The organism is Mesorhizobium sp. EU05-FHT14A09 (genome assembly GCF_058790995.1).
The window spans coordinates 1,185,299-1,585,595 of record NZ_JBYTDF010000001.1; the positions used below are offsets into that span (position 1 = coordinate 1,185,299).

At 61.4% G+C, this 400,297-nt stretch carries 364 protein-coding genes, 3 tRNA genes and 1 pseudogene; 223 read left to right on the top strand and 145 right to left on the bottom strand.

What is annotated here, in order from left to right:
* The 33 genes from AC3WTO_RS05545 to AC3WTO_RS05705 form a co-directional block, all read left to right on the top strand.
* The coding region (locus AC3WTO_RS05545) for an EF-Tu C-terminal domain-related protein (protein ID WP_139359809.1) at window positions 1-78 on the top strand (78 nt) is incomplete at its 5' end.
* Window positions 79-143: 65 nt separating this feature from the next.
* Window positions 144-452, top strand: a complete 309-nt coding sequence (rpsJ, locus tag AC3WTO_RS05550; RefSeq protein ID WP_006205468.1) for a 30S ribosomal protein S10 — start codon at window positions 144-146, stop codon at window positions 450-452.
* Between the two features lie 59 nt (window positions 453-511).
* Window positions 512-1,225: a 50S ribosomal protein L3 gene (gene rplC / locus AC3WTO_RS05555; RefSeq protein WP_101934567.1), complete on the top strand. Its 714-nt coding sequence runs from the start codon at window positions 512-514 to the stop codon at window positions 1,223-1,225.
* Complete coding sequence (rplD, locus tag AC3WTO_RS05560; protein ID WP_492459665.1) at window positions 1,225-1,845, top strand: 50S ribosomal protein L4; 621 nt, start codon at window positions 1,225-1,227, stop codon at window positions 1,843-1,845. Before rplC ends, rplD begins: the two co-directional genes overlap by 1 nt.
* The gene (locus AC3WTO_RS05565) at window positions 1,842-2,135 is read left to right on the top strand and encodes a 50S ribosomal protein L23 (RefSeq protein ID WP_326895275.1); all 294 of its coding nucleotides are present in this window, start codon (window positions 1,842-1,844) and stop codon (window positions 2,133-2,135) included. Before rplD ends, AC3WTO_RS05565 begins: the two co-directional genes overlap by 4 nt.
* A gap of 23 nt (window positions 2,136-2,158) precedes the next feature.
* Window positions 2,159-2,992, top strand: coding sequence for a 50S ribosomal protein L2 (gene rplB / locus AC3WTO_RS05570; RefSeq protein ID WP_101934564.1), 834 nt, complete (start codon window positions 2,159-2,161; stop codon window positions 2,990-2,992).
* Window positions 2,993-3,008: 16 nt separating this feature from the next.
* The gene (gene rpsS, locus AC3WTO_RS05575) at window positions 3,009-3,287 is read left to right on the top strand and encodes a 30S ribosomal protein S19 (RefSeq protein WP_492459666.1); all 279 of its coding nucleotides are present in this window, start codon (window positions 3,009-3,011) and stop codon (window positions 3,285-3,287) included.
* 2 nt (window positions 3,288-3,289) lie between these two features.
* Window positions 3,290-3,679 carry a 50S ribosomal protein L22 gene (rplV, locus tag AC3WTO_RS05580; RefSeq protein WP_101934562.1) on the top strand — a complete coding sequence of 130 codons (390 nt, stop codon included), beginning with the start codon at window positions 3,290-3,292 and terminating at the stop codon, window positions 3,677-3,679.
* Window positions 3,679-4,401 carry a 30S ribosomal protein S3 gene (rpsC, locus tag AC3WTO_RS05585; protein ID WP_129415658.1) on the top strand — a complete coding sequence of 241 codons (723 nt, stop codon included), beginning with the start codon at window positions 3,679-3,681 and terminating at the stop codon, window positions 4,399-4,401. Before rplV ends, rpsC begins: the two co-directional genes overlap by 1 nt.
* Window positions 4,402-4,428: 27 nt before the next feature.
* Window positions 4,429-4,842 carry a 50S ribosomal protein L16 gene (gene rplP / locus AC3WTO_RS05590; protein ID WP_054311483.1) on the top strand — a complete coding sequence of 138 codons (414 nt, stop codon included), beginning with the start codon at window positions 4,429-4,431 and terminating at the stop codon, window positions 4,840-4,842.
* A gap of 14 nt (window positions 4,843-4,856) precedes the next feature.
* Window positions 4,857-5,057, top strand: a complete 201-nt coding sequence (rpmC, locus tag AC3WTO_RS05595; RefSeq protein WP_054311484.1) for a 50S ribosomal protein L29 — start codon at window positions 4,857-4,859, stop codon at window positions 5,055-5,057.
* An 11-nt stretch (window positions 5,058-5,068) separates the two neighbouring features.
* Window positions 5,069-5,308, top strand: a complete 240-nt coding sequence (rpsQ, locus tag AC3WTO_RS05600; RefSeq protein WP_054311485.1) for a 30S ribosomal protein S17 — start codon at window positions 5,069-5,071, stop codon at window positions 5,306-5,308.
* A gap of 73 nt (window positions 5,309-5,381) precedes the next feature.
* Window positions 5,382-5,750 (top strand): 50S ribosomal protein L14, encoded by a 369-nt coding sequence (rplN, locus tag AC3WTO_RS05605; RefSeq protein WP_024924768.1) that lies wholly within the window; start codon window positions 5,382-5,384, stop codon window positions 5,748-5,750.
* A 12-nt stretch (window positions 5,751-5,762) separates the two neighbouring features.
* Window positions 5,763-6,077: a 50S ribosomal protein L24 gene (gene rplX / locus AC3WTO_RS05610; RefSeq protein ID WP_492459667.1), complete on the top strand. Its 315-nt coding sequence runs from the start codon at window positions 5,763-5,765 to the stop codon at window positions 6,075-6,077.
* Window positions 6,070-6,639, top strand: a complete 570-nt coding sequence (rplE, locus tag AC3WTO_RS05615; protein WP_379110105.1) for a 50S ribosomal protein L5 — start codon at window positions 6,070-6,072, stop codon at window positions 6,637-6,639. Before rplX ends, rplE begins: the two co-directional genes overlap by 8 nt.
* A 27-nt stretch (window positions 6,640-6,666) precedes the next feature.
* The gene (rpsN, locus tag AC3WTO_RS05620; RefSeq protein WP_492459668.1) at window positions 6,667-6,972 is read left to right on the top strand and encodes a 30S ribosomal protein S14; all 306 of its coding nucleotides are present in this window, start codon (window positions 6,667-6,669) and stop codon (window positions 6,970-6,972) included.
* Window positions 6,973-6,984: 12 nt separating this feature from the next.
* Window positions 6,985-7,383, top strand: a complete 399-nt coding sequence (gene rpsH, locus AC3WTO_RS05625; RefSeq protein ID WP_492459669.1) for a 30S ribosomal protein S8 — start codon at window positions 6,985-6,987, stop codon at window positions 7,381-7,383.
* Window positions 7,384-7,415: 32 nt separating this feature from the next.
* Window positions 7,416-7,949 (top strand): 50S ribosomal protein L6, encoded by a 534-nt coding sequence (rplF, locus tag AC3WTO_RS05630; RefSeq protein ID WP_492459670.1) that lies wholly within the window; start codon window positions 7,416-7,418, stop codon window positions 7,947-7,949.
* A 132-nt stretch (window positions 7,950-8,081) separates the two neighbouring features.
* On the top strand, window positions 8,082-8,441 hold the full coding sequence (gene rplR / locus AC3WTO_RS05635) for a 50S ribosomal protein L18 (protein WP_492459671.1): 360 nt from the start codon (window positions 8,082-8,084) through the stop codon (window positions 8,439-8,441).
* Between the two features lie 152 nt (window positions 8,442-8,593).
* Window positions 8,594-9,163 carry a 30S ribosomal protein S5 gene (rpsE, locus tag AC3WTO_RS05640; RefSeq protein ID WP_492459672.1) on the top strand — a complete coding sequence of 190 codons (570 nt, stop codon included), beginning with the start codon at window positions 8,594-8,596 and terminating at the stop codon, window positions 9,161-9,163.
* 25 nt (window positions 9,164-9,188) lie between these two features.
* A complete protein-coding gene (gene rpmD, locus AC3WTO_RS05645; RefSeq protein WP_054311493.1) occupies window positions 9,189-9,386 on the top strand; it encodes a 50S ribosomal protein L30 in 198 nt (65 codons plus the stop codon).
* A gap of 17 nt (window positions 9,387-9,403) precedes the next feature.
* Window positions 9,404-9,877, top strand: a complete 474-nt coding sequence (gene rplO, locus AC3WTO_RS05650) for a 50S ribosomal protein L15 (RefSeq protein ID WP_492459673.1) — start codon at window positions 9,404-9,406, stop codon at window positions 9,875-9,877.
* A 131-nt stretch (window positions 9,878-10,008) separates the two neighbouring features.
* Window positions 10,009-11,349, top strand: a complete 1,341-nt coding sequence (gene secY / locus AC3WTO_RS05655) for a preprotein translocase subunit SecY (protein ID WP_492459674.1) — start codon at window positions 10,009-10,011, stop codon at window positions 11,347-11,349.
* Window positions 11,346-11,939, top strand: coding sequence for an adenylate kinase (locus AC3WTO_RS05660; RefSeq protein WP_492459676.1), 594 nt, complete (start codon window positions 11,346-11,348; stop codon window positions 11,937-11,939). The genes secY and AC3WTO_RS05660 overlap by 4 nt, the downstream gene beginning before the upstream one ends.
* 197 nt (window positions 11,940-12,136) lie before the next feature.
* Entirely contained in the window at window positions 12,137-12,505 is a 369-nt protein-coding gene (gene rpsM / locus AC3WTO_RS05665; RefSeq protein WP_024924780.1) for a 30S ribosomal protein S13, read from the top strand.
* A gap of 126 nt (window positions 12,506-12,631) precedes the next feature.
* Window positions 12,632-13,021: a 30S ribosomal protein S11 gene (gene rpsK, locus AC3WTO_RS05670; protein ID WP_024924781.1), complete on the top strand. Its 390-nt coding sequence runs from the start codon at window positions 12,632-12,634 to the stop codon at window positions 13,019-13,021.
* Window positions 13,022-13,121: 100 nt separating this feature from the next.
* Window positions 13,122-14,132, top strand: coding sequence for a DNA-directed RNA polymerase subunit alpha (locus AC3WTO_RS05675; protein ID WP_326895267.1), 1,011 nt, complete (start codon window positions 13,122-13,124; stop codon window positions 14,130-14,132).
* Between the two features lie 105 nt (window positions 14,133-14,237).
* The gene (gene rplQ / locus AC3WTO_RS05680; protein WP_492459677.1) at window positions 14,238-14,663 is read left to right on the top strand and encodes a 50S ribosomal protein L17; all 426 of its coding nucleotides are present in this window, start codon (window positions 14,238-14,240) and stop codon (window positions 14,661-14,663) included.
* A 232-nt stretch (window positions 14,664-14,895) separates the two neighbouring features.
* The gene (phoA, locus tag AC3WTO_RS05685) at window positions 14,896-16,329 is read left to right on the top strand and encodes an alkaline phosphatase (protein ID WP_492459678.1); all 1,434 of its coding nucleotides are present in this window, start codon (window positions 14,896-14,898) and stop codon (window positions 16,327-16,329) included.
* Window positions 16,330-16,654: 325 nt separating this feature from the next.
* Window positions 16,655-17,119: a transcriptional regulator NrdR gene (gene nrdR, locus AC3WTO_RS05690; protein WP_492459679.1), complete on the top strand. Its 465-nt coding sequence runs from the start codon at window positions 16,655-16,657 to the stop codon at window positions 17,117-17,119.
* A gap of 45 nt (window positions 17,120-17,164) precedes the next feature.
* On the top strand, window positions 17,165-18,244 hold the full coding sequence (gene ribD, locus AC3WTO_RS05695; protein WP_492460045.1) for a bifunctional diaminohydroxyphosphoribosylaminopyrimidine deaminase/5-amino-6-(5-phosphoribosylamino)uracil reductase RibD: 1,080 nt from the start codon (window positions 17,165-17,167) through the stop codon (window positions 18,242-18,244).
* Window positions 18,244-18,861 (top strand): riboflavin synthase, encoded by a 618-nt coding sequence (locus AC3WTO_RS05700; RefSeq protein WP_492460046.1) that lies wholly within the window; start codon window positions 18,244-18,246, stop codon window positions 18,859-18,861. Before ribD ends, AC3WTO_RS05700 begins: the two co-directional genes overlap by 1 nt.
* A gap of 35 nt (window positions 18,862-18,896) precedes the next feature.
* Window positions 18,897-19,196, top strand: coding sequence for a DUF1905 domain-containing protein (locus AC3WTO_RS05705; RefSeq protein ID WP_492459680.1), 300 nt, complete (start codon window positions 18,897-18,899; stop codon window positions 19,194-19,196).
* A 65-nt stretch (window positions 19,197-19,261) separates the two neighbouring features.
* On the opposite strand, the gene AC3WTO_RS05710 is transcribed toward AC3WTO_RS05705, so the two are convergent.
* A complete protein-coding gene (locus AC3WTO_RS05710) occupies window positions 19,262-20,257 on the bottom strand; it encodes a threonine ammonia-lyase (RefSeq protein WP_492459681.1) in 996 nt (331 codons plus the stop codon).
* A gap of 195 nt (window positions 20,258-20,452) precedes the next feature.
* Between AC3WTO_RS05710 and ribH the strand changes: the two genes are divergently transcribed.
* From ribH to AC3WTO_RS05725, 3 genes are read left to right on the top strand one after another with little or no spacing between them, the layout of a single operon-like run.
* Complete coding sequence (ribH, locus tag AC3WTO_RS05715; RefSeq protein WP_492459682.1) at window positions 20,453-20,947, top strand: 6,7-dimethyl-8-ribityllumazine synthase; 495 nt, start codon at window positions 20,453-20,455, stop codon at window positions 20,945-20,947.
* A complete protein-coding gene (gene nusB / locus AC3WTO_RS05720; protein WP_448113959.1) occupies window positions 20,944-21,435 on the top strand; it encodes a transcription antitermination factor NusB in 492 nt (163 codons plus the stop codon). The genes ribH and nusB overlap by 4 nt, the downstream gene beginning before the upstream one ends.
* The gene (locus AC3WTO_RS05725) at window positions 21,432-22,643 is read left to right on the top strand and encodes an MFS transporter (RefSeq protein WP_492459683.1); all 1,212 of its coding nucleotides are present in this window, start codon (window positions 21,432-21,434) and stop codon (window positions 22,641-22,643) included. Before nusB ends, AC3WTO_RS05725 begins: the two co-directional genes overlap by 4 nt.
* A gap of 66 nt (window positions 22,644-22,709) precedes the next feature.
* Here the strand turns inward: AC3WTO_RS05725 and AC3WTO_RS05730 are convergent, their stop codons facing one another.
* A complete protein-coding gene (locus tag AC3WTO_RS05730; protein WP_492459684.1) occupies window positions 22,710-24,032 on the bottom strand; it encodes a M48 family metallopeptidase in 1,323 nt (440 codons plus the stop codon).
* A gap of 219 nt (window positions 24,033-24,251) precedes the next feature.
* Between AC3WTO_RS05730 and AC3WTO_RS05735 the strand changes: the two genes are divergently transcribed.
* The 6 genes from AC3WTO_RS05735 (at window position 24,252) to AC3WTO_RS05760 (ending at window position 31,757) form a co-directional block, all read left to right on the top strand.
* Window positions 24,252-25,214 carry a DMT family transporter gene (locus tag AC3WTO_RS05735; protein ID WP_492459685.1) on the top strand — a complete coding sequence of 321 codons (963 nt, stop codon included), beginning with the start codon at window positions 24,252-24,254 and terminating at the stop codon, window positions 25,212-25,214.
* Window positions 25,215-25,430: 216 nt separating this feature from the next.
* Window positions 25,431-26,345: a glycine betaine ABC transporter substrate-binding protein OsmF gene (gene osmF, locus AC3WTO_RS05740; RefSeq protein ID WP_492459686.1), complete on the top strand. Its 915-nt coding sequence runs from the start codon at window positions 25,431-25,433 to the stop codon at window positions 26,343-26,345.
* 66 nt (window positions 26,346-26,411) lie between these two features.
* Window positions 26,412-27,578, top strand: a complete 1,167-nt coding sequence (locus AC3WTO_RS05745; RefSeq protein WP_492459687.1) for an ABC transporter permease — start codon at window positions 26,412-26,414, stop codon at window positions 27,576-27,578.
* On the top strand, window positions 27,575-28,513 hold the full coding sequence (locus tag AC3WTO_RS05750; RefSeq protein WP_492459688.1) for an ABC transporter ATP-binding protein: 939 nt from the start codon (window positions 27,575-27,577) through the stop codon (window positions 28,511-28,513). The genes AC3WTO_RS05745 and AC3WTO_RS05750 overlap by 4 nt, the downstream gene beginning before the upstream one ends.
* Window positions 28,510-29,259, top strand: a complete 750-nt coding sequence (locus AC3WTO_RS05755) for an ABC transporter permease (protein ID WP_492459689.1) — start codon at window positions 28,510-28,512, stop codon at window positions 29,257-29,259. Before AC3WTO_RS05750 ends, AC3WTO_RS05755 begins: the two co-directional genes overlap by 4 nt.
* 359 nt (window positions 29,260-29,618) lie before the next feature.
* Window positions 29,619-31,757: a sodium-translocating pyrophosphatase gene (locus AC3WTO_RS05760; RefSeq protein WP_492459690.1), complete on the top strand. Its 2,139-nt coding sequence runs from the start codon at window positions 29,619-29,621 to the stop codon at window positions 31,755-31,757.
* 92 nt (window positions 31,758-31,849) lie between these two features.
* Here the strand turns inward: AC3WTO_RS05760 and AC3WTO_RS05765 are convergent, their stop codons facing one another.
* Window positions 31,850-32,359, bottom strand: coding sequence for an outer membrane protein assembly factor BamE (locus tag AC3WTO_RS05765; protein WP_492459691.1), 510 nt, complete (start codon window positions 32,357-32,359; stop codon window positions 31,850-31,852).
* Between the two features lie 122 nt (window positions 32,360-32,481).
* On the opposite strand from AC3WTO_RS05765, the gene AC3WTO_RS05770 reads away from it, so the two are divergent.
* The 6 genes from AC3WTO_RS05770 to AC3WTO_RS05795 all read left to right on the top strand — a co-directional run bounded on the left by AC3WTO_RS05770 (window position 32,482) and on the right by AC3WTO_RS05795 (window position 36,897).
* On the top strand, window positions 32,482-33,021 hold the full coding sequence (locus tag AC3WTO_RS05770) for a ubiquinol-cytochrome C chaperone family protein (protein WP_492459693.1): 540 nt from the start codon (window positions 32,482-32,484) through the stop codon (window positions 33,019-33,021).
* Window positions 33,022-33,033: 12 nt separating this feature from the next.
* On the top strand, window positions 33,034-33,585 hold the full coding sequence (locus AC3WTO_RS05775) for a YceD family protein (RefSeq protein ID WP_492459694.1): 552 nt from the start codon (window positions 33,034-33,036) through the stop codon (window positions 33,583-33,585).
* A 104-nt stretch (window positions 33,586-33,689) separates the two neighbouring features.
* Window positions 33,690-34,760: a phosphate acyltransferase PlsX gene (plsX, locus tag AC3WTO_RS05780; RefSeq protein ID WP_492459695.1), complete on the top strand. Its 1,071-nt coding sequence runs from the start codon at window positions 33,690-33,692 to the stop codon at window positions 34,758-34,760.
* A 6-nt stretch (window positions 34,761-34,766) separates the two neighbouring features.
* Window positions 34,767-35,738: a beta-ketoacyl-ACP synthase III gene (locus AC3WTO_RS05785; RefSeq protein WP_492459696.1), complete on the top strand. Its 972-nt coding sequence runs from the start codon at window positions 34,767-34,769 to the stop codon at window positions 35,736-35,738.
* A 100-nt stretch (window positions 35,739-35,838) separates the two neighbouring features.
* Window positions 35,839-36,162, top strand: a complete 324-nt coding sequence (locus AC3WTO_RS05790) for an integration host factor subunit alpha (protein ID WP_492459697.1) — start codon at window positions 35,839-35,841, stop codon at window positions 36,160-36,162.
* Window positions 36,163-36,357: 195 nt separating this feature from the next.
* Window positions 36,358-36,897, top strand: a complete 540-nt coding sequence (locus AC3WTO_RS05795; RefSeq protein ID WP_492459698.1) for a MerR family transcriptional regulator — start codon at window positions 36,358-36,360, stop codon at window positions 36,895-36,897.
* Between the two features lie 56 nt (window positions 36,898-36,953).
* Here AC3WTO_RS05795 and AC3WTO_RS05800 read toward each other — a convergent pair whose 3' ends face one another.
* The 3 genes from AC3WTO_RS05800 to AC3WTO_RS05810 form a co-directional block, all read right to left on the bottom strand.
* Complete coding sequence (locus AC3WTO_RS05800) at window positions 36,954-37,739, bottom strand: SDR family oxidoreductase (protein WP_492459699.1); 786 nt, start codon at window positions 37,737-37,739, stop codon at window positions 36,954-36,956.
* Window positions 37,740-37,865: 126 nt separating this feature from the next.
* The gene (locus tag AC3WTO_RS05805) at window positions 37,866-38,174 is read right to left on the bottom strand and encodes a putative quinol monooxygenase (protein ID WP_492459700.1); all 309 of its coding nucleotides are present in this window, start codon (window positions 38,172-38,174) and stop codon (window positions 37,866-37,868) included.
* A gap of 93 nt (window positions 38,175-38,267) precedes the next feature.
* Window positions 38,268-39,200, bottom strand: a complete 933-nt coding sequence (locus tag AC3WTO_RS05810; protein WP_492459701.1) for a sigma-70 family RNA polymerase sigma factor — start codon at window positions 39,198-39,200, stop codon at window positions 38,268-38,270.
* 174 nt (window positions 39,201-39,374) lie between these two features.
* On the opposite strand from AC3WTO_RS05810, the gene AC3WTO_RS05815 reads away from it, so the two are divergent.
* Window positions 39,375-39,451: transfer RNA gene (locus AC3WTO_RS05815), tRNA-Pro, on the top strand.
* 191 nt (window positions 39,452-39,642) lie between these two features.
* Here AC3WTO_RS05815 and AC3WTO_RS05820 read toward each other — a convergent pair.
* The 4 genes from AC3WTO_RS05820 to AC3WTO_RS05835 form a co-directional block, all read right to left on the bottom strand.
* Window positions 39,643-40,986: an O-antigen ligase family protein gene (locus AC3WTO_RS05820; RefSeq protein WP_492459702.1), complete on the bottom strand. Its 1,344-nt coding sequence runs from the start codon at window positions 40,984-40,986 to the stop codon at window positions 39,643-39,645.
* Window positions 40,983-42,521: an undecaprenyl-phosphate glucose phosphotransferase gene (locus AC3WTO_RS05825; protein WP_492459703.1), complete on the bottom strand. Its 1,539-nt coding sequence runs from the start codon at window positions 42,519-42,521 to the stop codon at window positions 40,983-40,985. Before AC3WTO_RS05825 ends, AC3WTO_RS05820 begins: the two co-directional genes overlap by 4 nt.
* Before the next feature lie 222 nt (window positions 42,522-42,743).
* Window positions 42,744-43,904: a DmpA family aminopeptidase gene (locus AC3WTO_RS05830; protein WP_492459704.1), complete on the bottom strand. Its 1,161-nt coding sequence runs from the start codon at window positions 43,902-43,904 to the stop codon at window positions 42,744-42,746.
* 36 nt (window positions 43,905-43,940) lie between these two features.
* Window positions 43,941-44,543, bottom strand: a complete 603-nt coding sequence (locus AC3WTO_RS05835) for a TetR/AcrR family transcriptional regulator (protein WP_492459705.1) — start codon at window positions 44,541-44,543, stop codon at window positions 43,941-43,943.
* Between the two features lie 146 nt (window positions 44,544-44,689).
* On the opposite strand from AC3WTO_RS05835, the gene AC3WTO_RS05840 reads away from it, so the two are divergent.
* Window positions 44,690-46,096, top strand: coding sequence for an APC family permease (locus AC3WTO_RS05840; RefSeq protein WP_492459706.1), 1,407 nt, complete (start codon window positions 44,690-44,692; stop codon window positions 46,094-46,096).
* Window positions 46,097-46,314: 218 nt separating this feature from the next.
* Here AC3WTO_RS05840 and glnA read toward each other — a convergent pair whose 3' ends face one another.
* Entirely contained in the window at window positions 46,315-47,724 is a 1,410-nt protein-coding gene (gene glnA / locus AC3WTO_RS05845; RefSeq protein ID WP_492459707.1) for a type I glutamate--ammonia ligase, read from the bottom strand.
* Between the two features lie 60 nt (window positions 47,725-47,784).
* Window positions 47,785-48,123, bottom strand: a complete 339-nt coding sequence (locus AC3WTO_RS05850; RefSeq protein ID WP_024926327.1) for a P-II family nitrogen regulator — start codon at window positions 48,121-48,123, stop codon at window positions 47,785-47,787.
* A 304-nt stretch (window positions 48,124-48,427) separates the two neighbouring features.
* Between AC3WTO_RS05850 and AC3WTO_RS05855 the strand changes: the two genes are divergently transcribed.
* Together AC3WTO_RS05855 and AC3WTO_RS05860 are read left to right on the top strand one after the other, a co-directional pair.
* Window positions 48,428-49,942 carry an NAD(P)H-hydrate dehydratase gene (locus tag AC3WTO_RS05855; RefSeq protein ID WP_492459708.1) on the top strand — a complete coding sequence of 505 codons (1,515 nt, stop codon included), beginning with the start codon at window positions 48,428-48,430 and terminating at the stop codon, window positions 49,940-49,942.
* A 156-nt stretch (window positions 49,943-50,098) separates the two neighbouring features.
* Window positions 50,099-51,871: a gamma-glutamyltransferase family protein gene (locus AC3WTO_RS05860; protein WP_492459709.1), complete on the top strand. Its 1,773-nt coding sequence runs from the start codon at window positions 50,099-50,101 to the stop codon at window positions 51,869-51,871.
* A 3-nt stretch (window positions 51,872-51,874) separates the two neighbouring features.
* Here the strand turns inward: AC3WTO_RS05860 and AC3WTO_RS05865 are convergent, their stop codons facing one another.
* Window positions 51,875-53,395 carry an MFS transporter gene (locus AC3WTO_RS05865; protein ID WP_492459710.1) on the bottom strand — a complete coding sequence of 507 codons (1,521 nt, stop codon included), beginning with the start codon at window positions 53,393-53,395 and terminating at the stop codon, window positions 51,875-51,877.
* A gap of 228 nt (window positions 53,396-53,623) precedes the next feature.
* Here AC3WTO_RS05865 and AC3WTO_RS05870 point away from each other — a divergent pair, with 228 nt between their 5' ends.
* Window positions 53,624-54,181, top strand: coding sequence for a TetR/AcrR family transcriptional regulator (locus AC3WTO_RS05870; protein ID WP_492459711.1), 558 nt, complete (start codon window positions 53,624-53,626; stop codon window positions 54,179-54,181).
* Between the two features lie 36 nt (window positions 54,182-54,217).
* Here the strand turns inward: AC3WTO_RS05870 and AC3WTO_RS05875 are convergent, their stop codons facing one another.
* On the bottom strand, window positions 54,218-54,889 hold the full coding sequence (locus AC3WTO_RS05875) for a VOC family protein (RefSeq protein ID WP_492459712.1): 672 nt from the start codon (window positions 54,887-54,889) through the stop codon (window positions 54,218-54,220).
* A 200-nt stretch (window positions 54,890-55,089) separates the two neighbouring features.
* Here AC3WTO_RS05875 and AC3WTO_RS05880 point away from each other — a divergent pair, with 200 nt between their 5' ends.
* The 4 genes from AC3WTO_RS05880 (at window position 55,090) to AC3WTO_RS05895 (ending at window position 60,979) form a co-directional block, all read left to right on the top strand.
* Window positions 55,090-57,996, top strand: coding sequence for a valine--tRNA ligase (locus tag AC3WTO_RS05880; protein WP_492459713.1), 2,907 nt, complete (start codon window positions 55,090-55,092; stop codon window positions 57,994-57,996).
* A 419-nt stretch (window positions 57,997-58,415) separates the two neighbouring features.
* A complete protein-coding gene (locus tag AC3WTO_RS05885; RefSeq protein ID WP_492459714.1) occupies window positions 58,416-59,621 on the top strand; it encodes an outer membrane protein transport protein in 1,206 nt (401 codons plus the stop codon).
* Window positions 59,622-59,931: 310 nt separating this feature from the next.
* Entirely contained in the window at window positions 59,932-60,159 is a 228-nt protein-coding gene (locus AC3WTO_RS05890) for a hypothetical protein (protein ID WP_492459715.1), read from the top strand.
* Window positions 60,146-60,979 (top strand): tetratricopeptide repeat protein, encoded by an 834-nt coding sequence (locus tag AC3WTO_RS05895; protein WP_492459716.1) that lies wholly within the window; start codon window positions 60,146-60,148, stop codon window positions 60,977-60,979. Before AC3WTO_RS05890 ends, AC3WTO_RS05895 begins: the two co-directional genes overlap by 14 nt.
* A gap of 55 nt (window positions 60,980-61,034) precedes the next feature.
* On the opposite strand, the gene xth is transcribed toward AC3WTO_RS05895, so the two are convergent.
* The 3 genes from xth to AC3WTO_RS05910 all read right to left on the bottom strand — a co-directional run bounded on the left by xth (window position 61,035) and on the right by AC3WTO_RS05910 (window position 64,313).
* A complete protein-coding gene (gene xth, locus AC3WTO_RS05900) occupies window positions 61,035-61,829 on the bottom strand; it encodes an exodeoxyribonuclease III (protein ID WP_492459717.1) in 795 nt (264 codons plus the stop codon).
* Window positions 61,830-62,025: 196 nt separating this feature from the next.
* Entirely contained in the window at window positions 62,026-63,114 is a 1,089-nt protein-coding gene (locus tag AC3WTO_RS05905; protein ID WP_492459718.1) for a nucleoside hydrolase, read from the bottom strand.
* Between the two features lie 230 nt (window positions 63,115-63,344).
* Window positions 63,345-64,313 (bottom strand): GlxA family transcriptional regulator, encoded by a 969-nt coding sequence (locus AC3WTO_RS05910; protein ID WP_492459719.1) that lies wholly within the window; start codon window positions 64,311-64,313, stop codon window positions 63,345-63,347.
* A 124-nt stretch (window positions 64,314-64,437) separates the two neighbouring features.
* On the opposite strand from AC3WTO_RS05910, the gene AC3WTO_RS05915 reads away from it, so the two are divergent.
* Complete coding sequence (locus AC3WTO_RS05915) at window positions 64,438-65,058, top strand: cysteine hydrolase family protein (RefSeq protein ID WP_492459720.1); 621 nt, start codon at window positions 64,438-64,440, stop codon at window positions 65,056-65,058.
* A 58-nt stretch (window positions 65,059-65,116) separates the two neighbouring features.
* Here the strand turns inward: AC3WTO_RS05915 and AC3WTO_RS05920 are convergent, their stop codons facing one another.
* Window positions 65,117-66,805 (bottom strand): amidohydrolase, encoded by a 1,689-nt coding sequence (locus tag AC3WTO_RS05920; protein ID WP_492558403.1) that lies wholly within the window; start codon window positions 66,803-66,805, stop codon window positions 65,117-65,119.
* A gap of 216 nt (window positions 66,806-67,021) precedes the next feature.
* On the opposite strand from AC3WTO_RS05920, the gene AC3WTO_RS05925 reads away from it, so the two are divergent.
* A complete protein-coding gene (locus tag AC3WTO_RS05925) occupies window positions 67,022-67,897 on the top strand; it encodes a helix-turn-helix transcriptional regulator (RefSeq protein ID WP_492459722.1) in 876 nt (291 codons plus the stop codon).
* Window positions 67,898-67,920: 23 nt separating this feature from the next.
* On the opposite strand, the gene AC3WTO_RS05930 is transcribed toward AC3WTO_RS05925, so the two are convergent.
* The 4 genes from AC3WTO_RS05930 to erpA all read right to left on the bottom strand — a co-directional run bounded on the left by AC3WTO_RS05930 (window position 67,921) and on the right by erpA (window position 70,159).
* Window positions 67,921-68,826 (bottom strand): DMT family transporter, encoded by a 906-nt coding sequence (locus tag AC3WTO_RS05930; protein WP_492459723.1) that lies wholly within the window; start codon window positions 68,824-68,826, stop codon window positions 67,921-67,923.
* A 91-nt stretch (window positions 68,827-68,917) separates the two neighbouring features.
* Complete coding sequence (locus AC3WTO_RS05935; RefSeq protein WP_492459724.1) at window positions 68,918-69,301, bottom strand: VOC family protein; 384 nt, start codon at window positions 69,299-69,301, stop codon at window positions 68,918-68,920.
* A 1-nt stretch (window position 69,302) separates the two neighbouring features.
* A complete protein-coding gene (locus AC3WTO_RS05940; RefSeq protein WP_492459725.1) occupies window positions 69,303-69,815 on the bottom strand; it encodes a hypothetical protein in 513 nt (170 codons plus the stop codon).
* A complete protein-coding gene (gene erpA, locus AC3WTO_RS05945; protein ID WP_492459726.1) occupies window positions 69,812-70,159 on the bottom strand; it encodes an iron-sulfur cluster insertion protein ErpA in 348 nt (115 codons plus the stop codon). Before erpA ends, AC3WTO_RS05940 begins: the two co-directional genes overlap by 4 nt.
* Window positions 70,160-70,232: 73 nt before the next feature.
* Between erpA and AC3WTO_RS05950 the strand changes: the two genes are divergently transcribed.
* The 5 genes from AC3WTO_RS05950 (at window position 70,233) to AC3WTO_RS05970 (ending at window position 77,295) form a co-directional block, all read left to right on the top strand.
* Complete coding sequence (locus AC3WTO_RS05950) at window positions 70,233-71,447, top strand: deoxyguanosinetriphosphate triphosphohydrolase (protein ID WP_492459727.1); 1,215 nt, start codon at window positions 70,233-70,235, stop codon at window positions 71,445-71,447.
* A 63-nt stretch (window positions 71,448-71,510) separates the two neighbouring features.
* On the top strand, window positions 71,511-73,268 hold the full coding sequence (gene argS / locus AC3WTO_RS05955) for an arginine--tRNA ligase (RefSeq protein ID WP_492459728.1): 1,758 nt from the start codon (window positions 71,511-71,513) through the stop codon (window positions 73,266-73,268).
* 102 nt (window positions 73,269-73,370) lie between these two features.
* Complete coding sequence (locus AC3WTO_RS05960) at window positions 73,371-76,394, top strand: SPOR domain-containing protein (RefSeq protein ID WP_492459729.1); 3,024 nt, start codon at window positions 73,371-73,373, stop codon at window positions 76,392-76,394.
* A 143-nt stretch (window positions 76,395-76,537) separates the two neighbouring features.
* Complete coding sequence (locus AC3WTO_RS05965; protein WP_492459730.1) at window positions 76,538-76,696, top strand: hypothetical protein; 159 nt, start codon at window positions 76,538-76,540, stop codon at window positions 76,694-76,696.
* On the top strand, window positions 76,696-77,295 hold the full coding sequence (locus AC3WTO_RS05970) for a YdeI/OmpD-associated family protein (RefSeq protein ID WP_492459731.1): 600 nt from the start codon (window positions 76,696-76,698) through the stop codon (window positions 77,293-77,295). The genes AC3WTO_RS05965 and AC3WTO_RS05970 overlap by 1 nt, the downstream gene beginning before the upstream one ends.
* A gap of 42 nt (window positions 77,296-77,337) precedes the next feature.
* On the opposite strand, the gene cml is transcribed toward AC3WTO_RS05970, so the two are convergent.
* Window positions 77,338-78,537: a CmlA/FloR family chloramphenicol efflux MFS transporter gene (cml, locus tag AC3WTO_RS05975; RefSeq protein ID WP_492459732.1), complete on the bottom strand. Its 1,200-nt coding sequence runs from the start codon at window positions 78,535-78,537 to the stop codon at window positions 77,338-77,340.
* Window positions 78,538-78,878: 341 nt separating this feature from the next.
* Between cml and AC3WTO_RS05980 the strand changes: the two genes are divergently transcribed.
* From AC3WTO_RS05980 to AC3WTO_RS05990, 3 genes are all read left to right on the top strand, one after another.
* Window positions 78,879-79,199 carry a DMT family transporter gene (locus AC3WTO_RS05980; RefSeq protein WP_492459733.1) on the top strand — a complete coding sequence of 107 codons (321 nt, stop codon included), beginning with the start codon at window positions 78,879-78,881 and terminating at the stop codon, window positions 79,197-79,199.
* 267 nt (window positions 79,200-79,466) lie between these two features.
* Complete coding sequence (locus AC3WTO_RS05985; protein ID WP_492459734.1) at window positions 79,467-80,672, top strand: MFS transporter; 1,206 nt, start codon at window positions 79,467-79,469, stop codon at window positions 80,670-80,672.
* 10 nt (window positions 80,673-80,682) lie between these two features.
* The gene (locus AC3WTO_RS05990) at window positions 80,683-81,153 is read left to right on the top strand and encodes a hypothetical protein (protein ID WP_492459735.1); all 471 of its coding nucleotides are present in this window, start codon (window positions 80,683-80,685) and stop codon (window positions 81,151-81,153) included.
* 12 nt (window positions 81,154-81,165) lie between these two features.
* On the opposite strand, the gene AC3WTO_RS05995 is transcribed toward AC3WTO_RS05990, so the two are convergent.
* Together AC3WTO_RS05995 and AC3WTO_RS06000 are read right to left on the bottom strand one after the other, a co-directional pair.
* The gene (locus AC3WTO_RS05995; protein WP_492459736.1) at window positions 81,166-82,068 is read right to left on the bottom strand and encodes a DMT family transporter; all 903 of its coding nucleotides are present in this window, start codon (window positions 82,066-82,068) and stop codon (window positions 81,166-81,168) included.
* A gap of 96 nt (window positions 82,069-82,164) precedes the next feature.
* Complete coding sequence (locus AC3WTO_RS06000) at window positions 82,165-82,464, bottom strand: putative quinol monooxygenase (protein WP_492459737.1); 300 nt, start codon at window positions 82,462-82,464, stop codon at window positions 82,165-82,167.
* A gap of 120 nt (window positions 82,465-82,584) precedes the next feature.
* Here AC3WTO_RS06000 and nagZ point away from each other — a divergent pair, with 120 nt between their 5' ends.
* From nagZ to AC3WTO_RS06055, 11 genes are all read left to right on the top strand, one after another.
* A complete protein-coding gene (gene nagZ / locus AC3WTO_RS06005) occupies window positions 82,585-83,604 on the top strand; it encodes a beta-N-acetylhexosaminidase (protein ID WP_492459738.1) in 1,020 nt (339 codons plus the stop codon).
* 68 nt (window positions 83,605-83,672) lie between these two features.
* Window positions 83,673-84,470: a segregation and condensation protein A gene (locus tag AC3WTO_RS06010; RefSeq protein WP_492460047.1), complete on the top strand. Its 798-nt coding sequence runs from the start codon at window positions 83,673-83,675 to the stop codon at window positions 84,468-84,470.
* Window positions 84,467-85,207, top strand: coding sequence for an SMC-Scp complex subunit ScpB (scpB, locus tag AC3WTO_RS06015; protein WP_492459739.1), 741 nt, complete (start codon window positions 84,467-84,469; stop codon window positions 85,205-85,207). Before AC3WTO_RS06010 ends, scpB begins: the two co-directional genes overlap by 4 nt.
* A gap of 178 nt (window positions 85,208-85,385) precedes the next feature.
* A complete protein-coding gene (locus AC3WTO_RS06020) occupies window positions 85,386-85,604 on the top strand; it encodes a twin-arginine translocase TatA/TatE family subunit (protein ID WP_129415574.1) in 219 nt (72 codons plus the stop codon).
* 149 nt (window positions 85,605-85,753) lie between these two features.
* Complete coding sequence (tatB, locus tag AC3WTO_RS06025) at window positions 85,754-86,479, top strand: Sec-independent protein translocase protein TatB (protein WP_492459740.1); 726 nt, start codon at window positions 85,754-85,756, stop codon at window positions 86,477-86,479.
* Entirely contained in the window at window positions 86,476-87,348 is an 873-nt protein-coding gene (tatC, locus tag AC3WTO_RS06030) for a twin-arginine translocase subunit TatC (RefSeq protein ID WP_492459741.1), read from the top strand. The genes tatB and tatC overlap by 4 nt, the downstream gene beginning before the upstream one ends.
* A 147-nt stretch (window positions 87,349-87,495) precedes the next feature.
* A complete protein-coding gene (locus AC3WTO_RS06035) occupies window positions 87,496-88,113 on the top strand; it encodes a hypothetical protein (RefSeq protein WP_492459742.1) in 618 nt (205 codons plus the stop codon).
* Between the two features lie 80 nt (window positions 88,114-88,193).
* A complete protein-coding gene (gene serS / locus AC3WTO_RS06040) occupies window positions 88,194-89,498 on the top strand; it encodes a serine--tRNA ligase (protein ID WP_492459743.1) in 1,305 nt (434 codons plus the stop codon).
* Entirely contained in the window at window positions 89,498-90,256 is a 759-nt protein-coding gene (surE, locus tag AC3WTO_RS06045) for a 5'/3'-nucleotidase SurE (RefSeq protein ID WP_492459744.1), read from the top strand. The genes serS and surE overlap by 1 nt, the downstream gene beginning before the upstream one ends.
* On the top strand, window positions 90,253-90,903 hold the full coding sequence (locus AC3WTO_RS06050; RefSeq protein ID WP_492459745.1) for a protein-L-isoaspartate(D-aspartate) O-methyltransferase: 651 nt from the start codon (window positions 90,253-90,255) through the stop codon (window positions 90,901-90,903). The genes surE and AC3WTO_RS06050 overlap by 4 nt, the downstream gene beginning before the upstream one ends.
* Before the next feature lie 130 nt (window positions 90,904-91,033).
* Complete coding sequence (locus AC3WTO_RS06055; RefSeq protein ID WP_492459746.1) at window positions 91,034-92,635, top strand: peptidoglycan DD-metalloendopeptidase family protein; 1,602 nt, start codon at window positions 91,034-91,036, stop codon at window positions 92,633-92,635.
* Window positions 92,636-92,755: 120 nt separating this feature from the next.
* On the opposite strand, the gene AC3WTO_RS06060 is transcribed toward AC3WTO_RS06055, so the two are convergent.
* Window positions 92,756-93,625, bottom strand: a complete 870-nt coding sequence (locus AC3WTO_RS06060) for an ATP-binding protein (protein WP_492459747.1) — start codon at window positions 93,623-93,625, stop codon at window positions 92,756-92,758.
* Window positions 93,626-93,857: 232 nt separating this feature from the next.
* Between AC3WTO_RS06060 and yajC the strand changes: the two genes are divergently transcribed.
* The 6 genes from yajC to AC3WTO_RS06090 all read left to right on the top strand — a co-directional run bounded on the left by yajC (window position 93,858) and on the right by AC3WTO_RS06090 (window position 99,588).
* Window positions 93,858-94,196 carry a preprotein translocase subunit YajC gene (gene yajC, locus AC3WTO_RS06065; protein ID WP_326895194.1) on the top strand — a complete coding sequence of 113 codons (339 nt, stop codon included), beginning with the start codon at window positions 93,858-93,860 and terminating at the stop codon, window positions 94,194-94,196.
* Between the two features lie 49 nt (window positions 94,197-94,245).
* Window positions 94,246-96,792, top strand: coding sequence for a protein translocase subunit SecDF (secDF, locus tag AC3WTO_RS06070; RefSeq protein WP_492459748.1), 2,547 nt, complete (start codon window positions 94,246-94,248; stop codon window positions 96,790-96,792).
* 22 nt (window positions 96,793-96,814) lie between these two features.
* Window positions 96,815-97,210: an Mth938-like domain-containing protein gene (locus AC3WTO_RS06075; protein ID WP_492460048.1), complete on the top strand. Its 396-nt coding sequence runs from the start codon at window positions 96,815-96,817 to the stop codon at window positions 97,208-97,210.
* Window positions 97,210-98,055, top strand: coding sequence for a phytoene/squalene synthase family protein (locus AC3WTO_RS06080; protein ID WP_492459749.1), 846 nt, complete (start codon window positions 97,210-97,212; stop codon window positions 98,053-98,055). Before AC3WTO_RS06075 ends, AC3WTO_RS06080 begins: the two co-directional genes overlap by 1 nt.
* Window positions 98,056-98,203: 148 nt before the next feature.
* The gene (locus AC3WTO_RS06085) at window positions 98,204-98,638 is read left to right on the top strand and encodes a hypothetical protein (RefSeq protein WP_492459750.1); all 435 of its coding nucleotides are present in this window, start codon (window positions 98,204-98,206) and stop codon (window positions 98,636-98,638) included.
* Entirely contained in the window at window positions 98,638-99,588 is a 951-nt protein-coding gene (locus AC3WTO_RS06090; RefSeq protein WP_492459751.1) for a sterol desaturase family protein, read from the top strand. The genes AC3WTO_RS06085 and AC3WTO_RS06090 overlap by 1 nt, the downstream gene beginning before the upstream one ends.
* A gap of 147 nt (window positions 99,589-99,735) precedes the next feature.
* On the opposite strand, the gene trmFO is transcribed toward AC3WTO_RS06090, so the two are convergent.
* From trmFO to AC3WTO_RS06105, 3 genes are all read right to left on the bottom strand, one after another.
* Window positions 99,736-101,160: a methylenetetrahydrofolate--tRNA-(uracil(54)-C(5))-methyltransferase (FADH(2)-oxidizing) TrmFO gene (gene trmFO, locus AC3WTO_RS06095; RefSeq protein ID WP_492459752.1), complete on the bottom strand. Its 1,425-nt coding sequence runs from the start codon at window positions 101,158-101,160 to the stop codon at window positions 99,736-99,738.
* Window positions 101,161-101,841: 681 nt separating this feature from the next.
* Window positions 101,842-101,982 (bottom strand): DUF1127 domain-containing protein, encoded by a 141-nt coding sequence (locus AC3WTO_RS06100; protein ID WP_129415561.1) that lies wholly within the window; start codon window positions 101,980-101,982, stop codon window positions 101,842-101,844.
* Window positions 101,983-102,027: 45 nt separating this feature from the next.
* Window positions 102,028-102,168 (bottom strand): DUF1127 domain-containing protein, encoded by a 141-nt coding sequence (locus tag AC3WTO_RS06105; RefSeq protein ID WP_129415560.1) that lies wholly within the window; start codon window positions 102,166-102,168, stop codon window positions 102,028-102,030.
* A 239-nt stretch (window positions 102,169-102,407) separates the two neighbouring features.
* On the opposite strand from AC3WTO_RS06105, the gene AC3WTO_RS06110 reads away from it, so the two are divergent.
* Complete coding sequence (locus AC3WTO_RS06110) at window positions 102,408-103,526, top strand: DUF2157 domain-containing protein (RefSeq protein WP_492459754.1); 1,119 nt, start codon at window positions 102,408-102,410, stop codon at window positions 103,524-103,526.
* Entirely contained in the window at window positions 103,520-104,101 is a 582-nt protein-coding gene (locus AC3WTO_RS06115) for a GDYXXLXY domain-containing protein (RefSeq protein WP_492460049.1), read from the top strand. The genes AC3WTO_RS06110 and AC3WTO_RS06115 overlap by 7 nt, the downstream gene beginning before the upstream one ends.
* Window positions 104,102-104,164: 63 nt before the next feature.
* Here AC3WTO_RS06115 and AC3WTO_RS06120 read toward each other — a convergent pair.
* Window positions 104,165-104,249: transfer RNA gene (locus AC3WTO_RS06120), tRNA-Leu, on the bottom strand.
* 339 nt (window positions 104,250-104,588) lie between these two features.
* On the opposite strand from AC3WTO_RS06120, the gene tig reads away from it, so the two are divergent.
* A complete protein-coding gene (tig, locus tag AC3WTO_RS06125) occupies window positions 104,589-106,055 on the top strand; it encodes a trigger factor (protein WP_492460050.1) in 1,467 nt (488 codons plus the stop codon).
* Window positions 106,056-106,282: 227 nt separating this feature from the next.
* Window positions 106,283-106,807, top strand: a complete 525-nt coding sequence (locus tag AC3WTO_RS06130) for a hypothetical protein (RefSeq protein WP_492459755.1) — start codon at window positions 106,283-106,285, stop codon at window positions 106,805-106,807.
* Window positions 106,808-106,826: 19 nt separating this feature from the next.
* Here AC3WTO_RS06130 and radC read toward each other — a convergent pair whose 3' ends face one another.
* The 9 genes from radC to AC3WTO_RS06175 all read right to left on the bottom strand — a co-directional run bounded on the left by radC (window position 106,827) and on the right by AC3WTO_RS06175 (window position 117,901).
* Complete coding sequence (radC, locus tag AC3WTO_RS06135) at window positions 106,827-107,576, bottom strand: RadC family protein (RefSeq protein ID WP_492459756.1); 750 nt, start codon at window positions 107,574-107,576, stop codon at window positions 106,827-106,829.
* 164 nt (window positions 107,577-107,740) lie between these two features.
* Window positions 107,741-108,889: a porin gene (locus AC3WTO_RS06140; protein ID WP_492459757.1), complete on the bottom strand. Its 1,149-nt coding sequence runs from the start codon at window positions 108,887-108,889 to the stop codon at window positions 107,741-107,743.
* Between the two features lie 105 nt (window positions 108,890-108,994).
* Entirely contained in the window at window positions 108,995-109,993 is a 999-nt protein-coding gene (locus tag AC3WTO_RS06145; RefSeq protein ID WP_492459758.1) for an ABC transporter ATP-binding protein, read from the bottom strand.
* Window positions 109,965-110,939: an ABC transporter ATP-binding protein gene (locus AC3WTO_RS06150; protein ID WP_492459759.1), complete on the bottom strand. Its 975-nt coding sequence runs from the start codon at window positions 110,937-110,939 to the stop codon at window positions 109,965-109,967. The genes AC3WTO_RS06145 and AC3WTO_RS06150 overlap by 29 nt, the downstream gene beginning before the upstream one ends.
* A complete protein-coding gene (locus AC3WTO_RS06155) occupies window positions 110,936-111,868 on the bottom strand; it encodes an ABC transporter permease (RefSeq protein ID WP_492459760.1) in 933 nt (310 codons plus the stop codon). The genes AC3WTO_RS06150 and AC3WTO_RS06155 overlap by 4 nt, the downstream gene beginning before the upstream one ends.
* The gene (locus tag AC3WTO_RS06160; RefSeq protein WP_492459761.1) at window positions 111,861-112,850 is read right to left on the bottom strand and encodes an ABC transporter permease; all 990 of its coding nucleotides are present in this window, start codon (window positions 112,848-112,850) and stop codon (window positions 111,861-111,863) included. The genes AC3WTO_RS06155 and AC3WTO_RS06160 overlap by 8 nt, the downstream gene beginning before the upstream one ends.
* Window positions 112,851-112,860: 10 nt before the next feature.
* Window positions 112,861-114,459 (bottom strand): ABC transporter substrate-binding protein, encoded by a 1,599-nt coding sequence (locus AC3WTO_RS06165; RefSeq protein ID WP_492459762.1) that lies wholly within the window; start codon window positions 114,457-114,459, stop codon window positions 112,861-112,863.
* A 134-nt stretch (window positions 114,460-114,593) separates the two neighbouring features.
* Entirely contained in the window at window positions 114,594-116,639 is a 2,046-nt protein-coding gene (locus AC3WTO_RS06170) for a S9 family peptidase (RefSeq protein WP_492459763.1), read from the bottom strand.
* A gap of 74 nt (window positions 116,640-116,713) precedes the next feature.
* Window positions 116,714-117,901: a M20 metallopeptidase family protein gene (locus AC3WTO_RS06175; protein ID WP_492459764.1), complete on the bottom strand. Its 1,188-nt coding sequence runs from the start codon at window positions 117,899-117,901 to the stop codon at window positions 116,714-116,716.
* A gap of 387 nt (window positions 117,902-118,288) precedes the next feature.
* Here AC3WTO_RS06175 and leuC point away from each other — a divergent pair, with 387 nt between their 5' ends.
* Genes leuC through AC3WTO_RS06190 form a run of 3 tightly spaced genes read left to right on the top strand, consistent with a single transcriptional unit; the run spans window position 118,289 to window position 121,235 of the window.
* A complete protein-coding gene (gene leuC, locus AC3WTO_RS06180) occupies window positions 118,289-119,707 on the top strand; it encodes a 3-isopropylmalate dehydratase large subunit (protein ID WP_492459765.1) in 1,419 nt (472 codons plus the stop codon).
* Between the two features lie 2 nt (window positions 119,708-119,709).
* Entirely contained in the window at window positions 119,710-120,321 is a 612-nt protein-coding gene (gene leuD / locus AC3WTO_RS06185) for a 3-isopropylmalate dehydratase small subunit (RefSeq protein WP_492459766.1), read from the top strand.
* Window positions 120,303-121,235, top strand: a complete 933-nt coding sequence (locus tag AC3WTO_RS06190; protein WP_492459768.1) for an alpha/beta fold hydrolase — start codon at window positions 120,303-120,305, stop codon at window positions 121,233-121,235. Before leuD ends, AC3WTO_RS06190 begins: the two co-directional genes overlap by 19 nt.
* Here AC3WTO_RS06190 and AC3WTO_RS06195 read toward each other — a convergent pair.
* Together AC3WTO_RS06195 and map are read right to left on the bottom strand one after the other, a co-directional pair.
* Complete coding sequence (locus AC3WTO_RS06195) at window positions 121,178-122,119, bottom strand: LysR family transcriptional regulator (protein ID WP_492459769.1); 942 nt, start codon at window positions 122,117-122,119, stop codon at window positions 121,178-121,180. The two genes, AC3WTO_RS06190 and AC3WTO_RS06195, sit on opposite strands and share 58 nt — an antisense overlap.
* 131 nt (window positions 122,120-122,250) lie before the next feature.
* Entirely contained in the window at window positions 122,251-123,081 is an 831-nt protein-coding gene (gene map / locus AC3WTO_RS06200) for a type I methionyl aminopeptidase (protein WP_492460051.1), read from the bottom strand.
* A gap of 231 nt (window positions 123,082-123,312) precedes the next feature.
* On the opposite strand from map, the gene AC3WTO_RS06205 reads away from it, so the two are divergent.
* The gene (locus AC3WTO_RS06205; RefSeq protein ID WP_492459770.1) at window positions 123,313-124,755 is read left to right on the top strand and encodes an ArnT family glycosyltransferase; all 1,443 of its coding nucleotides are present in this window, start codon (window positions 123,313-123,315) and stop codon (window positions 124,753-124,755) included.
* A 228-nt stretch (window positions 124,756-124,983) separates the two neighbouring features.
* Window positions 124,984-125,247: a DUF982 domain-containing protein gene (locus AC3WTO_RS06210; protein ID WP_492460052.1), complete on the top strand. Its 264-nt coding sequence runs from the start codon at window positions 124,984-124,986 to the stop codon at window positions 125,245-125,247.
* Between the two features lie 20 nt (window positions 125,248-125,267).
* On the opposite strand, the gene AC3WTO_RS06215 is transcribed toward AC3WTO_RS06210, so the two are convergent.
* On the bottom strand, window positions 125,268-126,716 hold the full coding sequence (locus tag AC3WTO_RS06215; protein WP_492459771.1) for an aromatic amino acid lyase: 1,449 nt from the start codon (window positions 126,714-126,716) through the stop codon (window positions 125,268-125,270).
* 182 nt (window positions 126,717-126,898) lie between these two features.
* On the opposite strand from AC3WTO_RS06215, the gene AC3WTO_RS06220 reads away from it, so the two are divergent.
* Window positions 126,899-127,840, top strand: coding sequence for a Dyp-type peroxidase (locus AC3WTO_RS06220; protein ID WP_492459772.1), 942 nt, complete (start codon window positions 126,899-126,901; stop codon window positions 127,838-127,840).
* On the opposite strand, the gene AC3WTO_RS06225 is transcribed toward AC3WTO_RS06220, so the two are convergent.
* Genes AC3WTO_RS06225 through AC3WTO_RS06235 form a run of 3 tightly spaced genes read right to left on the bottom strand, consistent with a single transcriptional unit; the run spans window position 127,837 to window position 129,983 of the window.
* Window positions 127,837-128,163, bottom strand: coding sequence for an Lrp/AsnC ligand binding domain-containing protein (locus AC3WTO_RS06225; RefSeq protein WP_492459773.1), 327 nt, complete (start codon window positions 128,161-128,163; stop codon window positions 127,837-127,839). The genes AC3WTO_RS06220 and AC3WTO_RS06225 overlap by 4 nt on opposite strands.
* 9 nt (window positions 128,164-128,172) lie before the next feature.
* Window positions 128,173-129,342 (bottom strand): M20 aminoacylase family protein, encoded by a 1,170-nt coding sequence (locus AC3WTO_RS06230; protein WP_492459774.1) that lies wholly within the window; start codon window positions 129,340-129,342, stop codon window positions 128,173-128,175.
* A gap of 2 nt (window positions 129,343-129,344) precedes the next feature.
* On the bottom strand, window positions 129,345-129,983 hold the full coding sequence (locus AC3WTO_RS06235) for a GntR family transcriptional regulator (RefSeq protein WP_492459775.1): 639 nt from the start codon (window positions 129,981-129,983) through the stop codon (window positions 129,345-129,347).
* 305 nt (window positions 129,984-130,288) lie between these two features.
* On the opposite strand from AC3WTO_RS06235, the gene glpX reads away from it, so the two are divergent.
* Both glpX and recJ read left to right on the top strand, forming a co-directional pair.
* Window positions 130,289-131,272, top strand: a complete 984-nt coding sequence (gene glpX / locus AC3WTO_RS06240; RefSeq protein WP_492459776.1) for a class II fructose-bisphosphatase — start codon at window positions 130,289-130,291, stop codon at window positions 131,270-131,272.
* A gap of 61 nt (window positions 131,273-131,333) precedes the next feature.
* On the top strand, window positions 131,334-133,118 hold the full coding sequence (gene recJ, locus AC3WTO_RS06245; protein WP_492459778.1) for a single-stranded-DNA-specific exonuclease RecJ: 1,785 nt from the start codon (window positions 131,334-131,336) through the stop codon (window positions 133,116-133,118).
* A gap of 19 nt (window positions 133,119-133,137) precedes the next feature.
* Here recJ and AC3WTO_RS06250 read toward each other — a convergent pair whose 3' ends face one another.
* The 3 genes from AC3WTO_RS06250 to folE all read right to left on the bottom strand — a co-directional run bounded on the left by AC3WTO_RS06250 (window position 133,138) and on the right by folE (window position 135,327).
* Window positions 133,138-134,109 carry a patatin-like phospholipase family protein gene (locus AC3WTO_RS06250; protein WP_492459779.1) on the bottom strand — a complete coding sequence of 324 codons (972 nt, stop codon included), beginning with the start codon at window positions 134,107-134,109 and terminating at the stop codon, window positions 133,138-133,140.
* An 84-nt stretch (window positions 134,110-134,193) separates the two neighbouring features.
* On the bottom strand, window positions 134,194-134,652 hold the full coding sequence (gene hisI / locus AC3WTO_RS06255; RefSeq protein WP_492459781.1) for a phosphoribosyl-AMP cyclohydrolase: 459 nt from the start codon (window positions 134,650-134,652) through the stop codon (window positions 134,194-134,196).
* A gap of 36 nt (window positions 134,653-134,688) precedes the next feature.
* Window positions 134,689-135,327 carry a GTP cyclohydrolase I FolE gene (gene folE / locus AC3WTO_RS06260; RefSeq protein WP_492459782.1) on the bottom strand — a complete coding sequence of 213 codons (639 nt, stop codon included), beginning with the start codon at window positions 135,325-135,327 and terminating at the stop codon, window positions 134,689-134,691.
* 241 nt (window positions 135,328-135,568) lie between these two features.
* Between folE and AC3WTO_RS06265 the strand changes: the two genes are divergently transcribed.
* Window positions 135,569-136,015 carry an iron-sulfur cluster assembly scaffold protein gene (locus AC3WTO_RS06265; RefSeq protein ID WP_492459783.1) on the top strand — a complete coding sequence of 149 codons (447 nt, stop codon included), beginning with the start codon at window positions 135,569-135,571 and terminating at the stop codon, window positions 136,013-136,015.
* A gap of 85 nt (window positions 136,016-136,100) precedes the next feature.
* Here the strand turns inward: AC3WTO_RS06265 and AC3WTO_RS06270 are convergent, their stop codons facing one another.
* Window positions 136,101-137,213 carry a glycosyltransferase family 4 protein gene (locus tag AC3WTO_RS06270; protein ID WP_492460053.1) on the bottom strand — a complete coding sequence of 371 codons (1,113 nt, stop codon included), beginning with the start codon at window positions 137,211-137,213 and terminating at the stop codon, window positions 136,101-136,103.
* 27 nt (window positions 137,214-137,240) lie between these two features.
* Window positions 137,241-137,804 carry a polysaccharide biosynthesis/export family protein gene (locus AC3WTO_RS06275; protein WP_492459784.1) on the bottom strand — a complete coding sequence of 188 codons (564 nt, stop codon included), beginning with the start codon at window positions 137,802-137,804 and terminating at the stop codon, window positions 137,241-137,243.
* Window positions 137,805-138,070: 266 nt separating this feature from the next.
* Between AC3WTO_RS06275 and AC3WTO_RS06280 the strand changes: the two genes are divergently transcribed.
* A complete protein-coding gene (locus AC3WTO_RS06280; protein ID WP_492459785.1) occupies window positions 138,071-140,374 on the top strand; it encodes an exopolysaccharide transport family protein in 2,304 nt (767 codons plus the stop codon).
* Window positions 140,375-140,383: 9 nt separating this feature from the next.
* Here the strand turns inward: AC3WTO_RS06280 and AC3WTO_RS06285 are convergent, their stop codons facing one another.
* Together AC3WTO_RS06285 and AC3WTO_RS06290 are read right to left on the bottom strand one after the other, a co-directional pair.
* Window positions 140,384-141,610 carry a GNAT family N-acetyltransferase gene (locus AC3WTO_RS06285; RefSeq protein WP_492459786.1) on the bottom strand — a complete coding sequence of 409 codons (1,227 nt, stop codon included), beginning with the start codon at window positions 141,608-141,610 and terminating at the stop codon, window positions 140,384-140,386.
* Window positions 141,611-141,714: 104 nt separating this feature from the next.
* Window positions 141,715-141,930, bottom strand: a complete 216-nt coding sequence (locus tag AC3WTO_RS06290) for a DUF2842 domain-containing protein (RefSeq protein ID WP_054313245.1) — start codon at window positions 141,928-141,930, stop codon at window positions 141,715-141,717.
* Between the two features lie 160 nt (window positions 141,931-142,090).
* Between AC3WTO_RS06290 and AC3WTO_RS06295 the strand changes: the two genes are divergently transcribed.
* Window positions 142,091-143,185 (top strand): COX15/CtaA family protein, encoded by a 1,095-nt coding sequence (locus tag AC3WTO_RS06295; RefSeq protein WP_492459787.1) that lies wholly within the window; start codon window positions 142,091-142,093, stop codon window positions 143,183-143,185.
* A gap of 22 nt (window positions 143,186-143,207) precedes the next feature.
* On the opposite strand, the gene AC3WTO_RS06300 is transcribed toward AC3WTO_RS06295, so the two are convergent.
* From AC3WTO_RS06300 to speB, 3 genes are all read right to left on the bottom strand, one after another.
* Window positions 143,208-144,044: an aminoglycoside phosphotransferase family protein gene (locus AC3WTO_RS06300; protein WP_492459788.1), complete on the bottom strand. Its 837-nt coding sequence runs from the start codon at window positions 144,042-144,044 to the stop codon at window positions 143,208-143,210.
* Between the two features lie 67 nt (window positions 144,045-144,111).
* Complete coding sequence (gene argC, locus AC3WTO_RS06305) at window positions 144,112-145,044, bottom strand: N-acetyl-gamma-glutamyl-phosphate reductase (RefSeq protein ID WP_492459789.1); 933 nt, start codon at window positions 145,042-145,044, stop codon at window positions 144,112-144,114.
* A gap of 34 nt (window positions 145,045-145,078) precedes the next feature.
* Window positions 145,079-146,068 carry an agmatinase gene (speB, locus tag AC3WTO_RS06310; RefSeq protein WP_144377432.1) on the bottom strand — a complete coding sequence of 330 codons (990 nt, stop codon included), beginning with the start codon at window positions 146,066-146,068 and terminating at the stop codon, window positions 145,079-145,081.
* 314 nt (window positions 146,069-146,382) lie between these two features.
* Here speB and AC3WTO_RS06315 point away from each other — a divergent pair, with 314 nt between their 5' ends.
* On the top strand, window positions 146,383-146,832 hold the full coding sequence (locus AC3WTO_RS06315; protein ID WP_492459790.1) for a universal stress protein: 450 nt from the start codon (window positions 146,383-146,385) through the stop codon (window positions 146,830-146,832).
* Between the two features lie 93 nt (window positions 146,833-146,925).
* Window positions 146,926-147,183, top strand: a complete 258-nt coding sequence (locus AC3WTO_RS06320) for a DUF1344 domain-containing protein (protein WP_492459791.1) — start codon at window positions 146,926-146,928, stop codon at window positions 147,181-147,183.
* A 248-nt stretch (window positions 147,184-147,431) separates the two neighbouring features.
* Here the strand turns inward: AC3WTO_RS06320 and AC3WTO_RS06325 are convergent, their stop codons facing one another.
* On the bottom strand, window positions 147,432-147,917 hold the full coding sequence (locus AC3WTO_RS06325; RefSeq protein ID WP_492459792.1) for a phasin family protein: 486 nt from the start codon (window positions 147,915-147,917) through the stop codon (window positions 147,432-147,434).
* A gap of 298 nt (window positions 147,918-148,215) precedes the next feature.
* Here AC3WTO_RS06325 and AC3WTO_RS06330 point away from each other — a divergent pair, with 298 nt between their 5' ends.
* From AC3WTO_RS06330 to AC3WTO_RS06345, 4 genes are all read left to right on the top strand, one after another.
* Window positions 148,216-149,514: a DUF445 domain-containing protein gene (locus AC3WTO_RS06330; RefSeq protein ID WP_492459794.1), complete on the top strand. Its 1,299-nt coding sequence runs from the start codon at window positions 148,216-148,218 to the stop codon at window positions 149,512-149,514.
* A gap of 169 nt (window positions 149,515-149,683) precedes the next feature.
* Window positions 149,684-150,112, top strand: a complete 429-nt coding sequence (locus tag AC3WTO_RS06335) for a phasin family protein (RefSeq protein ID WP_492459795.1) — start codon at window positions 149,684-149,686, stop codon at window positions 150,110-150,112.
* Window positions 150,113-150,131: 19 nt separating this feature from the next.
* Window positions 150,132-151,400, top strand: a complete 1,269-nt coding sequence (locus AC3WTO_RS06340; protein WP_492459796.1) for an alpha-hydroxy-acid oxidizing protein — start codon at window positions 150,132-150,134, stop codon at window positions 151,398-151,400.
* A 198-nt stretch (window positions 151,401-151,598) separates the two neighbouring features.
* Window positions 151,599-153,104: a helicase HerA domain-containing protein gene (locus tag AC3WTO_RS06345; protein ID WP_492459798.1), complete on the top strand. Its 1,506-nt coding sequence runs from the start codon at window positions 151,599-151,601 to the stop codon at window positions 153,102-153,104.
* Window positions 153,105-153,126: 22 nt separating this feature from the next.
* Here the strand turns inward: AC3WTO_RS06345 and AC3WTO_RS06350 are convergent, their stop codons facing one another.
* Both AC3WTO_RS06350 and AC3WTO_RS06355 read right to left on the bottom strand, forming a co-directional pair.
* The gene (locus AC3WTO_RS06350; RefSeq protein ID WP_492459799.1) at window positions 153,127-153,900 is read right to left on the bottom strand and encodes an esterase/lipase family protein; all 774 of its coding nucleotides are present in this window, start codon (window positions 153,898-153,900) and stop codon (window positions 153,127-153,129) included.
* A 111-nt stretch (window positions 153,901-154,011) separates the two neighbouring features.
* Complete coding sequence (locus tag AC3WTO_RS06355; RefSeq protein WP_492459800.1) at window positions 154,012-155,466, bottom strand: WS/DGAT/MGAT family O-acyltransferase; 1,455 nt, start codon at window positions 155,464-155,466, stop codon at window positions 154,012-154,014.
* Window positions 155,467-155,839: 373 nt separating this feature from the next.
* Here AC3WTO_RS06355 and AC3WTO_RS06360 point away from each other — a divergent pair, with 373 nt between their 5' ends.
* The 4 genes from AC3WTO_RS06360 to phaZ all read left to right on the top strand — a co-directional run bounded on the left by AC3WTO_RS06360 (window position 155,840) and on the right by phaZ (window position 160,725).
* Window positions 155,840-157,537 (top strand): long-chain-fatty-acid--CoA ligase, encoded by a 1,698-nt coding sequence (locus AC3WTO_RS06360; protein ID WP_492459801.1) that lies wholly within the window; start codon window positions 155,840-155,842, stop codon window positions 157,535-157,537.
* A 67-nt stretch (window positions 157,538-157,604) separates the two neighbouring features.
* The gene (locus AC3WTO_RS06365) at window positions 157,605-158,090 is read left to right on the top strand and encodes a MaoC family dehydratase (protein ID WP_492459802.1); all 486 of its coding nucleotides are present in this window, start codon (window positions 157,605-157,607) and stop codon (window positions 158,088-158,090) included.
* 3 nt (window positions 158,091-158,093) lie between these two features.
* A complete protein-coding gene (locus tag AC3WTO_RS06370; protein WP_492459803.1) occupies window positions 158,094-159,845 on the top strand; it encodes an alpha/beta fold hydrolase in 1,752 nt (583 codons plus the stop codon).
* 49 nt (window positions 159,846-159,894) lie between these two features.
* Window positions 159,895-160,725 carry a poly(3-hydroxyalkanoate) depolymerase gene (gene phaZ, locus AC3WTO_RS06375; RefSeq protein ID WP_492459804.1) on the top strand — a complete coding sequence of 277 codons (831 nt, stop codon included), beginning with the start codon at window positions 159,895-159,897 and terminating at the stop codon, window positions 160,723-160,725.
* Window positions 160,726-160,743: 18 nt separating this feature from the next.
* Here phaZ and AC3WTO_RS06380 read toward each other — a convergent pair whose 3' ends face one another.
* From AC3WTO_RS06380 to AC3WTO_RS06390, 3 genes are all read right to left on the bottom strand, one after another.
* On the bottom strand, window positions 160,744-161,784 hold the full coding sequence (locus AC3WTO_RS06380) for a zinc-dependent alcohol dehydrogenase family protein (RefSeq protein ID WP_492459805.1): 1,041 nt from the start codon (window positions 161,782-161,784) through the stop codon (window positions 160,744-160,746).
* Window positions 161,785-161,936: 152 nt separating this feature from the next.
* Entirely contained in the window at window positions 161,937-162,590 is a 654-nt protein-coding gene (maiA, locus tag AC3WTO_RS06385; RefSeq protein WP_492459806.1) for a maleylacetoacetate isomerase, read from the bottom strand.
* Window positions 162,587-163,282, bottom strand: a complete 696-nt coding sequence (locus tag AC3WTO_RS06390) for a fumarylacetoacetate hydrolase family protein (protein ID WP_492459807.1) — start codon at window positions 163,280-163,282, stop codon at window positions 162,587-162,589. The genes maiA and AC3WTO_RS06390 overlap by 4 nt, the downstream gene beginning before the upstream one ends.
* 232 nt (window positions 163,283-163,514) lie before the next feature.
* On the opposite strand from AC3WTO_RS06390, the gene AC3WTO_RS06395 reads away from it, so the two are divergent.
* Complete coding sequence (locus AC3WTO_RS06395; RefSeq protein WP_492459808.1) at window positions 163,515-164,198, top strand: response regulator; 684 nt, start codon at window positions 163,515-163,517, stop codon at window positions 164,196-164,198.
* Window positions 164,199-164,348: 150 nt separating this feature from the next.
* On the opposite strand, the gene AC3WTO_RS06400 is transcribed toward AC3WTO_RS06395, so the two are convergent.
* Together AC3WTO_RS06400 and AC3WTO_RS06405 are read right to left on the bottom strand one after the other, a co-directional pair.
* A complete protein-coding gene (locus AC3WTO_RS06400; RefSeq protein WP_492459809.1) occupies window positions 164,349-165,683 on the bottom strand; it encodes an ATP-binding response regulator in 1,335 nt (444 codons plus the stop codon).
* A gap of 5 nt (window positions 165,684-165,688) precedes the next feature.
* On the bottom strand, window positions 165,689-166,858 hold the full coding sequence (locus AC3WTO_RS06405) for an FIST N-terminal domain-containing protein (protein ID WP_492460054.1): 1,170 nt from the start codon (window positions 166,856-166,858) through the stop codon (window positions 165,689-165,691).
* A gap of 256 nt (window positions 166,859-167,114) precedes the next feature.
* Between AC3WTO_RS06405 and AC3WTO_RS06410 the strand changes: the two genes are divergently transcribed.
* The 3 genes from AC3WTO_RS06410 (at window position 167,115) to AC3WTO_RS06420 (ending at window position 170,997) form a co-directional block, all read left to right on the top strand.
* Entirely contained in the window at window positions 167,115-167,615 is a 501-nt protein-coding gene (locus tag AC3WTO_RS06410) for a (2Fe-2S)-binding protein (RefSeq protein ID WP_492459810.1), read from the top strand.
* Window positions 167,616-167,740: 125 nt separating this feature from the next.
* The gene (locus tag AC3WTO_RS06415; RefSeq protein ID WP_492459811.1) at window positions 167,741-170,083 is read left to right on the top strand and encodes a xanthine dehydrogenase family protein molybdopterin-binding subunit; all 2,343 of its coding nucleotides are present in this window, start codon (window positions 167,741-167,743) and stop codon (window positions 170,081-170,083) included.
* A gap of 104 nt (window positions 170,084-170,187) precedes the next feature.
* On the top strand, window positions 170,188-170,997 hold the full coding sequence (locus tag AC3WTO_RS06420) for an FAD binding domain-containing protein (RefSeq protein ID WP_492459812.1): 810 nt from the start codon (window positions 170,188-170,190) through the stop codon (window positions 170,995-170,997).
* A 51-nt stretch (window positions 170,998-171,048) separates the two neighbouring features.
* Here the strand turns inward: AC3WTO_RS06420 and AC3WTO_RS06425 are convergent, their stop codons facing one another.
* Complete coding sequence (locus AC3WTO_RS06425; RefSeq protein WP_492459813.1) at window positions 171,049-171,912, bottom strand: NmrA family NAD(P)-binding protein; 864 nt, start codon at window positions 171,910-171,912, stop codon at window positions 171,049-171,051.
* A gap of 217 nt (window positions 171,913-172,129) precedes the next feature.
* On the opposite strand from AC3WTO_RS06425, the gene AC3WTO_RS06430 reads away from it, so the two are divergent.
* The 5 genes from AC3WTO_RS06430 to AC3WTO_RS06450 all read left to right on the top strand — a co-directional run bounded on the left by AC3WTO_RS06430 (window position 172,130) and on the right by AC3WTO_RS06450 (window position 176,742).
* Window positions 172,130-172,780: a class I SAM-dependent methyltransferase gene (locus AC3WTO_RS06430; protein WP_492459814.1), complete on the top strand. Its 651-nt coding sequence runs from the start codon at window positions 172,130-172,132 to the stop codon at window positions 172,778-172,780.
* Window positions 172,781-172,921: 141 nt separating this feature from the next.
* On the top strand, window positions 172,922-174,625 hold the full coding sequence (locus AC3WTO_RS06435; protein WP_492459815.1) for an amidohydrolase: 1,704 nt from the start codon (window positions 172,922-172,924) through the stop codon (window positions 174,623-174,625).
* Window positions 174,626-174,670: 45 nt separating this feature from the next.
* Window positions 174,671-175,105: a GNAT family N-acetyltransferase gene (locus AC3WTO_RS06440; RefSeq protein ID WP_492459816.1), complete on the top strand. Its 435-nt coding sequence runs from the start codon at window positions 174,671-174,673 to the stop codon at window positions 175,103-175,105.
* A 129-nt stretch (window positions 175,106-175,234) separates the two neighbouring features.
* Complete coding sequence (locus AC3WTO_RS06445; RefSeq protein WP_492459817.1) at window positions 175,235-176,611, top strand: L-lactate MFS transporter; 1,377 nt, start codon at window positions 175,235-175,237, stop codon at window positions 176,609-176,611.
* Window positions 176,612-176,622: 11 nt separating this feature from the next.
* Window positions 176,623-176,742 carry an MFS transporter small subunit gene (locus AC3WTO_RS06450; RefSeq protein WP_492459818.1) on the top strand — a complete coding sequence of 40 codons (120 nt, stop codon included), beginning with the start codon at window positions 176,623-176,625 and terminating at the stop codon, window positions 176,740-176,742.
* Between the two features lie 44 nt (window positions 176,743-176,786).
* On the opposite strand, the gene AC3WTO_RS06455 is transcribed toward AC3WTO_RS06450, so the two are convergent.
* Both AC3WTO_RS06455 and AC3WTO_RS06460 read right to left on the bottom strand, forming a co-directional pair.
* Window positions 176,787-177,281 (bottom strand): GNAT family N-acetyltransferase, encoded by a 495-nt coding sequence (locus AC3WTO_RS06455; protein ID WP_492459819.1) that lies wholly within the window; start codon window positions 177,279-177,281, stop codon window positions 176,787-176,789.
* Window positions 177,278-178,087: a copper homeostasis protein CutC gene (locus AC3WTO_RS06460; protein ID WP_492459820.1), complete on the bottom strand. Its 810-nt coding sequence runs from the start codon at window positions 178,085-178,087 to the stop codon at window positions 177,278-177,280. Before AC3WTO_RS06460 ends, AC3WTO_RS06455 begins: the two co-directional genes overlap by 4 nt.
* A 235-nt stretch (window positions 178,088-178,322) precedes the next feature.
* On the opposite strand from AC3WTO_RS06460, the gene AC3WTO_RS06465 reads away from it, so the two are divergent.
* The 3 genes from AC3WTO_RS06465 (at window position 178,323) to AC3WTO_RS06475 (ending at window position 182,204) form a co-directional block, all read left to right on the top strand.
* Window positions 178,323-179,558 carry a hypothetical protein gene (locus AC3WTO_RS06465; RefSeq protein ID WP_492459821.1) on the top strand — a complete coding sequence of 412 codons (1,236 nt, stop codon included), beginning with the start codon at window positions 178,323-178,325 and terminating at the stop codon, window positions 179,556-179,558.
* 153 nt (window positions 179,559-179,711) lie between these two features.
* Window positions 179,712-181,031 (top strand): alpha-glucosidase/alpha-galactosidase, encoded by a 1,320-nt coding sequence (locus AC3WTO_RS06470; protein ID WP_492459822.1) that lies wholly within the window; start codon window positions 179,712-179,714, stop codon window positions 181,029-181,031.
* A gap of 87 nt (window positions 181,032-181,118) precedes the next feature.
* Window positions 181,119-182,204 carry an ABC transporter ATP-binding protein gene (locus AC3WTO_RS06475; protein ID WP_492459823.1) on the top strand — a complete coding sequence of 362 codons (1,086 nt, stop codon included), beginning with the start codon at window positions 181,119-181,121 and terminating at the stop codon, window positions 182,202-182,204.
* Window positions 182,205-182,243: 39 nt separating this feature from the next.
* Here AC3WTO_RS06475 and AC3WTO_RS06480 read toward each other — a convergent pair whose 3' ends face one another.
* Window positions 182,244-183,194, bottom strand: coding sequence for a helix-turn-helix domain-containing protein (locus AC3WTO_RS06480; protein WP_492459824.1), 951 nt, complete (start codon window positions 183,192-183,194; stop codon window positions 182,244-182,246).
* Window positions 183,195-183,456: 262 nt separating this feature from the next.
* On the opposite strand from AC3WTO_RS06480, the gene AC3WTO_RS06485 reads away from it, so the two are divergent.
* The 10 genes from AC3WTO_RS06485 to msuE all read left to right on the top strand — a co-directional run bounded on the left by AC3WTO_RS06485 (window position 183,457) and on the right by msuE (window position 192,882).
* Window positions 183,457-184,725, top strand: a complete 1,269-nt coding sequence (locus AC3WTO_RS06485) for an ABC transporter substrate-binding protein (protein ID WP_492459825.1) — start codon at window positions 183,457-183,459, stop codon at window positions 184,723-184,725.
* 21 nt (window positions 184,726-184,746) lie between these two features.
* Entirely contained in the window at window positions 184,747-185,634 is an 888-nt protein-coding gene (locus AC3WTO_RS06490; RefSeq protein WP_492459826.1) for a carbohydrate ABC transporter permease, read from the top strand.
* Window positions 185,631-186,461: a carbohydrate ABC transporter permease gene (locus AC3WTO_RS06495; RefSeq protein WP_492459827.1), complete on the top strand. Its 831-nt coding sequence runs from the start codon at window positions 185,631-185,633 to the stop codon at window positions 186,459-186,461. The genes AC3WTO_RS06490 and AC3WTO_RS06495 overlap by 4 nt, the downstream gene beginning before the upstream one ends.
* Before the next feature lie 44 nt (window positions 186,462-186,505).
* Entirely contained in the window at window positions 186,506-187,279 is a 774-nt protein-coding gene (locus tag AC3WTO_RS06500) for an SDR family oxidoreductase (protein WP_492459828.1), read from the top strand.
* A gap of 29 nt (window positions 187,280-187,308) precedes the next feature.
* Entirely contained in the window at window positions 187,309-188,073 is a 765-nt protein-coding gene (locus AC3WTO_RS06505) for an SDR family NAD(P)-dependent oxidoreductase (RefSeq protein ID WP_492459829.1), read from the top strand.
* A gap of 321 nt (window positions 188,074-188,394) precedes the next feature.
* Window positions 188,395-189,405, top strand: a complete 1,011-nt coding sequence (locus AC3WTO_RS06510; protein WP_492459830.1) for a taurine ABC transporter substrate-binding protein — start codon at window positions 188,395-188,397, stop codon at window positions 189,403-189,405.
* 55 nt (window positions 189,406-189,460) lie between these two features.
* Window positions 189,461-190,249, top strand: coding sequence for a taurine ABC transporter ATP-binding protein (locus tag AC3WTO_RS06515; protein WP_492459831.1), 789 nt, complete (start codon window positions 189,461-189,463; stop codon window positions 190,247-190,249).
* Window positions 190,246-191,106 carry an ABC transporter permease subunit gene (locus AC3WTO_RS06520; protein ID WP_492459832.1) on the top strand — a complete coding sequence of 287 codons (861 nt, stop codon included), beginning with the start codon at window positions 190,246-190,248 and terminating at the stop codon, window positions 191,104-191,106. The genes AC3WTO_RS06515 and AC3WTO_RS06520 overlap by 4 nt, the downstream gene beginning before the upstream one ends.
* Before the next feature lie 36 nt (window positions 191,107-191,142).
* Window positions 191,143-192,294, top strand: coding sequence for an FMNH2-dependent alkanesulfonate monooxygenase (ssuD, locus tag AC3WTO_RS06525; RefSeq protein ID WP_492459833.1), 1,152 nt, complete (start codon window positions 191,143-191,145; stop codon window positions 192,292-192,294).
* A 27-nt stretch (window positions 192,295-192,321) separates the two neighbouring features.
* Window positions 192,322-192,882, top strand: coding sequence for an FMN reductase (gene msuE, locus AC3WTO_RS06530; protein ID WP_492459834.1), 561 nt, complete (start codon window positions 192,322-192,324; stop codon window positions 192,880-192,882).
* A 78-nt stretch (window positions 192,883-192,960) separates the two neighbouring features.
* Here the strand turns inward: msuE and AC3WTO_RS06535 are convergent, their stop codons facing one another.
* From AC3WTO_RS06535 to AC3WTO_RS06565, 7 genes are all read right to left on the bottom strand, one after another.
* Window positions 192,961-194,469, bottom strand: coding sequence for a putative bifunctional diguanylate cyclase/phosphodiesterase (locus AC3WTO_RS06535; RefSeq protein WP_492459835.1), 1,509 nt, complete (start codon window positions 194,467-194,469; stop codon window positions 192,961-192,963).
* Window positions 194,470-195,015, bottom strand: a complete 546-nt coding sequence (locus AC3WTO_RS06540) for a heme NO-binding domain-containing protein (RefSeq protein ID WP_492460055.1) — start codon at window positions 195,013-195,015, stop codon at window positions 194,470-194,472. It lies immediately after the preceding gene.
* Window positions 195,016-195,217: 202 nt separating this feature from the next.
* A complete protein-coding gene (gene dusA / locus AC3WTO_RS06545) occupies window positions 195,218-196,231 on the bottom strand; it encodes a tRNA dihydrouridine(20/20a) synthase DusA (RefSeq protein WP_492459836.1) in 1,014 nt (337 codons plus the stop codon).
* An 866-nt stretch (window positions 196,232-197,097) separates the two neighbouring features.
* Complete coding sequence (locus AC3WTO_RS06550; RefSeq protein ID WP_492459837.1) at window positions 197,098-198,066, bottom strand: right-handed parallel beta-helix repeat-containing protein; 969 nt, start codon at window positions 198,064-198,066, stop codon at window positions 197,098-197,100.
* Window positions 198,067-198,882: 816 nt separating this feature from the next.
* Window positions 198,883-199,356, bottom strand: coding sequence for a hypothetical protein (locus tag AC3WTO_RS06555; protein ID WP_492459838.1), 474 nt, complete (start codon window positions 199,354-199,356; stop codon window positions 198,883-198,885).
* Window positions 199,357-199,425: 69 nt separating this feature from the next.
* Window positions 199,426-200,130, bottom strand: coding sequence for a TIGR02281 family clan AA aspartic protease (locus AC3WTO_RS06560; protein ID WP_492459839.1), 705 nt, complete (start codon window positions 200,128-200,130; stop codon window positions 199,426-199,428).
* A 5-nt stretch (window positions 200,131-200,135) separates the two neighbouring features.
* Window positions 200,136-200,369, bottom strand: coding sequence for a DUF1289 domain-containing protein (locus tag AC3WTO_RS06565; protein ID WP_492459840.1), 234 nt, complete (start codon window positions 200,367-200,369; stop codon window positions 200,136-200,138).
* 202 nt (window positions 200,370-200,571) lie between these two features.
* Between AC3WTO_RS06565 and AC3WTO_RS06570 the strand changes: the two genes are divergently transcribed.
* Entirely contained in the window at window positions 200,572-201,570 is a 999-nt protein-coding gene (locus tag AC3WTO_RS06570; protein WP_492459841.1) for a nicotinate-nucleotide--dimethylbenzimidazole phosphoribosyltransferase, read from the top strand.
* A 52-nt stretch (window positions 201,571-201,622) separates the two neighbouring features.
* Here the strand turns inward: AC3WTO_RS06570 and AC3WTO_RS06575 are convergent, their stop codons facing one another.
* Window positions 201,623-203,149: a sensor histidine kinase gene (locus AC3WTO_RS06575; RefSeq protein WP_492459842.1), complete on the bottom strand. Its 1,527-nt coding sequence runs from the start codon at window positions 203,147-203,149 to the stop codon at window positions 201,623-201,625.
* A 73-nt stretch (window positions 203,150-203,222) separates the two neighbouring features.
* On the opposite strand from AC3WTO_RS06575, the gene AC3WTO_RS06580 reads away from it, so the two are divergent.
* The 4 genes from AC3WTO_RS06580 to AC3WTO_RS06595 all read left to right on the top strand — a co-directional run bounded on the left by AC3WTO_RS06580 (window position 203,223) and on the right by AC3WTO_RS06595 (window position 205,820).
* On the top strand, window positions 203,223-203,843 hold the full coding sequence (locus AC3WTO_RS06580) for a thermonuclease family protein (RefSeq protein ID WP_492459843.1): 621 nt from the start codon (window positions 203,223-203,225) through the stop codon (window positions 203,841-203,843).
* A gap of 42 nt (window positions 203,844-203,885) precedes the next feature.
* Window positions 203,886-204,497, top strand: a complete 612-nt coding sequence (locus AC3WTO_RS06585) for a glutathione S-transferase (protein ID WP_492459844.1) — start codon at window positions 203,886-203,888, stop codon at window positions 204,495-204,497.
* Between the two features lie 105 nt (window positions 204,498-204,602).
* Complete coding sequence (locus tag AC3WTO_RS06590; RefSeq protein ID WP_492459845.1) at window positions 204,603-205,220, top strand: uracil-DNA glycosylase family protein; 618 nt, start codon at window positions 204,603-204,605, stop codon at window positions 205,218-205,220.
* Between the two features lie 108 nt (window positions 205,221-205,328).
* Entirely contained in the window at window positions 205,329-205,820 is a 492-nt protein-coding gene (locus AC3WTO_RS06595) for an Lrp/AsnC family transcriptional regulator (protein ID WP_492459846.1), read from the top strand.
* Between the two features lie 15 nt (window positions 205,821-205,835).
* On the opposite strand, the gene AC3WTO_RS06600 is transcribed toward AC3WTO_RS06595, so the two are convergent.
* The 10 genes from AC3WTO_RS06600 to AC3WTO_RS06645 form a co-directional block, all read right to left on the bottom strand.
* Window positions 205,836-206,537 (bottom strand): DNA alkylation repair protein, encoded by a 702-nt coding sequence (locus AC3WTO_RS06600; RefSeq protein WP_492459847.1) that lies wholly within the window; start codon window positions 206,535-206,537, stop codon window positions 205,836-205,838.
* Window positions 206,538-206,558: 21 nt separating this feature from the next.
* On the bottom strand, window positions 206,559-207,428 hold the full coding sequence (locus AC3WTO_RS06605; protein ID WP_492459848.1) for an NAD(P)-dependent oxidoreductase: 870 nt from the start codon (window positions 207,426-207,428) through the stop codon (window positions 206,559-206,561).
* A 287-nt stretch (window positions 207,429-207,715) separates the two neighbouring features.
* Window positions 207,716-208,540, bottom strand: a complete 825-nt coding sequence (locus AC3WTO_RS06610) for an ABC transporter permease (RefSeq protein ID WP_492459849.1) — start codon at window positions 208,538-208,540, stop codon at window positions 207,716-207,718.
* Complete coding sequence (locus tag AC3WTO_RS06615) at window positions 208,537-209,253, bottom strand: ABC transporter permease (RefSeq protein WP_492459850.1); 717 nt, start codon at window positions 209,251-209,253, stop codon at window positions 208,537-208,539. The genes AC3WTO_RS06610 and AC3WTO_RS06615 overlap by 4 nt, the downstream gene beginning before the upstream one ends.
* Window positions 209,254-209,360: 107 nt before the next feature.
* A complete protein-coding gene (locus AC3WTO_RS06620; protein WP_492459851.1) occupies window positions 209,361-210,146 on the bottom strand; it encodes an ABC transporter substrate-binding protein in 786 nt (261 codons plus the stop codon).
* 202 nt (window positions 210,147-210,348) lie between these two features.
* Entirely contained in the window at window positions 210,349-210,858 is a 510-nt protein-coding gene (mobB, locus tag AC3WTO_RS06625; protein WP_492459852.1) for a molybdopterin-guanine dinucleotide biosynthesis protein B, read from the bottom strand.
* Window positions 210,855-211,487, bottom strand: a complete 633-nt coding sequence (gene mobA / locus AC3WTO_RS06630) for a molybdenum cofactor guanylyltransferase MobA (RefSeq protein WP_492459853.1) — start codon at window positions 211,485-211,487, stop codon at window positions 210,855-210,857. The genes mobB and mobA overlap by 4 nt, the downstream gene beginning before the upstream one ends.
* A 40-nt stretch (window positions 211,488-211,527) precedes the next feature.
* Window positions 211,528-212,448: a DMT family transporter gene (locus tag AC3WTO_RS06635; protein WP_492459854.1), complete on the bottom strand. Its 921-nt coding sequence runs from the start codon at window positions 212,446-212,448 to the stop codon at window positions 211,528-211,530.
* 237 nt (window positions 212,449-212,685) lie between these two features.
* Window positions 212,686-213,693, bottom strand: coding sequence for a GTP 3',8-cyclase MoaA (gene moaA, locus AC3WTO_RS06640; protein WP_492459855.1), 1,008 nt, complete (start codon window positions 213,691-213,693; stop codon window positions 212,686-212,688).
* Between the two features lie 264 nt (window positions 213,694-213,957).
* Window positions 213,958-214,860: an EamA family transporter gene (locus AC3WTO_RS06645; RefSeq protein WP_492459856.1), complete on the bottom strand. Its 903-nt coding sequence runs from the start codon at window positions 214,858-214,860 to the stop codon at window positions 213,958-213,960.
* A 119-nt stretch (window positions 214,861-214,979) separates the two neighbouring features.
* On the opposite strand from AC3WTO_RS06645, the gene AC3WTO_RS06650 reads away from it, so the two are divergent.
* The 3 genes from AC3WTO_RS06650 (at window position 214,980) to AC3WTO_RS06660 (ending at window position 216,615) form a co-directional block, all read left to right on the top strand.
* Window positions 214,980-215,450: an Lrp/AsnC family transcriptional regulator gene (locus tag AC3WTO_RS06650; protein WP_492459857.1), complete on the top strand. Its 471-nt coding sequence runs from the start codon at window positions 214,980-214,982 to the stop codon at window positions 215,448-215,450.
* Window positions 215,451-215,533: 83 nt separating this feature from the next.
* Window positions 215,534-215,893 carry a gamma-butyrobetaine hydroxylase family protein gene (locus AC3WTO_RS06655; RefSeq protein WP_492459858.1) on the top strand — a complete coding sequence of 120 codons (360 nt, stop codon included), beginning with the start codon at window positions 215,534-215,536 and terminating at the stop codon, window positions 215,891-215,893.
* A 110-nt stretch (window positions 215,894-216,003) separates the two neighbouring features.
* A complete protein-coding gene (locus AC3WTO_RS06660) occupies window positions 216,004-216,615 on the top strand; it encodes a pyridoxamine 5'-phosphate oxidase family protein (protein ID WP_492459859.1) in 612 nt (203 codons plus the stop codon).
* A gap of 45 nt (window positions 216,616-216,660) precedes the next feature.
* Here AC3WTO_RS06660 and AC3WTO_RS06665 read toward each other — a convergent pair whose 3' ends face one another.
* On the bottom strand, window positions 216,661-217,113 hold the full coding sequence (locus tag AC3WTO_RS06665; RefSeq protein ID WP_492459860.1) for a MarR family winged helix-turn-helix transcriptional regulator: 453 nt from the start codon (window positions 217,111-217,113) through the stop codon (window positions 216,661-216,663).
* Between the two features lie 48 nt (window positions 217,114-217,161).
* On the opposite strand from AC3WTO_RS06665, the gene AC3WTO_RS06670 reads away from it, so the two are divergent.
* Window positions 217,162-218,073, top strand: a complete 912-nt coding sequence (locus AC3WTO_RS06670; protein WP_492459861.1) for an alpha/beta fold hydrolase — start codon at window positions 217,162-217,164, stop codon at window positions 218,071-218,073.
* Window positions 218,074-218,237: 164 nt separating this feature from the next.
* Here the strand turns inward: AC3WTO_RS06670 and AC3WTO_RS06675 are convergent, their stop codons facing one another.
* Both AC3WTO_RS06675 and AC3WTO_RS06680 read right to left on the bottom strand, forming a co-directional pair.
* A complete protein-coding gene (locus AC3WTO_RS06675) occupies window positions 218,238-218,633 on the bottom strand; it encodes a rhodanese-like domain-containing protein (protein ID WP_492459862.1) in 396 nt (131 codons plus the stop codon).
* Window positions 218,634-218,703: 70 nt separating this feature from the next.
* On the bottom strand, window positions 218,704-219,330 hold the full coding sequence (locus AC3WTO_RS06680) for a TetR/AcrR family transcriptional regulator (protein ID WP_492459863.1): 627 nt from the start codon (window positions 219,328-219,330) through the stop codon (window positions 218,704-218,706).
* A 100-nt stretch (window positions 219,331-219,430) separates the two neighbouring features.
* On the opposite strand from AC3WTO_RS06680, the gene AC3WTO_RS06685 reads away from it, so the two are divergent.
* The 3 genes from AC3WTO_RS06685 (at window position 219,431) to AC3WTO_RS06695 (ending at window position 224,866) form a co-directional block, all read left to right on the top strand.
* The gene (locus tag AC3WTO_RS06685) at window positions 219,431-220,177 is read left to right on the top strand and encodes an SDR family NAD(P)-dependent oxidoreductase (protein ID WP_492459864.1); all 747 of its coding nucleotides are present in this window, start codon (window positions 219,431-219,433) and stop codon (window positions 220,175-220,177) included.
* A 220-nt stretch (window positions 220,178-220,397) separates the two neighbouring features.
* A complete protein-coding gene (locus AC3WTO_RS06690; RefSeq protein WP_492459865.1) occupies window positions 220,398-222,296 on the top strand; it encodes a L,D-transpeptidase family protein in 1,899 nt (632 codons plus the stop codon).
* A gap of 269 nt (window positions 222,297-222,565) precedes the next feature.
* Window positions 222,566-224,866, top strand: coding sequence for a spermine/spermidine synthase domain-containing protein (locus AC3WTO_RS06695; RefSeq protein ID WP_492459866.1), 2,301 nt, complete (start codon window positions 222,566-222,568; stop codon window positions 224,864-224,866).
* A gap of 238 nt (window positions 224,867-225,104) precedes the next feature.
* Here AC3WTO_RS06695 and AC3WTO_RS06700 read toward each other — a convergent pair whose 3' ends face one another.
* From AC3WTO_RS06700 to AC3WTO_RS06770, 15 genes and pseudogenes are all read right to left on the bottom strand, one after another.
* A complete protein-coding gene (locus AC3WTO_RS06700; protein ID WP_492459867.1) occupies window positions 225,105-226,193 on the bottom strand; it encodes a right-handed parallel beta-helix repeat-containing protein in 1,089 nt (362 codons plus the stop codon).
* 207 nt (window positions 226,194-226,400) lie between these two features.
* Window positions 226,401-226,475 (bottom strand) — tRNA-Val (locus tag AC3WTO_RS06705).
* A gap of 111 nt (window positions 226,476-226,586) precedes the next feature.
* Window positions 226,587-227,267 (bottom strand): phosphoglycolate phosphatase, encoded by a 681-nt coding sequence (locus AC3WTO_RS06710; RefSeq protein ID WP_492459868.1) that lies wholly within the window; start codon window positions 227,265-227,267, stop codon window positions 226,587-226,589.
* 75 nt (window positions 227,268-227,342) lie between these two features.
* A complete protein-coding gene (locus tag AC3WTO_RS06715; RefSeq protein WP_492459869.1) occupies window positions 227,343-229,148 on the bottom strand; it encodes an ABC transporter ATP-binding protein in 1,806 nt (601 codons plus the stop codon).
* Window positions 229,145-230,089 (bottom strand): acetamidase/formamidase family protein, encoded by a 945-nt coding sequence (locus AC3WTO_RS06720; protein WP_492459870.1) that lies wholly within the window; start codon window positions 230,087-230,089, stop codon window positions 229,145-229,147. The genes AC3WTO_RS06715 and AC3WTO_RS06720 overlap by 4 nt, the downstream gene beginning before the upstream one ends.
* The gene (locus tag AC3WTO_RS06725; protein WP_492459871.1) at window positions 230,079-231,722 is read right to left on the bottom strand and encodes an ABC transporter substrate-binding protein; all 1,644 of its coding nucleotides are present in this window, start codon (window positions 231,720-231,722) and stop codon (window positions 230,079-230,081) included. Before AC3WTO_RS06725 ends, AC3WTO_RS06720 begins: the two co-directional genes overlap by 11 nt.
* Window positions 231,723-231,756: 34 nt before the next feature.
* Entirely contained in the window at window positions 231,757-232,677 is a 921-nt protein-coding gene (locus AC3WTO_RS06730) for an ABC transporter permease (RefSeq protein WP_492459872.1), read from the bottom strand.
* Complete coding sequence (locus AC3WTO_RS06735; protein WP_492459873.1) at window positions 232,674-233,582, bottom strand: ABC transporter permease; 909 nt, start codon at window positions 233,580-233,582, stop codon at window positions 232,674-232,676. Before AC3WTO_RS06735 ends, AC3WTO_RS06730 begins: the two co-directional genes overlap by 4 nt.
* Window positions 233,560-234,165: an ANTAR domain-containing response regulator gene (locus AC3WTO_RS06740; RefSeq protein ID WP_492459874.1), complete on the bottom strand. Its 606-nt coding sequence runs from the start codon at window positions 234,163-234,165 to the stop codon at window positions 233,560-233,562. Before AC3WTO_RS06740 ends, AC3WTO_RS06735 begins: the two co-directional genes overlap by 23 nt.
* On the bottom strand, window positions 234,162-235,295 hold the full coding sequence (locus AC3WTO_RS06745) for a transporter substrate-binding protein (protein WP_492459875.1): 1,134 nt from the start codon (window positions 235,293-235,295) through the stop codon (window positions 234,162-234,164). The genes AC3WTO_RS06740 and AC3WTO_RS06745 overlap by 4 nt, the downstream gene beginning before the upstream one ends.
* Window positions 235,296-235,476: 181 nt before the next feature.
* Entirely contained in the window at window positions 235,477-236,868 is a 1,392-nt protein-coding gene (gene gor, locus AC3WTO_RS06750) for a glutathione-disulfide reductase (protein ID WP_492459876.1), read from the bottom strand.
* Window positions 236,869-237,081: 213 nt separating this feature from the next.
* Window positions 237,082-237,681 (bottom strand): DUF2059 domain-containing protein, encoded by a 600-nt coding sequence (locus AC3WTO_RS06755; protein WP_492459877.1) that lies wholly within the window; start codon window positions 237,679-237,681, stop codon window positions 237,082-237,084.
* A 19-nt stretch (window positions 237,682-237,700) separates the two neighbouring features.
* Window positions 237,701-238,399 (bottom strand): ribose-5-phosphate isomerase RpiA, encoded by a 699-nt coding sequence (gene rpiA / locus AC3WTO_RS06760; RefSeq protein WP_492460056.1) that lies wholly within the window; start codon window positions 238,397-238,399, stop codon window positions 237,701-237,703.
* 132 nt (window positions 238,400-238,531) lie between these two features.
* Window positions 238,532-239,434, bottom strand: a pseudogene (locus AC3WTO_RS06765) (alpha/beta hydrolase family protein); the annotation flags it as partial.
* Window positions 239,435-239,615: 181 nt separating this feature from the next.
* Window positions 239,616-241,526, bottom strand: coding sequence for an ABC transporter ATP-binding protein/permease (locus tag AC3WTO_RS06770; RefSeq protein ID WP_492460057.1), 1,911 nt, complete (start codon window positions 241,524-241,526; stop codon window positions 239,616-239,618).
* 432 nt (window positions 241,527-241,958) lie between these two features.
* On the opposite strand from AC3WTO_RS06770, the gene AC3WTO_RS06775 reads away from it, so the two are divergent.
* Window positions 241,959-243,332 carry a class II 3-deoxy-7-phosphoheptulonate synthase gene (locus AC3WTO_RS06775; protein WP_492459878.1) on the top strand — a complete coding sequence of 458 codons (1,374 nt, stop codon included), beginning with the start codon at window positions 241,959-241,961 and terminating at the stop codon, window positions 243,330-243,332.
* Window positions 243,333-243,385: 53 nt separating this feature from the next.
* Here the strand turns inward: AC3WTO_RS06775 and AC3WTO_RS06780 are convergent, their stop codons facing one another.
* Window positions 243,386-243,667: a hypothetical protein gene (locus AC3WTO_RS06780; protein ID WP_492459879.1), complete on the bottom strand. Its 282-nt coding sequence runs from the start codon at window positions 243,665-243,667 to the stop codon at window positions 243,386-243,388.
* Between the two features lie 113 nt (window positions 243,668-243,780).
* Here AC3WTO_RS06780 and AC3WTO_RS06785 point away from each other — a divergent pair, with 113 nt between their 5' ends.
* Window positions 243,781-244,689: a LysR substrate-binding domain-containing protein gene (locus AC3WTO_RS06785; protein ID WP_492459880.1), complete on the top strand. Its 909-nt coding sequence runs from the start codon at window positions 243,781-243,783 to the stop codon at window positions 244,687-244,689.
* On the opposite strand, the gene AC3WTO_RS06790 is transcribed toward AC3WTO_RS06785, so the two are convergent.
* From AC3WTO_RS06790 to AC3WTO_RS06800, 3 genes are all read right to left on the bottom strand, one after another.
* Window positions 244,663-245,436 carry an RES family NAD+ phosphorylase gene (locus AC3WTO_RS06790; RefSeq protein WP_492459881.1) on the bottom strand — a complete coding sequence of 258 codons (774 nt, stop codon included), beginning with the start codon at window positions 245,434-245,436 and terminating at the stop codon, window positions 244,663-244,665. The two genes, AC3WTO_RS06785 and AC3WTO_RS06790, sit on opposite strands and share 27 nt — an antisense overlap.
* Entirely contained in the window at window positions 245,396-245,776 is a 381-nt protein-coding gene (locus AC3WTO_RS06795; protein ID WP_492459882.1) for an antitoxin Xre/MbcA/ParS toxin-binding domain-containing protein, read from the bottom strand. Before AC3WTO_RS06795 ends, AC3WTO_RS06790 begins: the two co-directional genes overlap by 41 nt.
* A 141-nt stretch (window positions 245,777-245,917) precedes the next feature.
* A complete protein-coding gene (locus AC3WTO_RS06800) occupies window positions 245,918-246,988 on the bottom strand; it encodes a GGDEF domain-containing protein (protein ID WP_492459883.1) in 1,071 nt (356 codons plus the stop codon).
* A 364-nt stretch (window positions 246,989-247,352) separates the two neighbouring features.
* On the opposite strand from AC3WTO_RS06800, the gene AC3WTO_RS06805 reads away from it, so the two are divergent.
* On the top strand, window positions 247,353-247,712 hold the full coding sequence (locus AC3WTO_RS06805) for a diacylglycerol kinase (RefSeq protein ID WP_492459884.1): 360 nt from the start codon (window positions 247,353-247,355) through the stop codon (window positions 247,710-247,712).
* On the opposite strand, the gene AC3WTO_RS06810 is transcribed toward AC3WTO_RS06805, so the two are convergent.
* Together AC3WTO_RS06810 and AC3WTO_RS06815 are read right to left on the bottom strand one after the other, a co-directional pair.
* The gene (locus AC3WTO_RS06810) at window positions 247,694-248,314 is read right to left on the bottom strand and encodes a DedA family protein (RefSeq protein ID WP_492459885.1); all 621 of its coding nucleotides are present in this window, start codon (window positions 248,312-248,314) and stop codon (window positions 247,694-247,696) included. The two genes, AC3WTO_RS06805 and AC3WTO_RS06810, sit on opposite strands and share 19 nt — an antisense overlap.
* Window positions 248,311-248,883 (bottom strand): DUF1003 domain-containing protein, encoded by a 573-nt coding sequence (locus tag AC3WTO_RS06815; protein WP_492459886.1) that lies wholly within the window; start codon window positions 248,881-248,883, stop codon window positions 248,311-248,313. The genes AC3WTO_RS06810 and AC3WTO_RS06815 overlap by 4 nt, the downstream gene beginning before the upstream one ends.
* Before the next feature lie 98 nt (window positions 248,884-248,981).
* On the opposite strand from AC3WTO_RS06815, the gene AC3WTO_RS06820 reads away from it, so the two are divergent.
* From AC3WTO_RS06820 to gltX, 5 genes are all read left to right on the top strand, one after another.
* The gene (locus AC3WTO_RS06820) at window positions 248,982-249,695 is read left to right on the top strand and encodes a DNA-3-methyladenine glycosylase I (RefSeq protein WP_492459887.1); all 714 of its coding nucleotides are present in this window, start codon (window positions 248,982-248,984) and stop codon (window positions 249,693-249,695) included.
* Window positions 249,696-249,811: 116 nt separating this feature from the next.
* Window positions 249,812-251,488, top strand: a complete 1,677-nt coding sequence (locus AC3WTO_RS06825) for an NAD+ synthase (protein WP_492459888.1) — start codon at window positions 249,812-249,814, stop codon at window positions 251,486-251,488.
* A gap of 2 nt (window positions 251,489-251,490) precedes the next feature.
* Complete coding sequence (locus tag AC3WTO_RS06830; protein WP_492459889.1) at window positions 251,491-251,913, top strand: GNAT family N-acetyltransferase; 423 nt, start codon at window positions 251,491-251,493, stop codon at window positions 251,911-251,913.
* 334 nt (window positions 251,914-252,247) lie between these two features.
* Window positions 252,248-254,050 carry an ABC transporter ATP-binding protein gene (locus AC3WTO_RS06835; protein WP_492459890.1) on the top strand — a complete coding sequence of 601 codons (1,803 nt, stop codon included), beginning with the start codon at window positions 252,248-252,250 and terminating at the stop codon, window positions 254,048-254,050.
* 142 nt (window positions 254,051-254,192) lie between these two features.
* Entirely contained in the window at window positions 254,193-255,566 is a 1,374-nt protein-coding gene (gene gltX / locus AC3WTO_RS06840; RefSeq protein ID WP_492459891.1) for a glutamate--tRNA ligase, read from the top strand.
* Here the strand turns inward: gltX and AC3WTO_RS06845 are convergent.
* The 3 genes from AC3WTO_RS06845 to AC3WTO_RS06855 form a co-directional block, all read right to left on the bottom strand.
* Window positions 255,484-256,578 (bottom strand): DUF2865 domain-containing protein, encoded by a 1,095-nt coding sequence (locus tag AC3WTO_RS06845; protein ID WP_492459892.1) that lies wholly within the window; start codon window positions 256,576-256,578, stop codon window positions 255,484-255,486. The two genes, gltX and AC3WTO_RS06845, sit on opposite strands and share 83 nt — an antisense overlap.
* Before the next feature lie 68 nt (window positions 256,579-256,646).
* Window positions 256,647-258,977 (bottom strand): NADP-dependent malic enzyme, encoded by a 2,331-nt coding sequence (locus AC3WTO_RS06850; protein ID WP_492459893.1) that lies wholly within the window; start codon window positions 258,975-258,977, stop codon window positions 256,647-256,649.
* 158 nt (window positions 258,978-259,135) lie between these two features.
* Window positions 259,136-259,915, bottom strand: a complete 780-nt coding sequence (locus AC3WTO_RS06855; RefSeq protein WP_492459894.1) for an SDR family oxidoreductase — start codon at window positions 259,913-259,915, stop codon at window positions 259,136-259,138.
* Window positions 259,916-260,027: 112 nt separating this feature from the next.
* On the opposite strand from AC3WTO_RS06855, the gene AC3WTO_RS06860 reads away from it, so the two are divergent.
* The gene (locus AC3WTO_RS06860) at window positions 260,028-260,864 is read left to right on the top strand and encodes a UDP-2,3-diacylglucosamine diphosphatase (RefSeq protein WP_492459895.1); all 837 of its coding nucleotides are present in this window, start codon (window positions 260,028-260,030) and stop codon (window positions 260,862-260,864) included.
* Window positions 260,865-261,010: 146 nt separating this feature from the next.
* On the top strand, window positions 261,011-262,225 hold the full coding sequence (locus tag AC3WTO_RS06865; RefSeq protein ID WP_492459896.1) for an MFS transporter: 1,215 nt from the start codon (window positions 261,011-261,013) through the stop codon (window positions 262,223-262,225).
* On the opposite strand, the gene dgcA is transcribed toward AC3WTO_RS06865, so the two are convergent.
* Window positions 262,196-263,176, bottom strand: a complete 981-nt coding sequence (dgcA, locus tag AC3WTO_RS06870) for an N-acetyl-D-Glu racemase DgcA (RefSeq protein WP_492459897.1) — start codon at window positions 263,174-263,176, stop codon at window positions 262,196-262,198. The two genes, AC3WTO_RS06865 and dgcA, sit on opposite strands and share 30 nt — an antisense overlap.
* A 78-nt stretch (window positions 263,177-263,254) precedes the next feature.
* On the opposite strand from dgcA, the gene AC3WTO_RS06875 reads away from it, so the two are divergent.
* From AC3WTO_RS06875 to AC3WTO_RS06895, 5 genes are all read left to right on the top strand, one after another.
* A complete protein-coding gene (locus AC3WTO_RS06875) occupies window positions 263,255-264,439 on the top strand; it encodes an ABC transporter permease (protein WP_492459898.1) in 1,185 nt (394 codons plus the stop codon).
* Between the two features lies 1 nt (window position 264,440).
* Window positions 264,441-265,259, top strand: coding sequence for an ABC transporter ATP-binding protein (locus AC3WTO_RS06880; RefSeq protein WP_492459899.1), 819 nt, complete (start codon window positions 264,441-264,443; stop codon window positions 265,257-265,259).
* Window positions 265,260-265,267: 8 nt separating this feature from the next.
* Complete coding sequence (locus tag AC3WTO_RS06885) at window positions 265,268-266,641, top strand: MlaD family protein (RefSeq protein ID WP_492459900.1); 1,374 nt, start codon at window positions 265,268-265,270, stop codon at window positions 266,639-266,641.
* Window positions 266,642-266,810: 169 nt separating this feature from the next.
* A complete protein-coding gene (locus AC3WTO_RS06890) occupies window positions 266,811-267,407 on the top strand; it encodes an ABC-type transport auxiliary lipoprotein family protein (RefSeq protein WP_492459901.1) in 597 nt (198 codons plus the stop codon).
* A 124-nt stretch (window positions 267,408-267,531) separates the two neighbouring features.
* The gene (locus AC3WTO_RS06895; protein WP_492459902.1) at window positions 267,532-268,149 is read left to right on the top strand and encodes a thioredoxin domain-containing protein; all 618 of its coding nucleotides are present in this window, start codon (window positions 267,532-267,534) and stop codon (window positions 268,147-268,149) included.
* A gap of 160 nt (window positions 268,150-268,309) precedes the next feature.
* On the opposite strand, the gene AC3WTO_RS06900 is transcribed toward AC3WTO_RS06895, so the two are convergent.
* Entirely contained in the window at window positions 268,310-275,503 is a 7,194-nt protein-coding gene (locus AC3WTO_RS06900) for a kinesin (protein ID WP_492459903.1), read from the bottom strand.
* 355 nt (window positions 275,504-275,858) lie between these two features.
* On the opposite strand from AC3WTO_RS06900, the gene AC3WTO_RS06905 reads away from it, so the two are divergent.
* Complete coding sequence (locus tag AC3WTO_RS06905) at window positions 275,859-276,149, top strand: Hpt domain-containing protein (protein ID WP_492460058.1); 291 nt, start codon at window positions 275,859-275,861, stop codon at window positions 276,147-276,149.
* A 143-nt stretch (window positions 276,150-276,292) separates the two neighbouring features.
* A complete protein-coding gene (locus AC3WTO_RS06910; RefSeq protein ID WP_492459904.1) occupies window positions 276,293-276,613 on the top strand; it encodes a 2Fe-2S iron-sulfur cluster-binding protein in 321 nt (106 codons plus the stop codon).
* Between the two features lie 43 nt (window positions 276,614-276,656).
* Here the strand turns inward: AC3WTO_RS06910 and AC3WTO_RS06915 are convergent, their stop codons facing one another.
* Both AC3WTO_RS06915 and AC3WTO_RS06920 read right to left on the bottom strand, forming a co-directional pair.
* A complete protein-coding gene (locus AC3WTO_RS06915) occupies window positions 276,657-278,135 on the bottom strand; it encodes an MDR family MFS transporter (protein ID WP_492459905.1) in 1,479 nt (492 codons plus the stop codon).
* 282 nt (window positions 278,136-278,417) lie between these two features.
* A complete protein-coding gene (locus AC3WTO_RS06920; RefSeq protein WP_492459906.1) occupies window positions 278,418-279,098 on the bottom strand; it encodes a DUF922 domain-containing Zn-dependent protease in 681 nt (226 codons plus the stop codon).
* An 84-nt stretch (window positions 279,099-279,182) separates the two neighbouring features.
* On the opposite strand from AC3WTO_RS06920, the gene folP reads away from it, so the two are divergent.
* The 4 genes from folP to AC3WTO_RS06940 are packed head-to-tail and all read left to right on the top strand — an operon-like array spanning window position 279,183 to window position 282,137.
* On the top strand, window positions 279,183-280,034 hold the full coding sequence (folP, locus tag AC3WTO_RS06925; protein WP_492459907.1) for a dihydropteroate synthase: 852 nt from the start codon (window positions 279,183-279,185) through the stop codon (window positions 280,032-280,034).
* A complete protein-coding gene (folB, locus tag AC3WTO_RS06930; protein ID WP_492459908.1) occupies window positions 280,034-280,393 on the top strand; it encodes a dihydroneopterin aldolase in 360 nt (119 codons plus the stop codon). Before folP ends, folB begins: the two co-directional genes overlap by 1 nt.
* Complete coding sequence (folK, locus tag AC3WTO_RS06935) at window positions 280,377-280,889, top strand: 2-amino-4-hydroxy-6-hydroxymethyldihydropteridine diphosphokinase (RefSeq protein WP_492459909.1); 513 nt, start codon at window positions 280,377-280,379, stop codon at window positions 280,887-280,889. Before folB ends, folK begins: the two co-directional genes overlap by 17 nt.
* A 36-nt stretch (window positions 280,890-280,925) precedes the next feature.
* Complete coding sequence (locus AC3WTO_RS06940; RefSeq protein ID WP_492459910.1) at window positions 280,926-282,137, top strand: low temperature requirement protein A; 1,212 nt, start codon at window positions 280,926-280,928, stop codon at window positions 282,135-282,137.
* Between the two features lie 40 nt (window positions 282,138-282,177).
* Here AC3WTO_RS06940 and AC3WTO_RS06945 read toward each other — a convergent pair whose 3' ends face one another.
* Window positions 282,178-282,726 (bottom strand): DUF924 family protein, encoded by a 549-nt coding sequence (locus AC3WTO_RS06945; protein ID WP_492459911.1) that lies wholly within the window; start codon window positions 282,724-282,726, stop codon window positions 282,178-282,180.
* Window positions 282,727-282,769: 43 nt separating this feature from the next.
* Window positions 282,770-284,614 carry a monovalent cation:proton antiporter-2 (CPA2) family protein gene (locus tag AC3WTO_RS06950; RefSeq protein ID WP_492459912.1) on the bottom strand — a complete coding sequence of 615 codons (1,845 nt, stop codon included), beginning with the start codon at window positions 284,612-284,614 and terminating at the stop codon, window positions 282,770-282,772.
* A 256-nt stretch (window positions 284,615-284,870) separates the two neighbouring features.
* On the opposite strand from AC3WTO_RS06950, the gene AC3WTO_RS06955 reads away from it, so the two are divergent.
* Window positions 284,871-285,140, top strand: coding sequence for a hypothetical protein (locus AC3WTO_RS06955; protein ID WP_492459913.1), 270 nt, complete (start codon window positions 284,871-284,873; stop codon window positions 285,138-285,140).
* Between the two features lie 184 nt (window positions 285,141-285,324).
* On the opposite strand, the gene AC3WTO_RS06960 is transcribed toward AC3WTO_RS06955, so the two are convergent.
* The gene (locus tag AC3WTO_RS06960; RefSeq protein ID WP_492459914.1) at window positions 285,325-285,882 is read right to left on the bottom strand and encodes a hypothetical protein; all 558 of its coding nucleotides are present in this window, start codon (window positions 285,880-285,882) and stop codon (window positions 285,325-285,327) included.
* Window positions 285,883-286,151: 269 nt separating this feature from the next.
* Here AC3WTO_RS06960 and AC3WTO_RS06965 point away from each other — a divergent pair, with 269 nt between their 5' ends.
* Together AC3WTO_RS06965 and AC3WTO_RS06970 are read left to right on the top strand one after the other, a co-directional pair.
* Window positions 286,152-288,791 (top strand): ATP-binding protein, encoded by a 2,640-nt coding sequence (locus AC3WTO_RS06965; RefSeq protein WP_492459915.1) that lies wholly within the window; start codon window positions 286,152-286,154, stop codon window positions 288,789-288,791.
* Window positions 288,788-290,056, top strand: coding sequence for a sensor histidine kinase (locus AC3WTO_RS06970; protein ID WP_492459916.1), 1,269 nt, complete (start codon window positions 288,788-288,790; stop codon window positions 290,054-290,056). Before AC3WTO_RS06965 ends, AC3WTO_RS06970 begins: the two co-directional genes overlap by 4 nt.
* Here AC3WTO_RS06970 and AC3WTO_RS06975 read toward each other — a convergent pair.
* Window positions 289,973-290,710 (bottom strand): response regulator, encoded by a 738-nt coding sequence (locus tag AC3WTO_RS06975; RefSeq protein ID WP_492459917.1) that lies wholly within the window; start codon window positions 290,708-290,710, stop codon window positions 289,973-289,975. The two genes, AC3WTO_RS06970 and AC3WTO_RS06975, sit on opposite strands and share 84 nt — an antisense overlap.
* A gap of 363 nt (window positions 290,711-291,073) precedes the next feature.
* On the opposite strand from AC3WTO_RS06975, the gene fmdA reads away from it, so the two are divergent.
* The 3 genes from fmdA (at window position 291,074) to AC3WTO_RS06990 (ending at window position 293,284) form a co-directional block, all read left to right on the top strand.
* Window positions 291,074-292,300, top strand: coding sequence for a formamidase (fmdA, locus tag AC3WTO_RS06980; RefSeq protein WP_492459918.1), 1,227 nt, complete (start codon window positions 291,074-291,076; stop codon window positions 292,298-292,300).
* 70 nt (window positions 292,301-292,370) lie between these two features.
* On the top strand, window positions 292,371-292,883 hold the full coding sequence (locus AC3WTO_RS06985; protein WP_492459919.1) for an AmiS/UreI family transporter: 513 nt from the start codon (window positions 292,371-292,373) through the stop codon (window positions 292,881-292,883).
* A gap of 101 nt (window positions 292,884-292,984) precedes the next feature.
* Complete coding sequence (locus AC3WTO_RS06990; protein ID WP_492459920.1) at window positions 292,985-293,284, top strand: FmdB family zinc ribbon protein; 300 nt, start codon at window positions 292,985-292,987, stop codon at window positions 293,282-293,284.
* Between the two features lie 44 nt (window positions 293,285-293,328).
* Here the strand turns inward: AC3WTO_RS06990 and AC3WTO_RS06995 are convergent, their stop codons facing one another.
* From AC3WTO_RS06995 to AC3WTO_RS07005, 3 genes are all read right to left on the bottom strand, one after another.
* Window positions 293,329-294,414, bottom strand: a complete 1,086-nt coding sequence (locus AC3WTO_RS06995) for a YcjF family protein (RefSeq protein WP_492459921.1) — start codon at window positions 294,412-294,414, stop codon at window positions 293,329-293,331.
* Window positions 294,411-295,886, bottom strand: coding sequence for a YcjX family GTP-binding protein (locus AC3WTO_RS07000; protein ID WP_492459922.1), 1,476 nt, complete (start codon window positions 295,884-295,886; stop codon window positions 294,411-294,413). Before AC3WTO_RS07000 ends, AC3WTO_RS06995 begins: the two co-directional genes overlap by 4 nt.
* Window positions 295,887-296,032: 146 nt before the next feature.
* Window positions 296,033-296,536, bottom strand: a complete 504-nt coding sequence (locus tag AC3WTO_RS07005; RefSeq protein ID WP_492459923.1) for a SixA phosphatase family protein — start codon at window positions 296,534-296,536, stop codon at window positions 296,033-296,035.
* A 250-nt stretch (window positions 296,537-296,786) separates the two neighbouring features.
* Between AC3WTO_RS07005 and dksA the strand changes: the two genes are divergently transcribed.
* A complete protein-coding gene (gene dksA / locus AC3WTO_RS07010) occupies window positions 296,787-297,203 on the top strand; it encodes an RNA polymerase-binding protein DksA (protein WP_054312962.1) in 417 nt (138 codons plus the stop codon).
* A gap of 73 nt (window positions 297,204-297,276) precedes the next feature.
* Here the strand turns inward: dksA and AC3WTO_RS07015 are convergent, their stop codons facing one another.
* Window positions 297,277-298,011 (bottom strand): hypothetical protein, encoded by a 735-nt coding sequence (locus AC3WTO_RS07015; RefSeq protein WP_492558404.1) that lies wholly within the window; start codon window positions 298,009-298,011, stop codon window positions 297,277-297,279.
* Window positions 298,012-298,249: 238 nt separating this feature from the next.
* On the opposite strand from AC3WTO_RS07015, the gene cckA reads away from it, so the two are divergent.
* Window positions 298,250-300,880 (top strand): cell cycle histidine kinase CckA, encoded by a 2,631-nt coding sequence (gene cckA / locus AC3WTO_RS07020; protein WP_492459925.1) that lies wholly within the window; start codon window positions 298,250-298,252, stop codon window positions 300,878-300,880.
* A 48-nt stretch (window positions 300,881-300,928) separates the two neighbouring features.
* Here the strand turns inward: cckA and AC3WTO_RS07025 are convergent, their stop codons facing one another.
* Complete coding sequence (locus tag AC3WTO_RS07025; RefSeq protein WP_101938303.1) at window positions 300,929-301,234, bottom strand: ribbon-helix-helix domain-containing protein; 306 nt, start codon at window positions 301,232-301,234, stop codon at window positions 300,929-300,931.
* Window positions 301,235-301,468: 234 nt separating this feature from the next.
* Between AC3WTO_RS07025 and AC3WTO_RS07030 the strand changes: the two genes are divergently transcribed.
* The 3 genes from AC3WTO_RS07030 (at window position 301,469) to AC3WTO_RS07040 (ending at window position 304,087) form a co-directional block, all read left to right on the top strand.
* On the top strand, window positions 301,469-301,864 hold the full coding sequence (locus tag AC3WTO_RS07030; RefSeq protein ID WP_492459926.1) for a VOC family protein: 396 nt from the start codon (window positions 301,469-301,471) through the stop codon (window positions 301,862-301,864).
* 81 nt (window positions 301,865-301,945) lie between these two features.
* Window positions 301,946-302,476: a gluconate 2-dehydrogenase subunit 3 family protein gene (locus tag AC3WTO_RS07035; RefSeq protein WP_492459927.1), complete on the top strand. Its 531-nt coding sequence runs from the start codon at window positions 301,946-301,948 to the stop codon at window positions 302,474-302,476.
* Window positions 302,477-302,515: 39 nt separating this feature from the next.
* Complete coding sequence (locus AC3WTO_RS07040; RefSeq protein ID WP_492459928.1) at window positions 302,516-304,087, top strand: GMC family oxidoreductase; 1,572 nt, start codon at window positions 302,516-302,518, stop codon at window positions 304,085-304,087.
* Window positions 304,088-304,234: 147 nt separating this feature from the next.
* On the opposite strand, the gene AC3WTO_RS07045 is transcribed toward AC3WTO_RS07040, so the two are convergent.
* Entirely contained in the window at window positions 304,235-304,633 is a 399-nt protein-coding gene (locus tag AC3WTO_RS07045) for a hypothetical protein (RefSeq protein ID WP_492459929.1), read from the bottom strand.
* A 317-nt stretch (window positions 304,634-304,950) separates the two neighbouring features.
* Between AC3WTO_RS07045 and AC3WTO_RS07050 the strand changes: the two genes are divergently transcribed.
* From AC3WTO_RS07050 to AC3WTO_RS07060, 3 genes are all read left to right on the top strand, one after another.
* Window positions 304,951-305,127, top strand: coding sequence for a hypothetical protein (locus AC3WTO_RS07050; RefSeq protein WP_165358265.1), 177 nt, complete (start codon window positions 304,951-304,953; stop codon window positions 305,125-305,127).
* Window positions 305,128-305,223: 96 nt separating this feature from the next.
* Window positions 305,224-306,234 (top strand): hypothetical protein, encoded by a 1,011-nt coding sequence (locus AC3WTO_RS07055; RefSeq protein WP_492459930.1) that lies wholly within the window; start codon window positions 305,224-305,226, stop codon window positions 306,232-306,234.
* 4 nt (window positions 306,235-306,238) lie between these two features.
* Window positions 306,239-307,237, top strand: coding sequence for a hypothetical protein (locus tag AC3WTO_RS07060; RefSeq protein WP_492459931.1), 999 nt, complete (start codon window positions 306,239-306,241; stop codon window positions 307,235-307,237).
* Window positions 307,238-307,252: 15 nt separating this feature from the next.
* On the opposite strand, the gene AC3WTO_RS07065 is transcribed toward AC3WTO_RS07060, so the two are convergent.
* The gene (locus AC3WTO_RS07065; protein ID WP_492459932.1) at window positions 307,253-308,785 is read right to left on the bottom strand and encodes an acyl-CoA carboxylase subunit beta; all 1,533 of its coding nucleotides are present in this window, start codon (window positions 308,783-308,785) and stop codon (window positions 307,253-307,255) included.
* Window positions 308,786-309,211: 426 nt separating this feature from the next.
* Here AC3WTO_RS07065 and AC3WTO_RS07070 point away from each other — a divergent pair, with 426 nt between their 5' ends.
* Window positions 309,212-310,714, top strand: a complete 1,503-nt coding sequence (locus AC3WTO_RS07070; RefSeq protein WP_492459933.1) for a DEAD/DEAH box helicase — start codon at window positions 309,212-309,214, stop codon at window positions 310,712-310,714.
* Between the two features lie 98 nt (window positions 310,715-310,812).
* Here the strand turns inward: AC3WTO_RS07070 and hutC are convergent, their stop codons facing one another.
* Together hutC and AC3WTO_RS07080 are read right to left on the bottom strand one after the other, a co-directional pair.
* Window positions 310,813-311,538, bottom strand: a complete 726-nt coding sequence (gene hutC / locus AC3WTO_RS07075; protein WP_492459934.1) for a histidine utilization transcriptional repressor HutC — start codon at window positions 311,536-311,538, stop codon at window positions 310,813-310,815.
* Between the two features lie 37 nt (window positions 311,539-311,575).
* A complete protein-coding gene (locus AC3WTO_RS07080; protein ID WP_492459935.1) occupies window positions 311,576-312,931 on the bottom strand; it encodes a formimidoylglutamate deiminase in 1,356 nt (451 codons plus the stop codon).
* A gap of 101 nt (window positions 312,932-313,032) precedes the next feature.
* Between AC3WTO_RS07080 and hutI the strand changes: the two genes are divergently transcribed.
* The 11 genes from hutI (at window position 313,033) to AC3WTO_RS07135 (ending at window position 333,901) form a co-directional block, all read left to right on the top strand.
* Window positions 313,033-314,265, top strand: a complete 1,233-nt coding sequence (hutI, locus tag AC3WTO_RS07085) for an imidazolonepropionase (protein WP_492459936.1) — start codon at window positions 313,033-313,035, stop codon at window positions 314,263-314,265.
* Window positions 314,262-315,806 (top strand): histidine ammonia-lyase, encoded by a 1,545-nt coding sequence (gene hutH / locus AC3WTO_RS07090; protein ID WP_492459937.1) that lies wholly within the window; start codon window positions 314,262-314,264, stop codon window positions 315,804-315,806. The genes hutI and hutH overlap by 4 nt, the downstream gene beginning before the upstream one ends.
* Window positions 315,803-316,621 carry an N-formylglutamate deformylase gene (hutG, locus tag AC3WTO_RS07095; protein WP_492459938.1) on the top strand — a complete coding sequence of 273 codons (819 nt, stop codon included), beginning with the start codon at window positions 315,803-315,805 and terminating at the stop codon, window positions 316,619-316,621. Before hutH ends, hutG begins: the two co-directional genes overlap by 4 nt.
* Window positions 316,622-316,640: 19 nt before the next feature.
* Window positions 316,641-318,317, top strand: a complete 1,677-nt coding sequence (gene hutU / locus AC3WTO_RS07100) for a urocanate hydratase (RefSeq protein WP_492459939.1) — start codon at window positions 316,641-316,643, stop codon at window positions 318,315-318,317.
* A gap of 4 nt (window positions 318,318-318,321) precedes the next feature.
* Window positions 318,322-318,897: a HutD/Ves family protein gene (locus tag AC3WTO_RS07105; RefSeq protein WP_492459940.1), complete on the top strand. Its 576-nt coding sequence runs from the start codon at window positions 318,322-318,324 to the stop codon at window positions 318,895-318,897.
* Between the two features lie 280 nt (window positions 318,898-319,177).
* Complete coding sequence (locus AC3WTO_RS07110) at window positions 319,178-327,739, top strand: glycoside hydrolase family 94 protein (protein ID WP_492459941.1); 8,562 nt, start codon at window positions 319,178-319,180, stop codon at window positions 327,737-327,739.
* A gap of 277 nt (window positions 327,740-328,016) precedes the next feature.
* On the top strand, window positions 328,017-329,792 hold the full coding sequence (locus AC3WTO_RS07115) for a glucan ABC transporter ATP-binding protein/ permease (protein WP_492459942.1): 1,776 nt from the start codon (window positions 328,017-328,019) through the stop codon (window positions 329,790-329,792).
* 197 nt (window positions 329,793-329,989) lie between these two features.
* On the top strand, window positions 329,990-330,745 hold the full coding sequence (locus AC3WTO_RS07120) for a heme ABC transporter permease (protein WP_492459943.1): 756 nt from the start codon (window positions 329,990-329,992) through the stop codon (window positions 330,743-330,745).
* Between the two features lie 235 nt (window positions 330,746-330,980).
* Window positions 330,981-331,667 (top strand): D-lyxose/D-mannose family sugar isomerase, encoded by a 687-nt coding sequence (locus tag AC3WTO_RS07125; protein ID WP_492459944.1) that lies wholly within the window; start codon window positions 330,981-330,983, stop codon window positions 331,665-331,667.
* Between the two features lie 190 nt (window positions 331,668-331,857).
* Window positions 331,858-332,874, top strand: coding sequence for a YeiH family protein (locus AC3WTO_RS07130; protein WP_492460059.1), 1,017 nt, complete (start codon window positions 331,858-331,860; stop codon window positions 332,872-332,874).
* A gap of 136 nt (window positions 332,875-333,010) precedes the next feature.
* Window positions 333,011-333,901 (top strand): LysR family transcriptional regulator, encoded by an 891-nt coding sequence (locus AC3WTO_RS07135; RefSeq protein ID WP_492459945.1) that lies wholly within the window; start codon window positions 333,011-333,013, stop codon window positions 333,899-333,901.
* A gap of 30 nt (window positions 333,902-333,931) precedes the next feature.
* On the opposite strand, the gene AC3WTO_RS07140 is transcribed toward AC3WTO_RS07135, so the two are convergent.
* The 3 genes from AC3WTO_RS07140 to AC3WTO_RS07150 all read right to left on the bottom strand — a co-directional run bounded on the left by AC3WTO_RS07140 (window position 333,932) and on the right by AC3WTO_RS07150 (window position 338,645).
* A complete protein-coding gene (locus tag AC3WTO_RS07140) occupies window positions 333,932-335,353 on the bottom strand; it encodes a coniferyl aldehyde dehydrogenase (RefSeq protein ID WP_492459946.1) in 1,422 nt (473 codons plus the stop codon).
* A 195-nt stretch (window positions 335,354-335,548) separates the two neighbouring features.
* The gene (locus AC3WTO_RS07145) at window positions 335,549-337,138 is read right to left on the bottom strand and encodes a GMC family oxidoreductase (protein ID WP_492459947.1); all 1,590 of its coding nucleotides are present in this window, start codon (window positions 337,136-337,138) and stop codon (window positions 335,549-335,551) included.
* A 4-nt stretch (window positions 337,139-337,142) separates the two neighbouring features.
* Complete coding sequence (locus AC3WTO_RS07150; protein WP_492459948.1) at window positions 337,143-338,645, bottom strand: aldehyde dehydrogenase family protein; 1,503 nt, start codon at window positions 338,643-338,645, stop codon at window positions 337,143-337,145.
* Between the two features lie 196 nt (window positions 338,646-338,841).
* Between AC3WTO_RS07150 and AC3WTO_RS07155 the strand changes: the two genes are divergently transcribed.
* From AC3WTO_RS07155 to AC3WTO_RS07190, 8 genes are all read left to right on the top strand, one after another.
* Window positions 338,842-339,630: an SDR family NAD(P)-dependent oxidoreductase gene (locus AC3WTO_RS07155; protein WP_492459949.1), complete on the top strand. Its 789-nt coding sequence runs from the start codon at window positions 338,842-338,844 to the stop codon at window positions 339,628-339,630.
* Between the two features lie 18 nt (window positions 339,631-339,648).
* Entirely contained in the window at window positions 339,649-340,443 is a 795-nt protein-coding gene (locus tag AC3WTO_RS07160; protein ID WP_492459950.1) for a MoaF C-terminal domain-containing protein, read from the top strand.
* Between the two features lie 14 nt (window positions 340,444-340,457).
* Entirely contained in the window at window positions 340,458-340,847 is a 390-nt protein-coding gene (locus AC3WTO_RS07165) for a nuclear transport factor 2 family protein (RefSeq protein WP_492459951.1), read from the top strand.
* A 60-nt stretch (window positions 340,848-340,907) separates the two neighbouring features.
* The gene (locus AC3WTO_RS07170) at window positions 340,908-342,110 is read left to right on the top strand and encodes an amino acid ABC transporter substrate-binding protein (RefSeq protein WP_492459952.1); all 1,203 of its coding nucleotides are present in this window, start codon (window positions 340,908-340,910) and stop codon (window positions 342,108-342,110) included.
* Between the two features lie 142 nt (window positions 342,111-342,252).
* Window positions 342,253-342,990 (top strand): ABC transporter ATP-binding protein, encoded by a 738-nt coding sequence (locus tag AC3WTO_RS07175; RefSeq protein ID WP_492459953.1) that lies wholly within the window; start codon window positions 342,253-342,255, stop codon window positions 342,988-342,990.
* On the top strand, window positions 342,983-343,696 hold the full coding sequence (locus tag AC3WTO_RS07180; protein WP_492460060.1) for an ABC transporter ATP-binding protein: 714 nt from the start codon (window positions 342,983-342,985) through the stop codon (window positions 343,694-343,696). The genes AC3WTO_RS07175 and AC3WTO_RS07180 overlap by 8 nt, the downstream gene beginning before the upstream one ends.
* A complete protein-coding gene (locus AC3WTO_RS07185) occupies window positions 343,696-344,586 on the top strand; it encodes a branched-chain amino acid ABC transporter permease (RefSeq protein ID WP_492459954.1) in 891 nt (296 codons plus the stop codon). Before AC3WTO_RS07180 ends, AC3WTO_RS07185 begins: the two co-directional genes overlap by 1 nt.
* Before the next feature lie 5 nt (window positions 344,587-344,591).
* A complete protein-coding gene (locus tag AC3WTO_RS07190) occupies window positions 344,592-345,566 on the top strand; it encodes a branched-chain amino acid ABC transporter permease (RefSeq protein WP_492459955.1) in 975 nt (324 codons plus the stop codon).
* Between the two features lie 196 nt (window positions 345,567-345,762).
* Here the strand turns inward: AC3WTO_RS07190 and AC3WTO_RS07195 are convergent, their stop codons facing one another.
* Complete coding sequence (locus tag AC3WTO_RS07195) at window positions 345,763-346,710, bottom strand: helix-turn-helix domain-containing protein (protein ID WP_492459956.1); 948 nt, start codon at window positions 346,708-346,710, stop codon at window positions 345,763-345,765.
* A 255-nt stretch (window positions 346,711-346,965) separates the two neighbouring features.
* Window positions 346,966-347,739, bottom strand: a complete 774-nt coding sequence (locus AC3WTO_RS07200; RefSeq protein WP_492459957.1) for an IclR family transcriptional regulator — start codon at window positions 347,737-347,739, stop codon at window positions 346,966-346,968.
* A gap of 157 nt (window positions 347,740-347,896) precedes the next feature.
* Between AC3WTO_RS07200 and AC3WTO_RS07205 the strand changes: the two genes are divergently transcribed.
* The 9 genes from AC3WTO_RS07205 to AC3WTO_RS07245 are packed head-to-tail and all read left to right on the top strand — an operon-like array spanning window position 347,897 to window position 358,215.
* Window positions 347,897-349,291, top strand: a complete 1,395-nt coding sequence (locus AC3WTO_RS07205) for a transaminase (RefSeq protein WP_492459958.1) — start codon at window positions 347,897-347,899, stop codon at window positions 349,289-349,291.
* 3 nt (window positions 349,292-349,294) lie between these two features.
* Entirely contained in the window at window positions 349,295-350,092 is a 798-nt protein-coding gene (locus AC3WTO_RS07210) for an SDR family oxidoreductase (protein ID WP_492459959.1), read from the top strand.
* Window positions 350,089-350,862: an SDR family NAD(P)-dependent oxidoreductase gene (locus AC3WTO_RS07215; RefSeq protein WP_492459960.1), complete on the top strand. Its 774-nt coding sequence runs from the start codon at window positions 350,089-350,091 to the stop codon at window positions 350,860-350,862. Before AC3WTO_RS07210 ends, AC3WTO_RS07215 begins: the two co-directional genes overlap by 4 nt.
* A 50-nt stretch (window positions 350,863-350,912) precedes the next feature.
* Entirely contained in the window at window positions 350,913-352,577 is a 1,665-nt protein-coding gene (locus tag AC3WTO_RS07220; RefSeq protein WP_492459961.1) for an amidohydrolase, read from the top strand.
* Window positions 352,564-353,664 (top strand): CobW family GTP-binding protein, encoded by a 1,101-nt coding sequence (locus tag AC3WTO_RS07225; protein WP_492459962.1) that lies wholly within the window; start codon window positions 352,564-352,566, stop codon window positions 353,662-353,664. Before AC3WTO_RS07220 ends, AC3WTO_RS07225 begins: the two co-directional genes overlap by 14 nt.
* 48 nt (window positions 353,665-353,712) lie before the next feature.
* A complete protein-coding gene (locus AC3WTO_RS07230; RefSeq protein WP_492459963.1) occupies window positions 353,713-354,897 on the top strand; it encodes an ABC transporter substrate-binding protein in 1,185 nt (394 codons plus the stop codon).
* A gap of 60 nt (window positions 354,898-354,957) precedes the next feature.
* The gene (locus AC3WTO_RS07235; protein ID WP_379071285.1) at window positions 354,958-355,827 is read left to right on the top strand and encodes a branched-chain amino acid ABC transporter permease; all 870 of its coding nucleotides are present in this window, start codon (window positions 354,958-354,960) and stop codon (window positions 355,825-355,827) included.
* Entirely contained in the window at window positions 355,814-357,526 is a 1,713-nt protein-coding gene (locus AC3WTO_RS07240) for a branched-chain amino acid ABC transporter ATP-binding protein/permease (protein ID WP_492459964.1), read from the top strand. The genes AC3WTO_RS07235 and AC3WTO_RS07240 overlap by 14 nt, the downstream gene beginning before the upstream one ends.
* Window positions 357,523-358,215, top strand: coding sequence for an ABC transporter ATP-binding protein (locus AC3WTO_RS07245; protein WP_492459965.1), 693 nt, complete (start codon window positions 357,523-357,525; stop codon window positions 358,213-358,215). The genes AC3WTO_RS07240 and AC3WTO_RS07245 overlap by 4 nt, the downstream gene beginning before the upstream one ends.
* Before the next feature lie 66 nt (window positions 358,216-358,281).
* Here the strand turns inward: AC3WTO_RS07245 and AC3WTO_RS07250 are convergent, their stop codons facing one another.
* From AC3WTO_RS07250 to AC3WTO_RS07290, 9 genes are all read right to left on the bottom strand, one after another.
* On the bottom strand, window positions 358,282-359,322 hold the full coding sequence (locus AC3WTO_RS07250; protein WP_492459966.1) for an EscU/YscU/HrcU family type III secretion system export apparatus switch protein: 1,041 nt from the start codon (window positions 359,320-359,322) through the stop codon (window positions 358,282-358,284).
* A 21-nt stretch (window positions 359,323-359,343) separates the two neighbouring features.
* Window positions 359,344-360,150, bottom strand: coding sequence for a tetratricopeptide repeat protein (locus tag AC3WTO_RS07255; RefSeq protein ID WP_492459967.1), 807 nt, complete (start codon window positions 360,148-360,150; stop codon window positions 359,344-359,346).
* 63 nt (window positions 360,151-360,213) lie between these two features.
* Window positions 360,214-360,651 carry a hypothetical protein gene (locus AC3WTO_RS07260; RefSeq protein WP_492459968.1) on the bottom strand — a complete coding sequence of 146 codons (438 nt, stop codon included), beginning with the start codon at window positions 360,649-360,651 and terminating at the stop codon, window positions 360,214-360,216.
* Between the two features lie 10 nt (window positions 360,652-360,661).
* Complete coding sequence (locus AC3WTO_RS07265) at window positions 360,662-362,011, bottom strand: type II and III secretion system protein family protein (protein WP_492459969.1); 1,350 nt, start codon at window positions 362,009-362,011, stop codon at window positions 360,662-360,664.
* 60 nt (window positions 362,012-362,071) lie between these two features.
* Complete coding sequence (gene sctV, locus AC3WTO_RS07270; RefSeq protein ID WP_492459970.1) at window positions 362,072-364,222, bottom strand: type III secretion system export apparatus subunit SctV; 2,151 nt, start codon at window positions 364,220-364,222, stop codon at window positions 362,072-362,074.
* Window positions 364,219-364,422 (bottom strand): hypothetical protein, encoded by a 204-nt coding sequence (locus AC3WTO_RS07275; protein WP_492459971.1) that lies wholly within the window; start codon window positions 364,420-364,422, stop codon window positions 364,219-364,221. Before AC3WTO_RS07275 ends, sctV begins: the two co-directional genes overlap by 4 nt.
* Window positions 364,423-364,547: 125 nt before the next feature.
* Window positions 364,548-364,979: a hypothetical protein gene (locus tag AC3WTO_RS07280; RefSeq protein WP_492459972.1), complete on the bottom strand. Its 432-nt coding sequence runs from the start codon at window positions 364,977-364,979 to the stop codon at window positions 364,548-364,550.
* Window positions 364,976-365,944, bottom strand: a complete 969-nt coding sequence (locus AC3WTO_RS07285; protein WP_492459973.1) for a SctD/MshK family protein — start codon at window positions 365,942-365,944, stop codon at window positions 364,976-364,978. Before AC3WTO_RS07285 ends, AC3WTO_RS07280 begins: the two co-directional genes overlap by 4 nt.
* Window positions 365,945-366,055: 111 nt before the next feature.
* Window positions 366,056-366,223 carry a hypothetical protein gene (locus AC3WTO_RS07290; RefSeq protein ID WP_492459974.1) on the bottom strand — a complete coding sequence of 56 codons (168 nt, stop codon included), beginning with the start codon at window positions 366,221-366,223 and terminating at the stop codon, window positions 366,056-366,058.
* A gap of 200 nt (window positions 366,224-366,423) precedes the next feature.
* On the opposite strand from AC3WTO_RS07290, the gene AC3WTO_RS07295 reads away from it, so the two are divergent.
* Together AC3WTO_RS07295 and AC3WTO_RS07300 are read left to right on the top strand one after the other, a co-directional pair.
* Window positions 366,424-367,299: a MurR/RpiR family transcriptional regulator gene (locus AC3WTO_RS07295; RefSeq protein WP_492459975.1), complete on the top strand. Its 876-nt coding sequence runs from the start codon at window positions 366,424-366,426 to the stop codon at window positions 367,297-367,299.
* 74 nt (window positions 367,300-367,373) lie between these two features.
* Window positions 367,374-380,120, top strand: coding sequence for a LysM peptidoglycan-binding domain-containing protein (locus AC3WTO_RS07300; RefSeq protein WP_492459976.1), 12,747 nt, complete (start codon window positions 367,374-367,376; stop codon window positions 380,118-380,120).
* Between the two features lie 19 nt (window positions 380,121-380,139).
* Here the strand turns inward: AC3WTO_RS07300 and AC3WTO_RS07305 are convergent, their stop codons facing one another.
* The gene (locus AC3WTO_RS07305; protein WP_492459977.1) at window positions 380,140-381,063 is read right to left on the bottom strand and encodes a LysR family transcriptional regulator; all 924 of its coding nucleotides are present in this window, start codon (window positions 381,061-381,063) and stop codon (window positions 380,140-380,142) included.
* 47 nt (window positions 381,064-381,110) lie between these two features.
* Window positions 381,111-381,785 carry a L,D-transpeptidase gene (locus AC3WTO_RS07310; RefSeq protein ID WP_492459978.1) on the bottom strand — a complete coding sequence of 225 codons (675 nt, stop codon included), beginning with the start codon at window positions 381,783-381,785 and terminating at the stop codon, window positions 381,111-381,113.
* A gap of 188 nt (window positions 381,786-381,973) precedes the next feature.
* Between AC3WTO_RS07310 and AC3WTO_RS07315 the strand changes: the two genes are divergently transcribed.
* The 14 genes from AC3WTO_RS07315 to AC3WTO_RS07380 form a co-directional block, all read left to right on the top strand.
* Window positions 381,974-382,627: a type III secretion protein gene (locus AC3WTO_RS07315; RefSeq protein ID WP_492459979.1), complete on the top strand. Its 654-nt coding sequence runs from the start codon at window positions 381,974-381,976 to the stop codon at window positions 382,625-382,627.
* Window positions 382,627-383,247 carry a hypothetical protein gene (locus tag AC3WTO_RS07320; RefSeq protein WP_492459980.1) on the top strand — a complete coding sequence of 207 codons (621 nt, stop codon included), beginning with the start codon at window positions 382,627-382,629 and terminating at the stop codon, window positions 383,245-383,247. Before AC3WTO_RS07315 ends, AC3WTO_RS07320 begins: the two co-directional genes overlap by 1 nt.
* Window positions 383,248-383,272: 25 nt before the next feature.
* Window positions 383,273-384,073 carry a type III secretion system inner membrane ring lipoprotein SctJ gene (gene sctJ / locus AC3WTO_RS07325; protein ID WP_492459981.1) on the top strand — a complete coding sequence of 267 codons (801 nt, stop codon included), beginning with the start codon at window positions 383,273-383,275 and terminating at the stop codon, window positions 384,071-384,073.
* Window positions 384,070-384,693 carry a SctK family type III secretion system sorting platform protein gene (locus tag AC3WTO_RS07330; RefSeq protein WP_492459982.1) on the top strand — a complete coding sequence of 208 codons (624 nt, stop codon included), beginning with the start codon at window positions 384,070-384,072 and terminating at the stop codon, window positions 384,691-384,693. The genes sctJ and AC3WTO_RS07330 overlap by 4 nt, the downstream gene beginning before the upstream one ends.
* Window positions 384,694-384,697: 4 nt before the next feature.
* Window positions 384,698-385,309 (top strand): type III secretion system stator protein SctL, encoded by a 612-nt coding sequence (gene sctL / locus AC3WTO_RS07335; protein ID WP_492459983.1) that lies wholly within the window; start codon window positions 384,698-384,700, stop codon window positions 385,307-385,309.
* 41 nt (window positions 385,310-385,350) lie between these two features.
* Entirely contained in the window at window positions 385,351-386,646 is a 1,296-nt protein-coding gene (locus AC3WTO_RS07340; protein ID WP_492460061.1) for a FliI/YscN family ATPase, read from the top strand.
* Window positions 386,643-387,125, top strand: coding sequence for a hypothetical protein (locus AC3WTO_RS07345; protein ID WP_492459984.1), 483 nt, complete (start codon window positions 386,643-386,645; stop codon window positions 387,123-387,125). Before AC3WTO_RS07340 ends, AC3WTO_RS07345 begins: the two co-directional genes overlap by 4 nt.
* 308 nt (window positions 387,126-387,433) lie before the next feature.
* Entirely contained in the window at window positions 387,434-388,240 is an 807-nt protein-coding gene (locus AC3WTO_RS07350; RefSeq protein WP_492558405.1) for a FliM/FliN family flagellar motor switch protein, read from the top strand.
* Entirely contained in the window at window positions 388,233-388,886 is a 654-nt protein-coding gene (gene sctR / locus AC3WTO_RS07355; RefSeq protein WP_492459986.1) for a type III secretion system export apparatus subunit SctR, read from the top strand. Before AC3WTO_RS07350 ends, sctR begins: the two co-directional genes overlap by 8 nt.
* A gap of 13 nt (window positions 388,887-388,899) precedes the next feature.
* Entirely contained in the window at window positions 388,900-389,169 is a 270-nt protein-coding gene (locus AC3WTO_RS07360) for an EscS/YscS/HrcS family type III secretion system export apparatus protein (RefSeq protein ID WP_492459987.1), read from the top strand.
* 9 nt (window positions 389,170-389,178) lie between these two features.
* Window positions 389,179-389,994 (top strand): type III secretion system export apparatus subunit SctT, encoded by an 816-nt coding sequence (gene sctT, locus AC3WTO_RS07365; RefSeq protein WP_492459988.1) that lies wholly within the window; start codon window positions 389,179-389,181, stop codon window positions 389,992-389,994.
* A gap of 10 nt (window positions 389,995-390,004) precedes the next feature.
* Window positions 390,005-390,949 carry a D-glutamate cyclase family protein gene (locus AC3WTO_RS07370; RefSeq protein ID WP_492558406.1) on the top strand — a complete coding sequence of 315 codons (945 nt, stop codon included), beginning with the start codon at window positions 390,005-390,007 and terminating at the stop codon, window positions 390,947-390,949.
* Window positions 390,950-391,030: 81 nt separating this feature from the next.
* Window positions 391,031-392,806 (top strand): SLC13 family permease, encoded by a 1,776-nt coding sequence (locus tag AC3WTO_RS07375; protein ID WP_492459990.1) that lies wholly within the window; start codon window positions 391,031-391,033, stop codon window positions 392,804-392,806.
* A 451-nt stretch (window positions 392,807-393,257) separates the two neighbouring features.
* On the top strand, window positions 393,258-400,297 hold a 7,040-nt coding region (locus AC3WTO_RS07380), incomplete at its 3' end, for an autotransporter-associated beta strand repeat-containing protein (RefSeq protein WP_492459991.1).

Below are 400,297 nucleotides of genomic sequence, written 5' to 3' on the forward strand. Positions count from 1 at the left end.
GAAGAGAAGCTGCGCTTCGCTATCCGCGAAGGCGGCCGCACCGTCGGCGCCGGCATTGTAGCTTCCATCGTCGAGTAAGAAGAACAAGAGATCTGTCGCGGGCGGGAATACGCCCGCGCCGCGCCAGAACAAGGAATAGACGCATGAACGGACAGAATATCCGCATCCGACTTAAAGCGTTCGATCACCGGGTGCTCGATGCTTCGACGCGGGAAATCGTTTCCACAGCCAAGCGCACCGGCGCGAACGTTCGTGGCCCGATCCCGCTGCCGACCCGCATCGAAAAGTTCACGGTCAACCGTTCGCCGCACGTCGACAAGAAGAGCCGCGAACAGTTCGAGATGCGCACTCACAAGCGCCTGCTCGACATCGTGGACCCGACCCCGCAGACGGTTGATGCGCTGATGAAGCTCGATCTGGCCGCCGGCGTGGACGTCGAAATCAAGCTCTAAGAGCTGAACCATGAGCCGGCGGGGTGACCCGACCTGCTCCTCTGAAGGAAGATGAACCGATGCGTTCAGGTGTAATTGCACAGAAGGTGGGAATGACCCGCATCTACAATGATGCCGGCGAGCATGTCCCCGTTACCGTTCTCCGCATGGAGAGCTGCCAGGTTGTCGCGCAGCGTACGCAGGAAAAGAATGGCTATACTGCTGTTCAGCTCGGCGTCGGGCTTGCCAAGGTGAAGAACACGTCGAAGGCCATGCGCGGTCATTTCGCCGCCGCCTCCGTGGAGCCGAAGGCCAAGGTCGCCGAGTTCCGCGTGTCTCCGGATAACCTGCTCGACGTCGGCGCTGAGCTGACTGTTGACCACTTCGTCGCCGGCCAGAAGGTCGACGTCACCGGTACTTCGACCGGTAAGGGTTTCCAGGGTGTCATCAAGCGCCATCACTTTGGTGGTGGTCGTGCGACCCATGGTAACTCGCTGTCGCATCGTGTGCACGGTTCGACCGGTCAGCGTCAGGACCCCGGCAAGGTGTTCAAGGGCAAGAAGATGGCCGGCCACATGGGTGCGACCCGCGTGACCACGCAGAACGTCGAAGTCGTTTCGACCGATGCCGACCGCGGCCTCATCCTCATTCGTGGCGCGGTTCCGGGCACCAAGGGCGCCTGGATCCTGGTTCGCGATGCCGCCAAGGTTGCGCTGCCTGCCAACGCGCCGAAGCCGGCTGCGATCCGCGCTGCCGCCAACAATCAGGCTCCGGCCACCGAGGGAGCGGAATAATGGACCTCAAGATCACCACTCTCGCCGGCAAAGACGCCGGCAAGGTGAAGCTCTCGGAAGAGATCTTCGGCCTTGAGCCCCGCGAGGACATCCTCGCCCGCGTCGTTCGCTGGCAGCTTGCCAAGAAGCAGCAGGGTACGCATCAGGCCAAGGGCCGCGCCGACATCGCGCGCACCGGTGCCAAGATGTACAAGCAGAAGGGTACCGGCCGCGCCCGTCACCATTCGGCACGTGCTCCGCAGTTCCGCGGCGGTGGTAAGGCTCATGGCCCGGTTGTCCGCAGCCATGAATTCGACCTGCCCAAGAAGGTCCGTGCGCTTGGTCTCAAGCATGCCCTGTCGGCCAAGGCTAAGAGCTCGTCGCTCATCGTCGTCGACGACCTGAAGTTGACTGAGGCCAAGACCAAGGCTCTGGTCGAGAGCTTCGCGTCGCTCGGCCTCACCAACGCCCTGTTCATCGGCGGTGCCGAACTCGATCAGGGCTTCAAGCGGGCTGCTTCGAACATCCCGAACATCGATGTGCTGCCCATCCAGGGCATCAACGTCTACGACATTCTGCGCCGCGGTACGCTGGTCCTTTCCAAGGCCGCCATCGAGGCTCTCGAGGAGCGCTTCAAATGACCGACCTTCGTCATTACGACGTGATCGTCTCGCCGGCGATCACCGAAAAGTCGACCATGGCGTCCGAGCACAACCAGGTGGTCTTCAACGTCGCCAAGAAGGCGTCGAAGCCGGAGATCAAGGCAGCAGTCGAGGCGCTTTTCGGCGTCAAGGTGACGGCTGTTAACACGCTGGTCCGCAAGGGCAAGGTGAAGCGCTTCCGCGGCACGATCGGCCGCCAGGGCGACGTCAAGCGAGCAGTTGTAACGCTGGCCGATGGCCAGTCGATCGACGTCGCGACGGGTCTCTGAGCTAGGCCGCGAGGACAACGACAATGGCACTGAAGAAATATAACCCGATAACGCCGAGCACCCGCCAGCTGGTTATCGTCGACCGTTCGGGTCTCCACAAGGGCAAACCCGTCAAGGGTCTGACCGAAGGCCTGACCAAGTCGGGCGGTCGCAACAACTACGGTCGCATCACGGCCCGCTTCATCGGCGGTGGTCACAAGCGCACGTACCGCATCATCGACTTCAAGCGTCGCAAGTTCGACGTGGTCGGTACGGTCGAGCGCCTGGAGTACGATCCGAACCGCACCGCCTTCATCGCTCTCATCAAGTATGAGGACGGCGAGCTGAATTACATCATCGCCCCGCAGCGCCTGCAGGCTGGTGATAAGGTTGTGGCAGGTGAATCGGTTGACGTGAAGCCAGGCAACGCGATGCCGCTCTCGGCCATGCCGGTGGGCACCATCGTGCACAACATCGAGCTTAAGCCCGGCAAGGGCGGCCAGGTTGCCCGTTCGGCTGGTGCTTATGCTCAGCTCGTCGGTCGTGACCAGGGCATGGCGATCCTTCGTCTGAACTCAGGTGAGCAGCGCATCGTGCACGGTTCGTGCTTTGCGACCGTCGGTGCCGTGTCGAACCCCGATCACGGCAACATCAACGACGGCAAGGCTGGTCGTACGGTGTGGCGTGGCAAGCGTCCGCACAACCGCGGTGTAGCCATGAACCCGGTCGATCATCCGCACGGCGGTGGTGAAGGCCGCACTTCGGGTGGCCGTCATCCGGTCACGCCGTGGGGTAAGCCTACCAAGGGCAAGAAGACGCGGTCCAACAAGGCGACCGACAAGTTCATCGTGCGCTCGCGCCATCAGCGCAAGAGCTAAGAAGAGGTAACGCCAAGTGACTCGTTCGATTTGGAAAGGCCCTTTCGTCGACGGCTACCTTCTGAAGAAGGCAGACAAGGTTCGTGAAGGTGGTCGTAGTGAGGTGATCAAGATGTGGAGCCGCCGCTCTACCGTCTTGCCGCAGTTTGTCGGTCTCACCTTCGGTGTCTACAACGGCCAGAAGCATGTCCCGGTCTCCGTGAACGAGGACATGGTCGGTCACAAGTTCGGTGAATTCGCTCCGACCCGGACCTATTACGGTCACGGCGCGGATAAGAAAGCGAAGAGGAAGTAATCATGGGCAAGGCCAAAGCTCCGCGCAGGCTTGCTGATAACGAGGCTCGTGCCGTTCTGCGCACGATCCGTATCAGCCCTCAGAAGCTGAACCTGGTTGCTGCGATGATCCGCGGCAAGAAGGTTGCGGCTGCGCTGAACGATCTCGAATTCTCGCGCAAGCGGATTTCGGACACCGTGAAGAAGACGCTGGAATCGGCGATCGCCAACGCGGAAAACAACCACGACCTCGATGTCGATGCACTGATCGTGGCTGAGGCCTATGTCGGCAAGTCGATCGTCATGAAGCGTTTCCACGCTCGTGGCCGCGGTCGCGCCAGCCGTATCGAAAAGCCGTTTTCGCACCTCACGATTGTCGTGCGTGAGGTTGAAGAGAAAGGGGAGGCCGCATAATGGGTCAGAAAATCAATCCGATCGGTCTCCGTCTCGGCATCAACCGCACCTGGGACTCGCGCTGGTACGCAAACACCGGCGAGTACGGCAAGCTGCTGCATGAAGACCTGAAGATCCGCGAATATCTTGAGAAGGAACTCAAGCAGGCCGCGATCTCCAAGATCGTCATCGAGCGTCCGCACAAGAAGTGCCGCGTGACCATTCACGCTGCTCGCCCGGGTCTGATCATCGGCAAGAAGGGCGCCGACATCGAGAAGCTGCGCAAGAAGCTGACCGAGATGACGCAGTCCGAAACGCACCTCAACATCGTTGAAGTGCGTAAGCCGGAGACCGACGCGACGCTGATCGCTCAGTCGATCGCTCAGCAGCTCGAGCGCCGTATCGCCTTCCGTCGCGCCATGAAGCGTGCCGTGCAGTCGGCCATGCGCCTGGGTGCCGAAGGCATCCGTATCAACTGCTCGGGCCGTCTCGGCGGCGCAGAAATCGCCCGCATGGAATGGTACCGTGAAGGCCGCGTGCCGCTGCATACGCTGCGCGCCGATGTCGACTACGGCACTGCCGAAGCCCAGACCGCTTATGGCATCTGCGGCGTCAAGGTGTGGGTGTTCAAGGGCGAGATCCTCGAGCACGACCCGATGGCTTCGGAACGTCGTGCTACCGAAGGCGATCATTCGCAGGGCGGTGAGCGCTCCGAGCGCAGCCGTCGTCGCGAAAACGCCTGATTGGCATAGGAATTTGGAGTTAGAACGATGCTGCAGCCAAAGCGCACAAAGTTCCGTAAGCAGTTCAAGGGCCGTATCCACGGCACCGCGAAGGGTGGCACCAACCTGGATTTCGGCGGCTTCGGACTGAAGGCGCTGGAGCCGAACCGCGTCACCGCGCGTGAGATCGAGGCGGCCCGCCGCGCGATCACCCGCGAGATGAAGCGTGCCGGCCGGGTCTGGATCCGTGTGTTCCCGGACGTTCCGGTGACCTCGAAGCCGACCGAAGTCCGCATGGGTAAGGGTAAGGGCGCGGTCGACTACTGGGCTTGCCGCGTCAAGCCAGGCCGCGTCATGTTCGAGATCGACGGTGTGTCGGAAGAGATCGCTCGCGAGGCCCTGCGCCTCGGCGCCGCCAAGCTCTCGGTTCGCACGCGCTTCGTGCAGCGCATTGCAGAATAAGAAAGGGCTAAGCGATGAAGGCCTCTGACGTACGTATGAAGACCGTCGACGAACTCGACGCTGATCTTGCCGACCTGAAGAAGGAGCAGTTCAACCTGCGCTTTCAGAAGGCCACCGGCCAGCTCGAAAAGACCGCGCGCGTGAAGCAGGTCCGCAAGGACATCGCGCGCATCAAGACCATCGCTGCTGAAAAAGCAGCGGCCAAGAAGGCATAAGGACGAGAATCATGCCAAAGCGCATCCTGCAGGGCACCGTCGTCAGCGACAAGAACGAGAAGACGGTCGTCGTCAAGGTCGAGCGTCGCTTCACCCACCCGGTGATGAAGAAGACCGTGCGCATGTCGAAGAAGTACAAGGCGCATGACGAGAACAACACCCACAAGGTGGGCGACCAGGTGTCCATCCAGGAATCGGCTCCGATTTCCAAGGACAAGCGCTGGGTCGTGATCGGTTCCGATCAGGCGTAACGAAACGAATTTTGGACAGACCGGGGAGGGGCTCTTAAGCCCGTCCCGATAGCGAAGAAGAAGGCGGCCAGTCATGATTCAGATGCAAACAAACCTCGACGTCGCGGACAACTCCGGCGCCCGTCGTGTCATGTGCATCAAGGTGCTGGGCGGCTCGAAGCGGAAGTACGCTTCTGTTGGCGACATCATCGTGGTGTCGATCAAGGAAGCCATTCCGCGCGGCCGCGTGAAGAAGGGTGACGTGATGAAGGCGGTCGTGGTTCGCACGGCCAAGGACATCCGTCGTCCGGACGGCAGCGTGATCCGTTTCGACAAGAACGCAGCCGTTCTCGTCGATAACAAGAAAGAGCCGGTGGGCACCCGTATCTTCGGGCCGGTTCCGCGCGAACTCCGTGCGAAGAACCACATGAAGATCATCTCGCTCGCACCTGAAGTGCTGTAAGGAGCCGGAGAAATGCAAAAGATCCGCAAAGGCGACAAGGTCGTCGTGCTTTCCGGCAAGGACAAGGGCCGCACCGGCGAAGTCCTGTCCGTTCAGCCGAAGGAAGACACCGCGATTGTTCGCGGCATCAACATCGTGGTTCGCCACCAGCGCCAGACCCAGGCCCAGCAGGGCGGTCTGATCCGCAAGGAAGCGGCGATCCATCTTTCGAACATCGCCGTTGCCGATCCCAAGGATGGCAAGCCGACCCGCGTTGGCTTCAAGCTTGAGAAGGACGGCAAGAAGGTACGAGTCGCCAAGCGCTCGGGAGAAGTCATCAATGGCTAAGGCAGCACAAACCGCGCAGAACACGCCACGCCTGAAGCAGGTCTACAACGAGACCATCAAGAAGGCGCTGCTGGAGCAGTTCAAGTACGACAACGAGATGCAGATTCCGCGCATCGACAAGATCGTGCTGAACATGGGTGTCGGTGAAGCCACGGGCGATTCCAAGAAGCCTTCGGTCGCTGCCGAGGACCTCGCGATGATCGCTGGCCAGAAGCCGGTCATCACCCGCGCCCGCAAGTCGATCGCCGGCTTCAAGGTTCGCGAGAACATGCCGATCGGCACCAAGGTGACGCTTCGCAAGGAGCGCATGTATGAATTCCTGGACCGCCTGGTCAACATCGCGCTGCCGCGCGTTCGCGACTTCCGCGGCCTGAATCCGAAGAGCTTCGATGGCCGCGGCAACTATGCCATGGGCATCAAGGAGCACATCGTGTTCCCGGAGATCAACTACGACAAGGTCGATCAGATCTGGGGCATGGACATCATCGTTTGTACGACTGCGAAGACGGACGACGAAGCCAGGGCACTGCTCAAGGCTTTCAACTTCCCCTTCCGCCAGTAACGGCAGCGAGCAAAGGAAAAATCTGAAATGGCAAAGACCAGCTCAGTCGAGAAGAACAACCGGCGCCGCAAGCTTGTGGACCAGTACGCTGCCAAGCGTAAGGCTCTCAAGGAAGTCGTCATGGATCAGTCCAAGCCGATGGATGAGCGCTTCCGCGCTCAGCTGAAGCTCTCGGCGCTGCCGCGCAACTCGGCCAAGATCCGTATCCGTAACCGCTGCGAAGTCACTGGCCGTCCGCGCGCCTTCTATCGCAAGCTCAAGGTCTCGCGTATCGCGCTTCGCGATCTCGGCAACACTGGCCAGATCCCCGGCCTGGTCAAGTCGAGCTGGTAAGGAGGACAAAAAATGTCATTGAGTGATCCTCTCGGCGATATGCTGACCCGCATCCGCAACGCCTATGGCCGCAAGAAGTCGTCGGTTTCGACGCCGGCCTCGCGTCTGCGCGCCCGTGTTCTCGAAGTGCTGAAGGCGGAAGGTTACATCCGCGACTACAGCCAGACCGACTTCGACAACGGCAAGTCGGAAATCGAGATCGAACTGAAGTATTTCGACGGCAATCCGGTCGTGCGCGAAATTTCCCGCGTTTCGAAGCCGGGCCGCCGCGTCTACGTTTCGGCCAAGTCGATTCCGCAGGTCGCAAACGGCCTCGGCATCGCCATCCTTTCGACCCCGAAAGGCGTCATGGCCGATCATGAAGCACGCGAGCAGAACGTCGGCGGCGAAGTCCTCTGCCAGATCTTCTGATCGGCGAGTTGAGATAGGAAGGACGAGAGAAAATGTCTCGTATTGGTAAGAAACCCGTCTCGGTACCGGCCGGTGTAACCGCTTCTGTCAACGGTCAGACCGTGACAGCCAAGGGTCCGAAGGGCGAGCTGAAGTTCGTGGTCAACGACGAAGTTCTGGTCAAGCTGGACGAGGGCAGCATCGCCGTCGAACCGCGCGATCAGTCGAAGGACGCACGCTCCAAGTGGGGCATGTCCCGCACCCAGATCGTCAACATCCTGACCGGCGTGAAGGACGGCTTCGAGAAGAAGCTCGAGATCACCGGCGTCGGTTACCGTGCCGCCATGCAGGGCAAGAACCTGCAGTTGGCGCTCGGCTTCTCGCACGATGTGGTTTATGAGACCCCACAGGGCATCACGATCACAGTAGGCAAGCCGACCGAAATCACCGTTTCGGGTATCGACAAGCAGCAGGTCGGCCAGGTCGCGGCCGAGATCCGCGAGTATCGCGGTCCGGAGCCCTACAAGGGCAAGGGCGTGCGCTATGCTGGCGAGAAGATCGTCCGCAAGGAAGGCAAGAAGAAGTAATAGGCCTGGCCCTGCACCGATTGTTCGGACAGGGCCAGATCGAACACATGCAACGCCACGGGATGTTGCCGCGGGAGGAGAAAAACCTACCGCACAGGGCACCCCCCGTCTTACAAGGCAGGAATTAAGACTATGGCAACCAAAGAAGCCACTCTGCGCCGTTCGTCGCGCATTCGTCGCCAGATCAAGGCAGTCGCCAATGGCCGCCCGCGTCTTTCGGTGCACCGCACTTCGAAGAACATCTACGTCCAGGTGATCGACGATGCCTCCGGTCACACGATCGCCGCCGCCTCGACGCTTGAAAAGGATTTCAAGGCGACCAAGAAGACCGGTGCTGACGCCGCCGCAGCAGCCGCAGTCGGCAAGCTCGTCGCCGAACGTGCCGTCAAGGCCGGCGTCAAGGACGTCGTCTTCGATCGCGGCTCCTACATCTATCACGGCCGCGTCAAGGCGCTCGCCGAAGCGGCCCGCGAAGGTGGTCTGAACTTCTAAGCCAGAACCTTTCCGAAAGCCGGCTTCAAAAAGGGGCTGACATTTCGGGACGGATCGTGCAGAAGGCACAAGTTTTTCGCCGCCGGCGACCTCGAAAAGGGGCGCCGGCATTTCAGCAACCCGTGCTTCCGGAAAAGAACAAGGACTAGGATATGGCACAGGAACGTAGGGAAGGCGGCCGCGATCGTGGCCGTGACCGCGAAGAGCGCGACGACGGCATCGTCGACAAGCTCGTACACATCAACCGCGTCGCCAAGGTGGTGAAGGGTGGTCGTCGCTTCGGCTTCGCCGCGCTCGTCGTCGTCGGCGACCAGAAGGGCCGCGTCGGCTTCGGCCACGGCAAGGCGCGCGAAGTGCCTGAAGCGATCCGCAAGGCGACTGAGTCGGCCAAGCGCGACATGATCTTCGTGCCGCTGCGTTCGGGCCGTACGCTGCACCACGACGTCGAAGGACGTTGGGGCGCTGGCCGCGTTCTGCTGCGCACCGCCAAGCAGGGTACCGGTATCATCGCCGGCGGCCCGATGCGCGCTGTCTTCGAGACGCTCGGCATGCACGACGTCGTCGCCAAGTCGATGGGCTCGTCGAACCCGTACAACATGGTTCGCGCCACGTTCGACGCCCTGAAGCGCCAGATGCATCCGAAGGATGTGGCTGCTGCTCGTGGCATCAAGTATTCGACCCTTCAGGCCCGCCGCGGCAATGCCGTTGCGGCTGATGAATAGTCGATAGCTTAGAGGGACCACCAACATGGCCAAAAAAGCTACCAAAACTGTCACCGTTGAGCAGATCGGTTCGCCGATTCGTCGGCCGAAGGAACAGCGTGCAACGCTGGTCGGCCTCGGCCTCAACAAGATGCACCGCAAGAGCACGCTGGAAGATACGCCTTCCGTGCGCGGCATGATTGCGGCTGTCCAGCATCTCGTCCGCGTTGTGGACGAGAAGTAAGCCGCAGGAGAAGAATCATGAAACTCAACGACCTGCGTGACAAGGACGGCGCGACCAAGGCTCGCAAGCGTCTCGGACGCGGCATTGGCTCGGGCTCCGGCAAGACTGCTGGCCGCGGCGTGAAGGGTCAGAAGGCCCGTTCCGGCGTTGCCATCAACGGCTTCGAGGGTGGCCAGATGCCGCTCTACCGCCGTCTGCCGAAGCGCGGCTTCAACAACATCTTCGCCAAGAGCTTTGCGACTGTGTCGCTCGCCCGTATCCAGACGGCGATCGATGCCAAGAAGCTCGACGCCAAGGAGACCGTGACCGGTGAGGCACTCGTCAAGGCTGGCGTGATCCGCCGTCTCAAGGACGGCGTGCGCGTTCTGTCCGACGGCGAACTCAAGGCCAAGCTCACCTTCGACGTGGCAGGCGCCTCCAAGGCAGCCATCGAGAAGATCGAGAAGGCCGGCGGCTCCGTAAAGCTGCCTGAAAAGGCAGCAGCCGAGTAAACATGTTTTGACAAGCGGCCGCGTCTTGACGCGGCCGCTTGCATCTTGACACCGCCGAGCCTATGTCCGGTGCTCGGTGATAGGCGTTGCCCGAAGCGGGCGCTCCCGCGTCATCTGGCGGAGAAATTTCCATGGCTTCGGCTGCTGAACAACTAGCATCCAATCTCAATTTTGCGGCCTTCGCCAAGGCCGAGGATCTCAAGAAGCGCATCTGGTTTACGATCGGCGCTCTCCTCGTTTATCGCCTTGGCACTTATATCCCGCTTCCAGGTATCGATCCGGCCGCGTTCTCGCAGGCTTTCCAGTCGCAGTCGAAGGGCGTGCTGGGCATGTTCAACATGTTCGCCGGCGGTGCCGTGCAGCGCATGGCGATTTTCGCGCTGGGCATCATGCCCTACATCTCCGCCTCCATCATCATGCAGCTGATGACGTCGGTCATTCCGTCGCTCGAAGCACTGAAGAAGGAAGGCGAGCAGGGGCGCAAAGTCATCAACCAGTACACCCGCTACGGCACCGTGCTGCTTGCCATCGTGCAAGCTTACGGCATTTCGGCGGGGCTTGAGAACGGCAACGGCATTGTTACCGATCCGGGCATGTTCTTCCGCATCTCCACCGTCATTACGCTGGTGGGCGGCACTATGTTCCTGATGTGGCTGGGCGAACAGATCACGGCCCGCGGCATCGGCAACGGTATTTCGCTGATCATCTTCGCCGGTATCGTGGCCGGGTTGCCAAGCGCCATTTCCGGCACGCTGGAACTCGGCCGTACCGGCGCGCTGTCAACTCCGCTGATCCTGGCCATCATCATCCTGGCCGTCGTGGTTATCGCGCTGATCGTGTTCTTTGAGCGCGCCCAGCGCCGGCTTCTGATCCAGTATCCGAAGCGCCAGGTCGGCAATCGCATGTTCCAGGGCGACACTTCGCATCTGCCGCTCAAGCTGAACACGTCGGGCGTCATCCCGCCGATCTTCGCTTCCTCGCTGCTGCTCCTGCCGGCAACCGTCGCAGGTTTCTCGAGCACGACCAACCTGCCTGCGTGGGCGAACACCGTGCTGGCGTCGCTCGGTCACGGACAGCCGCTGTATATGGCGTTCTATGCGGCGATGATCGTATTCTTCGCGTTCTTCTACACGGCGATCGTCTTCAATCCGAAGGATACCGCCGACCAGCTGAAGAAGCATTCCGGCTTCATCCCTGGCTATCGCCCGGGTGAGCGTACTGCCGAATACATCGACTATGTGCTTACCCGCATAACGGTGATCGGTGCCATCTACCTGGTCGTCATCTGCTTGATGCCTGAGTTCCTGATTTCGGCCACTGGCGTACCGTTCTACCTTGGTGGCACTTCGCTTCTGATCGTTGTCAGTGTAACGCTCGACACCGTTGCGCAGATTCAGGGTCACCTGATCGCGCATCAGTACGAGGGTCTGATCAAGAAGTCGAAGCTGCGCGGAGGTAAGAGGGGTAGATGAGGTTGATATTGCTTGGCCCGCCTGGTGCGGGCAAGGGGACGCAGGCGCAGCGACTGGTTGAAAAACACGGCATTCCGCAGCTCTCCACCGGAGACATGCTGCGTGCCGCGGTCAAGGCGGAAACACCGGTAGGCCTCAAGGCAAAGGCTGTCATGGATGCCGGTGAACTGGTATCCGACGCCATCGTCAATGCGATCGTTGCCGAGCGGATCGACCAGGACGATTGCGCCAGGGGGTTCATCCTCGACGGCTATCCGCGCACATTGGCGCAGGCCGATGCGGTGGAAGCAATGCTGGCAGAGCGCAAGCTCAAGCTGGATGTCGTCATCGAACTCGTCGTGGACGACAAGGTGCTGGTTGGTCGAATCGTCAAGCGCGCGCAGGAAGCGGCGGCAGCCGGTCAGCCGGTGCGCAAGGACGACAACCCGGAAGTCTTCGAAGAGCGCCTGCGCGAGTACTACAAGAAGACCGCGCCGCTTATCGGTTACTACCACGCCAAGGGCATGCTCAAGGGTGTCGACGGCATGGCAGACATTGATGCCGTGACTGGGCAGATCGAGACGCTTCTGGCAGCTGCTGTCCGGAAATGAACAATTAAGCTTGACTAGGCCGGGCTGCTGGAGTATGGCGGCCCGTCTCCCTATCAGGCATGAGCTTTGCTTGTCCGTGAGGACAAGGCAGCCGCTTTGAACAGGAACTCCCGCATGGGCCGGCCTCCACCGGACGCGGGTTCACGCAAAGCGCCGGTTCGACCCAGTCGTCCGGCCCAAATGGAGAAAGAGAAGACATGGCTCGTATAGCCGGCGTAAACATTCCGACCAACAAGCGCGTCGTTATCGCGCTTCAGTACATTCACGGCATCGGCAAGAAGTTCGCCCAGGAAATCGTCGACAAGGTCGGCATCCCGGCCGAGCGCCGCGTCAACCAGTTGACCGACGCCGAAGTGCTGCAGATCCGCGAGACGATCGACCGCGACTATCAGGTCGAAGGCGATCTGCGCCGCGAAGTTTCGATGAACATCAAGCGTCTGATGGACCTTGGCTGCTATCGCGGCCTGCGTCACCGTCGTTCGCTGCCGGTGCGCGGTCAGCGCACGCACACCAACGCCCGCACCCGCAAGGGTCCGGCGAAGGCGATCGCCGGCAAGAAGAAGTAATTTGGCGGCAGTCGCCAGTAGGCAATGGGCAGTCGGATAACACGACTGCCTACCGCCGAAGTCCGACAGCCTCCAGGTGTAGCCGCTGGCATTACGGCGGTGTAGAGATCAACTGAAAGGACTACCATGGCCAAGGAAGCCGCACGCGTCCGTCGCCGCGAACGCAAGAACATCTCGTCGGGTGTCGCTCACGTCAACTCGACCTTCAACAACACCATGATCACCATTTCCGACGCCCAGGGTAACGCGATTGCCTGGTCGTCGGCTGGCGCCCAGGGCTTCAAGGGTTCGCGCAAGTCGACCCCGTTCGCTGCCCAGATGGCCGCCGAAGACGTCGCTAAGAAGGCGCAGGAACACGGCATGCGCATGCTCGAGGTCGAGGTTTGCGGTCCGGGTTCGGGTCGTGAATCGGCGCTCCGCGCGCTGCAGGCCGCCGGCTTCACCATCACCTCGATTCGTGACGTGACGCCGATCCCGCACAATGGCTGCCGTCCGCGCAAGAAGCGTCGCGTCTAACAGCTTTTCGAATACCATCGGGAACGCCTCGTGCGTTCCCGAATGGTTTCCAGGTCGCCCGCCACGATTGGATGGTGGTGGGGAAACGGAAGGGTAGAAAATGATCCAGAAGAACTGGCAGGAACTGATCAAGCCCAACAAGATCGACTTCTCGTCGAAGGGCAAGACGCTGACGACGCTGGTCGCAGAACCGCTGGAACGCGGTTTCGGCCTGACTTTGGGCAATGCGCTGCGTCGCGTGCTGCTCTCGTCGCTGCGTGGTGCGGCTGTTACAGCCGTGCAGATCGACGGCGTGCTGCATGAATTCTCGTCCATCGGCGGTGTTCGCGAGGACGTGACCGACATCGTGCTGAACATCAAGGAAATCGCCATCAAGATGGAAGGCGATGGCCCCAAGCGCATGGTCGTGCGCAAGCAGGGTCCGGGTGCCGTCACTGCTGGTGACATCCAGACCGTTGGTGACGTCGAGATCCTGAACCCCGACCATGTCATCTGCACCCTCGACGAGGGCGCGGAGATCCGCATGGAGTTCACCGTCGACACCGGCAAGGGTTATGTGCCGGCTGAGCGCAACCGCGCCGAAGACGCGCCGATCGGTCTCATCCCGGTCGACTCGCTCTACTCGCCGGTCAAGAAGGTCTCCTACAAGGTCGAGAACACCCGCCACGGCGAAGAGCTCGACAAGGACAAGCTGACCATGACTCTGGAGACCGACGGTTCGGTCACCGGTGAGGACGCCGTGGCTTTCGCCGCCCGCATCCTGCAGGATCAGCTCTCGCTGTTCGTCAACTTCGACGAGCCGCAGAAGGAAGTCGCGGCCGAGGCCGTTACCGAACTTGCTTTCAATCCGTCGCTCCTCAAGAAGGTCGACGAGCTGGAGCTGTCGGTGCGTTCGGCCAACTGCCTGAAGAACGACAACATCGTCTACATCGGCGATCTCATCCAGAAGACGGAAGCGGAAATGCTTCGCACGCCGAACTTCGGCCGCAAGTCCCTGAACGAGATCAAGGAAGTTCTGGCTGCTATGGGCCTGCACCTCGGTATGGAAGTGCCGGACTGGCCGCCGGAAAACATCGAAGACCTCGCAAAACGTTACGAAGACCAATATTGAGCATGAAGTTCCAAGGATCGGCGGCGTGAGCCGCTCGATCCGACGGTCATGCGGAAAATCATCAGAGGCCGTGGCCTCTTGAACAACTGAAGAAGGAAAAGAGCCATGCGCCACGGTTTTAAAGGCCGTCGCTTCGCCCGCAGCGTAAGCCACCGCAAGTCGATGTTCGCCAACCTCGCCGTGTCTCTGATCGAGCACGAGCAGATCGTCACCACGCTGCCGAAGGCGAAGGACCTGCGTCCGATCGTCGAGAAGCTTGTGACGCTCGGCAAGCGCGGCGACCTGCACGCTCGTCGTCAGGTCATCGCCCAGATCGGCAACGAGCCGGTCGTGAAGCGCCTGTTCGACACGATCGCGCCGCGTTACGCGCAGCGCAACGGCGGCTATCTGCGCATCATGAAGGCGGGCTTCCGCAAGGGCGACAACGCTGCCATGGCGGTCATCGAGTTCGTTGACCGCGACACCTCGGCCAAGGGCGCTGCCGACCGCGCTCGCGTCGAAAGCGAAGCGACAGAGACCGAAGCAGCTTAAGCCGTTCGGACTTGCTGAACGACATTCAGGGACCCCTCGTGGGTCCCTTTTTGTTTTGGACTAGGCATCACTTGCGGTTAGCGCATCAGCCCGAAAATCCGCTTTTCATCGGAGGACAGGGGACGATCGTCCAGCCATTGCCTGGCTGTCATCTGCCGGTCATGGCTTTCCAACAAAACGGGTGAGGGGGCGGGTCTCGGGGCCCTATCACCGTTTTGAAGGATGGATGACCATGAACAATCTCATCAGGCGTTCGTTGCTGGCTACGGCAGCGCTTTCCGCACTTCTTGTTTCCGGAACCGTCTACGGACAGGGCGCAGCCGATGCCTATCTTCAGCGTGCCGCCAAGGGCGACATCACTCAGCAAGGCGGCGCACGGCGTTTGACCGGCGAAGCCACTGCAGAGCTGCAGAAGTATATCCAGGGCGGCGATGTGAAGAATGTCATCCTGCTCATCGGCGACGGCATGGGCGATTCCGAGATCACCGTGGCACGTAACGTTGCCGAGGGCGCTGGCGGCTTCTTCAAGGGTATCGACGCGCTGCCGGTCACTGGCCAGTACACGCACTATGCGCTCGACAAGAAGAGCGGCAAGCCGAGCTATGTCACCGATTCCGCTGCTTCCGGATCTGCCTGGGCAACGGGCACCAAGACCTACAACGGCGCCATCTCCGTCGACATCCACGAAAAGCCGCACAAGACGCTCATCGAATTGGCGAAAGTTGCAGGCATCGGCACTGGGAATGTTTCGACCGCCGAGATTCAGGATGCTACTCCCGCCGTGCAGATTGCTCATGTCACGCAGCGCAAATGCTACGGACCGGCCGCTACCGCCGAAAAGTGCCCGACCAACGCGCTGGAGAACGGTGGCCTTGGTTCGATTTCCGAGCAACTGCTGAACACCCGCGCCGATGTTGTGCTGGGTGGTGGCGCCAAGAGCTTTGGCGAGACGGCCAAGGCCGGAGACTGGAAGGACAAGACCTTGCTTGACCAAGCCAAGGAACGTGGCTTCCAGGTCGTGAGCAATGCCGATGAACTCAAGGCACTGACAGCAGCCAACAACGACAAGCCGGTGCTCGGCCTGTTCTCGGAAGGCAACATGCCGGTGCGCTGGAAGGGCCCGAAGGCCACTCACCATGGCAACATCGATCAGCCCGTGGTGACCTGCGAGCCGAACAGCGAACGCGCCGCCACGGTGCCGACGCTGGCCGCGATGACGACCAAGGCTATCGAGTTGCTGAAGACCAATGAAAAGGGCTTCTTCCTGCAGATCGAGGGTGCTTCGATCGACAAGCAGGACCATGCCGCCAATCCTTGCGGCCAGATCGGCGAGACGGTTGATCTCGACGAAGCCGTGCAGGTTGCGCTCGACTTCGCCAAGACCGACGGCAAGACGCTGGTCATCGTCACTGCTGATCATGCCCACACCAGCCAGATCATCCCGAACGAGACCAAGTCCACCGGCCTCACCCAGGCACTGAACACCAAGGACGGCACGGTTCTCACCATCAACTACGGCACTTCGGAAGACGAGAACGATCAGGAACATACCGGCGCGCAGCTGCGCGTCGCGGCTTATGGTCCGCATGCAGCTAACTTCGCCGGCCTGACCGACCAGACCGACATGTTCTTCACCATTCGCGATGCGTTGAAGCTGGCTGACTGATGAACCTGGCTCTTCCCCGCTTCAAGGGAAGGGCGCGTGCCTGATCGCGGGATGCGAAATTGCGCCTGCGCAAATTTTCAGAACGAAATGATTTCGATTTCAAACGCTGGCGGCTTTCATGACGAAAGCCGCCAGTTTTTGCTTGTCGCCAAGTTGTTTCGGCCAGCTCTGGCCCTTCCTCGAGACGACGGTGCAGGCGTAGACGACAGTTCCCGACCCGGAAATTAGCAGAAGAGGACGGTGTTGGAATCCGCTTCCATGCTTCCTACTTTGTCGGAAACACTCTAGCCTCGCGCCCAATCAGAATCGTTAGCCAAGGCCTGCCATGCGCTGTCCCTATTGCCAATCCGAAGACACGCAGGTGAAGGATTCGCGTCCAGCCGAAGACGGCGCCGCCATCCGCCGGCGTCGCGTTTGCCCGGATTGCGGCGGCCGCTTCACGACTTTCGAACGCGTGCAGTTGCGTGACCTCGTCGTGGTCAAAAAGTCTGGCCGCAAGGTGCCGTTCGATCGCGACAAGCTTGCCCGCTCCGTCGAGACGGCGGTGCGCAAGCGTAATGTCGATCCCGACCGCATCGAACGCGCCGTCACCGGCATCGTGCGGCAGTTGGAAAGCTCCGGCGAGACTGAAATCCCCTCTGCGGAAGTCGGGCGACTGGTGATGGACGCGCTGAAGTCGCTGGACGATGTCGCTTACGTCCGCTTCGCTTCGGTCTATCGCAACTTCCGTGAAGCCAAGGATTTCCACGAGGTCCTCGGCGAACTGAAGGGCGACGAGGACGCTGGATAAGCCGTGACTTCGCATCCAGAACAGCAGGCTCTCGACCGCCGTTTCATGGCTGCAGCGATTCGGCTGTCGCGGCGCAACCTTGGCCGCACCGCCACCAACCCTTCCGTCGGCACCATCATCGTGCGTGACGACGGCGCTGGTCCGATGATCGTCGGTACCGGCGTGACCGCGGTTGGTGGACGTCCGCATGCCGAAACCGAGGCTCTGGCCGAAGCAGGTCCGCTGGCCAAAGGTGCGACCGCCTATGTGACGCTTGAACCGTGTGCCCATCACGGCCGAACGCCACCCTGTGCCAACGCGCTGGTTTCCGCCGGCATCAAGCGGGTGGTCGGTTCTGCCAGCGATCCAGATCCGCGTGTATCGGGCAAGGGTTACGCCATCCTGCGCGACGCCGGTGTCGAGGTGATCGAACGCGTGCTGGCCGAGGAGGCCGGTGAGCAGATGGCCGGCTACCTGATCCGCTCTCTCAGGAAGCGCCCGGAAGTGATTCTGAAACTTGCCCTTTCGGCGGATGGCATGGTCGGCCGCAAGGGCGCTGGGCAGGTTTCCATCACGGGTGATGCCGCGCGCCGCGAAGTCCATCTGATCCGCGCCGAGGCGGATGCGGTTTTGATCGGCATAGGCACGGCCCTGGAGGACAATCCCGCCTTGACCGTTCGCTTGCCCGGCCTGGAAGCGCGTTCGCCGGCCCGCATCGTGCTCGACCGCCACATCCGGTTGCCGGAGACGGCCAAGCTGGTAGCTGACGTTGACCGCGTACCGCTCTACATTGCAGCCTGTGCCGAAGCCGATCCTCAGCGCAAGGCTGCGTTGGAGCGGCGTGGCGTACGTTTTATCGGCACCGAAACGATCGATGGTCGCATCGCGCTGCCGGAATTGATGGAAGACCTGGCGGCGCTCGGTATGGCGAGTGTGCTGGTCGAAGGTGGTGCCGAAGTCGCGGGGGCTTTTCTGGAAGACGGCCTGGTTGACCGCATTGTCCTCTTCACCGGACCGGAGGCCATCGGGCAGGGCGGCATCGTATCGCCTATCGATGCCAGCAGCATTCCTGCCGGCTTCCGCAAATTGCGCGAGACCAGCTTCGGCGAGGATCGTTGCGCAGAATGGGTAAGGGACTTTCTCTGATGTTCACTGGCATCGTCACCGACATTGGTACCGTGGCCGCGGTTGCGCCGCGCAAGGAGGGTGTCGGTTTGCGCATCGATACCGCTTATGATCCCGCGACCATCGATATCGGTGCCTCGATCTCATGCGGCGGCGTTTGCCTGACAGTGACGGCGTTGCCCGAGCAGGGCTCAAACGCGCGCTGGTTCGAGGTCGAAGCTTGGGAGGAGGCGCTGAGGCTGACCACGGCATCCGACTGGAAGGCCGGTACCCGCATCAATCTGGAGCGGGCTTTAAAGATCGGCGACGAACTCGGTGGTCATATCGTGTCCGGCCATGTTGACGGCACGGCTTTGGTCGTGGCGCGTCAGGACGAGGGCGACGCGGTGCGTTTCACGCTCGAGGCGCCGCGTGAACTGGCCAGGTTCATTGCTCCCAAGGGATCGGTGGCGTTGGACGGCACGTCGCTTACCGTCAACAAGGTCGAGGGCACGCGTTTCGACGTGCTTTTAATCCATCATTCGTTGCAGGTGACGACCTGGGCGGATCGGCAGGTGGGCGATCGTATCAACATCGAAATCGACACCATGGCACGCTACGCGGCGCGTCTGGCGGAAGCGGCGAAAGAGGGGCTCTGAGGGCATCCAATCTCTTTCTTACCAAAGGGAGCGCCATGTCTGAGTTTCAATTCGAAGCCCAGATAATTCACTGGCGAGGGCCATCGCCATTTTTCTTTGCCCCGGTGCCTCCACATTGCGGTGAAGAAATACGGCAAATGGCGAAGTTCGTGACTTATGGCTGGGGGATGATCCCGGTCGAGGCCACGATCCGTGATTTCACGTTCTCCACTTCATTGTTCCCAAAGGACGACGGTTATTTTCTGCCGTTGAAAGACAAAGTGAGGCGAACACTCGAGCTGACCGCAGGCGACATGATTTCAGTCGTAATGACAGTTCGACCAGCACGCAGTTAGGTTGCCCAGAACCTGGATGTTCCCGCGCATTGTATTGGGCGCCAGTTGTCCTGGCGCCTCGCAGATCATGGTTTGGGAATGGTACCGGCCAGCACGTGTGAATAAGCCGTAGCGTCGATGTTTCCGCCCGATATGACACACACCACATTGCTTTTGATCCGGTCGCTGGCCAGTGCAACCGCCAGCGAGGCGGCGCCGGCGCCTTCCGCCACTACTTTTCCTTTCGAAAACAGCAACCGCATCGCATCCGTTATCTGATCGAGACTGACGGTGACCGCGCCGTCGATCAGCTGGCTGACGACCGGCCAGAGTTGCGGCACCAGCGACGGTCCGCCGATGCTCTTCACGAAGGACGGTCTTGTCTCGATTTCGACGATATGGCCAGCGGCGAGCGCGGCAGTGACCGGGGCGGCATTCTCATCCTCGGCGGCAATGATCCTTGCCTGCGGACGCAGTGCCTTGATCGCGCTGGCGACACCAGTGGTCAGGCTGCCGCCGCCGAACGGTGTTATTACCACATCGACCTCCGGGAGGTCCTCGGCGATCTCCAGGCCGATGGTGCCGTTCCCGGTCAACACTGCCTGATCGGTAACGGGATTGATCAGAAGTTCCTTGAGGTCCGGCCGCTCTGCATCGATGATGTAGCGCCACCATGTTTCCATGGAGATGAAGCGCACGGTGCCGCCGAGTTTGCGTACACCGTCGATCTTGGTTTGTGGCGCTCCGGAGTACATGTAAGCGGCCATTGGCACGCCAAGCCGGTTGGCCGCCCAGGCCAAGCCGTAAGCCATGTTGCCGGAACTTACCGTTGCAACGCCGTTGCGCAGGGCGGCGATGTCGCGGGACAGCAGCGCGTTCAGCGCCGGCCGCAACTTGAAAGCTCCGATCGGGGAGAGTGTCTCCAGCTTGAGGAAGATGCGTCGGTCCGGCAGGCCGAGATCGAGTTGAACCAGCGGCGTGCGGGGCAGGTAGGCCGCCAGCCGGGTCCGCGCCGCTTCGATCTCGTCCAGCCCGGGACGTCGTGGACTTGCCCTCTCAAAGCTTTCCGATCCCGGTTTCATGCAACGTCCTCGTTCAATACGGCTGTTCTAAACTGGATTATATTTTATCCCTAAAGGAATTAAAGGCTTGGCTGACGCGAAAGGATCGCGTGGCGACGGTGGGTGGCGCAACGCATGGGATGGCAGGCATGCTCAAACGTCGCTTGCACCCGCCGCCGCTTAGGCCTAAGTCACCGACAATTCCCGGAGACCTTCATGGCTGGCACATCCCAACACGGCAAGGCGTTCATTCGGCCAAAGAAGAACGCCCACCTTCTCATCATCGAGGCGCGGTTCCACGACGACCTCGCCGATGCGCTGCTTGACGGCGCCACCAATGCGCTGGATGAAGCGGACGCAACCTACGATGTCGTAACTGTTCCTGGCTCGCTCGAAATCCCTGGCGTCATCGCTTTCGCGCTCGACGGCATGGCCGAGGGCGGCAGGATCTATGACGGCTTCGTCGCGCTTGGTACCGTCATTCGTGGCGACACCTATCACTTCGACATCGTGGCAAATGAGTCGAGCCGCGCGCTAATGGACCTTTCGGTTCAGGAATCGATCGCGATCGGCAACGGCATCCTCACCACCGAAAACGAGGAGCAGGCCTGGGTACGGGCCAAGAAGAGCGAAGGCGACAAGGGCGGGTTCGCTGCGCGCGCGGCGCTCACCATGGTCGCGCTCAAGGAAAAGTTGGGAGCGCAATCGTGACCGAACCGTCCGATTCTGCCCCGCGCCAGGCCAACAAGCGTGGCGCTGCACGCCTTGCGGCGGTGCAGGCGCTTTACCAGATGGATGTTGCCGGCTCGGGTTTGCTCGAAATCACTGCCGAATACGAGGCGTTCAGGCTCGGCAAGGAAGTGGATGGCGCTCTCTACCGCGAAGCTGACGCGCAGTGGTTCCGTGCCATCCTTGCCGGTGTGGTCGAGAACCAGAAGACGGTCGACCCTGTTATCCGACAGTCCTTGACCGAGGATTGGCCTTTGTCGCGGCTGGATTCCACGCTGCGCGCCATCCTGCGCGCCGGCGTGTACGAATTGATGAAGCGTGAGGACGTGCCCGTCGCGGTGATCGTCTCCGAATATGTCGATATCGCCAAGGCCTTCTACTCTGAAGACGAGCCCAAGCTGGTCAACGCGGTACTCGACCGCGTCGCGCGCCGCGTGCGCGGCGAGGGCAGGGGAAAGGATGCAAGATGAGCGTCGTGACGGCCGCCGCTGAAAACGAGGCGCGCCGCACCGCCTTCATCCTCTCCGCCGCTCAGGCGGTGCTTGGTTCTGCCGGACCGATCTGCTTCGCGCTCGGCGCGCTCGCCGGTGAATTCCTGCTTGGCCCCGACAAGTCGCTGGCCACCGCACCGCTCACCGGTTTTTCCGTTGGTCTGGCAGTTGGCGCCTTGCCTTCAGCCGCAATGATCCGCCGGCTCGGCCACCGCGACGGCTTCCTTGTCGGCACCGGCGTGACGGCACTGGGAGGCTTGATCGCGACGCTGGCACTTTTCCAGTCGAGTTTCTGGATTTTCGTCTTCGGCCTGTTGGTCATCGGAGTGGGCGCTGCCTTCATCCAGCAATTCCGCTTTGCTGCCGCCGACAATGCGCCACCGGAATTCAAGGCGCGCGCTATTTCTTTCGTGCTGGCGGGCGGCATCATCACCGCCATTCTCGGGCCGCAGGTGGTGATCTTCACCAAGGATCTGCTGGCGCCCGTGCCCTTTGCCGGCGCCTTTGCGTCGATCCTTGCCCTGTCGGTGGTGGGCGCCGCGATCCTGTTTTTCCTAAACACCCCAAAACCGTCGCAAGCTGAACAAGCAGCCGCCCATGGCGGCAGGTCTCTCGGCGAGATCATCAGCCAGCCGCGCTTTTTCATCGCGCTCTTTTGTGCCGTCGGCTCTTACACCATGATGACCTTCGTCATGACCGGCGCACCGCTGGCCATGGTCGGTTGCGGCTTTTCCTCCGATGAAGCTACGCTCGGCATCTCCTGGCACGTGATGGCGATGTTCGGGCCGAGCTTCTTCACCGGTCGGCTGATCCATCGTTTCGGCGCGCCGACCATCGTCGCCATCGGCTTCGTACTCCTGATCGGATGTGCGGTGATCGCGTTGTCAGGTATCCAGCTTTGGCAATTCTGGACCACCTTGATCCTGCTTGGGCTCGGCTGGAATTTCGGCTTCATCGGCGCCACCGCCATGGTGACGGAAAGCTACCGGCCCGAAGAGAAGGGCACGATCCAGGGCTTCCACGACCTGATCCTGTTCGGCTCCGTGGCGTTTGCCTCGCTGATGTCAGGGGCGGTCTACAACGCCTGGGGGTGGTCGATGCTGGCCTGGGTCGTCTTTCCCGTCTCGATCATATGCCTCCTGGCGCTGGGTGCCCTGCGCAGCACGGCGTTGCGCGAGGCCAGCTGAGGCAGCATTTGGTCTGTCGACATTCGGCATGCGTTAGCCGTGAAGCTATTCGCCGTCGACCAGCGGTCAGTGATCGGTTGCCCGCATGTGGTCAGCCTTCCATTGCATCGCCATTCTGACACGTGTGGCGCCCGACGGATGGTCGAAGAACAGAAATTCTTCGACGGGGCCGGGTTCAATCTTACGATACTCCGACAGTTTCATCGCAATTTCGGCAAAGCCGTCCGGCTCACGCGCCGCGTCAAGTCCAAACCTGTCGGCGTCGAGCTCCTGCCAGCGGATGATCGTGTTCATGACGGGGGATATCACGAGGAAGAACGCGACGGCGAACGCGGAAAACAACGGAACGATTGCCGGGTCGCTGGTACCGCGAATTCCCCACCTTGTTCCCCAGCGCTTGAGCACGATTGGCGCCAGCCGATAGATCAGCCAGAACCCGGCGATGAAGATCAGCGCCAGCATGCCGATCAGCTGTTTTGCGTGGCCAAGGACATAGTGGCCGAGTTCGTGTCCCATCACGGCAGCGATCTCTGCTTCGTCTGCCCGATTGAGTAGGTTGTCATTCAGCGATACCCGAACGGTTGGCCCCAATCCGCTGACATTGCCCGAAATGCGCGTGTCCTGTTTCGATTGATCAAACACATAAATATGGTCGGCGGAAACATCGTGATCCCGCGCAATTGCGACGATACGCTCGCGCACCGGACCAGCCGGAAGCTCGGTATAGGTGTTGAAAAGCGGAGCAACAAATACCGGCGCGACGAGTGTTCCGAAGATCGTGACTATGGTCAGCGTTGCCGCTCCCCAGGCCCACCAATGTCTTGGTGACTTGCGTATCACTGCGAAGATCGATGTCAGCAGCAGTGTGCTGACGATGCTCAAAACGCCAATGCCGATCGCTTGTTCGCCAAGCCAGCCCAGAAAATTCTGGCTGAGCAGGCCGTACTGCTTCTCGCGCCAATACCCGCTGTAGACTGTCCATGGTGCCATGATCACCGCACCGACAATCGTATACGGGACAGCATAAAGCGCCGGCACCAGCCATTGCCGCTTCGTCAGACGTTCTGCCCGATTGCGCAGGGATACGGAAAGGCCGCTCTGCAGGATGAGCCATTTGGTGAGCACGGAAGCAATGGCGCCCCAAATCATCAGCCAATATCCGCCTTCAAAATAGGCGTCCGATTTGGCACGTGCTGCGCCTTGCACGGTATCCAGATAAGTGCGCGTTGCGGCATCGACATCGAACAAAACCGCAGTATCTGAGGCTAGCGCAAAGGACGGCAGGATCATTGCTCCCGCAGCAGCAAGAAAGATGGCAATCAATCGCATTTCCTGAACCCTCGGATCGCCTAGCAACGGAGCTGAGAACGTCCACTCCTCGGTTGCCATCAGCTCATCCGGAGCTGTCAATCACAGCTTCATTACGCGAAGTATGCACAGATCGTGCAGGAAGAAGCTTCTTGAACTGGACTGTCATCTGGTTCGGTGCCGTTTAAGGTCGATTGGAGCAGGATCGTATCGTACGCTGCCTCTATCGTGGGTCGTCAGTGTCCCTGTATGACAGGGTCGTGCCAAGCCTTTCGGCGATGTCGGCATCCGGAGCTTCACATGGCTCAGTCTTTCATCCCACGGCGAGGCACCGGTATTGCGCTCGCCTTCATCTGCCTGCTTGTCCTTGGCCTGATGCCGATCATCGCCATTGGCCGTCCCGCCGGCTCCAGCGCTCTCGTCTTCGCATTGTGGATGTCGGTCTGGCAGCTTCTGTTTTCGCTGCCGCTTCTGGCGCTCGAGTGGCGTTCCGGCGAGCGTGGACTGTTTGGTGAACGCCTGCCCAAAGCAGAACGCTGGCGCGTGCTTGGCGTGACGCTGTTCACCGGCGGCCTCTTCAGCCTGTCGACCTGGATGTATGTGCTGGCTTTCGAGAAGGCGGGCGCGGTCAACGCTGCCATCGCGCTGCAGGCCTATCCGCTCTTTGCCGCTGCTCTCGAGGCGGTTTTCCTGCGTCGCCGCAAGAGCGCGCTCGAACTTGGTTACATGCTCCTGGTGGTTGTCGCCCTCTATTATCTCGCCACGCAGGGTACCTGGCGGCTGGCCGGCCTGTCCTTGTGGTTCCTGCTGGCGCTTGCCGTTCCACTCGTCTGGAGCGTTGCCCATATCATCGTCAGGCAGGCATTGCTGTCGACGCCGATTACGCCGAGTCAGGTGACCACGTCTCGTTTGATCGTTTCCACGGTCTTCCTGTTTCTGCTCGCGGCCGCATTCGAGGGGTTCGATGCCATCAGCCTGTCTGGGCTGGATGTCCCTTTCCAGGTGTTCGCGGTAGCGATGGGATTTGCCTACTATGTGGAATTGATCGTCTGGTTCTACGCCGTTCGCCACATCGACGTGTCGGTCGCCAGCTCCATCACCGTGCCGGCGCCCGCTGTGACGATGGTCCTGTCCGCGCTGCTCTTCCATGAGACGGTCACTCAACTCCAGATCGCTGTTCTGGGGCTCGTCGTGCTTGGACTGACAGGTCTGCTATACGCCGGTTCACGTGCTCATCGCGCAGCATCGTGTGAAGCGGGATAGGGATTTCGCAACGTTGGGGAGGAACGAGCGGCGCTCGAACCGGCAACAACCGGGCCAACTGACAGGACGCTGTCGGGATGGGCACAAGTTCAACGCTCCTCCTGGATAAAAATATTGCGCTTACCCTCCATCTTATGAAACCGTATGCCCCGACTGCCCATCTGGGTCATGCGATAGCAAGCATCGTCTTCGGTTTCATCAGAGGGATTTGCCGCCATGTCTTCAACCAGATTTCTCGCCGGCGCGTTTTTGGCGCTCGGCCTTTCCGTCGCTTCTGCCAACGCCGCCGACGTCGTCGTCTCTTCCAAGATCGACACGGAGGGCGGGGTTCTGGGCAACATCATCCAATCGGTGCTGAACGCCAACGGCATCAAGACCGTCGACCGCATCCAGCTCGGCGCGACGCCTGTGGTGCGCAAGGCGATCATCGCCGGCGAGATCGACATCTATCCCGAATATACCGGAAACGCGGCCTTCTTCTTCGAAAAGGCCGACAATCCAGTCTGGAAAGATGCTGCCAAGGGCTACGCCGAGGCCAAGAAGCTCGACTATGACGCCAACAAGCTTGTCTGGCTGACGCCGTCGCCCGCCAACAACACCTGGGCTATCGCTCTGCGCAAGGATGTCACCGAAGCCAACAAGCTGGCCACGCTCTCCGATTTCGGCAAATACGTGTCGGGCGGTGGCAAGGTCGTGCTCGCGGCTTCTGCCGAGTTCGTCAACTCGGCCGCAGCGCTGCCGGCTTTCCAGACGACGTACGGTTTTACGCTGAAGCCGGAGCAACTGATCACGCTTTCCGGCGGTGACACCGCAGCCACCATTGGCGCTGCAGCCAACCAGACCAACGGCGCCAACGCTGCAATGGTCTATGGCACCGATGGCGGTATTGCACCATCCGGCCTGGTTGTTCTCACTGACGACAAGAACGTCCAGCCTGTCTATCAGCCGACCCCGATCATCCGCGAGGCCGTGCTGAAGGAAAATCCGAAGATCGAAGAAGTGCTGAAGCCGGTGTTCGAGAAACTCGACCTCGTCACGCTGCAGGATCTGAACGGTCGCGTCCAGGTCGGCGGCGAGCCGGCCAAGGCGGTCGCCGAAGACTTCCTGAAGAAGAACGGCTTCCTCAAGTAGGGAGCGGTTCCGGCGCGCCGACTGGATCGGATCCGTTGGGCGCGCCGGACCTGTGGGACCGGGATCGTGGGCATTCGCTTCGACAAGCTGGGTGTGGTGATTGCCACGATTGCCGCCTATGCGGCTTTCCTTGCACCATTCGCCACCTTTCGGGCCAACCGCATCGTGCCTGGGGACGGGCGCTCGATCCTCGACGCGCTTCCTGCCGTCAGCGGGCCCTTGCTGCTGGCATTGATTGTCGCTGCCATTATCGTCGCCTTATTGAAGACACCGCTGGCCTGGCGGCTGGTCGCCAGCGTCGTATTGCTGGTGGCGCTCGCATTGGCCATCGGCAGCACTGGTGGCTTTCTAACCCCACCCGGAAACACTTTCGCGCGCGTTTCGCCGGCGTCCGGCTTCTGGTTGCTGATTTTCGCTTTTACCCTGCTGCTGGCAGACGTGTTGACCCGCCTTGAGCTGTCGCCGTTCGTGCGCATCGGCATTCTTCTGATCGCGGCAGTCGCCATCGGCACCCTTCTGGCGTCCGGCAGCTGGGACAGCCTCTCCATTCTAAAGGAATACACCAACAGGGCCGACAGTTTCTGGGCCGAGGCGCGCAAGCACGTCGCCCTGGCGCTGGGTTCGCTGGCGGCCGCCGTTGTGGTCGGCCTGCCGGTTGGCATTCTCTGCCACAGGGTGGACGCGCTGCGGGCAGGGGTGCTCAACGTACTCAACATCATCCAGACCATTCCTTCGATCGCGCTGTTCGGCATGCTGATCGGGCCGCTCGGCTGGGTAGCACTGCATGTACCTGGCGCAGCAGCGCTCGGCATTCGTGGCATTGGCACTGCCCCGGCCTTCGTGGCGCTGTTCCTCTATTCGTTGCTGCCGGTGGTGGCGAATACGGTGGTCGGCCTCGCCGGCGTGCCGAAGGCCGCTAACGAGGCCGCAAGGGGCATGGGCATGACGGATCGGCAGCGGCTGTTCGGCGTCGAGTTTCCACTCGCCTTTCCGGTGATCCTGACCGGTATCCGCATCGTACTTGTGCAGAACATCGGCCTTGCCACCATCGCAGCCCTGATCGGTGGCGGTGGCTTCGGCGTCTTCGTTTTCCAGGGTGTGGGCCAGACGGCAATGGATCTGGTGCTGCTCGGTGCCGTTCCGACGGTGGCATTGGCCTTTGCTGCAGGAATCGTTCTGGATGCCGTCATCGAACTCACCGCAACAGCCAGGCGCAAGGAAGCGGTCGCATGATCGAAATCGAAAACATCACCAAGCGCTACGACAAACAGACCGTCGTTAATGACGTGTCGATGGTGATTGAGCCTCGCACCATTGCGGCCATTGTCGGCACCTCGGGTTCAGGCAAAACCACGCTGCTGCGCATGATCAATCGGCTGGTCGAACCGACCTCGGGTACGATTAAGCTGGATGGCGTCGATAACCATTCGCTGCCCGACTATGAGCTGCGCCGCTCGATCGGCTACGCCATCCAGGGCCACGGCCTGTTCCCACATCGCACCGTGGCGCAGAACATCGCCACCGTTCCGCTGCTGCTCGGCTGGGATAAGGAACGCATCGACGAGCGTGTCGATGAGCTGTTGAGGCTCTTCCAGCTCGACCCGGCGGCTTTCGGACCACGCTATCCGCATGAATTGTCGGGCGGCCAGCAGCAGCGTGTCGGTGTGGCGCGTGCGCTCGCTGCCAAACCCAACGTGCTTCTGATGGACGAGCCGTTCGGGGCGCTCGATCCGATCATCCGCACCAAGGCACAGGAAGACCTGCTCGCCATCCAGAAACACTTCGGCACCACCATCATCCTGGTCACGCACGATATGGAGGAGGCGGTTCATCTGGGCCACAAAATCGCGGTGATGGATGGCGGCAAGCTGGTGCAATACGCCAAACCCGCCGAGATTCTTGCAAAGCCGGCCAGTTCCTTCGTCGAGACGCTGGTCGGTTCGTCCGAGCGTCCATTCCGGCTGCTGTCGCTCGGCCGTGTTGGCGATGCGGTTGAGAAAGGCAGCGCGGAAGGCGAAGCTATCCCCGCCGATGCCAGCCAGCGCGATGCGCTGGCGGAGCTGCTTTGGACCGGCAAACCGGCATTGCCGGTCAAGGGTGCTGACGGCAAGGCACTTGGCCGTGTCACTGTAGACGGCCTGATCAAACTCGCGGCGAGACCGGCATGAAGAAGGTGCTGCCGGTCGCATTGCGTGTCGTTCTGCTCGTGCTCCTGGTGGCGTTCATCGTCAGTCCCGGCTGGTTCGAGCCGTTGTTGAAGCCACTAACGGAAAACAACGCGCCGGCGATCTACAACCAGGGTAGCCTGCTGTCGCTGACATTGCAGCATCTTGGCACCGTGGCTGTGGCAACGATTGCCGCGATCGTCGTCGCCATCGGCCTGGCTATCCTGGTGACCCGCCCCTTCGGCGCTGAATTCCTGCCGCTGTCGCGTTCGCTCGTCAACATCGGCCAGACCTTCCCGCCTGTGGCAGTGCTGGCGCTGGCCGTGCCTGCGGTCGGCTTCGGTGAGAAGCCGACATTGATCGCGCTTTTCCTCTATGGACTGCTGCCGATCTTCGAAAACGCGTTGACCGGACTCACCACGCTGCCGGCCAATGTCGTGGAAGCCGCGCGCGGGGCCGGCATGACAAACCGGCAGAAACTGCTGAGGGTGGAACTGCCGCTCAGCTTTCCGGTGATTCTGGCGGGCATACGGCTGTCTGTCGTGATCAGCCTGGCCACTGCCACCATCGGATCGACCGTTGCGGCCAAGACCTTGGGTGAAGTCATCATCGCCGGATTGATCTCCAACAACCTCGCTTTCGTCGTCCAGGGGGGACTCATCGTCGCGGGACTGGCTGTTTTCATCTATGACGGCCTGATGGCTCTGGAACGTGTCGCCGCACGCCGGATGGGGCTGGTGGCGCAATAGAATATCGCGCGTCCATTTTGAGTCTTGCTCCGGCATCCGCAGGTTGCGCCCCCTGCATTCGAAAGTTGCCCTCAATTCCGACGCTTGCAAGCCGGATGTGGCATTTCATTCGAATGCTGCCGCAGCTTCAGATTGTGGTTGGGGCTTCTGCAGATCGACCCCGAAATTCAGGTCTGCGTGCCGGGCGCGGTAAACTGTCGCAGCTAAATGCGGGCAAATGTCGCACTCCGGCTTGACGGTCGAGACCATGGCTTTGCATAAATCGATCGAGGGGTCGGGATTCCGCTCGGGAATCTCGGTTCGGTTCCACGGTCCGGGGAGGAGGTCTGCCGGGCCATAGATCGAGGAATAATCCGCAAATGACCATGCTTTATGTCGTCATCCTCTGCGGCGTGCTTTCGATCGTCTATGCCATCTGGGCTACACAGTCCGTGATGGCGTCCGATCAGGGCAACGCCCGCATGCAGGAAATTGCCGCGGCGATCCGCGAAGGCGCGCAGGCCTATCTGGCGCGCCAATACACCACCATTGCCATCGTCGGGGTCGTCGTGTTCCTGCTGGCCTGGTGGTTGCTGTCGGGTACCGCCGCCATCGGTTTCCTGATCGGTGCCGTGCTTTCGGGCGCGGCGGGCTTCATAGGCATGCATGTTTCGGTGCGCGCCAATGTGCGAACAGCACAGGCCGCGTCGAACAGCCTTTCGGCCGGCCTCGATATCGCTTTCAAGTCGGGTGCCATCACCGGCATGCTGGTTGCCGGCTTGGCGTTGCTCGGCGTCTCCGTTTATTACTGGGTTCTGACTGGCCCGCTGGGCCTGGCGCCCGGCGATCGTACCGTGATCGACTCGCTGGTAGCCCTTGGCTTCGGCGCGTCGCTGATCTCGATCTTCGCCCGTCTCGGCGGCGGCATCTTCACCAAGGGTGCTGATGTTGGTGGCGATCTCGTCGGCAAGGTGGAAGCCGGCATCCCGGAGGATGATCCACGCAACCCTGCCACCATCGCCGACAACGTTGGTGACAATGTCGGCGACTGCGCCGGCATGGCCGCCGACTTGTTCGAGACCTACGCCGTGACTGTGGTCGCGACCATGGTGCTGGCTGCAATCTTCTTTGCCGGCACTGACGTGCTGTCCAGCATGATGCTCTATCCGCTGGTCATTTGTGGTGCCTGTATCGTTACTTCCATTATCGGCACTTTCTTCGTCAAGCTCGGCGCCAATGGTTCGATCATGGGGGCGCTCTATAAGGGACTGATCGTCACAGGCATCCTGTCGATCGTCGGCTTGGGGGCCGCCACGTCCATGACCATCGGTTGGGGTCCGGTCGGAGCCGGCGCGCATGTCGTGACCGGAACGAACCTGTTCATCTGCGGCCTGGTTGGCCTGCTGGTGACGGCGCTGATTGTGGTGATCACTGAGTACTACACCGGCACCAACAAGCGTCCGGTCAATTCGATCGCTCAGGCCTCGGTCACCGGCCATGGCACAAATGTCATCCAGGGCCTCGCGGTTTCGCTGGAATCGACTGCACTGCCGGCCATCGTTATCGTTGGCGGTATCATCGCCACCTTCCAGCTGGCAGGCCTGTTCGGTACTGCGATCGCCGTCACCACCATGCTTGGTCTTGCCGGTATGATTGTGGCGCTCGACGCCTTCGGCCCTGTCACCGACAATGCCGGTGGCATCGCTGAAATGTCTGGCTTGCCTAAGGAAGTGCGTCATTCCACCGACGCACTTGACGCTGTCGGCAACACGACCAAGGCCGTCACCAAGGGTTATGCCATCGGTTCGGCCGGCCTTGGCGCGCTGGTGCTGTTCGCCGCCTATTCGAACGACCTGCAATATTTCGCGGCCAACGCCGCGCAATATCCTTACTTCTCCGATCTCGGCACGGTCTCCTTCGACCTGTCGAACCCCTATGTCGTCGCCGGCCTGATCTTCGGCGGTCTGATCCCCTATCTGTTCGGCGGCATCGCCATGACGGCGGTCGGACGCGCGGCCGGCTCGATCGTGGAAGAGGTGCGCCGCCAGTTCCGCGAGGATCCTGGTATCATGAAGGGTACTTCCAAGCCCAACTATGCCCGGGCGGTCGACCTTTTGACCAAGGCGGCGATCAAGGAAATGATCATCCCGTCGCTGCTGCCGGTGCTGGCGCCACTCGTCGTCTATTATGGTGTGCTCCTGATCTCGGGTTCGAAGGCTTCGGCTTTCGCCGCGCTCGGCGCCTCGCTGCTCGGTGTCATCGTCAACGGCTTGTTCGTTGCCATTTCGATGACCTCCGGCGGCGGTGCCTGGGACAACGCCAAGAAGTCGTTCGAAGACGGCTTCACCGACAAGGATGGCGTCAAGCATCTGAAGGGGTCGGAAGCGCACAAGGCTTCGGTGACCGGCGATACGGTTGGCGATCCCTATAAGGACACCGCCGGGCCGGCGGTGAACCCGGCGATCAAGATCACCAACATCGTGGCCCTGCTCCTGCTCGCCGTGCTTGCGCACAGCTGACAGCTACCTGTCAAAAAAGAAATCCGCAGGAGCGATCCTGCGGATTTTTCTTTTGTAGGATTGTGTCGCAGGCGGCCGCGCCTGCGGTGCTGTTAGAGCCCGGCAGCCGGATTGGGCTTGAGCTTGCCGGCGCCGGAGATGATCTGGCCGAGGAAGTTCTGGTCCTTGCCGCCCGTCGGCGTCGTGCGGGAGATGAAGTCGAACACTCGTCCGTCCTTCATTCCGTAATTGGCGAGGCGGGCGACACGACCGTCCTGGCCGAAATAGACGGCCAGTACCTTCTGGTCGACGACGCTTGGGTTGGCGAAGGCGACCGAACGACGGCGCGTCTGCGAGATGTAATAGAAGACCTCATTGTCGAAGGTCGCCGTGGTGGATGGCGTACCCAGCGCCAGCAGCACCTGCTCGCGGCTGGAGCCGACGGGAACCGAATCCAGCGTCTGCTGGTCGACGATGTAGCCCTGGGTGAGCGTTTCACCTGGGGTCAGATCCCCAAACATCTTCGATGAATTGCAGCCGGTCAGCGCCGTTGCAATGACAAGCATCGAGACGACAGACACAGGACCTGCCAAGGCGGTCGACTTGAATTTCAAAGCGCGCAACGACAACTCCATAGTCCGCTCTCGGGCACCGGCTTGCGCGAGGCGGCAAAACCGGTAAACCAGCTTAGCCGCCGATGCAACAATTGTGCCTTAACAAACAGGTCCCCGGGAGACCGTCCCCCATGTTTCAGCGCCTGTTCGGCCGTGAACGCCATGCCAACCGCGCTATTGCCGAGGCGCTGTACGCACAAATCGTGGCGGCGGCGCGGCAAACTTTCTTTTATTCGCACTGGAATGTGCCCGATACGCCGCTCGGCCGTTTCGAGATGCTGTCTTTGCATATGTTCCTGTTCCAGCACCGACTGCATGGCGAGAGCGGTATGCCGGCTGAATTTGCGCAGACATTGATCGACGAGTTCTTCACCGACGTCGACCATTCACTGCGCGAACTCGGCATCAGCGACGTTGGTGTGCCCAAACGCATGAAGAAACTGGCCAAGATGTATTACGGCCGTACCGCCGCTTATGCCGACGCGCTGGACCGCGATGACAGAGGAGATCTGGCTGCGGCCTTGTCCCGCAATATCCGTCCTGATGTCGCGGATTGGCCGGAGGCGCCTGACATGGCCGCTTATGTGCTGCGGGTCAGGGAGACGCTTGCCGCGCAAGCGACCGACACGATCTGCCTTGGCGAGCTTGCTTTTCCGGCGGCCGCCGCCTGAAGGATGACTTCGATGAAACATCAAGAGGAACCCCGGAGTTCGGTCTCGTTCGAGGCGCATGTCTCGCGACTGCCACAAAAGGGCATGCCTGTGCGCATCGAAGCCGATGCCGCCCAGCGCGCCGCTCTCGCCAGGGACCATGATCTGGTCTCCGTCGAGCGTTATGTGGCTGATCTTGTGGTGACCCCCTGGAAGCGCCACGGCGTAAAAGTGACCGGACGTGTCGAGGGTGATATTACGCAGGCCTGCGTGGTGACGCTCGAATCGCTGACCGTGCATATCGACGAAGAAGTCGAGGGGTTGTTCCTGCCCGAGGATTCGAAACTCGGCCGCCAGGGTTTCGAGGGCGGCGGCGAGATTTTGATCGACGCAGATGGCCCCGATAGCCCGGAAACCTTTACCGGCGATACGATCGATGTCGGCGCGCTGGCCGAGCAGTTCTTCGGCCTGGCGATCGACCCCTATCCGCGCAAGGCTGGCGTTTCTCTGGAGGCGGAGCCCGATGGGGCAGAACCCGAAAGCGAATTCCAGAAAAAGCTGAAATCCCTGCTCGGAAAATCCTGAAAGCCATGGGCTGACGATAAAAGCCGGTTGTGCGGTGACTCAAAACCGCTATTTTCGCCGGAAAGTCACGATGGTCCCAAGCCAACCCACGAGATGAACAACGCGTGATAAAAATCTCCATTGATGCCATGGGCGGCGACCACGGTCCCGGCGTGGTCATTCCGGCGCTTCAGACTGTTGCCACCCGCCGCCCGGACATCCGTTTCATTATCTACGGCCGCGAAGACGTTGTGCGGCCCGAACTGGTGAAGTTTCCTGGTCTTGCCGAGAAGAGCGAGTTCTTTCACTGCGAAGTCGCTGTCCGCATGGATGACAAGCCCAGCCAGGCATTGCGCCATGGCCGCTGGAAATCGTCGATGTGGAAGGCGATCGAAGCGGTGAAGGCAAATTCGGCCGATGCCTGCGTGTCCGCAGGCAACACCGGTGCGCTGATGGCGATGTCGAAATTCTGCTTGCGCACGATGGCGACCATAGACCGACCAGCGATCGCGGCCATCTGGCCGACCGTACGGGGCGAAAGCGTGGTGCTCGATGTCGGTGCCACCATTGGTGCAGACGCGCATCAGCTTGTCGACTTCGCCATTCTCGGCAGCGGGATGGCACGCGCTGTCTTCGGCGTTGAGCGGCCGACGGTTGGCCTGCTCAATGTCGGCGTTGAGGAGATCAAAGGGCAGGAAGTGGTCAAGGAAGCCGGGCGCATGCTGCGCGAGGCAAACATGAACTCCCTTGCTTATCACGGCTTTGTCGAGGGCGATGACATCGGCAAGGGCACCGTCGATGTTGTCGTGACCGAGGGTTTCGCCGGTAACATCGCGTTGAAGACCGCCGAGGGTACGGCACGCCAGATCGGCGGCTATCTGCGCGCGGCCATGAGCCGGACGCTTATGGCGCGCATCGGCTATCTGTTCGCCAAGGGCGCTTTCGACCTGCTGCGTCAAAAGATGGATGTCAGCCGTTCCAACGGTGGTGTCTTCCTCGGATTGGACGGCGTCGTGGTAAAGAGTCACGGAGGTGCCGATTCGGCGGGGTTTGCGGCAGCGGTGGAACTGGCCTACGACATGGTGCGTAACCGGTTGTTGGATCGTATCGAGGCGGATCTCGATCTGTTCCATGCGCGCAACCCGCAGTCTCCGGCCACCAGGAAGTCTGACGTCGCGGTCGACGAAGAAGGATAAGATAGCTTGATCAGATCAGTCGTGCGCGGCACGGGCCAGGCGTTGCCCCGCCGTATCATGAAGAATGCCGATTTCGAGGGCATGGTCGAAACGTCGGACGAATGGATCGCCCAGCGTACCGGCATTCGCCAGCGTCACATCGCATCCGATGACGAGACGACGGCTTCGCTCGGCGAGGGGGCTGCACGGGCAGCGCTGCTCGATGCCGGTTTGACACCGGACGATATCGATCTCATCGTCCTGGCAACCTCAACGCCCAACAACACCTTTCCGGCCACCTCGGTCGAGATTCAGCAACGGCTGGGCATGCGTCACGGCTACGCCTTCGACATGCAGGCGGTCTGCTCTGGCTTCGTTTACGCCGTCACCACGGCTGACGCCTATATTCGTGCCGGCCTGGCCAAACGTGTGCTGGTGATCGGCTCTGAGACCTTTTCGCGCATTCTCGACTGGAGCGACCGCTCGACCTGCGTCCTGTTCGGCGATGGTGCCGGAGCGCTCGTGCTCGAGGCCACCGAGGCGGCTGGCACCATCGCTGACCGCGGCGTTCTGGCAGCCAGCCTGCGCTCCGATGGATCGCACAAGGACAAGCTCTATGTCGATGGTGGTCCGTCGACCACCGGCACGGTAGGCTATCTCAGGATGGAAGGGCGCGAGGTGTTCAAGCATGCCGTCGGCATGATCACCGACGTGATCGAGGCGACGTTCTCGCAGGCCGGTATCACGGCGGAAGACCTCGACTGGTTCGTGCCGCACCAGGCCAACAAGCGCATCATCGATGCTTCCGCCAAGAAGCTCGGCATCGCCGAGGAGAAGGTGGTGATCACGGTCGACAAGCACGGCAATACCTCGGCGGCCTCCGTGCCGCTGGCGCTTTCGATCGCCGCTGCCGACGGTCGTATCAAGCGTGGCGACCTCGTGCTTCTGGAAGCGATGGGCGGCGGATTCACCTGGGGCGCGGTCCTCGTCAGATGGTGAACGAACCGCACGGTTCGGTTCTTGACCTTGTCGAGTCAATTACTTAGGCTCCGCCCTCGTTTAGTCGATACATTTGAGCACAAGCTGATAGGACGGTCTGATGGGGGGAAAGACACTTACACGTGCTGACCTTGCTGAGGCCGTTTATCGAAAGGTCGGTCTGTCGCGCACGGAGTCGGCCGAACTGGTCGAAGCGGTGCTCGACGAGATATGTGAAGCGATCGTCCGCGGGGAAACAGTCAAGCTGTCGTCCTTCGCCACCTTCCATGTCCGTTCCAAGAACGAGCGTATCGGACGCAATCCCAAAACCGGTGAGGAGGTACCGATCCTGCCGCGCCGGGTCATGACCTTCAAAGCCTCGAACGTTCTGAAGAGCCGCATCCTGCGCTCTCATCAGGCCGGCAAGACAAAATCAAGCAAATAGGCGAAAGTCCGACTCTGCGGTTGAAAACCGGCCCTGGCTTGATGCCGGGCTTGAATGTCGGATGATAAATCGCTGAAATAGGCGTCGATTCGACGGAACTCTGTCGAATTTTCGGTTCGTCTGTTCTTTGCGCATTGGATTGACCAACGCACGTGACGACGCGTCCGATCCGATGCCCAGCGCGAGGATCCGCCCATGGACAAGAGCCCCGATGCCTTCCGCACCATTTCCGAGGTAGCTGAAGACCTTGATCTGCCGCAGCATGTGTTGCGGTTCTGGGAAACGCGTTTCAACCAGATCAAGCCGATGAAACGCGGCGGTGGTCGTCGCTATTACCGGCCGCAGGATGTAGAGCTCATCAAGGGCATCCGCCACATGCTCTACGACCAGGGCTACACCATCAAGGGTGTGCAGAAGCTGCTGCGCGAGAACGGCAACCAGTTCCTGATTGCGGTTGGCCACGGCGACGTGGCCGCCGTCGAGGCGATTGCGCAGCGTCGGCAGGCCGAAGAGGTGCCGCTGACCCCGGCAGCACAGCCGCGCGCCGACGACGAGATGCTGGTCGGCCAGCCGACGGCCAAGCCGAATCGCCGTTTCTTCGGTCTCGGCAAGGCCGACGAAGAGGGGCCTGTCCAGGCCGGCTCCGGCAAGCTCTCGCGCGATAACCGAGCCTTGCTGCAGGAAGCGCTATTCGACCTGCTGGAATGCAAGCGCCTGCTCGACCAGGTGCGTTGACGAAACCGGCTGGACGGGATTCCGGCTGAACGCGTACGGGTGAGCCGCCACGCGGGCTAGATCGCCCCGAATCTCTCCTTCAGGAACTGCTCCCAGGTCTGACGGCCAACCGCGCTGTCGGGCACAAGGCCGTGGCCACTGCGAAATGCATCATGGAATGCCGGTTCGGGATCGTGCGCCAGGGTGGTCACCGTCGGAGCGATCACCGACGATCGCGCGTAGCGTTCCGCCATCGCCTCGAGCCGCAGGATCTCCGGGCCTGCCATTTCCGAGCAGTAGCCGACGTCATGGCTTGCGACGGCGCCGGCCAACCTTTCTGCCACCTCCGCAACCGCGATCGATTGAAAGAACAGGCCTTTGGGCACAGTGATGGTACGCTGCGCCTTGTCTTCGAAGCTTTGGACGAAACGCAGCACGAAGTCGTGAAACTGCGCAGCGCGCAGGATCGTGTAGGGCAGCCCCGACCTGCGCACGATCGCCTCGGCGGAGAGCTTCGTCTTGAAGTACGGAAAATCGATGCGGTCGACGCCGACGATCGAGATGTAGATGAGGCGCGGCCTGGCGTTGAGGCGAGCGGCATCGACCAGATTGCTGGTGCCTTGCAGATCGGTGGCGCCATCGGCATCGAAGCTGGACGCGCAGTGGATGATCGCAGCGACGCCGGCGGTGGCGCCGGCAAGGCTGTCCCGTAGTTTCAGGTCGCCACTGACGATTTCAGCGCCTTCGACCTTCGCGTTTCTGGATCTCGCTAACGCCCGAACGCGATGTCCTCGGGCCAGGAGCGCGTGAACGACGGCCGAACCAAGATTGCCGGTCGCCCCGGTGACGAGAATGGTGGCCATTTTTTCCCCATGCGGTTGAACTTCGCGGCGAGCCTGCTTGAGCGCTTCCATCCGGAGGCGCTCAAGCGCTTTGTTCTTCAGGTAATTCCGGACGGAAAACCGCTTCTCACTTTTCCTGTAGCTGCTTTAGCGGGGGCGCTCCCAGACCGGGGTGGCGACGTGAAATTCACCGTCGCCGTCTAGAAGCGGCGCAACCTCGTCGTGATAGACGCGGTACCATGGTTCGGCGACGAACCGCTGCGGCGTCTCGCTGTCGCTTGTGATCTGGAACACGCAGATGACGTCCGGGTCGTTGTCGTCGAAACAATAATAATAGCCTTCGAAGGAAGGGTGCTTTTCGATGTTCGTTTTGAGAAGCCGCTCCCAGACGCGACGGACCTCTTCGCGCCGACCTGGTTTGGCTCGAAACTTCATGAACAGGGATGATTTCGGCACGACTTGTCCTCCGGTGAGTGTGTCCGAGCGCTTATGCGTCTCACCGATATTGACGATCCAGGCCGCCGCTTGTGACGTTGGTACCGATTTTCCTTACTGGGGCAGGTGCGCGAGACCGTCTGTCGGGGGAAACAGCGACAGGCTTGCGAGCTTGCCTGGGTTGCGCTGGATAAAGATGTGCTTTGCTTTGCCTGAATCTTCGAAACCGAAAGATACCGCTGCAACGGTCGCATCGTCTTTCGCAAGGGTCAGAGCCCTTGCTCCGTTGAGTTCAGTGACGGTCCAGCCGTAGCGTGACCAGACCTTGCGCAAGAATGTCAGAACGAAGTCGAGAACGTCGGCCCTGCCTCGCAGCATATGGACAGCGGCGCCCACCTTGCCGCCAGTGTCATGCCGGATCTCGACATCTTCCGACAACAGGTTGGCGAACTTCGTCGCATTACCGGTGAAGATCGCGTCCTGGAACGCAGCCAGCAGCCGCTCTTGTCGGTCCGTCGATGGCAGCTCGGATCGCAATGCGGATTGCCCCACATTGCTTCGAGCTCGGGAAACGAGTTTTCGGCAGGTTGCTTCCTTGAGGCCAAGGATCTCCGCGATTTGCGGGTAGGGGAGCTCGAAAATGTCGTGCAGCAGATAAGCGGCGCGTTCCTTTGGCGAAAGTCGTTCGAGCATAAGGAGAAAGGCAGTCGTCATGGACCGCGCCAGCGACGTTGGTGTCTCTTCCTCCGGCTCGACCTTGGTGTGGATCGCTTCCGGAAGCCAGGCTCCGACATAATCCGTGCGCTGTCGTCCGACGCTTCTGAGCAAATCGATACATCGTCTCGTACAAGCGGTCGTCAGCCACCCGGTCGGATTGCGAATCGTGGCGCGATCTGCCTCCTGCCAGCGCAGGAATGTGTCCTGAACCGCATCTTCCGCATCGATGCGGGAGCCCAGCATGCGATAGGCGAGCCCCAGTAAAGCAGGGCGGATATCGGTAATTATGTCGCCGCTGGTGTGTGTTTGACGTCGTTTGTGCTTCGGCATCTTATCTCGCCGGTTTTCGTTATCCTACTCTGTTGACGTACGGATCGGTCGGTTTGTGACGCATTCCCGCGAATGACAGGCCGTCGATTTTCACAGGCGATTGGCTGCTTGTGGCGATGAGTTCAAATTAAGCCTTGCGCCGCAACCCTCGAAAATATAAGGCTTCGCGCGGCTCGGAGTGTAGCGCAGCCCGGTAGCGCACTTGACTGGGGGTCAAGGGGTCGTCGGTTCGAATCCGGCCACTCCGACCATTTTCAAACAGATTGACTTGACCCCATTTTGACGGCGTTACGCCGTCGTCGGCATATGGCGATGCCGATGGAATATCGGCTCCGAAAGCCGATCTAGAGCAATTCCAGCAAAAGCGAGTAGCGGTTTTCCGTGCGGAATTGCGTAAAAACAAAGAGTGCGTTTCCGCGTTTCCGTGAAAAACGGAAACGCTCTAGTTGGCAGGGCGCAGCGACAGCAGCGACACCGACCGGAAAGCAGGCAGAGGCTCGGCTGGCACTACAGCAGGGGCGGCGGCCCGCAGGCGGGGTGTTGAACCGCCATTGGGCAGACTGATCAAGCCGCGCTGATAGCGGTACTCCAGCGCAATGCCGCCCCAGATCAGGCCGAGCAGCAGGTAGAAGTGGCGCCAGTGATCGGTGTCGATAACACTGCCGAGACCAACATGGCCGAGATAGACGACATAGGCGCACAGCACATAGGGCTGCCATGGCCTGTTGCGCAGCAGCAGGCGAAAGCCCGCAACGATCGTCCAGACCGTCAGGGTGAGGTAAGACACGAAGCCCAGCCAGCCGTAGTCCATCAGCGTCTTAAGCCAGATGTTATGCGTATCTTCGCCATACATCTTGCCGAACACCAGCGCGCCAATGCCGAACGGCCTTTCCAGCGCCAGCATGAAACCGATGGCATAGCGGGCAAATCGACCAAGCCGCGCCGAATCGTAGTCCTGCGCCAGCCTCGCGCGCGTAGTCAGCATCTCGGCCACACCGGGGATCTGCAGCACGACAAGCATTGCGACCACCAGCCCGACAAGGACGGCGAGGGTCATTATCACCACGCGCAGCCGGAAACGGCCGCTGTTGTTCTGCAGGAACACCAGGCCGGTCAGAAGGACGACAGCGACACCGAACAGTCCCCAGGCGCCGCGTGAGAAGGACAAAAAGATTCCGCCGACCACGATCAGCAGCGGTATCGCCAGCAGCGGCATGCGGTGCACGGGACCGGTCAGCAGCCGGTAGAACAGGTAGATGCCGGGCAGCACCAAGAAGGGGCCAAACACGTTCGGGTCTTGGAAAGCGCCTGCGGCGCGCTCGTATTTGGTGAAAATCTCCGCGCCGGGAAACAGCTTGAAATAGCCGGCGATACCGAGAACCGAGGTGACGACGGCTGTCGTCGTATAGGCCAGGAAGATCAGCCGGTAGAGATCCGGTCGGCGTTCGACCACGGCAGCGAAGAAGACGGCGGTGAAAGCCAGGAACAGCGAGACGGCCAGATAGAGCGGCGTCCACGACAGGTCGGCCATCTGCGTCATGGCAAGCATGCCGCCGATGTTCATGGCCACGAGCAGGACGAGCAGCGGCGCCACGGCGCGTGAGATATGCAGGCCGAACAGCGCCCAGACGCCAATCAGCGCAGCCATGTAGAGCTCGTAAGGGGCGGGCTCTTCGATGACGAAGCCTGACAGCAGAATGCCGACAATGATGGCGCCCGACGACAGCAGCGCGATCAGCTTGGCGTTGACCACGGCCCATGGCAATTCATGCGGCTGTACACTCAATACGCGTTTTCCGTGTTGAGCAGGCGTAGCGGCGTCAACAGCAGGATCCGCAGGTCGAACAGCATCGACCAGTTCTCGATGTAATAAAGATCATACTCGGTACGCATGCGGATCTTTTCGTTGGTATCCATCTCGCCACGCCAGCCATTGATCTGTGCCCAGCCGGTCACTCCCGGCTTGACGCGATGGCGGGCGAAGTAGCCGTCGACGACTTCGTTGTAGAGAAGGTTGTGCGACTGGGCGGCGACTGCGTGCGGGCGAGGGCCGACCAGTGAAAGCGAGCCGAACAGCGAATTGAAGAACTGCGGCAGCTCGTCGAGTGAGGTCTTGCGGATGAAACGGCCGACGCGGGTCACGCGCGGGTCATTCTTGGTCACGGTTTTCTTGGCGCTGGGATCGGACTTGTCCGCATACATGGAGCGGAATTTGTAGACGACGATCTCCTCGTTGTTGAAGCCGTGACGCTTCTGCTTGAACAGGACAGGGCCTTTGCTGTCCAGCTTGATGGCGATCGCGGTCGCCAGCATGATCGGCGAGAATGCGACGATGCACAGGACCGAAAAGATGATGTCGAAAGCGCGCTTGGCGACCGAGTCCCAATCGTTGATCGGCTTGTCGAAGATGTCGAGCATCGGCACCGAGCCGATGTAGGAATAGGAGCGGGGCCTGAACTGCAACTGGTTGGTATGCGCGGAAAGGCGGATGTCGACCGGCAGCACCCAGAGTTTCTTCAAAAGCTGCAGCACGCGCGCTTCGGCCGAGATCGGCAGCGAGACGATCAGCATGTCGATGCGCGCGACGCGGGCAAATTCTAGCAATTCCGCAATGGTTCCGAGCTTGGGGTAACCTGCCACCACCGGTGGCGAACGGCTGTCGTCGCGGTCGTCGAAGATGCCGCAGATGCGGATATCGTTGTCCGGCTGCTTTTCAATCGAGCGGATGAGCGTCTCCGCCGCCTTGCCGCCGCCCACGATGACAGCGCGACGCTCCATGCGTCCATCGCGCGCCCAGCGGCGCAAAAGTCGTGCCGTGACAAGTCGCATCATGAAGGTGAGCACAAAGCCGACGACGAACCATGTGCCGAACAGCAGTCGCGAATAGTCCTGGGAGATCTTGAGAAAGAAGGCTGCGACGGCAAGGGCCGCGAAAGTCCCCGCCCAGATCGACAAGAGGCGGCCGAAATTGGCGATGGGCCTGAGCAGCCGTGGAACCTGATAGCAGTCGGCAACCTCGAGAAGGATGATCGCAAGCAGCGAGGCGGAAGCAAAGGTCAGCGCGTATTGCCAGCCAAGATGCTCGAAAAGACCTTCGTAATAGACATAAAGAGCCAGGCCTGAGAGAAACAGCAATGAAAACTCGATCAGGCGCAGGGTGCCGATGACCATTACTGGCGACATCGTATCGGTGCGGTACTGCGCAGCCACCTGACGGGCGAGTTCACTCAACCCGGCGGAAGACTTCTTGTCCGCTGCCGGGTCTTCGAACTTGCGCACCGCATCAGTTGAAAAGCGGCTTGCCGGATCGCTCTTGTTCATAAAATAGTTCCCAAGCTTGCTTCTCCCTATCACAGGAGAGCTAACATTCCCTTCCCGGAACCTTTTGAGTTCAAACTTTCAGGTGGGTGCCGCGGCGGCATGCTAGCAGAATGCCGCCGACTTGTCGCGAAGCCGGAATGACCTCGAAGCTTGGGATGGATTTGCCTGGGACGCGCCGAGAAGTGCCGGCGCGCTGTGGCGGACAATGGAGAGGCAGGCCCTTCAGCTTGCGATGACGCCGCGTGCCTTGAGTGCCTTCAGCACGCGGTCATGCGGCAGCGCGGGGCTGCGGTGGCCGTCGCGGCCGATCATCTCGGCATTGGCGACCAGCGCGTTGACCACGGCTTCCTCTGTTGCCTGCACAACTGCCGAATAGAAATCGTCCATGCGCCCCCATGGAATGAAATCCATATGGCTGTAGGTGCTGGCGTCAGGCTCGCCTCTCGGAAAGCGTCCGTTCAGCGCGTCGCGGTTAGCAGTCGAGAAGGCGAGGAAGATGTCGCCCGAAAAATGCGAGCCGGCAGTACCAGTGCGTGCAAGTCCGAGAGGCACGCGCCGCGCAAGCGCCTTGCATTGGCCGGGCAGAAGCGGGGCGTCGGTAGCCACGATGCCAATGCAGGATCCGGCTCCAGCTGGAAGGCTGGCGGCAAAAGCTTCCATCGGGTTGTCGTCGGCGAGTTCAGTACCCAATGGCACACCTGCGATGGTCAGTTCGTTGCGGGAGCCGAAATTGGTCTGCAGGAAGACGCCAACCGTGTAGCTGCGATGGCCGTAGTCGACGACGCGTGAAGCGGTGCCGTTGCCGCCCTTGAAGGCATAGCAATTCATGCCGGTGCCGCCGCCGACCGAGCCTTCCTCGATCGCGCCGCTCCGCGCGGCGTCAAGCGCTGCAACCGCGTGGCTGCTGGTCACATGCGGACCGTTGATGTCGTTCAGATACCCATCCCAGGTTTCCGCCGCGACCGGCAGCATCCATTGATTGGCCACATCCGGCTTGTTGCGTACCATCCAGTCTATCGTTCCGCGATGGCAGGGGCCGATCGCATGCGTGTTGGAGATCAGGATCGGCATGTTCAGCGCACCGGCTTCCTCCAGCCACGACACGCCGGTCATCTCGCCGTTGCCGTTGAAGGAATGATAGCCGGCGGCGATCGCCTGGCCTGCCCCTTCACGCCCGAGTGGCAGGATGGCGGTGACGCCTGTGCGCACCGGGCCCTTGCCGATCTCCATCTTGCCGTCGCCTGAAATCAGCGTGGTGTAGCCGACCTCGACCCCCGGCACATCGGTGATGGAATTGAAGCGACCCGGATTGCCAGTAAAGGGGATGCCGAGCGCCCTGGCGCGGGGTTTGCCAGAGGGCGTGACATGCGAGGTCTCACTCATACGTTCTTCCTTGAAAAACTGCTGTTCGGAAAATGGTCAGCGAAGGCGGCAGCCGGTTGCCGTTTCTGCGTAAGCGGTGAGGATGCCGAGCGCGGTCGGATAGTCGACCGCCGGCACCACGTTGAGGAGGTGGAGGCCGAGACCGTCTTCGAGGATGACAAGGCTGCGGGCCAGCGTTTCGCTAGCATCGGAAAGCTTGAACGTGCCGGTGATTGAGCCGGCCTCCAGAATGCCGACGTAAATGGCGACCTGCCGCTCGAACAGTGTGATGTGGCGTGCGGCATAGGCGGCATCGGAGCGAGCGTAGGCGCCGAGTTCCATCAGCAGCCGGCAAAGCCGATCGCCGGGATCCTCTGGTAAGCCGGAACGGATCATCGCCTTCAATCGCTCGCGCGGATCGGAAATCTGCGCGATTGCCGCTGCCCGAAGCGTGCAGAACCGCTCGACGGCCTGCTTCTGCACGTCATCCAGAAGTTCCTTCAAGCCGGGATAGTAGTAGAGCGCGGCGCTCGAGCTCATGCCGGCCTCGTTGGCAACGGCGCGCAAGGTCACGCCGGCCAGACCGTGCTTGGCGATCATCGTCTCTGCAGCGCTGATCAAGGTGAGCCGGCGTTCGGTCTGTGCGACGGTTCTGCTCATTCTTCCTCCTGAATGGCGTTCAAATTAAAATTGTTGTTGTTCGCATTGCAAGGGATTTTCGATGAAGTTTGTTGACGAATTGTCGAGTCGGGCGTAGCGTTTTTGTGGGAACGTTATTTTAATTGTATAAAAATCGGGAGGGTTTGATGTCATCGCAAGATTCACCGTCGAGCGGAGGGCTCGACCGCGCACTCAATGGATTGGGCACTTTGATGATCGTGCTGTCGGCAGTGACGCCGGCATCGTCGGTTTTCATCATCGTGCCCGGCGTCATCGCGCTGGCCGGGACGGGCTCGTTCCTGTCATTCCTGTTTGCCGCGATCATTGGACTTTTCATGGCCTTCGTTTATGCCGAACTGTCCTCGGCATATCCGACAGCCGGCGGCGAATACACCATGATAGGTCGCACACTCGGCCGCTTCTGGGGGTTCGTCACGCTGGTTCTGGTCTTCATCTCGATCGTGCTGATCATCGCGGTGGTTGCGCTTGGCGTCGGCACCTATCTCGGTGTGCTTCTGCCCAACCTCAATGCACAGTGGGTAGGCGTGGCCACCATCATCCTGGCCGGCATCGTCGCAGCGCTGCGCATCAAGCTTAATGCCTTTGTCACCGGCATCTTTCTTGGCATCGAGATGCTGGCTCTGCTGATTCTGGTTGCGCTCGGTTTCATCAATATCGAGCGGCCGCTTTCCAGCCTGTTCACCTCGCCACAGATTCTCGACGCCGCGACCAACTCTCTGGTTCCGGCTTCTACGGGGCTCATTCTTGCTGCCACAGCCGTTGCCATCTTTGCCTACAATGGCTACGGCGCCGCAGCCTATTTCGGCGAAGAAACACAAGATGCGAAGCGCAGCATCGGCAAGGTTGTCCTGTGGGCACTCGTCATCACGGTCGCCGCGGAACTGATCCCGCTGACCGCTGTGCTGCTCGGTTCTCCCGATCTCGTCGCTTTGCTCGCCGCGCCTGCGAAGATCGAATATTTCCTTGAGGCGCGGGGTGGGCACACGCTGACCGTGGTTGTCAGCCTTGCCATCGCAATTGCGATCTTCAATGCAGTGATCGCCATCGTACTGCAGGCGGCGCGCCTGTTGTTTTCGTCCGGCCGCGACAAGACCTGGTTCGGCCCGATAAACGATGCAGTTGCTTCCGTGCACGGCACTTATGCGTCGCCGTGGATTGCCACCATCATTGTGGCGATCGCCGCTGCCGCGGCCTGTTTCATCGATCTGAGCCTGCTTCTGGTCGTATCCGGCACCTCGCTGGTCGTCATTTACGCTTTGCTGTGCCTTGCAGCGATTGCCGGGCGCCGAAGCGGCGCGACGTCGGACGGGCATTATCGGATGCCGCTGTTCCCGCTGCCGCCGATCCTTGCTTTTGTCGCGCTCGTCTATGTCGCTTATCAAAACTGGCTGGATGTCGCCTTCGGCAGGCCGAGCCTGCTTGCCACATTGGCGATCACGGCCGTGGCGGCAGTCTACTATGTGGTTTTCCTGGCGCGCCGCGCCGACTGGACACTGCATGCGCCCGAAGAAATCGAAGAGATTGCCAGGTAAGTCGTCCTCCTTCGACAAGTCCGGCAATAACCCCGGTCGTGAGGCCGGGGTCTTTTTTTGTTCAATGTCCGTCTCTCGCTTCTCTTTCTGTAGGCTTGCTGCATGGTGCCAGCCTCCAGACGTGCGAGCTCCCGCCGAGCAGCGTTTTGCGTCATTCCGCTCCAACGAAAAACCCCGGCCTTGTGGCCGGGGTTCTTTTGTCGCGCGATAAGAAACGCTTAGACCGAGTAGTACATGTCGAATTCGACCGGATGCGGGGTCATCTCGAAGCGCATCACTTCGGCCATCTTGAGTTCGATGAAGGCGTCGATCTGATCGTCGTCGAAGACGCCGCCGGCTTTCAGGAAGCCGCGGTCCTTGTCGAGGCTCTGCAGGGCTTCGCGCAAGCTGCCGCAGACGGTCGGGATCTTCTTCAGTTCCTTCGGCGGCAGGTCATACAGATCCTTGTCCATCGGCTGGCCAGGATGGATCTTGTTCTTGATGCCGTCGAGGCCGGCCATCAGCAGTGCCGCGAAACCGAGATAGGGGTTCGCGCCCGGATCGGGGAAGCGCACTTCGACGCGCTTGGCTTTCGGCGAGTTGCCGAACGGAATGCGGCAGGACGCGGAACGGTTGCGGGCCGAGTAGGCAAGCAGCACCGGAGCTTCATAACCCGGCACCAGACGCTTGTAGGAGTTGGTGAGCGGGTTGGTGAAGGCGTTCACGGCCTTGGCATGCTTGATGACACCGCCGATGAAGTACAGGCAGTTCTCCGACAGGCCGGCATATTCGTTGCCAGCGAAAGTCGGCTTGCCGTTCTTCCAGATCGACATGTGCACATGCATACCCGAGCCGTTGTCGCCGAAGATCGGCTTCGGCATGAAGGTCGCCGTCTTGCCATAGGCATTCGAGACCTGATGCACGACATATTTGAAGAGCTGCATCTTGTCGGCGTTACGCACCAGCGTATCGAACTTGACGCCGAGTTCATGCTGGGCGGCAGCTACTTCGTGGTGATGCTTTTCAACGCGCACGCCCATTTCCGTGAGCACGGTGAGCATCTCGGAGCGCATGTCCTGGCAGCTGTCGATCGGCGGAACCGGGAAGTAGCCGCCCTTGACGCGCGGACGGTGGCCAAGGTTGCCGGTTTCGTAGTCGGTGTCGTCGTTGGAAGGCAGTTCCGAAGAGTCAAGCTTGAAGCCGGTGTTGTAAGGATCGGCCTTGTACTTGACGTCGTCGAAAACGAAGAATTCGGCTTCCGGGCCGACATAGATGGTGTCGCCGATGCCTTCGGCCTTCAAATAGGCCTCGGCCTTCTTGGCGGTGCCGCGCGGGTCGCGGTTGTACGCTTCGCCGGAAACGGGATCCAGGATGTCGCACAGGATGACCATGGTCGACTGGGCGAAGAACGGGTCCATGTGGACCGTGTCGGTGTCCGGCATCAGCACCATGTCGGACTCGTTGATGGCCTTCCAGCCGCCGATCGAAGAACCGTCGAACATGACGCCGTCAGCGAACATGTCCTCATCGACTTCAGCCACATCCATGGTGACGTGCTGGAGCTTGCCCTTGGGGTCGGTGAAGCGCAGGTCGACGAACTTAACGTCGTTGTCCTTGATCTGCTTCAGGATGTCTTTGGCTGTCGTCATGTCTCTTTCCTGTATGATGACGTTGAAATTCGAAAACTGAAAACGGCAGGGCCGATGGCGTCAGATTGCGTCCGGTCCGGTCTCGCCGGTACGGATGCGCACGACTTCCTCAATGTTGGAGACGAAGATCTTGCCGTCGCCGATGCGCCCGGTCTGAGCCGCTTTGCGGATTGCCTCGATGGCGGCTTCGACGGACTCATCGCCGAGCACGACTTCGATCTTAACCTTGGGCAGGAAGTCGACGACATATTCTGCGCCGCGATAAAGTTCGGTATGACCCTTCTGCCTGCCGAAGCCCTTGGCCTCGGTAACGGTGATGCCTTGCAGACCGGCCTCCTGAAGCGCTTCCTTCACTTCATCCAGTTTGAACGGCTTGATGATCGCTTCGATCTTTTTCATGTCGATATGGGGCCTCCACTGCCGGTAAAACGGGTTGTCAGTCCCGCTTGCACATCCTTCAAGCATGAAGCGTGCCAATTGGCTTCGCTGCACGGTTATCGTCGCGAATTTTTATGGAAAGCACATGACGGAACAGGTTTGCTTGGTCTTCTTCATGGCGAGCATTGTGTACTGCGGGGCGGCTCTCGGCCCAAATTTCTAACTCCATGCTTAAATTTTGGGCAGGTTGCGCATCGATTGCGCATTTGCCTCTCGCGCCGAACTGTCCGAATGTCCGTTCGGGCGCGCCAAGTGGAGATGACACATGGAGCTTGAACTGCTCACACCCGCCGAGATGGCCGAGGCCGATCGGCTCGCGATCGCCGGCGGACCGTTCGACGGCATCGGATTGATGCGCAATGCCGGTGCAGCTGTCGCGGCTGTCGTCCTGGAGCGCTTTCCTGCTGCGAAGCGCGTCCATGTGCTGGCCGGTCCAGGCAACAATGGTGGCGACGGCTATGTCGTGGCCAGGATCCTGCATGAAAGCGGTGTCACCGTTGCGTTGTGGACATCCGGCACGCCGCGTGATGGCGGCGATGCCTCTGTAGCTGCCGGTGAGTGCCCGATTTCGGCGCGATCCCTCGCTGATTTCGATGCCGACAGCGATGACATTGTGATCGACGCGCTTTATGGCGCCGGCCTGTCGAAACCGCTTGCCGGTGAGGCTGCGCGTGCGGCCTCACTTGCTGACGCAAAGGGCTTGCCGGTTATTGCCGTCGACTTGCCGTCCGGTGTCTCGGGCGAAAGCGGCAAGGTCTTGGACAGCGCCTTCCGGGCAGCGGTGACTGTCACTTTTGCCCGCAAGAAACCCGGCCATCTGCTGCTGCCTGGCCGCGAATTGTGCGGTGAGTTGATCGTCGCCGACATCGGCATTACGACAGACATCATCAATTCCCTTGCCGGAAGCACCTGGCAGAACCAGCCGCCGCTGTGGCGACAGGCGTTTCCGTCCCCAGCAGTCGACACACACAAATACCGCCGCGGCCATGTCAGCGTCTTTTCCGGAGGTCCGACGTCGACGGGCGCCGCCAGACTGTCGGCATTGGCTGCTGCGCGCGTCGGGGCAGGCGCCGTCACGGTATTGGCACCGGGCAGTGCACTGGCCGTCAACGCGATGCATCTGACCTCGATCATGCTGCGCAAGATTGAAGACGTTGCAGAACTCGCCGCGGTGTTGGGCGACGGGCGTTCCTCTGCTTTCGTGCTGGGGCCGGGTTTCGGCGTCGGCGAAAAAGCGCGGGATTTTGCATTGGCGGTACTCGCCGCTGGCGGTCGTCTGAGCGAGCCCGGTGCCAGGGGATTGGTTCTCGACGCCGATGGCATCACGGCATTTCGCGAGGGGCCGCAATGGCTGTTTGAAGCTGCCGCTCGACCGGAAGCTCCGGCACTGGTCTTGACGCCGCACGATGGTGAATTCGCTCGCCTGTTTCCAGACATTGCCGCAAGTGAGGAGCTGTCGAAGCTCGGCAAGGCGCGCGCCGCCGCCGAGCGGGCAAATGCCGTCGTCATCTACAAAGGTGCGGACACTGTCATTGCCGCGCCGGATGGTCGCGCCGCGATCAACGCCAACGGTTCTCCCTGGCTGGCCACCGCAGGCTCTGGTGATGTGCTGGCGGGCATCGTGGCAGGGCTCGTTGCGCAGCATATGCCGGCCTTCGAGGCTGCCTGCGCCGGTGTGTGGCTGCATGCCGAAGCGGGCGGACGCTTCGGGCCGGGCCTGATCGCGGAGGATATGCCCACGGCGCTGCTTCCGGTCCTTGCGGAACTTCACAAGGTCTAGCCATTGTCGCCTTGCACCAATCGTGCCGGTACGGCCGGTCGCCGGAGATTTCTTCGATCCCACCTTCCAGCGAGCCGGAGGTCGACGTTTGTGCTTGCCAAGTTGAGCGGTATTCTGAGAAGCAGAATACCCTGGCTGATTTCCGGTATTGCGGCAATGACTTCGATCTTGGGTGTCACGAGCAGTTTTGCGCAATCGGCAACGCCCTTCGGCATTCCGGCCGGGACGGAAAATCCCGGTACGAGGCTCAACGGTGTGACCGTGCCTGGAATGCGCCCGATGGGGTGGTCCGAACAGGGTCGATCCGAAATCGTTGCACGCAACGGCATGGTCACCACAAGCCATCCGCTTGCCGCGCAGGCTGGACTGGAGATCCTGCAGAAAGGCGGCAACGCCATGGATGCGGCCGTCGCGGGGCTGACGACGCTCGATGTGGTGTCGCCCAACGATACCGGCATCGGTGGTGATGTCTTTGTGCTCTATTGGTCAGCGGCCGATCGCAGGCTGTACTCGCTGAGTTCGGCGGGCTGGTCTCCTGAAGGCTGGACATCTGAGTACTTCAAGGAGCGCAGGCTCGAGGGCGTGAATTCCGTAACCGTACCGGGCGCGATCGCCGGGTTCGACGCGATGCTGAAGCGATTCGGTACGATGACGTTCAAGGAGACCTTCGAACGTGCGGCAGTCATAGCCGAGCAAGGCTGGGGCATCAGCGAGCGTCATCACAGGGATCTGGTGCAGAACCTGGACGCCGTGCGCAAGGATCCCGAATCCGCGCGTGTGTTCCTTCGCGACGGAGACGTGCCGCGACTCTACAGCGTCATCGGGAATCCGGATCTGGCCAGGACCTTGCGGCTGCTGCAGGAGAAAGGCCGCGACGGTTTCTACAAAGGTCCGCTGGCCGACGCGATCGTGGCTCGTATCGAGGCCGGCGGCGGCGTGATGAGCGCTGCCGATCTCGAAGCGTTCGAACCGGAATGGAATGAGCCGATCTCAACCAGCTATCGTGGCTATGATGTCTTCCAGGTGCCGCCGCCTGGCCAGGGCTGGGCAACGCTGTTGCAGCTTAACCTGCTCGAAGCGTGCGGGCGGAAGCTCGGCATCGACCTGACCGAACTCAATCACAGCTCGCCGGAATACTGGCACCTGCTCGTCGAGACGAAGAAGCTCGCCTACTCGGATCTGCTCCGCTACAACGCCGATCCCAAATTTGCGGATGTTCCCCTGGAACAGCTGCTGTCCAAGGAACATGCGGCCGCGGTATGCTCCAGCATCGATTTGAAAAAGGCCGGCACGCCGAACGTGGCCGGCACGCTGGAAGGGGGCACGATCAATCTGATCGCTGCCGACCGCTGGGGCAACATGGCTTCGGTGGTTCATAGCGTCTACAATGTCTACGGCTCCAGGATAACGGTTCCCGGCTACGGTTTCCTGCTGCATGACCGAGGCAGCGGTTTTTCTCTCGACCCTGCCAGCCCGAACCGCGTCGAACCGCGCAAACGCCCATTCCACACCATCATCACCGGCTTTGTGATGAAAGATGGTGAGCCCTTGCTGGGGTTCGGCAATATGCAGGGGGCGATCCAGGCTTACTCGCTCACCACCCATCTCGTGAACATGATCGACCTTGGCTTCAATCCTCAGGCAACGGCCGATGCCGCTCGTTATGTGCACGAACAGAAGACTGATGGACCCGGCAAGCTCACTTTGGAGCCGCGTCTGTTCGAACGGGTCGGCAAGCAGTTGCAGGCACTCGGCCATCCCGTCGAGAGCATGAGGTCAGACATGAGTGTGGGTGGTTTCCAGGCCATATTCTTCCAGCAGGACAAGTCCACGCCGGTGCCGCCGCAATATCCCGAGCAGGTCCCTGTAAACGGCGTCTATCGCGCCGGCTCCGACCCTCGCAAGGATGGCCAAGCCGTCGGCTGGTGAGCGCTACGAGCTGCGATCGACTGGAAGCCTCGTGTCTCGGAGCTTGCGCCGACCAATCGCCGCAAGCACAGCCGCTGCCAGCAGACCGAACGCCCCCGCACAGGCGACTGCCAGGGAAAACCCTTGACCAATGGCTTCGGCAAGCGCCAGCCGGAACAGCTTAGGCGCCATCTCCAGGCCGACTGGCATGGCATGCTGCCTGACGGCGCTCGTCGCGACACTCAGGGTATCGGTCGTGTTCGTGCTGGATATGTAATCGGTCATCGAAGAAATGGCGCGGCTGCTCATCAGTGTGCCGAGCAATGCGATGCCGATCGTCATCCCGCCCTGGCGAAGGGCATTCATCGTTGCCGAAGCTGCGCCACTGCGCTCGCGCGGCGCGGCAGCCATTGCCGCTGCACCCGTTGAGGGAACGGCAAGTCCCATGCCGATGCCCAGGATTGCAAAAACCATTGCGACAATCGGGTAGGGCGTGCCGGGCGTAAACAGCGCCATCGCCAGCATCGACCCGCCGAGCAGCGCATAGCCGACGATCATCGGCCAGTGGGTTCCGCACCATGACGACAGCCTGCCGAACAAAGACGACATGACCGCCATCGCCACGAAAACGGGGGCCATGCGCCACCCAGCCGCGGTTGCTGACAATCCCTGCACTTGTTGGAGAAACAGGGAAAAGAAGAACAAGCTGCTGTAACCTGAAAAGCCGAGCGCGAAAGACGCGAAATTGACCGCGGCGAAGGTCGGCTGACGAAACAGATCGACAGGCAGCACCGGGCGCGCGGTGCGCAGCTCGACGGTGATGAAAGCGATGAAGGCGGCGGTTGCAACAGCAAGCGCACCGGCAACGCGCGGTGAGGTCCAGCCGGCATGGCCTGCGCCGATCAATGCATAGGTGAGTGCGCCGAGAAAAAAGATCGACAGGACCTGTCCTGCAGGATCAAGCGCTGCATGGTGTGGATCAGCGCTCTCGCTTATGCCTCTCAGCCCGAGCGCTATGGTGAGTACACCAAGCGGTATGTTGATCAGGAAGATGCTCGACCAGCCGACATTGTCGACCAGAATGCCACCGAGCATCGGTCCGAGGATCAGCGACACGGCACTGAAGGAAGCCCAGCCACCGATCACATGTGCGCGCTGCCCCGGATCGGTGAATGCCTGGGTCAGGATGGACAAGGCGCCGGGGATCACGAGAGCGCCCGCGATGCCTTGCAGGGCGCTGCCGGCAATCAGGATGGCGAGCGATGAAGCCATCGCCGAAATTGCCGATCCAGTCGAAAACAGTGCGACGCCGATCAGCCAGACACGTTTGCGGCCGTAGCGATCGCTGATGGGGCCGGCGGACAACATGAAAGCGGAAAGGCAAAGCGCGTAGGCACCCACAACCCATTGCAATCCGGATAGATCGGTTTCGAGCGCTGCCTGGATTGCCGGAAGCGCAACGGTGACGATGCTGATGGCCAGTGTTGCCATGAACGTGCCGAGGTAAACGGCCGCGACCAGGCCATATCTGGGAGAAGAGGGCATGCGGTAATTCCTGACTATTGCGATCAAGAATATGTTTCGACCGACCGTCGGTCAATATGAAAACCTGTTGAAATTGTTGGTGCTATGCGAGGAGATACGGATGCCCCTAGAATGCTGTTGCATACAGCCACGGGAATCAGGATGAACGCAAAGGTAGATCCGTCCGCTGAACGTCGTTCGCGCTCTCGGCGGCGCACTTTGCCGGCCGAAGTGCGGACAGACGACCTGATGGCATCCGCAGCGGCGCTCTTCATCGCCAAGGGGATCGACGCAACGACGATCGACGACATCGTCGCACGCGCCGGTGTGGCCAAGGGCACCTTCTATCATTACTTCTCGACCAAGACTGATGTTGTCCTGGCTCTGCGGGAGCGCTTCTCGCAGGACTTCGCGAGAAGCGTGAATGAGGCGATAGAAGCCTGTCCCGCGACGGATTTCCGAGCGCGGCTGTCTGGCTGGGTTGATGGCGCCGTGCGAGCCTATCTCGCCAATTTCAAGTTGCACGATGTCGTCTTCCACGATTTCAGCCACGCACTGCGTCAATCCAAGGAAAAGGATGGCGCGATCCTCCCGCTTGTCGCCTTGCTGGAGGCCGGCCAGGCGGCCGGCGCGTGGTCGGTGCCCGATATCCGAATGACCGCGCTCGTTTTGTTCGATGGCATGCACGGCGTCGTCGATGATGCGATCGCACATGAAAGCCATGATCCGCAGCCGCTCTGCGACATCCTGCTGCAATTGTTTTCGAGGATGCTGTCCGCGGACACGAGAAAGCCTTCGAGAGGTTAAAGCCGGCGACGGACACTGGCTTCCAAGGCCTGTTGATCACGCGTCCGAAGTGAAGCACACGAGGTTGTTGTCGGGATCGCTCACGATAAATGCGCGCGAACCCCAGGGTTCCGTCTTGAGTGGTTGGAAGAACGGAACGCCGGCAGTCTGGTAGTCGAGAAACAGTTTCTTGATGCCGTGGTTGAGCACAATGGTTGCCACGACAAGATGTTCGGGCACGATCCTGTCGGCGTCGACCACCGGTCGATCGACATAACGCAGGTTGACGCGTGCTCCATCCCGAAAGACCTGCGCGAAAAAGGGCGGTTCGCCATAGGTGAAGCGAAGCGTGAAGCCGAGCTTGCCGACGTAGAAATCGCAAGCCCGGCCAATATCTGCAACGAACAGCTGCGGCTCCGAAGAAGCAAGGAATGGTTCCTTTTCCGAGGTATTTGAGGTGCTCATGTCTGAATATCCTTTTTTGAGCGCCTCCCAGTTTTCGAAACCTGCTTTGCGGGCGACCAACTCCTGGGCGTCGACGAGCTTGAATTCCTGATCAAGGATTTGCCTGTCGCTAAGATCCCGAAACCGCGGCAGCAGGGCTCGAATTGCCGCGGCTGCGGGATAACGGCCCTCGCGATGCCATTTGAGATAGAGTTTCGCCTGCTTACGGAAGTGCTCGAACTGGGACATGGGCGCATTCTGGGGTGAGGTAGCGTAGGCGGGCAATGCCCCTTCGGCCGAAACCGGTGCGCCCTACAGCAGCAATTCGATCGTAGGCGGCGCCGAGCTTCGAAGCAAGAGGGCAGTCTTGGTTCAACCCTCCGATGCGCCTATCTGTCAGATGGCGGTTGTTCGCGTGGTTGACTTGGCCAAGTCCTTCCGATTTACCGTCACCAACAAATCCCGACAGTCCGGACGCCTTTCCCATGCTCGAAAAAACCTATGACGCAAAAAGCGTCGAGCCGAAGATCGCCAAGACTTGGGAGGAGGCAGATGCCTTCCGCGCCGGTGCTGGCGCAGAGGAGGGCGCCGAACCCTTCTCCATCGTCATCCCGCCGCCCAACGTCACCGGCTCGCTGCACATGGGCCATGCGCTCAACAATACGCTGCAGGACATCCTGGTGCGCTTCGAGCGCATGCGCGGCAAGAACGTGCTCTGGCAGCCGGGCATGGATCATGCCGGTATCGCCACGCAGATGGTGGTCGAGCGCAAGCTGATGGAAAGGCAAATCTATCGCCGCGACCTCACCCGGGAGCAGTTCATCGAGAAGGTCTGGGAGTGGAAGGACGAATCCGGCGGCGCCATCTTCAATCAGTTGAAGCGGCTGGGTGCCTCTGCGGATTGGTCGCGCGAACGCTTCACCATGGACGAGGGCCTGTCGAAGGCCGTGCTCGAAGTCTTTGTCACCCTGCACAAGGAAGGCCTGATCTACCGCGGCAAGCGCCTTGTGAACTGGGATCCGCAGTTCGAGACGGCGATCTCCGACCTCGAGGTCGAGAACAAGGAAGCCGACGGCCATATGTGGCACTTCAAATACCCGCTGGCCGGCGGCGAGACCTACACCTATGTCGAGAAGGATGCGGACGGAAACGTCACGCTGACGGAAGAACGCAACTATATCTCCATCGCAACCACCCGGCCGGAGACCATGCTGGGCGATGGCGCGGTGGCGGTCCATCCTTCAGACGAACGCTATGCGCCGATCGTCGGCAAGCTGTGTGAAATCCCGGTGGGCCCGAAGGAACATCGGCGTCTGATCCCGATCATCACGGACGAATATCCGGATCCGACCTTCGGCTCCGGTGCGGTCAAGATCACCGGCGCACATGACTTCAACGACTATCAGGTCGCGCGTCGCAACAACATTCCGCTCTACCGGCTGATGGACACCCAGGCCGCGATGCGCGCCGATGGCGAGCCTTATGCCGACTATGCGGCACAGGCGCTGGAGATCGCGCGGACCGGAAATGTGCCGAGCGAGACTGAGGTCGACGCCATCAATCTGGTTCCGGATGAATATCGTGGCCTTGATCGTTACGCTGCGCGCAAGCTGATCGTCGATGCCATCACCGCCGAAGGGCTTGCCGTCACGGTCAAGGACGCCGAAGGCAACGACATTCCCTTCGTGGAAAAGAAAAAGCTCATGCAGCCGTTCGGCGATCGGTCGAATGTCGTGATCGAGCCTATGCTGACGGACCAGTGGTTCCTCGACGCCAAGGTGCTGGCAAAGCCCGCACTGGCCTCGGTGCGTGAAGGACGCACCAAATTCGTGCCGAAGAACTGGGAAAAGACCTATTACGACTGGATGGAGAACATCGAGCCGTGGTGCATTTCGCGCCAGCTTTGGTGGGGTCATCAGATTCCGGCCTGGTACGGTCCCGATGGGCACATCTTTGTCGAGAAGACAGAAGAAGAGGCGCTTGAGGCAGCCATCCAGCACTATCTGGCTCACGAAGGCCCCTGGAAGGCCTGGGTCGAGGAGAAGCTGGAGAATTTTCAGCCGGGCGAAATCCTGACCCGCGACGAAGATGTCTTGGATACCTGGTTCTCTTCGGCGCTGTGGCCATTCTCGACATTGGGCTGGCCGGACAAGACGCCGGAACTGAAGACCTATTACCAGACCGATGTGCTGGTGACCGGGTTCGACATCATCTTCTTCTGGGTCGCCCGCATGATGATGATGGGCCTTCACTTCATGCACGAAGAGCCCTTCCACACCGTCTATGTGCATGCGCTGGTGCGCGACAAGAACGGGCAGAAGATGTCGAAGTCGAAAGGCAACGTCATCGATCCGCTCGAACTGATCGACGAATACGGCGCGGATGCTTTGCGCTTCACGCTGGCGATCATGGCCGCCCAAGGGCGCGACGTGAAGCTCGACCCAGCTCGCATCGCCGGCTACCGCAATTTCGGCACCAAGCTTTGGAACGCGACGCGTTTTGCAGAAATGAACGGTGTCGCTCGTGACGATAGCTTCTGGCTGAACGACGCCAAACTTGCAGTCAACCGCTGGATCTTGACCGAGCTCACGCGTGCAGCCCGCGAGATCACGGACGCTATCGCGTCCTACCGTTTCAACGAGGCGGCCAGCGCTGCCTATCGTTTCGTCTGGAACCTGTTCTGCGACTGGTATCTCGAACTGCTGAAGCCGGTGTTCATGGGCGAGGATGAAGCCGCGAAGGCTGAAAGCCGTGCCTGCGTCGCCTTTGTGCTCGACGAGATCTACAAGCTGCTACACCCGATGATGCCGTTCATGACGGAAGAACTCTGGGCCGAGACGGCTGGTGAGGGCAGGGAGCGCTCCTCGCTCCTCTGTCATGCTGCCTGGCCAACGCCGGACTTCGAGGATGCCGAGGCTGCCGACGACATAAACTGGCTGATCGACCTTGTTACCGGCATTCGTTCGGTCCGCTCGGAGATGAATGTGCCACCGGCCGCGATCGCGCCTCTGGTGGTCATCGGTGCCAATGCCCTCACCAGTGAACGGCTGGTCCGTCACGAAGCTGCGATCAAGCGGCTGGCGCGCATTGGCGAGATAGCGCATGGCGACACCGCGCCGAAAGGCTCGGCACAGATCGTGCTGGGCGAGGCGACGGCCTGTCTGCCCCTTGGCAGTCTCATCGACCTCGGTGCTGAAGCCGCCCGCCTGCAGAAGGAGCTGGCCAAGGTGACGGAGGAGATCGCCCGCCTGCACAAGAAGCTGTCGAACGACAAGTTCGTTGCCAATGCGCCGGAAGACGTGGTCGAAGCCGAGCGCGAGAAACTCGTCGAGTACAACGAGCAGCAGGCGAAGCTTTCGGCCGCGCTCACCCGGGTACGCGACGCCGGCTGAGCCCCGCAGGCATTTGATGCCGATTCCGGCGGGCAATTTAGCCTGCCGGGCATGCGATTCTGACGTTACGTCCGGTGCATTCGAAATCGCCAAGGGCAGTCAGAAATCGCATGCCGTTGCGTCACAATTGACGTAAACGGAAAGTTTGAACCGCATTGTTGCCATAATGTAACATTGCGGGCCCCGAGGTCGCAAAATGCGGCTTTTTCGGGTGTTTTCAGCAAATTTTGACGCAGTTTTGTTGCGCTGGCGTTCAAAAATGGTGGCTTTTTGGTGTCCTGACCAGGGCTGTGGCCAGTAAGTGTGCTGTATTCGGCGCTACATGTAAAAACTGTACTTGTACGCCTTGAAATTCCTTATTGCCTCATTAACGCGAATTGGTTCTAGCTTGGTACACGAATTTCCGGGGAGAGAATTTCATGACCACTCTACGTATCAAGGCGCTCCTGGGGGCAGGGTGCATGTCGCTGGCGATGATCGGCTCGGCGAATGCCGGCGGCTTCTCGCGCGGCTCGGCCGATACGGATATCCTTTTCGAGCAGGGCAACTTCAACATGCGCTCAAGCGTCACCTATGTGTCGCCGACGCGCAAGTTTAACAAGAACGGCAATCCGAAGCTTGTTGGTACCGATTATGCTGAGGACTATGTCATTCCGTCGGCGGCGGTGAAGTTCAACCTGACTGAAAACCTGCGTTGCGCCGGCACCTTGGTGAACAATAATGGCGGTAACGCGCATTATGATTTTCCGACACTCAGCGGAAAGATTTCCGAGGAGTTCACGACCTATGAAACTGCGCTGACCTGCGGTGTCGGGTTCGATGTCGGCAAAGGCCGGCTTTGGGTGCTCGGTGGCGGCTTCATGGAGAAGTTCGAGTACAATCGCGTGAATTCATACGCGGCACTGGGTTTGGGCAATGCGGCCCTGAATCTGGACGGGAAAGAATACGGCTACCGGCTCGGAGCTGCCTATGAAATTCCGGATATCGCTTTTCGCGGGCAGGTCATGTACCGCTCGGGTACAAAGTATGGCGCAAGCGGTGGTCTGACCGCTCCGGCTGCCGTCTTGGCCCAGGCAACCGCAGGCTCACCCCTTCAGGCCCGGTTTCTCCAGATCATTCAGCAAGCTGGCCCAAATGCACAAGTGCCGGTTGACGCGATCGGTGTCGGCAATCTGCCACAGAGCGTCGAGTTCAAGCTGCAGAGCGGTATCGCTCCAGGCTGGCTGGCATTCGGCAGCGTGAAGTGGACCGACTGGAGCCAACTGACCACGCTTGACGTTCGGTCCAAGATTGGTGGCGTGACCGTTTCTTCGGACAAGTATTTCTGGAAAGATGGCTGGACTGTTACCGGCGGTGTCGGCCATGCCTTCAATGACCAAGTCTCCGGCTTCGCCAGCCTGACCTGGGATCAGGGTGTTGGCACGGGTTGGGATGTCATTGGCGACACCTATACACTTGCGGTCGGTGGATCCTTCAAGGACGGCATCGGCGGTGAATTCCGCGGTGGCGTTGGCTTCAGTTATCTGGGTTCTGGCGAAGAAACCAAATATGCTCCTGGTACCAACCAGGGCGTGAAGGCCGGCTATGCCTTCGCTCTCAACGGTGGCTACAGCATCAAGTGGTAAGCCGCTCCTTCTGAACAAAAAAGCCGGGCCGAGAGCCCGGCTTTTTTGTTTTCGCGGCGTGTTTCAGCAATGCCGTTTGGGGCATTCGGCAGGCATCGCGCTCCAACCCGTGCCGTAAATGCAACATCAACGGCCCCATTCATAATTGTGACGTTTCGGCAACAGTTTCGAAACAAGCCTTCGGCTAAGAAGTCGGGGCGGGCGCGATGCCCATTTCCCGCCATAAACCCGGAGCACTTCGATAGGGCCCCGGCGAGACCGAAGACGGTTGGCGTGAGGGGTGGGCCGCATGGCCGCGGCAGGAACAGAAATGAACGCCAGCGTGTTTATCAATGCCAGCCAGTTGAACCGCAGTGTCGCCATCTCAGCGCGCGGTTTCAACCGCAGTTTGGCCGGAAATGCGTGGCAGAGTCCGCTGGAATGTGAATCGCAGCGCAGTGCGTCGCGCAAAAGCGTGGCGGTGAAGTCGCTGGCCAGTACGGGTTCGATCGTCTGCATGGACGATACGAAAGAAATGCGCAGCCATGCGGGTTGGTGAGTTGGCGAGATCTTCTGTTCTGACGGTGCTGGTCGCTGTAGCGACCCTCGGCGCCGCCGGTCAGGCTTTTGCCTTCGATGAAAAGGTTTTCGACGACAAGAGCGGCGTCAAGCCGAAGTCCAGCCCTTGGGAAGTCTTTCAGTTCGGCTTCTCTGCCTACAAGAACGGCCACAAGGAGCAGGCTGTCGAGGCCTATAAATACGCCGCTGAGAATGGCCAGATCGGTGCGACGTGGAAGCTGGCGCGCATGTATGCGGAAGGTGATGGCGTCGCCCAGGACGACTATGCAGCCTACAAATTCTTCTCCGAAATCGCCGAACAGGATGTCGAACCCGGTTCGCCGGAGGAAAGCTACGTGTCGGATGCGCTCGTGGCGCTGGGCGATTATCTGAAACAAGGCATTCCCGGCAGCCCGGTGAGTGCTGACCCGGTCACCGCGCAGGATTACTTCATGCGCGCCGCCGCCAACTACCGCAATCCGAATGCTCAATACGAATTGGGCAAGATGTTCCTGAAAGGCGAAGGGGGTGGCAAGGCCAGCCTCAGGCAGGCTGGCCGTTGGCTGCAGCTCGCTGCTGAAAAGGGCCACGCGGGCGCGCAGGCGACGCTCGGCAACCTGCTGTTCCAGAGCGGGAAGGTCGTGCGTGGTCTGGCCATGATGACGGCCGCGCTTTCGCGTGCCACTCCCGCCGATCAGCCGTGGATTCGTTCCATGCAGGAAGAAGCTTTCGCCGTCTCGGGCGAGGCTGACCGCCGTACTGCTATCTCGCTGGCCGACGACATGCTGGCCAAGGGCGTTACCGGGGCGGAACAGCAGTAGCCCTAGGCGACATACTTTTCCCCGTCCTATCAAAATTGCCTGTGTGCTCGCGGCCTCAAGCCGCTGTAAGCGTCAGGTCCACCGCCACCGGCACATGGTCGGACGGCTTTTCCCAAGCCCGCACATGCTTTTCGATCGACGCCGAGGTGAAGCGATTTGCCGCCTCAGGCGAGAGCAGCAGGTGATCGATCCGGATGCCGTTGTTCTTCTGCCAGGCGCCGGCCTGATAGTCCCAGAACGTGTAGACGCCGGCTGCATCGGTGACGGAGCGCACGGCTTCAGTGAAGCCGAGATTGAGCAGGCGCCGGTATGCCTGCCGGGTTTCCGGCTGGAACAGCGCGTCTCCCAACCAGGCTTCCGGGTTTCTGGCGTCGATGGCTTCGGGAATGACGTTGTAGTCGCCGGCCAGCACCAGGGCTTCTTCCAGTGTCAATCGTTCTCGGGCCCACCGCTCCAGTCGCGCCATCCAGGAGAGTTTGTAGGGAAATTTCACCGGATCGCTGATCGGGTTGCCGTTCGGCAGATAGAGAGACACGACGCGCAGTGCGCCTTGTTCCGTGGAGAAAACACCTTCGATGAAACGAGCGTGTTCGTCGGCATCATCGCCCGGCAGGCCGCGATTGACCTCGTCGAAACGCAGCTTCGACAGGATGGCGACGCCGTTGAAACCCTTCTGGCCGTGCGTCTCGACATGGTAGCCGAGCGCTTCCACCTCAAGGCGCGGGAACTGTTCGTCGACGGTCTTGATTTCCTGCAGGCAGACGATGTCCGGCTGGCTCTCTTCCAGCCAATGAACGAGGTTCTCGATACGAGCGCGTACGCCGTTGATGTTCCAGGTGACGATTTTCATGAAAGTCTCGCGGCGGTCTCGGGCAAATCAAGTTCAAGCTGTTCCGATTCGATCCTGCATTATCCGTCACGGGAAAGGAACCCGGAGCGCCGATATCCGATCACAATGACAACAGCCTCTTGCCATTTCCTGTCCGTTGTGGCGTGGGCCGGACATGGAAAGGCCGCCTGGACAGCGGCCTTTGTCCGATTTGTGCCTAGTCTTTGGTTATGGGCAACGGTCTCGTCAGCAGGTCGACATAAAACTCGTTGAAACGTTTGTTGTCGAACTCCTTGACCACCTTCATCTTCTGCAGCAGCGGGGTTGGCTGCTCTTTCCAGTAGCCGAGGGTACGGCCGTAGCCGGGCCCAAAGGCGACATCGACGTCGATGTAGAGGTCATCAACCTTGGTCGCGAAAGTCGGGTCGACAAGATAGGCCAAAGCCAGCGTGTCGAACACGTTTGCCTTGGCCTTCGCATCCTTGGCGAAGCGCTTGGCCATCCAGCTGTCGTTCAAGAGTTTCTGCACCGGCCCTTCCTTGGCGACGATGCGGTCGAATTCCGCCTTGCCGATCTGGGTGATGTCGGTGACGTCGAGGGGAATGAGGGCTTGCGGGATCGGTTCGCGCATGACGATGCGGGCGGCTTCCGGATCGATCCAGACATTCATTTCGGCGGCAGGTGTCGTGTTGCCCTTCACGTCCACGGCGCCGGCCATGTAGACGATCCGCTTGATCAGGGGCCCGATTTCCGGGTTCTTTCTAAGCGCGATGGCGACATTGGTGGCCGGACCGATAACCAGCAGCGATACCTCACCGGGATTTGCCTTGATCGTATCGACGATGAAGTCGACGGCACTCTCCTGACGCAGCTTCGCCTTGGTGGCGAATCCATCCGGCGGCGCGATCAGATCTTTGTCGGCCGGCTGCGGACGATGGAACGCAGTCTTGTAGCTCTCGCCGAAGCCGAACAGTGCACGTTCGTGTTCGAAGCTGCGCGGATCGTGAACCAATGGAAGGTTCGCGCCGGCATACACACCGACCCTCTCCTCGATGCCCAGGCGCTCCACTGCCCGTAACGCGTCCGCGACTTCCTGCTTGAGCCAGTTGTTGCCGGTGACGACTGTGATGCCGAGCAGGTCGATCACTCCATCCTTCTGCAATTGTGCCGCCATGATCAGTGTCTGGCCATCATCGCCGATGGTGCTGAAGTCGGTGTCGAGGATGATTTTTTCGGGCGCCGCGTTGGCTAGGGAAGCCAGCATAGATCCGGCAGCTGCGAGCAGTGTTGTGATGAAACGTTTCATTTGAAAAGTGCATACCTCCCGTCAATTTGGTCTTTGGATCCGCCCATGCACATCAACAAACAACTGACCGTTTAGAGTCAAGCCACCAGCTTCACTCCGGGCCATGACATGAGGCGAGCGATTGGATGCAGCGGATTCTATACGTGTGGCTGCTGGAAACTGAACCAGATCAGTCCCTTACTGTGAGTGACGGTCACGCCGCTTCGTGGATACGGGCGACAGTTTTCCCCTCAGGCCTTTTCCAGGAGAGGTCTCTTCTGGAACTGTCGCCGATAGCTGGCCGGCGAAATCGAAAAGCTTCGTGTGAAATGCTGGCGTAGCGAAACCGTCGAGCCGAAACCTGCCATTTCCGCGATACGGTCGATCGAGCAAGAGCCAGTTTCCAGCAGGCGCTGAGCCGCCGCAAGGCGATGGTTCAGCAGCCACTGTGTAAACGTGGTGCCTGTCTTGTTGCGGAAGTGGCGGGTGAAACTGCGCAGGCTCATTCCCGCTCGCGCTGCAAGCTGGTCCAGACTCAGCGGTTCATTGAGATGCTCGATCGCCCAGCTGATCGCCGCCCCGATCTGATCCTGGCCGCTGGCTGTCGGCAATGGCTTTTCGATGTACTGCGCCTGGCCGCCATGACGATGCGGCGCGACCACCAACCGTCGGGCCACGCGGTTGGCAATCTCCGCACCATGATCTCGGCGCACGATGTGCAGGCAGCAATCGAGAGCGGCGGCCGTTCCGGCTGACGTGAGGATATCGCCGTCATCGATGTAGAGCGCGTTCTGATTCAAGGTGACATGGGGATGGCTGCGCTCGAACTCGTCAGCCCAGGCCCAGTGCGTGGAGACGGTGCGTCCGTCGAGTAGGCCGGCCTCCGCGAGGACAAAAGTGCCGAGGCACAGGCCAACCACACGTGCTCCGCGCGCATGCGCCAGCCCGAGGGCTTGCAGAAGCGCTTGAGATGGTCGCGCGTCGGGATCGCGCCAGGCGGGCACGATGATCGTGTCTGCCTCCGTAAGGCTGGTGAGATCGTGCTCTACCTCAATCCGAAAACCGGACATGGTGGAGACCGGACCGATATTCTCGCCGCAGATCAGCAGGCGATAGCGTGGTGCACCGAGCTTCAGCAGATCGTCGCCGAACACGACGCACGGCACGGAGAGGTGAAACGGGCTGATGCCATCGAAGGCAACAATGGCGATTGTGTGCATTGGGTAATGACCTGGCGGACAAGTTGGCCAGAACCTATCATATATTGTCATTCAGGCCACTTTTATTGTCCTGTCGATTTTGGGAACCAGTCGCCATCGGAAAACTGCAAGGAAAGGAAGTTCCGTGGCACAGCATCCAACCATTCGCGCGATCGCAGGTGCGCCGGCGCCTCGGCATCTTGACCCGGCCAGGACTGCGCTGTTGGTGATCGATTTTCAGAACGAGTATTTCAGCGGCAAGATGCCGATCCCGAATGGCCAGAAGGCGCTGGACAATGCCCAGCGCCTGGTCGAGCGTGCCGATGCCGAAGGCACATCGGTCTATCACATCCAGCATGTTACGCCGGCTGGCAGCCCGGTTTTCGCCGAAGACAGCGAAACCTCTGCATTTCACAATGACATCCAGCCGGCAGCCAATCATGTGGTCCTGCGCAAATCGTCGGTCAGCGTGTTTCCGACGACGGACATTGACCGGCGGCTGAAGCAGGCCGGTGTCGATACACTGATCATCACCGGCCTGATGACACATGCCTGCGTGGCCGGCGCCGCCCGCGATGCGGTGCCACTCGGCTACAGCGTGATTGTCGCGGAGGATGCCTGTGCGACACGCGATATCGAGATGAGCAATGGCGAAACGGTCGCCCACAATATGTTGCATCGCGCTGCGCTGGCGTCGATCGATGACACGTTCGGCGACATTCTGCCGACCGAACAGATCCTGAAGCTGCCGCGCATGGCAACATAACGGCGGGCTGCTCCCCGCGGGAGAAGTCTCCCGGCGTTTTGTGCCGGGAGGCTCGCTGCTATGGTTTGCGATAGACTTCGCTGCCGGCGAGATAGGTCGCTTCGACCTTGCGCTGGCGGATCGAGCGGTCGAGCGGGTCCGAAAGGGTACCGTCGATGACGACGAAATCAGCCCATTTTCCTGCGCTGATCGAGCCGATCTGATCGCCCCACGGCGTCATGTTGGCGCCGGCCTGGGTATAGGAAAACAGCGCCTGGTCGAAACTCACTGCCTGTTCGGGATGCCACGGCCCGTTGCCGAGCCCGAATGGGCTTTCGCGGAAGACGGCGTCGTTGATCTGTGTGAGGGGACTGAGCGGCGAGGTTGGCCAGTCTGAGCCGAATACCAGCGGCACTCCGGCATCCAGCATGGAATGCCAGACATAGGCTCTGGGTTCCCGTTTCTCGCCGATGCGCTCGGTGATGTATTTGCCGATCGTCCCTGTGGCATGGTTCGGCTGCATGGAGGCTGCGACGCCGAGATCCTTGAAACGCTTGATGTCCGAAGTCTCGACGACCTCGATATGCTCGATCCGGTTTGGCTGGGCGCGGGGAACCGAAGCTTCCGCGAAAGCATCGAGTACCAGGCCGACGCTGCCATCTCCAATAGCATGCACTGCTGTCGGAAAGCCGTTCTCGTTGGATGCGCGGATGGCGGCCGCGAGTTCATCCTTGGTCTCGAACGGCTTGCCTTTCCAACCTTTCTGGTCCGAATAGTCCTCATGCAGATAGGCGGTGCGGGTGGAGAGAACACCGTCCATCACCGACTTGGTGTAGCCGAGTTTCAGCAGCGGTCCCTTCTTCTCCTGCTCGCCGGAATCCGCGGAAATCTTGTCGACCGCTTGCCGGTCTGTGACAGCCGCAGTGATCTTTTTCGGATCGCCTTCAAAGAAGCCGTACCAGACCCGCAGCGGCATCTTCTTGTCCGCGAGGAGCGCGGCATAGTCATGCACTGCGGCAAGATCGGACATGTCGTTGACGGCAGTGATGCCGACACTGTTGGCGAATTTCAGCGTTTCGAGCAGGCCTTCGCGCCGTTCGGCATCGGTCGCGACCGGCCGATGCTTTTCGACGAGCTCTCCGGCGGCTTCCAGCAATATGCCACTTGGTTCGCCCTTGTCGTTGAGAAGGATCTGGCCACCCTCCTTGACCGGCGATTTCGCGGTGACGCCACCCACTTCCAGCGCCTTGGAATTGACCCAGACCGAGTGGAAGTCGATGTCACGCAAGATCACCACACGGTCGGGGACGACCGCGTCGAGGTCTTCCTTCGTCGGCAATTTGCCTTCGCCCAGCGTGTAGTCCCAGCCTCCGCCCGTCAGCCACGCGCCCTTCGGCAGCCGGGCATCCGCTTCCTTGATTTTTTCCAGCCAGGTCTTCTTGTCGGGAATGTAGGAGAGGTCGGCTCCCAGGACCATGTCGGTTCCCATGGTCAGGTGCGTATGCCCGTCGATGAAGCCGGGTGTCACCGTCTTGCCCCCGACGTCGACGATCCTGGTGCCGCTATCGGCCAATGCCTTGATCTCGTCATTGCTGCCGATGGCGATGAATTTGCCGTTCTCGACGGCAAAAGCCTGTACCTTCGGCTTGGCAGGATCGACCGTACGCACATCGGCGTTGACGACGATCAGATCGGCTGCTGCCACGGCCGGACCGACGCTCAACGCGAGCGTCGCCAGGCACGATGTCCACAGCAGCTGTTTTTTCATATCTTTGTTTTTCATGGTTCCCCTCGACTGCAGTCCTGCGGACGCAATTCCCGACGGGCGCCCGGATACATGCCCAGCTATCTTGAGCCGATGCAGGAAATTCAGAAATACGCCTTCGGGCTAGGCCGGTCGTTTTCGCGTCCGTCTTGCGACCACCTGGGCTTGCTTGCCGATATTTGGGCGTTGTCATACGCTGCACCTGGGAGGAGACCCATAATGCATGGTGGCATCATACCGACCGGCGGCAGCATGCCGGCGACAACGGAGCTGGCGCTTGCCTTGCTTGCCGGGGTCGGCTCGCTGGATTTCCAGGAGCGGCTTACACATTCGCTCAAACAGCACGTCAAGATCGATGCCGGACTGATCCTGCTCTATCGACGCGATACGACGCCCAAGATCCTCTTCAACGACTGGTGCAGCGAAAAGGGCCTGTCGGACATTCGCAACTATCTGCAGGGTTGCTATCGACTGGATCCATTTTATCGGCTCGCGCTCGACAATGGCGACGATGGACTTTACCGGCTGAACCAGATCGAGCCGGCGCTCGACCGCTCGCAATATTATCGCGACTACTATCGGCACTCCGGGCTGCATGACGAGTTCAACATCTTCGTCAGCCTCGACACCGACACCAAGGTGGCGATCTCGCTCGCCCGGCGTGAGAATTTCAGTGGCGAGGATGCCGAATTCCTGGAGATGGCCGCGCCATTGTTGAGCCAGGCTGTGCTCAAGCACTACCGTGACTTGCGGCCGGAGGCCATTGGAGATCAAGGATCATTGCTGCACAGCGCCCTGGCTCAGGCGTTGCGGAACTTCGGGCGCAGCGTATTGACGGCGCGCGAATGCGAAGTCGCCCAGTTGATCCTGCGCGGCTTCTCGGTGAAGGGTGCGGCGACGCGGCTTGGTATTTCGCCGGCGACGGTGAAACTGCATCGCCGCAATCTCTACGCGAAACTCGACATAGCCTCGCAAACAGCATTGTTTTCGCTATTCATCGACGTTGCTGCATCGGCAAATAGCGCGTCGGAGGATCCTCTGGTCGCCTATCTCGGTCGCCGCGGGCAATTGACGGGGCAATTCGTGCGCAACTGAAGCCGTTCGCGCTTCCGGTTACTTCAGGCCTTCGCGGCCACCTTCTTTCGCTCGGGCAAGGTCATCGCAACCACACCGGCGATAACGGTGACCAGGCCGATGCCGGCAGTTGTCGTGACGGTTTCACCGAGCGCGATCACGCTGATTGCCACGCCGATCGGGACCCGCAGATAAGCCTGTGCTGTCGCGCCAACCGAGCCCAACGTCTGCAGAAGCCGGAAGTAGATCGCGAAGGCGAGAGCGGTCGAAAACACCGAGAGGCCGAGAAGTGCAAGCAAGGAGTGTGCCGATGGGACCAGCGTCCAGGGACGATCCGCGATGAGGCTGAGCGGTATCAGCATGATCGCCCCCGCAAGCAGCGATCCTGCAGCTGGAATGATCGGATCCATCCCCTTGAAACCTTTGCCGGTTATCGCCGCGGCGCCATAGCAGACAGTCGCGGCCACCATTGCGAGCTGCGCCCACAGTTGGGTGCCCAGCCCGTTCAGTGCCTGCACTCCAATGATCAGGCATGCACCGGCGAGCCCGGCCACCACTCCGAACAGCTTGCGGCTGGTGACCTGCTCGTGCCGCGTGATGAGCGCCGTGAGCAGGAAGGCGAAGATCGGTGTCAGCGAATTGAGAATGACGGCGAGCCCCGCGTCGATGGAGCGTTCAGCCCACGCGATCAGCGTGAATGGTATCGCGCTGTTGAGCACCGCCTGCAGCGTAAAGCGGCGCCACATCACCGCATCCATTGGCAGCCGCAACCCGCGCCAGTGCAAGACGCCGAGCAGGATCAGTCCGGCAATCAGCGTGCGCGCGGCAATGAATGTCACTGGCGGAATGGTCTCTACCCCGATCTTGATGAACGTGTAGGAGGCGCCCCAGAGCGTCGAGAGCAGGAGGAGAAGGGCGAGTTCCGTGGAGGCGACGGTCTTGGCGGGCATGGCGGCGGCATAGTCCTCTTGGCGTTTGCCGGCTCTTGTTAGCCTGGTCACGTGGCGCGATGTTTCGATACGGGTCGAAGTATTGCGAGACTCAGCCCGCCTTGCGCTCCACCAGACCGATGGTGTTGCCGGCCGGATCCTTCAGGAAAGCCATCCATTCGCTTTCGCCTGCCGCCCCAAACAGCCCGTTGACGTCATGATGTACCATTGCCGGTGCCGCCGTAAACGGCACGCCGGCCGCTTTGGCTGCAGCGTGGAAGGTCTCGATGTCGGTTATGTCGAGGTAGACTGTGCCAGCGGGCACGCCGTCGGCGAAGTAGAGCCTTACGTCGCCCGCCATGATGAAAGCCATGCCCGGAGGATCGAAGCGGGAATGCAGCGGCAGGCCCAGCACGTCGTGCCAGAACGCCAGGGTGGCGTCGAGACTGCGTCCGGCCGACAACGCGACCTGACGGACAGCGCCGATCGAAGGCATGTCAGCTTGTCTCCAGAGATAGGCGGAGGCTGTTTGCTGCGAGAAGTGCTGCAATCACATCATGCAGATGTTGTGCGTCTTCGCGCTTGGTGTGTCGATCGATCCAATCACAACCATTGTCGAAGTCACCTAGCCATTCAGGATAGTCATATAGAGATTCGATTGGGTGCAGCATCAGACATGGCTGGAATGGCTCGGACCCATCTTCCAGGTACCCCTTGAGGCGCCGAAGAAAGATCGACCGCGCGATCTCTTCGCCCTCCTTGGAGGTCAATGAGAACGCGGGGAAGCAGCGACGGACCAATTCGCCGAGATGCTGGCGGGCCCCGCCCAAATTGCTTTCATTTCGCGGATTCGATCGCGCCAAATCCAGAAAATCCGGGTCGCCTGCATAGCTCTCGCTTGCCCGATGGCGGTTTGCCCAAATAATGATCTCTAGATCTGAAACCGCATTGATCTCGCGCGCAATGAGAACCGTCGTCGGATTCTCATGCCCCTCGAGAACTGACTTCATATACTGAAGCTGGTTCCGCAGCCGCAGGAGGCAACGGCATTGGGGTTCCGGATCTGGAAGGACTGCCCCATCAGATCGTCAACGAAATCGATGACGGAGCCGCCCATATAGATCAGCGAGATGTCATCAATGAGGATTGTGGCGCCGTCGCGTTCGATGGCGACGTCGTCGCCATTGCGACCGTCGACCAGATCGAACTTATAGGAGAAGCCCGAGCATCCGCCGCCTTCGACGGCGACCCGTAATGCGGTCTTGCCGGGTTCGTCGCTCACAATCTTGGAAATCCGCTTGGCTGCGGATTCGGTCATTTCGACCTTCATGGCGGTTTTGGCGTCGGCACCCATGGGCGTCACCTTGCGTTCTGTTCTCCATGATAGGTATGAAGCGAGGCGAGGCAAGTCAACAGCGACAGGGGCGATGACCAGCGAGCTTGGCGATATCGGCTTCGGCTACAGGCCGCGCGCGGCCTATGCGTGTGATCCAGCGCGTTCGCGCGGTCGCCTGTTCGACGAAGTGGAGAGCCCGACGCGCACGCCTTTCCAGCGCGATCGCGACCGTATCATCCATTCCACCGCGTTCCGCCGGTTGAAACACAAGACCCAGGTCTTCGTGGCGCATGAAGGCGATCACTATCGCACCCGACTCACCCACACGATCGAGGTTGCGCAGATCGCCCGTGCGCTCGCCCGTGCGCTTTGCGTCGATGAGGATCTGGCTGAGGCGGTGGCGCTGGTGCACGATTTTGGCCATACTCCCTTTGGCCATACCGGTGAGGATGCCCTGAACGAGAAGATGGCTCCGTGGGGCGGCTTCGACCACAACGCTCAGTCGCTGCGGGTGGTGACACGGCTGGAGCGGCGTTACGCCGAATTCGACGGGCTGAACCTGACCTGGGAGACGCTGGAGGGGTTGGTCAAGCACAACGGTCCGCTGACCGACGGGCTCGGTAACGGGCTGAAGGGACTGGTGCCCCGCGCGATCCTGGATTACTCGCAATTGCACGACCTCGAGTTGTCGCGCTACGCCAGCATCGAGGCGCAATGCGCGGCCATAGCCGATGACATCGCCTACAACACGCATGACATCGACGACGGCATCCGCTCCGGCCTGATCAGTCTCGACATGCTGGAGGCTGTCGGTTTGCCGGGCTCGATCCTGCGCGGTGTCCGTGCGCGCTATCCGGCGCTCGACCCGGTGCGGACAGGTCACGAACTGATGCGGCGTCAGATCACGCAGATGGTCGAGGATGTCATCGTCGCCGCCAAGGCCAATCTTGCAAGGCTTGTTCCCGAGAGCCCCGATGCGGTGCGCGGCGCTGGCGAGACCATCGTTCGTTTCTCCGACGAAATGGCGGTGGTCGAAAAGGAGCTGAAGACCTTTCTCTATGCTCGTCTTTATCGTCACCCCGAAGTCATGCGTGTGCGCGCCGATGCCGAACAGATCGTGAAAGATCTGTTCGACGCCTATTTCGCCGACCCGCGCGCCATGCCGGACGGCTGGCGCGAAGGGCTCGACCGCGCCGAAGATCGCATCAAGGCGCGGGACGTCGCCGACTTCATCGCCGGCATGACCGACACCTATGCGCTGAAGGAACACCGACGTTTGTTTGACCGAACGCCCGATTTGAGTTAGGCCGGTCGCGATTTTCGCCGGCCAAAAGACCGGTTCTCCTCGCATAAACGTTGAGCAGTTTTCATGAACATCTTCGCCGACTTCACCGCGCGGGTCATCAAGGCCGTGGAAAGCCTTGATCTGAAAGACAAAGATGGTGGCGTGCTGGATCTCGGTCGCATTGCTGTCGAGCCGCCGCGCGATGCGAGCCATGGCGACCTTGCCACCAATGCCGCGATGGTGCTGGCCAAGCCGGCCGGGCTGAATCCGCGTGTACTGGCAGAACGTCTCGTCGAGGCGATGCGCGGTGATGCCGACGTCTCCGGCGCCGAAGTGGCTGGACCGGGCTTCGTCAATCTAAGGCTGACCGATGCGTTCTGGCACCAGCATCTCACCGGATTGATCGCCGAGGGGCAGGACTATGGCCGCTCGAAGGTTGGCGAGGGCATCTCTGTCAATGTCGAATATGTCTCGGCCAACCCGACCGGCCCCATGCATGTTGGCCATACGCGCGGCGCTGTCGTGGGCGACACGCTGGCCAATCTGCTTGCCTTCGCCGGCTACAAGGTGACCAAGGAATATGTGATCAACGACGCCGGTGCGCAGATCGACGTGCTCGGCCGCTCCGCGTTTTTGCGCTACCGCGAAGCCTTGGGCGACGACATTGGCGAGATTCCGCCCGGCCTCTATCCGGGTGATTATCTTGTGCCGGTCGGTCAGGCGCTGGCCAAGGAATTTGGTCGTAATCTGTTGCAGATGCCGGAAGGCGAGGCTCTGGCGATCGTCAAGGATCGTACGATCGATGCCATGATGGTGATGATCAAGGAAGACCTCGCGCTGCTCAACGTGCATCACGACGTCTTCTTCTCCGAACGCACGCTCCACGCCGACAATGCCAAGGCGATCCGAGCAGCGATCGCCGATCTGACGGTCAAGGGCCACATCTACAAAGGCAAGCTGCCGCCGCCCAAGGGCGAAAAGCCGGACGATTGGGAAGATCGTGAGCAGACGCTGTTCCGCTCGACGGCGGTCGGTGACGACATGGATCGCGCTCTGGTCAAGTCGGACGGCGCTTTCACTTATTTCGCTGCGGACGTGGCTTATCTGAAGGACAAGGTCGATCGCGGCTACAACGAACTGATCTATGTCCTCGGCGCCGACCATGCGGGTTATGTCAAGCGGCTGGAGGCCTTGGCCAAGGCAGTAACGGGCGGCAAGGTCACGCTCACCGTGCTGCTGTGCCAATTGGTCAAGCTGTTTCGTGACGGCGAACCGGTGCGTATGTCCAAACGCTCCGGCGATTTTGTCACGCTGCGCGAGGTGGTTGAGGAAGTCGGCCGCGATCCGGTGCGCTTCATGATGCTCTACCGTAAGAGCGACGCGCCGCTCGACTTCGACTTCGCCAAGGTCACGGAGCAGTCGAAGGACAATCCTGTGTTCTACGTGCAGTATGCTTCCGCACGTTGCCATTCGGTGTTCCGGCAGGCGAAGGAGCAACTGAACATTGCCGATCCGTCGCGCCAGCAACTGTCGGTCGGGCTTGATCTGCTTACGGATGAGGGCGAGCTTGCGCTGGTCAAGAAACTCGCTGAGTACCCGCGCCTGATAGAGCAAGCGGCGCAGTCGCAGGAGCCGCACCGGCTGGCTTTTTACCTGTATGATCTGGCCAGTGGTTTCCACGCGCAGTGGAACCGCGGCAATGATCATGTAGACTTACGTTTTGTTAAGGTTAACGACCCACAATTGACCTATGCCAGACTCGGGCTGGTGCAGGCTGTTCTGGACGTATTGTCGTCTGGCCTTGCGTTGATCGGAGCGGATGCCCCGACCGAAATGCGCTAGGTTCGACCGAAAAGCCTGTCACCTTTTGCCCACATTGCGCTGGTAGGGGCCAACCTTCCGCGACGTCCATGGCGTCCGATGAGTGCGAGTTCGGGAACGACAATGGCAGACAGAACCCAGGCGCGTGTAGCCAATCACAACGACATCGCAAGTGACGATCCGTTCGCGGAATTGACCCGCATCATGGGCTTTGATCCGCGCGAGCCTGTGCAGCGCCAGGCGGTGCCGCAGCCGGCGGCTGGACCAGTCGAGGATTTCGACATCGACCTCGAAAAGGAGTTGATGGGCGAATTCGACGCATATCAGGAGGAGCCTGTCGCGGCGCCTCAGTCTGTCACTGCTGTCCAGTATCTGGCGCCCGAGCCTTATGCCGACGAAGTTGTGGGCGAGGATTTCACGGCCTCGATGGAGCACGAATTCCGCGCCGCTGAGCCCGTCGTTGCGGGTCCCGTGGAAGACGATGCCCCTGACTTCGATTTCACCGTCGCGGCGGAAGCTATGGACGCGCACGCCTTTGGTGAAACTGCCGCGATCGACGAAGGGGTCGTATCCGCAGTTGCGCCGACCGGGCAGCAGTTCGAAGATTATGAAGCCGCGATGGGCGACGTCGACTTCGGTGATCTTGATTTCACTGATGAGACGGTTGGGGAGCCTGTTGCTGCGATTGAGCCTGTAGTGGCCGAGCAAGCTATGCTGCAGCAGTTCATCGAAGCGCCGGCCGCATTCGCTGTCGAGCCTGCTGTGACTAGCGACGATTTTGAAACGCACTTCGACACGGCCATGGCCGATGTGGAGATGGACTTCACCGCGCATGATGAGGCGCCGGTCGTTGCGGAAGCCGAGGTCGCACCAGCTCACGACGAACAGACCTTCATGCCGACATTTGGTCACCTTGCGCAGCCGGCTGCTGTCGTTGCCGAGAGCGAAGCTGACTTTGACATCGATCTGGATGACGCTTTCAACGATGAAAGCGAAGCGGTGGCGATGGCCGCCGCCGAGCCTGAGTTGAGCGAGCCTGTTGCAATGGCTTCCGAACCGGTGGTTGAAGCGCCTTCCGTCGCGACCCAGGACCGCAGCCTGGAAGATGAGCTCAACGCGCTGCTGGGACGTATGACCGCGCGGCCTACCGCGGCGCCGGTTGCCGAGGCTGAGGCCTGGCGTCCGCAGTTTGCCGCGGCCTCGAACGCTGTCGAACAGCCGGTCCAGCAAGACGTCGACGCCGATCTCGATGCTGCGCTGATGCAGGAGTTCGCCGTCGAAGATGCTCCGCGTGCCGAAGCTGATATCGATTTCGACACCGATGCCTTTGATGCCGCGATGGCCGGTGGTCTGGATACGCTTGGTGAGGAAACGGCCGAACAAGCCGTGGAAGATCCTGTCGAGGCCTTGAAATGGGCGGCGCCTGCCGCTGCGGCAGCCGCAGCTACCGCGACCTTCGCGCAGCCCATGCGCGCCTGGAGCCGCGGCAATCCGGTGGCGCCCGTGCAGCAGCCATATGCTGCGCCCGCACAGCCATATTCGGTATCCGCACAGCAATTCGCTGCGCCGACGCAACTGACCCCGATTCAGCCAGTCCCGCAGGAGGAACCGCGTGTGGTGGCGGCGCCGCAGCCGTCCATTCAGGCGACAGCTCCATCCTGGCAAATGCCTGCCCAGGCGGTTACGCGAGAAGATGTGCCGGACATCGAAACCATGGATGTGCCGGAGCGTGTGGTGGCACTCGCAGACGATCTTGATATTCCGGAAGTGCCGTTCGAACAGGACCAGCTGGAAAAGTCGAATTTCGACGAGCTTGACGCCGAATTCTCGACCCTTCTCAACGAGATGTTGCCGGGCGACGCGGCTGCTCCTCAGAACACCGCGCAGTATGACGACGATGCCGGCAACGGCTACAAGCGTGACCGTGTCGAGATGCCGACTTATGCCGACTCGCCGCAGGCTGCCGCTGCAGCAGCAGCTTACGCCGATCTGGGTTACCAGGCTTACGATCCTCGTGGCGCCCAGCGTGCGATGCCCGCAGCGAGCCAGATTGCCGATGACGGGTTCGACTACGACCCGGATCTCGACGAGAACATGACCATCCCGGACGCAGCAGCAGCCGAAGCCCGCGAAACGCCGCGTCGGCGCGGCCTGACGATCGCTGCCTTGGTTGGTGCGGTCGCCGTGGTCGGAGGCATCGGCGCTTTCGCCTTCTCCTTTGGCGGCGGTTCGAGCTCGGAAGCCCCGGCGATCGTCAAGGCCGACAGCCAGCCGATGAAGGTGAAGCCGGAAAATCCCGGCGGTGTCGTCATCCCGAACCAGGACAACAAGGTCTATGATGCCGTGGCCAAGGGCGCTCGCGCGGCGGTGCCGGCCCAGCCGAAGCTGGTCGCCAATGCGGAAGAGCCGGTTGACGTCGTTGCCAAGGAGCAGGCTGATCAGGCTGAGCGTACCGCTGCATTCTCGGGTCCGGACGACAGCGAAGGCGAAGCACAGAACGCCGCGCAGCAGCCGGTGAAGTCGGAAGATCGCGTTGCCCAGATCGCGCAGGAAAATGCCGGCACCCAGGAAGGTGCACTGGTGACGCCGCGCAAGGTTCGTACCATGGTGGTCAAGCCGGACGGCACACTCGCTCCGCGCGAGGAGCCGACCGCTGCTCCGGTAGCCGCTTCCGAACCGACCGATCCGACCCCGCAGCGTGTCGGCCAGGATCAGACCGGCACCGTGCCGCGCACCGCGGAGCCGGTGTTGAAGCCAGCGAAGCCGAGCACTGTGACCGCCGCAACGCCGTCCGCAGCTCCGGTTGCTCCTCAGCGTCCGTCTGACCAGCCGGTCGATATCGCGGGTGAGGTCAAGCCGCAGACACAGCAGGTTGCTGCTGCTCAGGCTCCGGCAGCCTCGGCTGCGGGTTGGTCCATGCAGATTGCTTCTCAGCCGACCGTTGAGGGCGCGCAGTCGACCTATCAGGATCTTGCTCGTCGTTACTCGAATGTGCTGGCAGGCCGTAGCGCGAACATCGTCAAGGCAGACGTCGCCGGCAAAGGCACCTTCTACCGGGTGCGCGTGATGGCACAGTCCCGCGAAGACGCCATCAAGCTCTGCACCAGCTACAAGGCTGCTGGTGGCAACTGCTTTGTCTCCAAGTAAATCGGCAGACATTTTGAGAAAAACGGCGCGGCTTCGGCCGCGCCGTTTTCTTTTAAAGTATGCGATGCGCACCTCTTGAAGCGGGCCGGCGGAAACGGAGCCGCTTCGGTGACAAAGGCGGAATGCAAGCAATGGGGGAAAACGTGACCCAGGCAAGCCAGACGGCACGGGGTATGCGTATTGGGCGTGGTATCACCTCGGTCAACCGCGCCGACCAGGAAGTCGATCTCTATGTGGTAGAGCGGCCCGATCCAAAGAGATACGAGCCATTCATGCTTGCTTATTCGATCAAGGCGCACTGATGGCACCGGTTATCGTCGATCCCACGAAAGTCCACGAGTTTCCGGACGCGGGCGGTTTCTATCGCTGGCTTTCTCAAAATCATGCCAGTGAAACTGAGGTCTGGATCAAGATCCACAAGGTCGGTTCAGGCTTGCCCTCCATCACGCCGATCGAAGCCATCGATGCCGTTCTGTGCTGGGGCTGGATCGATGCCATTCGCAAGGGGCTGGACAAGACCAGCTACCTGCAGCGCTACACGCCACGCAGCAGGAAAAGCATCTGGAGCCAGATCAATGTCGACAATGTCGCCAGGTTGATCGAGGAGGGGCGAATGACGGAGCACGGCCTGCGGGAAGTGGATGCCGCGAAGGCCGATGGACGCTGGGCCAGGGCTTACAAGGGCAGCAAGGACCTGGCCGTTCCAGACGACCTCCAGGCTGCCATCGACGCTGAACCAGCAGCACGCGAAATGTTTGCCAGATTGAGTGCGCAGAATCGCTTCGCGTTGGTTTTCCGTGTCCACAATCTCAAGACGGAAGCTGGCCGCAGGAAAAAGATCGCGGAGTTCGTCGCCATGCTGGTGCGTGGCGAGACGATCCATCCCCAGAGCAGGAAGTGACCGGTTTCCCGCGCGACCGTATTGCCGCGCGGGAGAAGGACTTCAGCGTGAAACGCGCTGACGGTGCCGTTGTGCAGTGAGGGCGATCAGCACGACTATCGCCATGGTCGCCATGTAAGCCACCAATGGCCAGGCGGTGTCACCGTTGAAGGCCAGCACGGCCAGAGTACCGGCAATGCCGACGATCAGGCTTTCGATGCAGAAATACAGAGCCACGGCTGTTCCGGCACGATCACCGAAAGCAGCCAGCGCTCCATTTGCGGCCACAGCGCCGGTGAACACGATACCGGCAGCTGCTATCCACATCGGCAGGATGAAGGTGACGAAGGAGGGCTCTCCGAACGCTTGCCCAACGCCAAGGAACACCGCAGCCATCAGCAACAGCAGCATGCCGCGTCTTGCGCAGCCTTGGATGCCCCAGCGGCTGACGAAGCGCTTGGCGAAGCGGGTCGTCAGGATCATTGCCCCGGCCACGGTACCGAATGAAAAGCTGAAAACCAGTTCCGGATAACCCGCCTGACCGATCAGCACACGTGGTGCTGTCGAGAAGAACACGAAGAAGCTTCCCATCGCCGCGCTGAAGGCCAACGTATAGGTCCAGAATGCCCCGCTGCGCAGGATCGGCAACATCGCCGGACGGTTTGCCGTGGTCGCCGCCGGTCGGGTTTCGTGCCACCGCATCGAGGCGTTGACGAGCGCCGGCAGCGTCAGCAGCCCCAGCACGACGAAAACGGCGCGCCAGCCGCCCATCTCGGCAATCAAGGCACCGAGGATCGGGCCGAGCGCCGGCACGAAGGCCAGCATGGAACTGAACAGGCTGTAGATGACGGCGCCTTCAGGACGCTCGGCATAGGCGTCGCGCACCGTGGCGAAGGTAGCGACCAACGCTGCCGACGCCCCAATCGCCTGAAACAGGCGTAAGCCCAGGAACGTCGATCCGTCCACGGCGGCGGAAAGACCGAAGGAGGCCGCCGCAAACAGCATGGCGCCGCCCAGAAGCACCGGCCTGCGGCCAATACGGTCGGACAGTGGCCCGAACACGATCTGGCCGGCGCCGAGCAGCACCATGTAGAGGCTGAGCGTGAGCTGGATGAGGGCGGGGCTGGTGTCGAGCTTTTGCGGCATTGCCGGCACAACGGGCAGGTAGATGTCCATCGCCAGCGACGTGAGAAGGTCGAAGGGGGCCATCAGCAGCAGCGCCGACGGCAGGCCATAGGCCCATACGGGATTTTTCTTAGACATGACAAAGGGTCCACTCAGAAGAGGTGCGAGCAGCGCCTGTCAGTCAGTCCGGTCGATTGGATGGGAGTGAACAGCACGCCGCAACAACGAAAAGCGTCGTTGCGGCCTATCTGTCTGATTGCGGTAAGGCTCCCATGCCGTTGCTCCGATGGAGGATCGCGATCAGCGGCCTTTAACATTACGCTCCGTCTTGAGCAACGCGGTTTGGCCGGCACGCATGGCAGCCATGCGCGCCAAGCCATTGCTCTCCCGCGGCAAATCCTTACTTTGTCGACCGGAGGACGACCTCCCCATCTTGGGAAAAATATCCGGGACGACCCGGCTCTCCATGGAGGGTCGTCATGGCCTGGGTCTACCTCATTATCGCCGGACTGCTGGAAGTTGTCTGGGCCTTCTCGATGAAAAAATCGGAAGGCTTCACCTTGCTCACCCCAACCATTGTCACCATCGTCATGATGATCGCGAGCTTCGGGCTGTTGTCGATTGCCATGAAGACACTGCCGCTTGGCACTGCTTACACCATCTGGACTGGCATCGGAGCCGTCGGCGCCTTTGCCGTTGGCGTGATGGTGCTGGGCGAAGCGATAACACCGATGCGTGTGCTGGCCGCCGTACTCATCGTCAGCGGCCTGGTCATGATGAAGCTGTCGAGCAGCCATTAGAGCAATTCAAGGAAAAGCGCGCAGCGGTTTTCCGTCGGGAATTGCGTAGAAACGACGGATCAAAGCGTTTCCATGAAAGACGGAAATGCTTTGACCATAGCTGCCACAAGCTGACGGCTGTCAGCTTGTGGCAGCTATGGTCGCGTTCGAAAAGAAAACCCGATCCGAAATGTCGGTGACCATCGTCTTAGCACGTCATTCTGACGAATGGCGTGCCGGCGGTCGGAACGCCGTCGGCAGTTTCCTGCTCTTAGGAGGTGGACGGATATGGGTACTTCTTATCGTTGGGTGATTGTCGCTGCAGGTGCGTTGATGACCTGTGTCGCGCTGGGCGCGATGTTTTCTCTCGCAATCTTCCTCGAGCCGATTTCGGTCGATACCAACTGGTCGCGGGCCGGGATCTCCAGTGCGATGACGCTGAATTTCCTGGTCATGGGCGTTGGCGGCTTCATGTGGGGCGCCGCAACCGATCGTTTCGGTCCGCGTATCGTTGTGCTGATCGGTGCGGTGTTGCTCGGGCTGGCCCTGGTGCTGGCAAGCCAGGTGCATTCGTTGCTGGTCTTCCAGGGCATTTACGGTGTGCTGGTCGGACTGGCGGCGAGTGCCTTTTTCGCTCCCATGATCGTCGCCACGACTGCCTGGTTCGACAAACATCGCAGCCTGGCGGTTTCGTTGGTCTCGGCCGGGATGGGCGTGGCACCCATGACGATCTCGCCCTTCGCACGCTGGCTGATCACCGCCTACGATTGGCGTACCGCCATGTTTTACATCGGCATCATGTCCTGGGTGTTGCTCATCCCCGCGGCACTTCTCGTCCGGCGTGCGCCGGAGGGGTTCATTGTGGATGGGAAGGGTACAGCTGTGGCCGGCGACAGCGGTGGCATGACCGTTGGTCAGGCATTCAAGTCCATGCAGTTCCTGGTGCTGGGGTTGACGTTCTTCGCCTGTTGCATGGCCCATTCCGGGCCGATCTTTCATATGGTCAGCTATGCAATGGCCTGCGGGGTTGCCCCAATGGCGGCTGTTTCCATTTACAGCGTTGAAGGTCTGGCTGGGCTCGGCGGCCGCGTCGTTTTCGGCGTCCTCGGAGACCGGTTGGGCGTAAAACCGGTTTTGATAGCCGGGTTGCTCATCCAGTCCGTTGTCATCGCAGCCTATCTGATGGTCAGCAAACTTGGCGAATTCTACACGCTGGCGGTGATTTTTGGTGGTGCCTACGGTGGTGTCATGCCGCTCTATGCCGTTCTGGCACGCGACTACTTCGGGCCGCGCATCCTTGGAACTGTCTTCGGTGCGGCCACCATGCTCTCCTGCATCGGTATGGCCTTTGGTCCACTGGCCGGAGGCTGGGTCTATGATGCCTACGCAAGCTATTCGTGGCTGTTCATCGGTTCTGCGATCGTCGGCCTGGGTGCCGTGGCCATCGCGCTGGCGTTTCCGCCGCAACCCAGACCGCACCTGCAGCCTGCCTGAAAACGGGACCATGTTTCAGGTTCATGCTGATAGTCTGGAAAGTTACTTCGGGTTCGATCCTGTGCGCAGGGGCGAACTCGAAGCGGTTGATGGCCTGATACTCCGGGCCGCTCCTGGCCTTCACCGGTATTTTCATCAGGGGACGCCTGCCGGTGAAGCCGGCATGCGTTTGAAGATGATTGGTTACGGCCTGTTTCGCTATGCGGTCGGAAGCGGAAAACAGATGATATTGTGGCCGGTGATCGGGCTGGCGCTACAGAAGAACTATATCAGCGTCTACCTGGCAGTTACGGTCAAAGAGCGTCCGATAACAGCGCTCTATGCCGATCGGCTTGGAGCGTCTCGTGTCGGACGCAACAATTTCAGCTTCGAGCGATTTTCCGACCTCGACGCCGATGCATTGGAACAGCTGGTCACCCGCTGCGCTGAAGTCTTCGCTGCAGAGCCTGAAAATCCTGTTCGCTACAAGCAGCGCACCTGAGAGCCGAAACCCTCAGTTTCGGCTCCTTGCCGTGGATCCGGACAGCAGCGGCCAGCCGAGATTGACCGCCAGTCCGGCCAGCAGAATAAGGATTAGCCCAGCGCCTTGAATGAGTGTGATCGAGCGCTTGAAGACGATGAGATCCGTGATCAACGCCGCTGCCGGGTTGAAAAATGCACCGGCCGCGATCACTGGCGTCGGCAGCTTCGGATATGCGGAATAGAGCATGACATACACGATGCCCGTGTGGATGAGGCCAATGCCTGCCAGCCATCCCCACATCGGCAAGCCACCGGTCAGTGTTGCGCTGCTCACAAACGGGGCGAAAGCAATGAGGCCGATCATGCAGTGCAGCGTGCTCAGCACATCCGGCTTGACCGACTTGACGGCGCGGGTGGTCAGGGTCGTTGCCGCATAGAACACGGATGCGACAACCGCCAGCCCGACGCCGATCATCCAGTTCCGATCCGTCTGCATGACGCCGATCTTCGGCACGACGGTCAGCACGAGGCCCGCGAAAGCAACCGCAATCCAGCCGAGCTTGTCGCGCGACAGGTCCTCGCCAAGAAAAAGGCCCGCAATCAGCACAATCCAGAAGGGTTGCAGATGATAGATGATCGTCGCAAAGCCAATTGATGTGCGGTTGAAAGCTTCAAACAGCGCCAGCCAGTTGATGATCAGACACAACCCACTGACCAGGATCAGAGGCCAGTGACGTTTGGCGATACGGAAATAATCGCCGCTCCCACCGCGCAGGCAGACCCAGGCAAACAAGACGATCGCGCCAAACAGACAGCGGAAGAACACGACGTTGAACGTCGGTTGGCCGGACATGATCGAGAACAGCCCCGATGTTCCGGACAAGGCCATGCCGGCCGACAGCATGATGGTGGGGCGGGCGAGGTCGTTTTTCATCGTCGTCTGGCGGTGGACTGGCACCATCTATGTGGCACAGGGCCTGTATGCCAATCGGGCTGGGCGTGTCTTTTATCGGTCCAGACGATCGAGTGGCTACGTCGCTCGCGCATCTCCGATCTCATAGACAAGAAGATTGCGATCGGTGATGCCGAGTACCGGCCACGCGGCACGCCAGTCCTTGATATGGTCGGAGGCGAAATGCGCGTCGAGCGAGACCTGATCGCGCCAGATTTCCTTGACGTGGATAAGCCCTGCAACCAGCACATCCTCAGCATAGGAATATTCGAGGCAGCCGGCTTCGGCGCGGCTGGCAGTGATCATTCGGCGCATCGCCGGGCGCGCTTCGACCAGTTTCTCGGGTGGCAAGCGTACAGTGCCGACGATCAGAAGCATTGGGAAGCCTTGTTGCTGGTGTCAGCCTAAACAGGCTCGCTATGATCGGGATTGCAAGGGGAAGTGCGCTCTGTTCGGCCCGAGATTCCCTTGACCAGCCGAAAGCTTTAAACTTCCGCCATGACCGAATCACAAACTCTCATCCTCGGCTGTGCCGGAACATCGCTCACCCGTGAGGAAAGGAGCTTCTATCGGAGCGAATGTCCTTGGGGGTTCATCCTCTTTGCCCGCAATATTTCCGAGCCTGAGCAGATCCGCGATCTTGTTGACGACATGCGCGATTGCATCGATCGCCCGCAGGCCCCCGTCTTCATCGACCAGGAGGGTGGACGTGTGCAGCGGTTGCGCCCGCCTCTGGCGCCGAACTATCCGCCCGGTGCGGCGTTCGGTGCGCTGTATCGGGAAAATGAGGAAGCAGGGCTGCGTGCCGCCTGGTTGCTTGCTCGCCTGCATGCCTTCGATCTTCTACGCTACGGCATAACCGCTGACTGCCTGCCGGTTCTCGATGTGCCGGTGGAAGGTGCCAATGAAGTTATCGGCGCGCGCGCTTATGCAAAGGACCCGTCGATCGTTACCGCGCTAGGCCGTGCTGCGGCCGAGGGGCTGATGTCGGGAGGGGTGATTCCCGTGATGAAACATATCCCCGGTCACGGCCGCGCCTTTGCCGACACGCACCTTGAGTTGCCGACGGTAACGACACCACTGAAAGATCTGCGCAGGCATGATTTCGCCCCATTCCGGGCGCTCAACCACCTGCCGATGGCGATGACTGCGCACGTCATCTTCAGCGCGATCGACCCAAACAACCCTGCGACCACTTCCGGCAAGGTCGTTGAGGAAATTATCCGTAGCGAGATCGGTTTTGACGGACTTCTGGTGTCCGACGACACTTCCATGAAGGCACTTTCTGGGGATTTCCAGACAAAGGCGGCCTCAATCCTTGCGGCGGGGGTCGATCTGGTCCTTCACTGCAATGGCGTCATGGAAGAGATGAGGGCCGTGGCTTCGCGGGCGAAACCGCTGGAAGGCAAGGCTTTGGAGCGAGCCAATCGCGCACTCGCTTCAGTCAGGGGACATGACGACAAGGACGAGGCGGAACTGCGCGCCGAGTTCGCGGATTATTTCGAGGCGGTCGCGTAACCGCATGGAGTGAGAAAAGAGGCAAGGTGGCGGAACTCGCGGAAAAAAAGGCCGGTAAGGCCGCGCCGATGGACCGCCTCTGGGCGGAGGGTGGCGATGATCGTGTCACCGGCGACCCCGAGCTGGTCGTCGATGTCGCCGGTTTCGAAGGACCACTCGATCTCCTGCTCCATCTCGCCCGCAACCAGAAGGTCGATCTCGCGCGGATTTCTATCCTGGCTCTGGCCGAGCAGTATCTGGCTTTCGTCGAGAAGGTGAGGGTGCTGCGGCTCGAGCTCGCAGCCGATTATCTGGTGATGGCGGCATGGCTGGCGTTCCTCAAATCGAAGCTGCTTATTCCCAAGCAGCCCGGCGAGGAGGGGGAGAGCGGCGAGGAACTGGCGGCGGTGCTGCAGTTCCGCTTGCGCCGCCTTGAGGCCATGCGGGATGCGGCGGCCCGTCTGGTCAACCGCAACAGGCTCGGCCGGGACGTTTTCCAGCGCGGCATGCCCGAAATGGTCATCGTCGAGAGGCGCAACCAGTATTCGGCGACGCTCTATGATCTGCTGACGGCCTATGCCGGACAGCGCCAGCGGCAGGCGATTTCCAGCGTGCGCATTGCCAAGCGCGGCGTCTGGTCGCTCAAGGAAGCGCGCACCATTCTTGCCCGCCTGATCGGCACATCGGCGGACTGGACTGCACTGGACAGCTTCTTGATCGAATATCTTGTGAGCCCTGAGGAAAAGCGCACCGCGATGGCATCGTCCTTTGCTGCGACATTGGAACTTGTTCGCGAAGGCAGCATGGAAGTGCGCCAGGATGAGGTCTTTGCGCCAATTTATCTGCGCGGGCGCCAACGCGCGAAGGCAGTCGAGGTCGTGCAATGAACGAAAGCAGCAACGCTTCGGTCATCCCTTTCACGGTGGAAGACGAGGACGAGGAAGCCACCGCGCAGAATCCAGCTGAGCGGTTGCATCAGGCCGAGGCCGTGCGCATGGCTGAGGCCATCGTCTTTGCCAGCGCGGACCCTGTGACCGAGAAGCAGCTTGCCCAGCGCCTGCCTGATGGTGTCAACGTGGTCGCTGCGATGGCCGAACTTCAGGACATCTATTCGCGCCGCGGCGTCAATCTTGTGCGCGTCGGCGACGGCTGGGCTTTCCGTACCGCTGGCGATCTGGCTTTTCTGATGAGCAGGGACACTCTTCAGCAGAAGAAGCTGTCGCGCGCGGCACTCGAAGTTCTGGCCATCATCGCGTATCACCAGCCGGTCACGCGCGCCGAGATCGAGGATATCCGCGGCGTCGAGACCTCGAAGGGCACGTTAGACACGCTGCTGGAGACTGAATGGATCCGCATGCGCGGGCGCCGCAAGACTCCAGGCCGTCCGGTCACCTATGGCACCACCGACAAATTCCTCGATCATTTCGCGCTGGAGGAAATCCGCGACCTGCCGGGCGCCGAAGAATTGAAGGGGGCAGGGCTGCTCTCCACGCGCATGCCGGCTAATTTCTCGATACCACAGCCGCCTGCCGATCCTGACGAATTGACAGAGGACGAAGATCCGCTGACCGACATCGATCTGGAAGAGCTTGGTCTTCTGACGCCGCGCGTCACGGAAGAGTGATTGGCCACCATCCGGAAACCGGTCCATGCGCTGTTTGGTAGCGGTCTATTTTCGGATGTGCTCAACAAATCCGGCTGACAATTGGTCGGAGGTGATAGAAGCTGTCGCGGTTCCGTTTGAATCCGGATGCGAAAACGCATAGATCAGCGGCAGGGAAACAGTTCAAGAGAGAAAAACAATGGGTTCCTTTTCGATTTGGCACTGGCTGATCGTGCTGGTCATCGTGCTCCTGGTGTTTGGCCGGGGCAAGATTCCGGAACTGATGGGCGACATGGCCAAGGGTATCAAGAGCTTCAAGAAGGGCATGGCCGACGACGAAGCCGATGATTCCCGCACCGTTGAGCATCGCGCCGACGAGACCGTCTCCAACATGAAGGAAAAGGCCGGCAAAAGCTGAGCTGGCCCCTTCCGGAGACATCGTCAGGCACTGGAGCGTTTCCGTCTTCACGGAAACGCGGAATGCTTGAACTCTTTGTTCATAAGCAATTCCGGACGCAAAACCGCTGTGCACTTTTGCTGGAATTGCTCTAGTCGGAACCGATAGTCATGTTCGAAGTCGGCTGGACCGAGATGCTGGTGATTGCGATCGTCATGATCGTGGTCGTCGGCCCGAAGGATTTGCCGAACATGTTGCGTACCTTTGGCCGAACGGTGGCCAAGCTGCGTTCTATGGCGGGTGATTTCCAGAAGCAGTTCAACGAAGCGCTGAAAGAAGCAGAACTCGACGACGTCAAGAAATCGGTCGATGAACTGCGCGGCCTCAATCCAGCCGCGCAAATCCGCAAGCAGCTCAATCCTTTCGAACAGGCCGCCGCCGATGTGCGCGCTGGCGTCGACAATATGATGAAGCCGAAGCCGGCGGACGATCCGGCAGCGCCTGCTGCCGCCGAGCCGCAGGCGACGGAACCTCTGAAGAATGGCGCCACGGTGCTGCCCGGCGTGAACGGCCCGGAGACCATGCCGGCAGCGCCTGCAGTTCCGGCTGCGGACCCTGTCGCCGCGACAGCAACGCCGATTTCGCCAGCAAAACGCCGGGCGGCCGCAAAACCGGCAGCTGCCGTTGCTGCTGCAGCCAAACCTGCCCTTACAACGGCTGCGTCGAAGTCGGCCGGTGCGAAGGTCACAGCGAAAGCTGGCGCGACCGCGCCGACCACCAAGCCTCAGCCTGCAGCCAAAGCGGCCGCGAAGCCTGCCAAGGCGGCCGCGAAGCCTGCCAAGGCGACCCCGGCTGCGAAGGCGCCTGCAAAGAAGACGGCGAGGACCGCCAAGTGAGCGTTTCTGAACAGGACGAGATCGATAAGTCGTCGGCCCCGCTCATAGAGCATCTGATCGAGCTCCGGCGTCGGCTCATCTGGTCGATCGGCGGCTTCTTTGTCGCGTTTCTGGTTTGCTTCTTCTTCGCCAAGAAGCTGTTCAACCTGCTGGTCGTTCCGTTCAAATGGGCGACGCAATGGGCCGGCCTCGACCCGCACAAGGTCGAGTTGATCTACACTGCGCCGCAGGAGTTCTTTTTCACGCAGGTCAAGCTCGCCATGTTCGGCGGTATGGTCATTGCGTTTCCGCTGATCGCGACGCAGATTTACAAATTCATCGCCCCCGGTCTCTACAAGAACGAACGCGCCGCCTTCCTGCCGTTCCTTATCGCGTCACCGATCCTGTTCCTGATGGGCGCGGCACTCGTTTACTTCTTCTTCACGCCGATGGTGATGTGGTTCTTCCTGGCCATGCAGCAGGCCGGAACCGACAGCGAGGTGCAGATCTCCCTGCTGCCAAAGGTCTCGGAATACCTCAGCCTCATCATGACGCTGATCTTCTCCTTCGGTCTGGTCTTCCAGTTGCCGGTGGTGACCAGCCTGATGACACGCGTCGGGCTGCTGTCCTCGCAAGCGCTGGTCGACAAACGCCGCTGGGCAATCGTCATCGCCTTTGTGGTGGCCGCCGTACTCACGCCGCCCGATCCGCTCAGCCAGATCGGTTTGGCGCTGCCCACCATCATCCTCTACGAGGTCGCGATCATAACCTCGCGTATGATTGAAAAGAGCCAGAAACGCGAAAAGCTGGCGCGTGAGAAGGAGGAAGCAAGCGCTTCCGCCGAGGCGCAGTCTTCCGAGGCATCGACGGATTCCGCGCCGGAATCCTGATCGGGCTATGCCGAACCAATGCCGTGTTGTTCCACATCACGGCATTGGTGAGATTTCATTAGCAAAGATCCTCCATTCTGCAGCGAACCGAATGATGTCGCCGCTCGAGACATGAAGTCTCGCGCTTGATTTCCGGTGTTCCGCGTCATGACGAGCGGCTGCATCAGCGAGATCGCCATGCTTTCGACCATCGCACTCAATCAGGTTTCATCGCTTTTTCTGCAGATGACGCCCATTGCACCGCAGCCGGAAAGACGCGGGGCTGCAGGTGACAAGATCCTTGAGGCGCTTCACAGCGATCCCGCTCGAAAAGGCCTTGCTGGGCCCGGCGGTTTACCAGCACATGTGCGGGCCAAAGCGGTCGAAGCCATGTTCAGCGTGAACAGCCTCGATGTCACCGCGCTGAAGGTCTCCCTGATCGAGCGTGCCGGCCAGGAACTCGGGGTCAAGCAATCGGATTACGCTTCAACCCGGGAATACGGTGCGGCCCTGAAGCAGGCCTTTGCCTCGTTGCAGCGGAACCCGGACGCTTATCTTGTCATCAAGGAGATCGAAAAGAAGCTCGGATTGGACGAGATTGGGATTTCCCTGGAAGACCTAATCAATGCGGTCTCGGATCCCGATGGGAAGGGCAACGAAAAGCTCAACAAGGCCCTGGAGATCTATGTCCACGGAGTTGTCGGCCGTGACCGCAATGCGCCGACTTCCGGTGATGTCGCCTTGGCCTCCCATCCGTTAGACGAGATCGGCATCTACAGGCGCTGAGACAGTCCTCAGGTGGTCTCGCCCTTGCATCCTGCGTCGAGGAGAGTTACCCCACGGCTCCCTCTTCAGGATGGATGGACATGCTCGATATCAGATGGATTCGCGAAAACCCGCAGGCCCTTGTTCAAGCGCTGGTGAAGCGCTCGTGGTCGCAGGCTGACGCTCAGTCCATGGTCGACGACATCATTGCCAGGGATGAGGCCCGCCGCGCTCATCTTGGCCGGCTGCAGGAAGCGCAGGAGCGCCGCAATACGGCTTCCAAGGAGATCGGCAAGGCGCTGTCCATGAAGGATGCCGAGCTTGCCGAGAAACTGAAGGCTGAGGTGGCGGAGATCAAGAGCTTCATCCAGGGTGGTGAAGCAGAGGAGCGCAGGCTTGACGAGGCGCTCGAAGGCATCCTGGCCGTCATACCCAACGTGCCGCTCGACGACGTGCCGGTCGGCAAGGACGAGCACGACAACGTCGAAGTGCACAAGGTCGGCAAGGTTGCGATGCGGCCGAACTGGGTCAAGGAGCATTTCGAAGTCGGCGAGGCGTTGGGCCTGATGGATTTCGAACGCGCCGCCAAGCTGTCGGGTTCGCGTTTCACCATTCTGCAGGGGCAATTGGCGAGGCTCGAGCGCGCGCTCGGCCAGTTCATGCTTGACCTGCACACGACCGAGCATGGCTACACGGAAGTGCAGCCGCCGCTTCTGGTGCGTGACGAGGTGCTTTTCGGCACCAACCAGCTGCCGAAATTCGAAGAAGACCTGTTCTTCACCCCGCATGGTGAGAGCAGGCTTGGCCTCATCCCCACGGCCGAGGTGCCGCTGACCAATCTGGTGCGCGAGGAGATCGTCGCGCATGACAGGCTGCCGTTGCGCCTTACTGCCCTGACGCCGTGTTTCCGTTCGGAAGCCGGCTCGGCTGGCCGCGATACACGTGGCATGCTGCGTCAGCACCAGTTCTACAAGGTCGAGTTGGTTTCCATCACCGACCAGGAGGCGTCGATCGCTGAGCACCAGCGCATGACCCAGTGCGCCGAGGAAGTGCTGAAGCGGCTGGAACTGCCGTTCCGCACCGTGGCGCTTTGCACCGGCGACATGGGCTTTGGCGCGCGCAAGACCTTCGACATAGAGGTCTGGCTGCCGGGGCAGAATGCCTATCGCGAGATTTCATCCTGTTCGGTCTGTGGCGATTTCCAGGCCCGGCGCATGAACGCCCGCTACAAGGATCGCGAAGGCAAGGGCAATCTCTTCGTGCATACGTTGAACGGATCGGGTGTTGCCGTCGGACGCGCATTGATCGCTGTCATTGAAAATTATCAGAATGAGGATGGCAGCGTAACCATTCCTGAAGCCCTCAAGCCCTACATGGGCGGCTTGGAAAGAATCGAATCGAAATAATGCGCATTCTTCTGACTAATGACGACGGCATTCATGCCGAGGGGCTGGCGTCGCTGGAGCGTATCGCCCGCACGCTTTCCGACGACGTGTGGGTGGTGGCTCCCGAGACCGACCAGTCCGGCTATGCGCACTCGCTGTCGATTTCTGAACCGTTGCGTCTGCGCAAGATCGGAGAGAAGCACTACGCCGTGCGTGGCACTCCGACCGACTGCGTCATCATGGGCGCGCGCAAGATCCTGCCCGCTTTGCCGGATCTCATTCTCTCCGGCGTCAATTCAGGTGCCAACATCGCCGACGACGTCACCTATTCCGGCACGGTTGCCGGAGCCATGGAAGGTACGCTGCTTGGCGTGCGCTCTATCGCGATCAGCCAAGCCTACTCTTATGTCGGCGAAGATCGCGTCGTTCCCTACGAAACGACCGAGGCATTGGCGCCAGCATTGTTGAAGAAGCTGGTGGCGATGCCTTTGCCGGAAGGCGTGCTGCTCAACGTCAATTTCCCGAACTGCGCACCGGGCGAGGTCGAAGGCACCGTGGTGACGTCGCAGGGCAAGCTGCTCCATTCGCTGTGGGTGGATGAGCGACGTGATGGTCGCGGCCTGCCGTATTATTGGCTGCGCTTTGGTCGCGAACCTGCGGAAGGCAAGGCAGGGACCGACTTGCATGCCATGCGCAATAGGCTGGTTTCGGTGACGCCACTCCACCTTGATCTGACTGCCTATGAAATTCGAGATCAACTGACGAAGGCGCTTGCATGATCGGTTCCGACGAACGCGAAGGGTTTGCCGCCTTTCTGCTTCGCCTGCGTGGCAAGGGTGCTGTACCGAAACCACTGATTGCTGCCTTCGAGGCTACGCCGCGCCACGCCTTCATCTCCGGTCAATTTCACTCCATAGCCTGGACCGATCGCATGTTGCCGATCGAGTGCGGTGAGGCGATGGAGGGGGCAGATCTCCAGGCTGCGGTCATTACCGCGCTCAACATAGAACCCGGCAATCGCGTACTTGAAATCGGTACGGGGTCGGGTTTCACCGCCGCCGTCATGTCGCGCTTGGCCACCAGGGTGGTTACCGTCGACCGCTACAAGTCGCTTATCGAGCTTGCCAAGCAGCGCTTCGAGGCGCTCGGCATCAACAATGTCTTCGCACGCCACGCCGATGGCTCGAACGGTCTCGTCAATGAGGGGCCATTCGACCGGATCATTGTCTGGGCAGCCTTCGATACTCTGCCGCGTTTCCTGCTCGACCAGCTTTCCAGCGGCGGTACCGTGATTGCGCCGATCGGGCCGGATGAAGGAGAGCAGGTGCTGGCCAAGCTGCTCAAGGTCGGCAGCCGCTTCGAGCGCGAGGATATCGGCACGGTTCGCTTTCAGCCGATCCTGCCGGGGGCTGCAGCTTTCATCTGATCGCGCGCTGCCCTGATCCGGACAAACATTTTAAGAAAAATTTCGACGGATTCTAACGGCTTAACCGACCAGTAACATTAACGCGCTTTAATCCAGCTCAGTGAGTACCGGGTAAGTGCGGGTTATTGCGATGCGGTTCAAATCCTTGAAGGCAAACAAGCGCAATCTGACGCGTGGCTGCGCCATGTTGCTGGTCATCGGTGCGGTTTCTGGGTGTAGCTCCCAGGTTGGGCGTTTCGGGGGTGTCGACACAATGTCGACGGCGTCGACCGACAATCAGCGTTCAATCATTTCAAAGCAGGCTGCAGCGCAGCCTTACCCGGGTGATCCGCAGTATCAGGCTTCGAACGCCAATTACGCGCGCTCCTCGGTTGCCCGTTCCAGTCTGCAGCCGGTTTCGTCTCAGCCGCTGCCGACTGTCGCGCAGGCTGCTGCTCCGGCGGTCGGCAAAGCGCGCGCCGCTGCTGAACCCGTCATCGCGCAGGGGCAGGCCAAGGTTGCGAAAGTCGACCAGACCGTGACCGGCGGCATCAATCAGCTGCAGGCACCGGTCAACTCCACGGTTGCCAGCACGCAGGCTACCGCCGAGGAAGTGAAGGGTTGGTCGCGCGCCGGTGGCACGCAGATCACGGCACGCGACGGCGAAACGGTCTACAATCTCTCGCGTCGTTACGGTGTGCCGGCCGATGTCATCATGAAGACCAATGGCATTGCCTCTGCCAATGGCATCAAGAGCGGCCAGAAGCTGGTCATCCCGACATATGTCTACACCAACAAGGCGCCGGTTTCCGCGCCTGATAACGATCCGAACGTTGCCGACGCAAAGTCGTCGCGCGGCACCAAATACGACGTGCCTGCCAACAAGGTGCCGCTGCCCGGCAACATGCCGGCGGAGAAGGTCGCCGTGCTGCCGCAGCAGCCTAAGGTCAAGGAAGGCAAGGCCGCTGCCCAGGTCGATACCTCTACGGCCGCCAGCGACCCGAAGACGAAGCCGGCCAAGGAAGCCGTTGTCGCTGCCGCGCAACCGAAGGGCGGTGCGGGTGGCTACACGGTACAGCAGGGCGATACACTGTCTTCGATCGCCCGCAAGACCGGCGTGTCGACCACGGCGCTGAAGCAGGCCAACGGCATGCAGGATGGCCTGCTGCGCATCGGCCAGACTCTGAAGGTTCCCGGCGCCGCGCCGGCAGCTGCGACCGTGGCTGCCGCCAAGCCTGCTGCGACCGCCCCGGTGGATGCCGTCAAGACGGCCTCGATCCCTGCGCCTGAGAAGCCAGGCGCGACACTTGCAACCTATACACCGCCAAAGAAAGACCAGAAGGTCATCCAGCAGGCCGAAAGCGAAGACGCCGATGCGCCTGACGCCACGGGTATCGGCAAGATGCGCTGGCCGGTCCGTGGCCGTGTCATCTCCGGCTACAAGGCAGGAACCGGTGGCATCGACATCGCCGTCCCGGAAGGCACGCCGGTCAAGGCCGCTGAGAATGGTGTCGTCATCTACGCCGGCGACGGCTTGAAGGAATTCGGCAACACCGTTCTGGTGCGACACGAAGATGGTCTGGTCACGGTCTACGGCCACGCCTCTTCGCTGGAGGTGCAGCGCGGTCAGAAGGTCAAGCGCGGCCAGGAAATTGCCCGCTCTGGCATGAGCGGCACCACCGATGCGCCGAAGCTGCACTTCGAGGTGCGCAAGAATTCGTCGCCGGTCGATCCGCAGACTTTCCTCGAGTAAGAACGGCTCGAATAGAAGAACAAGAAGATCGCGGGTTGTCGACCTCCAGTCCTGCCCGGCAGCTTGGCCCGCTCCCCAAGGAGCGGGCTTTTTCGGTTCTGATACCGCGCTGATGTCGTTCTAGAGCGGTTTGCCGAGGCGGCCGGCCAGGTCCTGCGTGAACTGCCAGGCGACACGACCTGAGCGGCTCCCCCGCGTGGTTGCCCATTCCAGCGCCTCCGCGCGCAACGCAGCGTCGTCGATGTCCAGTCCGAAATGGCGGACATAGCCGTTGACCATGTCGAGATAGTCGTCCTGCGAACATTTGTGGAAGCCGAGCCACAGGCCGAAACGGTCTGACAGCGAAACTTTTTCTTCCACCGCCTCCGACGGATTGATCGCCGTCGAGCGCTCATTGTCGATCATGTCACGCGGCAGCAGGTGACGGCGGTTCGAGGTCGCATAGAAGATGACGTTGTGCGGCCGTCCTTCAACGCCGCCTTCCAGCGCTGCCTTCAGCGATTTGTAGGATGTGTCGTCGTGATCGAAGGAAAGGTCGTCGCAGAACAGAATGAAGCGATAGGGGGCAGCCTTCAGCATCGTCATCAGCTTTGGCAGCGTGTCGATGTCCTCGCGGTGGATCTCGATCAGCTTGAGTGGACCACCCGGCTTGCCGGACGCGTTGATCGCGGCATGGACTGCCTTGACCAGCGAGGATTTTCCCATTCCGCGCGCGCCCCACAGCAGCACGTTGTTCGCCGCGTAGCCGGAGGCAAAACGTTCGGTGTTGTCGAACAGGATGTCGCGAACCCGGTCGACGCTGCGGATGAGAGCGATATCAACCCGGTTCACCCTGGCGATCGGTTCAAGATAGCCGGGGTCGGCTTGCCAGACGAAACAGTCAGCCGCGGTTAAATCCGTCTTCGGCGGCGGCGGCGGCGCCAGCCGGGCAACGGCTTCGATCAGCCGGTCGAGTTTTTCAGATAGCGCTTCGATATTTTCCTGGGGCAAGGGACGTCCTCGGCATCGCGGTGATGTACGCCTTTCGAATGTGTACCGTACCGTACGGTTCTCTCATGAGCCTCGGCTTTTTGCAAGCATTGGTGCGACCAAAGCGACACGCTGGCATAACAGCGGTGGGAGCAGGGCGGGGAATGGTTGCAATAGTGGCTTTACTGACTATATTCCGCGCAAATTTCGTGGGCCGGATAACGGCTTTCCTCTACGTCTCAGGAGTTTTTCGATGTTCGTAACACCGGCATACGCTCAGGGCGTTGGCGCCACACCAGATGTCTTCATCAGCATTTTGCCGTTTGTCCTCATTTTCGTGATCATGTATTTTCTCATCATCCGTCCGCAGCGTACACAGATGAAAAAGCGTGGCGAAATGCTGACCGCCATCCGTCGCGGCGACACGGTCGTTACCGGTGGTGGGTTTGTCGGCAAGGTCACTAAGGTGGTGGACGACAACGAACTCGAAGTTGATCTCGGCAACGGCCTCAAGGTCACCGCACTGCGCAGCACCATCGCCGACGTACGGGTCAAGGGCGAGCCGGTCGCCAACCAGAACGCCAAGAACTAAGCGCAGCGGCGTGCCTGGCGCGCCGGACCGACGCACTGGATCGTAGAACATGCTCTATTTTTCGCGCTGGAAGGCAATCCTGATCTGGCTGGCAGTAGCCGTCACGTTCGTCCTTGCCGCGCCCAACCTCATCCCGGCCGACACCTTGGCCAAACTGCCGAGTTGGGTGCCGAAGAAGCAGATGACCCTGGGGCTCGATCTGCAGGGCGGTTCTCACATCCTTCTCCAGATTGATCAGAACGATCTGATCAAGGATCGGCTCGAAGCCAGCCGCGATGAAATCCGCACGCTGCTGCGCGATGCCAAGATTGGCTACACCGGCCTGTCCGGTTCTGGCCGAGTCGTACAGGTCCGTATTCGCGATGTTGCCCAGGTCGCAGCCGCCAAGGAAGCGTTGAAGGGATTGGCGGCGCCGATCACGTCCGGGCTTTTCAGCGGTGGTACCATCACCGAGTGGGCCGAGGATGAGCCTGAGCCAGGCCTGCTGCGCTTCACCATGACGGATGCCGGCATCAAATATCGGTCTTCGACCGCGCTGGCGCAGTCGATTGAAGTCGTCGACCGTCGCGTCAACGAGCTCGGCACCACCGAACCGATCGTGCAGCGCCAGGGCGACGACCGCATCGTTGTGCAGGTCCCGGGCCTGCAGGACCCGCAGCGGCTGAAGGAAATCCTCGGCCAGACCGCCAAGCTGACATTCCAGATGGTCGATCAGACCGTGCCGGTACAAGAGGCCATCAACGGTCGCCCGCCGGCTGGCTCGAGCGTGCTCTATTCGAAGGATGATCCGCCGGTTCCCTACCTGATCGAGAACCGCGTCATCGTCTCCGGTGAAAACCTGGTCGACGCTCAGGCGACATTCAATTCGCAGAACAACGAGCCGGTTGTCTCGTTCCGCTTCGATTCCAAGGGTGCCACGCGGTTCGGCCAGGCAACCCAGCAGAATGTCGGCAAGCTTTTTGCCATCATCCTCGATAACCAAGTGATTTCGGCGCCGCAGATTCGTGAGCCGATTCTGGGTGGCACCGGCCAGATTTCCGGCAATTTCACGGCCCAGAGCGCCAACGATCTCGCGGTCCTGCTGCGCGCTGGCGCATTGCCGGCAACGCTGACTGTGGTTGAAGAACGCACTGTCGGTCCGGGCCTCGGGCAGGACTCGATCCAGGCGGGCAAGATCGCCGGTATCATCGGCTCGATCCTGGTCGTCGGCTTCATGTTCGTGGCCTATGGCTTCCTGGGCTTCCTGGCCAACATCGCGCTGGCCGTGCACGTCGCCATGATCGTCGGCCTTTTGTCGCTGCTCGGCGCAACCCTGACGATGCCGGGTATTGCCGGTATCGTGCTCACCATCGGCATGGCAGTCGATTCCAACGTGCTTATCTATGAGCGCATTCGTGAGGAGCGCCGACAGGGACGGTCCGTCATCCAGGCGATTGATACCGGCTTCGCGAAGGCGCTGGCGACCATCGTCGATTCGAACGTCACCTCCTTTATCGCCACCATCGTGCTGTTCTGGCTCGGCTCCGGCCCGGTCAAGGGCTTTGCCGTCACGTTTGCCATCGGCATCCTGACCACGGTCTTCACCGCCTTCACCTTCACGCGCCTGCTGGTCTCGATCTGGTTGCGCCGCGCCAAGCCGAAGGAACTGCCGCGTGCTCCGGTCACTTTCGTGAAGCCGGGAACGAAGTTCCCCTTCATGGGCCTGCGCCGCTGGACCTTCGCGTTGTCGACGCTGCTGTCGATCATGTCGGTGGTCTTGTTCATGACCGTCGACATTAATTATGGCGTCGACTTCAAGGGCGGTTCGACGATCGAAGTGCAGTCTAAGAGCGGACCGGCGGATATCGCCGATATCCGTGGCAAGCTGTCGGAACTCAACATCGGCGATGTGCAGGTGCAGCAGTTCGGCAGTCCGACCGACGTACTGATCCGCGTGGCGGCACAGGAAGAGGGCGACAACGCCGAGCAGAGCGTCATCGACAAGGTGCGTGGCGAACTGCAGGACAAATATGATTTCCGCCGCGTCGAGGTTGTCGGTCCGACCGTGTCGAGCGAGCTCGCCACGCAGGGAACAATCGGCATGCTGGTCGCGCTGGTGGGTATCCTGATCTATGTCTGGTTCCGCTTCGAATGGCAGTTCGCTGTCGGCGCCATCGTGGCAACCGTGCACGATATCGTCATGACGATCGGCTTCTTCTGTATAACGGGCATAGAGTTCAACCAGTCGTCGATCGCCGCCATCCTGACGATCATCGGTTACTCGCTGAACGATACGATCGTGGTCTATGACCGCGTCCGTGAAGATTTGCGCAAATACAAGAAGACGCCGATGCCTACGATTCTGAACACGGCCATCAACGAGACGTTGTCCAGAACGACGCTGACGGCTGTGACCACCATCCTGGCGCTGTTGGCACTGGTTCTGTTCGGCGGCGAAGTGATCCGCTCGTTCACGCTGGCAATGCTGTTCGGCGTTGTGTTCGGCACCTATTCGTCGATCTTCATCGCCGCACCGCTGCTCATCCTCTTCAAGCTGCGTCAGGCTCCTGACGCAGCCGAGGACAAGCCGGTGAACGGCAAAGCCATCACGACCTGACGAGCGCAGCGTGGCGAAGGGCCTGTTTGGCGGCAAGGGAATCATCATCCGCGAGGCCCACTTCCCGGGGCGCGCGGCGATCGAAGCCTACGGCAACGGCGGCTTCCGTTTCGCGGACATGTCGCATCGTGGCTCGCTGCTATGCCTGCCTTCCGGCATCCATGGCTGGCAGCCGGCTGATCCTGCGGCCTTGACACCATCGGATTTCGATCGGGTTCTGGCTGAGGCTGCCGGTATCGAAATCCTGCTGGTCGGCATGGGCCAGGATTTGCGGCCACTGCCGGCAGCGCTCAGGGCGGCGCTGCGCGAGGCCGGGATATCGGCCGACCCGATGTCGACCGGAGCCGCCGTGCGCACCTACAATGTCTTGCTCGCCGAAGACCGTGCCGTCGCCGCTGCCTTCATAGCGGTCGATTGATGGTGACCGATCTGGCCGTCATGGACGCGGTGCGGGCGGCTGATCATGACCGCTATCTGTCTGCGCTCTACGCACCGGCCGAGCGACGCGATGCGCTGCTGGCGCTTTATGCCTTCAACGCCGAGATTGCCGGCGTTCGCGATCGCATTCGAGAAGCCTTGCCCGGTGAGGTACGCCTGCAATGGTGGCGGGACGTCATCGCGTCGGATGCGCCCGACGCCGGCGCGGGACACCCGGTCGCCGAAACTTTGATGACGGCGATCCGCACGTACAAACTCCCCCGCCAAGCCTTCGACAACTATCTCGAGGCGCGGGTCTTCGATCTCTACGACGATCCGATGCCGTCCCGTACCGATCTCGAAGGTTATTGCGGCGAGACGGCCTCGGCCTTGATCCAGTTGGCTGCCCTGGTGCTCGATCCGATTGAGGCTCCGCGTTTTGCCGAGCTCGCCGGTCACGCCGGCTGTGCTCAGGCGATCACCGGCCTGCTGCTTCTGTTGCCGCTGCACCACGCAAGGGGCCAGTGCTATGTGCCCGCCGACATTCTGGCCGCCGTTGGCTCGTCGTCTCAGGCGTTTCTGACCGAAGAGGGCAGTCCGGCGGCCGGGCGGGCCGTCACAGCGATGATCGCCTTGGCGCAGGAGCATCTCGCTGCCTTCGAACGTGGGGCGGCAGCCCTGCCGGCTTCGTTGCGTCCTGCGTTCCTGCCGCTGGCGTTGACGAAGGCGTACCTGACATCGATGAGCCGTCGCGATGCGGTTTCGCTGCTTTCACGGACAGTACGGCTCTCGGCATTGAGACGGCATTGGCTGCTGTTGCGTAGCGCCGGACGCGGCTGGGCCTGAACGACTTTCTGGAAGTTGACATGAAGTGCCGGCGCAGGAGGTGGCGCCGGCAAGATCCTTTCGTCGATTTTCTTTGACGTAAACGTCAATCATGCTAGCTTTGCGTCGGGTATGGGCGCGGGGAGGCGCTCGCCCAGAGGAGCGCCTTTTGATCAGTCTGCCGGTTCTCGTGGTGATGGTGGTCGTCGGTATTTCGATGGCGGTGGCGGCCGTGCATTTCACCGGCGGCAGCCGGACCACACGGCTCGCCGATTCTGCACAGGCCCTGGACCGCTTCGGCGAGGATTTTCCTGATCTCAAGCCCGGAGCCATTCGGCTGACCGAAAGCGGCGATACGGCTTTCATCGAGCTCGCTGATGGGCACATCGGCATCGTCCATGCCATCGGAGACCGCTTCCTGACGCGCATCGTCACACGCGCCGAGATCGAGTTGGCCACCCTCGACGACGCCGTGCTGACGTTGCGGCTCAAGGACTTCACCTGGCGGCGTGGCCGGTTCGCCTTTGCGGACGCCGCCGCCGCCAAAGCGGTTTTCGCGGCACTGGATCCAAACAATCAAACACACAGGCAGGAGGCCGCCTGATGGAGACTTACCAGTTTCCGGACGTCACCAAGCTCGCGATCCCATTCTTTGTTGTCGCCATCCTTCTGGAAGTCTGGCTGGTGCGCACCGGCAGGGCGAAGGGCGAGTTTGAAACGCGCGACACGCTGACCAGCCTGATGATGGGGACCGGCAATGTCGCGGCAGGAATCCTGCTCGGCATCGTCTCGTTTTCGGCGCTGATGTGGGTCTGGCAATTCCGTTTCTTCGATCTTGGCGTCTCGGTATGGACCTGTATCGCCGCCTTCCTGATCGATGATCTGCGTTACTACGTCTATCATCGCATCGCACATCGGTGCCGCTGGGTCTGGGCCGAGCACGTCAATCACCATTCCAGCCAGCATTACAATCTGTCGACGGCGCTCAGGCAAAGCTGGACAGGCCTGTTTACCGGCATGTTCGTGCTGCAGGTACCGCTGGTTCTGCTCGGCTTCCATCCGGCTGTCATAGCCTTTGTCTACGGCTTCAACCTGGTCTACCAGTTCTGGATCCACACCGAGACCATCGGCAAGATGTGGAACTGGGTGGAGTTCATCTTCAACACGCCCTCGCACCACCGGGTGCACCACGCCACCAATCCGCGCTATCTCGATGCCAACTATGCCGGCACGCTGATCATCTGGGATCGTATGTTCGGTACTTTCGTCGAGGAGCTGGAGGAGGATCGGCCACGCTATGGCATCGTCAAGAACATCGGCACTTTCAATCCGCTGAAGGTGGCCTTCCACGAATGGATCGGCATGTTCAGGGATGCGTTTTCTCCGGGGCTGACGTTTGGCCAGCGGCTCCGTTATCTGTTCATGCCGCCGGGCTGGAGCCATGACGGCTCCCGCGATACCTCCGAAACGCTGAAGGCGGCCTATGTGCGGCGCAATCCTTCGGAATCGGGAAAGCCGGGGCTGCCCGGCCAGAAGGTCGAGCCGGCTGAATAGCGCATGCCCCGATATCGGAACCGATTTTCGGAAAGCAGGGCGGCATGGGCCGTCCGCCATGCGGCAAATCTAACTACTAGAACGCCCAATTGTGCAGCCCCAGGGATGCGCGACGCTCCCGCAGCCGCAACTTGAGCGAAAGCCGGTCTATTCCGCAGCCTGGGCCTGAGCCGGCAGGCCGAGCCAGGTGCGGCAATCGGCCAACGCGCGCGCGGTCGTTGCCTTCTTCTTGGCAACCGATTTGTCCTTGCCGCGGAAGCGGCCCTCGAAACCGTCGGGACGCAGCTTGGTGCCAGCCTCAAGCGGCGGGAACAGGCCGAAATTGACGTTCATCGGCTGGAAGGAGCGTTTGCCGGGTTCGTCGTCCGATGTGATGTGGCCGCCGGTGATGTGGTTGAGCAATGCGCCGAAGGCCGTGGTGGCCGGCGGCAGCGAGATTGGTGCACCGAGCCGCTCGGCGGCAGCGAAACGGCCAGCGAGCAGGCCGATGGCCGCACTTTCAACATAACCTTCGCAGCCCGTGATCTGGCCGGCAAAACGCAGGCCTGGCCGGCTTTTCAGCTGCAGTGAGCTGTCGAGCAACGTTGGCGAGTTGATGTAGGTGTTGCGGTGCAGGCCACCGAGCCGGGCGAATTCCGCATTCTCAAGCCCTGGGATGGTCTTGAAGATGCGCACTTGCTCGCCATGCTTCAGCTTGGTCTGGAAGCCGACCATGTTGTAGAGCGTGCCCAGCGCATTGTCCTGGCGTAGCTGTACCACCGCGTAGGCCTTGACCGTGGGGTTGTGCTCATTGGTCAAACCCATCGGTTTCATCGGTCCGTGCCGCAGCGTCTCGACGCCGCGTTCGGCCATCACCTCGATGGGCAGACAGCCGTCGAAATAGGGGGTGCCTTCCCACTGTTTGAACTCGGTCTTGCCGCCTTCGATCAGCGCTTGCACGAAGGCGTCATATTGCGCCTTGTCCATCGGGCAGTTGATGTAGTCCTTGCCGGTGCCGCCGGGGCCGACCTTGTCGTAGCGAGACTGGAACCATGCGACATTCATGTCGATCGTGTCGAAATGCACGATCGGTGCGATAGCGTCGAAAAAGGCCAGCGCATCCGCACCTGTTTGGGTGGCAATGGCTTCGGCAAGCGACGGCGCCGTCAATGGTCCGGTCGCGACGATGGCTTGCCCCCATTCGACAGGCGGCAGGCCGGTAACTTCCTCGCGCTGGATCGTGATAAGCGGGTGTGCCTCCAGCTTGGCAGTAACGGCTGCGGAAAAGCCATCACGGTCCACGGCAAGCGCGCCACCGGCAGGAACCTGATTGGCATCGCCCGAAGCCATGATCAGGGAGCCTGCCAGCCGCATCTCGGCATGCAGCAGTCCGACGGCATTGGATTCTGCATCGTCGGAGCGGAAGGAGTTCGAACAGACCAGCTCGGCAAGATCCTGGGTCTTGTGTGCATCGGTCCCGCGTATCGGGCGCATTTCGTGCAGGATCACCGGCACGCCCGCCTGCGCCACTTGCCAGGCCGCTTCAGAACCGGCGAGGCCGCCGCCGACGATGTGAATGGGGTCTTTGCTCATGCGGCCCGCAATAATCCTTCAGCCGTGCGAATGCAATTCTCGCAATGAGGTTCGGGGTGCATGGGCATTGCAGAGCCGGAAAACACAACACCCGCCGGGGGAGGAGGTCCGGCGGGTGTCGTTTTGGTGGTCGGCCTCAGGGAGGAGGAGGAAGCCGACCTATTCGTCGTTGCCCGGGAGGAGGTGGGCTTCGACAAAATTCCTTTCGCCAATCGGAGAGGACGAAACTCTCTTTCGGAAACAATGCCCGCCGCTGGGAGGAGGAGTGCGGCGGGCACCGTTTCGGTGGTCGGCCTCAGGGAGGAGGAGGAAGCCGACCTATTCGTCGTTGCCCGGGAGGAGGTGGGCTTCGACAAAATCTCTTTCGCCAATTTGAGAGGGCGAAACTCTCTTTTCGGAAACAATGCCCGCCCCTGGGAGGAGGAGTGCGGCGGGCACCGTTTCGGTGGTCGGCCTCAGGGAGGAGGAGGAAGCCGACCTATTCGTCATCGCCGGGGAGGAGGTCGGCTCTGACAAAATCTCTTTCGCCAATTGGAGAGGACGAAACTCTCTTCGGAAATAACGCCCGCCGCTGGGAGGAGGAGTGCGGCGGGCGCCATTTCAGTGGTCAACCCTTGGGAGGAGGTAAGGGGTGACCGTATCCGTCAAGGTCTGGGAGGAGGTAGACCCTGGCGAAATTGCTTAGCTCGCCTTGCGAGCGGCCTGCTTGATCTCCATGCGGAACAGGCCAATGTCTTCCAGCTGGCGGTTCGACAGGCGACCCAGCTGTTCGACCGTGTCGCGATAAGCGCGCCAGTTGCGGTAGCTGCGGATCAGGTTCATCGTCGTGTCTTTCAATTCAGTTCGGGCCGGGCTCGGCCCGATTGGTTACGCAGCCTTGCGGGCCACGTAGGGGATGTCGCTGCGGCTGATGCCGATATCGCTCAGCTCACGGTTGCTCAGGCGGCTCAGCTCGGAGACGGTGTCCCGGTAGCGGCGCCAGTTGCGGTAGTTGCGGATCAGGTTCATGATACTTGCTCGTTTACGTCTTTGTTCGTTCGTTCATCTTTTCTGTACGGTGCTAAAATAGGTGGACCCATATCGATTTAAAAGTGCGATTGTCGCATGGCAGCAATGCGTTTTGTGCAATGCAACATGGCAGCCATTTCACACCGTCGTCATAAAGAAGCCAGAATCGGAAAATGACGCCCTGCCAATGATTTGCTCCGGCCGGCTGGTAATCCGACTAAATTAGTGGAGTGAGACTGTTGGCGAGCTATGCGAGCAAGGTCGGGCAGGATATCGCGCGTTGGGTCGAAAACGGCCTGATCGATGCCGGAACCGCCGAAAAACTACGCCGTGACATCGAACTGAACGCACGCCGTTCTTTTTCCTTCGGGACAATCCTTGCCATGTTGGCGGCCATCCTGCTTGGCGCCGCCATCCTCATTTTTATCGCCGCCAACTGGGAAACCATCCCGCGCATCACACGTGTGCTGGCGGTCTTTGCCGTCATAGCGGCAGGCTATGTCGGTGGTGCATGGCTGAAGTTGCGAGACCATCCTGCCTTTGCAGAGGCTGCATGGGTGGTCGCCGCGACAGCCTTTGGCGGCGCCATCGCGCTGATCGGCCAGATGTACCATTTCTCGGGCGACGAATCCGGCGCGATTCTCACATGGTGCGCCGGAACAGCACTTGCCGCGATAGCGCTGCGCTCGAATCCGCTCACCATCATGGCGGTTGCCATCGCCGATGGCTGGCTGATGATCATGCTGTTCTACGGATTCGATTTCCGCGACGGCTTCGACTTCCCCTACCTTTATGTCTTGATGGCCATCGCGCTGTTCCTGATCTCCTATTGGACACGTAGCCAGCCCGCGCGTCATCTGATCATCCTGTCACTCATTCTCTATGCGGGCTTCGTCGCCATAGCTGACGAATGGGATGCTATTGCGATCCAGTTGGCGATCGGCTCGGCCGTCGTCTTTGCTGCGGCAGTCTATGCGTCCGAGCCACTCGACGGCCTGCTGCAGCTTGGCGGGCGGCTGCCATTGCACGCCTTCCTTGGTTTCCTGATCGGCATGGCCATCCTGCAATTCAAATATGACGAGGGCGGTGGCCTCCTGCTTACTTCGGCCCTGATGCTTGGTGGCATCGTCGCCGCCATCGTGCTGGCCGGACGTGACAGTCGCGGCTTGCGCTGGCTCGCCTATATCGGTTTCGCTTATGAACTGGTGTGGATCTATCTCGTCATGATGGGGACGATGCTGGACACGGCCAGTTTCTTCCTGGCGGCGGCGGTCATCCTTGGCCTGCTCGCCTTTGTCATCATCCGTGTCGAAAAGCGCATGCGCGGGCGTATTGCGGCTGGAGGCAATGCATCGTGACCGGAAAGAAGCTCGTCATCTCCGCTGTCGTTCTGGCGCTTGTCCAGATCGGCTTCCTGAGCTGGATCATCGCGGGGCGTGCCGCCATCCTGCGCAACGGTACGGAGGTTTTGCTGAAGGTCGAGCCCGTCGATCCGCGCGACTTGCTGCGGGGCGACTATGTGCGGCTGGGCTATGAGATATCTACCATTCCGGCAAAACTCGTTGCCGATCTGGCGCCTGGCCAGACAACGACACCCGGTGGCCGCATGCTGGTTAGGCTGAAGAAGGATGTCGATGGCTACTGGCGTCCGGTCTCGGCTTTCCTCGGTACGCCGGCCAGCCCACCTGGGGCGGATGAGGCCGACATTGCCGGCATGATTTCCGGCGGCTGGTCGATCGAGGGCGATGCTACGTTGTCACCGGACTACGGCATAGAACGCTTCTACCTGCCGGAGGGCGAGGGACGGGCGATCGAGACCGATATGCGTGTCCGCCCATTCGGCGTGCGCGTCGCGCTGGCCAAGGACGGTACCCCGCAGATCAAGGCACTGGTCGACGGCGACAAGACGCTGTTCGAGGAGCCGCTCTATTAGAGAAGCGTCACATCGCGCCAATTTGCTTGTTGCGCACGTTGGGATTGTCTGGCTGGCAATGTATGGTGCGGATGAAGGGACTCGAACCCCCACGCCTTTCGGCACCGGAACCTAAATCCGGGGCGTCTACCAGTTCCGCCACATCCGCATGATGGGCCAAATCCCACGTAGCCATCATTCTGTCAATGTCGCTGGTCAAGACACAGCCTGTTGCCGGGCGCGAAGATAGTTGAAAATCGGCCCCGCCTGTGACAAAAGGCGTGTCGAATGTGACGGGATGCGACGATCCGCTTCTGCTAAATGTGATATGAAGTCGGAAAAACAAAGACTTAATCACATTTTGGGGCGTCGTTGGGAGAATTGAGCCGCCGAAGCGGTCAAGGCTCCAGCTTCCCTACCAAAAGCCACTCCCGGCAAGACTATTCCGGCAGGCTGCGAACGGCAGGTCCGTTAGCCAGTCTCATTGGTTAAGATAAAAGGTTTGATGATGCAGGTCACCGAAACGCTCAATTCCGGCCTCAAGCGCGAGATCAAGGTCGTCGTGCCCGCCGGCGACATGGAGGCCAAGCTCCTGGCCCGTCTGTCGGATGCCAAGGACAAGGTCCGCATCAATGGCTTCCGCCCGGGCAAGGTTCCGGTCCAGCACCTGCGCAAGGTCTACGGCAAGTCGTTCATGGCTGAAGTGGTCAACGAGATTCTGAACGAGTCGCGCACCATCATCACCGGCCGCGGCGAAAAGGCCGCCATGCAGCCCGAAGTCATCATGACCGAGGACGAGAAGGAAGCCGAGAAGATCCTGGCAGGCGGCAGCGATTTCGAGTTCAAGCTGAACTACGAAGTCATCCCGGCCATCGAGATCAAGGATTTCACCGACATCAAGGTGACCCGTCCGGTCTATGACGTGCCGGAATCAGAGATCGACGAACAGGTCCAGCGCGTTGCCGAATCGTCGCGCTCTTACGAGACCAAGTCGGGCAAGGCCGCCGAAGGCGACCGCGTCACCATCGACTATGTCGGCAAGATCGACGGCGAGGCTTTTGCCGGCGGCGCCGGCACCGACCAGCCTCTGGTCCTGGGCTCCAAGGAATTCATCCCGGGTTTCGAGGATCAGCTGATCGGCACGAAGGCCGGCGATGAGAAGCTAGTCACCGTCACCTTCCCGGAGAACTACCAGGCGCCGCATCTGGCCGGCAAGGAAGCGACCTTCGACGTCACGGTCAAGGAAGTTTCCGCACCGGGCAAGCTCGAAGTCAACGACGAAACCGCCAAGAACCTCGGCCTGGAGTCGCTCGAGCGCCTGCGCGAAGTCGTGAAGGGCCAGATCGAGAGCCAGTTCGGCTCGATGACGCGCCAGAAGGTCAAGCGCCAACTGCTCGACCAGCTCGACGCTTCCTACTCCTTCGAAGCGCCGTCCAAGCTCGTCGAAGCCGAGTTCACCAACATCTGGAACCAGGTCAATCGTGACCTCGAAGCTGCCGGCCGCACGTTCGCCGACGAAGAGACGACCGAGGAAGAGGCTCGCGCCGAATACACCCGCCTTGCCGAGCGCCGCGTGCGTCTCGGTCTGGTACTCGCCGAAATCGGTGAGAAGGCTGGCGTCACCGTCTCCGACGACGAGTTGCAGCGCGGCCTGTTCGAGCAGATCCGTCGCTTCCCGGGCAACCAGCAGCAGGAAGTCTACGAATTCTACCGCTCCAACCCGGATGCGCTGAACACGCTGCGCGCGCCGATGTTCGAGGAGAAGGTCGTCGACCATCTGCTCGGCCAGATCTCCGTCACCGACACGAAGGTGAGCAAGGAGGAGCTGATGGCCGAGGACGAGGAAACCGAGACCAAGGCCAAGCCTGCCAAGAAGGCGGCTGCCAAGAAAGCCGACAAGGCCGAAGAGGCTAGCGCTGAAGAGCCGAAGAAGAAGGCGGCTCCGAAGAAGAAAGCTGCCAAGGACGCCGAGTAAGCGTCAACGGCTCAGGAACCAAGGCCGCCGCAAGGCGGCCTTTTTCTTTGCGTGGTGAAAAGAGGTGACTCGTGCCGGTGCTGAGGGGCTGTGGTTGTTGTCTGCCGCCCCGGTCTGTCGATGCAGACTACTGGTGGTTCCTCAAGCTGCCACTAAATGACCACTAATCACTTGGTAAGCTGCCGTAGCGTAGCTTGCTGCAGAATCGCGTTTTCGCGGAGGGCAAATTGGCAAGGTCGGTCGTCGGACTTCGTCCGCTTGTGGGCGTGGTGTTGCTGGCGTTCGGCTGCCGCGTCGCGCTGGCGGATGATGTTGCAGATCGGTGGCGGTTCGGCTCGGCTCCCGATGGTTCGATCACCGCCTCCGTCTCCGCCGACAGCATCATTGCAATTGGAAATGGCGCGCTTGGCTATCGCCCGGTCCTGACCATCGCGTGCCGTCCGGACGGTGAGCCGCAATGGAGCGAGTGGCTGCAACTGAACGACGGGGTCGCGGTGGCCGACACCATCACTGTCGCCGTGTCGGTCGACCGAGGGGAAAACGTCAAGGAAGACTGGTCGGTCTCCAATGGGTCGCGAACATTGATACGGCCTGGCACCGATGCAGTAAGCAGGCTGGCGTCGGCCAGGCACCTCAGGCTGTCGTGGCGTTTCGGTGTGATCACCGGTCGCGCCAATGCCGATTTCTTTCTGGCGGGTGCTGCCGCCGCCATCGACCGCCTGGCGGCGGAATGCAAGATCGCAACGCCCTGACGTCCTGAAAACGCTGCGGTTAGATCAACAGCAGCCCTTTCATCGATGCATAGCCTTTCTTGCCGATGACAAGATGGTCATGAACCGTGATGCCCAGCCGCTTGCCAGCTTCGATGATCTCCTTGGTCATGTCGATGTCCGCGCGGGACGGGGTGGGGTCGCCTGACGGATGATTGTGGACGAGGATGATCGCGGTAGCCGAAAGCTCCAGCGCGCGCTTCACGACCTCGCGCGGATAGACCGGCGTGTGATCGACGGTTCCGGTCTGTTGGACTTCGTCGGCGATCAGCATGTTCTTCTTGTCGAGGAAGAGGATGCGAAACTGCTCGCGGGCTTCGAACGCCATCGCCGCGCGGCAGTAGTCCAGCAGTTGCTGCCAGGAGGATAGCGATTCACGACCGGTGATTTCACTGCGCAGCGAACGATGCGTGACAGCAGCAACGACCTTGAGGTCGAACGCAACGGATGGACCGACCCCTTTGACCTCTTGCAGCAGCGTTGCTGGAGCACCGAGTACTTCGGCCAATGTGCCGAAGCGGGCGAGCAATGCCTTCGCTATGGGTTTGGTATCCGCCCGTGGGACGAGACGAAAGAGCAGAAGTTCCAGCAATTCGTAATCGGGCAGGGCGCTGTGGCCTGCGCTGGCAAACCGTTCGCGCAGTCTTTCGCGATGACCGAGATAATGTGGCTTTTCGTCTGCGGTCTGTTTCTCGAGCGGCGCAATCGGCTGTTCAGCCAGGAATTGACGTGCGTCGTTCCCCTTGCTCATCGATCCCCCGCTTCCAGCCTGCGTTTCCGGCAATGTAGAGGGAGTTCTTTGGCTGGTATAGGGATAGAATTATCGGCGATCAGTCCAATTGCGCCCCGTATTTCGGCGCACCTGGAAAGCAGAACCCGCCATATCTCGACGGGTTCTGGAAGTTTGCGACGATGCTAGAAATCGCGCTGGAAGCGGAGCAGGCCGCCGAGGTTGTTCTTCTTGTTGGCGTTGGTCCAACTGCCGGTATAGTCGGCGGTGCCGAAATTGCCTTCGTTGACATAGTCAACCTCGGCAGTGACGGTGAAGCCCTGAACCAGTTGGTGAGCAACGTTGACCGCGACGCCAAGGTTCTTGGCGTCATCATAGGAAAGCTGCGCGTTGAACGAGGTCTTCTCGTTGAACTTGTAGGTGCCGCCACCCCAGACGGCCCAGTTGCCGCCCCACAGCTTGTAGAAGTTGCGGTCGATATGGTCATTGGTGCCGTAGCCGGCCATGATGAACAGGTCGATCTGGTCGGTCGCCTTCACGTCAAGGCGAACCTTGCCGGCCCACTCCTCGAAATTGCTGTTGTATGCAACGACACCGGTAATGCCGCCCCAGCCTTGCGTGTATTTCACACCGCCGACGATATGGGGCACATAGCTATCGATGGTGTTGTCGGCGCTGGTCCAGGTATCGCCGGCGCGTTTCCATTTCGAAAACTTGCCCGCACCCTGTTCCAGCGAGACCACCGCCGAAAAACCGTTGCCGGCATCAAAAGTGTAGCTGATCAGGTTGGTATCGAGCGCGCTGTAAGGAACCAGCGTGTCGTTGATGACGTTGCCGGCATAATCGATGAAGCTGGCGAAAGCCGTTTCACCCTTGCCGATGCGCAGGCCACCGAGCTGGACCCATGCGAAGGTCAGTGCGTAGCCGTTGCTTGTCGAGTTCGAACCGTAGTCCTGGGGGTTTCCGAAGTCGAAGCGGGTCGAGGTATAGGTCTTCAGGGTGCCGAGCTCGGTCTCCTGGCCGGTCCAGGTCCTGATCGCGAAGCGGGCGAGCTTCCACCAGGTACCTTGCTCCTTGTTATCGAGACGGTCATTGGCACGAGCGCCGTTGTACGAACCGACATCGCCCATCCCGACATCGTAGCGGATGTAGCCGCCGACCCGCAGGCAGGTCTCGGTGCCCGGGATGTAGAAGTAACCGGCGCCGTAGACGTCGCAGATCTTGACGTATTCAGCGGGTTCCGGCTCTGCGACGACGACAGCGTCGGCGGCCCGGGTGCTGGAAACTGCGAGCAAAGCTGCAGCTGAGCCGAGCAAAAGGCTCTTGATGTTCATTGTCTCCTCCAATGAAAAGTTCAGAAAAATGGGCGTGCTTTTTGCCGAGGACAGCGTTCCCAGCGCTGTCCCCTCCCTGAAAAAGCTGCGCGAGGCGCTGCTTCTTCAGATTTCTCCTGCGCGATGGCAGGCAATCAGTGCATTGGATGCGGATGGCCGTAGTGCCGGTACGGCTGTGCGGCATGGGTCCCGGGCATGAGCACACCGGCTGGCATAAGCGCAGCCGCCCTCCGGAACGGTGCCTCCGGCCGTTGTTGATGCCTCGCGACGCTGGCCCGAACCGGGAACCGCGGCCAGGAGGGCGCGGGTGTAGGGATGTCCTGGCGTGTTGAACAGGTCGCGCGTCGTCGCAACTTCCACCAGACGCCCGCGGTACAGAACGCCGACGCGGTCGCACAGATAGGCGACGACCGAAAGATCGTGCGAGATGAACAGCATCGACAGCCGGCGGCGCGCCTTGATGTCCTGCAGCAGCGCCAGGATCTGGGCCTGTACCGAGACATCGAGAGCGGACACAGGCTCATCCGCCACCAGCAGGTCAGGTTCCAGCGCGATGGCGCGGGCGATGCCGATGCGTTGACGCTGACCGCCCGAGAATTGGTGGGGATGGCGGTCGGCGACGACCGGATCCAGTCCGACCGCCTGCAGCAGAGCTGTCACCCGGTCGCGCAGTTCCGCCGCTGACAGATTGAGATGCGTGCGCAGGGGTTCGGCGACGATGTCGGCGATACGCCAGCGCGGATCCAGTGATGCATAGGGGCTCTGAAACACCATCTGCACCCGCTTTCGAGCGCGCCGAAATTCGTCGCCGGACAACGCAAGCCAATCCTTGCCGTCGAAGCGGATGCTGCCGGCCGTCGGGCGGATCAGCCTGGCGATCATACGGCCGATCGTGGATTTGCCGCTGCCGCTTTCGCCGACGAGGCCGAAGGTTTCCTGATGGCCGATGGCGAAGCTGACATTATCAACCGCACGCATCACGCCCGCATGGCCGAACCAACGGCCGGGCAGGGCATAGTGCTTCTCGAGTCCCTCGATGGAAATGAGAGCGGCGGGCGCCGCGGCTTGGGCTTGATCAGGCCGCGAGGGGACAGGCGACAGCATGGCGTGGCTCCTCCCGAATTGGGGACAAGGTGGGAATGGCGTCGCGGCAGGTTGCGACGGCGTGGCGACAACGCGGATGGAACGGGCAGCCGGCCGGCGGACGCGCCAGGTCGGGAACCGTACCCGGGATCGGGCTGACCACCTGGTCTGGCGCGATAATCGATGGACGCGATGCGATCAGACCCGCGGTATAGGGATGCCGGGGCCGTGCCAGTACTTCTTCGGCCGGACCGCTCTCGACCACCCGCCCTGCATACATCACGGCGACGTCGTCACAGGTCTCGGCGATGACGCCGAGGTCATGGCTGACGAGGATGACAGCGGTGCCGTGCTCGGCCTGCAGACCGCGGAGGAGGTCGAGGATTTGGGCCTGGACTGTGACATCCAGCGCGGTCGTCGGTTCGTCGGCAACGATGAGGGCCGGCTCCAGCGCGAGAGCACAGGCGATGACCACGCGCTGGCGCATGCCGCCCGACAATTCGTGCGGATAGGCCCGGCGCCGCCTGTCCGCATCGACGATGCCGACACGTTCGAGAAGCGCTGTGACGCGGGCTTGCACCTCGCGCCGCCGCATCTGCGGCCGATGCCATCGGAACAGCTCGGCGATCTGGTCGCCGATGGTGAGAACTGGATTAAGGGTCGCGGTTGGATCCTGGAAGATCATCGACAGCCGGTCGCCACGCAGTTTTCGCATCTCTTGCTCGGGGAGGCCGATCAGGCTTCTGTCCTCGAAGCGGATGTCTCCGCCAGCGATGCGCCCCGGCGGCTGGATCAAACCCATCAGCGCCTGGCCGACTGTCGACTTGCCGCAACCGCTTTCGCCGACCAGCCCCAGGATGCGGTTACGGTCGAGCGTCAGCGATACGCCGGCAACCGCCTGAACCGGTCCACGCGGCGACGCGTACTCCACGCGCAGGTCCTGGATGTGAAGCAGAGGTGCGCTCATCGTTCTGCCCTCGGATCGATGAAGTCGCGCAGGAAGTCGCCGAACAGGTTGATGCCCACCGAAGTCATCAGGATCACGAGGCCGGGGCCTAGCACCATCCATGGCGCATCGTAGAGGAAGTCGCGGCCTTCGGAGATCATCTTGCCCCAGGAAGGGGTTGGCGGTTGTACGCCGAGGCCGAGGAAGCTGAGGGCTGCTTCGGCGATGATCACCAGCGCCACCTCCAGCGTGGCCAGGACCAAAACCGATGGGATCACGTTCGGCACGACATGGCCCAGCACGATGCGCCAGCCCGGCACGCCGATCGACCGAGCGGCCTCGACGAACTCCATCTTCTCGATGCGCAGCGCCTCGCCCCGCACCACGCGGGCGTAGTTGACCCACAGGGCAATCGACAGCGCCAGCACCATGGTCCAGAAGCCGGGGCCCAGGATCGCCATGATCATCAGGGCGAGAAGCAGGAAGGGAAAGGCGAGCAGGAAATCGGCCAGTCGCATGATGATGTTGTCGACGATGCCGCCGGCATAGCCGGCCACGGCACCAAGCAGGGAACCGATCGTGGCGGCCAGTGCGACGACGACGACAGCGACCGCTATCGAGGTACGGGCGCCGACAAGGATCCGGCTGAAGATGTCCCGACCCAGATTGTCGCCACCCAGGATGTGCTCCCAGCTGCCGCCCGTCGCCCAGGCCGGCGGCAGGAAACGCCACCCCAGGACCTGTTGGGCGGGGTCGTGCGGCGCGAGGACCGGGGCAGCGGCGGCGCAGGCCAGGACCAGGCCGACCAGCAGCAGCCCGGCCAGTCCTTTCGGACTGCGGCGGAGCGCCTTGAGGAACCGTCCCCTTGCGACGTCGGGTGCTGACTCCGTCGGCAACCCGGCTGCCGTGGCCTGAGTCCCCACAGCTTGAGGCAAAATGCTGTCAGCCATGGCGCATCCGTGGGTCTATGACGTGGTAGAGAAGGTCGACGATGAGGTTCATGGCCACGAACAGCACCGCCGTGATGAGCACGGTCGCCTGCACCAAAGGATAGTCGCGGGTGGTGATGGCTTGCACCGACAGCCGGCCGATACCCGGCCAGGCGAATACTGTTTCGGCGACGATGGCACCTGACAGCAAATTGCCCAATTGCAGGCCGATCATCGTGATCACCGGGATGATGGCATTGCGCAAGGCATGCCGCAGCACTACCGTACGCGGCGGTACCCCTTTGGCGCGGGCGAACTGGACATAGTCCTGTCGGATCGTCTCGATCATCGCCGAGCGGATCAGTCGGGCATTCACCGCCATCAGGCCGAAGGCCAGCGAGACCGAGGGCAGGAGGAAGTAGCGTGCCTTCTGCCACAGGATGTCGAAGCGACCCTCGACGATTGCCCTTGGTAGCGCGGCGATCACCGATCCCTTGTAGCCGGAGGCCGGCAGCCAGCCGAGCTGCACTGAAAACAGGAGGATCAGCAGGACACCAAGCAGGAAGGATGGAGTGGAGACGCCGAGGACGGCGACGACGGTGCCAGCCGTATCGACCGGGCTATCCCGGCGAAGCGCGGTCACCACGCCGATCGGGACCGCGACCAGCAACGCCAGCACCATTGACCACAGCGTCAGCTCTGCCGTTGCCGGCAGCCGCTCCAGGATCAGCTGCGCTGTGGGGACGCGCTGGCGCAGCGAGATGCCCAGGTCGCCCTGCAACGCATTGCCAAGATAGGAGACGTATTGATCCATCATCGACCGGTCGAGACCGAGTTGGTTGCGCAGCCGTGCCTTGTCGGCCTCGGTCATGCCGGGATTACCCGCCGCCATCACGTCGACCGGGTCGCCCGGCACCAGCTTGGTCATCGCCGACACCACAAAGGCGATGCCCGCAATGATGATCAAAGCGTAGCCGATCCGCTTGATGATGAGGGGCAGCACCAGCCGTTCCTCAGCTCTCGATCCAGGCGCTGCTGACGGAGATGTCGCCGTCGCTGCGCAAGGCTGCGTCCCTGACTGCGGACGACAGGGCGGCGAAGTTCAATGGTTCGAACAGGGGAGCCCAATAGGCCTGGCGCATGATCAGCGCCTGTGCGTCGTCCAGAAGCGTCTGGCGCCCGGCTGGATCGAACGCCACCCGTTGCGCCTCGAGCAGCCTGTCCAGCGCCGGGTCCTTGTGGAAGCTGCGGTTGTATGACCCTTGGCTGTGCAGCGCCGCGTAGAGGATATCGGCATCATTGTATTCGTATGCCATGAAGAAGATGTGGTGCTCGCCCTTGCTGGACAGCGAAGCCCATTCGGCAACCGGAAGTGACTGGATCTCAAGCTCGATCCCGATATCGCGCAATTCGGTCTGCACGATCTCGGCCGTCCGGCGGACTGGCGGCATATCGGAGGTGATCATGCGCAGCTTCAGTCCTGCCTGCTGGCCAGCTTCGGCCAGCAGCGCCTTGGCCTTGGCCGGATCGTAGGCATAGTCCAGTGTCTCGACTGCCTTTGAGTAGCCTGGGATGGTCGTGGGCAGGGGGCCGTGCGCAATCTGCCCGTTGCCGTCGAGGGCGAAAGCCAGCACCTTTTCGCGATCGATTGCGTGGCTAACGGCCTGGCGCATGCGAATGTCGTCGAACGGCGGCTTGCTCATGTTGAAGACGAGCGCGCGCAACCCTTGCCTCGCTCGCGACAGAAGCTGGATTTCGGTATTCTGGCGCAGCCGGCGGACAGCGTCGACGGGTACGGCCTGGCCGGTGGCCAGCACATCGATCTCACCCGTTTCCAGGGCCGCGATGCGGGTCGAATCCTCCGGGAAGTACAGGAATTGCACTTCGTCCGGTGCCCCCACCGGGCCGCATTTGTAGTCGTCGAACCGCACCAGCTTGATGCCGGTATCGGGCGCCCAGCCCGCGAAACGGAAGGGCCCGCAGCCGACGGGATTGCGGCCGAACTGATCGCCAAGCGCTTCGATCGATTTGCGCGGCAGGATCGCGGCCGCCGGGCTCGACAGGCCGATCCACAGCGGCACGAAAGGTTCCTTGAACCGGTAGGCGACGGTCAACCGGTCGATCACCTCGGCCTTGTCGAACGGGCCAAGCAGATAGGCTGATGGCGATGCCGTTGCCGGGTCCATGATCCGTTGTGTGGTCCACACGCAGGCTTCGGCGTCGACAGGGCTGCCGTCGTGGAACGTCACACCATCGCGCAGGTGGAATACGATGGTCTTGTTATTGTCCGTTACGTCCCACCGTTCGGCCAGCCCGGGCACGACATTTCCGTCGGTGTCGAGACGTGCCAGCGGCTCATAGATCCAGTTGTTGGTCTGGTCCGAGACGGCGACGAGCGTCTTTTGTGGATCCAGGCTGTCCGGTTCCTGATCACGACCGATGCGCAACGTTCCACCGCGACCCTCGGCGAACGCTGCGCCGTCCGGCAGAACCATTGCCGCAGCCAGCGCGGCGAAGCCGCCGAGTACCGCTCGGCGGCTCAGCACGCTCTGCCGTGCGCGGGCATAGGTCAACTCCAGGAATTCTTGTGGATCCAGATGATCGAGCGACATGGCTTGTTCCCCTTTTTGACGGCTCTGTTTGAACCGATCCCGCGGCATTGCCGCAGGCCCGGCTTGGCCTTGTTGTTAAACGCCGCAATCGAGAGAGCGGCTTCCTCCCGCGGCTCTCTCGGTCGAGACCGTGATCATGCCGACTTGGCCAGGGTCACCTGTGCATATCGCTCGAACCAATCTCCGATCCGCTCGGCGAAATCGAGATATTGGCTGGGATGGCGCTCGAGCCCGTGATTGTTGTCGGGATAGCTGACCAGCGCGGCTTCGACACCGCACATCTTCAATGCGGTGAAGTACATTTCTGATTGCGTGATCGGTGTGCGCCAGTCGCGTTCGCCGCACAGGACGATCGTCGGTGTGCGGACGTTGCCGACCAGGGCCAGCGGCGAATGGCGCCAGTACACTTCCTGCTTGCCTGCATCCCAGGGCGGCCCCGAGCGCCAGCGATAGGCGAAGTAGTCCGGTCGATCCTGGAGCAGCGTCTGGCTGACCCAGTCGACGACCCCATAGACGACGGCCGCTGCCGCGAAGCGATGGGTGTGGCCGATAAGCCATGCCGTCAGCACGCCCCCCGCGGATTCTCCCGCGACATAGACGCGTTCGGGGTCGATGCCGCCACGCTTGACCACCAGGTCGACGGCATCGGCGATCATCAGATCGTCGGCTCCAGGGAAATCGTGCTCCAGATGATCGGTGAAGGTTTCACCATAGCCGAGCGATCCGCGAGGGTTCATCATCAGCACGGCGTAGCCGCGCGCCGCCCATAGCTGCGGTATGGCCGCGAAATGTGGCCCCCAGCTCAGATAGGGGCCGCCATGAAGCCACAGGAGCAGAGGGAGCGGCTTGTCGGCGGGAGCGTCGGCCGGCCGGACAAGCCAGGCTTGCATGGGTTGCCTGGTTGCCAGCCACATCGGCTCGATCGGCGCGACGGTTATGTCCGCCATCCAGTCGCTTTCACGCGTCACCTCCTGGCATCGTGTGCCGTCAGGGGACAGGATTGCGACTTCGTCTGTCCGTGTCGAACTGCCGCGCAATATCGCGATCTCGCCCTCGCGTGAGACCGAAACGAACTTGCTCCACAGCACATATCCAGATGCCGCCGAGCCTCCGACCTCTCGCGACAGGACCGTCCATTGCCCTTCGAGGTCGACCTTCTGCAGGGTTCCGGTGCCTTCGTGTGGGACGAGGGCAAGCAATCCCGAACTGTCGGGCAGCCAAAGCAGTTCCTGATGGACTTCCAGTTCGTCGGGATGGTTCAATGTGCGGAGATTGTCGCCCGACCGGCTCATGACATGGACGACATTCGTGCGGAAGCTCTTCTGTGGGCCACGCGAACCGACGAACGCGATCCATTCGCCATCGGGTGAGACAGATGCATGAGCAATCGTTCCGCCGAAACGGGTCAGGCGGGTGACGGTCCCATCCGCAATGGAAAAGCTGTAGACATCCGCCGCCACGGCGTGAACCGGGTCGACGGGGCCAGGTGGCGTCGGGTCGCGCAGCATCGACATCAGCAGGCTGCGGCTGTCCGGAGACCAGGAGATGTGCCCGGCAAGCTTCAGTTTTGTGATCAACGCCAGCGGGCCACCATGTTCGAACGGATCGAAGGTCAGCTGCCGGATCGTGGCCGTCGCGACATCGAGCAGGAATATCTGGTGGTGCCCTTCGGGCAGCAGTTCGGCATCCACGCCCTCTATCCGACGCAGCAGCTTTTCCGTGTATTGACCGGGCCGCGCCCAGTGTTCCGTACGAAGTGCATGCCAGGCCGGTGCCGCCTGGCTGTTCGGCTGGTCAGGCCGTAGCAGTTGCGCCCGCATGACAAAGGCGATTGTTCGACCATCGGGAGACCAGGCCAGGCCTTCGGGTGTCGACGACAGGTTGGCGATCGCCGTGGTTTCGTCGGTTGCTGCGGACCACAGGCGGATTTCATTCGTTTCGTCGCCGGCGTTCACAAAGGCGAGGCGGTCCGATTCCGGCGACCAGCGTGGCTGGAACCCATGGCCAAGATCCCGAGCCTGGCCGGACGTGCGTTCGATGATCTGCACGTCCGAAGCCCAGTCATCGCGGAGGACATCCGGTCGGTCGCGCACATAGGCAACATAGCGCCCATCTGGTGAAATCTGCGGGTCTGACGGCAGACGCAGTCGGAAATAGTCTTGTGGCTCAAGAACCGACACGTGAGAGATCCTCCATTGGATTGGCTGGTGCGCCCGCGAAGGGAACTTTGCTGACCCTATGCACGAAGGTGCAGTCATCCGTCCCGGGAACGGGCACCAAGGCCGAGGCGCCGATGGGCAATTCCTGCGAACATGCCTGCGGCGACCGGTAGAATGTCGTCTTTGAAATCGTAGAGGGGATGGTGGAGATAGGCGCTGTCTTCGCCATTGCCGACGAAGAAGAAGCAGCCGGGAACCTTCTCGAGGTAGAAGGCGAAGTCTTCGGCCCCCATAGTGGGAAGCTGGTGGACATATCCCGCATTGTCTGGACCGACGACATCGGCAGCGACAGCCACGGTGAACTCGGTTTCGGCGTCATGATTGACGACGGGTGGAATGCGCAGGATACGCGTCAACTCTACCTCGGCGCCGTGGGCGTGGCAGATGCTTGTGATCAAACGGCGGAGTTCGCGGTCTATCAGTGCGCCGGTTTCGGGACTGGCATCGCGGGTGTTGATCGTCATGGAAGCGCGGCCCGGAATGACGTTATGGGCGTTGCCGCCATGGAACTGCGTGACGCTGACCACTCCCGATTCCAGTGGAGAAAGGCGTCTCGACACCACGCTTTGCATGGAATGGATCAGGCTTGCGCCCACGAATATCGGGTCGACCGCCAGATCGGGGCGGGAAGAGTGGCCGCCATTGCCTATGATGGTGACATCGTAGACCGACGTGCCGCCCATGGCCGGGCCTGCCTTGGCGAAAACCCGGCCTAGCCGATAGCCTGGGCGGTTGTGGAAGCCGTAAATGGCGTCGACCCCCGCGAGTGCGCCTTCCTCGATCATGCGAGCAGCGCCTGTGCCGCCTTCCTCGGCGGGCTGAAACAGGAGTTTGATGCGCCCGCCCAGTTGTTCGCTTTCCGCAGCAAGCTTCGCCGCCGCAAGCAGCAGCGAAGCCGTATGTCCGTCATGGCCGCACGCATGCATCTTGCCCGGCACGGTGGAAGCGTAGCTCAGACCGGTCTCTTCCTGGATCGGCAGGCCGTCCATGTCGGCGCGAAAACAGAGGGTTGGACCTGGCCGTCCGGTATCGAGAACGCCAATCACGCCAGTGTCCGCAATACCCTGCTTGGTCTCGTAGCCATGCCGGACGAGGAAACTGGCGACAAGGTCGGACGTTTCCCTTTCCTCGAATTTCAGTTCGGGTCTGCTGTGCAGGTGACGGCGGATGGAAGTTGCTTCTTCCACGGCCAATGACGGGAAGGTGGTTAAGGAAGCCAGCATCATTCCCCGCAATACCGGCTGCGTTCGATCGCATTCCGATCAGCGTAGATGACATGGCCGCCAAGGAAGCCCGCAATCCGATGCATGTTTGTCTCCCCCGGTCGTTGCTGCGTTCGCCCGGCAAGACCTTGCTCGACAGACGAAAGTTTCCCCTGCGTTGTTCGCGTCTCGGCTTCTCTTGCTGAATGCCGCCGATGGACCGTCGACAACGATGCCGCTTTTTGCGCTCATTGGCCGACAGCACATCGGCTGACCGGCAAAGCCACCCTAGTAATTCGGCAGGCTCGACGGCCAGCAGGATTTACCGATCAATCGATGCAAGTTTTGCATGGGACCGCTCGCGTTCGCCGACGCTAACCTTTCTGTCACAGGCCGGAGGTTGAGGCAGTGGGCAGGGCTCGAACGCTTTACGATAAACTCGTCGATCGTCACACGGTGAGAAAGCTCGACGAACAGGGTCGGCAGGTCGTGCTCTATGTCGATCGCACCGTCCTGAACGAATACACATCGCCGCAGGCTTTCACCGCTCTGCGTTTGGCCAAGCGTTCCGTCTGGCGCCCTGGCGCGGCTCTCGGCGTTGTCGATCACGTCAATCCGACCGTCGTCGGACGCATTGCCATGCCGGAAGATGCCGCAAAACAGACCGCATACTTCGCCGAGAACTGTCGCGATTTCGGCATCGAGATTTTCGACATGAAGCATGCCATGCAAGGCATCGAGCATGTGGTGATGCCGGAGATAGGCCTGGTGTTGCCAGGTATGGTGATTGCTGCAGGTGACAGCCACACCACCACTTATGGCGCGTTTGGTTCCCTCGGCTTTGGCATCGGCACATCCGATATCGAACACTACCTCGCAACGCAGACGCTGATCTACAAAAGGCTCGCATCGATGCGTGTCACGCTGGAGGGGCATCTGCCGCCAGGCGTGCGCTCGAAGGATGTCGTCATGGCGTTGATCGAGAAGATCGGTGCTTCGGGCGCGACAGGTTATGCGATCGAGTTTCAGGGGGGCGGCATCCGTGCGCTCAGTATCGAGGCGCGCATGACATTGTGCAACATGGCTGTCGAGTGCGGTGCACGCGGTGCGCTGATCGCGCCCGACGAAAAGGTCATGGACTATCTCTCGCAAACGCCTCGGGCTCCCAAGGGCGAGCTTTGGCGACTGGCAGTCGATAGCTGGACATCCTTGCAAACGGATCAGGATGCGGCTTTCGACAGCGAAGTCGTTCTGACCGCTGGCGAAATCGCCCCCATGGTAACCTGGGGGACGAGCCCGGATCAGGCAGTCAAGATCACCGAGCGCATACCAGACCCCCGTCAGCAGCCGGATCCCGTACGCCGGCAAGCCATCGAGCGCGCTTTGGCCTACATGGACCTCAGACCCGGCCAGCCTGTGGATTCGATCGAGATCCAGGCAGCGTTCATCGGCTCCTGCACCAATGCGCGCATCGAAGATCTGCGCGACGCGGCGCGAATTCTCGAAGGGCGGCAAATCGCGCCGGGGGTGAGGGCGATCGTTGTTCCCGGCTCCATGTCGGTGAGGCGCCAGGCGGAAGCCGAAGGCCTGGATCGCATTTTCACCTCGGCTGGCTTTGAATGGCGGCAATCGGGTTGCTCGATGTGCCTGGCCATGAACGACGACATCCTCGCGCGGGCAGAGCGGTGTGCGTCCAGCACCAATCGAAACTTCGAGGATCGTCAGGGCGCAGGCGGACGCACGCATCTGATGAGCCCGGCAATGGTGGCGGCATCGGCCGTGGCTGGTCGCCTGGCGGATGTTCGTCAAATCACGGGTGATCGCTAGAGATGGAAGCTTTTGTCAGGGTGGAAGGTGTTGCGGTGCCGCTCGCGGCCAGCAACATCGATACCGATGTCATCATGCCCAAGCAGTTTCTGAAAGGGATAGACCGCGGTGGTCTCGACCTCGGTCTGTTCTATCATCTTCGTTTCGACGAGCAGGGCAGGCCTCGCCCGGAATTCATTCTTAACCGCCCCCAATGGCGGGATGCTGCCTTTTTGATCGCTGGGGCCAATTTTGGCTGTGGGTCCAGTCGGGAACATGCTGTCTGGGGGCTTATGCAATATGGCATCCGCGCCATCGTCGCGGAGAGTTTCGCGGGCATTTTCTTCGATAACTGCGCCCGCAACGGCCTGCTTGCAATTGAGCTTGGCGAGCCTGACGTCAAGCGTCTGCAGGACCGCGCCGCGTCGCCCGAAGACAATGTGCTCGCCATCGATCTGGACAGCCAGACCATCACCGGCCGGGATATGGAGATCGGTTTCAAGATCGAGGCGATACGCAAGAACGCCTTGCTCAAGGGGCTCGATGCTGTTGGCCAGACTTTGGAATTGAGTGATGAAATCCGCGCCTTCGAGCGCAAGCATCTGCGGGACAATCCATGGCTGGACGCGAACTGATCGCCGATGGATCACTGAGGTCGATCGGATCATCGGCATTCCTGGAAGGCTTCGATCTGTTCGATTTCACCTCCACGACGCAAACCAGACTGCGTTTTGCAATCGCGGGTGAGGGGCCGCCGCTTCTGCTTCTCCATGGCCATCCGCAGACGCATGTCACCTGGCGAAAGATCGCTCCCGCACTTGCCCGACACTTTACGGTTATCGCAGCCGATCTGCGCGGATATGGCGACAGCAGCAAGCCGTCGGGTGGCGATGGTCATGCCAACTACTCAAAGCGCGCGATGGCCAAAGATCAGGTCGAACTGATGCGGGCATTGGGGTTCGAGCGTTTTGTCATGGCGGGACATGATCGGGGTGGACGCGTCGCCCACCGCATGGCGCTCGATCATCCCGATGCCATCGTCAGGCTGGCTGTGCTGGACATCGCACCGACCGCGACGATGTATGCGCATACCAATCGGGAATTTGCCACACGCTACTTCTGGTGGTTTTTCCTCATCCAGCCTTACCCGCTGCCGGAGCGGCTGATCGGTGCCGATCCGGAGTATTTTCTCCAGGCACATCTTGGCCGGCAAAACGGCGCTGTGCATGCAACCGAGCCCGAGGTCATGGCGGAATATCTACGCTGTTATCGTGACCCGATGACACAGCACGCCGTTTGCGAAGATTACCGAGCAGCGGCCAGCATAGATCTTGTCCATGACGCCGAGGATGACGACAAACGCATTGCCGTGCCTCTGCTTGCCATGTGGGGCGCGCGTGGAACGGTCGGTACGCTTTATGATGTCGAACAGACCTGGCGGGAGAAGGCGCTGAACGTCAGGGGGCGGGCGCTGGATTGTGGCCACAACCTTCAGGAGGAATGCCCTGCTCTGGTGACGGAAGAGCTGTTTTCGTTCTTCGCAACCTGATCCCGGTCGCGAAGCAAGCGCTGCCAGAACCGTTCCGCTGTCTGGGTCTGCCGCGCCTTGGCCCGAAAAAGATGGATGTCTATGGAGACCTCGTCCTCCGGCAGGCCGATTTTCACCAGACGCCCCGAAGCGATATCCTCGGCAACCAGGCTGAGGGGCGACCATGCCAGTCCGCGCCCATCGCGAGCCATCGCGACCAGCATCGTTGCAAGATGCGAGGAAAAGACGGGTTCCGGCGGCGGGCTCCTGCCGCTCTGTTCCCAGGCCGCATTCAAAATGCGGCCCATGCCGGATTCCGCAGAATAAGCGAGATAAGGCCCATCCTGCATGAGTTCAGTCGACGCAAGGGACGGTGCGGCAACCGGTACGAGGATGTCCGTGCCTAGCGGTACGGACCGAAATCGATCGCCTGTCAGCCTGTTGAATGCTGCGCTATGGTGATGACACAGAAGGAACTGGCTCCGCCCCTCGATCATGAGCTGTTCACAGCGCATCATTGAATCCGCGATCAACTGGACGGAAGCCATCAGGGGCTCGTCACTTTCCAGGCGGCGCAGCCACGGCGGGAAGAAGGTCAACGACAGGGCGTGGGTTGATGCGAAAACCAGAGTTTCCGTCGCCGTTTGAGCAGCGCTCATCGCATCACGGCGTGCCGTCTCGAGTTGTCGGAGGATTTCTTCAGCGAATGGCTTGAGGCGTTCGCCAGCATTGGTGAGTTCGATCGAATGAGAGCTTCGATCAAAAAGGGGCGTGCCGACCCATTCCTCGAGGCACTTGATTCTCCTGCTGAAGGCAGGCTGGCTGATGGCCCGTCGCTCCGCGGCGCGAGAAAATCCGCCCTCGCGTATCACGGCAAGGAAATCCTGAAGCCAGACTGTATCCATGCTTGTTTCCCCAAGCGGTGATACCGCTCTCAGGCCGGCAACTGGCGTTGTTTTTCCCCTTGCTCGTCACGCATCTCTGCCTTGAACGCGTCTTCGGTATGAGAGCAGGGGAAGCTTGACCCAGTTCCAGCTTACAGCGGCGGCAGGCCCGGCCGGTCGAGGCCTTTCGGCGACAGCGTGAAAATCTCGCAGCCAGTCGAGGTGACGCCGATCGTGTGTTCGTATTGGGCTGACAGCGAACGGTCACGGGTGACCGCCGTCCAGCCGTCGGAAAGAACCTTCACATGCGGCCGGCCGAGATTGATCATCGGCTCCACGGTGAAGATCATGCCCGGGCGCATTTCCACCCCTTCATTGGCGTGGCCGTAGTGCAGGATGTTCGGCGCGTCGTGGAACAGACGGCCGACGCCATGACCACAGAAGTCGCGCACGACGGAGCAGCGTTCGCCTTCGGCATAGACCTGGATGGCCTGGCCGATGGCGCCAGTGCGCACGCCGGGCCGGATGACGGAGAGGCCACGCATCAGGCATTCATGCGTCACTTCCATCAGCCTTTCGGCTGCGCGCTTGACGGCACCGACCGGATACATGCGGCTGGAATCACCGTGCCAGCCGTCCAGGATGTACGTGACGTCGATGTTGACGATGTCGCCATCGCGCAGCGGTTTGTCGTCAGGAATGCCGTGGCAGACGACGTGGTTGATGGAGGTGCAGGACGACTTCGTGTAGCCGCGATAGTTGAGCGTGGCCGGCAGTGCGCCGTGATCCATGCCGAACTCGAAGACGAAACGGTCGATCGTGTTGGTGGTGACACCAGGCTTGACGATGTCGACCAGCGCATCCAGGCACTGCGCGGTCAGGAGGCAGGCCTTGCGCATGCCGGCGAAGCTCTCCTCGTTGTAGAGCCTGATCTGGCCGGTGTTGCGCAGGGGGGCCGTTTCGGCGTCGAGATAGGTAACCATGAATATCCGGGAGCGGTTCGTTTCGAGCAGGATATCATGTGACATCGATGGTGTCGTTCTTCAACCTTTGCATTGCTCAGGGTGCGAGACAGGCCGCATCTGGGCATGCTAGAGGCCCAGGGCTGGGGGAGACAGGACATCTAGACGGGACGGTATTCCGTGTCGGGTATCTTCAGGCAATTTCGAGGTTGGTCAGGCTGGCGCGCATCTCCGGCGCAATGGCAGATCAATATGCTGGAAGGCTGGGCCAGATATTGGCTCCTGTTCGTGCTTGGCGCCGGACTGCTGCTTTATTTACCCTATCTCGGTTTGCGCCCATTGCGTTTCGAGGAAGGTCGCCGTGCCCTCCAGGTTCTGGAGATGCTGGACGGCGGTGCCTGGTGGCACCTGAAGTTCATCGGCACCCCTTACGTCAACAAGCCGCCCTTCACCCCCTGGCTGATGGCGGCAGTGGCTTCGCTGCGTGGTGTCCTCGATGAAGTATCCATCCGCCTGCCGGGCGTGATTGCTGCTTTGGCCGGCGCGCTCTCCGCCAGTGCCGCAGCCCTCGTTCTTGCGCCGCGCGATCGAAAGGTGGCGGCGCTGACGGCCGGGTTGGCCTTTTTGTGTTCGGTACAGATCCTGCTGAAGGCGCGTATCGGCGAGACGGATGTCACCGTAACCGCGCTGTGCGGCATGGCACTGGCTTTGTGGTTGCACGCGCGGGCGCGCCAGCATTTCGGGCTGGCGCTGTGGCTCGGCATTGCAGTCCTGCTTGCCGGCGCGGCGATGACAAAAGGCCCGATCCCGGTCGCATTTGCCGCACTTCCGATGATTGTCGTCCCGCTTCTTGAGCGAAAGCCGCGCGACGCTCTTGTCGCCGTCGTCGTCATTCTGTTCGCCCATCTGCCGATGCTGGCCTGGGCATGGTCGAACCGGCCGGATGCTGGTGCCGCACATTGGGTCGGCGAAATGCGACTCGGAGGCGAGGTCGGCGGAGACAACCGTCTGACGCGATTGCTGCACCTCAGCGACCTGCCTCTGGCGGTCCTTTACCAACTGCCATTCCTGCCTGCCGCCGTTGCCCTGGTTTTCACGCGCTCCGACCTGCCGCAGGAGCGGCGGTGGGTTGTCGACGCGCTGCTTCTGGCTGCCGTGCCGCTGGGTGTTCTGACGACCATCCTGCCGATCGGGCGAACACGCTATTCCATGCCCGCAACCTGGCCGCTGGCGGTGATGGCCGGCCTGTGGGTGTCGATGAATTGGCGACGCTTCTATGTCGCGCATTTCATCATCGGTGCCGGACTGACCATCGCCGTTATCGTGCAGCTTGTTCAGATTGTCGTCACCGATGGGCGCACGAGTGGCCAACGCCAGCTGCGCGCCGATGTCGAAGCTTTTTCCGGGGTGATGAAAAGCCTGCCGCCGGGGCCGATGCCGGTGGTCTGGGACCGCGACCATATGAACGAGAACATTCTGGTCTACGGCCATCGCAAGATGTTCGAGCTGCGGCGCGATGAGCTCGATTGCCAGGTGACAAGCGGCTATCTGGTTGCCGGTGCTTCGGACTTCGCGGTGCTGGATGCCTCACCCAACTGGGCAAAGGTCGAACCCTTGTCGGATTGGGGTGCGCTCTACAGGCGGGTTACGGAAGCGCCGACGCGAAACTGCAAGCCGCGCTTCGCCCCTGCCTGATCTGCGCTGCAACCGGACGTTTGTTCCATTCATGTGGATGGTGGCCATCAGCAAGCCGTTCAGGCGGTTTGTGTTGCCGATATGCAACCAGTGGTCGCGCTCTTGCCACAATTCACCATAAAAGCCTGCGGCAAGGAACTTCCACCCAGAAAAGACGTTCACGCCCCGGGTGGAGGCTGTTTGAGAGGCGTTGCCATGCGCGAATTGCAGTTTGCCATACCTGTTCGCATTGTCCCTGCTCCTGACCAGCCGGTCGAGGAGATTTACGGCGTGGAACAGGCAATGGACTTCTTGTCCGAGTGGCCGACGGGCAAGCAAGGCAAACTCTACCAGGCTGCCTTCAACGCCTGTTTCGGCGCCAGCGTCGGCGTCTCGACGTCGGAAGAGGCGTGCCGCGCCTTCTCGGCTTTCTGCCGAACCAGCGGCATCATGGCCAAGGACATGATGCGGCCGCGTAAGCGCGGTGATCAATCGGAGATGCTGCCGATCTGATCGGTTCCACCTCGCTGAACCTATGGCTTGAATGTTTGCGCGGTGAAGTGCCGCGCGAGCCGCTCCAGTTCCGGCCCCAGCACTCTGTCCGCTTCGACCGGCGGCACGATGGAACGGACTTCCTCCATAAAGCCGGCAAGCTGGGGCGGTGCGTTTCGCCTCGTGGCGTAGAAGGCCTGCGAGGCAACGGCTGAAAGAGCCGCCAGGCAGGCGTCAAGGTATCGACCGGCTCTTTCCTCTTTTGTCCACGCGATGAAGGCCGTTGTTGCGACGTCGTCCTGACCTGCGCCGGCGGATTCGGTTCCAGGGATGAAAGTGGTCTGCGCGGCCAGCTTTGCCTGTTCGAGATACCCGGTCGAAGCCATCGGCACGTAGCCGAGAGCGCCGTGGCCGTCGCTGTCGCTGGGATCCCGGTCGACCATCAGCAGATCGGGCAGATGCGAGACTGCGCCGTTGAGCAGTTTCGAACCGTGACGGTCGCACAGCAGGCAAAGATCTGCCCAGATTGCCGCCAGATCGTCCAGTGCGGGCGCGGCCATTGCGTTATGATACCCGCCGGTGCTGATGCAACGACCGTAAGGATGCTGGTCATCCGGTGGAATGAAGACGGGGTTGTCGGAAGCCGAGCGGAGCGAGATCGTTGCCGCGCGCTCGGCTGCTGCCAGGGCGCGGTGAGCCTGTCCGAGCACGCGTGGCACGATGCGGAAGCTCACCGGTGCCTGGTAGTTGCGCCGTTCGTTTGTGCCGCCCTCAAGAAGCGCGCGCAGACCACGCAGGGCGGCCGCCTCGTGCTCGTCACCCCACAGTGTCTCAAGCGCTGCATCATAGTGTTCCAGCGGTGCCCGGAACGCTTCGATTGAAAGCGCAAAGACCTGCTCGACCCGCCTTACGCGCCGTCTCGCGGCGAGCGCGCTGTCGGCAACAAGGGCCGCAGCGCATGGCGAGCCGTTGATCAGCGAACCTCGTTCCTTGACCTCAAGATCGAAGCGCGAGGTCAGTTCGGCAAACAGCGGATAGAGGGCGAGGATTTCCCCGGCTCCGCCCTGTCCGGAAGAGGCAACTGCGGGCAACGGCCGGCCATCGAGCATCTCCGCCACCGAGAGCGCAATGCGGGTGGTGGTGGCCGCGTGGCCCTCGACGAAGTTCGCCAGCCGCGCAAACACCATTGCGCGCACGACGCGTTCAGGGAAGGGGTCGCCAAACGAAGTGGCGGCGGCGAAGGCCTTGATGCGCGCATGGCGTTCGCGTTCCTCGACCGACAAACGCGTGTGGGCAAGCTCGCCCATCGCCGTCGTCACGCCGTAGATGACGAGCGACGGGTCTTTGTCGATCAGGTTTAAGAAGGCGGTCCGGCAGCGGCTGATTTCCGAAAGGGCGGTTTCGCTCAGCGTGACGGGCTTGTTCTGCCAGGCAACGCGCAACACGGTCTCAAGATTGATATCGTTTCTGGTGGTAACGACGACCGTCATCGAAGCATCCCCGATCTTCAACACATACGAAGTGCTGTTGTGCTCGCGAGGTCAAGCGGTGAGAGGCAACTGGGTGGTGGGCCAGGTGCAGTCAGGTGGCCACTTTGCGGGTGCCTTGTAGATTTGTCGTCACCGTTGCATCGTAAGAAGCAGTGATGATCCTCGACGGTTGACGGGTGACAATGGTTTCGAGCTTTCCTGCCCCAATATCCCAGTCGGTTGCCAGCAGGCTGACGCGGGCAGCGATTTTCCTGGTGGTGACGATCAACCCTGGAAAGGAGGCGGAGGACGCGGTTCGTGATCTCTGTTCTGATCTCTCCAGTCTGCTGCGCGGTGTCGGGTTCCGCAATCTGGAGGGGCAGCTCTCCTGCGTCATGGGCTTCGGTGCGCAGGCCTGGGACAGGTTGTTTGGTGCGCCGCAGCCTAAAGATCTGCGCCCTTTTTGCGAAATTCATGGCGTGCATCACGCCGTTTCGACACCCGGCGACATCCTTTTCCATGTGCGCGCAGCCAGCATGGATCTGTGCTTTGAACTGGCCACGCATATCATGTCGCGGCTCGGCGGTGCTGTCGCGACGGCGGACGAGGTGCATGGCTTCAAGTTCTTCGACGATCGCGATCTGATCGGCTTTGTCGACGGCACAGAGAACCCGGTCGATCAGGCGGCCGTGGATGCCACCATCATCGGCGAGGAGGACGCGCCCTTCGCTGGTGGCAGCTATGTGATCGTCCAGAAATATCTGCATGACGTCGAGCAGTGGAACAAGGTGCCGGTCGAGGAGCAGGAGAACATCATCGGGCGCCACAAGCTCTCCGATATCGAGCAGCGCGATTCAGAGAAAAAGCCCTATGCTCACAATGTCCTCACTTCCATTGAGGAGGATGGCAAGCAACTGCAGATCGTGCGCGACAACATGCCGTTCGGCGAGATCGGCAAGGGCGAGTTCGGAACCTATTTCATCGGCTACGCCCGTTCCCCGCACCGCATCGAGAAGATGCTGGAGAACATGTTCATCGGCAATCCGCCGGGGACCTATGACCGCCTGCTTGATTTCAGCCGCGCGGTGACGGGCTGCCTGTTCTTCGTTCCGACGGCGGACTTCCTGGACGATGTCGCTTCCTAGTCCGGCAACGCCCGTAGAAGAACACGCCGCAACAAGAATTCAGTCCTGATCTTTCTGACGCCGGGGAGCCTTGAGAGGACATTGCGGTGTAGACTCTCGAACTCCTGCATTGCCGTGACAGAGACGAACAACAGGTAGTCTGGATTGCCGGCTACCGCGTAGCACTCCTCGATTTCGGGATGTTGCTGAAGAGAGCGTTCGAACAACTCCGCCGCCCCTGCGCTGAGCGCTTCCAATTCGATCCAGATCGGAATTCTCGTGGCGACGGAAGGGCGCATCCGTCGCGCATTGTCGTCACGCCCAATTGAACCGCGTACTGTCATTTGCAGAAGCTAGTTCTGCCTCGCCTCGACGAGTGACGCAAAATAGGAAGCTCCGAAAGGCAGCGCTTCGTCGTTGAAATCAAACCATGCGCTGTGAAGGATGCGGCCATTGTCATCCGGTCCGTTACCGATCCAGCCGTAGCACCCAGGTCGGTCCTGGAGCATGAAGGCAAAGTCTTCGACGATCATCGTTTGCGGCGGATTCGTGTCGATCTTGTTGAACACCGATGATCCCGCAGCCTCAGCGGATCGGACAGCGGACTGCGAATTGATGAGCGTCGGATATTGCTGGGCGTATGAAACCTTGCACTGGGCACCTGTCGACAGGCCGATGCCCTCAACGATCCGCCGTACGGCCGGCTCCGCCGTTGCACGCGCGTTGGGAGAGAATGCCCGTACGGTGCCACGAATGGTGACATTGTTTGGCAAGACATTGTAAGCGTCACCGCCGTGAACCTGCGTGGCACTCACGACGATTGCATCCAGAGGGTCGGTGTTGCGCGCCGATATCTGCTGGAGTGCGATGAGGATATGTCCGGCAGTCATAACGACATCGACGCCTTTCTGAGGCTGGGCCGCATGCATCCCAGTAGACGTGACCTCGATTTCGAACGCATCACCTGACGCCATCATCGGTCCCGACTTGACGGCGAAGGTACCGATTTCCATTCCCGGCCAATTGTGCAGGCCATAGATCTCATCGCAGCGAAATGTCTGGAACAGACCCTCCCGGATCATGCGCGCGGCACCACCGTCTTCACCCCCCATCTCTTCGGCCGGCTGGAAGATGAAGACAACGCGGCCCTCGAAATTTTTGGTCTCGGCGAGGTAGCGGGCAGCACCCAGGAGCATTGCGGTATGCCCATCATGTCCGCATGCGTGCATGACACCCTTGTTCGTCGAGCGATGCGGAAAATCGTTGCGTTCCTCAATGGCAAGCGCGTCCATGTCCGCTCTCAATCCGATCGAGCGTGAGCCCTTCCTGTTGCCGTGCAGGATGCCGACAACGCCTGTTCCTCCGACGCCTTCGGTGACTTCGATCCCGTAGGAACGAAGTTTTTCGGCGACGAAACCTGCGGTCTCCTGTTCCTGGAAAGAAAGTTCCGGATTTGCGTGAAGGTGACGCCGCCACCGTGCCATATCGTCGTGAAACTCGGCGATCCTGTTTATGATGGGCATGGTCACTCCCTTCGGTTTTTTATGTCGTGATGAGCCAGCCGCAAGTGTTCGCTCAGAATTGAGATCGCACCTGTTTCGTCGTGATCGCGACAGGCTTGAAGCAGCTTTCGGTGTTCAGCAGCTGATTTGTCTGGGCGGGCGACGATGGAACTCGCGATAACCTCCGCGAGCGCCGACGCGCGGTTAAGTTGTTCTATGGTTTTCAGCAGGGTCTGCCGGTTTGATGGTCGGTACAGGGTTTGATGAAAGTCCCAGTTCAACGCCGAAAGCCTCGACGGTTCTCTTTCCGTCTCGGCAGCATCAAGCGCCATCTCGGCCTTCGCAAAATCAAGCTTGGTCTGGCTTTCAAAGGCGGATTTGAGTGCCAGTGGCTCCAACAGTAGCCGCATCTCGAACAAGTCGTCGACCATGCCCGGATCAAGCGCCGCAACCCTTGCCCCTTTGTAGTCGGTTGCCTCGACCAAACCGTCTTCGGCAAGCGACTGCAGGGCATGCCGCAACGGCGTGCGGCTGATGCTCAGCTGTTCCGACAATGCTTCCTGCCGTAGCGGCTGACCGGGCTGAAAAGTTCCGTTCAGGATCAACGTCCTGATTCTTGCTGCCGCCGAATCCACTTGCGTCTTGTTTGTATCCGAAATCATGATTGTATCCAATATTGCTGGATGAGGGGGCTGTCAATGCTGCAGCCATCGAACGGGGAAACGCTCAGAACTGAAGGCAAGATATTCGCGCATCTCGGCGACGTCGTTACGCCGTAGCGCGGATATGCAGCCCAGGGACAAGCTATGCCGCCGTTCGCAGCAGGAAACGCCGTTATCTCTTTCAATCGATTGATATTGTTTCTTGGTCGGGAAAGCTTCTCTCCGGGTCTTGCTGTTGTCATGAGGCTTTGACACAAGAAGCCCGCCTGCGCTTCTGGCGCGTTGCAAATGAGGATTTCCACTTCATGAATGCTGTTGCGAATACGATCGCCGGTCTCGACCGAATTCTCACCATGGAACTGGTGCGCGTCACCGAGCGTGCTGCGGTTGCCGCGGCGCGGCTGCGCGGGCGTGGCGACGAGAAGGCGGCCGACCAGGTTGCTGTCGATGCGATGCGCTCCGAGCTGAACCGCCTTAACATCAAGGGCACCGTGGTGATCGGTGAGGGCGAGCGCGACGAGGCGCCGATGCTCTACATCGGCGAAGAGGTCGGCACGGGCAAGGGCCCGGCCGTCGACATCGCGCTGGATCCGCTTGAAGGCACCACAATCTGTGCCAAGAACCTGCCGAATGCGCTGGCCGTCATCGCAATCGCTGAAAAGGGCAGCCTGCTGTTCGCGCCGGACGTCTACATGGACAAGATCGCCATCGGCCCCGGCTACCCGGAGGGCACCATCGACATCGACGCTTCCCCGGCCGACAACATCGCCAGCCTGGCCAAGGCCAAGGGCGTGCCGGTGAATGAAGTCACGGCGTGCATTCTCGACCGGCCACGTCACGCCAAGCTGATCGAGGCGGTGCGCGCAACCGGTGCGGCCATCCGTCTGATCGGTGACGGCGACGTTGCCGGCGTCATCCACACCACCGACCCGGAAGAGACCGGTATCGACATCTATATCGGCTCGGGCGGTGCGCCTGAAGGCGTCCTCGCGGCTGCTGCCCTGCGCTGCACCGGTGGCCAGATGCAAGGTCGGCTCATCCTCGACACACCCGAAAAGGTCGCGCGTGCCGCCAAGATGGGCATCGCCGATCCGAACAAGGTCTATCGTGTCGACGAAATGGCGCGCGGTGATGTGCTGTTTGCGGCAACCGGCGTCACCGACGGCAACATGCTTGCGGGTGTCAAGTTCGGCCGCAACTACATTACCACCGATACGATCGTGCTGCGTTCTTCTTCGCGGACCGTGCGTGAGATCAAGGCCCGTCATCAGGACCTCGATAAGTTTTGATTTTTGTCGGTTTCACCGTATTGAGCCTGATGGGGCTCAATACGGTGAATGGTAATCCCGCATGACCGGCGAGAAGCGGTTTTTCCTCGATGTCAGGCGATCGGCGACCGGGCTTGCCTGGGTGCACCGATTGTCCGAACGACAGGACATGACAGCGCTGGCCATCGCTCAGGGCCATGGCGTTCCCGACATCGTCGCACGGGTCCTGGCAGGGCGTGGCGTGACTGCGGTCGGCACCGAGCGTTTCCTCGATCCCACCATCCGCGACCTGCTGCCCGATCCCGCGTCGCTGACCGACATGGACAAGGCAGCCGTGCGGCTGGCCGAGGCGATCATCCGAGGCGAGAGGGTCGCCATCTTTGGCGACTACGACGTCGACGGTGCTGCCTCCTCGGCGCTGCTCAAGCGCTTCCTGGAGCATTTTTCGGTGCCATCGGAGATCTATATCCCCGACCGCATCTTCGAAGGCTACGGTCCCAATCCTGACGCCATGCGCGAACTGGTCGGGCGCGGGGCGAGCCTGATCGTCACGGTCGACTGCGGTACCAACAGCGCGGCTTCGATCGACGCCGCCAGGGAAACCGGCGCCGATGTCGTTGTGCTGGACCATCATCAGGTCGGTGGTGCGCTGCCCGAGGCAATAGCCATCGTCAATCCGAACCGCGAGGACGATCTCTCCGGACAGGGGCATCTGTGTGCGGCCGGTGTGGTTTTTCTGACCCTGGTGCAGACCGCCAAACTGCTGCGTGAGCGCGCGCCGGACGCACCGCGGCCGGATCTGCTCGCCATGCTCGATCTCGTCGCACTGGCAACGGTCTGCGATGTCGTGCCGCTCATCGGCGTCAATCGCGCCTTCGTCGTCAAGGGATTGCAGGTCATACGCCAGCAAAAGAATGCTGGTCTTGCCGAGCTTGCGCGCGTTTCGCGCATCGGCGAGCCGGTCAACACCTTCCATCTCGCCTTCCTGATCGGTCCGCGCATCAATGCCGGCGGCCGCATCGGCGACGCGGCTTTGGGCAGTCGCCTGCTGGCAACCGACGATCCGGCAGAGGCGCGCACCATTGCCGAAACGCTCGACCGATTGAACCAGGAGCGTCAGGCCATGGAGCAGGAAATGCTTGCCCAGGCCCGTGCGGAAGCCGACGCCGAGCTGGCGGGTGGCGAGGGCCCGGCCGTGATCGTGACGGCCTCCGACAGTTGGCATCCCGGCATCGTCGGCCTGATCGCCTCCCGGCTGAAGGAGCATGCACGCCGGCCATCCTTCGCCATTGCGTTCAATGCCAACGGTATCGGTACCGGTTCGGGGCGTTCGGTTGTCGGTTTCGACCTTGGCAGGCTGGTGCGCGAAGCCACCGAAGCGGGCTTGATCGTCAAGGGTGGAGGTCACGCCATGGCGGCAGGCATCACTGTCGAGCGCGAAAAGCTTGGCGCCTTACGGGCCTTCTTCGAGGCGCGCGCTGCCGCCGACGTGTTCCGCCTGCGCGACGAGGAAACTCTTCTGGTGGATGGCGCGCTGGCAGCCGAGGGAGCCACGCTCACGCTGCTCGACACGCTGGAAAAGGCTGGGCCGTATGGCACGGGCCATGTACCGCCCCTGTTCGTGCTGCCGCGTCATCGACTGGCCGACGCGCGAGCTGTTGGCACCAATCACATCCGTGTCGATCTGACCTCCGAAAGCGGCGGCCGCATCCAGGCGATGGCTTTCCGTGCCGTCGACACCACGCTGGGCGAATTCCTGTTCAAGAACAGGGGCAAGACCTTGCACGTGGCAGGCTCGGTTTCGGGCAACTACTGGAATGGCAGCCGCAGCGTGCAGTTCCGCATCACCGACGCCGCCATAGCCTGAGTCTTGCAAAAGTAGCCGGCTAAGCGAGCACGGCCTGCAGCCGTTTCAATTCCTCGATATGTGCCATCGTGGCTTCATAGCCGAGGCGGATCGCCTCGTCGGCGCGATGGAATTCGGCCAGACCAATATGGCCAAGCTTCGGCTGCAGGGACAAATCAGGCGGGTCGCCGGCCATACGAGCACGCGAAATGCGATCCTGGATGATGTTGAACGCTTCCACCATCATGCCGGTGATGCCGAGCCGGGTTCCTTGCTCCGTAGCATTGGGATCGAAGCGACCGGGCCTTTTCGCGTCTTTGTGTATGACGAGCTCGCCGGCGTTGTGCTTGATGACGGCAGCACGGCCGAAAAGGTCATAGTGGAGGTTCACGGCCACCACCATTGGCTGTTCGTGCGCGCGGCATACCGAGACCGGTACCGGGTTCACCAGCGCACCGTCGGCCAGAATGCGGCCGTTGCAGTTGACCGGTTCAAAGACCCCGGGCAAGGCATAGGACGCTCGCATTGCTGTAACCATCGAGCCTTGGGTGATCCAGATTTCGTGGCCTGTCCTGACTTCGGTGGCGACGGCAACAAAGGTCTTGGGCAGGTTTTCTATGCGAAGACCATCGAGATGCTCACGCAACCGTGCATCGAGCTTCATGCCTCCGAACAGGCCATTGCCGCGAAGATTGATGTCGAGCAGGCCGAAAATGCGGCGCCGGGTCAGGCTGCGCGCGAACTCTTCCAGCTCGTCCAGTTTGCCGGCGAGATAACAGCCTCCGACCAGCGCGCCGATCGATGTGCCTGCGATCATCGAGATTTCCAGGCCAACTTCGTCAAGCGCGCGCAGGACACCGATATGAGCCCAACCGCGTGCTACGCCGCCGCCGAGAGCCAGTGCAATGCCACATTTGCTGGGCTGCTTGGGGGCAGGGGCTCCGTCGGACGACGCCGGGTCATTCGCTTCGCGAGCGATCCCCTTGCCCCGCAATGACGCCCATTCGAGCATCAGAGTCTCCCTTATCCCACGACCAGCTTATACAACGGCCGTATCGAAATCGTGAATCGGGCAAAGTTGGTCCCGGCGGGATAATCAACGAGGCTTCCGATAGGTTTCCTGCGCATCGAAGAGCGGCTTGGAACCATCTGCATTGAGCGTCCCCTTGCCGTTGGCAAGTGCCACCGTCCGATAGAAGCAAGAACGCCTGCCGGTGTGACAAGTTGCATCGTGGCCTGTCACTTTTACGCGAAGCCACACAGCGTCCTGGTCACAATCCGTCCGGATCTCGGCGACATGCTGGAAATTACCGGACGTCTCGCCCTTCTTCCAAAGCGCGTTGCGCGAGCGCGACCAGTAGTGGGCGATCCCGGTCTCCAGCGTCAGTGCAAGTGCTTGCGCGTTCATATGCGCGACCATCAGCAGCATGCCGTCGCTCACATCGGTGACGACAGCAGTTACGAGTCCGTTGGCGTCGAAGCGCGGGGTAAAGGCTTCGCCTTCCTCGAGTTGCCGCTTGTCGCTGGATGGTTCGGAAAATTGTAGAGCGGTCATCGCCGAATCCCGGAAGTTTGGGGCCGGCGATACGGGTCAAACCCCGCCGCCGGCGCGCACCATGGTAACGAACCGGACCTGTTCCTCGGGATTGTCCCGGAAGCTGCCGGTGAAGGTAGAGGTGAGGGTGGTCGAACCCTGCTTGCGAATGCCGCGCATGGCCATGCACATATGCTCGGCCTCGACCATAACCGCAACGCCGCGCGGATTTAGCACGTCCTGGATGACACCGGCAATCTGGGCCGTCAGCGCTTCCTGCGTCTGCAGCCGATGCGCGAAGATGTCGACGACGCGGGCGATCTTTGAAAGCCCGACGACCTTGCCGTCCGGCAGATAGCCGACATGCGCCTTGCCGATGATCGGCACCATATGGTGCTCGCAATGGGAATGGAACGTGATGTCGCGAACGATGACGAGATCGTCATAGCCCGCGACTTCCTCGAAAGTGCGGCCAAGTTCCTCGGCCGGGCACATGTCGTAGCCGCCGAACATCTCGCGAAATGCCTTGGCGACGCGCTTTGGCGTATCGACGAGACCTTCGCGATTCGGATTGTCCCCGGTCCAGCGCAGAAGCGTGCGAACTGCCGCCTCGACTTCTTCCTGGCTGGGCCGGTCGGTGACCGGCTTGTCCATATAAGCCGACTGCGGCATCATTTTCTTGATGGCGGCATCCATGAAAGGCATCTCCCGTAGTCCCCTTCATAGAGGGAACGAGTTGAACGGACCACTGCCTTTTGCGGTAGCGGAAACCCCACCCGGTTCCCGCCCGAAAGCGGCGTGAAAAAAGGCCGGCTGACGCGACTGCCCGTCGCCTTGTCGTTACCGGACCTGCAGCATTATATATGGTGGTGCCGAGCGAATGAAAGATACGCCAGCGGTATTCGATGATCGTGCCAGCACGGCGGGCTAGAACATTATGATCGACGACGTCTACAACACGAAAATTCTTGGTTTTGCGGGAAATATCGGCCGCATCGGTCGGCTTGAGCATCCCGACGCGTCAGCCAAGGCTCATTCCAGGCTGTGTGGCTCGACTGTTATCGTCGATATTGCCATGCGGGATGGTGTCGTCACTGATTTCGCGCATGACGTGAAGGCCTGTGCGCTGGGCCAGGCCTCTTCTTCCATCATGGCTGCCAATGTCGTCGGCGCGACCGCGCAGGAATTGCGCGCCGTACGTGAGGCTATGTGGAAGATGCTGAAGGAAAGCGGTACGCCACCCGAGGGGCGTTTCGCTGATCTGAAGTATCTGGAGCCGGTCCGCGACTACAAGGCCCGTCACGCATCCACGATGCTGACCTTTGACGCCGTCGTGGATGCGATCGATCAGATCGAACGGAAAAGCGCCGAAGCCGCAGCCTGATCCAAGGCGCAGAGCAATTCGGGAGAAGTCTCGAGTGCTCTGTCCGGGCACGCGCATCACCATTCCCGCAGGATGGCCTGACGCTCTAGTTGGCCAAAGCCGCGAAATACGCCTTCTCGATCTCAGCGGCCATGATATCGGCGCCGAAGCGCGACTTCAGTTCGCGGGTTTCCGGCATAGCCCGGCGATAGGCATCCAGATCGGTCAGTGCCTCATCCATCTTTTCGCTGACTTCGATCGCATTTGGTCGCACCAGAGCCGGTGATTCCGCACCGAAAATCTCCGGGATACCACCGACCGCACTGGCGATCATCGGCTTTCCAGCCGCCAGTGTTTCCAAAACGATGTAGGGCATGGCTTCCGCACGGGAAGGTACAACGACGAGGTGGGCCAGGGCGAAAGCTTCGCGAGCTGGCATCGGCGGGAAAAAACGGATGCGGCCGTCGAGCCCGAGGCGTTTCACCTGGGCATGGTAGCGTGGCAGGTCATCTCCGCCTCCGACCATCACGGCGCGGATGGGACGTCCGGAAAGAATTTCCGCCTGGGCGAGAGCGTCGATGAAGATGTCCGGGCCCTTCAAGTCCCGCATCATGCCGATATAGAGCAGATCGGCGGCATCTGTATGCGCGGCAACAGGTTCGAACTCGACATCGCGCAAGCCGTTGTAAACCAGCAGGTTTGGGATTGGCGGTTCGCCGACCTTTTGCCGATAGGCCTGCCTTTCGTAGTCGGAGACGAACAGCAGATAGTCGGTGAAGAAAGCCATCGTCCGCTCGATTGCGAAGAACAGCCTTCCGGTCGCCGTGCGCTCGTCATAATGCAGGCTGCCGCCATGCGGCGAATAGAGGCGGGCCACGCGAGACCTTGAAACCCGCAACAGTGAGCCGAACAGACGCGCATAGGTGCCACCTTTGGCACCATGGCCGTGGAGTACGTCCGGCTGCAATTCCTTGATGATCTTGAAGGTTCGCCAGGCCGAAGCGGCGTCTCCGAAACCGATGTGCCGCTGCATTGGCGTGCGGTGGACGCCAAGTGCCAGCGTTTCCTTCATGTCCTTGAACAGCCCTTCTTCAAAGGCGCCTCCGGTCGTCGAATCGCAGACGATGCCGACGAGATGGCCGGCAGCAGCCTGCGCGTCGACAAGATCACGCACGTGGCGGAAAATGCCGCCCACAGGCGAACGAAAGCAGTGGACGATACGGAGAGAAGAGGGGGATGCCACGCGTTAAAACAGGCGTTCGCGGACGTAGACCGTGTCGCCTGGCAGCAAGGGATCTGATGTCACGACCTGGCCGGTCATCACCTTGCCATTGATGTCGCGTGTAACATCGACATTGGATTGATTGGCGCGTGCCGAGAAACCACCGGCAATGGCGACCGCCTTCTGTACGGTCAGGCCCGGAACATAGGAATACTGACCCGCTGCGCCGACTTCGCCCATGACGAAGATCGGGCGGTAGCGGTCGATTTCAACCGAGACATCCGGGTCACGCAGGTAACCCTGCCGCAGCTTTACCGCGAGCGCCTTTTCGAGCTGCTGGGCAGTGCTGCCGCGTGCTGGTACCGGGCCTACGAGCGGGAAGGAGATAAAACCCGACTGGTCGACGCTGTAGGTGTTGGTCAGGCCTTCCTGCTCGAAGACGGTTACCCGCACACGGTCGCCGGCGCCGAGACGATAAGGCTGCGTCAATGCGTCGTGGAACGCCGGTGGTGTCGGGCGATAACTGGTGCAGCCCGCCAGCAGCGATACCGCCAGCAATGCGCGAAGGAGCGAGGTAGGTTTTCTCATCACCGGATACATGCCTTCGACTGGTCGCCGGACGATCGGCTGACGTTTCGAGTCTTGTTATCTGTCTGTTAGGGTTAATGCCCGGTAAAATTCAACGTCACCGAATATGAGTGGATGCTTATTTTATTGGTTTTTACGGATGCAGTGCGCTCGCGAAAGCCTGTCGCGTGAATTCGCACGGTAGCTTATTTGAGGAGCAGCTTTCTTAACGGCTGAGTTACCATGCTTGTTTACCATGCCGCCAACCCAAAGTGGGAGCAGGATGCATGTCGAGCGTACAATCTAACGCGGCGGATGTTGATGTTGATCTGAGGCAGCTCTTCGCGAGTCTTGGCCGAAACTGGCTGCGTATACTTCTGGGTTCCCTGGTCGTGGCCGGCCTTGCGTTTGCGGCAGCCTCGTTTGTTACACCGCTTTACAAGTCCGAGACTCGGCTGGAGATCGCGGATCGCGAATCTCCCTTTACGCGCCCAGGGACAGGTGCCGATGCGAACCGAGAAAATCTGGATGAGGAGGCTGTCGCCAGCCAGGTCGAGCTGATCTCTTCGACAGATGTTCTGAGGAGAGTGGCTGAGAAGCTCCCATTGGCGAAATCTTCGGAGTTCGACGAGACGCTGAATATGTCGGCTCTCAACCAGTTTCTCATTCTGGTCGGTTTGAAAAGTGATCCGAATGAGATTCCGCCGGAAGAGCGTGTACTTAAGAAGATGCGCGAGAAGCTCAATGTCTATCGTGTTGAAAGAACACGTATTATCGGCATCGAGTTCTCGTCGCGCGATCCCAAGTTGGCCGTTGCCGTGCCGGATGCGATCGCGGAAGCCTATGTCGCGATGCTGCGGGGGTCGAAGAAAGAATCGGGTACGGAAGCGACCAGTTATCTGGCTCCGGAAATCGACAGGCTTTCCAGGCTGGTGAAAGAGGCCGAGGCCAAGGTTGCGACTTATCGTGCGCAATCCGACCTTCTCGTCGGCCAGAACAATGCCGTGCTCGCGACCCAGCAGCTCTCGGAAATGTCGAGTGAACTGTCACGCGTGCGCGCCAATCGGGCTTCCGCTGAGGCGACCGCCCAGGCCGTTCGCAAGGCGTTGCAGAGCAGCGGGTCTTTCGATTCTTTTCCGGAAGTGCAGGCCTCGCCAGCAATCCAGCGCCTGCGTGATCGGGAAGGGCAGATCAAGAGCGACATCGCCGATCTTTCGACCACTCTGCTTGAGAATCACCCGCGCATCCGCTCGCTTCGGTCGCAGCTCGCCGACATAGACCGGCAGTTGCGAACGGAAGCACAGAATGTGTTGGCAAGCCTCGTCACCCAGGCGCAAACCGCTCAGGAGCGCGAGAATCAGCTTGTTACCGATCTGAACCGCTTGAAGGCTGAAGCCGCGCGCGCTGGGGAAGAACAGGTAGAACTGAATGCCTTGGAGCTCGACGCCGCAACAAAACGTCAGGCACTTCAAACCAACTTGACCAACTTCCAGCAGGCCGCCTCCCGCCAGGATCGCGACTACCTGCCCGTGGTTGCGAACGTTGTTTCCAAAGCGGCAATGCCGACCGAGCCGTATTTCCCGAAAATCATCCCCATTGTCAGCGCGGCATTTGTCGCATCACTGCTGGTGATGTCGATCTTCACTTTGCTGAGCGAACTGTTCTCGGGCCGCGCCATGCGGCCAGCACAGGGACCGCGGCCTGAGCCGGTCAGACAGGTTTCGATGCCTGTCGAGCCGTATCCTGCGCCCGTGGCCGACGTGCAGCCTGACTTCGAGGAGATCCGTCATTCCGCAGTGGAGGCACCGGCTGTTATGGTGCGGCAAGATGACGACGAGCGCGCGGCCGCGGTACGCAAGGCTGCGGCGTTGATCGAGAATGTTTCCGCGGGACACGCGTCTGTGCAGGCGGAAGAGCCGATGGTCCTGGACGAATCAGTGCCTGCGGAAGAGCCTCTCGCGGCAGAGGCTCTTGAGCCGGAGCACTTTGACCTGGGGCTGGGTGAGATCGATATCGAAAAAGCCGCGGAACGACTGATCACCAGCGGTGCTGCGCGCGCAATCTTCGTCTCCCCTGAGGGCGATGAGGCCGCCGCCAGTTCCATCCTGGTTGCCCGGGAAGTTGCCGATGCCGGCTTGCGCGTGCTTCTGCTCGATCTGACCGCTTCCGGAGCCGCTTCACGCCCGATGCTTGACGGCGGCAGTCAGGCCGGCGTTACCAACCTGCTGGCATCCGAGGCTCAGTTCAGCGACGTCATCCATGCTGACCACTATTCGGATTGCCATGTGATTCCAGCCGGCACGGCAGATCCAGTTCGCGCGATGCGGGCCGCAGACCGCTTGCCGATCATCATGCAGTCCTTGACCACCGCCTACGATCTTGTGGTGGTGGAGTGTGGTCCCGCCGACGCCGATGGCATCCGCCGGCTCGTCGGCGAGGCGACGGAAGTCTTCGTCAGCGTGTTGGAATCGAGTGACGCGGTCGCCGACGCCGCCGTGAAGTTGATTGAGAGCGGCTACCCGGATGTCGTGCTGGTCACGCCGGCAGGTCATGGCAGGCCCGGTGAGCCGCTCGGCCGCTCGGCCGCCTAGGCTTCCGTCTCAGTCCTCGTCGGCTCGTGACACCTGTTCCTGGCCTTGCGTCCTGCGGCGCAAGGCCTTTGTGACCCTCCAGATCACTGGACTGTTCTTGACGAAAGTCTTGGCGCGCGCGCTCTGCTGCAGGGCACCGGCCAGGATGCGTCCCTTTGTGGTGAGCGGCAGAAGCACGTCGCTCTGCTTGATTTCAACGTCGCACCATTGCCGCTTGTACGGCTCGTCTCCGACGGAAAAGTCGTAGAGAAGATTGTCTTGCTCGCATGCTTCCTGAATGTTGTCGAAGAACAGGAAGTCGCCGGGGCTGGCAAAAGAAAGCTCGTCCTCGAGGATTGCGCCGAATTCGCAGATGAGTCGCTTCGGGGAACGACTGGAACCGGTCACAGCGCGCAGCTTGCCGTCGACGTCGAGACCGTGCAGGACAAAAGTCGGACTTTCGCCGGCGAGGGCGCCGGCGAACAGCGCTTGGAAAAAGCCACGCACGCGTTCATCGCCAAAGACGTTGGCGATGCCCATCTTGCGGAAACGCTGTTCCTTCATGGCGAAGAACGCATCGAGCAGGCGTCGCGTTTCGTCCGCAGTTTTGGCTTCGATCCTGGTGAAACCGCCGGCAGATTCGAATTTACGGGCCTGCGAGCGATGTTTCTTGCGTTTGCGTTTGCCGCTGACGCGGTCCAGCACACTGTCGAAGCCGCCACCAAGGTCGACGGCAAGGGCGATGTTTGGGCTGGGGAAGCCGGGGAGCGTCGCCAGCGGATTGTCCGTGCCGTCGAGGTCAGGTTGAAGGCGCTGCAATGCGATGAGATCGATATCGGGTCGGGCCGATCGGATCGCTGCAAACAAAACGGGCAGGGATGAGCCTACGAGATTTTGCTCGGAACTGGTTGAGAGTGCAGGAAAATTACCGTTAGCATGGCGTCCGCCGAGGAAACGCGCGATACGGAAAGGCCCGGTGCGCTCAATTTCCAATGCCAGGGCAAGCACGGTTCGCCCTTCGGCTATCAGCGAAGCAAAGATGGCGTCGGGACGCAGATACTCGATCCACTTGGCCACCCAGAGCGGATCCTGCGGCGGCGCATGGAGAGTGGTTCGACAGAAGTCGGCATAAGATGCGAGTGCGTTGTCTGTCGCGGCCTGCACGGAGGCCGTGACGGCAACACCAGCCGGTGCCCGGTAAGGCACAGCTGCAGATGCAAAAACCTTGTTTTCCCCCGACGCCGTCGCGTCCGCCATTCCTGCATCGTCCCCTTGGCGTCGTGCAGTGAGCCTGCATCAGACGGACGCATAATGATGCAACATATTAGGCGGAAAAGATAAATGAATCTTGGTCTTGCCTGCTAGTTCTTCGGGCGAGGCTCAAGGATCAGCCACTTGATGATGCCCATGGCTGGCAGGATCCAGAGCAGGCCGCTGAGTGCGAAGAAGGCCAGGTGAGCGAGCGGGCCGGATTGCGACAGCTGCGCCACGGCGACAATGGTCGCGACGATGGCATAGACGACGACGAGCGCCACCAGGAGCACCGCTCCGATCAGCTTCTTCAGACGCATGGGCATGACTGCAATCCTTTGTGATCTTCGGATTATGCCGAATGGCATAAGTGTGCAACCGGCGAGCGTCGGCGCGTCGGCGCGACGGCGTGCCGCGCCGCGCTGCCTTGCCAGTTTTGGTGCTATGGTTCACTTGAGATCGCGAAACGAGATGTCCGGATCAGCCATGGCAGCCACCACAGAAATTGCCGCTCCCGTTGCCGAACAGAATCGCGAACTGCACAATCGCGCGCTGGTGCGCGGATGGTTGTATGTCGTGCTTGTGGTGCTGTTTGCCATCGTCATGGTGGGTGGTGCCACCCGAATGACCGGTTCCGGCCTGTCGATCACGGAATGGAAGCCGATCCATGGGGTCGTGCCGCCGCTCAACCAGGCGGAATGGCAGGAAGAGTTCGAGAAGTACCAGCAGATCCCGCAGTACCAGCAGATCAACAAGGATATGACCCTGGACGAATTCAAGGGCATCTTCTGGTGGGAATGGGCGCATCGATTGCTGGCACGGGGTGTCGGCTTCCTGGTTGCTGTCCCGCTCGTCTTCTTCTGGGCAACGCGCCGGCTGGAGAGCCGCCTGAAACCACGCCTGATCGGCCTTCTGGCGCTTGGGGGGCTGCAAGGGGCAATCGGATGGTGGATGGTCGCGTCCGGCCTCAGCGAGCGCGTTTCGGTCAGCCAGTATCGGCTGGCGACGCATCTGACACTGGCCTGCATCATCATTACCGCGGTCGCTTACATTGCGCGCGGCCTGGTATCGTATAGCGAGCCGTCAGCCGGGCGTGGCACGCAGCGGTTCGCCGGCATCATGGTGCTTTTGGTTCTCGTCCAGATCTATCTCGGCGCGCTGGTCGCCGGCCTGCATGCCGGGCTTACCTACAACACATGGCCGCTGATGGATGGCGCCATCATCCCTGGCGATCTGCTCATCCTTGATCCGGCCTGGGTCAATTTCTTCGAAAACCCGAAGACCGTGCAGTTCGTGCATCGTATGTTCGCATACACGGTCCTGATCATTGCCCTCTGGCACTCCCTGTCCTCGACGCGCTCGGCACCTGGCAGCACGCATGCACGACGTGCCTGGGTTCTGTTAGGGCTGATTGTCGGCCAGGCCGCCATCGGTGTCGCCACGCTGCTCCTGCAGGCGCCGATCGATGTCGCATTGACCCATCAGGCTTTCGCGATGATCGTGCTGGTCTTCGCGACCGCGCATTGGCGCGGCACGAAGGGGGCTTACCCACTTGAAACCGAGGTGGTCGTCAGGAGCTGACGACCATTGAGAGCGTCATGCTCTAGAAGCTGCTGTCGCGCACCGAGCGCACGGTGTCGACGATCGACAATTCACGCGCCTCGTCTGCTTCATTCTTGTCCTGATTGTGCCAGGACGAGGACAGGCAGCCATAGGCAATCGCATGGTCGAGCAAGCGACGAGGATCCTGACCCATCGAGCGGGAGAAGATCGTCGCCATCGTTGCGATGCGCTCGGGCTCGGTGCACAGCCGATCCAGTGGATTGAAGAACATGTTGGCCGCGTCGAAGCCCGGGTCGCCCAATATGCCTTTAGGGTCGATCGCCAGCCAGCCACGCGGCGACTGGATGATGTTGTCATGGTGGATGTCGCCATGAAGAGGACGAACGTCCAATGGATCGGAGAGCAGGCGTTCGGCGATTTCGGCGGCCTCGACATAAGGACTTTGCAGACCGGCATTTCGATCCACCTTTGCCTTGTCGAAGAGGCTGACGAAGCGATCGCGCAGCGGCTGCAGATCAGCTGGCGCCGGATACCGGGACGGCGAATGCAGCCGAGCCATCACTTCGGCCGCGATTTCGGTGGCAGCGGTATCGCTGGCGTCGTCCAGAACGGCGCGCAGGTGACGTTCGCCGGCATATTCGATCAGCATCATCTTGTCTTCGCCGTCGAACAGGCGGACGAGACCTTCACCGCGCCGCCAGGACAGCAGGTGAATACCGCGCAGTTCGTCTTCCACATCGTCGAAATCCTTCAGCGCCTTGACGATGGCGGGCGTGCCGTCCGCCTGGCGCACTTTCCAGATGCGGCTGGAGAAGGTTTCGGTGACAAGAACAGGCTCGCTGACATTCCAGCGCGCCGGCAGGGCAGGCGGGTGCATGGCGTGGTTCCAGGTTATTGGAAACAAGGCCGCGCCATGGGCGCGGCCGGCTTCTGAATCCGATGGATCAGCCGTTGAGGCCGAGCATCAGGTCGAGGTTCTGTACAGCCGCTCCGGAAGCGCCCTTGCCAAGATTGTCATAGACAGCGACCAGCAACGCCTGCGCGCGCGCATCATTGGCAAAGACATAGACCTTCATGCGGTTGGTGTCGTTGTAATGCTCGGGATTGAGCTCCGGCACCCGGTCGACGGCCTCGTAAGGCGCTACCTCAACGACCCCCCCCTCGATCGCAGCGAAATGGTCCGCAATCGCGGCATGCAGTTCCGCACCTGTCGGAATGTGGTCGAGCTGGGCGAGTTGCAATGGCACCACCGTGATCATGCCCTGCGCGAAATTGCCGACTGCAGGCTGCATCAGGGCGTCGTGCTTCAGCTTCGCATAGGCCTTCAGTTCAGGCAGGTGCTTGTGCTTCAGGGACAGCGCATAGGGCGTGAATTCTGAAGCATCCTCGCCCTTGGCCTCGTAGTCCTCGATCATGGTACGACCGCCGCCCGAATAACCGGAGATGCCGTTGAAGGTCACTGGATAATCGGCCGGCAGCAGGCCGGCTTCGACCAGCGGGCGCAGGGTCGCGATCGGGCCTTGTGGCCAGCAGCCAGGATTGGCGACCCGCTTCGCAGCCGCGATGCGCTTCGTCTGATCCTTGTCCATTTCCGGGAAGCCGTATTCCCAGCCGGCTGCAACGCGATATGCGGTGGAAGCATCGATGACGCGGGTGGTGTCGTTCTTGATCAGTGAGACACTTTCCCTTGCCGCTTCGTCCGGCAGGCACAGGATGGCGACATCGGCGGCGTTGAGGAACTCGGCACGGGCCGCGGTCTCCTTGCGGCGCTCAGCCGGCACGGAGATGATCTCGAGATCGCCGCGGTCCGCCAGCCTTGCCCTGATCTGCAGGCCGGTGGTGCCGTGTTCGCCGTCGATGAAGATTTTCGGTTTCATTGCCTTGCCTGGTCCGATCTTTCTGGCCGGGACGTCAGATGTCCTGACCGGTATGGGTCTGGTTGGTGTTCTCTTCGGCTCTCGCCTTTCGCTCCGCCAGCAGGCCGAGATAGTGCATGGCGATGGTCGAGCCGGCGATGGCCGTTATATCGGCATGATCGTAGGCCGGCGCAACCTCCACGACATCCGCGCCGACCAGATCGATCTGGCTGAGCAGCCGCAATGTCGACAGGATCTTGGACGAACTCGGGCCGCCGGAAACGGGCGTGCCGGTGCCCGGTGCAAAGGCAGGATCAAGGCAGTCGATATCGAAAGTCAGATAGGTCTTGCGGCCCCCCGTGCGCTCCACAATGGCGTAGGCGATGTCGGCGGCGCGCATTTCCTCGACTTCGTAGCCGTGCAGGATCTTGATGCCGAAAGTGTCCGGCGCGTGCGTGCGGATGCCGATCTGGATCGAACGGTCTGGGTCGATCAGGCCCTCCTTTACGGCCCGGCCGACAAACGAGCCATGGTCGATGCGCTTGCCGTCATCGGGCCATGTATCCTGATGGGCATCGAACTGCACGAATGCCAATGGGCCGTGCACTGCGGCATGAGCCTTGAGCAGGGGGTAGGTGACGAAATGGTCGCCCCCCAGCGAAAGCAGGAACGCGCCGCTTTTCAGGATCTTGGCGGCCTCGCGTTCGATGATGCCAGGTGTTTTCTGGTGATTGCCGCTATCCAGGAGGCAGTCGCCATAGTCGACCACCGCGAGATGGTCGAAGAACTCGCGCGAGAAAGGATATTGCGGATCGTTGTCGAAGATCGCGGAGGCGCGCCGCATCGCCTGCGGGCCGAAACGCGCGCCGGGACGGTTGGTGACGGCCGCATCGAATGGAATGCCCCACACAACGGCATCCACGCCCTTCACATCCTTGGTGTACTTGCGCCGCATGAACGACAAGGCACCGGCATAGGTCGGCTCATAAGAGTGGCCGGTTTTGCCGCGGGCGGTAAAAGCGTGGTCGATGTTCTTGTTCGCCATCACATGTTCCTACGGTTGTTTCGGGCAGCGACACATAACGGACAGCTGGGAAACTTGCCAGTCGCGGAGACGCGGGATGCGGCGCTTGCCATAGGCGACACTCCCTGTCTCGATGAGGCCAAGCAGTTTGCAAGCCTGTCGGACGCTTCGATCACGCTTTCATTGCACGAACACGACAGACGGTAACTACGCCCTAAGGCGTGGGCCGGCCTGCACTGTGCTGGCCCATCCTCGCCTTGCCACTGTCCGGTTGATCTTGGTCAACGCATGCCCACTTTTTCTATGGGAGGTTTTACTGACCAATGGAGATTGCGATGTACAAACATATTCTTGTTCCGACCGACGGTTCCGATCTCGCCGGCAAGGGGGTCCAGCAGGGCCTGGCACTCGCCAAGGCATTAGGCGCCAAGGTGACGGTGGTGACCGCAACTGAACCTTTCCCGGTGTCCGGCTTCGCGCTCGGTGCGGGTTGGGTTCCGTCCGGAGCGGACATGCAGGAGTTCAGCGCCGCGCAGAAGGAAGATGCCGAGAAGATCCTGGCAGCGGTCAAGGCCGAGGCAACCAAGGCCGGCGTCGATGCCGATCTCGTTCACGTGCCAGACCAGCGCGCTGCCGACGCGATTCTGGAAGCCGCCAAGGCACACAAGGCCGATCTTATCGTGATTGCGTCGCACGGTCGGCGCGGTGTCGAGCGCGTCCTGCTCGGCAGCCAGACCGCCGAGGTTCTGGCCCACTCGGCCATTCCCGTGCTTGTGGTGAAATAGGCTTTCGTCACCTTACCAATCCGTATGGTGGCGGCAATGTGCCCGTGAGATCGGGCCTTCAATGTGGTGGTGCCTCAACAAAAGGAGCCCCCCATGAGGACTTACATTGCCGCTACCGCCATCGTGCTCGCTCTTGCCGGCGTAAATGGCGCCATCGCCAAGGACCTCAAGGCGACCGTCAAGAAGGTCGATGCACTGACCAGTTCGGTGACGCTCGACAATGGCCAGACGGTCAAGCTGCCGTCAGGTGTCAAAGCCGCCAGCCTGAAGGCCGGCGACAAGGTGCTGGTCACCTATGCGACCGATGCCGCCGGCAAGACCACCGTGCAGAGCATCAAGCCGTCAAAATAAGCAGGAGGGGCGCCTTATTCCGGCGCCTCAGGCTGAAACTGTCATGGTGATGCCACGAAAAGCCGGGTCGTCGACCCGGCTTTTTGCGTGCCGGTCGGGATGAGCTGAAACAAAAAAAGGCCCGCTGGAAGCGGACCTTTTTGCGTGAACACGTTACGCGACATGCACTCGTACAGAAAATCAGAACCGGTGATGCGGGATTTCCGCGCGGATCGTTTTCAATGCAGGCCGGTGTGTCCGGTCTGGTGTCAGGCGGCCTTCTTGTCGAAGGTGTAGAGCTTGCCGATTTCGGCCTGAACGGTCTTGGCGCCTTCGACAACGGTGGTCTTGGCGGTCTCGGCAGCGCCGCGGACGCGCTCGATGTTGGCCGAAGCGTTTTCACGCACGAAGTCGGCCTGAATCTGGACAGCTTCGTTGAACGACTGCGCGCCGGCGATCTTCTCGACCGTGGTCAAGGTGTGCTGGACATTGGCGAGCGTCGCATCAAGCAGGCCGCGGGAGAAATTGGCATAGCCGGCAACGAAGGAGGCGGCGAACTTCTCGACACCGTCGGTCAGCTTGGCGGCGCCACCGTGAACGGTCTCGGCACGTTCCTTGGCGGTCGAGGCGCCACGCTTCACGAAATCGCGGGCGGCGGCAGGAACTTCAAGCTTCGACTGAACGCCATCGAAAACGTTCTTGATCGAGGAAAGATAATTGGAAGCAGGCGCGGTGGTCTTGGCGGTCTTGGTCATGGCAATTCTCCATCCTCATTAAGGAGCTATGGTTGCGCTCCGTTCAAGATCGACCCGGAGCATGGCGAGCATATAGGGATGATTATTGTGCATTGCAACATGGATTTTTGCTGCAATGCAATATTGCCTCTAACCCCTTGTCACGAAAGCATTTAAAATGCCGCTGGCTAAGCGGTGCGAGGCCGAGAGCGTCCTCGACAGGTTCAGGACGTGACCGAAAAGCCCATGCAATCGGCATGCGCAAACCTTATTTTCCGATGCTAAGCTTTGTTCGAGCAGCAGCAGGAGCGGACCGTAAATGTCGCAGCAGGATGCTACCGCCGCAGGATTCTTGAGTTCTGACAAGGATGCCGAGGCAAAACTTGCCGCATTGCGGCGCACGAAGTTCGTGGCCGCCGCGGCACTTGCGCTTTGCGTGGGGGTATTTGCTGTCTCGAAGTCCCTTGAGGGAAGCTATCCGTGGCTGGCCTTCATTGCCGCCTTCGCCGAGGCCGCAACCATCGGTGGCCTGGCTGACTGGTACGCAGTGGTGGCGCTGTTCAAGCGGCCGCTCGGCCTGCCGATCCCGCACACAGCGATCATTCCAGAGAACCAGACGCGCATTGCAGACAATCTCGGCCGTTTCATCGAGGTCAATTTCCTGGCGCCTGGCCCGGTTGGGGAAAAATTGAACGAGGTCGACTTCGCGTCCCTGGTCGCCGACTGGCTGGCCGATGAAGAGCGCGCGGCGGGTCTGTCGCGTTTCGTCGTGCGGCTGGTGCCGCAGACGCTCGGCGCCATCGAGCAATCGGGCCTGCGCGGCTTCGTTACCCAGCGCATGCTGGAACAGATGGAAAAGGTCCAGGTTGCACCTCTGGCGGCGGAACTGCTGGAAGCTTTCACCGAGGATCGTCGTCACCAGAAGCTGTTCGATGAGTTCACCCGGGTCATCGGCCGATTCCTCAATGACGAGCAGGCGCTGACGTCCATGCGGGAGAAGATCCGCGAGGAATTGCCTTCGCTGTTCAATCTGTTTCGCGCCGACGCCTATCTCCTGAAGAAGATCGTGGCTTCCGCCGGATCGTTGCTGGAGGAGGTGAGGGCCGATCCCGATCACCCCATGCGCGAGGAATTCGACCGTTTCGTCGCCAAGTTCATCGATCGGCTGCGCCAATCGAAGGAATATGCCCGTCGCGCCGAGCGGTTGAAACGCGGTTTCCTGGCACGGCCCGAGATCCGCGAACTGGCGCACGACATGTGGGACAGCCTGCGTCGTTTCATCGAGCAAGATGCGGTCGCGGACAACTCGATGATCCGACAACATCTGACCGGCATGTTCATCGAGGTCGGACGGCATCTTGCAGGTGATCCGCAGATCAGGGCGGACATGAACCAGGGCTTTGTCGTCGCTCTGGCTTCTTTCGTGGAAAGCCAGAAGAGCGGCGTCTCCAAATTCATCGCCGACCAGGTCAAGCGCTGGGATCTCGCGCAGCTTACCCGCCTGATTGAGATGAACATCGGACGCGACCTGCAATACATCCGCTTCAACGGCATGATCATCGGCGGCCTGGCCGGCCTCGCGCTCTACACGGTGGAACGGCTGTTTCTCGTCAATTGACGGTTGTGTTCGCTGGTCTATTCTCACCCTTGCGGCAATGGCGCCAGCAAGCGCATGACCCCGAAAATCGGTTTCGATTTTCGGAAAGGATCATGCGCAAAATCAAAGTGTTAGAGCGTCCTTTGCGTCTAAACGGACGCGCTGCGCTCTAAAGGAGGAGATGACGACCATGGCAAAGCAGCCCGAACCCGAATCCTTCATGGACATGTTCAGCAAGCTCGGTCGCGACCTGAAGATGCCGCAGGTGGATGTCGATGCTATCCTCAGCCACCACCGCAAGAATCTCGAAGCGCTGGAGAAATCGGCTCGGGCAACGGCAACGGGCGCATCGTCGATCATGGCCAGGCAGCGCGAAGTTCTGCAGGAGTCCCTGCGCGAAATCTCCGAGTTCGGCCAGAACTACCGCGCACCCGGCAATCCGCAGGAACTGATCGCCAAGCAGGCTGATTTTGCGCGCAAGTCCTTCGAGGCGGCGGTGAAGAATGCCGGCGAGGTGGCGGAGATCGTCAAGAAGTCCGGGACGGAATCGGTCGATATCCTGCGGACTCGCATCAAGGATGCGATGGACGAGATCCGGCAGAGCTACGAGAAGAAGTAATCTCTTCAGGCATCATTGCATGAACATCGAGCAGAAAAAGCCGGACGCCAGCCCTGGTCGCCTGCGTCAGATGCAGATCTACGTCACCGGCGCAGGCGGCAAGCGCCCGACTGTGCCGGTGGCCGCGGATTTGCTGGAACAGGCGGCGATCCGCAAGATGACGCCGGAGGCCGCAGCCTACATTGTCGGCGGGGCCGGCAGCGAGGCGACCATGCGCGCCAACCGCAGCGCCTTCGAACGCCATCAGATCGTGCCGCGCGTCCTGCGCGATGTTTCCCACCGCGACCTTTCCGTGACCCTGTTCGGCCGCCGGCACGCTGTGCCGATCCTGCTCGACCCGGTCGGTGTGCTGGAGATGGTGCATCCTGAGGCGGATCTTGCCGTGGCCAGCGCCGCGGCGGCGGAGAATGTCGCCTATGTCTTTTCCAACCAGGCTTCGGTGCCGATGGAGCAATGCGCAGCGGCGATGCGCGATGCGCCGCGCTGGTTCCAGCTATACTGGTCAAGCGACGATGATTTCGTCCGTTCGGTGGTCGCGCGTGCCGAGCAATGCGGCTGCGAGGCGATCGCCGTCACGCTCGATACCACGCTGCTCGGCTGGCGTCCGCGCGATCTCGACGTGGCTTATCTGCCGTTCCTGCGCGGGCTGGGGCTCGGCCAATATCTCAGCGATCCCGTCTTCAGGAGCAAGATTCCGGCCCGGGCTCCCGAAATCGGGGTAAGGCCGCGCGGTTTCGATCTGGTCTCCACGGCGCTCAGCCTGCGCCGCAAAGGCAAGCAATTCGGTCTGTCGATGCAGCAGATGCGTGCCGCCGTTGCCCATTTTACCGCGACTTATTCGCGTCCGGACCTGAATTGGGATGACATCGAGCGATTGCGCGGCATGACCAAGCTGCCGATCCTGCTCAAGGGCATCCGCCACGCCGAGGACGCGCGGCTGGCACGTGAACACGGGGTCGACGGCATCATCGTTTCCAACCATGGTGGCCGCCAGGTCGACGGCGAAATCGCAACGCTGAGTGCCTTGCCGGGCATCGTTTCCGCGACTGGTGGCCTGCCGGTGCTGCTCGATTCCGGCGTTCGTTCGGGTAGCGACGTCGCCAAAGCGCTGGCACTCGGCGCTGCCGCTGTCTTGATCGGCCGGCCCTATGTCTACGGATTGGCTCTTGCCGGTGAAACAGGCGTGCGCGAAGTGATCCGCAACATCGTTGCCGAGTTCGACCTGACATTGGCGCTGGCCGGGCTGACCAAGGCGAGCGATCTCGACGCGTCGATCCTTGCGGGATAGGGCACCTCTTCTGTGGGTTTCGCCATTCGCCTCCTGCTTCCCGGCCGGCGAGATGCTAGACGTCGCCTCCAAATGTCTGGAGCGCGGCCTCGAAAAGTTGCAGAGTTTTCCGGCAAGAATCATGCGCGCAACACGTTATAGACCGGAGGCCGATTCGTTCGTGATCGTACTCCCTCTGGAATTCGGCCGGGGTTTTGAATGAAGGTAGCCATCGAGATGGGGACGGCGTCCGGCGCAGCCGCCACGCTCGATCTCGAAGAATTGCTGGCGACACGTCTGCTGGTGCAGGGCAATTCCGGCTCCGGCAAGTCGCATCTGCTGCGTCGTCTTCTCGAACAGAGCGCGCCCTGGGTGCAGCAGGTGGTGATCGACCCCGAGGGGGATTTCGTCACGCTCGCTGACCGTTTCGGCCACATCGTGGTCGATGCGCAGCGCACCGAAGCAGAACTCACCGGCATTGCCGGCCGCATTCGCCAACATCGCGCCTCTGTCGTGCTCAATCTCGAAGGCCTCGACGTCGAACAGCAGATGCGCGGCGCCGCCGCCTTCCTGAATGGCATGTTCGATGCCGAGCGCGATTACTGGTATCCGGTGCTGGTGGTGGTGGACGAGGCGCAGCTGTTCGCGCCGGCGATAGCCGGCGAGGTTTCGGACGAGGCACGCAAGGTTTCGCTCGGCGCCATGACCAACCTGATGTGTCGCGGCCGCAAGCGCGGTCTTGCCGGGGTCATCGCCACGCAGCGTCTGGCCAAGCTTGCCAAGAACGTGGCAGCGGAAGCCTCCAACTTCCTGATGGGCCGCACCTTCCTCGACATCGACATGGCGCGCGCTGCCGACCTGCTCGGCATGGAGCGGCGCCAGGCGGAGATGTTCCGCGACCTGGCGCGCGGCAATTTCGTTGCCCTCGGACCCGCCATGTCGCGGCGACCGCTGCCGGTCGCCATCGGTACGGTCGAGACGTCGGCGCGTTCGGTCAGCCCGAAGTTGACGCCGCTGCCAGAAGCGATCGAGGATGTCGAAAGCCTGATCCTGACCCCGAGCCCCGAGGAACTGCGCCAACCGGTGGTGCGTCGCCCACGCCCGCCGGTGCCGACGCCCACGGCCGATATCCTGGAGCAGCTGGCGCGCGCTTTGCCCGAGCAGACAGCCGCCTCCGAGCCCGCGCCAACGCTGTTCGACGAGGTCGAGCGCGAGGCGCTGATCAAGGCCGTTCTCTCGGAGATCGTTGAAGATCCTGATGCTGCTTTCCGAGCAGATTCATTGCTTTACCAGGATTTTCTGGTGCGTTGTCGCATTCGCCGCGTGCCCGGCGAGCCGCTCGGCCTTTCGGTCTTCCGGCGGCGGCTTGCCATCGCCAAGACCGGTATCGACGAGACGACGGCAGCGAGCGATGTCTGGCAACAGGCGCTGGCGCTGTCGGCCGACGTTCCCGAGGATTTGCAGGCCGTGTTCCTGATCGTCGCGCAGGCGGCTGTCACCGGCTCGCCCTGTCCGTCCGACGCGGCGCTGGCACGAGCCTATGGCACGCAGTCGGCGCGGCGGGCGCGCAGGCTGCTGTCTTTCTTCGAAGAGCGTGGCCTGGCTGTGCTGCGCACCGATTTTCACGGACGGCGTGTCGTCGCGTTTCCCGATCTCGGTTGCGAGACCGCGGCCGGCGATCCCAACCGGCTGGACGATGTGCCGGAGCAGCAGGCGGCCGAGTAGCGCAATGCTTGCCTGGCTAAGTTTAGCTTCGCTTGGGATCAGGAAAGAATAGGCTCTTGAAGCCGCCTCGGTCGAAAGGCTTCCATTCGCCCTCCGCCTGCGCCAGGCGATCGGCAATGGCATAGACCGCCGCAGGGTGATGGCCGAGGCCACAGTGGCTCGCCTCGACCTCGATGCTCTCGGTATGCGACAGCTCGTTTTCCATGCAGGCCTGCCAGGCACAGATACCGTCGCTGCGGCTGTAAATTGCCGTTGTTGGCACCGCGGGCGATTCCGAAATCGCCCCGCCCATATGGCCTTCGCGGTCATCGACCTTGTGGCCCGAGGTGAATTCGTAGAGTTTCCAGGCGTTGGTTGCCCGTGGGTCGCCGTTGAACGGGCTACCCAATGTGATCACCAGCCGCACTTCGTCGGGCAGCATCTTGGCGAGTTGCCGCGCATAGATGCCGCCAAGGCTCCAGCCGACGAGGCTTACCTTGCGGCCATGCTTGTCAGCGAGTGCCTTGAGCCGGTCGACCATCTTGCGCTCGATGCCGGGCAGCGGGCCATAGTTGCGGCCGAGATCCCAGCCGTAGCTGGCATAACCCTTGGATTTCAGGAAGCTGCGCAGAGCCACCGTCGAGCGATCGCTGGTGACGAGGCCCGGCAGCACCAGCACGGGATGCCCGTCGCCACGCGGCGCCAGCGCCGTCAGAAGCGGAAGCGACGCGACAAAGCCGCCGAGTTCAGGCAAGGCCCGAAGTTCCAGCGCAAACAGCAGTCGCGAAGGTGGTTTCAGCGTATCAGCGTGGGCCATCTTGGCTCCTGTCGGTTGATTCCGGCTGCACTCAACGCAGATTATGCCGCTTTTGTTCACAAAACTGCAATATTGCGCACGGTTGCCGCAGCGGCACCGGAGCGTTTCGGTTCACTGCCTTGTGGGCTTTGGTGGAGGCGGCGGCAGCTTTTCGGCTGCGGCCTTGAGCTCTGCCATGGCCGTCACCAGCAGGTCGCCGAGATGGTCGATATCAGGTACGGCACGGCGGTCGGCGGTGATGCCGAAGTCTAGCCGGTCCTGATAGCTTTGGACGGTGATGTTGAGGGCAATGCCATGGATCGGGATCGAAACCGGGAACATCGCCAGCACCTTCGCCCCAGCGCAGAAGACCGGGATTGGCGGACCGGGGACGTTTGAGATTGTCAGGTTGGTGGTCGAAGGCATCACGTCGGCCAGGCCGGTACGGCCATAGAGCTGGGCGAGGCCGGGAAACAGGATCGGAGCCCCGAGCAGTGTATAATCCTTCGGTGAAACGTCTTTCACCGTGCCGGCTAAGGTCTTTGAATCTCCGCTTTTTTTGTGGATTGCCTTCAATCGCTCCAGTGGATCGGCAAGTTCTGTCGCGATCGGGCAGAACATGCCAAAAACCTGATTGGAAGCGTCCATGTCGCCAGGTTGACGCAGCGAGATCGGTACAAAAGCCACCAACGGCTTCTTCGGCAGCGCCTGGTGATCTTCCAGATAAGCGCGCAGGGCGCCTGCGCTTACGGCCATCACCACGTCGTTGATCTTGGTGCCGGTTGCCTTGGCGATCATTTTGGCATCGCCGAGCGATAAGGCGCGAGCGGCGAAGGACCGCTGCGCAGTGACAGTGACATTGAACGGCGTCTTGGGAGCCAGGATGTCGGGAATACCAGGCAGGCTTCCGCCTTTGCCTTCGCCGTTGCCACTTTTGGCGATGAGCAGGTCCGTCAGAGTGCCGAGTACCTGAGGGACGGCCTCCATCGCCTTCAGTTGCTGGCGCATCACATTCTGCACCACATCATTGATACCCAGGATGGCGCGTTCCTCGATTGTCGGCTTGCGGACGGCCGGTCTGGGCTCCGGCGGCTTCACTTTCCTCGGCTGGGGCGACAGGTCGTAGAGGGCGGCTGCGATCGCCATGCCGGCGCCGCCGTCGACAGCTGCGTGGTGCATCTTGGCGTAGATCGCGACATTGCCGTCTTCCATCCCGTCGATGACCGTGAACTGCCAGAGCGGCCGGGAGCGGTCGAGCAGGGTCGAATGCAATTCGCCGACCAGGTCTTCGAGTTGCTTCCAGTTGCCGGGCGCAGCCAGGGTGACACGACGCAAATGATAGGAGATGTCGATCTCGCCGGCATCGACCCAGGCCGGATGATCGAGTTCCAGCACTGTGCGTGCGAGCTTCTTTTCGAAGATCGGCGCAAGGTGCATGCGGGTGAGGAAGAAATCCTTGAAGTGGTCGTAGAAAGAACCGGAAAGATCGGCGGGCGGCTCATAGAGCGTCAGCCCGGCGACATGCATCGGTGTTTCCGGCGTCTCCATATAGAGAAAAGTGGCATCGATGCCGCCGAGCTGCTTCATGCATTCCCTCCCGGCCCAGAGCATTTTGTAGCCAGGTGGAATCACCCGGCGTTACAAAAATGCGGCGAAGACAAAACTTAGAGCGTTTCTGCGTTCCCATGGAAAACGGAAACGCTCCAGGTCTCGCTGAAAAGGCGCCCGGCCGCGCGGCCTTCTTCTCGCGGGATCATTTGCCGGATCGCGCGCAAAGGCAAGCTGCCGCACGGTGAGCGCGGCCGGGTATGAGGTGGCTGTTGTCGAAGGCCGTCGCAATGCCGCCGGAAAGCATTTCCGCTGGGTAATCACCGTGAGCCGCCTAAGACGTGGCGTTGCGCTTCCCAAGCCTTTCTCGCGCGTCTAGATTGCGGGAAAGCGCGATCCAGGGGAGGAGCGCATGGAGCGTATCTGGGTAAGGAATTACCCCGCCGGCGTGCCGGCCGAGGTCGACATCAACCAGTATTCCTCGGTCGTTGCGCTGTTCGAGGAAAGCTTTGCCAAGTACCGCGATCAAAAGGCCTATGTCTTCATGGACAAGGCCCTGACCTTCGGTGAGGTCGACCGGCTTTCGCGTGATTTCGCAGCCTATCTGCAAGGCCTCGGCCTGAAGCGCGGCGATCGCGTCGCCATCATGATGCCCAATGTGCTGCAGTATCCGATCGCCGTTGCCGCGGGCATGCGCGCCGGCTTCATCGTGGTGAATGTCAATCCGCTCTACACGCCGCGCGAACTGGAACATCAGCTCAACGATTCCGGCGCACAGGCAATCATCATTCTGGAAAATTTCGCGGCAACACTGCAGCAGGTGGTTCGCGACACGCCGATCAGGCACATCGTTCTGGCCAGTGTCGGTGACCTTCTCGGCTTCCCGAAGGGCATGGTCGCCAATCTGGTGTTGCGCAGGGTCAAGAAGGCGATACCGGCGTTTTCGCTGCCGGGAGCGGTACGCTTCAATGTGGCGCTGGCGGCAGGCAAGGGCAAGAAGCTCGAACGGCCGGAGATCGGTCCGAACGATGCGGCCGTGCTGCAATATACCGGCGGCACCACCGGCGTTTCCAAAGGCGCGACTCTGCTTCACAGCACCATCATCGCCAACCTGCTGGCCTCGGAGGCATGGACGCAGCCGGGCCTCAAGCGCAGGCCGATCAGCGGGCAGCTCACCTTCATAACGGCGCTGCCGCTCTATCACGTCTACGCTTTCATCACCTGCGGGCTGCTGGCCATGCGCACCGGAGGGGTCAATGTGCTGATCCCCAATCCGCGCGACATCCCGGCGATGATCCGGGAAATCGCCAAGTACAAGTTTCATGTGATGCCGGGCGTCAACACGCTTTTCAATGCGCTCGCCAACAATCCGGAATTCGCCAAGCTGGATTTCTCGCAGTTCCGCATTGCCAATGGCGGCGGCATGGCGGTGCAGGAGGCGGTGGCCAGGAAATGGCTGGCGGTGACCGGTTGCCCTATCGTCGAAGGCTACGGTCTGTCCGAAACGTCGTCCGGCATCGCCTGCAATCCAACCGACAACGATGCTTATACCGGAACGATCGGCCTGCCGTTGCCGAATGTCGAGATCAGGCTGCTGGATGATGACGGCAGCGATGTGCCGCACGGCCAGCCCGGCGAGATCGCCATCAGGGGGCCGCAGGTCATGGCGGGCTATTGGAATCGGCCCGACGAGACCGAGAAGGCGATGACGCCGGATGGCTTCTTCAAATCCGGCGATGTCGGCATCATGGACGACAATGGCTATGTGAAGATCGTCGACCGCAAGAAGGACATGATCCTGGTTTCCGGCTTCAACGTTTATCCGAACGAAGTCGAGGCCGTCGCGGTGCTGCACCCAGGTGTTCTCGAGGCGGCCGTCGTCGGCGTGCCTGACAAGAATTCCGGCGAAGCGGTAATGATGTTCGTGGTGCGCAAGGATCCGGGCCTCAGCAAGGAGGCGCTGGCCGAGTTCTGCGTCAAGCACCTCACCGGCTACAAGAAGCCGAAATACATCGAGTTCCGGGATGACCTGCCGCGGACCAATGTCGGCAAGATCCTGCGGCGTGAACTGCGTGATCAGGTGGTCAAGGAGATGGCGGCACCCCGATGAGTGCTGAATTGACAGGGCGGCGCGTTCATGGTCGGACGGGGCAGCTGAAGCAATCAGGAATGATGGAATGAGCAAATCACCTCCGACCTACGAAGAGCTCCGGGCCATGACCGGGCAGGAGCTTGGCGTTTCCGATTGGGTGGAGGTCGATCAGAACCGTATCGACCAGTTCGCCGAATGCACGGAAGATCGGCAGTGGATCCACACCAGTCCCGAGCGCGCCAAGAAGGAAAGCCCGTTCCGCACGACGATCGCGCATGGCTATCTCAGCCTTTCGCTGATCGGCGGTCTCAGCCAGCAGATGAACGTGGTGCCCGAAAACACCCAGGCGGTGTTCAACTACGGGCTGGACAAGGTGCGCTTCCTGGCGCCGGTCAGGGTCGGAACACGGGTCCGGCTGCGGGCATCGCTGATCTCGGTCGAGGACAAGGCTCCCGGCCAGTACCTGATGAAGTTCGCCAACACGATCGAGATCGAAGGCGAGGAGAAGCCGGCGCTGATGGCCGAGACATTGGCCATGTTCTACGAGCGGCGGAGAAAAGCGGGAGGATAATTCATGGCGAAGGCGCCGGCGAAGGACAAGGACGGCGAAAAGCGTGGCGGTGAGGAGAGGGCGAGAGACACACGCCCGCTTGCCGAACAGATCGCCGACGAGGCGGCCGAAAACACGCTGGCGCTCAATCCGCTTGTCGGCCTGCGCACGCAGGATATCGCCGCCGCCACTGGCTCGGTGCTGAAGGCTCTGGCCAGCCATCCGCAGGCGCTGGCAGAACAATGGCTCGCCTTCGCCAGCGAGTTCGGCAAGATCATCACCGGCCAGTCAGAGATTGCTGCCGACCCCAAGGATCGCCGCTTCGCCGATCCCGCCTGGAAGTCGAGCAGCCTGCACAAGGCGGTGATGCAGTCCTATGTCGCCTGGAGCAAGTCGGTGACCGAACTGGTCGCCAAGACGGACCTGCCCGAAAAGGATGCAGCCCGCGCAAGGCTGATCACGTCCATCTTCGTCGACACCATGGCGCCGTCAAACAATCCGGCTCTCAACCCGACGGCCATCAAGACCCTGGTCGACACCGGCGGCAAAAGCGCGGTCAGCGGACTGAAGAATTTCCTCGACGACATGACGCGCAATGGCGGCCTGCCATCATCGGTCGACGCTTCCAAGTTCAAGGTCGGCGAGAACCTCGCCAACAGTCCAGGCACCGTCGTTTTCAAGAACGAAGTGCTGGAGCTCGTTCACTACACGGCGACGACCGAGAAGGTCTACCAGCGGCCATTGCTGGTCGTGCCGCCGCAGATCAACAAATATTATTCGGTCGATCTCTCGCCGGACAAGAGCATGATCAAGTTCCTGCTCAGCCACGGCATCCAGCCCTATTGCGTCTCCTGGCGCAATCCGACACCGGAGCAGCGCGACTGGGGGCTGGATACCTATATCGCTGCGCTCGACGAGGCTTGCGATGCGGCGCGCGAGATCACCGGCTCCGATACCGTCAACATCATGGGGTCGTGTTCTGGCGGCATCACGCTGTCGACCTACGTCGCCTGGCTGGCCGCGCAGAAGAAGGAAAAGATCAACGCCGTCATCCTGGCCGTCTGCGTGCTCAACACGCAGGCCGATACGGATTCGGATTTCGCGGCGCTGGTCACGCCGGAGACGATCATGGCCGCCAAGCAGATGTCCAAGGCGAGGGGCATCCTCGATGGCCATGAAATGGCGAAGATGTTTGCCTGGATGCGGCCGAACGACCTGATCTGGAACTACTGGGTCAACAACTATCTGCTCGGCAATGCGCCACCGGCTTTCGACGTGCTCTACTGGAACGCCGACACCACGCGCCTGCCGGCTCGCCTGCACGGCGATTTCCTGGACCTCATCTTCACCAACCCGTTCATGAACCCGGGCAAGATGTCGATCCATGGCGTGCCGATCGACATGGGCAAGGTCAAGCACGACACCTATGTCATCGGCGGCACCACCGACCACATCACGCCTTGGAAGGCGGTGTACCAGACCGCGCGTCTCTATGGCGACAACACGACCTTCATCCTGTCCAATTCCGGCCATCTGCAGAGCCTGCTCAATCCGCCCGGCAACCCGAAGGCCTGGTATGTGAAGGGCAAGACCAAGGAAAAGGATGCCGACGCCTGGACCGCCAAGGCCGAAAAGCATGAAGGCAGCTGGTGGCTCGACTGGGCGGCCTATCTCAAGGAACGCTCGGGCGCTGAGATCGCTGCGCCGAAGACGCCGGGCAGTGCCAGGCACAAGCCGATGGGGGCAGCGCCGGGCACCTATGTGTTCGAGCCCTGATTGCCCCGAGAGATCGCAAAAAACCTTGAAACGAACGGGGACGGACTGAATGGCGATGGCTGCAGGCAAGGCCAAGGCGGACGGCGCGATGGACATCAAGATGTTCGATGTCGACGGGCAGCTGCTGCGCGTCGGTATCCGTCACGGCAGTTCCAGTCGTCCGCCTCTGATGATGTTCAACGGCATCGGCGCCAATCTCGAACTGGCGGCCCCTTTCATGGCGGCGCTCGAAGACACGACCGGCATCATCTTCGATGTGCCGGGTGTCGGCGGTTCGCCCAACCCGACCTTTCCCTATCGGCCCTCGACGCTGGCGAGGCTCGGAAAACGCCTCGGTGAAATCCTCGGCCATGACCGGCTGGACGTTTCCGGCGTGTCGTGGGGCGGCGGGCTCGCCCAGCAGTTCGCCTTCCAGTACCCTTCGGTGTGCCGCAAGCTGATCCTGGCCGCCACCGCGCCCGGAATCACCATGGTGCCGGGCGCTCCCGCCGTGCTGTCGAAAATGGCGAGCCCGCGCCGCTATACCGATCCCGGCTACATGCGCTCGATCGCGGCGGAGATCTATGGCGGCGACTTCCGCAAGGATCCGACGCTGATCAACCGCCATGCGTCCGCCATGAAAGGCGCCTCGCAATACGGCTATTTCCTGCAGCTCTTCGCGATGAGCGGCTGGACCAGCCTGCCGTGGCTGTGGATGTTGCGGCAGCCAACGCTGATCATGGCCGGCACCGACGACCCGCTGGTGCCGGTGATCAATGCCAGGATGCTTCACACGATGATCGCCCGCTCGCGGCTCGAGTTGCTCGACGACGGTCACCTGTTCCTGGTGACCAAGCCGAAACAGTCGGCCGAGATGATCGAGGCCTTCCTGAGGGAATGACCGGCTTGATAGGCCGGATCAGAACTGCGTCACCACGCCGATGCCGGTGCCTTCGAAATTGCCCATCGCCATCAGTGCCGCCGGTGCCTCGTCGAGGCTGTAGGTCTTGCCGATCAACAGGTCGGGCCGCAGCTTGCCGGTCTTGATCATTTCCATCATCGCGCCATAGCGGAATGCCTGCATGCCGTGGCTGCCGCGGATCTCGAGTTCGTGGGCGATGATCTTGGCCATCGGCACCGCTGCCTTGGCGTGATCGCCGAGCATCAGTCCGACCTGCACGTGCCGGCCACGGCGGCGCAGGTTCGAAATCGAGTTGTACGAGGTGGTCGGATGGCCGAGCGCGTCCATCGACATATGCGCGCCGCCATTGGTGATCTGCTTCACCGCTTTCACCACATTGGGCGTCTCCGCCGCATTGATCGTGGCGACGGCGCCGAGTTTTCTCGCCAGCTCCAGTTTCTCCGCGGTGAGGTCGATCGCCACGACGTTGGCGCCCATGGCATTGGCGATCATGATCGCCGACAGGCCGACGCCGCCGCAGCCATGCACGGCCACCCATTCGCCGGGCGTGACGCGGCCCTGGTCGACGACGGCACGGAACGACGTCACGAAGCGGCAGCCGAGGCTGGCGGCGGTCGCGAAATCCATTTCCTCGGGGATGGCGACAAGATTGGTGTCGGCATGATCGATCGCGACATATTCGGCGTAGGAGCCCCATGCCGAGAAGCCGGGCTGGAACTGGTGCTCGCAGACCTGATGATTGCCGGAGGCGCATTCGAAACAATGGCCGCAGGCCGCCACGAAGGGCACGGTCACGCGCGCGCCTGCCTTCCAGTTATGCACCTGGCGACCCGCCGCCACAACGATGCCGGCGAGCTCGTGGCCTGGGACGTGCGGCAGGCGGATGTCGGGATCATGCCCCATCCAGCCGTGCCAGTCGCTGCGGCACAGCCCGGTCGCGGCGACTTTGATCACCACGCCGTCGGGCGAGGGAACCGGGTCCGGCACCGTACGCACGACCGGCGTTTCCCCGAATTTTTCGAACACCACGGCCTTCATCGGTAGTCTCCGTTCAAGGTCATTTTCTAGAGCGCCGCGCGTCCTTTCGGACGCGCAAAGGTCGCTCTAGCACTTTGAATTTGTGCATGATCCTTTCCGAAAATCGATTCTGATTTTCGGGATCATGCGTAAGGGCGGTGCAGCGAGCCGCTTCAGCTCTCCGCGTCGGGCTGGTTCTGTGGCGCCGCCTTTAAGAAGGCGGGCAGCGCCATGCAGGCGGCGTTGATGCGCGAGATGACCGGGTAAGGAGACATGTCGACGCCGAAACGCGCATTGTTGGCGACCTGGGCGACGAGGCAGATATCGGCAAGCCCTGGCGTTTCGCCATGGCAGAACGTTCCGGTTTGCAGCGACGAAGCCAACATCTTTTCAAGAGGTTGGAAGCCTTCATTGACCCAATGCCGAAACCAGTTGACGACATCCTCGTCGCCGGCGCCGAACACGGTGCGAAGGCTGGTCAGCACACGCAGGTTGTTCACCGGGTGGATATCGCAGGCGATCATCTGCGAGAGCATGCGCACGCGGGCGCGGCCGGCGGCATCCTTTGGCAGCAAGGGCGGCTCCGGCCTGATCTCGTCCAGGAATTCGATAATGGCGAGCGACTGCGTCAGCAAGGTGCCGTCGTCCCATATCAGCGCCGGCACCAGCCCCTGCGGGTTGACCGAGAGGTAGGCGGGCTCGAGATGTTCGCCGTGGCGCAGATGATGCGGCACATAGGTGTAGACGATGCCTTTCATCTCCAGCGCGATGCGCACGCGGTAAGAGGTCGAGGACCGGTAGTAGTTGTGCAGGACGATTTCACTCATCGCGCTTGCCCTATGGTGAGTTCGATTGTGCCGATGCCGTCGACACCGCCGCTGACGCGGTCACCTGCGACGAGCGGACCGACACCGGCTGGGGTGCCGGTGAAAATGAGATCGCCGGGCGCGAGTTCCACAGCTTCGCTGCAGATCGCCACAATGTCGGCGATCGGCCAGATCAGTTCCGCGAGATCGCCTTCCTGCTTGACCGTGCCGTTCACGGAGAGCCAGATCCGGCCCTTCCGGGGATGACCTGACCGCGCTGCTGGCAGCAGTGGCCCGCAAGGCGCCGAGAAGTCGAAGGCCTTGGCCCAATCCCAGGGGCGTGCAGCCTTTTTCGCTTCCTCCTGCAAATCGCGGCGGGTCAGATCGATGCCGACGCCATATCCCCAGACATGGTCGAGGGCCTCGCCGGCCGGGATGCGGAAGCCACCCTTGCCGATGGCCGCCACCAGTTCGATTTCATGGTGCAGGTTTTTCGTCAGAGCCGGATAGGGGATCGTCCGTCGCGAATCGACCACGGCATCGGCTGGCTTGGTGAAGAAGAAGGGCGGGTCGCGTTCGTCATTGCCGAGTTCGCGTGCGTGGGCGGCGTAGTTGCGGCCGACACAGAAGATGCGCCGCACAGGAAAGCGCTCGGCAGACCCGGCGATGGCGACCGATGGTGTCGACGGCGCCGGTATGGCGAATGCATTCATGCCTCATCCTTTCCTGCCGAAGCTCGGCACGTCGAACGCGCGCACATTCGGTTTTTTTGGGTTGGGGGGCAAGGCATCACATTTCCCAAATCGGGGTGTCTGCTGCGATCAACAGTTGATTGCGGCTGGCAGGCTGGCGTGAACCCTTTGCCAATGTACTATTGGCCAATGAACGGATCGTCGGTGCAGGCGTATTGTGCCCCCGACGACCGAGATCGGGGCAAGTGCGGCCATGAGTGCAGCGAGCGAAGTCGCAAGATTTCTGATTATCGACGATCATCCGCTGTTTCGGGAGGCACTGCACAGCGCCGTGCGCATGGCCTATCCGGAGGTCGACACCGTCGAGGCCCGTTCGATCGGCGAGGCGGTCGAACTGCTGGCCGAGGTTCGGCCGTTCGACCTTGCTTTGCTCGACCTGTCCATGCCGGATGTCCACGGTTTCGAGGGGCTGCTGCAGCTGCGCACGCGTTATCCCCACCTGCCAGTGGTGATCGTCTCCGGCTACGAAGACCCCAAGATCATTTCAGAGGCGCTATCCTACGGGGCCGCGGGTTTCATTCCGAAGTCGGTGCGCAAGGACGATCTGGCCGCGGCCATCCGCTCGGTGATGGAAGGCGCGATCTATGTGCCCGACACCTACACCGCCGAACCGCCGGACACGGAAAGCAGCGATCGCGCCGACATGGTGCAGCGGCTGTCGCGCCTGACCCCGCAGCAGCTGCGCGTCCTGCAGATGCTACGCCAGGGCATGCTGAACAAGCAGATCGCCTATGAGCTGCAGGTCGGCGAAACGACCGTGAAGGCGCATGTCTCCGAAATCCTGCGCAAGCTCAACGTCTACAGCCGCACGCAGGCGGTGATCGAAGTGTCGAAGCTGGACAATGCCGAATTGTTCCGGGATCAGCAGGGATTTTGAGAGGCAGTCGGCAATAGGCAGTCGGCAGTCGAAAAGCTGTGCCTGTCACAGGTGTTGCACGCGACCAAAAAGCGATAATTTCACTGCCGACTGCCGACTGCCGACTGCCGACTGCCGACTGCCGACTGCCGACTGCCGACTGCCGACTGCCTACGCCAACAAATGCGCCAGCAATGCGCGCAGCTGCGCCGGCTTCAGCGGCTTGCGCATGAACTCAATGCCGGCGGCGCGGGCTGCATTGACGACGCTCTCTGATGGGTCGGCCGTCACCAGCAGGGCGGGAACGGCGCGGCCGAGATAGTCGCGCACCTGTGACACCGTCATGGTGCCGAGGTCGCCGCCTTCCAGATGCTGGTCGGCAATGATGATGTCGGGCACCCAGTCGGTGTCGCCCAGCGCATCCAGAGCTTCGTCGGTCGAGGTCGCGGCCCGCACCGTGCATTGCCAGCGCTCCAGCAGCGAGGTCATGGCAGCCAGCACGTCGGCATCGTTTTCGACGAGCAGCACCTTGGTGCCGAAAAGGCCGTAGCCGGGCTGGCGCTCGGTCTCCACCGTGCCTGGCTCCGGAACCGAATGTGCGGAGACCGGCACGTCGATGTGGAAGATGGTGCCGCGCCCGACAGTGGAGGAGAAGGTGACGGGATGGCCGAGCGCGCCGGCCATGCGCCTGACGATGGCCAGTCCCAGGCCAAGGCCGCCGCTGGCCAGTTCGGCATCCGGCATGCGTGTACCGCGATGGAATTCCTCGAACACCGCCTCGCGCTGATCCTCGGGAATGCCGCAGCCGGTATCGGCGACGTCGATGCGGATGATGTTGCCGCGCTGGCGCGTGCCGACAAGCACGCCGCCCTGCCGGGTGTAGCGCAGCGCGTTGGACAGGATGTTCTGCAGGATCCGGCGCAGCAGCGTACGGTCGGACCGCACAGCGATCGCCACCGGGCGGAATCGCAACGACAGCCCCTTTGTTTCGGCGATCGGCTGGAAGTCGGAGCGCAATGCCGAAAACAGCGTTTCGAGATTGACGTCCGTCGTCTCTGGTTCGACCACGCCGGCATCCAGCTTGGAGATGTCGAGCAGCGTATGCAGCAGGTCTTCCATGGTCTGCAGCGAGCGCTCGACCTGACGAACCAGCTTGCGGCCTTCCTCGGAGGTCTGCACCTCCGCCAGTGCCGAGACCGACAAATGGGCGGCGTTCAACGGCTGCAGCACGTCATGGCTGGCCGCCGCCAGGAACCGGGTCTTGGAGAGATTGGCGTGTTCGGCGCTTTCCTTGGCGACCGAAAGCGCCATGTTCGACTGTTCCAGCCGGCGCAGCGTGGCATGCAGTTCCTCGGTGCGCATGCGCACCCTGTTCTCCAGCGAGATCGCGGTCTGGAACAGCGAAAACGCGTTGCCCTGCTGATCCATGGAGCGTTCGACGCGGCTGACCAGGGCCGCGTTGATCTTCTTGAGCCGCTCGATGTCCTGGATGTCGTTGAGTGGCATCCAGCTTACTCTGCCGCCTGCGGGTACCCGAAGGCGATGCCGGTGAAGGTCTGGTTGAGATGCATGGAGCGGTATTGTTCGCCATACGTGCCGAACCCGATCACCTTGTTGGCGCGGTAGAGTTCCGAAATATCCCGGAACACCTGGCGGTTGCGGGCATCGAGCCTGCGCAGGACGCAGTCGAAGCCGAGGATCATGTCGATGGCACCGAGTTTTTCCTCGACATCCTTGAGCGTGGCCTTGGTGGTCTCGACCATGCCCAGCGGCTGGGCAACGGACAGCACGACGCCGTCGTCGATGGCGCAGAAGAACGACAGCGAGCCATCCGCGTTCATCTTCTGGATCGAGCGGCAGTAATACTCACCGCCCACCTTGACCACCACCGGATGCGAGGCGAAGGAGAACGGCGTCAGCGTCTGCTGCACGATGCCGACGGAGGCCGCATATTCGGTGGCTGCGATATCGGCGTTGAATTCGCGCACGATGCGATGATCGGGGTCCGATGCCGTCACGACCAGCTTTTCGTCTGTCGGCACGAAATTGTCGGTCTTGAAGACATGGAACGGAATGGTCGTGGCGATCAGCACGACGATCGCGCTGTCGGAGGCGACATGACCATTGCTGATCAGCGTGGTGGTCTCGAATTTGAGGTCGTCGCCGGCCGAACCGCCCAGCAACGGGATGTCGTCCAACCCCCAGTGGATTGCCGAGGTGACGGCCTCCTCGGCGTAGGACAGGCCATCGATGAAACAGAGCGCGAAGACGTTGCCAGTACGCGCATATTTGCTCGTGGCGCGCAGCGTGCGACGCAGCACCTCGACTTCACCAGTGATGCCATCCATTGCCGAGGTCGACAGGTCCTGCACCATGGCGCTGGCGACAGTGAAGGTGGCCGAGGGGAGCAGCATCGCCAGCATGTGGCCTTCTTCCAGCCCTTCCGGCGTGATCTCCCCGGCGGTCGAGCAGGCAGCGTAGGCGAGGGACGGGGCTTGGCGTTTCAGCGCCGCCGCGAGCGTTGGCGCATCGATCAGGCTCTGCGAGAAAAACAGCAGCATGAAGCCGGCGCCGATCGCATCGGCTTCCCGGGCGATTTCAGCCGCAAAATGTTCCGCATCGGGCTCGCTTGAAGTGAGCGCCGACAGGCCGCACGCATAGCGCGTCCGCGAAGCGACCAGCTTTTCCTCCCAATTCTGTCGGCGCTCCTCAACGCCGTCCTTATTGTTGCAATAGGCCTCCGCAATTGGCAATGGGCGCGTCCCCTGAGCCACGACCGAAAGTACAATATACGGCGTATTGGGCGGACTGCATTCTCGCAAAATGGAGATGTTGGGAGCAAAATTCCAAGCGATTCCAGAACACAAGAATAACGGTCTGCCGGTCCGTCCGGAGGAAGCCGGCAGTCTACCGAGGTTGAACACCCAGGGAGGCTTCATGTCGGACATTTCGTTGACCGTGAACGGCAGACAGGTGCGCGCCACCGTCGAGGACCGCACGCTTCTGGTTCACTTTCTACGCGAACAGCAAGGACTTACCGGCACGCATGTCGGTTGCGATACCTCGCAATGTGGCGCCTGCGTCGTCCATGTCGATGGCAAGGCCGTTAAATCCTGCTCGATGCTGGCTGCGCAAGCCTCCGGTTCGACCGTCGTGACCATCGAGGGTATCGCCAATGGCGCGGATCTGCACCCTGTACAGGCTGCCTTCAAGGAACATCACGGCTTGCAGTGCGGTTTCTGCACACCGGGCATGATCATGACCGCGACCGACATGATCGCGCGCCATCCCGAAGGATTGGACGAAGCGACCGTCCGCGCGGAACTTGAAGGCAACATCTGTCGCTGCACCGGATATCACAACATCGTCAAAGCGATACTGGCTGCTTCTCAAGCGATGTCGAAGGCCTCCAAGCCGAAAGCGAAGAAGGCGGCCTGAGCCGCGACAAGGCGAACAACCGGCGGGCAGTCTGCCTATCGTTGCGAAGCCGACCAGGGACTTGGCGCGCAACGCGACTGAACCGACCAGAATGAATCACTTCAAGGTTCCGGAGGAGAATTTTGATGGGTATGGAAGGAATTGGCGCTCGCGTCACACGCAAGGAAGACAAGCGCTTCATCACCGGCGCCGGCCGTTATGTCGACGACATGGTTGTGCCCGGCATGAAGCATGCCGTTTTCGTGCGCAGCCCGCACGCTCATGCGCAGATCAAGAAGATCGACGTCAAGCAGGCGCAGGCCATGCCGGGCGTCATCGCCGTTCTGACCGGCAAGGAACTGAAGGCCGACGGCATCGGCAACCTCATATGCGGCTGGATGATCCATTCCAAGGATGGCTCTCCGATGAAGATGGGCGCATGGTCGCCGCTGGCTTTCGACCGGGTTCGCTATGTCGGCGACGCGGTGGCGATCGTGATCGCCGACACCAAAGGCGAAGCACGAGACGCAGCCGAGGCGGTCGAGGTCACCTACAAGGAATTGAAAGCTGTCGTCGATGCGGCGAAGGCCCTGGAGAAGGGCGCACCGCAACTGCATCCCGAGGCTGACGGCAACCTCATCTTCGACTGGGAGATCGGTGACGCCAAGGCGACCGATGCCGCAATCAAGGCGGCGCACCACGTCACCCGCATGAAGATCATCAACAACCGCCTTGTCCCCAATGCCATGGAGCCGCGCGCGGCGCTCGGGCACTATGACAAGGGCGAGGATCACTATACCTGCTGGACGACGTCGCAGAACCCGCATGTCGCCCGTCTGGTGATGAGCGCCTTCTACAATGTCGCGCCGGAAAACAAGCTGCGCGTCATCGCTCCCGATGTCGGCGGCGGTTTCGGCTCCAAGATCTTCATCTATCCGGAAGAAGTCGTCTGCCTGTGGGCATCCAAGAAGGCCGGTGTGCCGGTGAAGTGGGTAGCCGACCGTACCGAAAGCTTCCTGACTGATGCGCATGGCCGCGACCATCACTCGACGGTGGAAATGGCGTTCGACAAGAACAACCGCATCACCGGCCTGAAGGTCGACACCATCGCCAATCTCGGCGCGTACATGTCGCTCTTCTCGTCCTCGGTGCCGACCTATCTCTACGCCACGCTGTTGTCGGGCCAGTACAACATCCCGGCCATCCACGCCAATGTGCGCACGGTCTACACCAACACGGCGCCGGTCGATGCCTATCGTGGGGCGGGGCGACCGGAAGCGACCTACCTGGTCGAGCGCACCATCGAAACGGCTGCGCGCGAACTCGGTGTTTCTCCGGCGGAACTGCGGCGTGCCAATTTCATCACGCAGTTCCCGCATCAGACGCCGGTGATCATGTGTTATGACGCCGGCGACTACGGCGCTTCGCTTGACGCGGCCATGAAGGCTGCCGACTACGCCGGCTTCACCAAGCGGCGCGACAAGGCCAAGAAGGCAGGCAAGCTGCGTGGCATCGGCATGAGCTGCTACATCGAGGCCTGTGGCATCGCGCCATCGGCGGCGGTCGGCTCTTTGGGGGCGGGCGTCGGACTCTGGGAGTCCGCAGAAGTGCGGGTCAACGCAGTTGGCACCATCGAAGTGCTGACCGGGTCGCACAGCCACGGCCAGGGCCACGAGACCACTTTCGCGCAACTGGTCGCCGGCCGTTTCGGCGTACCGATCGACTCCATCAGCATCGTGCATGGTGACACCGACAAGGTGCAGATGGGCATGGGCACTTACGGGTCGCGCTCCGGCGCGGTTGGCATGAGCGCCATCGTCAAGGCGCTCGACAAGGTGGAGGCCAAGGCCAAGAAGATCGCGGCGCATCTCCTGGAAGCCGACGAGGGCGATATCGTCATCGAAAACGGTGCACTGAAAGTGGCCGGAACCGACAAGAACGTGCCGTGGTTCCAGATGGCGCTGGCAGCCTACACCGCTCACAATCTGCCGAGCGGCATGGAGGCGGGCCTCAAGGAAACCGCTTTCTATGATCCGACCAACTTCACCTTCCCGGCGGGCTGCTACATCTGCGAACTCGAGGTCGATCCGGAAACCGGTCTCACCGAGATCATCCAGTTCGTGGCGGCAGACGATTTCGGCAACATCATCAACCCGATGATTGTCGAGGGGCAGGTGCATGGCGGCATCGCTCAAGGCGTCGGCCAGGCTTTGCTTGAAGGCGCGTTCTATGATGCCAGTGGCCAGCTGCTGACGGCGAGCTACATGGACTACACCATGCCGCGCGCCGGCGACCTGCCGTCCTTCAAGGTCTCGACCTCAAACACGCCGTGTCCCGGCAATCCTCTCGGCATCAAGGGCTGCGGCGAAGCCGGTGCCATCGGCTCGCCTCCCGCGGTGATCAATGCGCTTACCGATGCGCTTGGCATCGCCGACTTCACCATGCCGGCCTCGCCCTCCAGGGTGTGGGCGGCGGCGCAGAAACACTGAGATGGCAGTGGGGAGTAGGCAATAGGCAGTCGGAACGACTTCACCCGATTGCCGACTGCCTATTGCCGACTGCCCTGTCGAAATCTCTCTGAGGAGAACGAGCCATGTACTCCGTCAACTACCATCGCGCCAATTCCGTCGCGGATGCGGTGAAACTGCTGAAGACCGGTGATGCCAAGCTGCTCTCGGGTGGCATGACGTTGATCCCGGCCATGAAGACCCGGCTGGCGGCGCCGTCGGATCTGGTAGATGTGTCGAGGATCGTAGCGCTGAAGGGCGTCAAGGTCAGCGGCAAGACCGTTACCATCGGTGCTGCCACCACGCATTACGAGGTCTCCACCGACGCCAAGCTGCAGAAGGCCTGTCCGGCGCTGGCCGAACTTGCTTCGATGATAGGCGATCCCGCCGTGCGCCATCGCGGCACCATCGGTGGCTCGATCGCCAACAACGATCCGGCGGCCGACTATCCAGCCGCCATGGTGGCGCTGGCAGCGACGATCGTTACCAACAAGCGCGAGATCGCTGCCGACAGGTTCTTCAAGGGCCTGTTCGAAACCGTGCTCAAGGATGGCGAGGTCGTTACGGCCGTCACTTTCACCGCACCAGCCAAGGCGGCCTACCAGAAGTTCCGCAACCCGGCCTCACGCTATGCGATCGTCGGTGTGTTCGTGGCCAAGGGCAAGGCGACCGGCAAGGACGACGTGCGTGTTGCCGTCACCGGGGCCGGAGACAATGGTGTCTTTCGCGCCAAGACGATCGAGGCTGCCCTGGCCAAGTCGTTTGAGCCGGCGGTGGTCGCCAGCGCCAAGATATCGGCTGACAACCTGATGACGGACATCCATGCCTCGGCCGACTATCGGGCAAACCTGATCAGCGTCATGGCCAAACGCGCCGTCGCGGCCGCCAACGGCTGAGGGAATGTGCATTGTCGAAAGGGATAAGGAGCCGAAAGGCTCTTTTTCCTTTCAATGGGTCTGGTTCACCAAGCCACCAACATAGTCTCGCAATGTGGTCGGCCCGCGTTCGATGATACCGGGTTCTGCGGCAGCTTCGTCGACCACGGTTCCCGTCATGCAGGCATAGGACTGTGCGGCGGGCTTGGAAAATCCGAACTGCTCAAAGGTTTCCACCCATCTTTCGCGCGGAATGACCTCGACTTCGACCGGCATGGCAAGGGTTTCGGAAAAGGCGTTGGCGACGTCACGCGGCGTGTAGCGCTGTGGGCCTTCGACATATTTGAGCTCAGTATTCTCAATTGGGCCGATCAGTCGATTAGCTGCAGCTTCACCCAGGTCCTGAGGCGCCACCATCGGAATGGAAAGGTCCGCCGGCAGGAAGCTTGGCAACCTGCCGCTGGCGCGGATGGCGTCGAGCATGCCGCCCCAGTTGCTCATGTAATAGGCGCCGCGATTAACGGCTGCTGCAATGGATTGTTTGCTGAGCGCCACTTCGAATTCGTACAGGACTGTCAGGTCTCCACACCGCTCGCCAGGTCTGGCGCCATAGGTCGATGCCACGACCAGTTTCTCCAGCCCCGAACCTTCGAGCGCCATCACGATCGCGGCGAGATTGGTGCGTTCTTCCTTGTCGGTGTCGGTTGAGGGAGCGGCCGGCGGATTGAGGATGAATGCACGTCTGCCGCTGCGGAACACCTGGCGCAGTCCATCGCTGTCGCGAATATCGGCCACAACGATCCGCGCCCCGGCTGCCTTGAGGTCTACAGCGTGATCGGCATCGCGCGTGATCACGGTGACGGATTCACCGCGTTTCAGCAGTGCTCGAGCAACCGATGAGCCGACCTGGCCTGTTCCGCCCAGAATGATGTGCATGGTGTTTCTCCCGTTCCGACCCGGCAAGGATAAGGGAAGATCTTGTCGGAACGTGTCAGCAGAGTGCCGGTTCCTTTGTCTCTGTTGCGAGACAAACGGGTTATTCTCACAGCACCTCGATGGTCTTTTCAAAAGATATGATCGCCGACGCAATGTTCAGGCAATGCAAGTGCCTTTCATGAACGGTAGCCGACAGCTGCATGGGGGAGCATTCAGCATGAGCATTGCGAACGACGCCCGCTTCTGGGACCGGAGTTCGCGCAACTATGCCAAATCCGCGATTGCCGATGAGGACGGATACCTGCGAACACTCGAGCGGACGCGTTCGCTGCTCGCTTCGGACGATCTTGTGCTTGAGCTGGGATGTGGCACGGGAACGACTGCATTGCAGCTGGCCGGCGGCGTGAAGGGCTATCTGGCGACAGATTTTTCGCCTGCCATGATCGCGATCGCCCAGGAAAAACATGTGGCAACGCCAATCCCCGGGCTCGAATTCCGGACGACGACGGCCGAGGATGTGGGCGCCGACGTCGGATTGTTCAACGCGGTTCTCGGCTTCAACTATCTCCATCTCGTGCGCGACCTGCCTGGCACGCTGCGCAGCATCCACGGCATGCTTATCCCGAATGGAGTGTTCATTTCCAAGACGCCTTGCCTTGGCGACATGAATCCGCTGATCCACCTTGCGCTTCTGCCGGCGATGCGCCTGATCGGCAAGGCGCCATATGCCGGCGCTTTCAGCACCAAGGAACTCGGTCTCTGCATCGCGCTCGCTGGCTTCGAGATCCTTGCCGTCGAGAACCATGCTGCCAAGGGCGATGACAAGCGCCCTTACATCGTGGCGCGCAAGACGAGCATCGGACGATGAACGCAGGCCGACCCAATTCGCCGGAGCTGCCGGTTACGTGTTGTGCCAATGGATTGGCGACGCTTCGGCCCAGCCTGTCTGCTTGACCAGGTTTCATCGCTGGATAGGGTTCTGGACATCGTGCTGTCGGGAGAGACCATCATGTCCGTCATCAAAAGGCGGTTCATCGCCTGCGCGTTCGCATTTGTTGCAGGCGTATCGGCCGCACACGCCGAAAGTCAGACGCTGGTGTTGCGCGGCGCGCGCGTCCTGACCATGGATGACAGGAAACCGGAAGCGAAGTCGGTGGCCATCGTCGATGGCCGTATCGCCGCTGTCGGTTCGGCCGACGACGTGGCACCCTTCCTGGAAGGAGCGACGATCTACGATTTGCCAGACCAAGCATTGGTGCTGCCTGGATTCCAGGATTCGCACAATCATCTGATCTGGAGCGCCACCGAACTGGAGGATATCAACCTCAGCAGTGTCACAGACGAAGCCGGGCTGCGCGCAGCAATCGAAAAAGGCGTGGCGAATTTGCCGGTCGACGCATGGATTCGCGCCAGCATGTGGAATCCCACGGCGCTGTCGAATGCCTCAGCTTCGGCTCTCGATGCCGTCACTGGTTCGCGCCCCGCTTTTGTCGTTGCTGCCGACAGCCACTCCGCATGGGTCAACACGGCGGCATTGAAGGCCGCAGGTATAACAAGCAGTACCAAGGCGCCCGATGGTGGCCGCATCGAGGTCGACGCCCAGGGAAATCCGACAGGGCTGTTGCGCGAAAGCGCCATGTCTCTCGTCGGCGATCTGTTGCCGGATTATCCCGACAGCCAAGTTGATGCCGGCCTGGCGAAGTCGATGGCCGAGGCCGAAAGCTACGGCATCACTGCGATCATCGATCCCGCCGCCAAAGAATGGATGCTGCGTGGTTATCAGCGCGCCGACAAGGCCGGCAAGCTCGACATGCGCGTCAAGGCAGCAGTGCAGATCGAGGCAAGTGAGGGAGCCAGCAACGGCGTTGCCAAGGTGCTGGACTACAAGGCTCGATATGCCTCGCCGCATCTCGAGGTCAACGCCGCCAAACTTTTTGTCGATGGTGTCATCGAAACCGGAACCGCCGCCTTGATCGAAGCCTATGTTGGCTCCAATCAGGCTGGCGATCTTCTGTTCACACTTGATCAGATGAAGGAGATCGCTGTTGCAGCTGACAAAGCCGGACTGCAACTGCACGCGCATGCAATCGGTGACCGCGCTGTCCGTGCTGCCCTGGACGCATATGAAGCAGCTCAAGCAGCCAACGGCTACCGCGACAGTCGCCATCAGATTACCCATCTCGAACTTGTCGATGCCGCAGACATACCGCGTTTCAAGTCGCTCGGTGTTCTGGCCAATATCCAGGCGTTGTGGGCTTATCCCGACACTTACATCGTCACTTTGACCGAACCAAAGATCGGACCGGAGCGCTCACAGCAACTCTACCCGTTCGGAGCGTTGAAAAAGGCGGGTGCGACCCTGGTCGGCTCCAGTGACTGGAGCGTGTCGTCGATGAATCCGCTTGAGGCCATTCAGACTGCCGTGACGCGCCAGGACATTGCGGATCCCAAAGGGCGCGTTCTGACGCCACAGCATCGATTGGAAGTCATGGACATGCTGGAAGCTTACACCGTCAACGGCGCCTATGCGGTTTTTGACGAGGCGCAATCGGGTACGCTTGCGATTGGCAAGCGTGCCGACATCGTGATTCTGGATCGCGATGTAACCAAGATTCCGGCCACCGAGATCGCCACGACGAAGGTGTTGGCCACCGTGATTGATGGCAAGCCTGTCTACAAAAGCGACAAGCTGCCTCAGCCGGTTTCGCCATGATCGCAAAACATCGCGTCGACCAGCTGTCGAAGGCGGACAGCGCGCATGAGATCTGACCGAGCGCTAAGAACCATCCGCGCGGAAAACCGGCATATCGGCTGGCTGTTGGCACAGGATCTTCACGTGCCTGAGCCGTGGGTGAGGCGCTGCCTTGCACATGGTGAGTACATCGTCGCGGAACAGGATGGTGAGCCGGTCGGGTTCCTGCGCTTCAGTTGGTTCTGGGGATCGATCCCATTCATGGACCTCATCATGGTGCTTGCGGACCGCCAGCGTTCCGGCATCGGCACCGCGCTGTTCCGGCACTGGGAAACGGCGATGCGGGATGCGGGGGCAAGCCTGCTGATGACCTCGTCGCAAAGCGACGAAGCCGAGCCGCAGGCCTGGCATCACAGGAACGGTTTTCGCGATGCCGGCAGCCTCTTGTTCGGGCATTTGCAGACCGTGCCGGAGGTGTTTCTCGTCAAGGATCTGCGGTAGACCGAGGGTCCGCAGCGCCCGCTATATTAGTCTTGCCGAAATTAGACATTGGTAGTGGAGGGGGCATTCGCCGTTGCTTGCTCCCGCCGCAGTTCTATCCTCCCCCGCGAACGATGAGGGAGGAGTGAGATGCAGGCCAGGACAGAAGCCTCGGGCAACTGGCTCGATCGCGCGCATACAGTCGCCGAACCCGGGTTCAACCGCTGGCTGGTGCCTCCAGCTGCGCTTTGCATTCATTTGTGTATCGGCCAGGCCTATGCCTTCAGCGTGTTTAATCTGCCGATGTCCAAGCTTATCGGCATTACGGAGTCGGCACCCGACGACTGGAAGCTGACCAGCCTTGGCTGGATTTTTTCGATCGCGATCGCTTTCCTCGGTATTGCCGCCGCCTTTGGCGGTGGTTGGCTGGATCGGGTCGGGCCACGCAAGGCGATGGCGCTCGCCGCCTGCTGCTTCGGTGGCGGCTTCCTCATTTCCGCGCTCGGCGTCTATCTGCACCAGCTCTGGATCATCTATCTGGGCTATGGCGTCATCGGCGGTATCGGGCTGGGTCTCGGCTATATCTCTCCGGTGAAGACCTTGATCACCTGGTTTCCGGACCGGCCTGGCATGGCGACGGGCATGGCGATCATGGGGTTTGGCGGCGGTGCCTTCATCGCGTCACCGCTTTCGGTCTATCTGATGAAGCTGTTTTCCACCGACAGCCATGTCGGTGTCGCCGAAACGTTCCTGGTACTGGGTATCGTCTATTTCATCTTCATGATGATCGGCGCCACGCTGGTGCGAGTGCCGCCGAATGGCTGGAGGCCTGCCGGCTGGAGCCCGCCGGTGAAGCAAAGCGCGATGATAACGAGCGCCAATGTGCATCTGGACGATGCATTGAAGACGCCGCAGTTCTGGCTGCTGTGGGGCGTTCTGTGCCTCAATGTCACTGCGGGCATCGGCGTGCTGGGACAGGCATCTGCGATGAGCCAGGAAATGTTCCCGGGCCGAATTTCACCAGCCGCTGCCGCGGGTTTCGTCGGCCTGCTGTCGATCTTCAACATGCTGGGTCGCTTCTTCTGGGCATCGACGAGCGATTTCATTGGCCGCAAAACCACTTACGCCATCTTCTTCCTGCTTGGCGTCGTGCTCTACGCCGTGGTGCCATGGACAGGCCATACGGGCAGCATCTTCCTGTTCGTGCTGTTCTACGGGGTTATCCTGTCGATGTATGGCGGAGGCTTCGCCACCATTCCTGCCTATCTGCGTGATGTGTTCGGCGTGCGTTATGTCGGCGCGATCCATGGGCGCCTGCTGACGGCCTGGTCGGTTGCCGGGGTGCTGGGACCGGTGCTGGTCAACTACATCCGCCAGTACCAGATCGACAGCGGCGTGGCGAAAGCCGACGCCTACACGGTCACCATGTACATCATGGCTGGGCTGCTGGTTGTCGGTTTTGTGCTCAATCTTTTGATGCGGCCCGTCAACGAGCGCTTTCACATGAAAGTCGAGCAGCCAGCTTGAAGGAGGACGACATGGCCAATGAAACACAAGGCAATCCGATCAAGCTGGTGCTCGCCTGGTTGCTGGTCGGTATCCCGCTGGCGTGGGGATTCCTGATGACGCTGGCCAGCGCCTTGCCGCTGTTCCAATGACGTTCGAAGGGGCGCGGTTCGGTCGACCCGCGTCTTTTTGAAACCTAAGCCTTCAGCTGCTTTGCATAGTAGCGGACGGCCTTCTTGCCGTCATGGATGAGGGCCTGGCCGACTTCCTGGAAGCCAAGAGCCGCATGGAAGGCGTCCGATGTCGGATTGGGCGGGTCCATGTTCACTTCGCAAGTGACGATGTCGTGGCCCGCTGCCGCAGCGCGCGCGAAAAGGTCCTCGTAAAGCCGGCGGGCGTGGCCACGCCCGCGAGCGTCGGCAGCTACCACGATGCGGTCGACATAGACAAAACGCGGATAGCGTTCCCGGAACCACAGGAAGTTCGGGCTGTCATAAGTAGCGGTCTGGTCGAAAGTCAGCAGGAAAGCCTCGAGATCGCCGATACGGCTTGCCGAGAACGACGTGCCGATCAAGGCGGAAAGCTCCTGCGGTTCCAGCCAGGACAATTCGGCGGCGTTCTCATTGTTGAGAGCGAGAACGACGGCTTCGTCGGGTGCCTGCACGGCTTCGATGGGACGCGCAGCGGTCATGCGCGTGCGGCCTTGATGGTGGCCTCGACAAGAGCCTCATCGGTGAATGTATTGCGGTATTCCCGGTCGAGATCGTCTCCACCCATGCCGACATGCGGGTTGCGGTAGAGCATGCCGCTGGCCTCATTCCTGAGCGAGGCGAAGTGCATTTCCGTCAGCCCGGTCTTTGCCCTTACTGCGCCGATGTTCTGAGGATCGAGTTCGCCGCAACCCATGATGATGATGCGGCCCGCTGCCTGCCTGACGAGTGCCGCCAGCAGATCTGCTCCCTCCACGGCCGTGTCGCGCTGGCCGGAAGTGAGAACGCATCCGACCTTGCAGCGGATCAGCGCTTCCAGCGCCTCGATCGCATCACGCGTCATGTCGAAGGCCCTGTGGCAGGTAACCGCGAGCGGACCAGCTGCGTCAACGAGGCCGGCCATTCGCTCTTCGTCGATTTCACCATCGGCGCTGAGACAGCCGACCACGACACCGGCGACGCCGAGTTCCCGAAGCGCCGCAACATCGGCCAGCATGGAGCGATATTCCGTCTCGCTGTAGAGGAAATCGCCGCCGCGAGGGCGCACGATGACATGGAACGGGATCCTGGCCAGCTCCAGCGCCAGGCGAACGGTGCCGAGGCTTGGCGTGATGCCGCCCTCGACAAGGCTGGCGCAGAGTTCGACGCGGTCGGCGCCGGCGCGCTCGGCGGCAAGCAGGCCATCGATGCCCTCGACGCAGATTTCGATCACCGGGAGTTTTTTCGTCACGTCGGGGCTGGCCAAGGGTCGTTTCCAATTCGGTTGAAGACTGGCGATGCCTAGCATCGCGTGCGGCGAGGCGGAAGCAGGCAGAGCTCTTAAATCGCGCGGCCAGTGCGCCGGTATAGGCTACTGTCCGGGCTAAAGCAGCCAAATTGCTCGTTTCCAGGAGTGATCGCCCGAACTTCGACAAGACCACTTCGACTGTCCAGCGCAGCTTTTGCGCCGGACGGAGAACGGCATGGGAGCCGGCAAACAAAACCGTCCGAAGCTCTTTCAGAGGGGAAGGACGGAGCATCTCATGAACCGATACTGGCTTTTTGCGCCTGCAATCCTGGAGCGTTTCCGCTTTTCGCGGAAACGTGGAAACGCTCCAGTTCTTGGTTCTTACGCAATTCCGAACGCACAATCGCTGCGCACTCTTGCTGGAATTGCTCTGGCGACTACGGCTTTTGCCGGTGTCGAGCAGGCGTCGGCTGGCGAGTGCAGCGCGCCTTGCATCGACTACTATGCCTATATGGAGACGGTCGGGAACTGGAACCGGTTTCCACGCCATGCCGAAGGCGACTATTTTGTCGCCGCGCCGACGGTCGAATTTACCGCTTCCTATCGTCCGGTCGAGGGCGTTGCGTTTTTCGGCCATCTGATCACGGAGGAGGTAAAGGACGAGGAACTGGGCGTGAACCAGTATTTTCACCACGTCGGCACCTATGTCTCGGAGCTCAATGCGCAGTTCCATATTGGCGGGATTGGACTGCGCGTTGGCAAGTTTCATCCGGCTTTCGGCAAGGCCTGGGATATCACACCCGGTATCCATGGCACCGATATCGCGGGCAACTATGAGCTGAAGGAACGTGTGGGCGCCTCGGTCTCCTATGGTTTTGAGACAGGCAGTTTCCACAACGAAATCGAGGTCGCAGCCTTTGGGATGGATCGCAGTTCCTTGTCGGAATCGCTGTTCACCAATCGTGGCCGTCACACCCTGGAAGATGGCGGTGCCGGCAACAGCGACGGCATATCCTCGGTGGCCGTCGACTTCGCCGGCTGCCTCGGAGCCGGCGCTGCCGGTTGTTATGACGAGGGAACCTTCGGCTATCGTCTTGGCGCCCGCTACCAGAAGGCCGGCGAGCATAGTTTCGGTAACGAGACCGGGCTGCTCGCTGGCCTGAACGGCAACGTGGCCGTGGGCAATGAGACGACGCTGAAACTGTTCACGGAAACCGCGTGGTTCAACAATTTCGGTGGTGGGCCTGACGATGCGCTGTTCGTGACCGTTTCCGCGGCGCTGCAGCGCGAGGCGATGACCTATTCGATCTCCTACACTCAGCAACGCGAACAGATCACGGACGAGCCCGATCTGGTCGAACATCTGTTCGATGCGACCGTCGCTTACAAATTCGGCAAGGATCTCGGTCTCAGCAATGAAAGCTGGCAGATTGCTGCAGGCTATGCCTTCGACAAGCACGGCGACGACAAGAAGCATACCTTCGGCATTCGGCTTTCCGCTGAATTCGAAGGGGACTACGAGTTCCGCTGATCTCTAGCGGGCGGTCCGTTCGGGCCGCCCGACATCACTGTCTTTCGGGAATTTTCAAGGGCTCGCCGGCAAGAAATTTTCGGCTGAACAGTAGAGTTTCCTTCCGACAAGCCCGCTCGGGCATCGATTTTTGCGGACCAAAAGGAACTCTCCATGGCCAAGATCTGCCTCGTAGGCGCGGGCTCCACTGTCTTCGCCCAGAACATTCTCAGCGACGTTTTGAGCAATGCCGAATTGCAGGATTCTGAAATCAGCCTGTTCGATATCGACCCGGAGCGTCTTTCGACTTCCGAGACGGTGGCGCGCCGGATTGGTGAAACACTCGGGCTGAAGAAGCTGAAGGTTGAAGCGACGCTCGACCGTCGCAAGGCGCTGAAGGGCGCCGACTTCGTCATCCTGATGATGCAGGTGGGTGGCTATCGCCCAGCCACCGTCACCGACTTCGAAGTGCCGAAGAAGTATGGCCTACGTCAGACCATCGGCGACACGCTGGGCATCGGCGGCATCTTTCGGGCCCTGCGGACCATTCCGGTGATCCTGGACATCGCCAGGGACATGCGCGAGCTCTGCCCGAACGCGCTGATGATGAACTACGTCAATCCGATGGCGATGAACACCTGGGCGACGACCCGTGCTGCGCCCGAGATCCGCTATGTCGGCCTGTGCCACAGCGTGCAGGAGACGTCCGGTCATCTCGCCCGCTGCCTCGGCGAAGACATCGCCGATATCGACTACACCTGCGCCGGCTTGAACCATGTCTCCTTCTTCCTGAAATTCGAGAAGCGCCTCGCCGACGGCTCAACCGAGGATCTGTATCCCAGGCTTCGGCAGATGGCGGTGGATGGAAGTTTCCCGCAGGATGATACCGTGCGTTTTTCTGTCCTGCGTCGCTTCGGACATTTCGTCACCGAATCCAGCACCCATTTCTCCGAATACAATTCCTGGTTCATCAAGCCGGGTCGCGAGGACATCATCGACCGCTACAAGGTCATCCTCGATCAGTATCCAGTGTGGTGCGAGGAGCAGATCGCCGACTGGAACCGGCTGCGCGATGAACTGGCCGACCCGAACAAGCCGCTCGAAGTCTGCAAGAGCAACGAATATGCAGCAGCTATCATCCATTCCATGGTGACCGGCAAGCCTTCGCTGATCTACGGCAATGTCCGCAACGATCGCCTGATCGACAATCTGGTCGAAGGTTGCGGCGTCGAAGTACCCTGCCATGTCGATCGCAACGGCATTCAGCCGGTGCGTATGGGCAAGCTGCCGCCGCAACTCGCCGGCATCATGCGCACGAACGTCAACGTGCAGGAAATGGCGGTGGAGGCAGCGTTGACCTCCAGTCGCGAGGCCATCTATCAAGCCGCAATGCTCGATCCGCATACCGCAGCGCAGCTTTCGCTCGACGAGATCGTCTCGCTTGTCGATGATCTCATCGTTGCGCATGGCAATCTGTTGCCTCACTATCACTAGAGTGTTTCAGAAAGTACTCTAACTATTTGTTTTTACGTGATTCCGGATAGCACTGTATGCTTCTGGAATTGCTCTGGGAGCAGTGTCATGGCCGGCGTGGAACTCAGGAACATCAACAAGCAGTATGGCCATCTGCGCGTCACGCATGATGTCAACATCGATGTGCGTGACGGCGAATTCCTGGTTCTCGTCGGCCCGTCCGGCTGCGGCAAGTCCACGCTGCTGCGCATGATCGCCGGGCTTGAGGAAATCACCGAAGGCACGATCAGCATTGGTGGGCGTGTCGTGAACGACGTCTCGCCCAAGGAGCGCGACATTGCGATGGTGTTCCAGAACTATGCGCTCTACCCGCATATGACGGTGCATCAGAACATGGGTTTCTCGCTGAAACTGCGCGGCGAGAGGTCGGGCGAGATAGATCGCCGCGTCCGCGAGGCGGCACAGATCCTGGGCCTCGCCGACTATCTCGACCGGTTTCCCAAGCAGCTTTCCGGGGGACAGCGTCAACGCGTCGCCATGGGGCGTGCCATCGTGCGCAGCCCGCAGGTGTTCCTGTTCGATGAGCCGTTGTCCAATCTCGACGCCAAGCTGCGCGTGGTCATGCGCGGCGAGATCCGTTCGTTGCAGCAGCGGCTTGGCACGACCGCGATCTATGTAACCCATGACCAGGTCGAAGCCATGACCATGGCCGACCGTATCGTCGTCATGCGTGACGGCAGGGTCGAGCAGATCGGCACGCCGCTCGAACTTTACGATCACCCGGCCAATCTCCATGTAGCGGGCTTCATCGGCTCGCCGGCCATGAACTTCGTGGATGGTCATGTCGAAATTGCTGACGGCGGATTGCATGTTCGCGTCAACGCCGACTGCCTGTTGCGGCTACCGGCCGGCAAGCGTGGTGAAGTGGGCAGGGCGGTGGTGTGCGGGTTTCGTCCCGAACATGTTGCACTGACTGAAATCGGACCCATTTCCGGTCATGTTGCTACCGTCGAGATGAATGGCGCCTTCACCACCTTGCTTGTCGAGGTGGAGGGGCGGCAGCTGACCGTTCAGACCACGGAGCGCCCGCGCTGGACGAGGGGCGAGGTGGTTTCTCTCTCGCCGCAGACGGAGCGGTTGCATCTGTTCGATGCACAGACCGGTGCCTGCTTGGGAGTTGATCTCGACAATTGATCGAGATGTCGACCTTAAGGTACTGATAACAAAGTAATTCTACAATCTAAACTGCTTGCGGTAGTCGCGTGGCGTCATTTCCAGCTGGCTCTGGAATGCGTGATAGAGCCGGCTCAAGGAGCCATAGCCACAGGCAAAAGCAATCTCGATGATCGAGCGATCGGTGTCGGCCAGCATCATCATGGCGTGGCTGAGACGCTGGCGGCGGATGTAGTGGGCGATGGTGACGCCGAGCACGCTTTTGAAAGCGGCCATGGCGTTAGTCGGATGCAGGCCACAGACCCTGGCGATGTCTGCGAGCTGGATATCGTTGGCGAATTCCTTGTTGATGAAATTCGTCATTTTCTGCACACGGTCGATGAGCCGGTCATCCGCCTTGGTCTTGGCGGTAACCTGGCCCTGCGGTTCATCGACTTTCAGGCCGGAGCGATCGTCGATCTCGGCTGGAACGCTGCGCAACGCCAGCCTGCGAACCCGCAGGCGCATCTCTTCACGCAGTATCTGGGCAAGCGCCTCGCTCGGGGCCGAGGTCCATTCCTGTGCCCAACGCTGGAACTGTAGACAGTCCATCGGGTCTGTCTCGGCCGTCGTCATCATGCGACCGTTGAGCACGGAGGTCTTGAAGCCGTCAGGCAGGGTGAGAGCCAGGAATGCCGCGAACGGAACATAAGCACAGATCAGCTGGGCGGGGTCCGCTACCTTGACGACCTGATGTGGAACGCCAGCCCAGAAGCAATAGGGCATTTCCGGTCGCAGCACGATGCGATTGCCATTGAACAGGTAGGTCATCGAGCCCGAAACCATGAAGTTGAATTCGACATGGTCGTGCCAGTGCGCCAGCGGCATCGCCTCGGCCACCTGGATATCCGCAAAGAAACTGTCCCTCGGCAGGAAATCGCTGTCGTCCTCAACGGCGGCAGATAGCTTTCGGCGCTGCAGCGCAGTCAGGCGCTTCGCCGGCGTCGTTTCAGGTGGCGGTGAAATATCCATTGCGGCGAGCCTTGTTCGACGCATCAGTGTGCGGTCGTGATGTTGTCCGGAGGCTAGTTACGACGATCTCGATCGTCCAGATGCATGCTGGGATTCAGGAATTTATTGGTCTCAAATAGGTAGTTTTATCCGCTTTCTACAATAGTCTGACTACCAACAAGACTGCTGAAGACTTGGCTGGCCAGCGCCACGCTGGTGGCTTGATCCGGTCGGCAATGAACGAGAAACGACCCGGGTGTAGCCGGGCAAGGGAGGAGTGAAGATGGCAGATTGGCTGGGGCAGGTGTGCCGCGGTGTAGCCGTGGCGGGGAGTGTCCTGTGGTGCTCCGCGGCACTCGCAGATACCGAACTGACGATGACGCTGTTTGGTGGGCCGGTTGACATAGCCGCGTGGCAGAAATTGTCCGCCGATTTCGAAAAGACGCATCCCGGCATCAAGCTCAAGGTCGAGGTCAACGACTGGGATTCCTATTGGGAAAAGCTGCGCGTGCTGGTCGCCGGCGGCACCGCTCCCGACGTCTTTGCCATGGATGCCTCCAACTATCCAGACTGGCAGGCCCGGGGCGCGTTGCTCAAGCTGCAGCCGTTCGTCGATGCGGAACCCGATCTTCTAAAAGGGGTCTTCCCGATATCGCTGGAAGCCTACAAGACGCCCGATGGCTATTACGGTTTGCCGCGCGACATCCAGACCATCGCGCTCTTCTACAACAAGGACATGTTTGACGCCGCCGGTGTCGCTTATCCAACCGACAAATGGACCTGGGATGACCTGCGCGCCGCGGCCAAGCAGCTGACCAAAGACAAGAACGGCGACGGCACCATCGATCAATGGGGCCTGTTTGCCGAACTGATCGACATGGAGGTGTTCTGGAGCAGCGTGTTGTGGTCCTACGGCGCCGAGATAGTCGACCTGAAAGACGGCAAGACACTGATCGGCAGTCCGGAAGCCATGAAGGCATGGAAGTTCATTGCCGGGATGGTCCTGGACGACAAGTCGATCCCGACAAGCGAGCAGCTCAGGCAGTTCGGCCTCGACGGTTTTCAGGCCGGTGTCGCGGCCATGAGTGTCACCGGCCACTGGTCGGTACCGGACTATGCGCCGGCAACATTCAAATGGGGCGTCGCTCCCATGCCGAAGGGGCCGGTGGAGCGGGCCACCAGCGTCAACAGCGCGGGCTTCACCATCTCCTCGACCACTCAACATCCCAAAGAGGCCTGGGAATTGTTGAAGTTCGCCATTGGCCCGCATGCCCAGGAGGAATTGGCGCAGGTCGGTTACGCCATTCCGATCCAGGAGGCGATCACCGCAAGCCCCGCCTACCTGGTTCAGGCGAAGGCGCCGATCGATCACAAGCTGTTTGTCGACGCGCTGGCCTATGCGCATCTGAAGCCCGTCTTCAAGGGATATGAGGAATGGTCCTCTGCCGTTGGCGATGCCTTGCACCGCGCCTGGAGCGGTGAAGTCCCGATTGCCGACGCCATCAACGAAGCAGTGACCGCGGGCGATGACGTCCTTGCCAACAATCGCTAAGCGGCCTTTCCGGGGATTGCCTTGTCCAGCACCTTAAAGCCACTGCGGGGGGAGCGCGGGAGCCTCTTCCTGCTGCTTGCGCCGACATTGATCGGCCTCGCCATCGGCGTCTTCGGTTCCGTACTGGCGACGCTGGCATTGAGTTTCTTCAACTGGGACATGCTGACACCGATCAAGTGGGCAGGGGCGAGCAACTACACAGGCCTGCCGCATGACCGGATGTTCAGCACGGCGCTGATCAACACGACGCTGTTCTCGCTGATCTATGTGCCGCTGACGCTTGCCATCGGTTTTGCCGTGGCCTGCCTGATGAACCGCCACATCCGCGGCATCTCGCTGTTGCGCGCCCTGTTCTTCCTGCCGGTGGTGTCGTCGCCCACCGCCGTCGGCCTCCTGTGGAGCTGGATCTTCGCGCAGGATCAGGGGGTATTGAACTCTTTCATCACGACCTTCGGAGGCAATCCGGTCAACTGGCTGGGGCCGAAGGTCATTCTCTATTCCGTCGTCATCGTGAATGTCTGGGGCGCGATAGGCGAGGGCATGATCGTGTTCCTGGCCGGCCTGCAGGCGATCCCGCGCGAGCTCTATGAGGCGGCGCGTGTCGATGGGGCAACGGCCTGGCAGCGCCTCGTCCATGTGACGCTGCCGGCCATGGTTCCGAGCCTGTTCTTCCAGGGCGTGCTCTCGACCATCCACGCCTTCCAGGCCTTCGACTACATCTACATGCTGACGCGTCTTTCCAACGGCAATTCGACCTTTCCGACGCTGGTCTTTTCGGTCTACCGCACCGGTTTCCGGTTCTTTCGCATGGGCGATGCCGCAGCCCAGGCAGTCGTGCTCACCGCCATCATCGCGCTGTTCACGCTGTTTTACATCCGCATCCAGAAGAAGTTCGGAGCCGAAGCATGAGCCGCCGCGCCGAAGAAGTCCGCGGCAATGTCCTTGCCGTGACATTGCTGCTCACCGGCGGCATCGTCATGGTCGCGCCGTTTGTCTGGATGGTGTCGACCTCGCTGAAACTGCCGGCTGACCAGTATTCGCGAACGCTGATCCCACCCGTGCTCACGCTCGAGAACTATCGCGATATCTGGACGATCATGCCGCTCCACATCATGCTGTGGAACTCCTTCAAGATCGCCATGATCGCCACGTTCGGGCAGCTGCTGACCTGTTCCATGGGGGCGTTCATCTTTGCCGTGACGCGTTTCCGTGGCCGCGACGCGCTGTTCTTCCTGCTGCTGATCACGCTGATGGTACCGCAGCAGATCACCACAATCCCGCAGTTCATCCTGTTCAAATGGCTTGGCCTGTACGGCACCCAGGTGCCGATGTACCTGCCGAGCTTCCTCGGCGGTGCCTTCGGCACCTTCCTGCTGAGGCAGTATTTCAAGACGATACCGATCGAACTGGCCGAAGCCGCACGCATCGACGGCGCAAGCCTGCTCACCATCTACTGGCGGATCTATCTGCCCTTGGCCAAGCCCGCGCTCGCTGCCTTCGCGATCTTCGCCTTCATGTTCTCCTGGAACGACCTGTTCACGGCGCTGATCTACCTGCCGAGCGACATGCAGACCACGACACTGCCGGTGGGGCTTGCGCTCCTGCAGCAGCAATATGCCGGCAAATGGACACTGATGATGGCGGCGGTGCTGATCTCTGTCCTGCCGATCATCGTCGCATTCCTGATCGCCCAGAAACAGTTCATCGAGGGCATTTCGATGTCGGGCTTCAAATAGCGGCCTGCCTGACGCCGCACGTCATCAACAGAGGAATTGCTTCGATGGGATTGAGGCTGGAAAACCGGGTCGCCCTGGTGATCGGTGCTGCGCGCGGTATTGGCGAGGCGATCGCCGCGCGCTTTGTCGAAGAGGGGGCGAAAGTCGTCGTCGCCGACCGTGAGGTGGAGGCAGGCCAGGCGACCGCCGAGCGGCTCGGCGGTCAATTCACCCGGATCGACGTTTCGTCCTTCGCCGATACCCGCAAAGCCGTCGGCATTGCGGTTGCCGCTTACGGTACGCTCGACATCCTCGTGCAGAATGCCGGCATCTATCCCTGGACGCTGATCGAAGACACCTCGCCCGAGGAGTGGGATGCCGTGCTGGGCGTCAACCTCAAAGGGACCTTCCTGGCGGCGAGGGCAGCGCTGCCGGTGATGCGCGAGAGGGGGTACGGCCGCATGATCTTCACCTCATCGATCACCGGCCCACGCGTGACCAGCCCCGGCCACGGCCACTATTCGGCCAGCAAGGCCGGCATCAACGGTTTCATCAAGTCGGCGGCGCTCGAATTCGCCGGCTACGGCATCACCGTCAACGGTCTGGAGCCCGGCAACATCCTGACGGAAGGCGTGAAACAGCATCGCTCGGAAGCGTTCATTCGCACCATGGAAGAGGCGATCCCGCTCGGGCGGCTGGGCACACCGCGCGACATCGCCAATGCGGCGCTGTTTCTTGCATCCGACGATGCCGCCTACATCACCGGCACCACGGTGGTGATCGATGGTGGCCAGACCCTGCCGGAAGGCAAGGATTTCCGCATCAAGCCCGGCGCCTGAGCCTTCTCCCATCCGCAAAGGACCATCTGATGAACCGTCGTATCAATGCCGTCGACTTTTCCGGCCGTGTCGCTGTCGTCACCGGAGGCGCGCAAGGCATCGGCCTGGCCGTTGCGCGCCGGCTGCTGTCTTCGGGCGCCAGGGTCGCCATCTGGGATATCGACAAAGCCGCGATGGAGACCGCCATCAAGGACCTGTCGACGCTGGGCGATGCCAGGGCGGTCTGGTGCGACCAGGCCAGGATGGACGCCGTCGACGACGCCGCAACCGAAACCGAAAGCGCCTTTGGCGCGGTCGATCTCCTCGTCAACAATGCCGGCATTGCCGGTCCGGCGGCACCGCTGGTCGACTACGATCCAAATGCCTGGCGACAGATCGTCGATATCGACCTCAACGGCGTCTTCTACTGCTGCCGGCGACTGGTGCCCGGTATGATCGAGCGCAATTACGGCCGCATCGTCAACGTCGCCTCGGTGGCCGGCAAGGAAGGCAATCCCAACGCAGCCGCCTATTCGGCCGCCAAGGCAGGCGTCCTGGCATTGACCAAGTCGCTCGGCAAGGAACTCGCCGGTCATGACATTGCCGTCAATGCGCTGACGCCGTCTCCGGCACGCACGCGCATCCTGGAACAGCTCACCGAGGCGCAGGTTTCCTATATGCTGGGCAAGGTGCCGCGTGGCCGCTTTGTCGAGGTGGAGGAGGCTGCCGCCATGGTTGCCTTCATGCTCTCCGATGAGAACTCCTTCACCACCGGCGCCACCTTCGATCTCTCCGGAGGACGCACTACCTACTGAGCATTTTGTAGCCAAATGGGATCACTTGGCTACAAAGGCGACGAAAATAAAACTTGGAGCGTTTCCGCGTTTCCATGAAAAACGGAAACGCTTCAAGGCGAGCCGCTTCGGAACTTTTTTGCCGGTCCCGGGGGCAAAACTTCTCGTATCGAACCTGGGGTTCGGCTTTTCCGCCTGTCGTTAGACAGATCGTTCGCAAGTGCGGCGACATTCGCAAAAAGCTTTCTGAACTAATTCTACAAATTCAGTAGCGTTTAACCCGATCAGCGACGTGCGCTGATGTTTCGAGGGGCAAACTCGATCATGGAAAGGGGTAAACGCATGCGCAAACTGTTCACCGCCGCCCTCGCGGGTCTTTCGCTCGGCGCTTCGATGTCGCTGGCTTTCGCCGCTGACGACAAGAAGGTGGTCATCGCCTATCAGACCGGCTCGACCCCCTATTTCGTCGGTATCGCCAATGGCGACATCGCCAAGAAAACCGGCTGGGACATCGAATTCCGCCGCTTCAATTCGGGCGCCGACATCTTCGCCGCGATCGCTTCGGGTGCTGTGCAGATCGGTGATGTCGGCTCCAGCCCCTATGCAGCGGCGGTGTCCAAAGGGCTGGATGTCAAAGGCTTCTACATCTCTTCCGTCTCGCGTGATGGCGAGGCATTGGTGGTTCGGCCCGAGATTGCCTCTCCGAAAGACCTGAAGGGCAAGAAACTGGCTGCGGCACCGGTGTCCACCGACCATTATCAGTTGCTTGCCGTGCTGAAGCAGGAAGGCATTGCCGAGAAGGATGCCCAGGTCATCGCCATCCCGCAGCCCGAGATCGTCGCGGCCTGGAAGCGCGGCGACATCGATGGCGCCTTCGTCTGGGATCCGGCGCTCTCCGAGCTGAAGAAAGACGGCAAGGTACTGCTGACCGCCGGCGAAGTGGCAGATCGCGGCGCCCCGACCTTCAGCGCGCTGGTCGCAACCGGTGAGTTCGCCAAGGAACATCCTGATTTCCTGACGCAGTATGTGCAACAGGTGGACGGTTACTTCACCTCCTTCGCCAACGACAAGGCAGCCTGGGGTGCGGATTCGGAAAACATCAAGCTGATCGCCGGCCTGCAGGGCGGGACGCCAGCCGACCATGCCGAGCGCATCAAGTCGACCGTAGTGCCGCCGCTGGCCGAACAGCTTTCCGACAAGTGGCTGGGTGGTGGCGAAAACAGCGGTGTCGCCAAGATCCTCAAGGACACCGCCGGCTTCCTGAAGGAGCAGCGCAAGATCACCGCGGTGAAAGACAATTATGGCGTCTTCGCGGACCCGCAATACGCTGCAGCAGCCAAGGTCTCCAACTGACGAATTGACCAGGCGCGTGCCGGATACGGTGCGCGCCTGCTTTGGAAGGTTCGACATGCTCCAGATACGCGACGCCAGCGTCACCTTTCCCGCCTCTGACGGTAGCGCCGTGCATGCGCTCGACCACGTGTCGCTGGATATCGCACCCGATTCCATCGTCGTTGCGGTCGGTGCATCGGGGTGCGGCAAGTCGACCCTGCTCAATGCCATTGCCGGCTTCCTGCCGTTGACGGCCGGTTCGATTACGCTGGACGGCGCGGAGATCGACCGGCCCGGCGGTGATCGTGGCGTCGTCTTCCAGAAGGATACGCTGCTGCCCTGGGCAAGCGTCGTCGACAACGTCGCGCTAGGGCTGAAATTTGCCGGCGTTTCGAAGACCGTGCGGCGCGGGCGGGCGCGCGAACTGCTCGATCTGGTCGGTCTGGCCGATTTCGCCGACAAGCCGCCATACGAATTGTCGGGCGGCATGCGCCAGCGTGTCGGCCTGGCGCGTGCCCTGGCGACGGACCCGAAGATCCTGCTCATGGACGAGCCGTTCGGCGCGCTCGACAGCCTGACGCGCGAGACGATGCAGCAATTACTGGCTTCTGTCTGGGCTCGCACCGGCAAGCAGATCCTGTTCATCACCCATTCCATCGAAGAGGCGCTGACGCTCGGCACGACAGTGGTGGTGATGTCGCCACGGCCTGGCCGCATCGTTGCGCGCTTCGAGGCTGGCTTCGTGCGCGAATTCGCCGAGACGGGCGACATTGGCCCGATCCTTTCCGATCCGCGTTTTATCGAGCTGCGCGAGGAGATCCGTGCGCTCATCCATCGGCCAGCAGGCAAAGGAACCTTGCAATGACGCTTGCTGCAGATCCTCGCGCAGTCTTCACGCACGTCCAGCCGGCACCGAAGCAGCGTCGCCAGCCCGCGAGCCGGACAGGCAGGAATGCTTCGTCCGGAACGCTTCTGATCAGCACGATAACCCTGCTGGTGTTGTTGTCCCTGTGGTTTGCCGCCACCCAGCTTGGTTGGGCGTCACCGCTGTTCCTGCCGTCGCCTTCGGAGGTGCTGACGCAGTTCCATGCCGTGGCCGTTGACGGCTACGCCGACGGCACGCTTCTGCAACACACATTGTCGAGCCTTGGGCGGATTCTCGCGGCGCTCGGCATTGGTGTCATCCTGGGTGTGCCGATCGGCCTGCTGATGGGGCTTAACCCCTGGGTTCGAGGCACCCTGTCGGTGCCGATCGGGCTGTATTGGGGGCTGCCGCCGCTTGCCTACCTGCCGCTGTTGATCATCTGGCTGGGCATCGGCGAAGCCTCCAAGATCGTTCTGCTGTCGCTGTCGACCTTTGCGCCGATCTGCTTTTCGGCGCAGGCAGGCGTGCGATCGGTGCCGGTCGAGCGCATCAATGCCGCACTTTCGCTCGGCGCCACGCGACTGCAGCTCTTCACCAACATCATCCTGCCTTCGGCACTGCCGGAAATCCTGACCGGCCTGCGTATCGCGGTCGCCGCCGGCCTGTCCTGCCTGGTTGCGGCCGAGCTGATCGCCGCCCGCTCCGGCCTTGGCTACATGATCATGTCGGCGGCTAATTTCCTGTCCACCGATGTCGTCTTCGTCGGCCTGATCCTCATCGCAGTGCTGGCCTTCCTGTTCGCCAGCGGCATGCGCTGGTTGGAGCGCCGGCTGGTGCCCTGGAAGGGCAAGATCTGAACCATCGATACAAAGCGACCGCAGAAGGAACATCCCATGTCCAACGCGCCCCTCGACGTCTACTGGTACCTGCCGACCCATGGCGACGGGCCGTATCTCGGCACCGATGAGCGCCATCGGCCGGCGACCTTCGGTTATCTCAGGGAGATCGCCCAGGCCGCGGACCGACTTGGCTTCAAGGGGGTGCTGCTTCCTACCGGCACGCGCTGCGAAGACGCCTGGATCACGGCGGCTGCACTGATCCCGCAGACCGAGCAATTGCGCTTCCTGGTGGCGTTGCGGCCGGGCAGCGGCACGCCGGCGCTGTTTGCGCGCCACGCCGCCACGCTTGACCGCATTTCCAACGGTCGCGTCCTGCTCAATGTCGTCACCGGCGCCGATCCGGCCGACCTTGCAGGCGACGGCATCAAGCTCAATCACGCCGAGCGTTATGCGCAGACCGATGAATTCCTGACGATCTGGCGCGACATTCTTTCCGGTGAGGAGGTGGATTTCGAAGGCCAGTATCTTTCAGCGAAGGGCTCCGACATTTCCTTCCCGCCGGTGCAGAAGCCTTATCCGCCGCTCTGGTTCGGCGGTTCGTCGGATGCAGGCATCGCCATCGCCGCCAAGCATGTCGACGTCTATCTGAGCTGGGGCGAACCCGTCGATCAGCTGGCCGAAAAGCTGGAGCGCGTGCGCGCTGCCGCGGCCAGGGAAGGGCGCAGCATCCGCTTCGGCCTGCGCATCCATCTCATCGTGCGCGAGACCGAGGAGGAGGCCTGGGCCGCAGCGGATCGGCTGATCAGCCATGTCTCCGACGAGGTGATCGCCGAGGCGCAGAACAATTTCGTCAACGTTTCGGAATCGGTCGGGCAAAAGCGCATGTCGGCGCTGCATCAGGGCCGTCGCGACAAGCTGGTCGTAGGCCCCAATTTGTGGGCCGGGCTCGGACTGGTGCGTGGCGGGGCAGGGACGGCGCTGGTCGGCAGTCCGGACAATGTCGCGGCCCGGATCCGTGAATACCAGGCGATCGGCATCGAGACCATCATCGCCTCCGCCTATCCGCACCTGGAGGAGGCCTACAACGTGGCTGAACTGCTGTTTCCGAAACTCAACCTGCATGGCGCGAACGCACCGGCCCTGCGTGGCTGGGATGTCGAATTCGGGCGCGGCGTGCGCCCGCGCGTTGCCGCCTCGGCATCCTGATACGCATTGGAATAAAGGAGACTATCCATGACCCGCGCGCGCATCGTCGGCTTTTCCGGCAACATCACCCGGCCGTCCAAGACCCTGGCGTTTGTCGACCACATCGCCCAGGAGATCGGCCGCCGCAACGGTTTGTCGGCAAGAAGCTGGGACATCGAGGACCTCGGCCCATCGCTTGTCACGGCGCGCCGGGCGAGCGCTCTCGACGAGCCGGCGCAGGCGATCCTGCAGGCGATTACGGAAGCAGATCTGCTGGTTGTCGGTTCGCCGACCTACAAGGGCAGCTACACCGGCCTGTTCAAGCACTTCTTCGATCTGCTCGATCCGGCTGCACTGCGCGGCAAGCCGGTGCTGGTGACGGCGACCGGTGGTGGCGACCGCCATGCACTGATCGTCGAACACCAGTTGCGGCCTCTGTTCGGCTTCTTTGAAGCCTTCGCCCTGCCGACCGCCGTCTATGCCACGGATCGCGATTTCGACAATGGCGTACCGGCTTCCGAACCGCTGTTGAGACGCGTGGCGCAGGCGATCGGCGAGGCGGAGACGGTGCTTGGCAGCAGGGCGCCGCTTGCCGTGGCCGCGGAGTAGAATTCCGCCGAGCCGAGCGCCTTCAACAGTGCCTGGAGCCGTTCTGGGCAAAGCGTCTGGTGTTGCGACGGTCGGCTGTCACGAGCCCTTGATCTTGAGATGTCGCATGAGTTCACTCAGCGGCATCGGCCGCCCGAACAGATAGCCCTGCTGGATGAAACAGCCGCAACTGGTCATCCGTTCTGCCTGGCTCTCGGTCTCGATGCCTTCGGCCACGATCTCGAGCTCCAGTGCCTGTGCGAGCTGGACGATCGCCTTGATCACGGCTTCGGACTGCCGGTCATCGCTGATGTCCCGGGCGAAGGACCGGTCGATCTTGATGACGTCCAGCGGCAGTCGCCGGATGTATGAGAGGCTCGAATAGCCCGCGCCAAAATCGTCGAGGGCGATGCGGACACCGCGCGCGCGAAACTTCGAAAGACGTTCTTCCGCCTGCTCGAAATCGATGAGCAGGAGGCTTTCGGTGATTTCCAGCTGCAGCGCGGAAGGCGGGAATTTGTGCCGCGCCAGGATCTTGGCGACCTGCTCGACCACGGTTGGCGAGCGCAGGTGGCGCGGCGACAGATTGATCGAGACATAGTCGAGATGACCGTCCCGGATCAGCTGGCGCGTTTCCTCGCAGCAGCGATCGATCATTGCCCGGCCGAGTTCGACGATCAGCGAACTTTCTTCGGCCAGCGGGATGAACAGCCCGGGCAGGATGAGGCCCCGCTCGGGGTGTTGCCAGCGCGCAAGCGCCTCCACGCCGACGATCCTGTTGTGCTCGGCGGAGATGATCGGCTGGTACCAGGGCTCGATCTCTCCCGCCGCTACCGCCGCGCGCAGTTCGACTTCCAGGCCCTGGCGGCTATGCAGCTCGGCCGCCATGGTGTCGTCGAACTCCGTCCAGGTCGAGCGTCCGGACGCCTTGGAATGGTACAGGGCGACATCGGCGAAACGCTGCAGGGTCGGAGAATCCGAAGCATCGCGCGGAAAGCTGGCAAAGCCCACCGAACAGCTGACGATCAGCTGCAGGCGGCCGCAATCGATCGGCTTGCTCATGGCTTCCATGATCTCGGTCGCGATCTGGCGGGCCCGCTGGCTTTGAACCGGGGTTATGCAGATGACGCCGAACTCGTCGCCGCCGAGGCGCCCGGGCACTTCGGTTCCCCTGCAGATCGTGCGCAGTCGGGTCGCGACCTCCAGCAGGACCGCGTCGCCGACGGCATGGCCATAATTGTCGTTGATTTCCTTGAAACGATCGAGATCGGCGAACAGAAGCTGCACCGAGCCGTCATGCGTTTGCGCCGTATGAATTGCTGCCTCGAGCTCGCGCGCGAAACTGACCCGGTTGGCGAGCGTGGTCAGCGGATCGCGCTCGGCGAGGAACAGCGCCTGCTGGCGAGACGCCTCCAATTCGTGGGTGCGATCGAGCACGCGCATTTCGAGGTCGTTGGCCAGCGCCGTCAGGTGGGTGTTGGCGTTGTACAACTCCAGCGATTTCGCCTCGAGCAGCCATTCCGCCTCTTCGCGGGCGCGTCGCTCCCGCTGCAGGCGGCGTTCGAGACGCGCGACACGATCGCCGGACGTATCGGGTTGCGGCAACATCTATGCTATTGCGCCTGTCTTCTGGATCGAGAACCGGACGAACGTCTCGCCATCGGCTTCATGCGCGTTTCTTTCAACCTGCACGGCCTCGCCATAGAGCTGGGCCGCGCCGAGAATGAGACCCGAGGCCAGCGCCTCGAACGGGCGTTTGCTGTGGTAGTCGAGATGCATGGTCGCGTTTCCGAGGCGTTCGGCGCGGAATACCGGCAGCTCGGCATCGGGATAGAGTTTGCGCACTTCGACATGGATATGGCTGTCGATGCTTTCCAGGAAATCGAACAGCGTGGCCGCAGTCCTGAAGAAGTCTGGGAATGACGCCTTGAAACGCCGGATCAGGTGCTGGCCGAACAGATCAAGCAATTCGTTTGGCGGCGTGTTGCTTTGCGCGGCCAGCGTGGTGACCAGGGATTGCATTTCCTTGTGGTCATAGGTGCCGACGGCCGTATAGGCGCCGCCACTTGGCAGGTCGGAAGCCTCGATCAGGTCATCCACCGCATCCGCCCCGTAGGTCTGCTCTACGAAACCCAGCAGTTCGGTGAACACCATGCCCTTCACGTCGGCCCCCTCGGAGATTGAACCGGTATCAATGCGAGCATAAATTTCAGAATATAATCTACAACTAACGTTATTTATAAAAATGATAAAAAGCGCCGTGTTCCACACCAATTGGTGTTTCCGGAGCCGGCTGAGGTGAACAAAGGACGCCGTGGGCTGCGTTCGCCGCGCCGTAACCTTGCGGTACGCTGCCTCAGGCGGCTGCCTCTGCGCTGAACTCGACCGAGGCGAATGCAGCCTTCAGCACCTCGGCGCCTGCACCCGGGCGGGTGGCATCGGTGGAGAGGATCTGGCGCCAGCGGCGTGCGCCCGGCAGGCCGTGGAAAAGGCCGACCATGTGGCGTGTGACATGGCCCAGCCGGCCGCCCTGTTCGATGTGGCGCGTCGCATAACCGGCCATCGTGTCGATCAGCGCCGCGAAATCGAACGCCGCCGGCTGCCTGCCGGCAAAGGAGGCATCGACGGCTGTCAGGATGCCCGGCGTGTGATAGGCGGCCCGGCCAAGCATGGCGCCGTCGACATGCGCCAGATGGGCGACGGCATCCTCGACCGACGGAATGCCGCCATTGATGCCGATGAACCGCTCGGGCAGGCGGGCCTTCAGCCGGCAGACCCGCTGATAGTCGAGCGGCGGGATGTCGCGGTTCTCCTTCGGGCTGAGGCCTTCCAGCCAGGCCTTGCGGGCATGCACCCAGAGCGCATCGGCACCGGCGGCAAAGACATTGTCGGCCAAGGTGTCGAGCGCTGGTTCCGGGTCCTGGTCGTCGACGCCGATGCGGCATTTGACGGTGACCGGTATCTTCACCGAAGCCTTCATCGCCGCCACGCAATCGGCAACGAGCGCCGGCGTCTTCATCAGGCAGGCGCCGAACGTGCCGGACTGGACGCGGTCCGAAGGGCAGCCGACATTGAGGTTGATCTCGTCATAGCCGAAACCCTCGCCGATGCGCGCCGCCTCGGCGAGTTTCCGCGCATCCGATCCGCCAAGCTGCAGCGCCACCGGATGCTCCGCGGCATCGAAGCCCAGCAACCGTTCGCGCTGGCCATGAATGACCGCATCCGCCACGACCATCTCGGTGTAGAGCAGTGCCCGCTGCGTCAGCTGACGATGGAAAAAACGGCAATGACGATCCGTCCAGTCCATCATGGGTGCGATGGAGAACTGGAAGCTGTTGTAGTTGTTTTGTTTTTGTTCGGTTTTGGTCATCGAATTTCGAAAAATGTTGTACGCATTTTCGGCGCATTTCTGCGGGTTTCAGGGTATTCCATCGTGGTCGGTACAACAATGTTGTACCTCAAATGCTCATGTTGTGCGGCTGTGTCGGTCGAGATGGGCACGAGCCAAAGATGGGTTGGCCGGCTATCTAGCGCAAACCGTCGTGAAACGCGACGGCGAGATTGTTCGTCGAAAAAACGTGCTGCGGAAGGCGATGATGGGTGTCAGGCCATTCGGCGACGATTACAAAGCTCTCGCACCGCTGGGCGACAGCTTGCACCGAACGCAGAACCTTTTGGACGGTCAACCAGCAAAATATGTTGAGCACCACCGGCCGGAGCTGTCAGGGGCAAATAGAAGAGCATGACTTGGAAATTCGACCAGGCATCTAATGTGGCCTGTATTACATGCCGGTCTGTTATCGAGGGAAGCCCTGTCCTCGTAGCAACGCATTACGAGGACGATCATTCGTGGGGATTCACGGATGGATCTATAGTCAATATGGCATCTGCGCTGGTGGTTGCTATGTCGTCGATCGTCGACCTCCACCCAGATATTCATGAGATAGCGGAGCTTCCTCCAGGCTGGTCGGCAACACGCGAAGCTCCAGGCCTGCCCTGGTCAAGACGAGAAGACCCTCTGGAGTGAGCAGACCGGTCGACAAGTTGCCTGAAGCGATCGTCCGCAGGAGCGGCTGCATGCTGAAGGATCGATCCAGGCCTACGAAAAGTGCGGCGCGATCTATTCCAATGTCGGCTAACGCCTGCGCCGAACTCAACGCTCATGCCAAAGCCAAGGGTCGGGAAAGGAGGATTGAGGAGCCCGCCGATCAAACACCTTCAGCGGGCTCCCTGGAACTACTGCGGCGCGACCGTCGCCGTTGGGGTTCCGTTTCCAGTGATGTTCAGGTTGTTGTTGTTGGTCTGATACGAGAGCAGTTGAGCACCGCCTGTAGCGCTAATGCCAGTGTCGTTGCCTGCGATGACGTTGTTTCCCAGCAGGATCGAGGATCCCGTACCATTCGACTGGACGCCGATGGACCCGTTGTTGCTGATCACATTGCTGCTCAACATAATGTTGGACACGGTTGTCCCTGTCACGCCTGCAACGCCCTGGAACGTATTGCCGGAGATCGCGCTGCGAGAAACAGTAACGCGCCTTGCGCCTGTGCCGGTAGTTCCATCGACGCGCAGACCGACTGAGTTGTTCAGCAACTGCACGTTTTCAAGCACCACCTTGGCGGTCGCTGTCCCGGTGGGGCGGATTGCCACTCCGCTGCCGCCGCTGGCTGTGCCGTTCCAAGAGATCACAGAGTTGATGATGGAAAGCTGAGCGTTGACCGCAGGAGAGAAATCGACGCCGTTGCCAGTCGTGCTGACGAACCCCGAGATCTTGCATTCATCTATGACGAGAGCGGCACCGTTGAGAAACCGCACCCCGTTCAGGCCAGGCGAGGCGGGAGGGTTTCCGTCGATTGTGAGGCCGCGCAAGGTCACAACATCGGTCGCTGCTGCATTGACTATAACGCCATTCGTCGATGAGGCCAGCACGCCAGCGAGAACATGACGGCAATCAATCGCGATCGATTTGGTGATCGTGACCGCGCCGAATCCGCCAGGATCGATGCAGTTGATGATGCCCCCTGCCGCCGTCTTGGAGATGGCGCCGGCAAAAGTTTTGCAAGGTGCTGTGCGACTACAAGGATTGACGTCGTCGCCGACGCCAGAAACCCACGTGCGTGTTGCTTGAGCCTGAGCACCTGAAACGAAGAAAAGCGAAGCAACTGCCAGTGCGAACACTGACAGCCATAGCTGTAGAGTTTTCATGATTTCCCCCAGGGTGAAAGTAGTGAATTTCCGGATCTAACCGCCGCCACGTTGCGACAGCCAACATCATAGTCTGTTACTTATCGGGGGGCTTCTGTTAAAGACATCACAGACGAACCGTCTATTCGGTGGCTGGATCGATCGAGTATCGATGAGCCGAGTTGCTCGACTAAGCTGTTAGTCCGCAGTGGCCTCATCTCAAAGGCCAATGGGCTCTACCGGCTTCCGCTTGCCAAGTAAAACATCACGACGAGACCGCAGAGACCAAGCACGAAGACAGAGATCGAAGCGGCTTTAAGCCAGCCTGGGAGCCCATATTCCTCATCATCGCCTCGAGGCGCTTACTGCTTCCAGGGATGTCCGTGAAGTCCATGCTCGCATTTGGATCTAGCTGCATGAGTTGCAGCCGATCACGGGGACCTAGCTTCTTGGGTTTCTCTTCTGGCATGTTGTCGTCCGGCGATCCAGTTACGCCACCAGACGTACTTCGTTGAACAGGGCTAGAAAAGTCCCCACACCCATTCGCCAACCTTCCATAGGCCGTATCCCACCACCAATCAGGACGCCAACACATAGCTTCCAATAGAATTCGCGGCGGGGAGGGTACAATCTCAAGAAGGTCGTCTCAGCTAAGTAGCTGAAATCGCACGTGCTTATTTTTCAGTCGTTCCCATTCATCATGGGCGCGATGGGGAACTGGAAGGTGTCCGGATTGTAGGTTCTCGTATCTCGTCCGACGCAGGTGCCCTTGAAGGCGATGGCAAGCCATACATAGCCTTGCAGCAAATCAAGCGCCGCGCGATCACGCGCCTTTCCTCAAATACACCCGCTCCTGCATTTCTTGAAAGATTTTGCGATCCGCTTGACGATCGGGCCATATTTGGCCTCTTCCTTTGCCGAATAGAAGACATCGAAACAGTAGAGCTTGTCGGATTTCGCGCACATTCCGTAGAAAATTTCTTTCCCATTGGAACCTGAGGCAATCCCCAAATTTGGCTTGTCGACTTTGTATGTCTCTTTGACGTAAGTAGCATTTCCCAAAATGTACTTATAGGGCGTCTTTTTGGACACCATATAATACTGACGCAACATGATGGGGTAGTCGATAGGCTCGTATACGGTGCCATATGGGTCTTCCTCACCGCTTCTGATCAGCCCGCGTACCGCCGATTCCGTCATGAATACGGGGATATCCAGCGTGCTGCCTCCTCGCTCCGAGGTCGTCCATTGGATTGGTTCGGCCGCGGCTGAGGTCGTCACCAAAACTGCGATGAACAGGGTGAGGCGCATATACTTCCCTCCGGGAGATATGCACCAATAGGTATATTAGTTTTTAGAGATATGCAATCTTAAATTGCATCAATCGCGCAGGATCATGCGATCACCGCGCATGTCGAAGCCGGACAGCGAGCCGATGAAATTCATGCCGAGCAGGCTTTGTCCGAGCGCGCCAGGGGCGGCGACGAGCACCGGCATGTCACGCCGCACGATGCCGCCAAGTGCTATTTCATTGGTGCGAACGGCGGCGGCGTTGGCGTTGCCGTTGGCCGTGGAGACGCGCACGGTGTAATTCAGGCCGTCCGGGTCGATGCCGGCGGCACGGGCATCGTCAGCCGTCAGCACCGTTGTCGTCGCGCCGGTGTCGACGATGGCGTTGAGCGGCTTGTTGTTGACGAGGATGCGTGCCTGGAAATGGCCATTGTTGCCCTTGTCGAGCGTCACCGTCGCGCGGCCGTCTTCCATACCGAGCGCAAGCGGGCTGCCGGGGATGAGCCCGGCGGTGACGCGGCTGGCAACGTCCTGCAGTTCGTAGCGGTATTGGTAGCCCGCGATCAGGGCAAGGACGATCACCGCCCAGGTGCCGAGATTGCGCGCCAGGCTGCCGAGCGGTTGGCCTGAGCGTAGTAGGCCGGCGCCGACCACCGCGCCGACGATGCCGAGCCAGATCAGGTTGCCGAAACTGTAGTTCTCGATGCCGAACGTGCTGCCGGAGGAATCGTTGTAGGCGAGCAAGGCTGCCGCGGCTGCGATGATCACCAGGATGACAACAAGCGAGCGGCTCATCGGCGTCAAAGCACCTCGCCGCGTTCACGCGCCATGCGCGTGCGGCGGGTTTCGCGACGCGGCTTGCGCTCCACTGTCGCCAGTCTCGCCGGCAGTTCGGCCATGACGGCGCGGCGGGTTTCCGGGCTCATTTCCAGCCAGGCGGAGATTTCGTCACGCGTGCGCCCGCAACCGAAGCAATAGCCGGTTTTCATGTCGATCGAGCAGACCAGGATGCAGGGCGATTCGATGGCCGTCATGGATCTATCCTAGGGGCTCGCTCCCACATGGTGCAACGAATGTGGCAATGCAAGGCCTTGCCCTTGCGCCACTTCAGGTCGTCATCTGGCGCCCCTGTCGTCTCCCTAGCGATTTTCAGGATCGAGGCCGCGCCGTTTTCGTGTCATGCGGTTGTACGATGTGGGCAAGGCGGCTATTGCCGGCATCGAACAGGAACCTGCCATGACCAGCGCGCTGCCTTTCGACGATTTCCGCAACCTGATCGCCAACCTGCCGGCGCTGGATGGCGCTGCCGGCGATCGGGTGAGGGCACTGTTTGCCAAGGCAGACAAGCCGGGGGCTTCCCTGGGGCGCATCGAGGATATCGCCGCATGGCTGGCGTCGGCGAGCGGCAAGGCGCCGCCGGCGATCAACCGGCCGCTGGTCGCGGTCTTTGCCGGCAACCACGGCGTCACCCGGCAGGCCATTTCGCCGCGCCCCGTGGCCGCGACCGCGAATGCCGTCGAACTCTGCGCGGCGGGTGGGGCCGCTGTGAACCAGGCGTGCATTGCTTATGACCTCGGCCTCAAGGTCTTCGATCTGGCCCTGCACATCTCGACCGGTGACATCACCGCAGAGGCGGCGCTCGACGAGCGCGGCTGTGCCGCGACCATGGCCTTCGGCATGGAAGCGACGGCGGGCGGGACCGATCTCTTGTGCCTGGGCGACATCGGTGTCGGCAATTCCACCGTCGCGGCAGCGCTTCTGGCCGCCGTGCTGGGCGGGACGGGCGCGGACTGGGTCGGTCCCGGGTCCGGAGCAGATCAGGCCATGCAGGCGCGCAAGGCGGCTGCGGTGGATGCCGCCCTGGCATTCCACGGCGCCAATCTCAAGGATCCGCTCGAAGCGCTGCGGCGCGTCGGCGGGCGCGAATTCGCAGCCATCGCAGGAGCGATCCTGGCTGCGCGCATGCAGAATGTTCCCGTCATCCTCGACGGCTTTGCCGCGACGGCCGCAGCGGCGGTGCTTCGTGCCGCCAATCCGGCCGCACTCGACCATTGCCTCCTTGCCGGCCTCTCTCCGGAGCCTGGTCATGCCAGGGCCGCCGCATCGCTGGGGCTGAAGCCGTTGCTCGATTTTGGCATCAGCCATGGCGAGGGATTTGGCGGTGCGCTGGCGGCGGGTATCGCCAGGGCCGCGGCCCTGACCAGCTCCGGCATGGCTGCGGCGGTTCGTATCTAGCGCGGTTACGCAGGTCGACGGCAGAACCGCCAGGCGCTTTTGCTGAAATGTCTTATCCGCGGCGCCGGCCGCCGGCCGCGACCTTGGTCGGCAGAGCTGGCAACTGCTCCATCACCCTGGTCGGCGGGAAGATGGCGATTGCCTCGGTGCCTTCGCGCAGCTTCGAATAAAGTTCGAACTCGCCGCCATGCATCGCCATCAGTCCCTGCACGATCGGCAGGCCAAGCCCGGTGCCTTGCTCAGCGCTCTTGATGGCGATCGAGCCCTGACCAAAGGCCGACAGCACGACCGGGATCTCATCCGCCGGAATGCCCGGCCCATTGTCCTTGATCGAGATGTACTGGCCGCCGCCGGCGGTCCAGCCGACGCGCACGCGCACCTCGCCACCGGTGGGGGTGAATTTCACTGCGTTGGACAGAAGGTTGAGCGCGATCTGGCGCACGGCGCGTTCATCGGCGAACAGGCGCGGCAGCTGGTGCTCGAATTCCTCGATGATGCGGATGTCCTTGTTGCGCGCTCGCAATTCCATCATATGGCAGCAATCCTCGACGATCGCCAGCAATGTCACCGGCTCCTCGTTGAGCTGGTAACGGCCGGCCTCGATGCGCGACAGGTCGAGGATTTCGTTGATCAGGTCGAGCAGGTGCCGGCCGGAATCGTGCACGTCGGATGCGTAGGCCTTGTAGGTGTCGTTGCCCATCGGGCCGAGCACTTCGTTGGCCATCACTTCCGAAAAACCCAGAATGGCGTTGAGCGGCGTGCGCAGCTCGTGGCTCATCGAGGCGAGGAAGCGTGACTTGGCAAGATTGGCTTCCTCGGCGCGGCGGCGGGCCTCATCGGACATCGCCTTGGCGGTCTCGAGTTCGGCGATGAGCGAATCCTTCTCGGTGCGGAAGGACAAAAGCATCACCGAGGAGCGGTTGAGGTGATGCGCGACATAGGCGAAGAAAGGCAGCGCCGCAACGAGCAAGGCCACCATGATCGGTTCCGAGGGCATCCAGCCCTGGGAGCCGATATAGGCGTAAGCCGCGACCGGGAGGGCGAAAGTGGCAAGCAGCGCGCCGCGCAGCGACGACGCCATGATGGCCGTGGCCGCCATCGCCATCAACAGGATAACCGCCTTGATCACGGGGAACTGGTCGAGCGTGCAGGCGCCGCAGCCAAGTGATGCGAAATAAGCCCAGCCGAGACCGCTCAGCCCGTGCGCGGCCAGGAACGTGTTACGGGTCGGCCCCGGCTTGATGTCGGCGGCTTCGGTGCGGTCGACACGGCGCGCGATCACAGCAAGGCCAGCATAACACCCCATGGTGAACAGCGCCCAGACGAGCGTGTCGGTGTTCATCCCGGCGGCAAAGCCGGCAACGGCGATGGTCAGCACCAGCAAGGGCACGGCCGCAGCACTGTTCACGATGGCGCGGGCATGCAGCTTCAGCAGCTCACGGTCGAAATCCGGATTGCCGGCCTGCTGGGAAAGACGGTCGCGCGTCCGCTTCACAGCGCGCGCGACATCGCTGTTGCGATGCGGCTTGCTGCGGTCCACTATGTTCTTGTCCGCCGTGTTCGAGCTTAGCAGTGGCATGAAACTTCAGTTATTGCGGGCAGCGGCTCCAGTTCGGACGCTAAGGCGGAATGATTAAGAACCTGTTTGCCATATGAGCCGTTCATGGTCGCAAAGGCCTGGGCGGAGGCCTTATCCGCCGCGTCCGCGCAGCCCGTGGCGCAGATTCTTCGACTATGCGCTGGCGGTGCTGTTTCTGGCCCTGATCGCGCTGGTCGTGGCCAGGCTCGATCGCGTGTCAACGCGCCAGCAAAACGGGACAGCGATCGTCAACGACGGCGACACCATCACCCTCGGCAACGAGCGCATTCGCCTGCGTGGCATCGACGCGCCGGAATACATGCAGCTGTGCCGCAAGGACGGGGCTGATTATCCCTGCGGCAAGCAGTCACGCCAGGCGCTGGCCAAGCTGATCGGTGGCCGCGCCGTCTCTTGCAGTGGATGGCAGCGTGATCGCTACGACCGGCTCCTCGGCGATTGCCGGGCCGGCGACGTCGATCTCAACGCCGAACAGGTCAGGAGTGGCTGGGCGGTAGCCTTCGGTGACTACGACGTGGAGGAAGCCGCGGCACGCCGGGCACGCACCGGCATCTGGGCCGGCAGTTTCGACGAGCCAAAGGAGTGGCGCCGTTCCCATGAAGGACGGTTGGAACCGAAGCATGGAGCACTAGCAGGCGCCGGAGACATGCTGCGAGGGCTGTTTCGTTTCCGCTGATCGCAGTTTTATGGTTCAACGCATTCAGATCGGGAGAGCATCATGAAACTTTACGACGGTGGACGCGCGCCCAACCCACGCCGGGTTCGCATTTTTCTGGCGGAAAAGGGGCTGACCGTGCCGTTGGAACCGGTCGACATGGGCGCTCTCGGCCACAGGGAGCAGGCGGTCACCAGCCGCAACCCGCTGCAGCGCCTGCCCGTGCTGGAACTCGATGACGGCACGGTGCTCACCGAAACCATCGCCATCTGCCGCTATTTCGAAGAATTGCATCCCGAGCCGGTTCTGTTCGGGACCGGTGCGCTCGGCCGTGCCAGGGTCGAGATGTGGCAGCGGCGCATGGAGTTCAACCTGTTCGCGCCGGTGGCACAGGCCTTTCGCCATATCCATCCGGCCATGAAGGAATGGGAGGTGCCGCAGGTCCCGGAATGGGGCGAGGCCAACAAGCCCAAGGCGGTGGAATTCCTGCGCCTGCTCGACAAGGAACTGGCCGAGCGCGAATTCGTCGCCGGTGACAGCTATTCCGTGGCCGACATCACCGGCCTGGTCGCCGTCGATTTCATGAAACCCGCCCGCATCCAGATGCCGGAGGAATGCACGCATGTGCTGCGCTGGTACAGAACCGTCGCCGGGCGGCCGAGCGCCAGTGCATGATCCCGAAAAGTTGCAGACTTTTCGGACAAAAATCATGCGTAAAACAAGGAGTTAGAGTGGAGTGTCGTTTCATTTGACCGCATTCCGCTCTAACGCCTGACCGGCATGGAGGCGGAACTGGAACAGCTTGTCGCGCGGGTGCGGGCTTGCCGCATCTGCATCGAGGCGCCGACTGGCAGGCCGCTGCCGCATCAGCCGCGGCCCGTGCTGCGGCCATCGTCGACGGCGCGCATTCTGCTTGCCAGCCAGGCGCCCGGCACCAAGGTGCATCTCTCGGGCCTGCCATTCACCGACGCGTCAGGTGACCGCCTGCGCGACTGGCTGGGCGTCTCGTCGGAAGAATTCTACGACACCGGGAAATTCGCCATCGTGCCGATGGGATTCTGTTTTCCGGGCCAGGACACCAAGGGCGCGGACCTGCCGCCGCGCAAGGAATGCGCGCCGGCCTGGCGCCCGCAACTCATGGCGTTGATGCCACAGATCGAACTGGTGCTGACCATCGGCATCTATGCGCAAAGCTGGCATATGGGCACGACGCGGCGCGCTTCGCTGACCGAGACCGTGCAGGATTGGCGCGCCGTCTGGGGTGCCGCGACCGGTCCGAAAGTGCTGCCGCTGCCACATCCGTCCTGGCGCAACACCGGCTGGCTGAAAAAGAATCCCTGGTTCGAAATGGAGTTGCTGCCTTTCCTGAAATCGGAAATCCGGTCTCGCATTGATTGATTTCAGCGCAAATTATCACTCGTTTTGTGGCGATCAGGCAGAATTCCTTTCTTGTTTGTGACGGGATTTCGATGGATTATGGGGAAATATTTTCCTTGGGAGCCTCAAATGGATCGCCTTGATAGAAAAATCCTCCGCCTTTTGCAGGAGGACGCGACGCTTGCGGTCGCTGACGTTGCCAAGAAAGTCGGCCTGTCGACCACTCCGTGCTGGCGCCGCATCCAGAAGCTGGAAGAGGAGGGGGTCATCAAGCGCCGCGTGGCACTGCTTGATCCGGAAAAGATCAATGCGCGTGTGACGGTGTTCGTCTCGATCCGCACCAATTCGCACAGCCATGAGTGGTTGCGCCGTTTCTCGGAAGTCATCCAGGAATTTCCGGAGGTGGTCGAATTCTACCGCATGAGCGGTGACGTCGACTATCTGCTGCGTGTCGTCGTGCCGGACATCGCTGCGTACGATGCCTTCTACAAGCGCTTGATCGCCAAGATCGAAATTCGCGATGTCTCGTCGGTCTTTGCGATGGAACAGATCAAGTTCACCACGGAAATGCCGCTGGATTATATGACGCTCGATCGCGAGTCCGGCCAGAGCGCTGCCTGACCGTTCAGGCTGGCGTCAGCTCCGCTTCGCCAGCCTTTCCAGGATTTTCGGATTGGTCAATTCACGCACGGCATCCTTGCCGATCCAGCGTTCGGTCTTGTCGGACGACGCAGCAAGTTTTTCGGACAGGGCAAGTGCCGGCGCGTGCAGCGCCACTGAGCGTTTGCCGATCTGACGCAACGCCCAATTGACGGCCTTTTTCACGAAGTTACGGCGGTCCATCGCGTGTTTCTCGATCAACGGCAGCAGGCGCACGAATGTGGCGTCAGGCTCCTTCTTGCGATGAACCGTGGCCCAGGCGATCATGGCGAAGGCGGCGCGACGGACGAATTCACGCTCGTCACAGGCGAATTCGACGATCAGCACCTGCCAATGTTCGGTGTCGACGAACAGGTCGGTGACGCCGTCGACGATGTCCCAGGTATCGAACGCCGCCGCCCAAACTCTTGCGTCATCTACGGAAAACCGTTTCGGGTCAGCTGTCGCCGAGGCGATGAACTGGGCCTCGACGATGCCGCTGTCCCACAGTTCGAACGCACGCTCGTGATTGCGTTTGATTTTCCTGGCGATGGCACGCTGCGGACCGTGGGGAATGCCCAGCGCCCTTTCCACCTTGATGCCAAAGCGCTGCATGCCTCGGCGGTTCTCCTCGGAGGAAAGGGAGCGTAGGTAAGCGAGGATTTCCGCCGCGGTCGAGGCCGGTGACAGATCGGTCATGCCCCGGCCATCCTCCACGGATTACTTCTCCAGGCGCGCGAGCAGTGAAGAGGTATCCCAGCGGCTGCCGCCCATCGCCTGCACATCCTTGTAGAACTGGTCGACCAAGGCCGTGACCGGCAGTTTTGCACCGTTGCGACCGGCTTCCGCCAGGCAGATACCGAGATCCTTGCGCATCCAGTCGACCGCGAAGCCGAAATCATATTTGCCGGCATTCATCGTCTTGTGGCGGTTTTCCATCTGCCAGGAGCCCGCAGCGCCCTTGGAGATGACATCCACCACCTTTTCGACGTCGAGCCCCGATTTCTTGCTGAAATGAATGGCTTCGGCGAGCCCCTGAACCAGGCCTGCGATGCAGATCTGGTTGATCATCTTGGTGAGCTGACCGGCTCCGACCGGGCCCATCAGGCCGACCATGCGTGCAAAAGCCGAGATGACCGGCTTGGCGGTTTCAAAGGCGTCGTCGGCACCGCCGACCATGACGGTCAGCACGCCGTTCTCCGCGCCTGCCTGTCCACCGGATACTGGGGCGTCGAGGAAGAAGAAACCACGCTTTTCGGCTTCGGCCGCGAGTTCGCGGGCAACTTCGGCGGAGGCAGTGGTGTTGTCGATGAAGATCGAACCCTTCTTCATGCCATGGAAAGCCCCGTCCGGTCCGATGGTGACGGAACGCAGGTCGTCGTCATTGCCGACACAGGAAAAGACGAAATCCTTGCCTTCAGCAGCCTGCTTCGGCGTGAACGCCATGGCTCCGCCGTGCTCGGCAACCCATTTCTCGGCCTTGGCTGCGGTACGGTTGTAGACGGTCACGTCGTGGCCGCCTCTGTTCTTGAGATGCCCGGCCATCGGATAACCCATCACACCGAGGCCCAGATACGCCACCACTGCCATGCCGAAAGTCCCTTTTGATCGTTAGAGCGTTTCCGTTTTTCACGGAAACGCTCTAAGTTTTTGTTTTCGCCACATTTTTGTAACGCCAAGTGGTTCCACTTGGCTACAAAATGCTCTGTGCGGCAGTCTTAGCGCATGACCCCGAAAATCGGAATCGATTTTCGGAAAGGATCATGCGCAAAATCAAAGTGCTAGAGCGACCTTTGCGCGTCCAAAAGGACGCGCGGCGCTCTAGCCGATCACCGCGGATTTGAGCAATTTGCAGTTTGGTCCAGAGGGCGTCGAGATCAACGGCGCAGGTGACGCGTTATGCGCTGTTCGATCCATTCAATGCCATGGCGCAGCACTTCGACCATGATCAGGTAGAAGATTGCTGCCCAGATATAAGCCTGGAAGTCGAAAGTGCGGGAATAGGTGAGGCGGGTGATGCCCATCAGGTCATAGACCGTGATGATGGCAACGATGGCCGAGCCCTTGATCATCAGGATCACTTCGTTGCCATAGGGGCGGAGCGCCACGATCAGGGCCTGCGGCAGGATGATCTTCCACAATGTCTGCATCTTGTGCAGGCCGAGCGACGCGGCTCCTTCCCATTGCCCCTTGGGCACGCTCTCGATGGCGCCACGCAGGATTTCGGCTTGATAGGCCGCAGTATTCAAGGCAAAGGCAAACACCGCGCAATTGAAAGCTTCGCGGAAGAACCCCCACAGGCCGACCATTTCAAGCTGCGGCCGGAACGAGCCGAGACCGTAGTAGATCAGGAAGGTCTGCGCGAGCAGCGGCGTGCCGCGGAAGAAATAGACATAGGCATAGGCGATGGCGGAGAGAACGCTGTTCTTCGACATGCGCATGTAGGTTACCGGGATCGACAGCCACGCGCCGACCAGGCAGGAAATCGCTACCAGCTTCAAGGTGACGACGATGCCGGCCAGATAACTCGGGCCGTACTTCTGGATCAGTTCAGGGTTCCACGACAAAGCGAGGAACCACACCAATCCGAGACCTAGAAGCGCCCAGAAACCAAGCAGCAGATGACCGGCAATGCGGGACTTGGTCCAGCCGCGCGGCGGTTCAGGCGGTCTCTCGACAGTGGCGATGCCGGCGGCACTCATCGTGACACCTCCCGGCGACCAACCGCACGTTCAATGGCGTTGATGCCGAAGGAGGAGATGATGGCGAGCACCAGATAGATCAGCGCGGCGTAGCCGAAGAACAGGAAGGCATGTTTGGTGACACGGGCGGCCACACCGGCCTGCCGCAGAATATCAGTGAGCCCAACCGCCGAGACCAGCGCGGTGTCCTTGAGCAGAATCAGCCATAGGTTGGCGAGGCCGGGCAGGGCGATGCGGATCAACTGCGGCAGGACGACGAGCCGCATGGTCTGGTTCTTGTTCAGGCCGACTGCGTAACCGCCTTCATACTGGCCATGAGGAATGGCTCGAAAAGCCGACAGGAAGACTTCACTGGCATAAGAGGAAAACACGACGCCAAGGGCAATCATGCCGGACACAAAGGCATTGACTTCGACATTGCCGGATGGATCGAAAAGCTGAACGATTTTCTGCAGCATGATCTGGGCCCCGAAAAACACCAGGAACAGCGTCAGCAGTTCCGGCAGGCCCCGAAAAATCGTGGTGTAGACATTACCAGCCAATCGAAGCGACGGTTCCTTCGACTGCTTGGCCAGCGCAATCAGAAAGCCGATGGCAAGTCCGATCGGCAGAGTGGCTGCGGCAAGAAGAACGGTAATGAGGACGCCATAAGCGATGTCATCCGACCAGCCGTCCGGTCCCCAACTCAGAAGCGTCCAAACGCTTTGTTGCATGCGCCCGCCTTGTTCCCCTTGCTCTTAATCTGCCGCGTCGCCCCCTTGCGACCGTGGCAGGATGAGAAAGGCGGGCACATACCCGCCTTTCTGCATCAATCAATCGATCAAGACTCAGCGCCAAAGACGTCGAACTTGAAGTATTTGTCGTTGATTTCTTTGTATTTGCCGTTGGCGCGAATGGCCTTGATGGCGGCATTGAGCTTTTCCTTGAGCTCGTTGTCGCCCTTGCGGATGGCAATGCCGGCGCCCTCACCGAAGATCTCGACGGGCTGCGGCTCAGGCTGGCCGAGCAGCTTGCAGCAGGCGCCGTCCTGGGTCTCGAGCCACTGGCTGAGCACGACGATATCGTCCTCGACCGCGTCGAGGCGGCCGTTGGCGAGGTCGAGCTGGTATTCCTGGGCGGTCGGGTAGGGCTTAACCGTCGAATCCGTGAACGTCTTCGAGGCGTAGTTGAAGTGGGTGGTCGAAGACTGCGTGCCGATCGACTTGCCGGCGAGATCTTCCTTCTTCACGCCCTTCAGCGCGCTGTCCTTCGGCACCGCGATGGCCGACGGGGTGCTGTAATATTTGTTGGAGAAGTCGACCTTCTGCTTGCGCTCTTCGGTGATCGACATCGACGCGACGATGGCGTCGAACTTGCCGGCCTGCAGGGCCGGGATGATGCCGTCCCAGTCCTGGGCCACGAATTCGCACTTGACCTTCATTTCGTCGCACAGCGCCTGGGCGATGTCGATGTCGAAGCCGACGAGCTTGCCGTCGGAGGTCAGGTTGTTGAAGGGGGGGTAGGCGCCTTCGGTGCCGATCTTAACGACCTTCTCCTGGGCCTGGGCGGCGCCCAACGCCAGCATGATCGCTGACGTGGCGAGCGCGATACGCATTGCAATACGCATGATGATCCTCTCTGTTGGTCCCGGCCGCTGTCCAAGCGGCTCGTTCGGGCGGGGCTGTTTACCGCCCGCTGGTCCAAATACTGGAACTTTTTGCCAAGTGAAAGCAACTGCAAAACCGCCGATAATGTCTTTCGGCGTCGTCAAAAAAACGTAGGTTTTGCACATATCGTTGGGGAAGCTTCCGTCTTTCGGCAGCGCGTGGTCAGCCGGCAAGGCCGACTCGCCGTTCGATGAAGTCGGCTATCGAAGCGATATCGTCGAGGTCGAACACAGGCAGCGTCTCAGTCATCTGCGGATGGTCGGCCGCGACAGCAACGATGCTGGGATCGAATGGCGCTAGCGGTGTGTGATCCTTGGCCCCGGTGCGCCGCGCCTCGATCTTGAAATGGCTCTCGCGCTTGTAGCCTTCCACGATCACGATATCGGCGGGGGCCAGCCTGTCGAGAATATCGGCGAGTTTCGGTTCCTTCTCGCCGCGCAATTCGTGCATCAGTGCCCAACGTCGCCCTGAGACGATGGCGACTTCGCTGGCGCCGGCCTCGCGGTGACGGAAGGAGTCGGCGCCTTCCTTGTCTATGTCGAAGTCGTGGTGGGCATGCTTTACGGTCGAGACACGCCGGCCGCGTCGCACCAGTTCAGCCACCAGCTTCTCGGTAAGCGTCGTTTTGCCGGAGTTTTTCCAGCCCGTGATGCCGAAGACACGATTGCTCATGCGGGCAGCTCTTTGAGGATTCGCTCTGCTTCGACAAGGTCGGCGGGTGTGTTGATGTTGAAGAACGGGTCGAGCGTACCGGCGCGCAATGGCTGCAGCGGAAAGTCCACTACGACGAAGCGATAGCGCTGGATGAAGGACAAAACACGCCGATTGCCTTCTACAACCAGGAAATGACGCAGCGGCTCGCGGAGGGCGATCGGCCAGAGAGCGAATGTGGGGTGCTCACGTCCAGATGAGAGCGCCACGACAATGCTGTCATCTCGCCCGCTGGCAGCCGCCGTCAGGCTAGGAACCAGGTTTTCGGGGAAAAATGGTGTGTCAGCCGCAACGGTGGCGATCATCGGAGCTTCAGTTTGCGTGGCAGCCCATTCCAATCCCGTCAGGATGCCGGCGAGGGGGCCTGGAAATCCGGTCACCGTGTCGGCCAGGATCGCGTGCGGAAAGTCTTGAAAGCGGGCGGGATCGCCATTGGCGTTGAGCGCAAGCGGGCCGACCTGCGGCGTGAGGCGAGCCGTTACCCGGTCAAGGATGGATCTGCCGCCCAGCGACAGCAGGCCCTTGTCGCCGCCGCCCATGCGGCTCGACAATCCTCCGGCCAGAATGATCCCGGCGACTTCGACGTTCATCGCGTATTTTCATCCTTCCTGCGAGCGCACCGTACTTTCGTTATATGCCGTCCGGCTCCATCGTGGGTCCAGTGCTTTCGACGGCATTGCGCGGCCTGCCGACGACACGCTCGCGATAGAAGGTATAGAGGCCCGAGGCGACGACGATGGCTGAGCCCAGCAGCGTCACCGAATCAGGAACGTCGTTGAAGACGACGAATCCCAGCAGCATCGACCACAGCAGGGCGGTATAGCGGTATGGCGCGATGAAGGAGACGTCGCCGGTGCGCATCGCCATGATGACGAACTGGTAGCCGATCAGAACAAGCACCGCGGCGACGGCAAGCAAAGCGAGATCGCTGCCTGACATTTGCGTCCATCCGCCCATCGGGGCGAGCAACAAGGCGCCGAGGCCGGTGATGATCATCGCTGTGGTGGTCGACACCAGCAGGGTCGGAATCTCGGCCGGGATTTTCTTGGTGACGAGATCCCGGACCATGCAGCAGGCGACGCTTGCCAGAGCCAGCAAGGAATAGGAGCTGAACCCGTCGAAGCCCGGCCGCACGACGATCATCACGCCGATGAAGCCGACGATGATGGCGAGCCAGCGGCGCCAGCCGACACCTTCGCCGAAGAACAGCGCCGCCCCCATGGTCACCGCCAGCGGCAATGCCTGCATGACGGCCGAAACGTTGGCGAGTGGCAGATGCGCAAGCGCGACTAGGAAACTGAGCGTACCGCCCGATTCTGCCAGCGCTCTCAGGGCAACCAGCGGATGAAAGGCGAGGCGGGGCACCGCGAGTGCGCCTTGTCGCCAGGCAAGCACAGCGATCAAAGTCGAGGCGAAGATGCCGCGCACCAGCATTACCTGTGCCATGTTCATCGAGGCGGAGGAATGTTTGGTGATGGCGTCGTTGAACGCAAAGCCGACCATCGCCACGATCATGTAAAGGGCGCCGCGAAGATTGGGCGAAAGGGGCACGGCTGATCCTGTCGGCCAAAGCAATCCCAGGAAAGTACGCAGCGGTTTTCCGTCCGGAATTGCGTCAAAACAACGAGTTATAGAATTTCCGCGTTTCCATGAAAGACGGAAACGCCCCAGCTTCGAAAAGCTCTACCATCGGCGAGGGCATCAGCAATGACAAAGCGATAGGCCAGAAGACTGACCCAGAAAACCGACATGGAAACATGTCGGCCCGAAGCCGACCGTGGGCGCTTGTTATCCGCCGGTCACGCTCATATGGCGCGATACGGACGGTCGATTGGTACGGCGGTCGATGACGAAGTCATGTCCTTCCGGCTTGCGGCCGATCGCCTCGTCGATGGCGCTTGAAACCAGTTCGTTGCCTTCCGAGGCCCGCAGCGGCGTACGCAGGTCGGCGGCATCTTCTTGGCCGAGGCACATATAGAGCGTGCCCGTGCAGGTCAGGCGCACACGGTTGCAGCTTTCGCAGAAATTGTGAGTCATCGGCGTGATGAAGCCGAGGCGGCCGCCTGTCTCGGCGACCTCGACGTAGCGGGCAGGGCCACCGGTCTTGTAGGGGATATCCTTCAGTGTGAAGCTGCGCTCCAGTTCGGCGCGCATCAGCGACAGCGGCAGGTACTGGTCGGTGCGATCGCCATCGATCTCACCCAGCGGCATGGTCTCTATCAGGGTCAGGTCCATGCCACGACCATTGGCCCAGCGCAGCATTTCGGGGATTTCCCGGTCGTTGAAACCCTTCAATGCCACGGCATTGAGCTTCACTTTGATGCCGGCTGCCTGCGCGGCATCGATGCCTGCCATCACCTTGCCAAGATGCCCCCAGCGGGTGATGGCATGGAATTTGTCGGCATCGAGCGTATCCAGCGAGACATTGATGCGGCGAACGCCGCAATCGGCGAGTTCATCGGCGAAACGGGCGAGCTGCGAGCCGTTGGTGGTCAGCGTCAGCTCCTCAAGGGCGCCGCTTTTCAGGTGACGGGACAATTCGCGCACAAGGTGCATGATGTTCTTGCGTACCAGCGGTTCGCCACCGGTCAAGCGCAGCTTGCGAACGCCTTTTTCGATGAAGGCGGTGCACAGCCGATCGAGTTCCTCCAGCGTCAGAAGATCCTTCTTCGGCAGGAAGGCCATATCCTCCGCCATGCAATAGACGCAGCGAAAATCGCAGCGATCGGTGACGGAAACGCGCAGATAGCTGATCGTGCGGCCAAAAGGGTCGATCATGGGATTGGCAAATTGCATTCTGTCGCCTTTAGAGCGTTTCCGTTTTTCACGGAAACGCGGTAACGCTCTAATCTTGGTCTTTCACAATTCCGAACGGAAAACCGCTACGCATTTTTCCTGGAATTGCTATAGTCCGCATTCGCGGCAATCGGAAATCCTCTAGTCGAATGTCGGGCCTTGATGACAATCTTTCAAGCCCTGCAAAGGGTGCCATTTGGTATCATCTGGCATCCGTCCGCTGCAACCACGACATGTCGCCCCTGGAATAACGGATCGCTGCTTTCAGCCCAGGTTGAGTGGCTCAGGCGGCAATTGGTTGCGCATTGCCGTCATCGTTGCTCCGACCGAGGCCGACACGATCATGGCGATTGCACACCATTGCAGCAGCGGCAGCGCCTCTCCCAGCAGGAACAATCCCACCATTGCTCCGGCGGCCGGTTCGCCGCTGGTCAGCGTCCCATAGGTCTGTGCCGGCAGATGGCGAAGGGCGAACATTTCGAGCGTGTAGGGAAACGCACTGGAGAGAACGGCGACGATCGTTCCGATCAGCAGCACATCGGGCTGGAAGAGGGCCGTGCCGGCATGGGCAAAGCCGATCGGGAAAACCGCAAACGCGGCCACGGCCATACCAAGCGAGGTGGCGAGGGTACCATGCTCCTGTCCCGCCCGCTTGCCGGCGATGATGTAAAGCGCCCAGCACGCACCTGCGCCCAGCGCCAGCAGGGCGCCGACGGGATCGATATGGGCAACGCTGTCTCCCAGCGGCACCAACAGGAGCAATCCTCCCGCGGCGAGCGCCACCCAGAGCAGGTCGATTTTCCTGCGTGACGACAGGATGGCCACGCTCAGCGGGCCCGTAAATTCCAGCGCGATGGCGATGCCGAGCGGCAGCGTCTGGATCGACATGTAGAACAACAGGTTCATGCCGCCCATCGCCAGGCCGTAGAAGACGACGGATCGCCACGACATGGCAGAGAGCCGCACGCGCCAGGGCCGCAGCACGGCGACCAGGATCAGCGCCCCGATCGACAGACGCAACGCTGTCGTTCCTTCAGCGCCGATGATGGAGAAGAGCTGCTTGGCGACGGATGCCCCCGAGGTGAAGGAGAGCATCGCCACGATCAGCGCGCCTATGGGTATCAAAAGTGTCGTAGGCGCTTCTGCCTGCCTGATTGCCGTCGTCATTGTATCCCCGCACATTTTCCGGCTGGGAAATTAGCTTTGCGGCTCGCCAAAGGTGATCGAGTTTTGCTATTTTGTGATAAAAATTATCAATATTGAGGTTGCCGGCAATGCAAAACATCGTGCTCGATCAGGTCGACAGGCGGATTCTTGAGCAACTCCAGATCGACGCGCGGATTCCCGTTCCGGCACTGGCCGAGCGTGTCGGCCTCTCCGCCCCGGCATGCTATCGGCGTGTCCGTCATTTGCGGGAAAGCGGTGCGATCCAGCGCGAGGTCGCGGTCGTTGCGCCCCGCACGCTGGGGTGGCCGCTTTCGATGATCGTCCTGGTAACGCTCGAGCGGGAGGGCTCGCGTACCATCGACGAGTTGCTACGCAAACTCGAGAACGAGCCGCAGGTCATCGAGGCATGGCAGATCACCGGCGAATACACATTCGCGGTCAAAATCGTCGCGCGCGACATGGAGAACTACGACGACCTGGTGCATCGTCTGTTCGCGAGCGACGAGCAGGTACGATTTTTCGTCACGCTCGTCGTGATCCGCAGCACCAAGAAGCCAGGTGTCATCCCGATCGGCAAGGAGGCTTCCTGATGCCGCACTGGGCCAAGAGGGACGATATCTGCGGCCTTCCCAAGACTGACGAAGACGCGTAGTCGGATACCAACCTAAGAAGGATGTCCATGACCGCTCCGAAGGAACTCCGCGTCTCGAAGGACCGCAAGCTGCTGACGGTGACGTTTCCCGATCACCGCCCATTCGAACTGCCCGCAGAGCTGCTGCGTGTGCTCTCGCCCTCGGCGGAAGTACAGGGGCACGCGCCGGAGCAACGGGTAACGGTGCCCGGCAAGCGGGAGGTCGCCATCCTCAAGATCGAACCGGTCGGCAACTACGCGGTCCGCATCACCTTCGACGATTTTCACGACACCGGCATCTTCACCTGGACCTATCTGCATACGCTGGGCCATGAGAAGGCCAACCGCTGGCAAGGCTATCTGGATGAGCTCGCCGAAAAGGGATTGAGCCGGGATCGCTAGAGCGTTTTTTCACGGAAACGCGGAAACGCTCCGGGCATCCATTCGCATGCCTCGCCGTCGTCAAACTGTCATGCGGCTGCGATAGCCGCAGGCTTTACGGAGCAAGGACCATGTCGAGAATCGAAACCCTGGAACAGCTCGAAGCGCTCTATGGGCTCCCGGGTGAAGCCTCCTTGGTGAAGGAACTTGATCACGTCATTCCCGAATATGCGGCTTTCATCGAAGCGTCACCCTTCGTGGCTCTTGCCACGTCAGGCCCTGAGGGACTCGATTGCTCGCCACGCGGCGATCTAGCCGGTTTTGTTCGCATCCACGATCCGAAGACATTGCTGATGCCCGATCGGCGCGGCAACAATCGCGCCGATTCCCTGCGAAACATCATCCGCGATCCACGGGTTGCGCTGCTCTTCCTGGTGCCGGGATCGGGAACGACCTTGCGGGTGAATGGCACTGCCTTCATCACCACCGACGCTGAACTGTGCGCGTCCTTCATGATGGAAGGAAAGCCGGCGCGATCCGTTTCCGTTGTTACGGTCGAAAAGGTCTACTTCCAGTGCGCGCGCGCCATCCATCGTTCGGACCTGTGGAATGCGGCAAAGCATGTCGATCCCAAAAGCCTGCCGACACCGGGGCAGATCCTCGAGATCACCAGCCGCAAGAGCATCGATGGCGCGGCTTACGACACGGAATGGCCCGAGCGGGCGAAAAAGTCGATGTGGTGAGCGGGCGAACGCGATTCGGCAAGTGAGCCGTTGTGATTGCCGGTGCTACTCGATCTTCATGGCTTCGGTGATGCGCAGCATCATCGCGCCCATGCGGTCGCATTCGGCAGGCGTCGACTGCGCCATCACACGCTCGATCAGCGTCGTGTAGACCTGCAAGGCTTCCATGAGCAGAGCTTCACCGCTCTCGGTGAGCGTAAGCCGCATGATGCGCTTGTCCTTGGCGTCGTTCTCGCGCGTGACGAGGCCGCGTGCCTCGAGTTGCGGCAGAAGCATCGTGATGTTGGATCGTCCGACCAGCAACCGGCGTGCCAGATCGTGCTGTGACATGCCGGGATGGCGGTAGAGATTCATCAACATGTCGAGCTGCGCGATCTTCAGGTCGAGAGGCTGCAGGGCCTTGCTTAGCGCCGCCACCACGGCCTTCTCGGCGCGCACGAGCGCGATCCAGTTGCGGAATCGCGGATTGTCCCAAGGCAAGTCTTGTTTTTTGTTCATTCTTGAACTAACATGTTCATGGTTGAACTATTCTGTTGGATCGCCACTATGGCATCATTTGGTTTGAAGGTCATCCGAGGCCTGTTTGGCTTCGGTGAGCGCATCGCCCCCGGAGTTGCGGGCCGCGCCGCGTTCGAAGTGTTCTGTCGCACGCCCAATGTCAACAAGGTCAGTGAAGGCGAACGCCGAGCTATCGACCGTGCCGCTGATTTCATGGCCGGGGCGCGCCACCACCGCTTGAAGACAAAGGCAGGGTGCGTCGTCGTGCACGAATTCCGTCCGGATCAGGGCAGGGCATCGCGCGGCACGATTCTCGCGATCCACGGCTGGCGTTCGCGCACCGAATACATGCGCTCGCTGATCCAGGGATTTCTGGAAGACGGCTACCGCGTGGTGTCACTGGACCTGCCCGGCCACGGCGCGTCTTCCGGACGCCGGTTGAACATGGTCAATGCGGTCGAGGCCGCACGGCTTGCCGGTGACTGGTTTGGCCCCTTCGTCGCCACCGTCGGGCATTCCTTTGGCGGCGCCGTCGCAACCAACGCGGCGGTCGGGTCGGTGAAAGGATACCTGCCGGTGAATACCGAGAAGCTGGTCCTGATTGCCGCCCCAAGCTCGATCCCGGATCTGTTTGCCGAATTCAGTCGCCTGCTCAATGTCGGTCCGCGTTCCCAGAATGCGATGGCGGGGCGGGTGGAGCGCCTGTCCGGGCGTCCGTTGAAGGAATTCCAGGGTGGCCGCCAACTCGCCCATGTGCCGGTTCCGACCCTGGTCATTCACGCGCCTGACGACAAGGAAGTGTCGGCGAGACATGCCGATCTCTATGCCGGGGCCGGAGATCATGTCCGCCTGCATTGGGCGAACGGCCTCGGTCACCGCCGCATCCTGGCAGACCCGGATGTCGTGGAGAAGGTCGTCACTTTCGTCGCCGAACGCACACGGCCCGAACTGGTGCATTGATACCAACGATCATTGGGAATGACCGTTGGAGCGCGCGCCATTCACAGTGTTCTTGGGCGCCGCGCCCGTTGGCGCGAAAGCCGAGCGGCCCGGATGGGCCGCGCCGGCGTTTGAGGCGTCCTGGAGGCGTCAGCGTCCAGGACCTTTGGTATGAGGACGGCGCGCTACGTCTTGTTTTCTGGCGCGTTGATCGGCAGGCCTGCGTCCTTCCAGGCGGTGAAGCCGCCGAGGATATGTTTGACCGGCGTCAGACCCATGTCCTGCGCGGTCTTGGTGGCTAGTGCGGAACGCCAGCCGCCGGCGCAAAAAAAGACAAAACTCTTTCCGGAAGCAAAATAAGCCTTGTGATACGGGCTGTCGGGGTCGATCCAGAACTCCAGCATGCCGCGAGGGCAATGCTTGGCGCCCGGTATGCGGCCGCTCTGCTCGACTTCGCGGGGGTCGCGCAGGTCGACAAAGATCGTGCCGTCGTCTTCCAGCAACGCAGCCGCCTGATCGGGCGAAACCGCCTCGATCTCGGCATTGGCCTCGTCCAGCATCTGGCGAAACCCTCTTTTCACGACTGTCCTCCGCAAGATGTCGACGCAACCGGCGCCCTTGCCGGATTTCCATCACACCATCGGGATTTTGTCACGAGCCATGCGATGCGCTTGCCTTGTCCACCAGCGGCTGGAAGGCGGCCATGGCTCCGCTGGCGACGGCAGCGAGCGCTTCTCGGGAGGCGCCATCGCGCGCGATGATGGACATGCCGTTCTGCGTCGTGGCGTAGAACAAGGCGGCCTCGTCGCAATCGAATCCTGCAGGCAGGTCGGCCTCTTCCACCCCCCGCCGGAACCGGCGGCGCAGGGCGTCGATGTTTTCCGCGCGCCGGCGGCGCAGTTCGCTGCAGATAGCTCCGGAACTCGAATCCTGGTGCAGAGAGGCCAGCGCGATCAGACAGCCCTGCGGGGTATCCGTCCTCGAATAGGCGTCGACGGTTGCATCGAGAAACCCCTGCATCGCGGCGCGCGCCGTCGGGGCTGTCTCGACCGCGTCCCAGATCTCCCTGCCGACGATGTTGCTATAGTGATCGATGACGTCGAGGAACAGGCCTTCCTTGCTGCCGAAGGCAGCGTAGAGGCTGGGGCAGCCGATCCCCATCGCCGCGGTCAGGTCGTTCAGCGAGGACCCTTCATAGCCCTTTTTCCAGAACACCTGCATCGCCAGCTCAAGGGCCACCGTACGGTCAAAACTGCGCGGGCGTCCACGATCCGCCATGGGAATTCCATTTCTGTATTGATTGATACATAAATCACTTGACGGCGTTGCACAACCTTGCCAGATATTTCTGTATCGATCGATACAGAAAGGGAAATCGATGACTTCGACGAAATTGCAAGGCAAGGCGGCCCTGGTAACCGGCGGCAGCCGAGGCATTGGCGCGGCTGTCGCGAAGCGGCTCGCCGCCGAGGGCGCTGATGTCGCCATCACTTATGTCAACGGTGCGGAAAAAGCCGAGGCGATCGTGGCGGAGATCAAGGCAAGCGGCCAGCGCGCCATCGCGATCAAGGCCGACAATCGCGATGCGGACGCCGTCGAGCGTTCGGTCAAGGAGGCCGCGAAGGCTCTTGGGCGGCTGGACATCCTGGTCAACAGTGCTGGCATCTGGCGGGCGGAACCGGTGGACAGCCTGTCACTGGCCGATTTCGACGAATCGATCGAGGTCAATCTGCGTGCGCCATTCGTTGCGTCGAAGGCTGCGGCGGCGCTGATGGGCGAGGGCGGTTCGATCATCTCCATCTCCAGCAACCTCGCCGACCGTATTACCGATCCTGGATTGACCGCGTACTCCGCGAGCAAGGCAGGTCTGGTCGGCCTGACCAAGGCGCTGGCACGCGATCTGGGCGCGCGGGGCATCACCGCGAATATCGTCAATCCAGGATCGACCAACACTGACATGAACCCTGCCGACGGACCGCACGCCGAACACCAGCGCCAGAAGATGGCGACACCACGTTTCGGTGACGCGTCGGAAATCGCCAGCCTCGTTGCCTGGCTTGCCGGACCGGAAAGCCGATTCGTCACCGGTTCCGCCTTCACCATCGACGGCGGCGCTAACACCTGAGGCAGCCTCTTTTATCGATTTTCTCTGGTTGTGGCGGTGCGGAACGTTTCCGTGCCGCCACACTGCGTTCGTGGAAGTGATCGGTTGGCACCGGTTGGCTTAACGAAGACTTAAACAAATGCGCGTGAAACGCTATCATCCTGTCACAGAACCGCCACGCGAAGGATCAGAACATCCATGGCGGAATTGGAGCCCGATGACGGGTCGGAGAGGGTGATCCATGAAGTCGTTCGTGAAGAGATCAGCATTGCTGCCGTTTGCGGCCTTGGCCGCGACGCTGCTGGGATCTCCCCACGCCAATGCCGAGGGCCTGTTCGACATGCTCTTTGGGGGTGGTGTCCGCCAGGGGGCGCCATCGATGCGCGATGGCGACTACAACGATCCCTACAACCGGCGCCCAGCCCAGCGACGCGGCGAGTTTCCACCGCCGCCCAGCGCCCGCAAAGCGGCTGCCATCGCCAAGATCACAGGCCCGACCTACAACACTTATAAGGCCGACCCGCTGGTGAGGGTTGATTTCTCGTCGCTGTCGGCAGCTCCACAGAACGCTGCCTTCGAGCCGACGCAGGCAGGCGATGCTTTCCGTGCAGCGCTGGCCGGGCTGGCCGACTACGACTTGCGTGCCGAAGCCGCGAACGCGAAGGCATTGACCGCCTACTATGCCGCCAATCCCGGTTTCATCTGGGTGACCGATTCGGCGCCGAACGAGCGGGCGCGACAGGCTATGCGCGTGCTGGGCGATGCCGCGACCTATGGGTTGGCGCCGCAGGATTACCTGGTCGACGTGCCGGCGCCAGCTTCCACCGATCCCGCGGAGCGCGCCAAGGAGATGATCCGGTTCGAGATGGCGCTGTCTGCGCGCGTACTGCGTTACATCGACGATGCGCAGGACGGCCGCATCGATCCGAACCGCATCTCAGGATATTACGATTTCCCGGCAAAGCCGCTGGACCGCGAAGCCGTGCTCAAGACGTTGGCTCGCACGCAGGAAGCGGGCACCTATCTCGAGTCGCGCCACCCGCAGAACGCAGAATACCAGGCGTTGCGCGTCGAGCTTGAGGCGCTCAAGGCGAGCGAAGAGAATGAAATCGTCGTCGACGCCAAATTGAAGCTGAAGCCGGGTGAAACCAGCCCGGAACTGCCCAAGCTGCTGTCGCTGATCGCGCGCGATCTCGATGATGACATGGGCGGCGACTACGGTGAGGTTCTGTCGCGGCTGGTCAGCAGCGAGACGTATGTCCCCGAGTTGGTGCCGGTGATCAAGGCAGCCCAGAAGAAGGCTGGCCAGAAGGACGACGGCGTCGTCGGCCCGCGCACGGTTGCCGCCCTCGCAGGCGCGTCAAAAGCCGATCGCATCGCCAAGGTTCAGTATGCGCTCGAGGAACTGCGCTGGCACCCGTCCGATCTCGGTGATCCGCGCGTCTTCATCAACCAGCCCGCCTTCAGCGCCAGTTACATCGAGGGTGGCCAGGAGAAGTTGAAGACACGAACCGTCATCGGCAAGGTCGCCAACCAGACCAGCTTCTTCTACGACGAGATCGAACAGGTCGACTACAATCCCTATTGGGGCGTGCCGCAGTCGATCCTGGTCAACGAGATGCTGCCGCGGTTGCGGCGCGATCCCGGCTATCTCGACCGTGCGGGTTATGAAGTGTCGGATGCACGGGGCAAGCGCATCCCTTCATCCTCCGTCGACTGGGGCGCATACGGCTCGAAGATCCCCTTCAACGTGCGCCAGCAGCCGAGCGAAGCCAATTCACTCGGCGAGCTGAAGATCCTGTTCCCCAACAAGCACGCCATCTACATGCACGACACGCCGCAGAAGGCATTCTTCCAGCGCGATAATCGCGCTCTGAGCCATGGTTGCGTGCGTCTGCAGGATCCTCGCGGCATGGCTGCTGCCGTGCTTGGCACCTCGGTCGACTATGTCGCCGGTAAGTTGGCCAAGGGGCATTCGTCCGAGAAGGTGACCCGCAAGATCCCGGTCTATGTCGCTTACTTCACCGCCTGGCCGGATCTATCTGGAAAGGTGGAGTTTTTTGACGACGTTTATGGCCGAGATGACCGCTTGCGCCAAGCTCTGGAAGCGGTCGCTGCCGTGCGTGGGCCGGTAAGTTAGGGAGCGCTCGACCTGAAATCAGTCCTGCCGCCGCAACTGGCTACTGGACCGCTTCTTGTTTCCTTGCGTCGCGACGCAGCACGGGTCGGCTTCTTTGGTTTGGAAACCGTCGCATAAGAGTCGGAATTTGCAGCTCTTCGTCAGGCGAGCAGGCGCGCAGTAGCCATGTTGTTCAGATCCTGCCGGTTTTGCTTCTTGCTTGAGTCTACGAGCTTGCGCTCGGACAAGTTCTCCGTAGAAGCTGACAGCTCCGGAAGGGTGGAGATTCCATGGACGACAAGACGTTGCGCCGTATTCTGGCGGTGGCATTTGCATTTTCCGGCTTCTCCGCGCTCGCATACCAGATTGCCTGGCAACGCGTGCTGACCCAGGTCATCGGGTCGGACGCGATTTCTGCGGTGCTTGTGGTTATGATTTTCATGTTCTGCCTCGGGGCAGGGGCAGAGCTGGCTCGCCGGCTGCTGGCGCGGCCCTCCATTCGGCTTGCGCCAACCTATGCTGTGATCGAGCTCGCAATTGGCGCCTACGGGATTGTGTCGATCCCGATCCTGCGAGCGGTGAATCATTGGTGGGCAACACTGGGCATTCATTCCGTGGTTCTGGATTCGGTTCTGAACCTTATGCTGCTCGTAATCCCGATTGTCGGAATGGGAATGACGACGCCGCTCATTGTTCAACTGGCAAAGCGACGTATTGAAGATCTCGGCCATGTTGTTGGCGCACTTTACGGCCTGAACATCCTCGGCGCCGGTTTCGGAGCGCTATTTACCGGACTGGTTTTGATAGAGGCACTTGGACTGCAGGGTACAACCGTTGTTGCCGCCGCAATCAATCTGGCGATTGGTGCTACTCTATTCATCCTACTGCGGAATGCCTCACCGGTTTCAAACGCCGAAAGCTCTTTTGAAACCGCCTCCACGACGTGGCGGCTGGCCGGTGCCTCGGTTGCCTTCGGGTTTGGTACCCTGGCACTGCAAATGCTGCTGTTTCGCGTTCTCGTCAACTATTTCACGATGGCAACGATCGTCTTTCCGATCCTGCTGTTCGCATATTTGCTGCTGATGGCGGTAGGGCAGGTGATTGGCGGCAGACTGGCCGATCGGTTCTCTGCTAATCTTCCAGGAGTGCTTGCCTTTCTGTTCCTTGCGGGTTCGCTTCTCCTGCTTGCGGCGCTGCGCTTTCCGCCGGCTTGGGCCGCCTCATTTGATGCCCTCTATTTCACTTCGTTCAACGGTTCGCTCGTCAAGACGGACTATCCGCAGCTGGTGACAGATCCCGATCCGCTGGTCATTGCGTTCTTCGGCGGTGCAATGATGCTTTCGGTTGTTGCATGGTCTGCACTGTTTCCCGTGATGCTTCGAGTTGTAACCGAACGCATAGAAAATGCCGGCAGATCGTTTGCACGGCTCTATACTCTTTATACCGTGGGAAACGTACTGGGTACGGTCGCCGTCGGTCTGTATCTTCTCGCCGAGATTGGCACTGGGCCGAGTGCCATGGTTACGATCGTAGTTGTGGCTGTCGGCACGTTTTTGGCGCAGACGCGCGCCAAGCGATTTCCCCTTGTTGCCACGATCGTTGGTTTGGCTAGCGCAGTGTTGATCCCGCTGAATTACTACAAGCAGTTCCACTTGGGCGATTATGCCGTGTCGAATGTTTATGAGGGCCGCACAGGTGTAGTTACCACCGTGCCAACCAAGACGTTCTATGAGATCGTCGACATGAATCGGACTGCGTCCGCATCAGCCATCGTTCGTAATCCAGAAGAACCTAAAAGCAAGTACGAGGCATGGCGCTGGAACCATAGCGAACTAATGGCGCTGGACCCTAGCTTTCGACCCAGGAACGTCCTGATCATCGGTGTCGGCCACGCATATCTTATTGACGCTTTGCTCGACCTCCCATCGATCGAGAAGATTGTCGTCGTCGACATTTCTGCAGAGGTGATAAATGCTGTTCGCGACAAGACTGCGACCTCTACCAAGCGCATCTTTTCCGACCAGCGTGTCGAAATCGTTGTCGCTGATGGACGGCGCTACGTTCAGCAGGCACTTGCAGAAGGACGTCGGTTCGATCTGATCCAGACCAAGATCAATGAACCCTGGCATGCTGGCGCCGGCAATCTGTTCACAACGGAATTCATGAAGATGGAGCGTGATTTGCTCGCACCCGGCGGCTATCTCGGCGTGCGCCCACTCGCCGGGCATGTCCGAGACGGGCTGCAGGTCTTCGACGCAGCGGTCTACCCGGGTTACTATCACGTCTTTTTCAAAAATGGTTCGTTGCCGCCCTTGAACGAAGCAGTGGTCGACAGGGAAATTGCCGGTGCTTGGTTCAAGGAGTTGCCCGGTCACGATGAAGCGACTAGGCGAGCCAACTCCCTTGATGTCTGGGTATTTCATCGCGGGGATCTCGACGCATTCGACGGAAATACCGATGACCGGCCACTCTTTGAGTACTTCTGGTGGCGGCAACTGATTGGTCGATGGGTTTCACCGAGAGTGTCGCTGGATGATCCTCAATTTGAGAAACACAAGGTCATCATTCCTGTGCGGCAGGTGCAAGATTAGGCCCAGGTGCATGGCTATTCTCCAACGTGCATGAGGCCCTCTTGCTGTCTGCACGCTGAACTGCGTGCTGTGCCAGGGCTGCAGAAATCATGCGGGCGTGTGGTTGGTGACACCCTACAGTCGGAGTTCGTTCTGCGAAGGTATGGCCATCCGCAGCTTAGGTGGTTGGACAGATGTACAAACACGCCCACCTCCCATCTCTTGGAGGCGGGCTGGCTGCAACGAGATGCAAACTTTCTTACTGTGGTGCCTGTGTACCGGTAGGCGTTCCGTTCGCGGTGATGTTGGTGTTGATGTTGTTGGTCTGGTAGGAGATCAACTGACCACCACTGGCGGCATTGACGCCAGTATCATTGCCACCGATCACGTTGTTTCCGATCATGATCACGGACTGCGCGCCATTCGATTGAACGCCGATCGATCCGTTGTTGCTGATGACATTGTTACTCAGCATGACGTTCACGACAGTTGTATTCGTTATGCCGACGACGCCTTGGAAGGTGCTGCCGGAGATTGCGCTACGCGCAACTTCGACACGCCTCGCGCCGGTGCCGGTGGTGCCGTCGACGCGAAGTCCCTGCGTATTGTTTAGCAACTGTACGTTATCGAGAACGACCTTCGCGATCGCAGCAGCTGTGGGCCTGATGTTCACCCCGCCGCCGCCGCTCGCAGTTCCGTTCGATGAAATCACCGAATTGATGATGGAAAGCTGTGCGTTGGCCGCAGCTGAGAAATCGACACCGGCTATGGTAAAACTTTTGATTGTACAGTCTTCGACAGTCAAAGCGGCGCCGTTGAGAAACCTCACCCCGCTAATACCTGAACCGAGGCCTTCAATCGAAAGGCCTCGCAGGGTGATAATGGAATCCGCGGCACCGTTGATGATTATTCCGTTCGTGCCTGCGACTAGAACACCTCCAACAACGCCGATGCATTCCAGTGTGATCGATTTGGTAATGGTAACACCGCCAAACCCTGCAGAATCTAGGCAGTTGATGACACCGGCTGTGGCAGTCTTGGAGATTGCGCCTGCAAACGTCTTGCAGGGTGCCGTGCGACTACAAGGATTTGCGTCGTCACCGACTCCCGAAACCCAAGTGCGTGTTGCTTGCGCTTGAGCACCTGAAACGAAGAAAAGCGAAGCTGCTGCCAGTGCGACCACTGACAGCCAAAGCTGTAGAGTTTTCATGATAACCCCCAGTGTGAAAGTAATGGAAACTTCCGCATTACCCGCCGCCCAGTCAGCATACAACAATGCCGGGTATCGGAGCAACGTAGGGGTGTAGTGAAACAAAACACCCGCCACCTCGTTGGCAACGGCGATCATCTCCTTGGAGGCGCAGAGGATCAACGGGGCCGAGATTTGTGGTTTAGAACAGGCCCCACAGCCACGAACATTGTTCCAAGATTTTCCTCGGATCGTCGTGCCGTGTTCTACCCACACTGTCCAGAGTTACCGAATGGGTTTGCGCCACCAGTAAAATGCGGACACCAAGTTATTCAACAAAATCAGCTTGATAGAAGGTAAGCGGAATGGTGGGCGATGTAGGGATTGAACCTACGACCCCACCCGTGTGAAGGGTGTGCTCTCCCGCTGAGCTAATCGCCCGCTCCATGCCCGAAGGCCAAGCGCGCCGCGATATAAGGTGGGTGATAGCTGGAAGTCAACAGCCCCCGACGCGCTTCCGTGCCAGGAATTGCGGATACGGCAAAAGATTATTCAGTGTGCCGCCAGGATCAGTTTTTCGACGAGGGCAGGGGTCAGTTCGTCGAAATGCGAGATGACCACGGAGGGCTCGAATTCACTGACGTGGCGGTCGGTGTAACCGAAATCCACAGCCACCACCGGAATGCCGGCAGCCTTGGCCGTGTCGATGTCGGTCTGCGAATCGCCGACCATGACCGCGCGTTCCGGATCGCCGCCCGCCAGGGCGATGGTTTCGAGCAGATGGCGCGGATCCGGCTTGCGGAAGGCGAAGGTGTCCTGGCCCGCGATCGCCGCGAAGTGCTGGTTCAACCCGAGCGCTTCGATCAAGGCCTTTGAGTTCGCTTCATATTTGTTGGTGCAGACGGCAAGCACATAGCCCGCTTCCTCCAGCCTGCCGATCGCGTCGACGACGCCCGGATAGGGCAAAGACTTGCCGGGAATGTTCTGCGTGTAGTGGGTCATGAACAGGCCGAGCAGGCGGTCGAGCTCTTCGGTCGTCAGAGCCTTGCGCTGCGCGGCATAGGCGCGTTCGATCATGACGCGTCCACCCTGGCCGACGAAACGCTTGAAGCCGACATAGTCGACGCTGTCCAGCGCACCGTCGACCAGACTGTGGTTCAGGCTGTCGAGCAGGTCCGGCGCTGTGTCGACAAGCGTTCCGTCAAGGTCGAATACGATAATGGGGCGCGTCATGATCCGGTCCGTGATTGTGGGTCGCTGCAGGCGATAGCCGCTCGCTCGCTCCGATACAAGCAGTGGGACCGCTATCTAATGCGCCGCAACGAAGTGACCGCCACCAACGTCCTGCAGCGAGAGTTTCGCCGGAGGGTCACCCACGCGACGAACCGGGCTTGCGATCTCGCTGTCCAACCTGGCGAAACGTGTCCGCCGACGAGCGGGATCCGGCACCGGAACCGCCTCGATCAGTCGCTTCGTGTATGGATGGCGCGGGTTGGCGAAGATCTGGTCGCGCGTGCCCATCTCGACGATCTGGCCGAGATACATCACCGCCACCTTGTCGGAGATGTTCTCGACCACTGCCATGTCGTGCGAAATGAAAAGATAGGCGACGCCAAACTCGGCCTGCAATTCCTTGAGCAGCTTCAGCACGCGCGCCTGCACCGAAACGTCGAGCGCCGAAACGCTCTCGTCGGCAATGATCAGCTTGGGCCGTAGCGCCAAGGCGCGTGCGATGCAGATGCGCTGGCGCTGGCCGCCCGAGAATTCGTGCGGATAACGCTCCATCTGGTCGGCGGTCAGCCCGACGCACTCGAACAGGGCCGCAACGCGGTCAATCCGCTCCTTTTGGGTGCCGATGCCGTGGATGAGCAGCGGTTCGGCCACCAGGTCGCCGACACGCATGCGCGGGTCGAGCGACGCATACGGATCCTGGAAGATCATCTGGATATCGCGGCGTACCGCCTTGCGTTCGTCGCGCCCGAGGCCGGCGAGATTGCACCCACCAATGGCGATGTCACCGCTGTAGGGCAGCAGGCCCGCCAGCGCCTTTGCGGTTGTGGATTTGCCGCAGCCGGATTCGCCCACCAAAGACAACGTTTCGTTGGGAGCGATCGAAAAATTGATCCCTTCGACGGCATGCACGCGACGCGTGACCCGGCCGAAGAAACCGCCATGCAGGTCGAACCGCACATGGAGATCGCGAACTTCGGCGACGGTGGCTGGTTTTACCGGCTCCACCGGTTTGTGCGGCGTTGCAGCAAGTCCAGCACCCATCCTGGGGACAGCGGCGAGCAATTCGCGCGTGTAGTCGACCTGTGGGCGCTCGAAAATGTCAGCGATGGTTCCTTCTTCGACCATGCGGCCGTTGCGCATGATGATGACCCGGTCGGCCATTTCGGCAACGACGCCCATGTCGTGCGTGATCAGGATAACGGCGGTGCCTTGCTCGCGCTGCAGATCGCGCAGCAATTCCAGCACTTCGCCCTGCACCGTGACATCAAGCGCGGTGGTCGGTTCATCGGCAATCAGCACGTCCGGTTTCAAGGCGAGCGCCATGGCGATCATGACTCGCTGGCGCATGCCGCCGGAAAGCTCGTGTGGGAACTGCTTCAGCCGGCTCTCTGCTTCCGGAATGCGGACTGCCTTCAGGGCTTCGATGGCCCGGGTGCGCGCGGCGCTACCGCTCAGGCTGGTATGGGCTTCGATCGCTTCGACGAGCTGGCGTCCGATCGACAGCACCGGATTGAGCGATGTCATCGGCTCCTGGAAAATCATCGCGACACGATTGCCGCGAATGGTCTGCATGCGCCTCTCGCTCAAGGTGACGAGATCGAGTTCGCCAAGCCGGATCGAACCGGCCGAAACCCGCGCCTGCGGTTGCGGCAGCAGGCCCATGACGGCCAGCGAGGTCATCGACTTGCCGGAACCGGATTCGCCGGCAATGCACAGCGTTTCGCCGCGGGTGAGCATGAAGGAGAGGTCGGATACCACCGCCCGCTCGCCTTCGTCGCCACGCACGGACACCGTAAGGCCGGAGACGGTGAGCACCGGCTTGTTTTCCGCATCAGGCGCAGCGGCCGCCGCGCCTGATCTTATGCCGCCTGCTGCGATCATTCGAACACGCAGCGCGGGAAATAGAACGACACTACCCAGTTCGGCATGTCGACGATTTCGCTGATCCTGAGATCGCCGCAGACCGAAACCAGCATATAGGCGTCGACCGGGTCCATCTGATAGCGGGCGGCGAGCAGGTCGACCATCTGGGCGACGGCTTCCTTGGCGCCTGTCATCAGGTCCGGTCCGATGCCGGTTGTTACCTCATACCCCTTGGCGTCGAGATGGCGCGTCACGGGTCCCGGTGTGGTGAAGCGAGGCGTCTTCAACCGGGCATCCTTGACCAGGTCGAGCGTGAGCACGACGTCCATCGGGCTCTCGATCGCAGTGCCGCAGACTTCGCCATCGCCTTGCGCGGCATGCGTGTCCCCGACCGAGAACAGCGCGCCCGCCACTTCCACCGGAAGATAGAGCGTAGTTCCGGCAGCAAGGTCACGGATGTCGAGATTACCGCCGACGCGACGCGGCGGCACCACCGAATGCAGCCCTTTTTCCGCCGGCGCATTGCCGATGGTGCCTGCGAAGGGTTTCAGCGGCACACGGCCGTTCTTGCCGAACAGCGCCGGTTCCAGCGAGCTGGCGTCGTATTTCCAGATGGCCAGCGCCGGCTCCTTGAAGTCGTCGGCGAGCAGGCCGAAGCCCGGAATGTTCGCCGTCCAGCCGAAGCCGGACGGTTTGAACTGCTCGATGGTGATCTTGAGCGCGTCGCCCGGCTCGGCGCCTTCGACATAGATTGGTCCAGTGACCGGATTGATCTTGCCGAAGTCGAGCTTGGCGATGTCTGCGACCGTGCTGTCGGGCTGCAACTGGCCACCAGACGAATCCAGGCAGTTGAATTCGACGGTCGAGCCTGGTTTCACCCGCTCGGCCGGGACGAAGGAATTGTCCCAGCCGAAATGATGATGGCGCCCGTGGATCGTGTAGTTGCAGTTATTGCACATCGTTCACGTACACATAGTCGTAGTTGATCGGGATATGGACCGGATCGACATAGAGCTTGTCGTCGCCAGCCATGCGCGGCGATCGCATGGTGAAACGCTGCTCATTGAAGACCGGGGCCCAAGGTGCGTCTTCCATGACCTTGGCATAGACCTCGCCCCACAGCTTGTAGCGCTCTTCAGCCTTGGCCGGATCGACGATGGAATCCGCCTTCGCCGCCTTGGCATCGAGGTTCTTGTTGCAGTACCAGGCCCAGTTCCATCCGCCCTGGACTGCGCCACCGCAACCAAGGATCGGCCCATAGAAGTTGGACGGATCCGGGAAGTCGGCAATCCAGGCCATGCCGCCGGACCAGATCATCGGTGCACCGGCCTTGTCGCCGCCGGCGGCGATCACATTGGCCTGTGCCAGCGACTGGATCGACGCCTTGACGCCGATTGCCGCCAGGTCCTGCTGGATCGCCTGGGCGATGCGTGGGTTAGGGTCGGTGTTCATGACAAAGAGCTGTGTTTCGAAACCGTCCGGGTGGCCGGCCTCGCCAAGCAATGCCTTCGCCTTCTCGACATCATACTTATAGCCGGCAAAATTCTTGTCGTAGCCGGGCATCGACGGCGGCAGCGGCTGGTTGGCCGGCACCGCGCGGTTGTTGATGATCTTGACGATGCGCTCCTTGTTGATGGCCATATTGACGGCCTGGCGCACCTTCACATTGTCGAACGGCGCCATGGTGGTGTTCATGGTGATGTAGCCGGTCTGGAGCTGGCCGCCCTCGACCACGCGCGCCTTCTGGGCAGGATCGGCCATCACCTCCTGAAATTTGGCCGGCGGAATGCCGTCACCCGGCACGTCGACTTCGCCCTTCTGCAGGCGCAGCAGTGCCACGATCGGCTCCTGGCCGATCTCGAAGGTGATCTTGTCGAGATAGGGAAGACCCTTGTTCCAGTAGTCGGCGTTGCGCTCGAACACGAGGCGCTGGCCGAGCGTCCATTCGGCGAGCTTGTAGGCGCCGGTGCCGACCGGATGCTTGCCGAAGTCGGCCCCGTATTTCTCGACTTCTTCCTTCGGCACGACGTGGCTGAAGTTGATCGCCATCACATGCAGGAAGGTGGCGTCGGGCCGCGACAGTTCGATCTTGACGGTCGCGGGGTCGACGACAGTGACGCCGGCAAGGCTTTCCGCCTTGCCGCCTGCGACATCTTCATATCCCTTGATCGAGGCGAAGAAGCCGGCACCGGGGCTCTGGGTTTTCGGATTGGTCACGCGATCGAGCGAATATTTCACGTCGTCGGCCGTCATCTCACGACCATTGTGGAATTTCACGCCCTTGCGCAACTTGAAGGTGAACGTCGTGCCGTCCGGGGAGATCTCATAGCTCTCAGCGAGCTCCGGCCGCAGGTTGGTCGTGCCGGGTTCATAATCCATCAGGCCGTCGAACAGGCTCTTGATCATCGACCAGTTCTGCCAGTCGTAGCCGATCGCCGGGTCGAGCGTGGCGACGTCGTCCTTGTAGGTGATGGTGATGGCGCCGCCCTGCTTGGCATTCGGGTCGAGCTTTTCTTCAGCCGAAGCGGGCGCGAGGCCCAGCATCAGCGCCAGCGCCGAGGCGGCTACGGTTGAGGCCAGAAATTTCTTCATGTGCTGTTCCCTTCTGTTGTTGTGGTTGCTGTTGTCAGCGCAGCTTGATGCGCGGATCGATGAACGGGGCGACGATATCGGCGAGCAGGTTGCCGAGCACGATGGCGCAGGCTGAAACCAGTGTCACACCCATGATGATCGGGATGTCGACACGCTGGATCGCCTGCCAGGCGAGCTGGCCGATGCCGGGCCAGCCGAACACGCTTTCCACCACCACGATGCCGCTCATGAACAGGCCGATATCGATGCCGATCATGGCGACGACGGGCAGGATGGCATTGGGCAAGGCATGGCGAAACAGGATGGCGCCGCGTGCCAGCCCCTTGGCGCGGGCGGTGCGGATGTAATCCTGGCGCAACACGTCGATCATCGACGAGCGCATCATGCGCGAATACCAGCCTGCGCCCAGGATACCCAATGTAAGCGAGGGCAGAACCGCATGCCGCCAGGTGCCGTAACCGCCGATCGGGAACCAGCCAAGCTGTACCGCGAAGACATAAAGCAGCAGCAGGCCGACCACGAACTGCGGTGCCGAAACACCGATGAAAGAACCCACCATCAGCGTCTGGTCGGTGGCGGTGCCACGTTTGACGGCGGCGATCAGTCCCATCGTCAGGCCAATCACGAGTTCGCAGAGGATCGCCCCCACCATCAGGAGGAGGCTCGCCGGCAGGCGCGAAACGATCAGCTCGGTGACTTCGGAACGCTGGATATAGGAGCGGCCGAGGTCGCCCGAGAGCAGGTTTGTGAGATAGCGCCAGTACTGCACGACAAAAGGCTGATCGAGACCGAGCTGCTGGCGAATGCTCTCCACCGTCTGCGGCGTGGCGCTACGGCCGGCGATCTGGCGCACCGGGTCGGCCGGCAGCAGATAGAGCAGGGCGAAGGTGATGATCGACACGCCGAGCAGGATCAACGCTGCCTGTATCAGGCGGCGGGTAAGATAGGCGATCATGCTCGGCCTCTCTGCGTCGGGTCGAGAATGTCGCGCAGTGCATCGCCGACCAGGTTGAAGGCAAGCGCCAGGGCGAGGATTGCTGCACCGGGGAAAAAGACCAGCCAGGGCGCCGCCTGGAAGTAGGTCTGGTTCTCGAAGATGATGTTGCCCCAGGAGGCTGTGGGCGGCTGCACGCCGATGCCGAGATAGGACAGTGTCGCCTCCAGCAACACTGTTGTCGAAATGCCGAGCGTGCCCCAGACGATGATCGTCGGCAGCAGGTGCGGCAGGATGTGGCGGAACAGAATGCGCGGCGTGCCGGCGCCGATGGTGCGCTCGGCATCGATGAATTCACGCTCGGCCAGAGAACTGGTCTCCGTGAACACGACACGCGCGGTCTGCACCCAGTTCACCAGAGCGATGACCATCGCGACGATCCACAGGCTCGGCTGGAACACCGCAGCCAGGCAGATGGCAAGCAGCAGTGCCGGAAAAGCCATCATCAGGTCGGTGAACCGCATCAGCGCACCACCGATCCAGCCACGGAAGTAGCCGGCAGTGACGCCCACCAGCGTGCCGATGAGCAGGGCGGCACCATTGGCGACGACGCCGATGATGAGCGAGGTGCGTGCACCGTAGAGGATGCGGGTCAGGAGATCGCGCCCCAGCAGATCCGTACCCAGCCAGAACGCCGCGTTCGGCGGCAGCGGTGCGCCTTCCAGCGTCAATCCGTCAAACAGTTGCTCGTTGGGGTCATAGGCCGTCAGCCATGGCGCGAAGATCGCACCGAGAACGGTGACGGCGATTATGACGAGCCCGATGACGGCGAGGGGACGTTTCAGCAGTCGGCCGAGCACGCCCGGCCGACGTTTCGCTGGCAGGCGCGCTGCGATCGGGGCATCAGGCGCGATGGGATTGGTCAATGCCGCCCTCCTTTTCGGTCATGGCGACAACCCGGCGGGCAGCCTCTTCGAGGTTCACCTGCCATGTCATGGCAAGCGAGCGCAGCTGCGCATAGGCGCGTTCGTCGTCGACACCCTGGCTGGACAGGGCTGCGACTGCGCGCACGATCGTCTGGCGTTCGGCAACGCGTGCCTGCAGCGTCGCGATCTCATCGGCCAGTTGCCGCCGTGCGGCAAAGCTCTGGCGAGCGATCAGCAACGCCGAATAGACGCCAGAATTGCCGACCGGCTTCAGGAGTTGGGCGTCTGCATTGTGCGACAACGCCCATTCGATGCGGCCGGGTGCCTCGGAGCCGATCAGCGCGATGATCGGCATCGGCGCCTCACCCGGAGGCCAGGGGAATTGTTCGTCGAAGCCGAGGTCGACATCGAAGAAGACGAAATCCGCGCCAAGTGCCTCGGGCGGTAGTTCCGGCCAGCAGTCGGCGACGGAAAGGCCGATTGCGGAAAGCTGGCGCATGATGGCCGTGAGATTGGCATGCGGGCGATGCAGCACAAACGCCTTGGCGCCGCCGAGGATCGGGATGCGGGCGGCGCGCTTCATGACACCACCTTCAGCTTGCGGCGACCAAATACCTTGGCGCGGTCGTAACGCGAGAGATAAGGGTCTGGCTCGACAGCCCTGGTAATGCTGACTTTTTCGAAACCACCACCAGCGATGCGGCCAATCTCGACAGGTAATGTCGCGTGCTGGGTCTGCGGGTCGATGCGGATCGTCCCGAACGGCGTGTTGAAGCTGTTGCCGGCAAAGGCGGCAGACAGGTCGCTCAGCCTCGCATCGGCATTGACGGCCAGAATTGAGGCGAGGATCTTTACCGAAGCGTAGGCCGAGGCCTGGAACGAAGAGGGGCGCATGGCGCTGCTCTCGGGCTGGCCGACGAGCCAGACCTCCTTGATCGAGGTATCATGGAAGTAAGGGCCGGCGGACAGGTGACCGTCACCGGCAGGGCCGATCGCCGGCAGCTCGCATTCGGTCAGGTTGCACGAGATGATTGGGCAGTGTTGCGGCGTAAAGTGATCGTCCAGTCGCGACAGCTCGGCATAGGCCTGGAAGAAGGCGTAGGAAGAGGGACCGATCAGGTTGTTGAGGATGAAATTCGGGCGCGTCGCGCGAATCTCATCGATAAGCCGCGATACGTCGCTTTCCCCGAGTGGCAGGTAGCGTTCGCCCAGCACACGGCCGCCGGCGTCGGCTATCAGATCGCGCGCGACACGATTGGTTTCCCATCCCCAGATGTAGTTGGATCCGGTCAGAAAGCCGTTGGCTCCATAGAGCGGTATGACGTGACCAAGCAGCGGTACGAGGTGCTGGTTGGGGCAGGCGTGCATGTAGACGATATGCTCGTTCGCCTCGAATCCTTCATAGGGGCAGGCATACCAGAGCGTGCCGCCGGCTTTTTCGAGGGCCGGAATGATCTCCTTGCGGCTCCAGGAGGTGACGCCGCCGATGATGTGACGGGCACTGGAGTTGCGTAGTATGTCTTCGGCCAGCGTCGCATAGCGGTCGGCATTGCCTTCCGGATCACGCTCGACGGGGATGAATTCGATCGGGGAGAAGGGGTCGGCGTTGACGGCGGCGATCCCCTGCATGGCGCCGCGATGGCAGGACTCCGAGACGAGGCGGTAATTCCCGGAACGGGAATACAGAATGCCGATCTCGACGCGGCGTTTCACCAGCAATGTCCCCCCAAAACGAAAATGCCCCGCAGCCATCGCCGTCAGGCGAGGCTTACGAGGCACGCTTGCCGTCCGGCTAACGAGGCCGGTATTTTGTCCTTAAACTATCCCGTGCAGCTCTGCAGTCAAGAGCGGGAAACTGCTTTTCCGTCGTGTCGTGCGAGGCTGCTGCGCGATGTTAGTCGATCCGTTCGCCGTTTTTGACGCGATAGGTCGGCTTGTACATGGTGACGAGCTCTTCCGCTGCGGTCGGGTGCACGGCCATGGTGCGGTCGAAAGCGTCCTTGGTCAGGCCAGCCTTGATTGGAATGCCCAGGAGCTGAGCCATCTCGCCGGCGTCGGGCCCCAGGATGTGCGCGCCAAGCACCTTGCGGCTTGCCGCATCGACCACGAGCTTCATCAGCATTTTCTCGTCACGTCCGGACAGCGTGTGGCGCATCGGCCGGAAGGAGGCACGATAGATCTCGAGTTCGCTGAAACGCCTGGCAGAATCATCTTCCGAAAGGCCGACAGTGCCGATCTCGGGCTGCGAGAACACGGCGGTGGCGATGGTGTCATGGTCCGGCGAGGTCGGGTTGTTCTTGAATGCGGTCTCGACGAAACACATCGCCTCATGGATGGCGACCGGTGTCAGCTGCACGCGGTTGGTGACGTCGCCGACCGCCCAGATGTTATCGACATTGGTGCGGGAATACTGGTCGACGACGACAGCGCCTGTCGGGGACATCTCGACGCCGGCCGCCTCCAGGCCAAGCTTTTCGGTGTTGGGCTGGCGGCCAATGGCAAGCATCATCTGATCGACCGTGAGCACGTCACCTCCACTCACCCTGACGTCGAGTCGGCCGTCGGGGCGGCGCTTCACCTCTTCCGATACTGTGCGGCAGCGGATGCGAATGCCTTTTTTCTCCATGGTTTCGTGCAGGGCGCGGCGCAGATCCATGTCGAAGCGGCTCAGAATTTCGGTACCGCGATAGATCAGGGTCGTTTCCACGCCGAGGCCGTGGAAGATGTTGGCGAACTCGACCGCGATATAGCCGCCACCCTCGATGACAATCGCTTTCGGCAGTTCGGCCAGGTGAAACGCCTCGTTGGATGTGATGCAGTGCTCATGGCCGGGAAGCGCCGGATGCGTGGCGGGCCGGCCACCTGTCGCAATCAGGATCTGATCGGCGGTAACAGTTCGATTTTCCGCCTCCAGCCTGATGGTGTGGCGGTCGATCAAGGTGGCCCGGCTTTGGAAAGTCTCGCCGCCGGCGCCTTGCACGCCCTTGGCGTAAAGTCCCTCGAGCCGTGCGATTTCGCGGTCCTTGTTGGCGATCAAGGTCTGCCAATCGAAGCTTGCCTGCGGTACGGTCCAGCCGTAGCCGGCGGCATCCTCGAAATGCTCGGGAAACTGTGAGGCATAGACGAACAGTTTCTTCGGCACGCAGCCGCGGATCACGCAGGTGCCGCCGAAACGATATTCCTCGGCGACGCCGACCTTCTTGCCGAGTGCCGCCGACACACGTGCCGCCCGTACGCCGCCCGAGCCGCCGCCGATAACGAAAAGGTCGTAGTCGTAAGCGCCCATGGCCAAATCCTGTCCTGGAGCATTTTGTAGCCAAGTGGAATCACTTGGCGTTACAAAAATGCGACAAAAATAGAAAGTTAGAGCGTTTCCGCGTTTCCGTGAAAGAACGGAAACGCTCTAGATACAATGAAGGTGAGAGGTAGGCGTCGTAACGTCAAAAGAAAAGCCCGGCAGTGACCGGGCTTTTGATCCAGTTGCGCCGGTGTGCTGCGATCAGTTGGCGCTGCCGTCCGCAGGTGCCGCACCCTCGGCGGGAGCTTCTCCTTCGGCCGGGGCGGCGCCGTCGGTCGGGGCAGGGGTTGGTGCCTTGGCGCCGGCGGCAGCCTGGAGGGCCTCGCCGACCTGCTGCGCGAGGTCACGGGCAACGCCGTTCTGCCAGATTTCCGCGGCCTTCACGAGCTCGCGGGTCACGATCGGACCGCTGTCGAGCAGCTTCTTGCCGGTCTCGGACTGGTAGAAGGTCGCGATGTTGGTGAGGTCCTGTTCGGAGAACACCTTGGCGTAAGCCGTTGCGGCTTCCTTCTCCAGATCGGAGCGGCGCGAAGCCAGCGCCAGCGCCTTGGCGTTGATCGTCTGGCTGATGAGCTCCTGCATGTCGGGGTTCTTCTGGATCAGCTGCGCTTCGAGCGCGGCGGCTGCCTGCGGCAGGATGTTGTCGAACGCGTCGGTCGCATGGATCGCGGAGACTGCCGCGCGGGCCGCCTTGAGGTGCGATTCGGAGATTTCCTGAGCGAAGGAAGGCGCGGCGAAAGCGACGACAGCAGCAGCAGCCAGCATCACGGAAAGACGACGGACGCGGTTATTCAACATCATGATTGGAAAACTCCCTTGTTTATCGGGGTGCGTGGACAGTTTCGATGCCATCGGCACCTGCAACAACCGCCGCGGACGCCAGCCCGATGAAAAGACCGTGCTCGACCACACCTGGAATGGCATGGAGGGCATTCGATAGCGCTCTTGTATTCGGAATGCGGCCAAAAGATGCATCGAGGATGAAATGACCGCCGTCTGTAACAAAAGGCTGGCCCGCCGTCATCCTCAATGTGATCGGGCCGGAAAGGCCGAGTTCGCGTGCGACCGCCGCAACCGCGATCTCGGTCGCGCGCAGGCCGAATCGATTGACCTCGATGGGCAGCGGAAAGCGTCCGAGGGTATCGACGAGCTTGGAACGATCGGCGATTACAATCATGCGCTGCGAAGCAGCAGCCACGATCTTTTCACGGAGCAAGGCACCGCCACCACCTTTGACCAGTGTGAGCTCCGGATCGATTTCATCCGCGCCGTCGACGGTAAGGTCGAGTTCGGGCGTCTCCTCGAGAGTGGTCAATGGCACACCGAGCTCCGCACACAGTGCAGCGGTGCGTTCCGAGGTCGGTACGCCAATGACTGAAAGGCCGGTGGCGACCTTTTCGGCGAGCAATCGCACGAATTCCTCGGCCGTCGAACCTGTGCCTATTCCGAGCCGCATGCCGTCCGTGACATGGGCAAGGGCTGCCCGCGCGGATTCGATCTTTAATTGCCTGGCATCCATGGTCGAAATTCGCTGCCCCCGCGCCGCCGTTGCCGGGCTCCTAGCATTTTTGTCCGCAGGGTCAAAGGGTGTAGGGAACTCTGTCGAGTTTCTAGGCGCCGTGAGGAGGCGCGCTGCCGGCGTGAACGGCGTGCCATTGAGCAACCAGGCCAGGAATGGCGGCCACAACGTTTCGGCGAAGCGCGAGCGGAAGAAGCCGAGATGGCCGACGGAACCGCCCGCGTCCCCGGGTGAAATCCAGCGTCTTTCGACGGGCGCATGATCATAGTGTTTGATCAGCGAGGTAACGGCGCGTTCCGTTCCCCACGGGTCGTCGGTCATGCGCAATGACAGGATCGGCGTTTGCACTTCGGAAAACCGTTTCGTCTCCTTGAGGCGGGGATCGTCGAAGAAATAGTCCGGCATCGCGCACCATCGTGCCCAGTCACGGAAAACGGTGGCGGGGATCGGTTCGCCGAGGCGCATCCATTTCGGCATGTTGCGGAACAGATAGGACAGCGGCACACCGAGCAGGAACATGCGCGGCCCTGCCCATCTGTCGTCGAGGCCGCGGTGATAGCCTGACATGACCGCAACCATGCCATAGCGCGAGAAGCGGCTCGAAATGCCGCTCAGGCCAAGCGCCTGACCACCATAGGATTGCCCGACGCCGACCAGGGCATGTCCCGGCGCAATCGCGTTGAGCGCCTTGGCCGCCGCTGGCATGTCGTGCAATGCCCAATCCGCCATGCCGATGCGCTTCGCCCAGCCCTTGGGAGGCGTTGAGTCTCCTGTGCCGCGGTAGTCATAGATGAGAACGCCGCGCGCGCCCGCTTTGATCGCGGCGCTGGCGAAGGTTGCGTAAAAGCCCCGCGGCACGGCTGTTGCCGAAGAGATCAGCACAAGTGGCAGCGGCCCGTCACCTTCGAACAATGTGCCGACGAGAGGAAAGCCATCGTCGGCATCGAAGCGGATGTCGCTTCGGCGCACGCTGGTCGTTCCGTCGTCCTTTTGCGACGTTTCGGCTCGGGTGGACTGCGCGAGGGAAGATGTCATCGATCCTGCCTCCCATGATCGAAGCCAAAGCCTACCATTGACGTGAACGTCAAAGTCAAGATGGAAAGGACGGCTTGCTGGGATGCTCCGGCATACGCAACAATCGATGGGATTGCGCTCGTTCGACCGGCGCCGGGGATAGGGCAAGCCGGTGGCTCTTATGGTTGAGGCCGTTCAGCCGCTATTTCTGCCGGAGCCGCATGCGTGTGATGCGTGACCAGCCGTCCTCCAGGCGTGGTGCCTTGGCCGAGGGGCGCGTGGGTGGGTTGGCCAGGATGGTGGTAATCTCGCGCGGCAATGTCGGCACCAGCGGCTTCTTGGTGGCGACGCCGTCGGCGATGCTGAGCACGCTGTTGTAGAATTCCTCGCCGCTTGCCGAGCGGGGCGGGATCGCCTCGTGCATGACGCTGATGACGATGATGTCAGGGCAATTGTCTTTTATCACCTGATGGAACGCCACTTTTCCCTCTGGGTCGAGCGCCGCTGTCGCCTCGTCGAGGAACAGCAGGCCGGGCTGCTGCAGGAGAATTCGCGCCGCGATCAATTTCTGCTTCTGGCCACCAGAGAGAACCTGGTCCCAGCTATGGTTGTCGCGTGTCGCTTCGGACAGATATTCGATGAATTCACCGAGGCCGGCCCGATGCAGGGCCGCAGCCGCCTTGGTATCGGAATGGTCGTCCGGGGAATCCGGCAGGCAGACCAGTTCCTTCAGCGATACCGGCGGCAGTTTTACTTCCTGCGCAGCGTAAAAGGTCTTTATCCCTTCCGGGAAGACGACGGTGCCGCGCCCATAGGGCCACAGGCCATTGATCGCCTTGATCAGCGAGGTCTTGCCGCTTCCGGATTCGCCCCTGAGGAAAGTCCATTCGCCGCGCCGGAAGCGAAGCCGCTCCGTCGTCACGAAAGGCGCGGCATCGACCCCTTTCTGCATCAACTCCAGATGCTGGATGGTCATGCCGAACACCGGGTTCTGATGGGCATAGCGGAAGTCCGAATGACCGGACTGGCGGTAGAAATCGGCCGGCTGCTGGACGTTTTCGATGGCATCGGCCAGTTCGATGACGCGGCGGCTGTTGGCTTTGAGCGCCGCGATCGCCGGCATGACATGGATGAACCACGAACACTGGCTGATCAGCGAATTGACCAGTTCGGCGCCGGTTATGTAGCCCTTGAGGTCGATCTTGTTGTGAATGAACGGGATCAGGCCGGGTCCGTAGGCAACGATGCGGGCACCGATGAAATTGTAGACCAGTTCAAACGAGGAATAGCCGGCGTTGACGCGGTTCAGGCGTCCCCATGTCTTGTCGATGTCTTGGTAGAGGCGGCCATGCATGGCTTTCTGCACTTCTTCGCCACGCGCCGCTGCGACATGGAAAGAGCGGCGCAGCAAGGTCGTCAGTTCACCGCGATAGCTGCCTTCGGCCTGCTGCATCCTGACAGACAGGCGTTCGAGCATGCCGCCGAGCTTCATGGCGATCCAGGTGTTGACGGGGACGTAGGCGGCAACCGCGGCCAATGCCAGCACGGCACTGCCATAGTCGCCGAGGAATTCCAGTCCCGCGACTTCGGTGGAGTCGGCGATGAGCTTCTGTCCGACAAAGAACAGTGAGGTGGCCACCGCCAGCACGCCCATGGCAAGCCCGATGGCGCCGCCGGTCATGTCCTTGATCGATTCCTGCACACGCTGGTCGATGTTGTCGGGCGCAGCGCCGTTGCCGCCATTCTGGGCATGAAAATGCGTGTGGTTGGCATCGAGCAGCGCGTCGTTGAAGCGGCCGTTGAGCCAGCCGCGCCATTTGCGGTGCAACGTTGCCGAAACCAGTGTCCGGGTACCGGTGATGCCGACATCCTTGATGATGACGAGCAGAACCAGCCAGCCGGCATTGCTGAGCAACGAGGTGAGGGGCGTCGTGTTGGCTGCGTCGTGGAAGAAGGCGATCGAGTTGACCAGTTCGCCGGAGGCGATCGCAAACCACACGCCTGTCTTGCTGGATAGAGCCGTCAGCAGTGCGATGATGGCAGCCAGTGCCCATGCTTCCCGCCACCGGTCCGAGAACCAGTACGCCCGCATTAGGCCCCAGAAACCGCGCATCGAAGAAACCGGCGTCCGGGTTGGCGGTGTTGCCGTATCGTGGCGCCGCCGTTTCAGCATTGAATGGCTCGGTCTATCGACCCGAATCACTTCCCGCCCAAACCTCTTCTAGTTTTGTTACATACAGTAACACCACTTGATCATTTTCCGTTAACATTCTCACTAAATGGTTAGCAGCGGTCTGTGATTGGCTTCACCTGCGTGGCTGATCCGCCACACTGACGTTGGGTTAAGGTCTTGTCGAGACAGCAGGTTTGGGGTGTCTCACGCAAACGGCGTAGGTCTCCCGACGGACACATAAGTCGTTCGCGTCCCTGCCAAATCCGGGCTAGAATAGGAAACCGGCTTCCTGTATGGAGCCGCATCTCCTTGTTGGGAGCGAAGGGCTTGGGCGATGGTGCCGGGCCACGGAAAGCGCGTTGGGTGCGACAAATGACAAAGTGGTCCCCGAATTCCTGGAGAGCGAAGCCAATCCAGCAGGTTCCTGCCTATCCGGATCTTGCTGCGCTGAAGGAGACCGAGGCCCGTCTTGCCACCTTTCCGCCGCTGGTCTTCGCCGGTGAAGCTCGAAAGCTGAAGAAGCAACTGGCGGCCGTCGCCAATGGCGAAGCTTTCCTGCTGCAGGGTGGAGATTGCGCCGAGAGCTTTGCCGAGCATGGCGCCGACAACATCCGCGACTTCTTCCGCGTGTTCCTGCAGATGGCGGTTGTGCTCACCTTCGCCGGCTCGCAGCCGGTGGTGAAGATCGGCCGTGTCGCCGGCCAATTCGCCAAGCCGCGTTCGTCCGACAATGAGACCAAGGGTGAAACCACCCTGCCGAGCTACCGTGGCGACATCATCAACGGCATCGAATTCGACGAAAAGTCGCGTGTGCCGGATCCTGCACGCCAGGAAATGGCCTATCGCCAATCGGCTGCGACCCTCAATCTTCTGCGCGCCTTTGCTCAGGGTGGCTATGCCAGCCTGGAGAACGTGCACCGCTGGATGCTGGGCTTCGTCGCCGACAGCCCGCAGGCCGAGAAATACGAGGCGCTCGCCAACCGCATCACCGAAACCATGGATTTCATGCGGGCGGTGGGCATTACTTCCGAAACCAATTTCGCGCTGCGTGAGACCGATTTCTACACCAGCCACGAAGCGCTACTGCTCGGCTACGAAGAGGCGCTGACCCGCGTCGACTCCACCTCAGGCGACTGGTACGCCACGTCGGGGCACATGATCTGGATCGGCGACCGTACCCGCCAGCCGGATCACGCGCATATTGAATATTGCCGCGGCATCAAGAATCCGCTTGGCCTGAAATGCGGTCCGTCGCTGACGCCGGACGGTCTCCTGGAACTGATCGACCTGCTGAATCCGGAAAACGAACCCGGCCGGCTCACGCTGATCGCGCGCTTCGGTGCCGACAAGGCTGCCGATCATCTGCCGAAACTGGTGCGTGCCGTGAAGAATGCCGGCCGCAGCGTCGTGTGGTCGTGCGACCCCATGCACGGCAACACCGTGACCGCCGCCGGCTACAAGACCCGTCCGTTCGAGCGCATTCTGAAAGAGGTGCAGACCTTCTTCGAGGTCCATCAGGCGGAAGGCACGCATGCGGGCGGCATCCACATCGAAATGACGGGCAAGAACGTCACCGAATGCACTGGTGGCGCGCGCGCAATCACGGCGGAGGATCTGCAGGACCGTTATCACACCCACTGCGATCCGCGTCTCAACGCCGACCAATCGATTGAACTGGCCTTCCTGGTCTCGGAACTCCTCAAGAAGAGCCACGTCCGCCAGCCTCATACGCAGGCGGCCGAATAAGGCCAGACTGTTTTGGAAGGAAAAAGGCGCCGGTTTCGGCGCCTTTTTTTCGATCAGCCCGCCAGTGTGTCGGTCTTGAGGCCAGGGCGCGGTTTCACCGGACCGGAACGGGTATTGCAGTCCTCGCCGACCGGCGTTCCACCGGTATCGGGGAAGAGGACGTCAAGGGCCGCAGGCTCACGCAGTCGCAGATAGGAATGCTCGTCGGTGCGCCACAGTCCGATGTCGCGCAGCTGGGCGTCATTCATTCCGTCGAACGAACCGGAGTTGTCGAAGCGGCGCACGCCAACGACACGAAGGCGAGAAAGGCCCAGCCCGGCGATAAGTCTTCTCAACAGCGCTTTCATCGTCGCCTCTGGATTCGGCAATTCGTGTGAAAGCAAGATGGTGGGTAACGGCCGGCCTGACAAAGCGAAATATCGCAATCTGCCATAAAGAATGCTTATGTATGCGCATGAAGCTGCCGCCTATTGCCGCCATTCGGGCCTTTGAGGCCGCCGCCAGATATCAGAGTTTCACGCGCGCTGCCGAAGAGCTCGGCATGACGCAGGCGGCGGTCAGCTATCAGATAAAGCTGCTGGAGGACCGTATCGGCGTCCCGCTGTTCGTGCGCGAACCGAGACAGGTCACGCTGACGGCGGCGGGCCGAAAGCTGTCGCCCAAGGTCACCGAGGCGCTGGATCTGCTCGGCTCGGCTTTCGTCGAGGTGGCAAGGAAGCCCGATCTTCACCTGATCATATCGACCTTGCCGACGGTTGCTTCCACCTGGCTGGTGCCTCGCCTGCCGTCTTTCCAGGCGGCCAACCCCGAGGTCCGGATCAAACTGCATACGTCGAACGACAGCATTGATTTTGCCAGGGAGGACATCGACGTCATGATCCGGGGCAGTGACAGCGTGTCGACCGAACATGAGGTCTTTTCACTGTTTCCGATGGAATATGCGCCGGTGTGCACGGCAGAATATCGCGAAAGACATGCCATCGAGCAGCCCGCCGATCTTTTGAAGGTTCGCAGGTTCGGAGCGCTCAGCTGGTGGGCGCATTGGCTCAGCGGTGCCGGCGTGGAAAACGGCAGCGACGACAGCCGCATGGATCTGGTGATCGGCGTTCAGAGCATCGATGTCGGACTGACCCTGCAGGGGCAGGGCGTCGCGATGGTGATGCCGATTTTCTTTGCTGACGAGCTGAGCAGCGGCCGGCTGATACGACCCTTCCGGCATGTCGGACGTGACGATCGCAGCTACAGCCTGGTCTATCCAAAGGCGCGCCGACAGTCGCGAAAGATCAGGCTTTTCCGCGAATGGGTCGTCGCCGAAGCGGAGGCGACGCGATCAGCCTTTGCCACGATCCCAGTCTAGTGCGGCAAGTCGCGGGTCGCCGGCAAAGGCGGTGCGATCGAAGCCGATCCGGCGTGGCGGGAATTCACACAAAGCCTGCACGCCGGATGCACTGAGGCGTACGCGCCAGGTCTGCCATTCCGTCGGCTGCGGGTTTTTGAAGATCGTACAGGTCAGCAAAGCAAGATTTCTGCCTTCCGGATCCCGCGCCGACTGATAGCGGATGGCTTTCATGTTTGCCTCGCGCGCATTGTCCGCAAGAAGCTGGCAGGCCGCATAGTCGGTTGGATGTGCCCAGATGGCTGCATCGCGATCCAGCGGCGGCCTGGTGAGGTCGAGTGTCGCGTCGGTTCGGAATGTGGCCGAAAAGGCTGTGTATTCGGCAGCATCCTGCGGCCAGGGCGTATCAGGGGATTCCGCAAAGAACAGCAGCCGATAGAACGACATCTCCGCCACCGCGGTCGCGATGCTTTCAGCCGCATAGTAGACGCCGAGCGTCCGTCCGGCGCGGCGGAACCGCGAGCCATAGGGGTAAACCGAGCCGTAGCGGAACGGTGTTGCCAGCAGATAGTGCAGATGCCGGCATTCGAGGGGGATATGCGGCTTGGTGTCCTCGACCAGCTCTTCCAGCAGCGTCTGCTCGTCCAGCGTGTCGACGAGCTTCAGCGTGGAGACATGATGCTGCGCCTCCACCATGCGCCAGCACTGTCCGTCGAGGCTGATTGCCTCAGACGAGAGCGCGGCGGGCGTCCAGGTAGCCGATGACATCGATAAGTCCGGTAACAGTCAGGATTTTCTCCAGCGGCTTGCCGCCCAGCGCCGTGTTGGCGTTGCGCAACCATGCCCGTGCCACCGTCTCGTCGCCGCCGGTGATGGCGTCGAGCGACCGGAACAGGCGTATGAACAGCACCGCCAACTCGAATGGCTTGGAGCCTTTGTCGAGCAGGAACTCGCTCTTGCGCATGCGCGAAACCGTGGCCTCCGAGACGCCGATAATCGTCGACAGGGCCCGTGCCGTCACGTCGAGCCGTTCGGCCGCCCGCAGCGTTGCCTTGGTGATGACTGCGCTTTCTTCAGCGCGAGGGGTTTCGGCGATCCTGATCGACATGATTCTTCCTTTCTGCTGCAAATATAGGGCAGAAAAGTTCACCTTGAAAGGTTTTTGGTAAAATATCGAACAAAACAAGAATATTGTGCTCAGCAACGCTTCTCGTCGATGCTGAACGCCACTCGAACGTTAGTTGGTGGTTTAGTCTTTTTTGTAGATCAGCCAGTTCTTGCTGGCACGGCCACCCATGACCGAATGGCGGGTGACACGATTGCGGCCGTCCACCTTTGAGCGGTAGAGGGCGCGGTCGGCCTTGGAATAAAGATCTTCCGGTCCGATTGCTTCGGAAGCCATGCAGATACCCATCGAAATCGTCACCGTGCCGTAGCTGGCGCCGCTTTGGCTGCTGACGAAGGGGGTCTGCTCGATCAGGACGCGGATGCGCTCGGCGATATCGAAAGTCGCTTCCTCGCTGGCGCCTTCGATGATGAGAGCGAATTCCTCGCCGCCCGTACGGGCAACGAACATGCCGCTGGAAACGCTGGTCTGGAAGATGTCGGCGATATCCTTGAGGATCTTGTCGCCCACGGGATGACCGTAGCGGTCATTGATTTCCTTGAAGCGGTCGATGTCGGCCAGGATCAGCGCGTTGAACAGAATACCCTTGTTGCTGTTGTAGATCCGCGCGATCTCCGCGTCGAAAGCGCGACGATTCCAAACCTGGGTCAACGGATCCGTATCGGCCAGGCGTTTGTATTCCTCCAGCTTTGACTTGACGCTTTCGAGCTCGGCGGTTTTGTCGCCCAAAGTGTTCGCGACTTGCTTGCCATGGTCGATGGTCGAGGCCGTTGCCGTCGAGACCGCGCCGACGATCTTTTCCAACAGCTCCTTGGAAATCACGCTGCGGTTGGCAAGCCCGTCGGAGGTTTCGTCGAGGATCTTGCCGTACTTTTCGATATGGCTGCGTTCGTTGCGCAGCAGCGAGGCGATGTCTTCAAGTTCGCGTGCCAGAACGTCGCGTACATGGTCGACGATGCCGTGCTTGTGGTTTTGGGCAAAGAATTTGCGCCCGATCCGGTCGAGATCGTCCTGCGTCGGTCGCTTGCTGAGATCGAGCACGGCAAGGCTGAGTTCCGAGTTTGTCCCGACCAGTGCTTCGTAGAAAATCTCGTAGTTGCGTGGCATCGCAATGACGCCGAGTTGCCGCATCGTGGCCACGACAGTGGTCGCGATATCAGAACTCCGCTCGGGCGTGACGGCTGCCGGCTGCATTTGGACCCAATTCCCCCACCAGAACCGACCCGAGAACAAATATCTCTAAGCTGCCGGTTGTAGAACTCACTTCGAAGTCGAATCCACACGAAAGGCGTCCGCCAACGACTTTCGCTTGCAAGACCTTAGATGCGCTAGCGCTAAAGTTTTCTTAACCTGCCGATTTTCCGGCGCGTTTTTCTACTTGAGGCTGTGCTTGTTGTGCAAGAGCAGGGCAAGATATTTTTGTCGGCTTTCATTCAAGGCATAGAAGAACCGGAATCGCCAATCTTGGTTGCGGATGACCGGAGGATATCGGATAAGCACGCCACTCCATCGAAGAGGCGCAATCGACTGGCCCATCGTCGGAAAGGGACATGACTTCATGAAGCGGCTGATCGACGCCTTCCACAATTCCGTTCGCGCATTCCGCCGGCTCGCACAGAGCGAAGCCGCATTCCAGCAGGAATTGATGCTGCTTGTGCTGGCCATTCCACTTGGCTGGTTCGTGGCGACGAGCTGGAGCGGCTATGCGCTGCTGATCGGCGCGGTTCTGCTGCTCATCATGGTCGAAGTCCTGAACACAGGTATCGAAGCAACCTGCGACGCGATCAGCCGCGAGTTCAACATCGATATCCAGCTCGCCAAGGATTGCGGGTCGCTGGCCGTGCTGATTTCCATTGTCCTTGCAGCGGGCGTCTGGCTGTTCGCTATTGTCGAGCGCCTCTACGGCGCGCCGATCTGATCTTCAGCGCCATCCCGGTTTTCACGGGCTTTTTCGCGATGGAACAGGCTTCGGGCTACTGCGGCCGCGACCGTCATGACGATGACGCCGATTGCAAAAGCGACCAGCAGGCGTTCGTGGTGGAGCAGGGCGCGGCCGACGACTTCTTCGGCACCGAGACCGAAGACATAGCCGAGGCCACAAAACAGCGTCGCCCAGACAGTCGCCGAAATGGCGTTCAGGGCCAGAAATCGCGCTGTCGCGATTCCAGAAAGGCCGGCAACGACCCCGCCCAGGATACGCATGCCGTAGACGTAGCGGTTCGACAACACGTAGATATTCGGGTGGTCGGTGACAAGCTGACGGGCGCGGCTGAAGCCGGGCTTTCGGCTGATGCGCTGCACAAGTCTGGTCTGGGCAAAACTTCGCCCGAGCGCGAAGAAGACGGCATCGCCGAGAAATGCGCCGGCAAAAACGGCGAACAGCGTCTGCCACGCCGGAAAGACGTGCTGGTGAACGAAGAAGCCGCCAAGCATGGCAACGGTTTCGCCCTCTGCCAGGCAGCCGAAGAAAACCGCCAGCAATCCATAGTGTTCGATGAACTGATGGAGTGTTTCCGTCATTTGCGCGACCGTGCCGTGCGCGGCATCAGCTTTTCCTCCAGCTGTTGCATCTGATCGGCAAGGTGTTTGATGTCGTCACGCATCGCCACGATCTGGCTGTGCCGCAACTCATCCAGCTTTTCATGCAAAGCCATGATTTCGATTTCGGCCTTGAGGTTGACTTCGTAGTCGTGTGCGGCTGCGGTGCGGTCGCGTTCGGCTTGCCGGTTCTGCGACATCATGATGACCGGCGCCTGGATCGCCGCCAGCATCGACAGCACCAGGTTGAGAAAGATGTAGGGGTAGGGATCGAACGCTCCGCTGACCAGAAGCACGCTGTTGAGCAGCGCCCAGGCGACCAGGAACACCATGAAGGAAATGATGAAACCCCACGAGCCACCGATCCTGGCCACGGCATCGGCAACGCGCGCGCCGGTCGTGGTGCTTTTTTGGTCACCATCCGTGGCATAAAAAGACACTGTTTTGCGGTCGATTGCGCTCTGCAGAACGCGACGTTCGCTATCGGTCAGTGCGTCGGCGTTGCGTGACAACCAGCGACTGGCCAGTTCCGCCATGGTCCTGCGTTGCATCTGCTCCTCCTTGCCGGCGCTTGCGTGTGACGGCGAACTATAGAAGATAACGCGAACATTTCGCTGCGGCCCGCGCCGCCACCCGGGGAGGGCGAGACATGCTCGATTTTCAGCAGATTCGCGCTCGCGCCGCAAAGCGCAAGGGCGGCGATGCAGTTCTCGTTTCGCTGCTGGGGGCCGCGCCCGACAATGCCGCGCTAGCCAAGGTGACGGACGATCGCGTGCTTTCGACCATGGCTGAACGTGTCTTTGCCGCCGGCTTCGTCTGGAGTGTGATCGAGCAGAAATGGCCGGGTTTCGAGGAAGCCTTTCTCGGCTTCGAGCCGAAACGACTGCTCTTCCAGCCCGACGATTTCTGGCACGATCTCGCTTCCGACAAGCGTATCGTGCGCAACCCGCAGAAAATCCGCTCCGTGCGAGAGAATGCCGCTTTCGTCGAACGCGTGTCGAAGGAGCATGGCTCTTTCGGCAGATTCCTGGCGGCCTGGCGGGCGGATGACCAGGTAGGAGTGACGGCCTATTTCGCCAAGCATGGCAGCCGACTTGGCGGCAACACCGGCCAATATCTGCTGCGCTGGCTGGATTGGGACACTTTCATCGTCTCGAGGGACATGGCGGCGGCACTGCGCGATGCTGGTCTGGATATCGCCGAAAGCCCGACTTCCAAACGGGACCTCGACAAGATCCAGGCCCAGGTCAACCTCTGGGCGACAGAAACCGGCCTGCCGCGCAAGCACATCTCGCGCATCCTGTCGATGTCGATCGGCGAGAACAACGCTCCTGAGACGATCCGCGAATACACCGGTGAATGACATTCGAAGCCCGCAGCATTGGCACGGGACGGCGTTATGCTCACATTGAGCATTGGCACAAGCGGTCTCCTGCCTTGTCCGTTGCAGGCGCAAGGTTGCCACGCTAAACCCTTGTCATGACCAAGATCGCTCCAGATACGCTTCGCATCGCCGTTGCCCAGTTGAATCCGACCGTCGGCGACATCGCCGGCAATCTCGCCAAGGCCCGCGAGGCGAGGGCGGATGCGGCTCGTCAGGGCGCTGACCTTGTCCTGTTCACGGAACTCTTCATCTCCGGTTATCCGCCAGAGGATCTGGTGCTTAAGCCCGCTTTCCTGGAAGCCTGCCTCAAGGCGGTCGAAGAGTTGGCGCGCGAAACCGCCGACGGTGGTCCCGGCATCATCATCGGATTTCCGCGGCAGGGTGAAAAAGGCAAGCACAATTCGGTGGCTGTGCTTGACGGTGGCAAAATCCTTTCGACCCGCGATAAGGTTGACCTGCCAAACTACGGCGAGTTCGACGAGAAGCGTGTGTTCTCGGAAGGCACGATCTCAGGCCCGACCAATTTCCGCGGCGTGCGCATCGGCATCCCGATCTGCGAGGAGATCTGGAACGACCTCGGCATCTGCGAAACGCTGGCCGAGAGCGGCGCGGAATTGCTGCTGGTGCCGAATGGCTCGCCCTACTATCGCGGCAAACTCGATGTGCGGCACCAGGTGGTGCTGCGTCAGATCATCGAAAGTGGCCTTCCCCTCCTGTTCGCCAACCAGATCGGCGGGCAGGACGAACTCGTATTCGACGGCGCGAGTTTCGCCTTCAATGCCGACAAGACGCTTGCTTTCCAGATGAGCCAGTTCGAGGAGACGCTTGCCGTCACCGAATGGAAGCGCACTGCCGATGGCTGGATGTGCGCCGAAGGGCCAATGTCGAAAATCCCCGACCAGGAGGAGGCCGACTACCGGGCCTGCATGCTGGGGCTGCGTGATTACGTCAACAAGAACGGCTTCAAGAATGTTGTCCTGGGGCTTTCCGGCGGCATCGATTCCGCCATCTGCGCTGCCCTTGCCGTCGATGCTCTGGGTGAGGAGCGGCTGCGCGCGGTGATGATGCCCTATCGCTATACCTCGAAGGATTCCTTGAAGGATGCCGAGGACTGTGCCCGTGCACTTGGCTGCCGCTACGATATCGTACCGATCTTCGAGCCGGTCGACGGGTTTTCGCATGCGCTGACGCAACTCTTCGAGGGCACGAAGGAAGGCATTACCGAAGAGAACCTGCAGAGCCGCGCCCGCGGCACCATCCTGATGGCGATTTCCAACAAGTTCGGCTCGATGGTCGTCACCACCGGCAACAAGTCGGAGATGTCGGTCGGCTACGCCACGCTTTACGGCGACATGAACGGCGGCTTCAACCCGATCAAGGATCTGTACAAGATGCAGGTCTATGCATTGTCGCGCTGGCGCAACACGCATGTGCCGCCGGGAGCGCTGGGCCCGTCGGGTGAAGTCATACCGAAGAACATCATCGACAAGGCACCGTCGGCCGAGCTGCGTCCGAACCAGACCGACCAGGACTCGCTGCCGCCGTATCCGGTTCTCGACGACATCCTGGAATGCCTGGTCGAGAATGAGATGGGCGTGGACGATATCGTCAAGCGTGGCCACGATCGCGCCACTGTCGAGCGGATCGAACATCTTCTCTATATTGCCGAATACAAGCGACGGCAGGCCGCGCCGGGCGTGAAGATCACCAAGAAGAATTTCGGCCGCGATCGCCGCTACCCGATCACCAACCGCTTCCGCGACCGGGCCTGAGCGTGGCCGAAGTCGAAATTTCCTTCGATCCCGCGCGCATCGATTTCGCTGCGACCTCAGGCGTCATCAAGGACAGCTATTGGGGCGCACAGCGCAGCGACGATATTCATCGCCGCGCCTTCGACAATTCGCTCTGTGTCGCGGCTTTCCTGGACGGCCAGCAGGTGGGATTTGCCCGTGTCATCACCGACTACGCGTGTTTTGCCTATCTTTGTGATGTCATCGTGTGGCCGGATCGGCGCGGTGCCGGCATCGGCAAGAAGCTGATCGGCGCACTGCTCGATCATCCCGACCTTGCCACGGTCAGTGGCTGGAGCCTGCGCACCGCCGACGCACATTCGCTCTACACCGGTTTCGGCTTCCAGGTCGCAGCCGACGGCAAGACGATGCATCTCAGGCGCAACGCTCCGAGTGTTGCAGCATAGCCTCACCGGTTATGCCAAGGCATTTTTGTGACAAAGCCGGGGTTGGCGCGGCAAAATGCCTCTCCTATAAGGTTTTCATCCGCGATTCCCTAACCGGGAGGGTACGAATGATGGCATTTGATAAATCTATACGAGGTCGCGAAGCTTAGGTCTTCGAGGCGTTTCCTGCGGGAACACGCCATCGCAGAATAGGCTTTGGAATTCCTCGACCACCGCCCGTCTCGGGTCGGTCAGATCCATTTTCGCATCCGCATTCTTGACGGGCCTCCGGGCCTCGACGCGGTGTTTTCTTTACACTTTTTCGGGATCAGGCACGATCGTGCCTGCAAACATCATGACTCGTTTCAAGATCGATTTGCGCGCTGGCGCATTCGGCTCCGTTCTCGGCTTCACTCTGGTTCACTGGCGGCGCCAGCCGCTCAGGGTGCTGTTCATCATGCTGATGATTTTACTCTCGACGATGGCCGACGTGCTGACGCCGCTCTATTCCGGCCGTCTTGTCGACGCTGTGGCTTCGGGTGCCGCATCGAGCGAGGAGGCGTGGAATGCCGCCATCGCCGCCTTCGTTGCACTGATCGGATTGGCGTTGTCTTCGGTTATTTTCCGCAATTTCGGTTTCTATGCCATTGTCGAACTGACATTGAAGATGATGTCGGACATCTGTGCCGATGCATTTCACCGCGTTCAGCGCTTTTCGACCGACTGGCACGCCAATTCATTTGCCGGCTCAACAGTGCGCAAGGTCACCCGCGGTATGTGGGCGCTCGACCTGTTGAACGACACGATCCTGATCGCGCTGTTCCCATCCGTGGTCATGCTCGTGGGCTCGACCGTCCTGCTTGGCTGGTATTGGCCGATGATGGGCTTGGTCGTGGCGATCGGGTCGTTCGTCTTCATTGCCGTTACAGCGGTGCTGTCGCTTGCCTATGTCGCGCCGGCTGCAAGGCTCGCCAATTCATGGGATACGCGGCTTGGCGGCGCGCTTGCGGATGCGGTGAGCTGCAATGCGGTGGTGAAAGGTTTCGGCGCCGAGGCGCGGGAAGAACAGCGGCTGACCGAGGTCGTCACCAAGTGGCATCACCGGACCGGGCGCACCTGGAACCGAGGCACGGTCAACGGAACCACCCAGGGTGTGATGTTGCTGTTCCTGCGCATGGCGGTCATCGGTGTCGTGTTGTTGCTGTGGCTGCGCGGACAGGCGTCTGCTGGCGATGTCGCCTTCGTGCTGACGTCCTTCTTCGTTCTGCAGGGCTATCTGCGTGACATCGGTATGCATATCCGCAATCTGCAGCGCTCGATCAACGACATGGAGGAACTGGTCGATTTTCAGGCGCAACCGCTCGGCATCGAGGATGCGCCGGGAGCCGAGCCGTCCCGCATCAGCGACGGCGGCATCGTCTTCGATCATGTCACCTTCCACTACGGCAGCCATCGTGATCCGCTTTACCGCGACTTCTCGGTAGCGATAGAGCCAGGCGAGCGCGTGGGCCTCGTCGGTCACTCCGGTTCGGGCAAGACAACTTTCGTCAAGCTGATCCAGAGGCTTTACGACATCAGCGGTGGCCGCATCCTGATCGATGGTCAGGACATCTCTCAGGTGACGCAGTCATCGCTGCGCCAGCAGATCGCCATCGTCCAGCAGGAGCCGATCCTGTTCCATCGCTCGCTTGCCGAGAACATCGCTTATGCGAGGCCGGACGCCACTCAGGCCGAGGTCGAGGAAGCAGCACGCCTTGCGAGTGCGCATGACTTCATCACCCGGCTGCCCAAGGGCTATGGCACGCTGGTCGGTGAGCGTGGCGTGAAGCTGTCCGGTGGCGAGCGTCAGCGTGTGGCGATTGCCCGCGCTTTCCTGGCGGATGCACCGATCCTGATCCTGGACGAGGCGACGTCGAGCCTCGATTCGGAATCGGAGGTGTTGATCCAGCAGGCGATGGAACGGCTGATGGTCGGCCGCACAACGCTGGTCATCGCTCACCGCTTGTCGACGGTGAGGGCGCTCGACCGCCTGCTGGTCTTCGATCGCGGCAAGATCGTCGAGGAAGGCTCGCATGAGGAGCTGATCCGCCTGAGCGGCGGCATCTACCGCCGGCTGTTCGAACGGCAGGCGCTGGAATTGACCAAGGGGCTTGTTTGACCCCTGGCGGAACAAAGGGAGGCGGGCCGCATCGCGCGGTGTGGTCCGCTTTTTTTGAGTGAAAGGCGTTGCCCTATTTCCGGCCGATCCGGCCTTTAAGGCGATCCTTGCCAAGGTTCAACGCATCCGCTACGCCCCATTCATGACAGTCACCGTCCGTTTCGCTCCATCGCCCACCGGCCGTATTCACATCGGCAACGCGCGCACCGCGCTTTTCAACTGGCTGTTTGCGCAAAAGCACAAAGGCCGCTTCATCCAGCGTTTCGACGACACCGACACGCTGCGTTCGAAGCAGGAATATGCCGATTCCATCCTTTATGACCTGCATTGGCTGGGTATCTTCCCGGATGCGACCGACTATCAGTCACGGCGGGTGCACATCTATGATGCCGCGGTCGAGCGCCTGAAGCAGGCCGGGGTGCTTTATCCCTGCTATGAAACCCCGGAAGAATTGGACCTGCGGCGCAAGATCCGGCGCACGCGTGGCTTGCCACCTGTCTACGGGCGGGAGGCTTTGACCCTGACAGCCAAGCAGCTCGCCGACCTCGAGGCCGACGGCCGTCGACCGCACTGGCGGTTCCTGCTGCCCAATTTCAAGAGCGACCCTCAGGAACCGGAACGCACCGACATTCACTGGAACGACCTCGTGCGCGGCGAGGAGACGGTCGACCTGGCGTCGGTGTCCGATCCTGTTCTGGTGCGCGAGGATGGTACCTATCTCTACACGCTGCCATCCGTGGTCGACGACGTCGAGATGGGGATCAGCCACGTCATCCGCGGCGACGATCACGTCACGAACACCGGGGTGCAGATTGCCTTGTTCAAGGCGCTCGGCGCCGCTGCCCCCGTGTTCGGCCACCACAATCTGTTGACCACCACGACGGGCGAGGGGCTCTCCAAGCGAACCGGCTCGCTTTCGATAGAAGGTCTGCGCTCGGATGGCATCGAGCCCATGGCGGTGGCTTCGCTCGCCGTCCTGATCGGCACGTCCGAGAACGTCCAGCCGATGCAGACCATGAACGAGCTGGCCACGCATTTCGACCCGGCCGCGACATCCAAATCCGCCGCCAAGTTCGATCCTGAAGAATTGGTCGTGCTGAACCGCGGCCTGATGCATACGCTGTCTTTTGCCGATGCGCGCGACCGTCTTGCGGTGCTTGGTGTATCCGGCGACCAGGCCGAACAGTTCTGGAACATCGTGCGCGGCAATCTCGATCGATTGAGCGATGCCGTCTCCTGGTGGCGTATCGTTCAGGACGGTCCGCTCGATAAACCCGAATTCGAAGCTGAAGAATTGCAGTTTGTGCGCGACGCGTTCGATCTCCTGCCCGAAGAGCCGTGGACGGCGTCGGTGTGGAAGGAATGGACCGCCAGCGTCAAGGATGCCAGCGGTCGCAAAGGCAAGGCATTGTTTCTGCCGCTCAGACTGGCGCTTACCGGACTTGTTTCTGGGCCGGAGCTTGCAGATCTATTGCCGCTTCTGGGGCGGGAAGGAACGTTGGCCCGACGACCCTGATTTTTCGCTGCTCCGGCGGCAGCGCGGAGACAGGCGAGACATCGGGTTTCTTCACCATTTGGCGCATTGTCGCTATATCGAAGCGCCCAGCCGTGTTGGCCTGGGTTTCAGGGTCCTCAGCAGGATCCGGCTTGTCTGCCGGTGTTGGCAGGAAAGCCGTGCCGGCATCGGGTTCAGGCTGTGCGACCGGCGGATTGCCGCCGATGATCGTGAAATTCCGCTGAGCATTGCAGCCGCAGCCCTGCGGCAGCGGGTGGTCGGGACTTTTGTAGAGAAAAGCCGCCGGAAGTTCGGAATACGGCCGTCCAGTTCTCGATGAAGTCATCGCTGCCGGATCGCCAGCGAGGCCGCGCGAATAAAAGACCTGCATTTCCGTGCCGGGGCAGCCCGCTTCACAGCGGCCCTGGTCGCGCTGGAAGTCACCGACAGCAGCGGCATTCGACATGGGGAAGAAATAACCGTCACAGATGCGTACGCACATCGTGCGGAATTGGCCCGATGGCGAGGGAACAAAAGCTGCATCGAGTGTTGCTTCTTCCTCTGCCCCGTTGCCCGCTTCGTCGGCTGCCTGCACGCGCTTCTCGGCAGCCGGCTTGCTGTCGCATTCGTTGGTTTCGAGCGCCGCCAGCAGGCGGCCGCGGTCGCGACGTGGGGAGCTGTTCCCCATTCCAGCGCGTTTGCGCTGAAGCTTGTCGAGATTGGTGTTCATCCTGTCGATGGCCGCATTCAGCGCAGCGCACTGACTGATACTTCCGCCGAACAGCGAAAAACCGCAGCCGGCGTCGCGTGCCTGCGCGCGCGCCTTGGCCAATTCGGTGTTCTGGCGAGCAATCGCGCCGTCGTAGCGGCGTTGCTGGCCAACACCACCGCCTTTCTGCAGCGAAGCGAGTTCCGCCCGCAACTGGCGGCAGATACGCGAGGCCGCTTCGGCCTGGTTCAGGGAACAAAAAAGCAGCGTGGTGACGCAAATCAGCGTCCACGCAAACGCCAGACTTCGATCCGCCCCGGTCATCAGCCTCATTGCCCGCCTGTGTCGGGCAATGAAAATAGGGCTGGCCGGTTAAGCTTCTGTTGAGCCTGTCATCCCTTGGGCGCGTGCAGCGCCGCCTGGGCCTTGTGTGATGCCTCGACAACAGCCAGTGCAGTCATGTTGACGACGCCGCGCGACGTCACCGACGGTGTCAGGATATGCGCCGGCTTGTCGGTGCCGAGCAGGATCGGGCCGACATGCAGCGCATCCAGCATGGTCCTCAGTGCCGTCAGCGTGATGTTGGCGGCATCGAGGCTCGGGAAGACCAGCAGATTGGCTTCGCCCTTCAGCCGCGAATGCGGATACACGCGCTGGCGCAGATGCTCTGACAGAGCCGAGTCCGCATGCATTTCACCGTCGCATTCCAGCTCGGGCGCCACGCGCGCAAGAATGTCGGCGGCCTTGCGCATCTTGAGGGCGCTCGGAGCATCGCGCGAGCCGAAATCCGACAATGAGAGCAGGGCGGCCTTCGGCTCGATGCCGAAGCGACGGATTTCCTCGGCGGCCAGGATCGTCATCTCGGCGATCTCTTCTGCGCTTGGATCGATCGTGACGTAGGTGTCGGTGAGGAACAGGACGCCGCGCTGCGAGATCAGCATGGAAAGCGTGGACAGGTCGTGATCTGTAATGCCTGGCCGCGGCCCGATGACGAGGGAGACGTTGCGCAGGTGACGTGCGAAACGGCCCTCGAGACCGCAGATCATGGCATCGGCATCGCCGCGTTTCACGGCAAGGGCGGCAATCACCGTATTGTCGGTACGCACCATGGTGCGCGCCGCCTCGGGCGTGACACCGCGGCGGCCGCCGAGTTCGATCAGCAGGTCGACATAGTGGCGATAGCGCGGATCTTCTTCCGGATTGATCAGTCCGAAGTCGACGCCAGGCTTGATGCGCAGGCCGTAACGTTTGAGGCGAACCTCGATGACATGCGGGCGGCCGATCAGGATCGGTTCGGCGATGCCTTCCTCGAGCACCACCTGCGCGGCACGCAGCACGCGCTCGTCCTCGCCGTCGGCATAGATGACGCGCTTGGCGCTGGAGCTGCGGGCGGTGGAGAAGACCGGCTTCATGACGAGGCCGGAGCGGAAGACGAAGCGGTTCAGCTTGTCGAGATAAACCGCCATGTCGGCGATCGGGCGTGTCGCCACGTCGGTATCGCATGCAGCCTTGGCAACAGCCGGCGCGATGCGCAGGATCAAGCGCGGGTCGAAAGGCGACGGGATCAGGAAATCCGGGCCGAAGATCGGCGTTTCGCCCGAATAGGCCCGCGCCGCGACGTCCGAAGGCTCCTCGCGCGCGAGCGCGGCAATGGCGCGCACGGCCGCCATCTTCATTTCTTCGTTGATGGCGCTGGCGCCGCAATCCAGCGCGCCCCGGAAGATGTAGGGGAAGCAGATGACGTTGTTGACCTGGTTGGGGAAGTCCGAGCGGCCGGTGCAGATCATGGCGTCGGGACGGGCTGCGCGCGCAACCTCAGGCATGATCTCCGGCGTCGGATTGGCCAGCGCAAGGATCAAAGGTTTCTCGGCCATCCCTTGCAGCAGTTCGGGTTTCAACACACCGGCCGCGGACAATCCCAGGAAAACGTCGGCGCCGGGAATGACGTCGGCCAGGGTACGGGCCTCGGTGTCCTTGACGTAAGGATCCTTCCAGCGGTCCATTTCTTCGACGCGGCCCTTGTGGGCGACGCCGAAGCGATCGGTGACCCAGATGTTCTCGATCCTGGCGCCGAGCGAAACCAGCAGGTTGAGGCAGGCGAGAGCCGCGGCGCCAGCCCCCGAGGTCACGATCTTGACGTCCTCGATCTTCTTCCCGGCCAGTTCCAGCCCGTTGAGCACCGCGGCTGCAACGATGATGGCGGTACCGTGCTGGTCGTCATGGAAAACCGGGATGCCCATGCGGGCCTTCAGCTGCTCCTCGACCTCGAAGCATTCGGGCGCCTTGATGTCCTCCAGATTGATGCCGCCGAAGGTCGGCTCCAGCGCTGCAACCGTCTCGACCATACGACCGATCTCCGGCGCGTCGATTTCGATGTCGAAGACGTCGATGCCGGCGAATTTCTTGAACAGGACAGCCTTGCCTTCCATCACAGGCTTGGAGGCAAGCGGGCCGATATTGCCGAGCCCGAGCACGGCCGAGCCATTCGAGATCACCGCGACCAGATTGGCGCGTGCCGTGTAGTCGGCGGCTGTCGCGGGATCATCCTTGATGGCAAGGCAGGGGGCGGCGACGCCGGGAGAATAGGCAAGCGCCAGGTCTCGCTGGTTGCCGAGCGGCTTGGTCGCCTGAATCTCCAGCTTTCCGGGAATAGGATACTTGTGGAAGAAGAGCGCGGCCTCATCCAGATCCGAACGTGCCGTCTTGCTCTTGTCGCCTGCCATGCTTTCCGGACTCCTGTTGCGTTCTCCCTTTTAGCACGCAGCAGCGTTTTTTCGAGGCGCGATGTAACGCCGCTCCGTGTTTTTCAAAGCGATGAAAAATTGTCGCAGATCAAGGCGTTAGAAACGAAAGCTGCGGAAGGCACCGCAACTTTCGCAGTCTAGAAGGCACTGACGTAGAGCCCGCCATCGACGGGAATGTTCTGCCCGGTCAGATAGCCAGCATGGACAGAGCACAGGAAAGCGCAGATCTGGCCAAACTCCTCCGGCGTTCCCAGCCGCTTGGCGGGGATATCGGCGGCAAGACGCGCCTTGCGTTCCCTGGCCGCTTCCGCCGTCTCGACCGAGCCCGGTTCGTGGGGCCCGCGCAGGCGATCGGTGTCCAGCTTGCCGGGCAGCATGTTGTTGATGGTGACATTGCGGTCGATCACCGTACGGCCGACACCGGCAAGGAAAGAGGTCAGCCCAGCGCGGGCGCCGGAAGAAAGGTCGAGGCCGGGGATGGACACATAGACGGAGAGCGAGGTGATGTTGACGATGCGTCCGAAGCCGCGTGCCGCCATCCCGTCGATCACCGCCTTCACCAGTTCGATCGGCGTGACCATGTTGTTGGTGACCCCCTCCAGGATCTTTTCGCGATCCAGCTCGCGGAAATCGCGATAGGGCGGCCCACCATTGTTGTTGACGAGGATGTCCGGATCCGGACAGGCGGCAAGCAGGGCCTTCTGCACTTCAGGCTTTGACACATCGCCGATGACCTCGACGACGCGCACGCCGAATCGCTCACGGATATCCGCCGCGGCTTTCGCCAGCAGCACGGGATCGCGGCCGTTGATGACCAGGTCACAGCCGGCCTCGGCCAGCGCGATCGCACAACCGCGCCCCAGTCCCTTGCTCGATGCGCAGACGATCGCCTTCTTGCCGCGAATGCCGAGATCCATGTCCGAAACCTCCGATTAGATACCCAAGGCTAGCGAAAGGACTGGCCTAATCGCAACCGTCATACGGTTGTTGCATGAATCGATGATAGCCAGCGCGAAAGGTGAGATCGCGATGTCCAGCGCCAAACCACGCATGTTTCGCTCTATCTTCATCTCGGATGTGCATCTGGGATCGAAGGCGGCCAAGGCAGAGTTTCTGATCGATTTCCTGCGTCACCACGATGCCGATACGATCTTCCTTGTCGGCGATATCGTAGACGGCTGGCGCTTGCGACGCAGCTGGCATTGGCCACAGGCTCATAACGATGTCGTGCAGAAACTGCTGCGCAAGGCGCGCAAGGGCGCATCGATCACCTACATCGCAGGCAATCATGATGAATTCGCGCGCCAGTTCCAGGGCGTGCACTTCGGCGGCATCGTAGTGGCCGACCGCGCCATCCACGAAACGGCGGACGGCCGTCGTATGCTCGTGATCCATGGCGATCAGTTCGACACGGTCGTGCACAACGCGCGCTGGCTCGCCTATTTCGGCGATTATGCCTATGACGCAGCTATGCTGATCAACCGCGGGGTCACGCGCTTCCGCAAGGTCTTCGGCATGCCTTACTGGTCGTTTTCGTCCTGGGCAAAGGTCAAGGTGAAGAAGGCGGTGAATTTCATCGGTTCTTTCCAGAATGTGCTGACCGAGGAAGCGCGGCGGTCCGAGGTTGACGGCGTTATCTGCGGGCACATCCATCATGCCGCCATCGAAACCGTCGACAGCGTTCAGTACATCAACACCGGCGACTGGGTGGAAAGCTGCACTGCGGTGGTCGAGCATTTCGATGGTCGTTTCGAGATATTGCATTGGGCGCATGTCATGCCTGAAGCGCCGTCGATGGAACCGGTACTGGTGCCGGTGACCTTTGATGTCTTGCCGACCAAGGTCAGGGCTGCGGAAGCCGCTTGAGCGATTGGCCATTTCTGCACGTCGCCAACGCAGTCAATATTTGATGTAAATCGATTAGGCCAACCTGTTTCTGGCAGCTGGCAGGCATGATAGAGCAGGGCAACTCACCGGCCATTTTGCCGGTGGCCCTTGCCGATTGCCCTTTTATGTCTCTGCCTCCGCTTTCACCAGAACAGCAGATCAAGCCGCGCAACTATGAACTGCGCATGGCGCTGGTTTTCTTCACGGTTCTGGTGCCGAGCGGCATTTATCTGCCTTATTTTCCGCTCTGGCTGGAGGCACACGGCTTCAGCCCGGAAAAGATCGCCGTCATCCTCTCCGCGCCGATGTTCCTGCGCGTGGCAACGACTCCGCTGTTCACATCTCTGGCCGACAAGGCGAGCGACCGCGTCAACGTCTACCTGACGCTCGCCGTTGCATCGGTTGTGGTCTCGGCGGGCTACTTCCTGCCTCCGAGCTATGCAATCGTGCTGGCGGTTTCGCTGGTTCTGGCCGTCGTCTGGACACCGCATTCACCGATCGCCGATTCGCTCGCGCTGTCCGGTGTACGCCGCTTTGGTGCCAATTATCCGCGCATGCGGATCTGGGGATCGATCTCCTATCTCTGCGCCAATCTGGTCGGCGGCTTCATCCTGACCTCGACCGGGGCAGGTGCGGTGCCGATCATGCTGTTCGTGTCGTTCCTGGCTATTGTCGCAGTTGGCTTGATGGCACCTCGCATGGGGAGGCCGAGGCGGGCATCACCGCTCTCAGCGACCGATCTACAGCAGGCTGTCCCCAGCCTGCGCAACCCGTATTTCCTTTACTTCGCCACGGGCGCCGGCGTCCTGGTCGGCAGCCACGGCTTTCTCTACGGATTTTCTTCCATCTATTGGAAATCGTTGGGAATCAGCGATTCCGTCGTCGGCTTTCTGTGGGCCTTCGGCGTGGTCTGCGAAGTCGGCATGTTCATGGCTTTCAACCGGCTGTTCAGTCAGGTCCCCGTGGCACGTGTGATGATATTGGCTGCCTTCGGTGCAATCATTCGCTGGATCGCTTTTCCGCTGATCTGGCCGCTCGGTCTCGGTGTGCCGGGTTTCTTCGGTCTGCAGGCGCTGCACGCCATCTCGACGGCACTGGTCCTGATCGGACTGCAGAAGATGATCGGCGAAACCGTGGCCGAGGAACGCACCGGCGCGGCGCAGGGCATCGCGTTTTTTGCCAACGGCTTTGCCATGGCCGCAGTCACGCTCGCTTCTGGCCCGCTTTACCAGAGTTTCGGAGTGGAAGGCTTCTACGCCATGGTGCCTGTGGCGCTGCTGGGGCTTGCGCTTGTCCTGCTTGCGGCCCGTTCAGCCCCACAACGCACCGGCAGGCGGTGAAACCAGCGATCCGTCGTAGACAAGGCCGGGTTCCCGATCCCGGGCAAGCAGCAACGGGCCATCGAGATCGACATAGTCCGCGCCTTGCGCCAGAAGTACAGCCGGCGCCATGGCCAGTGACGTGCCGACCATGCAGCCGACCATGATGCCGAGGCCTGCATTGCGCGCCCGGTCGCGCAGCTCGATCGCCTCGGTCAGGCCACCGGCCTTGTCCAGCTTGATGTTGACGGCATCGTAGAGGCCGATCAGTGCGTCGATGTCCTTGGCCTCATGAACGCTTTCATCGGCGCAGATCGGGATCGAACGCGCAATATGCCTGAGCTTGTCGTCGCGGCCTGCGGGCAACGGCTGCTCGATCAACGCAACGCCAAGTGCGGCAGCAGCTGCGATGTTTTCCGCGACATTGTCGTCGGTCCAGCCTTCATTGGCGTCCAGGATCAGTCTGCTTTTGGGCGCGGCTTCACGAACGGCGCGAATGCGCGCGGCATCGTTCTCTCCGCCAAGCTTGACCTTGAGCAATGGCCGCGTCGCATTGGCGCGGGCCTGCGTGCCCATCGCCTCGGGTTCTGCGAGTGACAGGGTATAGGCGGTTTCAAGCGGCGCGGGCGCGATTCGAAGCATTCCCGCGACCGGGATGCCTGTCATCTTGGCTTCGAGGTCCCACAACGCACAGTCGATGGCATTGCGCGCGGCGCCGGCCGGCATCGCGGTCTGCAACTGTTCGCGGTCCAGGCCGGCTTCGAGTGCTTTGCGCATCGCTTCGATGGCCGCCAGAACGCCTTCGACGGTCTCGCCATAACGCCGGTAAGGCACGCATTCACCACGCCCTGTATGGCTCCCGTCGCGGATCGTGCAGGTGATGACCTCAGCTTCCGTCTTGGAGCCGCGCGCGATGGTGAAGACCCCGGCGATGGGAAAACGTTCGGCATTGACCGAAATGACACGCGCCATGTTTTTCTGCTCCGGTAATACTGGCGTAATGCCGCCGGTAAATCGACAGGTCAGTCCCGTCGAGCTAAACAGGATGGCATGTTGACGATCCGCAAACGCGACGCAAGCGACAACGCCGCCACGGCGAGCGTTGAGCCGCGCGTTGTCGTCAGTGATGGCGATGGAACGCTGGGATGCGCCTTCCATGGCAATTGGACGACACGCCGTGTCGCGCAGATCGATGCCGAGATGCGTCAACTGGAAAAGAGAAACGATTTCAAATCCTTGTCACTCGATTTCTCAGGTATCGAGCGCATGGATACGGCCGGCGCATGGCTGATCGCGCGGCTGATCAATGCGCACGAGACGCGCGGCGTCCAGATCGAGCAGATCGGGCAGGATGCGACGGTCAGGACACTGATCGATGCCGTCTGCGAAGCCGTGGGTAGGGCCGAACTCGGCAAAGCGATTCCTCAGCCCAACTTCGTCATTCGCGCCCTTGAGTTGATCGGGCGCCGTGTCTGCGAGGCTGGAGACGATTTCCTGGCAGGAATGAACATCCTTGGTGCCACGATCCGTGGTGCCCAGATGAAGCTCGGTCGTGGGCACGCAGTAAATCCAGCAGCGATCTTCAATCAGCTGGACCGCATGGGTGTCGGCGCGGTGCCGGTCGTGCTTTTGATGTCGACCATTGTCGGCGCCATCGTGGCCCAGCAGGGTGCCTACCAGTTGCGCTACTTCGGTGCCGATATCTTTGTCGTGGACCTGGTCGGCGTGCTCGTTCTGCGTGAACTCGGCGTGCTGATGACGGCCATCATGATCGCCGGCCGTTCGGGCAGTGCAATTACCGCGGAAATCGGCTCGATGAAAATGCGCGAGGAAGTCGACGCCTTGAAGGTCATCGGCCTCAACCCGATCGGCGTTCTGGTGTTCCCGCGTCTCGTGGCCTTGGTCATCGGCTTGCCATGCCTCACCGTGCTGGCCAACTTCGCCGCACTTGGCGGTGGCATCTTTGCGGCTTGGGCCTATTCCGACATTCCTCCGGCCGCCTTCATCGACCGGCTCAAGGTTGCCATCGATCTCAGCACGATCTTCGCCGGCCTGATCAAGGCGCCATTCATGGCCATCATTATCGGAACCATCGCTTCCGTTGAGGGGTTGAAGGTTGGCGGCAGTGCCGAATCGCTTGGCCTGCACGTCACGCAGTCGGTGGTGAAATCCATCTTCGTCGTCATCATCCTGGACGGGCTCTTCGCCCTGTTCTACGCGTCGATCAGTTTCTGACATGGCAATCGTCGAACAACACGCTGAGCATACCGATCATGAGCGCGATGACGTCGTGCTGTCGGCGCGCGACATCAAGGTGGCGTTTGGCGAGACGGTGATCCTCGACGGCCTCGCGCTCGATATCCGGCGCGGTGAAATACTGGGATTCGTCGGCGCTTCGGGTGCCGGCAAGTCCGTTTTGCTGCGTACCGTTCTCGGGCTGGTGCACAAGCAGGCCGGCACGATCAAACTTTTCGGCATCGATGTCGACAAGGCCAGCGATTCAGAACGGCTGCGCATCGACATGCGACTCGGCGTGCTGTTTCAGCAGGGCGCGCTGTTTTCCGCACTGACGGTGATGGAAAACGTGCAGGTCCCGATGCGCGAATACCTGGATCTGCCGCGCAAGCTGATGGACGAACTGGCCATGCTCAAGATCGAGCTGGTTGGCCTGCCGCCCGATGCCGCGCGCAAATACCCGTCGGAACTGTCTGGCGGCATGATCAAACGCGCTGCGCTCGCCCGCGCGCTGGCGCTGGATCCCGAAATCGTCTTCCTCGACGAGCCGACATCCGGTCTCGACCCGATCAGTGCAGCCGAGTTCGATGAACTGGTGGTCAAGCTGCGCGATACGATGGATCTGACCGTCTACATGGTCACCCACGATCTCGATTCGCTTTTCACAGCCTGCGACCGCATTGCCGTGCTCGGCAAGAAACGGGTGCTGGTGCAGGGCACCGTCGAGGACATGCTGAAGAGCGAAGAGCCCTGGGTGAAGTCCTATTTCCGCGGAAAACGGGCACGGCAGCTTGATCTTGCAACACGCGCGCAGCCATAAGTGAAGCAATGGAAACAAAAGCCAACTACGTCATTGTCGGCATTTTCACGCTGGTGGCGATCCTGGCGGCGTTCGGTTTCGTCTACTGGACCGCGAATATCGGTGACCGTGGCGAGACGACTACCTTGAGTGTGCGCATCCCTGGCTCTGCCTCGGGTCTGGGACGCGGCAGTTTCGTCCTGTTCAACGGCGTCAAGGTGGGTGATGTGCGCCGCGTCTATATCGATGTCGACGACCCGACCATCGCCGTGGCTGAAACCGTGATCGATCGCGCGACACCCATCACCAGGTCGACGCAGGCCGATATCGGCCTTGCCGGCCTGACCGGCCAGGCGAACATCGAGCTGACCGGCGCCAACCCGAAAGAACCGAAACTTCTCGATGAAGCGGAGAAGGAAGGGCGCGTGGCGGTGATCATCGCCAAGCCTTCCGCCGTGACCAATCTGTTGCAAACCGCGCAGGACATCGCCACCCGCGCCGACAAGGTCCTCAGCGAATTTGAAGGCTTTGCCAAGGATGTGCGTGGGCCGCTGACGCAGACGGCGCAGAATGCCGAGAAATTCTCGGACGCCTTGGCCAAGAATTCCGACGGCATCGACAAGTTCCTGTCCAGCGTCAGCGCGCTGTCGACGGAGCTGCAGGGCGTATCGGGCAAGCTCGATGGCGCGCTGAAGGCAGCGGAAGGCCTGCTCAATGCCGTCGATCGCGACAAGGTGAAGAACATTGTCGCCAACGTCGATGAATTCACCCGCAATCTGAGCAAGACCAGCGATCAGTTCGATTCCACCATTGCCGAGGTCAAGCAGGCGGTGGGCTCGATCAACGATTTCGCCGCAAAGACACAGGTCACATTCGACAAGGTCAATGGTGTGCTCGACAGCGTCGATCCGGCCGACGTCCGTACCGCGCTTGCCAACATCAAGGATGCCAGCGCGAACGCGGGCCGGGCTTCGGCCGATATCGCCAAGGTGACCGAAAAAGTCGCTGCGCGTTCCGACGACATCCAGCAGACCATCAAGGATGCCCAGCAGCTTGCGCAGCGTCTGAACAATGCTTCCGTGCGCATCGACGGCATTCTGGCCAAGGTGGACGGCATGCTTGGCTCCGGCGACACCAAGGGTCTTGTGGCGCAGGCCAGCGAGACGCTGAAGTCATTCAAGCAGGTGGCCGATACGCTGAACAAGCATATCGGCGTCATCTCCGACAACCTGCAGCGCTTTTCCGGTCAGGGCCTGCAGAACGTCGAGGCGCTGGTTGGCGACACCAGGCGCTCGGTCAACCGCATCGAAGAGGCGGTTTCCGATTTCCAACGCAATCCGCAGCGCATCCTTTCGGGTGGCGATGGCGAGGTTCGCCAATACGACGGAAGGGTGCGGCGTTGACGGCGCGGCGCGGTTCCATCGATAAATACCACCAGGAAGGAAACGGCGAGCAATCCCTGGGAACGCGCGTGGCGGTTTTCCGGCCGGAATTGCGTCGGAATAGGGAGTTGGAGCGTTTTCGCGTATCCGCGAAAAACAGAAACGCTCCGGTGTACAGTGGGGACGTCGCGTGAAGTCGATCCGAGTACATGCGGGCGCGTTGCTGCTCGCGACCATTCTTGCAGGCTGTGCGGCGCTGCCGGGCGGTGGTCCTGCGCCGCTGGACACTTTCGATCTGTCGACGCCGAGCGTCCAGACCGGTGGCCAGAGCAAGCGCCAGATTCTCGTCACCCAGCCCGTGGCGTTGAAGGCGCTCGACAGCCAAAACATCGTCATCAAGACCGGCCAGCGTTCGATCCAGTATCTCAAGGGTGCGCAATGGGCTGACCGGCTGCCAGTCATCGTCCAGGCAAGGTTGGCCGAAGCATTCCAGCGTACCGGCCGCTTTGCCGGTGTCGGACGGCCGGGCGAGGGGCTGGCGATCGACTATCAAGTGATCACCGAGATCCGGGCCTTCGAAGTGCGCGCCGAGAAAGGCGAGCAGGCTCATGTCGAGCTCTATGTGCGCATCCTCAACGATCGCAACGGCGAAGTGCGCGCTTCGCGCAGCTTCCAGGCCAGCGCTCCGGTCAGCGGCGGAGGCAATTCGGCCTATGTGGGCGCACTCGACCGCGCCTTCGGTCAGGCGGTCGGCGAGATCGTACGCTGGTCGGATTCAACGATCTGAGCCGTACTCCTCCGTCATTCCTGACTCCAACCCGCCATTTTGTGGCAATTTGGCGCCCCGCTTTCAGGGGGGTGCTGCGCTATATTTCGCAGGGCTGGGTGGGCTCAATGTTTCAGGGTGAATCATGAAGTTCCTATCGACCGCTGCGGTCATTTCGGCATTGCTTTTCACGGGCGGTGCAGCTTTTGCGTCGTCGACGGCTCCGCTGAACGGCATATTGATGCAGCCGGCAGGTATTGAAGACAGTTTCATTGGCAGCAAACAAGCGCCAGCAACCCTTATCGTCTATTCCTCACCGACCTGCGGCCATTGCGTGGATTTTGAGAGGAAAGTCCTGCCCGATCTCGAACGGAAGTATGTTCAGACCGGCAAATTGAGGATCTCGATACGCCCCTTTGTTCGCAACGTGGTGGATGCCGCGATCTTCCTGATAGCGCAGCAGGCCGGTCGGGAGCGTTACCGCCAGACGCTCGCGGCATTCGCGGGTCGCTCCGAAGAAATTGTCGCCGCTACGGAACGCAAGGGCGTGATGCGAGAGATCGCTGCGTCCCAGGGGGTCGATGAGCAGCATTTTGAGGAAGCTCTCAGGAACGAAACCAATCTTCGTAAACTTGAAAGTCTTCGAGACCAGGCGCTGCAGGAGTTGCAGGTAAAGGGGACACCGACATTCTTCCTGAATGGCGAGCGTCTGGACTATGACGGCACCCTCGCTTCATTCGATAAGGCATTGGCCTCCAACTAGCCTTCTCCGTGGCGAAACAAAAAGGCGGGAGCTTGCTCCCGCCTTTCCTGTCTTTTCTCGATCTTAGAGCGCTTCCTTCACGGAAACGCGGAAACGCTCCAAGTTTTTGTTTTCGCCGCATTTTTGTAACGCCAAGTGATTCCACTTGGCTACAAAATGCTCAGCGCAGGCGGCCGCTGGCGTGAGCCAGCATGGTGTAGACCTTGCCGGTGTCCGAGGTGAGGTAGGTCTGCGAGATCATGTTGTCACGATCGTTGCGCGAGACGTCCTTCAGCAGTTTCTCGAAGTCGTCGCAGTAACGGTCGACAGCGGCGCGGAACTCGGCCTCCGACTGATACTTGCGGCGGATGTCGTCAAAGGTCTGCTGACCCTTCAGTGTGTACAGGCGACGCGTGAACACATCGCGCTCTCCACGACGGTAGCGGTTCCACAGCTCGATCGAGGCATCGTGGTCGATGGCCCGGGCGATGTCGACCGACAGCGAGTTGAGCGATTCCACGACATGCAGTGGCGAACGCTGCACCGGCGTTGCCCGCGGCTGTGCCGGTGCTGGTCGTGCGCTTGCGTCTTCCGAGGCGCCGGTCAGCAGGTCACGCACCCAGCCACCCTGTGGCGTGCGCGCGCCGGCATCACCGCGAGGGCGCAATGCCGTCTCGCCGGCATCGATCGAGCCACGCAGGCCGCTCGGTGCCTCCGGAGCGCGACGCTGCGGCTCCGCAGGACGCGCCTGCGGCTCGGTCGGACGCGGAGCCGGTGCCGGGGCAGGCCGCAAGTTGCGTGGCTCGGAAACGTCGACGGAGCGTCCGGACTTGGCGACGATGTCGGACAGTTCCTTGAGCGCATTGATCTGCTCGGAAACCGCGCGGCGGATCGCCGTGGTCGACTCCTTCGCCTCTTCCGGCATCTCGATGACGCCCTTGCGCAGTTCGGCGCGGGTCAGGTCCAGCTCGCTCTTGATCGAGCCGGCGGTGCGGCGCATCTCTTCGGTGGCATCGGAGAACCGCTTGGTGGCGGACTCGACCACTTCCGAAATGGCGACGCGGATCTTGTCGGCCGATTCCAGTGTCCTGCCTTCGGCGCTCTGCAGCGTCTGGCTGACCAGGGTTTCGAACGAACGCATGACCTTTTCCAGGTCTTCCGACTTCTTGACCAGGCCGACGGCGAGATCGTCGAGCGAGGACTGGCGTGCCAGCGTGTGCTCAAGATTGTTCTGCGCAGAACCGAGCAGATCCGAGGCGCTGGCAAGCAGGCGGCTGTGTTCGTCGAAGCGGGTGGCGATGGAAGCCACTTCGCGCAGCGTCGCCGAGGACAGTTCGGTCAACCTGGTCGTGTTGGAATCGACCAGGCGAGCCGAGCTGGCGAAGGTTTGCGATGCCTTCTCCGTGGTCGCGGCGAAGCTCTGCGTCGAGCCCGCGAGACGGGTTTCGACCTCGCCCAGGTTGTCCGAAGCCTTGGCGATCAGCGTGTTGAGCTGATCGGCAGAGTGCGTCATGCGGCCGATGAGGTCGGAGACATTGTCCGCCAGGGACGAACGGGCGCCGTCGACAGCGGCAAGGGTTTCGGCGGTACGGCTGGCCAGCGCATCGGCAAGCGTGGCGTTTTCGCGACGCAGCGTTGCGGTGGCACGTTCGGTCGCGTCCTCCATGCTCTTCTGCAGTTCCGCACCACCTTCCGAGAACTTGTCGATCAACGGGCGAGCCGTCTCGTCGAGGATCTTGGACAGTTCGGCAGAGCGGGCCGCCAGCATCGAATTGAGTTCGCGCGTGTTGGCGCCGATGGTCTTGGCCGCTTCGTTCGTGCTTTGGCCGATATGCTGGCCGACGGCAGCGAAGGTTTCAGCGATGACATTGGCGCGCGAGGCGAGCTGGCCTTCCGCCTGCGTGATCTGCTGTTCGAGTTTCTGGCCCATCGCATCCGCCGATGCCGCGAAGCGGCTCTCGACATTGGCGATCTGGCCTTCGACGCGGGTCGCAGCCGTCGCAGCGCTGGAAGCCAGGCGCTGATCGGCGCTGGTCAGGGCGCGTTCGATCTCGACGGCATGACCGGCCAGTTCCTCGCCGGTCATGCGGGCACGGTCGGCAACACGACGCTCGGTATCTTCGAAAGCTCCGACGATCTGATCGGCGTGGCTGCCGATTGCCGAAGCACTGTCGGAGATACGCGACACCATGCGGCTGTCGGCATCGTCGAAGACCCGGCTGATCTCTGCGGCGCGAGCCGTCAGGGCATCCGAACCTTCTGCAATGCGGACGGCCAACTGCTGTTCGACCGTTTCGAACACGCGGCCGAGATCGGTCGCCCGGGCCGCGAGCGCATCCGCGGATTCGCTGATGCGAACACCCATGCGCTGGTCGGCATCCTCGAAGTTGCGCAGGATGTCGCCCGCACGGGACGCCAGGGTCTGTGCCGTCTCGACGGCGCGGGCCACCAGCTTCTGGTCAGCACTCTCGAAGGTCTGGGCGATGTCTTCGGCGCGAGCGAGCAGGGCGGCCGATGTCTGTTCGGCACGCTCTGCGATCTTGCGGTCGGCATCGGTGAAGGCGATGCCTGCTTGCTCATGCAGCGTGTTGGTGACTTCCAGGACCTTTTCACGCAGCTGGCCGGCAACATAAAGCGCGCTCTTTTCCAGCGCTCCGCGAATGTTGTCGACGCCGGCGTTGAGCGCGCGTTCCATGGTGCTGGACCGTTCCTCGATGACGCCGGTCTGGCGAACGAAGGCTTGCTCCACCTTTTCGATATCGGCTGCGATGGCATCCGAAATGCTCGAAGAGGAGTTCGCGATCTGGTCGATATGTCCTGCCAGTGCACGGTCGATATCGCGGCGGGCGTCGACCAGCTTGGTGAGGTCTTCCTCAAGCGCCCGGGTGAGCGCCGAGCGGTCGGCGGAGAGGCGATCGTTGTGACTCGAGATCAGTCCCTGGACATGTTCGAGGCTGCCTTCGAGCGCCTGCGCGAAGTCGGCACGATTGTCGGCCAGACGCTGGGCGTGACCGCCGAGCGCGCCGTCGATGGAGGCAAGGTCGGATTCCAGCGCACGGGTCAGCAGATCGCGGCCCTCTGCCAGCTTGCCGACATGGTCGGCGATGACGGCGTCGATACCGCCGCGGCTCTCGTTGAGCTTGGCAAGATCGGCATCCAGCGCGCGGCGCAGGATGTCGCGGCCTTCGGCGAGCTTCTCGACCTGGCCGGCGACGAGGCCGTCGATGGATGAACGGCTCTCGGCAAGCTTGGCGAGATCGTCTTCCAGTGCCGAAGTGAGCATGGAACGATCGGCGGCAAGCCGCTGGCTGTGGCCTGCAACGATATCGTTGACGCGACGCAGTTCGTCGTCGAGCGCCTGCTGGAAATCGGTGCGGGCTTCGACCAGCCTCTGTGACTGGCCGGCCATCACGCCGCCAATCGACGACAGGTCGGCTTCCAGCGCGCGCTTGAGGACATCGCGGCCTTCGGCGAGCTTCTCGACCTGAGCAGCGACGAGACCATCGATCGCAGCCCGGCTCTCTGCCAGCTTGGCAAGATCGTCTTCCAGAGACCTGGCGAGCAGGGCGCGATCGCTGGCCAAACGTTCGCCGTGGCCGGCGACGAGGTTGTTGACCCGGATCAAGTCGGCATCCAGCGCTTCGGAGAAGCGGGCACGGTTATCGACCAACTGCTGCGACTGGTCGGCAATCGTGGCGCTGATGGTGTTGAGGTCGGCTTCCAGCGCGCGCTTCAGGATATCGCGGCCCTCGGACAACTTCTCGACCTGACCCGCGACCAGTCCATCGATGGACTCGCGGCTTTCCGCCAACTTGGCGAGATCGTCTTCCAGTGCGCGGGTGAGCATGTTGCGGCCTTCGGCCAGCCTGCCGACATGACCGGCGATGGCTTCATCGATGCCGCCGCGGCTGTCACCGATCTTGGCCAGGTCGGCTTCAAGCGCACGCTTGAGGATATCGCGGCCTTCGGCGAGCTTCTCGACCTGACCGGCGACCAGGCCGTCGATGGAGGAACGGCTGTCGGCGAGCTTGGTGAGATCTTCCTCCAGGGCCCTCGAGAGCAGGGCGCGGTCCGCCGCAAGCCTGTCACTGTGACCGGCAACGAGATTGCTGACGCTCGAGAGGTTTTCCTCAAGCGTTCTCGCAAGCAGCGACCGGTCCGCCGCCAGCTTGTCGCTATGACCAGCGACCAGATTGGCGACGCTCGAGAGATCGTCCTCCAAGGTCTTGGAAAGCAGGGAGCGATCCGCCGCAAGGCGTTCGCTGTGGCCGGCGACCAGATGATTGACACTGGCGAGGTCAGCATCGAGGGCCTGTGCGAACTCAGCGCGGCTGTCTGCAAGTTTCTGCGACTGGTCACCGATTGCTGCCGTGATGGTGTTGAGATCGGCTTCAAGCGCACGCTTGAGGATATCGCGGCCCTCGGCGAGTTTCTCAACCTGGCCGGCGACCAGGCCGTCGATGGACGAACGGCTGTCGGCGAGCTTGGTGAGGTCCTCTTCCAGAGCCCTGGCAAGCAGGGAACGATCCGCGGCGAGGCGCTCGCTGTGGCCGGCAATCAGCTGGTTGACGTTGTTGAGGTCGCCCTCCAGAGCCGAAGAGAAGAGGGCGCGGCTATCGGCCAACTTCTGTGACTGGTCACCGATCGCCGTCGTGATGGCACTGAGATCGGCTTCAAGCGCACGCTTGAGGATATCGCGGCCTTCGGCAAGCTTCTCGACCTGGCCGGTGACCAGCCCATCGATCGATGAGCGGCTATCGGCAAGCTTGGCGAGGTCGTCTTCCAGCGCCCGAGCAAGCTGGGAACGATCCGCTGCGAGTTGCTCGGCGTGTCCGCGTACGAGTTCGCCGACGCTGGTCAAGTCCTGCTCCAGCAGGCGTGCGAATTGCGCGCGGTCGTCGGTCAGCCTCTGCGATTGGTCGGAAATGACGGAGCTGATCGTGCCGAGGTCGGCCTCCAGGGCACGCTTCAGGATATCGCGGCCTTCAGCGAGCTTCTCAACCTGGCCGGCCACCAATCCATCGATGGAAGCGCGGCTTTCGGCAAGCTTGGCGAGATCCGATTCCAAGGTCTGCGAGAGCAGGCCGCGTTCGTTGGCAAGCTGGCCGGAGTGGTCGGTGACCAGCCGGCGGATGCTCGACAGGTCGGCGTCGAGCGCACGGCCGAGCTGGTCGCGATCGTCGGCCAGTTGTACCGAGTGGCTTTCCATCAGCGCCTTGATGCTGTCGACGTCGGCTTCCAGTGCGCGTGCCAGGACGGCACGGCCTTCCGAGATCTTGGCCACCTGACCGGCGACCAGATTGTCGATGTCGGTGCGGCTTTCCGTCAACTTGGTGAGATCCGCATCGAGCGCGCGGGCAAGGATCGAGCGACCCTCGGCCAGCTTGCCGACATGGCCGGAAACCATTTCATCAATGATGGTGCGGGCATGCACGAGTTTGTCGGCATCTTCGTTGAGGGCATGGGTCAGGCGCGAACGGCCTTCCTCCAGGCGCTCCAGATGGCTGCCGAGCGAGGCGTCGATGGCTGCACGCGACTCGTTGACCTTGCGTAGGTCTTCCTCGAGCGCGCGGCTGATGAGATTGCGGCCTTCCGACAGGAGGTGCACCTGCGAGGTGACGGCTTCGTCGATGGCGGCGCGACCCTCGGAGAACTTCTCCAGGTCGGCATGCATGGCGGCGGCCATGCGCTCGCGGCTTTCCTCCAGCTTGCGGCTGTGGTTCTCGACGGCCTCTTCGATGCCGACGCGGGCATCCGCGAGGCGTGCAATGTCGGTGTCGAAGCTGCGCGACACGGCATGACGCGCGGCCTCCATACGGCCAGCGAAGTCGCTGGCGCGCGCCTCCAGCATCGTCGAGGTCGAGGTGACAATGTCGGCCATGTCGGCACCGATCTGCGCCTTGCCCTGGTCGATGATGGCGGACAGCACGTCCTTGCCATCGGTGAAGGCGTTGGCGATGTCGCGAGCGCGATCGACCAGCGTTTCATTGATCTGGCGGGCGCGCGCTTCAAGCGCCGCATTGAGCTTCTGCGTGCCGGTGTCGAGTGCCTCAGCGCGGGTCTGGAATTCGCTGATAAGCGCCTGGCCACGCTCGGCCAGCGTGCGCTCGATGCCGGACAGGCTGGATTCGAACTCGGAGCTCAGCGTGCGGGCGGCACCGCCAAGCAGCGAGACCATACCTTGCGTGCGGTCGTCGAGCAGTTCGGTCAGCGAACGGGTCAGGCCGTCGGTGCTGTCGGTGAGCTTGGCGATGCGGGTATCGAGCAGGCTGGCGAAAGCCTCGCCGGAGGTGGACAGGCGATCGGTGATCGTGTCGAGGCGGCTCTCGACGGAATCGAAGATCGACATCGAGCTTTCGTTGATGCGGTCGATCAACTGGTCGCCCGACGAGGTGATGGTCATCGACAGCTTGCTGGAAGCGCCGAGGATGTTCTCGCGGATGATGTCGCTGGCCGAGTTGATCTCGTCGCGCAGGGTCTCATGCGCGCCGGAGATCGAAGCACGCACACGTTCGGCGTGACCGATGACGGCTTCGCGTTCGCTGCCCAGCCCATCGACCAAGTTGCGGATGCGGCTCTCGTTTTCCGTATAGGAGCGTTCAAGCTGGCTGACTTCGCTGTGAACCAGGGTCTCCAGTTCGACGGCACGCGCCAGCGTGCGTTCAATGCCTTCGCCCATGGCCGCAACTTCGCGACGCACGGCCTGGCCGATCATCATCACGCGGTCCTGCGCAATGTTTTCTGGTTCAGCCAGGCGGAAGGCGACTTCCGTCATCGACTGCGCTGCCAGCCGCATGTCCTGCGCGCGGCGGACCATCGCGGCGAAAGCCCAGAACAGGATGATTGGAACGATGGCGGCAACGGCGATGCCGATCAGCTCCGGCCGCTGCAGCACCTGCGCGATGGAGCGGATATTCCAGATATCGGGACCGAACAGGAGATTGGCGAGCGCGGCAGCGCCGACGATCCACGCGATCGAGACAAACGCCACCACCCAGTAGATGGTGTTGGAAGCACGGCGATTGAGACTGTGCAGCAGGGAACGATAGTCTTTCTGGCGATCGTCATTGGCAGGCGAGAAGCCGGCCGGCTGGGCTGCAGCGTTGCGCGGCTCGATGGGGCGCAGTTCGGCGGGCTTGGCCTCTGCCACCGGGACCTTGACCGGCTGGGGAGCCGGCGCTGGTGCAGCTTTTTCGGCGCGGCCAGCCCGGGCAAGCTCGTCCGCTGCCTGGGAGATCTGTGCTTCCAGATCCTCCATGGAGGCAGCTATGTCGAGATCTCCCGACTCTCCGGAGAGGTCGAAATCGAGAGCCTCTTCGAGTTCCTTGGCGACCTCGGAATCGAGATTCTTCGTCGTGGTGGTTTTCTTCGCCATGCCTTCGCTACCCTGTACTAGCTGCTGCGAGAGCGGTCGTTATTATCTTTTGTCGTCCCGCGCCGAGGCCTGATTTTGGACCCTCGTATCGTAATGACACAGGGGGGTAAAGAAAACATGCATTCGCCCGCATACGTAAAACTTTAAATATAAGGTTAACGAGAGCGTGAGCCGAACCGGCGTTGCCAAACATTTTTCACAACTCCTTGTTAACCCGCCATCCATCGGAATTCGTTAGTTTGTATGGCCTTGGGCGGCCGCGGCAATGGAGTTGAGTGATATGCGTAGTGTAAACGTGGCGTTCTCGATGCCGGGTGGAGAAGCGTCGGGTCGCGCCCGGAGCAGGCCTGTGGATATGGAACATCTGTCCCGCCAGACCATGGGCGATCGTGATCTCGAGCGCGAGGTTCTGGCGCTGTTCGTACAGCAGGCGCTGTCCGTCGTTGAGAAGCTGCCGACCGCTGACAAGAGCCAGCGTCTCCTTTTGGCACACGCCCTGAAGGGCTCTGCGCGCGGGGTCGGGGCCTCCGCCATCGCCGACTGGGCGGTCTCATTCGAGCGCCAGCCGGAAGACGATCGCCTCACCGGAAAGCTCGGCGCGCTGGTCGAGGATGTCCGCGACTTCATCGCAGCGATCAGCCGGTAGAACCATCCGCCGGCTGGCCGGACGATCGCTATTTACTGGTCGAACCCCTGTTTTCCCAAAAGCGTCACTTTGAGACGGTTTCGCGCGACAGTTGACTTGCGCCGCCGAGTGATTATCTCGGCTGTGATTTCTCAGGTGATCAAATGACAAAACTGACCTACATCACCCATGACGGGACGCATTTTGACGTCGACGCCGAAAACGGCTCCACCGTCATGGAGAACGCCATCCGCAACGCGGTTCCGGGCATCGAGGCCGAATGCGGCGGTGCCTGCGCCTGCGCGACCTGCCACGTCTATGTTGACCAGGCGTGGACAAGCGTGGTCGGCGAACCCGAGACGATGGAAGAGGACATGCTCGACTTCGCCTATGAGGTGCAGCCGAACTCGCGTCTGTCCTGCCAGATCAAGGTTCGTGACGAACTGGACGGGCTGGTGGTGCGCATTCCAGAACGTCAGGGCTAATTCCTGAGTTTAGAACAGGGCTGTAACTGCCTGTTCTGAAATCTTATTCCGAGATCATCGGTGCGTCTTCTTCACTGCGGCCGCGCAGGGGCTTCTCCGGCATTGTCGCCAGGGCAGCCAGCGTGGCGACAAGCAGTGCGACGCTGACGAAGAAGATTGCCGCGAACGGAATGGCGGACGACACTTGCGTCTGCGCCTGAATGCCTTCGCCCATCAGGGGCAGGCCGTAGGCAACGCCGACGGCGCCGAGCAGCGCCACACCAAGTGCGCCACCCAATGAGCGCATGAAGGTGAGCACGCCCGTGGCCACGCCGAGATGGCTGCGTTCGACGGCATTCTGCACCGACACCGTTGCCACCGGGAAGGTGGTGCCCGCCCCGTAGCCGACGCAGGTGGTCAGCACCACCACCAGGATCAGCGAAGTGCTGCCGGCGACAAAGGCGAGCGCCGCCAGAGTCACGATGCCGAAGCTGATGCCGATCAGGGCCAGTCGCTTGTAGTGGACAAAGCGCGTGATCAGCCTGCCCGAGGTGGTGGCTCCGGCAACGGTGCCGAGCAGAATGCCAAGCATCGCCATGCCGGATTCCGACGCGGTCAGGCCGAGATGGGCCTGCAGATACACCGGCAGGTACACGGAAAGCCCGACATTGGCAGCCTGCAGCAGGAACAGCGACAGCGTACCGGCAAGCACGATGGAATTGCCAAGCACGCTCAGGGAGATGAGCGGCTCGACCGCCTTGACCAGCCGCAGCGCGAAGACCGCCCAGACGACGGCAGAGGCTGCGAACAGGCCAAGGATCTGCGGCGAGCCCCAAGGATAGGTGCCGCCGCCCCAATTCAGCGCCAGCAACAGCAGAGAGGTGGCGATCACGAGCAGTACGGCCCCCAGCCAGTCGATGCTGTGCTTGTGAGCGGCGACGGGCAGCTTCTTGAGCGGCTTGTTGATGATGGCCATGGCCAGCAATCCGAGCGGCAGGTTGATCCAGAAGATCAGCGACCAGTGCAGATGCTCGGCAAAGGTGCCGCCAAGCAGCGGGCCTGCAATGCTGGCGACAGCCCAGGTGCCGGAAATCCAGGCGGCGTAACGGGCACGCTCCTTTGGCGGAACCAGATCACCGATCACCGTTTGCGCCAGTGCGAACAGGCCGCCGCCGCCCAGCCCCTGGATGGCGCGGCCGATGATCAGGGTCAGCATGTTGGGCGCGAGCGCTGCCACCAGCGAGCCAGCCAGGAAGATGAGGATCGCCGCGTAAAGCGTCGGCCGCCGTCCATGCACGTCGGAAATCTTGCCATAGAGCGGCGCCATGGCGGTGGCGGTGAGCAGATAGCCGGTGATGATCCAGGGCAGGTATTGCGCATGGCCGAGTGTCTCAGCGATGGTCGGCATCGCGGGCGCGACGATGGTCTGGTCCAGTGCGGCCAGCAGCATCGATAAAAGAACGCCGCCGATGATGGCATTCTTCTCGCTTTCGGAAAGCGTCGAGCCTTCCGCCGCCGCCGGCTGTGAAACGGTCTGGTCCATGGGTCATTCACCTGTCTGCCGTGCACACCAGCCCGGAAGCAAACGCGTCGGGTAACGTGCGGCGGCTTTGATCGTCCGCGCTTGTCGAGAAACCTGTATTGGCCGAACCTATGTCGCGCCGGCTGTGCCCATTTCGACAGACGGTTGAAATTTTTGTCCGGGGCGCATCCCATACGCCCGTCAGCAACCTCGTTCCTAATATAGCTCACGAGTCTCAAGGACCAACGGGTCGCTTCCATTGATCCTGTTTCGCAAAATTCGATAAAATCGCGGAGGCTTGAGTCAGCCGGGCAGGCGGCCTGCCTCGATCTGCTCGATGCGGTAGCGCATCAGCCGGATGATGCGGCTTTCGAAATTGACCATTTCGACACGGTCGAATTCAACCTGCGCCTGGTCATGCTGGTTGAGAACCTTTGCCGTCACTTCCTTGGCTTTCGCCGCCGCGATCTTGCAGTTGTCCTCCCGGCCGATCTTCATCAGCTCGCTTTCGAGACGGCGACCATAGTCCTTGGCAATCTCTACGTGCCGATCTTCATGCCGCTTGATGTCGGCCGCGAGTGTGTTCCAGAACAGCTGGACGTCTGGGCTCACCTTGCCGCGCGGTTTCCATTTGGGGAGAATGACCCCGGTCTTGACCGTGACCACGGCGGATACAATTCGACAGGATTGGGCGACTTTTCCGTAGCCTGTGAGATGGCAGAGAAAACCAGACGCACTTTCGGAGGGACATGCATCTACTTCCTCGGCGTAACCGATACGGCTGGTGAAGGCCATGCGGGTGGCGCCCGGATGGCGCATGCCGGTGGATTTCACCGACGGGCCGCGCTTCGACAGTTCCGTCTGGATCTGCTCCAGGGAGCGGCCGCCGATCGAAAAATAGCTGTAGGTCTTGATAAGGTTCGCTGCTTCGGTCGAGGAAACGGCGAAAAGGACGAGCAACGCGGTAAGCAGGGTACGATTCATTTTATTGCCTCTTGCCCCACCTTGCGTTACGGCCGTTGCCGGCGCAACGAAATACGTATCGCCAGCGCAGCTTGGCGGGCAAAGATGAACAGACGATGGCAATTGGCGCACGGACGCCATCTCGACCTCGGCGAGAAGTCAGTCGTCATGGGCATCCTCAACGTGACGCCCGACTCGTTTTCGGACGGGGGACAGTTCAATGCGCTTGAGCTGGCGCTCGAACAGGCCGGCCGCATGATACGGGAAGGGGCCGCAATCATCGACGTTGGCGGTGAATCGACTCGGCCAGGGGCTGCGGCCGTCACGGCGGAGCAGGAACAACAGCGCGTGCTGCCGGTCATAGAACAACTGGCACAGCGCGGCGAAGTGTTGATCTCCATCGATACCTATCGCGCGGAAACGGCACGTCTGGCACTCGAGGTTGGCGCTCATATTGTCAATGATGTCTGTGGGTTGCAGCGGGATCCTGCAATCGCTGGAGAGGTTGCAAAAGCCGAAGCTGGCGTCGTCATCATGCATACCGGTCGTGGACGCGAGAAACTCGCGGACGTCATTGCAGATCAGCGGCTCTTCCTTGGAAAATCGCTTGAGATCGCGCGAGAAGCTGGCATTGCCGATGAGCGCATCGTGCTGGATCCCGGCTTCGGCTTCAACAAGGAAACCGCCGAGGAAAATCTCGATTTGATGGCGCGTTTCGAGGAATTGGCTGATTTCGGCTTTCCACTCATCGTCGGCACATCGCGCAAGCGTTTCGTCGGTACCATAACCGGCAAGGATGCCTCGGATCGGGCGGCCGGCACGGCGGCCACCAGCGTCATCCTGCGGCTTAAGGGCGCCGATCTGTTTCGCGTCCATGATGTCGCAATCAACGTGGACGCGCTGGCCATGACAGATGCTATGTTGGCCAACAGCAATATCCGGCAGGAATCTCGATAATGTACGTCATCCGCATGAAGAACTGCGCCTTCTTTGCCAGGCACGGCGTACATGACGAGGAAGAACGACTTGGCCAGCGTTTCTACGTCGACGCGGTGCTGACGGTCGATCCGGTCAAGGAACTGGACGAAGATGCCATAGAGAGCACCGTCGACTACGGCGTTGCGTTCACGGTCATCGAAAAAATCGTCACCGGCGAGCGGCGTTTTCTCATCGAAGCGCTGGCGCTCGATGTCGCCAGGGCGTTGACCGAGCGTTTCCCGCAGATCAAGACGGCCGAGATCACTGTCCGCAAGCCCAATGCGCCGGTGCCCGGCGTGCTCGATCACGTCGAGGTCACCATTGTCTGGCCCCAGTAACACCGTTTTCCTCAGCCTTGGTGGCAATCTGGGCGATCCGGTTCAATCGATCGCCTCGGCCTTGCGCATGTTGAACGAAGACACCGGGACGCGCGTCGTCACGGTTTCCTCTCTCTATCGCACGCCGCCTTGGGGCAAGACCGACCAGCCGGATTTCCTGAACATCGCCGCGGAGTTGACGACCGAGCTGACGCCGCATGTTCTTCTGGAGTTGTGCCTGGAAACCGAGCGAAAGCTGAAACGGGTGCGTGAAGAGCGCTGGGGACCGCGCCTGATCGACATCGATATCCTCGTTTTCGGCAATCGCGCCATTCATGAAACCGAATTGGCTGTTCCGCATCCACGCATGCTGGAGCGCGCCTTTGTCATGGTGCCGCTGGCCGAAATCGCGCCGGAACTGATCCTGGCCGGCAAGACCGTTTCGGAACGGCTTGCGTCGATGGACATCACCGGCATCGAGCGGTTGCCATCCGGCCGTGAGTGGTGGCAGGCTTAACCTCACCGGCCATGCCGCAAGAGGGATAGCGAACCCATGACGGGAACGAAGGCGGAATTGCCTGCGGGTTTCGGTGCTCGGCGCGGTCTGGAACGCAAGCGGATTGCCGGCGCCGAAACGCGTGTAGAATTCGTCGAATTGTTTTTCGACCTCGTCTTCGTCTTCGCCGTTACCCAGATATCGCACACCTTGCTCAAAAACCTGACCCTTGCGGGCGCGTTGCAGGCCGGCATGCTCCTGATGGCGGTTTGGTGGGCGTGGGTCTACACGTCTTGGGTCACCAACTGGCTGGATCCGCGGCGTGGCCCGATCCGGTTTCTTTTGTTCGTGCTGATGCTGGCCGGCATGCTGCTGTCGACTGCGATACCGGAAGCGTTCGGCGAACGCGGGCTGATGTTCGCTGGCGCCTATGTCTTCATGCAGGTTGGCCGCACCAGCTTCATGCTGTGGGCTCTGCGCCGTCACAATCCCGGCAACTACCGCAATATGTGTCGCATCGCAGCCTGGCTATCGCTCTCGGCTGTATTCTGGATAGTCGGCGGTTTCCTGGAAGGTGAGGCGCGTATTGCCGCGTGGGCGGTCGCGCTCGTCCTCGACTATGTTGCGCCGTCGCTGCGCTTCTGGACACCATGGTACGGCGCTTCCGCCATTGCAGATTGGGATGTCGACGGCGGTCACATGGCGGAGCGCAGTGGATTGTTCATCATCATTGCGCTGGGAGAATCCATCATTGTCACAGGTGCCACGCTGGCCGAGGCGGAGCTTTCGGCGGGCGTGGTTGGAGGCTTCCTGGCGGCGTTCGGCGCCACGGTTGCCATGTGGTGGATCTATTTCAACCTGGGCGCCGAAACAGGCCGCCACCGCATCGAAGCGGCGAGCGATCCCGGTCGCCTGGCGCGTATCGCCTACACATATCTGCCACTGCTGCTTATTGCCGGCATCATCGTGTCGGCGGCAGCCGACGAACTGGTGCTTGCGCATCCCTTGGGTCATGCCGAGCCGGCGGTCGTGCTGGCTGTCGTTGGAGGCCCGGCGCTCTACATTTTCGGCAATCTGATGTTCAAATGGGTGACGGCAAGCTCAATTCCATTGTCGCATGTAATCGGACTGGCATTGCTGTTCGTCTCTGGCCTTTTCGGCGGCATGCTGGATTCGATGCCCCTCAGTTTGATCACCACGGCAATCCTGTTTGCGGTCGCATTCTGGGAATACAGACTGCATGAAGGCCAAAACAGGCTCCACGACTGACTGGCGGCGGGCAACGCGATCGGACTTGGGTTCCGGAGACTCAACCGGAGAAGCCGCCACCGTCGAGAAAAGCCGTCTCCTGGGCGGTGGTGGCGCGGCCGAGCGGCGGGTTCCGATGCGGGAAGCGGCCGAAGCGCTCGATGATCTCAAGGTGTTCGATTGCATATTTGATGTAGTCGGGCGCGTTCGCTTCGGTCAGTTCGACGCTGCGCTTCTGGTCGTCGAGGTTCTCGGAATGCTCGAAGGGCAAGTAGAAGAACACCCGGACGTCGACGTCGACGGCCATATCATGCCCGGCTGCTACGGCCTGGGTGGCAAAGTGGCGAGCCAGCGGATCGGTGGCAAACATGTGCGCCGTACCGCGGAAGCAATTCCGCGGAAACTGATCGAGCAGGATCATCAACGCCAGAGCGCTTTCGGCATCCTCGACCCAGCTGTCCAGTTCCCGCCGGGCGGCTGCGTAGTGGAGTTCCAGATACCGGGTTCTGAATTCGGCATCGAAGGCGGCATTTTTCGTGAACCATGCATCCGGACCGGCATTGCGCCAAAAGGCCGTCACATCGCGTGCTCGCTCGTCAAAAGAATTCATTATTATCGTCTTTTCTCATAGAGTTGATGGTCGATTCTCATGTTCAAGACGAAGCCGCTGAGGTGGCGCCTTTCAACACCTCGGCGGTCTCTTCGCTGAGCGCCTGTCCCGGGCGGCGCGGTTGCGTTACCGGTGCCGGGGCTGGCGTGGCGAGATTGCCTTTCAGGAAGTTGCGTCCGTCACGCAGGTCACCGGTCAGCTGCAGGTCGAACCGCGCGGCGTCGCGCCGGCGCACATCCTCGATAACTTCGGCGACTTCGTCGGGGTCTTCACCCAGTGCCTCTAGTGTAGAACCGCCGAAGACCAGCGCGGATTCGAAGGTTTCGCGCAACTGATAGTCGACGCCTGCCTTGACGAGCTGCAGCGAAGTGCCGCGATCGAAAGCTCGAGCGAATACCGTCACCAGCGGGAATTCAGCCTTGACCAACTCGGCAACACGCACGGCGGTTTCCGGTTTGTCGACACAGATCAGCACCGCGCGAGCGCGCCCGGCACCGGCTGCATGCAGGATATCCAGCCTCGTGCCGTCGCCATAATAGACCTTGAAGCCGAAATTGGCGGCTGCCTGGATCATCTCGACATCGTTGTCGATGATCGAGACGTCGACACCGCGCAGGATGAGCGGCTGGCTGGCGATCTGGCCGAAGCGACCGAAGCCGATGATCAGCACCGAGCCGGACAGGCCTTCGGCGACATCGACACCGTCAAGTGAAGGCTCGTCGCGCTGCGGGTACAGATAGCGCAGAGCTATGATCACCAGCGGGGTCAGCACCATCGAGATGATGATGATGGCGGTGAGGATCGCGTTTGCGCGGCCATCGATGATGCCGGCCTGTGTGGCCGAAGAATAGAGCACGAAGGCGAATTCGCCGCCTTGCGCCATGACCGCCGCGCGTTCGATGGCTTCGCGGTTCGACGCCTTCAGGAGCCGTGCCACCCCATAGATGCCGAGTGCCTTGGCCACCATGTAGGCGACCACGTAGATCGCGACCAGCTGCCAGTTCTCGGCGACGACAGCGAGGTTGAGCGACATGCCGACGGCGAGGAAGAACAGGCCGAGCAGCACGCCGCGGAACGGTTCGATATCGGCTTCGAGCTGGTGGCGGAACGTCGATTCCGACAGGAGGACACCGGCGAGGAATGCCCCCATTGCCATGGAGAGCCCACTCATCTGCATGACAAGCGCCGATCCCAGGACCACCAGCAAGGCCGCCGCCGTCATGACCTCCCGGGCACGGGCGTCGGCCAGGACACGAAACAACGGGTTGAGCAGGTAACGGCCGGCAACCACCAAGCCGACGATCGCGGCAACACCGATGCCGATTTCGGTGAAGCGCTGCTGCAACGTCGTATCGGCGCCTCCCGGCGCCAGGAAGGCCACCAGAGCCAGCAACGGAACGATGGCCAGATCCTCGAGCAGCAGGATCGAAACCATGCGCTGTCCCTTGGGAGTGGCCATTTCTCCTTGCTCTTCCAGCAATTGCATGACGATGGCCGTCGAGGTCAGAACGAAACCCGCGCCGGCGACAAAAGCCTGCGCGACAGGAAAGCCGCCGGCCAGCCCACAAGCTGTCAGCAGCAGGGCGCAGAGACCAACCTGCAGTGCGCCCAATCCGAAAATGTCGCGGCGCAAGCCCCACAGCCGGGACGGTTGCATTTCGAGGCCTATGATGAACAGGAACATCACCACGCCAAGCTCCGCGACATGCAGGATCGCGGCAGGGTCGGAAAAGATGCCAAGTCCGAATGGACCAATTGCAAGGCCGGCGGCCAGATAGCCGAGAATCGAGCCGAGGCCGACCCGCTTGAAGATTGGTACGGCGACGACACCGGCGCCGAGAAGCGCCACCACATTCACCAGCTCGCTGCTTGAAGCCTCAACCGCCATCGTTGTTCTCGTTTTTGCCGCGTCGTTAGAGGGAGGAGTCCCTCGGGCAGGATAGGAGCTTCGGCGCGCTACGAACAGCCCCGAATCATCGTCCATGAGCCCTTGCTGATGGACAGCTCGCGGCCAGTAAATCCAATATTTCCAAGGCCTGTACGTTGGTGAGTTGCAGTAAGCCTCACTGGCGCGCTATGGACGGCGAGGCTGGGGCTATAAACACGGGGCGGACGGGATCGCCGCCACTATGGAGAGGACTACCATGAAGAAGATTGTGCTGACAGTTGTCGGCGTGGCTGCGCTCGGTCTTTCCGCCTGCTCGAAAGCGCCGGAATGCACTGCAGAGGTCATCGGCAAAAAGACCCAGGAACTGACCACCGCCGTCCAGGAAGCTGTGACCAAGAACCCGGCCAAGGCTACGGAATGGGCCGCCAAGGTTCAGGAAATCGCCACCAAATACTCGAGCTCGACCAATCAGGCCGACGCTTGCAAGGCTTATGACGAGATCATCGCCGAAGTGAAGAAGGGCTGATTGCCCGCATTCGCGCGAGACGAAGATCTCGCGCATGTTAAAACGGCGGCCGATGGCCGCCGTTTGTTTTCAGTATGGATGGCCGCGTGATAGCGCCGTTTTTCACAGAAACGTGGAAACGCTCGAATTCTTTGCTCCGCACAATTCCGAACGTAAAACCGCTACGCACTTTCCTGGAATTGCCCTAGTTGCGGGCGATGGCGCCCACGGCGACGTCGTCGACACGCTTCAGGTTCATGCCGATCACCGGCACCATCTGCTGGTCGACCTTCACCGATACGGTGACAATCATCGAATTGTCGTTGGGCACGCGCGCCTGCATGACGCCGCGCAGCTGATTGCGGTTGATGGCGAAAACGACCTTGCGGTTGTCGACGACATTGCCGGAAATGATATCGAGCCCGGAGCCTGTCGAGCCACCCATGAAGGAGCCTTTGTAGCCATCACGCCCCTTGCGCTCGACGGTTGCTCCCATTTTCTGCGAGAAGACGCCGACGCGGCAGTCGCCATCCAGCGTCATGCCGACTTTGCTGCCTTCGGGCGTGGATCCCTTGAAATTGCAGGTGAACTTGGTGCCTTTGTATTTGCCGGCAACGATTTCGCCAGGTCCAACCCATTGTCCTTCGACCGCCTGGAAAAACTGCTTGTCACGGTCGGCGCCGAACGCCGAACCACCCGCTGCGACCGAGGCGGCAACCGCGAGCGCGAAAGGCATTGCGGCGGACAGGAACACGCTTTTCATGGATGACACCCGGCAACGAGGACGCTGTGTTGGAACGAGGCCAACCATGAAGAAGATTGGTTAATGCTTCGTCACCTGGGGCGGTTTCGAGGGCGGTAAACCGCCAACGCAGCATGTGCCTTCGTCGAAAAACGCAAACGCTCCACGGGCGGAGCGGGCTGGTCTGGCAATCGCCTTTGTGTGATCATTTGACCGGGAGCAGGTTTTAGGAGGAGCAGTTTCATGTGCCGGTCGCTGTATCGGGCCATCGCGCATGCGTGCGGAACGTGATGGAAACGCCGCAGTTGCCGGCCCTGCGATCCTACCATTCCTGGATCGCCAACGAGACGCTGGAAGACTATTCGCTCCGCTACGCGGCCCGGTCATTTCGCCGATGGTCGCCATTTGTCATTGCCAACACCGCGCTGGGCGGCATTTCGTTTCTCGCCCTTGAGGCCATCGGCGGCGCGATTACGCTCAGCTACGGCTTCGCCAATGCCTTCCCCGCGATTCTCGTGACCTGCCTGTTCGTTTTCGCGACTAGCCTGCCGATCGCCTATTATTCCAGCCGTCACAACATCGATATGGACCTGCTGACGCGTGGCGCCGGCTTCGGCTACATCGGATCCACAATCACCTCGCTGATCTACGCGACATTCACCTTCATCTTTTTCGCCCTCGAGGGCGTGATCATGGCGCAGGCGCTCAATCTGCTTGCCGATGTGCCGCTCGTGCTGGGATATGTCATTTCTTCCGTCGTGATCATCCCGATAACCTTCATGGGCGTGACGCTGATCAGCAAGCTGCAGCTTCTGTCGCAGCCGATCTGGATCGCCATGCACCTGGCACCATTCGCCTACATCCTGTTTGCTCACCCCGAAACGCTCCACGAGTGGACGACTTTCGTCGGCAGTGACCTCACAGGCGAGGGGTTCAATTTCCTTGCGTTCGGCTCGGCCGTTGGCGTCCTGTCCGCGTTGTCCATCCAGATCGGCGAACAGGTCGACTATCTGCGTTTCCTTCCCGACAAGACACCACAAAACCGTTTTCGCTGGTGGGCAGCCGTGATTGCCGCCGGCCCGGGCTGGATCATCGTCGGTGGGTTCAAGATACTCTGCGGCAGCCTGCTGGCGGTGCTGGCAATCCAGGCCGGCTTGCCGCGGTCCATGGCACTTGAACCCATCCATATGTACATCAAGGCATATGAGTATGTGAGCCCCGACCCTCGTGTCGTGCTCGCCCTTGCCGCGGTGTTCGTGCTGATTTCGCAGGTCAAGATCAACGTCACCAACGCCTATGCCGGTTCGTTGGCGTGGTCCAACTTCTTCTCGCGTGTCACCCACTATCACCCTGGTCGGGTCGTGTGGCTGATATTCAATATCCTGATCTCGTTGCTGTTGATGCTGCTCGGCATCTTCCAGACGCTTGAGCTTGTACTGGCGGTCTATTCGATCATCGCCGCCGCCTGGATCGGTTCGATCTTTGCCGACCTCGCCATCCTGAAGCCGCTTGGGGTTAGCCCCGCTTTCCCCGAATTCAAGCGTGCCTATCTCTACAATATCAATCCTGTCGGCTGCGGCTCGATGGCGATGGCATCGTTTGTCGCTTTTCTGTGTTTCTCCGGCATCTTCGGCGTCATGGTGCAGGCCTATGCCGCGCCAATTGCCTTTGTCACCGCGCTTGGCAGCGCCGTTGCAATCGGCATCGCGACCAAAGGGCGCTACTATCTGGCACGCCAGCCCGTCGAGTTGCCTGCGACGAGGCAGGACAGCAATTTGTGCGCCATCTGCGGCGTTACCTATGAACGCTCCGACATGGTCCACTGCACCTTCTATGAGCAACCGATCTGCTCGTTGTGCTGCAGCCTGGATTCGCATTGCCACGATGTGTGCAAGTCGCCGGGTGGTGCGCTGGAGACCTCGCGCACGCGGTATTTTGGCAGGGCGCTGCCGCATATGCGCGACAAGATCGCCCCTCACATGGGGCAACGCCTGCTCAAGGTGGCGGGAGTGCTGTTTGCCCTGGCAGTGGTCACTGGCGGCGTGTTTCTTCTCACCTACCGATTGATCGAGCCGGGATCGGAACAACCCCATCTGGCAAGCGGCCAGCTGCTTCTGCGTGTCTTCCTCGCTCTGCTGCCTCTGCTGGGCATCGGCGCCTGGTGGATCGTGCTGTCACAGGAGAGCCGCGAACTTGCCGAACGAGACTTGGTCGCGTCGCTGGAAAAACTGCGCCAGACCCAGAGGGATCTGGCAAGCAACGAACGCCTGGCCGCCATCGGCCAGATCACGGCAACAGTCAGCCACGAGCTTCGCAATCCGCTGGGTACCCTGGTGACATCAGCCGACGTCTTGCTCCGCTCGCTGAAGAAGGCCGACGAACCAGTGCTCTCCGAGCTGCAACGGTTGCAGCGCAATGCCTGGCGTTGCGTGCGGATCATCGAGGACCTGCTCGATTTCTCACGCAAGCACGCCTTGATCGTGACGCCGATCTTGATCGACCGGTGGGTGGCCCAACATGTCGCCGAACAGGACGCCGCGCGGCTGATAAAGCTTCAGCTCGCCGCTGGATGCAAGATATCGGCCGATGGCGAGCGGCTGCGGCAGGCTTTCTCCAATGTTCTGGCCAATGCCCTCCAGGCCTGTGAAGGGCATGCGGCGGATGATGCGGCGATTGTCGTCTCCACCCGCTGCGAGGGCGAAAATGCCATCATCTGCGTTGCCGATAACGGTTCAGGCATGTCGCGCGAAACAGCAGCACGCGTGTTCGAACCGCTGTTCAGCACAAAGGCATTTGGCGTTGGACTTGGAATGCCGCTGGTCAAGCGCATCGTGGAGCAACATGGCGGTTCGGTCCTGATCGACAGCGTACAAGGCGCCGGCACGCGCGTGTCGATCGTGTTGCCGCGGGCAGGCGGGGGGTCGTCATGACAGACCAGACCGATCTCCATGCCGACTTCATTGGTGACGACATCATCCCGCTCGGAACCGAGCCGGTCGAGAAGAAGTGCGTCCTTATTGTCGACGACGATGAGGATTTTGCCGCGAGCCTTGCCGGATTGCTTGAACTTGAAGGCTATCAGGCGATCGTCGCGCACGATCCGTTGTCGGCTCGAGGTGCATTGGCGTTGCACCAGCCGACGATTGCCCTTGTCGACGTGCGCTTAGGCGTGGGCAGCGGTGTGGAACTGGTCCGGGCTTTTCGCCGGCAAAGCCCCGATCTCATTTGCCTGATGGTGACGGCCTACGCCTCGGTCGAGACTGCTGTGGAGGCATTGCAGGCCGGAGCCTATGACTATCTGTGCAAGCCGTTCTACAGCGCCGACCTTTTGGCGACGCTGGAGCGTTGCTTCGAGCGCACCCGCCTGATGGAAGAAAAGCGCCTGGCTGCCGAGCGGCTCGGGCAGATGCAGCGCATCCAGACGATGGGACAGCTGGCCGGTGGCATCGCACATGACTTCAACAACATCCTGGCCGTCCTGCTCGCCAATCTGCGCTGGCTGCAGGAGCATGTACGAACCAAACCTGAGTTGGCGGAGATGCTCGAGGATGCACTGGAGGCGGTGAAGGCGGGGACGGACCTGACAACCCGGCTGCTTAATTTCGGTCGCCAGGAAGGGGGCGATACGGTTCGCGTCGACTTGCGCACGGCGCTGCCGGATCTGATGCGCGTCTTGCATCGTACGCTGGGCGAGAGGATCAGCCTCTCACTCGATCTCGCGGATGATCTGCACGAAATCGAGGTTCATCCGGCGCAGATGGAAAGCAGCCTGCTTAACCTGGCGCTCAACGCGCGCGACGCAATGCCCGACGGCGGTACGCTTCGGTTCGAGGCCTGCAACTTCGTCGTGCGACCAGACGACGCCCGGGTCGCGTCGGGCCTTTTGCCCGGTCAGTATGTCGTTGTTTCCGTCATCGATACCGGACATGGAATGTCGGTATCGGTACGTCGCCGGGCGCTGGAACCGCTCTTCAGCACCAAACCTGCGGGTAAGGGCAATGGCCTTGGCCTGCCGATGGTCGATGGATTCGTACGGCAGTCAGGCGGGCGCCTCGGTATCTCCAGCAAGCCGGGCGAAGGCACCCGGATCAACCTCTATCTGCCGCGTGCTTCAGTCCCGGCCCTGGGTGGCGAACATATAGCCGACCCCCCGAATGGTCTTGATGAACTGGGTGTCGCGCGCGTTGTCCTGTAACTTGCGGCGTATCTTGCCGATCAGCACGTCGATGCTGCGGTCATAGGGCGTCCAGTTGCGATTGGCGACGATGTCGAGGATCTGTTCGCGTGAGAGGACGCGGCCACGCCGTTCGACGAGTGCCGACAGGATCTGGAATTCCTGACTGGTCAGGCGCACATTTTCGCCGTTCGGCGACGACAGCTTGTAGCGCGTGGGGTCGAGCCGCCAGCCGTCGAAACAGACGGCGGTCGAGTGATCTACCTCCGCAGCTTCCGACAGGTTGATACGCCTGGCAAAGCGCCTCATCACCGTCCGTACGCGCGCCAGGAGCTCGCGCGGCTCGAAAGGCTTGGTAATGTAGTCGTCGGCCCCAAGTTCGAGGCAGACCACCTTGTCGATCGTGGTGTTCTTGCCCGACAGCATGATCAGCGGCAGTTCGTATTGCGAGCGCATGCTGCGCGCCAGGGTCACGCCGTCCTCGCCGACCGGAAAGCTGAGGTCGAGGATGACAAGATCGAACGCCTCGTCAGCCAATGCGCGCCGCATTGAACGCCCGTCATGGGTGCTGACGATGCCGTAGCCCTCACTCGTCAGGAATTTTTCGAGAAAGCTGCACAGCCGACGATCGTCATCGACAATGAGAATGCGTGATCTTGGTTCGGCAGCTGACATGGCCGCTACGATAATCGCAATTCGTAGGCACGGTCGAGCAGGGAAGATGGTCATTTGTCGCGGTTGACGCCGCATGAGGTGAGGCTAAGGCAGGTCGACGTTTCGCGCGCGCGGCAAGGTCTTTCCAATGCGCTGAAAATCATAACTAAAATCGCCTGTCTGTAATGTACCGCGAGCGCCGGCTGCCCGTCATCTGGTTACAAAAAATTACAATGCGGGCAGCATTTCGATGCATGACGATTACATGCCGCACCTAGCTTGACGTCGCACGGCGATACCGGGCGCATCGCGCAGTCCGGTGCAAGGACGAGGACGGCGCGCAAGCCTCCCTCTTGCACGCTGGCATTGAGGAGGAACAGCCGCATGCCACAGACAGTATTCTCAGTCGACCTGAACAAAGCCCCCGAAGATCATGCCATCAAGACGCACAACCGGTGGCATCCGGACATTCCAATGGTGGAGCACCTCAAGCCAGGGCGCACCTATCGCGTGGAATGCCACGACTGGACGGGAGGCCAGATCGGCAACAACGACAGCGCGAACGACGTCCGCGATGTCGATCTGACCCGCGTTCACTATCTCAGCGGCCCGTTCGGTGTCGACGGCGCGGAGCCCGGTGACCTGTTGGTCGTCGACATCCTTGATCTCGGCGCGAAATCCGATTCCGAGTGGGGCTTCAATGGGCTGTTCGCCAAGGAAAACGGCGGTGGCTTCCTGACCGAGCACTACCCCGAAGCCAGCAAATCCTGCTGGGATTTCCATGGCATCTACACGACCTCGCGCCACATTCCCGGCGTGCGTTATCCCGGCATCATCCATCCCGGCCTGATCGGTTGCCTGCCGGATCACAAGCTGCTCGCGGAAGCCAACAGGCGCGAAGCCGAACTGGTGGCGACCGATCCTGCGCGTGTGCCACCGCTGGCAGCGCTGCCATACGCCGATACGGCGCTGATGGGACAGTTGAAGGGCGATGCGGCGCGGAAGGCCGCGGCCGAGGCGTGGCGCACGGTTCCGCCGCGCGAGCACGGTGGCAACTGCGACATCAAGAACCTGTCGCGCGGTTCGAAGGTCTATTTCCCTGTTTATGTGAAGGGCGGCGGCCTCTCGATGGGCGATATCCATTTCTCGCAGGGCGACGGCGAGATCACTTTCTGCGGTGCCATCGAAATGGCCGGCTGGGTCGATATCAGCGTCGACGTCATCAAGGGTGGCATGGCCAAATACGGTGTCACCAACCCGATCTTCAAGCCAAGTCCGATCGACCCGCATTTTGACGACTATCTCATCTTCGAGGGGATTTCGGTCGATGAGCATACGGGCGAGCAATATTATCTCGATGCCCACGTCGCTTATCGAAGAGCCTGCCTCAACGCCATCGAGTACCTCAAGAAATTCGGCTACTCCGGCGAACAGGCCTACATGATCCTGGGCACTGCCCCCGTCGAAGGACGCATTGCAGGCATCGTCGACATCCCCAACGTTTGCGCCACCTTGGCCATCCCTACGGCGATATTCGACTTCGACATCAATCCCAACGCCCACGGACCGAAGAAGCAGGACTTCAAGGCCGACGTCGCCAAGACGAGCTGATCAGGCTGCACAACGATGAAGCGACGGTCAGACACGGTGCTGGCCGGCGCTCTTTTTGGGGAGGGAATTCATGCTGCTCGGATTTGCTTTGCTTTATGTCGGAGCCGTCCTGTTCCTGAACGGGCTGTGGCTTCTCGGCAAAATCGAGGACTTGGAAATCATCGTTATCAATGTGGTTTCCGGTATCGTGACGTTTTGCGTGTCACTCGCCTGGGCGTTCGGACCCAGTGCAGATGCTGCGTCGATAAAAGGCGCGGCGCTGACGATCCTGTTTTCGGCGACCTATTTCTGGGTGGCCTACAACAGGGTGATAAAGGTGGACGGACGAGGCCTCGGCTGGTTCAGCCTGTTCGTCGCCATCACCACCGTTCCGGTGGCGGTGCGCGGGTTTTCAGACGGCCAAACGTCGATCGACTTCTGGATGGCATCCAACTGGGTCATCTGGGGCGTGGTTTGGTTCCTGTATTTCCTGCTTTTGGCGCTGCAGCGGCCGGTTCTGCGGGTGACCGCGATCGCGACACTGCTTGCAGGCGTTGTCACCGGCTGGCTGCCGGGCTTCCTGCTGCTGGACGGCAAGCTGTGATGCAGTTCTGCCTGGTCGGGCGATGGCTCAACCAGGCAGCCTGAATGGGCGGGAGTTCCTTCGCCTGCCAGATCGTTTTTGATGTTTTTCGGAGGCTGGCGATGCCGCTCTACAATTATGTTTGTGACGACTGTGGACCGTTTGAGGAATGGGTGCCGATGCAGGACGCGCTGAGGACATGTGCGTGCCCGCAATGCACGGAGCTGAGCAACAGGGATGTCGCGGCGCCGCGCCTCAGCCTGATGAACGACAAGCTGCGCCGTGCACTGGCGCGTTCAGAGCGAAGCGGCACCGAACCGAAAGTGGTCAAGAAGGCGCATCTCAGCGGCTGTGGTTGCGCGCTGTGCAAGATTGGCAACAAGCCGGCATCGATGCGCAAGAAGTGGATGATCGGCCACTGATCGGGGCGCTGGCCATCCGCGTGCATTGGAACAACGCGGCGGGACTATGAAGTCGCACCGTTGCCGCGATCCTTCCCGCCGGCGAAAGAGGTCAGTGCGGTGAGAAAATCGCTCATTCCGGGCCGCTTCACCGCGGTGAAGGGCAAGGGGCGGGCGGTTTCCATGGCGGCAATGCCGATGCGTGCGGTCATCATGCCGTTGACCACGCCTTCACCCAGTTTTGCCGACAGCCGGGCCGCCAGTCCGTGACCGACGATCTGCTGCACAAAACTGTCGCCGATGGCGATCGAGCCTGTGACGGCAAGATGGGCAAGAACGTTTCTGGCAAGCCGGAAGAAACCCAGCGTGCCGGGCCGGCCGCCATACAATTCCGACAGGCGTCGGATCAGCCGGCCGGCCTCGAACACCACGTAGGCGACGTCGACCAGGGCACGTGGGCTGACCGCAGTGACCAGCGACACCCGCTTGGCTGCGTCCAGGATCATGGTCTTGGCCTGGGCATCGAGAGGGCCGAGGATTTCGGTTTCGGCCAGCCGCAGGAGATCGCCGCCGTCAATGATCTCGCCGCGCAGATCAGCGAGTGCGCGACGCCCCGCAGCCGTCTGCGGCCGTGCTGCGACGAACGCCGACAATTCGTCGACCACCGCACGCGCGGCGTTGGGATCGTCGCGCGCGATGGCGTCCAGGGCTTTGCCCTGCAGTTTTTCCACCTTGGCCAGCCGCGCAATCGCGAGGAATTCGCGGGCCAGTATGACCAGCAACGCCAACAGAGCTGCCACGGCGACGCTGGCGGCCAGCCAGCCGAGCCAGTCGGCGCGGGCGAACAGGTCGCGGATCAGCCGGTCCGTCCACAAACCTATGGCCAATGACACCAGGATGCCGACGGCGCCGAAGAAAATATTGGCAAGCAACGAGCGTCTGGGGGGCGTCGGTGCCACCGGCGGTTCGGCGGCAATCAGGTCCGGTTCGTCAAACACATCGATGGCATCGGGCACGACAATGGCGGCTTCGGCCTTCATCGCGCGTGGCTTGCGCGACGCCTGCGTCGGGTTCGTCGCAGCTGCAGGCTCTGGCGCGGGTGCGGTTTCCGGCTCAATACGGAACGCCGCCGGCTTGCGGGACGTAGTCATGCGAGGCGGTCTCCGATCAGGAACTGCAAGGCACGGTCGAGGCGGATATGGGGCAACGACAATGTCACGCCCTCGGCGGTGCGTTCCAGTTTCGGCGGGCGGAAACGCACAAAACGGATGGCAGGATCCGCGTTGACGCCGCGATCCTTCGCCTGTTCCTCGAAAACGGCATCAACACTTTTCGGCAAGTCACCAGGAAATATGGCCGTTTCGGTGTTGCCGTCGAACGTTTCTCCCCCGATCCGTTCGCCCTCGAGCGGCGTGCCGATAATGACCGGCAAGGTCTCGATGCCTTGCTTGACGGTGCCTTCGCGCGTGGCACGTACGGCCGCCATGGCGACGACGTCGACGGCCGTCCCAGTGAAGCTGGCTCTGGCGATAGCCCGGTCGGCGAGCCGCCGTACGATCGCCTGCAGCCGATCATGGCTTTCGTGGTGCAGATGGTCGGCCTTGGTGGCGGCAATCAGGATGCGGTCGATGCGGCGTGCGAACCAGTCGGTCAGGAAGCTGCCACGCCCCGGGCGGAAGCAGGCAAGGATCTCGGTGACCGCGCGTTCGAGGTCTGCCATTGCGGCCGGACCTGCATTCAGTGCCTGCATGGCATCGATGAGCACGATCTGGCGGTCGAGGCGGGCAATATGCTCGCGGAAGAACGGCTTCACGACATGCGTTTTGTAGGCTTCGTAACGTCGCTCCATCATTGCGTGCAGGGAGCCGGGCCTTGCCCGCTTTCCCGCAATGCCGGGCAGCGGCGCGAAGGTCAGCGCCGGCGAGCCGTCGAGATCTCCGGGCATCAGGAAGCGGCCGGGCGGCAAGGTGGAAAGGGCACGCTCGTCGCGTTTGCACGCCTTCAGGTAGGCTGCGAAGCTTTCGGCGAGCCGGCGGGCGGTCAGTTCCTCTGCATCCGCATCAGTCGCCGCCGCCGCCGAAAGCGCGCGCCAGTCGCGAGCCAGGTCTGCGCGCACCGGTAACGCTGCCAGTTCGAAAGCTTCGTTGGAAAAATCGGCGAAGGATTTGCCGAGCAGCGGCAGGTCGAGCAGCCATTCGCCGGGGTAGTCCACGATGTCGACGGACAATTTCCCAGCCGAAAACATCCGGTTCCAGCCGGATGCCGATTCAAACTCGATCGTCAGTCGCAGTTCCGAAATCGCGCGCGTGGAGTCGGGCCAGATGCGCTGATCGACCAGAGCCGCGATATGATCCTCGTACTGAAACCGCGGCACGGCGTCGTCGGGCTGTTCTTCCAGGAATGCCCGCGCGATGCGTCCTGATTTCTGCGCTTCGAACAGCGGCAGGCGTCCGCCATGGATAAGGTTGTGAACGAGGGAAGAAATGAACACGGTCTTGCCGGCCCTGGAGAGACCGGTGACGCCGAGCCTGATCGAAGGTCGAAACAGCCCTGCAGTTCGACTGGTCACAGTGTCCAGCGCGATGCGGGCCTCATCGGAAATGGTGGTCAGCGATGAAGCCAATGGATTTTTCTCACGCTTCGCTCATCTTGTGCGCGTAATTGCATAAAAACAAAGAGTTAGAGTTTTTCCGCGTTTCCGTCAAAAACGGCAACGCTCTACGGACCTCGATATAGGCTGCCGGAGGCGGCTTTTGAATGGCGCGCCCGTCAGACGGTGATCGGCGTGAGGAAGTCTTCCAGGTAGCCTTTGCCTGGGGCAGCGTTCTTCAGGCTGGCATCGAAGCGGACGACCGCGAGGCCTGACGTTGGAAACCCATGTTCCAGTGTCTCTCGCGCACCTGCTTCCCCGTCACCGGATATGGCCATTACCAGATCTTCCATCATCGGATTGTGGCCGATAATCAGGAGAGACCCGTAGCCGCCATGCTCCCGGATGATTTCCAGATAGCCGGCGGCATCCTCGCTGTAGAGTTTGTCGAAATACAGCACGCGGCCGGTATCGGTGTGGCTGGCGATCCCCCCCAGCGTCTCGCGGGCTCTTAGTGCGCCAGAACACAGCGTCAGGTCCGGGACATAGCCATGAGCGCGCATGGCCGTTCCTATCATCTCGGCATCTGTAACCCCAGTGGGGTCGAGGGCACGGTCGAAATCGCGCGTACCCGGCAAAGCCCATCCGGCCTTGGCATGCCTGAGAAGATAAAGTTTTGCCACGCAGCACCCTTTCCAACCGGCGCTGTCCGCCGATCCTTCCATTAAGAATTAGCCAGCCGCAAGCTTGGACGCAACGGTCGGCCTGTTGGCAGATATGCCAAGAGCCGCACGGCTTGAGGGTGACCAGGAAAGTGGCGAGGCGGGGCAGGGGTTGTATTAACAAATGCGTGACGGCACGAAGGATTGCGCTTGTTAAGCAATTGCGCCGCGAATATATAGGCGCCAAATTTGGGGCAGTCGGGTGAGTCGAATGAGCGAAATAGTAGCTTCCGATTACGTACCCTCCGAAGACGAGCCGTTCATGAATGAACGGCAAAAATCATACTTTCGGCACAAGTTGATTACCTGGAAGAATGATATTCTGCGCGAGGCGCGTGAAACTCTCGAAATCCTTCAACAAGAAAACGCCAACCACCCCGATCTCGCCGACCGTGCATCGTCGGAAACGGATCGGGCAATTGAACTGAGAGCGCGCGATCGTCAGCGCAAGCTGATTTCCAAGATCGATTCTGCCTTGCAGCGTATCGATGAAGGTACCTACGGCTATTGCGAAGAAACGGGTGAACCGATCTCGCTGAAACGCCTAGATGCCCGCCCGATCGCTACATTGTCGATCGAAGCGCAGGAACGTCACGAGCGCCGGGAAAAGGTGTATCGCGACGATTGAATGTTGTCGGCGTACAATTCGTCTTTGGAGGTGGCCGGCTCAGCCGGCCATTTTCTTTGGCGGCTGCCGTCAATCAGCGCTTGTGGCTGGAGAGTTCGCCAAGCAGCTTCGCCATCTCGTCATCCAGCGTTGGCTGCACCTTCGCATTGGTCTTCGCCGGCGGCACCTCGTCCTCTTCCAGCGAAACTTCCAGCTCGTGCATCAATGCGTCATCGAGCGGATCTTCCATGACCGGCTCCGGCGGCGCACGGTAAGGCGGTTCGGCGCGGACGGGCTCCTGGCGCACTGCGGCTTGCGCAGCCGGCTGCTGAACTCTTGGCGGCGATGACAAGGGCAGGGTCGGCTCGCGATGCGGCGTCGGCGCATTCGGTGCAGCCTGCTGGCGCGGCGGCTCAGGCCGGCGTGCCGGCGCGGGCACCTGCTGTTGCGGGCGCTGCTGTTCGCCGGCCGGCCGTGCAGGCTGCTGTTGTTGCGGCTGTCCATCCCCGGTCAGAACCGGGCGGCGCGACGGCACCATGCGGATATCGCGCTCGACAACGACGTCCGTCGGTCCGCCGATGAGGATCAGATGCTCGATGTCGTCGCGGCGCACCAGGACCAGGCGGCGATGACTGTCCACGGCGGTCGCATCCATGACCGCAAGGCGTGTCTTGCGGTTCTTGCCGCCGGCGACATAGGTGCCGAAGGTCAAGCCACGGATCAGCCTGACGATAACCAGCAGGATGACGAGCAGGACCAGGGCCGCGAAAGTCCACAGGATGGCGGGCGCATAATTCGGCCCAGCCATGCTTTCCAGCCAACTCAGCATAGACATCCCCAACAATGATCCGGCCCCAGCGAGGGCGACACTAAAGGCGGTGTCCGGATGTCGCAAGGCGGGTTTGACGCTTTGTGAACAGGGCAAACCGCAAGAGCCTGCGGGAAAGCCCGCTGACAGTGTCGTTTTTGGCGCACATTTGCCAGCGGGGTCTTTTCCGGGCAGGGAGAATATGATTCAACCGGGCGAGTCGGGGCGCCGGTGACTGGGATTGGTGAGCAGGGGGCACATGGCCAAGGAAACGGGCGGCGAGTTCTATCCGATGCCGATCGTCGACCAGGGTACACGGCCGGGCGCAGTGACACGGCTCATCATCTTCATGGTGGTGCTGGCTGCCGCCGCCGTTGTCTTCGGCATTTTCCGCGAACGTTTCGGCGATCCGTTCCTGCTGGGCATGCTGGGCGTGCTGGCAATGATCGGCGTCGGCTTCCTGTTCGCAACAGCGATCGGCTTCGTGCAGATCGCGCCGCGCTCGACCAGCGACGAACTCTCGAAGGCCTTCGTCGATTCCATGTCGCAGGGGCTGCTGGTCACCGATGCCAAGGACCGCGTCGTCTACGCCAATCGCGCCTATGCCGAGATGACAGGCGCGACGTCCGCGGCAGACATCAAGACGGTGGAAGGGTTGCTTTCCGACATTCCCGAAGCAACCAGCACCATCTACCGGCTCTCCGCGGGCTTGCGCGATGGGCAGTCCGGCGATGGCGAGTTCCGGCTGGCGCAATCCGTCCGCCCGGGCGCCGAGCCGGGCGGTCGCTGGTATCGTGCGCGTGCGCGCACGTTCTCCGTCCCTGGCCTGAGGCAGCCGCTGTCAGCCTGGCAACTCGCCGATATTTCCGTCGAACGCGCGGAGCAGGAGCGATTCTTCCTCGATCTGCAGCAGGCAATCGACCATCTCGATCACGCACCTGCCGGATTCTTCTCCGCCGATCAGGACGGCCGTGTCACCTATATCAACGCGACGTTGGCGGAGTGGCTGGGCATCGATCTGGCATCCTTCACGCCAGGTGCGGTGACGGTGCCTGACATCGTCGCCGGTGACGGCATGGCACTGATCCGTTCGGTGCGCGCGGATCCCGGCACGACGCGCAACGCCGTGATCGATCTCGATCTCACGACGATGGCCGGCAAGGCCTTGCCGGTGCGCTTCATGCATCGCGTTTCGGCGAGCCGCGAAGGGCTGAACGGTCCAAGCCGCACCATCGTGCTCAACCGGACCCAGGGCGAGGATGCTTCCGCCGACCTGCGGGCCTCCGAAATCCGCTTCACCCGCTTCTTCAACTCGACGCCGATGGCCATCGCCGGCGTGGATCATGACGGCCGCATCCTGCGCACCAATGCGCCGTTCCTGTCGCTTTTCTCAGCGGCGGTCGACCGCGACGCACTCGACCGCAAGGTGCGGCTCGACACGGTCATCCATGAACGCGACAGGCCGGCCTTTGCCGCAGCGCTGGAAAAGGCGCATCAGCGCCAGGCCGATATCACGCCGATCGACACGGTCCTGCCGGACAACGAAGAACGCCACGTTCGCTTCTACGTCAACGCGGTCGCCGACGGCACCGATGGCGAGGGCGCCGAGGAAGCGGCCATCGTTTATGCCGTCGAGACCACGGAGCAGAAAGCCCTGGAAGGGCAGATGGCGCAAAGCCAGAAGATGCAGGCAGTGGGCCAGCTCGCCGGTGGTATCGCGCATGACTTCAACAACGTGCTCACCGCCATCATCATGGCATCCGACCTGCTGCTTGCGAACCACCGTCCGTCCGATCCGTCCTTCCCGGACATCATGAACATCAAGCAGAACGCCAACAGGGCGGCATCGCTGGTGCGCCAGCTTCTCGCCTTCTCGCGCAAGCAGACGTTGCGGCCGGAAGTGCTCAACCTCACGGACGTCCTGGCTGACCTGCGCATGCTGCTTGCCCGCCTCGTCGGCAACAACATCAAGCTCAAGGTCGATCACGGCCGCGATCTATGGCCGGTCAAGGTCGACATCGGCCAGTTCGAACAGGTGGTGGTCAATCTCGCCGTCAATGCACGCGACGCCATGCCGTCAGGCGGCGACCTCACCGTACGGACAAAAAACGTCACGGCGGATGAATGCGCCGCGTTTTCCTATCGCGAGCTGCCGGCCGCCGATTATGTCGTCGTCGAAGTCGAGGACACAGGCTCCGGTATCGCGCCGGACGTGCTGAAGAAGATCTTCGAGCCCTTCTTCACGACGAAGGAAGTCGGCAAGGGTACCGGCCTCGGCTTGTCGATGGTCTACGGCATCATCAAGCAGACGGGCGGCTTCATCTTCTGCGATTCGGAAGTCGGCAAGGGCACCACCTTCCGCATCTTCCTGCCGCGCCATGTCGCTGAAGCCGTCAAGCTGCCCGTGGGCGGAAAGCCGGGCGATGCCAAGGCGGTCGAAACGGAAAACGCCGCTGTGGCCGGGGCCGCCAAGAATGGCGATGCGGCGAAGGCCGGGGAGGCCAAGGATCTTTCCGGCTCGGCCATTGTCCTCCTGGTCGAAGACGAGGATGCCGTGCGCATGGGGGGCGTGCGAGCACTCAGGTCGCGCGGCTACACCGTGCATGAGGCAACATCCGGCGTCGAGGCGCTGGAAGTGTTCGATGAGCTCGAAGGCAAGATCGATATTGTCGTCTCTGACGTCGTCATGCCTGAAATGGACGGTCCGACGCTGCTCGGTGAATTGCGAAAGCGCCAGCCGGGCATCAAATTCGTTTTCGTATCGGGTTACGCCGAAGACGCGTTCGCCAAGAACCTGCCGGCCGATGCCCAGTTTGGTTTCCTGCCGAAACCGTTCTCGCTGAAACAGCTTGCCACCGTCGTGAAGGACGTTCTCGAAGACAAATCCTAAAACCGAAGGACTCTCGGCCGGAAAGGCCGAGAACCCGCCGCTTGAACGTCAGGCTGCCTGACGGCGCAACGCCTCAAGGTCCTCCGCGCAAGGTCGGTGGCCGCGCAGGTAAAGAGCGCAGGTGGTGCGCAGCATCGACGCAAAGTTCGGGATTTCGCCGTTGATCTCAATGGCTTCGTCGTAAAGTTTCGAAATGAATTTCGGTGTCGTCAGGCCCTGGCTTTCGGCGATTTCATCCAGCAATTCCCAGAAGGTGGCTTCGAGCTGGATGCTTGTCGAATGACCGGCGATGCGGATCGACCGGTTGATCTGGCGGTACCCTTCCGGGTCCTGTCCGGCAAACACCCTGCACATCAATAACTCTCCCGTCCTTGTCTGGCTTTGGCCGGCGCGCCCCGCACCAGCCAGCTTTCTGCATATCTTCTGCCGAAACGGCCGAGCCGGCAATCGGACTTTCGTCCGCGACGCAACGACAGAATCGCCAAAACCATAAGCAAGAGCATGGATTTGCGCGTGGTAACGGGCTGCCACCAAACTCTTTTCGCCAGGCCCATAATCCTTCCGATCAAAACCGCGGACGGAGTTCCCTTGGCTAAAGCGATCCACACGATGATCCGGGTTCTCGATGAGAACCGATCTGTCAGTTTCTACAAGCAGGCTTTCGGCCTGGATGTTGCCGAGCGACTAGATTTCGAGACCTTCACACTCGTCTACCTCAGCAATGCGGAAAGCGATTTCGAGGTGGAGCTGACCGTCAACAAGGGCAGGGCGGAGCCTTACGCGCTGGGTGACGGTTATGGTCACTTCGCCGTGTCGGTGTCCGATCTCGATGCAGAGCATGACCGCTTCGGCGCGCTCGGTCTCAACCCGAAGAAAATTGTCGAGTTCAATCGCGATGGAGCGCTTCTGGCGCGCTTCTTCTTCGTCGAGGATCCCGACGGCTACAAGATCGAGGTTCTGCAGCGTCACGGCCGTTTCAAATAGGAGGATAGCGGTCGCCTCCAGGGAGGGAGGCGATGCCAGCCACGGCGCCGGGAGGGCGCAACAGCAAGCACGGGAGGAAAAATGGTCACGATCTATGAAGGCAGGCCTGGCCTGTCGCGCCGCGAGCTTCTGAAACGCGGCAGCATCGGCGCATTGCTGGTTATCGCCGGCAACGCCGTCATCAGTCCGGAAAACGCCTGGGGGCTGCAGACAGCAGCATTGAAACCGGAAACCATGGCAACGCTTATCCAGATGGCGCGCGACATCTACCCGCACGATCAACTGGCCGACAAATTCTATGCGGTGGCCGTGAAAAGCCATGACGAGCAGGCCGGCAAGGATGCCAAGCACAAGGAACTGATCGAGGCTGGTATCGCCGACCTCGACAAACGTGCCGGCGAGGGTGGTTATCGAGGCCTTGGCTGGGAAGAAGAGCGCATCGCCGTGCTCAAGGCCATCGAGACGACGCCGTTCTTCCAGGCGGTCCGCGGCGGACTGGTCGTCAGCCTCTACAATCAGAAAGAGATCTGGCCGGTGTTCGGCTACGAGGGCGAGTCCTATTCGAAGGGCGGCTACATCAGCCGCGGCTTCGACGACATCGAGTGGCTCTGAAACATACCCGTCACCAGCAGGAATTCATGGGAGGAAACCATGGCAGCACCATTCGACCTGAAGAATGATGGCGTGGTCGTCATCATCGGCTCGGGCGCCGGCGGCGGCACGCTCGGCAATGAACTTGCCCAGAAGGGCATCGACGTCGTTATCCTCGAAGCGGGCGGGCGCTACGAATATGACGATTTCATCAACGATGAGTGGGACAGCTTCGCCCAACTTGCCTGGAAGGACATGCGCACGACGTCGGGCGACTGGCGTGTCGCCCGGGACTTTCCCAACCTGCCGGCCTGGATCGTCAAGGCGGTCGGCGGCACCACAACGCATTGGGCCGGCGCTTCCCTGCGCCTGCAGGAACACGAATTCAAGACGCTCACCACCTACGGCAAGATCGAAGGAGCCAACCTGCTCGACTGGCCGGTCACGCTTGCCGAACTCGAGCCCTACTATGCCAAAGCCGAAGACAAGATGGGGGTTACTCGCACCAACGACATACCGGGCCTGCCCGGCAACAACAATTTCAAGGTGCTGAAGGCCGGTGCCGACAAGCTCGGCTACAAGGAATGTCACACCGGCCGCATGGCGATCAATTCGCAGCCACGCGACGACCGCAATTCCTGCCAGCAGACCGGCTTCTGTTTCCAAGGCTGCAAATGGGGCGCCAAATGGTCGACGCTCTACACCGAAATTCCCAAGGGCGAAGCGACCGGACACCTTGAGGTGCGCCCGAATGCAATGGTCATCAAGATCAACCACGACGCGTCCGGCAAGGTGACCGGGGTCGTCTATGCCGACAAGGACGGCAAGCTGCAGGAACAGAAGGCGCGCATTGTCGCCGTTGCCGGCAACTCGATTGAAAGTCCTCGCCTGCTTCTCAATTCGGAGTCGTCGAAATTCCCGCAGGGACTTGCCAATTCCTCGGGGCAGGTCGGTCGCAACTACATGCGCCACACCACGGGTTCGGTCTACGCCATCTTCGACAAGCCGGTGCACATGTATCGCGGGACCACCATGGCCGGCATCGTGCGTGACGAGGCGCGCAACGATCCTTCGCGCGGTTTCGTCGGCGGCTACGAACTGGAGACGCTGGCGCTTGGGCTGCCGTTCATGGCGGCTTTCCTCAACCCCGGCGGCTGGGGCCGCTCCTTTACCACGGCACTCGACCACTACGATCACATGGCGGGCCTGTGGATCGTCGGCGAGGACATGCCACGCGCCGAAAACCGGGTTACCCTGCATGCTTCCGAAAAGGACAGCCACGGCATGCCGGTGGCCAATGTCCATTTCGATGATCACCCCAACGACACGGCGATGCGTGACCATGCCTACGGGCAAGGCACGGCGATCTATGACGCGGTCGGTGCGACGCGCATCTTCCCGACGCCGCCTTATCCGTCCACGCACAATCTCGGCACCAACCGGATGAGCGAGAAGCCGGAGGACGGGGTCGTCAACAATCATGGCCAGACACACGACATCAAGAACCTGTTCGTCTCCGACGGCAGCCAGTTCACGACCGGCGGCGCTGAGAACCCGACACTGACCATCGTCACATTGGCCATCCGTCAGGCCGACTACATCGCCAGGCAAATGGCCGCCAAGACGATTTGAACACTCCCGAGTCTGCTCGCGCGGAACGCCCAAAACGTTCCGCGCTTTTTCTTTGAAAACTTCGATGCCGGCTTGAGGCTAGAGCATTTCCACGTTTCCGTTTTTCATGGAAACGCTGAAACGCTACGCACTTTTCCCGGAATCGCGCTAAGGCTGGCGTATCGTGCAGGTCGCGGCGCTGAAGGCGCCGTCCGGCTGGTGCATGACAATGTCGAAGGACGCGTCGGCGGGATCGTCGGCCGTCACCTGCGTCAGCGAGATGCCGTTGCCGCCGCTGGTGAAACCGCCGACAGGGCCGAGCCAGCTGACTTCGCCATTGCTGTCCATCTCGTAGTTGTAGCCTTGCATCACCGGCCCGTAGGTTGGCCCGCTGTAGACGCGCCCCCTGACCTTGATGTCGCCCAGATAAACGAATGCCCCGAGCAGGTAGACCTCACAGCGATAGCTGCCTTCAGGCAAGGTGCCGTCGGCGATGGCAGCGCGCGCGCCACCGGCGGCAAGCGCCGCAGCCATGCAGGAAAGCAAGAGGATCAGGCGATGTATCATCGATCGGTCCGAATGCGGTCGGTGCATGCTTGCACCACTTTTTCGACAAGACCGCAACATTGCCGAACGCTGCCTCTTGCGCAAACTTCGGCGCTGAAATCATATATTCCCGGCAACTAATATTGCTGCACTTCGGTCCACCCATGTTACTCTTTGGTTGGCCTTGGTGAGTCGGCCACATTTTCAGCGTCAAACTTGATTTGGGGGCAGATCGAGGAAGACCTCGTCGGCGTGGGGCAGTTCCGCGCAGGCGATCGACGACAACGTTTCTTCCGTGATCTCGGCGTTACTGGGCACATCGGGCAAGGGACGGGCCGGTGGAGACTTTTTTTGAAGACTACCAGAAGCGGCGCCTCGTCGAGCGCGTCGATATCCTGACGGCGATCAACATCCTGAAATCGCAGGGGTATGACGACGACGAGATCATCACCGAGATCACGCGTGTCTTCTATGTCGATCTCGATGAATACAACGATCTGGTAAGAGCAGCCTGAGGTTTCGACAGCTACGCCCTTCGGCGTACGTCGCAAGATCTGCGATAGCTTTGCAGCATTGTGCTACCGTTGCCCATCCAGCGAGGGGCTCGCGGCATGAAACACCTCATCCTCGTTCATGGCAGGGATATCAAGCCGGCCGGCTCGGCGTTGGCGGCTCTTGCCAAGCGAGCCATTGTCAGGGGATTGACGCGGGCGGGCAGGGCCGATGTCGCCGCCGATGTCCAAAGCGGCGCGATCAAGTTCACCAGTGCATATTACGGCGATGTCACCAACCGCATCGAAGCGTCCTACGACGCCAAAACCGCAGCGCTGCTGACGGCCCGGAACGATCCGCCCTATGATTTCAAACCCTGCTTCCCGTCCGAGGCGCTGGATGACGCCTTCAGCCTGACCGATGCGCTGCGTCGCTTCGACAAGGCGAGCTATCGCCATGTCCTCGACATCGCCAAGGACTGGCGTTTCCTCGACGAAGCGATACACGCCGCCTCCATGTTCGGCGAGCTGTTCACCTTTGGCCTCGTAAATTCGCTGGTCGAAGTTTCGATCAAGTGGGATCTTGCCGTCTACCTCACATCGCAGCGTGTCGGCTCGGACATCCGTGCGCGCCTGCAGGACGTCCTCAAACAATCGCTGGCCGACGGTGACGATGTCTGCCTCGTCACCCACAGCATGGGCTGCATGGTCGCTTACGACGTGTTCTGGAAATACTCGTTCCGTTCCGAATACGAGGACCGGCATGACGGCGCAGCGCATCCGGTCAAGCTCTGGCTCACGCTGGGCTGTCCGCTCGGCGAAATCGGCATCCGGCGCAACCTGCTCGATGCCGTGGCGCTGGAGGAGGAAAAATATCCGCGCAACCAGTTTGTCGACTGGGTCAATATCCATGCGGAGGATGACTTCATCGCGCATGTGCCAAGCATGCGGACGGCGTTTTCAATCATGCGAACCAGACGCTATTGCCGCTCGATCACCGACAGGAAGATCTACAACTGTTGGCATTATCGCGACGCCGCCGGCGGGCAACTCGTCTCCAACCCGCATGATCTGTATGGCTATCTGATGAACCAGGACACGGCCAGGGTCATTGCTGGCTGGGCGGAGTGAGCCGATGGTTGCGAAGAAACCGCAAAGCCCGAAGATCTCGCTGGTCGAACTGCGCAAACGCTGCCGCGAGGCATCGCTCAGCGAGCGCGAACTCACCGATTACTTCCTGCCGGACGAGGAACACAGCAAGCCGTTCGCTCCCGCCCTGAAGCTCAACGAGGCTCTGGTGGATGTAGGCCGCGCCAGGCCGAGCCCGGAGGCTATATCCAAGCTTTACGCCGAGGCGACACAAGCGCAGTCGCCGCTTCCGAAGAAGCCGCGCCTGCTGACGCAAACGCTGCGCAGGGCCGCAAGAACCAAGCTTCTGGCGGAGGGCGACTCCTGGTTCAACCTGCCCGACTATATTTATCCCAAGACGGCGATAGACTTTCTCGGCAGCGACTACGATTTCGACGTCAGCAACATCGCGCTCTGGGGCGATGAACTGGAGGCGATGGTCACCGCCAAGCAATACCGCCAGCCGTTGCGTTCCGGCCTGTTCGGGCATTTTCTGTTCTCTGGCGGCGGCAATGATGTGCTGGGCTCCATCCCGGCCTACGTGAAGCCGCGCAGGCCGGGCGATACCGACCCCGCTCACGCCGCCGACTACATCAAGGCGACGTTCCCGCAGAAGATCAGCCAGATGATGGGCTTCTACCGCACGCTGGCCAACGATGCGCGCGACGCGACCGCTGGCCGTGTGGTGCTCTACGTGCACGGCTATGCCAATCCGATCCCGAAAAAGGGCGGGCACTATCTGGGTGGTCCGTTGGAAACGCTCGGCTTCGATCCCGTCGCTCATGCGCCGCTGTGTCGGGCAATCGTTGCCCAGATGGTCAAGTTGTTCAACGATGCCCTGCAATCCTTCGCGCAGGGCACGGCACATGTCGTCTACAGCGATCTCAGGCCGGCCATGGGCGAGCGCGACTGGTATCGCGACGAGATCCATCCAAACGAAACCGGCGCGAAGAAGATCGCCAGGATTTTTGCAGAAGTCGTTCGCGCCAACACGCCGAGCGTGTGATGGCGCCGTCACGCATCAAAGCGGGATGTTGTCGTGCTTCTTCCAGGGGTTCTGCAGGTCCTTGTTGCGCAGCATCCTGAGCGCCCGCGCAACACGACGGCGCGTCGAGTGCGGCATGATCACCTCATCGACATAGCCGCGTTCAGCAGCCACGAACGGTGACAGGAAGCGGTCTTCATAGCGTTTGGTATGTTCGGCGATCTTGTCGGCGTCGCCGATATCCTTGCGATAGATGATTTCGACCGCGCCCTTGGCGCCCATCACCGCGATCTGCGCCGTCGGCCAGGCATAGTTCATGTCGCCGCGCAGGTGTTTAGAAGCCATCACGTCATAGGCTCCGCCAAAGGCCTTGCGCGTGATCACGGTTACCTTCGGCACGGTCGCCTCGGCATAGGCGAACAGCAGCTTGGCGCCATGCTTGATCAACCCGCCATATTCCTGCGCGGTTCCGGGCAGGAAGCCCGGCACATCGACGAAGGTGACAAGCGGGATGTTGAAACAATCGCAGAAGCGCACGAAACGCGCCGCCTTGCGGGAGGCGTCGCTGTCCAGAACGCCGGCCAGCACCATCGGCTGGTTGGCGACGAAACCCACGGTGCGTCCTTCGACACGTCCGAGGCCGGTGACGATGTTCTTGGCGAACGAAGCCTGGATCTCGAAGAAGTCGCCTTCGTCGACGGTCTTCAGGATCAATTCCTTGATGTCGTAAGGCTTGTTCGCATTGTCCGGGATCAGGCGGTCGAGCGACATGTCGTGTTCGGTCACCGACTGATAGCATTCGACTTCCGGGATCTCGGCGGTGTTGGAGGCCGGCAGCAGGTCGACAAGGCGCCGCATCTGCAGCAGCGCCTCGACGTCGTTGTCATAGGCGCCGTCGGCGATCGACGATTTCGTCGTGTGCACGGAAGCGCCGCCAAGCTGTTCGGCCGTCACCGTTTCGTTGGTCACCGTCTTCACGACGTCCGGCCCGGTCACGAACATGTAGGAGGTATCGCGCACCATGAAGATGAAATCGGTCATGGCCGGCGAATAGACGTCGCCGCCCGCGCAAGGTCCCATGATCAGCGAAATCTGCGGAATGACCCCGGAGGCCAGCACGTTGCGCTGGAAGATTTCGGCATAGCCGCCGAGCGCCGCCACACCTTCCTGGATGCGGGCGCCGCCGGCATCGTAGAGGCCGATGATCGGCGCGCGGTTGCGCAGCGCCATGTCCTGCACCTTCATCACCTTCTCGGCATGCGCCTCCGAAAGCGAGCCGCCGAACACCGTGAAGTCTTTCGCGAACAGATAGACGGGACGGCCATTGACCGTGCCCCAGCCGGTGACGACGCCATCGCCGGCGACCTTCGACTTTTCCATGCCGAAATCGGTGGAGCGGTGTTCGACATACATGTCGAATTCCTCGAACGAGCCTTCGTCGAGGAAGATGTCGATACGCTCGCGCGCGGTCAGCTTGCCCTTGGCGTGCTGGGCGTCGATGCGTGCCTGGCCGCCGCCCAAACGGGCGATGTCGCGTCGGCGCTCGAGTTCCTTCAGCACTTCCTTCATGGGCGGCCTCCCTCGGATCGTTAGTCCGCTGTTGGTATCGGCGCTGCGCGGGGAGTGCAAGCGGGGCTTTGGTTTCGCGATGCAAACCGGCATTTCACCCGCTTGCCACGAGAACCCGGCAGGGATGTTTTGTTGCAGTGCAGCATCAAGCCCTTGCATTTCTTGCCGAACTCCTCCATATGCGCAGCCATAGGCGCTCGGGCCGGTTCCTCCCTCCGGCTTTCTCCTCGATTGAGACTGGTTGCGTCTGTTCCCCTTGCTTCAGGCAAGGCGGTGTAAGTCCCGCGGCAAGAGGCCAGCGGGCACGACAGCGCAGCCGAGCGGGCTTTTTGCCCGCCCGCCTTGTCGTCCCTTTGCTATTCAGACGGCGGGTTGCGCTCCGCCGCGCTGGTCGTTGCGGCCTATGCCGCATGAAAGAAGATTGTTTTGACCGAAGAAATCACTGCGGAACCGACCGGTTTCGCCAAACTTGGAATTACCGGCCAGTTGCTCAAGGCCACGCTTTCGGCGGGATTCACCGATCCCAAGCCGATCCAGGAGCAGGCCATCCCCGCACAGCTTGCCGGCCGCGACATACTGGGCATCGCCCAGACGGGCTCCGGCAAGACCGCCGCCTTTGCCCTGCCGATCCTGTCGCGCATCATCGCGCTCGGCACCAAGCGCCGGCCGAAGACGGCACGCGCCCTGATCCTGGCGCCGACTCGCGAGTTGGCTGTCCAGATCGAAGAGACCATCAAGGTGCTCGCCAAGGGCGCGCACATCTCGACCGCGCTCGTGCTGGGCGGCGTTTCGCGCTTCAGCCAGGTCAAGAAGATCGGCCCCGGCGTCGATTTCCTGATCGCGACGCCCGGCCGCCTGATGGATCTGGTGCGCGAGAAGGATGTGATCCTGTCGGAGACCACCTGGCTGGTGCTCGACGAAGCGGACCGCATGCTCGACATGGGCTTCATCAACGACGTCAAGCGCATCGCCAAGGCGACGCATCCGGCGCGGCAGACCGCGCTGTTCTCGGCAACCATGCCGGCGGAGATCGAGCAGCTGACACAGAGCCTGCTGCGCGATCCGGTGCGCGTGGAAGTGGCGCCGCAGGGCACCACGGCCGCCGAGATCACCCAGAGCGTCGTGCTTGCCCGCACCAAGCAGAAGCGCAAGGTGCTGTCCGATATGCTGGCCGATGAGGCGATGAGCTCGGTGATTGTGTTCGCGCGCACCAAGCATGGCGCCGATCGCGTCACCAAGGACCTCGAGCGTGACGGTTTCGAAGCCGCGGTCATCCACGGCAACAAGAGCCAGAACGCCCGCCAGAAGGCCCTGAACGGTTTCCGTGACGGCTCGGTGCGCATCCTGGTCGCCACCGACATCGCCGCACGCGGCATCGACGTTCCCGGCATCAGCCATGTCGTGAACTTCGATCTGCCGGACGAGGCAGAGAGCTACGTGCACCGCATCGGCCGCACCGGCCGCAACGGCCGCGACGGTATTGCCATCACGCTGGTCGACCCGTCGGAGAACAGCAAGCTGCGCCAGGTCGAACGCATCATTCGCATGAAGCTGCCGGTACTGGCCGATCATCTTGGTCAGCCCGATCCGGCTCGTGAACCGCGCCCGCAAGGCGAACGCACCTTTACGCCGGCGAATGATGGTGAGGGTCGCGGACAGCGTCGCGATGGCCGGCCGCGCAACGACGGCTTCGGCAAGAAGCGTTTCGGCGCAAAGCCGCAAGGCGATCAGGGCACGCAGGGCGAACGCAGCCAGGGCGGCGACCGTCCCTTCAAGGGGAAGCCGAGTGGCGAGCGCCACTTCCACGGCAAGCCCAAGGGTGACCGCCCGTTCGGCGACAAGCCGCATGGCGAACGCAAGCCGGAAGGAAACAAGCCTTTCCGCAGCAAGCGCCGCTTCAACCGCAAGCCGGCCGCACGCGCGGCTTGATCAACGAGATGGGGCTGTCCAGCTGGACGGCCCCTTTTCTTATGTTCTAAGCCTGTTTGAGCTGTTTTGCGCCGCCTGCAAACTGCAGGCTCGGACAGCTAGCCCTGCGACGGTGCGAAACGCGCCACCAATTCGTGGCTTTCGGCGGCGTAGACGAAACGCACCTGCGTAACCGGGCGTTCGGCATTCCAGGTCCGTCGCTCCACGACAAGGCAGGGCGAACCGGTTGCGATATCGAGCGCCGAAGCTATTTCCTCATCCGCGGCCATGGCACGGATACGGTGTTCGGCTGCATTCCACGGCACATGTCCGACCAGCCAGGGGTTCGGGCTGATCTCCAGGAACTCTTCTTCCTCCGCTTCCGGAACGGCGCTCAGGTTGATGAGCCGCCTTTCCTGGCAGAACGGCCGCTTGCCGGCGAAGTGTCGGCATTCCACGGCAAGAACCGGCACTGTCGCATCGAGGCCGAGCAGTCCGCGATCCTCGGTGCTGGAGCGGCGTTTGAGGCGCGAGACGCGCTCGAAGTGGTAGGGCAGGCCGGTGGCTTCCACCTCGGTGCGGATGTCATGGATCTCCAGGATCGCCGCCTGGGAATGCGGCTGGCGCACGAAGCTTCCTGAACGCCTGCGGCGCTCGATCAGGCCGGCCTTGGCAAGCTGCGACAGCGCTTTGTTCACGGTCATGCGCGAGCAGCCGTATTCGGCCGTCAATTCGTGTTCGAAAGGGATGCGATGACCCGGCGCCCAGACGCCGGACAGGATCTTCTCGCTGATGTCGGACAGGATGCGCTGATGGAGCGATGCCGGTTCCGCTGTCGTGCTCATCAGCCTGTCGTTCTCCGCTGTTCGAATCCCGCGGCCCTTAGCCGGCCGATAAACGCATCATGACGTTCCGGAAGCGTTCGGCAATGGCTTCGCGCGCGAAATGGCGGCCATTTTCCACCAGCTTGCGGCCATGAACCCAGGCGCAGTCGACACGCGCGCCACCGGCGAAGATCCAGGTGTCGAGGATCGCGTTGCCGGATTTGCCGGCCTGCGACGGGTGATTGGCATCGAGCGAAACGAAATCGGCCGGCGCGCCCGTTTCAAGGCCTGCTGCTGCAACGCCAAGGGCCACGTTGCCGCCGATCAGGGATTGCGTGAACAGATTTTCGCCATTGGACTGGCCTGGAGCTGCCAGCACGTTGCGGGCGCGATGGAAAATGCGCTGGGAATATTCGAGCTGACGCAGCTCGTCCGCGACGCCGATCAGCACGTTGGAGTCGGAACCGACGCCGTAACGGCCGCCATGGCTGGAGAACAATGGTGCGGAAAAGGTGCCGTCGCCCAGATTGGCTTCGGTGATCGGGCAGAGGCCGGCGATCGCGCCGGACTTTGCCATGGCGATCGTCTCGCCGTCGGTCATGTGGGTGGCATGGATCAGGCACCAGCGGCCGTCGACGGCCTGGCTTTCCAGCAGCCATTCCACGGGACGCTTGCCGGACCAGGCGACGCAATCCTCCACTTCCTTGACCTGCTCGGCGATATGGATGTGGATCGGCGCCTTCGGTTCGAGCCTGGCGACAACCGACAGCTCTTCCGGGGTAGCTGCGCGCAGGCTGTGCGGCGCAACGCCGACGACCGCATTGGCGAGGCCCGATACCGCCGCCTTCGATTGTTCGAGAAGCCTGGAAAAGCCGTCCAGGTCGTTGATGAAGCGGCGCTGCCCTTCGTTGGGGGCGCCGCCGCCGAAACCGGAATGCGCGTAGAAGACCGGCAACAGCGTCAAGCCGATACCGGTAGCCTTCGCCGAGGCCGCAACGCGTTCAGCCATTTCGGCAATGTTGCCGTAGGGGCTGCCGTCGCGGTCGTGATGCAGGTAATGGAATTCGCCGACCCGCGAAAAACCTGCTTCGACCATCTCGACATAAAGCTGGGCTGCGACCGCCTCGACGTCGTCTGGTGTCATCGACAATGCGAAGCGATACATCACCTCGCGCCAGCTCCAGAATGAATCAGCACCTGGGCCGCGCGTTTCGGCAAGGCCAGCCATGCCGCGCTGGAAGGCATGGCTGTGCAGGTTGGGCATGCCGGGGACAATGATGGCGTGCCGCTCGTCACCAGCCTGAACGGCGGCGTCCGCTTCAACCGAAGTCAGCGTGCCGTCGGCAATGACGAGGCGCACGTTCTTGCGCCAGCCGCCGCTCAGAAAAGCCTGTTCCGCAAAAATCGCCGTCATGCCGTCGTCCTCCGCTTGCCGTAACCTGCGCGACATTAGCACTTGCGTCGCGCCTTAATATGTATATACATAATTTCGACGGAGTGAAGCGGAAAAAGGCTATGGCTGAGGAGGAGAAAGGCCGGGCAGAGGCAAGCCGCATCTGGCGCAATGCGCGCCTGGCGACGCTGGCCGAGAATGCCGCCGGTCTTGGTGAAATCGAGCATGGCGCCATCGTGGCGAAGGGCGGCCGCATTGTTTATGCCGGCCCTGAAAAGGACATGCCGGCTGTTCCGGCCGGTACCGAAATCATCGACTGCGAAGGTCGCTGGATCACGCCCGGTCTCATTGACTGCCATACCCATCTTGTCCACGCGGGCAATCGTGCCAATGAGTTCGAGATGCGGCTTGCCGGCGCGACCTATGAGGAAGTGGCGCGGGCCGGCGGTGGTATCGTCTCCTCGGTCAAGGCGTTGCGCACTGCAAGCGAGGATGAACTCGTTGCCCAGACGCTGCCGCGTCTCGATGCGTTGATGGCCGAAGGCGTCACCACGGTCGAGGTGAAGTCGGGTTATGGCCTCGATCTCGACAATGAAAAGAAGTCCTTGAAGGCGGCCCGTCGTCTCGGTGCCGAACGCCCGGTCACGGTGCGCACGACCTTCCTGGGCGCTCATGCGCTGCCGCCGGAAGCCAATGGCGACAAGGACGCTTATATCGACCTGGTGGCAAAGACGATGCTGCCGGCCATTGCCGCTGAAGGACTGGCCGACGCGGTCGACGGCTTCTGTGAAGGCATCGCCTTCTCCCCCGAACAGATTGCGCGCGTCTTCGATGCGGCGAAAGCAGCCGGCCTGCCGGTGAAGCTGCACGCCGACCAACTATCCAATCTCAACGGCGCTGCACTCGCTGCAAGCTACGGCGCGCTGTCGACCGACCACCTCGAATACACCGATGAAGCTGGTGCCGCGGCGATGGCGAAGGCCGGCACCGTCGCCGGCATCCTGCCGGGCGCCTATTATTTCATCCGTGAGACCCGGAAGCCGCCGATTGCGTTGTTTCGCCAGCATGGCGTGAAGATGGCTGTCGCTACGGACAACAATCCCGGCACCTCGCCGCTGACATCGCTGCTGCTGACCATGAACATGGCCGCGACGCTATTTGCCATGACCGTGCAGGAATGCATCGCCGGCACGACCCGCGAAGCGGCGCGCGCGCTCGGGCTGCTTGGTGAGACCGGCACGCTTGAAGTCGGCAAATGGGCCGATCTGGCTATCTGGGACATCGAGCGGCCAGCAGAACTTGTTTATCGCATGGGCTTCAATCCGCTCCATGCCCGCATCTGGAGGGGACAATGACAGAACTCGTACTCAAGCCCGGCAACGCCACTCTGGCCGACTGGCGTGCTATCTACCGCGGTGCCACGCCAGTGCTCGACCCGGCCTGCAAGGCCGCGATCGAAGCCAGCGCCAAGGCCGTTGAGCGCATCGTCGCCAAAGGCGAGCCGGTCTACGGCATCAACACCGGTTTCGGCAAACTCGCCAGCGTGCGCATTCCGGCGGACGATCTCGAAACGCTGCAGCGCAACATCGTGCTGTCGCACGCCGCCGGCGTTGGCGAGCCGATGCCGGTTGCGGTGGCGCGCCTGATGATGGCGCTCAAGATGGCGAGCCTTGCGCAAGGCGCCTCGGGCGTGCGCCAGCAGACCATCGATCTTCTGCAGAAAATGCTGGCAAACGACGTCATTCCAGTTGTTCCGGCACAGGGTTCTGTTGGAGCATCCGGAGACCTCGCCCCGCTTTCCCATATGACCGCCGCCATGATCGGCGTTGGCGAATGCTTCACCCCGCATGGCCGGGTACCGGCCAGGGTCGCTTTTGCATCGCATGGGTTGGAGCCGGTTACGCTGGGCGCCAAGGAAGGGCTGGCATTGCTCAACGGCACGCAGTTCTCGACCGCCTACGCGTTGGCCGCCCTGTTCGAAGCCGAAGTCCTCTATCAGGCGGCGCTGGTTGCCGGTGCACTCTCGACGGACGCGGCCAAGGGCTCCGACGCTCCGTTCGATCCGCGCATTCATCTGCTGCGCAAGCATCGCGGCCAGATCGAAACGGCCGATGCTTTGCGCAATCTGATGGCCGGCAGCGCCATCCGCGAATCCCACCGTGTCGGTGACGAACGCGTTCAGGATCCATACTGCCTGCGTTGCCAGCCGCAGGTGATGGGTGCAGCGCTGGATGTGCTGCGCAAGGCGGCTGATACGCTGCAGACCGAGGCCAATGGGGTCACGGACAATCCGCTGATCTTCGCCGAGGATGACACCGCACTCTCCGGCGGCAACTTCCATGCCGAGCCGGTCGCGTTTGCAGCCGACATGATCGCGCTCGCCGTTTGCGAGATCGGCTCGCTGTCGGAGCGCCGCATCGCCATGTTGGTCGACCCCGCGCTCTCGGGCATGCCGGCCTTCCTCACACCGAAGCCGGGTCTCAATTCCGGCTTCATGATCCCGCAGGTGACGGCAGCTGCCCTTGTCTCGGAAAACAAACAGAAGGCCTATCCGGCGTCGGTCGACTCCATCCCGACCTCGGCCAACCAGGAAGATCACGTCTCGATGGCGGCGCATGGTGCGCGCCGGCTTATCGGCATGATCGAAAATGCCACTGCCGTCATCGGTATCGAACTGCTCGCAGCGGCGCAGGGCTGCGATTTCCATCAGCCGCTGGCTTCGAGCCAGCCGCTGGAGGCCGTGCGCAAGGTGCTGCGCGAACAGGTGCCGCACCTTGATGACGACCGCCATTTCCACCCGGACATGGAAAAGGCGATCTCCCTGGTGCGCGATGGTTCGCTGGCGAAGGCGGCAAAGGCGGTCGCGCTGCCAGCCATCAGCGGAGTTGCTGCATGACCCAGCCTTCATGGCTTGAGGTCCAGCGCGGCGAGGTGCCGCTGCTGGTCAGCATCCCGCACACCGGTCTCGACCTCGCCGGTCTTGACGATCGCTTCGTTTCGGCGTGGCTGGCCCGTCGCGATGCCGATTGGTGGATCGAAAAGCTGTATGATTTCGCAACCGATCTCGGCGCGACCGTCGTACGCACCAACATCTCGCGTTCCATCATCGACGTGAACCGCGATCCATCCGGTGTTTCACTTTATCCGGGACAGGCAACAACCGAGCTTTGCCCGACGACGACGTTTGACGGCGAGCCGCTCTATCAGTCTGGACAGGAGCCGGACAACGACGATGTTGCCGAGCGTCGGAAGGCTTATTTCGAACCTTACCACGCTGGACTCGAAGCCGAGATCGCCCGGCTGCGCGGATTGCACGGCAAGATCGTTCTCTACGACTGCCACTCGATCAGGTCCGTTATTCCCCGGCTGTTCGAGGGCAGGCTGCCGCTGTTCAACCTCGGCACCAATTCCGGCAAGAGCACCGACCCGGTGCTGGAAAAACAGGTCGCCGACATCATGGCCGCGACCGGGCGCCCCTTTGTGGTCAACGGCCGCTTCAAGGGTGGCTGGATCACGCGTCATCACGGCAGGCCGGAAGACGGCGTCCACGCTCTGCAGATGGAGCTCTCCTGCCGCGGTTACATGCTGGAGCCCGAGGGCAGGGTGGATCAGGCGAACTGGCCAAGCCGCTACGACCAGGACTTCGCCGCACCGATGCGCAAGACACTGACCGAAATTCTTACGACCGCACTCAACTGGGCGAAGGCCTGATTTTCGAGGGAGCATTCGCATGACCCAACACACCCGTATCGACAATTCCCGCACCATCCGCGCGGCAACCGGCACAGAGCTGACCGCCAAGAGCTGGTTGACTGAAGCGCCGCTGCGCATGCTGATGAACAACCTCGATCCGATCGTTGCCGAAAAGCCGGGCGAACTCGTTGTCTATGGCGGCATCGGTCGCGCGGCACGCGACTGGCAGAGCTTCGACCGTATCGTCGGCGCGCTGCGCAACCTGGAAGCCGACGAGACGCTGCTGGTGCAGTCGGGCAAACCGGTCGGCGTGTTCAAGACGCACAAGGACGCCCCTCGCGTGCTGCTCGCCAACTCCAATCTGGTACCGCATTGGGCAACCTGGGATCATTTCAACGAGCTCGATAAGAAGGGCTTGATGATGTACGGCCAGATGACGGCCGGTTCCTGGATCTACATCGGTTCGCAGGGCATCGTTCAGGGCACCTACGAGACCTTCGTCGAACTGGGCCGCCAGCACTACAATGGCGACCTGTCCGGCCGTTGGATCCTGACCGCAGGCCTGGGTGGCATGGGTGGTGCGCAGCCGCTGGCGGCGACCATGGCCGGTGCGTCCTGCCTTGCCGTCGAGTGCCAGGCTTCGCGCATCGAAATGCGTCTCAAGACCGGTTATGTCGACGTCCAGGCAAAAGACCTCGATGATGCGCTGGCGATCCTCGACAAGGCCGGAAAAGAGAAGAAGGCGATTTCGGTTGCGTTGCTCGGCAACGCCGCCGACATCTTTCCGGAACTGGTTCGCCGTGGCGTAAAACCTGATGCGGTCACCGACCAGACTTCAGCGCATGATCCGGTCAACGGCTATCTGCCCCAGGGCTGGACTGTCGCTCAATGGGAAGAAAAGCGCGAGCGCGATCCCAAGACCGTTGCCAAGGAAGCGAAGAAGTCGATGGCTGTTCAGGTCCGGGCCATGCTCGACTTCCACAAGATGGGTGTCCCAACGGTCGACTACGGCAACAACATCCGCCAGATGGCGCTGGAAGAGGGCGTCGAGAACGCCTTCGACTTTCCTGGTTTCGTGCCGGCCTATATCCGCCCGCTGTTCTGCCGCGGCATCGGCCCATTCCGCTGGGCTGCACTTTCGGGCGATCCGGAAGACATCTACAAGACCGACGCCAAGGTCAAGGAACTGCTGCCGGACAACAAGCACCTGCACAACTGGCTCGACATGGCGCAGAAGCGCATCAAGTTCCAGGGCCTGCCGGCACGCATCTGCTGGGTCGGCCTCGGCGATCGCCACCGTCTCGGCCTGGCTTTCAACGAAATGGTTGCCAAGGGCGAACTGAAGGCACCTGTCGTGATCGGCCGCGATCATCTCGATTCCGGTTCCGTTGCGTCGCCAAACCGTGAGACGGAAGCGATGAAGGATGGTTCGGACGCCGTGTCCGACTGGCCGCTGCTCAACGCGTTGCTCAACACCGCCTCGGGTGCGACCTGGGTGTCACTGCATCATGGCGGCGGCGTTGGCATGGGCTTCTCGCAGCACTCGGGCATGGTCATCGTTTGCGATGGCTCCGAGGATGCGGCGCGCCGTCTCGAGCGTGTGTTGTGGAACGACCCGGCAACGGGCGTGATGCGCCATGCTGACGCCGGCTACGACATCGCCATCGAATGCGCGAAGGAGCATCAGCTCAACCTGCCTGGCATCCTCGGCTAAGCCGATGCGTATCCTCCGCGCCAGCGACTATCGATCCATGCCGTGGAAGAACGGTGGCGGGACAACAACCGAGATTGTTGTCTCGCCGGCGGGCGCCGGGCTGGATGACTTCGATTGGCGCATCTCCATGGCACGCGTCGAAGCCGGCGGACCTTTTTCGGTCTTTGCCGGCATCGACCGTACGCTTTCGATCCTCGAAGGCGAAGGCATGGGGCTCTCTATTGCGGGGCGTGACCCCGTTCAGTTGACACGGTCCAGCGATCCCCTGTTCTTTCCAGCGGATGCTGCGACCAGTGCGACCCTGGTTGGGGGGCCTATCACCGACCTCAATGTGATGACACGCCGTAGCCGTGTGCGCCACACTGTGCGCCGCCTGTCACTTTCAGAACCACTCGAGCTCACCACCCAGGCAGCTGTCACGCTCGTCTTCTGCGACGAAGGCGGTGTTCAGATCGGCGAATCGCCTGCACTCGCGCTTGGCGCCCGCGATACATTGTGGTTCGACAGGGCAGGGCAGACCGCGTCACTGCGCCCTCTGCCCGACGCCACGCTTTTCCTGATCTCCATCCAAAACGATTAAAAGCTGTCTCCAAGCGTTATCGAACCTGACCCGAAATATCGGGCCGGGCGGTTGCGCCATCACGAAATTGCCGGAATCCTTGCCATTCGCTGCTTCCCGTTGTGAGCATGCGCGCGAGTTTCACGGTTGTCGGCAAGGCAACGTCCGCTAATCTTGACGGGAAGACGGAACAAGCTCGTTCGACCCGCTTTGCTATGCAATCAATCACCTGTAAATCGATGTTGAACACCGGGGACGATGCGGTCGCGCCGCGACCGGTCCCCACCGCACGGATTGCTTGATGAATATTCAGACCAGCCCCGCCGAGATCCGGACCGCCACTGCGCGTTTCCCTGCTACCGCGGAAGAGCCTATCCGGTCACAGTTTCTGCCTGAAGACCGGTTGCGGGCGCTGGGCGAGAGCCTCGCCAGAGGCGACGTTTCCGATCTGGCGGGCCTGCAACCCTTCGATTTCCAGAAACGCATCCGCGAAAGCGCCAAGAAGATCCTCGAGGTCTACAAGCTGACCAACGTCGCCCAGGCCAGGGGCGAGACGGTCACGCCTGCCGCGCAATGGCTGCTCGATAACAATTATCTGGTCGAAGAAACGATCTACCAGATCAAGCGCGACCTGCCGCGCCGCTTCTACCGGCAGCTGCCTACCTTGAAACTTTCCGACGGCACCAGCGTGCCGCGCGCACTGGCATTGGCCTGGGCATATGTCGCGCACTCCGACAGCTCCGTCTCGGCGCAGATGTTCAAGGCGATCGTCGAGGGTTTCCAATCAATCGAGCCAATGAAGATCGGCGAGATCTGGGCGCTGCCATCGCTGCTGCGTTTCGTGCTGATCGAGAACCTTCGCCGGCTTGCCGTTCGGGTCAATCGTTCGCGGGACCTGCGCCTCATCGCCAACGACGTCGCCGACCGGGTGCTCGCAGCCGGTGACAGTGCCGACCGGCAGGCGATCCTGGACAAGTATCAGGCCCAGGCTGCCGACACCTCGTTCGCTACTCAGCTTCTCTACCGCCTGCGCGACGGCTCGCAAAATGCGGGCAGGGCGCTGGAATGGCTGGAAGCCGAGCTGGAGAAGTCCAGTACCGACGCTGAGAAGATTACCATCGCCGAGCATCAGACGCTGTCGAGCGGCAACGTCACCACCGGCAACATCATCCGCGGCCTGCGCCTCATCAACGACGTCGACTGGACGATCTGGTTCGAAGGCGTCAGCCGTATCGACGCGCTGCTGCGCGAGCGCACCAATTTCAGCGAGCTCGACTTCCCCTCAAGAGATCAGTATCGCACCGAGATCGAGGACCTCGCCAAACGGTCAAAGCAGTCCGAATACCGTGTCGCTGAACAGGCGACCGATATGGCGGCGGCGGCCAAGGCAGCCGCGGGTGAGGCGGCGGATGCCGCCGACACCACCGATATCGGCTTCTTCCTCGTCGGTTCGCGCAGGCCCGAACTCGAAAAGGCGATCGGTTATTCGCCGAGCCTGGCACGCAATTTCCTGCGCGGTTTCCGGAGGACCGGCTGGCTGGGTATCGTGCTCCCCGTCTTCCTGCTGACTGCGCTTCTGCTTTGGCTGTCCGGCAGTGCACTGGCCGCTCTCGGACTGCCGCTGTGGGGCATAACGCTCATGCTGGTGCTGTTCGCGGTGCCAGCGAGCGAAGGCGCGCTGGCGTTTTTCAACACCGTTTTCCTGTTGTTCCTCAAACCCACGCGACTCGTTGGCTACGAGTACAAGGATGGCATTCCTGCCGACGCGCGAACCCTCGTCGTCGTGCCGTCGCTGATCGGCTCACGCGACGATGTCGAGGAGAACGTGCGCAACATCGAAGTGCACCACCTCGCCAACATGTCGGGCGAACTTCATTTCGCGCTGCTGTCGGATTGGCCGGACAGCAAATCGGAAATCAGTGCCAACGATACGGAAATTCTCGAGTTTGCCCGCAGCCAGATCGCGGAACTCAACCAGCGCTACCCGACCGATGGCGCGCCGCGCTTCTACCTTTTGCATCGCCGCCGCCTCTACAATCCGGCGCAGGGCCGCTGGATGGGCTGGGAGCGCAAGCGTGGCAAGCTGCACGAACTGAACCTTTTGCTGCGTGGCGACAAGGATACCACTTTCCTGCCGCTGGAGACGCCGCTGCCCGAGAACGTCGTCCACGTCATGACGCTTGACGCCGACACCCGCACGACGCGCGATGCGGTGTCGAAGCTGATCGGCAAGATGTGCCACCCGATGAACAGGCCGCATTTCGATGCGGAGAAGCGCAGGGTTACCGCCGGCTACGCAATCATGCAGCCGCGCATCACGCCGTCGCTCACGACGGGCGACGAGGCCTCGTTCTTCCAGCGTGTGTTCTCGGCGAACCGTGGCCTCGATCCTTACGTCTTCGCTGTCTCCGACCTCTACCAGGACGTGTTTGGGGATGGCTCCTTCACCGGCAAGGGTCTTTATCACGTCGACGCCTTCGAAGCGGCTCTCAAGGGGCGCATCGAGGACAACACCGTGCTCAGCCACGATCTGCTCGAGGGCGCCCTGGCGCGTTCGGCGCTGGTCACTGATGTCGAACTGGTCGAGGACTATCCGACCCGCTACTGGGTCGACGCTTCGCGCACCCATCGCTGGGCGCGCGGTGACTGGCAGTTGCTGAGTTTCATCTTCGATCCGCGGTCGGGCGTACCGGCGCTATCGCGCTGGAAGATGATCGACAACCTGCGCCGTTCGCTGACCCCGATCTTCTGGGTGATGGCGGCAATCGCCGGCTGGACGTTGCTGCCTTTCACGCAGGCAGCCCAATGGCAGGCTCTGCTGATCCTGACATTGTTCATGGCCCCCACCTTCGACATCGTCAACGCGATCATCCCGAAGAACAGCGATGCCACGCCGCGTGGCCATTTCTCGGCGCTGGTGCATGACATCGCCTTCGGCACTGCGATGGTGGCGCTCAAGATCGTGCTGATGGCGCATCAGGCCTGGATGATGGGCGACGCCATCATCCGCACGCTCTATCGGCTCTTCGTCAGCCGCAAGAATCTGCTCGAATGGCGCACCGCTTCGCAGGCGCACCAGGGCAGCGGCAATGACATCGCCTCCTACTATTCAATGATGTACGGCGCCGTGATCATCGGCGCCGTCGGCCTTGCCATTCCAGTCATAGACGACTCCACCGGCGCCTTCGTTGCATTTGCCTTCGCGCTGTTCTGGATTGGATCGCCGGCATTTGCCTGGCTGGTCAGCCGCTCGGCCGAGACGGAAGACAGGTTGCATTTGCTGCCGCAGGACGTACACGCGCTGCGTGTCGCGGCACGTCGCACCTGGCACTATTTCGAGAATTTCGTCACGGCGGAACAGAACCACCTGCCGCCGGACAATTTCCAGGAAAATCCCAAGCCCGTCGTCGCGTCCCGCACTTCGCCGACCAACATCGGCGTCTACCTGCTGTCAGTCGTTTCGGCCCGCGATTTCGGCTGGATCAGCCTTTCGGAAGCGATCGCCCGCATCGATGCCACCATGTCGACCATCGAGCGCATGGAACGCAGCCGTGGTCATCTCTACAACTGGTATGAAACGACGACGCTCAACCCGCTGCGTCCGACCTATATCTCCGCTGTCGACAGCGGCAATCTCGCCGGCCATCTGGTGACGGTCGCCGCGACCTGTACCGAATGGGCAGAGGCGCCGTCGGTCCATCTGCATGGTGACGTCGAAGGCGTGCTGGATACCGTCTCGATCCTGAATGAATGCCTGGATGAACTGCCGGACGACCGCCGCCAGCTCAGGCCTTTGCGCCAACGTCTGGCCGACCGGCTGGACGGCATGCGTCGCGCCGTGCGCACCATCAAGGCTCAGCCGGAGATGGCACTGGCGCGCACCGTCAACCTCACCGTGCTCGCCGGAGAGATCCGCAAGTTCGCCGCGGCCATCCATGCCGAGGCGAAGTCGACAGCCAGCGACATCATTGTCGACTGGGCCGCGCGGCTGGAGGCTACCTGCGAAGCCCATGTGCAGGACGCCCAGGCTGATGAAAAGTCGGTCCAGGCCATGCGTGCGAAGCTGCTCGAATTGCATGAACGCACCCGTCGCTATGCCTTCGAGATGGAGTTCGGGTTCCTGCTGCGCCAGGACCGCAAGCTGCTGTCGATCGGTTATCGCGTCGAAGAGCGTCAACTCGACGAGGCCTGCTACGATCTTCTCGCCTCCGAATGCCGGTTGACCAGCCTGTTTGCCATCGCCAAGGGCGATTTGCCGACCGAGCACTGGTTCCGCCTTGGCCGGCCGATCGTCGAGATCGGTTTCCGTGGCGCACTGATGTCCTGGTCCGGCTCGATGTTCGAGTACCTGATGCCGCCGCTGGTGATGAAGGAACCCCAGGGCTCGATCCTCAACCAGACCAGCCAGCTCATCATCAAGCGCCAGATCCAGTATGGCCGTTCGAAGGGCGTTCCGTGGGGCATTTCCGAAGCGGCCTACAATGCCCGCGACCGCGAGATGAACTATCAGTACACCAATTTCGGCGTGCCTGGCCTCGGCCTGAAGCGCGGCCTTGGTCAGAACACGGTCATCGCGCCTTATGCCACGATCCTCAGTGCGCAGTTCCTGCCGCGCGAGGCGGTTGCCAACCTGAAACGCCTGAAGGAGATCGGCGCGCTCGGCCGTCACGGTTACTACGATGCTGTCGACTTCACGCCGCAGCGCGTGCCGGAAGGTGCGACCTGCGCGGTGGTGCAGAACTATTTCGCGCACCATTCCGGCATGTCGATCGCAGCCATCGCCGATGCCGTCTTCGAGGGACGGCTGCGGGATCGTTTCCACAGCGACCCGGTCATCGAATCCGCCGAACTGCTGCTGCAGGAGAAGGCCCCGCGCGAAATCCCGGCTGACACGGTGCGCACCGATGCCGAGGAACAGGCGGTCGCAGACGAGGGGGAAGCACAGACCCCGGACATGCGCGTGGTGCTCGACCCGGCATGGGCGCTGCGTGCCACCAATCTGATGTCGAATGGCCGCTACTCCGTCATGGTGACGGCAACCGGTTCGGGTTACTCGCGCTGGGGCGACTTTGCGGTCACCCGCTGGCAGCCGGATCCGGTCGAGGACCGGCTCGGTTCCTACATCTTCCTGCGTGACGCCGACACCGGCGACTGGTGGTCGGCGACGGTGGAGCCGAAGCGCGCGCCCGGTGAAACCGCACAGGCGCAGTTTTCGGACGACAAGGCGACCTTCATCAAGACCGTGCACTCGCTGCGCTCCGAGGTCGAATGCATCGTCATTTCGGAAGGCAATGGCGAGGGCCGGCGGGTCACGCTCTATAATGACGGTGCGACTGACCGGCATATCGAGGTGACTTCGTTCGCCGAGCTGGTGCTCGGCCAGGAGGCCGCCGACTACGCCCATCCCGCGTTCTCGAAGATGTTCATCGAAACCGAGATTTCGTCGAACAACAACGCCATCTTCGCAACGCGCCGCAAGCGTGATGCCGGCGAGCCGGACATTGCCGCCGCGCATTTCGTCACCGACCCATCCGGGCTTGCCCGTGATGGCGAGGCGGAGACCGATCGTCGCGCCTTTATCGGCCGTGGCCGCACCATCGCAGATGCCGCTGCCTTCGATCCGGGCGCTCGACTGGAGGGACATGCCGGGTTCACGCTGGATCCCGTCGCTGCGCTGCGGCGACGTGTCAGGGTGCCGGCCAACAAGAAGATCTCACTCACCTTCTGGACCGTCACCGGCGCCAACCGCACGGAACTGGAGGAGGCGATCGCTCGGCTCGACCATGCCGAGAGCTTTGCTCGCCAGTCGATGCTGGCCTGGACCCGTTCGCAGGTGCAGACCCGCCATATGGGCCTGAGCCTGACCGACGCTTCCAATGTGCAGAAGCTGGCCCGATATCTGATCTATCCGGATCCGTTCCTGCGGTTGCCCTCCGACGCGATCGCGCCGGGGCTCGGCCGGCAGTCGAGCCTTTGGCCTACCAGCATTTCGGGTGACTTCCCGATCTTCGCCGTTCGTATCGGCGACGTCGCCGACCTCGAGATCGTCGCCGAAGCGTTGCGTTTCCAGGAATATATGCGCGCCCGCGGCATGACGGCGGATCTCGTTATCGTCAACGAGCAGGCATCGTCCTATGTGCAGGATCTGCAGCAGGCGATCGACGCCTTGTGCGAAAACAGCCGCCTGCGCGGCAACGAGTTCGGCTCGCGCCAGCACATCTTCGCGGTGCGCCGCGATCTGATGGATGAAACCACCTACAAGACGCTGCTCGCGGTGGCGCGCGTGGTGCTGCATACACGCAACGGCACGATCTTCGACCAGATCGAGCGTGCCGAGACCGCGGCGATCCAGGCGCGAGACGTCTTGCATCCGGGTGGTGCAACCGCGCTGCGTGACGTGGCCATCCCGGCGCCGCGCAAGCCGGCCAAGAAGGAAGTCGCAACGTTCGCTGATGGCGCCGGCCTCGACTATTGGAACGGCTATGGCGGTTTCGACGGTGATGGCCGCCACTATGTCGTTCGCCTGACGGGCGAGCGGGCGACGCCCCAGCCTTGGATCAATGTGGTCTCCAATGAAGCGTTTGGTTTCCACACGTCGGCGGAGGGGGCCGGTTTCACCTGGAGCCGCAACAGCCGCGACTATCAGTTGACGCCATGGTCGAATGATCCGGTCACGAACCGTCCGGGCGAAGGCATCTACATCCACGATCTCGGCACCGGTGAATCCTATTCGCCGACCGCCGCCATGCTGCGCGACCCGACCATGGTCTACGAAGCTTGGCATGGGCAAGGCTTCTCGACGTTCCGCACCAAGCGCGGCACCCTGTCGATGGATCTGACCCATGTTGTCGATCCTGCCGACCCGGTGCGCATTTCACGCCTGCGCGTCCAGAACGCCGGCTCGGCACCCGTCAGGCTGCGTATCTACGCTTACGCCGAATGGGTCTTGGGCAGCCATCGCTCGAAGACGGCAGCGACCATCCTCTCACAGCGGGACGAAGCCACAGGGGCTCTCCTGGCGCAGAATCCTTATGGGCTCGACTTCAGCGACCGCGTGGCGTTCCTGGCCAGCGATCGTGATCCGCAGTCGTTCACGGCCGATCGTCAGGAGTTCCTCGGCCGTGACGGCAGCACGGTAACGCCGCAATCCGTCGTCACCGGCGCCGCCTTGTCCGGTCGTGTCGAGGCCGGCGACGACGCGTGCGCTGCTTTGGCGCGCGACGTCGACATTCCGGCGGGTGGCGATGTCACCTTGCTCTGGCTGATGGGGGACGCAGGGTCCGCCGAAGAAGCAAGTGCTTTGGTGAAGACGCATCGCGCCAAGGATTTCGACAAAAGGCTTGCCGAGAACGAACGCAGCTGGCGCGGCTTCCTCGACACGATCCAGGTCGAGACGCCGGACAAGGCGCTCAATGCCATGGTCAACCACTGGCTGCCTTACCAGGCGCTGGCCTGCCGTATCAGAGCGCGTTCGGCATTCTACCAGGCGAGTGGTGCATTCGGTTTCCGTGACCAGCTTCAGGACACATTGGCCCTGCTGGCCCATGACCCGTCATTGGCACGCGAGCAGATCCTGAACGCGGCCCGCCGGCAGTTCGCAGAAGGCGACGTGCAGCATTGGTGGTTGCCTCGTACCGGTGCCGGCGTTCGCACCATGATCTCGGACGACGTCGTCTGGCTGGCTCACGCGGTGTCACGCTACATATTGGTGACGGGCGACAAGGCGATCCTGAAGGAAGCGCTGCCGTTCATCGAGGGCAAACCGCTGGCCGAAGGCGAACACGATTCCTTCTTCGAACCTCAGGTTTCCAAGACAAGTGCTCCGCTCTATGAGCACTGCGCGCGGGCATTGGATCTTGCCGTCCAGAGAACCGGTGCCGATGGCTTGCCGCTGATCCTCGGTGGCGACTGGAACGACGGTATGAACCGCGTGGGTATCGGCGGTAAGGGCGAGAGCGTCTGGCTGGGCTGGTTCCTGCTAAAGACGCTGACCGACTTTGCTGCCGTGGCCAAGTCGCAAAGCGATACCAAGCGTACAAAGGCCTGGGAAGCGCACGCGGCCAGCCTGAAGCGGGCGCTGGAGAATGCAGCGTGGGACGGTGAGTGGTACCGCCGCGGAAGTTTCGACGACGGCTCACCGCTCGGTTCGCGCAGGTCCGACGAATGCAAGATCGACTCGATCGCGCAATCGTGGAGCGTGCTGTCGGGTGAGGGCGATCCGGCCCGTTCACAGACGGCGATGGATCAGGCGGTCAAACATCTTGTCGATGACGAGCTCAAGATCGTCAAACTGTTCACGCCGCCATTCTCGAAGACGGAGAAGGATCCCGGTTACATCAAGAGTTACCCGCCGGGTGTGCGTGAAAACGGCGGTCAGTATACGCACGCCGCGACATGGTTCGTCATCGCACTGGCCGAAATGGGCCGGACCGACGAAGCCTATCGCTGCTTCTCGATGCTGAATCCGGTCAATCACGCCCTGGATGACGCGGCTGCCGAACACTACCGTGTCGAACCCTATGTGGTGGCGGCCGACATCTATGCCGGCGAAGGCAAGGGCGGTCGTGGCGGCTGGACCTGGTACACCGGCTCGGCAGGATGGCTCTATCGTGCTGCCGTGGAAGGCATCCTCGGCATCGAGCGTCGCGGCAACCGCATCGAGATCACGCCGAAGCTGCCCAAGGCATGGGAAGGTTATTCGGCGAAGCTCAAGATCGCAGGCGCCGAGCATTCCGTCCGGGTGGTGCGTGCGAAGGGTGCGAAGGCCATCTCGCTGGAGGTTGATGGCGTCAAGGCGAAAGGTAACGCTTTCGACCTGAACAGTGATCGTTCCAGCGAGATTATTGTCAAGATTCCAGCCTGATAAAGGCGGAAATGGTGCAGGAGGCTCGCTGGCGGGCCTCCAATTGCCCAAAATTGCGGCAGCGGCGAGCATCTGCCGCAATTTTGCCGCAGGGTTGCGATTTCACCTTTTATCTCAAACCGTTACGCGATCACGGCAGATTTCTGCCCGTTGTCATGTTTTGTTCGTCGGAACGGAGCAGAAGGCATAGGCGGGCATTGTTTTGCCACCCATCTAGGGCTAGGTGTTCACCGCAATAATGCGGCGCACTATGGATCGTTACGCGGGAGTTATTGAGTTGTCCCTGCTGCAAATCTACTGGAGAGCGCTCGGCTACCTCACCGCCGACAAGAAGCGTCTCGTCCTGATCTGCATGGCGAACGTCATGCTCGCGATGGTCGCGGTTTACGAACCGATGCTGTTGGGCAAGGTCATCGGCGCGATCGCCGAGCGCACCAACCCGTTCAGCGAGCTGGTCATGTGGGCAGGCCTGGGCGCTTTCAATATCATCGCCGTCGTTCTCGTTGCCCGCGGTGCCGACCGCTTCGCTCACAAGCGTCGCTCGGAAGTGCTGTGCGAATCCTTCGAACGTGTCATCACCATGCCGCTCGCCTGGCACCAGCAGCGCGGCACCTCCAATTCGCTGCAGACGCTGCTGCGCGCGGTCGAATCTCTCTTCACGCTGTGGCTGGAATTCATGCGGCAGCACCTGTCGACTGTCGTCGCACTGGTGTTCCTGGTGCCGACGGCGATCAGCCTGGACGCTCGTATGTCCGCGGTTCTCCTGGTGCTCGGCGTGTTCTACTTCGCCATCGGCCGGCTGGTCATGCGCAAGACCAAGCAAGGTCAGGCCAATGTCGAGCGTCACTATCACACCGTTTTCGCTCACGTGACGGATTCCGTCAGCAACGTTGCGGTATTGCAGAGCTACAACCGTATCGGCCATGAGGCCGACGCGCTGAAGCGCTACATCAAGGATCTGCTCAACGCGCAGAACCCGGTTCTCGATTGGTGGGCCCTGGCCAGCGCGATGAACCGCTTGTCGTCCACGGTCTCGATGATGGTCGTGCTGATGATCGGTTCCTACCTGGTCATGCATGGCGAGCTGCGCATCAGCGACGTCGTCGCATTCACCGGTTTTGCCACGCTGCTGATCGGCCGTCTCGATCTGGTCTCGAATTTCGTGACACAGATTTCCGAAGCCCGTGCCAAGCTCGAGGAGTTCTACAAACTCGAAGAGGATTCCGCCGAAGCCGCCGAGCCGGAGGATCTGGGTGATCTCGGCAAGGTCAGCGGCCATATCCAGTTCGAGAATGTCAGCTTCAATTTCGCCAACTCCACGCAGGGCGTTGAAGACGTTTCCTTCGACGTGAAGGCCGGCCAGACGGTTGCGATCGTCGGCCCGACGGGTGCGGGCAAGACCACGCTCATCAACCTTCTGCAGCGCGTCCACACGCCGAGTGAAGGCCGAATCCTCATCGACGGTATTGATACCCGCACGGTGACCCGCAAGTCGCTGCGCCACTCTATTGCCACCGTTTTCCAGGATGCCGGCCTGCTCAACAGGTCGATCGAGGAGAACATCCGTGTCGGTCGTGACGGTGCTTCCAACGAGGAAGTGCATGCGGCAGCAAACGCTGCCGTGGCGCAGGACTTCATCCTGGCCAAGAGCGACGGCTACGACACAGTCGTCGGTGAGCGCGGCGGCCAGCTGTCGGGTGGCGAGCGCCAGCGTATCGCCATTGCCCGCGCCGTGCTGAAAGATGCGCCGATCCTTGTCCTCGACGAGGCGACCAGCGCGCTCGACGTCGAGACCGAAGGCCGGGTGAAGGGAGCCCTCGACGATCTGCGTCGCGGTCGCACCACCTTTGTCATCGCCCATCGCCTGACGACGGTGCGCGACGCCGACCAGGTCATCTTCATGGACAAGGGACGCATCGTCGAGATGGGCGGCTTCCAGGAACTGTCGATGCGCAATGGCCGCTTCGCTGCCTTGTTGCGTGCCGGTGGCCTGCTCGCTGACGAGGAAGGTCCGCGGCTAAGCATCGTGTCGGTGAACGGCGAAGCAGCCTGATCCTCGCAATCCGCATCGATTGTTCGCGACCCCATCCAACACCGCGTACCCCTGGAGCAATTCTGTCCGGAATTGCCTAACGTCAAAGAACTGGAGCGCTTCCGCGTTTCCGTGAAGAACGGAAACGCTCCAAAGTGCGCGGTGTTGTCCTTTCGGCACGGCTTCAAACCGCGGCCGAAAGGTTCTAAGAACACCATATGAGCGAAACGAGCACACGCCCCTCAAGCTGGGCAGACCTGGCCAACCCGACACGGTTCATGGCATTGGCCGACAGGCTGGTGCCCTGGTTGGCGGGTGTCGCGATGCTCGTTCTGGCTGTCGGTCTCTATATGAGTTTCGCCGCGCCGGAGGACTTCCAGCAAGGCATTACCGTCCGCATCATGTACATCCATGTGCCGTTCGCCTGGCTCTCCATGATGTGCTACTCGCTGATGGCTGTTTCGGCGATCGGGACGCTGGTTTGGCGCCATCCGCTGGCGGATGTGTCGCTGAAGGCCGCAGCGCCCATCGGTGCGGTGTTCACTGCCCTGGCACTGATCACCGGTTCGATCTGGGGCAAGCCGATGTGGGGGACATGGTGGGTATGGGATGCCCGCCTGACGTCGGTTTTTGTGCTGTTCCTGATGTATCTCGGCATCATCGCGCTGACCCGGGCACTGGACGACGCCGCGCGCGCGGCCTGGGCCGCCGCCATCATCACGCTTGTCGGCTTCATCAACATCCCGATCATCAAGTTTTCGGTCGAATGGTGGAACACGCTGCATCAGCCTGCTTCGGTGTTTCGGCTGGACGGACCAACGATTGATCCCAGTCTCTTGTGGCCACTTCTGATAATGGCCATCGGCTTCACAGTTCTGTTCTTTGCCTTGCACATGATGGCGATGCGCACGGAAATCCGCCGCCGCCGCGTGATCGCCATGCGCCGGATGGCGGCGCGTCGTGCCGACGCCTGACGGCTAGCGCATGACCCCGAAAATCGGAATCGATTTTCGGAAAGGATCATGCGCAAAATCAAAGTGCTAGAGCGACCTTTGCGCGTCCAAAGGGACGCGCGGCGCTCTAGGCAGCTCATCGACAGCTGGCGGACGTTGCGCTATGCGAAATGCGTGAGGCAGGTTCCGCAAAAGTGTCCCGCGGTTTTGCGACGAGAACCTGCCAAACGATAACTGCTTTCACAGGATCGTCCTCATGAAACGTTCGACCGTCAACGCTATCATCCGTGAGGGCGATGCCTTCATCCGTTCCTTCGGCTATGTCATGCCGCCATTCGCCTATTGGACACCTGAGGATATGAAGTCGCGTCGCGGTACATCCGCGGGCGTGTTCGATTCCCGTCTCGGCTGGGACATCACCGACTATGGCCAGGGCAAGTTCGACGAGCTCGGCCTCTTCCTGTTCACTGTGCGCAACGGCCGCTTCGAGGACATGAAGAAGGGCGCGGGCATGCTCTATGCCGAGAAGATCATGATCACGCGCAAGGACCAGCTGTCGCCGATGCACCGGCATGTGATCAAGGCTGAAGACATCATCAACCGCGGCGGCGGCAAGCTGGTGCTGGAACTGTTCACGCCCGATGCTGAAGGTGGCATCGACCCCAAGGCCGAAGTCTCGGTTCCGGTCGATGGAACCATCCGCAAACTGCCGGCGGGCGGTCTGCTCAAGCTCGATCCGGGTGAGAGCGTGACATTGCTGCCGGGCGTCTGGCACGCCTTCTGGGCCGAAGGCAAGGATGTGCTGATCGGCGAAGTGTCGACGGTCAACGATGATCTCACCGACAACATTTTCCGTGAGCCGATCGGCCGTTTCTCCGACATCGAGGAAGACGAAGCGCCGCTGCATCTGCTGGTGTCCGACTACGAACGCTGGGTCGGTTGACCCAGCCCGCGAGAACCGCGACGGCTGAGCCGCCTCGTTTTATCGCCCTGGGCGTGCTGGTCGCGAGACCGTTCGTTTGAATCGAACGATTTGACACGTATAATGCGTTGGATCGGCGAATGAGAGAATGGCATTCCAATTCCGCTTGGAATTGGAGAATGCCGTGTCTGCCGTCTCGTTTGATCGCCCGATTGTCCAGCACGCCAAAACTGGCGGGCCCACGACCGTCGACAAAGCCACAATCTGGCCGGGAATCGTGCTCGCGACGATTGTCGCTGCATCGGCTTTTTCGATCCGCGAGTTGCCCGGGCTCGGCATTTTCAGCCCGATGATCCTGGCAGTCATCGTCGGTATCATCTTTGCAAATCTGGTCGGCCTGCCGGCGAACACCCGTGCCGGCATCGCCTTCTGTCAGCGCACGCTGCTTCGCCTCGCCATCGTGCTGCTCGGCTTCCAGCTGACCGTCACGCAGCTGGCGGCGATCGGGATGACCGGTGTCGCGATCGTCGCGCTGTCGCTGCTGGCGACCTTCTGTTTTACGCTTGGTCTTGGCAAACTGCTTGGCGTCGAGCGCAAGCTGGCCGAACTGATCGCTGCCGGAACTTCGATCTGCGGCGCTTCCGCCGTGGTGGCGACCAACGCGGTGACCGGCGCCAGCGACGAGGACGTCGCTTATGCCGTTGCATCGGTCACGCTGTTCGGCACCATCGCGATGCTCGGCTACCCGCTTCTGGCCACCGCCGCAGGGTTGGATCAGCATGGCTTCGGCCTGTGGGCCGGCGCCTCCATTCACGAGATCGCGCAGGTCATCGGCGCCGGTTTCCAGGTCGGTCCGCAGGCTGGCGAAATCAGCACCATTGCCAAGCTGGCGCGGGTAGCGTTGCTGGCGCCCATGGTGATCGCGCTTGGGATCATGGCTGCGCGGGGCAGGGCGACCGAAAAGACCGCGAAGCCGCCGATACCCTGGTTCGTCTTCGCCTTTGTCGCCGTGGTTGCCTTGAACAGCACGGTCGATGTGCCGGTTGAGGCCAAGTCCCTCATCGTTTTTGCCACCACTTTCATGCTCTCGGTCGGTCTGGCTGCGATGGGGCTGCAGACGCATATCGGCAAGATACGTTCACGCGGTCTTCGCCCCTTGCTGCTTGCGCTTTCGGCATTTGTCTTTATCGCTTGCTTCAGCCTGCTGCTGGTCAAGCTGGTGGGCTAGCGCATCGCCCCGCGCATCCTTTCGGACGCGCAAAGGTCGCTCTAACACTTTGAGTTGGCGCATGACGGGTGCCGCATGCCACCCTCCTTTCCGAAAATCGATTCCGATTTTCTGGGTCATGCGCTAAGGAGCCTGCATGACGCTGGAGCAGTTGCGCATTTTCGTTGCCGTCGCCGAGCGCGAGCATGTGACCAATGCGGCGCGGGATCTCAATCTGACACAGTCGGCCACCAGTGCGGCGGTGGCCGCGTTGGAAGCTCGCTATGCCACGAAGCTGTTCGATCGTGTCGGTCGCCGCATCGCGCTCACCGACGCCGGGCGCCTTTTCCTGGTCGAGGCAAAAGCAGTGCTGGCACGCTCGGCGGCAGCCGAACTGGTGCTTGCAGACCTCGCGGGATTGAAGGTCGGCTCCCTGGGGCTCGCTGCCAGCCAGACGGTCGGCAACTACTGGCTGCCACGTTTCATCCATGCTTTTCGTTCGCAACATGGCGGGATTGCCGTTTCACTCACCATGGGCAACACCGAAACGGTCGCGGCCCAGGTTCGCGACGGCGAAGCCAACCTCGGTTTTGTCGAGGGTGAAGTAGACGAGCCGACGCTGGCCGTGACCACCGTGGCCGAGGACGAGATGGTGCTGCTGGCGCCGCCCGACCATCCCTGGGGTCGGTCTGGCAGGGGCGCCAAACCTTCGTTGGCCACCGCAAGCTGGATCCTGCGCGAAAGCGGTTCCGGCACGCGCTCGACCCTGGCGGCCATGCTGCGTCAGGAAGGACTCTCCGAGAGCGAGATCGATATCGGGCTGGTGCTGCCGACCAATGAAGCCGTGCGGACAGCGGTTGCGGCCGGGGCGGGGGTCACCGTGATGTCTCGGCTCGTCGCCGCCAACGCGCTTGCCGCCGGTAACCTGATCGCGATCGACTGTCCGGTGCCGCGCCGCAAATTCTTCATGCTTCGTCACAAGGAGCGCTACGCGACGGCAGCAGAGACGGAGTTCATGCGGCTTATCGGCGAAGGTCCGAAAGGGTAGCTGCTGCGAACGACAGCGCCCGTCCGCTGCTCAGGTCACCAGTCTGAGCATTTTCAGCACACGCTCGAACATGGCGCCGTAGGGAGGATGCAGCAATGCGCCGCCGTTGAAGCGTGATTGCAGGAATACGGGCTTTTCCTTGCTGAAGGTACGGAAGCCCCATTCGCCGTGATAGGCGCCGGTACCGCTGGCGCCGACGCCGCCGAAAGGTTGCCGCTCCTGGGCAATGTGCAACAGGCAATCATTGATTGTGACACCACCGGCGATGGTTTCGTGCAGCACGCGTTCGCGCGCCGATGAATCGGTGCCGAACCAGTAGAGCGCCAGCGGCCGGTCATGCCGGTTCACGTAGCCGATCGCTTCATCCAGCGACGCATATTCGAGAACCGGCAACACCGGGCCAAAAATTTCCTCGCGCATCAACCGGCTGTCTTCCGGCGCATTCTGCACCAAGGTCGGGGCGACCTTGCGGCCTTCGGCAGGAAGTGTCTCCTTGGCAGGGTTGATTTCGGTCACGACCGCGCCACCCGCAGCGGCTTCCTCGACCAGGCTTTTCAGCCGCTGGTAATGGCGGTCGGAGACGATCGAACTGTAGTCGGCATTGGTCTTCAGCGATGGGTAGAGTTTCGCCACGGCCTCGGAAAATTTCTTCGTCAATGCCGCGGCCTGGCCTTGCGGCACCATCACATAGTCCGGCGCGATGCAGGTCTGGCCGGCGTTGAGCAGCTTGCCGAAGACAAGGCTGCGCACGGCCGCGTCCATGTCGCAGGACGGATCGAGGATGGCCGGCGACTTGCCGCCCAGTTCCAGCGTCACCGGGGTCAGGTTGGCGGCGGCGGCAAGCGCCACCTGGCGGCCAACCGCTGTCGAGCCCGTGAAGATCAGGTGATCGAAAGGCAGCGACACGAAGGCCTTGCCGATCTCGGCATCGCCGGTGACCACGTCGACTTCTTCCGGTGCAAAATGTTCCGCTACGAGATCGGCCAGCAGTGCCGAAAAACGAGGGGTCAGTTCCGAGGGTTTCATCAACACCCGGTTGCCGGCTGCAAGTGCTGCCGTCGCCGGCGCGACCGCGAGCTGGAACGGATAGTTCCACGGCGAAACGATGCCGACCACACCGAGAGGCTGTGGCACGAGGCGGTTCTTCCCCGGCAGGAAAGGCAGGCTCGTGGCGACGCTGCGGGCACGCATCCAGGAGCCGACATGCGAGAGCGCATGATTGATGCCGGCGCGCACCACGAACAGTTCGGCGAAGCGTGTTTCATGCGCCGACCGGCTGCCGAAGTCAGCGTCGATTGCTTCGCAGATCGCTTTTTCGTGATCTTCGGTCAGTGCCCGCAGGCGCTTCAGACGATCCTTGCGGACGGCAAGGGACGGAAACGGTTCGGCCGCGAAGGCGCGTCGCTGCATGTCGAAGCGCTCGCGCAGCAAATCGGGTTTGACATGCAGCATGGTCGGCTCCACCCCTGCTTGATCGTTTTAGCCATAAGGCCCCGTTTGGCCCAAAGGCAGTGCAACGCAAAAGCACGCTGCGCACCGGAATGTTCCGTACGCGTAAGGGAATGGAACTCCTGATTTGGCCGAGCGTCAACAGCTTTGTGACCAGCCGTGGATGCCGGTACGGAAGCTTTGCGCTCATCCAATCGGTCAGGTCGCCGCCAGGATGAAGTCGGCGCACCGGTTCGCGATCATGATCGTCGGCGCGTTGGTGTTGCCGCTGATCAGGCGCGGCATGACCGACGCATCGCAGATGCGCAAGCGAGGCACGCCGCGCACGCGCAACTGTGTGTCGACCACCGCCGACTCGTCCGTTCCCATCCGGCAGGTGCCGACCGGGTGGTAGACGGTCTTGGCTGTCTGCATGATGTGATCGACGATCTTGTCCTCCGACAGGTCGGCCGCGCCTCCGGGTTTCAGCTCTTCGCGGATCACCGCCTGCAGCGCGGGCTGACGCAGGATGTTGCGCGCCACCTTCACGCCTTCGACAAGCAGCTTCAGGTCGTCGGGTTCCGACAGGAATCCCGTGGTGAAACGGATCGGATCGTTCGGATCGCGTGAACGCAGTTCCACCTTGCCGCGCGACTTGGGGCGCAACACGCAAGGATTCAGCTCCATGCCATGCTCAGCCACCGAGCCATGCACGGCGTTTTCGATCATCACCGGCAGCACATGGAACTGGATGTCCGGTCGCCCATCGCCGTCGGTGTCGAAGAAGCCACCACTCTCCACGACATTCGAGGTGAGCAGGCCTGTACCGAACAGCACATATTGCAGCCCATGGCGCAGCGCCTTGAGCCCCTTGTCCTGGCCGAGCAACGAGATCGGCTCACGCGTCGCGGCATAGACCGGTGTCGCGACATGATCCTGCAGGTCTTTGCCAACGCCGACCATGTCGCGGATGACCGGAATGCCCAGTTCCGCAAGATGCGCCGAAGGACCCAGTCCGGACAGCATCATGATCTTCGGCGTCGCGAGGGCGCCCGCCGCCAGGATCACCTCCTCCCTGGCCGCGGCTTGCACGACACGACCGTCGGCAGTGGTGTAGGAGAGCCCGCTTGCCGCACCATTTTCCAGCGTCAGCGTGTTCACCTGCGCGTCGGTGACGACGGTCAGGTTCGGATTGCCGGCCAGCGGTTTCAGGAACACCGTCGCCGCGGATTGGCGCACCCCGTCTAGTGTGGTGAGCTGATAGAAACCCACGCCTTCCTGGCGTTCGCCATTGAAGTCGTCATTGTAGCGATAACCGGCCTGCTGCGCGGCCTTCACATAGGCAAGCGAGAGCGGGTGCTTGTGACGCGCGTCCGATACGGGCAGGGGCCCGCTCGTGCCGTGATAGGTGCCGTCCAGCCGCTCATTGCGTTCCAGGCGCTTGAACGCCGGCAGCACCTCGTCCCACCCCCAGCCCGGACAGCCGAGGTCACGCCAGGTGTCGTAGTCTTCGTGCTGGCCTCGGATGTAAAGCATGCCGTTGATCGACGAGCCGCCGCCCAGGGTGCGTCCCTGCGGAATCGGCAGCCGTCGCCCGCCGACATTCGTCTCCGGCTCGGACTCGTAGATGAAGCTGCGTTTGGTGCCGATCACCTTGGCGAAGGTCGCCGGCATGTGGATGAACTTGTCGTTGTCACGCGGCCCGGCTTCCAGCAGCAGGACGCGCTTGCCGGCTGTCACCAGCCGGTTCGCGACAGTGCAGCCGGCAGAACCGGCGCCGGCGACGATGTAGTCGAAGATTTCCGTCATTGGCTCAGGCGTACCGCATGATGACGGTCTTGGTTTCCAGATAGCTCTCCAGTGCTGCCTTGCCGTGCTCGCGACCGATCCCGGATTGCTTGAAACCGCCGAATGGCGCGGCCGGATCCAGCGTGTTGTGCGAATTCACCCAAACCGTGCCGGCCTTCAGACCGTGCGCGGCCTTCATCGCCTTGCCGAGATCACGCGTCCAGACCGATGCCGAAAGGCCATAGCGCGTGTCGTTGGCGAGCCGGATCGCCTCGTCGAGATCCGCGACAGGCATCGCGGCGACAACCGGGCCAAACACCTCTTCGCGCACGATCTCGGCATCGAGCTTCACATTGTGCAGGATGGTCGGCGCGATGTAGTGGCCCTTGGCTGGAACCGCGCGATCGCCACTGACGCGTTCGCCGCCGGCGGCCAACGCCCGGTCGAGGTAGCCGAGCACGCTTTGCTTGTGCTTGGCCGAGACAACCGGATTGATCTGCGCGCCTTCGTCACGTCCGGCGCCGAGCGTCATGCCGTCGGCGATTTCGGCAAGTCTCGCCAGCGTCCGGTCGTAGATCGACTTCTCGATCAGGATGCGTGCGGCCGACGTACAGACCTGACCCTGGTTGAAGAACATGCCGAGGCCAGCGAGCAGGGGCTCGATGCCGTCTTCCATGTCGGACAGCAGGATCATCGGCGATTTCGAGCCCAGCTCCAGCGTGAAGCGGGCGACACGATCGACGGCAGCATGGCCGACACGCTTGCCGACCTCGGTCGAGCCCGTGAATGTCAGCTTGTCGACGCCGGGGTGCCGGATCAGCGCTTCACCCGTCACGGAACCCGAGCCGGTGACGACGTTGACTACGCCGGCCGGGAAGCCAACCGCTTCGATCAGCTCGGCAAGCCTCAGCAGGCCGAGCGGAGTTTCCTGCGGTGGCTTGATGACGATGGTGCAGCCGGCGGCGAGTGCCGGCGCGATTTTCCACACGCCAATCATCAGCGGGAAGTTCCACGGCACGATGGCGCCGACGACCCCGACGGGCTCCATGACCGTCATGGCATGGTGCTTGGCTCCGGGCGGAACCGGAATGGAGACATTGATCGTCGCGCCTTCGATCTTGGTCGCCCATCCGGCATAGTAGCGCAGCCAGTTCGCCGAACCGCCGGCCGACAGCATCTTGGCGACGCCGAGCGACTTGCCGTTCTCGATGCTTTCGATTTCGGCGAGCAGATCCGCATCCGCTTCGACGGCGTCGGCGAGTTTCAGCATCAGCCGCTCGCGTTCGACCGGCGCCATCGAGCCCCATGGGCCTTCAAGTGCGGCACGTGCGGCCTTCACTGCCTGGTCGACGATTTCAGCGCCGCTTTCAGGCACGCGTGCAACGATCTCGCCCGTTGCCGAGTCATCAACCGGCAATGCGCCGCCCTGGTCGATATCGACAAAGCGCCCCCCGATGAAAGGGCGATGCGTGCGAGCAAGGAATGCCGATGCCGCGGCACTGATCGGGGGGGCAACTCTCTCGTTCATCAAATCCTCCTGCCGGCCACTTGGCCGTGTGCCGAGGGGTAGGAGGACGGCGCGCGCGCTTCAAGGCGAAGACCGGCCAAGTGCACGTTCAGTCAAAACAAAGTTCCCGCTCGGACAAGACGTTATGCCCAACTGCATCGCACTATCGGTACATACGAACGGGCCAGACTCGGCGGCTCGCGAACATGGGGTAACGATGAGATTTTCCGGAAAGACCGCATTCATTACCGGCGGTGGTACAGGTATCGGTGCAGCTGTCGCCAGGCGTATGGCCAAGGACGGCGCCAACATCGTCCTGATGGGGCGGCGGCGCGAACCGCTGGAGGCCGTGGCAACCGACACCAATGCATTGATCGTGCAGGGTGACGCCGCCGATGCCGGTGCCGTACGCGCCGCGCTCAAGGAGGTCCATGCCAAGTTCGGCCTCGTTGACATCCTGATCGCCAATGCCGGTGGCCACGGTGTCGGTCCCACGATTTCGATGAGCGACGAGACATGGGCGCTGTCGACCCGAACCAATCTCGACACCACCTTCGTCTGTGCCCGCGAAATCCTGCCCGACCTGATTTCCCAGCGTGGCAACATCGTGGTGGTCGCCTCGATCGCCGGCCTGTTCGCTGGCCCGGCCGCCGCAGGTTACGTGACCATGAAACATGCCTGTGTCGGGCTCGGCAAATCGCTGGCGCGCGACTATGGCCGCCGCGGCGTGCGCACCAACACCATCTGCCCGGGCTGGGTGGCTACCGCCATGGCGGACGAGCAGATGCAGGTCGTCGTCGAGAAGCACGGTCTCGCCAGCGTCGACGAAGCCTACAAGCTCGTCACCAAGGACGTGCCGCTCGGCCGACCCGCAACACCGGAAGAGGTCTCCAACGTCATCTGCTTTGTCGCCTCCGAAGAGGCCGCGATGATGAATGGTTCGATCCTGACCGTCGATGGCGGCGCCACGGTGGTGGACCTGCCAACCCTAGCCTTTGTCGATTGAGCGTTCGAGGACCTTGCAATGAATGACGTGAACAGACCGGCCGACTGGAAGCATTTCGATGATTTCGCTGCCGGCATCGCAACCAACAGGCTGCCCACGACCGGAGCGCTGGCTGGCCAGACCTTCAAGATCACGCTGAACAGCGGCCGCCAGATCGATCTGGCTTTCACGTCGGCGGACACCGTTGCCTGGAGCGAGGGCAGGGATGCCGGCGTCGACTGGTACGAGGCGCTGGAAGTCGCCGCCGATACGGTCTTCATCAACATGACGTTCGCGGCGCGTCCAACCGAAGACGAAGCCTTTATCGTCAACACCCGCACCCGTCGCGTGCTTTCGGTGCGCGAAAGAGTGAGGGAGGGAGGCGAGGCGCCTGGCGAGCCACGCGTTGCACAAACATGGCTAGCCGGTGTGCTCGGCGATCCTTCGGTTGCGCCGACGGGCATCGAACCCGCACCGTCGCGTGATCTCGTCGGCCTGACCGCCCATTACGAATACAGCCCCAATCACGTCTACGAGCACATCTATCTGTCATCACAGCGTTACGCCTGGCAGAATCTGGTCGGCGTACAGCGCGGCCATGGCGACGTCGACCTGGCGACGACCTGGAAGTTCGCAGAGGGGCAATACATCTTTGGTTTCCGCGAATTCATCATCCCGGTGGCGTCGCTGTTCTTCTACAACTGGGAAGACATGCGCTCGACGGGCAAGTTCCTCGGCGTGATCTCGACCGGCGCCATCGAAAACAAGCCAGCCGGCGCTTTCATCACCAAGAAATCGACAATCGACTACGGAAAGGGACCGGCGCCGGTTTGAGCGCGGGCAAAGCCATGAGCAAGAACTACGAAGCGATCAAGGCGCACTACGCCGGCTCCGACAACAAGGATCTGGCGGCGATGATGGCGCCGATCACCGACCGCACCGCCTGGACCGAGATGGCAGGCTTTCCTTACGCCGGCACCTATGTCGGGACCGTTGCCATCATCGAAGGCGTGTTCAAGCGCATCGGCGATGAATGGGAAGGTTACACCTTCTCGCTGGAGCGGCTGGTCGACGGCGGTTCAACCATCCTCGGCATCGGTACCTATTCCGGCACCTACAAGCGCACCGGCAAGCCGATGAAGGCGCGTGTCGTCCACGTCTGGGACGTTGAGGACGGCAAGGTGCTGCGGTTCGAGCAGTTCACCGACACCAAGCTGGTCGCGCAGGCGACCGGCTGACCATCTGGGGCATGCCCGACCGGCTTCCGGCGGGAGTGGAATTGGGAGGAGAACATGGGAATGAGCCTGAAAGGAATGCTGGCGGCGCTCGCGCTGTCCACGGTGTTGACCGGCGGTGCGACCGTCGTTGCCAATGCAGCCGGCGACGAGATCGTCATCGGCGCGCCGGTCTCGCTGACCGGGCCCTTCGCCGGTGACGGCAAGGAACAGGAATGGGCCTACAAGCAGGCCGTCGCCGACATCAACAAGGCCGGCGGCATCATGGTCAAGGAAGCCGGCAAGAAGCTTCCGGTCAGGCTGGTCATCGCCGACGACGAAAGCACGGAAGCCAAGGTCGCTTCGGCGATCGAGAACCTGGTCAAGGTGCAGAAGGTCGACATCCTGCTTTCGACTCACTCCGGCCCGCTCAATGTCGCCGGTGCCATCGTCGCCGAGAAGTACAAGAAATTCTACATGATCACGGCGGCTTTCCCGTTCGAGTGGCAGCCGCTCAAGATGAAATATTCGGCGTTGTTCTTCTTCCACCCTGGTCCGGGTGCCGAAGTGCCATTCGAAATCTGGCAGAAGCTGCCGGAGAACGAGCGTCCGAAGCGTCCGGCTCTGGTCACGGAAGATTCGCCAGACGGCAAGGGCTTCGGCGGTGCATTCGAGGCCGCAGCCAAGAAGTATGGCTACACCTTCGCTTTCAACGATCCGTGGGCGACGGGCTCGACCGACTATTCGGCGATGATCACCAAGCTGAAGGCCGCCGATGCCGATGCCATGCTGGTGTTCGGCTCTCCAGCAGACACCGTCACGCTGATCCGCCAGATGAAGGAACTCGGCTTCAGCGTTCCATATTTCCACGGTTGGAAGGGCACCTGGACCGGCGAATTCCATGACGCGCTGGGCAAGGATTCCAACTACGTGCTGACCGACGGTTTCTGGTCGGCCAGCTATCCTTACAACGGCGCCAAGGAATTGGGTGAGCGCTACGAGGCCGAATACAAGAAGGATTCGGTCACCGTCGGTGCCTTCTACGCCAACGCCCAGGTGCTGTTCCAGGCCATCGAACGCGCCGGCTCGACCGACGCTGCCGCAGTGCATGACGCCATCTACAACCAGGAATTCAAGGATACCGTGGTTGGTCCGCTGAAGTTCGACGAGACCGGCTTTGCGCTGATCCCGTCTGTTGCCACGCAGTGGTGGGAAGGCAAGCATCAGCTGCTGTTCCCGAATGGGACCTGGACCTACAAGCCAGCTCCCGCCTGGGACAAGCGCTAAACGTTGGGGGTGCCGTCGGGACGACGTCTGGCCTCGTGCCAGCGCCGTCCCGTCGTGCCCGCAGTCACCGCGCCGTGGTTGTGGCCACATAAACTCCACGCAGTCTTTCCCTGAAGCCAGCGGGCAAAGGAACCGAACAAGCATGCAGCCAGACGAAACCGTGCTCAGCCTGGAGGCGGTGACCAAACGTTTCGGTGGCCTCGTGGTGCTGGATGGCATTGATCTGGTCGTCGGCCGGGGCGAGCTGGTTGGACTGATCGGCCCGAACGGCGCCGGAAAGTCCACGCTTTTCAACGTCATGACGGCGATCTACGCGCCAACGCGCGGCAAAGTCCGCTTCAAAGGCAAGGACATCACCGGCGCGGCGCCGCACCTCATCTGCCGGCATGGCATCGCCCGCACGTTCCAGCTGGTGCGCACCTTCCTCACCATGACTGCCTTTGAGAATGTCATGGTCGGCGCCGTCTACGGTTCCGGCGGGCGGGTACGGCACGCAAGGGAGGCGGCCGAAGCCGCACTCGATCTGGTCGGCCTCGGCGCAAAGCGCGATGTGACGACGGCGCATATGACCTTGTCCGACCGCCGGCTGCTGGAAATAGCACGCGCGGTGGCTTCGGAACCATCGCTTCTGCTGCTCGATGAGCCGATGGCCGGGCTCAACCCGACCGAAATCAGGCAGATGGTCGACGTCATCCGCCGAACACGCTCCGAAAAGGGCATTTCCATCCTGTGGGTGGAGCACAAGGTGGATGCCATCATGAAGGTGTGCAGCCGCGTCGTCGTGCTCGACCACGGCGTCAAGATCGCCGACGGCACACCCGCCGAAATCGTCGCCAACCGCAAAGTCATCGAGGCCTATCTTGGCGAACCGGCTGCTTGAAGTAACAGATCTCGAAGTCGCCTATGGCGACGTGCGCGCGCTCTGGGGCGTGTCGATCCATGTCGATGCGGGCTCCGTGGTCGCCATTGTCGGCGCCAACGGTGCCGGCAAGACCACGCTGCTGAGAGCCATTTCCGGACTTGTCCCCGCCAAGCGCGGCGAGATCAAGCTCTCCGGCACATCCCTGGTTGGCCGTCTTCCGGAAGACATCGCCCGCCTGGGCATCGCCCATGTGCCCGAGGGGCGCGGGCTGTTTCGCCAGATGACCGTTCTGGAGAACCTGGAACTGGGCGCCTTCCAGCCCAAGGCACGGGCGAACATGAAGCGTGCGCTCGAGAAGGCCTATGACCTGTTTCCGCGCCTGAAGGAGAGGACCAGCCAGAAGGCGGGTTCGTTGTCGGGCGGCGAACAGCAGATGCTGGCGATTGCACGCGCCACCATGTCCGAACCGTCGCTGCTCATCCTCGACGAGCCCTCCATCGGCCTGTCGCCTCTGGTGGTGCAGCAGATGTTCCAGCTGATCGAGGCGCTGCACAAGCAAGGCGTCACCATCCTGCTGGTCGAGCAGAACATCCACCAGGCGCTGAAGATCGCCGACTACGCTTTCGTGCTGAAGACCGGCGAACTTGCCATGCAAGGCACGGGCGCCGAGCTCATCGCCGATCCCGAAGTCCAGAAAGCCTATATGGGCGTATTGGAGCTGTGATGACATTGCCATCGCCGGAGATCCTGCTGCAGCTTTCCATCAACGGCGCGCTCGGTGGCGCCATGTATGGTGTGGCCGCCGTCGGACTGAGCCTCATTTTTGGTACCATGCGCCTGATCTTCCTGGCGCAGGGCGCCATGATCATCCTGGCCGCCTATGTGGTGCGCGCGCTGTTCCAGCACCTCGGCATCGACCCATTCCTGTCACTGCTCATCATGGTGCCGGTCGGTCTGGTCGCTGGCTGGCTGATCTATCAGGGCTTGTTCCGCAAGGCGGCCGCCGAGGAGGATCGCAACATCTCGTTGCTGATCGCTGTCGGCGTCATGTTCCTGGTGCAGAACCTGATGACCGTCATTTGGGGCGGCAACACCGCTGCGGTGGTCACCAGCTACACCGCGAGCGGCATCGAACTGCTCGGCGTGCGTGCCTCCTTCACCCGCTCCATGGGCTTCCTGATCGCGCTCGCAGGTACCGCGCTGGTTGTGCTGTTCCTGCGCAAGACCCTGGTCGGCAAGGCGGTGAGGGCGGCTTCCGAGGATATGACAGCGGCAACGCTGATGGGCATCAGCCCGCATAAAGTGAATGCGATCGCCTTCGCGATCGGCATCGCGCTGGCCGGCGCCGCAGGCGTTGCCGTGGCGACCACCTTTCCGTTCAATCCATTCGCCGGCTTCATCTTCAGCCTCAAGGCGCTGGTGGCGTTGGCGCTTGGCGGCATCGGCAATGTCGCGGGCGCGCTGGCCGGTGGCATTATCCTTGGCCTTATCGAGGCTTACACGCAGTTCTTCATCTCAGGTGGCTGGACCAACGCCATCGCCTACGGCGTCTTCCTGGCTGTCTTGATGTTCAAGCCGGAAGGACTGTTCAGCCGGCCCTACAAGAAGGCATGACCGCCATGGCCAATATATCGTGGAAATGGGCGGCAGCGCTCCTCACCGTCATCCTCGCTCTGGTGCCATTCTGGCCGGGGGCGATCGACAGCTACCTGTTCTCCTTCCTGTTCTTCGTCTTCATCTATGCGGTGATGGCGCAGGGCTGGAACCTGGTTGCCGGTTTCGGTGGCCAGATCAGCCTCGGTTCGCACGCCTTCTTCGGGCTCGGCGCCTATACGACGGCGATCCTGTGGAGCGGCAACTACCTCTGGGGCTCGCTCTACGAGACCTTTCCGCGCATCTATTATTTCGATCCCGTCACCATGGTGCTGAGCGGTCTGGTCGCCGCACTGGCGGCCGCGCTGATCGGCCTGCCGCTGCTCTCCAAGCTGCGCGGCGACTATTTCGCCCTTGGCACGCTGGGTTTCGGCGAGATCCTCAAGGTGATCTTCGTCAATGGCGGCGACTTCACCGGCGGTGCTTTTGGCGTGATTGCGCCCTCCAGCACCTTCGAGACGCTGATGCCGCACTACTGGACCGGCCTGGGTCTGACGGTCGGCACCGCAGTTGCGATCGGCTGGCTGATGCGCTCGCGCTACGGCCTGGCGCTGATTGCCGTGCGCGATGACGAGATGGCTGCATCCGCCAACGGCATCAACACGCTGAAGGTCAAGGTTGCCGCCTTCGCCGGCAGTGCCTTCATCGCCGGTCTCGCCGGCAGTCTCTACAGCTACTACATCTTCCATGTCGGGCCGGATTCCGTCTTCAACCTCGACTGGATGCTGCTGCCGCTGATGATGACGGTGGTCGGTGGCACTGGCACCATCCTCGGGCCGATCCTTGGCGCTTTCATCATGTATGCGGTGTTCGACATCGCCCGCATCTTCGTGCCGGACTATCACCCCATCATCTCGGGGCTCACAATCATCCTGGCGATGCTGTTCCTGCCGAAAGGCCTCGCACGCAAGATCCTGCCGATGTCGATGGCACGCAATTAGAACAGGGCAGTGCGGCTTTCCGACCGCTACAACGTCAAAACAAAATCAGAGCGGCTCGCCGAATGGGAGCCGCTCTGAACATTTTCGTCGCTACGTGGAATGCGAGGCGTTTCACTCGATCAGACGCTGGTTCTGCTGTGACAGCGTCGGCGCGATCATAGATGCGATTGCCTTCCCGAGAGAGAAGGCAACGTCGTCAGTGCAGCCGGCTGAGAACGGTGTCGCGCAGTTCGCGTGGCGAAACTTCATACTTGGCCTTGAAGGCACGTGAGAAGTGCGCGCTCGAATTGAAGCCGCAGGCAAAGGCGATCTCGGAGATCGACGCGCCGTTGCCCGCCATCAGCGCCTCGCGGCTGCGCTCCAGCCGGCGATCCCACACAAAACGCTCCAGCGTGATGTCCTCGCCTTCGAACGCCCGGTGCAGATAGCGGCGCGAACAGCCCATGTGGCGGGCGATCTCATCGGCGGAGAGGTCGCTGCGCGACAGGTTGGCGTCGATGTAAGCGACGATGCGTTCGCGCAACGCTTCCAGCGGTGAACGGCGCAGCTCGGCAAGCTGAGGCTTGGAGCAGATCAGTCCGTTGACGAGCTGGATAAGGCTTTCCCCGACGCGTCGGCAATTGGCTTCGTCCAGCCTGCGGCCATCGTCGATGGCCATGCGCATCAGCCCGGATACGATGTGTGTCAGGCTGTCTTCATCACCCGGCAAGGGCAGGGGCGCTGCCAGCCGGGCCAGCGTATCGTCGCTGAAGGTGGACCGTGGCACCTGCAGGATGAGCTGGTCGACGCCGGTCAGGTTTTGCAGGGAATAGCTGCGCACCGGATCATAGATGATGGCCGAGCGCGGATTGAGATCGACGGCCACGGATTGCTGCTCGAAGTGGCTGCGGCCTGCGACCTGCACAAGGATCTTGATGGCATCGGGATCGAAACTGCGCCAATGCGCACGGTCGTTGACCACGACATGCGCCTTTGCGCGGATTTCAGACAGTCGGCAAGGGCCGAGATTGACCGAAAGCAGCTTGGGGATCGATTCGACCGAACCACGCTCAAAACGCTGGGTGATCGGCCCGAACAGAATACGGGACGTGGACAGAAAAGCCTCGCCGTCGGCGATGCTGACATGTCGGGCGGCATGCTGCATGGGTTCCTCCTCGGTGGCGCCTCCCGTCTTGGTGCGGGCTGGCATGACAACGCCGCTGTTAGCGCGTGACATATTTTGAAACGGAACTTAACACGCTAATCATTCTTTTCGCAACGCTCATGCAAGCTGTCGCGAGCGAGCCGGTCAAGCGAAATCAGCGCTTGTCTCTCACCTTACTGTCATCGGTATTCGAGCGCTGGAAAAGACAAGCCGACGGAAGGGTTCGGATGCCGGCGGCGACGCCTGCTCGATCGGTCAGCCCGGCATCCGTCCTGCCGGCTCGACCGCCTCGCCGATCAACTGCTTCGTAATCTGCCGAGCTGCCTCGATCACCATGGCACCTTGCGCCGCCGCCACCGCGTCATCGGCGCGCGAAACCGGCGATGCGATCGCCACAGTGCCGATCGGATAGCCGTCCGAACCGAGAACAGGAGCGGCCACTGAATGCACGCCTTCTTCGTAACCCTGCGCGCTGCGCGAGTAGCCGCGCCTGGCTGCCACTTGCACTGCCTGCCGCAACTTCTCCGCATCGGTCATGGTGTGAGGGGTGAACGCGGTGAGTGGCGTTTCCAGACAATCGCGTCGGATCTCGTCACGCGCGAAGGCGAGCAGTGCGATACCCGACGCGGTGCCATGCAGCGGCAGAATCTGGCCGACATTGACGTTGACGCGGTTGGCTTTGCTCGACAGGTCGACATGAATGGTGAGCAGGGCGCCGGCGCTGTATTCGGAAAGATGAACGGTCTCGCCGGTTTGCTGAGACAGCTCGCGCAGAATGGGCACGGCTACTGCCACCAGCGGCAGCTGCGCATCGCGGATCCGGGCAAGCCGCGTCAGCCCGGCTCCCAGCCGGTAGCGGCGGCTTGCCTGCTCCTGTTCCACGAGACGGTGTGCGGCCAGCGCCACCAGCAGGCGCCGTGCCGTCGCCTTGTCGAGATCAGCTTTTCTGGCGAGGTCAGAAAGGCCGATTTCCGGCTCTTCCAGCGTGAACAGTTCCAGCAGCGAAATGGCTTTGCGCACAGTGCTCATTATCAGACTTCAAAACGATACTTAGCGTGTGAATTAACTTGACAGCAGCCAACCAAGCTTGCAGTCTGCATGCAACAAATAAAACGACGGTTCAAATAATGAACCGGATGGGAATTGTAGCCATGCCTCAACGGCATGTACAGGGAGATTTCAAAGCTTGACGCTTGCTGCACCAACAGACCGCAATACGGCGACCATCGCGGAATTGCTCGACCAGGAGCAGGAGCGCTTCCGGCTTACCCATCCGCGTTCGGCGGAAGCCTGGGAAGAAGGGCAGCGCCATTTCCTCTACGGAGGTCCTTCGCATTGGATGCGGCGCTGGGCGGGTGGTTTTCCGGTCTATGCGGCGGAAGCCACGGGCGCGCATATCCGCGATATCGACGGCCATGATTATGTCGACTTCGCGCTCGGTGACACCGGCGGCATGTGCGGTCATGCACCGGAAGCGGTGACACGCGCCGCGGTGCGCCAGCTGCAGAACGGCACCACGATGATGCTGCCGACCGAGGACAGTCTTTGGGTTGGTGCCGAGCTGGCTCGTCGCTTCGGTCTGCCTTACTGGACGCTGACCACATCGGCCACCGATGCCAATCGCGGTGCCATCCGCATCGCCCGCATGATCACGGGTCGGCCAAAAGTTCTGGTCTTCTCCGGCTGTTATCACGGCGGCGTCGAGGAGGCGCATGTCGAGATCCGCGACGGTCGTGTCGGCCTGCGCAACATGATCCACCCCAACGGCGTCGACCATTCGACGGTGTCGCGGGTAGTCGAGTTCAACGATGTCGAGGCGCTGGAGCAGGCACTTTCAGCCGGCGACGTCGCCTGCGTGCTGACCGAGCCGCTGATGACCAATTTCGGCATGATCCCGGTCGCCGAAGGTTTTCACAAGGCGTTGCGCGACATCACACGGCGCACCGGCACCGTTCTGATCATCGACGAAACGCATACGATTTCGAGCGGTCCTGGCGGCTACACCAGCCAGCGCGGCCTGGAGCCGGATATTCTCGTTGCCGGCAAGGCAATCGCTGGCGGTATTCCTGCCGGTGTCTTCGGCGTGTCGCAGGAAATCGCCGAGCGGCTGTGGGCGATCGTGCCCAAGGTCAATCCGCGTGTGCGCCAGTCCGCGCATCTTGGCATCGGCGGCACGCTGGCCGGCAACGCACTGACGATCGCGACCATGCGTGCGGTGCTGGAAGACGTTCTGACGCCTGCCAATTTCGAGCTGATGACCGCCAATGCGACCCGCCTTGCCGAAGGCGCGCTCAAGATCATCAAGACGCGGGGATTGCCCTGGCATGTCACCCAGATCGGCGCCCGTGCCGAGATCATGTTCATGCCGAAGCCACCGCGCAACGGCGCCGACGTGATCGCCAGCCGGCGTGGCGACCTCGAGACGCTGCTGCACGCCTACTACATGAACGAAGGCATATTGGTGACGCCGTTCCACACCATGTTCCTGATGTGTCCGGCGACGACTACCGAGCAGGTCGATCGTCACACGGAAGTGTTCGGGCGTTTCGTCGATCTTCTTGCCAATGCCGGAGTGTCCTGAGCGATGGGCACGCCGGGCTTCGATCTGACCGGACGGGTTGCCCTGGTGACAGGAGGCGGACGCGGCATCGGCGCGGCGATCGCCACGCGTTTTGCCGAAGCCGGTGCTTCCGTCGTCATCGCCAACCGGACGTTCGACGTCGCGGAAGCGCTCGCAATCGAGTTGGCAACGCGCAACCTGTCGGCTCGGGCCGTGCCGCTACCAGGTCTTGGGCGTTCTGAACTGCACGAGGTCGTCGACAATGCCGCTTCGAAAGCGGGGCGGCTCGACATCGTCGTGCACAATGCCGGCGGCTGCCCCTGGGCGTCGATCGATGATTTGGACGAAGACAAGCTTGAGCAGGCACTGTCTTTGAACCTCAAGGCCTGTTTCTGGCTGGCGCAGGCGGCGGCACCGGCCATGCGCAGGCAGAATTTCGGCCGCATCCTGGTGACTTCGTCGGTCTCGGCGCGAGTTGCCATGGCTGGCGGGGCGCATTACTCGGCGGCCAAGGCCGGCGTCAATGCCTTCATTCGCGGTGCTGCTTTCGAGTATGCCCGCGATGGTATCACCGTGAACGGGGTCGAACCGGGCTTCATCGCCAAGGATCGCGGCTCGATGAGCAAACCCGAAGTGGCGAACAGGCTCAGCCAGTTCATTCCCCTAGGGCACTACGGCGAAGCCGACGATATCGCCTTTGCCATGCTTTACTTGGCGTCGCCTGAGGCCAAGTACACCACGGGTCAGACCATCGTCGTCGATGGCGGTTCGACGCTGCCCGAAACCGGATACGCCGTAGAAAATCACTGGGGGCTGTCGTGAGCGGGCGTTTGCACGGGCGCAAGGCGCTTGTCACGGGCGCCGCAACAGGCATGGGGCGTGCGACGGCCGAGCTTTTCAGCCGGCATGGCGCTGAAATCATCCTGTTCGGGCTGGGTGGCGCGGCGCTCGACGATGCGGCCAAGGCTACTGGCGGCAAGGCCGTGCACGGCGACATCACCGACACAGCCGATGTGAAACGCGCCATCGACGCGTGCGGCAGTCAGGTCGACATCGTCGTCAATGCGGCCGGACTGTTGATCCCGGATGAGCCGGAGACGGTTTCCAACGACGTCTGGGAGAAGACTTTTGCCGTCAATGTGACCGGTACGATGATGGTGTGCCGGGCGGCGATACCACTTCTGAAGAAGAAGGGTGGGGCGGTGGTAAACATCGCTTCGGTCGGCGCGTTTAATGCGAGCGCGCAGAATGCTGCCTATTCGGCGAGCAAGGCGGCACTGGTTTCTTACACACGGTCGCTCGCTTACGCGCACGGCCCCGACGGTATCCGCGCCAACGCGCTGGCGCCCGGCTGGGTGCGCACGCCGATGAGCGAGGAAGAAATGGAGGTTGCGGCGGCAGCCAATGGCTCGTCGCCGGAGCAGGAGTTCGCGGCCTTGACTGGCCGCATTGCGCTGCGGCGGATCGCAGATCCGGCCGAGATTGCATCCTGCTGTCTGTTTCTGGCGTCCGACGAGGCGTCGTTTGTGACCGGCTCTGTGCTGGTTGCCGATGGTGGAGGACGGGCACCGACCCAGAACAGGGCGGTGTGAGGAGATTACGGTCGCAGCAGCGACCACATGAATTGGGTGGAGGAAATAGCATGCCTGACAGAAGTGCCGATCTGGTTCTCGGCAATGGTCGCATCTACACGATGAACCGCAAGCAGCCCTGGGCATCGCATGTGGCGGTGAAGGGCGGGCGCATCGTGGCGGTCGGTGATGCGGCAAGCGTCGCACCATTTGCCGGAGGCAGCACGCGCACCGTCGATCTCAAGGGCGCGATGCTGATGCCAGGCGTCGTCGACGTCCATGCCCATTTGATGATGGGTGGCCAGGCCGAACTGTTCGAGTTGCGTTATGCCTCTACATCGAGCTTCGAGACCATTGTCGAGAAGGTGCGTGAGAAGGCGGCCACCACCAAGCCGGGCAGCTGGATCATCGGCGGCCAATGGGGCAGCGACCTGCACGCCAAGCTCAACAGCTTAGAAGCTCTTGCTCTGCTGGATGCAGCTGCACAGGGCCGTCCGGTGATGTTGCGTGACGATAGTTATCACAATCGTTGGGTCAACTCGGAAGCGATGCGGTTGGCCGGCATCACCAAGGACACGCCCGATCCGGACCAGGGCTCCATCGGCCGCGATCCCGCGACCGGTGCTCCGACCGGCCTGATGATCGAATCCGCCTCCGGCCTGGTTGAGAGCGTGATCGCGAACTCCGGCTACTACACCGAGGAAATGGACCGGGCCGCCATGGCGCAGTCCATCTCCACGCTGAATTCCTACGGCGTGACGGCATTCCTCGACGCTGCCGCCATGCAGCCGATCCTGGCCGCGCTGAAGGGATTGGACGACCGCGGCGAACTGACAGCGTGGTCGGTCTCCGCCATGCCCGCCGTCGAACCGTCTTTCATGTTCGGCATCGCCGGCGACGAACTGATCGCCCTGAAGGAACAGTATCGCAGCGCGCATGCCAAGCCGGATTTCGTGAAGGTCTTCCTGGACGGCGTGCCGGGCGCCAAGACCGCCGCGTTCCATGAGCCCTATGTCGCCGATCCGATCCTCGGTTGCTGCTTCCGTGGCTCGACCATCGTCACGGTACCCGATCTCATCCGCTGGGTCGGCAAATGTGAAAAGCTCGGATTGGCGGTCAAGATTCACTGCGCCGGTGATGCGGCCGTTTCCCAGGCTCTCGATGCCATCGATGTCGTGCGCTCGTTCAATGGCCCGACCAAGCTGATCCACCACATCGCGCATGCCAGCTATATCGCACCCAACGACATTCCGCGTTTCGCCGAACTCGGCGTCGCCGCCGACCTGTCACCATTCCTCTGGTATCCGACCAGCTTCCTGGAGGGCCACAAGCAGGCGATGGGCGTCGAGCGTGCGCTGCGCTTCTGGCCAAACAAACAATTGCTTGCCGCCGGCGCATTGCTGGCCGGCGGCTCCGACTGGCCGGTCATGCCCAATCCCGATCCGTGGAACGGCATCGAAGGTCTGGTGACGCGCCAGAACCCGAATGGCGAGTTCGCCGGTGAAGCGCTGTGGCCGGAAGAGGCGATCGACGTCGCCACCGCACTGGAGATCTTCACCATCAATTCGGCACGCGCCATCGGGCTGGGCGAGACGATCGGCTCGATCGAGGTCGGCAAGTCGGCCGACTTCATCGAACTCGACCGCAACGTGCTCGAAATTCCCGCCGACGAGATTGCCGACATCAAGGTCATGACGACCTGGTTCGAGGGAAGGGTGGTGTATGAGCGAACCTGACCCTGCTGGCGGGTTGATCCCGGTCACGATCCTCACCGGCTTCCTCGGTTCGGGCAAGACAACCTTGCTCAACCGATTGCTCAAGGAGCCGTCGATGGACGGGGCCGCCGTGATCGTCAATGAATTCGGCGAAATCGGCCTCGACCACCTGCTGATCGAAGCCAGCGAAGAGCAGTTCCAACTGCTCGACAACGGCTGCGTCTGCTGCACGGTGCGCGGAGATCTGGTCGAGACGCTGAAGATACTGCATCGACGCACCACCGATGGAGAATTGCCGAAACTCAACCGCGTCGTGATCGAAACCACTGGCCTGGCGGATCCGACACCCATCCTGCACACGCTGATTGCTGAGCAGGATCTTGCCAGCCGCTACCGCATCGCGGGTGTTGTCACCACCGTGGACGCGGTCAATGGTCCCGCGACGCTGGAGCGTCACGCTGAAGCCGCCAAGCAGGTGGCGGTAGCGGACCGCCTGATCATCACCAAGGCCGATCTTGTCGACGGCTGGAAGGTGGATGCGCTGCAGCACAGGCTGGCGGCGCTTGCACCGACGGCCGAACGGTGCCTCGTGGCGGACGCCGCGCTGGGAACCTTGCTCGATGCCGAGACGCTGGGGCGAGAGGCGCGGGCGGACGGGATCGCCGTCTGGCTCGACAAGGCGATGCAGTCCGTTCACGACCATGAACATCAATGTGGGCCGGACTGCGATCACCACGATCACCATCATCACGCCCATGGCCATCATCATGGCATCCAGTCCTACAGCTTCGTTATCGACGAGCCGGTGGAGTGGGCCACGTTCGCGACCTGGCTGGACTACATCGCGGCTTTGAAGGGAGAGGATCTTCTTCGTCTCAAGGGGCTGGTCTGCGTGGCGGGAGATATCGGGCGGCCGCTGGTGCTGCACGGTGTGCAGCACGTGTTTCATCCGCCGACGCGGCTGGATTCCTGGCCGTCGCCTGATCGGCGCACGCGCCTCGTCTTCATCGTGCGCGATATCGCGCGCGAAGCCATCGAGCGGACGCTTGTGAAATTTGCAGGGGTTCGTCCAGCGGGAGCGCCGCCGTCCGAAAGACATGCGGCATAGCAGTCAACAAAGGCGTGTAGACACGCTTGAACCAAGGGGAGAGAGAACATGCATTGGAAATCGACTTTGCTTTCCGGCGTCTTTGCCGCGATCGGCATCGGCGCCTTGACGGGAGGCGCAGCGGCGGCCGGTCCGACCTGCGCCAACGGTACCATCAAGGTTGGCGCGGTTTCGACCATCACCGGCCCTGCGGACTTCAGCGAGGTCCCCAAGGCGACGCAGGCTGCGTTTGACGCCGTCAACGCTGCCGGCGGTATCAATGGCTGCAAGATCGAATACACCATTGCCGACGACAAGGCCGATCCGGCCGTTGCCGCCCAGGCCGCACGCGACCTGATCGACAACAAGGAAGCGGTCGCCTTGGTGGGCTCGGGCAGCCTGCTCGACTGTGCCGTCAACGCGGTCAACTACAACCGAAAGAAAGTGCTTTCTGTTCAGGGTCTTGGCGTCGACGCCGCATGTTTTTCCTCACCCAGTGTCGCGCCGGTCAATGTCGGCCCGTTCACGCTGTCGACGGCCATGGGCTACTACGCCTCCAATGTGCTGAAGAGCCAGAAATTCTGCGCTTTCTTCATCATCATCGGCGGCACCCAGGAAGCCTACAAGAAGGGTATCGAGGATTGGGAGAAGATCAGTGGCCAGAAGGTGCACCTGCTCGACCTCACCCTGCCTTTCCAGGGCGATCTGACGCCTTACGTCATCAAGGCGCGTGACGCCGGCTGCGACACGGTTCTGACCAATCAGGTCGAGCCACAGGTGGTGCAGCTCATCAAGACGGTGGATGCTCAGAAGATCACCGGCATCAACTGGCTGTTCCTGGCTCCCGGCTACACCGTGCAGGTGGCCAAGGCGCTGGCTGACACCAAGCAGCCGATCTATGCCGGCACCGAATGGGAGCCTTTCACCGAGACCGGTTCGGCTGCCAATGCGCAGTGGATCGCCGACATGAACAAGGCCGGCCGCCCGCTGACTGCCTTCTCGCAGGGCGGTTACCTGGCCGCCAGGATGTTCCTCAAGGTCATCGAGGGCATCGACGGTGAAGTGACGCGCGAAAGCGTGACCAAGGCGCTTCTGGAAATGAAGCCGATCTCGGATCCGCTCGCCGGCTCGCCCTACGTATTCGGTGAAGCAAAGACCCATTCGCCGATGCGCGCTACCAAAGTCATGAAGCTCGAAAACGGGGCTTGGAAGGTGGAAACACCTGAATGGGTCGTGCTTCCTGACGCAAAGTAGCCGCTGACTGAAGGACGGCAGACATGTTCTGCCGTCCTCTTTTTTCATTCGGGATCATCGATGAATTCGTTTCTCACACCCGCCATTGCCGGGCTGACTGCAGGCGGCACCTATGCGCTGCTCGGCGTCTGCGCCGTCTTCACCTACCGGCTTGTCGCCGTGGTCAATTTCACCGGCGCCGCGATCGGTTCGGCCGGCACCTTTGCGCTGATTGCCTTGACTGAGTCCGGTTATCCGACTTTCCCGTCCGTGATTGCGGGCATTCTGGTCGGAGCGGCCGTCGGCGTGCTGATCGGCTTCGTCATGACCCGCTGGTTTGCCGAAGCGAACCCTTCGACCAAGGCCGCGGTTACCGCGGCCCTGCTGGTCGGCCTGATCGCAGTCGGTCTAAGGCTGACCGGTGGCCAGCATCCGCGCGTCATGCCGGACCTGTTTCCTGGCTCGGCCTTCCGTCTCGCCGGTGTCGAGGTGACGATCGCTTCGGCTCTCACCATCGGCCTTGCCGTACTTTTCACTGTGTTGTCCGATCTGTTTCTCAACCGTACCCGCATCGGTTTGCATCTGCGCGCGCTGTCGGACAGGCCGCTTGCCGCTGAACTGATCGGCGTGAAGGTGAGACTGCTGTCGCTGCTGGTTTGGGGTGCTACCGGCGCCTTCACCACCTTCGCGCTGATGATCATCGCGCCACAGCGTTCGCCAAATTTCATGACGCTCAGCCTGTTGGTTGTACCGGCGCTGGCGGCGGCACTCGTCGGATTGTTCCGCAGCTTCTGGCTGACGCTTGCCGGCGGCATTCTGCTCGGTGTGCTGGAGGGGCTGGCCAGCTCGGTCGACTCGATCGCCCAATATCGCAGCGCCATTCCCTTCCTGGTCATCCTGGCCGTGCTTCTGTGGTCGCAAAGGGAGGCCCGTTGGGATGAAGCGCGCTAGTATCCGGGCCTCGCTCGTCATTATCATCGCTGCCATCGTGCTGGGCGGCGTCATCACTGGGCTGCTGTCGTCTTATTGGGTGTTCCTGGCGACGTCGGTGCTGATCACCGGCGTGGCGTTGCAGAGCCTGGGGCTGGTCGCCGGCCGCACCGGGATGATTGCGCTCTGCCAGATGTCCTTTGCCGGCGTCGGCGCCTGGACAGTGGGCTATCTCAACCTTGCAGAGGCGCCGGGTGGCCTGGCGCTCTGGATACTGCTCGGCGGCTTAGCCGCTGTGCCGCTGGGTGTGGCAATCGGATTGCCGGCGCTCAGGCTGCGCGGCATCAATCTCGCCATCATCACCTTGTCTTTTGCTGCCGCATTCGACGTCATCCTGGCAACCATGACTTTCCCCGGCCAGACTGCCTTCATCCAGGTGCCGCGTCCGGAACTGTTCGACAGTGACGAGGGCTACTTCGTCTTCGCTCTGATCTTCTATGTGGCAATTTCCGTGGCGTTGGAATTCCTGGCACGTTCGCGGCTCGGCGCCTCCTGGCTGGCGGTGCGTCATTCCGAACGTGCCGCCGCTGCGCATGGCGTCAGCGTTGCCAAGGCCAAGCTGTCTTCCTTTGCCATCAGCGCCTTCATTGCCGGTATCTCCGGCGGACTGCTCGCCGGGTATCTCGGTACGTTGGTCGCCGAGAATTTCTCGATGATGCAGTCGCTCAGCCTCTATGCGGTCGCGGTGATGACCGGAGCGCATTTCGCGGAAGGCGCCATCATCGGCGGTCTCCTCGTCGTCATGTTCCCGGAAATCCTGCGCCGGTTCGACTTGCCGCAGGACATCGGCAACGTGCTGTTCGCGCTCGGCGCGACACAGGCGCTGTCGACCGGCGAGACGATGAGCGAGACCTATCGTCGGCTGCTGCGCAAATTGGCGCCCCGGCGCACGGCCAAAGGTGGTGCCTCGTCCGAGGGCGATCTGCCTGCCCGCATCGAACACGCCAAGGGCGCTGCTCTCACGGTCGACAAGCTCACGGTGCGCTATGGCACGGTGCTGGCGCTCGACGGCGTCGACCTGACCATTCCGGCCGGATCGGTCGCCGGCCTGATCGGGCCCAACGGTGCCGGCAAATCGACTTTCATCGATGCGGTGTCGGGTTTCCTTGCCGCTTACGAAGGTTCGATAAAGCTGGGGACGGCACCCCTGGAAGGAAAGGCCGCTCATCTCAGGGCCCGCAGCGGTGTGCGCCGGACATGGCAGACCAATCGCATCGCGCCGGAGTTGACGGTGGGCGGGTACCTGCGCCTTGCTGCCGGCAATCTGAGCGAAGCCGAGGTTCGTGCGATGCTCGACTGGCTCGATTGCCCGAACCCGGAAACACCGGTCGTGGCAGTCGACGCCGGCACACGCCGTCTGCTTGATGTCGCAGGCGTGGTTGCGGCAAGACCAGCCGTCATCCTGCTGGACGAGCCGGCAGCAGGGCAGTCGCATGAGGAAACACTGCGCCTCGGCAAGCGTATTGCCGAAATTCCCGAGCGTTTTGGCTCTTCCGTGCTCCTGGTTGAACACGACATGGATCTCGTTCGCGCGGCCTGCAGCCAGGTCACCGTGCTTGACTTCGGTCGCGTCATCGCGTCCGGACCACCCGCCGTGGTGCTGGACCAGGGGCCTGTTAAAAGAGCCTATCTCGGCATCGAGGAGAGTGTCGCGGCATGAGTGAGCTTGTCATTTCTTCGCTGTCGATCAGCCGTTCCGAACTGCCGGTCGTCACCGAGATCAATGCCCGTGTCGAAAGTGGCTCGATCAGCGTCGTGCTGGGCGCCAACGGGGCCGGCAAGACGACGCTTCTCGAAGGTCTTTCCGGCATCATTCCTGTCGCCGGCGGCACGATCGCCATCGACGGCCATGAGATCCAGAAGGCTCGACCGGGGCAGCGCTCGCGCGAGGGCCTGGCCCATGTTGAGCAGGGCCGCACCATCTTCAGCCAGCTGACCACTGAAGAGAACATGAAGGTGGCCTTGCGTGACGGCAGTGATCTTTCCGAGGCTTACGGGCTGTTCCCGGAACTGATGCAGCGCCGCACCGTCCGTGCCGGCCTGCTTTCGGGAGGCGAACAGCAGATGCTGGTCATCGCGCGGGCTCTGCTGACGAGACCGAAGGTGCTGATGATCGACGAGATGTCGGCCGGGCTGGCCCCCGTCATCGTCTCGAGACTGATGACGGCGGTGCGCAAGCTGGCCGATGCCGGTCTGGCCGTGCTGCTGGTCGAGCAGTTCGCAGCCCTGGCTCTCGGCATCGGCAACCGTGCCTATGTCCTGCGTCGCGGTCGTGTCGTCTATGACGGCGACTGCAAGACGTTGCTGCGCTCGCCGGACGAACTGCACAAACTGTATCTCGGCGGATAGCGCTTGGAGCGGAGAAAACAAATCCGGCCGCATGATCGGGCCGGACGATGTGGTTTGACCTGGAGATCAGGTCAGCCCAAGGCGGACGAGGTGACGTACGACCGGCGAGAACATGTTCTGGCCGATGTAGCTTCCGGTGCTGGTCTTCTGAAACAGATCCTGAGCAAGGGAGGCGTCCTGAACGATATGGATGGACGCAGCCCGCGATTGCGCAATCATGTCGAGCGCGGCCCGGCCCTGGCCCTTGGCGACAACCACCGGCACCGGCGTTTCATCTCTGATGTAGCGCAGCCCGACCGCCAACTCGTCCCCCGTGAAGACGACGACCGCACCTTGCACTCCCAGCCGTGCCGGTAACTGCACGGCTTCGCGTCGCTGGCGCCGCTGCTCCTGGCGTATCAGCGGGTCTCCCTCCATGTCCTTGTGCTCGCGCTTGTATTCGGTCGTCGTCATGCGCATGTCGCGCAGGAACAGCCAGCGCTGCAACGGCATGTCGAGAATGCCGATGGCGAGGAAGGCAAGCGCCGCCGAGACGCCGACCGGAACCAGAACGCCCCATAGCATCGGCGCCATGCAGCCGATGCCGCATCCCGGCGCATCGAACAATGGCTGCAGCCATTGCACCAGGATCACCACGAACAGCGCGGTCAGGAAAACCAGTTTGACCAGACCCTTCACGAATTCGACGACATTGCGCAGCGACATGATCTTCTGCAGACCCTTGGTCGGGTTGATGTGGTCGAATTGCGGTTTGATGGCCTCGAAGGAAAAGACGGGGCCAAGTGTCGACAGCATGCCGAACAGCAGAGTGACCGCGATGACGATCGCCACCATCGGCACGGTGATGTACATCAGCAGGAAAAACGCGTGGCGCGCGCTGCGCGGCAGGATCTCCGCGAAGGGGACGTTGTAGTCCGTTATAGTCTCGACGAGTTCGGAAAAATGCGCCGATGCGCCCGGCCAGACGAGATAGACATAGGCGAGGGCGGCGCACAGCCCGAAACCCGAGACAAAGTCCCGGCTTTGCGAGGCCTGGCCCTTGCGTTTGGCGTCGCGTAGCTTCTTGTCGGACGCCGGTAGTCTTTTTTCCTCGGCTTCGTCTGCCATGCCACCTGCTCGCCACCTTGGCTACCCAAGGACGGATCCCAGCGCCTGGGCCCTGGCTTGCGTGCTGCCCTTGGCGCGGATGGATTGCGCTTGCGACAACAGCTTGTTGATCTCCTGTGTCGGCAGGCCGACCGGCGGAGCCGCGCGAAGCTGATCGCCCTGTCCAAGCAAGCCGAAGACGATGACGGCGTTGCGCTTGTGATGCAGTTGCGCATTGGAAGCGCCGGCGAGCTTCTGTGCCAAGGGCAGCGCCACACCGGCATTGCCTTCGAGGCCGGCTGCCAGCGCTATGTTGGTTTCGATATCGAGGTCGCCCGGCGCCATTTTGAGCGCCTGACCGAAGGTGACCTGCGCTTCCTGGGTGTGGCCGGAAAGCGTCTGCGCCACGCCGAGACGATTGTAGGAACTGCTGGTGTTGACCAGCGGAGCCGCCTGGGCAAGCGCCCGCATGCCGGCGTTATAGTCGCCTGCATCCATCATCGCCGATCCCAGCCCAAGCATTGCTTCGCCGTTGTTCGGCGCCTTGGCGAGTGCTGCCTGGTAAGCCTTGGCGGCCTCAGCAGGATCGCCGGCACGCATATAGGCATCGCCGGTTTTCACATAGGCGCTCGGACGAGCGTCGGGCAGGGCGGCCGCCTTCTGGTAAAGCGCGATCGCGGTGTCGCTGTCGCCGCGCTTTGCTATGTCGTCGGCAAGCTTGACCAGTCGCTCCGACGGCGAGCCGGACGTCGCGGCTTTTGGGGTGACGGCGCTGTGGCTTCCTCCCGTCTGGCAGCCTGCCAGCGCAAGGATCGCCAAGACCGGCAGGAACACGACACATCTGCGCATATCCATCTCTCCCTTTATCCTTGGTGGTCGGTTGCGGCTCGACCCCGGAGCTGTTGTCGTCGCCTAGTTGGTCGACAGGTCGGAGGTCTCGGCCGGCGCTGCCGGTTGTTCGCCATCGAGATAACGCCGCGCGGCTCGTGCCGTCGGTGCAGCCGCAGCAGCCCCCATGCGGCGCCCTTCGACAAGATCACGTTGGCTTTCGACCATGCGCTGCAGGTTATAGGCGTTGGCGCAACCCCTTGGCAGGTGCTGGCCGACGCCGGATATCTGCGTCAGACTGGCCTCCGAGGCCGCGGGTGTGTTGTCGTCGTCGACCGGATCGTTCAGGCAGGAATTTGGTGCAAGCACTGAGCCGGACGTGCTCTTGTCCGTGCCGCCGGGGCCGGTCGCCACATAACTATAGCCCGGCGAATAATCCTGCTCAGGCTTCGTGACGGCACCGACGCAGCCGCTGAGCAGGATGGCCGGAAGCATGACATAAAAGGCACATGGCACTTTCACGGGTGTTCTCCTACTTGACGATCAGGCCGACGGAAGAACCGCCTTTTTTGCGTTTGGCGCGTTTCGCTGGACGATCCTGCGGAGTGGCAAGGCTGTCGCGCACCGGTTCGACCAGATAGGGCGTGATCAGGATGACGAGTTCGGTCTCCTGACGCTGGAAGCGCTGGGACTGGAACAGCGGTCCCAGCACGGGCACATCGCCGAGCACCGGAAACTTCTCGACGTTGCGTTCGGTGCGCTGCTGGAACAGTCCAGCGATGGCGAAGGTCTGGCCGCTGGCCACCTCGACTGTGGTATCAGCCCGCCGCACCACGAAACTGGGCAGCGAGAAGCCGTTGGCGCCGACGACAGCGCCGCTGTCGGACAGGGCGCTGACTTCCGGCTGTACGTGCAGGGCAATGCGGTTACGTCCGATCAGCGTCGGCGTGAAACCCAGCGAAACGCCGAATGGCTTGTATTGGACCGTTACGACATCATTGCCTTGCGGAATGGGAATGGGAATTTCACCGCCGGCCAGGAATTTCGCCGTTTGACCCGTGACAGCAGTCAGGTTCGGCTCTGCCAGGATCTTGACGATGCCGTTGCGCTGCAGCGCCTCGATCAGGATATCGAAATTGACGCCGGAGGCTTGGTCCATTCCCAGATGGAGATTTCCATTCTTCTCGATCGGAACGCCATTGTTCTGGAACATGTTGAATTTGAAGCCACCACTCTCGTAGCCGACATTCCAATCGACACCATAGGACTGCAGTTCCGTCCGTGAGACTTCCGCAAAGCGCACGCGGATATTGACCTGCTGCGAGCCGGTCACCGTCATGTTGTTGATCGGCGGTTGTTCCGCTGGCGCCACAGTGCGAGCGATGTTGTCCATGTCCGTCGCTTCTTCAACGCCACGGGCCTCGCCGGTCATGACGATGCGATTGCCGAAGATGGCGAGATTGGTCGCCGAATTTGGACGCAGGGCTTTTTTGGCCTGGTTGGCCGACGAAATGTCCGCCGTCACGCGAAACTGCGCGGTTGCCTTGATGCGTTCGTCCGAGGTGATGGCAATCAGGTTGGTCAGGCCAGGCTTCAGCCCGAAGACGTAGACCACACCAGGCGAGACGACCTGCAGATCGGCAATCGTGGTGTCGGCGATCAGCACGGACTCGACCGGCTCGTTGAAACGCAGCAACCGGCCCTGGCCGACGGGAAGGTCCACCATCGGCTGCGCGGGCAGGTCGGAAATTTCCTGCGCGCTAAGACCTGTCAGCGACAACAGCAGGCTGGACAGGAAAACAACGAGTGTCAGCGCCAGCCACGGCGCCTTCATCAAGGTCGAGCAATCGTGCCGTGGTATCACGGCATAGTGGCTTGGCATGCAGTCCCTCTCTTCAGCGTTGCCGGCACCGTTGGTCCCCGATGCCGCTGCTGCCCCAGTTCATCCGGCTCTGTTTTGTCCGCCCAGCGCACCCGCCGAGGGCAGCGATGGGGTTCTCGATCGTCCCGAATTGCCTGTGATCGTTGCCAATGGCTGGACGTTGAATTCAGGGGCGAGTTCCTGGAAGGACAGCACCGAAAGCTCGATGCCGTTCTGCACCAGAAGCGCGCGCATATGGCGACGTACGTCGCCAGCCGTTACGACAACCGGCGAAACGCTGGCTGCGGCGCGCTTGAGATTGCGCTCGATCTCAGCGGCTACCGCCTGAACGCCGGAGTCCGCGGTGTTGAGGAAACTACCGGTAGACGAAGTCTGCACCGCCTCGCGCAGCACATCTTCGGCAGAGCGCTGCAGAACATAGGCAGAGATGATGTTGTTACGGTCGGCAACGCGGAAGCTGATCTGACGTCTCAGCGCCGTGCGGACGTATTCGGTGAGCGGGACGACATCCTGTTCACGTTGTCCCGCATCGACCAACGCCTCCAGCACGAGGCGCAGATTGCGGATCGGCACATTCTCGGCCACAAGCCGTCTCAACACGTCGGCTATCTTCTGCAGCGGCACGATCTCGGCGGTCTGCCGGACGAGGTCGGCGTAGTCCGTCTCCATCTCGGAGAGCAGCTTGCGCGTTTCCTGGATGCCGACGAAATGGCCGCAATAGAGCTGGAGCGCGTGCGCGGTCCATTTTGAAGCAATGTCGAGCGGCTCCAGATATGGCAGCTGTGCTTCTTCAAGCGCCGGGATGCCATCGCGGTCGACCCAGGAGAACCTGCGCTGGCCGACAAGTGCGGCGCCTTCCTCGTAGGTCAGGCTGAGCAATTCGAGATGACTTGCTTCGGTTTCGACCAGAACCCGGTCCGCGGGAATCTCCGCCTCCAGGATCGGCACGCCCTCGAGGTCGATGCGGATGTTGCGTGTCGCGATCATGTCGTTGACATCGACGCCAATCGCCGGGATCTCGACGCCAAGGTCATCGAAGATGGCCCGCCGCATCGCTTCGGTGCGCTGGCGAAATTGCTGGTCGGCCACCTCGCTGGCCACGTCCGTCCCGAGCCTGACCACGATGCGGCTGGAGCCAAGCAACTGTCGGGCATCGCCTCCGAGCGCGACCGCACCTTCGGGCTCCTGACGTATCGTTGTGGGCAGGGTCTCTGCCGGTGTGTCGCTGCGGGAGTTGCGATGGATCATGAAGGCACCGGCGCCGAAGGCGAGACCCAGCGCGATAAAGACTAGGCTCGGGAAACCCGGCACAAGCGCCAGGCCCATCATGATGACGGCAGCCAGGCCGAGTGCGCGCGGATCGCGCAGCAACTGGAAACTGATCTGCCTGCCAAGATCCTCGGTGCCGTCAGCACCGCCGACGCGCGTCACCATCGTACCGGCCGCGATGGCGACGAGCAGGGCAGGGATCTGCGCGACCAGCCCGTCGCCGACAGTGAGCAGCGAATAGGTCGATGCGGCCTGTCCGATCGACATGCCGTGCTGCAGCGTGCCAACCGTGAACCCGCCGATAAGATTGACCAGGATGATGACGATGCCGGCGATGACGTCGCCCTTCACGAACTTCATGGCGCCGTCCATCGCGCCGAACAGCTGGCTCTCACGTTCGAGTTGCCGACGCAGGAACCTGGCCTCGGCTTGGTCGATATCGCCGTTCCTGAGTTCGGCATCGATACTCATCTGCTTGCCCGGGAGGGCGTCGAGTGTAAAGCGTGCGGCCACTTCCGCGACGCGTTCCGCGCCGCGCGCAATGACGATGAACTGAGCGACCGTAATAATGAGGAAAACCACCAGGCCGACCGCGATGCTGCCGCCGACGACGAAGTTGCCAAAGGCTGTGATGACTTCGCCGGCATCGGCCTGCAGCAGGATCAGGCGTGTGGTCGTGATGGTGATGGCCAGCCGAAACAGCGTGGCGATCAGGATGACGGAGGGCATCGACGAGAATTCAAGTGGATGCGAAACATAGAAAGCGACCAGCAGGATTAGCACGCTGAGCGCGATGTTGGCGGTGATCAGCGCATCGACCAGGACGGTCGGCAACGGGATCAGCATCATCACAACCGCGACCAGCATCAGAATGGCGATGACGAGATCGCCGCGTTGCGATGCTTTGCCAAGCAGTTGCAGCAGCCGTTGCGAAAGTGTCATTGCGCCGACCTCTTCGCGAGGAAGCGGCGGAACGCTTCACGCGCTTCGGCCTTGCGGCCTGCTGCCAGCAGCGCTCGGCTCTTCAGAAGGTGGAGGGTGGGATGTTGCATGCCTTCCAGTGTCTCCAGCCTGGCGATCGTGGCGAGCGCCTTTTCGGCTTCCCCGTCCAGGATGAGCAGGTACGCCAATGTCCGCAGCACGCCGGCGTCTTCCGGTGAAAGCTGCGCTGCAATCAGAAGATAGACCGCGCCTCGCCTTGCCTGACCATGACATCCGTAGAGATGACCAAGGACATGCAGCAGATGCGCGGCCTCGCGCGGCCCGGTCAGATTCCAGTCCCCCCTTGCAGACGCCCGAGCAGTTCCCGATGGCGCTCGATCTCGTCTTCCATCAACGTCCTGGCGAGCGCCCGCAGCGGCTCCCCTCCCTCGAGGTCTGGCACGATCTCCGCGATGAAATGATGCAGGATCGGGACCGAACGTCGGAGGATCGCAGGTTCGGGAATCTCCGGCATCACGAAGTCGGCGAGGACATCGTCGAGCGACTTCCCTGTTGCTGCCGCCGATGGCCCTGCGAAAGTCCCGCCTTCCAGTTCGTCAGCGCTGGAGGCGGAATTACCGGCTTTGGCCTTCGTCTTGTTGACGTTGTCGAGACGCCGCCGGCCAATCGCCTGCGCGTGCGAGGCATCGGCATGCCCGTCCCTGCCGATCGAATCCGGCCTGGTGTCCAGGCGTGGTCCGTCGACGCGGCGGCTCACTGGTATTTCAGCGCGACGGTCGCGCCGCCCTTTGTCAGCACAAGTGCGGTCTGCCCGATTTCCTTGATCGTCCAGCCATCGTTGGTGAAAGCGCCTTCGTGGTAGCGCGTGCCATCGCCTGCGATCACATAGGGGCGGTCGCCATACCAGATCGCCTGCAGGGTGAGGCGTGGCGGCTGCGCGGCATCGCCCACGACGATGTTCGAAACCAGCGGTACCTGTCCGAATTTCTGGTCGAACCAGGAACGAACCTCCGTCCAGGTTCCTGACTGCGTGTTGGGCAGGGTACCCGACACGACAAGGCGTTCAGCCGACCGTCCTACCGCAATGGTCCCGAGGCCGGATTGTGCAAGCCGCTCCATCAGCGCGGCCTGTGCTGCCGCCAGGTGTTCGGCATCGGCAGCGGGGATGCTCCCCGTCACCTCGCCATCGGCGAGGGCGAGCTTGACTGCCTTGTCGTCCGTCTTTGCGATCGACAGGCCGTTGGTCGCCACCGAAATTGCGAATACCGCCGCAACGAGAACACCACCGGCAACCAGTGGACGCTGCGACAGCGACCAGCGGCTCCTCGTCGGTTCGGGACCTGTCAGTTGCAGCCGGGCATCGCCCAAGCCGATGCCAAGGGGCAGGCGGCGACGGCAACCCTGACCCATATGGATCGTCTCGCCATTCGTTAGTTCGAGATCGCCTCCGATCGCTTCGATTTCGACCTGGCTCCCCTTGCGGTGGAGCCGGGCGTGCAGCGAAGCGATCCCGGGATCTCTCAGAACGATGTCGGAACCGCTGTCGGAGCCGATCGTGTAGGATGGTTCGATCAGCTCAAGACTGGCGCCGCTGTGAAAGCCCTGGGTGACGGCCAATGTCGTTGGCTTGTCGGGGATCAGGCTCGCAGCACGGTTGGTGAGGGCGCGCAAGACAAGGTTGCCTGCGCCGCTTTCAAGCTTTTCGGTCGAGTGCGCACTCATGCCGTTCAACCTTCCGCCAAAATGATGTTAGTCGGCACGACATGTCCGTACCGAGAAGTGGCACGCCGCCGGATGCATCCGGCGGCGCAGAATGTCGAAAAACCCTGCGCCTTAGGCCTTTTCGGCCGACTGGCCGAGCGTCCTGGCGGTGCTCATCAACATGTCGTGCTGGGACTTTTCGATCTCTTTCTTGATCTCCAGGCCGAACATCCGCTCCTGGTGCTTGATCATCTTATCCAGGTTCTGCTCCGGACTTCCGGTGGGAGGAACGTAGCTCATGATTGTCTCCTTGAGGGAACCACTCCACGCAATCGTGACAGCCCGGCGTAATGGACTCTCGCTAGATTGCAGTTGGAACTTAGTGCAGTGCCGCGGAAATAGAAAGTCCATTTGGAATATACAAAACATGAAAATTCCAACTGTTGCATTGTCCGCGGGCAGCAGGTAAAATTCGAACCGGGCACATTGGGGTTATGAAAATGGAAAAAGGTCCTTTGTCGGAACTGCTCGTGGAGCGATTCGAAACGATGCCGCCGCAGCTGCAGGTCGCTGCGCGCTTCGTGCTCGACCATCCTCAGGACGTTGCATTGATGTCCATGCGTGAGCAGGCGAACCAGGCAGGCGTGTCGCACAGCACCATGATGCGGCTGGCGCGCTGGCTCGGCATGGATGGCTATGAAGACATGCGCAGCCTCTATGCGCGCGCGTTGCGGGAACGCAGCGCGGGAGAGGGGCTTCGGCATGGCCAGCCATTGCAGCAGGATCTGGATTATCCGGCCGCGGGTATCGTCGCGGACATGCTTGCCGCCCAGGTTGCCAGCCTCGGCGAATATGGCAGCGCCATGCAGTTTTTGGCCGCAGCAAGGCTGGTAGCAAAATCGACCAGCGTTTTCGGGCTCGGATTTGGCGCGTCGCATTCTGTCGCCAGCCATTTCGTCAGGATCGTTGCTCCGCTTCTCGGCGAAGGTGGCAAGGCGACGCTTGTCGCCGACGCTGGTCATGCCGGAGCGGAAGCTTTGCTCAACGCCCAGGGTGGCGATGTCGTACTTGCCATCGGGGCCTCGCCTTACGAGCGCGCCACCATCGACTTTGCCCGCCAGGCCGCCGGCCAGGGCGCTTCGGTGCTGGCAATAACCGACAGCGGCGTTTCGCCGTTGGCGCGCATGGCCCGCGAGACGCTCGTGGTGACGTCGAATTCCGGTTCGTATTTTCCAAGCATGGTGCCGGCATTCGCCGCGGTTGAAATCCTGGCCGCTCTGGCCGCGCCGCTGTCGAATGTCGATGCCGCCGAAAAACTCAAACAGTCGCAAGAGCAGCTTGCTGCCTTCGGCATCTATTGGAAGGCTGCCCGCTAGCATCGCCCTGGTGCTTTATCGGACGGACCTTCGGCCTGCCCTCAGGGGCGAAGTGCATTGCGGAGGTCTTTCACGTGATTCGTCCGATAAAGCTGAATCCTGCCCCCAGGGTCGATCCCAAGGCCAATGCCGCGCAGATATCGCAGCTGGAAGCCCAGGCAGCCCAGCTCAGGGAACAGATCAGGCTTGCCAACAAAATGGGCGAGCGAGAATGGGCGGCAACGGCGCGCCAGGAGCTGGAGCAGGTCAACGGCCAGCTGAGCTCGCTGCAAGCGCAGGCCGCCACGCCGGTGACGGATGCGAGTGTTCCTGTCAACGGCACCAGCGCCAATCCGGCGGTCTACACGCAGACATCGGCCCCGGCCTTCGCTCCAGTCAAGCTGACCACCGGTGCGACCGACAAGGACAACGCCGCCGACCAGACCGCCCGCGAGATCGTCAAGGATGTGGAGAAGGGCAAAAGCATAGACAAGATCGCTGCTGATCGCGGCATGAAGCCCGAAGAAGTGATCGCGGCGATCGGAGCCGGCAAGAACCTGAAAGTCACCGACACCGCTCCAGCCCGCGACAACGACAATGTGCGTACAACCCAGATCACGGACACCAGCAACCCCGACAGCCACAGGACGGTGACGCTCTATCACAGCAAAGAGCACGACACCTCTTTCGCGTCTGTCCAGGAAGGATCGGCAGAGCCGACGAAGTCACCTGTAAGGGACAGCCAGGGCCGCACCCAGACGACGTCGCAAAAGCCGGAGACCGGAGCTGCGACCACCCGTTATGAAGACGACCTCGGCAACGGCACCGTCACAGAGCGGACCGTGCTGCCGAACGGCACGACCGTGGAGACGGTGACGCCGAAGGGCGGGCCTTCCATCCCGAAGGTCACCGTGACTGGGTCTGACGGGAAGAAAACCGAGCTAGGGGCTTCCCAACGTCCGGGAGGCGCGACCACCCAAAGCATCCAGAAGGACCTCGCCGACGGCAAGAGCATCGACCAGATTGCGCAAGACCGGCACTTGTCCAAGGATCAGGTGATCGCCGAGTTGCAGGCGGCTGGCTACCAGGTCACGAATACCGAGCCGCCGCGCGGCAATGGCGTCCAGACGGTCGAACTCAACAATCCTCATACCAAGGAAAAGACCGTCTACGTCCACAACCGCCAGTCCGACGAGCGGAAGGTGGTCACCACCAAGGGGGATATCGAGACCACCGTTGGCCGCGACGGCAACGGCAACACCACCAACATCACACGCAATATCAAGACAAACGAGAAGACCGAGATCGTTGTCGATGGGAAGACCGGAACCGAGGTCAAGACTGTCACCGACAAGGACAGCCGGGTCACCAAGACGACGACCGAAAAGATCAATGACGGCAAACCGGTAGACTACGAAGTTAAACCAGACGACAATCTGACCTGGATTGCCCAGCAGCACGGCGTGACCCTCGACGAGTTGAAGCGCACAAATCCGGAGCTGTTCGACAAGCGCAATCCGAACCTCATCAATCCCGGCGAGAAGATCCGAATCGAAAACGGCACGCGCACCACTGTCGAGGTGACTGCCAACGGCTATACGCTGACCACTGATCCGGAAGGCAAGGCAACGCTGAAGAACAACGCCACCGGCGTGACCTTCGATATCGAGGCCGGCACGGGGCAGCACGCGTTGGCCGAACTGCTGGTGTCGATCAATCCGTCAAGCTCGGACCCCGAGACCGCCAAGACCGACAAGGTCGTCAAAACCGCGCTGGAAGGTATCTTCGGCGGCGCGAGCCCGGAGCTTCTCAAGGAGGTAGAGGACAAGAAGGGCGCCGTGGCGGCGGCGTTGCAGAAATACGGCCCCGGCCGGCCGGTATCGCTAAAACTCGACGGTTCCACCACCTCGGTCGGCCCGTTCGGCGATCCGCCGAAGGAACCGACCAAGTCAGGCGGCCAATGGCAGGTCGCGATGGTGAACGGCAAGTGGCAATGGTTCGATCCGGAGATCACAAAGGCGATTGCTGCCGAAAACGAGGCGGTTTCCCGTCTCGGCGACGCGCAGGCGAAAGCCTCGCAGGCCCAGGCCCAGCTCGACGTCTACGCGCTCGATCCCGAATACAAGGACGGCGCCTTCATCAACGCCAAGAACAAGCTGAACAAAACCCTGGCGCCCTATGGCTTACAATTGAAAGCGCCGGAAGCGACGGGCACGCTCGAACAGGCGAAAGAACGGCTGGCTTTGGCCGACGCGGCGGCGAAAAGCGCCAGCACGGCCCGCAACGAGTATGCGCAGGCCCAGAAGGACATTCTCACCGCCACCGACAAGCAGAAGACGCTGCGGCAGATCAACGATCCCGAGGCTCCGGCGGCTGGAACCCTGGGCGGGCCAAGCGCCGAGCAGGTCAATCTGGAAACCAGAGCCGATCACGCCGAGGTCAATAACCTTTTCATCAGCGCAGCCTCGCATACCGCGCTGGGCAACAAGGCCACCGTCGATCAGATGATCAGCGCGACCGAGCTGCAGATGAAGCTGATCGGCGAGGCCGATCCGCGGTACAAGGGGTTCAAGGATCAACTCACAAGCCTGAAAGGCTTGCAAAGCGCGGCGGCCGGTCAGGTAACCCTGATCGAAGCCTACCAGCAGCTCGGAACCGCCCAGAAGGAGTTTTATGATCTCTCCAGCCGCCTGCAGCCTGTCAAGGACCAGCTGATCGGTCTGGCCTACCAGAGAAACCCGCATCATTTCGACGAGAAGGGCTATACCAACGGTGACAACGAGGCCACCGGCAAGCTCATCTCGCAGAAATTCGTCGAGGAAAATGGCCAGCTCTACATGGTCAATACCTACGAGAACGACGTCTTCCTCGATGAAAACAACAACGACACCAAGGTCCTGAAGGTCGCGCTGACGTTTTCGCTCGACAACAAGAACATCCGCGAGGATTTCCGCAACACCTCGCTCAACAAGCAGTGGCAGGAGATAATGGCCTCGTCGCGGCGGACTCCATCCGGAGCGCCGCTATGTGCGAGCGGCGGCACAGGCTCATATTCGGCGATCGAAAAGGCCAAGGAGAACCTCATCGGTGTTCAGATCGATCAGGCGAAAGCCGCGCTCCAGGACATAAAAGGCAAGCTTGCCGAGGCACAGACTGCGCTCGACAAGGCGCTCGAGGACCACAAGGGCGGCACGGTCGAGGTGCCTGCCGGTACCCTGCAGCCCGGTGAACAGCCGGTGCAGATTTCGGTCAACGGCCGTGACCTTTGGGTCGCGCCGGAGGTTGCAGCAGCCTACCAGGAGGTGGGGCCGAGCGCGATCGGCGACAGTGGCAAGGCAGTCCAGATCGTCATGGGCGGGCAGAAGCTGTGGGTTCATCCAGACGTTGCCGGCGCGGAAATCGATCGCAGCACGGCGCAGGAAAAGAAGGAGCAGTTGGAAAAATGGAACGCGGAGGTACGGCCAGTGATGGAAGCCGGCCGCGATTGGCTCGAGTTTTCAGCGCGCCATCCCAAGGTGATGCTCGATGATGGCATGGGCGAGCGTCAATCGAAGCTCAAATACAAGTTTTTCCAGGAAGAGCGGAACAAGGCACTCGCCGGCTATCAGGTCCAGTTCGAAAAACTCTATGGCGCCGGTTTCAAGGGCGAGTACGCAAGTTACAAGTCCGAAGGCGACCTCAAGAAGATTGTCGGCGACATACTCGGCCCTTCGAGCGAAGAGGTCGACGACGTCGTCGACGAAATTACCGATCAGGTCGGCGACAACGCCGACGTCAGATTGGTGCCAATCTTCGCACTCGACGGCGGTATGGAATCGCAAACCGCGCTGTTCCAGATCAAAAAGGACGGCAAGGACCGCGGCTATGTCGACAGCGCCGGCAAACATTACGACAGCTTCGATGAATTCCAGCACGAAAACCGCATATTCAGCGAGAACAGCAAGCTTGTCATGGCGAAGGGCGGCGACATGTCGCTTGGCGCCGATGGAAAATTCACGCTCGAGGATCTGGACATTGTCGACGGTCGCAAGGTCGATGCCGTTGACAAGGCTGTCGACATAGGGCTCGGCATCACGGCTGGCGTTTTCACGATCGTTTCGTTCATCCCCGGCCAGCAATGGGCAATCCCGATCGCGGTTGGGGCAGGCGCGGCTCTGGGCACCAAGACGTTGGCCAGCGAAATAGAGCACTGGTCGCAGGGAGGTGAATTCGACGAGCAGTCGTTCTGGAATGTCACCACCGCAGGCGTCTCGTTCCTGCCTGTCGGGGCCGGCGCCTTGCGCACATTCGGACTGGCGAAAGCCAGCCTGCCCATGGCTCAGGCCTTCAAGGGCGGGTTCGGTGTGTCACGCCTGAACGACAGCAGCCTTGGCATTGGTCAGTTCCGGATGAATTTTCCGAAATCATCCTATGCCGACAAAGTCTCCGACTTCCTGCAGGGTGGTAGCAAACTCAACGGTACGGCCTGGGGTTTCGATGCCGCCGGCGTCGTCTTTGGTGCGCCGCTGCTGATGAAGTCAGCGGAAGATCTGGCACTGCATGGCGGCGAAATGAGCTTTGCCGAACTCGCCAATGCCATTGTGGGACTCGGAACGGGTATCGTTGGAACCGGCATCGGTGGTCGTTCGCTGCTTCACAACATTCCGGGAGGCACCGGCCCCAAGGGCGCCGCCGACGGGGCTACCCCGGGTGATGTTCCGCCACCAGTGCCGCCTGCCGATGGAACCGGTTCGGCACCGAGACAGCGTCACGTCTATGAGGCCGGCGAGGACGGGGTGTACAGGCCGACCGGAAAATTCGTCACTCCAGATCCCAATGAAGTCGTCATTCAGGGCGAGGTGGTCAACGAAAGCACCACCAGATACGGCGCCCAGGATGGTTCTACCGAAGGCACCAAGCCGACGGGGCCGCGCGAGCTGCCGCCAGCAGAAGCCGAAGGGACCGGACGGCAGCCGGCGGGTGAGGGCGAGCCATCCACGCCGCCGATTGTCCACGCGGTGGACGGCGACGGCGCCGAGCAGGCCACTCCGATCGTCGTGCCCCCCGCGCCTCCGCGCAAGGCGATCGAAGGGCCATCGACCGACATTCACGAGGATGGCGCGCCCGCGCCGGGTGAACGCGGCGATCCCGAAGGCGTCAGCGACAGCCGCGGCAAGGATGCGCGTGAGCAGAACACGCGCGAACCCGCTGACAACGATCCGATCGTGGTTGCTCAGCCCAGGGCTGGAGTAACCAGCGATCGACTGGACGGTGGCCCGCTGCTTTGGGATCCAGTCAACAAGAAGTTCGTCGGAACTCCGCAGCAACAGGACACCGGCGCCTACAGCTACAGCAGCGGCAAGGATCAGGAGCAGAGCTACACGCATGGGGCACGCCCCTCGGATCCGGCGGTGCAGACCACTCCGGACGAGATCCTTGTCCAATCCGAAACGGAAACACGCGACGGCTTGAACCGTGAGACCACCGGGCGCCAGGGGCCTTCCGGCGTCAAGCCACAGGCAACCGAGACAAGCAACACGCCTCCCTTGATGCGTTATACCGTGAGCACGCGCGAAGGTGGCCAGGTGTTCGTCGATTTCAACCAACCCCTGGGGTCAAGGGTCGTCGCGGTGCCGGAACCCAAGGCGATCGGACCGGCGTCCAAGCCGACTGCCGAGCCGCTCGAAATCACCGACGGGAGACCGGTTCTGTTCTTTGGCGAGGACGGCAACTGGTCCACGGACCCCGCCACACGCAAAATGCCGTCGGAGACAACGGATACCGGGCATCCGCGCTCGGTCCGGGATGACGGCACGCCGATCGTCGACAGTTTCTCGTCAAATCCGTACAGCCTCGGACAGACATACAAGGCCTTTAAAGCCGGCCTCCGGCGCGCTGGCACGCGCTATCTGGGTCTCGGACCCCGTTACGACTATCCGAAACTCGGCGAGCTGGTCGACAGCATCTACCATCGCCCGGTTCCGAAAGAAGGCTTCAAAGCCGGACAAAAAATCTATGTCGAAGTCGATGGCGAGTATGTCAGTGCAACGGTCATCATCGCCGGTCCTCAGGCGAATTCGACCCGCGGTCCCGCCGCGCCGGGCGTGCACGCCACGGAGTCCGGCTATCTTGGCGACGGCTCGACTGTCGAACGCGCCAAGCGTGCTTCGATAACCACGCCCAATGGCCAGCTGCGGGTCAATACCCCGGCAGAGGAAGTTCATACATACAGCCCCAAAGACAATGCGGAGGTGAAGAACCGCTCCGCGCTGGGCGAAACGCTCGCGGGGGCCATGCCCGTCCCTCCGGCCGACGCGTCGGCGCCCGCGCTGACCTGGACTCCCGAACAGGCGAAACTCGTCCGCGACTACCTCGAGTCGGTCGAACGTTCGAGCGATCCGGTTGTTCGCGACACGGTCACCAGGGCCAGGGTGCAGTTCGGCGGCGAGGGGGGCATGCCCAAGGCTGGCTCGGAAATGACGCCGGCTCAATATCATTCGCTTCTCGAACTGCTCGCCGCCGACAAGGACAGCGTGCTCACCGGCTCCAAGCCGGAAGGCACGCTCTCGGCGAACGGTTTGACGACCCTGAAGGTGTTCAGCGCCCAGGGCAAGATGCCGGTCGAGCCGGGAACTGTTGCCCAGAAGCTTGGACTCGCCGCCGGCGAATCGCTGACAGCGGGGGCTTTGCCGGGAGAGGCGCAGTGGACCCAAGCCGGTCGCGGCATGGTTGGCGATTATCTGAAGGCTGCGGCAAGCTCGACCGATCCAGTCCTTGCCGGCGCCGCACAAGCCGCCGCGCCTCTGTTCAAGGGCCGCGGCACGAAGCCCGGCAAAGCGGTGACGCCCGAGCAGCAGGCCGCGCTAATGAAGGTTCTTGAGGCCGACAAGAACAGCAGCTGGGTGTACGGCCCGAAACTGCAGCCGGATTCCACCTACAGTCCCGCCGGCAAGCTCTCTCCGGAGGGCCGTTACAATGGGCAGGTTTTGTCCGGCCATGAGACCTGGACGCCTTACCTGTGGCGCCAGATGCAAAAATACGCCGCCAATCAGCAGAAGTCGGCCGACCCGGCAGTCCAGGCGCTGGCACGTTCGCTGGAGAATGCGCTGCCTGGCGAGAAGCCCAGGACCGGCACCGAAATCAACAGTGAGGTACCTGACTTGCTGGCCAAGCTGCTTGAGGCAGACAAGGCGAGCTCGTGGCGCGCGCCGTCATTCTTCACCGACGCGCAAGGCGTCTGGCGCGCCGACCGCGCCACGGTTTCCTGGTATATCCAGGAGCACGAGGCCAATGTCTGGGGTGGTTCCGAACTGGATGGCGTCGTCAACAACGCCATTGGCCTTGGCGGATCGGCGCTGGGCGTCAAGGTGCCGCTGCCCAGCAAGCAGGTCTATGGCGAGCTCAGCCTGAAGAACAACGGAACCGATGACGACGGCACCGGCTTCATCCTGCCGCTTCATCCGAACGACACGCTGGGCCATGAGCTCTTCAACCAGGGATATCGGCCAAACTTTACCCACGACGAATCGACCGGCGGCTGGGTCGCATCGGCTCCGATGCTGTCGAAGAACACCTATCAGAGCGAAAGCGCCTTTGGCGTGACGTTCTCGATCGCCGGGGTGTCGGTGAGTGGGTCTTACGTAAAGCGTTCGCTGTTGTATCTCGGCGCCGAGGGCGGCCGGCCGGGATATACCTATAGAGAGGCCGGGCCACTCAGCAAGCGGGCAGCGGAATTCTGGGAGGAGGCCTTGCGCGGTGGCGGCAGCCACTACAGCTCAGAGGGCAAAGTGCCTGGTTTCGAGGATCGCCTGCTGTTCCGGAATTTCGATGTCCTGCCGCCTTTCGGCGGGGGCAAGGAGCCATGGCGCAGCAGTCCCGCCTTCGAGGGTGTTCCTCGCGAGACGGGAGCCGGGCCGCTGAACCGGCTGAACCGCAATGACGGCGGCATAGGCTTCGCGGTAGGCTATAAATTCGTGCCGCTGACGACGGTGGAACTTGGCACGGTAAACAAGGCCGTGGTGCCGCATGAGCGCACGGCCCGCGCTCATCCCGATTCTTCCCAGGGCGCACAAAAGGTCTTCAACGCGCTGGCGGAGTCTGGCGGGCGGTTGACGCCGGAGGTGCTTCAGCATCTCGACACCTATCTCGTCGAGGTCCTGACGTCGCCGAACGAAAACTTCAGGAACGCTGGTCTGCGTCTCTTGATGGTCATGCCGGAACTGGGGGTGGCGCCGCCTCTCGACCCCTACGCTACATCTTCCGGCCGGCCGGAAGGCATGGGCCCGGCCGCCTGGAAGGCCGTACGGCAGCAGTTGGACCAGCAGGCCCGCGGTGAGCTGACACCGACACAGGCTCACTATCTGAACCAGTTGCTCGGGCAGGATGTGTTGAACAACGCAGCGCCGCCGGACGGTGGCGGGCAGCCGGCGCCGCAAGGTCCGGATGGGCCGGTGCTGCCGAACCCGGATGGGCGGCCAGCCTTGCCACCTGCATCGGAAGGGGGCACTCAGCCCCGCATGCCGGCGCCGCAGAGCAAACCCGGTACCGGCAACGGCCGGCCTTGGGGAGCATCCTCGGCCAAGCCGTTGACCCAGGCGGAAATCAGCGCCAATCAGCAGGAGGCATCGGCTCTGCTCGGTGACATGCTGCCTCAAAACATCGGCATGCGGGAAGTGACCAAGGCTGGTCTCGCTGATCAGTTTGCGCGCTCACCCACCTTGATGGATCTGTTGCGCGGCGCGCATGCCAACAACGTGCGCATCGTCAACCCTGCGCGAAACGAACTGCGTATATTCGATCCCGGCCTGGAAACCGATCTAACCGGTGTCGGGTCGCAATATGATGGTTCCGTGCAAGTGGTCTTTGTGGACGCTGAAACGTTCCGCACGTCGGGCGCCGACAGCGATACCGTACTTGCAGAATTTGTCGATCTGCTTGGCCATGAACTCCAGCATGCGAATGAACGGCCGATCGACCTCCAGCCACAGGATTTCGACAACGCGGCCGCCTACAGGGAAGCCTATGTCGGCGAGCATATGAAAAGCGAAGGCGAAGCGACGTTTGTCCAGTATGCCGCCGCGGATGAGCTCGCAGCCAACGGTGGCAACCCAGCCTCACTGTTGCGGGCCGATTGGAACGCTGAAACGGCGGACGTCTTTGCGCGCTACAATGCTGGCGAGATCACACGTACGCAGGCCATCAATGAGATGGCCAAGTTGCACCACGCAAAGAGCCCAAGCACGAGCGAAGGGACCTACGGACAGTATTATGGAGGGCACGCCGACACGATTTACCGGAATTACCAGGCGTCACACGGCGTCGAGGGGCTGAAGTCCGGCGCGCGCGTCCTTGCTGTCAGACACGGCAATCCCATTCCAGCCAACGCCGGTAACGTGCGTGTTACGTCCCTGTCCCCGCATGGGCGCGGCATAGCAGCACTGCGGCCAGGCAGGACATTCGACCGCATCCTCGTCGGCAGCGACGTCATTCCTGCCGATGCACCCGCGGATCAGATGATGGTTCCGCTTTCTGCCCTCTCCAACAAGCTCGAGCCCGGCGGCCAGATCCATCTCGATGGAATTGGCGATCCAACTGCGCTGCGTGAAGCGGTCGATCAAATCCCGGATCTGACGTTGACGCATGCGGCAAGCGACACCGCTCCCTATTTCCGCTTGACGAAAGTCGACCCTGGGCAGGCGAACCTGCCTTCATCGTCGGTGGCGGTACATGGTGGGCAACCGAGTGCTCCTGCGCCTGCCAACAACAGGGGTCGAACCATCGAGCTTACCGACAAGGACGGCCATGTCATCGTCGCCGCCATGCTCGGAACCGAACCGCGCGGGCCGGAACATGTCTACATTCCGCCAGTCGATGGGCCTCGTCAGGCCGCCGACGCGCCCGAAACCGCCGGCAAGACGCATATCCTGCTCTATGATTCCAACAGTGGCGAACCTGTCGTCATGCCTTGGTATCGCAGCGGCTCCGAGGAACATGTACCGGGAAGCTCCCGGCAGGAAGGTGTCCAGCCCACACAGGGTTCAGGAGATCCGACGCACGTTGTGCGCGGGAATGTCGGCCCCTATGTGTTCCGCGCCGACACGCGCGCCCCGGCGGAAATCCGAGCTGCACAAGGGTTTTCGCCCCAACCCCCAACCGGGATCTGGGTGAACAACACGCAAGGCATCTCGCTCAGCAACTATGTGCTTGGCAACACTCACGGCCGTTTCGTCGGCACCAGCCGATCGATCTCGGGCGCGAAGAGCTTCGTTGTCGAAGAATCCCGTGCGGCACATGAACAGGGCCATACCTATCTCTACGTGCTCAACCCCAACAGCCCGCGCCTGCACGTGCCGACGGAATTCGCGGTGATGGGCAGGCCGGTCGGCGAACGGATGGCCCGTGTCGACGAAATCGCAGTCGACGGCAACGTGCCATGGAGTGAGGTCTACGGCTGGCGCATGATGGATGCCGACGGCAATTTTGTTGGCGAATTCACGCCCAACCCGGATTTCATCGATCCCAGCACCGTTGCACCGAGACGTCCGCAGCTGATCCTGCGCACGGCAGACGAGTTCTGGGATGCAGGGTCACCAGCCGAGGTCACCGGTGCGCCGGTGAATGAGACAAACACGAGCCGAGCATTGCCGGTGACGAACGAGACGCCCGCGGTGGTCACTGCCGCCGATACGCTTTCGTCCCAGACATGGCCGCCAGCACTCTTTGGCGGCAGGGCTATCGTCGATCCCGCCAGCGGCCGGATCGTCAGCCTGGAGCTTCCTCCAAGTTATGCTGCCGAACCAGGTCACGCGGGATCCGTCTCTGCACCAACCGGCAAGCAGGTGAACGGGCTTTCGCCGCAGCAGATATCCGGGCTGACCGTTGCTCAATTGCATGCGATCAGACCGGAGCATATCGGCAAGCTGACACCGGAGCAGGTATCGGCGCTCACGCCGCAGCAGATCGCGCACTTGACCCTCGACCAACTGGCGGCACTGAAACCGAAACAGTTGCAGGCGCTGAGTGCCGAGCAACTGCAGGCGATCCGCCCGAGCAGGCTGGGAGTCATCGCGCCGGGCCGCATCACGGCATTCAAGCCGGAACAATTGGCGGCATTCTCGCCCGAACAGCTGGCTGCGCTCACCATCGAACAGGTGCGCAAGCTGACACCGGACCAGATCGCCAAACTCAGCGACGAACAGCGTAACGCATTCACTGCCGAGCAGTTCGCGGCATTCAGGCCGGCTCAGCTCAGTCATCTCAGTCCGTCGCAGGTCTTGGCGTTCAAACCTCAACTGGCCGACACGCGCAACCTGCCGCTGACGGGCAAGCTGTCGCGGGAAGACATCGCCACACTCACGCGCGAGCAGCTTGGTGCGTTGAGTGTGCAGCAGATCGAAGCGTTGACGCAAAAACAGGTGCTGGCGCTGACGCCGGAGCAGCTTGGGCAGCTGAGCGCTGGCCAATTGCGCAAATTCACGCCCGAACAATTCGCCTGGCTGACGACCGACCAGACCAACGCCCTGTCGGTTGCGCAACTGACGATTTATCGTTCGACGCACAAGGATGCCATGACACCCGAGCAGGCGGCTGGCCTCGCTGCCGCGCTGACCTATGCCCGTTTCATGGAAAATGACAGGCTGCTTACAGCTTTCGGGTCGCTGACAGGGACATCTTATGCCTACTGGCAAGCGATGCCGCCACATCTCGCGCCCTATTTTTCGGCAGGCGCCTTCACGATCCGCGGCGTCATCTTCACCGTGCAATCGGTGTTCCCGAACGCCACAGCGAACCACACGACATTGGGTCGCTGGTTCAACGGCATCAGCGGAGGATCGTATGTCCTCTCATCGCCAGGGACGACTGTACCGACCCTGGAAGGCACGGGTCCTTGGGCGAACTTCGTCGCCAACAGCACCTATGCGGTGGGCAATGTGATCTACGGCCCGAAGGGGATCGTGCAAGGGATCGCAGGCAGGCCGGTCTTCCGCATCGCAGGCGATCACATCGGCAACTTCGCCTTCGTGGTGGGGTCGGCGGCCTACGCATACCACACATGGGGTTCGCCATACGCGGCTCCCGCTGGCGTGGCTTTCGCCCTGGGCAGTGCGGAATTCTGGGCGTCCGCCATTCGTGCGGACAGGCTCAATCGCAAGCCGGTGCCCAGAACACCGGAAGAGATCAAGGCCCGCGAGAAGTCGGACAAGCGCTGGAGTATTGCCGATCGCCTTGCTCTCGGCCTGGCCTTCGGCGCCGGCATGCTGGTGTTTGCCTGGGATACGGTGGATGAATTGCTGCTGGGGTCTGACAAGGGGCCGAGCACCGACCCGGTCAAGCCGGTCGACAATCCGGGTGTGGACGGCACGCCGCCAGACGACGGTGCCGATAAGCCGGTCCCGGAACCGACAGAGCCGCCGGATGCCCTGCCGCAGCTTGTCGTTCTCGCCGACAACGGCTTGAAACTGCGTACCGACCCCGACGGTAACTCTACGGTCGTGACCGTCCTGCGGCCTGGCAGCTTCGTCGAACAAACGGAGAAGCCGTCGACCGACGGAGCAGGGAAGGTCTGGCTGCCGGTCGAGGGCCGCGGGCCTGATGGCGACATGCACAAAGGTTGGGTTGCGGCAGACCTCGTCAGGTCACATCCCGACGGGAGCAGCAATTCCGACGGTCGCACCAATCCCGAGCTGGAACAGAACGGCTATCGCTGGGTGGAAGTGAAGGATGGCGAAAGCATCCGGCTCATCGCCACCGCCAATTCGACTGACGTGGCCGACACGGTGGTTCTCAACATGGATCACATCCTGAGCCCGGACGTCATCTTTGCCGGTGACCGCATCTATCTGCCCACCATCGCGGTGGGCTGATGGACGCCGGGGAGGCGACTTACTGGGTTCGCGTCCTGCCGACGCGAACCGCATAGGAGTGTGCGGTGCAGGCGGCCAGTTGGGCTGCCTGCTCCGCCAGAGGATTGGATGGCTCCGACGAGTAGGACGCCGTGAACAGCAGTTCGGAAGGGTGCCATTCACACTCGACGATGCGCAGGTTGCCCGTCATCGTTTGCTCCAGGACCACGTCGTGCGGCAATGAGGCGATGCCAATGCCGCTGCTCGCCATCTTGAGCGCTGCCGCGATCGAATTGGCCGGGAATATGCGTGGCATTTCATCGAGATCGCGGCTGAACTTGCGGTAAAGCTCAGTGTAGGGACGGGTGGTCCGCGCATAGCTGATGACTGGGAAACGCGTCAGTTCGCGCAAGGTCAGCTGGCGGCCTTTCGGCAGATCCAGATCAGGCGCGCAGACCCAGACGAGCGGGAAGGCGGGCATTTCGATGTTTTCGATCGCATATTCCGAGACCGGCCCCATCAGGAAAGCCAGGTCAATACGGTGCGACATCAACTCGCTGCGCAGGGTTGCCGACGAGTCGACGATGATATCCGCATCGACGAGCGGGCAATTCGCCTGCAACTGCTTGAGGAAATCCGGCAGCCAGGTGTGGACGATGGTCTCGGAGACCCCGAGCCGCAGCACACCGGAAGTTTCCGACAGGGACTTGGCGGTCAGTTGCAGACGTTCCGCCACTTTCAGGACGCTCTGAGCGGAAGGAAGCAACTGCTGGCCCTGAGCGGTCAGGCGCACGTTACTTGCTTGGCGCTCGAACAGCTTGGCCCCGAGAGCCTCTTCCAAGCCGGCGATACGCGTCGAGACAGCCGGCTGTGTCGTGTTCAGACGTTCGGCCGCCTTGCGAAAACTGCCGAAGGCAGCAACCAAAAGGAACGTTTCTAATTGCTTGATATTAAAAGGGATCATTGCACTCGATAATCGTTTGTTGACGCTGAAAAGGTTTTGGCGAGGCCTTATTGCCTCACAATAACGTGCGCGCCGACCTGCACGCGAGCGTAGAGATCGATGACATCTTCATTGGTCAGGCGAATGCAGCCTGAGGAATTTGCCTTGCCCACGGTCCAAGGTTGGTTGGTACCATGGATCCGGTAAAGTGTATTGCCGATATACAAGGCTCTCGCGCCGAGCGGATTGTCGGGACCACCGGCGACATGGGCCGGCAGTGATCTGCCGCTTGCTGCGACCCGGCTCCGCATCTCTTGCGGCGGCCGCCAGTCGGGCCACTCCTTCTTGTCCGAAATCTTGGCGCGACCCGCCCATTCGAAGCCTTCCTTGCCGACGCCGATGGCGTAACGCAGCGCCTTGCCTTTGCCGAGGACGTAGTAGAGACGCCGCTCGTTCGTGTTGACAATGATGGTGCCTGTGGGTTGCGCTTCGCCGAAATCGACTACCCGCTTCGGAATGGGTGACCAGGACGGCGGCGCCTCTTGATCATCGGCGGGAGCACTCATCTGGTCGAGCGCGGAGGGGGGAATGACCGCGTTGGTGGTTTCGTCATAACTCCAGCTGCGCGGATCATAGCTGGAAGTGCTCTCGGCACCGGCGGAGACAGCCGTGACCAGCAGGGCAGTGAGCAGCGCGGGCAGGCCCAATCGCATCATCGTCGAGACATTCCCCAGCAGTCGCATCGTTATCCCGCGATCCGCGATTTAGCCGCACCATATCGTTTTCACGGACGCATGCAACATTTGGAACTTATTGTAAAAACACGATCCAATTGGACTTCCAATATCACCATGTGCGCGATAGAGTGAATCGGCGGGTGAATTTGCATGGGTCGGATCAGCGGGGCGCTGGTCCCTTCTCGGTAGGATCAATGTTGACAGGACGTGCTTCCTGCATTTTCGACCGGCGGTCTTTCCCCGCAGCCACTTTCAGGTTGGCCGGCGCTGCTGGCCTGTTCGTCCTCGGCATCGCGTTTGCAGCAGCGGCGGCCGAACCGCGCTGGCCCGATGGTCCGTACAAATACATCACCGTCGACCAGTCTGTGCGCGACGCGCTGGTCGAGCTTGGCCGCAATATGGGTGTCACCGTGCGGGTCAGCGACCAGGTCAAGGGGCGCCTGAGCGGCACCATGCCGGTTGGTACCGCAAAGACCTTTCTCGATGAGCTCTGCAATCGCTACGGCCTGGTCTGGCACTATGACGGGCTGGTCCTGAATGTGGCGACCGACGCCGAGGTCCGCAACGAGACAGTTCCGCTCGACGCCAACACGGCAGCCGACGCAGAGGAAAAACTCAACCGGCTTGGCGTTGTCGATCCGCGCTTTACGTTGAAGGTCTCGCAACAGGACGATGTCGTGCAGGTGGCCGGGCCGCCATCCTACATCGAGCTGGTCAAGAAGACGCTCGGCATCTCCACCAAGCAGAACACGCAAAAGCTTGTGCCGGTTCGGGTTTTCCGAGGCAGGCAGGCGGAATCCCAGATCGTTCCCGCCGAAAAACTGAAACAGGGTCAGGAGGCACGCTGATGCAAGTCGCACCAATCGGAGCCCTGGAAGCGGCGTTGTCGAATATGTCCAGTGGCATGGCCCTCCAGCAGCAGGCGGTGGCAGCAACCGCCACGCAACCCGGAAATGGTTCGAATGCCGCTGATCCGAAATCCCAGGTCGTGAAAGCGAAGAAGCCTGAACAGGCTGAAGCCGCGACCAACGCCAGCCAACAGGTGGCACAAGACACAACACGGAGTTCGGCATCGACGGCTGCGCAACGGCACCAACTGGACACGATCGACGCAACCAGCGAGCACAAGCTGTTCGAATACCTGACACAGGTCGAGAAATCGGGAGGAGGGCAGGGATCCGATCCCTCCACTCTCCTGGGCTCCGCCGTGAAGTCGCTGGAAGGCACGATGCAGAAAGTGCAGGCGGCCCTCAAGGATGCCGGCGTCAAGACCGATGCCGGGGTGGCACGCACGCATGAGGCCGCGGGCAACACAGACGGGACGGAAACGGCTTCGTCGGCGGAGAGCGCCGAACGGCTGCTCGACCGCTCGATTTCGGTGATGTGGGCCGCGGCCAACCTTGAGGTGGTGACCAGCAGCGTCACCGCCGTCACGTCGTCCACAAGCACTCTCATCAAGCAGCAATAGGCATTTCGCAGTGATGGGGAAGCAGATGTCGTCACTGTTGCGTCAGGTTGCGCCGCTTCGATGGCTGCGCGCATTACTGGCCGTCTCGGTCTTGCTCGTGCTGCAGGCCTGTTCGGCCGAACTCTATTCCGGCCTCAACCAGCGGCAGGCCAACGAGATTGTCGCCACGCTGATCCGCCACGGCATTCCAGCCCAGCGCGAGGCGGGCAAGGACGGAACCATGACCGTGTTCGTCGACAAGGATCGGTTTGCCGAGGCCATGGCGATCCTCGACGAAAGCGGCCTGCCCAAGCAGGAATTCCAGACACTCGGCGACGTCTTCAAGCGCAGCGGCATCGTCTCGTCGCCAGCCGAAGAGCGCGCAACCATGATCTATGGCCTCAGCCAGGAGCTCTCGCGCACCATCTCCGAAATCGATGGCGTGCTGTCGGCACGTGTGCATCTGGTGTTGCCCGAAAACGATCCGCTGAAGCAGGGGCTGGTGCCGTCGTCGGCGTCGGTTTTCATCCGTCACCGGGCTTCCGTTCCGATGAACGACTTGATCCCGCAGGTGAAGATGCTTGTCGCCAAGGGCGTCGCCGGGCTGACCTATGACAATGTTTCCGTGACACTGATGCCGGTCGCGGCAACGCTCGAACCAACCGGGGAGACTGGCTTTATCTCGTTCATGGGCCTGTGGCTGCATCCAGACAGCGTGGCCGCGGCACAGTGGCTGATTTACGGGCTGGTTGCGTTCATCGCGGTTCTTGGCGGCTGGCTCGCCTATCTGCGCTGGTATCGGCGACCGAGCGTCTATGCACTTGGCGTGCCGGCAAAGAAGGCATGACAGCCTTGAGCGCGCAAGAGGACGCCGTCCGGTCGGACTGGCAGCAATTCTGGTCGAACCCCGCTGGTTATGCAGAAGCCGGCTGGTTGTCGGAATGCTTTGACGGAGAGATCGGCTTCGAGGCATGCGAGCGCCTTCTGGGAACGCCGCGAATGCAGCCGCGACTTTCGAAACTGCTGCTTGAACGCCACGAACTCGACACCAGGGTTCTGTCGCGGCTACCGCCGCCGATCGATCAGCGCATTGCGCTCGCCTCTGGCGATGCGCTTGAAAAACTCGCCCTTCGTGCCGGCGCCATCTATTGGGCAAACAGTCTGGCCGCGGTCATCGACGGGCGTCAGGCCACTGCCATTCAGGCGGCCCTTGGCCCTGAACTTTGTGCGCTTGCCGTGGCGAACCGGGAAATCTCCGGTCCCGTCAAACCGCTGGAGCCACTGGATGGTCTGAGCGGCAGGATCTTCGCCGATGGTTTGAGTTGTCTCGAATCCTGGCTGCAGGATGTTTCGCCACAACTCGCCACGCGGGTGCGGCTGAAGCTCGCGAACCGGCTGCCCGGCTTGGGCGATGCTAGGCAAGTCGCGGAACTCGGCGCGCGCATTCTGCGCCGCGCCATGGAGTAACGAGATGGCAGCAAGCGCGGACACTCCACTGCCCAGGCCTCGTGCACGCATATTGCGTGCCGACGAGGTCCGTGTCTGGCAGGACGGCTATGCGTTTGTCGAACAGGCCAAGGCGGAGGCCAGAAAGCTGAACGACAATGCCAAGCGCGCCTACGCCGGCGAATATGCGCAAGGTTACAAGGATGGCAAGGCGCGTGGCGATGCGGATGCCGCACAGCTGGTCGTCGACACATCCGTCAAGGTCGACCGCTATCTGGCAGGTATCGAGGCAGAAGTGGCCGGTCTTGCGCTTGATGTCGTGCGCCGCGTGCTCGGCCAGTTCGAAGTCGGCACACTGGTCGCCACGGCGGCCAGGCAAGCGATTTCGGAAGTCCGGCGCGCCAAATATCTGAAGTTTCGGGTGCATCCGCGCAATGTCGACCGGCTCCGCGATGAACTGGACACTCTGCTGCGGGAAAGCGACCTTGGCATGTCGGTGGAAATCGACGCCGACGATACGCTGGCGCTGGAAGCGTGCGTCCTATCCACGGACATGGCCGTGATCGATGCCGGCATCGAAGCGCAGCTTGAGGCGATGGCGGCCGCGATGGTCGCCAAGGCACGGGGGACCTCGTGACCGCAGGACGCTCAGCCATCGAGGATCGCTTGGCTTCGATCATGCCCGGTTTGCGCTCCGGGTTGAGCGAGGATGCAAGCCGACCGAAAAAGGGACGTGTGCAACGCGTCGTCGGCACCGTCATCCATGCCAGTGTCGAGGAAGCCAGGATCGGCGAGATCTGTGAACTGGTCGACAGGCGCAACGGCCGGAGCATGAAGGCAGAAGTGGTTGGCCTGCTGGAAGACGCAGCGATCCTGGTGCCGCTTGGTGATTTGACCGGCCTGTCCGGCCTGACCGAGGTGGTTCCCACCCGCAAGGACCAACAGGTGCCAGTAGGTCCCGGCCTGCTGGGCAGGGTCATCGACGCCTTTGGCGAACCGCTCGACGGCAAGCCGCTGGCGCTGGAAGACGCCTACCCCATCCACGCCTTTCCACCGTCTCCGCTGCAGCGTCGGCTGATCTCCGAACCCATCCAGCTTGGGATTCGTGCCATCGACGGCATGTTGACCTGTGCCAGGGGCCAGCGTGTCGGTATCTTCGGCGAGCCTGGCGTTGGCAAATCGATCCTGTTGTCCAACATCGTTACCGCCAGCGATGCTGACGTCGCCGTTGTTGCTCTCGTCGGTGAGCGCGGCCGCGAGGTTCGTGAATTCGTCGAACGGCAGCTCGGAGCGGAAGGACTGGCGCGCGCGGTCATCGTCGTGGCGACCTCCGACCGTCCTGCCATCGAACGCGTCAAGGCTGCCTATGTCGCCACCACGATCGCCGAATACTTCCGTGACCAGGGCAAACACGTATTGCTCGCCATGGACAATATCACCCGCTTTGCACGCGCTCAGCGCGAGATCGGCCTGGCTTCCGGCGAGCCGCCAACGCGCCGCGGTTTTCCGTCGTCGCTGTTTGCCGCGCTACCGCGCCTGCTCGAGCGATCTGGCCCTGGTGCTGTTGGCTCCATCACCGGTCTCTACAGTGTCCTTCTCGAAGGCGATGGTACTTTCGACCCTGTGGCCGAGGAAGTACAGGCGCTGCTCGACGGTCATATCTTCCTGTCCAACCAGCTTGCACAACGCAATCACTTCCCCGCGGTCGATGTGCTGCGCAGCCGCAGCCGCCTGATGGAAACGGTCGCCCCCGGTCAACAGCGGGCGGACGCAGGGCGATTGCGCCAGCTGATGGCGCGGTATGCCGACATCGAACTGCTCGTCCAGGTCGGCGAATACAAGACCGGCAGTGACGCGTTGGCTGACGAAGCCATGACCAAGATCGACGCCATCAACGCCTTCCTGCGGCAGGCGTCCGATGAAAGCGAAAGCATGGAGGCGACACGCCAGCACATGAGGGAGATCGCCGGGTGAAGAACAACCAGATGATCGTCCGATTGCGCACACTCAGGCAACGCCGGGAAGAGAATGCCCGCAAAATCGTCGCCGAACATCAGGTGCGTGTCAGCGAGGCACAACATGCGGTTGAGAGAACATCACAGATGCTTGCTGAACATGTGCAGCGCACGGTCGACGAACAGAACGCGGCGGTTTCGAGCCTTGCCGATCGCATCGTGAAGGCTGCGGAACTGCATTTGGCACAAAGCCGGTATGAAGCGTCATTCGCCAAATCCGGGCAGATCAAGGCGCAGGGCGAGGCTGCGGTCCTTGTCCAGAAGCAGCGCGAAGACCAACTGACGACAGCGCAGCAACGGCATCTGCAGAGCCGCAAAGCCCTGACAAAGCTTGAAAAGCTGGCAGATCGCCTTGAGCGGCGCGCAACCATCCGCGGCACCGCTGTGGCAGAACTCATCGATGATGAACGCCGCCCACACACCTCGCACAAACAATGATGTTCGATGATCGTCCAGGTGGCAATTCGATGCCTCGATCGCTGAAATCTGCGAAAGTGGAAGCGCGGCACAAGCCGGCTCGGCGAAGTCTCCGCACGCCTGCGGCTGCCAAGGCACCGGAACTGGAAGTGATCCCGTCGGATCGCGTCATGGCCTTGAACGCGTTCTACAGGAGGCGCCTTCCTGCCGACGTCACGCTTGCCGGACAACCGGCGAAAATCGCCACGGCATGGCCGGTTGTCAGACCGGCCGATCAGTCATCCTACACGCTGTTGGTCAAGATCGGGGAGCATTCCGCTGAGCTTTGCGTGCAGCCGAAGCTGGTGGAACACCTGCTGACGGCGGTGGAGAAGACGGCTCGGCTGGAAACACTGTCGCCTCGACACACTGCGTTGCTGCTGGAAGCAGCTCTTGCCGATGAATTCGACTGGCTCGAAGCCAGACTGCGGGTGCCGATGGAACTTACCTCGGTCGAGGTGCAAGAGCCTTCTGGGCCTGAGCCATTCGGTTTTGTTCTGTCCGTTGGCGGGCAGGACTTTGCGTGCGCGCTGCGATCGAATGACAGCGCACTGCCCGCCAGACTGGGCGAACTTCTTGATGAAGCCGGGCGGGGTGAGCCGCTACTGCCGTTGGAATTGCCTTTGTCCGTTCGCCTGTGGCGCGACGTTCTTGCCGTCAGCCTGGGTGAGGCGAGGAGGCTGCAAATGGGAGACGTCGTGCTGTTCGACGAGCAGGCAGCAGCAATGGTGGTGATTGGCGACAGGCTGATCGCGCCCGTCGCCGTGGTCGCGTCGGGACCTCAGTTGCTTGCCGCGCCAGTCATTATTGCCGGATCGAAATGGGAGTGGACGATGGGTCAGAATTTGGCAGGCGCGGGGGCAATCGACGATGCGACACTGGATGACCTGCCGGTCGCGCTCGCTTTCGAAGTCGGGCGCAAGACGATGCGGCTTGGCGAGATCAGGCAACTGACCGCCGGCGCGGTCGTGCAGTTGGATGCGACCGGGCAGGCCGTGGACATCCTCGCCAACGGCAAGCGTGTCGGGCAAGGCGAAATGGTCAAGATCGGCGAAAGCCTTGGCGTGCAGGTAACCCGCATGTTCGACAATGCTTGAAGCCTCGCCCAATCTTCTTGGTATCCTGATAGCCGTCGGCTTCGTCGGCCTGCTGCCGCTGGCCGTGGTCACCATGACCGGCTTTCTCAAGATCTCGGTGGTGCTGTTCCTGATCCGCAACGCACTTGGCGTGCAGCAGATGCCACCGAATCTCGTGCTCTACGGCATCGCGCTGGTTTTGACCGTGTATGTCACCACGCCGCTGATCAGCGAAATGGGCACGCGGCTGCAGGAAGGGCAGGTGCAATTCCAGACGACCGACGACCTGGCGCGCGCCGCGCAGATCGTGAAGCAGCCTTTGCAGCAACACCTGCTCAAGTTCACCCAGCCGCGCGAGCGTCAGTTCTTCCTCGACGGCACCACACGGTTGTGGCCGGAACAGGCACGCCAGAACCTCAAGGACGACGATCTCTCCATCTTGGTGCCGGCGTTCGTTTCTTCGGAGCTGACACGCGCCTTCGAGATCGGCTTCCTGCTGTACATTCCCTTTCTGATCATCGACATCGTGGTCGCCAACATCCTGATGACTCTCGGCATGATCATGGTTTCGCCGGTGCTGATTTCCATCCCGCTGAAGCTGCTGCTTTTCGTTGCCATTGATGGCTGGTCGAGGCTGATGCACGGCCTCATCCTCAGCTACAGCTGACGGGCGGTGAAACGTGAACAGCGATTTCATTCTCGCCAAGGTCCAGAATGCACTGATAACGGTGCTGCTCGCTTCCAGTCCCGCCATCATCGCAGCTCTGGCCGTGGGGCTTCTGGTCGGGCTTGCCCAGGCGCTGACGCAAATCCAGGACCAGTCGCTGCCGCAGACGATCAAGCTGGTCGTTATCCTCGTCGTCATCATTCTGGTCGGCCCGATGATCGGGCTGCAGATCGCCGAGCAGGCATCCGCCGTGTTTGACGAATTTCCGTCGGCGACACGCTGAGGTCACCTGATGCCGGTCGAGCCGCTTTTCGCATCGCTCAGGGACCTGCAGCTCTATATCCTGGCAGGAGCTTTCGTGCTGGCTCGCCTTGGCGGCTTCATGCTGATGATGCCGTTGTTCTCGCGCGTTCCGCTGTCAGGTCTGTTGCGCAACAGTGTCGCCCTGGCGCTGGCGGTTCCGATCCTGCCGATGCTCATGGAGACGCTCGCGGGGCAGAAAATAGCCGGCGCGATGATCGTGATCTACATCCTCAAGGAACTCCTGGTTGGCATCGCACTTGGGTTGGCCATGGGCGTGCCATTCTGGGCCGCCGAAGCCGCGGGCGATATCCTCGATCTGCAGCGGGGCTCCACCATGGGAACGCTGATCGATCCGATGATGACGCATGAGACAAGTGCCACCGGCACGTTGCTCGCCATTGTCATGATCGCTATCTACCTTTCCGCTGGCGGGTTGGAGCTTTCCATGAACGCCGTCTACGACAGCTATGGGCTCTGGCCCGTCGAGCACCTGACACCGGTGTTCAGCGCTGACGCCGCCGGAATTTTCCTTGGCCTGCTGAACCAGTTGCTGAAGATGGCGCTGACGCTGGTATTCCCCCTCATAGTCAGCATGCTGCTGTCCGATATCGTGCTGGCGTTCCTGGCGCGCGCGTCCCCGCACTTCAATGTTTTCAGCCTGTCGCTGATCGTGAAGACCTTTGTGTTCTGCTTTGTCTTTGTTCTCTACGCCGCGTTTCTCCTGTCCTACATGAGACGCGATCTTGGCTTTCTGAATACAGCGATAGAACAGGTCAAATTGCTGAGCTGCACGGGATGCCGATGAGGCAGTCGCTGTGTCGGCTAATAAATGCAATTTATTGTCAGGAGAAAGTTCTGGTGATTTGACAATCAGCGTTGCCGGCCTTGATTTAGCACTTCCTGAAAAGTCTAAGCAGCGTGGACTACCTCGAAGCATGGGACCTCAGACCACATTGATCGCCGAAGACTTGCGCCTGGTCGATCCCGACCGGTTGCGCCGGTTGGTCAGAATGGGGGTGTACCAGGGCGCGACCGGCGGTCTGGCGCGGGGCAAGCTGCAGGCGAATGTTGTGATCGTGCCGCAGCGTTTTGCCGGCGATTTGCACAAATTCTGCCTGTCCAACGCAAAGGCGTGCCCGCTGGTCGGGCTCGGTCGTGCCGGCAGCCCATTCGTGCCTGCGCTTGGAACGATCGACATCCGTACCGACGCGCCGCGATACAGCATCTTTTGTTACGGTGATGTCGTGCACCAGACCACCCACATTGTCGATCTGTGGCGGGACGATTTTTCAGCGTTCGCACTCGGCAGTTCGCTGAGTTTCGAGCCGACCCTCGTCGAGAAAGGGGTGCGGTTGCGCCATGGCGGCGTCAGCGGCCCATTGCCGAAATACCGCACCGAAATCAGAACCCGCGCTGTTGGTCCGTTCGGTGGCAGGCTGGTCGTCGCCATGCGTGCCATCCGGCGCTGCGACATTGACAAGGTTCGGGCAATCACCGCGCGTTTTCCCAACGCTCATGGCTCGCCTTTTCATGTTGGCGATCCATCGATGCTGGGGATAGCCGATCTCAGCTCGCCGGATTGGGGAAATGCGATCGAAATCGGCGACGATGAGATACCCGTGTTCTGGGCAAGCAGCGTGACGGCGCAGGAAGCCCTCGTGCATGCGGAACTGGCGATCGCCATCACCGCCTCTCCAGGCCATTTGCTCATCACCGATGTCGACGCGATAGTTCGCGAGGGCAGTGCCAAGGTCGCGTAAGTCGATCGCGTACCCTCGGGAAACGCGCGCTGTCTTGTACGCATCGTTGACAAACCAGGCCGGAGAGGGAACTTCCTCACCATGGCCATCAATCAGCTATTTTCCATTGCCGTCATCGTCTTGATGATGGCGGCTTTTGTCTGGGGGCGTCTGCGTTACGATCTCGTCGCGTGCCTGGCACTGATCCTTGCGCTTGCTGTCGGTGTCGTCCCTTACGACCATGCGTTCTCAGGTTTCAGCGACGACATCGTCATCATCGTGGGCAGCGCCTTGCTGGTCAGCGCGGGTGTTGCCCGTTCCGGTGTCATGGAGTTCGCCATACAGCGCGTCGCACCCAACGTGACCGGGGTTCGGGCGCAACTCGTACTCCTGGTTGCCGTCGTCACTGTGTTGTCAGCATTCGTGAAGAACATCGGCGCGCTCGCGATCATGATCCCCATCGCCTTTCAGTTCGCGCGCAGGTCCAACAGTTCGCCCTCGGTCTTTCTGATGCCGATGGCTTTCGGTTCGCTGCTCGGAGGGTTGATGACGCAGATCGGCACATCGCCCAATGTCGTGGTGTCACGTATCCGCGAGGAGATCACCGGCACCTCCTTCACCATGTTCGACTTCACGCCCGTCGGTGCGGCTCTGGCGGCGGCAGGCGTCGTTTTTCTGGCGCTGTTTTATTGGCTCGTGCCGGTTCGCGTACGCGAAACAGGTTCCGTTCAGGATGCACTCGACGTCAACAGCTACGTTACCGAGGCGCTGGTCGTATCCGGTTCGACCGTGAACGGAAAGACGGTGGCCGAGCTTATGAGTTATGCGGGCGGCGAGGTGGTGGTGACCTCGATCCTGCGCTCACGAACGTTCCATGTCGCCCCCCTGCCAGACGCGAAGTTGCGTGAAGGCGACATCGTTCTGCTCGAGGGGTCGCCCGAGGCGCTCGACCGCGTTGTCGCTCAGGCAAAGCTAGACCTGACCGACGGTCGCCAGGCATCGGGCGAGAGCAGCGGCGAATCCTACATGACGGTGGAAGCGGTCCTCGGGGAAAGTTCACCGCTGATCGGTTGGTCCGCGCAGCGCCTGGCACTCTATGACCGCTACAAGATCAATCTTCTCGCCGTCAGTCGCAAAGGCGAGCGCATAAGCGAACGTCTCGGCACGTTGACGCTGCGATTGGGTGATGTGCTGTTGCTGCAAGGCAACCGGAAACGCCTGCCTGATGTCCTGCGCGAACTCGGTGCCTTGCCGCTCGCGGAACGGCCAATTCTGCTGGGCAGTGTGCGGGGCGGCAGCATCCCAGTCCTCATCCTGGCTGCTGCGATGATCGCCACCACGACCGGAGTCATCCCAATACCGGTGGCCTTCTTCACCGCTGCGGTCGCGATGGTGCTTTTCCGCGTGGTTCCGATACGCGACATATACAATGCCATCGATGGCCCGATCCTGGTCATGCTCGCGGCGCTTATTCCCGTGTCGGACTCGCTGCGTCGCAGCGGCGCGACCGACGTTATTGCAATGTGGCTGGCCGAACTCGGCGCGAAACTGCCACCAGCCGGTGCGTTGGCGCTCATCCTGGTCTTGGCGATGGCGGTAACGCCATTTCTCAACAATGCAGCGACGGTTCTGGTCGTGGCGCCGGTTGCCGCGGGTTTCGCATCATCTCTCGGTTATCATCCGGAAGCCTTCCTGATGGCTGTAGCGATCGGCGCGGGCTGCGACTTCCTGACCCCGATCGGACATCAGTGCAACACACTCGTGATGGGGCCGGGCGGCTACCGGTTCGGCGACTATCCCCGCCTCGGTCTTCCGCTTTCCATTCTGGTGATCGCGGTGGCGGTTCCAATGCTGATGCTGGTCTGGCCGCTGCGGTAGATTTTCGGGACGGATCGGTGGTCGCACTGCAGTGCAGGCGCGATCCAAATTTCAGAAAAATTTCAGAAAACCTACGGTTTGCCGTCAGGACGCCCCGACGACTATGGGGGCATAAATAAGCCCGAAATACCGATGGGCAGGGACGGTGTGGGAGTTACCTCGCGCGCCGCGAATTGGACTTGTCAGCACATGACCGCCCGCATCGGAGCGAAGCGGCCCGCCGACTGCATGCGCAAGCATGTGGTGCGCGGGGTATTGTCGTTTTTTCAAATAAAACCAGCGGCTTGACTTTTCTTGGGTGGGTCAACTCAAGGGCTCGCAGGAGCTCTGAAGTTGGTGTCTACGCCCAGTGTCGCTGTGAAGGGAATCGAACGTGAGCGCAAAGACGACTTCTGGAATCCGCGCAGGTTGGGCCGCGCGCCTTTCAGCGGGTACGGCTTTGGCCAGTGTCATGCTTTCCCCGATCCCTGCACCAGCTGCAACCTATAATGCCAATGACACCGCTAGCCTTCAGGCCGCGATCGCCAGCGTCAATGCCGGTAGCGGCAGCGACACGATCAACATCACCGGCAACATCACGCTGACGGCGGAGCTCACCGCGATCACCAAAGGTGTGACGATCACGGGCAACGACAACACGATCAGTGGCAACAACCAATATCGTGTCCTATTCGTCGCCGCCGGAAGCGGCAGCAGCGTCAACATCTCGAACGTGACGCTCGCCAATGGTTTGGCCAGGGGCGGCAACGGCCAGGAGAGTGGCGGCGGTGGCATGGGCGCCGGCGGCGGTATTTTCGCGATGTCGGGCAATGTTACCCTCACCGATGTTGCTTTCAGCGGCAACGCCGCGGTTGGTGGAAATGGCTCGGGCGGCGGCGGGGCCGGCGGCGGCGGCGGCATGGGTGGCTCGGGCGGTAGTGGCGTTGGTTTCGGCGGCGCCGGTGGTGGGCTTGGTGCCAACGCGCGCGGTGGCGACGGTGCCAACGGCAATGGTTGGTCGGCTACGCCGGGTGCCGGCATCTTGCCGGGAGGTAGTGGTGGCAACGGCGCGGTGGCCGGTGGTGCCAATGGCGGCGGCGGCGGCGGCGGCCTGGGTAATGCCGGTGGCGGCGGTGGTTTGAATGGCGGCGCGCGCAGTGGCGCGAATGGCGGCTCGGGCGGCTTCGGCGGCGGCGGTGGTGGCGGCACCTATGGCGGCAATGGCGGCTTTGGCGGCGGCGGCGGCGGCGGCCAGGGCAGCGCCGGAAGCTCTGCTGGCGGCGCGGGTGGCTTCGGCGGCGGCGGCGGCGGCAATCCTTATGGAGGTCCAGCCGGCCCCGGTGGTTACGGTGGCGGCAACGGCGCTGGCATGAATGGCGGCGGCGGCGCGGGCCTGGGTGGAAACGTTTTCATCTGCACAACGGCGGTCGACGTGAACTGCAGTGCAACACTGACGATCAGCAACACCAAAAACACGACGGTCAACGGCTCGGCTACAGGCGGCAGCGGCGGGGCGCTCGGCGCTGGCGGAGCCATCTTCACCACCACGAATGCCGTGACCAATGTCAGTGTGGCCATGGGCACGACCACGACCATTTCCGGCTCCATCAGTGGCGTCAGCGACAAGGGAATATCGCTTTCGGGCGGCGGCACGCTGAAGCTGCTGAACGATGCCAACAACTTCAACGGGCTGGTCGTCAGCGGCCCTGGCACGACGGTCAGCGGGGGCGCGGGGGCTTCGCCTGGCAAAAATGGCTCGTTTGGATATGGGAAAGTGTCGCTGGGTGACCATACGGCCGTCCAGTTCACCACCAACGGTACCTTCAACAACGGCTTCGCGCTCACCGCTACGCCCACCATCGATACCGCCGGCAGCACGATCACCTTGGCCGGCAAGATCGAGGACGGCGGCACCACGGGCGTGGTCGATGTCATCGGGGGCGGCACGCTTATCCTGACCAACAACACCAACAGCTATTCCGGCGGCACGATCGTCCGGGACAACAGCAATCTCAGCATCAGCAACAACGCCCAACTCGGCAGCCTGGCAGGGGGGCTGATGCTCGGCGATGCCACGACCGGCGGTACACTGCTTGCCAGCGAAACGTTCTCTTCCGCGCGCGCCGTCACGCTTGCCGCGGGCGGCGGAACAATTTCGGCATTCAGCGGAAAGACCCTCACGTTATCAGGTGTGATCGGCGGCGATGACCTGAAGATCGGCGGTAGCGGAACCGTCACGCTCACCGGCGCCAACACCTACACCGGCGGTACCAAAATCGATGGCGGCGCACTGCAGATCGGCAACGCCAGCACCACTGGCAAGATCCTCGGCGGTGTGAACGTCGGCGCGATCGGCGCGTTCATGATCACCAACGCCGACACAAGCGGCATGACAGGCATCGCGAACACAGGCACGACCTATTTCGACAGCACGTCAAGCGCCGGCAACCTGGAAATCACGAACGACGGAACCACGATTTTCCTCGCCACCAGCACAGCCGGAACCGCCAATGTCACCAACAACGGCACACTGGCGTTCAACACCTCCAGCACAGCCGGAGGCGCCAGGATCGGCAACAACAACACGTTGAACTTCAACAACACGAGCAAAGCCGGCGGCGCAACCATTACGAACCGCGGCGCCGTGAAATTCGATGACAACAGCACGGCCGAAAATGCCACCATCGTAAACGAGAGCGGCACTGGTCACAGTGTTGTTTTTTCCGCTAACAGCAAAGCTGGCGCCGCCCATATCACCAACAGTTCCGACCTGGCCTTCTCAGGCACCAGTTCCGCCGAGAATGCCACTATCGTCAACGAGAGCGGTACCGGCCACCGTGTGGTTTTTTCCGGCAACAGCAAAGCGGGTGCCGCCCATGTCACCAATAATTCCGATCTGGAATTCTCCGGTACCGGCTCCGCCGACAATGCTGAAATCACCAACAATCTCAGCCTGTCGTTCCTCGAGGGCAGTAATGGCGGCAATGCCGTTATCATCAATAATGGCGACCTCTCCTTCAACGAAAGGGTCCTCATTGGGGCTGCCAGCACGGCCGGCAGTGCAACCATCACCACTAACAGCGGCGGAACCGTCAGATTTTTTGGCAATGCCAGCGGGGGAAACGCGCGCTTCATCACCAAGGCCGGTGGTACATTCGACATATCCAACGCCTCAACCGGAACGGCGACCGGCTCGATTGAAGGCGCCGGTACACATCTTCTCGGCTCGAAGACACTCACCGTTGGCGCCAACAACAACTCAACCGAAGTCGGCGGAGGGATCGAGGGCATTGGTGGTTCGCTGGTCAAGGTCGGCAGCGGTACGCTGACGCTGTCGGGCGCCAGCACCTACACAGGGGTGACAACCGTCTCCAGCGGCATGCTGAAAGGTGGCGCGGCCAATAGCTTTGCTGCGCGCAGCGCCTTCAGCGTGGTCGGTGGTGCGACCATCGACCTTGGTGGAACCGACCAGGAAATCGGCTCGTTGAGTGGAGATGGTATCGTCACCAACGGCGGCGCGAATGATGCAGGGTTGACAGCAGGGGGCGACAACAGCTCGACGGCTTTCAGCGGTATCATCAAAAACGGTGCGACCAAAAAGACCGCACTCACCAAAGCCGGTACCGGCACACTCACGCTGACAGGTGCCAACACCTATACGGGCGGCACCACGATCAGCGCCGGTGCCCTTGTCGGCGACACGACGAGTTTGCTGGGCGATATCCTAAACAACGCAACGCTCACCTTCAGCCAGGCAAGCAGCGGAACGTATGCCGGTGCGATCTCCGGCTCCGGCATGCTGACCAAGGCCGGCACCGGCAATCTGGCTCTGACCGGCACGAACACCTACACCGGCGGCACCACCATTTCTGGCGGCGCACTCGTCGTTTCAAGCGATGCCAATCTTGGCGATTTCTCCGGTGGCCTTACCCTGGATGGCGGCACCCTCCAGTGGGGCGCGACGTTCGACCTGGCGGCCGCGCGCAACCTGACGCTCACCACCAATGGTGGCACGGTTGATACGAATACGCATTCCACGACCATCAGCGGCGATGTCACCGGCGCCGGCGGCCTTCTCAAAAGCGGAGCCGGCACGCTGTCGATGACCGGCAACAGCGGCTATGGCGGCGCCACGACAGTAGACGGCGGAACGTTGAAGATCACCGGGACCATCGCCAATGGCGACGGCTATGCTGGCAGGGCCGCGGGTACTGACGGCGAGGTACTGGTTGCGGGCAACACCGCGGGCTGGACAAACAATGGCAATTTGCACGTCGGCTATTCCGGAACCGGCACGCTGACGATCTCGAATGGCGCCGCCGTCAGCGCCACCAATGCCTATGCAGGATACGACTACGGTTCTTCCGGCACAGTGATGGTGACAGGCGATGGATCGCGCTTGACCAACAGCGGTGCGCTGTATGTCGGCTACCTTGGCACCGGCAAGTTGACGATCGCGGATGGCGGCTCCGTCAGCAGCTTGTCCGGCGGCATAGGATCTCAGGTCGGTTCGTCGGGCACTGTTCTGGTGACGGGTCGAGGCTCGATCTGGACCAACAGCGACGAGTTGGATGTCGGCCTCCTTCGCAGTGGCGAGTTGACGATCGCCGATGGCGGAACTGTCAGCAATACTCTTGGGCGTATAGGAGACCAACCCAGCGGGGCAGGCACCGTCATGGTGACTGGCGATGGTTCGACCTGGGCCAACAGCAACATTTTGCGTGTTGGCACCTCCGGCAGTGGCACGTTGACGATCCAGGACGGCGGCACCGTCTCGACCACTTTTATGCGGATCGCACAGGAGACGGGCTCAATAGGAACGCTCAACATCGGCGCGGCCGCAGGCGACACAGCAACCCGCGCCGGCAAACTCAACGCGCCAGTGGTGAATTTCGGATCCGGCACGGGCAAGATTGTCTTCAACCACATCGAGACGGACTACCAGTTTGCCCCCGATATCTCCGGCAACGGCAGCGTCGAGCAGATTGCCGGCACCACCATCCTCGGTGGCACCAGCACCTACACCGGTGCAACGAAGGTGAGTGGCGGCAAGCTGCTGGTGAACGGCTCGATCGCATCGTCGAACGTGACGGTCGATGCCGATGCCACGATCGGCGGCAACGGCACGATCGGCAACACCGTCGTCAACGGTACGCTGTCGGCCGGCAACAGTCCGGGCACGCTGACGGTCGCCGGTGATCTGACGTTAGGCGCTGGCTCGACCAGCCTGTTCGAGCTTGGCGCGCCGGGGACCGTCGGCGGTCCGCTCAACGATCTCGTCCATGTCACCGGCAACCTGACGCTGGGCGGCACCTTGCTGACGCCGGGCGCGGTATCTGGCTATTATCGGCTGTTCAATGTCGATGGCACGGTTTCCGGCAGCTATTCGACCCTGCCGGCCAGCGCCACCATCCAGACCGCGATTCCGCATCAGGTCAACCTGTTCATCCAGAACGGCAACCAGATCGTGCAGTTCTGGGATGGCGCCGATGCTGTCGGCAACGGCGCCGTCGACGGTGGCGCTGGCACCTGGAGTGCTGGCGGCACCAACTGGACTGGCGCTCCGGGTGCCGCCAATTTCAACGACCAGTGGCGTGGCTCGGTGGCGGTGTTCACCGGCACCGGCGGACTGGTCACCGTCAGCGGACCGGTCGGCTTCGAAGGCATCCAGTTCACCAGTGACGGCTACAAGCTCGACGGCGGCGACCTGACGCTCACCGGTGACAGCGCCAACAACAGCTCGGCGAGCTTCGTCACAGTCACCGGTATTGGCACCACGGCCGAGATCGCTTCGGCACTCACCGGCGCCGCCGGCATCGGGCTCGACAAGTTCGGCAGCGGCACGCTGATCCTGTCAGGCAACAACAGCTATACGGGTGCCACCACGATCAAGGGCGGTACGCTGGCGCTGAAGGGCAGCGGCAGCATCGCAAACTCCAGCGTCGTGACGGTCGAGAACGGCATCTTCGACATTTCCGGCGTGAGCACCTCTGGCCTTACCTGGGTCACAAGCCTTGCCGGAACCTCCTCAGGAACCGTACGACTAGGCGATACGGGCTTGGGGATCACCAATGGCTCGACCGAATTTGCCGGCGTGATTACCGGCGATGGCCAGATCGACATTGGCAGCGGCATCCAAACCCTGTCGGGCGTCAACACCTACACCGGCACAACGGGGATTTCAGGGACGCTGGCGCTGAAGGGCAACGGTTCCATCTCCTCATCGTCCTTCGTCATGGTCAGCGGCACCTTTGACATCTCGCAAACGACAAACGGAACCAGTGTACGCCAGCTGTTCGGGCCTTCCGGGTATGGCGTTGTGGCGCTCGGTTCCAAGACGCTCACCATCACCGATGCCGGCAGTTCCTCAAATCCTTTTATCGGATCGATCCAGGATGGCGGCCTCGGCGGAGGAACGGGTGGCGGCGTGACGATCGCGCGCGGTGCGTCGCAATACCTTTCCGGAGTCAGTACCTACACCGGCACGACCACGGTCGATCAAGGTGGCAGCCTCTGGCTCGTCAACAATGGCGGCCTGTCGTCCTCCAGCAGCCTTGTCGTGAACGGCTTGTTCGACATCGCGGGGAGCTCGTCGCCATCCACATTCAAGTCGCTGAGTGGTAGCGGCGAAATCCACCTCGGCGATCATGATCTGAGGATCACCGCCGCGAATGGTACCTTCTCCGGCGCAATCAGTGAATGCGGTATCGGCTGCAGCCCGAGCTCGTTCGCCAAACTCACGCTCGAAGGCGGAACGCTGACCCTGTCAGGAGCAAACTCTTATGGCGGTGGCACGACGGTCGGCCGTTTCGGTGGATCCGCAACGACCCTCATCGTGACCAACAACAGCGCGGTCGGCAGTGGCCGTGTGTTGCTGAACGATGCGGGTGTGTTCCAGGCGGGAGCGGATGGCCTGACGTTTGCCAACCGCTTCGAGGTCAGCCCGAGCTATGGCACGATCGACACCAATGGCCACACCATGACCATTGCCGGTGTGATCGCCGATGCGACCGATCCCGGTTCGCTGCACAAGATCGGCGCCGGCACGCTGATCCTGACCAATGACAACACCTATGGCGATGGCACCGTGGTCGAGGCAGGCACCTTGCAGCTCGGCAATGGCGGCAGCACCGGTTCGATCCTGGGCGATGTGTCGTTGGGTGGCACGCTCGCCTTCAACCGCTCCAACAATTACACCTTCTCCGGTGTCATCTCCGACAAGGCCGGCAGCCATGGCAAGGTGGTGCAGAACGGCAGCGGCGTGGTGGTGCTGGAAGGGGCCAACAGCTATTCGGGCGGCACCATCTTCAACAAGGGCACCATCGCTGTGGCGAGCGACGGCAATCTCGGCGATGCCGCCGGTGGCCTGACCTTCGATGGTGGCACGCTGCGTTATGATGCAGCCTTCGATCTCGGCGCTGCCCGCGCGGTCACCTTGTCGGCAGGCGGCGGCAGCTTCGACAGCAACGGCTTTGCCGTTGGCATTGCCTCCGACATCACCGGCAGCGGCGG

Coding starts and splice junctions, on each gene's coding strand:
- AC3WTO_RS06205 (WP_492459770.1), top strand. CDS start 123,313: ATGCTGGAAGGCTGGGCCAGATATTGGCTCCTGTTCGTGCTTGGCGCC.
- AC3WTO_RS05985 (WP_492459734.1), top strand. CDS start 79,467: ATGGGTACTTCTTATCGTTGGGTGATTGTCGCTGCAGGTGCGTTGATG.
- AC3WTO_RS06885 (WP_492459900.1), top strand. CDS start 265,268: ATGGAAACAAAAGCCAACTACGTCATTGTCGGCATTTTCACGCTGGTG.
- AC3WTO_RS06820 (WP_492459887.1), top strand. CDS start 248,982: ATGCTCGATTTTCAGCAGATTCGCGCTCGCGCCGCAAAGCGCAAGGGC.
- AC3WTO_RS06340 (WP_492459796.1), top strand. CDS start 150,132: ATGAACATCGAGCAGAAAAAGCCGGACGCCAGCCCTGGTCGCCTGCGT.
- AC3WTO_RS06325 (WP_492459792.1), bottom strand. CDS start 147,917: ATGACCAAGACCGCCAAGACCACCGCGCCTGCTTCCAATTATCTTTCC.
- argC (WP_492459789.1), bottom strand. CDS start 145,044: ATGAAACCGAAAATCTTCATCGACGGCGAACACGGCACCACCGGCCTG.
- AC3WTO_RS06230 (WP_492459774.1), bottom strand. CDS start 129,342: ATGCCCATCATAAACAGGATCGCCGAGTTTCACGACGATATGGCACGG.
- AC3WTO_RS07170 (WP_492459952.1), top strand. CDS start 340,908: ATGAGCCTGAAAGGAATGCTGGCGGCGCTCGCGCTGTCCACGGTGTTG.
- sctR (WP_492459986.1), top strand. CDS start 388,233: ATGCTTGAAGCCTCGCCCAATCTTCTTGGTATCCTGATAGCCGTCGGC.
- AC3WTO_RS07230 (WP_492459963.1), top strand. CDS start 353,713: ATGCATTGGAAATCGACTTTGCTTTCCGGCGTCTTTGCCGCGATCGGC.
- AC3WTO_RS06195 (WP_492459769.1), bottom strand. CDS start 122,119: ATGGATACAGTCTGGCTTCAGGATTTCCTTGCCGTGATACGCGAGGGC.
- msuE (WP_492459834.1), top strand. CDS start 192,322: ATGACCCGCGCGCGCATCGTCGGCTTTTCCGGCAACATCACCCGGCCG.
- AC3WTO_RS06790 (WP_492459881.1), bottom strand. CDS start 245,436: ATGTCATCGGCTACCTGGACGCCCGCCGCGCTCTCGTCTGAGGCAATC.
- AC3WTO_RS05725 (WP_492459683.1), top strand. CDS start 21,432: ATGAGCGTCGTGACGGCCGCCGCTGAAAACGAGGCGCGCCGCACCGCC.
- AC3WTO_RS06620 (WP_492459851.1), bottom strand. CDS start 210,146: ATGCGTATTGCAATGCGTATCGCGCTCGCCACGTCAGCGATCATGCTG.
- AC3WTO_RS06035 (WP_492459742.1), top strand. CDS start 87,496: ATGACGAGCGGCTGCATCAGCGAGATCGCCATGCTTTCGACCATCGCA.
- AC3WTO_RS05675 (WP_326895267.1), top strand. CDS start 13,122: ATGATCCAGAAGAACTGGCAGGAACTGATCAAGCCCAACAAGATCGAC.
- rpsQ (WP_054311485.1), top strand. CDS start 5,069: ATGCCAAAGCGCATCCTGCAGGGCACCGTCGTCAGCGACAAGAACGAG.
- sctT (WP_492459988.1), top strand. CDS start 389,179: ATGCCGGTCGAGCCGCTTTTCGCATCGCTCAGGGACCTGCAGCTCTAT.
- AC3WTO_RS06020 (WP_129415574.1), top strand. CDS start 85,386: ATGGGTTCCTTTTCGATTTGGCACTGGCTGATCGTGCTGGTCATCGTG.
- AC3WTO_RS05885 (WP_492459714.1), top strand. CDS start 58,416: ATGACCACTCTACGTATCAAGGCGCTCCTGGGGGCAGGGTGCATGTCG.
- AC3WTO_RS06720 (WP_492459870.1), bottom strand. CDS start 230,089: ATGTGCAATAACTGCAACTACACGATCCACGGGCGCCATCATCATTTC.
- AC3WTO_RS07190 (WP_492459955.1), top strand. CDS start 344,592: ATGGCCAATATATCGTGGAAATGGGCGGCAGCGCTCCTCACCGTCATC.
- AC3WTO_RS05700 (WP_492460046.1), top strand. CDS start 18,244: ATGTTCACTGGCATCGTCACCGACATTGGTACCGTGGCCGCGGTTGCG.
- AC3WTO_RS06580 (WP_492459843.1), top strand. CDS start 203,223: ATGAGCCGTTCATGGTCGCAAAGGCCTGGGCGGAGGCCTTATCCGCCG.
- rplQ (WP_492459677.1), top strand. CDS start 14,238: ATGCGCCACGGTTTTAAAGGCCGTCGCTTCGCCCGCAGCGTAAGCCAC.
- rpsM (WP_024924780.1), top strand. CDS start 12,137: ATGGCTCGTATAGCCGGCGTAAACATTCCGACCAACAAGCGCGTCGTT.
- AC3WTO_RS06915 (WP_492459905.1), bottom strand. CDS start 278,135: ATGGACCAGACCGTTTCACAGCCGGCGGCGGCGGAAGGCTCGACGCTT.
- AC3WTO_RS05710 (WP_492459681.1), bottom strand. CDS start 20,257: ATGAAACCGGGATCGGAAAGCTTTGAGAGGGCAAGTCCACGACGTCCC.
- rplC (WP_101934567.1), top strand. CDS start 512: ATGCGTTCAGGTGTAATTGCACAGAAGGTGGGAATGACCCGCATCTAC.
- AC3WTO_RS06450 (WP_492459818.1), top strand. CDS start 176,623: ATGGCCAATGAAACACAAGGCAATCCGATCAAGCTGGTGCTCGCCTGG.
- AC3WTO_RS06805 (WP_492459884.1), top strand. CDS start 247,353: ATGAAGCGGCTGATCGACGCCTTCCACAATTCCGTTCGCGCATTCCGC.
- AC3WTO_RS06880 (WP_492459899.1), top strand. CDS start 264,441: ATGGCAATCGTCGAACAACACGCTGAGCATACCGATCATGAGCGCGAT.
- moaA (WP_492459855.1), bottom strand. CDS start 213,693: ATGCAATTTGCCAATCCCATGATCGACCCTTTTGGCCGCACGATCAGC.
- AC3WTO_RS06150 (WP_492459759.1), bottom strand. CDS start 110,939: ATGAGCGCACCTCTGCTTCACATCCAGGACCTGCGCGTGGAGTACGCG.
- rpsN (WP_492459668.1), top strand. CDS start 6,667: ATGGCAAAGACCAGCTCAGTCGAGAAGAACAACCGGCGCCGCAAGCTT.
- AC3WTO_RS06685 (WP_492459864.1), top strand. CDS start 219,431: ATGACTTCGACGAAATTGCAAGGCAAGGCGGCCCTGGTAACCGGCGGC.
- rplX (WP_492459667.1), top strand. CDS start 5,763: ATGCAAAAGATCCGCAAAGGCGACAAGGTCGTCGTGCTTTCCGGCAAG.
- AC3WTO_RS06250 (WP_492459779.1), bottom strand. CDS start 134,109: ATGCTCGAATGGGCGTCATTGCGGGGCAAGGGGATCGCTCGCGAAGCG.
- AC3WTO_RS06710 (WP_492459868.1), bottom strand. CDS start 227,267: ATGACGCGCCCCATTATCGTATTCGACCTTGACGGAACGCTTGTCGAC.
- AC3WTO_RS06235 (WP_492459775.1), bottom strand. CDS start 129,983: ATGATTTCGGATACAAACAAGACGCAAGTGGATTCGGCGGCAGCAAGA.
- AC3WTO_RS07185 (WP_492459954.1), top strand. CDS start 343,696: ATGACATTGCCATCGCCGGAGATCCTGCTGCAGCTTTCCATCAACGGC.
- AC3WTO_RS06360 (WP_492459801.1), top strand. CDS start 155,840: ATGGAGCGTATCTGGGTAAGGAATTACCCCGCCGGCGTGCCGGCCGAG.
- AC3WTO_RS06420 (WP_492459812.1), top strand. CDS start 170,188: ATGTACTCCGTCAACTACCATCGCGCCAATTCCGTCGCGGATGCGGTG.
- AC3WTO_RS06290 (WP_054313245.1), bottom strand. CDS start 141,930: ATGCCCATGCGTCTGAAGAAGCTGATCGGAGCGGTGCTCCTGGTGGCG.
- AC3WTO_RS07045 (WP_492459929.1), bottom strand. CDS start 304,633: ATGATACATCGCCTGATCCTCTTGCTTTCCTGCATGGCTGCGGCGCTT.
- rpsH (WP_492459669.1), top strand. CDS start 6,985: ATGTCATTGAGTGATCCTCTCGGCGATATGCTGACCCGCATCCGCAAC.
- AC3WTO_RS06415 (WP_492459811.1), top strand. CDS start 167,741: ATGGGTATGGAAGGAATTGGCGCTCGCGTCACACGCAAGGAAGACAAG.
- AC3WTO_RS07110 (WP_492459941.1), top strand. CDS start 319,178: ATGAATATTCAGACCAGCCCCGCCGAGATCCGGACCGCCACTGCGCGT.
- AC3WTO_RS05865 (WP_492459710.1), bottom strand. CDS start 53,395: ATGCCCTCTTCTCCCAGATATGGCCTGGTCGCGGCCGTTTACCTCGGC.
- phaZ (WP_492459804.1), top strand. CDS start 159,895: ATGGCGATGGCTGCAGGCAAGGCCAAGGCGGACGGCGCGATGGACATC.
- phoA (WP_492459678.1), top strand. CDS start 14,896: ATGAACAATCTCATCAGGCGTTCGTTGCTGGCTACGGCAGCGCTTTCC.
- AC3WTO_RS07375 (WP_492459990.1), top strand. CDS start 391,031: ATGGCCATCAATCAGCTATTTTCCATTGCCGTCATCGTCTTGATGATG.
- AC3WTO_RS06280 (WP_492459785.1), top strand. CDS start 138,071: ATGTCGAGCGTACAATCTAACGCGGCGGATGTTGATGTTGATCTGAGG.
- AC3WTO_RS06770 (WP_492460057.1), bottom strand. CDS start 241,526: ATGCGCGGTTTCTGGGGCCTAATGCGGGCGTACTGGTTCTCGGACCGG.
- AC3WTO_RS06645 (WP_492459856.1), bottom strand. CDS start 214,860: ATGACGACGGCAATCAGGCAGGCAGAAGCGCCTACGACACTTTTGATA.
- nrdR (WP_492459679.1), top strand. CDS start 16,655: ATGCGCTGTCCCTATTGCCAATCCGAAGACACGCAGGTGAAGGATTCG.
- AC3WTO_RS06215 (WP_492459771.1), bottom strand. CDS start 126,716: ATGACGGTCGTCGTTACCACCAGAAACGATATCAATCTTGAGACCGTG.
- AC3WTO_RS06990 (WP_492459920.1), top strand. CDS start 292,985: ATGCCGCTCTACAATTATGTTTGTGACGACTGTGGACCGTTTGAGGAA.
- AC3WTO_RS05930 (WP_492459723.1), bottom strand. CDS start 68,826: ATGCCCGCCAAGACCGTCGCCTCCACGGAACTCGCCCTTCTCCTCCTG.
- AC3WTO_RS07310 (WP_492459978.1), bottom strand. CDS start 381,785: ATGCGACTGCTGGGGAATGTCTCGACGATGATGCGATTGGGCCTGCCC.
- AC3WTO_RS05750 (WP_492459688.1), top strand. CDS start 27,575: ATGATCGAAATCGAAAACATCACCAAGCGCTACGACAAACAGACCGTC.
- AC3WTO_RS05990 (WP_492459735.1), top strand. CDS start 80,683: ATGTTTCAGGTTCATGCTGATAGTCTGGAAAGTTACTTCGGGTTCGAT.
- folP (WP_492459907.1), top strand. CDS start 279,183: ATGAACAGACGATGGCAATTGGCGCACGGACGCCATCTCGACCTCGGC.
- gltX (WP_492459891.1), top strand. CDS start 254,193: ATGACAGTCACCGTCCGTTTCGCTCCATCGCCCACCGGCCGTATTCAC.
- AC3WTO_RS07245 (WP_492459965.1), top strand. CDS start 357,523: ATGAGTGAGCTTGTCATTTCTTCGCTGTCGATCAGCCGTTCCGAACTG.
- AC3WTO_RS06300 (WP_492459788.1), bottom strand. CDS start 144,044: ATGCACCCGCCTGCCCTGCCGGCGCGCTGGAATGTCAGCGAGCCTGTT.
- AC3WTO_RS06680 (WP_492459863.1), bottom strand. CDS start 219,330: ATGGCGGATCGTGGACGCCCGCGCAGTTTTGACCGTACGGTGGCCCTT.
- AC3WTO_RS07140 (WP_492459946.1), bottom strand. CDS start 335,353: ATGCTGCATGTCAAACCCGATTTGCTGCGCGAGCGCTTCGACATGCAG.
- AC3WTO_RS06465 (WP_492459821.1), top strand. CDS start 178,323: ATGAACCGATACTGGCTTTTTGCGCCTGCAATCCTGGAGCGTTTCCGC.
- gor (WP_492459876.1), bottom strand. CDS start 236,868: ATGGGCGCTTACGACTACGACCTTTTCGTTATCGGCGGCGGCTCGGGC.
- AC3WTO_RS06140 (WP_492459757.1), bottom strand. CDS start 108,889: ATGAACATCAAGAGCCTTTTGCTCGGCTCAGCTGCAGCTTTGCTCGCA.
- rpsK (WP_024924781.1), top strand. CDS start 12,632: ATGGCCAAGGAAGCCGCACGCGTCCGTCGCCGCGAACGCAAGAACATC.
- rplD (WP_492459665.1), top strand. CDS start 1,225: ATGGACCTCAAGATCACCACTCTCGCCGGCAAAGACGCCGGCAAGGTG.
- AC3WTO_RS07250 (WP_492459966.1), bottom strand. CDS start 359,322: ATGGCAGACGAAGCCGAGGAAAAAAGACTACCGGCGTCCGACAAGAAG.
- tatB (WP_492459740.1), top strand. CDS start 85,754: ATGTTCGAAGTCGGCTGGACCGAGATGCTGGTGATTGCGATCGTCATG.
- AC3WTO_RS07155 (WP_492459949.1), top strand. CDS start 338,842: ATGAGATTTTCCGGAAAGACCGCATTCATTACCGGCGGTGGTACAGGT.
- AC3WTO_RS07035 (WP_492459927.1), top strand. CDS start 301,946: ATGGTCACGATCTATGAAGGCAGGCCTGGCCTGTCGCGCCGCGAGCTT.
- AC3WTO_RS05970 (WP_492459731.1), top strand. CDS start 76,696: ATGGCACCGGTTATCGTCGATCCCACGAAAGTCCACGAGTTTCCGGAC.
- AC3WTO_RS06475 (WP_492459823.1), top strand. CDS start 181,119: ATGGCCGGCGTGGAACTCAGGAACATCAACAAGCAGTATGGCCATCTG.
- argS (WP_492459728.1), top strand. CDS start 71,511: ATGAACATCTTCGCCGACTTCACCGCGCGGGTCATCAAGGCCGTGGAA.
- AC3WTO_RS06995 (WP_492459921.1), bottom strand. CDS start 294,414: ATGACTACGTCCCGCAAGCCGGCGGCGTTCCGTATTGAGCCGGAAACC.
- AC3WTO_RS06975 (WP_492459917.1), bottom strand. CDS start 290,710: ATGTCAGCTGCCGAACCAAGATCACGCATTCTCATTGTCGATGACGAT.
- AC3WTO_RS06370 (WP_492459803.1), top strand. CDS start 158,094: ATGGCGAAGGCGCCGGCGAAGGACAAGGACGGCGAAAAGCGTGGCGGT.
- AC3WTO_RS06960 (WP_492459914.1), bottom strand. CDS start 285,882: ATGAAAAGCGTGTTCCTGTCCGCCGCAATGCCTTTCGCGCTCGCGGTT.
- AC3WTO_RS06560 (WP_492459839.1), bottom strand. CDS start 200,130: ATGAGCCGCTCGCTTGTTGTCATCCTGGTGATCATCGCAGCCGCGGCA.
- AC3WTO_RS05770 (WP_492459693.1), top strand. CDS start 32,482: ATGTTTCAGCGCCTGTTCGGCCGTGAACGCCATGCCAACCGCGCTATT.
- trmFO (WP_492459752.1), bottom strand. CDS start 101,160: ATGAGCAAAGACCCCATTCACATCGTCGGCGGCGGCCTCGCCGGTTCT.
- AC3WTO_RS07265 (WP_492459969.1), bottom strand. CDS start 362,011: ATGCCAAGCCACTATGCCGTGATACCACGGCACGATTGCTCGACCTTG.
- AC3WTO_RS05860 (WP_492459709.1), top strand. CDS start 50,099: ATGACTTCGATCTTGGGTGTCACGAGCAGTTTTGCGCAATCGGCAACG.
- AC3WTO_RS06500 (WP_492459828.1), top strand. CDS start 186,506: ATGGGATTGAGGCTGGAAAACCGGGTCGCCCTGGTGATCGGTGCTGCG.
- AC3WTO_RS07160 (WP_492459950.1), top strand. CDS start 339,649: ATGAATGACGTGAACAGACCGGCCGACTGGAAGCATTTCGATGATTTC.
- AC3WTO_RS06920 (WP_492459906.1), bottom strand. CDS start 279,098: ATGAATCGTACCCTGCTTACCGCGTTGCTCGTCCTTTTCGCCGTTTCC.
- AC3WTO_RS06985 (WP_492459919.1), top strand. CDS start 292,371: ATGCTGCTCGGATTTGCTTTGCTTTATGTCGGAGCCGTCCTGTTCCTG.
- AC3WTO_RS06515 (WP_492459831.1), top strand. CDS start 189,461: ATGCTCCAGATACGCGACGCCAGCGTCACCTTTCCCGCCTCTGACGGT.
- AC3WTO_RS05565 (WP_326895275.1), top strand. CDS start 1,842: ATGACCGACCTTCGTCATTACGACGTGATCGTCTCGCCGGCGATCACC.
- AC3WTO_RS06225 (WP_492459773.1), bottom strand. CDS start 128,163: ATGACAGTACGCGGTTCAATTGGGCGTGACGACAATGCGCGACGGATG.
- AC3WTO_RS06965 (WP_492459915.1), top strand. CDS start 286,152: ATGGAAACGCCGCAGTTGCCGGCCCTGCGATCCTACCATTCCTGGATC.
- AC3WTO_RS06535 (WP_492459835.1), bottom strand. CDS start 194,469: ATGTTGCCGCAACCCGATACGTCCGGCGATCGTGTCGCGCGTCTCGAA.
- AC3WTO_RS07055 (WP_492459930.1), top strand. CDS start 305,224: ATGAAACACCTCATCCTCGTTCATGGCAGGGATATCAAGCCGGCCGGC.
- AC3WTO_RS06945 (WP_492459911.1), bottom strand. CDS start 282,726: ATGAATTCTTTTGACGAGCGAGCACGCGATGTGACGGCCTTTTGGCGC.
- rpmD (WP_054311493.1), top strand. CDS start 9,189: ATGGCCAAAAAAGCTACCAAAACTGTCACCGTTGAGCAGATCGGTTCG.
- ribD (WP_492460045.1), top strand. CDS start 17,165: ATGGCTGCAGCGATTCGGCTGTCGCGGCGCAACCTTGGCCGCACCGCC.
- AC3WTO_RS05730 (WP_492459684.1), bottom strand. CDS start 24,032: ATGGCAACCGAGGAGTGGACGTTCTCAGCTCCGTTGCTAGGCGATCCG.
- AC3WTO_RS06315 (WP_492459790.1), top strand. CDS start 146,383: ATGTACAAACATATTCTTGTTCCGACCGACGGTTCCGATCTCGCCGGC.
- AC3WTO_RS07060 (WP_492459931.1), top strand. CDS start 306,239: ATGGTTGCGAAGAAACCGCAAAGCCCGAAGATCTCGCTGGTCGAACTG.
- AC3WTO_RS06825 (WP_492459888.1), top strand. CDS start 249,812: ATGACCAAGATCGCTCCAGATACGCTTCGCATCGCCGTTGCCCAGTTG.
- AC3WTO_RS05870 (WP_492459711.1), top strand. CDS start 53,624: ATGGCATCCGCAGCGGCGCTCTTCATCGCCAAGGGGATCGACGCAACG.
- AC3WTO_RS07305 (WP_492459977.1), bottom strand. CDS start 381,063: ATGATCCCTTTTAATATCAAGCAATTAGAAACGTTCCTTTTGGTTGCT.
- AC3WTO_RS06105 (WP_129415560.1), bottom strand. CDS start 102,168: ATGAACCTGATCCGCAACTACCGCAACTGGCGCCGCTACCGGGACACC.
- AC3WTO_RS06785 (WP_492459880.1), top strand. CDS start 243,781: ATGCGCATGAAGCTGCCGCCTATTGCCGCCATTCGGGCCTTTGAGGCC.
- AC3WTO_RS06955 (WP_492459913.1), top strand. CDS start 284,871: ATGAAGAAGATTGTGCTGACAGTTGTCGGCGTGGCTGCGCTCGGTCTT.
- AC3WTO_RS06855 (WP_492459894.1), bottom strand. CDS start 259,915: ATGGATCTCGGCATTCGCGGCAAGAAGGCGATCGTCTGCGCATCGAGC.
- rpsC (WP_129415658.1), top strand. CDS start 3,679: ATGGGTCAGAAAATCAATCCGATCGGTCTCCGTCTCGGCATCAACCGC.
- AC3WTO_RS06550 (WP_492459837.1), bottom strand. CDS start 198,066: ATGAAAACTCTACAGCTATGGCTGTCAGTGTTCGCACTGGCAGTTGCT.
- AC3WTO_RS06660 (WP_492459859.1), top strand. CDS start 216,004: ATGTCGAGAATCGAAACCCTGGAACAGCTCGAAGCGCTCTATGGGCTC.
- AC3WTO_RS06355 (WP_492459800.1), bottom strand. CDS start 155,466: ATGAAGCAGCTCGGCGGCATCGATGCCACTTTTCTCTATATGGAGACG.
- AC3WTO_RS05935 (WP_492459724.1), bottom strand. CDS start 69,301: ATGCCTTCGATCGGCGCTGTCCGTCAGGTCGCGTTGTCGGCCGGACGC.
- AC3WTO_RS06970 (WP_492459916.1), top strand. CDS start 288,788: ATGACAGACCAGACCGATCTCCATGCCGACTTCATTGGTGACGACATC.
- AC3WTO_RS05810 (WP_492459701.1), bottom strand. CDS start 39,200: ATGCCGAAGCACAAACGACGTCAAACACACACCAGCGGCGACATAATT.
- AC3WTO_RS06395 (WP_492459808.1), top strand. CDS start 163,515: ATGAGTGCAGCGAGCGAAGTCGCAAGATTTCTGATTATCGACGATCAT.
- AC3WTO_RS06100 (WP_129415561.1), bottom strand. CDS start 101,982: ATGAACCTGATCCGCAGCTACCGCAACTGGCGCGCTTATCGCGACACG.
- AC3WTO_RS05775 (WP_492459694.1), top strand. CDS start 33,034: ATGAAACATCAAGAGGAACCCCGGAGTTCGGTCTCGTTCGAGGCGCAT.
- rplV (WP_101934562.1), top strand. CDS start 3,290: ATGGGCAAGGCCAAAGCTCCGCGCAGGCTTGCTGATAACGAGGCTCGT.
- scpB (WP_492459739.1), top strand. CDS start 84,467: ATGAACGAAAGCAGCAACGCTTCGGTCATCCCTTTCACGGTGGAAGAC.
- AC3WTO_RS06755 (WP_492459877.1), bottom strand. CDS start 237,681: ATGATGTTGAATAACCGCGTCCGTCGTCTTTCCGTGATGCTGGCTGCT.
- AC3WTO_RS07195 (WP_492459956.1), bottom strand. CDS start 346,710: ATGCAGCATGCCGCCCGACATGTCAGCATCGCCGACGGCGAGGCTTTT.
- AC3WTO_RS07240 (WP_492459964.1), top strand. CDS start 355,814: ATGAAGCGCGCTAGTATCCGGGCCTCGCTCGTCATTATCATCGCTGCC.
- AC3WTO_RS05890 (WP_492459715.1), top strand. CDS start 59,932: ATGAACGCCAGCGTGTTTATCAATGCCAGCCAGTTGAACCGCAGTGTC.
- AC3WTO_RS06905 (WP_492460058.1), top strand. CDS start 275,859: ATGGAACATCTGTCCCGCCAGACCATGGGCGATCGTGATCTCGAGCGC.
- AC3WTO_RS06590 (WP_492459845.1), top strand. CDS start 204,603: ATGGAGGCGGAACTGGAACAGCTTGTCGCGCGGGTGCGGGCTTGCCGC.
- AC3WTO_RS06335 (WP_492459795.1), top strand. CDS start 149,684: ATGGCAAAGCAGCCCGAACCCGAATCCTTCATGGACATGTTCAGCAAG.
- AC3WTO_RS06540 (WP_492460055.1), bottom strand. CDS start 195,015: ATGGTGTTCACCGAACTGCTGGGTTTCGTAGAGCAGACCTACGGGGCG.
- AC3WTO_RS05755 (WP_492459689.1), top strand. CDS start 28,510: ATGAAGAAGGTGCTGCCGGTCGCATTGCGTGTCGTTCTGCTCGTGCTC.
- AC3WTO_RS05910 (WP_492459719.1), bottom strand. CDS start 64,313: ATGCACACAATCGCCATTGTTGCCTTCGATGGCATCAGCCCGTTTCAC.
- AC3WTO_RS06505 (WP_492459829.1), top strand. CDS start 187,309: ATGAACCGTCGTATCAATGCCGTCGACTTTTCCGGCCGTGTCGCTGTC.
- sctJ (WP_492459981.1), top strand. CDS start 383,273: ATGTCGTCACTGTTGCGTCAGGTTGCGCCGCTTCGATGGCTGCGCGCA.
- AC3WTO_RS06275 (WP_492459784.1), bottom strand. CDS start 137,804: ATGAGAAAACCTACCTCGCTCCTTCGCGCATTGCTGGCGGTATCGCTG.
- AC3WTO_RS05705 (WP_492459680.1), top strand. CDS start 18,897: ATGTCTGAGTTTCAATTCGAAGCCCAGATAATTCACTGGCGAGGGCCA.
- secDF (WP_492459748.1), top strand. CDS start 94,246: ATGCTCTATTTTTCGCGCTGGAAGGCAATCCTGATCTGGCTGGCAGTA.
- AC3WTO_RS06435 (WP_492459815.1), top strand. CDS start 172,922: ATGTCCGTCATCAAAAGGCGGTTCATCGCCTGCGCGTTCGCATTTGTT.
- rpsJ (WP_006205468.1), top strand. CDS start 144: ATGAACGGACAGAATATCCGCATCCGACTTAAAGCGTTCGATCACCGG.
- AC3WTO_RS07120 (WP_492459943.1), top strand. CDS start 329,990: ATGAGCGAAACGAGCACACGCCCCTCAAGCTGGGCAGACCTGGCCAAC.
- hutC (WP_492459934.1), bottom strand. CDS start 311,538: ATGAGCACGACAGCGGAACCGGCATCGCTCCATCAGCGCATCCTGTCC.
- dusA (WP_492459836.1), bottom strand. CDS start 196,231: ATGACCAAAACCGAACAAAAACAAAACAACTACAACAGCTTCCAGTTC.
- AC3WTO_RS06910 (WP_492459904.1), top strand. CDS start 276,293: ATGACAAAACTGACCTACATCACCCATGACGGGACGCATTTTGACGTC.
- AC3WTO_RS06220 (WP_492459772.1), top strand. CDS start 126,899: ATGGTTTCGAGCTTTCCTGCCCCAATATCCCAGTCGGTTGCCAGCAGG.
- AC3WTO_RS07295 (WP_492459975.1), top strand. CDS start 366,424: ATGGAAAAAGGTCCTTTGTCGGAACTGCTCGTGGAGCGATTCGAAACG.
- AC3WTO_RS06670 (WP_492459861.1), top strand. CDS start 217,162: ATGGCATCATTTGGTTTGAAGGTCATCCGAGGCCTGTTTGGCTTCGGT.
- AC3WTO_RS06380 (WP_492459805.1), bottom strand. CDS start 161,784: ATGAAGGCCGTGGTGTTCGAAAAATTCGGGGAAACGCCGGTCGTGCGT.
- AC3WTO_RS06875 (WP_492459898.1), top strand. CDS start 263,255: ATGTTGACGATCCGCAAACGCGACGCAAGCGACAACGCCGCCACGGCG.
- AC3WTO_RS06265 (WP_492459783.1), top strand. CDS start 135,569: ATGATCGACGACGTCTACAACACGAAAATTCTTGGTTTTGCGGGAAAT.
- AC3WTO_RS05905 (WP_492459718.1), bottom strand. CDS start 63,114: ATGAAACGTTTCATCACAACACTGCTCGCAGCTGCCGGATCTATGCTG.
- AC3WTO_RS07015 (WP_492558404.1), bottom strand. CDS start 298,011: ATGCTGAGTTGGCTGGAAAGCATGGCTGGGCCGAATTATGCGCCCGCC.
- glpX (WP_492459776.1), top strand. CDS start 130,289: ATGAATGCTGTTGCGAATACGATCGCCGGTCTCGACCGAATTCTCACC.
- xth (WP_492459717.1), bottom strand. CDS start 61,829: ATGAAAATCGTCACCTGGAACATCAACGGCGTACGCGCTCGTATCGAG.
- folB (WP_492459908.1), top strand. CDS start 280,034: ATGTACGTCATCCGCATGAAGAACTGCGCCTTCTTTGCCAGGCACGGC.
- rpsE (WP_492459672.1), top strand. CDS start 8,594: ATGGCACAGGAACGTAGGGAAGGCGGCCGCGATCGTGGCCGTGACCGC.
- AC3WTO_RS07255 (WP_492459967.1), bottom strand. CDS start 360,150: ATGCGCAGATGTGTCGTGTTCCTGCCGGTCTTGGCGATCCTTGCGCTG.
- sctV (WP_492459970.1), bottom strand. CDS start 364,222: ATGACACTTTCGCAACGGCTGCTGCAACTGCTTGGCAAAGCATCGCAA.
- AC3WTO_RS05940 (WP_492459725.1), bottom strand. CDS start 69,815: ATGAAGTCAGTTCTCGAGGGGCATGAGAATCCGACGACGGTTCTCATT.
- AC3WTO_RS06800 (WP_492459883.1), bottom strand. CDS start 246,988: ATGCAGCCGGCAGCCGTCACGCCCGAGCGGAGTTCTGATATCGCGACC.
- AC3WTO_RS06455 (WP_492459819.1), bottom strand. CDS start 177,281: ATGACCGCTGCGCGTCCCATCGAAGCCGTGCAGGCACCCGACGAAGCC.
- AC3WTO_RS07135 (WP_492459945.1), top strand. CDS start 333,011: ATGACGCTGGAGCAGTTGCGCATTTTCGTTGCCGTCGCCGAGCGCGAG.
- AC3WTO_RS07320 (WP_492459980.1), top strand. CDS start 382,627: ATGCAAGTCGCACCAATCGGAGCCCTGGAAGCGGCGTTGTCGAATATG.
- radC (WP_492459756.1), bottom strand. CDS start 107,576: ATGAGCAAGGGGAACGACGCACGTCAATTCCTGGCTGAACAGCCGATT.
- AC3WTO_RS05980 (WP_492459733.1), top strand. CDS start 78,879: ATGGCCTGGGTCTACCTCATTATCGCCGGACTGCTGGAAGTTGTCTGG.
- nagZ (WP_492459738.1), top strand. CDS start 82,585: ATGACCGAATCACAAACTCTCATCCTCGGCTGTGCCGGAACATCGCTC.
- hisI (WP_492459781.1), bottom strand. CDS start 134,652: ATGACCGCTCTACAATTTTCCGAACCATCCAGCGACAAGCGGCAACTC.
- AC3WTO_RS06495 (WP_492459827.1), top strand. CDS start 185,631: ATGAGCCGCCGCGCCGAAGAAGTCCGCGGCAATGTCCTTGCCGTGACA.
- AC3WTO_RS06665 (WP_492459860.1), bottom strand. CDS start 217,113: ATGAACAAAAAACAAGACTTGCCTTGGGACAATCCGCGATTCCGCAAC.
- AC3WTO_RS06815 (WP_492459886.1), bottom strand. CDS start 248,883: ATGCAACGCAGGACCATGGCGGAACTGGCCAGTCGCTGGTTGTCACGC.
- AC3WTO_RS06865 (WP_492459896.1), top strand. CDS start 261,011: ATGTCTCTGCCTCCGCTTTCACCAGAACAGCAGATCAAGCCGCGCAAC.
- AC3WTO_RS05800 (WP_492459699.1), bottom strand. CDS start 37,739: ATGGCCACCATTCTCGTCACCGGGGCGACCGGCAATCTTGGTTCGGCC.
- AC3WTO_RS07040 (WP_492459928.1), top strand. CDS start 302,516: ATGGCAGCACCATTCGACCTGAAGAATGATGGCGTGGTCGTCATCATC.
- AC3WTO_RS06775 (WP_492459878.1), top strand. CDS start 241,959: ATGACAAAGTGGTCCCCGAATTCCTGGAGAGCGAAGCCAATCCAGCAG.
- AC3WTO_RS06460 (WP_492459820.1), bottom strand. CDS start 178,087: ATGCTAGGCATCGCCAGTCTTCAACCGAATTGGAAACGACCCTTGGCC.
- mobA (WP_492459853.1), bottom strand. CDS start 211,487: ATGAACGTCGAAGTCGCCGGGATCATTCTGGCCGGAGGATTGTCGAGC.
- AC3WTO_RS06175 (WP_492459764.1), bottom strand. CDS start 117,901: ATGCTGGCTTCCTTAACCACCTTCCCGTCATTGGCCGTGGAAGAAGCA.
- rplO (WP_492459673.1), top strand. CDS start 9,404: ATGAAACTCAACGACCTGCGTGACAAGGACGGCGCGACCAAGGCTCGC.
- AC3WTO_RS06010 (WP_492460047.1), top strand. CDS start 83,673: ATGGACCGCCTCTGGGCGGAGGGTGGCGATGATCGTGTCACCGGCGAC.
- AC3WTO_RS06715 (WP_492459869.1), bottom strand. CDS start 229,148: ATGATCGCAGCAGGCGGCATAAGATCAGGCGCGGCGGCCGCTGCGCCT.
- cml (WP_492459732.1), bottom strand. CDS start 78,537: ATGTCTAAGAAAAATCCCGTATGGGCCTATGGCCTGCCGTCGGCGCTG.
- rplR (WP_492459671.1), top strand. CDS start 8,082: ATGGCAACCAAAGAAGCCACTCTGCGCCGTTCGTCGCGCATTCGTCGC.
- AC3WTO_RS06615 (WP_492459850.1), bottom strand. CDS start 209,253: ATGCAACAAAGCGTTTGGACGCTTCTGAGTTGGGGACCGGACGGCTGG.
- dksA (WP_054312962.1), top strand. CDS start 296,787: ATGAGCGAAATAGTAGCTTCCGATTACGTACCCTCCGAAGACGAGCCG.
- AC3WTO_RS07290 (WP_492459974.1), bottom strand. CDS start 366,223: ATGAGCTACGTTCCTCCCACCGGAAGTCCGGAGCAGAACCTGGATAAG.
- AC3WTO_RS06470 (WP_492459822.1), top strand. CDS start 179,712: ATGGCCAAGATCTGCCTCGTAGGCGCGGGCTCCACTGTCTTCGCCCAG.
- AC3WTO_RS05760 (WP_492459690.1), top strand. CDS start 29,619: ATGACCATGCTTTATGTCGTCATCCTCTGCGGCGTGCTTTCGATCGTC.
- rplE (WP_379110105.1), top strand. CDS start 6,070: ATGGCTAAGGCAGCACAAACCGCGCAGAACACGCCACGCCTGAAGCAG.
- ribH (WP_492459682.1), top strand. CDS start 20,453: ATGGCTGGCACATCCCAACACGGCAAGGCGTTCATTCGGCCAAAGAAG.
- AC3WTO_RS05795 (WP_492459698.1), top strand. CDS start 36,358: ATGGACAAGAGCCCCGATGCCTTCCGCACCATTTCCGAGGTAGCTGAA.
- AC3WTO_RS07200 (WP_492459957.1), bottom strand. CDS start 347,739: ATGAGCACTGTGCGCAAAGCCATTTCGCTGCTGGAACTGTTCACGCTG.
- AC3WTO_RS06570 (WP_492459841.1), top strand. CDS start 200,572: ATGACCAGCGCGCTGCCTTTCGACGATTTCCGCAACCTGATCGCCAAC.
- ssuD (WP_492459833.1), top strand. CDS start 191,143: ATGTCCAACGCGCCCCTCGACGTCTACTGGTACCTGCCGACCCATGGC.
- AC3WTO_RS06000 (WP_492459737.1), bottom strand. CDS start 82,464: ATGCTTCTGATCGTCGGCACTGTACGCTTGCCACCCGAGAAACTGGTC.
- yajC (WP_326895194.1), top strand. CDS start 93,858: ATGTTCGTAACACCGGCATACGCTCAGGGCGTTGGCGCCACACCAGAT.
- rpiA (WP_492460056.1), bottom strand. CDS start 238,399: ATGGATGCCAGGCAATTAAAGATCGAATCCGCGCGGGCAGCCCTTGCC.
- dgcA (WP_492459897.1), bottom strand. CDS start 263,176: ATGGCGCGTGTCATTTCGGTCAATGCCGAACGTTTTCCCATCGCCGGG.
- AC3WTO_RS06565 (WP_492459840.1), bottom strand. CDS start 200,369: ATGACGGCCATCGAATCGCCCTGCATCCTGGTCTGCTCGATCGACATG.
- AC3WTO_RS06365 (WP_492459802.1), top strand. CDS start 157,605: ATGAGCAAATCACCTCCGACCTACGAAGAGCTCCGGGCCATGACCGGG.
- AC3WTO_RS06900 (WP_492459903.1), bottom strand. CDS start 275,503: ATGGCGAAGAAAACCACCACGACGAAGAATCTCGATTCCGAGGTCGCC.
- folE (WP_492459782.1), bottom strand. CDS start 135,327: ATGGATGCCGCCATCAAGAAAATGATGCCGCAGTCGGCTTATATGGAC.
- AC3WTO_RS06295 (WP_492459787.1), top strand. CDS start 142,091: ATGGCAGCCACCACAGAAATTGCCGCTCCCGTTGCCGAACAGAATCGC.
- AC3WTO_RS06585 (WP_492459844.1), top strand. CDS start 203,886: ATGAAACTTTACGACGGTGGACGCGCGCCCAACCCACGCCGGGTTCGC.
- AC3WTO_RS07340 (WP_492460061.1), top strand. CDS start 385,351: ATGCCCGGTTTGCGCTCCGGGTTGAGCGAGGATGCAAGCCGACCGAAA.
- AC3WTO_RS05895 (WP_492459716.1), top strand. CDS start 60,146: ATGCGGGTTGGTGAGTTGGCGAGATCTTCTGTTCTGACGGTGCTGGTC.
- AC3WTO_RS06485 (WP_492459825.1), top strand. CDS start 183,457: ATGGCAGATTGGCTGGGGCAGGTGTGCCGCGGTGTAGCCGTGGCGGGG.
- AC3WTO_RS06445 (WP_492459817.1), top strand. CDS start 175,235: ATGCAGGCCAGGACAGAAGCCTCGGGCAACTGGCTCGATCGCGCGCAT.
- AC3WTO_RS05850 (WP_024926327.1), bottom strand. CDS start 48,123: ATGAAAAAGATCGAAGCGATCATCAAGCCGTTCAAACTGGATGAAGTG.
- AC3WTO_RS06190 (WP_492459768.1), top strand. CDS start 120,303: ATGGCTGGACGCGAACTGATCGCCGATGGATCACTGAGGTCGATCGGA.
- AC3WTO_RS05855 (WP_492459708.1), top strand. CDS start 48,428: ATGGAGCTTGAACTGCTCACACCCGCCGAGATGGCCGAGGCCGATCGG.
- rplB (WP_101934564.1), top strand. CDS start 2,159: ATGGCACTGAAGAAATATAACCCGATAACGCCGAGCACCCGCCAGCTG.
- AC3WTO_RS07080 (WP_492459935.1), bottom strand. CDS start 312,931: ATGACGGCGATTTTTGCGGAACAGGCTTTTCTGAGCGGCGGCTGGCGC.
- fmdA (WP_492459918.1), top strand. CDS start 291,074: ATGCCACAGACAGTATTCTCAGTCGACCTGAACAAAGCCCCCGAAGAT.
- AC3WTO_RS07150 (WP_492459948.1), bottom strand. CDS start 338,645: ATGAACGAGAGAGTTGCCCCCCCGATCAGTGCCGCGGCATCGGCATTC.
- glnA (WP_492459707.1), bottom strand. CDS start 47,724: ATGACGACAGCCAAAGACATCCTGAAGCAGATCAAGGACAACGACGTT.
- AC3WTO_RS07285 (WP_492459973.1), bottom strand. CDS start 365,944: ATGAGTGCGCACTCGACCGAAAAGCTTGAAAGCGGCGCAGGCAACCTT.
- AC3WTO_RS07145 (WP_492459947.1), bottom strand. CDS start 337,138: ATGACGGAAATCTTCGACTACATCGTCGCCGGCGCCGGTTCTGCCGGC.
- AC3WTO_RS06080 (WP_492459749.1), top strand. CDS start 97,210: ATGGTGACCGATCTGGCCGTCATGGACGCGGTGCGGGCGGCTGATCAT.
- AC3WTO_RS06145 (WP_492459758.1), bottom strand. CDS start 109,993: ATGCTGTCGCCTGTCCCCTCGCGGCCTGATCAAGCCCAAGCCGCGGCG.
- AC3WTO_RS05840 (WP_492459706.1), top strand. CDS start 44,690: ATGTCATCGCAAGATTCACCGTCGAGCGGAGGGCTCGACCGCGCACTC.
- AC3WTO_RS05825 (WP_492459703.1), bottom strand. CDS start 42,521: ATGAACAAGAGCGATCCGGCAAGCCGCTTTTCAACTGATGCGGTGCGC.
- rplF (WP_492459670.1), top strand. CDS start 7,416: ATGTCTCGTATTGGTAAGAAACCCGTCTCGGTACCGGCCGGTGTAACC.
- AC3WTO_RS05880 (WP_492459713.1), top strand. CDS start 55,090: ATGCTCGAAAAAACCTATGACGCAAAAAGCGTCGAGCCGAAGATCGCC.
- hutU (WP_492459939.1), top strand. CDS start 316,641: ATGACCCAACACACCCGTATCGACAATTCCCGCACCATCCGCGCGGCA.
- AC3WTO_RS07330 (WP_492459982.1), top strand. CDS start 384,070: ATGACAGCCTTGAGCGCGCAAGAGGACGCCGTCCGGTCGGACTGGCAG.
- AC3WTO_RS06345 (WP_492459798.1), top strand. CDS start 151,599: ATGAAGGTAGCCATCGAGATGGGGACGGCGTCCGGCGCAGCCGCCACG.
- AC3WTO_RS06425 (WP_492459813.1), bottom strand. CDS start 171,912: ATGCACATCATTCTGGGCGGAACAGGCCAGGTCGGCTCATCGGTTGCT.
- AC3WTO_RS07025 (WP_101938303.1), bottom strand. CDS start 301,234: ATGTGCAGGGTGTTTGCCGGACAGGACCCGGAAGGGTACCGCCAGATC.
- AC3WTO_RS06440 (WP_492459816.1), top strand. CDS start 174,671: ATGAGATCTGACCGAGCGCTAAGAACCATCCGCGCGGAAAACCGGCAT.
- serS (WP_492459743.1), top strand. CDS start 88,194: ATGCTCGATATCAGATGGATTCGCGAAAACCCGCAGGCCCTTGTTCAA.
- AC3WTO_RS06595 (WP_492459846.1), top strand. CDS start 205,329: ATGGATCGCCTTGATAGAAAAATCCTCCGCCTTTTGCAGGAGGACGCG.
- hutH (WP_492459937.1), top strand. CDS start 314,262: ATGACAGAACTCGTACTCAAGCCCGGCAACGCCACTCTGGCCGACTGG.
- AC3WTO_RS06430 (WP_492459814.1), top strand. CDS start 172,130: ATGAGCATTGCGAACGACGCCCGCTTCTGGGACCGGAGTTCGCGCAAC.
- AC3WTO_RS06520 (WP_492459832.1), top strand. CDS start 190,246: ATGACGCTTGCTGCAGATCCTCGCGCAGTCTTCACGCACGTCCAGCCG.
- AC3WTO_RS07125 (WP_492459944.1), top strand. CDS start 330,981: ATGAAACGTTCGACCGTCAACGCTATCATCCGTGAGGGCGATGCCTTC.
- AC3WTO_RS06090 (WP_492459751.1), top strand. CDS start 98,638: ATGGAGACTTACCAGTTTCCGGACGTCACCAAGCTCGCGATCCCATTC.
- AC3WTO_RS07220 (WP_492459961.1), top strand. CDS start 350,913: ATGCCTGACAGAAGTGCCGATCTGGTTCTCGGCAATGGTCGCATCTAC.
- AC3WTO_RS06795 (WP_492459882.1), bottom strand. CDS start 245,776: ATGTCGATCAGGATCGCCGAAACCCCTCGCGCTGAAGAAAGCGCAGTC.
- AC3WTO_RS06410 (WP_492459810.1), top strand. CDS start 167,115: ATGTCGGACATTTCGTTGACCGTGAACGGCAGACAGGTGCGCGCCACC.
- AC3WTO_RS06050 (WP_492459745.1), top strand. CDS start 90,253: ATGATCGGTTCCGACGAACGCGAAGGGTTTGCCGCCTTTCTGCTTCGC.
- tig (WP_492460050.1), top strand. CDS start 104,589: ATGCAGGTCACCGAAACGCTCAATTCCGGCCTCAAGCGCGAGATCAAG.
- AC3WTO_RS07105 (WP_492459940.1), top strand. CDS start 318,322: ATGCGTATCCTCCGCGCCAGCGACTATCGATCCATGCCGTGGAAGAAC.
- AC3WTO_RS07065 (WP_492459932.1), bottom strand. CDS start 308,785: ATGAAGGAAGTGCTGAAGGAACTCGAGCGCCGACGCGACATCGCCCGT.
- erpA (WP_492459726.1), bottom strand. CDS start 70,159: ATGGGTGCCGACGCCAAAACCGCCATGAAGGTCGAAATGACCGAATCC.
- rplN (WP_024924768.1), top strand. CDS start 5,382: ATGATTCAGATGCAAACAAACCTCGACGTCGCGGACAACTCCGGCGCC.
- cckA (WP_492459925.1), top strand. CDS start 298,250: ATGGCCAAGGAAACGGGCGGCGAGTTCTATCCGATGCCGATCGTCGAC.
- AC3WTO_RS06165 (WP_492459762.1), bottom strand. CDS start 114,459: ATGTCGCTCGATCATCTGGATCCACAAGAATTCCTGGAGTTGACCTAT.
- AC3WTO_RS05960 (WP_492459729.1), top strand. CDS start 73,371: ATGGCAGACAGAACCCAGGCGCGTGTAGCCAATCACAACGACATCGCA.
- AC3WTO_RS05660 (WP_492459676.1), top strand. CDS start 11,346: ATGAGGTTGATATTGCTTGGCCCGCCTGGTGCGGGCAAGGGGACGCAG.
- mobB (WP_492459852.1), bottom strand. CDS start 210,858: ATGAGCAATCGTGTCTTCGGCATCACGGGCTGGAAAAACTCCGGCAAA.
- surE (WP_492459744.1), top strand. CDS start 89,498: ATGCGCATTCTTCTGACTAATGACGACGGCATTCATGCCGAGGGGCTG.
- AC3WTO_RS06950 (WP_492459912.1), bottom strand. CDS start 284,614: ATGGCGGTTGAGGCTTCAAGCAGCGAGCTGGTGAATGTGGTGGCGCTT.
- AC3WTO_RS06610 (WP_492459849.1), bottom strand. CDS start 208,540: ATGAGTGCCGCCGGCATCGCCACTGTCGAGAGACCGCCTGAACCGCCG.
- hutG (WP_492459938.1), top strand. CDS start 315,803: ATGACCCAGCCTTCATGGCTTGAGGTCCAGCGCGGCGAGGTGCCGCTG.
- AC3WTO_RS06695 (WP_492459866.1), top strand. CDS start 222,566: ATGGACGACAAGACGTTGCGCCGTATTCTGGCGGTGGCATTTGCATTT.
- AC3WTO_RS06700 (WP_492459867.1), bottom strand. CDS start 226,193: ATGATCGCCGTTGCCAACGAGGTGGCGGGTGTTTTGTTTCACTACACC.
- AC3WTO_RS07210 (WP_492459959.1), top strand. CDS start 349,295: ATGGGCACGCCGGGCTTCGATCTGACCGGACGGGTTGCCCTGGTGACA.
- AC3WTO_RS05830 (WP_492459704.1), bottom strand. CDS start 43,904: ATGAGTGAGACCTCGCATGTCACGCCCTCTGGCAAACCCCGCGCCAGG.
- sctL (WP_492459983.1), top strand. CDS start 384,698: ATGGCAGCAAGCGCGGACACTCCACTGCCCAGGCCTCGTGCACGCATA.
- AC3WTO_RS06055 (WP_492459746.1), top strand. CDS start 91,034: ATGCGGTTCAAATCCTTGAAGGCAAACAAGCGCAATCTGACGCGTGGC.
- osmF (WP_492459686.1), top strand. CDS start 25,431: ATGTCTTCAACCAGATTTCTCGCCGGCGCGTTTTTGGCGCTCGGCCTT.
- AC3WTO_RS05735 (WP_492459685.1), top strand. CDS start 24,252: ATGGCTCAGTCTTTCATCCCACGGCGAGGCACCGGTATTGCGCTCGCC.
- maiA (WP_492459806.1), bottom strand. CDS start 162,590: ATGAGTGAAATCGTCCTGCACAACTACTACCGGTCCTCGACCTCTTAC.
- AC3WTO_RS06320 (WP_492459791.1), top strand. CDS start 146,926: ATGAGGACTTACATTGCCGCTACCGCCATCGTGCTCGCTCTTGCCGGC.
- AC3WTO_RS05835 (WP_492459705.1), bottom strand. CDS start 44,543: ATGAGCAGAACCGTCGCACAGACCGAACGCCGGCTCACCTTGATCAGC.
- recJ (WP_492459778.1), top strand. CDS start 131,334: ATGACCGGCGAGAAGCGGTTTTTCCTCGATGTCAGGCGATCGGCGACC.
- AC3WTO_RS06690 (WP_492459865.1), top strand. CDS start 220,398: ATGAAGTCGTTCGTGAAGAGATCAGCATTGCTGCCGTTTGCGGCCTTG.
- AC3WTO_RS05950 (WP_492459727.1), top strand. CDS start 70,233: ATGACCAGCGAGCTTGGCGATATCGGCTTCGGCTACAGGCCGCGCGCG.
- hutI (WP_492459936.1), top strand. CDS start 313,033: ATGGCTGAGGAGGAGAAAGGCCGGGCAGAGGCAAGCCGCATCTGGCGC.
- AC3WTO_RS06740 (WP_492459874.1), bottom strand. CDS start 234,165: ATGAAGCGCGCCGCCCGCATCCCGATCCTCGGCGGCGCCAAGGCGTTT.
- leuD (WP_492459766.1), top strand. CDS start 119,710: ATGGAAGCTTTTGTCAGGGTGGAAGGTGTTGCGGTGCCGCTCGCGGCC.
- AC3WTO_RS05925 (WP_492459722.1), top strand. CDS start 67,022: ATGCATGGTGGCATCATACCGACCGGCGGCAGCATGCCGGCGACAACG.
- AC3WTO_RS06400 (WP_492459809.1), bottom strand. CDS start 165,683: ATGCCACTCAACGACATCCAGGACATCGAGCGGCTCAAGAAGATCAAC.
- AC3WTO_RS06895 (WP_492459902.1), top strand. CDS start 267,532: ATGAAGTTCCTATCGACCGCTGCGGTCATTTCGGCATTGCTTTTCACG.
- secY (WP_492459674.1), top strand. CDS start 10,009: ATGGCTTCGGCTGCTGAACAACTAGCATCCAATCTCAATTTTGCGGCC.
- AC3WTO_RS06350 (WP_492459799.1), bottom strand. CDS start 153,900: ATGGCCCACGCTGATACGCTGAAACCACCTTCGCGACTGCTGTTTGCG.
- AC3WTO_RS06605 (WP_492459848.1), bottom strand. CDS start 207,428: ATGGCAGTGGTGGCGTATCTGGGCCTCGGTGTGATGGGTTATCCGATG.
- AC3WTO_RS06725 (WP_492459871.1), bottom strand. CDS start 231,722: ATGAAGAAATTTCTGGCCTCAACCGTAGCCGCCTCGGCGCTGGCGCTG.
- AC3WTO_RS06810 (WP_492459885.1), bottom strand. CDS start 248,314: ATGACGGAAACACTCCATCAGTTCATCGAACACTATGGATTGCTGGCG.
- AC3WTO_RS06860 (WP_492459895.1), top strand. CDS start 260,028: ATGTCCAGCGCCAAACCACGCATGTTTCGCTCTATCTTCATCTCGGAT.
- rplP (WP_054311483.1), top strand. CDS start 4,429: ATGCTGCAGCCAAAGCGCACAAAGTTCCGTAAGCAGTTCAAGGGCCGT.
- AC3WTO_RS06285 (WP_492459786.1), bottom strand. CDS start 141,610: ATGGCGGACGCGACGGCGTCGGGGGAAAACAAGGTTTTTGCATCTGCA.
- speB (WP_144377432.1), bottom strand. CDS start 146,068: ATGGCGAACAAGAACATCGACCACGCTTTTACCGCCCGCGGCAAAACC.
- AC3WTO_RS05790 (WP_492459697.1), top strand. CDS start 35,839: ATGGGGGGAAAGACACTTACACGTGCTGACCTTGCTGAGGCCGTTTAT.
- AC3WTO_RS06155 (WP_492459760.1), bottom strand. CDS start 111,868: ATGGCTGACAGCATTTTGCCTCAAGCTGTGGGGACTCAGGCCACGGCA.
- AC3WTO_RS06575 (WP_492459842.1), bottom strand. CDS start 203,149: ATGCCACTGCTAAGCTCGAACACGGCGGACAAGAACATAGTGGACCGC.
- AC3WTO_RS05995 (WP_492459736.1), bottom strand. CDS start 82,068: ATGAAAAACGACCTCGCCCGCCCCACCATCATGCTGTCGGCCGGCATG.
- AC3WTO_RS06835 (WP_492459890.1), top strand. CDS start 252,248: ATGACTCGTTTCAAGATCGATTTGCGCGCTGGCGCATTCGGCTCCGTT.
- AC3WTO_RS07175 (WP_492459953.1), top strand. CDS start 342,253: ATGCAGCCAGACGAAACCGTGCTCAGCCTGGAGGCGGTGACCAAACGT.
- AC3WTO_RS07165 (WP_492459951.1), top strand. CDS start 340,458: ATGAGCAAGAACTACGAAGCGATCAAGGCGCACTACGCCGGCTCCGAC.
- AC3WTO_RS06330 (WP_492459794.1), top strand. CDS start 148,216: ATGTCGCAGCAGGATGCTACCGCCGCAGGATTCTTGAGTTCTGACAAG.
- AC3WTO_RS07235 (WP_379071285.1), top strand. CDS start 354,958: ATGAATTCGTTTCTCACACCCGCCATTGCCGGGCTGACTGCAGGCGGC.
- AC3WTO_RS07225 (WP_492459962.1), top strand. CDS start 352,564: ATGAGCGAACCTGACCCTGCTGGCGGGTTGATCCCGGTCACGATCCTC.
- AC3WTO_RS07315 (WP_492459979.1), top strand. CDS start 381,974: ATGTTGACAGGACGTGCTTCCTGCATTTTCGACCGGCGGTCTTTCCCC.
- AC3WTO_RS06510 (WP_492459830.1), top strand. CDS start 188,395: ATGCGCAAACTGTTCACCGCCGCCCTCGCGGGTCTTTCGCTCGGCGCT.
- AC3WTO_RS06940 (WP_492459910.1), top strand. CDS start 280,926: ATGACGGGAACGAAGGCGGAATTGCCTGCGGGTTTCGGTGCTCGGCGC.
- AC3WTO_RS06600 (WP_492459847.1), bottom strand. CDS start 206,537: ATGACCGATCTGTCACCGGCCTCGACCGCGGCGGAAATCCTCGCTTAC.
- AC3WTO_RS06655 (WP_492459858.1), top strand. CDS start 215,534: ATGTCCATGACCGCTCCGAAGGAACTCCGCGTCTCGAAGGACCGCAAG.
- AC3WTO_RS06845 (WP_492459892.1), bottom strand. CDS start 256,578: ATGACCGGGGCGGATCGAAGTCTGGCGTTTGCGTGGACGCTGATTTGC.
- AC3WTO_RS06390 (WP_492459807.1), bottom strand. CDS start 163,282: ATGAATGCATTCGCCATACCGGCGCCGTCGACACCATCGGTCGCCATC.
- AC3WTO_RS06730 (WP_492459872.1), bottom strand. CDS start 232,677: ATGATCGCCTATCTTACCCGCCGCCTGATACAGGCAGCGTTGATCCTG.
- AC3WTO_RS06850 (WP_492459893.1), bottom strand. CDS start 258,977: ATGGCAGGCGACAAGAGCAAGACGGCACGTTCGGATCTGGATGAGGCC.
- rpmC (WP_054311484.1), top strand. CDS start 4,857: ATGAAGGCCTCTGACGTACGTATGAAGACCGTCGACGAACTCGACGCT.
- AC3WTO_RS06480 (WP_492459824.1), bottom strand. CDS start 183,194: ATGGATATTTCACCGCCACCTGAAACGACGCCGGCGAAGCGCCTGACT.
- map (WP_492460051.1), bottom strand. CDS start 123,081: ATGGTTACCTATCTCGACGCCGAAACGGCCCCCCTGCGCAACACCGGC.
- AC3WTO_RS05920 (WP_492558403.1), bottom strand. CDS start 66,805: ATGAAAAAACAGCTGCTGTGGACATCGTGCCTGGCGACGCTCGCGTTG.
- AC3WTO_RS06555 (WP_492459838.1), bottom strand. CDS start 199,356: ATGCGCCTCACCCTGTTCATCGCAGTTTTGGTGACGACCTCAGCCGCG.